Annotated in this window: 385 protein-coding genes and 4 pseudogenes (1 of these 389 running past the window's edge); 194 read left to right on the top strand and 195 right to left on the bottom strand. The window is 71.7% G+C overall.

The genetic code is table 11. The features are described 5' to 3' along the window. Positions 1-107 (top strand): annotated as a pseudogene (locus ACBR40_RS09320) (IS5/IS1182 family transposase); the annotation flags it as partial. Between the two features lie 518 nt (positions 108-625). Here ACBR40_RS09320 and ACBR40_RS09315 read toward each other — a convergent pair. Further along, positions 626-1,069: a recombinase family protein gene (locus ACBR40_RS09315; RefSeq protein WP_371248362.1), complete on the bottom strand. Its 444-nt coding sequence runs from the start codon at positions 1,067-1,069 to the stop codon at positions 626-628. A 592-nt stretch (positions 1,070-1,661) separates the two neighbouring features. Between ACBR40_RS09315 and ACBR40_RS09310 the strand changes: the two genes are divergently transcribed. Then, complete coding sequence (locus ACBR40_RS09310) at positions 1,662-1,985, top strand: PadR family transcriptional regulator (protein WP_189136638.1); 324 nt, start codon at positions 1,662-1,664, stop codon at positions 1,983-1,985. Next, entirely contained in the window at positions 1,982-2,908 is a 927-nt protein-coding gene (locus tag ACBR40_RS09305; RefSeq protein ID WP_371248331.1) for a hypothetical protein, read from the top strand. Before ACBR40_RS09310 ends, ACBR40_RS09305 begins: the two co-directional genes overlap by 4 nt. A gap of 632 nt (positions 2,909-3,540) precedes the next feature. Here the strand turns inward: ACBR40_RS09305 and ACBR40_RS09300 are convergent. Continuing rightward, entirely contained in the window at positions 3,541-6,201 is a 2,661-nt protein-coding gene (locus ACBR40_RS09300) for an AAA family ATPase (protein WP_371248330.1), read from the bottom strand. A 158-nt stretch (positions 6,202-6,359) separates the two neighbouring features. Here ACBR40_RS09300 and ACBR40_RS09295 point away from each other — a divergent pair, with 158 nt between their 5' ends. Genes ACBR40_RS09295 through ACBR40_RS09280 form a run of 4 tightly spaced genes read left to right on the top strand, consistent with a single transcriptional unit; the run spans position 6,360 to position 9,948 of the window. Further along, entirely contained in the window at positions 6,360-7,448 is a 1,089-nt protein-coding gene (locus tag ACBR40_RS09295) for an alkene reductase (protein WP_371248328.1), read from the top strand. Next, entirely contained in the window at positions 7,445-8,671 is a 1,227-nt protein-coding gene (locus ACBR40_RS09290; protein ID WP_371248326.1) for an MFS transporter, read from the top strand. The genes ACBR40_RS09295 and ACBR40_RS09290 overlap by 4 nt, the downstream gene beginning before the upstream one ends. 33 nt (positions 8,672-8,704) lie before the next feature. Next, a complete protein-coding gene (locus ACBR40_RS09285; protein WP_371248325.1) occupies positions 8,705-9,538 on the top strand; it encodes an NAD(P)-dependent oxidoreductase in 834 nt (277 codons plus the stop codon). Between the two features lie 8 nt (positions 9,539-9,546). Next, the gene (locus ACBR40_RS09280; protein ID WP_371248324.1) at positions 9,547-9,948 is read left to right on the top strand and encodes a hypothetical protein; all 402 of its coding nucleotides are present in this window, start codon (positions 9,547-9,549) and stop codon (positions 9,946-9,948) included. Between the two features lie 275 nt (positions 9,949-10,223). On the opposite strand, the pseudogene ACBR40_RS09275 reads toward ACBR40_RS09280, so the two are convergent. Further along, positions 10,224-10,604, bottom strand: a pseudogene (locus ACBR40_RS09275) (LuxR C-terminal-related transcriptional regulator); the annotation flags it as partial. A gap of 97 nt (positions 10,605-10,701) precedes the next feature. Next, positions 10,702-11,217, bottom strand: a complete 516-nt coding sequence (locus tag ACBR40_RS09270; protein WP_371248322.1) for a TetR/AcrR family transcriptional regulator — start codon at positions 11,215-11,217, stop codon at positions 10,702-10,704. 72 nt (positions 11,218-11,289) lie between these two features. On the opposite strand from ACBR40_RS09270, the gene ACBR40_RS09265 reads away from it, so the two are divergent. Continuing rightward, positions 11,290-11,961: an SDR family oxidoreductase gene (locus tag ACBR40_RS09265; protein ID WP_371248321.1), complete on the top strand. Its 672-nt coding sequence runs from the start codon at positions 11,290-11,292 to the stop codon at positions 11,959-11,961. Positions 11,962-12,210: 249 nt separating this feature from the next. On the opposite strand, the gene ACBR40_RS09260 is transcribed toward ACBR40_RS09265, so the two are convergent. From ACBR40_RS09260 to ACBR40_RS09240, 5 genes are all read right to left on the bottom strand, one after another. Continuing rightward, positions 12,211-12,456 (bottom strand): hypothetical protein, encoded by a 246-nt coding sequence (locus ACBR40_RS09260; RefSeq protein WP_371248320.1) that lies wholly within the window; start codon positions 12,454-12,456, stop codon positions 12,211-12,213. Between the two features lie 463 nt (positions 12,457-12,919). Beyond that, positions 12,920-14,074, bottom strand: a complete 1,155-nt coding sequence (locus tag ACBR40_RS09255; RefSeq protein WP_371248319.1) for a WD40 repeat domain-containing protein — start codon at positions 14,072-14,074, stop codon at positions 12,920-12,922. Then, positions 14,034-14,438 carry a hypothetical protein gene (locus ACBR40_RS09250; protein WP_371248318.1) on the bottom strand — a complete coding sequence of 135 codons (405 nt, stop codon included), beginning with the start codon at positions 14,436-14,438 and terminating at the stop codon, positions 14,034-14,036. Before ACBR40_RS09250 ends, ACBR40_RS09255 begins: the two co-directional genes overlap by 41 nt. A 531-nt stretch (positions 14,439-14,969) precedes the next feature. Continuing rightward, positions 14,970-15,287, bottom strand: coding sequence for an SMR family transporter (locus ACBR40_RS09245; RefSeq protein WP_344207204.1), 318 nt, complete (start codon positions 15,285-15,287; stop codon positions 14,970-14,972). A gap of 5 nt (positions 15,288-15,292) precedes the next feature. After that, the gene (locus tag ACBR40_RS09240) at positions 15,293-16,027 is read right to left on the bottom strand and encodes an SDR family NAD(P)-dependent oxidoreductase (protein ID WP_371248361.1); all 735 of its coding nucleotides are present in this window, start codon (positions 16,025-16,027) and stop codon (positions 15,293-15,295) included. A gap of 88 nt (positions 16,028-16,115) precedes the next feature. On the opposite strand from ACBR40_RS09240, the gene ACBR40_RS09235 reads away from it, so the two are divergent. Next, entirely contained in the window at positions 16,116-16,772 is a 657-nt protein-coding gene (locus ACBR40_RS09235; RefSeq protein ID WP_371248317.1) for a TetR/AcrR family transcriptional regulator, read from the top strand. Between the two features lie 302 nt (positions 16,773-17,074). On the opposite strand, the gene ACBR40_RS09230 is transcribed toward ACBR40_RS09235, so the two are convergent. Further along, complete coding sequence (locus tag ACBR40_RS09230) at positions 17,075-17,704, bottom strand: TetR/AcrR family transcriptional regulator (protein WP_371248316.1); 630 nt, start codon at positions 17,702-17,704, stop codon at positions 17,075-17,077. A gap of 102 nt (positions 17,705-17,806) precedes the next feature. Here ACBR40_RS09230 and ACBR40_RS09225 point away from each other — a divergent pair, with 102 nt between their 5' ends. Beyond that, the gene (locus tag ACBR40_RS09225) at positions 17,807-18,733 is read left to right on the top strand and encodes an oxidoreductase (protein ID WP_371248315.1); all 927 of its coding nucleotides are present in this window, start codon (positions 17,807-17,809) and stop codon (positions 18,731-18,733) included. 392 nt (positions 18,734-19,125) lie between these two features. Next, positions 19,126-19,632 carry an AAA family ATPase gene (locus ACBR40_RS09220; RefSeq protein WP_371248314.1) on the top strand — a complete coding sequence of 169 codons (507 nt, stop codon included), beginning with the start codon at positions 19,126-19,128 and terminating at the stop codon, positions 19,630-19,632. A 111-nt stretch (positions 19,633-19,743) separates the two neighbouring features. Here ACBR40_RS09220 and ACBR40_RS09215 read toward each other — a convergent pair whose 3' ends face one another. Together ACBR40_RS09215 and ACBR40_RS09210 are read right to left on the bottom strand one after the other, a co-directional pair. Further along, positions 19,744-21,156 (bottom strand): FG-GAP repeat domain-containing protein, encoded by a 1,413-nt coding sequence (locus ACBR40_RS09215; protein ID WP_371248313.1) that lies wholly within the window; start codon positions 21,154-21,156, stop codon positions 19,744-19,746. Between the two features lie 223 nt (positions 21,157-21,379). After that, positions 21,380-22,774, bottom strand: coding sequence for a DNRLRE domain-containing protein (locus tag ACBR40_RS09210; protein WP_371248312.1), 1,395 nt, complete (start codon positions 22,772-22,774; stop codon positions 21,380-21,382). A gap of 343 nt (positions 22,775-23,117) precedes the next feature. Here ACBR40_RS09210 and ACBR40_RS09205 point away from each other — a divergent pair, with 343 nt between their 5' ends. Beyond that, positions 23,118-23,555, top strand: coding sequence for an integrase core domain-containing protein (locus tag ACBR40_RS09205; RefSeq protein ID WP_371248311.1), 438 nt, complete (start codon positions 23,118-23,120; stop codon positions 23,553-23,555). 27 nt (positions 23,556-23,582) lie between these two features. Here the strand turns inward: ACBR40_RS09205 and ACBR40_RS09200 are convergent, their stop codons facing one another. From ACBR40_RS09200 to ACBR40_RS09185, 4 genes are all read right to left on the bottom strand, one after another. Then, complete coding sequence (locus ACBR40_RS09200) at positions 23,583-24,458, bottom strand: bile acid:sodium symporter (protein WP_371248310.1); 876 nt, start codon at positions 24,456-24,458, stop codon at positions 23,583-23,585. Between the two features lie 67 nt (positions 24,459-24,525). After that, positions 24,526-25,860 (bottom strand): Dyp-type peroxidase, encoded by a 1,335-nt coding sequence (locus tag ACBR40_RS09195; RefSeq protein WP_344207214.1) that lies wholly within the window; start codon positions 25,858-25,860, stop codon positions 24,526-24,528. A gap of 23 nt (positions 25,861-25,883) precedes the next feature. After that, entirely contained in the window at positions 25,884-26,903 is a 1,020-nt protein-coding gene (locus ACBR40_RS09190) for a hypothetical protein (RefSeq protein WP_371248309.1), read from the bottom strand. 9 nt (positions 26,904-26,912) lie between these two features. After that, positions 26,913-27,446 (bottom strand): hypothetical protein, encoded by a 534-nt coding sequence (locus ACBR40_RS09185; protein ID WP_344207216.1) that lies wholly within the window; start codon positions 27,444-27,446, stop codon positions 26,913-26,915. Between the two features lie 415 nt (positions 27,447-27,861). Between ACBR40_RS09185 and ACBR40_RS09180 the strand changes: the two genes are divergently transcribed. Both ACBR40_RS09180 and ACBR40_RS09175 read left to right on the top strand, forming a co-directional pair. Beyond that, on the top strand, positions 27,862-28,323 hold the full coding sequence (locus ACBR40_RS09180) for a TetR/AcrR family transcriptional regulator (RefSeq protein ID WP_344207217.1): 462 nt from the start codon (positions 27,862-27,864) through the stop codon (positions 28,321-28,323). A 64-nt stretch (positions 28,324-28,387) separates the two neighbouring features. After that, a complete protein-coding gene (locus tag ACBR40_RS09175) occupies positions 28,388-28,648 on the top strand; it encodes a DUF5360 family protein (protein WP_371248308.1) in 261 nt (86 codons plus the stop codon). Between the two features lie 293 nt (positions 28,649-28,941). Here the strand turns inward: ACBR40_RS09175 and ACBR40_RS09170 are convergent, their stop codons facing one another. Further along, on the bottom strand, positions 28,942-29,856 hold the full coding sequence (locus ACBR40_RS09170) for a LysR family transcriptional regulator (protein ID WP_371248307.1): 915 nt from the start codon (positions 29,854-29,856) through the stop codon (positions 28,942-28,944). A 156-nt stretch (positions 29,857-30,012) separates the two neighbouring features. Between ACBR40_RS09170 and ACBR40_RS09165 the strand changes: the two genes are divergently transcribed. Then, entirely contained in the window at positions 30,013-30,357 is a 345-nt protein-coding gene (locus ACBR40_RS09165; RefSeq protein WP_344207219.1) for a DoxX family protein, read from the top strand. Positions 30,358-30,520: 163 nt separating this feature from the next. Beyond that, entirely contained in the window at positions 30,521-32,287 is a 1,767-nt protein-coding gene (locus tag ACBR40_RS09160; RefSeq protein WP_371248306.1) for a PP2C family protein-serine/threonine phosphatase, read from the top strand. 231 nt (positions 32,288-32,518) lie between these two features. On the opposite strand, the gene ACBR40_RS09155 is transcribed toward ACBR40_RS09160, so the two are convergent. Further along, positions 32,519-33,484 carry an ankyrin repeat domain-containing protein gene (locus tag ACBR40_RS09155; protein ID WP_371248305.1) on the bottom strand — a complete coding sequence of 322 codons (966 nt, stop codon included), beginning with the start codon at positions 33,482-33,484 and terminating at the stop codon, positions 32,519-32,521. A 429-nt stretch (positions 33,485-33,913) separates the two neighbouring features. Here ACBR40_RS09155 and ACBR40_RS09150 point away from each other — a divergent pair, with 429 nt between their 5' ends. Further along, the gene (locus ACBR40_RS09150) at positions 33,914-34,693 is read left to right on the top strand and encodes a hypothetical protein (RefSeq protein WP_371248304.1); all 780 of its coding nucleotides are present in this window, start codon (positions 33,914-33,916) and stop codon (positions 34,691-34,693) included. A gap of 274 nt (positions 34,694-34,967) precedes the next feature. Here the strand turns inward: ACBR40_RS09150 and ACBR40_RS09145 are convergent, their stop codons facing one another. Next, positions 34,968-37,241 (bottom strand): hypothetical protein, encoded by a 2,274-nt coding sequence (locus ACBR40_RS09145; protein WP_371248303.1) that lies wholly within the window; start codon positions 37,239-37,241, stop codon positions 34,968-34,970. A 102-nt stretch (positions 37,242-37,343) separates the two neighbouring features. Beyond that, a complete protein-coding gene (locus tag ACBR40_RS09140) occupies positions 37,344-38,333 on the bottom strand; it encodes an aldo/keto reductase (RefSeq protein WP_371248302.1) in 990 nt (329 codons plus the stop codon). A 318-nt stretch (positions 38,334-38,651) separates the two neighbouring features. Between ACBR40_RS09140 and ACBR40_RS09135 the strand changes: the two genes are divergently transcribed. Next, positions 38,652-40,385, top strand: coding sequence for a polysaccharide deacetylase family protein (locus tag ACBR40_RS09135; protein ID WP_371248301.1), 1,734 nt, complete (start codon positions 38,652-38,654; stop codon positions 40,383-40,385). Positions 40,386-40,400: 15 nt separating this feature from the next. Here the strand turns inward: ACBR40_RS09135 and ACBR40_RS09130 are convergent, their stop codons facing one another. After that, on the bottom strand, positions 40,401-40,781 hold the full coding sequence (locus ACBR40_RS09130) for a DUF1622 domain-containing protein (protein WP_364446833.1): 381 nt from the start codon (positions 40,779-40,781) through the stop codon (positions 40,401-40,403). Positions 40,782-41,124: 343 nt separating this feature from the next. Here ACBR40_RS09130 and ACBR40_RS09125 point away from each other — a divergent pair, with 343 nt between their 5' ends. After that, a complete protein-coding gene (locus tag ACBR40_RS09125) occupies positions 41,125-41,706 on the top strand; it encodes a dihydrofolate reductase family protein (protein WP_371248300.1) in 582 nt (193 codons plus the stop codon). A gap of 130 nt (positions 41,707-41,836) precedes the next feature. Next, entirely contained in the window at positions 41,837-44,905 is a 3,069-nt protein-coding gene (locus ACBR40_RS09120; RefSeq protein WP_371248299.1) for a BTAD domain-containing putative transcriptional regulator, read from the top strand. 8 nt (positions 44,906-44,913) lie between these two features. Here ACBR40_RS09120 and ACBR40_RS09115 read toward each other — a convergent pair whose 3' ends face one another. From ACBR40_RS09115 to ACBR40_RS09105, 3 genes are all read right to left on the bottom strand, one after another. Beyond that, positions 44,914-45,432, bottom strand: a complete 519-nt coding sequence (locus ACBR40_RS09115) for a hypothetical protein (RefSeq protein ID WP_371248298.1) — start codon at positions 45,430-45,432, stop codon at positions 44,914-44,916. A 124-nt stretch (positions 45,433-45,556) separates the two neighbouring features. Continuing rightward, positions 45,557-45,991, bottom strand: coding sequence for a GNAT family N-acetyltransferase (locus ACBR40_RS09110; protein ID WP_344207232.1), 435 nt, complete (start codon positions 45,989-45,991; stop codon positions 45,557-45,559). Positions 45,992-46,028: 37 nt separating this feature from the next. Next, on the bottom strand, positions 46,029-46,472 hold the full coding sequence (locus ACBR40_RS09105; RefSeq protein ID WP_371248297.1) for a MarR family winged helix-turn-helix transcriptional regulator: 444 nt from the start codon (positions 46,470-46,472) through the stop codon (positions 46,029-46,031). Positions 46,473-46,566: 94 nt separating this feature from the next. Between ACBR40_RS09105 and ACBR40_RS09100 the strand changes: the two genes are divergently transcribed. Both ACBR40_RS09100 and ACBR40_RS09095 read left to right on the top strand, forming a co-directional pair. Next, entirely contained in the window at positions 46,567-47,595 is a 1,029-nt protein-coding gene (locus tag ACBR40_RS09100; RefSeq protein ID WP_371248296.1) for an NADP-dependent oxidoreductase, read from the top strand. Then, on the top strand, positions 47,592-48,446 hold the full coding sequence (locus ACBR40_RS09095; protein WP_371248295.1) for a hypothetical protein: 855 nt from the start codon (positions 47,592-47,594) through the stop codon (positions 48,444-48,446). The genes ACBR40_RS09100 and ACBR40_RS09095 overlap by 4 nt, the downstream gene beginning before the upstream one ends. A gap of 66 nt (positions 48,447-48,512) precedes the next feature. Here ACBR40_RS09095 and ACBR40_RS09090 read toward each other — a convergent pair whose 3' ends face one another. Together ACBR40_RS09090 and ACBR40_RS09085 are read right to left on the bottom strand one after the other, a co-directional pair. Continuing rightward, positions 48,513-49,802: a serine hydrolase domain-containing protein gene (locus ACBR40_RS09090; protein WP_371248294.1), complete on the bottom strand. Its 1,290-nt coding sequence runs from the start codon at positions 49,800-49,802 to the stop codon at positions 48,513-48,515. A gap of 487 nt (positions 49,803-50,289) precedes the next feature. Further along, positions 50,290-50,904, bottom strand: coding sequence for a TetR/AcrR family transcriptional regulator C-terminal domain-containing protein (locus ACBR40_RS09085; protein WP_371248293.1), 615 nt, complete (start codon positions 50,902-50,904; stop codon positions 50,290-50,292). A 546-nt stretch (positions 50,905-51,450) separates the two neighbouring features. Here ACBR40_RS09085 and ACBR40_RS09080 point away from each other — a divergent pair. Together ACBR40_RS09080 and ACBR40_RS09075 are read left to right on the top strand one after the other, a co-directional pair. Next, complete coding sequence (locus tag ACBR40_RS09080) at positions 51,451-51,927, top strand: DUF6326 family protein (RefSeq protein ID WP_371248292.1); 477 nt, start codon at positions 51,451-51,453, stop codon at positions 51,925-51,927. 323 nt (positions 51,928-52,250) lie between these two features. Beyond that, positions 52,251-52,568 carry a hypothetical protein gene (locus tag ACBR40_RS09075; protein ID WP_344207239.1) on the top strand — a complete coding sequence of 106 codons (318 nt, stop codon included), beginning with the start codon at positions 52,251-52,253 and terminating at the stop codon, positions 52,566-52,568. A gap of 70 nt (positions 52,569-52,638) precedes the next feature. Here the strand turns inward: ACBR40_RS09075 and ACBR40_RS09070 are convergent, their stop codons facing one another. Then, a complete protein-coding gene (locus tag ACBR40_RS09070; RefSeq protein ID WP_371248291.1) occupies positions 52,639-53,865 on the bottom strand; it encodes an NAD(P)/FAD-dependent oxidoreductase in 1,227 nt (408 codons plus the stop codon). 54 nt (positions 53,866-53,919) lie between these two features. Next, complete coding sequence (gene folE, locus ACBR40_RS09065) at positions 53,920-54,546, bottom strand: GTP cyclohydrolase I FolE (RefSeq protein WP_344207241.1); 627 nt, start codon at positions 54,544-54,546, stop codon at positions 53,920-53,922. Between the two features lie 112 nt (positions 54,547-54,658). Between folE and ACBR40_RS09060 the strand changes: the two genes are divergently transcribed. After that, complete coding sequence (locus ACBR40_RS09060) at positions 54,659-55,345, top strand: helix-turn-helix transcriptional regulator (RefSeq protein WP_371248290.1); 687 nt, start codon at positions 54,659-54,661, stop codon at positions 55,343-55,345. 12 nt (positions 55,346-55,357) lie between these two features. Here ACBR40_RS09060 and ACBR40_RS09055 read toward each other — a convergent pair whose 3' ends face one another. From ACBR40_RS09055 to ACBR40_RS09025, 7 genes are all read right to left on the bottom strand, one after another. Next, positions 55,358-56,572: a cytochrome P450 gene (locus ACBR40_RS09055; RefSeq protein ID WP_371248289.1), complete on the bottom strand. Its 1,215-nt coding sequence runs from the start codon at positions 56,570-56,572 to the stop codon at positions 55,358-55,360. A gap of 33 nt (positions 56,573-56,605) precedes the next feature. Beyond that, a complete protein-coding gene (locus ACBR40_RS09050) occupies positions 56,606-57,976 on the bottom strand; it encodes an NAD(P)/FAD-dependent oxidoreductase (protein ID WP_371248288.1) in 1,371 nt (456 codons plus the stop codon). Then, positions 57,966-58,175, bottom strand: a complete 210-nt coding sequence (locus tag ACBR40_RS09045) for a ferredoxin (RefSeq protein ID WP_371248287.1) — start codon at positions 58,173-58,175, stop codon at positions 57,966-57,968. Before ACBR40_RS09045 ends, ACBR40_RS09050 begins: the two co-directional genes overlap by 11 nt. A 119-nt stretch (positions 58,176-58,294) precedes the next feature. Then, positions 58,295-59,005: a GntR family transcriptional regulator gene (locus ACBR40_RS09040; RefSeq protein ID WP_344207246.1), complete on the bottom strand. Its 711-nt coding sequence runs from the start codon at positions 59,003-59,005 to the stop codon at positions 58,295-58,297. A gap of 139 nt (positions 59,006-59,144) precedes the next feature. Then, entirely contained in the window at positions 59,145-60,839 is a 1,695-nt protein-coding gene (locus tag ACBR40_RS09035) for a dihydroxy-acid dehydratase (RefSeq protein ID WP_371248286.1), read from the bottom strand. 48 nt (positions 60,840-60,887) lie between these two features. Then, positions 60,888-61,862: a cyclase family protein gene (locus tag ACBR40_RS09030; protein WP_344207248.1), complete on the bottom strand. Its 975-nt coding sequence runs from the start codon at positions 61,860-61,862 to the stop codon at positions 60,888-60,890. Between the two features lie 40 nt (positions 61,863-61,902). Then, positions 61,903-62,766 carry a carbon-nitrogen hydrolase family protein gene (locus ACBR40_RS09025; protein WP_344207249.1) on the bottom strand — a complete coding sequence of 288 codons (864 nt, stop codon included), beginning with the start codon at positions 62,764-62,766 and terminating at the stop codon, positions 61,903-61,905. A 142-nt stretch (positions 62,767-62,908) separates the two neighbouring features. On the opposite strand from ACBR40_RS09025, the gene ACBR40_RS09020 reads away from it, so the two are divergent. The 5 genes from ACBR40_RS09020 to ACBR40_RS09000 all read left to right on the top strand — a co-directional run bounded on the left by ACBR40_RS09020 (position 62,909) and on the right by ACBR40_RS09000 (position 69,770). Next, positions 62,909-63,664, top strand: a complete 756-nt coding sequence (locus tag ACBR40_RS09020; protein WP_371248285.1) for an SDR family NAD(P)-dependent oxidoreductase — start codon at positions 62,909-62,911, stop codon at positions 63,662-63,664. Positions 63,665-63,709: 45 nt separating this feature from the next. Further along, positions 63,710-64,750 (top strand): ABC transporter permease, encoded by a 1,041-nt coding sequence (locus ACBR40_RS09015; protein WP_371248284.1) that lies wholly within the window; start codon positions 63,710-63,712, stop codon positions 64,748-64,750. Positions 64,751-64,794: 44 nt separating this feature from the next. Beyond that, the gene (locus ACBR40_RS09010; RefSeq protein WP_371248283.1) at positions 64,795-65,964 is read left to right on the top strand and encodes a substrate-binding domain-containing protein; all 1,170 of its coding nucleotides are present in this window, start codon (positions 64,795-64,797) and stop codon (positions 65,962-65,964) included. A 69-nt stretch (positions 65,965-66,033) separates the two neighbouring features. Then, positions 66,034-68,526: an ATP-binding cassette domain-containing protein gene (locus ACBR40_RS09005; RefSeq protein ID WP_344207253.1), complete on the top strand. Its 2,493-nt coding sequence runs from the start codon at positions 66,034-66,036 to the stop codon at positions 68,524-68,526. Between the two features lie 14 nt (positions 68,527-68,540). After that, positions 68,541-69,770 (top strand): aminotransferase class III-fold pyridoxal phosphate-dependent enzyme, encoded by a 1,230-nt coding sequence (locus tag ACBR40_RS09000; protein ID WP_371248282.1) that lies wholly within the window; start codon positions 68,541-68,543, stop codon positions 69,768-69,770. Between the two features lie 44 nt (positions 69,771-69,814). On the opposite strand, the gene ACBR40_RS08995 is transcribed toward ACBR40_RS09000, so the two are convergent. From ACBR40_RS08995 to ACBR40_RS08965, 7 genes are all read right to left on the bottom strand, one after another. Continuing rightward, positions 69,815-70,444, bottom strand: coding sequence for a maleylpyruvate isomerase family mycothiol-dependent enzyme (locus ACBR40_RS08995; protein WP_371248281.1), 630 nt, complete (start codon positions 70,442-70,444; stop codon positions 69,815-69,817). A gap of 158 nt (positions 70,445-70,602) precedes the next feature. Continuing rightward, positions 70,603-71,553: a zinc-binding alcohol dehydrogenase family protein gene (locus ACBR40_RS08990; protein WP_371248280.1), complete on the bottom strand. Its 951-nt coding sequence runs from the start codon at positions 71,551-71,553 to the stop codon at positions 70,603-70,605. 44 nt (positions 71,554-71,597) lie between these two features. Further along, positions 71,598-72,425 carry a helix-turn-helix transcriptional regulator gene (locus ACBR40_RS08985; RefSeq protein ID WP_371248279.1) on the bottom strand — a complete coding sequence of 276 codons (828 nt, stop codon included), beginning with the start codon at positions 72,423-72,425 and terminating at the stop codon, positions 71,598-71,600. 1,015 nt (positions 72,426-73,440) lie between these two features. After that, on the bottom strand, positions 73,441-73,878 hold the full coding sequence (locus ACBR40_RS08980) for a DUF6640 family protein (protein ID WP_371248278.1): 438 nt from the start codon (positions 73,876-73,878) through the stop codon (positions 73,441-73,443). Beyond that, the gene (locus tag ACBR40_RS08975; protein WP_371248277.1) at positions 73,878-74,981 is read right to left on the bottom strand and encodes an FAD-dependent monooxygenase; all 1,104 of its coding nucleotides are present in this window, start codon (positions 74,979-74,981) and stop codon (positions 73,878-73,880) included. The genes ACBR40_RS08980 and ACBR40_RS08975 overlap by 1 nt, the downstream gene beginning before the upstream one ends. 18 nt (positions 74,982-74,999) lie before the next feature. Next, a complete protein-coding gene (locus tag ACBR40_RS08970) occupies positions 75,000-75,485 on the bottom strand; it encodes a siderophore-interacting protein (RefSeq protein ID WP_371248360.1) in 486 nt (161 codons plus the stop codon). Continuing rightward, on the bottom strand, positions 75,373-75,684 hold the full coding sequence (locus tag ACBR40_RS08965) for a hypothetical protein (RefSeq protein WP_371248365.1): 312 nt from the start codon (positions 75,682-75,684) through the stop codon (positions 75,373-75,375). The genes ACBR40_RS08970 and ACBR40_RS08965 overlap by 113 nt, the downstream gene beginning before the upstream one ends. A gap of 194 nt (positions 75,685-75,878) precedes the next feature. Between ACBR40_RS08965 and ACBR40_RS08960 the strand changes: the two genes are divergently transcribed. Both ACBR40_RS08960 and ACBR40_RS08955 read left to right on the top strand, forming a co-directional pair. Further along, positions 75,879-76,598: a TetR/AcrR family transcriptional regulator gene (locus ACBR40_RS08960; RefSeq protein ID WP_371248275.1), complete on the top strand. Its 720-nt coding sequence runs from the start codon at positions 75,879-75,881 to the stop codon at positions 76,596-76,598. A gap of 667 nt (positions 76,599-77,265) precedes the next feature. After that, a complete protein-coding gene (locus ACBR40_RS08955) occupies positions 77,266-77,721 on the top strand; it encodes a tyrosine-type recombinase/integrase (RefSeq protein ID WP_371248274.1) in 456 nt (151 codons plus the stop codon). A gap of 43 nt (positions 77,722-77,764) precedes the next feature. Here the strand turns inward: ACBR40_RS08955 and ACBR40_RS08950 are convergent, their stop codons facing one another. Then, complete coding sequence (locus ACBR40_RS08950; RefSeq protein WP_371248273.1) at positions 77,765-78,349, bottom strand: TetR/AcrR family transcriptional regulator; 585 nt, start codon at positions 78,347-78,349, stop codon at positions 77,765-77,767. Between the two features lie 106 nt (positions 78,350-78,455). On the opposite strand from ACBR40_RS08950, the gene ACBR40_RS08945 reads away from it, so the two are divergent. Then, positions 78,456-79,229, top strand: a complete 774-nt coding sequence (locus ACBR40_RS08945) for an ABC transporter ATP-binding protein (RefSeq protein WP_344207266.1) — start codon at positions 78,456-78,458, stop codon at positions 79,227-79,229. Then, positions 79,214-81,118 carry a hypothetical protein gene (locus tag ACBR40_RS08940; protein ID WP_371248272.1) on the top strand — a complete coding sequence of 635 codons (1,905 nt, stop codon included), beginning with the start codon at positions 79,214-79,216 and terminating at the stop codon, positions 81,116-81,118. The genes ACBR40_RS08945 and ACBR40_RS08940 overlap by 16 nt, the downstream gene beginning before the upstream one ends. Before the next feature lie 245 nt (positions 81,119-81,363). Here the strand turns inward: ACBR40_RS08940 and ACBR40_RS08935 are convergent, their stop codons facing one another. The 3 genes from ACBR40_RS08935 to ACBR40_RS08925 form a co-directional block, all read right to left on the bottom strand. Then, positions 81,364-81,633 carry a hypothetical protein gene (locus ACBR40_RS08935; RefSeq protein WP_344207268.1) on the bottom strand — a complete coding sequence of 90 codons (270 nt, stop codon included), beginning with the start codon at positions 81,631-81,633 and terminating at the stop codon, positions 81,364-81,366. Positions 81,634-81,636: 3 nt separating this feature from the next. Beyond that, positions 81,637-81,987 carry a recombinase family protein gene (locus ACBR40_RS08930; protein ID WP_344207269.1) on the bottom strand — a complete coding sequence of 117 codons (351 nt, stop codon included), beginning with the start codon at positions 81,985-81,987 and terminating at the stop codon, positions 81,637-81,639. Positions 81,988-82,187: 200 nt separating this feature from the next. Then, positions 82,188-83,501, bottom strand: a complete 1,314-nt coding sequence (locus ACBR40_RS08925) for an APC family permease (protein ID WP_371248271.1) — start codon at positions 83,499-83,501, stop codon at positions 82,188-82,190. A 79-nt stretch (positions 83,502-83,580) separates the two neighbouring features. Between ACBR40_RS08925 and ACBR40_RS08920 the strand changes: the two genes are divergently transcribed. Beyond that, entirely contained in the window at positions 83,581-84,045 is a 465-nt protein-coding gene (locus ACBR40_RS08920) for an Lrp/AsnC family transcriptional regulator (protein WP_344207271.1), read from the top strand. A 213-nt stretch (positions 84,046-84,258) separates the two neighbouring features. Here the strand turns inward: ACBR40_RS08920 and ACBR40_RS08915 are convergent, their stop codons facing one another. Next, on the bottom strand, positions 84,259-84,771 hold the full coding sequence (locus ACBR40_RS08915) for a site-2 protease family protein (RefSeq protein WP_371248270.1): 513 nt from the start codon (positions 84,769-84,771) through the stop codon (positions 84,259-84,261). A gap of 133 nt (positions 84,772-84,904) precedes the next feature. After that, positions 84,905-85,306 carry a tyrosine-type recombinase/integrase gene (locus ACBR40_RS08910; RefSeq protein ID WP_371248269.1) on the bottom strand — a complete coding sequence of 134 codons (402 nt, stop codon included), beginning with the start codon at positions 85,304-85,306 and terminating at the stop codon, positions 84,905-84,907. Positions 85,307-85,431: 125 nt separating this feature from the next. Here ACBR40_RS08910 and ACBR40_RS08905 point away from each other — a divergent pair, with 125 nt between their 5' ends. Next, positions 85,432-85,629, top strand: coding sequence for a hypothetical protein (locus ACBR40_RS08905; RefSeq protein WP_371248268.1), 198 nt, complete (start codon positions 85,432-85,434; stop codon positions 85,627-85,629). Between the two features lie 378 nt (positions 85,630-86,007). Here ACBR40_RS08905 and ACBR40_RS08900 read toward each other — a convergent pair whose 3' ends face one another. Beyond that, complete coding sequence (locus tag ACBR40_RS08900) at positions 86,008-87,450, bottom strand: FAD-dependent monooxygenase (protein WP_371248267.1); 1,443 nt, start codon at positions 87,448-87,450, stop codon at positions 86,008-86,010. A gap of 86 nt (positions 87,451-87,536) precedes the next feature. Here ACBR40_RS08900 and ACBR40_RS08895 point away from each other — a divergent pair, with 86 nt between their 5' ends. After that, a complete protein-coding gene (locus ACBR40_RS08895) occupies positions 87,537-88,136 on the top strand; it encodes a TetR/AcrR family transcriptional regulator C-terminal domain-containing protein (protein ID WP_371248266.1) in 600 nt (199 codons plus the stop codon). A gap of 111 nt (positions 88,137-88,247) precedes the next feature. Here the strand turns inward: ACBR40_RS08895 and ACBR40_RS08890 are convergent, their stop codons facing one another. Further along, on the bottom strand, positions 88,248-88,844 hold the full coding sequence (locus tag ACBR40_RS08890) for a helix-turn-helix domain-containing protein (protein ID WP_371248264.1): 597 nt from the start codon (positions 88,842-88,844) through the stop codon (positions 88,248-88,250). Positions 88,845-88,951: 107 nt separating this feature from the next. On the opposite strand from ACBR40_RS08890, the gene ACBR40_RS08885 reads away from it, so the two are divergent. Genes ACBR40_RS08885 through ACBR40_RS08875 form a run of 3 tightly spaced genes read left to right on the top strand, consistent with a single transcriptional unit; the run spans position 88,952 to position 90,871 of the window. Next, entirely contained in the window at positions 88,952-89,746 is a 795-nt protein-coding gene (locus ACBR40_RS08885; RefSeq protein WP_344207279.1) for a class II aldolase/adducin family protein, read from the top strand. Continuing rightward, a complete protein-coding gene (locus ACBR40_RS08880) occupies positions 89,733-90,464 on the top strand; it encodes an alpha/beta hydrolase (RefSeq protein WP_344207280.1) in 732 nt (243 codons plus the stop codon). Before ACBR40_RS08885 ends, ACBR40_RS08880 begins: the two co-directional genes overlap by 14 nt. Then, entirely contained in the window at positions 90,461-90,871 is a 411-nt protein-coding gene (locus tag ACBR40_RS08875) for a RidA family protein (protein WP_344207281.1), read from the top strand. The genes ACBR40_RS08880 and ACBR40_RS08875 overlap by 4 nt, the downstream gene beginning before the upstream one ends. A 683-nt stretch (positions 90,872-91,554) precedes the next feature. On the opposite strand, the gene ACBR40_RS08870 is transcribed toward ACBR40_RS08875, so the two are convergent. From ACBR40_RS08870 to ACBR40_RS08860, 3 genes are all read right to left on the bottom strand, one after another. Then, positions 91,555-92,772, bottom strand: a complete 1,218-nt coding sequence (locus ACBR40_RS08870) for an MFS transporter (protein WP_371248263.1) — start codon at positions 92,770-92,772, stop codon at positions 91,555-91,557. Between the two features lie 231 nt (positions 92,773-93,003). Then, positions 93,004-94,314 carry a TolB family protein gene (locus ACBR40_RS08865; protein ID WP_371248262.1) on the bottom strand — a complete coding sequence of 437 codons (1,311 nt, stop codon included), beginning with the start codon at positions 94,312-94,314 and terminating at the stop codon, positions 93,004-93,006. Further along, entirely contained in the window at positions 94,311-94,811 is a 501-nt protein-coding gene (locus ACBR40_RS08860; protein WP_344207284.1) for a SigE family RNA polymerase sigma factor, read from the bottom strand. Before ACBR40_RS08860 ends, ACBR40_RS08865 begins: the two co-directional genes overlap by 4 nt. A 159-nt stretch (positions 94,812-94,970) precedes the next feature. Here ACBR40_RS08860 and ACBR40_RS08855 point away from each other — a divergent pair, with 159 nt between their 5' ends. Then, complete coding sequence (locus tag ACBR40_RS08855; RefSeq protein ID WP_371248261.1) at positions 94,971-96,170, top strand: alpha/beta hydrolase family protein; 1,200 nt, start codon at positions 94,971-94,973, stop codon at positions 96,168-96,170. A gap of 35 nt (positions 96,171-96,205) precedes the next feature. On the opposite strand, the gene ACBR40_RS08850 is transcribed toward ACBR40_RS08855, so the two are convergent. The 3 genes from ACBR40_RS08850 to ACBR40_RS08840 form a co-directional block, all read right to left on the bottom strand. Continuing rightward, a complete protein-coding gene (locus tag ACBR40_RS08850; RefSeq protein ID WP_371248260.1) occupies positions 96,206-97,063 on the bottom strand; it encodes a hypothetical protein in 858 nt (285 codons plus the stop codon). Between the two features lie 114 nt (positions 97,064-97,177). Continuing rightward, a complete protein-coding gene (locus ACBR40_RS08845) occupies positions 97,178-98,044 on the bottom strand; it encodes a GyrI-like domain-containing protein (RefSeq protein WP_371248259.1) in 867 nt (288 codons plus the stop codon). Between the two features lie 61 nt (positions 98,045-98,105). After that, complete coding sequence (locus ACBR40_RS08840) at positions 98,106-98,891, bottom strand: phytanoyl-CoA dioxygenase family protein (RefSeq protein ID WP_371248258.1); 786 nt, start codon at positions 98,889-98,891, stop codon at positions 98,106-98,108. Positions 98,892-99,476: 585 nt separating this feature from the next. On the opposite strand from ACBR40_RS08840, the gene ACBR40_RS08835 reads away from it, so the two are divergent. From ACBR40_RS08835 to ACBR40_RS08825, 3 genes are all read left to right on the top strand, one after another. After that, positions 99,477-99,794 carry a hypothetical protein gene (locus tag ACBR40_RS08835; RefSeq protein WP_371248257.1) on the top strand — a complete coding sequence of 106 codons (318 nt, stop codon included), beginning with the start codon at positions 99,477-99,479 and terminating at the stop codon, positions 99,792-99,794. Between the two features lie 91 nt (positions 99,795-99,885). Further along, entirely contained in the window at positions 99,886-100,140 is a 255-nt protein-coding gene (locus ACBR40_RS08830; RefSeq protein ID WP_371248256.1) for a hypothetical protein, read from the top strand. A gap of 75 nt (positions 100,141-100,215) precedes the next feature. Continuing rightward, positions 100,216-101,016 carry a hypothetical protein gene (locus tag ACBR40_RS08825; protein ID WP_371248255.1) on the top strand — a complete coding sequence of 267 codons (801 nt, stop codon included), beginning with the start codon at positions 100,216-100,218 and terminating at the stop codon, positions 101,014-101,016. 188 nt (positions 101,017-101,204) lie between these two features. Here the strand turns inward: ACBR40_RS08825 and ACBR40_RS08820 are convergent. Both ACBR40_RS08820 and ACBR40_RS08815 read right to left on the bottom strand, forming a co-directional pair. Next, positions 101,205-101,663, bottom strand: a pseudogene (locus ACBR40_RS08820) (transposase); the annotation flags it as partial. 304 nt (positions 101,664-101,967) lie between these two features. Beyond that, entirely contained in the window at positions 101,968-102,636 is a 669-nt protein-coding gene (locus ACBR40_RS08815) for a type 1 glutamine amidotransferase domain-containing protein (protein ID WP_371248254.1), read from the bottom strand. Between the two features lie 72 nt (positions 102,637-102,708). Between ACBR40_RS08815 and ACBR40_RS08810 the strand changes: the two genes are divergently transcribed. From ACBR40_RS08810 to ACBR40_RS08790, 5 genes are all read left to right on the top strand, one after another. After that, positions 102,709-103,563, top strand: a complete 855-nt coding sequence (locus ACBR40_RS08810; RefSeq protein WP_371248253.1) for a LysR family transcriptional regulator — start codon at positions 102,709-102,711, stop codon at positions 103,561-103,563. Positions 103,564-103,854: 291 nt separating this feature from the next. Beyond that, complete coding sequence (locus tag ACBR40_RS08805) at positions 103,855-104,709, top strand: hypothetical protein (RefSeq protein WP_371248252.1); 855 nt, start codon at positions 103,855-103,857, stop codon at positions 104,707-104,709. A 696-nt stretch (positions 104,710-105,405) separates the two neighbouring features. Beyond that, positions 105,406-105,900, top strand: coding sequence for a HEAT repeat domain-containing protein (locus ACBR40_RS08800; RefSeq protein ID WP_371248251.1), 495 nt, complete (start codon positions 105,406-105,408; stop codon positions 105,898-105,900). A gap of 6 nt (positions 105,901-105,906) precedes the next feature. After that, a complete protein-coding gene (locus ACBR40_RS08795) occupies positions 105,907-106,914 on the top strand; it encodes a HEAT repeat domain-containing protein (protein WP_371248250.1) in 1,008 nt (335 codons plus the stop codon). Continuing rightward, the gene (locus ACBR40_RS08790) at positions 106,911-107,750 is read left to right on the top strand and encodes an alpha/beta fold hydrolase (RefSeq protein ID WP_344207296.1); all 840 of its coding nucleotides are present in this window, start codon (positions 106,911-106,913) and stop codon (positions 107,748-107,750) included. Before ACBR40_RS08795 ends, ACBR40_RS08790 begins: the two co-directional genes overlap by 4 nt. Before the next feature lie 37 nt (positions 107,751-107,787). On the opposite strand, the gene ACBR40_RS08785 is transcribed toward ACBR40_RS08790, so the two are convergent. After that, positions 107,788-108,648: an SDR family oxidoreductase gene (locus ACBR40_RS08785; RefSeq protein ID WP_344207297.1), complete on the bottom strand. Its 861-nt coding sequence runs from the start codon at positions 108,646-108,648 to the stop codon at positions 107,788-107,790. Between the two features lie 88 nt (positions 108,649-108,736). On the opposite strand from ACBR40_RS08785, the gene ACBR40_RS08780 reads away from it, so the two are divergent. The 5 genes from ACBR40_RS08780 to ACBR40_RS08760 all read left to right on the top strand — a co-directional run bounded on the left by ACBR40_RS08780 (position 108,737) and on the right by ACBR40_RS08760 (position 113,763). Beyond that, the gene (locus tag ACBR40_RS08780) at positions 108,737-109,504 is read left to right on the top strand and encodes a TetR/AcrR family transcriptional regulator (protein ID WP_371248249.1); all 768 of its coding nucleotides are present in this window, start codon (positions 108,737-108,739) and stop codon (positions 109,502-109,504) included. 33 nt (positions 109,505-109,537) lie between these two features. Further along, complete coding sequence (locus tag ACBR40_RS08775) at positions 109,538-110,290, top strand: MerR family transcriptional regulator (protein WP_371248248.1); 753 nt, start codon at positions 109,538-109,540, stop codon at positions 110,288-110,290. Further along, a complete protein-coding gene (locus ACBR40_RS08770; RefSeq protein ID WP_371248247.1) occupies positions 110,290-111,126 on the top strand; it encodes a hypothetical protein in 837 nt (278 codons plus the stop codon). The genes ACBR40_RS08775 and ACBR40_RS08770 overlap by 1 nt, the downstream gene beginning before the upstream one ends. Before the next feature lie 91 nt (positions 111,127-111,217). Beyond that, positions 111,218-111,580, top strand: coding sequence for a hypothetical protein (locus ACBR40_RS08765; protein WP_371248246.1), 363 nt, complete (start codon positions 111,218-111,220; stop codon positions 111,578-111,580). Positions 111,581-111,678: 98 nt separating this feature from the next. Beyond that, positions 111,679-113,763: a prolyl oligopeptidase family serine peptidase gene (locus tag ACBR40_RS08760; protein ID WP_371248245.1), complete on the top strand. Its 2,085-nt coding sequence runs from the start codon at positions 111,679-111,681 to the stop codon at positions 113,761-113,763. Between the two features lie 163 nt (positions 113,764-113,926). Here the strand turns inward: ACBR40_RS08760 and ACBR40_RS08755 are convergent, their stop codons facing one another. Then, positions 113,927-114,829, bottom strand: coding sequence for a LysR family transcriptional regulator (locus ACBR40_RS08755; protein ID WP_371248244.1), 903 nt, complete (start codon positions 114,827-114,829; stop codon positions 113,927-113,929). 140 nt (positions 114,830-114,969) lie between these two features. Here ACBR40_RS08755 and ACBR40_RS08750 point away from each other — a divergent pair, with 140 nt between their 5' ends. Next, positions 114,970-115,275: a DUF1330 domain-containing protein gene (locus ACBR40_RS08750; RefSeq protein WP_371248243.1), complete on the top strand. Its 306-nt coding sequence runs from the start codon at positions 114,970-114,972 to the stop codon at positions 115,273-115,275. A 257-nt stretch (positions 115,276-115,532) separates the two neighbouring features. Here ACBR40_RS08750 and ACBR40_RS08745 read toward each other — a convergent pair whose 3' ends face one another. After that, complete coding sequence (locus tag ACBR40_RS08745) at positions 115,533-116,624, bottom strand: Gfo/Idh/MocA family protein (RefSeq protein WP_371248242.1); 1,092 nt, start codon at positions 116,622-116,624, stop codon at positions 115,533-115,535. A 115-nt stretch (positions 116,625-116,739) separates the two neighbouring features. Between ACBR40_RS08745 and ACBR40_RS08740 the strand changes: the two genes are divergently transcribed. The 7 genes from ACBR40_RS08740 (at position 116,740) to ACBR40_RS08710 (ending at position 123,365) form a co-directional block, all read left to right on the top strand. Continuing rightward, entirely contained in the window at positions 116,740-117,318 is a 579-nt protein-coding gene (locus ACBR40_RS08740; protein ID WP_344207306.1) for a TetR/AcrR family transcriptional regulator, read from the top strand. 166 nt (positions 117,319-117,484) lie between these two features. Then, on the top strand, positions 117,485-118,930 hold the full coding sequence (locus tag ACBR40_RS08735) for an MFS transporter (RefSeq protein WP_371248241.1): 1,446 nt from the start codon (positions 117,485-117,487) through the stop codon (positions 118,928-118,930). 27 nt (positions 118,931-118,957) lie between these two features. After that, positions 118,958-119,374 carry a DUF6069 family protein gene (locus tag ACBR40_RS08730; protein ID WP_371248240.1) on the top strand — a complete coding sequence of 139 codons (417 nt, stop codon included), beginning with the start codon at positions 118,958-118,960 and terminating at the stop codon, positions 119,372-119,374. A gap of 55 nt (positions 119,375-119,429) precedes the next feature. Next, the gene (locus tag ACBR40_RS08725; protein ID WP_371248239.1) at positions 119,430-120,800 is read left to right on the top strand and encodes an alpha/beta hydrolase; all 1,371 of its coding nucleotides are present in this window, start codon (positions 119,430-119,432) and stop codon (positions 120,798-120,800) included. Positions 120,801-120,837: 37 nt separating this feature from the next. Further along, the gene (locus tag ACBR40_RS08720) at positions 120,838-121,602 is read left to right on the top strand and encodes a hypothetical protein (protein WP_371248238.1); all 765 of its coding nucleotides are present in this window, start codon (positions 120,838-120,840) and stop codon (positions 121,600-121,602) included. A 46-nt stretch (positions 121,603-121,648) separates the two neighbouring features. Next, positions 121,649-122,701 (top strand): sensor histidine kinase, encoded by a 1,053-nt coding sequence (locus ACBR40_RS08715; RefSeq protein WP_371248237.1) that lies wholly within the window; start codon positions 121,649-121,651, stop codon positions 122,699-122,701. Positions 122,702-122,714: 13 nt separating this feature from the next. Continuing rightward, a complete protein-coding gene (locus tag ACBR40_RS08710) occupies positions 122,715-123,365 on the top strand; it encodes a response regulator (protein ID WP_371248236.1) in 651 nt (216 codons plus the stop codon). Here ACBR40_RS08710 and ACBR40_RS08705 read toward each other — a convergent pair. The 3 genes from ACBR40_RS08705 to ACBR40_RS08695 are packed head-to-tail and all read right to left on the bottom strand — an operon-like array spanning position 123,362 to position 126,399. Next, positions 123,362-124,303 carry a CU044_5270 family protein gene (locus ACBR40_RS08705; RefSeq protein ID WP_371248235.1) on the bottom strand — a complete coding sequence of 314 codons (942 nt, stop codon included), beginning with the start codon at positions 124,301-124,303 and terminating at the stop codon, positions 123,362-123,364. The genes ACBR40_RS08710 and ACBR40_RS08705 overlap by 4 nt on opposite strands. After that, on the bottom strand, positions 124,300-124,878 hold the full coding sequence (locus ACBR40_RS08700) for an RNA polymerase sigma factor (RefSeq protein ID WP_371248234.1): 579 nt from the start codon (positions 124,876-124,878) through the stop codon (positions 124,300-124,302). The genes ACBR40_RS08705 and ACBR40_RS08700 overlap by 4 nt, the downstream gene beginning before the upstream one ends. Positions 124,879-124,917: 39 nt before the next feature. After that, the gene (locus ACBR40_RS08695; protein WP_371248233.1) at positions 124,918-126,399 is read right to left on the bottom strand and encodes a hypothetical protein; all 1,482 of its coding nucleotides are present in this window, start codon (positions 126,397-126,399) and stop codon (positions 124,918-124,920) included. A 139-nt stretch (positions 126,400-126,538) separates the two neighbouring features. Here ACBR40_RS08695 and ACBR40_RS08690 point away from each other — a divergent pair, with 139 nt between their 5' ends. Genes ACBR40_RS08690 through ACBR40_RS08680 form a run of 3 tightly spaced genes read left to right on the top strand, consistent with a single transcriptional unit; the run spans position 126,539 to position 128,881 of the window. Beyond that, a complete protein-coding gene (locus tag ACBR40_RS08690) occupies positions 126,539-127,201 on the top strand; it encodes a response regulator transcription factor (protein ID WP_371248232.1) in 663 nt (220 codons plus the stop codon). Beyond that, complete coding sequence (locus ACBR40_RS08685) at positions 127,198-128,295, top strand: sensor histidine kinase (RefSeq protein ID WP_371248231.1); 1,098 nt, start codon at positions 127,198-127,200, stop codon at positions 128,293-128,295. Before ACBR40_RS08690 ends, ACBR40_RS08685 begins: the two co-directional genes overlap by 4 nt. 52 nt (positions 128,296-128,347) lie before the next feature. After that, positions 128,348-128,881, top strand: a complete 534-nt coding sequence (locus ACBR40_RS08680; RefSeq protein ID WP_371248229.1) for a MerR family transcriptional regulator — start codon at positions 128,348-128,350, stop codon at positions 128,879-128,881. On the opposite strand, the gene ACBR40_RS08675 is transcribed toward ACBR40_RS08680, so the two are convergent. Continuing rightward, a complete protein-coding gene (locus tag ACBR40_RS08675) occupies positions 128,871-129,176 on the bottom strand; it encodes an antibiotic biosynthesis monooxygenase (protein WP_371248228.1) in 306 nt (101 codons plus the stop codon). The two genes, ACBR40_RS08680 and ACBR40_RS08675, sit on opposite strands and share 11 nt — an antisense overlap. 213 nt (positions 129,177-129,389) lie before the next feature. On the opposite strand from ACBR40_RS08675, the gene ACBR40_RS08670 reads away from it, so the two are divergent. Genes ACBR40_RS08670 through ACBR40_RS08660 form a run of 3 tightly spaced genes read left to right on the top strand, consistent with a single transcriptional unit; the run spans position 129,390 to position 133,322 of the window. Beyond that, positions 129,390-131,738 (top strand): beta-galactosidase, encoded by a 2,349-nt coding sequence (locus ACBR40_RS08670; protein ID WP_371248227.1) that lies wholly within the window; start codon positions 129,390-129,392, stop codon positions 131,736-131,738. Beyond that, positions 131,735-132,373: a bifunctional 4-hydroxy-2-oxoglutarate aldolase/2-dehydro-3-deoxy-phosphogluconate aldolase gene (locus ACBR40_RS08665; protein ID WP_371248226.1), complete on the top strand. Its 639-nt coding sequence runs from the start codon at positions 131,735-131,737 to the stop codon at positions 132,371-132,373. The genes ACBR40_RS08670 and ACBR40_RS08665 overlap by 4 nt, the downstream gene beginning before the upstream one ends. After that, complete coding sequence (locus tag ACBR40_RS08660) at positions 132,366-133,322, top strand: sugar kinase (RefSeq protein ID WP_344207321.1); 957 nt, start codon at positions 132,366-132,368, stop codon at positions 133,320-133,322. The genes ACBR40_RS08665 and ACBR40_RS08660 overlap by 8 nt, the downstream gene beginning before the upstream one ends. Positions 133,323-133,345: 23 nt before the next feature. Here the strand turns inward: ACBR40_RS08660 and ACBR40_RS08655 are convergent, their stop codons facing one another. Beyond that, the gene (locus ACBR40_RS08655) at positions 133,346-134,065 is read right to left on the bottom strand and encodes a FadR/GntR family transcriptional regulator (protein ID WP_344207322.1); all 720 of its coding nucleotides are present in this window, start codon (positions 134,063-134,065) and stop codon (positions 133,346-133,348) included. A 180-nt stretch (positions 134,066-134,245) separates the two neighbouring features. Here ACBR40_RS08655 and ACBR40_RS08650 point away from each other — a divergent pair, with 180 nt between their 5' ends. The 11 genes from ACBR40_RS08650 (at position 134,246) to ACBR40_RS08600 (ending at position 145,347) form a co-directional block, all read left to right on the top strand. Further along, a complete protein-coding gene (locus tag ACBR40_RS08650) occupies positions 134,246-135,580 on the top strand; it encodes an ABC transporter substrate-binding protein (RefSeq protein ID WP_371248225.1) in 1,335 nt (444 codons plus the stop codon). A gap of 28 nt (positions 135,581-135,608) precedes the next feature. After that, on the top strand, positions 135,609-136,463 hold the full coding sequence (locus ACBR40_RS08645; protein WP_344207324.1) for a sugar ABC transporter permease: 855 nt from the start codon (positions 135,609-135,611) through the stop codon (positions 136,461-136,463). Next, complete coding sequence (locus tag ACBR40_RS08640) at positions 136,460-137,293, top strand: carbohydrate ABC transporter permease (protein WP_371248224.1); 834 nt, start codon at positions 136,460-136,462, stop codon at positions 137,291-137,293. The genes ACBR40_RS08645 and ACBR40_RS08640 overlap by 4 nt, the downstream gene beginning before the upstream one ends. Before the next feature lie 13 nt (positions 137,294-137,306). Continuing rightward, the gene (locus ACBR40_RS08635; protein WP_344207326.1) at positions 137,307-138,545 is read left to right on the top strand and encodes a cellulase-like family protein; all 1,239 of its coding nucleotides are present in this window, start codon (positions 137,307-137,309) and stop codon (positions 138,543-138,545) included. After that, positions 138,542-139,294, top strand: coding sequence for an SDR family NAD(P)-dependent oxidoreductase (locus ACBR40_RS08630; protein WP_371248223.1), 753 nt, complete (start codon positions 138,542-138,544; stop codon positions 139,292-139,294). The genes ACBR40_RS08635 and ACBR40_RS08630 overlap by 4 nt, the downstream gene beginning before the upstream one ends. 12 nt (positions 139,295-139,306) lie before the next feature. Continuing rightward, positions 139,307-140,452 (top strand): galactonate dehydratase, encoded by a 1,146-nt coding sequence (gene dgoD, locus ACBR40_RS08625; protein WP_371248222.1) that lies wholly within the window; start codon positions 139,307-139,309, stop codon positions 140,450-140,452. Between the two features lie 118 nt (positions 140,453-140,570). Continuing rightward, entirely contained in the window at positions 140,571-141,179 is a 609-nt protein-coding gene (locus tag ACBR40_RS08620; protein WP_371248221.1) for an urease subunit beta, read from the top strand. Further along, complete coding sequence (locus tag ACBR40_RS08615) at positions 141,172-143,079, top strand: urease subunit alpha (protein WP_371248220.1); 1,908 nt, start codon at positions 141,172-141,174, stop codon at positions 143,077-143,079. The genes ACBR40_RS08620 and ACBR40_RS08615 overlap by 8 nt, the downstream gene beginning before the upstream one ends. 37 nt (positions 143,080-143,116) lie before the next feature. After that, positions 143,117-143,791 carry an urease accessory protein UreF gene (locus tag ACBR40_RS08610; RefSeq protein ID WP_371248219.1) on the top strand — a complete coding sequence of 225 codons (675 nt, stop codon included), beginning with the start codon at positions 143,117-143,119 and terminating at the stop codon, positions 143,789-143,791. 24 nt (positions 143,792-143,815) lie between these two features. After that, positions 143,816-144,517, top strand: coding sequence for an urease accessory protein UreG (ureG, locus tag ACBR40_RS08605; RefSeq protein WP_371248218.1), 702 nt, complete (start codon positions 143,816-143,818; stop codon positions 144,515-144,517). Positions 144,518-144,567: 50 nt separating this feature from the next. Beyond that, positions 144,568-145,347, top strand: a complete 780-nt coding sequence (locus tag ACBR40_RS08600; protein ID WP_371248217.1) for an urease accessory protein UreD — start codon at positions 144,568-144,570, stop codon at positions 145,345-145,347. On the opposite strand, the gene ACBR40_RS08595 is transcribed toward ACBR40_RS08600, so the two are convergent. Both ACBR40_RS08595 and ACBR40_RS08590 read right to left on the bottom strand, forming a co-directional pair. Continuing rightward, complete coding sequence (locus ACBR40_RS08595) at positions 145,337-146,548, bottom strand: cytochrome P450 (protein WP_371248216.1); 1,212 nt, start codon at positions 146,546-146,548, stop codon at positions 145,337-145,339. The genes ACBR40_RS08600 and ACBR40_RS08595 overlap by 11 nt on opposite strands. 215 nt (positions 146,549-146,763) lie before the next feature. After that, the gene (locus tag ACBR40_RS08590; protein ID WP_371248215.1) at positions 146,764-147,693 is read right to left on the bottom strand and encodes an RNA polymerase sigma-70 factor; all 930 of its coding nucleotides are present in this window, start codon (positions 147,691-147,693) and stop codon (positions 146,764-146,766) included. 174 nt (positions 147,694-147,867) lie between these two features. On the opposite strand from ACBR40_RS08590, the gene ACBR40_RS08585 reads away from it, so the two are divergent. Next, positions 147,868-148,719, top strand: a complete 852-nt coding sequence (locus ACBR40_RS08585; protein ID WP_371248214.1) for an SDR family NAD(P)-dependent oxidoreductase — start codon at positions 147,868-147,870, stop codon at positions 148,717-148,719. Next, positions 148,716-149,927: an NAD(P)/FAD-dependent oxidoreductase gene (locus tag ACBR40_RS08580; protein ID WP_371248213.1), complete on the top strand. Its 1,212-nt coding sequence runs from the start codon at positions 148,716-148,718 to the stop codon at positions 149,925-149,927. Before ACBR40_RS08585 ends, ACBR40_RS08580 begins: the two co-directional genes overlap by 4 nt. Before the next feature lie 127 nt (positions 149,928-150,054). Here the strand turns inward: ACBR40_RS08580 and ACBR40_RS08575 are convergent, their stop codons facing one another. Then, positions 150,055-150,756 (bottom strand): aspartate/glutamate racemase family protein, encoded by a 702-nt coding sequence (locus ACBR40_RS08575; RefSeq protein ID WP_371248212.1) that lies wholly within the window; start codon positions 150,754-150,756, stop codon positions 150,055-150,057. A 77-nt stretch (positions 150,757-150,833) separates the two neighbouring features. Between ACBR40_RS08575 and ACBR40_RS08570 the strand changes: the two genes are divergently transcribed. After that, positions 150,834-151,742 (top strand): LysR family transcriptional regulator, encoded by a 909-nt coding sequence (locus ACBR40_RS08570; protein WP_371248211.1) that lies wholly within the window; start codon positions 150,834-150,836, stop codon positions 151,740-151,742. On the opposite strand, the gene ACBR40_RS08565 is transcribed toward ACBR40_RS08570, so the two are convergent. From ACBR40_RS08565 to ACBR40_RS08555, 3 genes are all read right to left on the bottom strand, one after another. Next, a complete protein-coding gene (locus tag ACBR40_RS08565; RefSeq protein ID WP_371248210.1) occupies positions 151,726-152,334 on the bottom strand; it encodes a DUF6461 domain-containing protein in 609 nt (202 codons plus the stop codon). The genes ACBR40_RS08570 and ACBR40_RS08565 overlap by 17 nt on opposite strands. Positions 152,335-152,591: 257 nt before the next feature. Continuing rightward, on the bottom strand, positions 152,592-153,656 hold the full coding sequence (locus tag ACBR40_RS08560) for an FAD-dependent oxidoreductase (RefSeq protein ID WP_371248209.1): 1,065 nt from the start codon (positions 153,654-153,656) through the stop codon (positions 152,592-152,594). Further along, positions 153,653-154,516 (bottom strand): NAD(P)H-binding protein, encoded by an 864-nt coding sequence (locus ACBR40_RS08555; RefSeq protein WP_371248208.1) that lies wholly within the window; start codon positions 154,514-154,516, stop codon positions 153,653-153,655. The genes ACBR40_RS08560 and ACBR40_RS08555 overlap by 4 nt, the downstream gene beginning before the upstream one ends. Positions 154,517-154,597: 81 nt before the next feature. Between ACBR40_RS08555 and ACBR40_RS08550 the strand changes: the two genes are divergently transcribed. Beyond that, positions 154,598-155,551: an Lrp/AsnC family transcriptional regulator gene (locus ACBR40_RS08550; protein ID WP_371248207.1), complete on the top strand. Its 954-nt coding sequence runs from the start codon at positions 154,598-154,600 to the stop codon at positions 155,549-155,551. A gap of 114 nt (positions 155,552-155,665) precedes the next feature. Beyond that, on the top strand, positions 155,666-156,280 hold the full coding sequence (locus ACBR40_RS08545; RefSeq protein WP_371248206.1) for a YdeI family protein: 615 nt from the start codon (positions 155,666-155,668) through the stop codon (positions 156,278-156,280). On the opposite strand, the gene ACBR40_RS08540 is transcribed toward ACBR40_RS08545, so the two are convergent. Genes ACBR40_RS08540 through ACBR40_RS08530 form a run of 3 tightly spaced genes read right to left on the bottom strand, consistent with a single transcriptional unit; the run spans position 156,268 to position 158,508 of the window. Further along, the gene (locus tag ACBR40_RS08540; RefSeq protein ID WP_371248205.1) at positions 156,268-157,080 is read right to left on the bottom strand and encodes a class I SAM-dependent methyltransferase; all 813 of its coding nucleotides are present in this window, start codon (positions 157,078-157,080) and stop codon (positions 156,268-156,270) included. The two genes, ACBR40_RS08545 and ACBR40_RS08540, sit on opposite strands and share 13 nt — an antisense overlap. 9 nt (positions 157,081-157,089) lie before the next feature. Further along, positions 157,090-157,545 carry a transcriptional regulator gene (locus ACBR40_RS08535; RefSeq protein ID WP_344207355.1) on the bottom strand — a complete coding sequence of 152 codons (456 nt, stop codon included), beginning with the start codon at positions 157,543-157,545 and terminating at the stop codon, positions 157,090-157,092. 33 nt (positions 157,546-157,578) lie between these two features. Continuing rightward, on the bottom strand, positions 157,579-158,508 hold the full coding sequence (locus ACBR40_RS08530; protein ID WP_344207356.1) for an alpha/beta fold hydrolase: 930 nt from the start codon (positions 158,506-158,508) through the stop codon (positions 157,579-157,581). Positions 158,509-158,636: 128 nt separating this feature from the next. Between ACBR40_RS08530 and ACBR40_RS08525 the strand changes: the two genes are divergently transcribed. Then, the gene (locus tag ACBR40_RS08525) at positions 158,637-158,984 is read left to right on the top strand and encodes a sigma factor (RefSeq protein WP_371248204.1); all 348 of its coding nucleotides are present in this window, start codon (positions 158,637-158,639) and stop codon (positions 158,982-158,984) included. A gap of 208 nt (positions 158,985-159,192) precedes the next feature. Here ACBR40_RS08525 and ACBR40_RS08520 read toward each other — a convergent pair whose 3' ends face one another. Then, positions 159,193-159,687, bottom strand: coding sequence for an NUDIX hydrolase (locus ACBR40_RS08520; protein ID WP_371248203.1), 495 nt, complete (start codon positions 159,685-159,687; stop codon positions 159,193-159,195). A gap of 232 nt (positions 159,688-159,919) precedes the next feature. Here ACBR40_RS08520 and ACBR40_RS08515 point away from each other — a divergent pair, with 232 nt between their 5' ends. Beyond that, the gene (locus tag ACBR40_RS08515; RefSeq protein ID WP_371248202.1) at positions 159,920-160,627 is read left to right on the top strand and encodes a sulfotransferase family protein; all 708 of its coding nucleotides are present in this window, start codon (positions 159,920-159,922) and stop codon (positions 160,625-160,627) included. A gap of 146 nt (positions 160,628-160,773) precedes the next feature. Here ACBR40_RS08515 and ACBR40_RS08510 read toward each other — a convergent pair whose 3' ends face one another. From ACBR40_RS08510 to ACBR40_RS08410, 21 genes are all read right to left on the bottom strand, one after another. After that, positions 160,774-162,423, bottom strand: a complete 1,650-nt coding sequence (locus ACBR40_RS08510) for a YncE family protein (RefSeq protein WP_371248201.1) — start codon at positions 162,421-162,423, stop codon at positions 160,774-160,776. A gap of 166 nt (positions 162,424-162,589) precedes the next feature. Beyond that, positions 162,590-164,044, bottom strand: a complete 1,455-nt coding sequence (locus ACBR40_RS08505) for an NADH-quinone oxidoreductase subunit N (RefSeq protein ID WP_371248200.1) — start codon at positions 164,042-164,044, stop codon at positions 162,590-162,592. Further along, entirely contained in the window at positions 164,041-165,540 is a 1,500-nt protein-coding gene (locus ACBR40_RS08500) for an NADH-quinone oxidoreductase subunit M (protein ID WP_344207363.1), read from the bottom strand. The genes ACBR40_RS08505 and ACBR40_RS08500 overlap by 4 nt, the downstream gene beginning before the upstream one ends. A 4-nt stretch (positions 165,541-165,544) precedes the next feature. After that, positions 165,545-167,482, bottom strand: coding sequence for an NADH-quinone oxidoreductase subunit L (locus tag ACBR40_RS08495; protein ID WP_371248199.1), 1,938 nt, complete (start codon positions 167,480-167,482; stop codon positions 165,545-165,547). Next, positions 167,479-167,781: an NADH-quinone oxidoreductase subunit K gene (locus ACBR40_RS08490; RefSeq protein ID WP_344207366.1), complete on the bottom strand. Its 303-nt coding sequence runs from the start codon at positions 167,779-167,781 to the stop codon at positions 167,479-167,481. Before ACBR40_RS08490 ends, ACBR40_RS08495 begins: the two co-directional genes overlap by 4 nt. Continuing rightward, entirely contained in the window at positions 167,778-168,338 is a 561-nt protein-coding gene (locus ACBR40_RS08485; protein ID WP_371248198.1) for an NADH-quinone oxidoreductase subunit J, read from the bottom strand. The genes ACBR40_RS08490 and ACBR40_RS08485 overlap by 4 nt, the downstream gene beginning before the upstream one ends. A gap of 14 nt (positions 168,339-168,352) precedes the next feature. Next, positions 168,353-169,324 (bottom strand): complex I subunit 1 family protein, encoded by a 972-nt coding sequence (locus ACBR40_RS08480; protein WP_371248197.1) that lies wholly within the window; start codon positions 169,322-169,324, stop codon positions 168,353-168,355. After that, a complete protein-coding gene (locus ACBR40_RS08475; protein WP_371248196.1) occupies positions 169,317-170,471 on the bottom strand; it encodes a hypothetical protein in 1,155 nt (384 codons plus the stop codon). Before ACBR40_RS08475 ends, ACBR40_RS08480 begins: the two co-directional genes overlap by 8 nt. After that, on the bottom strand, positions 170,462-170,812 hold the full coding sequence (locus tag ACBR40_RS08470) for an NADH-quinone oxidoreductase subunit A (protein ID WP_344207371.1): 351 nt from the start codon (positions 170,810-170,812) through the stop codon (positions 170,462-170,464). Before ACBR40_RS08470 ends, ACBR40_RS08475 begins: the two co-directional genes overlap by 10 nt. Positions 170,813-170,826: 14 nt before the next feature. Then, positions 170,827-171,219: a sensory rhodopsin transducer gene (locus ACBR40_RS08465; RefSeq protein WP_344207372.1), complete on the bottom strand. Its 393-nt coding sequence runs from the start codon at positions 171,217-171,219 to the stop codon at positions 170,827-170,829. A gap of 293 nt (positions 171,220-171,512) precedes the next feature. Beyond that, a complete protein-coding gene (locus tag ACBR40_RS08460; protein WP_371248195.1) occupies positions 171,513-172,370 on the bottom strand; it encodes a GNAT family N-acetyltransferase in 858 nt (285 codons plus the stop codon). Beyond that, positions 172,367-173,341, bottom strand: a complete 975-nt coding sequence (locus ACBR40_RS08455) for a hydroxyacid dehydrogenase (RefSeq protein WP_371248194.1) — start codon at positions 173,339-173,341, stop codon at positions 172,367-172,369. The genes ACBR40_RS08460 and ACBR40_RS08455 overlap by 4 nt, the downstream gene beginning before the upstream one ends. After that, positions 173,325-174,341, bottom strand: coding sequence for a dihydrodipicolinate synthase family protein (locus ACBR40_RS08450; protein WP_371248193.1), 1,017 nt, complete (start codon positions 174,339-174,341; stop codon positions 173,325-173,327). The genes ACBR40_RS08455 and ACBR40_RS08450 overlap by 17 nt, the downstream gene beginning before the upstream one ends. After that, positions 174,341-175,363 (bottom strand): NAD-dependent epimerase/dehydratase family protein, encoded by a 1,023-nt coding sequence (locus ACBR40_RS08445; RefSeq protein WP_371248192.1) that lies wholly within the window; start codon positions 175,361-175,363, stop codon positions 174,341-174,343. Before ACBR40_RS08445 ends, ACBR40_RS08450 begins: the two co-directional genes overlap by 1 nt. Next, the gene (locus tag ACBR40_RS08440) at positions 175,363-176,208 is read right to left on the bottom strand and encodes a carbohydrate ABC transporter permease (protein ID WP_371248191.1); all 846 of its coding nucleotides are present in this window, start codon (positions 176,206-176,208) and stop codon (positions 175,363-175,365) included. Before ACBR40_RS08440 ends, ACBR40_RS08445 begins: the two co-directional genes overlap by 1 nt. Then, complete coding sequence (locus tag ACBR40_RS08435) at positions 176,205-177,059, bottom strand: sugar ABC transporter permease (RefSeq protein ID WP_344207378.1); 855 nt, start codon at positions 177,057-177,059, stop codon at positions 176,205-176,207. Before ACBR40_RS08435 ends, ACBR40_RS08440 begins: the two co-directional genes overlap by 4 nt. Continuing rightward, positions 177,059-178,282, bottom strand: a complete 1,224-nt coding sequence (locus tag ACBR40_RS08430) for a sugar ABC transporter substrate-binding protein (RefSeq protein WP_371248190.1) — start codon at positions 178,280-178,282, stop codon at positions 177,059-177,061. Before ACBR40_RS08430 ends, ACBR40_RS08435 begins: the two co-directional genes overlap by 1 nt. A 12-nt stretch (positions 178,283-178,294) precedes the next feature. Next, a complete protein-coding gene (locus ACBR40_RS08425; RefSeq protein ID WP_344207380.1) occupies positions 178,295-179,515 on the bottom strand; it encodes a Gfo/Idh/MocA family oxidoreductase in 1,221 nt (406 codons plus the stop codon). Then, positions 179,516-181,582, bottom strand: coding sequence for a hypothetical protein (locus ACBR40_RS08420; RefSeq protein WP_371248189.1), 2,067 nt, complete (start codon positions 181,580-181,582; stop codon positions 179,516-179,518). A 10-nt stretch (positions 181,583-181,592) separates the two neighbouring features. Then, positions 181,593-183,542: a hypothetical protein gene (locus ACBR40_RS08415; RefSeq protein WP_371248188.1), complete on the bottom strand. Its 1,950-nt coding sequence runs from the start codon at positions 183,540-183,542 to the stop codon at positions 181,593-181,595. Positions 183,543-183,717: 175 nt separating this feature from the next. After that, positions 183,718-184,515, bottom strand: a complete 798-nt coding sequence (locus ACBR40_RS08410) for an IclR family transcriptional regulator (protein WP_371248187.1) — start codon at positions 184,513-184,515, stop codon at positions 183,718-183,720. 161 nt (positions 184,516-184,676) lie between these two features. Here ACBR40_RS08410 and ACBR40_RS08405 point away from each other — a divergent pair, with 161 nt between their 5' ends. The 4 genes from ACBR40_RS08405 to ACBR40_RS08390 are packed head-to-tail and all read left to right on the top strand — an operon-like array spanning position 184,677 to position 188,772. Next, positions 184,677-186,014, top strand: a complete 1,338-nt coding sequence (locus ACBR40_RS08405; protein WP_371248186.1) for an aspartate aminotransferase family protein — start codon at positions 184,677-184,679, stop codon at positions 186,012-186,014. Continuing rightward, positions 186,001-187,182, top strand: coding sequence for a mandelate racemase/muconate lactonizing enzyme family protein (locus ACBR40_RS08400; protein WP_371248185.1), 1,182 nt, complete (start codon positions 186,001-186,003; stop codon positions 187,180-187,182). The genes ACBR40_RS08405 and ACBR40_RS08400 overlap by 14 nt, the downstream gene beginning before the upstream one ends. Then, positions 187,172-188,014 (top strand): amidohydrolase family protein, encoded by an 843-nt coding sequence (locus ACBR40_RS08395; protein WP_371248184.1) that lies wholly within the window; start codon positions 187,172-187,174, stop codon positions 188,012-188,014. The genes ACBR40_RS08400 and ACBR40_RS08395 overlap by 11 nt, the downstream gene beginning before the upstream one ends. After that, positions 188,011-188,772, top strand: coding sequence for an SDR family NAD(P)-dependent oxidoreductase (locus ACBR40_RS08390; RefSeq protein ID WP_371248183.1), 762 nt, complete (start codon positions 188,011-188,013; stop codon positions 188,770-188,772). Before ACBR40_RS08395 ends, ACBR40_RS08390 begins: the two co-directional genes overlap by 4 nt. Positions 188,773-189,091: 319 nt before the next feature. On the opposite strand, the gene ACBR40_RS08385 is transcribed toward ACBR40_RS08390, so the two are convergent. The 3 genes from ACBR40_RS08385 to ACBR40_RS08375 form a co-directional block, all read right to left on the bottom strand. Further along, entirely contained in the window at positions 189,092-189,841 is a 750-nt protein-coding gene (locus tag ACBR40_RS08385; protein ID WP_371248182.1) for a hypothetical protein, read from the bottom strand. Continuing rightward, on the bottom strand, positions 189,841-190,440 hold the full coding sequence (locus ACBR40_RS08380; protein ID WP_371248181.1) for a papain-like cysteine protease family protein: 600 nt from the start codon (positions 190,438-190,440) through the stop codon (positions 189,841-189,843). Before ACBR40_RS08380 ends, ACBR40_RS08385 begins: the two co-directional genes overlap by 1 nt. 71 nt (positions 190,441-190,511) lie before the next feature. Beyond that, positions 190,512-191,501 (bottom strand): YafY family protein, encoded by a 990-nt coding sequence (locus ACBR40_RS08375; protein WP_344207390.1) that lies wholly within the window; start codon positions 191,499-191,501, stop codon positions 190,512-190,514. Positions 191,502-191,593: 92 nt separating this feature from the next. Between ACBR40_RS08375 and ACBR40_RS08370 the strand changes: the two genes are divergently transcribed. Next, on the top strand, positions 191,594-191,974 hold the full coding sequence (locus ACBR40_RS08370) for a VOC family protein (protein ID WP_364447334.1): 381 nt from the start codon (positions 191,594-191,596) through the stop codon (positions 191,972-191,974). Here the strand turns inward: ACBR40_RS08370 and ACBR40_RS08365 are convergent. Further along, complete coding sequence (locus ACBR40_RS08365) at positions 191,971-195,192, bottom strand: BTAD domain-containing putative transcriptional regulator (RefSeq protein ID WP_371248180.1); 3,222 nt, start codon at positions 195,190-195,192, stop codon at positions 191,971-191,973. The genes ACBR40_RS08370 and ACBR40_RS08365 overlap by 4 nt on opposite strands. Positions 195,193-195,302: 110 nt before the next feature. Here ACBR40_RS08365 and ACBR40_RS08360 point away from each other — a divergent pair, with 110 nt between their 5' ends. Both ACBR40_RS08360 and ACBR40_RS08355 read left to right on the top strand, forming a co-directional pair. Next, positions 195,303-195,713 carry a DUF4267 domain-containing protein gene (locus ACBR40_RS08360; RefSeq protein ID WP_371248179.1) on the top strand — a complete coding sequence of 137 codons (411 nt, stop codon included), beginning with the start codon at positions 195,303-195,305 and terminating at the stop codon, positions 195,711-195,713. A 19-nt stretch (positions 195,714-195,732) separates the two neighbouring features. Next, complete coding sequence (locus ACBR40_RS08355) at positions 195,733-195,891, top strand: hypothetical protein (RefSeq protein ID WP_371248178.1); 159 nt, start codon at positions 195,733-195,735, stop codon at positions 195,889-195,891. A gap of 10 nt (positions 195,892-195,901) precedes the next feature. Here ACBR40_RS08355 and ACBR40_RS08350 read toward each other — a convergent pair whose 3' ends face one another. From ACBR40_RS08350 to ACBR40_RS08340, 3 genes are all read right to left on the bottom strand, one after another. Next, entirely contained in the window at positions 195,902-196,252 is a 351-nt protein-coding gene (locus ACBR40_RS08350) for a transcriptional regulator (RefSeq protein ID WP_371248177.1), read from the bottom strand. Further along, the gene (locus tag ACBR40_RS08345) at positions 196,249-196,890 is read right to left on the bottom strand and encodes a hypothetical protein (RefSeq protein ID WP_371248176.1); all 642 of its coding nucleotides are present in this window, start codon (positions 196,888-196,890) and stop codon (positions 196,249-196,251) included. Before ACBR40_RS08345 ends, ACBR40_RS08350 begins: the two co-directional genes overlap by 4 nt. Positions 196,891-196,978: 88 nt before the next feature. Then, positions 196,979-197,302: a hypothetical protein gene (locus tag ACBR40_RS08340; RefSeq protein WP_371248175.1), complete on the bottom strand. Its 324-nt coding sequence runs from the start codon at positions 197,300-197,302 to the stop codon at positions 196,979-196,981. A gap of 58 nt (positions 197,303-197,360) precedes the next feature. On the opposite strand from ACBR40_RS08340, the gene ACBR40_RS08335 reads away from it, so the two are divergent. After that, a complete protein-coding gene (locus ACBR40_RS08335) occupies positions 197,361-197,735 on the top strand; it encodes a hypothetical protein (RefSeq protein WP_371248174.1) in 375 nt (124 codons plus the stop codon). A gap of 112 nt (positions 197,736-197,847) precedes the next feature. Next, positions 197,848-199,122 (top strand): MFS transporter, encoded by a 1,275-nt coding sequence (locus ACBR40_RS08330; protein ID WP_371248173.1) that lies wholly within the window; start codon positions 197,848-197,850, stop codon positions 199,120-199,122. A 45-nt stretch (positions 199,123-199,167) separates the two neighbouring features. Here the strand turns inward: ACBR40_RS08330 and ACBR40_RS08325 are convergent, their stop codons facing one another. Next, positions 199,168-201,678 (bottom strand): MMPL family transporter, encoded by a 2,511-nt coding sequence (locus tag ACBR40_RS08325; protein ID WP_371248172.1) that lies wholly within the window; start codon positions 201,676-201,678, stop codon positions 199,168-199,170. Positions 201,679-201,837: 159 nt separating this feature from the next. On the opposite strand from ACBR40_RS08325, the gene ACBR40_RS08320 reads away from it, so the two are divergent. Then, entirely contained in the window at positions 201,838-202,512 is a 675-nt protein-coding gene (locus tag ACBR40_RS08320) for a TetR/AcrR family transcriptional regulator (RefSeq protein WP_371248170.1), read from the top strand. Between the two features lie 10 nt (positions 202,513-202,522). On the opposite strand, the gene ACBR40_RS08315 is transcribed toward ACBR40_RS08320, so the two are convergent. Next, positions 202,523-203,131 carry a TetR/AcrR family transcriptional regulator gene (locus tag ACBR40_RS08315; protein ID WP_371248169.1) on the bottom strand — a complete coding sequence of 203 codons (609 nt, stop codon included), beginning with the start codon at positions 203,129-203,131 and terminating at the stop codon, positions 202,523-202,525. 63 nt (positions 203,132-203,194) lie between these two features. On the opposite strand from ACBR40_RS08315, the gene ACBR40_RS08310 reads away from it, so the two are divergent. Then, the gene (locus ACBR40_RS08310; protein WP_371248168.1) at positions 203,195-203,815 is read left to right on the top strand and encodes a maleylpyruvate isomerase family mycothiol-dependent enzyme; all 621 of its coding nucleotides are present in this window, start codon (positions 203,195-203,197) and stop codon (positions 203,813-203,815) included. Positions 203,816-204,046: 231 nt separating this feature from the next. Here the strand turns inward: ACBR40_RS08310 and ACBR40_RS08305 are convergent, their stop codons facing one another. Together ACBR40_RS08305 and ACBR40_RS08300 are read right to left on the bottom strand one after the other, a co-directional pair. After that, the gene (locus ACBR40_RS08305; RefSeq protein WP_371248359.1) at positions 204,047-204,946 is read right to left on the bottom strand and encodes an aminoglycoside phosphotransferase family protein; all 900 of its coding nucleotides are present in this window, start codon (positions 204,944-204,946) and stop codon (positions 204,047-204,049) included. 2 nt (positions 204,947-204,948) lie between these two features. Further along, complete coding sequence (locus tag ACBR40_RS08300; RefSeq protein WP_371248167.1) at positions 204,949-205,848, bottom strand: LysR family transcriptional regulator; 900 nt, start codon at positions 205,846-205,848, stop codon at positions 204,949-204,951. Positions 205,849-205,977: 129 nt separating this feature from the next. Here ACBR40_RS08300 and ACBR40_RS08295 point away from each other — a divergent pair, with 129 nt between their 5' ends. Next, on the top strand, positions 205,978-206,553 hold the full coding sequence (locus tag ACBR40_RS08295) for a DoxX family protein (protein ID WP_371248166.1): 576 nt from the start codon (positions 205,978-205,980) through the stop codon (positions 206,551-206,553). 6 nt (positions 206,554-206,559) lie between these two features. Here ACBR40_RS08295 and ACBR40_RS08290 read toward each other — a convergent pair whose 3' ends face one another. The 5 genes from ACBR40_RS08290 to ACBR40_RS08270 all read right to left on the bottom strand — a co-directional run bounded on the left by ACBR40_RS08290 (position 206,560) and on the right by ACBR40_RS08270 (position 210,647). After that, positions 206,560-207,228 (bottom strand): cation transporter, encoded by a 669-nt coding sequence (locus tag ACBR40_RS08290; protein ID WP_371248165.1) that lies wholly within the window; start codon positions 207,226-207,228, stop codon positions 206,560-206,562. Then, the gene (locus ACBR40_RS08285) at positions 207,225-207,608 is read right to left on the bottom strand and encodes a metalloregulator ArsR/SmtB family transcription factor (protein WP_344207411.1); all 384 of its coding nucleotides are present in this window, start codon (positions 207,606-207,608) and stop codon (positions 207,225-207,227) included. Before ACBR40_RS08285 ends, ACBR40_RS08290 begins: the two co-directional genes overlap by 4 nt. Positions 207,609-207,828: 220 nt before the next feature. Further along, a complete protein-coding gene (locus tag ACBR40_RS08280; RefSeq protein WP_371248164.1) occupies positions 207,829-209,073 on the bottom strand; it encodes an MFS transporter in 1,245 nt (414 codons plus the stop codon). Then, positions 209,070-210,161, bottom strand: coding sequence for a PLP-dependent cysteine synthase family protein (locus ACBR40_RS08275; RefSeq protein WP_371248163.1), 1,092 nt, complete (start codon positions 210,159-210,161; stop codon positions 209,070-209,072). The genes ACBR40_RS08280 and ACBR40_RS08275 overlap by 4 nt, the downstream gene beginning before the upstream one ends. A 51-nt stretch (positions 210,162-210,212) precedes the next feature. Continuing rightward, the gene (locus tag ACBR40_RS08270) at positions 210,213-210,647 is read right to left on the bottom strand and encodes a hypothetical protein (protein ID WP_344207414.1); all 435 of its coding nucleotides are present in this window, start codon (positions 210,645-210,647) and stop codon (positions 210,213-210,215) included. A gap of 149 nt (positions 210,648-210,796) precedes the next feature. Here ACBR40_RS08270 and ACBR40_RS08265 point away from each other — a divergent pair, with 149 nt between their 5' ends. Genes ACBR40_RS08265 through ACBR40_RS08255 form a run of 3 tightly spaced genes read left to right on the top strand, consistent with a single transcriptional unit; the run spans position 210,797 to position 212,099 of the window. After that, positions 210,797-211,375, top strand: coding sequence for a PadR family transcriptional regulator (locus ACBR40_RS08265; RefSeq protein ID WP_371248162.1), 579 nt, complete (start codon positions 210,797-210,799; stop codon positions 211,373-211,375). Further along, entirely contained in the window at positions 211,372-211,623 is a 252-nt protein-coding gene (locus ACBR40_RS08260) for an NAD-dependent epimerase/dehydratase family protein (RefSeq protein ID WP_371248161.1), read from the top strand. The genes ACBR40_RS08265 and ACBR40_RS08260 overlap by 4 nt, the downstream gene beginning before the upstream one ends. An 8-nt stretch (positions 211,624-211,631) precedes the next feature. Further along, positions 211,632-212,099 carry a hemerythrin domain-containing protein gene (locus ACBR40_RS08255; RefSeq protein WP_371248160.1) on the top strand — a complete coding sequence of 156 codons (468 nt, stop codon included), beginning with the start codon at positions 211,632-211,634 and terminating at the stop codon, positions 212,097-212,099. Positions 212,100-212,115: 16 nt separating this feature from the next. Here ACBR40_RS08255 and ACBR40_RS08250 read toward each other — a convergent pair whose 3' ends face one another. Together ACBR40_RS08250 and ACBR40_RS08245 are read right to left on the bottom strand one after the other, a co-directional pair. Then, on the bottom strand, positions 212,116-213,042 hold the full coding sequence (locus tag ACBR40_RS08250) for an NADP-dependent oxidoreductase (protein ID WP_371248159.1): 927 nt from the start codon (positions 213,040-213,042) through the stop codon (positions 212,116-212,118). Between the two features lie 27 nt (positions 213,043-213,069). Further along, the gene (locus ACBR40_RS08245) at positions 213,070-213,681 is read right to left on the bottom strand and encodes a TetR family transcriptional regulator (RefSeq protein ID WP_371248158.1); all 612 of its coding nucleotides are present in this window, start codon (positions 213,679-213,681) and stop codon (positions 213,070-213,072) included. A gap of 147 nt (positions 213,682-213,828) precedes the next feature. Here ACBR40_RS08245 and ACBR40_RS08240 point away from each other — a divergent pair, with 147 nt between their 5' ends. Then, positions 213,829-214,590: a trans-aconitate 2-methyltransferase gene (locus tag ACBR40_RS08240; RefSeq protein WP_371248157.1), complete on the top strand. Its 762-nt coding sequence runs from the start codon at positions 213,829-213,831 to the stop codon at positions 214,588-214,590. Between the two features lie 33 nt (positions 214,591-214,623). On the opposite strand, the gene ACBR40_RS08235 is transcribed toward ACBR40_RS08240, so the two are convergent. Together ACBR40_RS08235 and ACBR40_RS08230 are read right to left on the bottom strand one after the other, a co-directional pair. Beyond that, positions 214,624-216,042, bottom strand: a complete 1,419-nt coding sequence (locus ACBR40_RS08235) for an MFS transporter (RefSeq protein ID WP_371248156.1) — start codon at positions 216,040-216,042, stop codon at positions 214,624-214,626. Beyond that, the gene (locus ACBR40_RS08230) at positions 216,039-216,497 is read right to left on the bottom strand and encodes a MarR family winged helix-turn-helix transcriptional regulator (RefSeq protein WP_371248155.1); all 459 of its coding nucleotides are present in this window, start codon (positions 216,495-216,497) and stop codon (positions 216,039-216,041) included. Before ACBR40_RS08230 ends, ACBR40_RS08235 begins: the two co-directional genes overlap by 4 nt. A gap of 111 nt (positions 216,498-216,608) precedes the next feature. On the opposite strand from ACBR40_RS08230, the gene ACBR40_RS08225 reads away from it, so the two are divergent. Further along, on the top strand, positions 216,609-219,530 hold the full coding sequence (locus tag ACBR40_RS08225; protein ID WP_371248154.1) for a tetratricopeptide repeat protein: 2,922 nt from the start codon (positions 216,609-216,611) through the stop codon (positions 219,528-219,530). Between the two features lie 14 nt (positions 219,531-219,544). On the opposite strand, the gene ACBR40_RS08220 is transcribed toward ACBR40_RS08225, so the two are convergent. Beyond that, positions 219,545-220,027 (bottom strand): winged helix-turn-helix transcriptional regulator, encoded by a 483-nt coding sequence (locus ACBR40_RS08220; protein ID WP_371248153.1) that lies wholly within the window; start codon positions 220,025-220,027, stop codon positions 219,545-219,547. A gap of 129 nt (positions 220,028-220,156) precedes the next feature. Between ACBR40_RS08220 and ACBR40_RS08215 the strand changes: the two genes are divergently transcribed. Next, a complete protein-coding gene (locus ACBR40_RS08215; protein ID WP_371248152.1) occupies positions 220,157-221,155 on the top strand; it encodes a hypothetical protein in 999 nt (332 codons plus the stop codon). 79 nt (positions 221,156-221,234) lie between these two features. Here the strand turns inward: ACBR40_RS08215 and ACBR40_RS08210 are convergent, their stop codons facing one another. Together ACBR40_RS08210 and ACBR40_RS08205 are read right to left on the bottom strand one after the other, a co-directional pair. Next, a complete protein-coding gene (locus tag ACBR40_RS08210) occupies positions 221,235-221,672 on the bottom strand; it encodes a hypothetical protein (protein ID WP_344207427.1) in 438 nt (145 codons plus the stop codon). A 163-nt stretch (positions 221,673-221,835) separates the two neighbouring features. Further along, positions 221,836-222,423 carry an isochorismatase family protein gene (locus ACBR40_RS08205; protein ID WP_371248151.1) on the bottom strand — a complete coding sequence of 196 codons (588 nt, stop codon included), beginning with the start codon at positions 222,421-222,423 and terminating at the stop codon, positions 221,836-221,838. A 278-nt stretch (positions 222,424-222,701) separates the two neighbouring features. Between ACBR40_RS08205 and ACBR40_RS08200 the strand changes: the two genes are divergently transcribed. After that, a complete protein-coding gene (locus ACBR40_RS08200) occupies positions 222,702-223,466 on the top strand; it encodes a PIG-L family deacetylase (RefSeq protein WP_371248150.1) in 765 nt (254 codons plus the stop codon). A 19-nt stretch (positions 223,467-223,485) separates the two neighbouring features. Further along, a complete protein-coding gene (locus tag ACBR40_RS08195; RefSeq protein ID WP_371248149.1) occupies positions 223,486-223,836 on the top strand; it encodes a hypothetical protein in 351 nt (116 codons plus the stop codon). A gap of 114 nt (positions 223,837-223,950) precedes the next feature. Here the strand turns inward: ACBR40_RS08195 and ACBR40_RS08190 are convergent, their stop codons facing one another. Next, positions 223,951-224,775 carry an SDR family NAD(P)-dependent oxidoreductase gene (locus ACBR40_RS08190; RefSeq protein WP_371248148.1) on the bottom strand — a complete coding sequence of 275 codons (825 nt, stop codon included), beginning with the start codon at positions 224,773-224,775 and terminating at the stop codon, positions 223,951-223,953. Between the two features lie 55 nt (positions 224,776-224,830). On the opposite strand from ACBR40_RS08190, the gene ACBR40_RS08185 reads away from it, so the two are divergent. Then, entirely contained in the window at positions 224,831-225,427 is a 597-nt protein-coding gene (locus ACBR40_RS08185; RefSeq protein WP_371248147.1) for a TetR/AcrR family transcriptional regulator, read from the top strand. A 29-nt stretch (positions 225,428-225,456) separates the two neighbouring features. Here the strand turns inward: ACBR40_RS08185 and ACBR40_RS08180 are convergent, their stop codons facing one another. Further along, entirely contained in the window at positions 225,457-227,667 is a 2,211-nt protein-coding gene (locus ACBR40_RS08180; RefSeq protein ID WP_371248146.1) for an alpha/beta fold hydrolase, read from the bottom strand. Next, positions 227,664-228,557: an ABC transporter ATP-binding protein gene (locus tag ACBR40_RS08175; protein ID WP_371248145.1), complete on the bottom strand. Its 894-nt coding sequence runs from the start codon at positions 228,555-228,557 to the stop codon at positions 227,664-227,666. The genes ACBR40_RS08180 and ACBR40_RS08175 overlap by 4 nt, the downstream gene beginning before the upstream one ends. Before the next feature lie 131 nt (positions 228,558-228,688). Between ACBR40_RS08175 and ACBR40_RS08170 the strand changes: the two genes are divergently transcribed. After that, positions 228,689-229,744: a sensor histidine kinase gene (locus ACBR40_RS08170; protein ID WP_371248144.1), complete on the top strand. Its 1,056-nt coding sequence runs from the start codon at positions 228,689-228,691 to the stop codon at positions 229,742-229,744. Then, on the top strand, positions 229,732-230,409 hold the full coding sequence (locus ACBR40_RS08165) for a response regulator (RefSeq protein WP_371248143.1): 678 nt from the start codon (positions 229,732-229,734) through the stop codon (positions 230,407-230,409). The genes ACBR40_RS08170 and ACBR40_RS08165 overlap by 13 nt, the downstream gene beginning before the upstream one ends. On the opposite strand, the gene ACBR40_RS08160 is transcribed toward ACBR40_RS08165, so the two are convergent. Genes ACBR40_RS08160 through ACBR40_RS08145 form a run of 4 tightly spaced genes read right to left on the bottom strand, consistent with a single transcriptional unit; the run spans position 230,394 to position 232,723 of the window. Further along, positions 230,394-231,161, bottom strand: a complete 768-nt coding sequence (locus ACBR40_RS08160) for an SDR family NAD(P)-dependent oxidoreductase (protein WP_371248142.1) — start codon at positions 231,159-231,161, stop codon at positions 230,394-230,396. The genes ACBR40_RS08165 and ACBR40_RS08160 overlap by 16 nt on opposite strands. 26 nt (positions 231,162-231,187) lie before the next feature. After that, positions 231,188-232,210, bottom strand: coding sequence for a zinc-dependent alcohol dehydrogenase family protein (locus ACBR40_RS08155; protein ID WP_371248141.1), 1,023 nt, complete (start codon positions 232,208-232,210; stop codon positions 231,188-231,190). Positions 232,211-232,236: 26 nt separating this feature from the next. Beyond that, positions 232,237-232,395, bottom strand: coding sequence for a hypothetical protein (locus tag ACBR40_RS08150; RefSeq protein ID WP_371248140.1), 159 nt, complete (start codon positions 232,393-232,395; stop codon positions 232,237-232,239). After that, complete coding sequence (locus tag ACBR40_RS08145; protein ID WP_371248139.1) at positions 232,364-232,723, bottom strand: carboxymuconolactone decarboxylase family protein; 360 nt, start codon at positions 232,721-232,723, stop codon at positions 232,364-232,366. Before ACBR40_RS08145 ends, ACBR40_RS08150 begins: the two co-directional genes overlap by 32 nt. A 235-nt stretch (positions 232,724-232,958) precedes the next feature. Between ACBR40_RS08145 and ACBR40_RS08140 the strand changes: the two genes are divergently transcribed. From ACBR40_RS08140 to ACBR40_RS08125, 4 genes are all read left to right on the top strand, one after another. Beyond that, the gene (locus ACBR40_RS08140; protein ID WP_371248358.1) at positions 232,959-233,837 is read left to right on the top strand and encodes a helix-turn-helix transcriptional regulator; all 879 of its coding nucleotides are present in this window, start codon (positions 232,959-232,961) and stop codon (positions 233,835-233,837) included. Between the two features lie 301 nt (positions 233,838-234,138). Continuing rightward, positions 234,139-234,984 carry an aldo/keto reductase gene (locus ACBR40_RS08135; RefSeq protein WP_371248138.1) on the top strand — a complete coding sequence of 282 codons (846 nt, stop codon included), beginning with the start codon at positions 234,139-234,141 and terminating at the stop codon, positions 234,982-234,984. A gap of 15 nt (positions 234,985-234,999) precedes the next feature. Then, positions 235,000-235,308: an aldo/keto reductase gene (locus ACBR40_RS08130; protein WP_371248357.1), complete on the top strand. Its 309-nt coding sequence runs from the start codon at positions 235,000-235,002 to the stop codon at positions 235,306-235,308. A gap of 2 nt (positions 235,309-235,310) precedes the next feature. Further along, positions 235,311-236,297 carry an aldo/keto reductase gene (locus ACBR40_RS08125; RefSeq protein ID WP_371248137.1) on the top strand — a complete coding sequence of 329 codons (987 nt, stop codon included), beginning with the start codon at positions 235,311-235,313 and terminating at the stop codon, positions 236,295-236,297. A gap of 287 nt (positions 236,298-236,584) precedes the next feature. Here the strand turns inward: ACBR40_RS08125 and ACBR40_RS08120 are convergent, their stop codons facing one another. Together ACBR40_RS08120 and ACBR40_RS08115 are read right to left on the bottom strand one after the other, a co-directional pair. Further along, positions 236,585-237,994, bottom strand: coding sequence for an alpha/beta hydrolase family protein (locus ACBR40_RS08120; protein ID WP_371248136.1), 1,410 nt, complete (start codon positions 237,992-237,994; stop codon positions 236,585-236,587). A gap of 118 nt (positions 237,995-238,112) precedes the next feature. Further along, positions 238,113-238,511, bottom strand: coding sequence for a nuclear transport factor 2 family protein (locus ACBR40_RS08115; RefSeq protein ID WP_371248135.1), 399 nt, complete (start codon positions 238,509-238,511; stop codon positions 238,113-238,115). Between the two features lie 88 nt (positions 238,512-238,599). Here ACBR40_RS08115 and ACBR40_RS08110 point away from each other — a divergent pair, with 88 nt between their 5' ends. From ACBR40_RS08110 to ACBR40_RS08095, 4 genes are all read left to right on the top strand, one after another. Further along, the gene (locus ACBR40_RS08110; RefSeq protein ID WP_371248134.1) at positions 238,600-239,367 is read left to right on the top strand and encodes a helix-turn-helix domain-containing protein; all 768 of its coding nucleotides are present in this window, start codon (positions 238,600-238,602) and stop codon (positions 239,365-239,367) included. A gap of 70 nt (positions 239,368-239,437) precedes the next feature. Beyond that, positions 239,438-240,121, top strand: coding sequence for a TetR/AcrR family transcriptional regulator (locus ACBR40_RS08105; protein WP_371248133.1), 684 nt, complete (start codon positions 239,438-239,440; stop codon positions 240,119-240,121). Beyond that, entirely contained in the window at positions 240,118-241,017 is a 900-nt protein-coding gene (locus tag ACBR40_RS08100) for an ATP-binding cassette domain-containing protein (RefSeq protein WP_371248132.1), read from the top strand. Before ACBR40_RS08105 ends, ACBR40_RS08100 begins: the two co-directional genes overlap by 4 nt. After that, positions 241,014-242,609 (top strand): ABC transporter permease, encoded by a 1,596-nt coding sequence (locus tag ACBR40_RS08095; RefSeq protein WP_371248131.1) that lies wholly within the window; start codon positions 241,014-241,016, stop codon positions 242,607-242,609. Before ACBR40_RS08100 ends, ACBR40_RS08095 begins: the two co-directional genes overlap by 4 nt. An 8-nt stretch (positions 242,610-242,617) precedes the next feature. On the opposite strand, the gene ACBR40_RS08090 is transcribed toward ACBR40_RS08095, so the two are convergent. Together ACBR40_RS08090 and ACBR40_RS08085 are read right to left on the bottom strand one after the other, a co-directional pair. Further along, positions 242,618-243,910: an MFS transporter gene (locus ACBR40_RS08090; RefSeq protein ID WP_371248130.1), complete on the bottom strand. Its 1,293-nt coding sequence runs from the start codon at positions 243,908-243,910 to the stop codon at positions 242,618-242,620. Then, positions 243,828-247,757, bottom strand: coding sequence for an NACHT and WD repeat domain-containing protein (locus tag ACBR40_RS08085; RefSeq protein ID WP_371248129.1), 3,930 nt, complete (start codon positions 247,755-247,757; stop codon positions 243,828-243,830). Before ACBR40_RS08085 ends, ACBR40_RS08090 begins: the two co-directional genes overlap by 83 nt. 189 nt (positions 247,758-247,946) lie before the next feature. On the opposite strand from ACBR40_RS08085, the gene ACBR40_RS08080 reads away from it, so the two are divergent. Beyond that, complete coding sequence (locus ACBR40_RS08080) at positions 247,947-248,297, top strand: hypothetical protein (protein WP_371248128.1); 351 nt, start codon at positions 247,947-247,949, stop codon at positions 248,295-248,297. A gap of 80 nt (positions 248,298-248,377) precedes the next feature. Here ACBR40_RS08080 and ACBR40_RS08075 read toward each other — a convergent pair whose 3' ends face one another. Beyond that, positions 248,378-249,085 carry an SDR family NAD(P)-dependent oxidoreductase gene (locus ACBR40_RS08075; RefSeq protein WP_371248127.1) on the bottom strand — a complete coding sequence of 236 codons (708 nt, stop codon included), beginning with the start codon at positions 249,083-249,085 and terminating at the stop codon, positions 248,378-248,380. Positions 249,086-249,188: 103 nt separating this feature from the next. On the opposite strand from ACBR40_RS08075, the gene ACBR40_RS08070 reads away from it, so the two are divergent. Further along, positions 249,189-250,022 (top strand): helix-turn-helix transcriptional regulator, encoded by an 834-nt coding sequence (locus ACBR40_RS08070; RefSeq protein WP_371248126.1) that lies wholly within the window; start codon positions 249,189-249,191, stop codon positions 250,020-250,022. Between the two features lie 31 nt (positions 250,023-250,053). On the opposite strand, the gene ACBR40_RS08065 is transcribed toward ACBR40_RS08070, so the two are convergent. Continuing rightward, positions 250,054-250,665 (bottom strand): TetR/AcrR family transcriptional regulator, encoded by a 612-nt coding sequence (locus ACBR40_RS08065; protein WP_371248125.1) that lies wholly within the window; start codon positions 250,663-250,665, stop codon positions 250,054-250,056. A 107-nt stretch (positions 250,666-250,772) separates the two neighbouring features. Between ACBR40_RS08065 and ACBR40_RS08060 the strand changes: the two genes are divergently transcribed. Both ACBR40_RS08060 and ACBR40_RS08055 read left to right on the top strand, forming a co-directional pair. After that, positions 250,773-251,513 carry an SDR family NAD(P)-dependent oxidoreductase gene (locus ACBR40_RS08060; RefSeq protein WP_371248124.1) on the top strand — a complete coding sequence of 247 codons (741 nt, stop codon included), beginning with the start codon at positions 250,773-250,775 and terminating at the stop codon, positions 251,511-251,513. Between the two features lie 93 nt (positions 251,514-251,606). Continuing rightward, the gene (locus ACBR40_RS08055) at positions 251,607-252,356 is read left to right on the top strand and encodes an SDR family oxidoreductase (RefSeq protein ID WP_371248123.1); all 750 of its coding nucleotides are present in this window, start codon (positions 251,607-251,609) and stop codon (positions 252,354-252,356) included. A gap of 144 nt (positions 252,357-252,500) precedes the next feature. On the opposite strand, the gene ACBR40_RS08050 is transcribed toward ACBR40_RS08055, so the two are convergent. Further along, positions 252,501-253,259 (bottom strand): ABC transporter permease, encoded by a 759-nt coding sequence (locus ACBR40_RS08050; protein WP_371248122.1) that lies wholly within the window; start codon positions 253,257-253,259, stop codon positions 252,501-252,503. Then, positions 253,256-254,218 (bottom strand): ATP-binding cassette domain-containing protein, encoded by a 963-nt coding sequence (locus ACBR40_RS08045; RefSeq protein ID WP_371248121.1) that lies wholly within the window; start codon positions 254,216-254,218, stop codon positions 253,256-253,258. Before ACBR40_RS08045 ends, ACBR40_RS08050 begins: the two co-directional genes overlap by 4 nt. A 162-nt stretch (positions 254,219-254,380) precedes the next feature. Here ACBR40_RS08045 and ACBR40_RS08040 point away from each other — a divergent pair, with 162 nt between their 5' ends. Further along, positions 254,381-255,049: a helix-turn-helix domain-containing protein gene (locus ACBR40_RS08040; RefSeq protein ID WP_371248120.1), complete on the top strand. Its 669-nt coding sequence runs from the start codon at positions 254,381-254,383 to the stop codon at positions 255,047-255,049. A 31-nt stretch (positions 255,050-255,080) separates the two neighbouring features. Here ACBR40_RS08040 and ACBR40_RS08035 read toward each other — a convergent pair whose 3' ends face one another. Next, entirely contained in the window at positions 255,081-256,109 is a 1,029-nt protein-coding gene (locus ACBR40_RS08035) for a sigma-70 family RNA polymerase sigma factor (protein ID WP_371248119.1), read from the bottom strand. 75 nt (positions 256,110-256,184) lie between these two features. Here ACBR40_RS08035 and ACBR40_RS08030 point away from each other — a divergent pair, with 75 nt between their 5' ends. The 3 genes from ACBR40_RS08030 to ACBR40_RS08020 all read left to right on the top strand — a co-directional run bounded on the left by ACBR40_RS08030 (position 256,185) and on the right by ACBR40_RS08020 (position 258,411). Beyond that, complete coding sequence (locus tag ACBR40_RS08030) at positions 256,185-256,526, top strand: VOC family protein (protein WP_371248118.1); 342 nt, start codon at positions 256,185-256,187, stop codon at positions 256,524-256,526. 74 nt (positions 256,527-256,600) lie between these two features. Then, complete coding sequence (locus tag ACBR40_RS08025) at positions 256,601-257,140, top strand: ArsR/SmtB family transcription factor (protein ID WP_371248117.1); 540 nt, start codon at positions 256,601-256,603, stop codon at positions 257,138-257,140. Then, positions 257,137-258,411, top strand: a complete 1,275-nt coding sequence (locus ACBR40_RS08020) for an MFS transporter (RefSeq protein ID WP_371248116.1) — start codon at positions 257,137-257,139, stop codon at positions 258,409-258,411. Before ACBR40_RS08025 ends, ACBR40_RS08020 begins: the two co-directional genes overlap by 4 nt. On the opposite strand, the gene ACBR40_RS08015 is transcribed toward ACBR40_RS08020, so the two are convergent. From ACBR40_RS08015 to ACBR40_RS08005, 3 genes are all read right to left on the bottom strand, one after another. Beyond that, positions 258,366-258,977: a carboxymuconolactone decarboxylase family protein gene (locus ACBR40_RS08015; RefSeq protein WP_371248115.1), complete on the bottom strand. Its 612-nt coding sequence runs from the start codon at positions 258,975-258,977 to the stop codon at positions 258,366-258,368. The genes ACBR40_RS08020 and ACBR40_RS08015 overlap by 46 nt on opposite strands. Further along, positions 258,974-259,576 (bottom strand): TetR/AcrR family transcriptional regulator, encoded by a 603-nt coding sequence (locus ACBR40_RS08010; protein WP_371248114.1) that lies wholly within the window; start codon positions 259,574-259,576, stop codon positions 258,974-258,976. The genes ACBR40_RS08015 and ACBR40_RS08010 overlap by 4 nt, the downstream gene beginning before the upstream one ends. A 250-nt stretch (positions 259,577-259,826) precedes the next feature. Beyond that, positions 259,827-260,570: a TetR/AcrR family transcriptional regulator gene (locus tag ACBR40_RS08005; protein WP_371248113.1), complete on the bottom strand. Its 744-nt coding sequence runs from the start codon at positions 260,568-260,570 to the stop codon at positions 259,827-259,829. 89 nt (positions 260,571-260,659) lie between these two features. Between ACBR40_RS08005 and ACBR40_RS08000 the strand changes: the two genes are divergently transcribed. Then, positions 260,660-261,406: an SDR family oxidoreductase gene (locus tag ACBR40_RS08000; protein WP_371248112.1), complete on the top strand. Its 747-nt coding sequence runs from the start codon at positions 260,660-260,662 to the stop codon at positions 261,404-261,406. Positions 261,407-261,425: 19 nt separating this feature from the next. Here the strand turns inward: ACBR40_RS08000 and ACBR40_RS07995 are convergent, their stop codons facing one another. Both ACBR40_RS07995 and ACBR40_RS07990 read right to left on the bottom strand, forming a co-directional pair. Continuing rightward, positions 261,426-261,965 carry a putative immunity protein gene (locus ACBR40_RS07995; protein ID WP_371248111.1) on the bottom strand — a complete coding sequence of 180 codons (540 nt, stop codon included), beginning with the start codon at positions 261,963-261,965 and terminating at the stop codon, positions 261,426-261,428. 144 nt (positions 261,966-262,109) lie between these two features. After that, positions 262,110-262,544, bottom strand: coding sequence for a hypothetical protein (locus ACBR40_RS07990; RefSeq protein WP_371248110.1), 435 nt, complete (start codon positions 262,542-262,544; stop codon positions 262,110-262,112). Between the two features lie 150 nt (positions 262,545-262,694). Between ACBR40_RS07990 and ACBR40_RS07985 the strand changes: the two genes are divergently transcribed. Genes ACBR40_RS07985 through ACBR40_RS07975 form a run of 3 tightly spaced genes read left to right on the top strand, consistent with a single transcriptional unit; the run spans position 262,695 to position 265,005 of the window. Further along, the gene (locus tag ACBR40_RS07985; protein WP_371248109.1) at positions 262,695-263,336 is read left to right on the top strand and encodes a DUF998 domain-containing protein; all 642 of its coding nucleotides are present in this window, start codon (positions 262,695-262,697) and stop codon (positions 263,334-263,336) included. A gap of 44 nt (positions 263,337-263,380) precedes the next feature. Further along, the gene (locus tag ACBR40_RS07980; protein WP_371248108.1) at positions 263,381-263,752 is read left to right on the top strand and encodes a YciI family protein; all 372 of its coding nucleotides are present in this window, start codon (positions 263,381-263,383) and stop codon (positions 263,750-263,752) included. Continuing rightward, entirely contained in the window at positions 263,749-265,005 is a 1,257-nt protein-coding gene (locus tag ACBR40_RS07975) for an RNA polymerase sigma factor (RefSeq protein WP_371248107.1), read from the top strand. The genes ACBR40_RS07980 and ACBR40_RS07975 overlap by 4 nt, the downstream gene beginning before the upstream one ends. A 241-nt stretch (positions 265,006-265,246) precedes the next feature. On the opposite strand, the gene ACBR40_RS07970 is transcribed toward ACBR40_RS07975, so the two are convergent. The 3 genes from ACBR40_RS07970 to ACBR40_RS07960 all read right to left on the bottom strand — a co-directional run bounded on the left by ACBR40_RS07970 (position 265,247) and on the right by ACBR40_RS07960 (position 267,558). Continuing rightward, positions 265,247-265,702 carry an NUDIX domain-containing protein gene (locus ACBR40_RS07970; protein WP_371248106.1) on the bottom strand — a complete coding sequence of 152 codons (456 nt, stop codon included), beginning with the start codon at positions 265,700-265,702 and terminating at the stop codon, positions 265,247-265,249. Positions 265,703-265,813: 111 nt separating this feature from the next. Next, positions 265,814-266,500: a deoxynucleoside kinase gene (locus ACBR40_RS07965; RefSeq protein WP_371248105.1), complete on the bottom strand. Its 687-nt coding sequence runs from the start codon at positions 266,498-266,500 to the stop codon at positions 265,814-265,816. Further along, positions 266,497-267,558, bottom strand: a complete 1,062-nt coding sequence (locus tag ACBR40_RS07960) for a radical SAM protein (protein ID WP_371248104.1) — start codon at positions 267,556-267,558, stop codon at positions 266,497-266,499. The genes ACBR40_RS07965 and ACBR40_RS07960 overlap by 4 nt, the downstream gene beginning before the upstream one ends. A gap of 233 nt (positions 267,559-267,791) precedes the next feature. Between ACBR40_RS07960 and ACBR40_RS07955 the strand changes: the two genes are divergently transcribed. The 3 genes from ACBR40_RS07955 to ACBR40_RS07945 all read left to right on the top strand — a co-directional run bounded on the left by ACBR40_RS07955 (position 267,792) and on the right by ACBR40_RS07945 (position 270,421). After that, a complete protein-coding gene (locus tag ACBR40_RS07955) occupies positions 267,792-269,189 on the top strand; it encodes a hypothetical protein (RefSeq protein WP_371248103.1) in 1,398 nt (465 codons plus the stop codon). A gap of 10 nt (positions 269,190-269,199) precedes the next feature. Continuing rightward, on the top strand, positions 269,200-269,685 hold the full coding sequence (locus ACBR40_RS07950; RefSeq protein WP_371248102.1) for an NUDIX domain-containing protein: 486 nt from the start codon (positions 269,200-269,202) through the stop codon (positions 269,683-269,685). 307 nt (positions 269,686-269,992) lie between these two features. Continuing rightward, positions 269,993-270,421: a YkvA family protein gene (locus ACBR40_RS07945; RefSeq protein ID WP_371248101.1), complete on the top strand. Its 429-nt coding sequence runs from the start codon at positions 269,993-269,995 to the stop codon at positions 270,419-270,421. Between the two features lie 9 nt (positions 270,422-270,430). Here ACBR40_RS07945 and ACBR40_RS07940 read toward each other — a convergent pair whose 3' ends face one another. Next, entirely contained in the window at positions 270,431-272,248 is a 1,818-nt protein-coding gene (locus ACBR40_RS07940; protein WP_371248100.1) for a sulfatase-like hydrolase/transferase, read from the bottom strand. Between the two features lie 322 nt (positions 272,249-272,570). Between ACBR40_RS07940 and ACBR40_RS07935 the strand changes: the two genes are divergently transcribed. The 4 genes from ACBR40_RS07935 to ACBR40_RS07920 are packed head-to-tail and all read left to right on the top strand — an operon-like array spanning position 272,571 to position 283,139. After that, on the top strand, positions 272,571-273,683 hold the full coding sequence (locus ACBR40_RS07935; protein WP_371248099.1) for an aminotransferase class I/II-fold pyridoxal phosphate-dependent enzyme: 1,113 nt from the start codon (positions 272,571-272,573) through the stop codon (positions 273,681-273,683). A 26-nt stretch (positions 273,684-273,709) separates the two neighbouring features. Beyond that, a complete protein-coding gene (locus ACBR40_RS07930) occupies positions 273,710-274,813 on the top strand; it encodes a hypothetical protein (protein ID WP_344207477.1) in 1,104 nt (367 codons plus the stop codon). After that, positions 274,810-275,775 (top strand): NAD-dependent epimerase/dehydratase family protein, encoded by a 966-nt coding sequence (locus ACBR40_RS07925; RefSeq protein WP_371248098.1) that lies wholly within the window; start codon positions 274,810-274,812, stop codon positions 275,773-275,775. The genes ACBR40_RS07930 and ACBR40_RS07925 overlap by 4 nt, the downstream gene beginning before the upstream one ends. Then, positions 275,772-283,139 (top strand): SDR family NAD(P)-dependent oxidoreductase, encoded by a 7,368-nt coding sequence (locus ACBR40_RS07920; protein ID WP_371248096.1) that lies wholly within the window; start codon positions 275,772-275,774, stop codon positions 283,137-283,139. The genes ACBR40_RS07925 and ACBR40_RS07920 overlap by 4 nt, the downstream gene beginning before the upstream one ends. A 4-nt stretch (positions 283,140-283,143) precedes the next feature. On the opposite strand, the gene ACBR40_RS07915 is transcribed toward ACBR40_RS07920, so the two are convergent. The 3 genes from ACBR40_RS07915 to ACBR40_RS07905 are packed head-to-tail and all read right to left on the bottom strand — an operon-like array spanning position 283,144 to position 284,920. Then, entirely contained in the window at positions 283,144-284,043 is a 900-nt protein-coding gene (locus ACBR40_RS07915; RefSeq protein WP_371248095.1) for a hypothetical protein, read from the bottom strand. Beyond that, complete coding sequence (locus ACBR40_RS07910; RefSeq protein ID WP_371248094.1) at positions 284,040-284,381, bottom strand: PadR family transcriptional regulator; 342 nt, start codon at positions 284,379-284,381, stop codon at positions 284,040-284,042. The genes ACBR40_RS07915 and ACBR40_RS07910 overlap by 4 nt, the downstream gene beginning before the upstream one ends. Positions 284,382-284,422: 41 nt before the next feature. Next, positions 284,423-284,920, bottom strand: coding sequence for a winged helix-turn-helix transcriptional regulator (locus ACBR40_RS07905; protein WP_371248092.1), 498 nt, complete (start codon positions 284,918-284,920; stop codon positions 284,423-284,425). Positions 284,921-285,014: 94 nt separating this feature from the next. On the opposite strand from ACBR40_RS07905, the gene ACBR40_RS07900 reads away from it, so the two are divergent. Together ACBR40_RS07900 and ACBR40_RS07895 are read left to right on the top strand one after the other, a co-directional pair. Beyond that, complete coding sequence (locus ACBR40_RS07900) at positions 285,015-285,590, top strand: dihydrofolate reductase family protein (protein WP_371248091.1); 576 nt, start codon at positions 285,015-285,017, stop codon at positions 285,588-285,590. Further along, positions 285,584-286,393 carry an MBL fold metallo-hydrolase gene (locus tag ACBR40_RS07895; protein ID WP_371248090.1) on the top strand — a complete coding sequence of 270 codons (810 nt, stop codon included), beginning with the start codon at positions 285,584-285,586 and terminating at the stop codon, positions 286,391-286,393. The genes ACBR40_RS07900 and ACBR40_RS07895 overlap by 7 nt, the downstream gene beginning before the upstream one ends. Here the strand turns inward: ACBR40_RS07895 and ACBR40_RS07890 are convergent. The 7 genes from ACBR40_RS07890 to ACBR40_RS07860 all read right to left on the bottom strand — a co-directional run bounded on the left by ACBR40_RS07890 (position 286,369) and on the right by ACBR40_RS07860 (position 295,777). Continuing rightward, on the bottom strand, positions 286,369-288,021 hold the full coding sequence (locus ACBR40_RS07890; protein ID WP_371248089.1) for an amylo-alpha-1,6-glucosidase: 1,653 nt from the start codon (positions 288,019-288,021) through the stop codon (positions 286,369-286,371). The two genes, ACBR40_RS07895 and ACBR40_RS07890, sit on opposite strands and share 25 nt — an antisense overlap. Positions 288,022-288,041: 20 nt before the next feature. Then, entirely contained in the window at positions 288,042-289,736 is a 1,695-nt protein-coding gene (locus ACBR40_RS07885) for a hypothetical protein (protein WP_371248088.1), read from the bottom strand. Position 289,737: 1 nt separating this feature from the next. Next, positions 289,738-291,648 carry a glycoside hydrolase family 127 protein gene (locus ACBR40_RS07880; protein WP_371248087.1) on the bottom strand — a complete coding sequence of 637 codons (1,911 nt, stop codon included), beginning with the start codon at positions 291,646-291,648 and terminating at the stop codon, positions 289,738-289,740. Between the two features lie 19 nt (positions 291,649-291,667). Next, complete coding sequence (locus tag ACBR40_RS07875; protein WP_364447610.1) at positions 291,668-292,474, bottom strand: carbohydrate ABC transporter permease; 807 nt, start codon at positions 292,472-292,474, stop codon at positions 291,668-291,670. Next, positions 292,471-293,409, bottom strand: a complete 939-nt coding sequence (locus ACBR40_RS07870) for a sugar ABC transporter permease (protein WP_344207488.1) — start codon at positions 293,407-293,409, stop codon at positions 292,471-292,473. Before ACBR40_RS07870 ends, ACBR40_RS07875 begins: the two co-directional genes overlap by 4 nt. A gap of 4 nt (positions 293,410-293,413) precedes the next feature. Next, positions 293,414-294,682 carry an extracellular solute-binding protein gene (locus tag ACBR40_RS07865; RefSeq protein WP_371248085.1) on the bottom strand — a complete coding sequence of 423 codons (1,269 nt, stop codon included), beginning with the start codon at positions 294,680-294,682 and terminating at the stop codon, positions 293,414-293,416. 66 nt (positions 294,683-294,748) lie between these two features. After that, on the bottom strand, positions 294,749-295,777 hold the full coding sequence (locus ACBR40_RS07860; protein WP_371248084.1) for a LacI family DNA-binding transcriptional regulator: 1,029 nt from the start codon (positions 295,775-295,777) through the stop codon (positions 294,749-294,751). Between the two features lie 353 nt (positions 295,778-296,130). Between ACBR40_RS07860 and ACBR40_RS07855 the strand changes: the two genes are divergently transcribed. Continuing rightward, positions 296,131-299,742 (top strand): LamG-like jellyroll fold domain-containing protein, encoded by a 3,612-nt coding sequence (locus ACBR40_RS07855; RefSeq protein ID WP_371248083.1) that lies wholly within the window; start codon positions 296,131-296,133, stop codon positions 299,740-299,742. A gap of 58 nt (positions 299,743-299,800) precedes the next feature. Here ACBR40_RS07855 and ACBR40_RS07850 read toward each other — a convergent pair whose 3' ends face one another. The 5 genes from ACBR40_RS07850 to ACBR40_RS07830 all read right to left on the bottom strand — a co-directional run bounded on the left by ACBR40_RS07850 (position 299,801) and on the right by ACBR40_RS07830 (position 304,545). Then, complete coding sequence (locus tag ACBR40_RS07850) at positions 299,801-300,151, bottom strand: hypothetical protein (RefSeq protein ID WP_371248081.1); 351 nt, start codon at positions 300,149-300,151, stop codon at positions 299,801-299,803. A gap of 109 nt (positions 300,152-300,260) precedes the next feature. Beyond that, on the bottom strand, positions 300,261-301,670 hold the full coding sequence (locus ACBR40_RS07845) for an alpha/beta hydrolase domain-containing protein (RefSeq protein ID WP_371248080.1): 1,410 nt from the start codon (positions 301,668-301,670) through the stop codon (positions 300,261-300,263). Positions 301,671-302,489: 819 nt separating this feature from the next. Further along, positions 302,490-303,497, bottom strand: a complete 1,008-nt coding sequence (locus ACBR40_RS07840; protein WP_371248078.1) for a zinc-binding dehydrogenase — start codon at positions 303,495-303,497, stop codon at positions 302,490-302,492. Then, positions 303,498-303,632, bottom strand: coding sequence for a hypothetical protein (locus tag ACBR40_RS07835; RefSeq protein WP_364447629.1), 135 nt, complete (start codon positions 303,630-303,632; stop codon positions 303,498-303,500). It lies immediately after the preceding gene. A 142-nt stretch (positions 303,633-303,774) separates the two neighbouring features. Further along, positions 303,775-304,545: an IclR family transcriptional regulator gene (locus ACBR40_RS07830; RefSeq protein WP_371248076.1), complete on the bottom strand. Its 771-nt coding sequence runs from the start codon at positions 304,543-304,545 to the stop codon at positions 303,775-303,777. A 164-nt stretch (positions 304,546-304,709) separates the two neighbouring features. On the opposite strand from ACBR40_RS07830, the gene ACBR40_RS07825 reads away from it, so the two are divergent. Then, on the top strand, positions 304,710-306,419 hold the full coding sequence (locus ACBR40_RS07825; protein ID WP_371248075.1) for an IlvD/Edd family dehydratase: 1,710 nt from the start codon (positions 304,710-304,712) through the stop codon (positions 306,417-306,419). A gap of 10 nt (positions 306,420-306,429) precedes the next feature. Next, entirely contained in the window at positions 306,430-307,107 is a 678-nt protein-coding gene (locus ACBR40_RS07820) for an SDR family NAD(P)-dependent oxidoreductase (protein WP_371248074.1), read from the top strand. Positions 307,108-307,149: 42 nt separating this feature from the next. Here ACBR40_RS07820 and ACBR40_RS07815 read toward each other — a convergent pair whose 3' ends face one another. Then, a complete protein-coding gene (locus tag ACBR40_RS07815; protein ID WP_371248073.1) occupies positions 307,150-307,344 on the bottom strand; it encodes a hypothetical protein in 195 nt (64 codons plus the stop codon). On the opposite strand from ACBR40_RS07815, the gene ACBR40_RS07810 reads away from it, so the two are divergent. Together ACBR40_RS07810 and ACBR40_RS07805 are read left to right on the top strand one after the other, a co-directional pair. Beyond that, positions 307,261-308,538: a family 1 glycosylhydrolase gene (locus ACBR40_RS07810; protein ID WP_371248356.1), complete on the top strand. Its 1,278-nt coding sequence runs from the start codon at positions 307,261-307,263 to the stop codon at positions 308,536-308,538. The two genes, ACBR40_RS07815 and ACBR40_RS07810, sit on opposite strands and share 84 nt — an antisense overlap. Positions 308,539-308,623: 85 nt before the next feature. After that, entirely contained in the window at positions 308,624-308,869 is a 246-nt protein-coding gene (locus ACBR40_RS07805) for a hypothetical protein (RefSeq protein WP_371248072.1), read from the top strand. Positions 308,870-309,234: 365 nt separating this feature from the next. On the opposite strand, the gene ACBR40_RS07800 is transcribed toward ACBR40_RS07805, so the two are convergent. After that, the gene (locus ACBR40_RS07800; protein WP_371248071.1) at positions 309,235-309,936 is read right to left on the bottom strand and encodes a DUF998 domain-containing protein; all 702 of its coding nucleotides are present in this window, start codon (positions 309,934-309,936) and stop codon (positions 309,235-309,237) included. A gap of 123 nt (positions 309,937-310,059) precedes the next feature. On the opposite strand from ACBR40_RS07800, the gene ACBR40_RS07795 reads away from it, so the two are divergent. Both ACBR40_RS07795 and ACBR40_RS07790 read left to right on the top strand, forming a co-directional pair. Next, complete coding sequence (locus tag ACBR40_RS07795) at positions 310,060-310,665, top strand: TetR/AcrR family transcriptional regulator (protein ID WP_371248070.1); 606 nt, start codon at positions 310,060-310,062, stop codon at positions 310,663-310,665. A 282-nt stretch (positions 310,666-310,947) separates the two neighbouring features. Next, positions 310,948-311,292 (top strand): hypothetical protein, encoded by a 345-nt coding sequence (locus ACBR40_RS07790; protein WP_371248069.1) that lies wholly within the window; start codon positions 310,948-310,950, stop codon positions 311,290-311,292. 19 nt (positions 311,293-311,311) lie between these two features. Here ACBR40_RS07790 and ACBR40_RS07785 read toward each other — a convergent pair whose 3' ends face one another. From ACBR40_RS07785 to ACBR40_RS07770, 4 genes are all read right to left on the bottom strand, one after another. Continuing rightward, positions 311,312-312,106, bottom strand: coding sequence for a class I SAM-dependent methyltransferase (locus tag ACBR40_RS07785; RefSeq protein WP_371248068.1), 795 nt, complete (start codon positions 312,104-312,106; stop codon positions 311,312-311,314). A gap of 174 nt (positions 312,107-312,280) precedes the next feature. Continuing rightward, complete coding sequence (locus ACBR40_RS07780) at positions 312,281-313,456, bottom strand: cytochrome P450 (protein ID WP_371248067.1); 1,176 nt, start codon at positions 313,454-313,456, stop codon at positions 312,281-312,283. Positions 313,457-313,681: 225 nt separating this feature from the next. Then, positions 313,682-316,228 (bottom strand): hypothetical protein, encoded by a 2,547-nt coding sequence (locus ACBR40_RS07775; protein ID WP_371248066.1) that lies wholly within the window; start codon positions 316,226-316,228, stop codon positions 313,682-313,684. Between the two features lie 24 nt (positions 316,229-316,252). Then, entirely contained in the window at positions 316,253-316,642 is a 390-nt protein-coding gene (locus ACBR40_RS07770) for a hypothetical protein (protein WP_371248065.1), read from the bottom strand. A gap of 231 nt (positions 316,643-316,873) precedes the next feature. On the opposite strand from ACBR40_RS07770, the gene ACBR40_RS07765 reads away from it, so the two are divergent. The 4 genes from ACBR40_RS07765 to ACBR40_RS07750 all read left to right on the top strand — a co-directional run bounded on the left by ACBR40_RS07765 (position 316,874) and on the right by ACBR40_RS07750 (position 323,344). Continuing rightward, positions 316,874-320,647: a hypothetical protein gene (locus ACBR40_RS07765; RefSeq protein ID WP_371248064.1), complete on the top strand. Its 3,774-nt coding sequence runs from the start codon at positions 316,874-316,876 to the stop codon at positions 320,645-320,647. 55 nt (positions 320,648-320,702) lie between these two features. Further along, positions 320,703-321,224 (top strand): RNA polymerase sigma factor, encoded by a 522-nt coding sequence (locus ACBR40_RS07760; RefSeq protein ID WP_371248063.1) that lies wholly within the window; start codon positions 320,703-320,705, stop codon positions 321,222-321,224. Then, the gene (locus ACBR40_RS07755) at positions 321,221-321,703 is read left to right on the top strand and encodes a hypothetical protein (protein WP_344207509.1); all 483 of its coding nucleotides are present in this window, start codon (positions 321,221-321,223) and stop codon (positions 321,701-321,703) included. The genes ACBR40_RS07760 and ACBR40_RS07755 overlap by 4 nt, the downstream gene beginning before the upstream one ends. A gap of 72 nt (positions 321,704-321,775) precedes the next feature. Continuing rightward, positions 321,776-323,344: a BCCT family transporter gene (locus ACBR40_RS07750; protein ID WP_371248062.1), complete on the top strand. Its 1,569-nt coding sequence runs from the start codon at positions 321,776-321,778 to the stop codon at positions 323,342-323,344. Between the two features lie 18 nt (positions 323,345-323,362). Here ACBR40_RS07750 and ACBR40_RS07745 read toward each other — a convergent pair whose 3' ends face one another. From ACBR40_RS07745 to ACBR40_RS07730, 4 genes are all read right to left on the bottom strand, one after another. Then, positions 323,363-323,680 (bottom strand): DUF1048 domain-containing protein, encoded by a 318-nt coding sequence (locus tag ACBR40_RS07745; protein ID WP_371248061.1) that lies wholly within the window; start codon positions 323,678-323,680, stop codon positions 323,363-323,365. A 1-nt stretch (position 323,681) separates the two neighbouring features. Beyond that, on the bottom strand, positions 323,682-324,038 hold the full coding sequence (locus ACBR40_RS07740) for a DUF1048 domain-containing protein (protein WP_344207512.1): 357 nt from the start codon (positions 324,036-324,038) through the stop codon (positions 323,682-323,684). Continuing rightward, complete coding sequence (locus ACBR40_RS07735) at positions 324,035-324,361, bottom strand: PadR family transcriptional regulator (RefSeq protein WP_329593557.1); 327 nt, start codon at positions 324,359-324,361, stop codon at positions 324,035-324,037. Before ACBR40_RS07735 ends, ACBR40_RS07740 begins: the two co-directional genes overlap by 4 nt. A gap of 82 nt (positions 324,362-324,443) precedes the next feature. After that, positions 324,444-324,971, bottom strand: coding sequence for a TetR/AcrR family transcriptional regulator (locus tag ACBR40_RS07730; RefSeq protein WP_344207513.1), 528 nt, complete (start codon positions 324,969-324,971; stop codon positions 324,444-324,446). A 76-nt stretch (positions 324,972-325,047) separates the two neighbouring features. Here ACBR40_RS07730 and ACBR40_RS07725 point away from each other — a divergent pair, with 76 nt between their 5' ends. The 3 genes from ACBR40_RS07725 to ACBR40_RS07715 all read left to right on the top strand — a co-directional run bounded on the left by ACBR40_RS07725 (position 325,048) and on the right by ACBR40_RS07715 (position 327,586). After that, positions 325,048-325,836, top strand: a complete 789-nt coding sequence (locus ACBR40_RS07725) for an ABC transporter ATP-binding protein (protein ID WP_371248060.1) — start codon at positions 325,048-325,050, stop codon at positions 325,834-325,836. Beyond that, complete coding sequence (locus ACBR40_RS07720) at positions 325,836-327,167, top strand: FtsX-like permease family protein (RefSeq protein WP_344207515.1); 1,332 nt, start codon at positions 325,836-325,838, stop codon at positions 327,165-327,167. The genes ACBR40_RS07725 and ACBR40_RS07720 overlap by 1 nt, the downstream gene beginning before the upstream one ends. A gap of 98 nt (positions 327,168-327,265) precedes the next feature. Beyond that, the gene (locus ACBR40_RS07715) at positions 327,266-327,586 is read left to right on the top strand and encodes a hypothetical protein (RefSeq protein ID WP_344207516.1); all 321 of its coding nucleotides are present in this window, start codon (positions 327,266-327,268) and stop codon (positions 327,584-327,586) included. 58 nt (positions 327,587-327,644) lie between these two features. Here the strand turns inward: ACBR40_RS07715 and ACBR40_RS07710 are convergent, their stop codons facing one another. Beyond that, positions 327,645-329,105 (bottom strand): sialidase family protein, encoded by a 1,461-nt coding sequence (locus ACBR40_RS07710; RefSeq protein WP_371248059.1) that lies wholly within the window; start codon positions 329,103-329,105, stop codon positions 327,645-327,647. Positions 329,106-329,393: 288 nt separating this feature from the next. Here ACBR40_RS07710 and ACBR40_RS07705 point away from each other — a divergent pair, with 288 nt between their 5' ends. The 3 genes from ACBR40_RS07705 (at position 329,394) to ACBR40_RS07695 (ending at position 331,684) form a co-directional block, all read left to right on the top strand. Then, positions 329,394-330,134, top strand: a complete 741-nt coding sequence (locus ACBR40_RS07705; protein WP_371248058.1) for an alpha/beta fold hydrolase — start codon at positions 329,394-329,396, stop codon at positions 330,132-330,134. A gap of 282 nt (positions 330,135-330,416) precedes the next feature. Beyond that, positions 330,417-330,986: a TetR/AcrR family transcriptional regulator gene (locus ACBR40_RS07700; RefSeq protein WP_371248057.1), complete on the top strand. Its 570-nt coding sequence runs from the start codon at positions 330,417-330,419 to the stop codon at positions 330,984-330,986. 14 nt (positions 330,987-331,000) lie between these two features. Beyond that, positions 331,001-331,684 (top strand): nitroreductase, encoded by a 684-nt coding sequence (locus ACBR40_RS07695; protein ID WP_371248056.1) that lies wholly within the window; start codon positions 331,001-331,003, stop codon positions 331,682-331,684. Between the two features lie 7 nt (positions 331,685-331,691). Here ACBR40_RS07695 and ACBR40_RS07690 read toward each other — a convergent pair whose 3' ends face one another. Continuing rightward, positions 331,692-332,690: a hypothetical protein gene (locus ACBR40_RS07690; RefSeq protein WP_371248055.1), complete on the bottom strand. Its 999-nt coding sequence runs from the start codon at positions 332,688-332,690 to the stop codon at positions 331,692-331,694. Beyond that, positions 332,687-333,190: an RNA polymerase sigma factor gene (locus tag ACBR40_RS07685; protein ID WP_344207522.1), complete on the bottom strand. Its 504-nt coding sequence runs from the start codon at positions 333,188-333,190 to the stop codon at positions 332,687-332,689. Before ACBR40_RS07685 ends, ACBR40_RS07690 begins: the two co-directional genes overlap by 4 nt. A gap of 337 nt (positions 333,191-333,527) precedes the next feature. On the opposite strand from ACBR40_RS07685, the gene ACBR40_RS07680 reads away from it, so the two are divergent. Further along, positions 333,528-334,328, top strand: coding sequence for a transcriptional regulator (locus ACBR40_RS07680; protein WP_371248054.1), 801 nt, complete (start codon positions 333,528-333,530; stop codon positions 334,326-334,328). On the opposite strand, the gene add is transcribed toward ACBR40_RS07680, so the two are convergent. Together add and ACBR40_RS07670 are read right to left on the bottom strand one after the other, a co-directional pair. Continuing rightward, positions 334,286-335,233, bottom strand: coding sequence for an adenosine deaminase (gene add, locus ACBR40_RS07675; protein ID WP_371248053.1), 948 nt, complete (start codon positions 335,231-335,233; stop codon positions 334,286-334,288). The genes ACBR40_RS07680 and add overlap by 43 nt on opposite strands. Further along, entirely contained in the window at positions 335,230-336,198 is a 969-nt protein-coding gene (locus tag ACBR40_RS07670) for a nucleoside hydrolase (protein WP_371248052.1), read from the bottom strand. Before ACBR40_RS07670 ends, add begins: the two co-directional genes overlap by 4 nt. 64 nt (positions 336,199-336,262) lie before the next feature. Here ACBR40_RS07670 and ACBR40_RS07665 point away from each other — a divergent pair, with 64 nt between their 5' ends. After that, positions 336,263-337,255 carry a LacI family DNA-binding transcriptional regulator gene (locus ACBR40_RS07665; RefSeq protein ID WP_344207526.1) on the top strand — a complete coding sequence of 331 codons (993 nt, stop codon included), beginning with the start codon at positions 336,263-336,265 and terminating at the stop codon, positions 337,253-337,255. On the opposite strand, the gene ACBR40_RS07660 is transcribed toward ACBR40_RS07665, so the two are convergent. Then, positions 337,233-337,859: a hypothetical protein gene (locus tag ACBR40_RS07660; RefSeq protein WP_371248051.1), complete on the bottom strand. Its 627-nt coding sequence runs from the start codon at positions 337,857-337,859 to the stop codon at positions 337,233-337,235. The genes ACBR40_RS07665 and ACBR40_RS07660 overlap by 23 nt on opposite strands. Before the next feature lie 123 nt (positions 337,860-337,982). Between ACBR40_RS07660 and ACBR40_RS07655 the strand changes: the two genes are divergently transcribed. Continuing rightward, positions 337,983-339,068 carry a histidine kinase gene (locus ACBR40_RS07655; protein WP_371248050.1) on the top strand — a complete coding sequence of 362 codons (1,086 nt, stop codon included), beginning with the start codon at positions 337,983-337,985 and terminating at the stop codon, positions 339,066-339,068. Beyond that, positions 339,065-339,706, top strand: coding sequence for a response regulator (locus ACBR40_RS07650; RefSeq protein ID WP_371248049.1), 642 nt, complete (start codon positions 339,065-339,067; stop codon positions 339,704-339,706). The genes ACBR40_RS07655 and ACBR40_RS07650 overlap by 4 nt, the downstream gene beginning before the upstream one ends. A gap of 181 nt (positions 339,707-339,887) precedes the next feature. Here ACBR40_RS07650 and ACBR40_RS07645 read toward each other — a convergent pair whose 3' ends face one another. The 3 genes from ACBR40_RS07645 to ACBR40_RS07635 all read right to left on the bottom strand — a co-directional run bounded on the left by ACBR40_RS07645 (position 339,888) and on the right by ACBR40_RS07635 (position 346,511). Continuing rightward, complete coding sequence (locus ACBR40_RS07645) at positions 339,888-340,706, bottom strand: GNAT family N-acetyltransferase (protein WP_371248048.1); 819 nt, start codon at positions 340,704-340,706, stop codon at positions 339,888-339,890. 56 nt (positions 340,707-340,762) lie between these two features. Continuing rightward, the gene (locus ACBR40_RS07640) at positions 340,763-341,296 is read right to left on the bottom strand and encodes a hypothetical protein (protein WP_371248047.1); all 534 of its coding nucleotides are present in this window, start codon (positions 341,294-341,296) and stop codon (positions 340,763-340,765) included. Positions 341,297-341,738: 442 nt separating this feature from the next. Continuing rightward, a complete protein-coding gene (locus tag ACBR40_RS07635) occupies positions 341,739-346,511 on the bottom strand; it encodes a DNRLRE domain-containing protein (RefSeq protein WP_371248046.1) in 4,773 nt (1,590 codons plus the stop codon). Positions 346,512-346,803: 292 nt separating this feature from the next. On the opposite strand from ACBR40_RS07635, the gene ACBR40_RS07630 reads away from it, so the two are divergent. The 7 genes from ACBR40_RS07630 (at position 346,804) to ACBR40_RS07600 (ending at position 355,069) form a co-directional block, all read left to right on the top strand. Then, positions 346,804-349,845, top strand: a complete 3,042-nt coding sequence (locus ACBR40_RS07630; protein ID WP_371248045.1) for a BTAD domain-containing putative transcriptional regulator — start codon at positions 346,804-346,806, stop codon at positions 349,843-349,845. A 554-nt stretch (positions 349,846-350,399) separates the two neighbouring features. Next, on the top strand, positions 350,400-350,843 hold the full coding sequence (locus ACBR40_RS07625) for a hypothetical protein (protein ID WP_371248044.1): 444 nt from the start codon (positions 350,400-350,402) through the stop codon (positions 350,841-350,843). Positions 350,844-351,431: 588 nt separating this feature from the next. Beyond that, a complete protein-coding gene (locus tag ACBR40_RS07620) occupies positions 351,432-351,560 on the top strand; it encodes a hypothetical protein (RefSeq protein WP_371248043.1) in 129 nt (42 codons plus the stop codon). A 105-nt stretch (positions 351,561-351,665) separates the two neighbouring features. After that, positions 351,666-352,295: a hypothetical protein gene (locus tag ACBR40_RS07615; RefSeq protein WP_371248042.1), complete on the top strand. Its 630-nt coding sequence runs from the start codon at positions 351,666-351,668 to the stop codon at positions 352,293-352,295. Continuing rightward, positions 352,292-353,017 carry a hypothetical protein gene (locus tag ACBR40_RS07610; protein ID WP_344207536.1) on the top strand — a complete coding sequence of 242 codons (726 nt, stop codon included), beginning with the start codon at positions 352,292-352,294 and terminating at the stop codon, positions 353,015-353,017. Before ACBR40_RS07615 ends, ACBR40_RS07610 begins: the two co-directional genes overlap by 4 nt. After that, on the top strand, positions 353,014-354,720 hold the full coding sequence (locus tag ACBR40_RS07605; protein WP_344207538.1) for a hypothetical protein: 1,707 nt from the start codon (positions 353,014-353,016) through the stop codon (positions 354,718-354,720). The genes ACBR40_RS07610 and ACBR40_RS07605 overlap by 4 nt, the downstream gene beginning before the upstream one ends. A gap of 172 nt (positions 354,721-354,892) precedes the next feature. Further along, positions 354,893-355,069, top strand: a complete 177-nt coding sequence (locus ACBR40_RS07600) for a hypothetical protein (protein ID WP_344207539.1) — start codon at positions 354,893-354,895, stop codon at positions 355,067-355,069. A 132-nt stretch (positions 355,070-355,201) separates the two neighbouring features. On the opposite strand, the gene ACBR40_RS07595 is transcribed toward ACBR40_RS07600, so the two are convergent. Continuing rightward, complete coding sequence (locus ACBR40_RS07595; RefSeq protein WP_371248041.1) at positions 355,202-356,113, bottom strand: dioxygenase; 912 nt, start codon at positions 356,111-356,113, stop codon at positions 355,202-355,204. Between the two features lie 102 nt (positions 356,114-356,215). On the opposite strand from ACBR40_RS07595, the gene ACBR40_RS07590 reads away from it, so the two are divergent. Continuing rightward, positions 356,216-356,746, top strand: a complete 531-nt coding sequence (locus ACBR40_RS07590) for a MarR family winged helix-turn-helix transcriptional regulator (RefSeq protein WP_371248040.1) — start codon at positions 356,216-356,218, stop codon at positions 356,744-356,746. Here the strand turns inward: ACBR40_RS07590 and ACBR40_RS07585 are convergent. Next, positions 356,709-358,190 (bottom strand): aldehyde dehydrogenase family protein, encoded by a 1,482-nt coding sequence (locus ACBR40_RS07585; protein WP_371248039.1) that lies wholly within the window; start codon positions 358,188-358,190, stop codon positions 356,709-356,711. The two genes, ACBR40_RS07590 and ACBR40_RS07585, sit on opposite strands and share 38 nt — an antisense overlap. Before the next feature lie 80 nt (positions 358,191-358,270). Between ACBR40_RS07585 and ACBR40_RS07580 the strand changes: the two genes are divergently transcribed. From ACBR40_RS07580 to ACBR40_RS07540, 9 genes are all read left to right on the top strand, one after another. Continuing rightward, complete coding sequence (locus tag ACBR40_RS07580) at positions 358,271-359,089, top strand: IclR family transcriptional regulator (RefSeq protein WP_344207543.1); 819 nt, start codon at positions 358,271-358,273, stop codon at positions 359,087-359,089. 219 nt (positions 359,090-359,308) lie between these two features. Continuing rightward, entirely contained in the window at positions 359,309-360,613 is a 1,305-nt protein-coding gene (locus ACBR40_RS07575; protein WP_371248038.1) for an ABC transporter substrate-binding protein, read from the top strand. After that, positions 360,610-361,353, top strand: coding sequence for an ABC transporter ATP-binding protein (locus ACBR40_RS07570; RefSeq protein ID WP_371248037.1), 744 nt, complete (start codon positions 360,610-360,612; stop codon positions 361,351-361,353). The genes ACBR40_RS07575 and ACBR40_RS07570 overlap by 4 nt, the downstream gene beginning before the upstream one ends. Further along, on the top strand, positions 361,350-362,075 hold the full coding sequence (locus tag ACBR40_RS07565; protein WP_371248036.1) for an ABC transporter ATP-binding protein: 726 nt from the start codon (positions 361,350-361,352) through the stop codon (positions 362,073-362,075). Before ACBR40_RS07570 ends, ACBR40_RS07565 begins: the two co-directional genes overlap by 4 nt. Before the next feature lies 1 nt (position 362,076). After that, positions 362,077-362,943, top strand: coding sequence for a branched-chain amino acid ABC transporter permease (locus tag ACBR40_RS07560; RefSeq protein ID WP_091094198.1), 867 nt, complete (start codon positions 362,077-362,079; stop codon positions 362,941-362,943). Then, positions 362,940-363,968: a branched-chain amino acid ABC transporter permease gene (locus ACBR40_RS07555; protein ID WP_371248035.1), complete on the top strand. Its 1,029-nt coding sequence runs from the start codon at positions 362,940-362,942 to the stop codon at positions 363,966-363,968. The genes ACBR40_RS07560 and ACBR40_RS07555 overlap by 4 nt, the downstream gene beginning before the upstream one ends. Then, a complete protein-coding gene (locus ACBR40_RS07550; protein ID WP_371248355.1) occupies positions 363,958-365,307 on the top strand; it encodes an amidase in 1,350 nt (449 codons plus the stop codon). The genes ACBR40_RS07555 and ACBR40_RS07550 overlap by 11 nt, the downstream gene beginning before the upstream one ends. After that, a complete protein-coding gene (locus tag ACBR40_RS07545; protein ID WP_371248034.1) occupies positions 365,304-366,419 on the top strand; it encodes an NAD(P)-dependent alcohol dehydrogenase in 1,116 nt (371 codons plus the stop codon). The genes ACBR40_RS07550 and ACBR40_RS07545 overlap by 4 nt, the downstream gene beginning before the upstream one ends. 2 nt (positions 366,420-366,421) lie before the next feature. After that, positions 366,422-367,882, top strand: coding sequence for an aldehyde dehydrogenase family protein (locus tag ACBR40_RS07540; RefSeq protein WP_371248032.1), 1,461 nt, complete (start codon positions 366,422-366,424; stop codon positions 367,880-367,882). Between the two features lie 8 nt (positions 367,883-367,890). Here ACBR40_RS07540 and ACBR40_RS07535 read toward each other — a convergent pair whose 3' ends face one another. Both ACBR40_RS07535 and ACBR40_RS07530 read right to left on the bottom strand, forming a co-directional pair. Next, a complete protein-coding gene (locus ACBR40_RS07535) occupies positions 367,891-368,742 on the bottom strand; it encodes an SDR family oxidoreductase (RefSeq protein ID WP_371248031.1) in 852 nt (283 codons plus the stop codon). Between the two features lie 160 nt (positions 368,743-368,902). Then, positions 368,903-369,304, bottom strand: coding sequence for a RidA family protein (locus ACBR40_RS07530; protein WP_371248030.1), 402 nt, complete (start codon positions 369,302-369,304; stop codon positions 368,903-368,905). A gap of 102 nt (positions 369,305-369,406) precedes the next feature. On the opposite strand from ACBR40_RS07530, the gene ACBR40_RS07525 reads away from it, so the two are divergent. Then, entirely contained in the window at positions 369,407-369,790 is a 384-nt protein-coding gene (locus tag ACBR40_RS07525; RefSeq protein WP_371248029.1) for a winged helix-turn-helix transcriptional regulator, read from the top strand. Between the two features lie 91 nt (positions 369,791-369,881). Here ACBR40_RS07525 and ACBR40_RS07520 read toward each other — a convergent pair. Further along, positions 369,882-369,997, bottom strand: a pseudogene (locus tag ACBR40_RS07520) (IS5/IS1182 family transposase); the annotation flags it as partial. A 66-nt stretch (positions 369,998-370,063) separates the two neighbouring features. Here ACBR40_RS07520 and ACBR40_RS07515 point away from each other — a divergent pair. Further along, positions 370,064-370,255: a hypothetical protein gene (locus tag ACBR40_RS07515; RefSeq protein ID WP_371248028.1), complete on the top strand. Its 192-nt coding sequence runs from the start codon at positions 370,064-370,066 to the stop codon at positions 370,253-370,255. A 297-nt stretch (positions 370,256-370,552) separates the two neighbouring features. On the opposite strand, the gene ACBR40_RS07510 is transcribed toward ACBR40_RS07515, so the two are convergent. Continuing rightward, entirely contained in the window at positions 370,553-371,155 is a 603-nt protein-coding gene (locus tag ACBR40_RS07510) for a TetR/AcrR family transcriptional regulator (RefSeq protein ID WP_371248026.1), read from the bottom strand. 156 nt (positions 371,156-371,311) lie between these two features. Between ACBR40_RS07510 and ACBR40_RS07505 the strand changes: the two genes are divergently transcribed. The 8 genes from ACBR40_RS07505 to ACBR40_RS07470 all read left to right on the top strand — a co-directional run bounded on the left by ACBR40_RS07505 (position 371,312) and on the right by ACBR40_RS07470 (position 378,362). Continuing rightward, entirely contained in the window at positions 371,312-372,814 is a 1,503-nt protein-coding gene (locus tag ACBR40_RS07505; protein ID WP_371248025.1) for an aldehyde dehydrogenase, read from the top strand. 156 nt (positions 372,815-372,970) lie between these two features. Then, entirely contained in the window at positions 372,971-373,573 is a 603-nt protein-coding gene (locus tag ACBR40_RS07500) for a superoxide dismutase (protein WP_371248024.1), read from the top strand. Positions 373,574-373,715: 142 nt separating this feature from the next. Beyond that, positions 373,716-374,297 carry a hypothetical protein gene (locus ACBR40_RS07495; protein ID WP_371248023.1) on the top strand — a complete coding sequence of 194 codons (582 nt, stop codon included), beginning with the start codon at positions 373,716-373,718 and terminating at the stop codon, positions 374,295-374,297. Positions 374,298-374,481: 184 nt separating this feature from the next. Then, positions 374,482-375,579 carry an ABC transporter substrate-binding protein gene (locus ACBR40_RS07490; RefSeq protein WP_371248022.1) on the top strand — a complete coding sequence of 366 codons (1,098 nt, stop codon included), beginning with the start codon at positions 374,482-374,484 and terminating at the stop codon, positions 375,577-375,579. Continuing rightward, positions 375,572-376,648: a FecCD family ABC transporter permease gene (locus tag ACBR40_RS07485; protein WP_371248021.1), complete on the top strand. Its 1,077-nt coding sequence runs from the start codon at positions 375,572-375,574 to the stop codon at positions 376,646-376,648. Before ACBR40_RS07490 ends, ACBR40_RS07485 begins: the two co-directional genes overlap by 8 nt. Further along, positions 376,638-377,408: an ABC transporter ATP-binding protein gene (locus tag ACBR40_RS07480; protein WP_371248020.1), complete on the top strand. Its 771-nt coding sequence runs from the start codon at positions 376,638-376,640 to the stop codon at positions 377,406-377,408. The genes ACBR40_RS07485 and ACBR40_RS07480 overlap by 11 nt, the downstream gene beginning before the upstream one ends. A 4-nt stretch (positions 377,409-377,412) precedes the next feature. After that, positions 377,413-377,607, top strand: coding sequence for a hypothetical protein (locus ACBR40_RS07475; protein WP_344207561.1), 195 nt, complete (start codon positions 377,413-377,415; stop codon positions 377,605-377,607). Continuing rightward, the gene (locus ACBR40_RS07470) at positions 377,604-378,362 is read left to right on the top strand and encodes a DsbA family protein (RefSeq protein ID WP_371248019.1); all 759 of its coding nucleotides are present in this window, start codon (positions 377,604-377,606) and stop codon (positions 378,360-378,362) included. Before ACBR40_RS07475 ends, ACBR40_RS07470 begins: the two co-directional genes overlap by 4 nt. A 39-nt stretch (positions 378,363-378,401) precedes the next feature. Here ACBR40_RS07470 and ACBR40_RS07465 read toward each other — a convergent pair whose 3' ends face one another. After that, on the bottom strand, positions 378,402-378,794 hold the full coding sequence (locus ACBR40_RS07465) for a MerR family transcriptional regulator (protein WP_344207563.1): 393 nt from the start codon (positions 378,792-378,794) through the stop codon (positions 378,402-378,404). 59 nt (positions 378,795-378,853) lie between these two features. Here ACBR40_RS07465 and ACBR40_RS07460 point away from each other — a divergent pair, with 59 nt between their 5' ends. Further along, positions 378,854-379,561: an SDR family oxidoreductase gene (locus ACBR40_RS07460; protein ID WP_371248018.1), complete on the top strand. Its 708-nt coding sequence runs from the start codon at positions 378,854-378,856 to the stop codon at positions 379,559-379,561. On the opposite strand, the gene ACBR40_RS07455 is transcribed toward ACBR40_RS07460, so the two are convergent. The 5 genes from ACBR40_RS07455 to ACBR40_RS07435 form a co-directional block, all read right to left on the bottom strand. Then, the gene (locus tag ACBR40_RS07455; RefSeq protein WP_371248017.1) at positions 379,551-382,058 is read right to left on the bottom strand and encodes a CehA/McbA family metallohydrolase; all 2,508 of its coding nucleotides are present in this window, start codon (positions 382,056-382,058) and stop codon (positions 379,551-379,553) included. The genes ACBR40_RS07460 and ACBR40_RS07455 overlap by 11 nt on opposite strands. Next, entirely contained in the window at positions 382,051-383,520 is a 1,470-nt protein-coding gene (locus tag ACBR40_RS07450) for an APC family permease (protein WP_371248016.1), read from the bottom strand. Before ACBR40_RS07450 ends, ACBR40_RS07455 begins: the two co-directional genes overlap by 8 nt. A 132-nt stretch (positions 383,521-383,652) precedes the next feature. After that, positions 383,653-385,116, bottom strand: a complete 1,464-nt coding sequence (locus ACBR40_RS07445) for a PucR family transcriptional regulator (RefSeq protein WP_371248015.1) — start codon at positions 385,114-385,116, stop codon at positions 383,653-383,655. 46 nt (positions 385,117-385,162) lie between these two features. Continuing rightward, positions 385,163-385,522 carry a cupin domain-containing protein gene (locus ACBR40_RS07440; protein WP_371248014.1) on the bottom strand — a complete coding sequence of 120 codons (360 nt, stop codon included), beginning with the start codon at positions 385,520-385,522 and terminating at the stop codon, positions 385,163-385,165. Further along, a complete protein-coding gene (locus ACBR40_RS07435; protein ID WP_371248013.1) occupies positions 385,519-387,141 on the bottom strand; it encodes a N,N-dimethylformamidase beta subunit family domain-containing protein in 1,623 nt (540 codons plus the stop codon). Before ACBR40_RS07435 ends, ACBR40_RS07440 begins: the two co-directional genes overlap by 4 nt. Positions 387,142-387,293: 152 nt before the next feature. Between ACBR40_RS07435 and speB the strand changes: the two genes are divergently transcribed. Together speB and ACBR40_RS07425 are read left to right on the top strand one after the other, a co-directional pair. Further along, complete coding sequence (gene speB / locus ACBR40_RS07430) at positions 387,294-388,247, top strand: agmatinase (protein WP_344207572.1); 954 nt, start codon at positions 387,294-387,296, stop codon at positions 388,245-388,247. Between the two features lies 1 nt (position 388,248). After that, entirely contained in the window at positions 388,249-389,595 is a 1,347-nt protein-coding gene (locus ACBR40_RS07425) for an NAD-dependent succinate-semialdehyde dehydrogenase (protein ID WP_371248012.1), read from the top strand. Between the two features lie 35 nt (positions 389,596-389,630). Here ACBR40_RS07425 and ACBR40_RS07420 read toward each other — a convergent pair whose 3' ends face one another. Beyond that, positions 389,631-390,176 (bottom strand): AAA family ATPase, encoded by a 546-nt coding sequence (locus tag ACBR40_RS07420; protein WP_371248011.1) that lies wholly within the window; start codon positions 390,174-390,176, stop codon positions 389,631-389,633. A 193-nt stretch (positions 390,177-390,369) separates the two neighbouring features. Between ACBR40_RS07420 and ACBR40_RS07415 the strand changes: the two genes are divergently transcribed. The 4 genes from ACBR40_RS07415 to ACBR40_RS07400 all read left to right on the top strand — a co-directional run bounded on the left by ACBR40_RS07415 (position 390,370) and on the right by ACBR40_RS07400 (position 394,431). Next, complete coding sequence (locus ACBR40_RS07415) at positions 390,370-391,533, top strand: serine hydrolase domain-containing protein (protein WP_371248010.1); 1,164 nt, start codon at positions 390,370-390,372, stop codon at positions 391,531-391,533. A gap of 544 nt (positions 391,534-392,077) precedes the next feature. Then, positions 392,078-392,560, top strand: a complete 483-nt coding sequence (locus tag ACBR40_RS07410) for a SigE family RNA polymerase sigma factor (RefSeq protein WP_344207576.1) — start codon at positions 392,078-392,080, stop codon at positions 392,558-392,560. After that, positions 392,557-393,711 carry a hypothetical protein gene (locus tag ACBR40_RS07405; protein ID WP_371248009.1) on the top strand — a complete coding sequence of 385 codons (1,155 nt, stop codon included), beginning with the start codon at positions 392,557-392,559 and terminating at the stop codon, positions 393,709-393,711. Before ACBR40_RS07410 ends, ACBR40_RS07405 begins: the two co-directional genes overlap by 4 nt. Before the next feature lie 387 nt (positions 393,712-394,098). Further along, the gene (locus ACBR40_RS07400) at positions 394,099-394,431 is read left to right on the top strand and encodes a hypothetical protein (RefSeq protein WP_371248364.1); all 333 of its coding nucleotides are present in this window, start codon (positions 394,099-394,101) and stop codon (positions 394,429-394,431) included. Here ACBR40_RS07400 and ACBR40_RS07395 read toward each other — a convergent pair. The 3 genes from ACBR40_RS07395 to ACBR40_RS07385 are packed head-to-tail and all read right to left on the bottom strand — an operon-like array spanning position 394,338 to position 395,139. Beyond that, entirely contained in the window at positions 394,338-394,757 is a 420-nt protein-coding gene (locus ACBR40_RS07395) for a histidine phosphatase family protein (RefSeq protein ID WP_371248008.1), read from the bottom strand. The two genes, ACBR40_RS07400 and ACBR40_RS07395, sit on opposite strands and share 94 nt — an antisense overlap. After that, a complete protein-coding gene (locus tag ACBR40_RS07390; protein WP_371248007.1) occupies positions 394,681-394,983 on the bottom strand; it encodes a histidine phosphatase family protein in 303 nt (100 codons plus the stop codon). Before ACBR40_RS07390 ends, ACBR40_RS07395 begins: the two co-directional genes overlap by 77 nt. A 9-nt stretch (positions 394,984-394,992) precedes the next feature. Beyond that, entirely contained in the window at positions 394,993-395,139 is a 147-nt protein-coding gene (locus ACBR40_RS07385) for a hydantoinase/oxoprolinase N-terminal domain-containing protein (protein ID WP_371248006.1), read from the bottom strand. Between the two features lie 290 nt (positions 395,140-395,429). Here ACBR40_RS07385 and ACBR40_RS07380 point away from each other — a divergent pair, with 290 nt between their 5' ends. Then, a protein-coding gene (locus ACBR40_RS07380) for a hypothetical protein (RefSeq protein WP_344207603.1) crosses the window boundary here: on the top strand, positions 395,430-395,688 show its beginning. Its footprint extends 608 nt past the window's final position; 259 of the gene's 867 nt are visible here — the first part of the coding sequence; its start codon is at positions 395,430-395,432; its stop codon lies off the right edge, out of view.

Here is a 395,688-nt window from a genome sequence, read left to right as displayed (position 1 = left end):
ACCGGCTGAAGAACTTCCGCGCTGTGGCCACCCGCTACGACAAACGCGCCTACATCTTCCTCGGTACCGTCACCCTGGCCGCGCTGGTCATCTGGCTCCGAACCTGATCCAAGAAACAGCTCCTAGCGGGCACATACTCACCCTCGCCCATCCGCGAGCGATGACTATCGGGGGCAACCGCGCCCAGCACGTTACAGTTCCACGCATAAGCATCGCTCGCCAGCCGCCGGAAAGCTCTTGAGCGTGTTGTGGAGCCTTCGCGGGGTGTCGGGATTAGAAGATTTGACGACACCCTCTGATGTGGCCCCGCAAGCCCTCCCGGAAACCGAACATCGAGTGACAAACCGTGACGTCGGATGGCCGGTTTCGCACGCGAATTGACGACAGGATTCCCGACAGGAAGATCGGGCTGCAACCGTTCCTGAGGAGAGCCCGGTGCAGATTGTCTACTCCCGTGTCTCCACCGCGACCCAGTCTCTGCTGCGGCAGCGCCACATCGGCCCTCGAGGAATCTGAGTGCAGAAATTGGCGGTAGCGATGATCACGGATTGCTATCACAGCTGCTGTCCTCGGGTTAGCCGTGAACGCCCGTACGGCCAGCTCAGCGAGCGGCCTTCTTCGAGGGTCAATTCCTCTGCATGAGAGCTGGCTGCTGGCCTGCGCGAATCTCTTGCAGGTCGGGGATGTGGTTGTACAGGGTGCCGACCGAGACGCCGAGCAGCTTGGCGATGGAGGTGAGCGAGCGTTCGGGGTCGGGCAGCAGGTCGCGGGCGGCCTTGAGGAGTTCGGGGGTGACGACGGTGGGGCAGCCGCCAGTGTGGCCGCGGGCATGCGCGGCGGCCAGGCCCTCGTGGGTGCCGGCCACGATGAGCTCGCGGATGAACTCGGCCAGGGCGGCGAAGACGTGGAAGACCAGCCGACCGCCGGGGGTGGTGGTGTCGAGCTTCTCGTGGAGGCTAGTGAAGCCGATCTCGCGGCGGCGCAGCTCGGCGACCATGGTGATGAGGTCGTGCAGGGAGCGGCCGTAGCGGGCCAGCTCGGGCACCACCAGTGTGTCACCGGCGGACAGGAAGGCGTGGCAGGGGTGCGGCCGGAATGCGCCGGAAACGGGCCGCCGTGGTGACAGAGGCCGGTTGATCGCTGAGGTAGCGGCCTTGTCCGCTCGGTGTTCTTTCCGGGTTATGGGTGACGTCGGTTGATCGCGTACCCGCGGGTGATGGCGGCCGGGAGCTGACCGAGACGTTCACCCCCACAGACGACGAGATGCGCTGGCTGTAGGATCCGCGATCCGATGCGCAACGTCGGCTCTTGATGCGCAGTGAATGCGCAAATCCGCCCAGTACCGGGCCGTCAGGGACGGGGCCGTTGATCTACATCCAGATCCAGCGGTGGCCGATCCAGAACTCGCCTTTCAGATCCATAGCGGCGCGGAGCTGAGCACCAGACCGACGCCACTGACCAGGAAGAACAGCGCCGCCTCGTGACGGCGCTCACGGCCGTGCCCCTGGTCCGGACGACCATTCGCGATTCAACACGTAGGACACGATCGTCGCCACGAGCACCGCGATGACCTTCGCGGTCACCGGCTCGGGCATTCCGTGCGGCTGACTGCGGACGCGCTAGGACTTGCTCAGCGATACTTACTAAGCTTTACTGAATACATGGCACGCAGGACACAGGAGCTCGGCCGCTTCACGGACGTGGCGCTGCTCGTGCTCATCAGCCTCGCCGAGGGCCAGAAACACGGCTATCGGATGATCAGCGACATCGAGGAGTTCTCGGGCACGTCGCTGGAGCCGGGCACCCTTTACGGGGCGTTGATGCGGCTGGAGGAGCGCGGCTGGATCGAGGCGGTGGAGCCGGCCGAGCGGCGCAAGCCGTACCGGATCACCGACGGAGGGCGTGACGCGCTGCGCGAGCAGCTCGCCACCCTGCGCCGGGTCGAGCAGGCGGGAGTCAGGCGAGTGGCGTGGGGGACGGCATGAGGCGGAGCATGGGGGCCGGCGTGTTGCGAGCGGCGGCGGGGGCCGTGCTGAGCCTCTACCCGAAGGCGTGGCGGGAGCGCTACGGCGAGGAGGTCGCCGACCTGGTCGCCTCGCGGCCGGTGCGGCTACGCACGGTGGCCGACCTGGCCGGCGGGGCCGGCGACGCGTGGCTGCACCACCGGCGCCTCCCCGGCACCCGGCCGCTGCGCCTGCCGCTCGCGGCGGTCCTGGTCGCAGGGGTCTATGGCCTGTGGTTGTTGTGGAACCCGGGCGTGCGCGAAATGGTCAGCCTGCATGGCGTGTGGGCCGAGGCGGTGCGTTCCGGATCGCTCGCCGGCGAGCTGCGCGGGACGGCCACGACCATGTTCGCCTCGGCGGGCGCGATGGCACTGCTGTCACTGGCGCAGCTCACCCCCGCCGTACGCACCGCCGGCAAGCGTGCTCCGCTCGGGGCGGCGGCCCGGACGGCCGGGAAGCGAGTGGTCGCGACCGGCCTGGCCATCGCCCTGCCGATCATGCTTGTCCTGATCATGTACGCCAGCCTCATGCTGGGCGCCGGCCAACCCCTCGGGCCGCTCGGCGACGCCATCACGGGCGGCTTCTTCGTGCCGCCCCTCATGGCGCTGATCCTGCCACTGCCGCTCATCGCGGCGACGTCATCCGCGCTGAGGTCCGCCGCGCGTGCCGCTGGCAAGTCGCTGACGGTGGCGGCCATCTCGAACGCGATCGCGTGGCTGGCGGTGGCGGTGCTGGTGGCCATGGGCCTCATGGAGGCGTCGCCGTGGTTCGTCACGGCGCTCGCGGCCGGCGCGGTGCTCAGCGTCGGCATGGCGGCGCTGGTCGCCAGGACCGTGCTGAGGCGGGCACCCGAGGACCCGGCCATGCTGCCCGAGCGCACACAGTTCGGCCGGGCCCCCTTCTGAACGACGCGTGGTGCCGTCAGCCGGTGCCACGCGGCTGAGCAGCGGCACGAGCCGGCAGATCATTCCCACACCTGATCTTCCGTATTCGGCTTGCGCCGCCCGAGGACGGACGCGACGGCCCGTGGTCAGATGCCGCAGCCGCCCCTGCATCGCTGTCAATGGTCTGCTTCCGCAGAGAGCAGGACGGGAACGCCTGGCCCCTCGCACCATGCTGCGAGAGCCGGTCAATATGCCTTACCTGTCAGAAGGGACCATCATGCTCTGACCTGCGAGAAGAGGTCGTCACCCCCAGATAACGATCATGGCCGGCCGATGACGCTCCTGGAGGACCACGACGCTACGTGTTCAGCGACTGCGCCCCGATCTGAGCCACTGCTCATCCAGACCTGGAAACCCGGTGCGCATCAAACCCGGATTCCGGCGTTTCCGCAGCAGCGAATGCTCACGCAAGCGCGGACCCTACACTGGCCTTGCTGGTGTGGCTGAAGTCCGGCCGGAGACATCTCGCCATCGGCATACCGCCGCCGGATGGAGCGCCGAGCGGCCAGAGGCCGTCCGTCGACAAAGGCCCTGCTCGCTGAGCTGCTTCTCTTCGGAGGCCGAGAGCGCGGCTGCGTGCAGGTCGGCGTGGTTCAGGTGAGGTCGAGGCGGGCCAGCTCCCGGCGTGACCGGATGCCGAGCTTGCGGTAGGCCCGGTAAAGGTGGTGCTCTACCGTCCGCGGGCTGAGGAACAGGTGTGTAGCGATCTCCCGGCTTGTGCTCCCGTCCCTGGCCAGACGTACGACCTGGAGTTCCTGGGGCGTGAGCCGCTCCAGCGGGTCGGCGGCCGTCGGCTGGGCTGCCAGGACGGATTCTCCTGTCGCCTTCAGCTCCGCCTCCGCCCGCGCCCGCCACGGCGCGGCCCGCAACCGCTCGAAGGTCTTCAGCGCCGCCCGCAGCGGGATGCGGGCGTCGGTGTTGCGCCGCGCCCGGCGTAGCCACTCGCCGTACACCAGCTCGGTGCGCGCCTGTTCGAAAGGCCGGTCCGCGCGCCGGTGCGCCGCCAGGGCGCGCAGATAGTCGTCCTCGTCGTCACTCAGCAGCGCGCGGCAGCGGGCGCTGACCGCCTCGGCCCATGGCTGTCTCCCGGCGCGCGCCCAGGCTTCCAGGCGGCGCAGGGGCTCCTCGGCCCGTTCGGGCTCGCCAAGCCGCACGGCCGCCTCGACCTGCTCGGCTCCGGCTGTGACCAGCATCGTCAGGTGGCGCAGCGGTCCTCGCGCCGCGGCCTCGAGCCGCTCCAGCACCCGCTCGTAGCGTCCGAGCCCCACGTCGAGCAGGCAGAGCGCGGCGAGGCCGACCATGCCGCCGGAGTCCGGCTGGTCACCGGCGAGTCGGACGCAGCGTTGCTCGTCGCCCTCGATCGCCGCCGCTCTGGCCAGCACCGAGTGCAGCCGCGGTACGCGCTGGTGCATCCCCATGTGGCGGGCCAGCTCAACGGCCTCCGCAATGCACGCCTCGGCGTCACGGTGTCTGCCGGCCTGCACGTGCACTCCGGCCAGATCCTGCAGCACCTGCGGCAGCGCCCCTACCAGGCTCTGCCGGCGCAACCGCGCCACCTCGGCGCCGGCCAGGGCGGCGGCCGCGTCGTCGTCGGCCATGACCATCGCGCAGAAGGCGGCCCACCGGATGGTGGCGCCCTCCAGAAGGGTGCCCGGTGCCTGGCCGGTGACGTCGGGCAGGGTGTGCGCGACGAACTGTGCCAGCAGGGGCAGGCCGCGCGCGTAGTCGTCGTCGACCAGGTGCGCCAGACCCTGGATCATCGGATCCTGTGTGCCCATGGCGGGCAGGCGTGCGGCCGCTCCCCGGATCACCTCCGCCTCGCCGCAGAGCCAGGCGTACCCGGCTGCCGTGCGCAGCATGGGGACGGCGCCCACCGGGTCGGCAGAGGGGCACCGTTCCATCAGGAGCCGAGCGGCCGACCGGCCCTTTCCCCGCTCGAACTCCACCGCCGCTCGTATCTCGGTCAGCGTGGCGAGGGACGTGGGATCGTCCAGCAGGTCCTCGGCCTGGCCGACGAGGCCGGCGGCGTGGTCGGCGTGGCCGGACGACAGCGCCAGCGCCGCCGCATGGCCCAGCCGGACGGCCCGGTCGCGCGGGCGCGGGGTGTAGGTCGCGGCCTGTTCCCACAGCCCGGCGGCGGCGGCGAAGGCGGCCCGGCCGCGAGCCCGTTCGGCGGCGCGCGTCAACGCCACCGCCAGGTCCTCGTCAGGTGACGTCGTGGCCGCGGCCCGGTGCCGGATCCGGCAGTCGTCGTCGGTGGCCGCGTCCGCCAGCGCCCGGTGCACGGCGATCCGCCGCGCCAGCGGCGCGCCCTGGTAGGCGGCGGTGCGGATCAGGGGATGGCGAAAGGCGATGGCCGCGGCACTCACCTCGACCAGCCCGGCCTTCTCGGCCTCCTCCAGATCTTCCGGTCCGACTCCGAGCGCGTCCGCGGCGCTCAGCAGCATCGGCAGGTCGCCACGGCCCTCGGCGGCGATCATCAACATCATGAGACGGGTCTTGTCGGGCAGCAGGGCGATGCGTGAGCGGAAGGACGCGAGCACCCGGTCGGCGACCGGGATCGGGCCGGCCGCCGCATGGTAGCGCCTCTGCTCGCAGGAGAATTCGATCAGCGCCAGCGGGTTCCCCTCGGACTCGGCGATCACTTGCTCCCGTGCCGCGGGGGTCAGGCCTCGGTGAGCCAGGACGCGTTCCGCGTCCTGCTGCGACAACCTCGACGGGCGGATCTCGGGCAGACCGGCGGCGGCGAAGCCCTCCTCCCGCGCGGCGAACAGCAGCGCCACCCTCTCCTCCGTCAGACGGCGGGCGGCGAACAGCAGCGCGTCGGCGGTGGCATGGTCGAGCCAGTGCGCGTCGTCGACCAGGCAGAGCAGCGGCCCGTCGTCGGCGAGATGGGCCAGCAGGGTCATCACGGCCAGCCCGGACAGGAACCTGTCCCGCGCGCCCGAGCCGCCCGAGCCGAGCACCGCCCGCAGGGCGTCCGCTTGTGTCCCGGGCAGCGCATCGAGGTGTTCCTGGACCGGCCAGAGCAGTTGGACGAGCCCGGCGAAGGCGAGATCCGCCTCCGTCTCGATGCCGGTGACCCGCAGGACGCGCACCCCGATGCCGGTGCAGTACTCGGCGGCCCAGTCGAGCAACGCCGATTTGCCGATGCCAGGCTCGCCGCGCAGGACGAGGCCGCCGCTGCGGCCGCCACGTGCGGCCTCCACGAGGTCCTCGATCGCGGCCTGCTCGCCCGCCCTGCCATACAGCAACCGACCATGCCTTTCGTGCGGGGATTACGTACGGCCGTGCCGTCCGGGATACGTACGCGATCCCAGTAGTCCTGTACCGAAATCTTACCGATTCGGCCCGTAGGCGCCCGTTCATACCTTCGTGGCAACGAAGACGATCCCGTGACGAGGAGGGTGACGTGAACGAGCTTCTCACGCCGGTGACCATCGGCGAGCTGGATCTTCCCAACCGCCTGATCATGGCGCCCATGACGCGCAGCCGGGCACGGGGCGGGCTGGTCGGTGAACTGACCGCCGAGTACTACGCCCAGCGCGCCGCCGCCGGTCTGATCATCACCGAGGGCACCCAGCCCTGCATGATCGGCCAGGGCTACATCGACACCCCTGGCTTGCACACGCCGGAGCAGATGGCCGCCTGGCGGGTGGTCACGGACGCGGTGCACCGGCGAGGCGGCCGCATCGCGGTCCAGATCATGCACTCCGGGCGGATCGGCCATCCCTGTCTGTATCCCGGAGGGGAGCTTCCCCTCGCTCCGTCGGCGATCTGCTCCGGAGAGCGGCTCTACACCCCCGAAGGGCTGCTGGATCATCCGACGCCGCGGGAGATGACGCTGGCCGACATCGACCAGGCCATCGAGGATTTCGCCGCCGCGGCCCGGCTGGCGATGGAGGCCGGCTTCGACGCGGTCGAACTGCACGGCGCCAGCGGCTACTTGATCCACCAGTTCCTGTCGGACAACACCAACCGGCGCACCGACGCCTACGGCGGTTCGGTGGCAGGCCGGCTCAGGTTCGCCGTGGAGGTCGTCCAGGCCGTCGCCGACGTGATCGGGCCTGGCCGTACCGGCATCCGGATCTCTCCCGGCATCTCCTACAACGGTATGAAGGAGAGTGACACGGAGATCCTCTACACGGAGCTGGCCCGCGCGCTGGCACCGTACGACTTGGCGTACGTGCACGTCTCGGAGAACGACACACGCGACGTGACCAAGCTCATCCGCGCCGAGTGGGAGGGTCCGCTCGTCCTCAACCCGCACCCGTGGAGCGGCGAGGAGCCGGCGAACCCCGCGGACGGGATCGAGGCGCTGCGCTCCGGCCTGGCCGACGCGATCTCCTTCGGCCGGCTGTGGCTGGCCAACCCCGACCTGCCCACCAGGATCGCGGCGGGCGGACCGTACACCGAGGCCGACCCGAGGACCTTCTACGGCGGCGACCACCGCGGCTACACCGACTACCCCGTGCTGTCCGTGAGCGGGGAGGACAGATGAGCAGCTCATCCCCAGCCCCCTTCACCCACGCCGGAGCGCCCGATCAGCTCGGAGCTCCGGACCGCGGGGTTCCGGCGGTCTGGCTGGCGCTGCTGGCGGGACCGCTCTCCTTCGGGATCGCCGGGCCCAGCCTCATCCTGCCGGACGCCGCCCGCGACCTCGGACTGACTCTGGGTGCCGTGACCTGGATCGTCACCGCCTTCGGCTGGGCCATCGCGATCGGCACCCCCTTGATGGCGGGCTTGCAGAGCCACCAGGGCGTACGCCGGGCCCTGCTCACCTGTGCCGCGCTGGTCGCCCTGGGCGCAGTGCTCGTGGTGAGCGTGCCCTGGCTGCCGTCGCTCGTGCTGGGCAGCGCGGCTCAAGGGCTCGGCACTGCCGGGTTCACCACGATCGCCATGAGCCTCACCCGCTCGGCGCGCTCCATGGGACTCGTCACGGCCTCGCTGGCGACGGTCGGTTCCACCGCGCCGCTGATCGCCGATCTGGCCGGAGAGCTGCTGTCCTGGCAGGCGGGCCTGGCCCTGCCCGCGCTGAGCCTGCTCGCCGTTCCCGGCGTGCTGCGCCACCGACCCGCCGACCCGGCGCCGGCCGCTCCCTTCGACCCGGTGGGTGCGGTGCTGCTGACGGCATTGGTCACCGCGCTGGTGTTCGTGCCCCACTCATGGCCGGTCGCGGGGACGGCCGCCGTGGCCGCCGGTGGCCTGCTGGCGCTGCACCTACGGTCCAGGCGCGATGGATTCGTGCCCGCCTCGATCGTCCGTGCTCCGGTGTTCCTGCTGGCGTCCGGACTGGCGTTCCTGCTGGCCGCGACCAACTTCGGCATGATCTATCTGCTGCCCGCCCTGCTCGCCGGGCAGGCGGGCTGGACCAGCGGCCAGGTGGGAGCCGCCATCCTGTGGCCGCTGATGTTCGGCGGGCTGGCCTCCTACGGGATGATCGCCGCCACCGCGAAAGCGCCGGTGAAGGCCGTTGCCGGGCTCTTCCCCGGGCTGGCGGCGGCAGGCGTGGGGCTGGCGTGCCTCAGCCTCTCGCCGGCCGTCCTCCTCATCGCCCAGGCGCTTACCTCCCTCGCCGCCGCCTCCGGACAAGGGGCGTTCGCGGCACGCGCCGCCGCCGCGGTGCCCGACGGCGCCAGATCGACGGCGATGGGCCAGTTCAACCTCTGCTACCTGCTCGGCGCCGCGTTCGGCCCCGCCATCGCCGCCGCGCTCGCTGGCTGACGTCGACGATCCGGCCCTACGAAAGGCAGCACCATGACGACGACAACAGCAACGACCGACACCCCCACCACCGCGGCGAACCGGGTCACCGTGCTCGGTCTCGGCACCATGGGATCGGCGATCGCCACAGCGTTCGTCGAGCGCGGATATCGCACAACGGTCTGGAACCGAACGGCAGGCAAGAGCGCGCCGCTGGTCGACGTCGGCGCCACCGTGGCCGCCACGGCCGCGGAGGCGGTGGCGGCCAGCCCACTCGTCGTGGTCTGTCTCCTCGACGGCGCAGCAGTCGACGAAGTGCTGGCCTCGGTCGATGACGTGGTCGCCGGCAAGGTGCTGGTGAATCTCACCAGCGGCTCACCCGCCCAGGCGCGCGCCACCGAGCGCTGGGCGGGTGAGCGCGGCGCCGAGTACCTCGACGGCAAACTCATGGGAGACCCGCCCTACGTCGGCACACCGAACTTCACCGTCCTGCTCAGTGGTTCCCGCAGCGCCTTCGACGCCCACGAGTCGGCCCTGCGGGTGTTGGGCGGCGTCGGCTACCACGGCGAGGACCCCGGCTTCGCCGCCGTGGAGTTCATGGCCCAGGTCGCCATGGGTTACGAGATGCTGATCGGCTTTCTGCACGTGCTCAAGCTGGTTCGGGCGGAAGGGGGCGATGTGACGGAGTTCGCTGAGCGCTTCGCCGGCTCGCTGGCCGTCTATCCGCCGTTGCTGACCGGGATCGCCAAGGCGGTCGCGAGCGGCGAACACCCGCCGGACCTCGGTCCGCTCCGCGTCCAGGCCGCGCTGATGGATCGCCGGATCGCCGACGGCCACGGCGAACAGGGCTTCTCGAGCCTGTTCGAGCTGCTGGCGAAGGAAGGCTGAACCGCGTTATGAGCCACCAGGACGAAACACTCCTCCTCTTCCGCAACACCATGCGAATCGCCGACGGTCACCTGGAGGAGTTCCGCGCCGCCATCGCCCGAGCCGTGGAGTTCGCCCAGCAGCACGGCCCGCAGCTGATGGTGCAGACCTTCGTGGACGAGAAGCGGATGCTCGCGCACAGCTTCCAGCTCTATCGGGACTCCGACGCGGTCCGCCTGCACTGGAAGCTCGCGGACCCGTTCATCCAGGACGTGATGAAGCACTGCCGGGTGGAGCACTTCGAGGTGTTCGGTGAGCCGGACGCCGAGGTGGCGGCGGGCCTGCGCTCGTCGCTCGGCGAGCAGACCCCGCTCACGTTCTCCCCCCGCATCGCCGGCTTCCTCCGCTTCGGCGCGGCATCTCAGGAGTAGCCGACGCGCCCGCACACCGCCCGGACGCGAAGCCGAGCTCCCCGTCGGCGTCATCCTCGCCAACGGCCGAGCGAACCTGCCGGTCAGCCAGTTCCAAGGCCGGTCCGTCACGTCAGGCACGTAGGCTGCTCGCGTTTGCTGGGATGGCGCAGTCGCGCCGATGCGTTCATGGACACACACTCGGAGGGCCGGGGCCCGGCGGCAGGGATGCGACGATGAGGTCGCACCTGGCGCCGATGGGGCAAGCACGGACTCCGGGTTCGACGGCAACGGGGTCAGAGGAGGCCGGCCTCGTGGACCAGGATCGCCGCCTGCACCCTGTTGGTGAGGCGGAGTTTGGCCAGCGCGCGGCTGACGTGTGCCTTGACGGTCGTCTCGGACATGGCCAGCTCCCGCCCGATCTGCCGGTTGGACAGGCCGCGGGCGACGGCGAGGACGACCTCGTGCTCGCGGTCGGTCAGCTCGCCGAGGAGTCGCCGGGCGTCGCCGGACCTGGAGGGGTGGCGCCGTTCGGTGAACGCGCTGATGAGCCGCCTGGTCACGGTGGGGGCGAGCATGGCGTTGCCGGCGGCGACGGTGCGGACGGCGGCCGCGCGGTCGCGGGGAGGGGTGTCCTTCAGCAGGAACCCGACGGCGCTGGCGCGCAGCGCCTCGTGGGTGATCGCCATCGTGCCGCCGGGTCGGCACGGCGATAGCTTCGAGTCAGCAGACCTCGCCGACGTCGGGGAGGCGCTCGGCACCTCGATGAGCAGTTCAGTCGCCGCTGATCAGCGCCTGGCGGGCGGCCTCGAGCACGCGGTCGGAGACCTCCGTGCCGGCGGTGGCGCGGGCGAGCACGATGGCGCCCACGAGCGTGGCCACGTCGGCGAGGCTGCCCAGTTCCCGGGCATAACGATCAACGCCTTTCGCGTACGCGTCGGCAGCGGTCCCCTGGTCATCGTGCGAGAGATCGCCCCCGAAACCTGCCGCAGGGCAGCCGTCGCCGCGCCGGTCGCGGTGCTCCGCGGACAGGTATCCCCGGACGAAGTCCTCCCGGCTCGCCGCCGCCAGGCGCTCTCCAGCCTCACCGAACGCCTGCGCCACCGCCTCGGCGACCAGCGCGTCCTTCGAGGCGAACTGCTTGTAGAAGCCGCCGTGGGTGAGCCCCACCTCGGCCATCACGTCGGCCACGCTGACCCCGGCCACGCCGCGCTCGCGGAACAGCCGGGCCGCCGTCTCGACGATCCGCTTGCGGTTCTCCCGCGCCTGCGCCTGCGACACCCGTCCCATGCCGTCAAGTATAGATGGTGTATGTCATCTATCACCTTGCTCAATTTAGATGTCAGGCGTAATCTAACCGGCATGGACCTCACGACTTCCGTAGCCCTCGTCACCGGCGCCAACCGCGGTCTCGGCCGCGTCCTCGCCGCGCAACTGCTCGAGCGCGGCGCCAAGGTGTACGCCGGCACCCGCAACCCGTCCGCCGTCGACCTCCCGGGCGCTTTCCCCCTGCAGCTCGACGTCACCGATCCGGCCTCGGTCGAGCGTGCTGCCAAGGCGGCCCCCGACGTCACCCTGCTGATCAACAACGCCGGCTCCAGCACCGGCCAGTCCCTGGTCCACGGCGACCTCGACCGGATCCGCCTTGAGATGGAGACGCACTACTTCGGCACACTCGGCGTGACCCGCGCCTTCGCCCCGCTCATCGAGGCGAACGGCGGCGGCGCGATCCTCAACGTGCTCTCCGTGCTCTCCTGGCTGCACCCGGGCGGGGCCGGCGCCTACAGCGCCGCGAAGGCGGCCGCCTGGGCGCTCACCAACGCCGTACGCGACGAGCTCGCCCCGCGCGGCATCGCCGTCTCCGCCCTGCACGTGGCCTACATGGACACCGACATGGCCGCCCACGTCCCGGCCGAGCAGAAGACCGACCCGGCGATCGTGGCCGCGCTCGCCCTCGACGGCATCGCCACCGGGGCCCGCGAGATCCTCGCCGACGACGTGACCCGCCAGGTGAAGGCCGGCCTCGCGGCCTGAGATCCCGTCCCTTTCGCCGGGCGAGATGGAAAGCCGGGCGGATCGCTTTCCGGCGCGACGGCCTGGAGGAGGCTGCGATCGTAGAGCGGCGGCGCCGGCCGGCTGAGCGCCGGCGAGTACTGCGACAACCCCCGGCGGCCGGGTGGGCCGCTGGAACCTGGCCCCTCGCCGGCGGCGAGCCCGCCGAGCCGTACGCCATGGTCCAGCCCAAGATCCAGGGCGCGCTCTCCCAGGGCGACACCTGGTACCTCAGCCGGACCGGCGGCTCCGCCGCCGCAACGGCAAGCTGCTGGTCCACCGCGGCGGCCAGTTCCAGACCAGCCCGTTGCCCATCGACCCCGAGACCTCACCGCCGAAGGACAGCGCGTTGGCCACGAACGCGCCGGGCAGCAGCGCCATCAGGCCCACCGGGATCACGCGGGTCCATCCGTCGCCGGCGGAGCGCGTGACGTGCACGGTCCACACGAACGCGAGCAGTCCGGCGACGAACACCATGCCGGTGACGGTGTCGAGCGTCTGGACGCCTTCCTGAACCCTGTCGCCGACATCACGGCGCCGACGCTCCAGGCGACGGCTCCGGCGGCCAGCAGGAGACCGGAGATCCTGGTCCGGGTCGGGCTCGAGCGGGAGTGAGCCACGACGGGCTCGTGCGGATCGACGTTGTTGGGCGCGACGTGGCTGGACATGATGCTCCTCGGGTGCGCGGGTCGGTGGCAGCACTTTCCCGCCGGAGCGCCCCGGGCGCCCAGGGAGCACGGCCACGCACGCGGTCGGATGTACCCGGCCCGATCAGGGACCGCTGTCCCGGGCGGACGGGGAATTTCCCGGGAGCCCCGGTGAGGTCGGTCAGACAGGGGCTTTCGGGGTCCCCGCGGAACAAAAGCCGTCATGTGCCACCAGTCGGCCCGGCACACCCACCTGGCCTAGGAGGCGAGCGATCTCTGGCAGGCCGGCGCCGTCATGGTCGAGGGCAGGTCTCGCGATAGGGCGCACCCGTGACGTATCGCGCCCACTCCGTCCTGCTCAACGGGTTCCCGGCCCGGGCGCACACCGCCGCCGCGACCGCGCCCGGCTCGACGAGCTGCTCGCGTATCGTCCCGTTACCGTCGAGCACCAGCACCCTCGAACCGTCGGCGGCAAAGGCCAGGGCCCGCACCCCGTCCTGGTTGGCGTCGGCCAGCACACCCAGCGATGCCTTTCCCGCCAAGTCGAACAGCTGCACCCGGTCGTCCCGGGTGACCGCCGCGACGACGTCCTCGCGAGGTGATCTGACCGCGTACCCGCTGAGTTTCCCGCTGATCGCCTCCCCGGCCGGGCGGCGGGTGGCCACGTCGTAGACGGTCAGGCGCCCGCGCGAGTCCACGATGGCCAGCGACCGGCCGTCCCGGGTGAAGACCGCGTCGGTGAGCGTGATGCCCTGGCCCGCGCCGCCGAACGGGCCGCCGATCGGCCGGCCGGAAGCGGCGTCGTAGAGGCGCTCGGCGTCGGTGGCGACCGCCAGCGTCCTGCCGTCCGGCGCGAACTCCACGTCCTGAGCCCGGCGCACGTCGTCTGACCACAGCAGGCGGCGGGCCTTCCAGTCCCACATCGCCAGCGAGTACGTGCGGGCGGCGCCATCCTCCGGCCCCTCCACCACCGTGGCCAGCCGTGTCCCGTCCGGGCTGAACGCCACATGTTCGGTGGTGGTGAAGGTGTCAGGGGTCAGCCTGGCCAGCTCCCGCCGGGCGTTCACGTCCAGCACGGAGATCGTCCGGGAGCCGCCGACGGCCGCCAGGCGCCCGTCCTGGCTGAGGGCGAGCGCGGTCGGCCCATCGTCGTCGGCCCGGCGCTGAAGGATCTCACCCGGCCCGCCTGGCGTCATCATGTGGACCTCTTCACGGCCGTCGGTCTTGGCCCCCAGCAGGCGTCCCGGAGTCAGCGCGGCCTCCGCCCAGGACGTCCCCCCTGAGGCCGGCGACAGGTCGGCGAGGTTCACGGTGATGACCCGGTCCACCATGAGGTAGCGCAGGACGCGGCCGTCGAAGGCGACCTGGGGGATGGCACCCTGGGCCAGGGTCTCATCCGACAGGCCCTCAGGAAGCGTCACCTTGGTGAGGAAGTGGCCTTCCCGCATCCACACCTGGATGTCGTCGCGGGTAGCCGTGGCGAGCAGCCGCCCGTCGGCGGAAACGGCGGCCCGCGGTGACGGCGGCGCGCAGGCTCGGGCCCGCGACGTACTCACTGACGATGTACGGCCTGGCCCCCTCCAGCCGGGCCTCGATGACCCGCGCCGTGCAGAACGACGCCACCCGCTGGGCCGCCGCGGCCTCCTTGGCCAGCTGGCCGGCGGCCTGGTCGCTGTGCAGCACCTTGATCGCGACGCGGGCGCCGTCCTCCGCGTACCCCTCGTAGACCACCCCCTGGCCGCCCGCGCCGAGCCGCCCGGCCAGCCAGTACGTTCCCAGGTACTGAGGGTCCCCGTCGATCAATGGCTCCACGGAGCGTTGGATGTGTGGTCAGCCGGGAAAGTTTGCGTCTTCCGCGTTGCGCGCCAAGGCTCTGTCCCGCGCCGCCAGGACAGGAAGCCGTCGTCGAGAGGGCGGGCGTCGCAGCCGTGCTCGCGCAGCAGGCGCACCGCCTCGGGGGAGGCGAACACAAGGCGGAACAACAGCGAGAGGCCGAGGCGAGACGGCAGCTTTCGGCGGCTCTTGAAGAGGACCGACGTCGATTCTTGGCAACTGAGGAAGGGCAGCGGATCCTGCGCGAGGGATACCGGGGAGACTGACCGGCGTCCCGCGAATCCGCGGGTGGGCGTCCTGGCTGACGAGCGGGAAGAGTACCGGCGATGGCGGCGGAGCATTGCCGTCGGCGTTGCTCATCGTCAACCTCGGGGCGCCGATCCGCAGCCGCGCCGGCACCGACATCGAGACGGCCGGGTACGCCGGCGGCCGCGTGGTCACGGTGACCCAGACGGATCCTCGATACCTTTTCGTCGTTCCTGTATCGCCCGATGTCAGGCTTGCCTGTCTCTAGCCTTCGAGCAGTCTGAGGCCCACCACGCCGATGAGGATGAGGAGGAGACAGGCCAGGCGTGCCACGGATGCGCTCTCGCCCAAGACGAAGATTCCGGCGAGTGCGACGCCGAGTGCGCCGAGCCCGACCCAGACCGCGTACGCGGTGCCGACCGGAAGCGTGCGAAGCGCGAAGGCGAGCAGGACGAAGCTGAGCACGGCGGCGATCACGCCGACCGTCGCGGGGACGAACCTGGTGAATCCGTCGGACCGTTCGAGTGCGACGGCCCACACGATCTCCAGCAGGGCGGCGGCAACCAGAAGCGACCAGGCCATCGCGGTCAGGCCGTGGTCCCGGCGTCCACGATGATGGACGCCCCGGTGATGTTGCGCGCCCCCGGTCCGGCCAGGTGCGCCACGGTCGCGGCGATGTCGTCGGGGTCGCAGTAGCGATCCAGCGCGGTGTAGGAGCGTTCGGCAGGCGCGTCCGGCCCGTCTGCCGGGTTCATCTCGGTGTCGGTCGAACCAGGGTGGACGAGGTTGGCGGTGATGCCCCGAGGGCCGAGATCGCGGGCCAGCCCTTTGGTGAGCCCGATGAGCGCGGACTTGCTCATCGAATACAGGGTCCAGCCCGGCGATGTCACCCGCTCGACCAGGGCGCTGCCGATGCTGATGATCCGCCCGCCATCTCCCATGTGCCGCGCGGCGGCCTGGGCGAGCACGAACGATGCCCGCGCGTGGATGGCCAGCGTCCGGTCCACGTCCGCCAGCGTGACGTCCTCAAGCGGGCCGTACGGGGCGATGCCGGCATTGTTGATCAGGATGTCCAGTCCTCCCAGCGTGGCGGCCGTGCGCTCGACTGCCTCGACCAATGCCGCAGCATCAGTCGCCTCTGCCCGCATGGCGAGCCCGCGGACGCCCATCGCTTCGATCTCCCTCACCACGGCAGTCGCCCGTTCGGAGGCGTGTGCGTACGTGATGGCGACGTCCGCGCCCTCGCCGGCCAGCCGGCGGGCGATTGCCGCGCCGATGCCGCGGCTGCCTCCGGTGACGAGCGCCACCCGTCCATTGAGCATGGTGTTCACCTTCCCCGCTAAATCGGAACTCATTCCGGATAGAGTTAAGCGGAATCGATTCCGGATCGCAACCCGGTAGGCTTACGCCGTGACGCAGAGCCGGCCATCCTCGATGCGGGACGACGCGGGCGACGGGTCCAGTGATCAGCGCAGTGACGAGCGCGCGGACGCGGCGCGCAACCGCGCGAAGATCCTCGCCGCCGCGGAGGAGATCATGGCCGCCCGCGGCGTGGAAGCACTGTCCATGGCAGACGTTGCTGCCGCGGCGGGCGTGGGCGTCGGCACGCTTTATCGCCGGTTCGGCGACAGGGCCGGCCTCGCCCACGCGCTCATCGACCGGCGCGAGCGGGAGTTCCAGGCGGCATATCTGGGCGGGCCACCGCCCCTCGGTCCCGGCGCGCCCGCCGCCGAGCGGATCCGCGCGTTCTTGCACGCGCTGGCCACTCGTACCGTCAACCAACTCGACCTCCTGCTCGTAGCGGAGACCGCGGCGCCGTTCGCCCGCTTCGGTGGGGCCTATCACGCCTACCACCGCCATCTGGCGATCCTTATCGCTGAAGCCAGGCCGGGCCGCGACGCGTCCTACCTCGCCGACGCCTTACTCGCCCCGCTGGCCGCGAACCTGCTGGCCTACCGGATCGGCGGAGAGCAGAGGCTCACCTTGAAGGCCATCCGGGCAGGGCTCGACGATCTCCTGGCCGGCGTGACAGGACCGGACGGCGGAGCCGCCGAAGGCCGGCGGTGACGCAGATGGCCGCGCCGGGGCGGGCTGTGCTGCCCCGCTGAGCGACGATCCCCCTGTACGGAGTGCGGTGGTCGCCCGACCACCCTCGAAGGCGCCTCCTCAGGGTGCGGGACGTAGGACGCGCCTGATGAAGCGGTGCGGTGCTCGGGGCCGTGCGATGAGCCCCGAAGTAGACCGTTGCCGCAGGCCACAGCGGGCCAGCTTTCATGTCGAGCCGCCCGGCTCCGCCCCACCATCGACGACCTCGACGCCGTCGGCCCGCTGGAGCTGACCGGACGGCGATGGAGCAAGCAGGGCCCGGATCACTCGCCGACCGGCGGATCGTCGCGGACCGGTCGCAGGGCGCCGGCGCGCGCGGCGGCGAGCGTGACGCGGACCGTCTGGTCGGCGGTGGCCTCGTCGACCGGTTCGGCGGTGATGAGCAGACGCAGGTAGATCGGTGCGGCGAGGGTCTTCAGCAACTCGGCGGGATCGGTTCCTTCGGGCAGCTGGCCCCGCTCGACGGCGCGCGTCACCACCGGCTGGACTCTGGCGAGCCGGTCGTCGAACACGTGCCGCCGGGCCGCGGCGATCTCCGGGAGGTGAGCTGCCCCGGTGAACATGGCGGCGAGGATGGCCTGCCCGGCCGGGCTGTTGAACGCCTGGACGATCGAGCGGGCCAGGGCCCGCAGATCGGTCTCGAGCGATCCGGTGTCGGGCACGGGGATGTCCGTCGCCATGTGCTCGGCCAGGGCGTCGGTGAGCAGGCTCTCGCGATCTTTCCATCGCCGGTACACCGTCGTCTTGTGGACTCCGGCGCGCTGGGCGATGTTCTCGACGGTCAAGGCGGCGTAGCCCTTGTCCACGAGCTCGGCGAGGGTGGCGGCGTGGACGGCGGCGCGTACCTTGGCGCCGCGGCCGACGGGGCGGCCGGCGGAGGAATCGGACGGCATTGCAACTCCGAGTTGCGATATTCCGGGGCGAGCTGACAGGATCACCATATCGCAACTCGAAGTTGCGATAAATCGATCTCCATCCCCTCAAGGCGGCACATCATGCACCACACTCCCGCTTGGAGCCTGCGTTCCATCCCGGACCAGACCGGCCGTGTCGCGGTGGTGACCGGCGCCAACAGCGGCATCGGCTACGTCACCGCCCGCGAGCTGGCGCGCCGCGGCGCGCACGTCGTCCTGGCCTGCCGCGACCCGGAACGAGGGCGGTTCGCGCTGGCCCGCATGCAGGCCGAGGTGCCCGGCGCGCGACTGGACCTACGCCGGGTCGACCTGGGCAGCCTGACCTCCATCCAGGACTTCGCCGCCGGCTGGGACCGTGGCAGGCTCGACCTGCTGGTGAACAACGCCGGCGTGGCGATGGTGCCCTACGCCCGGACCGTGGACGGATTCGAGTCGCAGTTCGGCATCAACCACCTGGGCACCTTCGCCCTGACCGGCCGGCTGCTGCCGCACCTGCTCGCCGCGCCCGATCCACGGGTGGTCATCGTCAGCAGCGAGGGCCAGCGCTTCGCCCGCTTCGACCTGAACAACCTCAATGCCGAGCGCGGGTATCGCACGGCGTTCGCCTACGTGCAGTCCAAGCGGGCCAACCTCTACTTCGCCGCGGAACTCCAGCGCCGGGCCGAGGCCGCCGGAGTGGCGCTGCGCAGCATGGCCGTCGCCCCCGGGCTCACCCGTACCAACGTGCTCACCGGCGGAGCCAACAGCAGCAGAGGAGCACTGTACGCGGCCCTCACGCGCCTGCTGGTGCGCGCGGCCTTCCGGCCGACGCCGGAAGGGGCGAAGACCTCGCTGTACGCGGCGACCGTGCCGGACCTGCCCGGCGGCAGCTACATCGTGCCCGACGGACCGCTGCAACTGCGCGGCGAGCCCGTACGCCGCACCCGCGAACGCGCCCTCCACGACACCGGCACGGCCGCCCGGCTGTGGCAACTGTCCGAACGCCTGACCGGCGTCACCTACCTGTGACCCTCGCCAGGGACAGTCTCCACCCGAGGCTGGGGCGTTCTGGCGGACAGCCTGCCGCTTGCGGCGTCGATGGCCGAGAGACCACGCTGCGCAACTACGCAACAGCCTCGACATCCGAGACGACGTGGTGGGACGAGGCGAAACACGCCGGGAGTGGGTCGGAAACGGTCGTCGTAGCGTGGAGACCGAGACGGGAGAGGTCTGGTCGTGGCAGCAGTCACGTGGCGGCGCTTTGATCCGGAGTTCCGGGCGGGCGCGGCGGGGAACAAGGAACGCGCCGAGCTGGAAGACGAGCGTGACGTGCTCAAGCGTGCCGTGGTCTGGTCGATCGGCTCGGGAACGTCGGTGGGTCGGCCTGAGCATGGAGATCGACCGCCTCTTCGAGGCGTGGGGTGGAACCACGGCTCGTCTCGGATCACGCCGGCGACGGCGCAAGCCGCGCTCGCCTCGTCATCATTGATGAGTCCGAACGGCTCACCACCCGCGCCATCGAGCAGGTCCGCGACTTCTATGACCGCAGCAACCTCGGGCTGATCCTCATCGGCATGCCCGGGCATCGAAAGCGCCTGGCCCGCCATCCGCAGCTCCACAGCCGTATCGGCTTCGTCCACCTCTACCGCACCCTGGCCGCCGTCATGACCACAGCCTTCGCCCACCTGGGCCTGGACATCCCGGACACCACTACCACTGGGGCCATCGCCACGATCAACCGCACCACCGCAGGCGCCGATGTCATCGACGTCGCCCGCGACGCCCTGGTTATCGGCGACAGCCGACTGCTGCTGTTTGTGACCTCCTCGCGTGCGCACGTATGGACCTGTCGGGAAGAACCGGGAACCCCAGTCCTGGCCGGGGCTCTCGGTTCAGCATGTCAAGGCCACACAAGAGGACAGCGCTGAACAAGCCTTCCCGAACAGGGCGGCGTTGCGCAGCGTGAACACCACCAGCACCCGCCACTGCTGCTTGTCCCCGCTGTTCCTCCTCCCGGATCGACGTCGCCCGCAGTGGCGCTACTTCAGCATGACGGCGCCGAAGCGGGCATCCGCGGCGCTCACCCCGGTGGGAATCGCGTGCACGGACTGCGCAGCAGACGCGACCCCGGTGGCAGTGCCGGGAAGCACCGCGAGCATGCCCCTGCCGCCGTTCTTGCCGGGTACGCCGATGATCAGCTCGCCCTTGCCGTCGGCGGTGACGTCGATGATCGAGACGGCTTCGCCCATGCGGTCGTCCGTCACGGACTCCTCGGCGATCGGATCGGCCGAAGGCGCCGTGCCGGGTGGGGCGATGCCGTCCTGGGTGAGGATCTGGGCAGCGGAGACGTCCGGGCCCGAGGCGGTCCCGGGGATAAGGGCGACGGCTCCCGCGGCCGCTTTGCCCGCGATGGTCGCTTTGGGCAGGCCGACGGCGATCTCGCCGCGGCCGTCGCCGTTGACGTCGCCGACGGTGACGGTGATGTCGGTGGACCCGAGCGTGGTCAGCCAGGACAGGTTGCGGGCCGTGAAGCCGGGCTGGTACATGCCGGCGCCGTAGTAGGAGCCGTACCAGACGTGCACCGTGCCGGTGCTCGGCGTCACCATGACGACGTCGCGGTAGCCGTCGCCGTTCACGTCGCCGAGGCCGAGCTGCGAGTCGTTCCTGGTGCAGACGGGCTTGGTCGCGTCGGGGGTGTCGCAGGCCGCCGTGCTGCCCATGAGCATGGGGGTGTGCGTCGGGTCGCGCGGGTTGTCGATGTACCACAGCGCACCGTTGGAGTGACCGACGAACGGGGCGACCAGCACGATCGCCTCCATGATGTCGTCGCCGTTCACAGTGCCGAGCAGAGTCGACTGCAGCATGGGGCCGCTGGGGGGCGTGGAGGTGCCGAACGCGGCCTTCTCGAATGCGCCACCGTTGTACCAGCCGCCGAAGACGGAGTAGTAACCCGGGGCGAACAGCCCCACGACGTCGGTCCGCGGGTCACTGTCGGCGTTGCCGACGGTCAGCCCCCGGTAGTACGACGGGCTGGAGCCGCCCTGTCGGGTGACGCCCGCCGAGGTCCAGGAGAACGTGTGCCGCTCACGGTAGCCCGCGGTGACCAGGTCGGTCCTGCCGTCGCCATCGACGTCGCCCGCGGCCAGCCCCTTCCCCCAGCCGTGGCACACGCCGGCCGACTCACCCGAGCAGCCGGGTGTGGGCCGGATGAGCTGTTTGGCGCCGCTGAGCCCGTTCGGGCCGCCGTACAGGACGGCGATCATCCCGGTGTTGTCGGTGCCGGCATAGCCCGGATAGAGGGGCATGCCGACGGCGACATCGTTGTAACCGTCCCCGTTGAAGTCGCTCTTGACGGTGATGGCAGGCGCCGCCGCGGCGGGTGCGGCGGGTGTGGTGAGCCCGACGGCCACCGCGAGCGCCGCGGCCGACCAGACGATCTTGTTCACGCGCATGGGCCGAGGATTCCGCTTGCGCCTTGTGGCCGGGTTGAGGCTGACTGGCGACGACTGCCGAAGCGGACAGACGCGCCGAACTGGTCAGGCCTGGGGTCGCCGCCTGTGCCTTCGGCGCACTGCTCCCGGCGTCAACGGGGTCGGGGGAACGTCGGGGAACAAGGGCGCCGCCGCCCGCGGGGCGGGCGGCGGCGTCTGAAAGGGTGGAACGTCGGCGGAGGCGTCAGCGCCAGTAGACGACCGTGAGGGTCGGCGGCTTCACGCCCGCGTCCGGGTTCTCCGAGGCGGCGAACGCGCGCCAGTTGGTCTTCTCGGTCTCGTCCGCGCCGCGCAGCTGGATGCCGTAGTTGGGGGCGCCGCCGGCCCATGCCTTGGCGATGTCGGTCACCGGCCACGCGAGGTAGCCGGCGCCCGCGGCGCAGGGCTCGGTCCAGGTCCGGCCGCGGCCCACGCGGGTGGTGCTGGCGCCCTGGCGCGTGGTGGTGGGCTTGTTGTCCCAGTTCAGGTCGGTCTCGTCCCAGGGGCTGGTGACGCGCTCGGCGGTGAGGCCGGAGCCGACCGCGATCCCGCAGGCGTTGGTCTCCAGGTTCCACATGCCGAGGCCGGCCAGGATGACGCGCTTGCCGGTGATCTTCCGGGTGTCGAACTTGACCAGGCTGCGCATGATGTCGCCGCCCTCGCCGTTCTCCCACGGCATGGTGCCGGCGATGATCATAGCGTCGCCCGGGTGGGAGGCCCAGGAGGTGGCCACGTCGGTGTCGGTGACGACGCCGGGCAGGGTGATCGCCGGAGAGATGATCACAGGGTAGGCGCGGGCGGGGTCGGCGAGGTACGAGGCGTCCGGCTTCAGGACCAGGACCTTTACCCCGTTCTGCGTCTCGACCGTGCCGGTGACCTTGGAGACCGCGCCGCCGCGCGGTTTGCCGCGCCCGGTGGCGTCGTACATGAGCGGCTGCGCCGCGGCGGCGGCCACCTTGCCGTCGGCGCTCCTCAACTCCAGGCCCCCGTCGGCGTCGGCCCGGAGGTCCACTCCCTGGGTGTCCACAGGAATGCGCAGCTCCAGCGGCCCCGCGGGCTTCTCGCGCAGCACGACGTCGTACCGGAATCCGGTCGGCAGCACGGTCACCACGAGGTCGGCCCCCTGACCGGCCGCGTTGGTGAAGGTGGCGACGTTGCCCTTCACCGACGGCTTGGGCAGAGGCGTGGGCCACCGGGGCGCGAACACGCGGCCCTCGGCGTCGACGAGCTTGGCCAGCGGACCGTCGCCCCCGGCCGAGACCTCGACCTTGACCTCGGACACGCGAGGCTTGAGCACCGAGCCCTGGGCCTCCAGCGTGGGGTCGGCGGCCTTCCAGGTGCCGTCCGCCATCCGGACGTTGGACGGGCCGGAGGTGATGGTGGCGGTGAAGCTGCCGTCGGGGTTGGCGACGGTGGTGCTGGTCTCGTCGGTCAGGCTCGGCACGGCCACGGCCTCGCCGGTCTTCGCGGCCTGAGCGGACGCGGCCGCCTCCGGGCTCGGCTCCACGGCAGCCACGGCCTCGAAGCTGGTGGCCGCGGTGAGCGCGGCGACAGTGGTCAGCCCGAGCGCCAGCCGCCCGACGGATGCGGAGAATCGCATGCAACTCCCATTCGTAATGGTATGGAAAGGGATGAGGGCGCGACCGATCCGCGAGTGGGCACTCGCTCGTTCCCCCGTTTCCCTGAGCCCGGATCCCTGCTTGTTGCCCCGTACAGGAATCGGGCTAGATCACAGGGATATCACTGCCGGTGGGCGAATATCGTGAATTATGGGTGATGTGGCATAAGTCACCATTTGCGGTAGTTGAGCTTATTGGCCCGGGGTGCCAGGTTCGAGTTGGGGCGCTGGCCGGTCTCGGTGCCTTCGGCGATGACACGGAAGATCAGTCGGCCGCCCGGGGGTGGTGGTGCCTCGTGCAACAAGCGGAACACGATGCCGCGCTTTGCGCACGCCCGGTGACGATCGCGATCAGCTCCTGCGGCGAGCGGCCGAGCCGGTCCCGCGACGGAACGACGAGGCTGCCGCCGGCGCTCAGATGGTCCAGCGCACACTCGTCTATCGAGCTCTGCGTGCCCTGCTCCTACGCCGCCGCACCGCGATTCTGCTGGCGGCCGGCATCGACGCGTCCATCGGCACGGTCGGCGACGCGCTCGACAACGCCCTGGTGGAATCGCAGATCGGCCTCTACAAGATCGAACTGATCAAACCCCGAGGCCCGTGGCGCAGTCTGGCCGACGTGGAACTGGTCACCGCTGAATGGGTGGCCTGGTTCAACAGCATCCGCCCGTACTCAGCCATCGGACACCTCCCGCCCGAGGAGTTCGAAACCATCTCCTACGCCCAGCACCGACCCAACGAAGCCCTAGCAATCAACCGCTGAGGTCTCCATCGAACCCGCCGTTTCCTGTCAGGGCTCTTCGTGCAGGGACGCGCGGCGGCGACTGAGCACCGCGGCGGCAGGAATGGCTGCGGCCAGGCCGCTGAGCAGGACGGCAGCGAGCGCTCCCAGGACGGCCGGCGCGTTGCCGAAGGCCAGACCGACGGCAGCCAGCGCTGGCCCCACGTTGCGCACCGCCGCGACCGTGCCCATGGTGGTACGGCGTACCGGAGGCCCGGTGGCCAGGGCCGTGCCGAGCAGGAGGGCGAGGCCGGAGAAGACGAAGCCCGCCAGCAGGCTGCGTGAGCCGATCAGCGCGACGACGTCGCGCCAGTTGCCTGCGAGCATGCCCGCCAGCACGATGAGAAAGGTGATGTTGGAGGTCCTGGCGGCCACCGGTTGCCAGGCCAGTGCAGTGGCCGCAGCGTAGTGTCGCACGAGCAGTCCGACGGTGAACGGCACGAGCTGGAGGATCACGACGGTCAGCATCAGCACCGGAACGTCGAGTGCGACTGCGCCGCCGGCGCCGGTCGCCTGAAGGACGATGTTCGCGGTGGGCCCGAAGGTGATGCTGCCGATCGCGGCCAGCAGGACCTGCATGGCGGCCCCGGCGACCACATCCCCGTTCTGCACCATGCCGAGTTTCGCGCCGAACGGTCCGCCCGGTGAGGAGGCGATCAGGAGCAGCGCGACGAACGCCGCCGAGGGCAGGCCGAACAGCACGGCGACCCCCCAGCCGAGCAGCGGCAGAACGACCAGGTTGGCCAGGAGCACCAGCACGAGCAGCGGGACGTCCACCACGACGGCGCGCAGCGCCGGCAGCGTCGCGCCCAGCCCGGCGGCGAACATGGTGACCGCGATGAAGATGACCGTGACGGCGTTGAACAGCAGCTGCAGCGTGTCCATGACAACTCCCGATCGTCGTACCGGGGGCGACGCCCCGCGTGGTCGGCCCGCGAGTCAGCGCGCGAGGTCAGTCGGTGAGGTCGCCGAGCCAGCGCAGCGCGCTCAGGCTGGGCAGGAAGCAGTATTCGCCGCCACGTGTGACGACGAAGCGCGGCAGGCCGGTCAGGCGCCGCCGGAAGGGACGGCGGGGGATGGTGTAATCGCCGGAGCCGTCGGCCGAGCCGGTCAGGGGATCCCTGGCCGATCCCGCGCCGAAGAAGACGCCGTCGTTCATCCATTCGGTCTGGACGAACTCGAACTGCCGGCCGAGATGGGCGCCGATGAAGGCGAACATCAGTCCGCGGTCGGCGCCGTCGTCGTCCAGGACGCCGTCGGGCAGCGGCGGCCCGTAGACGGTGCCGCGTCTGATCATGCGGTGCAACCGCGGCACTCCGGCCACCGCCGCGTCGCGAGGGTTGCCCCGGCGGATGTGGCAGCCGCCGGGAGTGCTGAAGCCCGCCGGGTCGTCGTGCTGGTAGAGGAAGGCGTTGCGGCGCGCGGCGTCGGCGCCGAGGGCCGGGTCGTCGTGATCCGGACAGAGGGCCAGCGGCGCGCCGCTGCGCCAGCGCCCCATCATCTTGGCCGCCAGCAGTTCCTCGTCCTGCGGGCCGGCGGCGTTGTCCCTCAGGTAGCGCCGGAACAGCGCGACCCGCTGATGCAGCTTGCGGAAGGCCACGTAGGTGCCGTTGCGTCCGAGTACGTCGGGCTGCGGCGTCTGGGTGCCGCCGAGCTCGTCGGGGTAGCCGAGCACGAACTCGCCCGCCTTGAGCGGCACCTCCAGCGGGTTCGACCCGGCGACGCCGCTGCCCTCGATGGCGGGCTGGCTGACGCCGTCGCGGTAGCCGAAGGGTTCGGTCTCGGTGGGCAGCGCGTGGCAGTTCTGCCGCCAGATCGCCGTCACGCCCGGCAGGGCCTCGTAAGCCGGACGGGCGTGATCGACGGCCGCCTCCAGCCGGGTGCTGTCGGGCGCGAGCGCCACCAGGACCACGTGCACATCGGCCGAGCCGAGCGGAGGTTCCCAGTGGGCGGGGCCGCTGTCGCCGGCATCGCCCAGGGCGTCGGCGCGTGCGGCCATGCCCTGCCGGAACTCCCACGCGAAGGTGTCCATGGAGTCCTGGGGTACGCCGAGGGCCTTGAGGCCGTGATACGTGAGCGCGACGCTGACCCAGGTCTCCCCCAGAGGGCTCATCGAGGCGGCGGCGGAGGTCACCACGGCGCTCACCCGCCGCATCAGTTCCCGCCCCTGCGCGCGGTCGTCGATGCGGAACAGGATGTAGGTGGCCGCGTACGGGGTCGGCCGCGGGCTGAGGACGCCGCGTTGAATGTCGTCCAGGTCGAGTGTGACGCCTGCCGGCTCGCTCACCGCCGCCTCGCCTCCTTCCGGTGTCACTTGGCTGAGACGAGGTTGTTCCAGAAGGCGCGCAGGCTGTCGTCCACGCCGAACAGCGAGCTGAAGATCGTGGAGTCGGCGAGGATGATGTCCCCGGCCCGGTCGCCGCGAGCAGGCATCCACAGGAACATGTTGAACTCGGTGTTCCCGGCCTCGACGAACGGGTGCGTCGGCCGGGACAGGTCGATCGGCTGCCGGCCCAGCACCCGGACGGCGTCGGGGTCGTCGGTGGTCACGGCGTAGTGGGGGAGATGCATGTGGAAGTTGAAGTGGGACACGCCTTCCAGCCACCCCTTGGTGTCCAGGTCCCTGGCGATGGACAGCGGGACGCTCTTGCCCTCCTGCTGCACCGCGGGACGCAGCCCGTGCCGGTTCTCCACCGGCACCCCCAGCCCCGCCATCAGCGACCGGGTGTACCTGCCGAAGCGCTGCTGGCGCGGCACCAGGGCGTCGCCGTGATGGTGGTACTCCACGTCGCGCATCGCCATGTCGTCCGTCGCTCCGACGTCGTGATGCGGACCCAGGGCCAGGCACGTCCCCTCGCGGGTGAGGAAGTCGCGCAGCGCCTCGATCTCGCCGGGAGTGGCGTCCTGCCCGGTGATCATGTGGTCCAGCCCCCACACGAACAGGGTGTCGGTGTCGGCCAGTACCCGTTCGTCCAGCGGCGTGTGGAAACCGGCCTGGTCGACGCGTTGATACACCGGCACGGGATATCCGGTGGCCTCCTGGACGAACTGCTGGAACGGCAGCCAGCCCCAGAAGAACAGCTCCAGCCCGCCCGCGATGCCCTGCTGGAAGCGCAGGGGGTCGGACCATTGCGGGTCCTCGTAGGCGGGCCACTGCACACGACGCACCTCGGTCATCGTGGAGAACCGGTTGTCCAGCTCGGCCACGTCCCTGCCAGCCTCGGCCGGGAAGCTCCATGCGACGTAGATGCTCAACCGCCGGCGGCCGGCGGCGTACGGGCGCGGCACGTGGTTCTGGTTGTAGGTGCGCGCCGTCGTGAACTCACTCATCTGATCTCCTCACTGCAGCTGGTCGAGCATCTCCGACAGGGCGCTCTTGATCCGCAGCGCCTTCTTGATCTCGTCGGCCGTCACGTACGGGTACTCGCCGTACTCGATGAAGCTCGGGCAGTGATGCTCGCGGACGAACCTGACGAACGCCTCCGGGTTGGTCTTCCAGTCCTCGGGGAAGCCCTCGAGGTTCTCGAAGGCCGTGTTCACTCCCGCCCTCGTGAACAGCGCGATGGCGTCCTCGGTGTACTTGTCGAAGTCGGTGTCGAAGATCCCCTGGTACATGAAGCGGGTATCGTCGTCGAACAGCACCCAGCGCAGATAGTGCAGCTTCAAGGGAGCCAGCAGGTGAGGGTCGTCCTCCAGCGCCTGGGCGAGCGTGTAGCCGTAGCCCCGAATCGCATCGGCCCGTCCTGGCTTGACCCTGGCGATGATGGTGAACCCGTAACACGCGGGGCTTCGCGGGAAGACAGGCCCGTACTTCCCCTGCTCCAGATGGTCGGTCTCCTTGGGGATGACGACCGCCTGCGGCCTGATCTCCATGGCCACCCTCTCCATCGTCGTACTCACGGGGAGGAACGGCTCAAGCAACCTGACTCCGGCCATCGTCTCATAGCACGACACGGAGAGTGACAACCATGGCCGTTCGAAGCAGGCAGCGGCGTGCGTCGAATGCACCAACGCCTGGCGGCCGACTGAAGCTGCCGATGTTTCTCAAGCGACCGCCTATGAAACATCGCTTCCGGCCTGGCGTGTCCAGTTCGCGCGCCGCTTTCGTAGGTCGATGCGGACAGATGGCGGATTGAGGGCGCTCACCGTGGCCACCCCACCGGTCCGCAAGCCGGGCACGCTCTGGATCGAGCTGCCCGCCCCGTCGCGCCGGGCGCCGGGCCGTCCGGGCACGTCCGCATCGGCTATGCCCGCGCCTCCGCGACGGTCGCGGCACGGAGATCGAATTTTGGACTCCGTCGAGCGCCTGCTGACCTCCGGAGGGGCGGACGCGATCCGGCTCGACGCGGTCGCGGCGCAGGCCGGAGTCAGCAAGGGCGGCCTGCTCCATCACTTCAAGTCCAAGCAAGCGCTGCTCGAGGGGGTGCTCGACCGTCAGGTGGAACGGTTTCAGGCCGAGCTGCCGCCGACGGGATCACCGCCCGGCTCCTTCATCCGAGCCTGGCTGGACGCCACCATCCCCGACACTGATATCCCGGCACGGGCGCACACCGACCAGGTGGCAGTGGCCCTGCTCGCCGCCCTGTCCGGCGGCCCGGAGGTACTCGACGCGTTCCGGCGCCGCTACGAGGCTTGGCAGGACAGGCTCGCCGACGACGGCCTCGACCCGAGCACGGCCTACCTCGTCCGGCTGGCCGTCGACGGATGGTGGATGGCACGGCTGACCAGGACTACACCAACCCGATCCTGACCGACTGAAACGCCTCGTTCGTCCTGCTCGACCTGGCCGCGAGCCTGACCGGGCCGGCCACTCTGTGCACCACGTCCTCGTCGCGGCCTCTGATGACCGTGTCCCTCACCATGACCAGCACGGCGGGCCTTCAGCAGTCGCCTTCTGGGCGCTACGCGGTGACTTCACCCTCACCTGGTGGCTGCCCAACCTGTTCCTCCTGCTGTTCCCGTTGCCGGCGCTCGTCGTCTTGACTCGTACGACCACGAGCGCGGCGGCCGATCGACAGCAGCGCCGGCGTCGCGAGCGTTCGGAGGGCTGGCATGCCCGTGTTGCGGCGGCGTGAGTCGAACGTGGAGAACCAGGTTTCGGGCCAACTGCTGGTTGCGCCAGCCCTCCGGGCTGCAGTAGCGGCAGCCCACCGACCAGACGAAGGCCTGGAGCGCCTGGTGCGAGCTCGTCCTGTCCCATCCGTCACTTACATCCGCAGATGGGATCATTAGAAGTAATCGGAGCGCAAGTCCGCGCAGCGCCCTTGAATCGGCTGCTCCGGTGACCACTCCCGGTCGGGCTGCTGTAGTCGCAGCTCAGCGGAGACGGTGCCGAATGCCGGCGACACCCGCGACGGTGGCCGACCGTTCAGGGGCGGGGGGCGAGAGCTTCGAGTTCGGGGGACGTGATCGCGCCGAGATGGTGCGCGGTGCTGACGAGGTCCTGAATCAACTCGGACTGCGCGGCCGTGCGCCAGATCAGCGCCCACTGAGCGGGCGGTGCGTCGCGGATCGGTATATAGGCGATGTCAGGACGGGGGAAGTAGCGGGCGGCGTGGGCATGGGCGGGAGAGACGGCCTCGCCGTTGGAGAGCAGGGGCAGCATCTCGGCCGAGTTGTTGGCGACAGGACCGACGGGGATCGGCCTTCCCGTCGGCGTACGCCGGGGGACGAGCGCCTCACGCCAGTAGTCGGGCCGCGCGCCCCCCATGACCACCTCATCGGCCAGATCCTCGTACGAGACCGATGCTCGCGCGGCCAGCCGGTGACCGACACCGACGGCCAGGACCACCGGCTCGATGTAGACGACCGGGCCCACGGTGAGATCGGCCTCCCGGACGGGCAGCCAGGCGACCTGCACATCGACGGCCCCGGTCCGCACCGGCCCGAAGGGATCGTTGAAACCGACGTAGCGGATGTTGAGGTCGCAGGTGGGGCGGCGGGCCTCGAAGGCGTCCAGCAGCGGACGCAGGTCCTCGTGGTTGGCGTTGATCATGCCGATGCGCAGGACTTGCGTCTTGCCCCGAGCGGCGCGGGTGGCACGGTCGATGCCCTCGCGCATGCCGAGGTACATGGGCTGGAGGTCCTCGAAGAGCCGACGACCGATCGGGGTCAGCTCCACGTGCCGGCTGCTGCGATCGAACAACGCGGCACCGATCCGGCGCTCCTGCTTCTTGATTGCCTGGCTCACCCGCGACGGCGTCACGTGCAGGCGTTCCGCGGTACGGCCGAAGTGCAGTTCTTCGGCCAGCGCCAGAAAAATCTCGATGTCGCGCAGTTCCATCCCGCCTCCCGATCGTGAATCTATCGCTCAACGAACCGTGGCCGGAATCGTCGTTGTTCACCGCGAGGGCAGGCGCGAACCTGGTACCGCATTGCCGGCACGCTCGCACGGTCCGTACGAGTGACCGTGATGCACCACGTCGCTACAGGAGATTTGATGTCCACCACCCTCATCGTCGTCACCGTTCTGACCGCCGCCTGGGTCGGCTTCTCAGGCTTCTCGCTGCTGCGTCAAGCGGACTTCGTCGCCAAGCCGCTGGTCGAGTACGGCGTTCCCAAGTCGTGGTGGCCGTGGCTGGGAGCGGCCAAGGCTGCGGGCGCGGTCGGTTTGCTCGTCGGCCTGGCGGTGCCCGCGATCGGTGTGGCTGCCGGGATAGGTCTGGTGGTGTACTTCCTCGGCGCCGTCGTCACGGTGCTGAGGGCCCGTTCGCACAAAACGGTTGTCTTCCCCGTGTTGTACCTCGCCCCGGTCGTGGCCACCCTGCTCCTGGGGCTGAGCTGACCTCCCGCCGGCATGGGGCCGTACGTGCACCACGGCCACGCCTCCAGACGGAAGCCCTGCGACACTCACGGACTCCCACAGGGTTGCCCAAAGGGCTGTCACCGTTTCTCGCACGGCGTTTCCGGTACGGTCCTGGCGGAACGGGAAGCGGGTGGACACTGCCATGCCGCTGAGCCGTTTCCAGAGCGCCGCCACCGTGGCGAAGGTGCGTGAGCAGCTCGCCCGGGTGCACGAGCTCGTCCAGCGCAGGGCCGTACTCGACACCGCGGTCGCCAACCTGGCGATGACCCTGGACATCCGCCCCAGCGAGGCGGCCGAGCGGCTCAAGCAGATGGCGAAGAACAGCGGGGTGCAACTGCTCGAAGCTGCTCGGATGGTGCAGCCCCCGCCGCCGGACGACAGTCCGCTGCCCGAGGTCGCCGATTGGGTCCATCCCCTGCTCGAAACCTTCCACGACTCCGCCGCCTGGCTCTGTCCGGTCAGGGACTCCGTCGGACGGGTGGTCGGCTTCCGCGTCCTGGCCGCCAACAGCCACTGCACGACGCCGGCCGGCCAGCGGTGCGACATGATCGGCAGACGGCTGATGTCCATCAGCCCGGGCATCGGCACTTCCGGGCTGCTGGAGGACTACATCAGGGCGTACGAGAGCGGTGAGCCCTACTTCCGCCGCGCGATCGAGCATCTGGAGATCTCGGGCGAGCGGTTCTGGCCGGTCACGATGACCGTGCGCGCCGCCCGGGTGATAGACGGCATGCTGCTGAGCTGGTGCGTGCTCGACGAGAAGGACATGCTGATCTCCGGCTGGTCCCGCGCCCAGCGGCTGGCGGAGCTCGGCTGGGGCGAGTGGGACCTTGCCACCTGGCAGGTGATCTGGACGCCCCAGATGTACGACATGCTGGGCCTCGACCCCGGCGAAAAGCCGATCGCCCTGGAGGATTTGCCCAAGCTGGCGGTGCCGGAGGACCTGGCCGCTGTCGAGGATCTGATCGACACGCTGCTGGAGTGCCGGGAGTCGGCCGAGACGGAGTTCAGAATCAGGCACCGGCACGGCACGCGACACCTGTGCGTCGTGGCCGAACCGTTGCTGGACTCCGAGGGCCTGCCGGTCAAGCTGCGTTTCCTCGTCCAGGACGTGACGCGTAACCGGCGTAGGGAGCGGTCGATGGCCAGGGTTCAGGCCCAGGCGGTGCGGCAGGAGGAACGCGCGCTGGAGCAGCAGCGGGTCTCCGAACATCTCCAGGCCGTGATCCTGCCGAACCGTCAGCGCTTCATGCACCTGCCGGGCCTGGCCGTCGGCGTGCGCTACCTGCCGGCCGAGGAGCTCGCCCGGCTGGGCGGCGATTTCTTCAAGGCGCGGCGCCTCGGTGAGGACAAGGTGCTGCTGGCGGTCGGGGACGCCATGGGCCATGGCCTGGCCGCTGCCGGCCTCATGCTTCAGCTGCGCGCGGGGCTGGCCGGGCTGGCCTACACCGGCGAACCGGCGAACCGGCTCGTGACCTTCCTGAACAGCGTGATCATGGATTTCGCCCAGAGCGTCAACCCCGTCACGGGCACCATGGTCGTCGGCCACTTCGACGCCACAAAGCGCACCTTCGTCTGGGCGAATGCCGGGCATCTCGCCCCCATGCTGGTACGGGACGGCTGCGCCAGGTTGCTGGACGGCGTGTCGGGGCCGCTGCTCGGCGCCTTCGAAGCCGACTACGAGCTGAACACCACCGAGCTGGAGGCCGGCGACCTGCTCCTGCTCTACACCGACGGGATCATCGAGAAGCGCGGACGCGACCTCGACGCGGGCATCCAGGTGCTGCTCTCGACCGCGCAGGACTGCTACCAGGAGGATCCCGAGGCGATGATCGACTGCATCTTGGAGCGCCTCGACGGCGGTCACGTGGAAGACGACGTCTGCATCCTGGCCGCACGGGTGCTCTGAAGGGGCACGGGTTGCGCGTCCCTGGCTCAGCTAGAGAGAGGGCCGGACCTCGTGACGAGCCGGTCCCTACCGCCGCCGTCGGCTCGGCCTCGCCCCCTCCCGGCCCCCGCTGGAGAGGGCGCGGGCACGCTGGAGTTCCGCGCCCGGCAGGTCCGGCTCTGGATACCGGGACCGTGAAAGGCGTTCACCAGCAGCGGAGGTCCGCGATGGCCGCCACGAGTGACACCCGCCTCAGACCAGATGGCCGGGAAGTCTTACCCACAGGTCGCACTCGCCGATGATCGCACGAGCGTCGGGCAGCCGCAGGCCCGCGCCGGCGCAGCAGTAGGCGATGGCCTGGCCCTGGTACAGGTACGTCGCCAGGATCTCCGCGGCGGTCTGGTCGGGCGAGACGCTGCCGCCGCCCGGGTGGGTGTCCCACTCCACGATGACGCCGTCGCGGGCGACGCTGCCCTGGTTGCCGCTCTTGGGGTTGGCGAACAGCCCGTAGCAGACGGTGCCGGCCGAGAGGCGTTCGCTGACCCGGGGGCTCGACGGGCCGAAGCCCCAGGGCTGTGTGATCACGCAGCCGCCCGGCACGTCCGTGACGCCGACCAGGTCGAGGTTGTCCTCCCAGAGCTCGGCCGGATCCTCCAGGACCTCCTCCACCTCGTCCTGCGCGACCGGCTCGGCCTCCAGCCTGCGGACCGCCTCGGCGGCGGTGACGCCGGCCACGCACGCCAGGCCCAGGCCGTCGTCCTCGAAGTCGCCGAGCGCCGTGATCAGCCGTCGGGCCTCCGCCACGGCGGCGGACTCGGCGGGGGACAGGCCCGGCTCGCCCGGCGGCAGGGGGAACAGGTCCGGGGTCGGCGTGGCCAGGCTGAGCCGTCCTGGGGACCAGCCGGACATCATCGGCCGCCACGGGTCCGCTCCGGCGTCGGCCAGGACGCGGGCGTTGCCGGGGCGGTCGGCGAAGACGGCCTCCCAGAGCGCGGTGCGGCCCTCGTACTCGGTGTCGACGTCGTCGACCCGCCGGGCCAGCTCGGCGACCACCTCGGGCGAGCCGTACGCGGCGGCGGCGCGTAACGGCCGGCCGTAGTAGTACACGTTCCCGTGGGGGTCGGCGCCGGCGTCGAGGCGGGCGCGGATGAGAGCGAGGTCGCTCCAGTCGTTCCAGCCGATCCCGGACCAGTCGCCGGACGGGGGCGTGGTGGGCATGTTGCTCCTTCAGCCTGTGACGGGTGATGCGGTAGATCATGGAGGAGCAGACCGACAAAACGGAGAACGACCGGTGGCGGGTCGTTCCTGGGAGGCTGCATGCGGGGCTCATCCGGTCGCCTGCGCTGATGTTCGTGCTGGTGGGCTGCACCACGCCGGCCCCGGACGGGCCACCGGCGATCCCGTGCATGGGCTACCAGCTCACCCGCTGGGGTCGACAGGACTCCACCGGGGCGGCGAGTTGCCGCAGGACCAGCCGGGCCGCTTCGGCATCGCCACGAGCGCGGTTGCCGCCACCGACGGGAAGCCAGCGGCCAAGGGCTTGGCCGTTTCGTCCGGCGGGCGGCGTGCGTCGCGGATCAATGGCTCCAGCTCCAGGCCGGTATCGATATGGCGCTCCAACCCCGCAAGCCCCTATTCTCACCCATCGTGAAGCCCCTCAAGATCGCGGCACTCGCCTGCGCCCTCCTCACCCCCTTGACCGTCACGGCGGCCGCGCACGCCTCGGCGTATCCCGTGAAGAACCCCGTGCTCGTCAAGAACGCGTTGTACCAGGCCGGGCCGCTGCCCACCACGACCTGTGACGACCTGCCGGACGAGCCCGTGACGACCGCCGAGGCCCGTACGTACATCAACGAGGCCCTGCGCTGCCTGGAGAACACGTGGGGACAGCACCTGAAGGCGGCCGGCCTGCCCTATGAGCCGGTCAAGGTGCGGTACGTGACCCGCCTGCCCAAGAACTACTGCGCGTCCGAGGACGGCGAGACGATCCAGCCGTCCACGGTGTGGTACTGCGACTGGGACCGCACGCTGTCCTTCAAGATCGGCGAGTACTGGCTCCTCGGACCCGTCACCGGCCTCGACCTCTTCCAGACGATCGCCGCCACCTACGGTTACCACGTGCAGAAGCTGGCCGGTCTCTACGACGCCGGCGAGGACCTCAGAGCCGGCAGCAAGGCCGAGCACCTCGAACAGAGGCGGCGCATGTACCTGCAGGCAGCATGCCTGGGCGCGGCCTTCGTCAAGAGCGTCTGGCCGCTGCCGGGCAAGACCGCGGGGGACTGGAAGAGGGTCACGGCGTCCTACTACCAAGACTCCGCCGAGTACGGCAAGGCCGCCAACCGCAAGCGATGGGTCAAGGCCGGGTTCCGCACCGCCGACCCGGCCTCCTGCAACACCTGGGCGGCAGCTTCGTCCAAGGTCTCCTGACGCGATCGACCCCGGCCTGGCTGGCCAGAACGTCCTGGTCGCCGCAGGGGCGGGCGGCATCGGCACGGCGATGCCACGCCGCTCTCATAGCGCTGGTCGACTATTGACCTGGGACAACCCAGTGCCAGAAGGTGAGCCGCACGGGCGTGTGCGGGCATGGGACCTGGCCACCGATCGACCGGCACCTGACCGGCGCCCCCGCGGACGAACGCAGCGACGCCCGCAGCGCCATCGGCGCCGAAGCGGATGAAACCTCGGCAGTTGGAGAACCAGGTCACTTCCGGTTCCGGTGGACGATCTCCTTGTCGCCCTTGCCGGGATACGCCATGATGAGCAGCCGCTGCCCGCTCTGCGCCTCGCCCTTCCAGGGGAACCAGGCGTAGTGCACGCGGATGCGGTAGTGCCCCTTCCGTCCGTTGAGGGCGAGGTTGGGCAGCTCGGTGCCGCTGAGGTTGTCGTAGAGCACGATCTCGCCGCCCGGGCTGTAGTAGCCGACCTCGACCACCTTGTCCCAGCCCTTGGTCTCGACGGGCGGCCGGCGGGTGTAGGTCTCCAGGGTGACGCAGAGGTCGAAGTCGGAGTGCGTCATGACGGCCAGGACGCCGGGCGCGGAGGAGACCAGTCCGTTGCCGGGGTCCAGGTCCGGCTCGGTCTCCCACTCTCCATCCCCTTCGTACGTCTGCAGCACCCCGTAGTCGGTCCACTGCGGCTCCTTCATCCGGATCGCCCGCGCCGGCCTGATGCGCGGACGGTGACGCGGCGTGGCGTCGCACATGGCTTGGGCATCGGCCTGCATCGCCGCGATCTCCTGGTCCTGCTTGGTCTTCGCGGCCTGGACGATGGTGGCGGCGCTGGGGCAGATGCCGGCCAGAGGATAGGTGAGGGACGCGCGGTCGATCTTCAGCCGGGCCAGCTCCCGTGGGTCGTTGCGGGTGTGGACGCCGCACAGGCGGCGCCCGTAGGCGAGCACGACCTGGTCGGGCGTGGTGCCGGGGAACACGTGCAGGCCCCGTGCGCCGTACTCGCCGCGCAGGGAGCACACGAACTTCTGCTCGGCCGTCAGCTCACGAGGCTCCGCCCTGCCCGTGTCGATCTCCCACGGCTCGGGCAAGGCGCAGTCCGTGACGGGGCCGCGGGCCGTGTCCGCTGCGGGCAGCAGGCACAGGATCACGGCCGAGGCGAGCCCCGCCAGCAGGACGTGGCCGCGGACGCGGTGGGCGGGCGGGGCGGCGTACAGGAGGAGCAGGATGAGGCCGGAGGCGGTGAGCGCGAGGGCGTACCAGAGCGGGGAGATGCCGGGGGACAGGAGCTGGGCGCCCTCGTAGGGGACGGTGGCGCCCGGCTCGACGTAGAGGCTTTCCGGGTAGAGCCACAGCTCCCCGAAGAAGGTGGAGTGCTCAGAGGTGAACGCGCTCACGGCGCCGGCCCCGCCCAGCAGGAACAGGCTCAGCGTCGTGGCGCGCAGCAACGTGCGCGTCCGCCGCCGCACGGCGACCAGGATCAGCACCGCCGGCGCGCCGACGCCGACGAGGAGGTCGAGCGCGAACCAGTACGCGGTGGCCTCCGCCCCGGTGTACTCGCGTACCACGTCGCCCAGCACGTTCTTCGGTCCGAGCCAGAACGGCACTCCCTGCGCGAGGTTCACGGCCGCGGGGACCAGCGGGAGCACGACCGCCACGGCCGGCAGCGGCCACCACCTGGCCCGCGCCCGCACGGGCTCCGTCCGGGGGACGGGAGGCTGGAGCGTGCCCAGGTCATGCGCGGACCGCGCCCACCAGACCAGCGAGAAGACCGAGACCGCGCCTATCAGCGAGGGAATCAGCAGCTTCCACGGCACCTCGTCCGGGCTGCCGAACGTGATGATCGACATCGAGCCGGGCGAAAGGAGCGAGAAGAGGACGGCGATCACGCCGGCCCGTACCGTCGCGCCGCTCCAACGCGGATTCCGTGCCTGCGCCACCAACAGCGACACCAGCCACAGCGACCGCAGGATGTCCAGCGCCCAGGTCCAGTTCTGCCCGGAGAAGAGGTGGTTGCCCGTCTCGTACGCGATGGTGGTGACGGCGTAGTGCACCACGCTGAGCGTGCCGGTCACGAGCATGAGGACCCGCAGCCATCGGCGGGTGGTCCCCGACAGCACGCGGTAGAACAGCCACATCACCGCGAGCTCGATCACGTCGGCGACCAGCGACATCCACCACAGGTAGGGGATCGGCAGTTCCCAGGCCAGGAGGTACGCGACCGTGGCGTAGAGACCGGCCCGCAGCAGTCGCACCTCCCGGCCGTTCCGCGCCGGTTCCCCGCGCAGCCGCCCGCGCAACACCTCCCGGTACGCCCACGCCTGCACCGCCGCGATCGGCACCAGCAGGGCGGCCAGCCACGGCCACGCCCGGATCTGGTCCGCCGTGAAGCCGTTCGGTTCCGCGACGACTCGCCACAGCGGGACGAGGTCGCCGGTGACCAGTCCGACGACGGCAAGGACGATCACGGCGGCCAGGTAGAGAGCCGCGAAGCCGGCGGCGAGCCGGCCGAAACGATGGCGGCGCATGAGGCACTCCGGGAGGGGGGTGAGGAGGAAAGCGCCCAACCCTACTGATCCCCGGCCAAGTTGATCAAGCGCCAACTCGCGCAGTCCGCCGCCGACCGCGCCTCAGGGCGCCACGTCCACCGGGGCGCGTTCGTCCAGCAGGCCCTCGTCGCGCAGATCGGACCACAACCCTGCCGGGACGTCGGCCGAGAACGCGGCGGTGTTGAGCCGCACCTCCTGCGCCGAGCGCATCCCGACCACGATGCCCGCCACTGCGGGGTGGCGCAGCGGGAAGGCCATGGCGGCCTGGGGGACGGTCACTCCGTGCGCCTCGCAGACATCCGCGATGCGGTTGACCCGTTCCACCAGCCGCGGGTCGGCGGGCGCGTAGTCGAAACGCGCCCCCTCGGCAGGCCGGTCGGTCGCCAGCAGACCGGAGTTGAAGACGGAGGCGGCCAGGACGGACACGCCGCGTTCGACGCAGGCGGGCAGCAGCTCGTCCAGGGCGGTGTGGTCCAGCAGCGTGTAGCGGCCCGACAGCATGATCACGTCCGCGTCGGTCTCCCGCACCAGGCGGGTCAGCTTGCCGGGGTGGTACATGCCCGCGCCGACGGCGCCGACCACGCCCTGGGCGCGCAACTCGGCCAGCGCCGGATACCCGTCGCGCAGGGCGGCCTCGAAGTGCTCCTCGGCATCGTGCAGATACAGCACGTCGATCCGGTCGACGCCCATGCGGGCCAACGAGTCCTCGACGCTGCGCAGGATGCCGTCACGTGAGAAGTCCCAGACCCGGCGGTGGGTGGCCGGCACGGCGAAGCCCTCGTCCATCCGGCCCATCGGATCCTGCGGGACCAGCAGCCGCCCGACCTTCGTCGACAACGTGAACTCCGCCCGCGGCTTGCCGCGCAGCAGCTCACCGATGCGGCGCTCGGAGTGCCCGATGCCGTAGTGCGGCGAGGTGTCGAAGTAGCGGATCCCCGCGTCCCAGGCGGCCGTCAGCGCCTGCGCCGCGGTGTCGTCATCCAGCGGTTCGAACAGGCCGCCCAGCGGCCCGCCCCCGAAGCCCAGTTCGGTGACCTCTGTCGTGGTGTGCCCGAGCCGATGAGTGCGCATGCGGCATTTCTCCCTTGTGTGCGGTTCCGACTTCCAGTGTGATCCGATCAGCAGGCGAGGAAGGCCCGGCCTGAGGGGGCGGCCCGCGGCCGCCAGGGACGACAGGGTGGTACGGGCCGGGCGCGGGTAACTTTCACGGACGAGGCGCGCGGAACGACCGTTCGCAGAGCGCCGACGACCGTTGGCCGCACTTCTGCCCCTCTGCGCCCGTGAGTGCGACCCGGCACCTTAACGTCCCCATCGCCGCGATCCGGTGAGAACCGGGCCGAGCGGCAGACGTTCCCCTTCGTTCGTGTCGGTCGGCCAAAGGAGTGGACAGTGCACGTCTTACGGTGGTGGAGACTGCGGAGCGCGGCCTTCGTGGCGGCGGCTCTCGTGGCCGCTCTCGTCGCGGCGGCCCTGGTCGCGCCGCGGGCGCGGGCGTCGGCGGGCACCGGCGCCCCCGGCCGCGCCTGCTCCGGCTACGTGGGGCTGACCTTCGACGACGGGCCCACCCCCGGCAACACCCCCGCCCTGCTGGCCGCCCTCAGAACCGCCGGGCTGCGTGCCACCATGTTCAACGTCGGCCAGAACGTGGAGGCGTACCCGGACCTGACGAGGCAGCAGGTCAGGGCCGGCATGTGGATCGGCGACCACAGCTGGGACCACCCCCACATGACGCAGCTCACCGCCGAGCAGCAGAACGCGCAGATCTCCCGGACCCAGGACGTCATCACGCGGGTCACCGGCGCCACGCCCCGCCTGTTCCGCCCGCCCTACCTGGAGACCGACGAGGGGCTGCGCGCGGTGGAGCTCCGGCACGGCCTCACCGAGATCAACGCCGACGTGGACTCCCAGGACTGGAACAACGCCACCGCCGACCAGATCGCGGCGAAGGCCAGGGAGCTGCGGTCCGGCGACGTGATCCTCATGCACGACTGGCCCGCGAACACCGTCCGGGCCATCCCGCGGATCGCCGCCGACCTGCGCGAGCGCGGCCTGTGCGCCGGAAGGATCTCGCCGGTCACCGGCCGGGCGGTCGCCCCCGGCCACACCCCGGCCGGTGCCCGCACCGCCGGCCGGGTCGAGGACCTGGGCGACAGCGTGCGCTACACCTGGCCGGGCGTCACCTTCGAGGGCCGCTTCCAGGGCACCGGGGTCGGGATCGAGCTGAACGACGCCGCCAACGACTACGACGTACAGATCGACGGCGGCGCACCGGTCACGCTGCGGACGCCCGGCAGGACCACGCACTGGGTGACCGGCCTCGGCGGCGGCGTGCACACCGTACGCCTCGCCAAGCGGACCGAGAGCCCGTGGACGCCCGGCGAGTTCGGCGGGCTCGTCGCCGCGCCCGGGGGCCGCGTCCTCGCCCCGCCCACCGCCCGCGCCCGGCAGATCGAGTTCATCGGCGACTCCTGGACCGCCGGCTACGGCAACATGTCCACCAGCCGCGACTGCTCGGCGAGCGGCGGGATCAACCCCAACTCCAACGCCGACCAGACCTTCGGCGCCCTCACCGCCCGCGCGCTGAACGCCGACCACCAGCTCACGGCCTGGTCCGGGATGGGCATGGTACGCAACTACAACGGCAGCAGCCCCGGCACCGACTTCCGCACGTACTACGACCGGACCCTCCAGGCGGCCGGCACCGCGGCCTGGCAGCCGCCCAGGACCTGGAGGCCCCAGGTCGTCGTGGTCGGCCTCGGCATCAACGACTTCTCCACCCCGCTCAACCCCGGCGAGCCGTGGGCCGACACCGCCGCGCTCGCCGCCGACTTCCGGGCCGCCTACCTGGGTTTCCTGGCCAAGCTCCGCCTCCGGTACGGCCCAAGCACGTCCATCGTGCTGACCTACCCGACGATGTCCGGCACGCCGCTGGCGGACTCCGTCCAGCAGGTCGTCCGGGAGCGCAACAGCCAGGGCGACACCCGGGTGTCGGCGCTCCACTACGACAACGACGCCCTCGGGCTCGACCTGCTCGGCTGCGACTGGCACCCGTCGCTGCACGACCACCGGCTCCTGGCGGGCGCGCTCGGCCGCTTCATCGGGACGCTGCCCGTACGGTGGTGACAGGCCGGCGCGCCCTCAAGAACCTTGCCGGCTCATGCGCTGTTGCGGGGGCGTCTGCCACGGCAGGCGGTTCTCCAGCTCTATCTCCAAGGAGAAGCTGAGAAAGGTCCGGACTATCACGATGAGCGCGAGGACGCCGACACTGGCAAAGGTAGGGGCCACGGCCACCGTCCGGATGATGTCACCGGCCACGAGGAACTCCAATCCGAGCAGGATGGCTCGGCCCAAACCCTGCCGATATCCCCGGTAGGCGTCGTGGAAGGGCCCTTGCCGGCTGATGGCACTGAGAGCGAAGCGTACGGTGGCCATCAGGGCGCCCAGCACGATGAGGGCGACACCGGCCACGTCAACCGCCTGGCCGACCCGTTCCACGAGATTCGCGAAACTCGTGTCCATGTCATGCCTCCCGGCCGGGGCTCATGAAACTGCCTTTCGTGAAATTCCCCGCCACAGGCACGACAACAGGGCGACAGACGTCAGCACGTACGCTTTCGACCAGTGATGACCAAGCCTTTCACCTGTCTTGTCGAGCGTGCCGGTGGCGTCTCAGTTCCTGGTGAGCAGCGCGGGGCGTCGGCGATACCGGGGGCGTGAAGTACGTGTCCAGAGCGCCGCGACCGCCGCTGGACGCGCTGATCGACGACCTCTACTACCTGGAGGGCGCGCCGCCGTACGCGCGGCTGACGCTGCCGCCAATGCCGGCGGCGTTGCTGGCCACCCCGAAGCAGAGGAGAGGTCCGTGGGCAAGGTCGTCATGTACAGCTCGGTGTCGTTGGACGGCTTCGTCGCGGACGAGAACGACCAGCCCGGACCGCTGTTCGACTGGTTGTCCAGCGGTGACGTCCCGCTGGACGAGAGCGGCCAGCTGAAGGTGTCGCGGACCTCCTACGACTACACCCGGGCGTACTGGGACCAGATCGGCGTCACGATCGTCGGCCGCCACGTCTTCGACCTGACGGACGGCTGGGGCGGCAAGCCGCCGAGCGGGATCGACCACGTGGTCGTCGTGACGCACCGGCCGCAGCCCGAGGGCTGGGACCCCGAGGCGCCGTTTCACTTCGTCGACGGCGTCGAGGCGGCCGTGGCCAAGGCGCGGGAGCTCGCGGGTGACCGCTTGATCGAGGTCGCCGCCGGCGACGTCGGTGGCCAGGTGCTGGCCGCGGGCCTGGTCGACGAGGTGCGCATGGACGTCGTGCCCGTCGTGTTCGGGTCCGGCAAGCGCTACTTCGGGTCGGTCCACGCGCAGCACCTGTTGGAGGACCCTGACGTGGTGATCCAGGGCAACCGCGTGCTTCACCTGCGCTGTCGGGTGCGCCGCTGACCCGTCTGAGCCAAGCGGCTGCAGTGCCGAGCTTCGCTGCGAGGTCTGAGAGGCTTTCGGGGTGCAAATTGTGCTGCTTGGCGCGGTGGAGGTACTGGCCGCGGACGGGAGACCGATCGACATCGGCGGCTTGCGGCTGCGAACGCTGCTGGCCAGGCTCGCGCTGGCGGCCGGTCGCCCGGTGAGCGCGGACGCGCTGATCGCCGACTTGTGGGACGACGAGCCGCCGGCGGGCGCCACCAGCGCGCTGCAGGGGCTGGTGTCCCGGTTGCGCAGGGCATTGGGCGAGGCGGGGACGGTGGAGCTGGTGGCCGGCGGTTACCGGCTGCCGGTGGCTGCTCAGGACGTGGACGCGTACCGGTTCGAGGATCTGGCCGCGCAGGGCCGGCGCGAGCTGGCCGCGAACCGCCCCGAGGAGGCCGCCGCCGCGTTGCGCGCCGCCCTCGGCCTGTGGCGGGGGAGGGCGCTGGAGAACGTCCAGGAGGCCGCGTTCGCCCGTAACAGCGCCACCCGGCTGCACCACCTGCTCGCCGGGGCGGCCGAGGACCGTTTCGACGCCGAGCTGCGGCTCGGCCGGCACGCGGAGGTGCTGGCGGACCTCGGCGCGGCGGCTTCGGAGCATCCGCTGAGTGAACGGCTGGCCGAGCTGAGGATGCGGGCTTTGTCGGCGGCCGGACGCCAGTCGGACGCGCTCGCGGTCTACGAGGAGATCCGCGCCAGGCTGGGCGACGAGCTGGGTGTGGACCCCTCACGGGCGCTGGCGGAGGTTCATCTCGCCCTGCTGCGCGGGGAGCTGGACCGGCCGGTGGCGTGGGTGGAGGCCGAGCCGAGCCGCCTGCCCGCCCGGCTGACCAGGTTCTTCGGCCGGGAAGCCGAGCTGCGGCAGGTGGCGGAGCTGCTGGCAGAGGGGCGGCTGGTCACCGTCGTCGGCCCTGGCGGCGCCGGCAAGACGAGGTTGTCGCTGGAGGCCGCGTCGGAGCTGCGCGAGCGCGTGTGGTTCGTGCCGCTGGCCGGCGTGAGCGAGCCGGGCCGCCTGGCCGACGCCGTCCTCGGCGTGCTCAGCTCCTCCGACAGCCGCCTCTACGACAACGGGCGGCTCCAGCAGGCCACCCCGCTCGACCGCATCGCGAACCTGCTCGACGCCGGCGGGGGCGTGCTGCTGCTCGACAACTGCGAGCACCTGGTCGAGGCCGCCGCCGACCTGGCCGAACAGCTGCTCGTACGGCTCCCGCACCTGAAGATCCTGGCCACCAGCAGGGAAGCCCTCGCGATCAACGGGGAGACGCTGTGCCACCTCGGGCCGCTCGACCTGCCCGCCGCCGACACCGACCCGGCCGAGGCCGGGCAGGCGGCGTCGGTACGGCTCTTCGCCGATCGCGCGAATGGCGTCCGGCCCGGCTTCGCCCTCGACGAGACCACGGTGGACGACGTGGTGGAGATCTGCCGCAGGCTCGACGGCATGCCGCTGGCGCTCGAACTGGCGGCCGCGAAACTGCGCGTGATGAGCGTCAAGGACATCGTGCGGCGGCTCGACGACCGGTTCAGGCTGCTGACCTCGGGCAGCAGGACCGCGCTTCCGCGCCAGCGCACGCTGCTCGCCATGGTCGAGTGGAGCTGGGACCTGCTGGACGACGCGGAGCGGACGCTGGCCCGGCGGCTGTCGGCGTTCCCCGGCGGGGCGGACCTGCCGGCGCTGGAGGCGATCTGCGCCGACGACGCGCTTCCCGCCGTCGAGGTGCTGCAGGTGATCGGCTCGCTGGTGGAGAAGTCCATCGTTCAGGAGGTTTCCGGACGTTACCGCATGCTGGAGACCGTACGTGCCTACATGGCGGACCGGCTGGCCGAGTCGGGAGACGACGTCGCCCGGCGGCTGTCCGAATATTTCCTGACCTTCGCCGAGGAGCACGAGCCGCTGCTGCGCACCGGCGAGCAGCTCCGCGCGATCAGCGCGTTCGACGCGGAACACGACAACCTGATCCACGCGCTGCGATGGGCCCTCGCCGCCCGCGACGCGCTCACGACGTCGAGATTCGTGCGCGCGCTGTTCTGGTACTGGGGCATCAAGGGCATGAGCCGCCAGTTCGAGACGTACGTCACCGAAGTGCTGGCGTTCGGCGACGAGCTGCCGGCGGACGTGCGGGCGGCCTTCCAGGTGGTCCAGGGGGTGGGGATCGACGGGCGAGCGGATCGGCAGCCGCCCAGCCTGGACCGGCGGGCGCTGAGCTTCCATCCGGCGGTGCCGCTGTTCCGGCTGTCCCGGCTCGCCTCCACCGACCAGGGCCAGGCCGAGCTGGAGCACGCGCTGAACTCTCCTGACCCGTGGGTACGGGCCAGCGCGTTGTGGGCGCAGGACTTCGTCCGTACCCAGCAGGGGGACATGACCACCGGCGCGCAGGAGCGGCGGGAGGCGTTACGGGCCTTCGAGCAGGTCGGCGATCGCTGGGGGATGGTGATGGCCCTGCTGGCCATCAGCATGGACGAGGACGTCCGCGGCAACTACGAGCAGGCGATCGGGGCCGCCGAGCGGGCCGTGGTCATCAGCTCCGAGCTCGGCACGGAAGAGCATCTGGCCTGGTCCAAGGGACGGCTGGTGGCGGCCCGGGCCCGCAGCGGTGACCTGGACGGCGCCATGCGGGACATCGAGGCCGGTCTGCGCCAGGCCAGAGAGCGCGGCCTGCGGCGCCTGGAGACCACGCTCATGAACCATCAGGCGGCGGTGTTCCGCCGGTCGGGCGAGTACCAGCGGGCCCACCAGGTGCTGGACCGGCTGGAGACGCTCGCCCATCGCACGCCGCTGCCCGAGGACATCGTCCGAGGGCTGATCGCAGGTGAACGGGTGTCGCTCCTGCTGGCCGAGGGCGCGGCGGCGCGGGCGCGCGCGCTGCTCCCGCAGGCAGTGCAGGGCTCTTTCGCCTACGGGAACCCCGGCCAGCTCGCCACCGCGTGCGAGTGGCTGGGCAGGCTGCTCGCCCTGGAGGGCGACGCGAAGGGCGCGGCGGGCGCGCTGGGCATGAGCGAGAGGATCAAGGGGGTGCTCGATCACGGCGATCCCGAGATCCGCGCCGTGATCAGCGAGCTGGTCGGGCGACTGGGCGAGGACGGCTACCGCGCGGCCTATCGCGAGGGCGCCGACCTGCCCCGGCAGCAGGCGATCGACCGGCTGGCCGAGGTCCAGGGACAGGACCCGGGACCCCGGTGACCCGGCCGCTACGCGACCGCGGCCGCCACCAGGGCCAGGGCGGAGCCGGCGAACACCACGACGTTCCGGACGTTCTGCAGGACCCACACCCAGGCGGGGAAGCCCTTCTCCGCCGCATTGAGCAGCGCCCGGACGTCGATGCGCTGCAACATGGGGTCGCCCTTGCGCTCGAAGGCGGCCTGGACGGACTTGGCCGCGGTCAGGTTGCTGTACACGATGAGGACGTTGCCGGCGAGCACGATCGACTGGAAGACCCAGGTCAGCGTCTCTCCCCAGGGGTTCGCCAGCAGATTGAGCGTGGCCACGACCAGCATGACGCCGGCGACGGTGAGGGGGACCGCCGTCTCGTGGCCGCTCGCGTCGAAGCTGAGCTTGTTCTCGGCCAGGACGGTGACGGGAACGCCCTGGCGACGCAGCTCCGCCTCGGCGTTCGCCTTCGCGCTGCCGCCGAAGCGGTGACGGACCAGCGGGATGCTCACGAAGGCCAGGGCGACGAGCAGTTGCAGGATCGCGGCGAAGGTCATCATGTCGGGTTCTCCTCAGCTACGGGTCAGGTGATCGGTGCTGAGGACGATGATGGTCAGCGGCGCTGACAGCGCGCAGATGCGCCGCTGACAGGGGTGCGCAGCCGGTCGTCAGCGCGATCGCGCGTCAGCCGGGCTGCCAGCGGGCGATCTTCTTGCTGGTGAGGGTGGCGCCGATGCGCTGGTAGAAGCGGTGTGCCGCCGTGTTGGCCTCGGCGACCTCCCAGCGGATCACCTTGCCGCCCGCGGCTTCGGCTGCCGCCCGCATGAGCTGCTCGCCCACGCCGTGGCCCCGCTCGGCGGCGGTCACGTACAGGTCGTCCAGGTGGAGGTAGTCCTGCCCGGACCAGAAGCTGACGCGTTCCAGCCAGGAGACGTAGCCGACGGCCCGGCCGTCCCGCTCGGCGATCAGGTACGTGATCTCCGGACGGGCCAGCATCCGCTTCAGGTCGTCGACGCTCACCGTGACGCCCCAGGACTGGTCCTGGTGCTCGGCGAGGCCGTGGATGAGGTCGTAGACGGTGGGGGCGTCGTCAGGGGTGGCGCGGCGGATGGTGACCACAGTGGTCCTTTCGGATGGGGGACGAGGGGCCGTCCGGTCAGGCGTCCGGATCCCGTGGTCCGTGGAGGGCCTTGCGGAGCAGAGCGGCCAGCTGGTCCTGCTCGCGGGCGGTCAGATTGGCGGCGGCGGACCGGGCGAACTCGAAGGACTTCTCGAAGGCGGCGTAGAGGAGGGCGCCCTCCGGGGTCCGGACGATCTGCCGGGAGCGGCGGTCGTCGGGATGAGGCTGACGTCGGACGAGGCCGCGCGCCTCCAGCCTGCTGATGATCTGCGTGACGTTGGACGCGTCGCAGCCGAGCTCGTCGGCCAGCTCCCGCATCCCGACCTGCCGGGCGAGCCGCCCGAGCACGCAGGCTTGGGCCACGCTCAGCCCGTGCTCCAGGGCGGCGTTCTCATAGGCGCGATCGTAGGCGTCAACGAAGTCGAACATCGCCCGTTCGGCGTCCGTCGACGCGGTGACGGGCCCCGTCGGTATGGCCATGGCGCCATCCTAGCAAGAACTTGATGCACTCAAGTATCTGTGCCAAGCTACGTGCTTGATTGAATCAAGCATCTGGCGAAGGAGTGTCCCGACGATGGTCACCAGCAAAGGACGAGCACGAGAGTGGCACCTGACCCGACGGCCGCAGGCGCAGGCGTCAGCCGACGACTTCGCGCTGGTCGAAGCCCCGATCCCGGAGTTGCGGCCCGGCCAGGTCCTGATCTACAACACACACCTGTCGGTGGACCCGTACATGCGTGGCCGGATGGACGACCGTCCGTCCTACATCCCTCCGTTCCCGCTGAACGCGCCGCTGGAGGGCGCAGCGGTCGGCGTGGTCGCCGAGTCCCGCGCCGACGGCGTCAAGCCGGGCCAGGTGGTCGAGCACTTCCTGGGCCTGCGCGAGGCCACCGTGATCGACGCGGCCGGGATCGTCCCGCTCGACACCGGCGAGCTGCCCGCCGAGGTCTTCCTCGGGGTGCTCGGTGTGACGGGCCTGACGGCGTGGCTGGGCATCACCCAGGTGGCGTCGGTACGACCCGGCGACACGGTGTTCGTCACGGGAGCGGCCGGAGCGGTCGGGAGCATCGCCGGTCAGCTCGCCAGGCTGCGCGGGGCCAAGCGGGTGATCGGCAGCGCGGGATCAGCCGCCAAGGTACGTCACCTGGTGGGCGACCTCGGTTTCGACACCGCCTTCGACTACCACGACGGGCCGGCCGGTGAGCACCTCGCACAGGCCGCGCCGGACGGCATCGACGTGGTGTTCGACAACGTCGGCGGCGCCCAGCTGGAGGCCGCGATCGGCCACCTCGGGATCGGCGCCCGGCTGGCCCTGTGCGGGATGGCCAGCCAGTACGACGGCCGGGAGCCGTACGGCGTGCGGAACCTGTACGAGCTGGTCACCAAGCGGGCGACCGCGCGCGGATTCCTCGTCACCGACCACCAGGACCAGATGCCCGCCTTCCACGCCGAGGTGGGCGCCTGGGTGCGCTCGGGCGAGATCGTCCACCGGCAGACGGTGCTGGACGGCATCGAGCGGGTGCCCGAAGCCCTGCTGGGCCTGCTGCACAGCGGGGCGGCCACGGTCGGCAAGGCCGTCGTCCGGCTCGAGGAGCAGGCATGACCCGCACGGTGCTGGTGACCGGAGCCCGGGGCAAGACAGGACGCGAGGTGGCCGCCCGGCTGCGCCGCTCCGGGGTCCTCGTCCGCGCCGGGTCGTCGCAGCCCGTCGGGGCGCCGGCGACCGGGACCGATGGGGTCCGGTTCGACTGGCACGACCGGGCGACCTGGCGCGAGGCGGCCGCCGGCGCGGACGCGATCTACCTGATGCGCCCCGACCTTCCCGCCGCTCCCGAACTCGTCGCCGGCCTGGTCGAGGTGAATCCGGACGCGCATGTCGTGCTGCTGTCGGAGCAGGGGGCCGAAACCCTCTCGCCGGACCATGGGACGCGCCGGGTCGAGGACGCGGTCGTCTCTCGGGCCGCTTCCTGGACACTGCTCCGCCCGTCCTGGTTCCACCAGGTCCTGACCGACCCGCGGTTCTACCGCGACGCCATACGGGACGACCACGTCCTGAGCCTGCCCTCGGGTGGTGCTCCGATCGCGTGGGTGGACGTACGCGACATCGCCGACGTCGCCGTGGCCGCACTCGACGCGCCGGAGGATCACCACGGCCGGGCGTACACGATCACCGGCCCGGAGGCGGTTCCGGTCGCGTCCGTCGCGCGGGAGCTCTCCGTGTGCCTGGGCCACCAGATCCGCGCCGAGGACCCGCCCCCGCGGGAGACCCTCCACGGCCTCGACCCCTGGACGGCGGACATCCTCGACGACCTCTACCAGCGGGTCCGACACGGCGGCTTCGGCGAACTCTCGGCGGCCGTGCGGCAGATCACCGGACGCGAGCCCACGCCGATACGCGAGTTCATCGAAGCCCACCTCGACCAGTGGAGGACAAACCCGATGCCGGCCCCGTAGCCCAGGCGGGAGGTGGGCGGTTCCGCTGTCCCGGTACACCCACTCGGCGGCGGCGTCGGGCGAGTCCTATGAGGCGTTTTCGGCAGGGGCGTCCGCGTCGCCGCACAGCGCCTGCCGCTTCAGGGCCGACAGCGCGTCGTCGATGGGGTGGCGCTGCGGCGTGCCCGAAGAATCCATCTTGTTCCACCGTACGAGGTTCATCGCGACGGAGATCCCACGCCTGCCGTCGGCGCGGATCCAGGTCTCCGTCTGGGCGCCCCAGACCGTCCCGTCGTTGCCCCAGAAGGTGCCGCAACCCGGAATCTCGAGAACGTGGAGGCCGAGACCGTAGGAGATCTTCTGCCCGGACTGGCTGATGACCGGGCCGGTACGCTGCATCTGGGCCAGCGACGACGGCTTGACGATCCTGCCGGCGAGCAGCTCGCCGAAGAAGCGGTTGAGGTCCCCCACGGTCGACACCAGCGAGGCCCCGACCCCCGTCCAGGACATGTCGTAGACGCTGTAGTCGCGCGGCGGGTCGATCAGGCCGAAGAACGCCTCGTACATCCGTGAATGCGGTCCCTTGATCCGCGGTCCCGTCGGGAACATGGTGTGCCGCAGGCCGGCGCGTTCGATGACGTTGCGGGTGATGTACTGCTCGGCGGTGGTGCCGGTCACCTTCTCCAGGAGTTCGCCGAGGATCAGGTAGTTGGTGTTGGCGTACACCCCTGGCGAGGCTCCGGGCGTGCCGACGGCGGGGGCTTTGAGTCCCATCTCGATCAGCTCGCGCGGGGTGAACCGCCTGAACCGGTTGTCGTCCAGGCTCTTGGGCGACATGTCCGGCAGAGAGGGGAATTTCTGGAGGGACGGAAACGCGAGGCCGAGGTACTCGGATATGCCGCTGGTGTGGTTGAGCAGCATCCGCACCGTGATCTTCTTGCCGCGTTCGCCAGGAACCAGGCGCGGCAGATAGCGGCCGATGGGCGCGTCGAGCTCGACCCGCCCCTTCTCGACCTGCTGCAGGACCGCGGCGGCGACGAACGTCTTGGCGAGGCTGCCGACGCGATGCAGCATGCCGGGCGCGACGGGACGGCCGGTCTTCAGATCGGCGACCCCGGAGGCGCCGCGCCACACCTGCCCGTCGGCGCGCACCTCGGCGAACAGACCGGGCATGCCCGCGCGGTGGACGTCGTCCAGGGCGGACTTCAGCCGCGCGGGCTCGACGCCGGCCGTCGAGCTCGTGGCGTCGGCCGGCACGAGTGCCGTCTGGCCGGAGGCGGGCACCGCGGTCACCGTGCCCGCGCCGACCCCCAGCACGGCCGCGCCGGCCCATGCCATCAGTTGCATCTTCACGCCGTTCGTCCTTTCGTCGTCCATGAAAGCGAGCGTGCTTTCCGCGCCCCGGCCCCACTCGGCCGCCCGTGACGGTGGGAGGACCGTCCCCGGCCGGGGTGGAGTCGGATCGCGTACATGCCGGACATCGTGGCCCGCGATCAGGTCAGAGGTCGTCCTGCCTCGGAAGACACCTCTGCCTGGCACCGGGGGAGCAGGACTCCGCCGCGACTACATCGTGAGAAGTAGTGGTCCCTTACGCCGGTTCCTCGACCCGCCGGACGCCGCACCTGCTTCTCCGCGTAGACGCGGATCAGGCGCCGGTGGAACATCAAGACTCCGTAGGTCTGCTCGACGACCCATCGTTTTGGCTGGGGCACGAAGCCTTTGTCGGCGGGGTTGCGTCCCGGCACCTTCTCAGGGACGTCCCGGCCGGTCGTGGACGCTTGGGGTGTCCAGCACAACTGGATCCGCAGACTGGCGGTGACACTACAAATCCACACGATCACATAACGACATCACGGATGGAGGCTCACGTAGGCACTCTCAGGGCCTCGAGGGCGGCTAGGACGAGGTCGAGGCCGAAGGTGAACTCCTCCGCAGGGTCGTAGCCGGCAGCGGCGAGCACTGCGGCGGACTCGTTGAGGTAGGGGAACTCGTCAGGAGGAAGCTGGGGCAGGAAGACGTCCTCGGTCATGTCCGCGAGCTCATCGGCGGTGCCGAACGGCAGGCTGGCTTCCTGCAGGGCGAAACCGTACACATAGCTGTCGAGCAACCAGTTGGCGTGCGTCGCCATCAAGACCGGGAAGCCAGCCTTCCGCAGGCAGGCGGTGACCGCTTCGCGGTGGCGGAGGTTCGCGGGCCCCGGCGATGTCCGCGACTCCATCAGGCCGATCGCCCACGGGTGGCGTGCGAGAACCTGTCGGGCGGATATCGCCCGACGTCGCATCGCTGACTGCCAGTCGGTCTCTTCAGGTGGGAGCTCGATCTCCTCGAACACGACGTCGATCATGGCGTCCAGCAGCTCCTCCTTACTCGCCACGTAGTAGTAGAGCGACATCGCGCCCGCGCCGAGCGAGGCAGCCAGCCGGCGCATGCTCAGCTCGCCGACCCCCTCGCGGTCGGCGAGCCGGACCGCCTCGGCCACCACCCGCTTCTTGCTCAGCCCCGCATCTGACGCGACCTGGCGTCGTTCCCTTGCGGACAACGGGTCTCCTCGCTCCCTCGAACGGCTTGACAAGCGTTCAACGTGAGGTCATCGTACATCGTACGAGCGTAGTACGGCGTACGACGTACGGTGTACGAAAAGAGTCGTAGCTGGGACGTGAGGAGGTTTCTGTGGGAGTCGAACAGGGACCGAATGCCGGAGCACGCCTGGTGCCGGGCCACGCCACGGCATCGCCGGCAGGGACCCCGCTGGCACGGCGGCAGCGGCCGGGAAGGATGTCACCGCTCTCCGCCCCCGGCGACGAGGTGTTCGGCCAGAGCACCGCTGGAACGCTCGCGGAGTCCGTCCACGTCCCGGCGGACAACCTCTTGTCCGCGCCCGCCAACCTGTCGGTCGTGGACGCGCCAGTATCGCGAACGTTCAACCGGGCCAGACGATGCTGGTCACGGGCACGTCGGGTGCGTAGGTACGCCCCAACCTGCCGCCACTCCGGCGGACGGACCGCTCCTCTCGAAAGAAGAACCGATGACCATCCGGACGAAAACCCCGAACCTGCTCGACACCCCGCCGGTCCCCGTGCAGGTCAAGCTCGCCGCCGCATGGACCAGCTTCATGTTCCTCTACATCTACGTCGACTACTTCCACCTTTACAAGCCCGGCACCGTCGGCAACATCCTGGCTGGCGTCGTCTTTGAGTTCGACATCAGCGCGACGTGGCTGACCGTCATGCTCGCGTCCGTGGCGATCCCGGCCCTGATGGTGATGCTCTCCATGACGCTGCCCGCCCGGGTGAACCGCGCCACGAACCTCGTCGTCGCATCGCTCTACATCCCCTACTCGGTGTTCAACGCGGTAGGGGAGTCCTGGGACTGGGCCCCCTTCTACGGCCTCTCCATCGGAATCGAGGTGCTGCTCCTGGCCTTCATCCTGCGCTCCTCCTGGACATGGCCTCGAACCCCCGCCGCCCCAGCCGGCCCCGCGACGACCGACCCTCGACAGTAGGTATCCGTGTAAGGCTCTACGGCATGAAGCCCGCCGCCGCGGACACCGGGCCGACCGTGACCAGCTCAGTCGCGGACGGATGTGATCTTGTCACGCTCTATCGGGCCCAGCGCCGGACCACCGACGTGGAAGGTGGCCAGACGGCAGCACGATGGAACAGGATCCGGGTTATTCGCGTGCCATTTCTTTTTCCGGACCATAAGCCACTGTCTTGCGGTCGGCCCGTAAAATAGCCGCTCAAAAACGCGGGTCATTCCCTATGGATATCCATGAAAGCTGTGGTTACGATCAAGCCGGAAGATCGACACCGAAGGAGGTAGCTGATGGGCCGCATCAAGAAGTTCGCCGTTTCGGCGGCCGCGGCGGCGGGGATCGCCGCCGCGACGACTCTCCTGTCACCGGCTGCGCCCGCTCAGGCGGCGACCTGCAGCACCGACGCCCAGATCGGCACTCCCGGCGGCACCGGCTGGGCCTTGTGCAGCGGCACCGGAGTGACTCAGACGCGGGTCGTGCTCTTCTGCCAGGCCAGCAGTGGCGCCTACACCACGGTGTACGGCCCCTGGGTTGCCAATTCCGTTAAATCAAATGCTAAATGCAGTGGCACCTCGTGGCCGATCTCGGTCGGATATCAGAATCTCTGAGCCGCCGCAAGCTCATTCGGTCGCGGTGTAATTGCGGGTCGATCGCCGGTCGGGCCGGCGGCTTTCCTTCTCAGCGCGCTCGTGGTCGGTGCAGCCGGTCCAGCGGCACCGCGGGATCGGCCAGCGCGCTCCGGTCCACCGGAGAGCCGGCCAGGACGAGGGCCTTGAGCTGGTCGCCCTGGTCCCAGATGTTGACGTTCATCGCCGCGAGCACCGTGTCGTCGTCGCGCAGCCAGAAGGCGAGGAACTCCCGCGTGGCCACATCCCCACGGATGACGACATCGTGGGGAACGCCGGGCGGGACGTGGCCGAGGTACTCCATGCCCAGGTCGTACTGGTCGGTGTAGAAGTAGGGCGGCTCGTCGTAGACGGCCTCGCGGCCGAGCATGGCGCGGGCGGCGACGGCGGGCTGGTTGAGGGCGTTGGCCCAGTGCTCGACGCGGACGTGCCGGCCCAGACGGGGGTGGTAGGCGTTGGCGACGTCGCCGGCGGCGAAGATGTCGGGGTCGCTGGTGCGCAGGTCGGCGGTGGTCTTGATGCCGTTGTCGATCGTCAGGCCCGCGGCGGCGGCCAGTTCGGTGTCGGGGACGGCGCCGATGCCGGCCACCACGGCGTCCGCTTCGAGGTGGGTGCCGTCGGCCAGGCGTACGCCGGTCTCGGTGATCTCGGCGAGGCGGGCGCCGAGCCGCAGGTCGACCCCGTGCTCGCGGTGCAGGGCCGCGAAGACGGCGCCGATCTCGGGGCCGAGGGCGCCGAGCAGCGGCTGCCGCTCCTGCTCGATCACGGTGACCTCGACGCCGGCCGCGCGGGCCGCGGCGGCGGTCTCCAGGCCGATCCAGCCCGCGCCGACGACGGCGATGCGCCCGGCGGCGGAGAGCGTGGCGCGCAGCCGGTCGCAGTCGTCCACGGTACGCAGGTACAGCACGTTCCCGCGGTCGTGGCCGGGCACGGTGAGGCGGCGTGGGGTGGCGCCGGTGGCCAGCAGGAGCTTGTCGTAGCGGAGGCGTTCGCCGCCGGAGAGCGTCACCTGGTGGGCGGCCGGGTCGATGCCCGTGACCGACACTCCGGTGCGCAGGTCCACGGCGTGGTCGCGGTACCAGTCCGCGTCGTGCACGAAGATCTTCTGTCGTTCGTCGCCGCCCTGCAGGTAGCCCTTCGACAGCGGGGGCCGCTCGTAGGGCAGGTGCGGCTCGCGTCCGGCGAGGACGATCGCGCCGTCGAAGCCCTCCGCGCGCAGGGCCTCGGCGGCCTTGGCCGCGGCGAGTCCACCTCCGGCGATCACAAAAGTGGCCGGCATCGTCGATCTCCTGTCTGTTCGTTCGGCAACGCGTGGGTGTTGGAGAGGCCCGGCTCAGTGGACCCCGGACAGCGCGAAGAACTCCTGCCGGGAGCGCGCGTCCTCGCGCAGCAGCCCCTGCAGGGCGGAGGTCACCGTACGTGACCCGCGCACGCGTACGCCGCGCATCGACATGCACAGGTGCTCGGCCTCGATCACCACGCCGACCCCCTTGGGCTCCAGGTGCTGCTGCAGCCAGTCGGCCACCTGCTTGGTCAGCCGCTCCTGCACCTGCAGGTCGCGGGCGAACAGCTCGACGACACGGGCCAGCTTCGACAGTCCCAGGATGCGGTCACCGGGCAGGTAGCCCACGTGCGCCACGCCCTGGAACGGCAGCAGATGGTGCTCGCACAACGACTGCACCGGGATGTCGCGGGCCAGCACGAGCTCGTCGTACCCCTCCTCGTTGGGGAAGGTCGTCAGGTTGAACTCGCGCGGCGCCAGCAGCTCGGCGTACGCGTGCGCGACCCGCCTGGGCGTGTCGGCCAGGTGCTCGGACTCGGCGTCCCGGCCCAGCGCGGTCAGCAGGTCGGCCACCGCCCGCTGCGCGGCCTCGACGTCCACGCCGGCGCCGCCGCGGACCACCCGCAGGCGCCGCTGCTGCTGGTCGGGCTGGTCGGGAGCCGTGAGGGTCTCGCTCATGCCGCCCGCCCGTCGTACGCGTCCCGCATCACGCCATCCCCTTCTTCTATCGACGACTTTCGTTAACATTAGAAGAGGATCGGCGATTTAGTCAACAGAAGTGGGTTTTAGAATGGGCGAGATCAACGGCGCATGGCAGGCACGCATCTCCGCCATCGCGGCGCTGGACGAGCCGACCCGGCGCCGCCTGTACGAGTTCGTGGTGCGGCAGCCCGCTCCGGTGAGCCGCGACCAGGCCGCCGACGCCGTGCAGACGCCGCGCAACACCGTCTCCTTCCACCTCGACAAACTGGTGGCCGAAGGGCTGCTCGAAGCCGTCTACCAGCGCCGCACCGGCCGCACCGGCCCCGGCGCCGGCCGTCCCTCCAAGCTCTACCGCCGCGCGCCCGGGCAGATCGCCGTCTCCCTGCCGGACCGGCACTACGAGCTGGCCGCCCGCCTGCTCGCCGACGCCCTCCAGGAGGCCCAGGCCTCGGGGGAGCCGCCGCGTGACGTGCTCGACCGCCGCGCCCGCGAGCTGGGCCACGACCTCGGCCGCGACGCTCCGGCGCGCGGCACCCGTACCGGGCTCGTGCAGGCCCTGGAGGCCCTCGGCTACGAGCCGCGCGCGACCGGCGACACCATCGCCCTGGTCAACTGCCCCTTCCACAGCCTGGCCCGGCAGCACACCGCGATGGTCTGCGGCATGAACCTGTGCCTGCTGACCGGCCTGCTCGAAGGGCTGGCCGCGACCGACGTCACCGCCCGCCTGGAGCCCACGCCCGAGCACTGCTGCGTCCGCCTCCACCCGACCGGCTGAACCGGATCACCGTCAGGCCGGCTGCCGCACCCGCAGGGGCAGGTGCCGGGGGCCGCGCAGCATCGCGTTGCGCCGGTAGGGCGGCGGGTCCTCCACCAGGGTGACGGCCCCGAGATGGGGGATCAGCGCGCTCAGCGCGGCCTGGGCCTCGATCCGGGCCAGCGGCGCGCCGTAACAGAGATGGATGCCGCCGCCGAAGCCGAGATGCTGGTTGTCCTCCCTGGCGGGGTCGAACCGGTCCGGGTCGCGGAAGCGCCTGGGGTCGCGGTTGCCCGAAGCGATCACGAGGATCAGCGGCTCGCCTCTGGGCACGACGGAGCCGGCGATGTCGAGGTCGACGAGGGGGACGCGCCTGCGCAGATGGACCGGAGGCTCGTAGCGCAGCAGCTCCTCCACCGCGCCGGGCAGCAGACCAGGGTCCCTGCGCAGCCGGTCGAGCTGGTCAGGATGGCGCAGCAGCGTCAGAACCCCGTTGGTGATCAGGTTGACCGTGGTCTCGTGACCGGCGATGAGCAGCAGGACGGCGGTCTCCGCGAGCTCCTCCCGGGTCAGCCGCAGGGCCGGGTCCGGCTCGTTGACGAAGGCGGACAGCAGGTCGTCGCCGGAGCCCCCGCGCCGCTGCTCGGCGAGATCCACCAGGTAGCGGCCCATCTCCATCCGCGCCTGCCGGCCCGTACGAACCCGCTCCGCGGCCTCCTCGCCCGGCTGGACGTCGGCAGAGGCGACGATGAGGTCGGACCACCGCCGGAACAGCGGTTCGTCCTCGCGCGGGACGCCGAGCAGCCGGCAGATGACCGTGACCGGCAGAGGGTAGGCGAAGTCGTCGACGAGGTCGATCTCCGCCCGGTCGCGGAGCCCGTCGACCAGTTCCCCGGTGAGCTCGGCGATCTGACCGCGCATGGCGTCGACCCGGCCGGGGCTGTGCGGCGGTCCGAACGGCCGCATGGCGAGCGTCCGCAGCCGGTGGTGCGCGGGGTCGTCGAGGACGAGAAAGGGGAGCTGCTCCCGCTCCGGCGGATCCGGGTCATGGCCCAGGCCCTTACGGGGATCGACGCTCACCCGCGGATCGTGGAGCAGGGCGTTGACCTCGTGGTAGGTGCCGACCAGATGGCTGCCGTCCGCCTGCCGCACCACGGGACCGGCCTCGCGCAGCTCGGCGTACAGAGGGTAAGGGTCGGGGCGGCTGGCGTAGTCCGTGATCCGTTCCAGCAGGGTGTCGGCGGTCATGGTGTCTCGGCTCCTCGTGGACGAACGGAACGATCAGGCATGCCGCACCAAGGTCAGCCGCCGGTCCGGCAGATGACCGGTGAGCGCGACCGTCGGGCCGTGCGACAGCCTCTTCGGGTCCGGCACGTCGGAGGGAAGCGTCAGCTCCGCGGCGAGCGGCCGGTCCGCCGCGCCAGGCCCCGGCGGGAACGGAGCGGCCGTCTCGATCAGGTGCTGGTAGTACTCGAGCGACTTGGCCATGTTGACGGTGACCGCGGCGGTCACCCGGCCCCGGTAGCCGTACACCACGGCCAGGCGGCGCTCGTCCAGAGACCCCTGCGCGAGCACGATCTGGTCGGAGAACGTGGGCACGCCCACCGACTTGATGTTGAGCCCGAACTGACTCGACCAGAACGCCGGCAGCGACAGATGGGGACGCCGCAGCGGCCCCGGACTGATCATGTTGTGGGCCGCCACCTCGGCCTGCGCCACCGCGTTGCCCCAGTGCTCCAGCGAGAGCAACTGGTACTCGAACAGCGGATGCGGAAAACGGGAGACGTCACCGGCGACGAAGACGTCATCGGTGACGATCCCGTACATGTCGAAAGCCCGGCACCCGGCGTCGCAGGCCACCCCGCGCGGACCCGCCGCCAGCCCGGCGTCCGCCAGCCACTCGACGTTGCGGACCGCCCCCAGCGCCACGACGCACACGTCCGCGTCGACCCGGCCCCCGTCGGACAGTTCAGCCCCGACGAACCGGCCCTTCCCGTCCCCGCGCAGGGCGGTCACCGTGACCCCGCAGCGCAGGTCCACGCCGTGGGCACGCTGCACCCCGGCGGCGAGCTTCGACAGCGTGCCGCCGAGCGCCCCCACCAGAGGCGCCGGGCCGCGTTCGGTGACCGTCACCTCCAGTCCCCGTTCGCGGCAGGCCGAGGCGATCTCCGAACCGGTGAAGCCGCCGCCGATCACCAGCACCCGCCGCGGCCCGGCCGCCAGCCGCTCGGCCAGCCGCCCCGCGTCGTCGCAGGTGCGCAAGGTGAACACCCCGTCCAGGGCCGCTTCGTCCGGGTTGGGCCAGGGTCGTGCCCGGGTCCCGGTCGCGATCAGCAACCGGTCGTAATCGAGCCGTTCGCCGTCGGCCAGCAGCACCCGCTTCCGGAGCGGATCCAGGCCGGTGGTCGGCACCCCGAGCAGCCATTCGGCGTCCGGGTCGCGCCGCATCGGCAGGCCCGTCGTGTCCGCCGCCGCCTGACCGAGCAGCACCTGTTTCGACAGCGGCGGCCGGTCGTAGGGCGGATGCGGCTCGTCACCCACCACGGTCAGCGAGCCGGTGAAGCCCTGTTCGCGCAGCGTCTCCGCGGCTCGCAGCCCCGCCAGCGACGCGCCGACCACGACGATGCGGCCCTCGCGCGGATCACCGGCCACCTGAGCCCACCTCCTCGCCGAGGAGGATGGCCTGGACCGGGCACGCCGCCGCGGCCTCGCGCACCCGCGCGACCTGGCCCTCGGGGACGGCCGGGTCGTACAGCAGCGCCTCTTCCCCGTGCAGGTGGAACACCTCTGGTGCGAGGAACACGCATTGCGCGTAGCCCTGGCAGCGGGTGAGGTCCACGACGATCTGCATCCCACCGCTCCCTCCGTCGCCTCCCTTCGTTCCTGCCCGGGGCGACGGCAAAGAGAAATCGGCGGTGCGGTGAGGACTCGGCAATGCCCGACGGCCGGCAGGGCGGACCGTCGGCGACCTCAGTCGTCGGTGAAGACGGGGAGCACGGGCGGGGCGAAGCGGGCGCCGGCCTCCGGGTCGCCGGTCGACTGGGTCAGCAGCAGCCGCGTCGTCTCAAGGAGGTGATCGCGCATGGCCTGGGCCGCGCCTTGGTCGTCCCGGGCCTGGATGCGCTCAAGGATGCGCTCGTGAACCCGCCAGATGTCCCACAGGGTCCGCGTCTTCGTCGTGGACAGGCCGCGCGCGGCCATCTGCGCCCGCATCGTCGCGACCGACTGGGTCACCCGCGTGTTGCCCGCGGCCTCCAGGATCATCTCGTGGAAGGCCACGTCCTCCTCCTGGAACAGCCGCTCGTCGCCGCTCTCGCAGGCCTGCCGCATCCGTTCGAGCGCCTTGGAGAACGGCGCCATCTGGGCCTCGGTCATCATGGTCGCGGCGCGGTACGCCGAGGGGACTTCGAGCAGGTAGCGCAGCGTGTAGATCTCCTCGATGTCGCGCGTGTCTATCTTGAGGATCCGCACCCCCCGGCTCCGCTCGAACCTGACCACGCCGTGCGTGGCGAGCTGCAGCAGGGCCTCACGGACGGGCGTCCGCGAGACCCCCAGCTGGGCGGCGATCTCCACGACGGAGTGCAGCGAGCCAGGCGCCAGCTCACCCGTGACGATGGCCCGGCGGACCGCCTCGAAGGTCTGGGCCGCCAGCGACGTCTGGTCCGTCGAGATCTGCTCCATATGGACTTGGCTCCCGGTCAGTCGGTCCGCGCAGCGCCAGAACGCCTTGGTCGGCCGAGACGATATCACTCAGTAGGAAGATGCGGCATGTGGCATGCAATGCCCCCGGTCAGAGGGCCGCCTGCCAGAGGGCCGCCGATCAGAGGAACGACAGGTCCGCGCCCTCGCTGGCCGGCAGCACCGTCTGCGCGTACAACCTCCGCCACCCCCGCGCGGGCAGCTCGGGCGGGACGAAGTCCGCGCGACGGCGCTCCAGCTCCTCCTCGTCCACGAGGAGGTCGAGCCGCCGCGCCGCGACGTCCAGCCTGATGAGGTCGCCGTCGCGGACGAGCGCGATCGGCCCTCCTGCGGCGCTCTCCGGATCGCAGTGCAGCACCACGGTGCCGTACGAGGTGCCGCTCATCCGCGCGTCGGAGACCCGCACCATGTCCCTGATGCCGGCCTGGGCCAGCTTGGCGGGGATGGGCAGGGCGCCCGCCTCGGGCATGCCCGCCGCGATCGGCCCCGCGTTGCGCAGCACCAGGACGTGGTCCGGGGTGACGTCCAGATCCGGGTCGTCCAGGATCCGCTGGGCGTCCTGCGCCGAGTCGATGACGAGGGCCGGTCCGGTGTGGTTCATCAGGTGGGGGCTCGCGGCCGCCGACTTGATGACGGCGCCCCTCGGAGCGAGCGTGCCCTGGAGCACCGCGAGGCTGCCCGCCGCGCCGAGCGGGTCCTCAAGCGGGCGGATCGTCGTCTGCCAGTCCTCGCGCGCGGGGCTCTCGTCGATCAGTGCGCCGAGCGGCTTCCCTGAGACGCCGACGGTTTCCCGTTCGAGCAGCGGTTCGAGGACCTTGAGCAGGGCCGGCAGTCCGCCCGACCGGTGGAAGTCCTCCAGATATCCCGATCCGGCGGGCTTGCAGTCGACCAGGAACGGCACGTCGGCGCCGATCACGTCGAAGTCCTTGAGCGTGAGGTCCACTCCGGCCCGCCGCGCGACGGCGATCAGGTGGACCAGCGCGTTCGTCGATCCGCTCATCGCGGAAAGCACCCGGACGGCGTTGCGGAACGCGGCCGGGGTGAGGATCTCGCGGGGGAGGGGGCCGCCCGATCGGGCCAGCTCGACGGCGCGGCGGCCGGTCGCGGCGCCGTGCCGCAGGCGGGCGCCGGTGGCGGCAGGAGGGGTGGCGCCGCCGGGCAGCATCATGCCGAGGGTCTCGGTGAGGCAGGCCATGGTGGACGCGGTGCCCATGACCGCGCACGTGCCCGCGGTCGAGACGAGCTCGTTGCGGACGCTGGTGATCTCGGACCCGTCGAGCTCGCCGCCGCGGTGCCTGCCCCAGAAGCGCCGGCAGTCGGTGCAGGCGCCGAGGCGCTCGCCCCGCCAGCTGCCGGTCATCATCGGCCCGACCACTTCGAGCAGGACCGGCTTGTCGGAGGAGGCGGCGGCCATGAGCTGGGCCGGCACCGTCTTGTCGCAGCCGCCGAGGAGGACCGCGGCGTCCATCGGCAGGGCGCGGATCATCTCCTCGGTGTCCATCGCGAGCAGGTTGCGGAACAGCATCGTCGTCGGGGACGTCAGGATCTCCCCGAGAGAGATGGTCGGGAAGTCCATGGGCAGGCCGCCGGCCTCCAGGACGCCGCGTCTGACGGCGTCGAGCAGCGCCGGCATGTCGCGGTGGCAGGTGTTGTAGTCGGACTTGGTCACCGCGATGCCGACGATCGGCCGGTCCAGCGCCTCGTCGTCGTACCCGCTGGAGGCCAGGAAAGCACGCCGCAGGTAGGTGCTGAAACCGTCGTCGCCGTAGGACGTACGGCTCCGGTCGATGGCCGACTCAGTCGGTCGGGCGGGCATGGGGACCTCCGGGGGTCTGGCTGGTGGGGAAGAAGAAGGCCGGAAGGATCACGGGCGCAGCGGCATCGCGAGCGGGCGCATCGGGGCGCCGGTGGCGCCGCGCAGTTTCATGGCGGCCGCGACGAAGGCGAACTCGTAGAGCCGTTCGGCCGAGATCTGCTCGCAGTCGACCACCTCCATGATGGGGACGCCCGCCTCCCCCAGAAGATAGGTGTGGACGACCTGCCAGTTCTCCTCGTCCGCGCCGGGCATCTGCTCCAGGGCGAGGGTGTCCCCGCCGATGACGGACGCGCCCATCCGGGCGAGGAACTCGGCCCCTTCCAGGTTCAGTCCGGGGCTGTTGTCGATGTAGGCGTCGATCGCGGGCCAGGCGCGCATCCGGCCGGTACGGACCAGCGCCACGTCACCCGGCCGGAACTCGACGTTCTGCCGCCGCATGGCCTCGCGCAGGTCGTCCGCGCCGATCCCGTGGTTGTCGGGCAGGATGTCGGTGTCGTACAGGGCGGCGATGTCGAACAGCACGCCGCGGGCGATGATCGGCGGGATCTTGTCCGCGCCGCACTTGGTCCAGTGCCGGGAGCTGATGTGCTCCTCGGCGGAGAACCCGTTCCAGATCTTCCCGTTGTACCCGAAGTGGTTCAGGGTGTCGATGTGCGTCCCGCAGTGGGTGTACATCGAGATCGCGTCGCCCGAGTAGGAGACCAGCTCGTTCTGCTCGCGGCCCACGCCGGTGATGTCGTCGAGGACCGTGCCGGCGGGGGTGTGCGTCATCCACTGCTGGAAGTTCGGGTCGCCGGCCTTCGTCCACGAGGGCATGCCGACGAAGTAGTCCACCGACAGGTCGATGACGCTGCCGCCGTCCGCCCTGCTCAGCACCTCACGCGACGCCTCGGGAGTGATGAGGTTGAGCATCCCGATCTCGTCGTCGGGACCGAAAGGGCTGCGGGTGACCTGGCGGAACTCCGCGCAGTACGCCGCGATCCTGTCCCTGGTCGCCTCGCTGATGAGCGCTGGTCCACACATGGTGATGTCGGCCTTCCTGTTCGATCCGATTACTGGCCGGTCACTGACCCGTGGCCATCGGGCGGGTGAGCTCGCCGTACATCTCGGGACGGCGCCCGGAGAACACGGGCAGCTCGAACTCGCCCGGCTTCTTGATCAGCCGCTTCGTCCGGGCGACCCGGACGTCGATCGACGCCCCGAACAGCCCCTCGTCCTGGCCCGCGTCGGCCAGCACCTCCCCGGAGGGGGAGATGATCTGGCTCCTGCCCATGAAGCGGGTGCCGGCCTCGGCGTCGGCGCGGTCGGCGACCGCGAGATAGACGAGGTTCTCCAGCGCGCGCACCCGCGTCATGTGGTCGGCGAGCAGGTCCGACCCCATCGGCCAGTTGGTGGGCATCGCGATGAGGTCGGCGCCCTGGAGCGCGAGCTCGCGGGCCGATTCGGGGAAGCGCAGGTCGAAGCAGATCATCACGCCGACCCGGCCGAAGGGGGTGTCGGCCACCCGGGGCGCGGCGTCGGCGCCCGGGTCGACGAACCGGTCCGCGCCGAGGTAGGGCAGGTGCTGCTTGCGGTAGCGGCCGATGATCCCGGAGGGTCCGAGCACCAGGGCCGAGTTGTGGACCCGCCCGTCCGCCTCCTCCAGCAGGCCCACCACCGCGTGGACGGCGTTCTCCGCGCAGGCCCGCACGATGCGGGCGATCCTGGGGTCGGCGGCGCTGATCGCGGCGGCGCGCGTCTCGGCGCGGGAGCCGAACAGGTAGCCGGTGAGCACGCACTCGGGGAAGACCACGAGCTGATGCCCGCTCGCCGCGCCGGCCCGCAGGGTCTCGATGACCCGTTCGACGTTGGCGGCCACGTCCGCCCGGTCGACGCTGATCTGCGCGACCCCGACCTGGATGCCGCTTGCGGTAGGTGAGCCGGTCAACGTGCCATCCCTCGGTCCGGTGGTGGGTGAGTACCCGGCAGAGTGGCATGCAGCATGCAGCACGTCAAGTCGTTGACATGCTGCACGCTGCATGCAATGGTGACCCGACTAATCGGACATTCCGCAGGAGAGAGGCAGAGTCGTGCCAGAAGTAGTGATCGTCAGCGGTGCCGGAGGCGGCATCGGCGCCGCGACGGCGCGCGAGTGCGCGGCGGCCGGCACGTCCGTCCTCCTGACGGATCAACGCGTCGAACACGTGGAACGGCTCGCCGCCGAACTCCGTTCCAGCGGGCACGACGCCCTGGCACACGGGCTGGACGTCACCGACGAGGATGCGGTCGCCGACGCCGTCAAGCTGGCCACCGACCGGTGGGGCCGCCTCGACGGCCTGGTCAACTGCGCCGCCACGATCGTGGCGAAACCCCTGGTCGACACCACCCTTGAGGACTGGAACCGGGTCATGACGGTCAACGCGACCGGCACCTTCCTGCTGTGCAGGCAGGCGGTAGCCGCGATGCTCGCCCAGGGGACGCCCGGATCGATCGTCAACCTCTCCTCGATCTCCGGCACGGTCGGCCTGCCCGGCCAGCCCGCCTACTGCGCCTCCAAGGGAGCGGTGCTGCAGCTGTCCCGACAGATCGCCGTCGACTACGCCGCCGCGGGGATCCGGTGCAACGCGGTCAGCCCCGGATCGGTCGCCACCGAGCAGCTGGCCACCTACCTCGGATCCCAGCCCGATCCCGACTCCGCCCGGCAGCGGCTCATCGCCGGTCACCCGATCGCCCGCCTGGCGGACCCCCACGAGGTGGCCAAGGTGGTCACCTTCCTGCTGAGCTCCGCCGCCAGCTTCATGACCGGCGCGGACGTGGCCGTAGACGGCGGCTACACCGCCATCTGAGCACGGACCCGCGGTCCCTGCGGATTTCCACGGAGGTACTCGTAAATGTCTCGGCGTACGACCTCGCCGCCGGCCAAGCGCGCCGGACCTGGCGGACTGATCGATCTGCGTCGCCTCAGAGCCGGTCGCTTCTCCTCCATCTGGCTGATCACGCTGCTGCTCTTCGCCGCCAGCCCGCTCATCTCGCCCGGCAGCCTGTCCGGATCCGCGGTGCTGTCCATGCTGCCGTTCGCGGCGGTGATGGCGATCGCCGCGCTCGGGCAGACCCTCGTCGTCGCCCACGGCGGCATCGACCTGTCGGTGCCCGGCGGGATGGCGCTGGCCGCGGTGCTCGCCACGAAACTCCCGGCCGCGTCGGGAGTCCCGGTCTGGGCGGCCGTCGGGCTCGCGCTGGTCGTGGGCGCGCTGGGCGGGCTGATCATCGGCTTCGCCGTGGTCCGATTGTCCATCGCGGCGTTCGTGGCGTCCCTGGCCGTCAACTCCATCCTCATCGGCGTGGTCCTGCAGGTCTCCAGCGGCTTCCCCGCCTCGGCCGGCGCCGCGCTGAGCGCGTTCGCCGTCGGATCGGTGGCGGGCGTCCCCAACCTGCTGCTGGTCGCGGTCGTCGTGGTCGGGCTCGCGCACTGGATCATCCGCCACACGGTGCTCGGCCGGCGCTTCATCGCCGTCGGCGCCGGACGGCCCGCGGCGCGGCTGCTCGGCCTGCCCACCGGCTCGTACGAGATGGGCGCGTACGTCGCGGCGGGCATCTGCTACTCGCTGGCCGGAGTCCTGCTCGCCGGCTACCTGCGGACGCCGGACATCCTGCTCGGCAACACCTACCTGCTCCCCACCATCGCGGCCGTCGTCCTCGGCGGAAGCCTGCTGTCCGGCGGCATCACCAACCTGGCCGCCACCGCCGTCGCCGCGCTCTTCCTCACCCAGCTGGACCAGGTGGTCCTCGCCGCAGGCGCGTCCACCGCGACCCAGCTCCTCGTCCAGGCGGTCGTACTCGCGCTGAGCGTGGTGGCCCGCGGCGTGCCGTGGAGCGCCGTCCGCGCCCGGCTGACGACCCGCACCCCCGACCCCGCACTGCCGTCGCGCTGACCGACCAGGTCCCCCCACATGTGTCCCCCAGACAGGAGAGCCCCATGACCTCGACCAGAGCCCGATTCCGGGCCCGCGGCTCGGCCGCCGTCCTGGCCCTCGCCCTCGGCGTGACGGCCTGCGCCGGTGGGCCGGGCGCCTCGAACAACGCCGCCGAGGGCGGCGTCGAGGCCGTCTACGACAACGCGGCCAAGATCGGAGACGTCTCCCAGCTCCGTCCCATGTCCGACTTCTGCGGCACCAAGCCGGTCAAGGTCGCGCTCGCCGACGGCACCGGCGACAACGCCTTCCGCAAGACCGCCCGCGCCGAGTTCGAGGACGAGGCCGCCAAGTGCCCCAACATCACCGTGCTGCCCTACGCCGACGGCCAGAACAACCCGCAGAAGGCGATCAGTGACATCAAGGCCCTGGTGGCCCAGGGCGTCGAAGCCCTCGTGGTCTTCCCCGACGCCGGCGAGGCGCTGCTGCCGACGCTGCGTGAGGCGTACAAGGCCGGCGTGCAGGTGGTGCCGTGGACGGCGAACCCCGGCGGCAAGCCGGGCGCGGACTACACCGCGTTCGTCGGCCACAACACGGTCAACGACGGCGTGACCTGGACCCGCTGGATGTGCGAGGCGCTCGGCGACAAGGGCGGCAACGTCGTCTTCCTCGGCGGCACGCCGGGCAACACGCAGAGCCTCACCGAGATGGTCGGCATCGAGAAGGAGCTCAAGGAGAACGCCGCCTGCGCGAAGGTCAAGCTGCTGAACGAGCCGGGCAAGCCGATCGACACCAACTGGAACCCCGCCCAGATGCAGAAGGTCGTGGCCGGGCTGCTCACCAAGTACCCGACCATCGACGGCGTGATCACCGACTCGGGCGACGCGTCCCTGGGCGGCATCCGCGCCTTCCTCCAGGCCGGCCGGCCGCTGCCGAAGTGGACCGCCAACGACAACAACGGGTTCGCGTGCGCCTGGAAGGAGAACGCGGACAAGAACCCGACCTTCCAGACCGTGACCGTGTCGGCGCGTACCTGGATCATCCGTCTCGCGCTGCGCAAGGCCGTCGCCGCGCACCAGGGGATCAAGAACGACGAGCCGGAGATCATCAACATCCCGATCTTCGAGAACACGCTCGACGAGAACAAGCTCCCGAAGTGTGACACCGACCTTCCCGCCAGCGCCGTCCTGTCCTCCGAGCTCACGCCGGAGCAGCTCAAGCAGGCCTACAGCTGATCACTTGTCGCCTTCCGCCGGGCCCGCGCCCGGCGGAAGCGATGAGCCGAGTGAGGAGTGATCCTTCGCATGGCCGATTCGACAGCCGGACTGGTTCTCCGCGGAGTGACCAAACGCTTCCCCGGCGTCGTCGCGCTCGACGCGGTCGACTTCGAGGTGCGCCCCGGCGAGATACACGCCCTGGTGGGAGGCAACGGCGCCGGGAAGTCCACGCTCATGGCGGTGGCGTCGGGAGCGCTGGCCCCCGACGCGGGCACCATCGAGATCGCGGGCGAGCCGATGCGGCACATCTCCCCGGTCGCCGCCCGGGAGCAGGGCCTCGCCATCGCCTTCCAGCACCCGGCACTTCTCCCCGACCTCACCGTCACCGAGAACCTCCTGCTGAGCGTGCCGAAACGGCTGCGGCCGTCGTTCGGCGACGCTCAGGACTGGGCCAGGGAACGGCTCCTCCCCATGGGGATGGACATCGACCCGGCCGCCGTGGCCGGCCGGCTGACCCTGGCCGAGAAGCAGGCGCTGGAGATCTGCGGGGCCCTCGCCTGCGAGCCCAGCGTCCTGATCCTCGACGAGCCCACCGAGCCGTTCATGGTGGCCGAGATCGACAGGCTGTTCGAGCAGGTGCGCAAGGCCGCCGCCGGCGGGATGGCCGTGGTCTACATCAGTCACCGGCTCCCCGACGTGATGGCCCTGTCCGACCGGCTCACCGTGCTCCGCGACGGGCAGATCCGCGGCACCTTCCTCGCTTCGGAGGTGACCGAGGAGGAGATCATCACCCGCATCGCGGGCCGGGAGATCGACGCGCTGTTCCCGCCGCGGCCCTCCTCCGTCGGCGACGTCGTGATGGAGGTACGCGACCTGCGCTCGGACCGGCTCCGCGGGATCACCACGACCCTCGCCCGCAACGAGGTCCTCGGCCTGGCCGGCGTGGAAGGCAATGGGCAGCGCGAGTTCATCCGCGCGCTCGGCGGAGCCGACCCGGTCACCGGCGGCGGCGTCACCGTCGCCGGCCGGCCCGTGGAGCTCGGCAGCCCCCGCCGCGCCCGGCGGGCCGGCGTGGTCCTCATGCCCCAGGAACGGCACGTCGAAGGCGTCGCGACCGTGCTCTCGGTCAAGGAGAACCTCGGCGTCGCCGCCACGGACCAGACCGCCTCGGCCGGGGTCGTCAAGGGCTCGGCCGAGAACGCGCTGGTGGCCGAGGAGATCCGGCAGCTCGGCATCAAGGTGGCCTCGCCCGACTCCGCCGTGGAGCACCTGTCGGGCGGGAACCAGCAGAAGGTGGTGCTCGGCCGCTCGTTGCTGTCCGGTCCCAAAGTGCTGCTGTGCGACGAACCCACCCAGGGGATCGACGTCGGCGTACGGTCCGACATCTACCACCGGCTCCGCTCCACCGCCGAGTCGGGGACGCCGGTGGTCGTGCTCAGCTCCGACAACGTCGAACTCGCCGGGCTGTGCGACCGCGTGCTCGTGTTCTCCCGAGGGCGGGTCGTCCGCGAGCTGACCGGCGACGAGATCTCCGAGCACGCCATCACCGAGGCGTCCCTGACGGCGGCGACCTCGGACCAGAGCCCGGAGGCCGCCGGGCCGGCCCGGCGTACGGGGCCGCTCGGCAGGTTCCGCCGCCTGCTCGCCGGCGAGCAGGCGCCCAGCCTGTTCCTCGCGGCCGCGATCGTGCTCCTGGCCCTGGTGAGCGCCACCAGGAGCGACCGCTTCCTGTCCGAGTTCAACATCGCCAGCATGCTCGGCCTGGCGGCGCCCGTGCTCTTCCTCGCCGCCGGGCAGCTCATCGTCATGCTCACCGGAGGAATCGACCTGTCGGTCGGCCCCCTGAGCGGGACCCTCGTGGTCATCGCCTCGTTCTACGTCCTCGACGGGTACGGAGCCGGGTGGTGGATCGTCGGACTGGTGCTGATGTTCCTCGCGGCGGCCGCCGTGGGGCTGGGCAACGGGATGATGGTCAGATACGCCCGGGTGACACCGGTGGTCGCCACCTTGGTCACCTACACCGCGCTCCAGGGGCTCTCCCTGGTCATGCGCGACTCGCCCGGAGGATCGATCTCCAGCACCGTCACCGAGGCGCTCGGGGCACGCATCGGCCCGGTCCCCTACGCGGTCATCGCCGGCGCGGCCGTCCTCATCGCGCTGGAGGTGATGTCCCGGCGTTCGATGATGGGGCTCCGGCTGCGGGGCGCCGGCTCGTCCGAGCACGCCGCACGGAACCGGGGAATCCCGGTGGCCCGCGTCCACCTCGCCGTCTACGTCGCCAGCGCGCTGCTCACCCTGCTCGGCGCGCTGCTGCTGATGGCGCAGATCGGCGTGGGCGACCCCACCGCCGGCGTCAGCTACACGATGGCCAGCATCACCGCCGTCGTGCTCGGCGGAGCCTCGATCTTCGGCGGCCGGGGCAGCTTCGTCGGCGTCCTGTTCGGCGTCGTGCTCCTGCAGGTCATCCAGAACACCACGGTGTTCCTCGGCCTGTCGCAGGCATGGCAGTACTGGATGCTCGGCCTCATGGCGCTGGCCGCGACGGCCATCTACTCGCAGGTCCGCGCCGCACGAGCGTAATGAGGAGCGTGATCATGGCTGGGACTTCGGACGCCGCGCTCCGCGCACGGGCGCGCCGGGTCATTCCCGGCGGGATGTACGGACATCAGCGGGCGGGCCTGTTCCCGGAGAACTTCCCGCAGTACCTCTCCCACGGTGAAGGGGCCCTGATCCGGGACGTCGACGGGCGCGAGTTCGTCGACCTGCTCTGCGGATACGGGCCCATCGTCCTCGGCTACCAGCACCCGGGGGTCGAGGCGGCCGCGGCGGCCCAGCGGCGGCAGGCCGACTGCCAGAACGCCCCCTCAGCCAGAATGGTGGAACTGGCCGAGCTGCTGGTGGACGTCGTCGACCACGCCGACTGGGCCTACCTGGCCAAGAACGGCACCGACGCGACGACCACCTGCCTGACCATCGCCCGGGCCGCCACCGGCAGATCCGTCGTCCTGGTCGCCCGGGGCAGCTATCACGGAGCGGCCCCCTGGTGCACCCCCGGACTGGCCGGGGTGCTCCCGTCGGACCGCGCCGCACTGCGGTACTTCGACTACAACGACCACGCGAGCCTGCGGGCGGCCGTGGACGAGGCCGGCGACGACCTGGCCGGCGTCATCGTCACCCCGTTCAAGCACAACGACGGAGAAGACCAGGAGCTGGTCGACCCGGCGTTCGCCCGCGAACTCCGGCAGGTGTGCGACGCCAGGAACGCGGTGCTCATCCTGGACGACGTCCGCTGCGGATTCAGGCTGAACTTCGGCGGGAGCTGGGAACCGCTGGGGGTCCAGCCCGATCTCAGCGCCTGGGGCAAGGCGGTCAGCAACGGCTACACCGTCTCGGCGGTCCTCGGCGTCGAAGCCCTGCGGGACGCCGCCACCAGCATCTTCAGCACGGGCACGTACTGGTTCGCGGCGGTGCCCATGGCCGCCGCCATCGCCACCATCAACGCCATCCGCGACGAGGACGGCATCGCCAGGATGGAGCGCGCGGGCGACCTGCTCAGAAGCGGCATCGTCGAGCAGGCCGGAGCGCACGACCTCGGCATCTCCTACACCGGTCCCGCGCAGATGCCCTACTTCCGCTTCCTGGCCGACACGGGCTTCGAACGGATGACGCACTTCGCTCGCGTCGCGCTCGACAACGGCGTCTACCTCCATCCGAGGCACAACTGGTTCGTCAGCCTGCCGCACACGGACGAGATCGTGGCCCGGGCGCTCTCCGGCACCGAGGCCGCCTTCCGCGCGGTCCGCGACCGGTTCGGCGACGGTTGAGCCGGTAGCGGCCGAGGCCGGTGACGAGCGGCGTCGGTCGCTCGTCACCGGGCCGTGGCAAGGACGGCGACTCCGGGACCGGCGAGCTCGTCCAGCGCCACCCGTCGCCCGGAGACGGCCAGAAGCAGCGCCAGCGCGCTCCCGCTCACTTCGGGACCGTCTCCGATCGCCAGGTCGACGTCCGACGCCGTCATCCTGACCCGGGCCGTGAGCTCCCTGGCCCCGCCGAAGGACGCCGGGGTGCGAGCCTGGAGGCGGAGCGACCTGACGACGGCCTGCTCCGGATAGGAACGGGCGAGCCCCAAGGGCCGGCGGATGTCCTCGCCATGCACGAGCTCCTCGACCAGCCGGCTCTCCAGGGGCGCCGGCGGGGTCGTCCTCCTCAAGGCGACCTGACGAAGCCGCTCCAACGTCTCCCGCGGCGAGGCGCCGCGCTCGCGCTCCACACCCCGCGCGTTCTGACGGTGAAAGTCGAACCGCGCCCGGACGAGACCGGCCACGAACCCGAGGCGCGTCGTCCGGGCCGTGTCCACCAGATGGGCGGCCACATCATGCACGGTCCATCCTTCACAAAGCGACGCCTTCCCCCACTGCTCGTCATCGAGGTGCCTGAGGTCATCGATCAACGCCACCCGCTCCGCGTGCACCATCGACCAGACATCGTCGTCCTTCACGGCTGCTCCATCGCTCGACCTGGTGTTTCGTCGAGTGAGACTCGCGGCGCGGCGAGAACTCATCGGCACAGTGACGTAAAGGGCACTGACCCCGCCGAGGGAGAGCCACCGCGTCCACCAGGCTGCGGGGCCCGCTGAGCCGGCGGGGCTTCTGCTGGTCAGGAGACCTTGAGCACGAGCTTGCCCGTGGTCGTGCCGGACTCGATGCGCCGGTGCGCCTCGGCGGCCTGGTCCAGCGGCAGTTCCTCGACGCGCAGCCGCAGGTCGCCTGCCGCCACGGCGGCGACGGCACGGCGCAGTGCACGTCCCGCCTCTGCGGGAAAGGCGGCGGAGAAGGCGGCCAGGTTGAATCCCGACACGGTCTTGTTGGTGAACCACAGCTCGTTGGCCGGGATGCCGACGTCGTCGGCGCCGCTGGCGTTGCCCATGACGATCAGGCGGCCCATAGGATTGAGTGCGTCGATCCCCGTACGGCGCGTCGTGCCGCCCACCATGTCGATCACGATGTCGAACCCGGAGGGGTGTTCCTCGCGGAGCACCACTTCCTGGTAGCCGAAGCCCTTGGCGGTCTCGATCTTGGCGTGGCTGCCGACCGTGCCGACCACGCGGCCCGCGCCGAGCAGCCTGGCTGCCTGACCGAGCTGGCTGCCCACCCCGCCGGCCGCCGCGTGCACCAGGACGCTTTCGCCGGGCGCGATGCGGGCCACTTTGTCGAGCACGAGGAACGCGGTGGTGCTGTTGGACGGGATCGCCGCGGCGACGTCCAGGCCGAGGTCGAGGCCGTCGAGTGGGGCGACCAGGTCAGCGGAGGTGGTGACCACCTCGGCGTAGCCGCCGCTGTCGACGATGGTCAGTGCCGCCACGGGCTGGCCGACGCGCAGGCCGGTCACACCGGGGCCGAGGGCGCGGACGTGGCCGGAGACCTCGATGCCGGGCACGAAGGGCAGCGGCACCGGGGCGACGCCCTGCCGGTAGAGGATCTCGGCGAAGTTGGCGCCCGCGTAGGCGACGTCGATGGCGACCTGGCCCGGACCGGGCTCGGGGGTCTTCACCTCGGCCGCCCGCAGGATGTCCGCACCGCCGAACTCAGGGATCGTGATAGCTCTCATGCCCACGATCGTGCCGCTTGCCAGGGACGATACCCAGACTCCAGTTATCGTGGGTGTGCCACCACCAGCTTGTCGAGTCTGGTCTCGGTCTCGGTGCCAGGCCGGGGGTTGTGCAGCACGAGATGCAGGCCGGGGTGGTCGTTCAACGGCATCTTCAGGGCTTCGAAGTGGAGGTCGCCGACGTCCGGGTGACGGATCGACTTCACGGCCGAGTTGCTGTTGGTGACGTCATGCCTGGCCCAGATCTCGGCGAACTCGGGGCTGGCCCCGACGAGTTCGCCGGCGATGCGCTCGAACTCCGGGTCGTCGGGGTACTGCGCGGCGTCCGCGCGGAACCTGCCCACCACGTCGGCGGCGTGCTTGGCCCAGTCCAGGCTCATGGCGCGGAAACGCTCGTTGGTGAAGTAGGCGACCAGGCAGTTCTGGTCGGTCTGGCCGTACCCGAAGACCGCGCGGGCGGCGTCGTTCACGGCCACGAAGTTCCAGTGCTTGTTCATGATGTAGGCCGGCCGGGGCATCCAGGCCTCCATCACGCGGCGCAGCTCCGCTGTGACCGAGCCGGCCGCCGTCGCGGCGGGTGGCGGTGGAGTCAGGCCGGCCAGCAGGAACAGGTGCCGGCGTTCGGCGTCATCAAGCCGCAGCGCCCTGCTGATCGCGTTGAGCACCTCGCCGGAGACGGTGATGTCGCGGCCCTGTTCGAGCCAGGTGTACCAGGACACCCCGACTCCTGCCAGCACGGCGACCTCCTCGCGCCGCAGGCCGGGGGTGCGCCGCCGGCCTGCCTCCGGCAGCCCTACGTCGGCGGGGGTGAGCCGGCCGCGCCGCGATCGCAGGAAGTCACGCAGTTCCGCGTGACGGTAGTCATTTGCCACGACTGCCAGGATATGAGCCGAGGGAATCGATCGTGGTCGGCAGGCTCCAGTGCTGGCGGCCATGGAGCCGCTGCTGGAGTCCGGCACCCACACCCGCGGTATGGAGCAGCTCAACACCGATCAGAACGACGAAGCAGAAGAAGACCGGGGTTCCAGCCACCTGGGCAATTCTGAACATCACATTTTCCAGCCGGCCTCAGCTCGTACGGAACGTTCGTGCCGGGAGGGAGCTCGGCCGCGGGGCCTTTGATCACCACGGCTTGCAGCCTGTGAATGAGCAGGTTGGCCGCAGCCGCAATCCGGGCGGTGCGTGGTGTGTCGGGCCCCGGTTGCCGGTGGAGTCGTCGGGACGGCGGCGCTGTTGCTCGGATGCGTGCCGGTCGAAGCCGCGCCGGTTGCGTGGGCGAGCTGCGCGTTGTGAGGCGCTGGCGGCTGTGGTCATTTCCGCTGAGGCTGCGGTGTTGTTGGAGTCGCTGGCGGCCCGGCAGGCCAGAATCGCGGCGTGGACGCGCTGTCCGCAGTGCGGTGCGCTGGTGATGGGCCGGGGTGAAGCGGCGCGCGGATGCGGTGTATCGCTCGGCGCGGTGCCGGACGAGGGACTGGAGGTCGTGGCGGGACGACAGCGCGTCGGATCCGGCTTGTGAGCGTGACGCTTAGCCGTCACCACAGGGTGGACGGGGCGGGTGTCGGTGACGGGTGGGCGTCACGCTGCGGCGGCGAGTGGCGGCTTGGCGCGGCGGGGCCGCTTGCGGGTGAGGCGTCGGGTCATCAGGGTGATCGATGTCCAGAGGATGTGTGATTCGCTGTGGCGGGCCAGGCGTTCGTAGTCACGGCAGTTGGGGGGTGTCGATAAGACTGCTGCCATCCGGTACACGCGATTGGGTCAGTGCAGGTCAGCCCTCTTGCTCCGCGGCCGAAACGTCCCGGTACTCCTATAGCCTGCAGAACAGACGATCAATACCATCCCAAGATCATTCTGTTAGAAGTCCTCGATCAGGCAGGGCTGTGATGGCGCTCATGACCGGGTGGCGGGGACTACGGGCATGCGCAGTGTCGCCGCTGTCGCGACGAGCAGGGCCACGAGGAGGACGATCGCCATGAAGACCTGCCCGTGCAGTCCGAGGACGAAGACGGTCCGGTCGGCGAACTGTGGGTCGTAGGTGGCGGTGCCGGGGAGCAGGAGCGCACCGATCATGCCGAGCCAGGGGGTGGCCAGGATGGCGGCGGCGTGCAGCAGGGTGTTGCGGCCTGGCCGTAGCGCGAGGGCCAGGCCGGTAAGGCCGAGGAGCACGGTCATCACCATGTATTGGGCGTCGTGGAATTTGGCGTGGGGTGGCCAGGCCGGGTTGAAGGCGTGCTGTGCCGCCAGGTCGGGGATGACGAGGTCGGCGAGCACGGCGCTGACCGTCGTGATCGCTGCGACGGCGATGATCAGGATTCGGGGGAGGGGCATCAGATCGTCCAGGTGTAGGCGGGGGTGAGTGAGCGGGCGAAGAACGCGTTCGGAAGGAGCGGGAGAACCGCGTCCCGCAGGGTGGTCACCGGCGTGGAGGTCCAGTGCGCGGCGGCGCCGGCCTGGCGCGAACGGCGGACGATCAGCTGGGTACGCGGCCTGCGGTCGCGGTCGTAGGCCGCCAGCCCGTCGCGTACGCCGAGGGTGTCCACCGCGTGCGCGAGCGTGACCGCGTCCTCGATCGCCTGGCAGGCGCCCTGCCCCAGGTTGGGCGTCATGGCGTGGGCCGCGTCGCCGAGCACGGCCACGTTCCCCGAGACGTACGCGGGCAGCATCGGCAGTTCGTGGGTGTCGTGTTGCAGCACCGTCTCCTCATCGGCGGAGTCGAGGAGCGCGGGTATGGGGTCGTGCCAGAGGGCGAAGCGTTCGCGCAGCTCGTCCAGGCCGACGCGGGAGCCGGCCGGGGCGTTGGCCATCACGTAGCAGTAGACGCGGCCGTCGGGCATCGGCACCTGCCCGAACCGTTCGCCCCTGCCCCACGTTTCCACGCTCCCGTCGACCGGCTGAGGCGGGGCGATGAGACGCCAGGTGGTGTAGCCGACATAACGCGGCCCGGGAAGATCGGGCCAGAGGGAGCGCCGGGTCACGCTGTGCACGCCGTCGGCGCCCACCACGAGATCCGCGGTGGAGACGCCCCCGCCGTGGCGGACCGTCCCGTCCGGCCGCACGTGCTGAACGTCGATGCCGGGCCGCAGGACCTCGGGCGGCAGCGCCTCTCGCAGCACGTCGACCAGGGCGGCCCGGTGCACGGTCACCCACGGACCGAAGCGGCGTCTGAGGCCGCCGACGTCGTTGCGGATCAGCCAGTCCCCGCGCCTGCTGCGGATCCCCGCCAGCGGGTCGGCCAGCCCACCAGCGCGCAGCCGGTCGCCCAGGCCGATGGCGTCCAGCGCGCGCAGGCCGTTGGGCTGGATGGTCAGCCCGGCGCCCACCTCGGTGAACTCGGCGGCGCGTTCGAGGACTTCCACCTGCCAGCCGCGCCGGTGGAAGGCGACGGCCGTGGCGAGTCCGCCGATACCGCCGCCTACGATGATCACTTTCATGTTCGGGTCTCCTTGACGTTAGTGCAGGCCCCGCTTGCCGGGGGCCCAGAACGGTTTGGTCGTGATCGAGGTCCGTGGCCAGTTGCGTTCGCGTACCAGGAAGTCGCGTACCAGCTGGCAGGTTCTGGCCTCGTCTGCCACGTAGGCGGCGCCGGCGTTGCCCGGCAGGTCGAGTTCGGCCACGGCCGCGAGCAGCACCCGGGAGGCGATGGCGGGGGCGCCGTGTCGGTGGACGCGGCGCAGCGGCGGTGCCCCGGGCATGGGCAGGCCGTGCTCGGAGGTCTCGCTCTCCAGGACGCCGAACACCTCGGCCGAGGCTCCCAGCGCTCTGATCATCGGGGCGAAGGCGGCGCCGGCGGTCTCCTCGCCGATGAACACGTGATAGGCCGCCTCACGGGTGAAGAAGTCGCCCTGCGGCCACCAGAAGGTCGCCCGGTCCCCGGGCCGTGCCGCCCGCGCCCACGTCAGGCCGATGCCGTCGCCCGCATACAGATGGACGCGCAGTTCGATTGCCGTCCGGCCGGGGTCGAGGCCCCAGATCGTGTAGGTGCGCAGTGTCTCGGCCGGGGGCGTAGGGGAAGGCGACGGGCTGGTCGGTTTCCAGCCGGATCCGGCGCATGGCGGGGTTGACCTGCTCGGCGACGGTGACGGTCGCCTCCACGGCGTACTTGCCGAACAAGCGGTCGCGCAGCGTGCGGGCCATGTCAGGAGTCCTTGCGCCGCCGCAGGTGGGCGGATCTGGACATCCGCCACCACACAGCCGTGACCAGCACCACCACCGCGAGAAGAATCCACCACACAGGCCCACTCCTTACGATCTCTAGATTGTTTAGATCCATTAAGGAAGCATAGATGCCCTAAGATGTCAACGGCGGCCACGGAACGACAAGAGGGGTGATGATGTCCGCACACACCAGCAGGCGGGAACGGCTGCGCCAGGCCACCCTGGAGGAGATCCACGCGGCCGCGCGCAAGCTGCTGGTCGAGCAGGGATCGGCCGCGGTGACCATCAACGCGGTCGCCCGGCAGGTCGGCATGAGCGGCCCGGCCCTCTACCACTACTACTCCGGCCACGACGATCTGGTCGGCGCGGTGACCGCCGACTTCTTCCGCGAACTGGCCGCCGTCATGGAGCAGGCCCGCGACGCCCGTGCCGACGCGCCGACCGGCGACCGCCTGCTGGCCGCCTGCCGCGCCATGCGCGCCTGGGCCATCGCCCACCCCGCCGAGTTCGGCTGGATCTTCGCCAACCCCATCGCCCCGCCGAACCGGCGGCCGGACTCGGTGCGCCACCAGGCCGCGCTGCGGTTCGAGCAGGTCCTACTTGACCTGACGGTCGAGCTGTGGCAGACACGGCCGTTCCCGGTGCCCGACCTGGCTGGCCTGCCCGCGTCCCTGCGTGAGCAGCTGACCGCCTACTCCGCCGCCATCGACGGACGGCTGCCGCCCCAGGCTGCTCACGTCTTCCTGGCGTGCTGGATCAGGCTGTACGGCCTGCTGTGCATGGAAGTCCTGCACCAACTGGACTTCGCCTACACCGACGTGGAGCCCGTCTTCGAAGAGTGCCTGCGCGGCCTGGCCGCCGCCCTCGACCTCGACGGCCACGCGACGGCATGACGTCCGACACCGGCTGCCGATCTCACTTCCGTCATGGGGCGAACAGGACACGGGATTCGAGGTCGAGACGCGTTGTGGGCGCGGTGGCCGGCGGGTTGAGGTTGAGGATCCAGTTGCCGAATCGGCAGATGACGTGGGTGATGTAGGGCGAGATGGTGGCAAGGTCATCGGGATCGACGGGGCGGCCTTCGGCCGCGATGGCGTTGGCGGCGTCGGTGATGTCTCAGGCGGTCGAATGAATGACGCAGTTGGCCAGCAACTCGTTGAACTTGATGATCTTCTCGTGGTAGTCGGGGTCGTTGTGACTGTCTCGCAGTTGGGCGACCAGTTCCGGTCCCTCGCGCTGCCCCTGCTCGTCGTGGCCCTGACCAGGTCCTCGACGCAGGCCGGCTCGTGCGGCGGCTGCCAGGTCGCTGGGTCCTGGCCGGCTTTGGATCTGTTGCTGCGGGCGGTGACCGCGACCAGGTGCCAGGGCTCGGTCAGGTCGTTGGCGTAGTCCCGGCGCTGGGCGGCGGTCCAGTCGTAGGCGTCGGAGTCGAGGGCTTCAGCTAGCGGGACGACATGGTCGACGTCCAGCCGGGCGGGGTCGTCGACGGTCTGGTCGTCGTAGTAGGAGTACCACTGCCCTCCCGACAACCGGCAGCCGTCGCCGACCTGGGGCGGGGTGATGGCTTCGTCGATGAGGACCTCGGCGCAGCGCGTCATCGGTGCGGCGCGGACGGCGCGAGATCGCCTTCTGCTGAGCATCCTCCTCGCTGGCGGCCTGCGGATTGGGGAGGCTCTAGGGCTTCGGCGCGAGGACATGCATCTGCTGCCGGACGCGACTCACCTGGGCTGTGCTCACCGGTGCGCGCACCTGCATGTACGGCCGCGGCAGGACAACGTCAACGGAGCCCGCGCGAAGGGCGGCCGTTCACGCGTCGTGCCTCTGGTGCAGGACTGTGTTCACCGCTATCGCGACCACCTGGCAGAACGAGATCAGATCCGGGGTGCCGCAGGCTCCGATTTCGTGTTCGTGAATGTGACTGGCCCGTTCGCGCGAGGCCGATGTCGTACTCCAACGCCAAGCAGATCATTGAGCGGCTCGGCAACCGGTGCGGTTTTCGCGCCCGTCCGCACATGATGCGGCATACGGCGGCCACTCGATGGATCCGAGGCTCCCATCCTCATGCGCGGGTGGAGCCCATCCCAACGAAGAGGGCGTCGAGGATCCGGTCGACGTAGTCGTGAGTCAGTGGTTCCTGCGTGATCAGCAGTTGGAAGTACAGCGGCCCCGAAAGAATCGCCATCGCCAGCTCCAGATCGAACTGCGGGGACAACTGCCCCTGGTCCCGGGCCGCCCTCAACCGGGCGATGGTCTTGTCCGCCTGTGGCGCGATGAACCGCTCGTTGAGCGCCGCGGCGACCTGCGGCTCGTGCTGGGCCTCGCCGATCAGAGCCTGGAACAGGGGCCCGAAGGGCGGCCTGGCCAGCAGATCGACGGCTGCGTGAATCTGGACCCGCAGGTCGGCGGCGATGTCCCCGGTGTCGGGATAGTCCAGGCCCGCCTCGTTCAGCGACAGCAGCGAGTCCAGCAGCAGCGCGCCCTTGGACGGCCATCGCCGGTAGATGGTGTGCTTCCCGGCCCCGGCGCGGGCCGCGACGGCTTCGATGCTCAGGTTGGTGTAGCCGATCTCCTGGCCCAGCTCCAGCGTGGTCCGCATGATGGCCTCGGTCCGGTCGGCGGCGCGTTGGCTGCGCTTGTCGGTCATGAAGTCACCATAGCGGTACGGCACGTGCCGTGTTGACACCTTCTCCCCGCATTGGCATGCTGCGCTCACGACACGGCACGTGCCGTACTAACATCGGGAGCCTTCCGTGAGATCGCCAACCACAGCGCCGGCACTACGACTCCACGACCTCGTCAAGACGTTCGGCGAGAAGATCGCCGCCGACCATGTCGAGCTCACCGTCCCCCGGGGATCCTTCTATGGCCTGGTCGGGCCGAACGGAGCCGGCAAGACGACCACCCTGTCCATGGCCGTCGGCCTGCTCAGACCGGACGCGGGACGCGCGCTGGTCTGCGGGACCGACGTGTGGAAGGAGCCGCTGGCGTCGCGCCGCCTGATGGGCGTCCTGCCTGACGGGCTGGCCATGCCGGAGCGGCTCACCGGCCGCGAACTCCTCGCATACCTTGGACAGCTCCACGGCCTGAACGCCGGGGAGGCCGACCGGCGGGCGGCCGAACTGCTCGCCGTCATGGAACTCGACGGCTCCGCCGAACGCACCCTGGTCGTGGACTACTCCACCGGCATGCGCAAGAAGATCGGCCTGGCGACCACGCTGCTGCACGCCCCCAAGGTCCTGGTGCTCGACGAACCCTTGGAGGCCGTCGACCCGGTCTCCGCCGCCACCATCAAGAAGATCCTCAAGAGGTTCGTGGAACGCGGCGGTTCGGTGCTGCTGTCCAGCCACGTCATGGCGCTCGTAGAGGAGCTCTGTGACACCGTCGCCGTCATGGCCAAGGGACGCATCGTCGCCGAAGGCCCCCTGGATGAGGTCCGCGGCAGTCGTACGCTGGAGGAGGCCTTCGTCGACCTGGTCGGCGTCACGGTCGGCGGCGGGGCGGGGCTCTCGTGGTTGGGGTCCTGATCCGGATGAAGCTGGCCGTGCTGCGCCACAGCAGGACAGATGCGACGCGGGCGCTCAACGGCCTGGGCTACGGCGTCGGGATCTGCCTTGCCGTCACCACCGTCGTCCTGGCCTTCCTTGACTTCTCCCACCCCCGGCTGCTGATGGACCTGCTCGCGGTGACGTTCGCCCTGTGGGCGCTGGGCTGGGTGGCCGGTCCCATCTTCGCGGGTGAGCCGCCGCTCAACGGGGAGCACTTCCACCGCCAGCCCGTTCCGCGCCGCACGCTGGCCATGGGCCTGCTCGCCGCCGCTCTGGCCGCCGTCACCACCGCCGTCACCCTGCTGGCGTTCGGCGCGCTGATCGTCTTCGCCGCCCGGCTGAGCTGGGTGGCCGTCGTGGTATCGGTCCCCGCGGTGGTGCTGCTCCTGCTCCTGGTGGTGCTGTTGTCCCGGGTGGTCACGCTGCTGTTTCGCATGCTGGCCAAGTCCCGGCTCGGCGGGGTCGTCACCGCGACCGTCACCGCCGCGATGGTCTCGCTGTCCTCCTTCTCCTGGATCCTGATCATCGGGGTCTCCCTGCTGCTGGAGTACGGTTTCCCGCCCGCCTTCTCGATGGTGGTGCGGTCGCTGCCGTCCAGCTGGAGCCTGATCGCCGTTGAGGCGGCCGGCCGCGGCGACTGGCCGTGGACGGTGGGACCGCTGCTCGCCCTGGCCGTGGTCGTAGCCGCGCTGTTCCTGGCCTGGAGTGCCCTGCTCGGACCGCAGCGGATCGCCCGCCCGGTGGTCCGCGGCTCCTCCGCGCAGCAGGCCGTACGGTGGGGCCCGCTGATCCGAGACTTGTTCCGCGGCGACCAGGGAGCCATCTACCTCAAGGAGCTGCGTACCTGGTGGCGCGACCCGGTACGCACCCAGAACATCGTGATGGGCCCCGCCTTCTCGATCATCACCGCGCTGTTCCCACTGATCTTCGGCGTCACCACCGCCTTCCCGTTCGTCGGCGCTGCCGGCGCGCTGATGGCTGCCGCGACCTGCGCCAACTCCTACGGCCAGGACGGCACCGCACTCTGGCTGACTCTGACGGTGCCGGGCCACGAGAAGGCCGACGTCCGTGCCCGCCAGTTGGCGTGGCTGACCGTCTTCGGGCCGCTGACGCTCGCGCTGACACTCGCCGGCTGCCTGCTGCACGGCGACCCTGCCCTGGTGCCGTGGGCGCTGGCCGCCACCCTCGCCGCGCTCGGCGGCGGTTCCGGCCTGCTGGCATGGGTTTCCGTCGTCGCTCTGGTGCCCGGTCCGGACCCGCACCGAAGTAAGAACTCGCCGATGGACCACGGTGATGTCACCGGCCAGTCGTTCCTGATGTGTTTCCTGGTCATCATCACGATGTGCCCCGCGCTCGGGGCCGCCTGGGCGGGCCATGCCCTGGACCTGCCCTCCCTGCTGTGGGCAAGTGTTCCGGTCGCCCTGCTCACCGGCGTGCTCTGTCATGTGATGCTCGGCTCGGTGGCGGCCAGGACGCTGAGGGACAAGGGGCCCGAACTGCTGCACCTGATGCGATCAGGCAAACCGGCCGTCCCCGCCGGGAAGGCGGGGGAGGACGCTGTCGAGTCCCCGTTCTCGACGATGTCGCGCCGGCGTCAGACGCTTCTGTGGTCAGCCATGGCCGTGGGCATCCTCGGACTGTTCCCGCAGGGCCTGGCACCGTTGGGCATCAAGCTCAACGGCTCGCAGGACAAGGTGTGGTTCCTCGCCCTGCACGTACCTGAACCGTGGCAGTGGCCGGTGATCGCCGTCATGATCGCGATCGGCCTCGCCGGCCTCTGGGCCGCCTACCGGGTGTACCGGACGGAGAAGAGCAGGCTGCAGGCAGCCGCTCCCCGAGCCGGGGCGGACCAGCTCACCAGCGCCTGACCTCAGGTCTCCGCTGCCGGCTGCCTCCCCAGGTGCATCGCCGTCGGCTGTCATCGCTGGGGAAGAGATCGGGGATCATGATCGTCGATCTCGGCTGCGGCGGGCGCCGACCGGTGAGGTCTCCGACAGCGAGGATTTCCTTGGCGCCGAAGGCGCGGCTGGCGCCAGAGGGGGTTGCCGTAGTATCCGCCGAACATTCACCACATTTTGCTGTCCAGCGGAAACGCTGGCCTATGACCGGTGGGTCAAAGCCGTGGCAGGCGTCGCTCCGTGCTGGCGTCGCGCTCGCGCAGCATGCGCAGGACGGTGGCCGGGGACGGATGCCGGCCCCTCTTCTTGCCCGTGGTGATGATGAGCCGGGCGGCGATGTCGCGCAGGCTGAAGTTCTGCGCGCGCAGGTGCAGGGCCATGGAGAGCATGGCGTCGTCGGTGACGGCGGCGCCGATGGTCTTGCCCCGGGTACGGGCGGATTCGTGGCCTTCCAGGGTGCGGTCGCGGATGTACTCGCGCTCCATCCCCTACAGCGCAGCCAGCACGGTGAACACCACGCCGGACGGGTCGTGGCTGCCCTGCAGCTCGCCGGTGAGAAACTCCAAGCCGATGGAGGAGGCGCGCAGCTGCTCGGCCAGGGCGGCCAGGTCGAGGCTGCGGCCAAGCCGCTTGTGCTCGTGCACCACGAGGGTGACCGCGACGCCTGCCGAGCGGAGCTCGCGGGCCAGGGCGACGGCCTTGTCGAGCTCGGGCCGGACGGTGGCGCGGGTGGAGATCTTCTCGGCGAAGACGCGGGTGATGCCGGCGGCCGCCAGCGCATCGAGCTGGGTGTCCAGGGACTGGCGGACGGTGGAGGCGCGGGCGTAGCCGATCCGCACATGCCCGGCCGGTTCGGCGCCGGTGGCGGCGGGGCGGGGCAGCTCGATCCAGGCCGTGCCCGGCTTGCGGACGGTCGGGGTTCGCCACGGTGAGTGTCTTGGCGAGCGCGGGCACGAGCCGGAAGCGGGCGGTGTGGTACTGGACGGCGACCTTGCCCTTGCCGGTACGGCAGGGGAGCCGGCCGGGGCGGCGCAGGAGGTCATCGGGCAGGCGTTCCTGTCGACCCCCCTGTGGGTGCGCCGGCAGTACTGGTTTGTGCCTTGTGTGGCGGCAGGTCGGGTGCCGCGGGGACCGTGATGAGAGCGGGCACGCGGCGGGAGTGGATGACTCTCGCGGTGAACCCGACGGCCGCGATGGCGGCGGGCACGGCCAGGTAGCCGCCGCTGAGCACGAGTGTCAGCGCGGTCAGGGCGGTGGCGGCGACGGCGGTCGCGCGCATGCGGCCGGCGGGCAGCAGCCGGGTCGCCGCCAGGGCGCCGATGAACATCACCGCCGCGAGACAGGCGGAGGTCGCCCGCAGCAGCGGGTCCAGGCCGATCGGGCGTACGAGTGCGACCGCGCCGACGACCGCGATGGCCGCTGCGAGCACGGTGAGGCTGCGGTGCGGGGACGATGCGATCCGGCGGGGCAGCAGTCGCTGCTGCGCGAGGGCGACGCCGAGGCGAGAAGCTCCGGCGATGTAGGTGTTGATCGCGCCGAAGGTGAGCACGAGGGCCGCGATCCCGGTGACGGGTTCGGCGGCCGCGCCGAGGCTCGTCCGCATCATCGCGGTCAGCGGCACCGGCGAGGACGCCGCACCGGAACCGACGACCGTCACCGCCACGCTCAGGTAGATGACCGTGATCGCCGCCAGCGTGAGAGCGGTCGCGGTGAGCAGGCGCCGGCCCGCGAAGTCGGCGGACAGGTGGCTGGCGGCCTCCCAGCCGACGAAGGCGAAGATCAGCACGCCGACCGCGCTGCCGACACCGCCGAATCCGTACGGCAGGAACGGCTCGAAACGCTCGGCGCTGACCGCGGGCAGGCTCGCCACGATCGCGGTGGCGAGGACCGCGAGCAGCAGGCCGACCATGACGACCTGCATGCGGCCGCTGGTGCGCAGCCCGGCCGCGTTGGCGGCGAACGCGACCGCCAGCAGCGCGAAGGCGATCACCGTGGCGGTCCGGCTGTCCCAGCCGAACGCGTCCGCCGTGTAGATGCCGCCCGCGAGCGCCCCGGCGAGGGTGCCGATCGGCACGGCGGCGATGAACCACCATCCGACCACCGCGTACGCCCAGCGCCCGATCGCGGTCCCGGCGAAGTGGGCGACGCCGCCGCCGTCGGGGTGGCGCAGGCCGAGCAGCGCGAAGGTGAAGGCGATGGGAACGCTGACGATGATCAGCGCCGCCCAGGCGAGCACCGATCCGGGTCCGGCCGCCTCCGCGGCCAGGTGCGGGAGCACGAGCATGCCCGGTCCCAGTACGCCGCCGAGCACGGTCGCGGTTCCTTGCCAGACTCCCAGCCGGTGTTCTGTCATGGCTGCACGGTAGGCAAACGTTCGGCGCTGCGGGCGGTCAGCCGAACGAATGGTCGGAATCCGGTGTCATGATGGGTGCGTGGACGAACTTGATGCGGGGATCATCCGCCTTTTGCAGTCAGATGCCCGGCTCTCCAACCGGGAGCTCGCCCGGCAGCTCGGCATCGCCCCGTCGACCTGCCTGGAACGGGTACGGTCACTCGCCCGCCGCGGCGTGATCAAGGGCTACCACGCCGAGATCGACCCCGCCGCCCTGAACCGCGGTGTGCAGGCGATGGTCGCCGTGCAGGTCCGGCCGCTGAGCCGGGCCGTCATCGACACCTTCAAGGCCTCGGCGGCGAAGATGCCCGAGGTGCTCAGCGTCTTCGTGCTGTCCGGCGGCGACGATTTCCTGCTGCACGTGGGCGTGCCCGACCTCGACGCCCTGCACGCGTTCCTTCTCGACCGGCTGAGCAAACGCCGCGAGGTCACCGGCTTCCGCTCATCGGTGATCTTTCAGCAGGTCAGCAACCCGGCGCCGAGTCGCCTGGCTCAGTCTTCCTAGCCCCGGCACTGAGGATCGGCACGCCGGCGAACAGGTCGTCCCCGGGAAGGTCGGCCGCGACGTGCGAGCGCGCCACGCACCTCGGGCCGGTCCAAGGCGGGGTCGAGCACGGTGCCGCGTTCGCCGCGCGTGCAGGTGGCCACCAGGTCTTCGGCCTGCTGGAACCGGCGTTGACCGACTACGCGGTGAAGCCGGTGCGGTGGCGGGAACCGGTCAGTTCGTCAGGGTGAGCGGATTGACCAGATCGGCGTAGACCAGCAGATCCGCCATGATCATCATCGCTAGCGCGGCCACGTACGTCAGCGGCAGCACCTTGGCGACATCGACGTGCTTCGGCTTCGGCCGCCGCATGATCGTGGCGAAGCCCCGCTTGAGGCCCTCCCAGAGCCCGCCCGCGATGTGCCCGCCGTCCAGCGGCAGCAGCGGGATCAGGTTGAACAGGCCGATCGCCAGGTTGAAGCCGGCCAGCAGGTTGACGAAGGTTGCGATCTTCTCCTTGTCGGACAGGTCGTCGGAGGCCAGGATCTCGCCACCCAAACGGCCCGCGCCGACCATCCCCACCGGGCCGTCGGGGTCGCGTACCTCGCCGGAGAAGGCCGCGTGCCAGACGCCGACCATCTTCTCCGGCAGGTTGACGATCGAGCCCGCCACCTTCGCCGTCAGCCCGCCCATGTAGCCGATCACCTGGCCGACGCTCTGCTGCTCCATCACCTCGGTGGGCCGCACGCCGAGGAAGCCGACGTTTCTGGGCGGCGTCGCGCGCCGACTCGATCAGGCCCTGCCACGAGCCGGTCGCCGTGCTCCTGAGCTTGCCGGGCTCGTCACCGGGACGGGCCTTCGAGGAGGCTAAGCGCAGAAATCAGCGGTAGCGACCTGGGGCTTCTTGGCCTGTTAGTGATCCGTGATGGCCCGGACTCTCACCGCTCCAGCAAGCCGCCCGCTCAGTTGAGCAGTGGGTACGGCGACGGGGCGCCAAAACCTCGGTGACCTTGGCGATGGCCTCCGGCCCGGGCTTGACGTAGCGCATCGCGGTGCGGGGGTTCTTGTGTCGGGTCTTGCCCATGATGAGCTGCAGCGGCACCTCGGCCTCGCCGAGATGGGTGGCGGCGCTGTGGCGCAGCTGGTGCAGGTCGAGGCCGGCGTACTTGTCCAGCAGGACGCGGACGCGGTCGTAGCCGAGGCGGGCGCGGCCGGTGTGCGGGCAGATGTCGGCGGTCGCGGGGCGGCGGGCGGGGACGGGGCGCCGTTCGGACAGGAACAACGGGCCGTGGGTACGTGAGGTGCCAGCAGGAAGCCGGAGCAGGCGAGGGGCAGCAGGTGGGCGGTGCCGCTGTCCCAGTACACCCATTCGACGGCACCGCCCTTGGAGCGGACGGGGGCGCGGCGGTGCTCCAGGTCGAGGTCCTCGACGTTCAGCGCGAGGATTTCCGCGGCCCTGGCGGCCGTTTCGTGGAGCATGCGCCAGAGCGCCCGCTCGCGCAGCGGGATGTCGCGGCGGGACAGCAGCCGGTGGATGGTGGTCTTGGCCACGGCACGGGTCTCGTCGGCGCTTTCCTTGCGGCGTTCGGCCCCGGCCGGGACTGACGGGGCGGCCCAGCGCTTCTTGGTCTGGCACCAGGTCAGCCAGGAGGTGATGGCGGCGCGGTTGCGGTTCCAGGTCGCCGGCGCGCATCGGCCCCACAACTCGGCGAGCGCGGCGCCGGTGGTACCGGTTGCGGCCGGAGCCGCTGGCGGACATCGACGCCTGGCTCAAACCGTACCGACGGCTGTGGGCCGACCGCCTCGACGCCCTGGAACGCCACCTCGACGCCACCCCAACCGACTAACCCACCATCACCCCACCACCCACCCACGAGCACAGGACCAACAGGACGGGCACCACGGGCGGTGTCGCGCGGCATGCAGGACGTTGTCAGCCAGGCTGGCGGCGTTCGCGCTCACGTTCTTCCGCCGCGAAGATCTCTAGCGGTCCGCGGCCCAGTGGACGTGGCCGTCGGGGCGGATCAGGGCCGCGCCGACCTCGCGCCACTCCCTTGGCACGTCGTCGCCCAGTTCCCCCTCGTACGTGGCCGCGCCCAGGCGGTGGGCGCGATCGGCGACTGGGGCGGGAACGGCCGGGCCGCCCAGGTCGAGGAGAATGTGGCGGGCCTCGTGCAGCAGTTGGTAGAGCGTGCGACCGTCGCTTAGCGGAAGGTCGGGAACGCGGGCGCCGGTGAGCGGGTGGGCTGCGGGTTCGGCAGATCCAGCGGCACTGGGGACACCGGCAGGTGGGTACGCGACGTCGAGCGCCGCCAGCCGGGCCGCCAGCCTCAGCGACAGCTCCGGGACCTCGGCGATCAGCTTGCCGAGGAGCGCCCGCAACGCCTGCCCCTCCGGGCTGAAGGCCGTGATCAGCGCCGTCTGCGCCTTGCTGCTCTCCAGCAGGTCCGCGCCCACCGGATGGCGTTCGGCGTGGTAGCCGTCGAGCAGGCTCTCCGGGGCACGGCCGTGAACGACCGCGGCCAGCCGCCAGCCGAGGTTCATGGCGTCCTGGACGCCCACGTTGAGCCCGACGCCGCCGGTCGGGAAGTGCATGTGCGCGGCATCGCCGGCGAGCAGGACCCGGCCCGCCCGGTACGCCGCCGCCTGCCGCGAGGCGTTCCCGAATCTGGACAACCACACCGGGTCCCGCATGCCGAGGTCGCGCCCCAGCACCCGTACGACGTACGAGCGCAGCTCCTCCAGCGTCAGGTCGCCGGCGGGCTCGCCGGGCACGACGCCGACGACCCGGTGCAGCCCGCCGGGCATCGCGACGACCATGACCCCGCCGCCCTCGGTGAGGGCGGACGTGCCGGGCTCGGCGGGCGGGTCGTCGAGGCGGACGTCGCCGAGGAAGCCGTACACGGTGGCGTCGGTGCCGGGAAAATCGATGCCTGCGGCGCGGCGCACCGTGCTGCCGGCCCCGTCGCACCCGGCGACGTAGCGGGCGCGGACCGCGTACGGGCCGTCGGGACCCTCAACGGTCAAGGAGACGGCGTCGGCATCCTGCGTCAGCCCGGTCACCGCGTGCCCCCGTAGCACGCGGGCACCGAGCTCGCGGGCGTGCCGTTCCAGCACCTCCTCGGTACGGGCCTGCGGGAAGAACAGCGTGTACGGGTGCCGCGTGGGCAGCGGCCGGAAGTCCAGCCGGGTCTCCAGCATCCCGAAGTGCCCGTTCGGGAGGGTGATGCCGGCGTCCAGGAACTCCTTCTCGATCCCGCGCATGGCCAGCACCTCGATCGTCCGCGGGTGCAGGGTCAGCGCCTTGGAGTGCGGGCTCGGCCGCCCGGCCCGCTCGAGCACGAGGACCGGCACGCCGGCGCGCCGCAGCTCGCCCGCCAGCCACAACCCCACCGGCCCGGCCCCGACGACGATCACGTCTTCCATGAGGACCCTTCCTCTCTTGGTCAGTGACCAACAGTGTGGCCCGGATATCCTTGGTCGGCAACCAAGAGAGGCGAAATGGGGTCCCGGTGGCGAACACGCGGCGGCAGGGCGAGATCGCCACGACCGCGCTCGAACTGCTCGACGAGCGGGGCGCGGACGCGGTCAGCCTGCGCGCGGTGGCCGAGCGGATGGGCGTACGGCTGAACACGGTGTCGTGGCACGTCAAGACCAAGGCGCGGCTGCTGGAGCTGATGGCCGACGCGATCGTCGCCCGCGTGTCGCTGGAGGACCTGCCGCCGGACCCGGCCGAGCGGTTCCGGGAGGTGGCGCACCGCTACCGGCGGGCGCTGCTGGGCTTCCGCGACGGCGCCCGGGTGGTCGCGGGGACGTACCCGGCGGGGGAGCACACGCTGCGCACGGCGGAGGCCGTCGTCGGGGCGCTGCTGGAGTGCGGGCTGGACGAGCGGGAGGCGGCGTGGACGGCCTGGACGGCGGTGTACTTCACGCTCGGGCTGACCCAGGAGGAGCAGGGGGCGCCCACCTCGATGGGCGACGTCCTGCGCACGGCGGTGACCCCAGAGGCATATCCGGCGCTCACCCGCACGCTGGGCCACCTGGCCGGGGGGACGTTCGAGGAACGCTTCGCCTTCGGCCTGGACCTGATCTCGCGTCGGGCCGGCCCCTGAGCTGGAACGCGCGTGGGTTCAGCGGTCCTTGGCGGGCTTGCGGTGGATGACGGCCCGGTCCCCCGGCCTCGCCGCTCCCGTCCCACTGATCAAACCAGGCAAGGCCCGGGGCTACGCGCCGTGGGAGGGCCGGGCGGGTGGGGGCGCGGCCGAGACGATCAGGACGGTGGCCGGTCCGCCACGCGACCACAGCGAATGCCGCGCCGAGGCGTCGAAGTGCAGCGCGTCCCCGGCGGCCAGCGCCACCTCCTCCCCGCCGATCCGCGCCGCGACCTGGCCGCGCACCACGTAAACCCACTCCTCCCCGGCGTGCACGGCGGTCCGCTCGGGCCGGTCGGCGGTGAGGTCCAGGCGCACCGCCTCCAGGGCGGAGCGCGGGCCGAGGCCGGTCATCGTCGCGTAAGGCCCGTCGGGCCCGTCGTGCACGGGCGCGGTGGCGCCGCGCACCACGTGGTGCTCGGCGGGCCGCCCTTCGCCGACGAGCTCGCCCAGCGAGATCCCGTACGCCCGCGCGAGCTGGAACAACGACCCGATGGACGGCTGGCGCTCGCCCTTCTCCATCCGGGACAGGTGCGCGGCGGAGATGCCGGTCCAGTCGGCGAGCGTGGTGAGTGTCAGCCCGCGCTCGCGCCGCAGCTCGCTGAGCCGCGCCGCGACCCGCTGCTCTGGATCTTCGCCGCCCTGCTCGGCCGGCACGTGAGAGGCCACGGCCGGGATTCTAGCGTCTTTGCCTGAGAGACGAATTATCTTGCCTCAGAGGTTGACGTACCAGCCGGGCGCGTCCCATCCTGGGCACACGCCGAAGGGAGCCCACCATGACGATCTCCACCCAGGACGGCCCGCCTCCCGAGCTCGACCTCGACGAGGCCCCCACGTACGCGTCCGCCCCGGTCGAGGAGCAGCGGCTGCACCGCAAGCGCCAGCTCGCCGCCGCGTTCCGGATCTTCGCCAGGTACGGGTACGACGAGGGCGTGGCCGGCCACATCACCGCCCGCGACCCGGAGCTGACCGACCACTTCTGGGTCAACCCGTACTCCGTACACTTCTCCCGGATCAAGGTGAGCGACCTGCTGCTCGTCGACGCGCGGGGCCGGATCGCGCACGGCGCGCGGCGCACCAACAAGGCCGCGTTCTGGATCCACTCCTCCGTCCACGACGCCCGCCCGGACGTGGTGGCCGTGGCGCACGCGCATACCATCCACGGCCGGGCGTGGGCGGCGATGGACCGGCCGCTGGATCCGATCGTGCAGGAGTCGTGCGCGTTCTGGCGCGACCACGTGCTCTTCGACGAATACCGCGGGCTGGTGCTCGAACGGGACGAGGGCGAGCGGATCGCGGCCCGGCTGGGTCAGGCGCGCGGCGCGATCCTGCGCCATCACGGCCTGCTGACGGTCGGCCGGACCGTGGAGGAGGCCGCCTGGTGGTTCATCGCGATGAACCGCGCCTGCGAGATGCAGCTGCTGGCCGAGGCCGCGGGCACACCGCGGGTCATGACCGACGAGGAGGCCGAGGTGGCGCACCGCCAGTTCGGCAGCGCCAACATGGCCCGCAACAACTTCCAGCTCCTGTCGTCACTGATCTTCGAGGAGGAGCCCGATGTCCTCGACTGACCCGCGCCGGACGTACGTGCTGGTCCACGGCTCGTGGAGCGGCGGCTGGATCTGGTCCCGGCTGTCCCCGCTGCTCGTGGCGGCCGGGCACGAGGTGCTCGCGCCCACGCTGCCCGGGCTCGCCGAGCGGGCCGGCCACCCGCGCGGCGCGGCGATCGGCCTGGCCGCGCACATCGACGATCTGCTCGCCCAGCTGGAGCGTTCCGACCTGCGACAGGTCACGCTGGTGGGGCACAGCTACGGCGGCATGGTGATCACCGGGGTGGCCGGCCGGGCGCCGGAACGGGTGTCCGGGCTGGTCTACCTCGACGCCTTCGTTCCGGAGCCCGGGCAGTCCTGCTTCGACCTGGTGCCGTGGCTGCCCGGCGTGTTCGCCGAGCTGGCCCCGAACGGGGAGTTCGCCCAGCCGCTCGACCCGGCCGCGCTGGGCGTGGACGACCCGGACGACGCCGAGTGGCTGCGCGCCCGTTCCACCGCGATGCCGATACGCACGCACAGCGAGCCCTTGCCAGGACCGGCGTGTCCCGCGGACCTGCCCACGATGTTCGTCCGCTGCCTGGGCTTCGAGGCGTTCGCCGACACCGCCGCGCGGTTCCGGGCGCTCGGCCGGCCGGTCGCGGAGCTCGACTCCCACCACTTCGCCCAGGTGAGCCGACCCGCCGAGCTGGCGGAACTGCTGCTCGCCGACGTGCCCGCCGGAACGGGGACCGCCGCGTGACCGCCCTGGAGCGGGTCGACCCGCCCGCGCTCTGCCAGCCGGTACAGGGCCTGTACACCCAGGTGGTGATCGCTCCGGCCGGGCGGACGGCGTACGTGGCCGGGCAGGTCGCGCTCGACGCCGCCGGCGAGCTGGTCGGGCCGGGCGACTACGCGGCGCAGGCGCGGCAGGCGTTCCGCAACGTCCGGCTGGCGCTGGAGGGCGTCGGCGCCAAGCCCGCCGACCTGGTGCGGCACAACATCTACGTCGTCGACCACCGCCCCGAGCTGGTATCGGTGATCTTCGGGGCCGCCCAGGAGGCGTACGGCGACCCGTGGCCGCTGGCCGCCAGCACCCTCCTCGGCGTCCAGGCCCTCGGCCTTCCCGGCTGGCTCATCGAGGTCGAGGCCACGGCTCTCCTCCCCTGAGCCCCGTCCATCCTCCCGAGGGCGGCCGCCCCTGGGGGGATGGCGACAATCCTCGTTCCACAAGCTTCGCCCGCGAGGCCCTGTTCGGCGGCTTCCAGGGTTCCTGTGATCTGCTCTGACGGTCAGGGGAAATCCTGGTAGGTGGTCAAAGAAGCCGCTGGTAGACGGCCTGTCCGGCCTACTGTGGCTGTGACTGTCTGGACGTGGTGAATCGCCGCCGACGAGATGGGCGTGCCACTTGCGTCCGTACGCGTGGAGTACGGCGACTCCGACCTGCCGCCCGGCCCCGGCGCGATCGGCTCGGGTGCAGACCGCCAGCGCCGCGGCAGGCGTCATCGACGCCTGCGCCAAGCTGAAGAAGACCGTGCTCGCCCTGGCCCGCCGCGCCACTGCACGGCCCAGCCGAGCTTGGTCGCCGCCCGGACGGGCGCCGTCACCGAACCGGTACGAAGATCAACTCCCTGCCGCTGATTTCTGCACTCAGCCTCCTCGAAGGCCGACGCGGCGGCAGCATGCCGACCCCGCGGATGTAGCCGCCGAACGGGATCCACTTGACGCCGTACTCGGTCTCGCCTCTGCGCCGGGACCAGGTGGCCGACCTCGTGCAGCGCGATGGAGATCATCAACCCGAGGAGGAAGAGGACGATCCCCGCGACGTAGAGCGAAAGGTGCGAAGATCCAAGTTAGTCGAACCGGGCCGCTCCTGTCGGCTGCGGGAGGCCGGCTCGGCGGGATCTGGTGAGTGACCACAGGGATGCCGCCATGAGCAGGGCGGTCAGCCCGCCGCAGATCATGACGGTGGAGACCGAGAAGGCGTCGACGACGCGTCCGCCGAGGAAAGCGCCGAGGGCGAAGGTCGCCTGGAAGGAGGAGGTGAAGACGACCGTGGCGGCTTCGGGCGCGTGAGGGGCGGCGGTGAGGAACGAGGCCTGCGAGCAGACGGGCACGCCTCCGTAGGCCAGGCCCCAGATCACGAGCAGCACCACGGCCCCGATGGCGGTGCCGCCTGCCGAGGGCAGCAGCAGGGTGGTGGCCGCGATCAGGCAGCCGCAGGTCACGAATGCGGCGCGCAGGCGGGTGCCGGTGGCCTTGCCCGCCAGGAAGTTGCCGGCGATTCCGGCGATGCCGTACGCCAGCAGGACGGCGCTGACGGCCGCGGGAGGCAGGCCGGTGACGTCCTGGAGGAAGGGCGTGACGTAGGTGTAGGTGCCGAAGTGGGCCAGGACGATGAGGAAGGTGGCCGACAGGGCGATGCCGGCGCCCCGGGTGCGTAGCAGGTCGAGCAGGACGCGAGGGGTGGTGACCTGGTGGGCGGGCAGCGGCGGCAGCAGCATCAGCAGGGCGGCCAGGACGAGGACGGCCAGCGCGGCCAGGACCAGGAAGGCGGTCCGCCAGCCGGCGAGGTCGCCGATGAGGGTGCCGGCCGGTACGCCGAGCACGGAGCCCAGTGGCACGGCGGAGAAGATCACGGCGGTGGCGGTGCCGACGGCGTGCGGCGGCATCAGGCGGCCGGCCAGCCCGGCCCCGATCGACCAGAAGCCGCCGATGGTGAGACCGACCAGCACCCTGGAGATCAGCATGACCCCGTAGGAGGTCGCCACCGCCGCCAGCACGTCGGCCACGGCGAGCACCGCCATGAGGGCGCACAGCATCACGCGGCGGTCCAGACGCGCGGTGGTCAGTGTGACGGTGGGCGCGGCGACCGCGGCGACGATGCCGGGCAGGGCCATGGTCAGCCCCGTGATGCCGTCGGAGATGCCGAAGTCGGCGCCGATGGCGGTCAGCAGGCCGATGGGCAGGATCTCGCTGGTGACGATGGCGAAGATGCCCAGCATGAGCGCGGTGACGGCGAGCCAGTTGATGAGGGGCGGGCGGGGTCGTACGAGCGTGGTGGTGGACATGGTTCCCGTTCAGGCAGGTGCAGGTGGCGTACAGGGACCACAGCCAAGCAGGGGGGAAGCAGGAGGTGCTGGCATGTTTCGGACGCAACCGTCGCCATGACTCGCGCACCGTCAGCGCCCGTGCGGTCGTCAGGGCCGAGGAGGCCGTGAGCACCCCGGCACAGCTTCGAGCCCGCCGCCCTGCGCAGGCGCGGCCGGTCCTGTACGGACACGGCCGCGGGCAACGCAGGGCTACTGGATCGCGGCCAGGTCCAAGACGTACATCTCGTCCTTGATCGGGTAGGTCATCAGCCGGTCGAGGCCGCCGTCGGGGATCGCCATCCGTCCTTGCGCGTCAGGCCGTACGCCGAGGTCGGCGGACCTGCCGGTGTCGGCGTCGTAGAGCGTCAATATGCCGTGGTTTTCCGGTCCCCTCAACGTGACCTTGAAGAAGCGCTCCAGGCCGGCGTCGTCGCCTTCCTGGAAGGTCATCGGCAGGTCGCGCTCGTGGGAGCCGTCACGGTCGCGGACGAACCATCGCAGGGTGGTCCGGTTCCGTACGGTGTCCGGGCAGCGGCGGGTGCCGCACTTGATCTCCTTGCCGGAGCGGTCGCGGGGACGCTCGACCTTGACGGTCTTGTAGCGCACGGCCACGCCCGCGCACCGTTCGAGGCCGCACCTGACCTCCTCATCGGCCTTGATCACGGCGTCGCGCCGCTCACCGGTCTCGACGTTGAGCAGCTCGCGGAAGGTCGACTTCCCGTCGTGAACGCCCACCCACGGCCACTGCAGGATGTGGTGCCGCTCGGCGCCCTTCACCGGCTGCGGCGAGCCCCCGCTCAGCGGCACCCGGTAGACCCCTCCCTTCTCGTAGGCGAAGACCACGTCCGAACCCGTCACGGCCAGCCCGTTGATGTGCCCCTGCTTCATGACGTTCCCGAGGGGGACGTCGGTCACCGGCCGGGGCCGGCCGCCGGCGGCCGGCACCGTCCAGATCCGGGCGACGCGCGGGCTGCCCGCCTCCTTGTAGGACGCCCACCAGACGATGTTGCCGCCACCGGCGGCGACGCCGTCGGCGAAGATCGCCGATCCCTTCGTCGGGGGAATCTCGGCGATCTTCCTGGGCCGGCCGGTGCCCAGGTCGTAGCTCCACAGGAACTGACGCTTTCCGTCGTTCACGCCCGTCATGACCAGCAGCGTGCGATCGTCGAGGAGCAGCTGCGGGTAGTACGTGCGGCCGTCGGGCAGCTTGGCCGGGATCTTGTGTACGGCCTGCGGCCAGACCTTCTCGACGCGTGGCGGAATCTTGTCCGCCGGCGGCTCGGCCTCGCCGGTCGCGCTGACCGCCGGCTGCGGCTCGGCCGACGCGCCCAAGCCGCTCACCGCCGTGCCCCCTCCGCCGGCCACCAGGACCACGGCCGTGGCCGCGTACACGGCGGCGGTCCGGGCCCGCCGCCGGCGGTGGCGCGTCTTGACCGTCGCGAGCAGCCCGGCCGGCGCCTGCGGCGCCCGCTGCGCCGCACCGGCGAAGACGTGGCTCAGCTTGTCTTCCAGCTCGGTCATCGCATGCTCCTGTCGATCGCCGGTGCGGAGGAGAGGGAGGAACGCAGCTTGTCCAGGCCCCGGAAGGCCTGGCTGCGCACGGTTCCTGAGGAGATGCCGAGCACCTTGGCGATCTCGGCGTCGCTGAGCTGTTCGTAGTAGCGCAGCACCAGCACGGCACGCTGCCTGCGGGGCAGCGCGGCGAGCTCTTCCCAGAGACCCTGGTCCTCGTCGGGAGGGAAGACCTCGTGGTGAATGCGGTCCGGCGGCTCTCCCGCGAGGTGTTCACGCCTGCGCCGCCGCCAGACGCTGATGTGCAGGCGCGCCATCGTGGTACGGACGTAACTGTGCGGGCTGTCCTTGCGTCTCACTCTCGACCAGGCGCCGCACAGCCGTACCAGAGCCTCCTGGACCAGGTCGGCGGCGTCATGGGGGTTTCCCGTCAGGACGTATCCGTAGCGGAGCAGCGCGTCCGTCTGCTCGGCCACGAAGTCGTCGAAGCCGGCTTCGTCATCCACTTGTCGTAGTCCCTTCGGCAGTCACGTCCCAGACGGCCGAAGGGACGAAGATGTTGCATCGCTCGGTCCATGCCTTCTCCGGCACCTGACGAAAGTAGGGGCGCGGGCCGGTCTTTCGGGCATGTCGGGCAGGGTGCCGTCATTCCTACAGTGCTGCGCATGATCAGAACTCGACGCACCCCCGCAGCCCTCCTCCTCGCTCTGGCGCTGGCCCTGCCGGCGTCGCCCGCCGTCGCCTCCACCGCGACCTCCGCCACGACCTCCGCCACGGCCCCCTCCGACGTGCGCTTCGCGATCCCGCACCCCACCGGCCGGTACGCGGTCGGGCGCGACACCCTGCACCTCGTCGACGCCGGCCGCCGCGACCCCTGGGTGCCCACGGCCGCGCGCGAGCTGATGGTGTCGATGTACTATCCGGCTCGCGCCGGCGGGAGCGCCGCCCCGTACATGACCGTCGACGAAGCTCGCGCCCTCCTCCAAGGACAGAGACTCGACACCGTCTTCAAGGCCGAACAGCTCGCCGGCACCGTCACGAACGCCCGCCTCGGCGCCCGCCCCGCCCGCGGCAGGCACCCCCTGGTGGTGCTCTCCCCGGGATTCACCCTGAACCGCGCCACCCTGACCACGCTCGCCGAAGAACTCGCCTCCAAGGGGTACGTCGTCGCCCTCGTGGACCACGCCTACGAGTCGTTCGCGACCACGTTCCCCGGCGGCCGGACCCTGACGTGCGTCGCCTGCGAGGCGGTGGAGAGCGCCCCCTCCGACGAGGCGGAGAAGGAGCTGATGGCCAAGGCGGCGCTGAACCGGGCCGCTGATCTGTCCTTCGTCATCGACCGGCTGACGCGCTCCGCGCGATCCGTACCCGTCTGGAAGCACTGGCAGACGATCGACCCGCGCCGCGTCGGCGCCGCCGGCCACTCGCTCGGCGGCAACGCCGCGGCGAGCGTCATGGCCACCGACCGGCGGGTCCGCGCCGGGGTGAACCTGGACGGCTCGTTCTTCGCCCCGGTCCCGGCCGCCGGCCTCGGCGGGAGGCCGTTCCTCATGCTCGGCACCGAGGCCCAGCACGCGCCCGGCGCCGCCGACGCCACCTGGTCGCGGGACTGGTCAGGCCTGGACGGCTGGAAGCGCTGGCTGACCGTGGCCGGCTCCGGCCACTTCACCTTCATCGACCTGCCCATCCTGGGCGGGCAGGCCGGGATCACCGACCCTGCCGCGCCGCTGTCGGGCAAGCGGTCGGGCGAGATCACCACGGGGTACGTGGGCGCCTTCTTCGACCAGCACCTCAACGGCGAGCAGCAGCCCCTCCTGGACGGCCCGTCCGCCGCCGACCCGGAAGTGTCCTTCCAGAACCCGTGATGCCCCCGGGCGTCCGGCAGGCCGGACGCCGCCCCTCAGGCCAGCAGCGACGCGCCCGCAGCGCCCGTCAGGACGGCGAGGATCAGGAACCAGCCGCTCAGCGGCAGACGCACCCGATGCCACGCCCGCCGCCCGCCCGTCACCGTCGCGGGCTGTCGGGGCGTGGGCGCGGCTCGTACGGCGGCGGCCGCCCGGACGGTGGCGGCGACAGGCGCGCCCCGGTACCACTGCTGGGCGAGCGCCTCCCACAGCACCCACTCCTCGTCCTCCGATCCGGCTTCGTGACCCAGGTGCGCGAGCAGGTCGCCGCGGTAGACGTCGAAGGTGACCTTGACCTGCTCGCCGTACAGGCGGGCCGGGCCGAGCGCGCACGCGTAACTGAGCAGCGCGACGGCCGCGCCTCCGGTGTGGCACAGCAGGAACAGCCCGGCCGGCGCGCCGGTGGCGAGCAGGAACAGGCCGGAGGCCGTGGAGAAGAAGCCGGCCAGGAAGGAGATCGTGAGGAAGAACTCCAGGTCGGCGCGTACGGCGGCGAGCGTGGCCCGGTGGTCGGCGGGCAGCAGAGGGTACAGGCGCGGCCAGACGAGCGCGGCGTCGATGCCGTACCGCTCCTCGGGGTGGAGTACGGCGTTCTTGAGGATGTTGCCGAGCCGGGTCGGCATGATCTCCGCGACGTCGGACGGGTAGCCGGAGTAGAGGCGCTGGTAGTCGGGCAGCTCCGCCGGCCGCAGCCCGGCATGGACGTGGGTGTGCCAGTGGCGGCCCGCGCGGGCGAGGAGGCGCCAGGGGCGGCGGGTCCAGTCGCCCTCGTACCAGCGCAGCAGCAGCGTGCTCATGCCGGACAGCCAGGTCGCGACCAGCACCACGGCCGCCAGGAAGGCGATCGAGTACAAGGCCGTGAGCCGCGCGTCCTGCCGGCTCCACGCGGCGAGCCTCGATCTGACAAAACGTTGCGGTCGGTGTGAAAGGTCAGCCCCGACGTCTACCCCGGGGGTAGGTCGCTGTGTTCAGCGGTGCTCGGGCTCCACCGGAAGCCACAGTTCGGCGTCGGCCTCGGTCTTCTCCGGCGACAGCTGGACACGGAGGATCTCGGGGCCGGAGCGGGTGCGGTACGGGTTCGACGGGAACCACTCGGTGAACACGTCCCGCCAGAGCTCCTGGATGGCCCGTGGCGCGGGCCCGGAGGTGGTGAAGACCGCCCAGGCGCCGGCCGGGACGGCCAGCGTGGTCGTGCCTTCCGGAGCGGCGGCGGAGGTGATCACGCCGTGATGGTAGTCGAGCTCATTACCCTCGGCGCGGCTGGGTTCCAAGTCGTCGCATACCGCGACGATGCCGTACGGTTCCTGATCCGACAGCTTTTCCAGGCGTTCCAGAGCCTGTGGATCGATTCCACGGACAAAGTCGATGATCGCCTGGTTCGGGCCTGCGTGCACCAGCGGTACCCGGGCCTTGAACCCGACGACGGTGAAGTCCGCCCTGTCCACGACGCGGTACCGCATGCTGCTGCTCCCTTCGATGGTGAGGCGGAAGGCCATTCGGGACTGGGAGGTGAGCGCGGCGCCGGTACGCCGGGCCTCGCCTGGTCCGATGCCGTGCATGGCACGAAACGCCCGCGCAAAAGCCTCACCGGAGCCGTAGCCGTACCGCACCGCGATATCCAGCAGCGTTTCACGCCCCGCGAGGACTTCGGCGCCCGCTAGGGTGAGCCGGCGGCGCCGGACGTACTCCGCGAGCGGCATGCCCGCCAGCGCGGAGAACATCCGGCGCAGGTGCTGCTCCGAGGTGGCCGCGATGCGTGCCAACTCCGCCACGTCGACGGCCTGGTCGAGATGGCCCTCAATGTGCTCCATGGCCTGGTTCAGCCGCTCCAGCATGCGTGCCCTCCGTCCGCAGCCTCTTCAAGGCCGCCTTGCCGACGATAGTCGGCAAGCACCTCTATCCAGCGCCGCCCCCGTCCCGTCCCAGCCCCTGGCGGATCGCAATCTCCACCGGTGAGTACGCGCCGTCGGCCCGATCCAGTTCGTACGGCGCGGCCGGCAGGAGCGGCGGCTGGGCCATGAAGCGCGGCCGTACCCCATGGTGCGACTGCGCAGCGTGCACCAGGAACGGATGGCACAGGAAAACGTCGCCCGGGGACCCGGTGGCGAGGGCGAGCGGCCGGTGGTCGGACGCCGCCACCAGATCGGGTGCGAGGGTCAGCCCGCTCGCCCCGTCCTCCCCGTACTTCTCCAGCACCTTCGGCACGTCGAGGTGTGAGCCGACCCGGATCCGGGTCGGGGCGTCCGCCTCACCGACTTCGCTGAACAGGAACAGCATCAACAGCGCCCGCCCCTGGGAGCGCAAATTCGTGAAGTACCAGCTCTCGCCCTCCGGCAGATAGCTCCCTTCGATGTGCCAGCCCGCGTCGTTCGGCTCCTCCTCGTGGGGGAAGCGCAGTGGGAACGTGCCCAGTGAGTAGCGCGGCTCCCAGCGTCCCGCGCCGACGAGCAGGTCGTACGCATGATGCAGAGCCGGGGAATTGGGTGCGGCCGCGAACGGTCCCTGCGCCATACCGGCCACCCAGTGCACGGGCTGCGTCCACGTCGACGGGTCGTCCGGGTCGCAGCCCGTCTCCCGCCACAGCAGCCGCGCACAGTCGGCGGCCACGCGCGGCGCGACGGCACCCTCCAATTTCACGAAGCCGTCGCGGAGGAAATGGGAGATCAAGGTCGTGTCATCCATGCCCCCATCGTGCGACGGCACCGGCCCGGATCGCCCGACATCCTCGCTACCGCTTTTGTCGGGTATGCGGATGGGCGTACGGTCTCCGGCCGCCGCTCCCGCACCATCGCGGCCGGCGAACCCTTTCCCCGACAAGGCCGACCAAACGCTGCCGTCGGAAGCGGGACGCGATCTTGAGGGTCAGGCCGAGGCGGTCGCGCGCCCAGTCCGCCAGCGGGCACCCGTGGGCGCCGCCGATCGGCCGGGCAACCATGAAGGCCGGCAGCGAGCCGCCGTCAATCCTGAGGAGCCACGCCGGATTCCGGCCGGGTGCGGCTCCTTCTAAGATGATGCGCACGATGACCAAGCCGAACCCCGACAGGGAAACGCTGAGGGTACCCAGCCGGCACGGCCCCGCGTTGCCGGCGTCGCCGTCTGATCGACCAGTTCATCGCCGCGGGCCGTGTCCGGTGGACGGCCGATCCCGATGATCGCAGGCGGATTCCCATCGAACTCACTTAAGACGGCTCGGCCGAGTCACCGGCGCCTACGCGGCGTTGATCGCACTGCATGACGCGAAGCACACCATCGAAAGGACGATCGCAGTTGAGCGCGGAAGAGAATTTCAAGCAGGTCGGCGCTGAGCTGGCCGACCTGGGTGTGCAGCTGTCCAGAATGATGGGGCGTCCCGCGCTCAAAGACCAGGCGGGGAAGGTGTTCGCGAGTTTGCAGCGCGACGGCGCGATGGTGTTCAGGCTGGTCAGGGACACGCCCGAACACGTGGCCGCGCTCCAGTTGCCCGGGGCGTCCCTGTTCGACCCCACGGGGAAGGGCCGGGAGGTGAAGGACTGGGTGGTCGTGCCGCACTCCTCGGTCGATGCATGGACGGACCTGGCCGAGGTGGCACTCAGCCGCCCACGCTGATCATCTGGCCACACAGGCGGGCACAATTTGCTTTGATCATTTCCCGGCTGCCGCTATCGGATCTTGACCTCAGCGTGAGACGCTCACGACTATGGCCGGACAGGACAACCCCCAGCAGGCGCCCCCCGAGGACTCGGAGGAGGCGGCAGCACTGCGCTATACGGTGGCCGCGCTACGCCTGCTGGGATCGTTGGGCATCGGTGGAGGTTTTGCCGGAGCAGTGATCGAGCTGCTCTGGCATCCGGACTTCCCTTCGCTTCCCTGGCTCGCCGTCTTCCTGGTCGCTGTCTTGGCCGGTGTCGGCCTGCGGATCGAGGCAGCTGTGCAGGACCGTTCATCGCGCTGAGCGCGGTCCGATCTTTCGATGGGTCGCATCTGTTCCGTGTTTCGGGCGTGATCCGATCGCGGCAGCATCAAGCCCATGAGAAAGATGCTCGCAACTGTGCTGGCCTGTGCTGCTCTGCTGACCGGCGCCGCTCCCGCGCAAGCAGTAGTGACCAAGGATCCCGTCCAGGCGCTGAAAGCCGTTCTGGTGCCCGGCCACGGTATGCACTTCACCGAGACGACCACCCTCTTAGAGGGCACTGACGAAAGGTCAGAACGCCGGCGCAAGGGAATCTTCGAGTTCGACGCCAAGGGTGGCGTCAAGTCCTTGGACGTCACCACCACGGGGGGTGAGTACGGTCGCGAACGTGTCATCGGTTTCAACCACGACATCGGCGGCACCGGCTACCAGTCCGGCGGTCTTGTAGGGAAGTGGCTGAAGAAGGGCAAGACCTGGTGGAAGGACTCCCACCAGTTGTACCTCCGGCACACCGAGTTGCTCGACTACGACGAGCAACTCGTCAATCCAGCAGAGCCCGCGACCCTGGCCGCCCTGTTGAGGAACGGGCAGCGGAGCGGGGACACCGTCACCGGCGCGATCACCTTCAAGGAGCTCGAGCGGGCCTCCCGCTGGGCGGAGCACTCGACCCATGCCGGCTGGGATCCGGACACGAGGCTCACCTACACCGTCACGCTGACCTCCTCGGGCCTGGTCGGCAGGGTGCAGAGCATGTTCACGTTCTCCGACGGCCTCGACGAACTGGTGGGCAAGACCGTGCACGTCGACACCCGCTACAGCCGGTGGGGCGACAAAGTATCGATCAAGGCGCCAGACCCTCGCAAGACGACCACCGAGCTGTGCATCGAAGGTTTCTGCGATTGGCGCCTTCTGGGCTGACACCGACCGTCGCCTCGACCCCGTCGCAACGGGAACGAGTGGGTGACGGCGGGTCGGGTCGCCGTCACCCGAAGCGCCGGGAGGTTACGCGGGCGGCTGGTGGACGGTGACCACGTGGGTGGTCCTCGTCGGTTCGACGGCCGAGCCGCCGACCAACGTGACGTTGTACGTGTGTTCGCCGACCGTGGTGGGCGTGTCGGAGAAGCTGAACGACCCGTCGTCTTGGCCATCAGGCCGACCTGGCTTTTGGAGATGTTCTTGATGCCGAGCTGCTCGATGAGCTTGTCAACTCTGCGGGTGGAGACGCCGAGCAGGTAGCTGGTGGCGACCACGCTGATCAGCGCCTGCTCGGCCCGGCGGCGCCGCTCCAGCAGCCAGTCCGGATAGTAGGAGCCCGACCGGAGTCTCGGGATCGCCAGCTCGATCGTTCCGGTGCGGGTGTCCCACTCGCGGCTGCGGTAGCCGTTGCGGGAGTTGGTCCGTTCGCTGCTGCGCTCGCCATAACCGGCTCCGCACAGGCTGTCGGCCTCAGCTGACATCAACGCTTCGGCCATGGTCTTCACCATGGATCGCAACAGATCCGGGTCGTCGGTCTCGATCTGCCGCGCCAGCCAGTGCCCGGGCGTCACACTGTTGTCTACGGCCATCGCCTGATCTCCTTCGATCTTGATCTTGCTACTCGAAGGATCATGCGATGGCCGTCTTCATTTCACGACGCCACGCCTGTGACCAGGTCAAACTCGTACACCACTCCCGTGGACGCAACCCTGGGTCGCCGTGAGGAAGCGCGGCGGGCCGATGAGCGGGCGCTAGCCAGCCCTGACCGCCAACCCGGCCCGGCAGGCCCCATTGGCCGAACGGCTGGAATGGACCTGGCCCATGGCTTACTCCTTGATGCTCTGGGCCCGCGCCCTTGGCGCGCAATCACCATCCCGGAGGCGATTGCCCGCCTCAGGCCCGCTGGTCGGCGAGCAGCTCGACCACCCGCTCGGCCAGGGGGGCGGCGCTGGCCGGGTTCTGGCCGGTGGCGAGGCGGCCGTCCACCACGACCTGCGCCTGCCAGTTCTCGCCGGGCTCGTGCCGCGCACCGCGCGTAGTCAGCGCGTCGGCCAGCAGGAACGGCACGACGCCCGCCACGCCGCGCAGCTCCTCCTCGGCGTTGGTGAAGGCCGCCACCCGCTTGCCCGCCACCAGGTACGACCCGTCGGACAGCGTCAGGTTCACCAGCGCCGAGGGGCCGTGGCAGACGGCCGCAACGACGCCGCCCCGCTCGTACACCTCGCGCCCGATCCGCCGCACGTCGGGGTCATCAGGGAAGTCCCACATGGTGCCGTGGCCGCCGGCGTACAGGACGGCGTCGTAGCGGGAGGCGTCCACGTCGGCCAGGCGGGCAGTGTCGCGCTGCTCGGGCGAGGCGACGAACGCGGCCTGGGCGGGGTCGCCGGGGTCGTAGCCGTCCTGGGGCGGCTCGCCGCCCTTGACGCTGGCCACGTCCACGTCGAAGCCGGCCTTGCGGAAGATCTCCCACGGGTGGGCGGCCTCGGGCACGTAGTAACCGGTCTTCTCCACGCCGCCGAGGTCGTCGTTGCTGGTCAGGGCGATGAGTACACGCTTCGTCATGCGTTCAGGATGCCTCCGCCGAGACATCAGCAACAAATAACGAACGCGGCCCCAAGCCATCAGAATAGTGATATGCCGCCACTATCGCTCGACCTGCTGCGCACCTTCCTCGCCGTCTACAGGACCGGCTCCATAACCGCCGCCGCCCAGACGCTCGGCCTGTCGCAGCCGGCGGTGACCGCGCAGGTCAAGACGCTGGAGGCGACGCTGGATCGGCCGCTGTTCGACCGGCTGGCGCGCGGGGTCGCACCCACGCCCGCCGCAGACGAGCTGGCCCGCCGGGTCGCGCCGGGCCTCGACGCGCTGGACGAGGTGGTGGCCTCGGAGCTGCCCTCGGACGAGGCCGTGCACCTGGGCGGGCCCGCCGAATTCCTGAGCGAGGTGGTCATGCCGATGCTGGCCCCGCTCGTCCGGGACGGGCTGCGGCTGCGCGTCACCCTGGGCCTGTCGGACGACCTGCTGGCCGGATTGGCGGCCGGGCGGCTGGACCTCGTGCTGTCCACGATCAGACCCCGGCTGCGCGGCGTGCAGTCCGACCCGGTGTACGACGAGGAGTTCCTGCTGGTCGCCGCGCCCGGCGCCGGGCCGGCGGAGCCGCTGGTCGCCTATGCCGAGGACCTGCCCATCGTGCGCCGCTACTGGCGCAGCGTCTTCGGCCGCCGCCCGTCGATGGCGGCGCAGGTCGTCATGCCCGACCTGCGGGGCGTGCTGAGCGCCGTACGGGCGGGGATGGGCGTGTCGGTGCTGCCCGCGTACCTGTGCCGGCGGGACCTGGAGGCGGGCACGCTCGTGACGCTCGCTGAGCCGGAGGAGCCGCCGATCAACACCGGCTACCTCGCGGTCCGCTCCGGCGCGCGCACCCGGCCGGCCGTGGGCCGCGTGCGCGACCACCTGGTACGGGAGCTACGCGCCGTGCGATCGTTCTGAAACGGTTGACATAAGCGGGTCACCGGAAGCCCGACCGGCGAAACACACACGATCGCGTGATCGCGCCGGATTTACTCCGCTCTGTTCACTGCCTGGTAGAAGACGCATGTACAAGAAGATCTTGGATGGTAGCTTCGCGAGATGCGTGCGCCGTTAGCCATGTTGAGCAGTGAAGTGCCCTCCTCGTCCCGGATCATGGACTTCACGTTGGTCGAGACCGCGGCTGGGCCGCTCGTGGTCTGCGCCAACTCGAGGTATGGAGGAGTGTGGACATGGGATCCTCTGCGAGACGTGTGGCAGGAGCGGCCGCTGGCCTTCGCCTGCGCGGGGGACCCGCTGACCGCCCAGTATCCCCATGCTGACAACGACATCCATGCGGTAGCCGCGGTCATGTCCGGAGGCAGGGTGGTCCTGGCGGCGGGAGGCGATGAACAGGGGTTTGCCTTCTGGGATTTGGACAGCGGCGAACTGATCCGGGGCGCACGTTTCGACGATCCCTACCTTGCGGCCATCACCGAGGTGCGGGGTGAGGGGCCGCCGTTGTTCGTGACCGCGACGCAGTACGCGGAGGAGATCTTGGTGTGGGGGCCGTCCGCGGAGGCGCCGCTGGAGCTGGTCAACGAGGTCGGCCGCATCGCCTGCCTCACGGCCTCACACGGCCTTGGCTCCTCGCTGGCGGCGGCGGGCGGGATGGACGAAGGAGTGGCTGTGTGGGATCTGACAGCGGGCGAGGAAGTGAGGATGTTCGACACCGACGAGAAACGTGTGCTGGCCGTCTCATTGACGAGGCTGACGGGTGACCCAATCCTGGTGGCGGGTGTTGAGGACGAGATCCATGTGTGGGGCCTGACCGACGAGCACGGGGATGACCCCATCCGCGATCCGCTGACTGGCCACGAGGACGCCGTCGAAGCCATGGATACGGCGGTGATCGGCGAGCGTGCCCTGGCGGTGAGCGGGGGCGCCGACGCGACGGTGCGCCTCTGGGACTTGACGACCGGCACGCAGCTCGGCGATCCGCTGATCGGCCACAAGGGGAGAGTCGACACAGTTCGGACCGCCATCCTCAAGGGGCGCCACATCGCCCTGAGCGCGGGCCGGGACGGCAGAATCAACATCTGGGACCTGGAAGCCTTGGCGCAGTAGAGGAACTTCAAGCGGCCCGGGGAGCGGATGCTGGCCGTCGAGTCCAGGCCGGTGGCCAGATCGTCGAGGGCGACATCCCGTAATGCCCGCCCAGCTTCCAACTGCGCCCGCACCTGCGCCAGTGGCTGGCCGACCTGCTTGGCGAGCCAGAGCCCCCGGGCGTGCCGGCCAGCGCCTTGAGGCGGCTACTGCGGCCACTCACGGTGGCGTTGGAGGGCGGAGGCGGGTATTCCCGAGGCGGGGAAGTACCCCTCATCGTGAAGTGAAAGCGGAGGTTGACTTCATTCAACGATCGTTATCTGAAGAGCACGCCTTGCTAGTGCGAGTCGTAGGGTGGTCGGTGCTCAGCACCCGCTCGCAGTCGGCCAGCGTCGCCTCGTACAGGGGAATGGCCCGGCCCAGATCCCCCGCCGCTTCGTAGGCGCCAGGTCTGGTCCGCTTTCCGCCCTAGCCGCTCAGCGGTGTCTCGCTTGACCTTGACACTGTGACAAGGTCTTCACTGGCGTCAAGGAGGTGGTCCCGATGGCCATGGCGAAACAGGACACGGATGCGTTCCCGGCTTTGCGGGGGCTGGAGGCCGGCGACTCGTCAGTACGGCTGCGGGCGGCGCTGGCGCTCGGCACGAGCCCTGACCCGCGTTTCATCGACAAGCTCATCGAACGCTGCGCGGTCGAGCCCGCGTTCCCGGTGCGTGACATGCTGACGTGGGCGCTCACACGCCACCCGGCGTCGATGACGGTCCCGGCGCTGGTCGAAGAAGTCCGCTCGGAGCACGCGCAGGCACGAAGCCAGGCGTTGCACACGCTCTCCAAGATCGGGGACCGGCGCGCGTGGCCGGCGATCACACGGGCGCTGCTGTGCGACAGCGACGACGAGGTGGCGCGGAGCGCTTGGCGGACGGCGGTCGTGCTCGTGCCCGACGATGAAGTGCCCGAGCTGGTCGCGGTGCTGTCGACGCAGCTCGGGCGGGGCGGGCGTGAGATGTGGCTGAGCCTCAGCAGGGCGCTGGTCGCGCTCGGTGAGGTGATCGAGCCGACGCTGCGCGCCGCCATGACGGACCCCGACCCACGGGTACGCGCGCACGCGATCGCCACGGAGAAGCTGTTGCGCGACCCGGATGCCGGGATGGCGTACGCGATCGAGGAGGCCAAGCGTGTGGTGGCACTCGGAGGCACCGGCGAGGGGGAATGACGGGCCGTGTTGATCGGTGAGGTGGCGCGCCGGTCGGGGGTCAGCGCCCGCATGCTCCGGCACTACGACTCGCTCGGCCTGGTACGGCCGACGGGTCGCAGCGACGGCGGCTATCGCGAGTACTCCAGCGAGGACATCGAGCGGATCTTCCACATCGAGAGCCTGCGCTCGCTGGGGCTGTCGCTGCGCGAAGTCGGGCGCGCGCTCGATGATCCTGACTTCAGGCCCGCGGAACTCGTCGGCGACCTCATCCGCCAGACGCGAGAACGCATCGCCGCCGAGACGCAGCTGCTCACGCGACTGCGCCGGATCGGCGCTGCCGAACCTACGGACTGGCAGGACGTGCTCCAGACCGTCGCGCTCCTGCAAGCGCTGGGCTCGAAGAGCGCCGGCAGGCGCCAGCGCGCGGCCCTGTCCTCCGTCGAGGAGGGTCCGGCGCCGGTGGAAGCGCTGGTCGAGGCGGTGCTGAACGAGACGGACCCGAACGTCGCCGGCGCCCTCCGATGGGCGCTGGCGCAAGCGGGCGACGACGGGTTGGCGCTGCTCGCGGAGGGTCTCGGCTCGCCGGTGGCCGAGGTGCGCAAGCGGGCCGTCCAGTCCATCGCCGAGATCCCGGACGGTACGGCGACCGCGCTGCTGCGCGAAGCCCTCACGAGCCCCGACGTCGTGGTCCGCAGGTACGCGGCTCTGGCTCTGGGGGCCCGTGGCGTGGCCGAAGCCGTACCGACGCTCGTCGACATGATCGTCGAGGGGACGAACGACGTCGATGCGGCCGATGCCCTGAGCGCGCTGGCGAGTGGTCCCGCGGCGGCGGATCGGATCGCTGCCATGCTCGTCGATCGCCTCGCCCATGACACCGTAGAACCGCCGGCCCGCCGGAGGCTGACCCAGGCGTTCGCCGACATCCCTGGCACCACGGCGTCGCGAGCCCTCGCGGACCTGTCACATGACGAAGACCGTGCCGTCGCGCTCACCGCGGCGTACATCCTCGGGATCCGCGAGGGGGTGTCATGACCGGCATCTACAAGTCCGAAGCCGGGGAACGTGAACTCCTCGAGCACTACCGGCAGGCGCTGGAGGCGTGGCCGGTTCCCGCCGAGCGGCTACGGGTGCCCACCCGTCAGGGCGAGACCTTCGTCCTCGTTTGCGGCCCGCCCGACGCGCCGCCCCTGGTGCTGCTGCACGGTTCGGGGGCGAACGCGTCGATGTGGCGAGGAGATGTCCCCACCTGGTCGCAGGGCTTTCGCACCTACGCCGTCGACCTCGTCGGCGAGCCGGGTCTGAGCGCGCCCTCGCGCCCCGCCCTGGACTCCGACGCCGTGGCGCTCTGGCTGGACGACGTGCTGGAAGGGCTCGGGATCACCGACGCGGCGTTCGTCGGCATTTCTCTCGGCGGCTGGACGGCCCTGGACTACGCCATCCGCCGTCCAGAACGGGTGGCCCGGCTGGCGTTGATGTGCCCAGGGGGCGTGGGACGGCAGAAGGTCGGCTGGATGTTCAAGGCCCTGCTGACCCGCCTGTTCCGGCGTGGCGGACTGCGCGAGTCGGCGATGGCGGTCGCCGGACTGGACGGGGACAGGGACCGGCAGGCGCTCGACGCCGTCGTCCTGACGTTCACGCACTTCAACCCGCGCAGGGAGAGACTTCCGGTGTTCTCCGACGAGGCGTTGCGCGCTCTCACCATGGACGTCCTCGTCATCGTCGGCGGCCGTGACGCGATGTTCGACTCCCAACAAACGGCGCGGCGGGTACATGAGTGCGTCCCGCACGCGACCGTACGTTTGCTGCCCGAGGTGGGGCACGCTGTCTTCGGCCAGGCTGAGCCGATCGCCACGTTCCTGCGGGCCTGAGGGGCTCTCACCTCCGGGCGCCGGTCGCCGCCAGGTGTCATTCGGCCCAGGCGCGCTCCAGCAGGGCGCCGAAGGTGGCGGGCTCCCGTCCGATCAGCCCGGCGAGTGTCGGGTCGACGGCGGTGAACTCGCCGTTCCTTGCCGCCGCGAAGATGCTCAGCATCAGGTCGGCGATCGGGGCCGGGGCGCCGTGCGCCAGGAACTGCTCGTGGAAGGCGTCGTCGGAGACGACGGTACGGGTGAAGGGCCGTCCGGTGGCCTGGGAGGCGAGCTCGGCGACGGCGTCGAAGTCGAGCGCCGCCGGGCCGGTGAGCGGCGGGGTGGGCCCCTCGAAGCGGCCCTCCTCGGCGAGGATCGCGGCGGTGGCTTCGGCGAGGTCGTCGTGGCCGGTCCAGGCGACGGGGCCGTCGGCGGGGAGGGCGATGTCGCCGGTGTGGCGGGCGGGCTCCAGGAAGTGCAGGGCGCTGGCCGCGTAGAAGCCGTTGCGCAGCGCGGTCCAGGGCAGGCCGGTGGCGTGCAGCAGGTCCTCGGTCAGGGCGTGGTCGCGGCACGCCTGGAAGCGGGAGTCGTGGGCGGCGCCCATCTGGCTGGTGTAGAGGATGCGGCCGACACCGGCCTTGACGGCGGCGTCGATGGCGTTGCGGTGGCCGGTGACGCACTCCTCGCCGACGCGGTCGAGGGAGACGAGGAGCACCTGCTCGGCGCCTTCGAAGGCGCGCACGAGCGAGGCGGGGTCGTCGAAGCTGCCCTGCCGGACCCGGACGCCGCGGTCGGCGAGGTCCTGGGCCTTGCGGGGATCGCGGACGCTGACGCCGACGCGGTCGGCGGGCACGCGCTCCAGGAGGCGTTCGACAGTGCGGCGGCCGAGCTTTCCGGTGGCTCCGGTCACGATGATCACAGGGTTCTCCCCACGCTGTTTCCAGTGGAATCACTTTCACGTTAACACTGAAATATCAGTGGAACCAAATCCCCGGTATCGTTGGTTCATGGCTACCCGCGACACCACCGACAGCCCCCGCCGCCGCATCGTCGAGGCGGCCGTCGCGCTGCTGGAGAGCGGCGGCCCCGACGCGGTGAGCACCCGCGCGGTCGCCGCCGCGGCCGGCATGCAGCCCCCGGCGATCTACCGGCTCTTCGGCGACAAGGAAGGGCTTCTGGAGGCCGTCGCCGAGCACGGCTACGCCCAGTTCCTGGAGAGCAAGCGCGCGCTGCTCGACCCCGAACCGCAGGACGCGGTGGAGGACCTGCGCCGCGGCTGGGACACGGTGGTGGAGTTCGGGATCTCCCGCCCCGAGCTGTTCGCGGTGATGAACAGGGCCACCGGCCGGGGGGCGGACATGGCACACCGCGCGGGCCTGGAGATCCTCCACGGCCGGGTGCGCCGGCTGGCGGCCGCGGGGTGGCTGCGGGTCGGCGAGGAGCTGGCCGCCCAGATCATCCAGGCCACCGGCCGGGGCGCGGTCATCGCCTGGCACTCCACCCCGCCGGAACGCCGCGATCCGGCGCTGCTGACCGTTCTGCGCGAGGCCATGGTCGCCGCCATCACCCGCGCCGAACCGATGGTCCCCGCCGAGGAGACGGGCCCCGCCGCGGCGGCCCGCGCGCTGCGCGCCGCCCTGCCCGACGAGGCCGGCGAGGCCGGCGTCCTGAGCGAGGCCGAGCAGCACCTGCTGCGCGAGTGGCTCACCCGCCTGGCGGCGGACGGTGGCGCGCCGCGTGATCAGGCGTACCGCCGAGAAGATCACGGCGCTTGACCATGACGTAGCGTCAACGTTTCTAATGACCGCATGAGGATCAGCGAGCTCGCGGCGATGGTCGGGGTGTCCACCCGGACCGTACGCCACTACCACCACCTGGGGCTCCTCCCCGAGCCCGAACGGCTGGCCAACGGCTACCGCGAGTACCGGCTGCGCGACGCGGTGGCGCTCGCCCGCGTACGGCGGCTGGCCGAACTCGGCCTGTCTCTCGACGAGGTCCGCGACGTCCTGGCCGACGACCAGGGCCGGGAGCTGCGGGAGCTGCTTCTGGAGCTGGACGCCGACCTGGCCCGGCAGCAGGCAGCCATTGCCGCCAGAAGGGCCCGGCTGGCGGCGCTGCTGGCGGAGGCGGACCTGCACCCCGACTCGACGGTGTCGCCCGACATGGCCGAGGTGCTGCGCGGCCTTCCCACGGGAGGTTCGGCGTTCGCCGAGTTCGACCGCGAGCTGCTGACCCTGGTCGCCACCGTGGGCGATCCGGCGGACCGGGCCGAGTTCGCCGATCTGTTGCGTCCCCTCACCGAGCCCGAGGCGTACGCGCGGGGAAATGCCCTCATCGCCCGGCTGGACGAGCTCGCCGACGCCGACCCCGGTGATCCGCGCGTCGCCGTGGTCGCGCGTGACCTCGCGGACCACCTTCCCGACGAGATGGTCTCGGTGATGCTCGCGAGCCTCGACGACGCCGGCAACGGCCAGTGGCTGGAGGAGCTGCTGCGGGAAGTGCCCGCCGCCCAGGGCGAGGTCTTCCGGCTGCTCGTGACACAGCTGAAGGAGCGAGGGTGATGGTGAAGGTCGCGCGTGCCGCGTTGTACGCCGTGGTCCCCGTGGAGCTGGTGTTCGCGGTTCTGCTCGTGTCCGGCGTGTCGCTGCCGCTGCCCGTGGTCGCGGTGGCCGAGGTGGTCGTCGTCGCGATGCTCGTGCTGGAGGCGGTGACCGCGTACCGGCTGTACGCCGCGGCGCGCCGGGGCGGCGCGGACCGCTGGAGGGCATGCCGTGCCGCCTACGAGCAGCTGGTTCCCGAGCAGGTGCGGCGGATCATGGGGTTCGACCTGAAGGGCATGATCAGCCTCGCCCTGTGGGTGGCCCGCCGCCGCCACGGCGTGCCCGACGGCGCCACCGCTGTTTCCTACTCCCGCGCGCAGACCCTCACGATGATGATCTTCCTGGGCGCGATGGTCGTGGAGCTGGTCGTCGCGGAAGTCCTGCTGCGGGCGTTCGGCGCGCCCGCCGGCCTGCGCGCCGTGGTCCTGGTCGCCGACGCGTACGCGGTCCTGATCGTGCTCGCGGTCATCGCGGCGTGCGTCACCCGCCCGCACGTCGTCTCGGAGGACGAGGTGCGCATCCGTTACGGGGCGTTCTTCGACCTGCGGGTCCCGCGGGAGCGGATCGCGCAAGTGCGGCAGGTCCGCAACTTCAACGAGAACGGCACGGTCAAGGTGGACGGTGATCGGCTGGCCGTGGCGGTGGCGTCCCAGACCAACCTGGTGCTGGAGCTGACCGAACCGGTCACGGCCGTCCGGCCACTCGGCAGGCGCGCGGAGGTCCGTACGATCCGCCTGTTCGCCGACGACCCCGCAGCCGCCCTCGCCGTCCTGCGGTCCCGCCGCCTGCGATGCTAGGGTCCGGCCATGACGCACCAGCGATCAACGGGACCGAGCGGCTTCCAGTAGCGCGCCAGGAAATACCTGGCGGTGCTATCGAGGGAGCCTCATGTCCCGCACCGCCCATCACATCGGTCGTCCGACTTTCAGGCGATCGGTGACGATAGTTGATCTCCGTTACAGTGCCGCATGCCTGCGACAGGCCCAGCGGACCGGCCACCGGCCACGCCCGATCCCCCTGCGCCGCCAGGTCGTCGTCTACTCCTGGGCCAGGTCGGATCCCCGAGACCGTTCGGTGTCCGAATGGGCCTACATCGAGGAGCGCCGGGCACGCCAACGCCTGCGTCTCACGCTCGAGGCCATCCGCCGGAGGATCAACGCCACAACCGGCGGTCCTCTCGCCGTCGAGGCGATCGACGACCTCGAAGTCCACCCCGCGCGGCACCGCCGCAACGCCATCTGGTTGTACTGATCACGGCGTCGGCAGGGGAGAGACGATCCGGCCGGCGGAGGGACGGGTGATCCCATGTCCGATGAGCCACTGGATCATCAGCATATGATCATGCGCATATGAGCGGCATCACCGAACCCCCGATCGCCCGGGTGGACGTCGCCCGCGAGACCCTCCACGGCATCACGCTCGAGGACCCCTACCGGTGGATGGAAACCGAAGGCGAGGAGTTCCACCACTGGCTGGACGGCCAGGCCAGGCACGCCCGCGAGCACCTGGACGCCCTGCCGCACCGCGCCGCCCTGCTGACCCGGATCCGCGAGCTGGGCAGCGCGCTCACGCGGTACTTCGGCCTCGCGTTGACAGCCGACAAGGTCTTCGCCCTCGTACGCGAGCCGGACGCCCCCGTGCCGGTGCTGACGGTCACCGAGGCCGGCGGAGCGAGCAGACTCCTGTTCGACCCCGGCACGGTGCCCGGCGACGGACACCACGCCATCGACTGGTACGTGCCTTCCCCCGACGGCCGTCACGTCGCCTGCGCCGTCTCCGCCTCCGGGTCCGAGGACAGCGCCATCCACGTGATCGACGCCGACTCCGGAGCCCTGCGGGAGACGATCCCGCCCACGACGCGTTTCGCCTTCCTGAGCTGGCTGGAGGACAGCCGGTCGTTCGTCTATCACCGCTACGCCGAGCAGCACCGCCTGGACAGCCGCTCCTTCCTGCATCACCTGGGCGCCGACCCGGCGCAGGACACGGTGGTGCTGGCCCGCGGCCTCAACCCCCACGTCGAGCTGACCCCGCGGGACCGGCCCTTCCTGGTGGTGCCGCCGCACGGCGAGTGGATGCTGGCGATCGTCTCCCACGGCGCGCTCAGTCCCTGGCCCTGGACCCGCGAGCAGCTGAGCGACTGCACGATATACGTGGCGCCGCGCACCGGACTGGCCGACCCTGCCACCTGCCCGTGGCGGAAGGTCGCGGGCGCAGCGGACGGCGTGACCGCCTTCGCCACCAGCCACGACACCCTCTACCTGGTCTCCCACCGGGACGCGCCGCGCTCCCGCGTGCTGGCCGTTCCGCTTGCCGCACCAGACCTGTCCCGAGCCCGAGTGGTCGTGCCCGCCAGTGAGCGGGTGGTGGAGACGGTGCGGGTGGTGGGCGACCGGCTGCTGGTGCGCGATCTCGACGGTGGCGTCAGCCGGGTACGGCACGCGCCCCTGTCCGGTGGCGAACTCACAGACCTCCCGATGCCGATGGACGGCGCCATCCTGGAGTGGACCACCCACCCCGAGCGGCCCGAAGCCCTGCTGCTGATGGCCGGCTGGACCGACGCGCCACGGCTCTACCGCTACGACGGCCAGTCCCTCCAGCCCGCCGGGCTGGCGCCCCGCTCACCGGTGGACTTCGGCGACGTGCACGCCCGCACCCTGCACGTGCCCGCGAGGGACGGGACGCCGATCCCGCTCACGGTCATCCACCACAAGGACCTGGAGCTGGACGGCGACAACCCCACCGTGCTCACCGGCTACGGCTCCGACGGGATGATCGACCTGCCGGAGTTCCATCCCGAGATGCTCGCCTGGTACGAGCTCGGCGGCGTCTACGCGGTCGCACACCTGCGCGGCGGCGGCGCCTACGGCCGCGAATGGCACGAGGCCGGGCGCGGCGAGCGCAAGGAGGCCACCATCACGGACTTCATCGACTGCGCCGAACACCTCATCGCCCTCGGCTACACCCGCCCGGCGCGGCTGGCCGCCAAGGGCGTCAGCGCCGGCGGCATCCCCACCGGCGGCGCGCTGGTGCGCCGCCCCGATCTGTGGGCGGCCATGGCACTCCAGGCGCCGACGGTGAACGCCACGCGCAACGAGTTCGGCGAGAGCGGGCCGGTCAACGTGCCGAAGTTCGGCAGCGTCAGCACCGAGGAGGGCCTGCGCGCCCTGCTGATCATCGACGCCTACCTGCGGGTCCGGGACGGCGTGCCGTACCCGGCGGTGCTGCTGACCGCCGGCCTGCGCGACTCGCGGGTGCCGCCATGGCAGCCGGCGAAGCTGGCCGCCCGCCTGCAGGCGAGCACGGCCTCCGGCCGGCCGGTGCTGCTGCGCGTCGAGGAGCACGGCGGCCACGGCGCCGGCTCGACCAGAGACCAGGAGCAGGCACTGCTCGCCGACGTGCTGGCCTTCGTCCTGCACGCGTCCGAGGGGTCATGATGACGACAGACATGTCGATCCCGGCGGAGACGGGGTGTCGGTACACCGAGCCGTACGACAGGAACAGCGCGGCGGCGATCGCCCAGCCCGAGATTTCGGCGTCCGGGCGCAAGGTCTTCGGCCTCGCCATCGCGGGCGTCCGTCTCGTTTGTCCTCTTGCGCGTCAGTCCTGCAGCCAGTGCAGCTCGTGCGCCAGGGTTTTGGCGACGGCGCGGATGCGGCGGTGAAGCGGCGACTGCTCGCGTGGGAGGACCAGGTGGATCGTCAGGCTGGGCGCGCCCCGCAGCGGTCGCCAGGTGAGACCGGCCGGTGATGCCGTGACCGCGGCTTCTCCGGCCGGGGCGAGGGTGACCCCGTCGCGCAGGTCGCGCTGAGACATGTCGAAAGAGACTGCGGGCGTGTGGAATCGGGGGTGTGGTCGGATGTCCCGGAACAGTGCGGACAGCTCATCGTGGATCACGGGGTTGGCCGCGCGGTCCGGGAGTCGCAGCGGATACGCGGCCGCGTCGGCGATCTCGATCTCCGGGTGTTCGGCCAGTGGATGGTGCTGCGCCAGCTGGACCCCGATGCGCTGACGCCGCAGCAGGTACCGGCGCACGCCACGGCCCGGCTGTTCGCCGCGGGTGATCCCGGCATCGATGCGGCCGTCGGCGACCGCGGGGGAGATCTCCGGTGTCGCCATCGGGACCGCGCCGACCTCGAGTCCGCTGTTGTCGCGAATCAGCCTGTCCACCAGGGCCGGTGCCGTCTCGGCCCCGGCGCTGAGGCTGTATCCGATGCGCAGCGTGCCCAGTTCACCGGCCGCCGCGCTCCGGGCGGTGTCCCATGCCCGGTCCAGCGCCGCCAGCGCGGGCGGCGCGGATTCCGCCAGAGCCGCACCGGCCGGGGTCAAGACGACGCTACGCGTGTTGCGGACCAGCAGGGCCGTACCGAGTTCCGCCTCCAATCGGCGCATCCTGGCGCTGAGTGCGGGCTGTGCGATACCGATCCGTGCGGCCGCGCGGGTGAAGTTCAACTCCTGCGCCAGCACCAGGAAGTACCGCAGGCTCACCGTGTCCGGCGCCACGTGCTCTCCCTGCCGATTGATAACGATCCGTTCTGAGTCTATCCCGTACCGGTCTTTCCCTCGGCCGTACAGCAAGCCCTAACCTGCACATATGACGATTCAACTGAGTCGGACGTGTCCGGCCGAACACAGGCATTTCCATGGCTAAGGGCTACTGGGTCAGTGTCTACCCCGCCATTTCCGACCCTGAGAGGCTGACTGCCTACGACAAGCTGGCCGGTCAGGCTGTCCAGGCTGGGGGCGGGCGCGTCCTGTCCCGGATCCCGTCCCGTGGCGGTCGAGTCGTCGCCCACGAGGCCGGAATCACGCAACGCGTCGTTCTGATCGAGTTCGACAGCTTTGAACAGGCCGTCGCGGCGTACGAGAGCGAGGCATACCAGAAGGCGCTGGTGGCCCTCCCCGACGGCTTCGAGCGCGACTTCCGCATCGTCGAAGGCATCGACTGACCGGCGGGCGGTGGAGCCACCACGTTGACGCTCCACGCGGCCTTGACGCGCCAGGAGACCCTGCTCGTCACTGTCGAGGACGACGGACATGGCGGAGCCTGACCGGGAAACGGAACCGGACTCACAGCCGAGGCGCCCCGCCTTCGCCGAACACATCAACCGCATCTTCGCCAAGCTCGCCCCGGGTGCCGACGACTCCGTTCGCGAACGCGTCGCAGCCGTCCTCACCTGTCTGCGGCGTTGATGCGAGCCCTGCGTCACGCCGGGCGGGTGGCCAGTTCCGCGGGCGCTTCCATCGCCGCGGACCGTTCGATGGCGGCGAGGAGCAGGTGGTGGCGCAGGCCGGTCTCGAAGCTGGGGTGTGGCTGCCGGCCTTCGGCGATGGCCCGGGCGACCTCCTGGTAGAGGGCCGCGATGTTGGCCGACGGGCCGGACCGGACGCCGGCGGGGACGGTGCGGTAGGCGTCGGGCACGGCCAGGATGTCGTCTCCGATCCTGATGTCCCAGTCGCCCCAGTGGATGAACGTCCCGCGCTGGGCCGGGACGGCGGTCAGGGTTCCGTCGCTGCCGACGAGCTTGAGCAGGAACCCGTCGCGGGCGGGTCCGTTGCCGCCGTGCACGGCGACGGAGGCGGTGGCGCCGCTCGCGAGCAGCCCGTGCAGCAGCACGTGGCTGGGGGTGGCGTTGGGCACGGTCCGCTCCGTCCCGGCGACCAGCACGCGGTCATGCGTGCGGGGGAGTCGTGCGGAGACCTCGGTCAGCGGGCCCGTGACCCGTTCGAGTGCGGCCAGGAAGTGGCCGGCCATGATGGTCAGGACGTTGGTCGCCTCCGCGGGATCGAGGCCGAACACCAGGTCCGGCGAGATCCGGCTGCCGCCCAGGGGCGCGCCCTCCGCCACCAGCGTGACCGATTCGAGCGTGCCGATCCGGCCTTCGGCCAGGAGGTCGGCGGCGAAGCGGGCGCTCGGCGAGTGGTGCCCCTGGAGGACGACCGCGTGGACGACGCCCGCGGCGCTCGCCGCCTCGGTCAGCTCGCTCGCCTCGTCGGCGTCCACGCCCAGCGGCCACTCGGACACGACGTGCTTGCCGGCGTCGAGCGCGGCCCTGGTCACGGCGGCGTGCCCGGAGGCCTTCACCGAGACGACGACCAGGTCGACCTCGGGGTGTGCGGCGAGCTCGCGCGCGTCGGCGAAGGCGTGCCGTACGCCGTGGGCGGCGGCGGCCCGGTCCGCGCTGGCCTGGTTGGTGGTCGCGACCGCGGTGACGTCGAACTCCTCGAGCGCGGCGAGCGCGGGCAGGTGGGAGCCGTCCGCCCAGCCGCTTGCCCCGACGACTCCGACTCGGATCATGTGCGTCACCCCTTAGTTATGTACCTTGCGGTATGAAATTAGGGCAGCGCGACGCTCTCCCGCAAGAGGTAACGTACCGAGAGGTATAAAACTTGAGGGGAGCACGGAGGACGGCATGCCCGGCGGACGCCCACGCTCGTTCGACGCCGACACCGCACTCGACCGCGCGCTGGAGGTGTTCTGGCGGCATGGCTACGAGGGCGCCTCGCTGGCCGACCTGACCGCCGCGATGGGCATCAACAAGCCCAGCCTCTATGCCGCCTTCGGCAACAAGGAGGAGCTGTTCGGCAAGGTCCTCGCCCGCTACCTCGACGGCCCCGGCGGCTATGCCGCCGCCGCGCTGGACGCCCCCACCGGACGGGAGGTCGTCGAGCGGCTGATCCGCGGAGCGGTGGACCTGACCGCGGGCGAGCACACGCCCCACGGCTGCCTGTGCGTCAACAGCGTGCACGCCTGCGGGCCCGACGCCCGCACCGTACGCCAGGACGCCATCGCGGTGCGCAAAGCCGGCGAGGCGGCGCTGCGCAGGCGGCTGGAGCAGGCCACCGATCTGCCCTCCCGCTACGAGCCGGCCACCCTGGCCGCGCTCGTCCACACGATCTCGGACGGCATCGCCGTCCAGGCGGCGGCCGGCCGCAGCCACGACGAGCTGCGGCAGATCGGTGAGGCGGCGCTGCGCGCCCTCTGGGACTGAGAGCCGCCCGTCGGAGCATGAGGCATGCCGCCGTACGGGTCACCGCGATCACGGCATCCACCTGCCGCGACGATCGCGTATGAATGACGGATCTTCACGCATTCAGCGTCCAGGATCATCGCCCTAGGGTCGTACGCATTCCTTCCTGTCACCCGTCGGGAGACGTATGCCCCAGAGCTCGCGCTGGCGCGCGTTCGCCGTGCTCAGCGCCGTCCAACTCATGATCATCATCGATTCGAGCATCGTGTACGTGGCGCTGCCCGCCATCCAGACCCACCTCGGATTCTCCGCCGCGGGCCTCGCCTGGGTCGTCAACGCCTACATGGTCGCCTTCGGCGGCCTGTTGCTGCTGTCCGGGCGGCTGGGCGACCTGATCGGGCGCAAGCGCATGTTCGTCATCGGCCTGAGCGTCTTCACCGTGGCCTCGTTGCTGTGCGGGCTGGCGGTGAGCCAGGAGATGCTGGTCGCCGCCCGGTTCGTGCAGGGGGCGGGCGGGGCGATGGCCTCGGCCGTGGTGATGGGCATCATCGTGACGATCTTCCAGGAGCCGCGGGAGCTGGCCAAGGCGATCGGCGCGAGCGGGTTCGTCGCGGCCGCCGGCGGGGCGGTCGGCGGCGCGGCCGGCGGGCTTGTCACCCAGGTCGCCGGCTGGTCCTGGATCTTCTTCGTGAACGTGCCCATCGGGGTCGTGGCGGCGGTCCTGGCCGTACGGCTGGTGGCCGGCGACCGCGGGCCGGGTCTCGCCGCGGGAGCCGACGTCGCGGGCGCTGTCCTGGTCACCGCGGGTCTGATGGCCGGCGTCTACGCCATCGTCAAGGTCGAGGAGCACGGGTGGGGATCGGCGCACACGCTCGGCCTCGGCGCGGCGTCCGTCGTCCTGCTCGTGGCGTTCGTCGCGCGCCAGGCCCGGGCCAGGAGCCCGCTGGTGCCGCTGCGCGTCTTCCGCGCGCCGAACCTCGCGGGCGCCAATCTGGTCCAGGTGCTGATGGTGGGCGCCATGTCCGGATTCCAGTTCCTCACCGTCCTGTACATGCAGCGGGTCCTCGGGTACGGCGCGGCCGAGACGAGCCTGGCGGGACTGCCCGTCGCGGTGGTGCTGGCGGCCGTCTCGCTCGGCCTGTCCGCCCGGATGATCACGCGCTTCGGCCCGCGTGCCGTGCTGCTGGCGGGTCTTTCGCTCCTCACGGCGGCGCTGGTGTGGTTCACCCGTGCCCCGGTGGACGGCCGGTACGCGGTGGACGTCCTGCCGTCGATGGCGCTGCTCGGCGTGGGCGCGGGCCTGGCGATGCCCGCGGTGATGACCCTGGCCATGTCGGGCGTGCGCCCCGGCGATGCCGGGCTCGCCTCCGGCCTGGCCGGTACGGGAGCGCAGGTGGGAGGCGCCCTCGGCCTGGCGGCCCTGGCCTCGCTCGCCTCCGGGCACACCGCCCGGCTGACCGCCGCAGGGCAAGGCGGCCTCCCAGGGCTGAACGCGGGCTACCACCTGGCCTTCGGCGTCGGCGCGGGGCTTCTCGCCGCGGCCGTCGTCGTCGGTCTCCTCATGCTGCGCTCCGCGGGGCCTGACCTCGCGGCCGAACGCGACGACGCCGCGTTCGAGCCGCACCCCCGGTAAACGCCCCTTTCTAACGAAAGAAGTCAGATGTCCTCCCCTCAGAAGAACCGATCCGTCACGACGACCACCAGGCCCCTCGCGATCGGCGGCGCGGTGCTGGCCACCGGCCTGCTGTGGCTCGCCGCCCGGCTGCTGGACATCGATCTGCTGGTCGACCAGCCAGGCGACGGGCAGCCACCGGTGACCGTCGGCCTGCCGCTCGTCATCGGGGCGACGCTGGTCCTGTCCCTGCTCGGCTGGGGTGCGCTCGCGGTGCTGGAGCGCTTCACCCGCCGGGCGAGGACCATCTGGAGCGTGAGCGCCTGCGCGGTCCTGCTGATCTCCTTCGTGCCGATCGCCGGCGTCGAGGCCGCCCTGGGCACGAAGATCATCCTGTCCCTGATGCATCTCGCCGTCGCCGCCGTACTGATCCCGATGCTGCGGGCGCGGCGGAACCGAGCGTGAAAGATATGCAGAAAGAGGGACGCCCGGGCGGCCCGGCCCCCGCCATCCTTCCAGAGTGAACACCGCTGCCTCGCTCATCCTCGGCGCCGCTCTCGCCGTCGCACCGGTCACGCCGCCGTCGTGGCAGGACTGCGGCGACGGCCTGCAGTGCGCGCAGCTCCAGGTGCCGGCCGACTGGGCACGCCGATCGGGGCCCAAGGTCGCGATCGGTCTCGCCAAGCTGCCCGCCAGGGACCAGGCCCGCAAGAAGGGCGTGCTGCTGGTCAACACCGGTGGGCCCGGCGAGCAGATCGCGCTGCTCCGGCAGGCCAAGCGGGCGTTCGCCGACCTGACCGAGTGGTTCGACGTGGTGATCTTCGACCCGCGGGGGTTCGGCGGCTCGACGGCGATCCACTGCCCGATCCCCGCGCCCTTCGCCACCGAGTGGGTGTTCCCCACCAAGGCGGCCTACGACGCGTACGCCGCGAAGAACCACACCTTCGGCCAAGCCTGCGCCGAGGAGGCCGGCGTCCTGTCGGGCACCCTCAACTCCTGGCAGATCGCGCACGACATGGAGGCGATCAGAAAGGCACTCGGCCAGGCCCGGCTCACCTACTTCGGCAACTCGCACGGCACGGTGCTCGGGCAGGCCTACGCCGAGCTGTTCCCCCGCAGGGTCGGCCGCATGTACCTCGACAGCGTCCTCGACCACACCACTTCCGACCTGCGTGCCTGGCTCCGGCCGCGCGCCAAGGCCCTGGAGGGCAACTTCGCCCGGTTCGCCGCCTGGTGCCGGAGCACCGTGACCTGCGCCCTGCACGGCAAGGACCCGGTGGCGGTCTGGGACGAGGTGATGGCGAGGGCCCGCCGCGAGCCCGTCCCCGCCCCCGAGGCCGGTCCCGGGGCGCGGATCAGCGACACCCAGATCGCCTCCCGCGCCACCTTCTCCTTCGCCGACACCTGGAAGCCCCTGGCCGCTGGGCTGGCCCGCGCGCAGGCCGGTGACGCCTCGTACTTCGCCAAGGTGGAGGGGGCTCCGGACCCCGACCTGTCCCGCGTCGTCCTCTGCGCGGACCTGCCCTACCCCGGCTACGACCAGGTCAAGAGGCTGGAGTCCGCCCTGCGCCGGGACACGCCGCACATCGGCTGGCGCGCGGTGTGGCCGATGGCCAACCACTGCGCGGGCCTGCCGGCGACCCGGACCTACCCGCCCCACCCTGTCGCGGCGCCGGGCCTGCCTCCCGTGCTCATCGCGGGCGGCGAGCACGACGACACCACCCCGCCCGCCGACGGCCGCCGGCTGGCCGGCCAGCTGCCCGGCGCCCGCTACCTGAAGGCCGCCGGAGGTCATGCCCTTTACCTGTCCGGCGACCCGTGCGTACGCGAGCACGTACACCGCTATCTGGTCGGCGGCCGGCTGCCCCCTGCCGGGACGACGTGTGAGTGATCAGGGGAAGCTTGGACTGACCGGAACGGGAGGAAAAATGGCGGCATGGGCGCGGCGCAGGAAAGGGAGGCTCCTGCTGGGCGGATTGGCCGCGCTGGTCGTGGCGGCGGCGGCCGGGGTGGTGTTGGCCTATCCCTCCGTGGCGGCCACCACCTGCCCCGGCTGTTACGGCCTGGCGGAGCTCCAGCCCGGCGTGTACGCCGAACCGGACCTGTCGGAGGCGCAGCGGCGGCACGTGACCGGCGTCGTCGAGCAGGCGCGGCAGCGCGTCGGAGCCTTCTACGGCGGCCGCGAGAGCTCGCCGAGCGTCCTGGTGTGCCTGACGGACGCCTGCTACCGGCGGATCGGCGGCGGCGGCGAGCGGGGGATCGCGGTGCTGAACCGGGCGGTGATGCTGTCGCCGCGCGGCGCCGACCCGGTGATCGCCTCGCACGAGCTGTCCCATGTGGAGCTGCACGTCCGGCTCAGGGGCAAGGAGGAAGAGGTGCCGCAGTGGTTCGACGAGGGCTTGGCGGTGCTCGTCTCCGGCGATCCTCGCTATCTCGCGCCGGAGACGGCCGGGAACCGGTGCCTGGTCGACACCGGCGGCGCGCTTCCCGAGTCACTGAAGGACTGGTTCGGCATGGCCGGCCGGGACCCCCAGGCGTACGCGAAGGCCGCCTGCCAGGTGAGCCGCTGGGTCCAGGCGAACGGCGGACGTGACGCGGTGCTGAAACTGATCGACCGGCTCGCGGCTGGGGACGACTTCGCGCAGCTCGTGACGGCGGCACCCTCGGGAGGCGACGCTGCGGACGTTTCGTGAGCGGCTGGTCGGCAGGCTGCCGAAGGGAACCCGGCTGGACGTCCTGGTGGTCGTCATCGCCGCCATCGTCCTCATCGCCGTCACCCTGCTGGAGAAGCGGTTTCCGGCTCCTGGGCTGCCGGTGGTGGCCGGGTTGAGCGTGGCGGGCTGCCTGCCGGTGCTGATCTGGCGCAGGCTGCCCCTCACCGCCGCCGTCCTGTCGGCCGGGGTGGCGCTGGTCGGCATGGTCGTGCCGGGGTGGCCGGGGCGGCTGGTCGCCACCTGCCTGTTCTGCGCGGCCGCCGCCCATCGGACCCGGCGGCCGTGGCTGGTCCTGGCCGCCTCCGTCGTCTGGGTGGTCATCTACGGGACGCTGCTGCCCCAGTCGATCGGGGCCGCCACGCTGACCGACCTGATCGTCCTGGGCGTCGCCCCCGTGGCGGTCGGCCGCATGCTGAGGCTGCACGCCGAGCGGGCCGCGCAGGCGGCACGGCTCGACCACGCCGAGGCCAGGCGCGCGCTCGCCGAGGAACGCGCCGGGCTCGCCCGGGACGTGCACGACAGCGTCGGCCACCACCTCACCGCGATCCGCATCCAGGCCACGGCCACCCGCCGGGCCCTGCGCGGCCGGACGCCCGCCGCCGACAAGGCGCTCGGCACCATCGCCGACCTGTCGTCCTCCGCGCTGGAAGAGGTACGCGCCCTCCTCGACACCCTCCGCGAGACCTCCGCGGAACCCGACCAGGGAGACCTCGAAGAGCTGGCCCACCGGCTCTCCACTCCGCACCTGCGGATCTCGGTCCACCGGACGGGCCACGGCACCCCGCTGCCGCCCGGCGTGAGCCGTACGGTCTACCGCATCGTGCAGGAGGCGCTCACCAACGCCGCCCGCCACTCGGGAGCCACCGAGGTGGAGGTGCGGGTCCGGCGCGGCCGGGCCGCGGTGGCGGTCTCGATCTCCGACGACGGCCACGCCCGCGCCGGGGCGGAGGGGCGCGGCATCAGAGGCATGCGCGAACGTGCGCAGCGGCACGGCGGCACCCTCACGGCGGGCCCCGGCCCGCGGCACGGCTGGCTGGTCGAGGCCACCGTCCCGATCGACGCACCACCGGAGCTCTGAAGGAGGAAGTGGCGTGACCATCCGGGTGTTGATCGCCGACGACCAGCCGGCCGTACGCGAAGCCTTGATCTTGACGCTGGACGGCGAGCCCGACATCGAGGTCGTCGGTGAGGCGGCCGACGGGGCCGAGGCCGTGCACCTGGCGCTGTGGCGGCGGCCCGACGTGGTCGTGATGGACCTGCGCATGCCCTACGTCGACGGGATCGCCGCGATCCGGCAGCTCGCCGAGGTGGAGACGCCGCCGAGGGTGCTGGCGCTGACGACGTTCGACACCGACGAGTACCTGTTCGGGGCGCTCCAGTCGGGGGCCTCGGGGTTCCTGCTGAAGGACAGCGACCCCGAGCTGCTGCTGGAGGCCGTACGGGCGCTGCACGGCGGGCACGGACTGGTGGACCCGAAGGTCACCACCCGGCTGATCCACCGTTTCGCACGGCTGTCGCCCGCGTCGGCCGCCGACGCGCGGCAGCGGCTGACCACCCGTGAGCTGGAGGTGCTCCGCCAACTGGCCCGGGGGCTCAGCAACGCGGAGATCGCCCGTGCCCTCACCATCGAGGAGGGCACGGTCAAGACCCACGTCGCCAGCATCCTGCGCAAACTCGGGCTGCCCTCACGGGTGCGCGCCGTCATCTACGCCTACGAGCACGGCCTCGCTCCGCGCGACTAGACGCAGCCTTTCCGCTTCACGGACGTGGACCAGGCCGGGAGCACGTCGGTGAGCTGAGGGCGGCTGAGGGACCAGACTTCGCGCCCGTGCCCCGGCACGAGCTCCTGGCCGCCCAGGAGGACGTAGGAGCTCCTGTCGAAGATGAGGGATTCGCGGGAGAGGGCGCCCCCGGGGCCGCGGTCGTCCACCCGGGTCACGGCGATGCCCGATCGGCCGGTGGCGTCCTTGAGCTCCTCCGTCTCGATGCCCGGCAGAGTCGCGGCGATCTTGAAGATGGCCGCCTGCTGCTCGGGCGGGACCGGGCTGCCGAGGAGGTTGATGACGGCGTTCCAGGTCCGGGCCGCGGCGTCCTTGCCGGCGGTCATCGGGTGTTCGGCCAGCTTGCGCCGGAGCTGCTCCTGGTCGGTCGGCCACTTCCGGAGGTCGGCGTAGGCGGGCCGTCCGGCGCCGCGTTCGGGGCAGCGGGTCAGGAGTTCCTGGTACTCGGGGTTCTGCGGCCTGGATTTGGGCGGCTTGTGCCAGAGGAGTCCGGGGCGGGAGCCGTCGACGGACTCCCAGACCTCGCCCGTGACGTGGCGCGGGCCGACATTGGGGACCCCGTTCTCGCTGCGGGTCTCCGCGATCCGCTCGTAGTGGAGGTACTGGTCGTCGCGGGGCTCCGGCCACGGAGCGGCGGTCGCGGCCTCGGCCGCCAGCCGCAGGACCTCGGCGGCGCTCGCGGGCGCGGCGGAGCCGAACGTCTGCACGGCGATCACTCCCGCGGCCATCGCCGCGACCAGCCCGCCCGCCAGCGACACGCGCCGCAGCCCGACCGGCCGCCGCTTCGTACGGGCTTCGGCCAGCAGGGCGGTACGGGCGGGAGCCAGGCGCTCCGCCGTGGGGTGCGGCTGGTCGGCGAACAGGTCGCGCAGTTCGGCCAGGTCGGTCCGGTCGTTCATGAGGTCTGCTCCGTCGTGGGGTCGGTGCTGCCGAGGACGTCGCGGACGATGGCCCGCGCGCGGTTGAGGCGGGAACGCACGGTCCCGATCGGGATGGACAGGGCGTCGGCGACCTCCTCGTAGGTGAGGTCGGCCCAGGCCACGAGTAAGAGGACGTCGCGGTCGCGGCTCTTGAGCGAGGCGAGCGCCCGGGCGAGCGGCCGGCGGACGGCGTGCGCGCTCGCCCGCTCAAGGGCTTGTTCGGCAGCGTCGCCGGCGTCGGGGAGCGCGCCCACTTTCGCGTACGCCTTGTAGCGGTGTGTCTCGGCCCGCCGATGGCGGCGGATGAAGTTGGTCGCGAAGCCGTACAGCCAGGGAAGGGCCTCCAGCCGGGCGGTGTCGTAGTCGCGGCGCTGCCGGAACGCGGCGAGGAACGTCTCGGAGACGACGTCGTCGGCCGCGTCGTCGCCGAGCCGGCGGGCCACATATCGGTGGATCTGTCCGGCGTGCCGGTCGAACAGCAGGGCGAAGTCCTCGGGATCTCGCCATGACCGTTCGATCAGCTCGGCGTCGGACAGGGTCGTGCTGAGCGGCATGTGGTTGAGCCTTTTCAAGGAAGTAGTGTCGCCCGTCTTTCACCTGAGCCGGGAATCGAGTTCACGGCGTGCTCTCCTGCCGTGTGCGGCGATCGCGGCCGCGAGCGCGAAGGCGGCATATCCGCACGTCACCGCCAAACCCGCCCACGGCGAGAGCGGGTAGTAGCCCCCGAGCAGTGACGGACCGACGTCCACGTGCGCGAACGTGGGGACGCTCTGCGTGATCGCGAACCCGGCGGCGGGAGTGACCACCAGCAGCCACGGAGCCAGGCCCGCGATCCCCAGCCCGTACGGCACGACGACCAGCGCGACGGACAGCCCGGCAGCGACGGCACCCCGCCTGACCAGCGCGGCCAGGCCCAGGGCCAGCACGGCTGCGGCCGCGGTCAGCGCCGCGTGGCCGACGACCACCCGGAGCCCGGTGGCCAGGGTGATCGGCTGGATCGGGTTCTGATGGGCGCGCAACAGCGTCAGACCGGCGGGGACCACCACCCCCGAGGTCACCAGCCCCGCCACGAACGCGACCGCGCCGAGCACCACGGCCCGGGCCACCAGCCGCCGCGCCCGGCGCTCCGCCGCGCAGAACGTCACCGCCGCCACGAGCACCGGGATCAGCCCCACGGCCCCGCCGATCAGCATGAGGTCGGCGCGGATGCCGCCCTCCACGGTGGCGGGCCCGATGTCGCCGCCGCCGGTCACGATGAGCTTGCCGCCGGACTCGACGACCCCGCCCGGGTGGTGCGGGGTCCTGCCGTCGGACTCCAGGCCGACGCCGACGTCGTCGTGCCGCCACGAGCCGTCCGCGCCCTGCAGCGTGATCCGGTCGAAGGTGGCGGTGGCCTGGGCGAAGGCTTTCGCCATGTCCCACAGGACGCCCGGCGAGGTGGCGAACAGCCCGATCTCGACCGTCTCCGGCAGCCCGGCCAGCTCGACCGTGCCGATCCGGGTCCACGTCCTGCCGTCGTCCGACTCGTAGCCGCTGATCGTGTCGCCCGACCTGGTCAATCTCAGCCACTGCGGGCCGTTGTGAGGACCGCCGGGGATGTCGTGGACGTAGTTGTGCTGCATCCGCACGCCGTGAGCTCCGGTGAGCATGACGGCGGCGTACGGTGTGCCCTGCTTGAGGCTCTGCCTCACGAGGAGGCCGGCCTTGGCCCAGGGCACCACTCCTTCCGCGACGTTGCGCACGCCGGGCACGACGTCCGGCAGCCGCAGCTGCCCGGTCAGGTCCGAGACGCGGGCGGTGATGCCGCCGTTCCCCTTGAGCGGCTGGTGCACGAAGTAGTACTTGTCCTTGACCGCCGTGCCGTCGGGTCCCAGCAGCGGCGCGGGACAGGGGCCTTCGCCCTTGCCGGTCACGCAGGTGGTGCGGACGCCCCCGGCGATCAGCAGCCCGAGCGACACGGTGACCAGCACGGAGGCCGCCATCGCGAGCAGCAGGCCGCGCGAGGAGCGGAGCCTGGCCCACTCCGCGCGCAGCGCCTGGGAGAAGCCGTCCTGTCCGGCCGTGGATGATCTCATGGCGACGGTTGTACGCGGCGTCCGGTTCCAGCCGGGTCGCACCGGCTGCGACCCGGCTGGAACCCGGCGTCTGGCATCGTGGGCGCATGGCTCCTCCACCCACCGGACGGCCCGCCCGCACGAGGATCGGCGGCGGGCGGTGAGGGTCCTCGTCGTGGAGGACTTCGAGGTCCTCGCCCGCTCGATCGGCACCGGGCTGCGCCGCGAGGGCATGGCCGTGGACGTCGTCCTGGACGGCGGCGCCGCCCTCGACCGGCTGGCCGTCACCCGCTACGACGTGGTGATCCTCGACCGCGACCTGCCCGGCGTCCACGGGGACGAGATCTGCCGGCGGCTCGCCCACGACCGCTGCGAGAGCCGCGTGCTGATGCTCACCGCCTCCGGCACGGTCGAGGACCGCGTCGCCGGGCTCGGCCTCGGCGCCGACGACTACCTGCCCAAGCCGTTCGCGTTCGCCGAGCTGGTCGCCCGCGTCCGCGCGCTGGCCCGCCGCGCCACCCCGCCGCTCCCGCCCACCCTGGCGCACGGGGACCTCACCCTCGATCCGGCCCGCCGCACCGTGTTCCGGGCCGGCCGGCGACTTGAGCTGAGTCCTCGCGAGTTCGCCCTGCTCGAATGCCTGCTGGCCGTGCCCGGCCTGGTCATCTCGGCCGAGGAGCTGCTGGAGCGCGTCTGGGACGAGGCCGCCGACCCCTTCAGCAGCGCCGTCAAGCACACCGTGCACCGGCTGCGGGCCAAGCTCGGCGACCCGCCCGTGATCGAGACCGTCCGCGAGGGCGGCTACCGCATCGGGCCGTCATGACCCGGCTCGCCAGAAGGTCCCTGCGGAAGCGGCTCGCCCTCGCCTACGCGGCGGGCGTCTACGCCGCCGGAGTCCTCGTCCTCGTCGTCGTCGACCTCCCGCTCGCCACCGTCCAGGCGACCAAACCCGCGGGCCATTCCTCCGCGAGCGCGACCGCCGCAGCCGGGCCGGGCATCAGCCTGCCCCAGCTCCTCGTGGGGTCCGCCGTCGCCCTGGTCCTGCTGATCCCGGTCGCGCTGGCCCTCGGCTGGTACGTCGCCGGCCAGTTCCTGCAGCCGCTGCGCGCCATCACCGCCACCGCCGAAGTCATCTCGGCGGGCAACCTGCACCGGCGCCTGGACCTCGGCGAGCCCGTGGACGAGCTGACCGCGCTCGGCCACACCCTGGACGACCTGTTCGCCCGCCTGGAGGCGTCCTTCGACGCCCAGCGTCACTTCGTCGCCAACGCCTCGCACGAGCTGCGCACGCCGCTCGCCGGTCTGCGTACCCTCCTCGAAGTCGCCCTCGCCGACCCCGACGCCGACGCGGAGGCCCTGCGCGCGGCCTGCGAGGAGGCCCTGGCTCTCGGCGGGCACCAGGAGCGGCTGGTCGGAGCGCTGCTCGCCCTGGCCACGAGCGAGCGCGGCGTCACCCGCCAGGACACCCTCGACCTCGCCCACCTCGTCGAGGAAGCGCTCGCCACCCGCCGCGACCAGGCGACGGAGAACGGCATCGACCTCGCCGCGCACCTGACGCCCGCCGTGACGGCGGGAGACCCGGGACTGATCGAAAGCCTCGTCACCAACCTCCTCGACAACGCCGTCCGTCACAACCACCCGGGCGGGCACGTGAAGGTCACCACGCGGACCGTCGGCACGCAGGTGGCCCTGACGGTCGCCAACAGCGGGCCGGTCATCCCCGAGGACCAGGTCCAGCGCCTCTTCCACCCCTTCCAGCGGCTGGCGCCCGACCGGCACGGCGACCGCGACGGCTACGGCCTCGGCCTCGCCATCGTCGACGCCGTCACGCGGGCTCACCGCGCCACCCTCGTCACCGAGGCGCGCCCCGAGGGCGGTCTGTCCATCACCGTACGATTCGACAGCGCCGCCCCCTGAAGGAGTGCGCCTTGACCCTCACACCGTGTCAGGCGGTCAACTCGGAGCCATCATGTTCGCCATCGGAGACTTCGCCCGGCACGGCCGCGTCTCGGTCCGGATGCTGCGTCATTACGACGCGACCGGCCTGCTGCGCCCGGCCCACGTCGACCCGGCCACGGGCTACTGCTACTACACGGCCGCCCAGCTGGCCCGGCTCAACCGCGTCATCGCGCTCAAGGACCTCGGCTTCACCCTCCGGCAGGTTCAGCTGATCCTGGACGAGAAGGTGACCACCGAGGAGCTGCGCGCCATGCTCCGGCTGCGGCGTGCCGAGCTGGAGGCGGCGATGACGGCCGCGGCGGCCCGGCTGGCCCAGGTCGAGGCGAGGCTCCGCTCGATCGAGAGCGAGGGGCAGATGGCGGCGACGGTCATGCACCGCGGCTCGATGGACGCCGTCCTGCCCACCGTCCAGACCCTGGGCCGCTGGATCGACGCCCACGGTTACCGCTCGATCGGCTATCCCCGCGAGATCAACCTGGAATTCCCTGACGACCACGACGAGTGGGTCACCGAGCTCCAGGAACCGGTCACCGTCAGAGGTTGACCGCGACCTCGTGGTGCGTGACGCGTTCGTCCCACCGGATCAGGGCGCGGCGGGCCGCGTCTTCGACGACGGCCTGCTCCGGGTCGTCCCCGGCGAACGCGCGCACGTCCTCCATGCCGGCGAAGAACGTGATGGAGGTGAACATCACTTCCTGATCGTCGTGGTGGCGCAGCAGCCGGGCGCCTCGGAAGCCGGTGACCTGCTGGAGATGCTCGGCCACCTCGGACTCGTAGTGGCGCTGATAGTCGTCGGCCGTCGCTGTCGGGGCCCATCCTCGCCATGTTCGCGCGATCATGCGGTGCACCTGGCCTTCCTTGTTCTCGCCCGCGTCTCAGGGTCGGGGGCTCATGCCGGCGAAGACTGCTTGGAGCACCCGATCGTAGTACGCGGGCGTCAGCGGCTCGTGGGAGATCGAACTGCCCCTGCTCCCTGGCGAGAAGCGCTCTCCAGCTGGTTCGGCTCGCTCAACTAGTAGTATTTATTCGCAGAGTCATAGTACTGTGCGGCTGTGCGACGACTCGACATCCCGCGACAGATCCCCCCGCCCGCGGAAGGCCACCTGCGGCTGGGCGATCTCCCCGACCAGCCCGACGCGATCACCGTGAACTCCCGGCACCTGAGCCGGAGAGGCAGACCGTGGTTCCCGATCATGGGAGAGTTCCACTACGGCCGCTACCCGGCGGCCGAATGGCGGGAAGAGCTGCTGAAGGTGCGGGCGGGCGGGGTGACGGTCGTCGCCACGTACGTCTTCTGGATCCTGCACGAGGAGCGGCGCGGCCTCTTCGACTGGAGCGGCGACCGCGACCTGCGCCGATTCGTGACCACCTGCGCCGAGCTGGGGCTCGACGTGGTGGCGCGGATCGGGCCGTGGGGGCACGGGGAGTCGCGCAACGGCGGCTTCCCCGACTGGGTGCTGGAGGCCGACTGCGTGCCACGGACCGACGACCCCCGCTACCTCGAACTGGTCCGGCCGCTGTTCGAGCAGATCGGCGCCCAGCTCGCCGGCCTGACCCGCGAGCACGGCGGCCCCGTGGTCGCGGTGCAGGTGGAGAACGAGCTGTACGACCAGCCGGACCATCTCCTCACGCTCAAGCGTATGGCGAAGGCGGCCGGCATCGACGCGCCGCTGTGGACGGCGACCGGCTGGGGGCACGCGCAGTTGCCGCCGGACGAATTGATCCCGCTGTTCGGCGGGTACTCGGAGGCCGCGTGGGACACCGCCCATGACGGCTGGCCGCAGCAGAGCCGGGCCCACTACTTCTTCGGGCCCGGCCGGGACGACGACTCCATCGGCGCGGACCTGCGCACCACCGAGGTGACCGGCTCGGACGAGAGCCATCTGGCGCGCTACCCGTTCGCCACCTGCGAGCTGGGCGGCGGGATGTACACCTCCTACCACCGCCGGCCGATCGTGAAGGCGCCCGACATCGCCGCGCTGGGGCTGGTGAAGCTGGGCAGTGGTTCGGTGTGGCAGGGCTACTACATGTACCACGGGGCGTCCCAGAAGATCGGCGCGCTGTCCACGCTGCAGGAGTCGCACGCCACCGGCTACCCCAACGACTGCCCGGTGATCAGCTACGACTTCCAGGCGCCGCTCGGGGAGTACGGCCAGTTCCGCGACTCCTTCCACCACCTGCGGCTGCAGCATCTGTGGCTGGCCGCCGACGGCCCGGACCTGGCCACCATGACGCTGGTGATGCCGCCGGACGCCCCCGACGACACCGCCGACCGGGAGACGTTGCGCTGGTGCGTACGCTCCAATGGCCGCTCGGGTTTCCTGTTCGTCAACAACCACCAGCCGGTCGAGACCCTGCCCGCCCACGAGGACGTGCGGTTCACGGTCGAGCTGGACGGCCGCGAGCTCGTCGTGCCGCGTGAGCCGGTGTCGGTGCCGTCCGGGGCGTACTTCGTCTGGCCGCTCGCGCGTCCGGTCGGCGGCAGCCTGCTGCTGACCGCCACCGCGCAGCCCATGGGGGTGCTGGACGCCGACGAGCCGGTCCACGTCTTCTGCCAGACCGCCGGCGTCCCGGTGGAGCTCGTCTTCGACGCCGCCACCGTCGCCGAGGCCGAGGGCCCCGCGACCGTGGAGCGCGACGGCGACCGCCTCGTGATCACCGGCCTCGTCCCGGGCCCCGGCTGCCTGGTGCGGGTGCGCGACGCGTCCGGCGCCCGCGCGGCCGTCCTGGTCCTGGACACCGCCACGGCCCTGACCGCGGCCCGGGGAACGCTCTGGGGAGCTGACCGGCTGGTGCTGAGTGAGCGGCCGGTGGTGATCGAGGAGGACCGCCTGGTGGTGTACGGCCAGGGCTCCTCCGACGTGCGGATCCACCCCGCTCCGGACTCCGCGCCGCGGACCGACGGCGTGTTCGGCCTGCTGCCGGCGCCCGCCGCCGGCCAGGTGCCCGAGGCGAAGGTGGAGGAGGTCAGGCAGGCGGGCCCGGCCCGGCGACCGGTGATCGACGCCGCCTCCGGCCGGGCCTCCGCCCCCACCGACGCGGACTTCGAACAGGCCGCGGTGTACCGGATCACCGTCCCCGCGGAGGCTTTCGCGGGCGAGGGGGAGGTGCTGCTGCGCCTGGACTGGGCCGGTGACGTCGGCCGCGCCTACGTCGGCGGCCGGCTGGTTGCCGACCAGTTCTGGTACGGCCCCGCCTGGGAGATCGGGCTGCGCCGCTTCCGCGAGGAGATCCTGGAGCACGGCATCGAGGTGCGGCTGCTGCCGCTGAGCGAGGACGCCCCTGTGTTCATCTCGCCGGAGGCGCGGCCCGCCGCCTACCCGGGCGGCTCCGTCCTGGAGCTGCGCTCGGTCACCCTCGTCCCGGTTCCCCGCACCGTGATCACCGAGGACGGCCGATGACGACACTGGACGACGCGCTGGCCGCTCTGCCCGTCATCGCCATCATCAGGGCCGCCGACTCCCGCCACCTCAACGCCGTGCTGGAGACCCTCGCCGGCGCCGGCGTCCGCGCGATGGAGGTCACCATGACGACTCCCGGCGCGGCCGAGGCCATCCGATGGGCCGCCGGGGGCGGGCTTCCCGGAGTGGCGATCGGGGCGGGCACGGTGCTCGACGCGGACGCGGCCCGCCAGGCCGTGCACGCCGGCGCCGGTTACCTGATCACGCCGGCCGTGCTGCCCGAGGTGATCGGCGAAGGCCGGCGGCTCGGCGTCCCCGTCCTGCCGGGGGCGTTCACGCCGACGGAGATCCTGCAGGCGTGGTCGCAAGGGGCCGCCATGGTCAAGGTCTTCCCGGCGGGCGCGGCGGGCGGCCCCGGCTACATCAAGGACGTACGTGCCCCGCTGCCGCAGATCCCGCTGGTGCCGACGGGCGGCATCGGCATCGGGGACGTGCCGGGCTACCTGCGGGCCGGGGCGCGGGCCGTGGGGATGGGCTCGCCGCTGCTGGGCGACGCGTGCGCGGACGGCGACACGGCGGCGCTGGCCGCCCGCGCCGAACGGCTGGTCGAGACCGTCAGAGGCTCCGATGGGTGAGCTGGTCACCCTGGGCGAGGCGATGGCGGTGACGCGGGTGTCCGGCATCGGCCCGCCGTCGCCCGGCGCCGCGGCCACGCTGTCGTACGCGGGCGCGGAGGCGACCGTCGCCATCGGGGTGTCCAGGCTGGGACACCGCGCCACCTGGCTGGGGCGGCTCGGCCGGGACGCGGCGGCCGACATGATCCTGACCTCGCTGCGGGGCGAGGGCGTGGACGTCTCCCGTGCCGTCCGGGACGACGACCGGCCCACCGGGCAGATGACGCGTCACCGGCGGACCGCCGACCGGGTGGTGGTCGCCTACCACCGCAAGGACGGAGCCGGGGTGCGGCTGTCGCCCGGCGACGTCGCCGCCGAGGCGATCAGTTCGGCGGACGTGCTGCACCTGACGGGGATCACGCCGGCGCTCGGCCCCGGACCCGCGGCCGCCGTGGAGCGGGCGCTGGCGGTCGCCGAGGAAACGAACGTGCCGGTCAGCTTCGACGTCAACTACCGGTCCCTGCTGTGGCCGCCCGAACAGGCCGGCGAGGTGCTGCGGCGGCTCGCCGGCCGGGCGGAGGTGGTGTTCGCCGGCCTGGAGGAGGCGCGGCTCGTCGTGAACGGGCCGCCGGCGGGGGACGACCCGGCCGTGCTGGCCCGGCTGCTGCTGGAGCTGGGGCCGCGCGAGGTCGTCATCAAGCTGGGGCGCGAGGGCGCGTACGTCACCGACGGCGACGAGGCGCTGCGGGTGCCCGCCCGCCAGGTCACCGAGGTGGACCCGGTCGGGGCGGGCGACGCCTTCGTCGCGGGTTACCTGGCCGGGCGGCTGGACGGGCTCGGCCTGGCCGGGCGGGCGGAGCTCGGCGTGACGTGCGGCGCGTTCGCCGTGGCGACGTGGGGCGACTGGGAGGGGCTGCCGCGGCGGCGCGAGCTGGACCTGCTGGCGGCGGGTGACGGTGTGGCCCGCTGACGCTCGGAGAACAGGCCGGACGATCAGGGTCCGGCCTGTTCTCCGTGCACCTTCTTGGCCAGCTCGACGTCCGCGATCGAGCGCTCGATGAGCGCCCGCATCGCGGCCTCGGCCGCCCTGGGCCGCTGCTTGCGCACGGCGAGCAGCACCTCGGCGTGCTTGTCGGCGGACTCGCTGGTGAGCGTCGCGTGCACGAACTGGTCGCGCAGCCGCAGCCCCGCCTCGATCGCGGTGGCCATCTGCGCCATCAGCTCGTTGTGCGCGGCGCGCAGCAGGGCGTGGTGGAAGCCCAGGTCGGCCTCCACGTGATCGACGGCCGGCCTGCCCGCCGCGATCCGCATGGCGGCCAGCGCGTCCTCCAGATCGGCCAGGTCACGGTCGGTGCGGCGCTGCGCCGCCATGCGCGCCACGGCCGGCTCGACGGTGAGCCGCACCTCGCCCAGCTCGTCCAGGAACGTCTCGTCCACCCGGTCGGCGAAGCGCCAGCGCAGCACGTCGGCGTCAAGCAGCGCCCAGTGCTCACGCGCCGCCACGAAGGTGCCCCGCCTGGGCCGGGCTCCGACCAGCCCCTTGGCGGCCAGCACGCGCAGCGCCTCGCGCACGGCCGTCCTGCTCACGGAGAAACGCTCCTGCAGCGCCGCCATGTCGAGGTCGTCGTCAGGGGAGATGTCGCCGTTGACGATGGCCGCGCCCAGGCTGTTGACCACCCGGTCGTGCGCGCCGGCTCTCCCGATCTCCGTCATGCCGGAATCATGCCACGCCCGCACTCCGCGCCGCCGTCCTCATAGATCGCTGATGCCTCCGCTGATCATACTAGTCTAAAAAGTAATCGTATTTATTGTTGACTTTGACGAGGTGGGGCGGCATTCTGCTCGTCAAGTCCCGTATCTGGGCATCTCACACCCCCAACGAAGGAGTCGACGATGAGCGACGTGACGCGCCGGGCCTTCCTGCGTCGGACCGGTCTGATCGGCGGTGGTCTGCTCGCCGCGCCGGTGCTCGGCGCCTGCGGCGGCGGGGCCGGCGGTGGCCAGGCGGTCACGTCGGGCGCGGTGACGATCGGCTTCTGGACGCACGACCCGGGCTACGTGAAGACCTTCACGGCCTCGGCCAAGCGGCTCAGCGACACGCCGGGCGGCGCCTTCGACTACACGCTGAAGACCACCCAGGCCGACAGCGAGGCCCTGGTCACCAAGATGGTCTCGCAGGGCGCGGCCGGCACCGGGACCCCCGACATGATCGGCATCGTGATCAGCGTCTTCCCGCGGGTCATGACCGGCGGCATCGGCAAGCAGCTCCTGCTCGACCTGGACGGCCTCGTCGCCCCCGTCAAGGACGACCTGCTGCGCACCGCCCCGTACAGCATCGACGGCAAGCTGTACGCGCTGGAGTCCGACACCTGTCTCAGCGTCCTGTACTACCGCGAGGACGAGTTCAAGAAGAACGGCATCCCGGAGGACGTCGGCACCTGGGAGGAGCTGGCGGAGATCGGCGCCCGCCTGCACCAGAAGACCGGGCAGTCGCTGGGCATCGTCGGCACGGGCGACAACACCTCCATCACGAACATGTTCCTGCAGTTGCTGCTGCAGCGTGGCGGCGGTTACTTCGACCAGGGCGGCAACCTCGTCCTGGATTCGCCGGAGGCCGTCGAGGTGCTCGACTTCATGGCCAAGGGCGTCGCCAGCGGCTTCCTCCTGGCCCTGCCCGACCCGTACGGCGCCCCGAACACCGCCGCCCTCAAGAACGACAAGCTCATCGCCACCGTGATGCCGAACTGGTACAACGTCTACGGCCTGCAGGCCAACGTGCCCGAGCAGAAGGGCAAGTGGCGCATCCGCAACCTGCCCAAGTTCGCGGGCGGCGGCCACATCGCCTCCGCGCTCGGCGGCACCGGCTTCGCCGTGCTCAAGGACAAGCCCAACACCGCGGCCGCCACCGAGCTGCTCAAGCAGACCTACCTGACCAAGGAAGGGCAGCTGCTGCGCTTCCAGCAGGGCGGCTTCCTGCCCACGCTCAAGCCGCTGTACCAGGACAAGGACTTCCTCGACTTCGAGGACGAGTACCTGGGCGGGCAGCGGCTGTTCGACGTCTACACCCCCGCCTCCCAGGACAGCCCGGTCTTCTACCAGAACGCCCAGCTGAACGTGCTCATCGAAGCGCTCGGCGGCCCCATGCTGGAGACGCTGCAGGGCAAGAAGAAGCCCGCCGAGGCGATCAAGGAGGCGACGGCCGCCTACACCAGCAAGAAGGGCAACTGACGTGCTGTCCGTCGCGCGGCGTCGAACGTTGGCACCTTACGCGTTCATCTCCCCGTTCTACCTGCTGTACGCGCTGTTCCTGGTCGTCCCGATCGGCATCGGCGGCTACCTGAGCCTGACCGAGTGGGCCGGGCTCGGCACTCCGCTGTGGGTGGGGCTGGACAACTACATCCGGCTGTTCGGCGACGCGAGCTTCGTGACCGCCGTCGTCAACACCGTGCTGTACGTGCTGTTCTCGGTGTGCGTCGTGGTGCCGGCCGCGCTGCTGATCGCCCAGGCGCTCAACGCGCGCGGCCTGCGCGGCCGCGACTTCTTCCGGCTGACGTTCTTCGTCCCCGTCGTGCTGTCGCCGATCATCATCGCGCTGGTCTTCACGCTGTTCTACGACCGCGAGTACGGCCTGTTCAACGCCGCGCTCCGGGGGTTCTTCGGCTGGGGCGGCATCGACTGGCTGGGCGAGCCCTCCTGGGCGAAGGTCAGCGTGATGCTGCTGGTGCTGTGGCGCTGGACCGGCTACCTGACGATCTTCTTCCTGGCCGGCCTGAAGAACATCCCGCGCGAGCTGTACGAGGCCGCCGACATCGACGGCGCCGGCCGGGTGCACAGCTTCTTCAACGTCACCCTTCCCATGCTCAAGCCCGTCACCGCGTTCGTCGCCGTCACCGTCATGGTCGGCACCGCGCAGATCCTGGAGGAGCCGATGCTGCTGACCAAGGGCGGCCCGGGCGAGGCGACGCTGTCGGTGGCGATGTTCATCTACCGCGAGGCGTTCACCCGCCAGCAGCTCGGCTACGCGGCCGCGGCCGGCGTCGTGATGTTCGTCATCGTCTTCCTCGTCGGGCGCACCGCCAACGCGGTGTTCGGGGTGGGGAGGGAGAAATGAGCCGCGGCTCGGCGACCCGCCGGCCCCGGCTGGTGTACGTCCTGCTGATCGCCCTCGTGGTGATGTTCGTGGTGCCGCTGCTGTGGGCGCTCAGCTCGTCGTTCAAGCATCGCGGCGACATCTTCACCTACCCGCCGCAGCCGCTGCCGTCGCCGTTCACGCTGGAGAACTACACCCGGCTGCTGGAGACGCAGCCGTTCTGGGGCTGGTTCGCGACCAGCACCATCGTGGCCGTGGTGTCCACCGCGGTGTCGGTGTTCGTGTGCGCGCTGGCCGGGTTCGCCTTCGCCAAATACCGCTTCCGCGGCAAGCGGCTGCTGTTCGACGTGATGTTCAGCTCCATGGCCGTGCCGTTCGCGGTGATCGTCGTGCCGTTGTTCGTCATGCTCGTCAAGGCCGGCGTCACCAACGTCTACTTCAGCCTGATCGTGCCGTGGGTGGCCCCCGCGTTCGGGATCTTCATGATGCGCCAGTACGCCGAGCAGGCCGTGCCCGACTCGGTGCTGGAGGCGGCCCGCATCGACGGCGCGTCGGAGTTCGGGCTGTTCACCCGCGTGGTGCTGCCGCTGCTGCGTCCCGCGCTGGGCGCGCTGGCCGTGTGGGGCTTCCTCAACAGCTACAACAGCTTCCTCTGGCCGCTCATCGTGGTCTCCGACCCGGCCCAGTACACGCTGCCGCTGGGCATCCAGTCGCTGTACGCCGCCGAGGCCCGCCAGGTCGACCTGGTGCTGGCCGGCAGCGTGCTCGCTGCCGTCCCCAGCCTGATCATGTTCATCCTGCTGCGCAAGCAGCTGCTCGACGGCCTGACCGCGGGCGCCGTCAAATCCTGAAGGAGCCGATCTCTTGTCCACGTTGACCATCACGCTCTGGGACTTCACCTGGTACACCAGGACCGGCCCCGGAGAGCCGTTCGAAGACCTGGACCGTGCCTTCAGCGAGGCGGTGGCGCGCGGGTACAACACGGTGCGCGTCTGCGCGATGCCGTACCTGCTGTTCGGGTCCGGGCTGGACACCTCCGCGCTGACCTTCGCCCCCTTCGGCCGCGGCTACGGCCTCCGCACCCGCTGGTACGACGTCCGCGAGACCACCACGCTGGACGGCCGCGCGCACCTGCTGGCGCTGTTCCAGGCCGCCCGGCGGCACGGCTGCCAGGTGATCGTCTCCTCCTGGGAGTACCAGCAGAGCTCCAGCTTCCTGACCGACCCCGCCTGGTACGAGGCGTTGCGCGCGGTGCCGGCCGAGCGTCGCGCGAACGCGCTGGCCGAGGCCCTCGCCGACCTGGTGGACTTCGTGGCCGGGCACGGCCTGGCCGAGCAGATCGCGTTCGTCGAGCTGCACAACGAGATCCAGGCCACCTGGCTCACCGAGGCGCTCGCGCCCGGCGAGTCCCCGGTGCTCGGCCTGCGGCCGTACCTGGAGAAGGCCGTCGACGCTTTCAAGACCCGGCACCCGGACACCCCCGTGACGGTGAACTACGCCCGGGTGCCGCACGGCGAGATGCGCGGCATCCCCGCCAACATCGACGTCGCCGTCTTCCACCCCTACGTCTACGGCGTCCTGGACGAGCTCATCGACACCTTCGCGCTGCGCGACACCTCCGTGCCGTTCCCGCAGGAGCGCGCCCGGCGGGAGCTGCTCCGCCCGGACGCCCCCGACCTCGCGGACTGGCACCCGGAGCAGCGGTGGCGCGGGGCGGCCACGGTGGTGCCGCCCCGCGAGGTCTACCTCCACGACTGGTGCGACCCCGCCCGGTTCGACCGCTGGCTGTACGACCGGCACGCGGGGTACCGATACGGCATGGCCGAGAGGCTGCGCATCTGGATCGAGGTGGCCGCCGACTGGGCCGCCGCCCGCGACCTGCCCCTGGTGTTCGGCGAGGGCTGGGTCGGCTACACCCCGCTGCACGGCACCTTCGAGGAGGGGCCGGTAGGAGCCGGGATCTGCCTGGACGCCGTCCGGCACGCCCGGCGCGTCGGCGCGTGGGGCACCGTGGTCTGCTCGAACGCGGCCCCGCACCACCCGATGTGGGCCGACGTGGACCTGCAGGTCACCGCCAACGCGCTGTTCACGGGGCAGCGGTGAACGGCCGCTTCGAGGCCAGGACGGCCCTCGTCACCGGCGCCGCGTCGGGCATCGGCGCGGCCACCGCCCGCCGCCTGGCCGCCGAGGGGGCGCGGGTGCTGCTGGCCGACATCGCCGACGAGCGGGGCCGCGAGGTCGCCGCCGCGATCGGCGAGCGGGCGGCGTTCGTGCACCTGGACGTGTCCTCCGCGCGCGACTGGGCCGCCTGTCTCGACGAGGTGCGTGACCGGTTCGGCCGCCTGGACGTGCTGCACGCCAACGGCCCAGGGCGGGTGATCCCCGCCCGCCCCGCGCACGAGCTGCCGGAGGCGGACTGGGACCTGCAGATCGACGTCACGCTCAAGGCCGCCTACCTGGCGGCGCGTACGTTCTGCCCGCTGCTGGCCGAGACCTCCGGCGCCCTGGTCGTCACCTCCTCGGTGCACGCCCAGACCGGCATCCCGGGTTGCGCACCGTACGCCGCCGCCAAGGGCGGCCTGCAGTCGCTGACCCGGCAGCTCGCCGTCGAGTACGCCCCCCGGGTGCGCGTCAACGCCGTCGTCCCCGGCCCGATCATGAGCCCCGCCTGGGACGGCATCGACGAGCAGGCCCGCGCCGCCACCGTCGCGGAGACCCCGGCAGGCCGCTTCGGCACCCCCGACGAGGTGGCGGCGGCCGTCGCCTTCCTGGCCGCGCCGGAGGCCTCCTTCATCACCGGCGCCTGCCTCAACGTCGACGGCGGCTGGAGCATCTCCACCACCTCCTCCTAGAACGGACCCCCCATGAAAATCGTCTCGATGGACACCTTCCTCGTCCCGCCGCGCTGGCTGTTCCTGCGCATCCGCACCGACGAGGGCATCACCGGCTGGGGCGAGCCGGTCGTCGAGGGCCGGGCCGAGACCGTCCGGGCCGCCGTCGCCGAGCTGGCCGACCACCTGATCGGCGAGGACCCGCTCCGGATCGAGGACCACTGGCAGGTCCTGACCAAGGGCGGCTTCTACCGGGGCGGGCCGGTGCTGTCCAGCGCGGTCGCCGGCATCGACCAGGCGCTGTGGGACATCGCCGGCAAAGCCGCCGGCCTGCCCGTGCACCAGCTGCTCGGCGGCCCGGTCCGGGAGAAGGTCCGCATGTACGCCTGGATCGGCGGCGACCGCCCCGCCGAGGTGGCCGAGCTCGCCGCGACCCAGATCGAGGCCGGGTTCACCGCCGTCAAGATGAACGGCTCCGCCGAGCTGACCGCCATCGACACCCCGGCCCGCACCATGGAGGTCGTCCAGCGCGTCGCCGCCGTCCGCGAGGCCATCGGCGACCACCACGACCTGGTGGTGGACCTGCACGGCCGGGCCTCCACCGCCATGGCCCGGCGGCTGCTGCCGCTGCTGGAGCCGTACCTGCCGCTGTTCGTGGAGGAGGCGGTGCTGCCCGAGCACTCGCGCAACCTGGCCGCGCTCGCCGCGAGCACCTCGATCCCGCTCGCGACCGGCGAGCGGTTGTACTCGCGGTGGGACTTCCGCGAGGTCATCGGGAACGGCATCGCCGTCGCCCAACCGGACGTCAGCCACGCCGGCGGAATTTCGGAGGTCCGCCGGATCGCCTCGATGGCCGAGACCTATGACGTGACCATGGCCCCGCACTGCCCGCTCGGCCCCGTCTCGCTGGCCGCCAGCCTGCAACTGGCCTTCGCCATCCCCAACTTCCTCATCCAGGAGCAGAGCGTCGGCATCCACTACAACGAGGGCAACGACGTCCTGGACTACCTCGTCGACCCCGCCCCGCTGACCTTCCCCGGCGGGTACGCCACCCGCACCGCCCTCCCCGGCCTCGGCATCGAGATCGACGAGGCCGAGGTGGAGCGGATGGCGCGGCAGGGCCACCGCTGGCGCAGCCCGCTGTGGCGGCACGCCGACGGCTCCTTCGCCGAGTGGTGACGGTTAGGCTCGCCTCACCCTCCCGTCACATCACTCACTGCTGTCACTCAATTACTTTCAGTGAGAGACGAAGGTGAGGTGGCGGGTGCATCTGACTCCCCATGAACGGGAACGCCTGATGATTCATGTGGCCGCGGACGTGGCCCGCAGGCGCAAGGAACGGAAGATCCCCCTCAACTACCCGGAAACGGTCGCGCTCATCACGTCGCACGTGCTGGAGGCGGCCCGGGAAGGCAAGTCCGTCCACGAGATCATGTCCACCGGCAACACGATCCTCTCCCGGGACGACCTCATGCCGGGCGTCGCGGAGATGATCTCCGACCTCCAGATCGAGGCCACGTTCCCCGACGGCACCAAGCTGGTCACCATCCGCGACCCCTTCGCGGATGGTGACCAGGCGCGGTCGCCGCTCCATCCGGGGAAGATCGACCACCCGGCCGGCGCTGTGCCGGTGCCCTTCAACGAAGGCCGCGAGATCACGACGGTGACCGTCACCAACACCGACGACCGCCCCATCCAGGTGGGCTCGCACTACCACTTCTACGAGGCCAACCCCCTCCTCGACTTCGAACGCCCCGCCGCCTACGGCAAGCGCCTGCACATCCCCGCCGGCAGCTCGGTCCGGTTCGAACCCCGGTGCACCCGTACGGTGAAGCTCGTCCCCATCGAGGGCAAACGCGTCGTCGCCGGCCTGCGCGGCCAGGTCGGAGGGCCGCTCGATGGATGAGGCCCCGGACGCAGCCGACGCCACCGCGGACACGCTCGCCGAGCCGGTGGCGGACACCCCGCCGCGCGAGCCCGCGCCCGGCGGGGAGACCCCGCCGATCGACCTGCCGCTGACCCGTGTCCAGTACGCCGACCGCTACGGCCCGACGGCCGGCGACCGCGTCCGGCTGGCCGACACCAACCTGCGCGTCGAGATCACCGAGGACTGGGCCGGCGGCCCGGGACGCAGCGGCAACGAGGTCATCTTCGGCGGCGGCAAGGTGATCCGCGAGTCGATGGGCCAGTCGAGCGCGCCACGTGACCCGGCGCGTCCCGGCGCGCCGCAGCCGCCCGACACGGTCATCACCGGCGCGCTGATCCTCGACCACTGGGGCGTGGTCAAGGCGGACGTCGGCATCCGCGACGGCCGGATCGTCGCGCTCGGCAAGGCCTACAACGACGACACCATGGACCGGCTGCACGACGGGCACGAGCACGCCACCGACTTCCTCATCGGCCCGGAGACCGAGATCATCGCGGGCAACGGCAAGATCCTCACCGCCGGCGGCATCGACACCCACGTGCACTTCATCTGCCCCGAGCAGGTGCACGAGGCGCTCGCCTCCGGGGTCACCACCCTGATCGGCGGCGGCACCGGCCCCGCCGAGGGCAGCACCGCCACCACCGTCACCCCCGGCTCCTGGCACCTCGCCCGGATGTTCGAGGCGCTGGACGCCTTCCCGGTCAACATCGGGCTGCTCGGCAAGGGCAGCACCATGTCCACCGAGTCCCTCTACAACCAGGTGGAGGCCGGCGTCCTCGGGTTCAAGATCCACGAGGACTGGGGGGCCACCCCGGCGGTGCTGCGCCGCTGCCTGGAGGTGTGCCAGGCCACCGGCGTCCAGCTGGCCCTGCACGCCGACTCGCTCAACGAGGCCGGCGCGGTCGCCGACACCATCGAGGCCATCGGCGACCATCCGATCCACGTCTTCCACGTCGAGGGCGCCGGCGGTGGCCACGCCCCCGACATGCTCACCATGGCGGGGCTGCCGAACGTGCTGCCCGCCTCCACCAACCCCACCCGCCCCCTGACCGTCAACACGGTCAAGGAGCACATCGACATGGTGATGGTCTGCCACCACCTCAATCCGCTGGTCGAAGAGGACCTGGCCTTCGCCGAGTCGCGGATCCGGCCCTCCACCATGGCAGCCGAGGACGTGCTGCACGACCTCGGCGCCATCTCGATCATGTCGTCCGACGCCCAGGCGATGGGCCGCATCGGCGAGATGATCATCCGTACGTGGCAGACCGCGCACGTGAACAAGGCCAGGCGCGGCCCCCTGGACGGCGACCAGGGCGGGGCCGACAACCACCGCGCCCGCCGCTACGTCGCCAAATACACCATCAACCCGGCCATCGCGCACGGCATCGACCACGAGGTCGGCTCCGTCGAGGTGGGCAAGCTCGCCGACCTGGTGCTGTGGGAGCCGAAGTTCTTCGGCGTCAAGCCGCACCGGGTGATCAAGGGAGGTCAGATCGCCTACGCGCAGGTGGGCGACGCCAACGCCTCCATCACCACCCCGCAGCCGATCCTGCCCCGGCCGATGTGGGGGGCGACGGGCCGGGCGCCGGCCGCCAACGCGGTCAACTTCGTCACCGAGCACGCCATCCGGGCCGGCCTGGCCGAACGGGTCGGCGTGGGCAAGCCGTTCAAGGCCATCCGCGACACCCGTGGGGTGTTCAAGGCCGACATGCGGGAGAACAACGCCTGCCCCGACATCGACATCGACCCCGACACCTTCGAGGTGGTGATCGGCGGAGCGGAGACCAAGGACGTCAGGACGGAGATCGACGATCAGCCCGTCGACGGCACCCGGTTCGCCGACACGCTGCCCATGGCCCAGCGCTACTTCCTGTTCTGAGCGCTCCCCGATGACGACGGAAGGTGAGCCGCCCACGATGAACCGTGCCGCCCTGCTCGTCCTGGCCGACGGCCGGTTCCCCGCGGGCGGGCACGCCCACTCCGGCGGCGCCGAGGAGGCCGTCGCGGCCGGACGGGTGCGCGACGTGGCGAGCCTGAGGGAGTTCTGCCGCGGCCGGCTGCACACGGCCGGCCTGGTCGCGGCCGGGCTCGCGGCCGCGGCCGCCGCCGGGTACGACCCGCTGCTGCTGGAGGAGGCGGCCGACGCCCGCACCGCCGCCCCCGCCCAGCGGCACACCTCGCGCCGGCTCGGCCGCCAACTGCTGCGCGCCGCGCGGGCCGCCTGGCCGTGCGCCGAGCTGGACGCCCTGGCCGCCGCCTGCCCGCGCGGCGCCCACCAGAGCGTGGTGCTCGGCCTGACCGCCCGGTGCGCGGGGCTGACGCCGCTGGACGCCGGCTACGCCGCGGCGTACGAGAGCATCGGCGGGCCGGTCACCGCGACCGTCCGCCTGCTCCGGCTGGACCCCTTCGACGCCACCGCCGTCCTGGCCCGCCTGTCCGCCGACCTCGACCGCGTGGCCGCGCAGGCGGCCGAGGCCGCGCGGCGGGTCCACACCGACGGAGCCGCCGCGCTGCCGGCCGCCTCGGCGCCGCTGCTCGACATCGCCGCCGAACGGCACGCCACCCGCCCGGCCCGCCTGTTCGCCTCCTGACCACTCCTTCTGCCTGGAGCAGCCATGCACCTCCACCACGACGACACCTTCCCCGAAGGCTCCACGCACGGCCCCGGCGGCTCCACGCGCGGGCGTCCCGGCGGCGGTCATCGCGCCTTGCGCGTCGGGCTGGGCGGGCCGGTCGGCTCCGGCAAGACCGCCACCGTCGCCGCCCTGTGCCGTACGCTGCGCGAACAGCTGTCCCTGGCGGTCGTGACCAACGACATCTACACCCGCGAGGACGCCGAGTTCCTGCTGCGCGAGGCCGTCCTGCCCGCCGAGCGCATCACCGCCGTGCAGACCGGCGCCTGCCCGCACACCGCCATCCGCGACGACATCTCCGCCAACCTCGAAGCCGTCGAGGACCTGGAGGACCGTCTCGGCCCGCTCGACGTGATCCTCATCGAGTCCGGCGGCGACAACCTCACCGCCACCTTCTCCAAAGGGCTCGTCGATGCCCAGATCTTCGTCATCGACGTCGCCGGCGGCGACGACATCCCGCGCAAGGGCGGCCCCGGCGTCACGACCTCCGACCTGCTCGTCATCAACAAGACCGACCTCGCCGTCCACGTCGGCGCCGACCTGGCGGCCATGGCCCGCGACGCCGAGGCCCAGCGCGGCGACCTGCCCACCGTCCTGACCGCGGTCAAGTCCCCGGAAGGCATCACGCCCGTGGCCGGCTGGGTGCGCGCGCGCCTGGCCGCCTGGACGGCGGGCGCCGCATGAGCCGAACGGCCCTGCCGCCCGTGCCGCCACCCGTGCCTGTTCCGCCACCCGTGCCTGCTCCGACGCGGGGCGTGCACGCCACCGCCCGCATCGAGGCGGCCCGCGTGGGAGGCGGCACCGGCCTGCCCGTGCTCGCGGGCGACGGCCCCTTCGACCTGCGCCGTGCCCGCCCGCACGGCGACCAGGCGCGGGTGTGCGTCCTCGGCGTCATGAGCGCCCCCCTCGGCGGCGACCGGCTGCGCATCGAGGCCACCGCCGACCGCGACGCCCACCTGCACATCACCACCGCCGCCGCCACCATCGCCCTGCGTGGCCCCACCGCCGCCCACGCCACCTTCGACGTGCGCCTGAACGTCGCCGAGCACGCCAGCCTGCACTGGGCTCCCCAGCCCCTGATCTCGGCGGCACGCAGCAACCTGCGTCAGAGCTGCACCGTCGACCTGGCCCCGACCGCCCGGCTCCTGCTGCGCGAGGAGGTCGTGCTCGGCCGCTCCGGCGAAGGGCCGGGCCGCCTGTCCACCCGCCTCACGGTCCGCCGCGACGGACGCTCCCTGCTGGAGCAGCAGACCGCGTACGGCCCCGGAGCGCCCGGCTGGGACGGCCCCGCCATCGTGGCCTGCCACCGCGCCGTCGGCCAGATCCTCATCGTCGACCCCGCCCTGGACCGGCGACCGCCCGAGGCCCGCCTGTTCGGGGACGACCCGGCAACCGGTCAGGCCGTCCTGACCCCGCTGGCCGGCCCCGCCGTTCTGATCACCGCGCTGGCCCCGGACACCCTGCACCTGCGCCGCCTGCTGGACGCGGCACAGCCCGCCGCGCTCACCAGGTGACCGGGAGCTCGTGCAGGCCGTAGATGACGGCGTCGGTCTTGTACGGCAGGTCCTCGGCCGGTGCGGCCAGTCGCAGGGTGGGGACGCGGCGGAACAGCGTGTCGAAGACGATCTGCAGCTCCATCCTGGCCAGGTTCTGGCCGAGGCACTGGTGCGGGCCGAAGCCGAAGGCGACGTGGTGGCGGGCCCCGCGCTCGACGTCCAGCTCGCCCGGGTCCTGGAACGCCGCCGGATCCCAGTTGGCCGACAGCATCGAGACGATGACGCCCTCGCCTGCCCGGATCCTCACCCCTCCGATCTCCACGTCTTCGGTGGCCAGCCGGGAGGTCACTCCGTCGGCGATGGTGAAGTAGCGCAGCAGCTCCTCCACGGCGACGGGCGTCCTGCCCGGGTCGGCCTTGATCACGGCCAGCTGCTCCGGATGGGTGAGCAGCCCGACCACGCCGAGCGAGATCATGTTCGCCGTCGTCTCGTGTCCGGCGGTCAGCAGCAGGAAGGCCAGGCTCACCAGGCCCGCGTGGTCGGGGGCGCCCTCCTGGCGTTGCCGGGCGATCTGCCGGCCGAACAGGTCGTCGCCGGGTTCGGACTCCTTGCGGGTGACCAGGTCGTCGAGGTAGGCGCGCAGTTCGGCGAAGGCTTGCCGGCGGCCTTCCGCCGAGGTGCGGCTCACCATCATGGCGGTACGGCTCTGGAAGAAGTCGTGGTCGGCGTACGGGACGCCGAGCAGTTCGCAGATCACCAGGGACGGCACCGGCAGGGACAGCGCCTGCACCAGGTCGGCCGGACGCCGGTCGGCGGCGAGCAGGTCGTCGATGAAGTGGTCGACGATGTCCTGAATGCGTGGGCGCAGCGCGGCCAGCCGCTTCACGGTGAACTCGCCGATCACCCGGCGGCGGGCGGCCGAGTGTTCGGCGCCGTCCATGCCGAGCATCAGCGGCGGCTGGCTGCGCAGCTCCCGCAGGGTGGCCGCGTCGAGGGTGTAGAGCGGGAAGCCGTCCTTGCGCTTGTCCGAGGAGAAGCGGCCGTCGGCGAGGACGGCCCGGGCCTCCTCGTACCCGGAGACCCACCACGCCTCGCCGCCGCCGGCCAGGCGGACCTTGTTGATCGGGGCCTGCTCGCGCAGTCGCTCGTAGGCAGCGGGCGGAGCGAACGGGCAGCTCCGCCCGACGGGCACTTCCAGGTCGGCGACGTTGCCTGTCATGAATGACCTCCCGGTAGTTGTTCTGCTTGTGGCTCCCTCGGGAGCGTGGTGGCGGGACGGCTCGCGCGCAGGCCGGTGGCCAGGCACAGCACGACACCGTGGGCGACCGCCGCGCCGGCGCGCGGAGGTCACGATGACCTGCGGGGCGTCGGTGTGAGGGACGTCGTGCAGGGACGAGCGCACGGCCGGCCGGGTCGATGGTGGTCCGGCCGTGACTACCTCAAGGTGAGGGGCGTCTCGGAGGCGATGCGGGTCAGCTTGCGTGGGTTGCGTACGTAGTAGAGGCCGGTGATGCGGGCGTCCTCGACCCGGGCCGCTATGACGCCGTCGATCTCGCCGTCCACGCGGAGGAGGAGCGCCGGGTTGCCGTTGACCACGGTGGGCTCGCTGGTGAGCGCGATCCGGGTCTTGCCGAGGCCGCCGATGATCATGCGGGCCACCTTGTCGGCGCCGATGACCGGCCGGGGCACGGCCTGCTTGACGCCGCCGCCGTCGCTCACCAGGACGACCTCGGGGGCGAGCACGTCGAGCAGGCCCTGCAGGTCCCTGCTGTCGAGCGCGCGCTGGAACGACGCCACAGCCGCCCGGGCCTGGCCCGGCGAGACCGTCTCGCGGGGCCGCCGGGCGTCGACGTGCCGGCGGGCCCGATGCGCGATCTGGCGTACGGTCGCCGGGGTCTTGCCGACGGCGGCCGCGATCTCGTCGTAGCCGACGTCGAAGACCTCGCGCAGCACGAACACGGCGCGCTCGGTCGGCGACAGCGTCTCCAGGACGAGCATCAGCGCCATCGACACGCTCTCGGCGAGCTCGACGTCCTCGGCCACGTCGGGCGTGGTGAGCAGCGGCTCGGGCAGCCACTGGCCGACGTACTCCTCCTTGCGGCGCTTCATGCTGCGCAGCCGGTCCAGTGCGCGCCGGGTGACGATCCGCACCAGGTAGGCGCGCTGGTCGGACACCTGCTCAAGGTCGACCTTGACCCACCGCAGCCACGTCTCCTGCAGGGCGTCCTCGGCGTCGGCGGCCGAGCCGAGCATCTCGTACGCCACGGTGAACAGCAGGCTGCGGTGGGCGAGGAAGCTCTCGGTCGCCGGGTCCGTCCGGCCATCGTCGGCGATCGGCTCGGTCGTTCCGTTGGGCTCGTTCATGGCTCGCTCCTGCCTGTTCACCCGCACATCCTGCTCCATGCACAAGGCGTCGGCACGCGCCGCCGTGTGACACCTGTGCGCGGTGACACACATCACATGGCTGGTGCTGTCACAAAACTCGCGGCGCCGACGCCGCATGGTCGACCGCTACCGCAGAGAGAACGGAGCACCAAGATGAGCAAGGTCTGGTTCGTCACCGGTTCGTCGCGCGGCCTGGGCCGCGCCTTCGTCGAGGCCGCCCTGTCGCGTGGCGACAGGGTGGCCGCGACCGCGCGGACCGCCGCGAGCCTCGACGACCTGGTCGCCGCCCACGGCGAGGCGGTGCTGGCGCTGGAGATGGACGTGACCGACGAGGCCGCCGTCCGCGAGAGCGTGAAGCGGGCCAGGGAGCACTTCGGCCGTCTCGACGTCGTCGTGAACAACGCCGGCTACGCCCAGGTCGGCGCGGTCGAGGAGTTGACCGGGCAGCAGTTGCGCGACCAGCTGGAGACCAACCTGTTCGGCGCGCTGTGGGTGATCCAGGCCGCGCTGCCCTACCTGCGTGAGCAGGGCTCGGGGCACATCATCCAGCTGTCCTCGGCGGCCGGGCTCATAGCGATGCCGCTCAGCGGCGCCTACAGCGCGTCCAGGTGGGCCCTCGAAGCACTGAACGAAGCCCTCGCCCAGGAGGTGGCCGACTTCGGGATCAAGGTGACCTTGGTCGAGCCCGGCGGCTACGCCACCCGCGCCGGCAAGAACCCCAACCCGCTGGACAACGGCCACGTGGCCGAGCCCGACCCGATCTACGACGGCCTTCGCCGGCGCATCGCCGCCTTCGCGGGGAAGCAGCCCGCGGGCGATCCGGCCGCCGCGGCGCAGGCGCTGCTCAAGCTCGTCGACTCCGACAACCCGCCCCTGCGGGTGCTCTTCGGGCAGGGCTTCTACCCCATGCTCCAGCAGGTGTACGCCGACCGGCTCAAGACCTGGGCCGACTGGCAGGACCTCTCGGCGGAGGCTCAGGGCCCCCTCCCTCAGGAAGACGCATGAAACACCGCATCGTGGTCCTCGGCGCCGGCTATGCCGGGGCGTACGTGGCCGGGAACCTGGCCCGCCGGCTGTCAGCGAAGGACACCGTGATCACCGTGGTCAACGCCGTGCCGGACTTCGTCCAGCGCATGCGGCTGCACCAGCTCGCGGCCGGCCGGGACATCGAGGCTCCGCCGCTGGCCGACGTCTTCGCGGGCACGGGGATACGGCTGCGCCTGGCCCGGGTCACCGCCGTCGACCCCGAGCGGCGAGTCGTCACCGTCAGCGGCGGTGACGAACTCGGCCACGACACGCTCGGCCATGACACGCTCGGCTACGACACGCTCGTCTACGCGCTCGGCAGCCACGGCGCCGGCCACGTGGTCCCCGGAGCGGCCGAGCACGCCTTCGACGTCTCCGCCAGGCCCGCGGCGCTGCGCCTGCGGGAGCGACTGGACGGCCTGGGCCAGGGCGCGAGAGTGCTGGTCGTCGGCGACGGGTTGACCGGCATCGAGGCCGCCACGGAGATCGCCGAATCCCGGCCCGGCCTGTCGGTGGCGCTCGTCGCGCGCGGCGAGCTGGGCGCCCGGCTCTCCGCCGGAGCCCGCGGCCACCTGCGCCGGGCCTGCGGCCGGCTGGGGATCACCGTCCTGGAGCACACCAGCGTGGACGCCGTCGAGGCGACGCGGGCGCTGTGCGCCGACGGGACCGCCCTCGCGTCCGACGCGACCGTGTGGACGGCCGGGTTCGCGGTCAGCCCCATCGCCGCCGCCGGCGGGCTGGAGGTGACCGAGAACGGCCAGATCATCGTCGACCGGACCATGCGGTCGGTCTCGCACCCGGACGTCTACGCCGTCGGTGACAGCGCCCACGCCATGGGCGACAACGGCCGGCCGCTGCCGATGTCCTGCGCGTCGGCCGGCTACACCGGCCGGCAGGCCATCGAGGCGATCGTGGGACGCCTGACCGGGCGCACGGTCGCGACCACCAAACTGGTCTACGCCTACAACCACATCAGCCTCGGGCGGCGGGACGCGATCTTGCAGCTGGTCGACGACGAAGGACGGGCGAAGCCGACCTACCTGGGCGGCCGGCAGCCCGCACGGATCAAGGCGGGCATTCTCGGGATGGCGCTGTGGGCCACGTCGCACCCGACGTACGGCATGCCGACGCGCAGGCACCGCCTGGCTCCCACGCCGGACACGACCGCCGAGAGGATGATCGCCTAGCCGCCTCGTAGGCAGTGGCCCGCGCCGCAACGGGCCTGACCCGTCAACTCTGGACGGTCGTACCGCTCGGGTCGCCGCGGTGCACGAGCGGATGCCGGCGCGGTGGGACGGCCGGGCCCCCAGAGGGTCAGGCCGGCCCGCCGAGCGCCAGTTCGACGGCCGTCTCGACGTGGATGCGGGTGGAGTCGATTACCGGGACCGGGCTGTCGGCCGGACCGACCAGCAGGGTGATCTCGGTGCAGCCGAGGATCACCCCCTGCGCGCCGCGCCGGGCGAGGCCGGCGATGATGCGCCGGTACTCCTCGCGGGAGGAGTCCTCGACGCGGCCCTGGGTCAGCTCCTGGTAGATGACGTCGTGGACGACCGTGCGATCGGGCTCGTCCGGCACCATGACCTCCACGCCGTGGTGACGCATGCGGTCGCGGTAGAAGTCCATCTCCATGGTGAAACGGGTGGCCAGCAGGCCCACCGTGGTGATCCCCGCATCGGCGACGCGGCGCGCGGTGGCGTCGACGAGGTGCACGAACGGCACGTCGACGGCCGCTTCGATCGCGCCGGCCACCCGGTGCATGGTGTTCGTGCACAGCAGCACCATGTCGGCGCCCGCCCGCTCCAAGCTGGTGGCCGCCTCGGCGAGGACGTGCGCGGCGTCGTCCCATCGGCCTTCGCGCTGCATCGCCTCGATCTCGGCGAAGTCGACGGTCAGCAGGATGCTCTTGGCGCAGTGGTGGCCGCCCAGGCGTTCGCGGGTCTCCTCGTTGAGGAGCCGGTAGTACTCGGCGGAGGATTCCCAGCTCATGCCGCCCAGCAGGCCGATCGTTCGCATCATGGGTCCGATCGTGCCGGACGAGGCTGCTCGTAGGTAGCCCTGTACTTGTTGGCTGACACCCAAGCCATACTTATGGCATGGACGTGCAGCGGATGCTGATCTTCCGGGAGATCGCCCGTACCGGGTCGATCGCGGGCGCCGCCCGTGTCCTCGGCTGGACGCAGCCGGCCGTCAGCCAGCACCTGCGCCACCTGGAACGTCAGGCGGGCGCGCCCCTGGTGCTGCGGCGGCCGCGCGGCGTCCAGCTCACCGAGGCGGGGCGGGCCCTGCTGCGGCACGCCGACGCCATCGCCACCCGCATCCAGGCCGCGACCGCCGACCTGGAGGCGATGGTCCAGCTCCGCGCCGGAACCGTACGGCTGGCCGCCTTCCCCTCCGCGGGCGCCACCCTCATCCCCGCCGCGATGAGCCTGCTCGCCGAACGCCACCCCGGCCTCGACGTACGCCTGCGCGCGGCCGAGCCCCCGCAGGCCATCGCCCAGCTCGACGCCGGCGAGGTGGACCTGGCCGTCACCTTCACCCACGCCGGCCAGACACCGCCCGGCAGCGGCGAGCTGACCCGGATCCCGGCCGGGCAGGACCCGCTCCGGCTGGTTCTGCCCCTCACCCACCCCTGCGCCGGCCCGGAGGATACGCCGCTGGACCTGCGCGAGCTCGCGGACGACACCTGGATCGGCGGCTGCGAACGCTGCACGGCCCACCTGCTCCAGACCTGCGAGCTGGCCGGCTTCACCCCCGACATCCGCCACGGCACCGACGACTACGTCCTGACCCAGGCGCTCATCGCCCGCGGCCTGGCCGTCGGGCTGCTGCCCCAGCTGGCCCTGGACGCCGCCCGCGACCCGCGCGTCGCCGTGCGGCCCGTACTGGACGTACGGCCCAGAGCCCTGTACGTCCTGCACCACCGCGAGGCCGAGCAGATCCCCGCCGTCCGCAGCGCCCTGCGCGCGATCCTCGACATCGTCGCCGTCAAGGGACGGGTCTGACGCGTGAGTGCGGCGCGAGGAACCAGTCGGCGGCGATCCCGGTCCCCGTGATGCGTCCGACCAGCGTCAGGGCCGAGCTGATGCTCTCCATCTCCTCCACGCGGTCGTCGAGGACGTCGTCGTCGGAGATCTGGAAGCGCAGCCCGTCCATCAGGCGGTCGAGCGCGTGCGGGTCGCTGCCGGACCGCCGCTCCGGCCAGGTGGGGTCGAAGGAGACGACCATGCGCCCGTCGCGGGCGTAGTCGAAGGAGGCGTGGCTGCCGTACATGAGAAGGCCGATGGCCTCGCCGCCGCCTTCGGTGACGGCGCGTACGCGCTCGCTGTCGGCGTGCGCCGGCACGACGCCGATCCAGCCGCCGACCTCGGCCACCCAGGTGGACCCGTCGTCGATGTTGCGGTCGAGGATCTCGCTCAGGTGGCACGGTGCCCGGGTGGCGAGGTCCAGGTCGAAGGCCGCGGCGAGGGCGTCGAGGCCCACGCCCTTGATCCACATGGCGCTGAAGCCCAGCGCCCACAGGTCCGTGTCGGCATCCAGCCCCTCGGTGAAGAGGGTCGAGACCAGCAGGTCGTGCAGGTAGGTCCGTGACTCCATGAGCCTGGCCCTTCTCTCAGCGGTTCTGGACGAGGTTCGCCTCGTAGGCGGCTGCCGGCAAGAGGACCACGATGGCGGCGTCACCGGACAACGTGGGGATTCACCCCGGTGGCGGGGTCATCGATCAAAGTTCTCCGTGGTGTTCGTCTGTTGTCTAGGTCCTGATGGATCGCCAGGGTGCGGACGGTCCGGGAGGTGATCAACCGGACGCTGTGACGCTGGCACCCGATGCCGGGGCGGCGCAGCTCCGGGATGCCCTACCCGGAGGGCAGGGGGTCCTGGCCGAGGAAGCGGGCGCCGTTGGCGGCGGAGACGCGGACCGCGGCGAACCCGGCGTCGATCATCTCCTGCTCGTACGAGCCCAGCGCCGGGATGAGCGGCCCGCCGCGGGCGAGTGCCGCGCTGAGCGCCGCCGCGTCGCGCAGGGCGAGGTTGGCCCCGGCCCCGGCCGCCGGGCTCATGGCGTGGGCGGCGTCGCCGAGCAGCGTGACGCGGGTGGTCCGCCAGGGCGGGACCGGGACGCTGGTGCGCAGCTCCAGCGGGAAGACCTCGTGCCACTCGCCGATCATCCGCCGGACGAGGGGGTGCCAGCCGTCCGTCATGTCCATGACGAGGGACCTGAGCTGATCCTGCGTCATCACGTCCAGGCCGGATGGGAGGTCTTCGACGCGGGCGCCGAAGGAGCAGGTGGCGTAGTCGCGGGTGCGCCCGACGCCCACCGTGCGGTGGCCCGGACCGGTGATCGCGGTGAACACGTTGTCCATGCCCTCGGCCAGCCGGACGGGGATCTTGCCGTAGAGCTGGACGAGGCCGGTGCCGGCGATGCGGGCGTGCGGCAGGTACTGGCGGCGGACCGCCGAGTTGATGCCGTCGGCGCCGACCAGGACGTCACCTGCGACCGTGGTGCCGTCGTCGAAGCGCGCCGTCACGTGGTCGGCCGCGAGCTGGAAGCCGGTCAGCCGGCTGCCGTACGTGATCGTCTCCGCCACGTCGGCCAGCAGGGCGTCGCGGAGCGTGCGCCGGTCGACCGACAGGTGGCGTCCGCCGTGTTCGACGACGTCGGACTCCTTGAGGGTGGGATCGAAGCGGACGAAGCGGGGGGCGGGCGTGTGGGCGGTGGCGAGGAGGGCCGCGCGCCGTTCCGGTGTCAGCACGCTGGTCAGCGCGTCGATGCCGACGTCGCTGAGGTGCAGGCGGTAGCCCTGGCGGCGGACGAGCGGCGACCGGTCGCGCTCGTGGACGGCCACGTCGATGCCGGCTCCGCGCAGTCCGTTGGCGAGGGCCAGCCCGCCGAGGCCGGCGCCGGCCACGATCACCTTCATCGCGGGTCACCGCCGAAGTCGGCGGCGTGCTCGGCGGCCCACGCCGACAGTCTCGTGGCGGGCGCCCCCGTGATGTCGGGCACCGTGGAGGTGACCTCCGGAGGCGGGGCGGCGGCCATCTTGGCGTAGCCGTCGAGCAACTCGTCGACGAAGTCGTCGGGGAAGCCGGGATCGGCCTGCAGCCGGGCGCGCTCCTGCTCCGGCGTGAGCTCCTGCCAGCGCAGCGGGCGGCCGATGGCCTCGCCGATCAGCCGTACCTGCTCGGCCTGGGTCAGTGCCTCGGGGCCGGTGAGGGTGTGGCGGTGTCCTTCGTGCCCGGTTTCGGTCAGCGCGTGTACGGCCACCGCCGCGATGTCGTCCTCGTGGATCGGCGTCGTCGCCAGCGAGCCGAAGGCCCCGCGGACGCGGTCGCCCGCCCTGATCTGCGCGCTCCACCACAGGGCGTTGGCCATGAAGGTGCTCGGGCTCAGCACCGTCCACTCCATGCCGGACCGCTCGATCAGCTGCTCCACGGTGGCGTGCCAGCGGGCGACCGGGCTGGGCTGCTTCTCGGGCTCGACTCCGGGCAGTACGCCGCCGCCGGTCATGAAGACGACGCGGCGGACGCGGCGCTGGAGCGCCTCGACGATGGGGCGGGCGGGCTCGGCCGAGTGGAAGGGCCACATGAGGAACGCGGCGTCGACGCCGTCGAGAGCGCCGGGCGCGTCCAGGGCGGGAGTGATCACCTCGACGCCCTGGGGCAGCTTCGCGGCCTCTGGGGTGCGGCTCGTGGCTCGTACGGCGGTGCCGCTCCAGGCCAGCCGCTCGGCCACCCTTCTGCCGACGTTGCCGGTCGCGCCGAAGACCAGGTAAGTGCTCATGCGGCAAAGAATCCCTTCGCCGCGGCGGTCACGCACTTCACGCGCCACCTTGTGGCGATAAATCGCGTTTACTGGTGAAGCATGGCGATAACTAGCGCTCTGGACGCACTGGACCACGCTCTCGTGCACGCGCTCCAGATCGACGGCCGCGCCTCCTTCCGTACGATCGCCGACGCGCTCGACGTCTCCGAGCACACCGTCGCCCGCCGCTACCGGAGGTTGCGTGCGCACGGCGTCCTGCGCGTGGCCGGCTGGCTCAACGGCGGGCGCCTCGGCCGTACCTCGTGGTCGGTGCGCCTGGTGTGCACGCCCGACGCGGCGGGCCGGGTGGCCGAGGCCATCGCCCGGCGCGACGACACCTCCTGGGTCCGCCTGCTGTCCGGCGGCACCGAGATCGCCTGCGGCGTCCAGGCGGGCGACGACCAGGACGGCGACGCCCTGCTGCTGAAGAAACTGCCGCGGACCCCGCGCATCGTGGCCATGTCCGCGCACGCGACCCTGCACCTGTTCGCCGGATGGCGCAGCCGGGTCGCGGTGCTCACGGACGAGCAGGCCGAGCGGATGCGGCCCGCGCTGCCGGACGAGGAGGTGGCGCTGAGCGCCCAGGACCACGCCCTGGTGCGCGTGCTGGCCCAGGACGGGCGGGCCGGGATCGGCGAGCTGGCGGCGGCCAGCGGGTGGTCGCCCACGACCGTACGGCGTCGCCTCGGCGAACTGCGAGCCGGCGACATGCTCAGGTTCGACGTCGAGATCTCCCCGCAGGCCCTGGGCTACCACGCCGAGGCCTGGCTGTGGATGAAGGTCGAGCCGTCGGCCCTGGTCGCGGTCGGCGAAGCCATGGCCGCCCACCCCGAGGCCGACGTGGTGGCGGCCACCACCGGCCCCACCAACCTCATGGCCGGGGTGACCTGCCGTGACACGCCCGACCTCTACCGCTACCTCACCGAACGGGTGGCGCCGCTGCACGGCGTGCGTGAGCTGGAGACCGCGCCGGTGATCCGTACGGTCAAGCGCGTGGGCGCCTTGCCGCGCTGAGTTCCGCTGATCGTGCGTCATCGCCGTCCCGTTGGTGGCAACCGGGTCATACCGTAACGTCACCGGCGGAACATACCGGCGGCAAGACGAGATGATCACCAGGGGCGCATGACGATGAGCGACGAACTACCGGAACTGACCGTTACCGACGCCCGAGCCTGGCGGGAGTGGCTCAGCACGCACCACGCCAGCTCGGCAGGGGTGTGGCTGGTCCTCGCCAAGCAGAACACGACCCGGCCCACCAGCCTGACCTATGACCAGGCGCTCGACGAGGCCCTGTGCCACGGCTGGATCGACGGTCAGCTACGACGGCGGGACGAGCTCACCTTCTGCCGGCGCTTCACCCCTCGCGGAAGGCAGAGCGCCTGGTCGGCGCGGAACGTCTCCCTCGTCACCCGGCTGATCAGCGAGGGCCGGATGCATCCGGCCGGAATGACCGAGGTCGAACGCGCCAAGGCCGACGGCCGCTGGGACGCGGCCTACGCGGGACAGGCCGGCATCGAGGTGCCGGCCGACCTGGCCGCCGCGTTGGCCGCGAACCCCCAGGCGCAGGCGATGTTCGACATCCTCACCTCCCAGAACCGCTACGCGGTCCTCTACCGGATCACGAACGCCAAACGCGCCGAGACCCGGGCCCGCCGTATCGCCCAGTTCGTCGACATGCTCGCCCGCGGCGAGACGCTCCACCCGCAGAAGCGCACCCTCGGCGGCACGGCTCAGAATCGGTAGCGGAGGATTCGGGCCCCTTGCCGGGACAAGGCCGTGCTGCGGGCGGTGAGACGGGTCAGCGCGCGCAGGGGTTGCGGGAACCGGGCCACCTCCGGTGCGCGGGTGAGGATCTGCTCCTCGACCAGCTTGAGGCCGGCGCCCCAGGACTCCGGTTCGTGCGGGTCGTCGAAGCCCTGGGCGGCTTTGATGCCGAGTGCCTTGATGGTCGGGTGGTACTTCATGGCCCAGGCCGCGAAGCGGGTGTAGCCGTTGAGCGCGAGCTCGCCCGAAGGGAAATGGGCGGTCAGCGCGCGGGTCATCGCCTGGAAGGTGTCGCCGGGCATGAAGGGCAGCAGCCCCTCGGCGACGATCATCGCCGGCCGGTCGCCGGGGATGGCGGTGAGCCAGTCGGAGCTGGTGAGGTCGGCTCCGACCAGGTGGGAACGGCCGGGCAGACATGCGGCCCGCAGGTGCACCACTTCGGGGAAGTCGATGTCGTACCAGTCGACGCCGGGCGGGGGAGCACAGCGGAACATCCTGGTGTCCAGGCCGCAGCCCAGGTCGAGCACCACGCATCCGGGGTGAGCGGCGGTGTAGGCGCGTACGACCTCGTCGAGCTTCTTGGCGCGCAGCGCCGTGGTGAGGACGAGGTTGGGCTTGACCTTCAGCTTGCCGAAGTCGTAGTCGATGGTGCCGGCCAGGTCGGCGGAGAGCGTGTCGCCGAGGATCGGGCTGGGCTGCCCGGCGTCCAGGGCTCGGGCGTGGAGGGTGAGCAGCAGTGTTTCCTGGATCAGCCCGAGCTTGGGTTGCCAGCGTTGCATGGGGATTCCTTAACGGCGTAGCGGATGACGGGCCGCGAGGTTCTGCAGCCACGTCAGGGAGTCGTGGGCGGCCTTGATGCGCTCGGTGCGGTGCCCGTCGCCGCCCACGATGTCGAGCCCTTCGTCGGCGATCTCGCCGAACGCGCTCAGGCTGTCGAGCTTGCGCTGGATGACCTTCTGCCAGGCGTCGTCCTCGATGCGGTAGTAGGAGACGCGATCGCCGGGCCTTCTCACCTTCTTGACCAGGCCGATGGCGGTGAGGAAGCGCATGTTCGAGGTGAGCGAGGCCCGGCTGGCCTGGATGACGTCCGCGATCTGGCCGGCGGACTGCTCGGCCGGGTCGCAGATCATGAGCCAGCCGAGGATGCGTCCGGTGATGGGCGGCAGCCCCCACTCCTCGACGCAGAAGGCGGCCACCCGCTCCACCCAGCGGAGCTGCCGGTCCTGCGTTTCCTCAGTGCTCATCGTCGCGTCCTCCGTTGTTGATCGTGTGCCGGTTCACTGTGTCATGGCGGCCACCGACTCGTACGTGGGTGTCGGGGTGATGTCCGCGAGCCGGGTCCTGCGCAGGTAGAGGTCGAACCAGTCGATCGCGAGCGCCATCGCCTCCTCCAGGCCGGGGCCGGTGTAGAGGCCGAGCACGTCGTACGGCAGGACCGCGAGCCGCTTGGGCTCGCCCGCCCTGGCGAAGGCGCTCTGCGCCTCCTCCAGCATGTGGTACGGGTCCCAGCCGCCGTTCGCGATCATCAGCAGCGGCGTCGGCGCGAGCCGGTGGATGAGGTTCTCCGGCGCGAAGGTGAGCAGGTGCTCGGCCGAGTCGAGGGCCTTCTCGTTGCGGTAGGTGGGGAACAGGCGCGTCGACATGTCCGGGGTGTCCTTCACGCTGTCGCCCTCCAGCGTCAGGTGCGGCACGCGCGCGCTCTGCCCGCCTTCGTAGCGCCGCTGCCAGTCCTGCTGCAGCTGGTCGCGCAGCGCTTGGACGCCGGCACGGCCGAGGAGGCGTTCCATGTACCGCCATCCGTTCCACACGCTGGGGCTCTGCACGACGACGCACTTGATGCGCCGATCGAGCACGGCGGCCTGGGTGGCGACCGAGCCGCCGATGCTCACCCCCCACACCCCGATCCGATCCGGCTGCACTTCGGGACGGGTCTGCAGGTAGGACACGGCGCTGCGGAAGTCCTCGACCTGGCGCTCCGGGTAGTCCAGGCCGCGCGGCTCGCCCTCGCTGGAGCCGACCGTCCGGTAGTCGATGGCCAGCACGGCGAAGCCGGCCTTCACGAAGTACGGCGCGAAGAACGCCAGCGCCTCCTTGACCATCACCCCGCTGTGGCCGAGCACGAGCCCGGGGACGGGGTCGCTCGTCTCGGGCAGGTAGAGGTCGCCCGCGCAGCGGGTGCCGAGGCTGTTGAAGGTCACGTGTTCCATGGGTTGCTCCACGCTTGGTTGCTAGTTATTTCAAACATGACTGAAATAGCTAGCAATGTCAATCCAAGAAGGGGAGTGACCCAACCATCTGCCGATCACGGGCGTCGGTACGGGCGAGAGGAGTCATCTTGGACCCCAATGACAGCTTCCGCGAGTTCATGGCCGCTCATCAGCAGTCGCTGATGCGGACGGCCTACCTGCTCACGGGGGACGCCCACCTGGCCGAGGACCTGCTGCAGAGTGTGCTGCTGAAGGTGCTGCGCCGCTGGCCCAAGCTGGCGGACGTCGCCAATCCGCAGGCGTACGCCCGCAAGGCCCTGGTCAACCAGTACATCTCCTGGCGCCGGCGCCTGGCCAGGGTGACCGAGCTGCCGAGAGCCGAGCCGCCGGATCGGCCGTATTCCACCGAGGATTCCACGGTTGTCCGGATCGTCATGCTGCGAGCCGGCCCTGGCCAAGCCCCTGGTCTGCCATGAGCGCGACGATGACGCGCCCGCACCGAGCCTCGACCCGCCGTACGTTCCCTTCACGGCCTACGCGGTGAACGTCGAGACCGGCCAGGCCAGAAAACTCGCCACCTACACTGCCCAAGGCTTCTTCCACCTCGTGCTCCCGGGCTTCCCCGGCACCCTGTGACGGATCATCTACGGGGCAAGAAAGCATCAGCTGGGGAGGGGCTGTTCGTCACCGAGGTGGGCGGCCGAGGCAGCGGCGCAGGGCTTCTCGCCCGCCTGGGACGAAGGGCCCTCGCTCGACCACCTCCCGCAGGTCGAGCTCGGTGAGCCAGGCATGCCAGGCGATCTCGGACGGGTCCGGAGTCAACGGCTCGGTGATCAGAGCCTCGTGCACCCCGAACCAGACAGGGCCGATCCCGTCCCGGCACAGGAACTTGAACAGGAAGCGGACCGGGACGCCGGTGCCCAGCTCCTCGACCAGTTCGCGGGCCGCCGCGTCCTCATAGGATTCGCCTACGCCCACGGCACCGCCGACCATCACGTCATAGTGGCCGGGAAAGCGGACATGCCCCTCGGCTCGGCGCAGCACGAGGATCCGCCCCGTCGGATCGCGGCAGATCGTCGTCGCGATCCGATGCATCCACCGCCGGCGCACCGCCTCCGCGCGCTCCACGACTTCCAGCACGCGGTCCTGTTCATCCACCCGCTCGACCAGCTCACCCATGCGGCACACGGTCGCACAGGCCACTGACAAGCCCTTGGTGGCGGCCCTGCCCATCGCTGCAGGTCAGGCAAGTCCGATGGAAATTTCCCCGGGACTACAGCGAGGCCGAGGAGGGCGGCCTGACGCTCACCGTGGAGCTGCCCGCGAGCTGACTTCTCCTCAAGGCATTGCCGTGACCAGGATCACACCACCATGATCGTGTGCGACCGACATCCCCCATGGAGGAACGACCATGCTGACTGTGATCGGCGCGGGCTTCCCGCGCACCGGCACGAGCTCGATGAAGGCGGCGCTGGAGAGGCTGGGGTTCGGGCCCTGCCATCACATGTTCGACGTGGGGTCCGACCCCGACCGCGCCCGGCGCTGGGCGCCCCTGGCCGACCCGGCCGTGGTGCCCGACTGGGAACACGTCTTAGAGGGCTTCCGCTCCTCGGTCGACTGGCCGGCCGCGTTCTTCTGGCGCGAGCTGGCGCAGGCATACCCGCAGGCCAAGGTGGTTCTCACCGTACGCGACCCGCACACCTGGATCGCGAGCATGCAGACGCTCATCGCCAACGGCCCGGCCCGCCTGCAGAGCGAGAACCTGGCGCCCGAGATGACCGGGCTGGTGGAGAACATGAACACCACCCGCCCGCTGCTCGAGCGCATGATCAGGGAAGGGCTCGGCAGCGACAAGCCCTTCGGCGTGCCGCTCGACGAGAAGGACAGCCTGCTGGCGTTCGAGCGGCACGTCGCCACGGTGAAGGCGAGCGTGCCGCCCGAGCGGCTGCTGGTGTTCGACGTGCGCGAGGGCTGGGAGCCGCTGTGCGCGTTCCTGGGCGTGGATGTCCCGGAGGGTGAGCCGTTCCCGCACCTCAACGACAGCAAGGTGATGCAGGAGTCGATCGACCGGCTCATGCAGGGCGAGAACATCGGCCTGCCCTTCCACCCCGCCACCTGACTCACAACGGGCGCGGCGGCTCGATCGTGACGATCCGGGTGGGCACGCCGGTGCGTGACACCCGGCCGTCCGGGGTGACGTGGCCGGCGTCTCCACCGGATCCCTGCCGAGGTGCCCGGCCCTGCGGCCGGGCACCGGTCATCGGGTCACTGGACGATGATCTGATGGGTGGCCTGGGCCGGTCCGGTCCCGCCGTCCCCCGCATAGCTCGCGAGGTAGCTGTACCTGCCGGCGATGACGGGCGTGTCGGTGAACGTGTACGTGCCGTCGGCGTTCACCCTCACCGGCGGGAGCTTCACTGTCCTACCGCTGGTGCCCTTGATGTACAGGGTGCGCTGCACGGTGAGCGTGGAGCCCGGAGAGGGCGGCCTGCCGCCCGAGGTCAGGACGCCGCTCAGTGCCACGGCCGTGCCGGCGACGCCGGACTGCGGCCCTGTCAGGGTGAGCGCGGCTTCGCGCTTGACCGTCACGGTGACGGAGGCGCTGCTGCGGCGGTGGCTGTCGTCGCCGTCCCAGAACACCCAGTAGATCACCTCGCCGATGTACGGCGGCAGTTCGAAGACGGGCGTGTCCTGGAAGGTGAACGTGCCGTCCTGCCGCGTCGTCACGCCGATGATCGGCACTTTCGTCCAGCCAGGCAGGTACTGGATCACCGTGAGTGGCTTGAGCCCGAGCGCCTCGCCGTCGGCGCGGGTGAGCCGCCCCTCGACGGTGATCGGCGAGCCTGCGTACGCGTCCGCGGGGCCCGTCATCGTGAGCTTGGTGGCCGGTAGCGCGACGCCCGTCACCCGCCACAGCAGCAGCCGGTCCGTGGAACTGCGCAGCAGCGCGAAGACGTCCGTGCCGGAGAACGCGACGCCGTCCGGGAGCAGTTCGGCGTCCGGCTGGTCGGCCGCGAAAAGCTCCGCGCCCGTCGCGGCGTCGTAGAGGGTGAGGTCGGTGCCGCCCCACTGGCGTCCGGCCGCGACGTACGCGCCGTCCGACCCGAGCGCCACGGCGGACGGGTACCCGTCCCAGCCGTCGCCATAGGTGCCGGTCGCCGCCAGGGTCCCGGTGTCGTACCTGGTGAAGTGACCGGGAGTGTCTGCCGCGCTGAACAGGGTGCCGCCGTCGGAGCTCAGGGTGAGGTCGCGCAGGGAGTCGATGCGCCACTTCGCGCCATCGATCGTGCCGCGCAGCGTGGGGGCGCCGTCGCCGAGGTCGTAGACCAGCATGTCGGCGTGGTGCAGGGCGGTCTGGCCGACCACGAGCGTGTCGCCGGCGGCCGCGAGCACGGGAGGCCGCAGGTGCTCGCCCCCAACCGCCACGGGCGCCGGGGCGCTCACGCTGAGATCCAGGCCGACGACGCCGCCGGGGCCGTTGTCGCATCCGTGCCCCACCCACAACCGCTCGCCCAGCAACGCCAGGGTGGACGGGCACGGGTGGGCCGACAGGTCGATCCGGCGGGTGACGGCGAGGCTCGCGGTGTCGATCTCGGCGACCTCGTTCGAGCCGGTGAGAGCCGCGTACAGGCGGGTGCCGTCCGCGTTCACGGCCAGCTCTTGGACGCCGGGCAGGCCGGTGACGACGCCGCCGGTGAGGTTTCCGTCAGTGCCGGCCACGATGATGCGGTCGCCGACGGGGACGAACACCCGGCCGCCGCCGACGGCCAGGTCGGCGGTGTAGGAGTCGGTGACCCCGAGGTCGGTGGTGGTGCCGGCCGCCGAGGCGGCGGGGGTCGTGACGGTGAGCAGGCCGGCGATCAGGCCGGCGGTTCCGCAGTAAGCGGCTAATCGGCGAACCAGGGATGGGGACACGAGAGCCTCCCGCCGGGACGGGAACATGTGTTCTAAATAACGTCTCATAGGTGCTCCCACGTCAAGATCATCCGGTCGCGCGACACCAAACCGTGATCAAGCATCCTCCAGCGTTCGAGACCGGGACGATCCCGCGGCAAGCTCAAGGGCACGATGGGGACGACGGCTACTGAAATTTCGCGTCAGGGCAGGTCAGCGACAGCCGTTGGCCTTTCGGGACCTCTTGCAGGAAGGGCAGTACGGCTCCGCCCACGACGCCCAGGGCGAGCGAGAGTGCGCCGGCGACGTACGCGACCACGGCGGGCCAGGAGCGCCGGCCGGCATGAGGGGGCTCGGCGACGGGTGAGGGGGCGGGCCGGAAGAGCGGGGTGAGCCAGCGCAGGTAGTAGAAGAGGGAGGCCACGGTGTTGACGACGGCGAGCACGGCGAGCCAGGCGTAGCCACCGTCCATCGCGGCGCTGAAGACCCCCAGCTTGCCGAGGAAGACGCCGGTGGGCGGGGTGCCGACCAGGCCGAGCAGGCAGACGACCAGGACGGCCGCCAGGCCGGGACGGCGGCGGGCGAGCCCGCGGTAGTCGTCGATGACGCGGGCACGGGGGAGCTCGGCCACCACGGCGAACGCGCCCAGGTTGGTCAGGGCGTAGGCGGCCAGATAGAACAGCAGGGCCGGCCGGGCCAGCTCGCTGCGGGTGGCGACGGCGACGGCCATCAGCAGGTAGCCGACCTGGCTGATGGCGGAGTAGGCCAGCAGGCGCGTGACGGAGGCCTGAAAGAACGCCGCCAGATTGCCCAGCGTCATGGAGGCGGCGGCGAGCACGGCGATCAGCAGCGGCCAGTCGACGCCGGAAGGCAGGGCCTGGTGCAGGAACCGGTGGGCGGCGATCAGCGCGCCGATCTTGGGCAGGGTGGTGACGTAGGCGGCGATCGGCGCGGTGGCCCCCTCGGCGACGTCGGGCACCCAGAAGTGCGCCGGTACGGCGCCGGCCTTGAACAGCACCCCGGCCAGCACCGCGACAAGCCCGGCGGCGACCAGGGCGTGCGGGGCGGCGGGCAGCCCCGCACGCAGGCCGGCGTACAGGGTGGCGTGGCCCGCGCCGTAGAGCGCGGCCACCCCGGCCAGCATGACGGTGCCCAGCAGCGCTCCCATCAGGTAGTACTTCAGTGCGGCCTCGGTGCCGGCGTCGTCCTTGGCGAAGCCGGCGAGGGCGTAGGCGGGGACGCTGGCCAGCAGGTAGCCGGCGAAGAGCATCAGCAGGTCGGCGGCGCCGATCATGGCGAGGGTGCCGGCGCCGGTCAGGAGCAGCAGCACGTAGTACTCGGCCTCACGCCTGTCCCGGCGCATCCTGGTCGCGGACATGCCGCAGACCAGCAGCAGGGCGAGGAGAACGATCAGCCGCCCCGCCGCGGTGGCCGTGTCGACGGCGAAGGTGCCCGAGAACACCGTACGCGCCCGCCCGGGAGCGCCGGCGGCCGCGCCGATGCCGGTCACGCAGGCCGCGGCGGCCAGTGCCGCGACGATCCACTGGCGGCGGCGGGGCAGCCAGGAGCCGATGAGCAGCCCGGCGACGGCCGCGGCGAGGAGCGCGAGTTCGGGGGCGAGGGCGAGCAGGTCCTCCTTCACCGGGAGACCAGCCCCACCAGGACCCGGCCGGCGGGCTCGACCACGTCCAGCAGCAGGCGCGGCGCGACGCCGATGACCAGGGCGAGCGCCAGCAGCGGCACGATGGACCACGTCTCGGCGGCGGCCAGGTCGCGGAAGCCGTGCGCGCCGACGGACGGCGGCAGGCGTACGGACCCCAGGAACATGCCGCGCAGGGCGCGCAGGAACAGCGCGGCGGTGATGACGATGCCGGTCAGGGCCACGGCGGTGGCGACCGCCTGGGAGGCCAGGCTGCCGGTGAAGATCTGGAACTCGGCGATGAAGCCGGAGAAGCCGGGAATGCCGAGGCTCGCGAACGCCGCGACGCCCGTGGCGGCGGCCAGCCTCGGCGACGGCCCGGCCAGACCGGAGTAGGCGGCCATCTCGTAGGTGGCGCCCCGGTCGTACAGCACGCCGGCGATCAGGAAGAGGGCGCCCGTGATCAGGCCGTGGCTCACCATCTGGGTGACCGCACCGGTGACGGCGAGGGCGCGGGCCTGCGCGTCGGTGCCGGCCAGCACGCCCGCCGCGCCGGCCGCGAGGATGACGTACCCCATGTGGTTGACGGAGGTGTAGGCGATCATCCGTTTGAAGTCGGTCTGGGCCAGGGCCACCAGCGCTCCGTAGACGGCGCTGACGGCGCCGACGACGACGAAGACCAGGGCGTGGTCACGCCAGCTGCCCGGCAGCAGCGGCATCGCGATGCGCACCAGGCCGTAGGTGCCCATCTTCAGCAGGATCCCGGCGAGGATGGCCGACCCGGCGGCCGGGGCCTCGGTGTGCGCGGGCGGCAGCCAGGTGTGGAAGGGCACCGTAGGCGTCTTGACGGCCAGGCCGACGCCGACCGCGAGCAGCACCAGGGCCGCGTACGTGCCCTGCCCGGCCAGCGGGTTGGCCCGCGTCAGCTCGACCAGGTCGAAGGTGTGCGGCGTGGCCGCCAGGTACAGCCCGATGAAGCCCAGCAGCAGGGCGAGCGAGCCGACGAACGTGTAGAGGAAGAACTTCAGCGCCGCCGCCCGTCCCCGCTCGCCGTGGCCCCAGCCGGCGATGACGAAGAACATGCCGACGATCGACAGGTCGAAGAAGACGAAGAACAGGATGAGGTCCTGCGCGGCGAACAGCCCCAGGCAGACCGTCTGCAGGAACAGGAACAGGCACACGTACGAGCGGACCCGGCGTTCCTCGCGCAGCGAGTAGGCGGCCACGGCGAGGAAGAGCAGACACGTCAGCGCCACCAGCGGCAGCGACAGGCCGTCCACGCCGACGTGGTAGCTCACCCCGGCGCCGGGGATCCAGCGCAGCCGCTGCTCGTACTGCAGTCCGCCGCCGGTCCGGAACCCGAGCCACGCGACGACGACGAGCAGCAGGTCGGCGGCCGCGACGGCGATCCACACCCGGAGGTACGTACGGTCGCGCAGCCGTACGAGCAGCAGCGCGGCACACGCCGCCAGCGGCAGGAAGACGATGACGCTCAGCACCCGGTCACCCCGTCAGCAGCACGAGAAGGAGCAGCACCGCGAGGCCGATCACGGCCTGGGCGTAGTACTGGTGCAGCAGCCCGGTCTGCGGGCGGCGCGCCCACCGGCCGAGCCGGCGCGCCCCGGCGGCGACCGCGCCGACCAGGGCGTCGATGCCGCCGTCGTCGGTGCGGGCCGACAACCGGGCCGCCGCCAGACCCGCCCGCGCGACGCCGTGGACCGCTCCGTCCACGCGGCGATCGTCGAACCGGGCCGCCAGCCGGGCGGTGGACAGGCCGTCGAGGGCCAGCCGCCGCACCGCCGCGTCGATGACGCGGTCGTCGATGCCCGCCAGGAGCCGGGCCAGCGCCGTCACGGGCCGGACGACCAGCGCACGGGCGGCCCGTTCCAGCCCCAGCCACCCGGCCGCCCAGCCGATCGCGGGCAGCGGGCGCGGCCCCCGCCGCCAGGCGAACGCCGCGGCGGTCAGGGCGGCGCCCGCCGACAGCGCGACCTCCCACGGCCGCGGGGAGTGCCCTCCGGCATCGCCCACCAGCGTGCGCAGGCGGTCGGCCGGTCCGGGAAGCGCGAGCACCCCCAGTGTGGCGGCGGCGCACGCCAGCACCGGCAGCGGTGCCCTCATGAGCCGGGTGACGCGGCGGGTGCCCGGCCGTTCGGTGTCGTAGCCGTCGGCGGCGTCGGGCGGCAGCGGCCGCCAGACGTACCAGAGGGCTTTGACGCTGTAGAGGGTCGAGACGACGGCCGCCGCCAGGCCCACCGCGTACAGCCCCCAGCCGTGTGCGCGGGCGGCGGCCAGCACCTCGTCCTTGGCGGCCCACAGCGACAGCGGTGGCAGCCCCGCCAGGGTGAGCGCCCCCACCGTGAAGGCGGCGCCGACCACGGGGTGGGTACGGGCGGCGCCGCGCAGCGCGGGCAGCCGCTTGGTGCCCAGTGCGGACAGCCAGGCCCCGGCGGCCAGGAACAGCCCGGCCTTGGTCGCGGCGTGTGCGACGAGCTGCGTCGTCCCGGCGGCGACGGCGGCGCAGCCCGCACCGAGCACCATGAAGCCGACCTGCGCCGCGGTGGAGGCCGCGAGGAGCTGTTTCAGGTCTGTCTGGGCGACGGCGACGAGTCCCAGGAGCAGCGCGGTGCCCGCGCCGGCCCACGCCACCAGCGGTCCGGCCCAGCCGGTGGCGGCCTGTAGCGGCGCGAGCCGCAGCAGCAGGTACGCGCCGGCCGCGACCATGGCGGCCGAGTGCAGCAGAGCGGAGACCGGGCTCGGGCCCTCCATCGCCCGCGACAGCCAGAAGGAGAACGGCAGTTGCGCGGACTTGCCCAGCGCCGCGACCACCACCCCGGCGGCGGCCACGTGCAGCCACGGGGACGCGGCCGTGGGCAGGGCGTCCAGACGCAGCGTGCCGACGCCGCCGGCCAGGGCGGCGCCGGCCGCGAGGTACAGGCCGAGGTCGGCGGTCCGCGTGGTGAGGAAGGCGACGCCCGCGGCCCGTGCCCGCTCCGGCTCCTGCCACCGGTAGCCGATGAGCGCCCAGCTCGTGGCGCCCATCGCCTCCCACGCCATGAGCAGCGGCGGCAGCGTGGTCGCCGTGACGGTGACCATCATGGACCCGGCGAACAGCAGCATGAGCCCGAAGAAGCGCCCCCGGTTCGCCTCCCGCCCGAGCTCGCCGGCCGCGTACACCAGCACGGCGACGGTGACGGCGGCGACGGTGACCGCCGTCACGGCCGACAGGCCGTCCACCCGCAGCCCGGCCTCGATCCCCGCCAGCAACGGCGCGCTCGCCGCGGGCCGCAGCAGCGCCGCGGCGACGGCCAGGACGAGCGTCACCACGGCGGCGGCGACGCCCAGGGCCGGCGCCTGCCGGTTCCAGCGGCGGCCGGTGACGCCGAGCAGCGCTCCGGCGGCCAGCGGTACGGCGGCCAGCGCCCAGGCGAGGGCGCTCACTCCTTGAGGTCCTTGGCCATGTCGGTCATGTCGACCTGCCGGGCGCGGTAGATGGCGGTGGTGACGGCGAAGCCCATCGCCATCTCGACGGCCATCGCCACGACCGCCGTCACGACGATCACCTGCCCGCCGGCCGCCGGCGCCAGGAACCGCCAGAACGCGGCGGCGCCGACGACGACTCCGCCGATCATCAGCTCGACCCCCATCATGATCATGACGATGGACTGCTGGGACAGCGCCCCGAACAGGCCGATCGCGAACAACCCCGCCGCGAGCAGCAGGAACAGCTGCAGGTTCACCAGCCCACCCCTCCGCCCGCCGGATCGTCGGCCGGCCGCCGGTCGAGGTCGTCGCCGAACCGGTCGTAGCGGCCCCGCCGGGTCGCCAGCGCCGTGGCGCCCACCATCGTCGCCAGCAGCACGAACCCCAGCGTCATCATCGTCAGCATCTGCCCGCCCATCAGCGACGCGCCGAGCTGGAACGTCGTGTCCGCAGGCGGGACGGCGACCGGGGCCGGCCACGGCACGAGCAGGATCCCGGCGGCCAGGGCCAGGAAGACGCCGGCGCTGATGGCCAGCGCGCCGCGCTTGTTGTGCAGCATCGACATGGGCATGAGGCCGCCGGGGTTCATCATGTACGCGACCATGAACACGGCCATGATCACCATCTCCATGACCATCATCAGCACGACCACGACCCCCAGGTACGGCAGCCCCAGCAGCACCAGCTCGCCGCCGACGCAGATCAGCGCCGCCAGCAGCGCGAACGTCGCCCGCGCCATCGAGGCGACGCGGAACACCAGCGCGCCCCCGGCCAGCGCCGCCACGGCCGGCACCCAGAACAGCGCCGACTCCATCGGCGATCCCCCTCTCACAGCACGACCAGCGCCGGGACCAGCGCCTGAAGGACGCTCAGGGGCAGCAGCACGACCCAGGCCACCTCCATGTACCGGTCGGCGCGGACCACCGGCAGCCGCCTGCGCGCCCACACCAGCAGCGCGAGCACGGCCACGGTCTTGACCAGCGACCACGCCCATCCGGGCAGCCAGGGCCCGGCGCCGCCCCCGAGGAACAGCGGCACCGCCATGGCCGACCCCGCGGCCAGCCACAGCCACCGGCCCGCCGACAGCAGCAGCCGGTCCGGCCCGGACGTCTCAGCGAACACGCCCCCGGCGATGTCGCCGCCGGCCGGGTAGGCGAACGGGCCCGTGAAGCTGAACGCCAGCACGCTCCCGAGATGGACGGCGAACGCCACCGGCATCCACACCGCGAACCACAGCCCGCCCTGCGCGGCGGCGATGTCCCCGATCCGCAACGACTGCGCCCCGATGGCCGGCGTCATCAGCGCGAGCATCAGCGGCAGTTCGTACGCCAGTCCCTGGGCGAGATAGCGGTAACCGCCGACCAGGCTGAACGCGGCGTTCGGCCCCCATCCGGCCAGCCACAGCCCGGCCCAGGTCAGCACCTCCATCGCGTTGAACCACACCAGCCCCACGGACAGGCCGGAGATCGCGAACGGCCCCAAGGGCACGACCACGACCGACAGCACGGCCGCGACCGGCACCGTCACCACGCCGATCCGCCACAGCGGGACGTCGGGCGCGGGCAGCCGGCGCGGCTGCTCCACCAGCAGTCGTGGCACCTCCAGCAGCGGACGCGCCACCGCGGACAGGGTGACGGGCCGCCCCGCCGCACGCGCGGACAGCGCGCCGTCACCGGCGACCGCGAGCAGCGCGAGGGCCACCAGGAGGGCCGGGGCGGCGAGCACGCTCCACCAGGGCGCGGCGTCACTCAGGAGGGCCGGGGCGGCGAGCACGCTCCACCACGGCGCGGCGTCACTCATGAGCCGTCCCCACAGGGCGGGCCGCCGCCTCGTCCGGGTCAGGATCGAGGCTGGCGACGATCAGCCGGGCCGCGGCCAGTTCGGCGCCCTCCAGGAGGCGCGGCAGCAGCGAGGCCAGCGTTGCCGACGGCCCCCTCGGCGCGGACAGCGGGCCGCGCGGGGGCTCGTGGCGGGCCGGATCGAGCGGGGCGCGCTCCTCCAGCCGGTCCACGTCCTCCAGGACCGCCGTCAGCCAGAGCCGATAGCGGGCCGGGACGTCGCCGTCCGCCCGCGCCGCCGGCCCGGCGACGCCCGCCGCCGCGGCTTCGCGCGCGGACAGCGGGCCCAGGCCACGGGTCAGCCAGTACAGGGTGCGCGAGTTGCCGACCCGCCGGGCGAGGCGGGCCGCGCGTGGCGAGACGGTCTCGCGGCTCGCTCCGTCCAGCAGGTCGTCACGCAGCCGGCGGGCGCTCGTGGCCGCCGCCGGCCATCCCGCGACGGCGAGGAACCGTCCGAGGCTGTCGAGATGCGCGGCCGCCCGGCGGCGGGCCGCCTCCCCGGCCTGGACCCGCTCGCCCGCGGCGGCCCGCGCCCACGGCTGCGTCCAGAAGGAGGCTGCGGGCGGCACGAGGCACGCGGGCGGACCCGCGACCTCGGCCCGCTGGACGACGTCGCCCTGCAGGGTCACGCGCACCGTCAGCCCGTGCGGCCAGTCGGGCAGGAACGGACCGAGCGACACGTGCAGCCGGTCGAAGGTGAGCCCGTCACGGTCCGGCCCTCGTTCGGCCATCGGCAGCCCCGCCGGCTCGTCGCTGTCGTCGCCTTCCGCGCCGGCGCGCTGTCTCGCTCCGGCATTCTCCCGGCGGGCCAGACGGGCACGAGCGTCCTCGACGGCCGCGGCGACCTCCCGCGGGTCCTCGGCGTGTGCCCGCCGGCGCGGCGCGGGCATGTCCTGCCACAACCGCTCCAGCGCCGCCTCCAGCTCGGAGCAGGCGGGTCCGGCGACGAGCAGGATGTCGGCGTCCGCGGGCGTGAGCGCGACCGGCAGGTCACGCAGGCGAAGCTCCCGTTCCAGGGCCAGCCGTGCCGGCGTCCCGCCGGGCATGCTCGCCAGGAGCACGTGCGGGCGGACGGCCGCCGCGCGCAGCAGCGCGGCGGTCAGGTCCATCGCAGGGCCCCCTCGCGCCACGCGTACACGACGCCGGCCAGCAGGATCGCCAGGAAGGCGAACATCTCGATCACCGCGCTCGCGCCGACGGCGGAGATGACCCTGACCCAGGGGTACATGAACACCATCTCCATGTCGAAGGCGAGGAACAGCATCGTCACCGGGTACCAGCGGACGTGGTACCGGCTCATCGCGTGCTCCGCCGGCTCCCGTCCCGAGTTGAAGGGCGAGGCGGACAGGGGGACGGCGCTCACACGCGACCACCACGACAAGGCGTACAGCACTCCCGCCGCCGCCAGGACGACGGCGAGCAGGGACACGGCGGCGGACAGTCCGTTCATCGGGGCGGCGCGGTTCAGGTGACGGAGGCTGCGGTTCCGGCGGGGAAGGCGATGGTCGACAGCAGGGCCAGGGCGGGCTGGCGGGAGTCGAGGCGGGTGTGCTGCACCACGATGGGCACGTCGCTCACGATCACGCTGGCGTAGTCGCTGCCCACCGGGACGGGCTCGGGCTCCCGCAGGTCGTTGAAGCGCTGGTGCAGCGTCCGCCGGGGCGGCACGACCACGCGGTAGGGGCCCACGGGGTCCCGGTCGGGGAAGAACAGGGTGATCTCGACGTTGGCCGGCGTCGGCCCGGTGTTGAGCAGGCAGGCGGTTTCGTGGCTGGTGAAGGCCCTGCCCTCGCCGGTGCTCTCCGGCGGTATGTAGCCCTCGGCGATGATCCAGGTCGTCCGGCCCAGGTGGTCCACTGCTCGCGTCCCTTCGTCGGTGCGGTGGGAAGCACGATGGTGTCCCCGGCGTCACCGTGTCCCTCCCCCGCTGAGCAGGGACGGAATCCGGTTCACGCCAGGTGGTGGGACCAGGACGGGTCCGAGATCTGCTGCTCGCCGCCGGCGGTCGAGGATCCGGTACGGCTGCGCATCGTCTCGATCGTGGCCGGCCATCAGGGCGGCGCGGCCACCATCGCACAACCCGCTCCGCGGTACCCACCGCAGGACGACCGGACAGGCCGTCAGCACGACTTCCGCATGGCCGAATCCGGCTAGAAGTAGTCCGCCGGCCAGTGGGCGGCGTTCTCCGCGCCCACCACGGGGGCCGGGTCGCCCAGGATCGCACGGGCCATCCCCGTGCGGTCCCGCTCCCGGACGACACTCGCGAACAGGTGCGGCAGGGCCGGCTCGTCCCAGGTCAGCCTGGCCCTGCCGGTACGGATACCCTTGGCCGCCGCCTCGGCGGCCAGCGCGGACAGCACCCCGGGCAGGTCCCCGGCCACCTCCAGCACGTCGAGGACGCCGCCGTCCCATCGCACGGCGGCGTACCCGGCGTCCCCGGCCAGCAGCTCGACCGGGTCGCCGTACCAGATCGGCAGCCGGTCCCGCCAGTGCGCCTCGTCGCGCACGGCGGTCAGCGGACGCCGCGCGTTGTGCCGCTCGTACACTTCCCGCAGGACCGCCGCCTCACCGGCGGGGATCCGGCGCAGCCCCCGCCCGGCCGAGCCGGTGCGGCGCAACGGCCCGGACACGGTCCGCAGCTCGAAGCCGGTCCACTCCTTGTAGACCCCCGGCGTGCCGGTGAACAGCAACGACCAGGCGCAGCCGTCGGCCGCCATCGCCTCGGCCGCCAGCGCCAGCAGCCGCCGGACGTGCCCGCGCCCGCGTACCGACGGGTGGGCGGCGACGTTGGCCACGCCGCCCGCCCGCACCTCGCCGCCCAGGCCGTCGTGCAGCCGGCGCGGCAGGTAGTACACGCAGGCCGACACGTCTTCGGTCACGAACGTCCTGCCGTACCGGCCGGGGTCGGTCTCGTACAGGGGCACCACGTGCGGGGCGTCGAAGCAGGCGGCCCACAGCGCGTGGAGCGCCTCCCGGTCGCCGGGACGGGCGGTGCGCAGGGCCGTCACCCCATCCTCCCCAGCAGCTCCGGCGTCACCTCGTGCGCCAGCGGGACGCCGGCGGCGTACCGGGCGATCTCCTCGACCACCAGCCCGCCCTGGCGGGCCCGGCCCGAATCGGTGCCGGCCGCCTGGTGCGGGGTGAGCAGCGCGTTCGGCAGCGCGCGGAACGGGTGCCCGACCGGCAGCGGCTCCTCGTCGAAGACGTCGATCGCCGCGTCCAGCCGTCCCGAGCGCAGCTCGGCCAGCAGGGCGGCCTCGTCCACCAGCCACGACCTGGCGGTGTTGACCAGCCCGGCGCCGTCGGGCATCAGCGCCAGCTCCCGCGCCCCGAGCAGGTGGCGCGTCTCCGGCAGCGCCGGGGCGTGCACGGCCACGATCCGGCTGGTGGACAGCAGCTCGTCCAGCTCCACGGCGCCCTCGTGGTACGGGTCGGCGACGGTGACCTCGGCGCCGAGCGCGCGGACGAGGTCGAGGTAGGCCCGGCCGGTCCTGGAGGCGCCGATGACGCCGATCGGGCAGCCGAGGATCTCCCGCCTGGCCGGGGCCCGCTCGGCCGCCTCCCACGGCCGGCCGCCGCGCAGGGCGTGGTCGAAGCGGTGCACCTGGTGCAGCAGCGCCAGCGTGAACGTCAGCGCCACTTCGGCGACCGACCGGGCCATGGCCGCGCCCGCCTGCGTCACCCGGACGCCCCGCGCCCACAGCTCGCCGGTGACGAACGGCTTGACCGTCGCTCCGGTGTGCGCGACCAGCCGCAGCCCCGGCGCCCGGTCGAGCAGCTCGGCGGTCAGCGGCGGCACCCCCCACGAGGTCACCAGCACCTCGGTGCCGGGCAGCGCCTCGGGCAGCGCGCGGTGGTCGTCGAGCAGCCGCACGTCCCCCAGGGCCAGCAGGGCGGCGGGGTCGGGGAAGAACTGCGCCCGCAGCGGCGGCGGAACGCTGACCAGGACGCGCACGGCGGCGTCAGCCGAGCCAGGCATCGCGGTGCTCCGCCACGAAGTCGTCGTCGGTCAGCCACGGGTAGGCGGCGCTGACGCGGGTCAGCTCCTCGGCCTGGCCGGGGGACAGGCCCTCGTCCGGGTCGAGGCACCAGGTGCCCGCCAGCAGGCCCTGCCTGCGCAGCACCTCGTGCACGCCGGCGATGCAGCCGGCGAAGGCGTTGGCGCTGTCGAAGACGGCGGCGTTGGCGTCGGTGAGCGCCGTGGCCCGGCCCCACCACCGCGCCGGGTCGTCGCGCAGGCCGTCGACCATCTCCACCGCCGCCCGCGTCCACACCGCCCACTGGCCGAGCAGCCCGCCGGCGAAGCGCAGGCCGCCGGGCAGCTCGGCCAGCAGGTCGCCGACGATGTGGTCGTCGTTGCCCGTGTAGAGCGTGACCTGGTCGGCCCGGTCGGAGGCGGCCACGCCGTGCGCCACGTCCAGCGAGCGGTAGCGGTCGAACGCCGCCACCTTCACCGCGACCGTGGAGGGCTGGTCGGCCAGGGCCCGCCAGAAGCCGCGAGACAACACCGGCCCGCCGATCGCCGCCTGGAGGTAGAAGCCGACGACCGGCAGCACCTCGCCCACGGCCCGCGCCCGCGCCAGCAGGTCGTCCTCGGAGGCGCCCGGCACGACCGGCGAGAGCAGCACGGCGTCGTACCCGAGCGAGGCGGCCAGCTCGGCCTCGGCCACCGCCTGCGCGGTCGGCCCGCACGCCCCGGCGACCAGCACCGGCCGCTCCCGGGCGGACTCACGGGCGGATTCCCGGGCGACGTCGGCGGCCAACCGGAGGACCGGCTCCAGCAGCCCGGCCCCGCGGATCTCGAACTGGGTCGTGTGCACGCCCACGGCCAGGCCGCCGGCCCCCGCCGCCAGGTAGTACCGGGTGAGCCCGGCCTGGCGGCGCTCGTCCAGCGTCCGGTCCGCGGTCAGCGCCAGCGGGTGGGCGGGGATGACGGTCCCCGCGCGCAGGCGCGACAGCGCGGGGTTCGGCGTGGGCATCAGAATCTCCCGTCTCGTACGGCGAACTTGGTGGGCTTGCCCGACGTCGGCAGCCCGGCGGCCAGCCAGTCGGCCTGCCAGTCGATCAGCGTGCCCAGCGGCACGTGCGGGTAGCCGAACAGGCGGTGGCAGAGCGTGGCGTCGTTCAGCAGCGCCGCCCCGGCCTCCGCGCCCTCGAAGGACACCGGCGTGCCGAGGCGCGCGCCGAAGGCGGCGGCCACCCGGCGCACCGAGGCGGTCTCGGGGCCGGTCAGGTTCAGCGTGAACGGCGTGCCCGCCGTCGCGTGGGCCAGCGAGCGCAGCACGACCTCGTTGGCGTAGCCCTGCCAGACCACGTTGACGTGCCCGGTCGTCACGTCCACCGGAGCGCCGGACAGCACCCGCTGCCCGATGTCGGCCAGCACGCCGTACCGCAGGTCCACGGCGTAGTTGAGGCGGACGACCGTCACGGCCGTGCCGCGGGTGGCGGCCGCGTGCTCGAGGACGCGCTCGCGGCCGAGGCAGCTCATCGCGTACTCGCCCACCGGCCCGACCGGGTCGCCCTCGACGCTCCCGCCGGACGACAGGGGCACCAGCGGGTAGACGTTGCCCGTGGACAGCGCCGCGACGCGGGAACCGCCGTACCGCTCGGCGACGCGGGCGGGCAGGGCCGCGTTGACGACCCAGGCCAGGTACGGCGCGGCGGACGTGCCGAACTTCGCCCCGACCATGAAGACCACGTCCGCGGCGTCGGGCAGCGTGCCCAGGTCGCCGTCGAGCAGGTCGAAGGGGACGACGTCCACGCCGTGCGCGGCCAGCGCGCCGGCCGCCGCGCGGTCGGACCACCGGGAGACGGCGAAGACACGGTCGGCGCCGCGCCCGGCGGCGTCCAGGCCGCGCCGGGCCAGGCGGCACAACGTGGGCCCCATCTTGCCCCCGGCGCCCAGCACGACCAGGTCGCCGGAGCCGGCGGCGAGGTCGGCGACGAGCGGCCCGGACGGGCGGGTGAGGTGTTCTTCCAGATCCTCGACGGAGGTGAACATCAGCCCTTGATCCCCGACATCGTGACTCCTTCGGTGAAATAACGCTGGCCGACCAGGTAGGCGGCGAAGATCGGTACGAACGCGACCGTGGCCCCGGCCAGCACGACGCTGAGCGGGACGTTCTCCGTCTGCAGGGAGGCGATGCCCACGGTCAGGGTGCGCATGTCGGCGCCGCCGCCGATGATGAGCGGCCAGAGCAGGTCGTTCCAGTGCCACAGGAAGACGAAGACGCCCAGCGTGGCCAGAATCGGCTTGCACAGCGGCAGGACGATCCTGATGAAGATCCGCCATTCGGAGGCGCCGTCGAGCCGGGCCGCCTCGAACAGCTCGTCCGGCAGGCCCATGATGAACTGCCGCATCAGGAAGACCGCCTGCGCGTTGGCGAGCGTCGGCAGGATCAGCCCCCAGTACGTGTCGACCCCGCCCAGCTCGGCGATGAGCATGAAGGTCGGGATGAGCGTCACGTGGTAGGGCACCATGACCATGGCCAGGAACGACCAGAACATGGGCTCGCGGCCGGGGAAACGTTTCTTGGCGAAGGCGTATCCGGCCAGTGAGGCCAGCAGCAGCACGGCCACCACGCTGACCACGGAGTAGATCAGCGTGTTGACCGTCCAGGTGACCAGGTCGCGCCCGCCCAGCACCTCGCCGTAGCCGCTGAAGTCGACCGGCCAGGGCAGCATGCTCTCCGGGAACGTCACGGCCGTGCCCGGCTTCAGCGACAGCACGACCATCGCGTAGAACGGGAACAGCGTGACCGGCGTGGCGACGGCCAGCAGGACGAACCTGGCCACCTTCCCGGCCCTGGTCGGCTCCAGCGCCTTGTACGGGCGGTATGTCGTCACTTCGACCTCCCGATCATCAGGCGCTGGACCAGCGCGACCACGAGGGTCATGACGAACAGCGCGACGCCGATGGCGCTGGCGTAGCCGAAGTCGAAGTTCTTGAACGCCTGCTCGTACAGGGCCATGACCAGTGTGAAGCTGCCGTGCGCCGGGCCGCCGCCGGTCATCACGTAGACCAGGTCGAACACCTGGAAGGAGTTCGTCGTCTCGATCACGGCGACGAAGAACAGCGCCGGGCGCAGCTGCGGGGCCACGATGTAGCGGAACCGCTGCCAGGTGGAGGCGCCGTCGGTGAGCGCGGCCTCCTCCAGCTCCCGCGGCAGGTCCTGCAGCCGGGCCAGGACGATCAGCATGCCGTAGCCGAACCTGGACCAGACCGAGACGATCACCAGGGCCGGGATGACCAGCGTGGTGGAGGCCAGCCAGGACTGCCCGGTGAGCTTGGTGATCGGCCCCTCGGAGGAGAACAGCCAGGTGAAGACCGTCCCGGCCAGGACCAGGCTGGTGACGACGGGCAGGAAGAAGACCGAGCGGAAGAAGGCGGCCCCACGGAAGGCGCGGCGCACCAGCAGCGCCATTCCCACCGAGGCGGCCATCGACGCCGGTACGTACAGGATCGTGTAGATCAGCGTGATGCGCAGCGACTCCCAGAAGACGGGGTCGGCGGCCATCCGCCGGTAGTTGTCCACGCCGGTCCACTCCGGGCTGGCGCCGATGGAGGAGTCGAAGAACCCCAGCAGCACCCCGGCGACGGACGGGCCGAACCGGAACAGCAGGAAGAGCAGGAGGCACGGCAGGACGAACAGCAGTCCGGTCCGCGCCTCCCACCGCCTGACGTCGATCGCCGCCATCAGCCACCCAGCAGCGCGTCCGCGGCCTTGGCCGCGTCGGCGAGCGCCTGCTCGGGCGTCTTCTTGCCGATCAGCGCGGCCTGGATCTCGGGAGCCAGGACGCCCATCACGTCACGCGCCTTCTCGTGCAGCGGCCCGGCCGTGGTCAGGTCGAGCGCCTTCTCCACCTCGGCCTGCACCGGGTCGGCCGCGTACAGCGAGCCGGTGGACTTGCGCGGGGAGAAGTAGCCGGAGGCCAGGTCGTAGGCCTTGCTCGGGGCGGCCCCGGTGGCGAAGCCGATCCACTTGCCCGCCGCCTCCTTGTGGTCGGACGCCTTGAGCAGGGCCAGCGAGCCGACCGTGCCGTAGGCGACCTGCTTGGCGTCGGTCAGCGGCGGCAGGACCTTGATGTTCTCCTTGCCCCAGAACGACTCGACGTCCGCGGGCAGCTGCTGCCAGGTGCAGGCCACCTTGTTCTGTGCCGTCCTGGTCTGCTCGAACTTGGGCAGCCCGGTCAGCAGGTCCTTCTCCACGTAGCCGCCGTCGGCCAGCTTCTTCAGGAAGGTCAGCGCCTTGACGCCCTCGGCGCCGCCGAAGGCCGCCGCCTTGCCGTCGGGGCTGAACACGTCGCCGCCCGCCTGCCACAGCAGCGGGTAGAACGACTGGTTGAGGGTGGCGGCGGGGTCGGCCCAGTAGTTGGTGACGTCCACGTCCTTGGCCTTGAACGTCGGGGCCAGGGCGAGCACGTCGTCCCAGGTCTTGGGGAACTCGGTGACGCCGGCGGCGTCGAAGGCCTTCTGGTTGCAGACCAGCGGGTTGGCCGACATGAGGATCGGCGCGCCCATGACCTTGCCGTCGATGGTGACCGACTTCAGGGCGTTGTCCCGGTAGTCGGCCTTGTCGGCGAGGTAGACGTCCACCGGCTCCAGCGTCCTGGCGTACTTGGGGAGCTGGTCGGGGATGAGGTAGACCACGTCGGGTGCCTTGTTTCCGGCGATCGCCGTGGACAGCGCCTCGTCGCGCTTGGCCCACGGGTAGATCTCGACCTTGACGTCGATGTTCGGGTTGGCCGCCTCGAACGCCTTGGTCTGCTCGTCCCAGAACGCCTGGTGCTTGGCCTGGTCGGCGATGTTCGGGTAGATCCACATGGTGACGGTCTGCTTCTCGTCGCCTCCTGAGCCGCCGCCGCAGGCGGTCAGCGTGCCGAGGGCGGCCGCAGCGGCGGCCAGCGCGCGCAGTCGCATGATGGTTCCTTCCTAGGATGCGGGCACGGTGACGACCGTGCCGCTGTGCCGGGCCTTCTCGGCGGCGAAGACCGCGAGGTGGCTGTGGAGCGACTCGGTGGGGCCCGAGCGCACGTGTGCGGGGTCGCCGGTGGCCAGCGCGGTGACGAAGGCGTCCATCACGCCGTCGTCGCCGCCGCCGTGGCCGTCGCCGGCGTTCGAGCCGGTCCCGGCGACGCTGCGCCGGCTGCTGCGGCCGTCGCGGAAGTCGAGGACCTCGACCGACTCGCCGTCGCCGACCAGCCGGCCGTGGGTGCCGAAGATCCTGGTCTGGCGGTGGGTCTGCTCGGTGAAGGCGGTCATGGTGAACGTCGCGGTCGCGCCGCCGGTCAGCTGCATGGCCAGCACCTGGTGGTCGACCACGTCGTTGTCGCAGGCGTAGACGCACCTGCCGTACGGGCCGGTGCGCAGGGCGTCCATGACCTGCTCCTCGTTGTCGCCGAGGACGCTGGTCGGCCAGTCGTAGCCGCGGTTGAGGTACAGGCGGGGAGCCGAGTACGGGCACCCGGGCTCCAGGACGCAGTCGAGGCAGCGGTCGGCGGCCTGCGCCGGGCGCCGTTCGGGCCTGAAGTGACCGAGCGAGCCGAAGCTGGCGACCTGCTCGATCCTGAGCCCGGTGACGTAGGTCAGCCAGTCGAGGTCGTGGGAGGACTTGGCCAGCAGCATCGGGCTGGCCAGGCGCTCGCTGCGCCAGGGGCCGCGCACGTAGGAGTGCGCCTGGTGCCACCAGCCGACCGGCTCCAGGTGCTCGACGCTCATGACCTCGCCGAGCACGCCGCTGTCCACGGTCTGCTTCACCAGCGCGGTGTAGGGCGTGTAGCGCAGCACGTGGCAGACGGCGAGCAGCACGCCGGTCTCGCCGACGGCCGACACGATCTCGCGGCATTCCTCCTCGGTCGGCGCCATGGGCTTCTCGACGAGCAGCGCGTAGCCCGCCCGCGCCAGGGCGATGGCGGGCTCGACGTGCAGGCGGTCCTGGGTGGCCAGGACGACGGCGTCGGCCACCCGCTCGCGCAGCAGGTCGCGCCAGTCGCCGAACTCGCGCACCCCGGGGCCGGCCAGCCTGGCCCGGCGTGCGGGGTCGGGGTCGGCCACGGCGACCAGCTCCGCGCGATCGGGGTGCGCGGCGATCCAGGAGGCGTAGGTCTGCCCCCGGTTGCCCGCCCCCGCGACCGCCAGCGTTATCTTTCGCACCTAAATCACCAAATTTCCTGATGTGAGGACCTTCGGGCCGTCGGCCGGCAGCTCCCTGGCCACGCCTTCCTCGACGTTGCCCGTGTGCTGGACCACCTCGAAGGCCTTGATCGACAGCCGGCCGCCGCCGAACTGGCAGCCCGTCGCCGCGTAACGGTTTCTGCCGGAGTCGAGCTGGACGTGGGCTCCGGCGTTCTGGCTGCGGACCCCGGCGAGCTGCCAGGAGACGAGCCCGGCGGCCTCCACCCGCGACAGCCCGGCCTCGGCCAGCTCGGTGCCGCCGTCGAGGCGGATGCGCTGGTCGGCCTTGCCGGCGGCGGCCAGGCCCACGCCCTTCACCGTGCAGCCGGTCAGCGACACCGCACCGGCCAGGACCAGCGGGGCCGCGCCCTCGGCGCCGTTCAGCGTCGAGCCGGACAGGCGCAGGTCGGCGCCGTTGAAGGCGTTGCCGTTCAGGCCGTGGAACGTGGTGCGGCTGACGTGCAGCGGCGCGGTCACGTTCGCTTGGAAGATCTCGCTCTTGGCCGGGACGGTGAAGACGCAGCCCTCGATGAGGTTGGGCCGGCGCGACAACTTCGACTGCTGGGAGACGATCAGCGTGTGGCTGGCCGAGCAGCCGCGCATCTGCACGCCGTCGGCGTTGACCCAGATCATGCCCGAGCCCTCCAGCGACGGCTTGCCGATGACCTGGAGGTCCTCCAGCGTCAGGTCGGTGACCTTCACCCGGGCCACGAACCACGAGCAGACGTGCTTGCGCACCGTGATCCGCTTGGCCGCCGAGCCCCAGGCCGCGCCGGAGTTGGCGAAGGTCATCAGGCCGGAGTTGCCGGTGTAGGTCAGGTCGTGCTCGTACTGGCCGTGGGTGACGAACGGGCCCTGGTCGTCGCCGTCGCCGTGGCAGTTCTCCACGTAGCAGTAGGCGCTGGCGGTGAAGTCGTTCAGGTGGCGGGCGTTGGCCGTGTGGCAGTCGCGGACGTGGCCGTACAGGCAGTAGATCTGCTGGGTCAGGTAGCCGGCCCCGCCCCAGGTCACGCTGGCGGGGTTCTTCAGGGTGCAGCGCTCGGTGCGGAAGTGGGTGGCCCAGCGTCGCATGACCAGCGGCCAGAACGTGCCCGTGCCGTGGATGCCCTCGACGTCGCAGTGGACGGCGTACTCGTAGGCCAGCGGGTGCGAGCCGGTGTACTGGTCGCCGTCCGCGACACCCTCGAAGCGCAGGTTGCGCACGTGCACGCGCTCGACCGGCTCGACCAGGGTCCAGGTGATCGTGCGGCCGGCGGCCAGCTCCCAGCCGTTCTTGTAGTTGACCCTGATGTGCGTGCCGTCGACGATCTGGGTGACCTCGACCAGTTTCTGCAGCTCGCGCTCCCAGCGGCCGGACAGCGCGTTGACCTCGGCGCTCCACCACTGCCCGACCTTGAAGGCGCCGGAGTCGGCGACCTCGAAGACGTCCGACAGGTCGGGCACCGCGGCGCTCAGCTTGTGGCTGACCGTGGTGGCGGTGACCTTGCCGCGGAAGAACATGACCGCCGCGAAGGGGTCGTCCTGGCCCGCCTTCTCGATGCCGACGGTGCGCATGGTGTGGCCGCCGAAGTCGAGCACCAGGCCGGAGCGCTGGAACTTGTGGCGCTTGACGAAGTTGAGGTCGGTGTGGGCCTCGATCCTGGTCACGGCTGGATCGCCGACCATGGCCTCCAGGGCGGCGTCCGCAGGCGCCTTGTCGTCGAAGACGCCGAAGGCGCGGAAGTCGAGACAGCCGTCGTGCAACTGGATCCAGCGGCCCTTGGGCGCGGAGCCGAGCACGGTGCCGCCGTTGGCGGGCGCGGTGGAGGCGGCGTCCCAGCGGACGAGCTTGCCGCCGCCGTCACCCGGCTTGAGATAGCCCGCGACCTGCGCCAGCGTTCCGTCCGCCAGTTTGGCGGCCTCGAAGGCGAGCAGCTCGGCGACGGTGGCGACCGCGTGCACCTCGTCCTTGGGCTTCTTGTCCGGCTCGGCGAGCGCGGGCTTGGCCATCAGGACGGTGCCGACAGCCGCTAAACCGGTGACGCGCAGGATGTCACGACGTTCCATGGGGGGTTCCTTACAGTGCGAGGGTGTCGGCGATGAGGACGCGGGGGCCGGCGGGTGGGAAGGCACGCTCGACGCCCTCCTCGGTGCAGCCGGTGTGCACCAGGACGGTGGCGGCGGTCAGGTCGAGCCGGCCGCCGGTGAACCGGGAGCCGGTGGCGCGGAAGCGGTTGTCGCCCGTGGACAGCCCGACGCGGGTGGCGGTGGCCGTGCAGGCGGCCAGTTCCCAGGTCAGGACGCCCGGACCGGCGGCCCGGGCGAGCGAGGCGTTCTCCAGCGTGACGCCCTCCAGGCGCAGCCGCTGGTCGCGTACGGCGCTCAGTTCGATCTGCACGCCGTCGAGCCGGCCGCCGCTGATCACGACGTCGGCCGAGCCCACCGAGACCTTGCCCGATCCGCTCAGGACACAGCCGGTGAAGCGCAGGGCGCCGGAGCCGCGCAGGGTGGCGCCGTCGAGACCGGTGAGGACGCACTCCTTGAAGTGCAGCGCGTTGCTCACCGGCGTCTGCACCAGCACCTGGCCCTGGGGCAGGTCGAAGGAGCAGCCTTCGATGACGTTGGGCCGTCCGGAGCGGTCGGAGCGCTGGCCGATCGCGACGGTCTTCGCCGAGCAGCCGCGCATGTGCAGGCCGTCGGCGTTCACTTGGAGCGTTCCCGCCGGGTCGAACGTCGAGCGCGGGATCACCCGGACGTCCTCCAGCGTCAGGTCGGTGATCTTCGTTCCGGCGACGAACCACGAGCACAGGTGCTTGCGCACGGTGATCCGCTTGGCGCTGGTGCCCCAGAGGGCGCCGCTGTTGGCGATGTCCATGAGGCCGGAGTTGCCGGTGAAGACCAGGTCGTGCTCGTACTGGCCGTGGGTGGTGAAGGGGTTGCCGCCCTCGTCGTCGCCGTCGCCGTGGCAGTTCTCGACCGTGCAGTAGGCGCTGGCGGTGAAGTCGTTGAGATGGCGGACGTTGGAGGTGGTGCAGTCGGCGACGTGGCCGTACAGGCAGTAGATCTGCTGGGTCAGGTAGCCGGCTCCGCCGTACATGACGGTCGGGGGGTTCTTCAGGCTGCAGCGCTCGGTGCGGAAGTGGGTGCACCAGCGTCGCATGATCACCGGCCAGAAGCTGCCGGTGGCGTGCACGTCCTCGACGTCGCAGTGGACGGCGTACTCGTAGGCGATCGGGTGCGAGCCGGTGTACTCGTCGCCGCCCGGGGCCGCCTCGAAGCGCAGGTCGCGCACGTGCACGCGCTCGACCGGCCGGATCAGCGTCCAGGTCAGCGTACGGCCGGCGGCCAGCTCCCAGCCGTTCTTGTAGTTGACCCGGACGTGCCGGCCGTCGACGACCTGGGTGATCTGGACCAGTCGCTGGAGCTCGCGCTCGTACGTGCCGGCCAGCGCGTCGACCTCCACGGCCCACCACTGGCCGACCCGGAACTGCCGGGAGTCGACCTCGAAGACGTCGGCCAGGTCGGGGATCGTGGCCGTGAGCGTGCCGGTGACGGTGGTCCCGGTCCGCTCGCCCTGGAAGAACAGGACCGCGCCGAAGGGGTTGTCGTGGGAGTTCTTCTCGATGCCGGCGGTGGTCATGGTGTGGCCGCCGAAGTCGAGCACCAGACCGGAGCGCTGGAACTTGTGGCGCTTGACGAAGTTGAGATCGGTGTGAGCCTCGATCCTGGTCACGGCCGGATCGCCGACCATGGCCTCCAGGGCGGCGTCGGCGGGCGTCTTGTCGTCGAAGACGCCGAAGGCGCGGAAGTCGAGGCAGCCGTCGTGCAACTGGATCCAGCGGCCCTTGGGCGCGGAGCCGAGCACGGTGCCGCCGTTGGCGGGCGCGGTGGAGGCGGCGTCCCAGCGGACGAGCTTGCCGCCGCCGTCACCGGCGCGGTGATAGCCCGCGACACGCAGCAGCGTGCCGTCGGCGAGTCGGGAGGCGTCGAGCGCGAAAAGGCGCGCGACGTCGGCTACATGGTTCATGGGGGGAGGCCTTCGGGGAACGGGGTGATGGAAGGCCGGGCGACGTGCGAAGGCGGGCAGGCGGCGGTGCTGCGGCCCAGACGTCCGGCGCCGGGGCCGCGGCGCTCGGAGTCGGATCTTCGCCCGAAACGATTGGCGAGGACGCTAGACAGTGGGGGGCGGGTCTGTCAAGCCGTCACGTGGGATGGCCGAGACCTCGGGAGATCGTCGCCGCGGTCTCTCTCACCTCCCGGCCGAGCTCCTGGTAGCGCCAGGCGGGCAGGTCGCGCTTGAGCGAGGTGATGCTGATCGCGCCCACGCAGGCGCCGGTGTGGTCGCGCAGCGCGCTGCCGATGCAGAAGATGCCGTCGGCGTCCTCCTCGTCGTCGACCGCGTAGCCGAGCTCCCTGACCGTCTTCAGGTGGGCCAGCAGCAACGGCAGCTCGGTGATCGTGTTGCCGGTGCGGCGTGGCAGGCCGACGTGGCCGACGACCCTGGCGACCTCCTCGTCGCTCATCTCGGCCAGCAGCGCCTTGCCCAGCCCGGTGCAGTGGGGCGGCTCCCTGGTGCCCATCCGCAGGTCGACCTGGATGCGCTCGCCGTTGCTCACCTGGTCGACGACGACCGCCTGGCCGGCCTCGGGCACCGCGAGCCTGGAGTTCATCCCGGTGCGCTCGGTGAGCTTGACCAGCGCGGGACGGGCCACGTCGCGCAGCGAGAGCTGCTCCTGGGCCCTGGCGCCCAGCCTGGCCAGCGCCATGCCCAGCCGGTAGCGGCGGTTCATGCCCTCGCCATCGTCGGCGACCAGGCTGTAGCCGCGCAGCGTGTAGAGGGTGGCGAAGGCGGCGCTCTTACTCAGCCCGCAGGCCGCGGCGACCTCGGTCACGCTCATGCCGCCACCCTGCCCCACGCGGGACAGGACCTCCAGCACCTCGGCGGCGCGGGCGACGCTGCGGACCCAATATCGCGATTCCTCAGCAGCAGTGTTCGTCACAGCCGAACAGCTTAGCGGAATTCATCGTTGACCCCCACCCATTCTCGTGTTTCAATCTCCCTCATCTGTTCGGTCTTGCCAAACACTGTTCGGAATTTGTGGCGGATCATCAGCGCTTCCCCGGCCGGGCCGGGCCGGGAGGCGCGTCGGAGGAGAGAGATTTGAAGCACCTAGCCGAGCGCGCACGCCAGGTCATCCCCGGCGGCGTGAACAGCGGGCAGCGCAGCATCCCCGGGCTCACCGACCTGGTGATCACCCATGCCGCCGGCGCCCGCTTCCGCGACTCGCAAGGACGGGAGTTCGTCGACTACCACGCCGCCTTCGGCCCGCCGCTGCTCGGCCACAACGACCCCGACGTCGGCGCGGCCGTCGCCGAGGCCGGCCGTACGGTGGACCTGTGCGGCGTCGGCGTCACCGCAGGCGAGGTCGAGCTCGCCGAGACGCTGGCCGAGCTCGTGCCGAGCGTGGAGAAGGTGCTCCTGACCAGCACCGGCAGCGAGGCCACCTTCCACGCTCTGCGCGTGGCCAGAGCCGCGACCGGCCGCCGGCTCGTGGTGAAGTTCCAGGGTTGCTATCACGGCTGGCACGACGCGGTCAGCCTCAACGTGATCTCCGCGCCGGAGAAGGTCGGCACGCACGACCCGATCTCGACCGGCATCCTGCCCGAGGTGCTGCAGGCCACGCTGGTCCTGCCGTTCAACGACCCCGAGGCGGTACGCCGGGCGTTCGCCGAGCACGGCGACGACATCGCCGCCGTCATCCTGGAGCCGGTGCCGCACAACGTCGGCTGCCTGCTGCCCGAGCAGGAGTTCCTGCAGACGCTCCGCGCCGAGTGCACCAGGGCGGGCAGCGTGCTGATCTTCGACGAGGTCATCACCGGCTTCCGCCACCACCTGGGCGGCTGGCAGGCGATCTGCGGGATCACCCCCGACCTCACCACCATGGGCAAGGCGATCGCGAACGGCTACCCCGTGGGCGCGCTCGGAGGCCGCGCCGATCTCATGGAGCTGTTCAGCTCGCGGCCCGGCGGCCCCGCCTTCTTCGCCGGCACCTACAACGGCCACCCCGCCGTCGTGGCGGCCGCCCTGGCCACGCTGCGCAAGCTGCGCGAGGAGCCGGTGCACGAGCACGTCTTCCGCCTCGGCGAGCGGATCAGGACCGGCCTGGCCGAGGTCTTCGCCTCGCTGGGCATCCCGGCGCTGGTCAGCGGGTACGGCTCGGTCTTCGTCGGCTACTTCATGACCGGACCCGCCCGCACCTACGACGACCTGCTGCGCAATGATGCCAACATGTTCATCGGGTACCGCCGCCGGCTGCTGGAGCACGGCGTCTTCGAGCTGCCACTGAACCTCAAGCGCAGCCACGTCTCCTACGCCCACACCGACGCCGACGCCGACCACCTGCTGGAGGCGGCCGCCACCGCGGCCAGGCTCGCCCGCGGCGACGTACTCGACCTGACCGACGCCAGCACGATGGGCGGCGCCGATGCTCACCGTTGACACCAGCCGCCCGGCCGGCCCCGCCGGCCGGATCAGCCGCGTCGAGACCCTCTCGCTGGGCACCGCCTGGCGCGACTTCTCCTACGTGCGCATCCACACCGACCAAGGGCTGAGCGGCATCGGCGAGATCACCCACCCCTACCGGGGCCGGGAGACCTGCTCACTGACCGAGGCCATGGCGCAGCGCCACCTGATCGGCGCCGACCCCTTCGACGTCGAGGAGATCTGGCTGCGGATGTACCAGGGCGACTTCCTGCGCGGCGGCGACGTCGGCGGCATCGTCGTCTCCGGCGTCGACCAGGCGCTCTACGACATCATGGGCAAGGCGCTGGGCGTGCCCGCCTACCGGCTGACCGGCGGCGCCTGCCGCGACTCCGTACGGGTCTACGCCAACGGCTGGTACACCGGCGAGCGCGACCCGCAGGTGTTCGCGGCCAAGGCCAAGGAGGTCGCCGCCCGCGGCTACACCGGGCTGAAGTTCGACCCGTTCGGCGCCGGTCTGGGCGAGCTGTCCCGGGCCGAGCTGCGGCTCTCGGTCGACATCGTCGCGGCCGTCCGCGAAGCCGTGCCCGACCTCGACCTGTTCGTCGAGGGGCACGCCCGGTTCGCGATGCCGACCGCCGTCCGGCTCGTGCGCGAACTGGAGCCGTTCGACCTCGGCTGGTTCGAGGAGCCACTGCCGTGGACGCACATCGAGCGCTACGCCGAGCTGCGCGCCCGCGCCTCCATGCCCATCTCCGGCGGCGAGCACTTCCACAACCGCTACGAGTACGCCCGGCTGTTCGCCACCGGCGCGGTCGACATCATCCAGCCCGACCTGTCGATGGCCGGCGGGTTCACCGAGATCAGGAAGCTGGCCGCGCAGGCCGACGTGCACGCCATGCTCGTCGCCCCGCACAACTCCAACTCCCCGCTGTGCACCACGGCCTCCGTGCACGCCGTGCTCGGCATGCCGAACCTGCTCGTCCTGGAGACGTTCGACGGCATGCTGGAGCCGTACGTCTTCGACGCGCTGAAGGGCGTCCTGCCCGTGATCGACGGTCATGTCGGCCTGCCGGAGCGGCCAGGGCTCGGCGTCGAGCTGGCCGACGAGGTCTTCGCCGAGCACCCGCCGTCCCACCGGTTCTGGAACATGTTCAAGGAGGGCTGGGAGAAGCGTGATCGTTGACGTCCACTCCCATCTTTTCACCTGCCCGGACGACGTCGGCGACCCGTTCGCGGCCGAGTCCGCCCGCGCGCACGGCGGCCACGTCGACCTGACCGTGCGCTGGGCGGACTACGCCGCCACCTCGCCCGCCGGCACCCGTACCGTCGTGGTGGGCGGCAAGGCCAGGCGCTCGGGCCTGTGGGTGGACGACGCCGCCGTGGCCGCCTACGCGGGCGAGCACCCCGACCGGCTCATCGGCTACCTGTCGCTCGACCCCACCCAGCCCAGCTGGCGCGACGAGCTGGAACACGGCCACCGCGACCTTGGGCTGCGCGGCATCAAGCTCATGCCGATGTACGCCGGTTTCGACCCGGCCGCGCCCGAGCTGGACGACCTGTACGCCTACGCCGCCCGCCACGGCCTGCCGCTGCTCGTGCACACCGGGACCACGTTCGTCTCGGCCGCGCCCCTGCGCTACGCGCTGCCGGTGCACCTGGACGAGGTCGCCATCAGGCATCCGGAGCTGCGCATGGTCCTGGCCCACCTCGGCCACCCGTACGAGGGTGAGTGCATCGCGGTGATCCGCAAGCACCGCCACGTCTACGCCGACGTCTCCGCCCTGCACTACCGCCCCTTCCAGCTCTGGCACAGCCTGCGCCTGGCCCAGGACTACGGGGTGTGGGGCAAGCTCCTGTTCGGCAGCGACTACCCCTTCACCACGGTGGACGCCTCGGTGGAGGGGCTGCGGGCCGTCGGCGCCGTCCCCGGCATCCCCGGCCTGCCGCCCCTGGACCCGGAGGAGATCGAGAAGCTGATCCACCGCCCGTCGCTCGACCTGCTGGGGCTGTCATGACCGGACTGGCCGTGGTCACCGGGGCCGCCAGGGGCCTCGGTGCGGCCATCGCCGCGCGCCTGACGGCCGACGGCCACCGGGTGATCACCGTCGACCGGCCGGGCGCGGGCTGCGACTACGGCTTCGACCTGGCCGACACCGAGGGCCTGGCCGGGCTGGCCGACGCGGTCCGCCGCGACCACGGGCCGATCCACGTCCTGGTCAACAACGCCGGGGTGGCCCGCCTCGAACACTTCAACGAGATCACCGTGGCCGGCTGGCAGGCCGTCATGCGGGTCAACTGCGACGCGCCGTTCTTCCTGGCGCAGCGGGTGGCCGAGCACATGATCGCGGACGGCGTGCGGGGGCGGATCGTCAACGTCTCCTCCAAGAACGGCCTCATGGCCGAAGCCGGGCTGGCCCACTACAACGCCTCCAAGGGCGCCCTGGAGCTGATCACCCGCTCGCTCGCCGCCGAGCTGGGCGCCCATGGCATCACCGTCAACGCCGTGGCGCCCGGCATGATCGCCACCCCGATCGACGGCGACTTCCCCTTCGACCGCGCGGCCTTCGAGGCGGCGTGGGAGGAGCGCATCCCGCTGCGCGGCGGGTACGGCAGGCCGGACGACGTGGCCGGCGCTGTCGCGTACCTGGCCTCGGAGTCGGCCCGCTACGTCACCGGAGCCACCCTGGTCGTGGACGGCGGCGTGCTGGCCGACCAGATGCCGCGGACGCGGTTCATGCCGCCGTACCGGAACTCGTTGCGACCCGGTTCCTGACCCGCGGCGTCGTCGGGGCTCGGATCAGCCGCCTTCCAGAGGGCGGGCGTAGGAACGTGTACAGAAGCGGCTGTCCCAGGGCGAAGTCCAGGAAGTCCGTCAGGAGGCCGAGCACCCGCGCCTCCCGTGGGCCGTCCGGGACCCGGTTGCTCGGGGAAGTGCTTGTAGGCGGCCATCCGCCGCATGGTCACGGCTGCGGCGCCCTCGCTCGCCAGGACGGCTTGCCCGGCGTCCGCGATCTTCTCCGCTGTGTGGGGGGCCCTCACGGTGTACGCCGTGAGCCATGAGGGTTTACGGCGTACACCTTCGTGCGGGTCCATCAGGCCCGGCGCGCCCGGCGCAGGAGGCGGGCCGCGGCGAGCGAGGCTCCGGCCAGCGCCACGACCACGGCCACCATCCCCATCGGGGCGAGGCCGTGCGGGCGCTCAGGCCCGTACCCGCCGGCCAGGCCCTGCCGGTCGTAGTCGGAGCCGGCCTGCTTGTCGGCGTACCGGCTGACGAGCAGGGCCTGGTAGTCGGCCAGGCGGTAGACCCTCGGCGCGGTCTCGGCGGCGGCCGAGGTGTCGAGCAGCCGGACCTGGTCGCCGCGGAGCTCGTACCAGCCGTCGATCTGCGGCTCGTACAGGAGCGAGGCGTCGGCGCCCAGCTGGGCCGCGACCTGCTCCTCCGGCGTGCCGGAGACGATCTCCGACAGCCGCCAGCCGCCGTCGTTCGTCATGGCGACGGTCGCCGGGGTGCCGTCTCCGGTCCGGGCGGGGATCGCCACGTAGGAGAGCCGGCCGACCGGGGCGCCCGCCTCGCCGCGGGTGAACTCGGGGGTGATCGCGTAGACCGGGATGGCCTTCTCCCCGATGGACGCCTGGCCCTGGGTCTCCGACCGGCTGTCCGGGAACTTCAGGACGGCCAGGCGGGCGAGGAGTTGCGGCGTGGCCGCGGCCGTGTGCGCGTGCTGCAGGTCGGCGGCCGAGGGAGTGCCGGTCAGGTGACCGGAATCGGCCGCCGCGGTCCCGCCGGCCAGAAAGACCAGGCCGGCGACGGCGGTGACCGCCGCCGCAATCGCTTTCTTCATCACGGCTGTTTCGTCCTCACGATGTTGTCGAGCGTTCTGGTCCAGGTGTAGGTGTCGTTGCTGACGAAATAGCTGTACGGCTTGATGCGGTAACGCGGCGGATTCTGCCCCGGATTGCCGAACATGATCTGGCCGCCGTCCGCGTCGTCATATCCATAGACCACCAGGGCGTGCCCGCCGCCGGCGGCCCAGCGAATTCCGGCGTAGAACGGGCGTTCCACGTCGATCTGCGTCTTCACCGCGGCGTAGCTGATCGGGTTGTGCAGATCGTCACCTGACCGGTAGAAGCCGAGCCGGTCCAGGGCGTGCTTGACCAGGGCGGCGCTGCCGGCGGCGTTGGGGCAGACATCGTTGACGGGGTAGTCGTTCGCCAGGTTGCAGAACTGGTTCTGGGACAGCCAGGCGCCGTGATAACCGGCGATGGTGACGCCCGTCGCGGCCCAGCACCATTTGCTGTTCTCCTGGTGCTGCATGGTGATGTAGAGAACGCGGCTCGTGGACGTGCTTCTCGTGCTCGCCGAAGCCGGGGCGGTGAGGCCGGTCAGAAATACTCCGGCCGCGATGAGTGCGGCTAAGGCGCGCAACGCGTTTCTTGGCACGCTTCCTCCTTTCGATTGTCGTTGTCCGGACCCTGGACAATGTACGAAGCCGCGCAGCGTCGTTCCGCGTACTAATCACCCTCGCAGTGCGTATAAATACGGAGGGCCGATCGCAGGAGCCGGTCGGCGTGCTCGGCGATGAGGTCGCGCAGCGCGTCCGGCCGCTCGACGGCGAACGGCAGGTCCAGCGACGCGAGGACGCCGGGCAGCCAGTCGAGCCGTTCCGCCCGCAGCTCGACGCGGGACCAGCCGCCGGCGTCCGGCTCTCCCACGATCGCGATGCCGGGCGGCAGCCAGGTGTGGATCTGCTCGGCCGTCCCCTGGACCAGCAGGGTCACCTCGTACCGGTAGGGGGCGGTGGCGAGTCCGGTGAGCACGCGTCGCGCCGGGTCGAGCCCGGCGGGTGGCTCGAACACGCCCGGCAGGGTCTTCGCGCCGGTGATGCGGTCCAGCCTGAACGTCCGGTCCTCACCGATCGCCGGATCCGCGCCCGTCACGTACCACCTGCCCGCATGGGTCACGAGCCCGTACGGGTGCAGCGTGCGTTCGCTGCGCCTGCCGTCGGCCGCGACGTACCTGATCGAGATCGGCCGGTGATGGCTGATCGCGTCGGCGATCGCGAGCAGGACCCCGCTCTCAGGGGCGGCCGGCTGCTCGCCGGGCGGAGTCGTGAAGGCGAGGGAGCCGAGCACGGCGTCGAGTCTGCGGGCCAGCGGCGCCGGCAGCACCCGCCGGATCTTGGCCGCGGCCGTCTCGCCGGCCGTGCCCATGGCCGTCATCAGGCCGGCCCGCCGGCCGGCGACCAGCCCGAGCAGCACGGCGAGCGCTTCGTCGTCGGTCAGCATGAGCGGCGGCATGCGGTAGCCGGGGGCCAGCCGGTAGCCGCCGTAGCGGCCGCGTACGGACTCGACGGGCACGTCGAGGTCGACGAGGTGGGCGGCGTAGCGCCGCACGGTGCGCTCGTCGACCCCGAGCCGGTCGGCGAGCTCCGCGACGGTCCGTACGCCTCCCGCCTGCAGGAGCTCCAGCAGGGCGAGCACACGGGCAGTGGGTCGGGACATGTTCCTCGATGTCAGACGAATATAGGGCGGTTTCTGTCCAGTATTGCCCGTAGCGTCGGCTCAGCAGCATCGACCCACCCTGAGAGGACCTCATGAACTTCGTCTCGATCCGCATCATCACCGGCGACGTGGCCCGGCTCGTCGGCTTCTACGAACGCGCCACCGGGGTGCGGGCGAGCTGGGCCACCGAGGACTTCGCCGAGCTCACGACCGCCTCGGCCACCCTCGCGATCGCCGGCACCCGTACGGTTCCGCTGTTCGCGCCCGGCTCCGCCCGCCCGGCCGACAATCACAGCGTGATCATCGAGTTCCTGGTCGACGACGTGGACAGCGTCCACCGGAACCTGACCGGCTTCGTGGCGGACTTCGTCAACGAGCCCACGACGATGCCGTGGGGCAACCGGTCGTTGCTGTTCCGCGACCCCGACGGGAACCTCGTCAACTTCTTCACCCCTGTCGCGGGCAGAGGCTAGATGGCCGTCCGCGAGCGGGCCTCGGCGGCCCAGTGGGGGGCGTTCCACCGCTCGGCGATCGCGGCGGCCTCGGCGAAGTGGGCCGTGGCCTCGGCGCGGCCCAGGAGGAGGGCCAGCTCGCCCAGGGTGTGGGCGACCGGGCGCAGCGCCACCGCCAGGTTCGCGGCGCCCGCCGGGGGGCCGTCGCGGTGCGGGAGCAGCGCCGCGTAGACCTCCTCGGCGGCGTCGCGATCCCCCAGGGCGACGACGGCCATCGCGCGCACCGTCGTGAGGAAGGTGAAGAAGAAGTCGGGGCGGATCGGGCCGGCTGACGCGCGGACCTCGCGGGCTTCGGCCTCCAGGCCGGCGGCGTGGAGGGCGAGTGCGAGCAGGTCGGAGGTCATGGCGCCGCCGAGCGTGGCGTGCAGGGCGCGTACGTCGTCCAGGTGCGCGCCGAGCGTGCCGTCGTTCAACCAGATCGTGGCCAGGGCGAGGGGGAGGAAGCCCGTGGCGTGCACCGAGCCGGCGCGCCGCATGCCCTCGTCGGCCTGCACGTAGAGGCGCTCGGCGTCGGAGAACCGGCCTTCGACGAGCGCCAGGGTCGCCAGCGTGATCTCGGCGACGGGGATCGCCCCCGGCATCCGGTAGGCGCGCGCGAGCTCCAGAGCCTCGGTGGCCGCCTGGCGCATGGTCACCGGGTCGTTGGCCGCGGCGGCGACAGCGGCTAGGTTGATCAGCCCGGTGACGCGGTAGACGGGCAGGTCGTGCTCGGCGCCGATGGCCACGAGCTCGCGGCAGAGCTCGGCGTCGCCGTGGACCCGGGCCAGGCTCTGGAGCGCCGCGGCCCGCAGCCGGGGTCCGGTGGCGAGGTCGAGCGCCTCCCGCGCCGCGTCCAGAACGGCCGGGTCGTCCTCGCCGGCCAGTTCGTCCACGTACGCGATCAGGAGCCGGCACCGCACCGCGGGGGTCAGGTCGCGCTTCAACAGGCGGCTCAGGCGGTCGACGACGGGCCGGTCCACCGTGCCGTACATGCGGGCCTGCCAAGGGGTCGGCTCCGTCCACGCGGTGAACGCGGCGATCATCAGGTCGTCGCGGCCCAGGGACTCGGCGTACTCGACCGCCTCACGGCGGGTCTCGCGGGCGGCCGCGACGGCTCCCGCCCGGATCTGCGCGCGCAGCAGCCTGCCGAGCAGCTCGACGCGTTCGTCCGGTCCTGTCGCGTTGGCGACGGCGTCGGTGAGGAGGGCGGCCGCCACGTCGTGGGCGTAGCGGGCCTCGGCGAGCTCGGCGGCCTGGACGCAGTAGCCGACGGCCTTCGGCGAGCCGGCGCGCGCGTAGTGGTGGGCCAGCGCCGCGACGTCGTCGCCGCCTTCGAGCGCGGCGGCGATCCTGGCGTGCATGCGGGCGGCGCGCAGGCGGCTGAGGTCGGCGATGAGCGTGTCCCTGACGAGGGCGTGGACGAAGCGGACGCGTCCGGGGGCGGGCTCGTTCAGCAGCCCGGCGATGACGCCCGCGTCCAGCGCGTCCATCACGCCGTCCTCGTCGGTGCCGGCGGCTTTCACGAGGACGTCCACCGAGCTCTCCCGGCCGGCGACCGCAGCCAGCCGGAGGATGGACACGCCTCCTTCGGGCAGGCGCGCGAGCCGGCGGCGCAGGACGTCACGTACGCCTTCCGGGACCTCGGAGAGCGCGACCAGCGCGCCTTCGCCGTTCAGCAGCCGGGCGCTCTCGCGCACGTAGAACGGGTTGCCGCCGGTGCGTTCTGCGATCCCCGTGACGGTCTCCTCGTCGGCCTCGCACTCGGTCCGCACGAGCTGCGCCACGGCCGCGTCGTCCAGCCCCGTCAGCGCCAGGCGCAGCGGCGTGGCGCGGGCGAGGGAGGCCAGCGTCTCAGTGAGGTGCCCGCTCTCGTCCGCCCGGTACGCGGCGACGACCAGGATCGGGGCCCGCAGGCCGAGGCCGCCGCCGAGCAGCTCCAGCGTGGCGGCGTCCGCCCAGTGCAGGTCGTCCAGCACGACGGCGACCGGGCACCGCGCGGCGACCGCCGCGAGCCATCTCCACACGGCCTGGCGCAGGCGGAAGCGTCCCGCGGTGGCGTCGGCGTGCACCGGCTCGGTGTCGGTGAGCAGCGGCGCGAGGTCGCCGGCGAACGCGCCCGGTGGCGAGGCGGCGGCGACGGCGCTCAGCGCCTCGGTCCACGCCCACGCGGGCGGCGCGCCGTCGACCTCGGGGCAGTGGCCGACGGCGACCAGCCAGCCGTCACGTTCGAGCCGCCTGCCCAGGTGTTCCAGCAGCGTCGACTTGCCGAGCCCGGCCTCGCCGGTGACCAAGGCGATGCGGGCGCCGTCGGCGGCGGCCTCGGCGGCGGCCGTGACCAGCGCCGACAGCTCCGCCTCACGCCCGACGAACGGCGCCTCGGCGATCTGGGCCAGTGGTGGCGGGGGCGGGAGCGGCGGGGGCGGGGGCGGGGGCACGGTCGCGCGCAGGACGTCAGTGCGCTGGGTGAGGATCGCCTCCTCCAGCGCCGTCAGCTCCGGGCCGGGGTCGAGCCCGAGCTCCTCGGCGAAGACGGCGCGGGCGCGGCGGAGCGTCGCCAGCGCGTCGGCCTGGCGGCCGCTGCTCCACAGGGCCAGGGCGTGCAGCCGCCAGCCCTCCTCGCGCAGCGGCTCCTCGCGGGTGAGCCGCTCGGCCTCAGGGACCACCGCGGCGGCCTCGCCGATCCGCAGGCCCGCCGCGACGCGCAGCTCGGTGGCGACCAGGCGCAGCTCGTTCAGCCGGGCCTTCTCGGTGGCGGCCCACGGCTCGTCGGCGACCTCGGCGAACGCCGGCCCCTGCCACAGCCCCAACGCCTCGGCGAGCAGGGACCGGGCGGCACGCGGGTCGGTGACCGCCCGGGCCTCGTCGAGCAGGTGCTCGAACCGCCACGCGTCCACCGCCTCGGGCGGCAGCCGCAGCGCGTAGCCGGGCGACGCGCTCACCAGCAGCCGGGCCGACGTGCGCGGCGGGCGTCCGGGCTCCAGCAGCCGGCGCAGGTTGGACACGTACGCCTGCAGGGACATCAGTGCCCGCCCGGGCGGCTCACCGCGCCACAGGTCCTCGATCATCCGGTCGACCGGCACGACCTGTCCGCGCGCCGCCACCAGCATCGCCAGCACGGCCCGCTGCCGCGGCCCGCCGAGGTGAACGGCCGCGCCGTCAACCTCGGCCGCGAACGAGCCCAGCACGCGGATGAAGACCATGATCCGCACATCGTACGGGGACAGCTCCAAACCGGCTCCAAGTCCCCTCCAAACACCCGGGAGCAGCCTGAACACCACACCGCCTGATCCGACCTCACAGGAGAAGAACGATGTCACTGAAGAACATCAACACCGTCCTGACCACCGCTTTCATCCTCTTCATCCTCTGGTTCGGGATGGACTTCATCCTGCGTCCAGAGACGGTGGCGCCGGGGTTCGGCCTGCCGAGCTGGCCGTCCGGCGACGGCGGCGGCTTCCTGGTCGTCAAGGGGGTCCGGGACGTCGTCCTGGCCCTGGTCCTGGGCGTCCTGCTGGTGACGGGCCACCGCCGGGCGCTCGGCTGGGTGCTGCTGGTGGAGTCCTTCGCCGCGTACGGCGACATGACCATCGTGCTGGCCCACCACGGCTCCGTGGCCACCGCGCTCGGCGTCCACGCCCTGACCGCGACGCTGATGGCGGTCAACGGCCTGCTGGTGCTGCGCGAGACCCGCACGGCCGCTCCCGCTCTGCGGCCCGCCTGAACTCGGAAGGAAGACGACCATGACGATCAACGACGTGCGCGGTGTACTCAAGGGGCGCGTGCTCCTGCCCGGCGACGACGGCTTCGAGCAGGCGGCCACCCCGTGGAACCTCACCGTGAGGCAGCCGGTGGCGGCCGTGGCGGCGCTCGTGCGGTACGCCCGGCGGGCGGGGATATGACGGTGACCGCTCAGCCGGGCGGGCTGCTCGGGTGAACCGGTGGCGGGGCCGCGCCACGCTCCCGGCCGTGGCGGCGGATGAGCTCCTCGAGTGCGGTGAGTTCGGCCGACAGCGCGGCCCTGCCTTCCCCGGTGATGACGATCCAGGTCTTGGGGCGCCGCCCGTCGTACCCCTTCTCCAGCACGATCAGGCCGGCCTCCTCCAGGACGGCGAGGTGCCGGTTGAGGTTTCCCCTGGTCAGTTCGAGCACGTCGTGGAGGTAGGTGAACTCCACCCTGGCCGCCTCGTCGGCGATGGCGAGGATGCCGAGCCGGTGACGCTGGTGGACGACGTCGCTCAGGCGTCCGGTGGGATGGGTCACGGACGGGCCTTCCGCAGGGCGCGCAGGCCGGCCACGAGGAGCACGGCGGCCGGGAGCAGCAGAGCGATCTCGCGCGCGCCGAGGAGGCCGTCCAGTCCGGACCGTTCGAGCAGCCGCTCGTACAGGTGGACGCCGTCGCTCGCCACGGCCGGGACGACCGCCGCCGCGTAGAGCCCGGTGACGACCCACAGGTGCCCGCTGTGTTCGACGCAGGCCAGGGCGATCAGGCCGAGGCCGATGACCAGCAGGTAGAAGGGGGCGCCGTCGAAGGGAAGCAGGAGCGACAGCAGGGGGACGGCCGCGGCGAGGCCGCCCAGCACGCCCGGCCGGCGTACCGCCGTCTGGATGCCCTTGCGGTAGCCGTGGCGGTGGTAGTGCCACACGGTCAGCCCTGTCCCGGCGATCAGCCCGGACACCCACACCATGTCCACGAACTCCCTCGGGAGGAGATGGGCGAGGTCTCCTCCCGGCGGGAAACGGAGCGCGCCGTCGATCGTCTGGAGAACCGCCAGGAACGCGGTGAGGCCGCCGAAGAGCACCAGGGGGTAGCCGAAGGCGTGCCGGTCGGCGCGAGCGCGGCCCCGCAGGACTCTGACCTCGCCGAGCAGGCGATCGGCGGCGTCGTACGAGTACTCCATCGTGAGACCCCCGTCATGTCGGTGTCGCAGACCTGTCTGTATTGCAGACATCAGTCCGCCGGCGGCGAACGCGGCAACGGCGGAAGGGTCATCTCTGGCCGGGGCCGTCCACCACCTTGGCGTCCAGCCGGGCCGTCAGCGTGAGGGGCGTGCCCGCCTCGATCGCGGACGAGGAGGGGTGGTCGTACTTCGTGGTCTGGACGCCGTACGTGCCGAGGAAGCGGAAGTCGACGGGGTCGAGGATCAGGTCGTAGCGGGCCCGCGCGCCGGTGTGGCTGAACGCGACCCCCCGCCTGCCGTCGGCGTCCACGACGTTCTCGGTGAAGCTCACGCCGGGGATCGTGGCCAGGCCGCGGAACAACGCCGCCCGCACCTCCGGCGGCAGGACAGGAGACCATGCAAAAACGTGCACCAACCTCTGCGTGTTTCATCTTGTTTATTCCGACTTATTCGTACTATAGTCCCGAACCGTGATGATTCTGATTGCCGGCCCCTACCGTTCAGGTACGGGCGACGACCCCGAACTGATGGCCCGCAACCTGGCCCGGCTGGAGGAGGCGGCGTGGCCCGTCTTCCGCAGCGGACACGTCCCGATGATCGGGGAGTGGGTGGCCCTGCCCGTGCTGCGCGGCGCGGGCGGCACCGGCCCCGCCGACCCCGTGGCCGAGCAGATCATGTACCCCACGGCGGAGCGGCTGCTGCGGCACTGCGACGCTGTCCTGCGGCTGCCGGGCGAGTCCACCGGCGCCGACCAGGACGTCCGCATCGCCACCGAGCGCGGCCTGCCCGTCTACTACCGGGTCGAGGACATCCCCGGCTACCGGGAAGAGCTCACCCGCCGCTGAGCTCGGGGTGAGGGAGGAGCCGCTTCATCCGCCGATGTCCGCGTGACAGGCAGATGTACGATGTCCCGGCCGGTGGCCCTCGCCGTCCCGCGTCCTCCATGAAAGCCGTTTCGTGACCGACATCGTCCCCCTGCGCAAGAACGCGCGCTTTCAACTGCTGTGGATCGGCAGCGCGGTCTCCGAGCGGGGGTCGGAGCTCACCAGGCTCGCCATGCCGCTGCTGGTGCTGGCGCTCACCGGCTCGCCCGGCCTGGCGGGCGTGGTCGCCGGGGCCCGTACCGTCGCCTCCCTCGCGGTCCAGATCCCGGCCGGCGTCTGGGTGGACCGGTGGGACCGCCGCCGCACGCTCATCACCGCGCAGGGTCTCCAGGCGGTCGTCTCCGCGCTGCTGACGGCGCTCGTCGTCACCGGTCACGTACAGGTCTGGCAGTTCGTCACGCTGGCGGTGCTGGACGGGCTGTGCGCCGCGTTCGTCGGTCCCCTCCAGGACACGGCGATCCGCGGCATCGTCCCCCCGGGCCAGCTGCACACCGCGTACGCGCAGGAGGAGGCCCGCACCCACGCGGCCGGGCTGATCGGCCCGCCGCTCGGCGGATTGTTGTACGGCCTGGGGCGGGCGGTGCCCTTCCTCGTCGACACCGTCACCTTCCTCGCCGCCACGCTCTTCTACGCCCTGGCGAAGGTGCCGCGCCGCCCGGCGGACGAGCCGCGGACCTCGGAGCGGGACGACGGCGAGCGGCGGGGCATGGGCAGGGAGGCGGCCGAGGCCGTCGCGTGGCTGTGGCGCCGGCACGGCCTGCGGGAGGCCACCGCGGCGGTGATGGTACTCAACCTGCTGGGCGGCGCGTTCCTCATCCCGCTGATCGTGCTCGTCGGCGAACGCGGCGGCGACGCGCGCATCACCGGCACGGTCCTGGCCGGTCTCGGCATCGGCGGACTGGCCGGCGCGCTGCTGTCGGGCCGCATCAGCAGGCTCCTGCCGCCCGGCAGGCTGGTGTCGGCCGTCGTGGCGGTCTTCGGCGCGGCGGTGGCGGCCACGGCGCTGCCTTGGGGGAAGTGGTGGCCGATGGTCCCGCTGGTGTTCATCACCTTGTCGACGCCCTCGCTGAACGTGGTGCTGAACGTGGTGATCGCCCGCATGGTGCCGGAGACGATGCTCGGCTGGATGGGCGCGGTCCTGAGCATGAGCGGGATGGCGCTCAAGCCCCTTGGGCCGGTCCTCGGCGGGACGCTGGCCGCGGCGCTGGGCGGCGCGGCGTCGCTCGTCGTCCTGGGCGGGCTGCTCGGCCTGGCCGCCGCCGTGGCGGCGCTCAGCCCGCAGCTGCGTCACTTCACCGGAGAGATCCCCGCGGCCGAAGCCGACGGCATGGCCCCGCGCGCCGGCTGACGGGCCGGGCCGGGGACGCGGCCCGGCCCGTCAGGCGAGGCGCCGTCAGCGTGCGACGGTCTCCGGGACCCGTGCCGGCGGGGCCTGGTGGTGGCGTTCCAGCTTGGCGCCCTCGACGTCCACGTCGGGCAGGATCCGGTCGAGCCAGCGCGGCAGCCACCACGCCTTGTCGCCCGCCAGATGCATGACCGCCGGAATGATCAGCATGCGCACCACGAACGCGTCGACGAGCACGCCGAAGGCCAGCGCGAAGCCGACCGGCCGGATCATCGTCATGTGGGAGAACATGAACCCGCCGAAGACCGAGATCATGATGATCGCGGCGGCGGTGACGACGGCCCTGCCCGCCCGTACGCCCTCGGTGACCGCCTGCCGGGCGGGAGCGCCGTGCGCGTACGCCTCGCGCATCCCCGAGGTGAGGAAGAGCTGGTAGTCCATGGCGAGCCCGAACAGGATGCCCACCAGCAGGGTCGGCAGGAAGTTGAGGATCGGCGCGGGGTCGGTGACGCCGAAGAGGCCGCCGAGCCAGCCCCACTGGTAGACGGCCGTGACGCCGCCGAGCGCCGCGAACAGCGACAGCACGAAGCCGCCGGTGGCGATGAGGGGCACCAGGATCGAGCGGAACACGACGATCAGGATCAGCAGCGACAGGCCGACGACGAGGGCGAGGTAGGTCGGCAGGGCGTCGGCGAGCTTCTCGGAGATGTCGAGGTTGGCGCTGGCGCTGCCCGCGACGGACAGGGACACCTTGTCGGAGCCGAGCTCAAGGGTACGGCCGCGCAGGTCGTGGACGAGGTCCTCGGTGGACTCCGACGTCGGCCCGCCCGTCGGCACGACCTGGAAGACCAGGACGGTGCCCTTGTCGTTCGCGCCGATGGGGGCGACCGCGGTCACGCCGTCGACGTCCATGAGCTGCTTGCCGAGGCCGGCCTGGGCCGCCGTGAGGTCGTCCCCGGTCACGCCGTCGCCGAGGTCGGCGACGACGACCAGCGGCCCGTTCGCACCGGCGCCGAACTTCTCGGTGATGGCCGTGTAGGCGCGGTACTGCGTGGAGTCGGCGGCCTCGGAGGCGCCCGTGGGCAGGCCGAGGCGCATCGAGGCGGCGGGCACCGCGATGAGGGCCAGCGCGCCCACGCCGATCACGATGCGCAGGACGGCGCTGCCGATGGTCATCGGCCGCGCGGGCGCGGACGCCGGCACGGGCGCGGCCTGCGCGGCGGCCTTCCTGTCGCGCCGGGGGAGCAGCCGGTGCCCGAGCAGGCCGAGCAGCGCCGGGGTCATGGTCACGGTGAGCAGCACCGCGACGGCGATGGCGACCGCGCCGACGGTTCCCATCAGCGCGAGGAACGGGATGCCCGTGACGTTGAGCGCCAGCAGCGCGATGAGCACGGTGCTGCCCGCGAAGACCACGGCGTTGCCGCTGGTGCCGTTGGCCAGCCCGATGGACTCCTCCACGGTCATGCCCGCCTTCAGCTGGCGGCGGTGCCGGTGGAGGATGAACAGCGCGTAGTCGATGCCGACGGCCAGGCCGAGCATGGCGCCCAGGATGGGCGTCACCGACGTCATCTCGATGCTGCCCGACAGTGCCATGGCGCCCGCGACGGCCACGCCCACGCCGAAGAGCGCGTTGAGGATCGGCAGCCCGGCGGCCACGAGGGTGCCGGTCATGATGATGAGCACGACGGCCGCGACGACGAGGCCGACCGCCTCGCCGACGCCGCCCAGCTGGATCTCGCCCTGCGCGATCTCGGCGGAGTAGTCGGCCGTGACGCCGTCGGGGAGCGCGGCGTCGAGGGTCTCGGTGACGGCTTCCTTGGTCTCCGGGGTGATCTCCTGCTGCGGCAGGTCGAAGACGACGGTCGCGGTCGCGGTGGAGCCGTCGGAGGAGACCATGCGGATGTCCTGCGCGATGGTCAGCAGGTCGCGTCCGGTGAGCAGCTGCCGCTCGGACTTCTCCAGGGTCGCGCGCTGCTTGTCGAGCTCGGCCTGCTGCTTGTCGAGCTGGGCGAGGGTCGCCTTGAGCCGGGTGAGCGTCGCTTTGAGCTGCGGGTTCGTGCCGGCCTGCCGGAGGGCGGTCTCGGTCTGCTCGATGCCCGCCTCGGTCTGTGAGCGGGCCTGGTCGAGCTGCTTCCGGCCCTGGTCGAGCCGGTCGCGGCCGTCCTCGACCTGCGCGAGACCGTCCGTGATCTTCTTCGCCTGCTGGGCGCGCGTGTCGGTGGAGGTGAACGGGTCGGCCACCTGGTCCACGCCGTCGAGGCCGGCGACCTTGCGCAGCGCGGCGCTGACGCCCTCGCGCTGGGCGGTCGTGAGCTCCTCACCGTCGCCGGAGTGGATGACGACCTGCCCGGTGCCGCCGCTGGCCACCGGCAGCTCGGTCTTGAGCCGGTCGGTTACCTGCGCCGTGGGCGTGCCGGGGATGGTCATCGTCGAGCTCATCGTCCCGCCGAAGGCCAGGAAGGCTCCGACGGCCAGGGCGAGCACGACGACCCAGGCGGAGATCACCCACCAGGCCCGCCGGGCGGTGAACCGGCCCAGCCGGTAGAGCAGTTCGGCCATCGAGCACTCACTTTCCGCTTCTCACGTGGGGTCCGGAACCGGATATGACCTATCCGATTCGGCAAGTCTAGTGAGAAGTGGATAGCTCTCATCCGTTTCATCGGAGGTGCGGGCTGTGACGTTGATCCCATCGATCCGCCCAGGGGTACGCTTCGACACGTGAAACCGCGACCCGCCGCCGCCGACGAGCCCATGCGGCGTGGCAGCCTGCGCCGGGACGCGGAGCGCAACCGGGACCGCATCGTGCGCGCCGCTCGCGAGCTGTTCGCCGAGCGCGGCCTCGCCGTCGGCTTCAACGAGGTCGCCCACCACGCCGGCGTCGGCGTCGGCACCGTGTACCGGCGCTTCGCCGACAAGGAAGAGCTCATTCGCGCGGCGCTGGAGGAGCCGCTGGGCGAGCTGGCGGAGGTCGCGCAGCGCGCGGGCGAGGCCGAGCGGGCCTGGGACGGCCTTGAGCTCCTCCTGGGCAGCATCACCGAGCTCCTGGTGGACAACCTCGGGCTGCGGGACGTCGCGCTCGGCGGCGGCGGATGGCGGCTCGGCAGGTCAACCGTCGAACGCGTCGCGGAGGTGATGCGGCATCTGCTCGACCGGGCGCGGGCCGAGGGCGACCTGCGTGACGGCGTCGCCGGCGACGACGTGGTGATGATCCTGTGGCTGGTGACCGACCTGGCGCAGCACTCCGTCCAGGTCCGCCCGGGGCTCTACCGCCGCTATCTGCAGGTCATGCTCGACGGGCTGCGCGCCGCCCCGGACAGCAGGCCGCTGGTGGAGAAGCCCACCGAGCAGCAGATGCTGACGATCTGCCGGCGCTGGGCGGGCGCGCCCCTCTGAAGCGCGTCCCTCAGGGCGGTCCGAGCACGTCCGGGGTGATCAGGGCGCGGGCGGTGGCTGCGAAATAGTCTCCGGAGGCGGCGTCGGCGAGGCCGAGAGTGACACCCTGGCTGAGGCCGACCATGAGCGCGCGCAGCGCCGTGGCCAGGCGGCGCGCCTGCCGCGACGTCACGGCGCTGCCGTCGTGGACCCTGCCGGACAGCAGCGCGGTCAGGCGTTCCTCGTGCTCCCGGACGGAGGCGGCGAGCCTGGGCGCCAGCTCGGGGTCGCGCAGGGCCAGGTCCTGCAGGCTGATCTCGAACGACAGGTGGCGCAGCGCGTCGGGGTCGTCGCACAGGCGGCGGTAGTGGCGGGCGAAGACCTCCACCGCCTCGACGAGGTCCAGGCCGTCGGGGACGGTCTGCTCGATGCCGTCGTAGTGCGGGGTGAGGTAGTCGGTGACCAGGGCGATCAGCAGCCCGTTCTTGCTGCCGAACAGCGAGTAGACGGCGCCCGTGGTCAGCCCGGCCTGCTCGGCGATCTCCTCCAGCTTGGCCCGGTGGCCGTCGCGGGCGACGATCAGGCGCGCGGCGGCCAGCAGGGCCCGCCGGTTGTGCTCCTTGGCCTCGGCCCTTGTCATTCGCATAATTCTATTATTACCGTAATCTCGTTATCGATGTTGCCGAGGACAGGAGCCGCACCCATGGACACAGCCACCGCGATCGCGAGCGAACGCCGGGAACTGGCGGCGATGCTGGAGAGCCTGACACCCGCCCAGTGGGACGCGCCGACCTTGTGCGCCGGCTGGCGCGTACGCGAGGTCGCGGCCCACATGTCGATGGGATTCCGCGTTTCGCTGCCCCGGCAGGTGCTCGAACTCGTCAAGGCTCGAGGCGACATCAACCGGATGGCGGATCGGCGGGCCCGCCAGGACGCCGCCACCCTGTCCACGGCCGAGCTGGTCGGCGCCATCCGCGACAACGCGCACCATCCCTGGAAGCCTCCGGTGGGCGGCATCGCGGCCGCCCTGGGCCACGACGTGGTCCACGGCCTGGACATCAGCGTCGCCCTCGGCCTCGGCCGCCGCGTACCGCAAGACCGCGTGCGCCTCCTCCTGGAGCAGGTCACTCCCCGTACCCTCAAGTTCTTCGGAGCCGATCTCGACGGCGTCGAACTGCGCGCCGACGACCTCGACTGGTCCTTCGGCGCCGGCGCGCTCCTGACCGGCGCCGCCCAGGACCTCCTCCTGGTCGCCTACGGCCGCAAGCTCCCGCCGGGACACCTCGGCGGCGCGGCACGAGACGCTCACGTCTCACGGTCGTGATCGGAAGCCCATGCCGGCGTGGGCGTCATGGGCTGGTCGGCGGTAGGTCGTGTCCTCGCCGTTCGGGTGTGAGAGCCGCCTCAGGCGGGCTGGCCGACCGGTCGGATGGTCAGGGTGTTGAGGTCGACGCCGGCCGGCGCACCCCACCAGCCGGCCGGGTTGACGCGCGCCCTCACCCGGGCCGGACCCCGCCGCCCCGGCGATCAGCTCCTCGCGGGCGTCCCGGCCGGGTCACCTGTCCTGCCGGGCCGCTGCCACGATGCGGTCGAGTGTCGTGCGCCCCATCGCGCTCATCGGCGGATTGCTCTCGGCGTAGTACCAGACCAGCCCCATGGCCTGGACGAAGGCCCAGGCCATGCCGCGTTCCCACTCCAGGTCGTCGCAGCCCAGGCTCCGCCGCAGCACCTCGCGCGGACGTGTGCGCAGCAGGTGCCAGGCGGCGACCAGGTCCAGCGCGGGGTCGGCGGGGCCGAAGCCGCCGCCGTCGAGGACGCCGCTGAGGCGGCCGGCCGCGACCAGCACGTTCCCGGAGATCAGGTCGCCGTGGCTCATCACGTCGTCGCCGTCGCGCGGCAGCTCCCGCAGCCGGCTCCACAGGCGGCGCAGCCGCGGCACGTCCAGCAGCCCTTCGCTCTCCCGGAAGCACTCCTCCATCCAGGGGTCGTGGCGGGTGAGCTCGCCGCCGCGCCCCGAGCCGTTGAAGCGCCGGCCTCCGGTCTCGGCTTCGCGCAGGGCGGCGATGAAGGCCGCGAGGTCCTCGGCGAACCCCTCCGACCCGCTCGGGTCGGTGTCGGTGGCGGGCGTACCCCGTACCCATGTCTGGACCGACCACGGCATGGGGTAGCCGTCGCCGGGCTCGCCCAACGCCACCGGTTCGGGGGTGGGGAACGGCGAGACCCGCGCCAGCTCCGCGCTCGCGCGGGCTTCCCGCTCCAGAGCCGACCGGACGGCGGCGGCGTCGGCCAGGCGTAAGGGGAAGCGCGCCGCGAGGTCGTCCCCGATCCGGAAGATCGTGTTGACCGTGCCCGTCGATCGCACCCGGCGGATCTCCATGCCCGTCCACTGCGGGAACTGCTCGGCGACCAGGGCGGCGACCACCTCGGCCGGCACGTCCACCTGATCGTCATGCATGATCACGTCGTACTCCCTTCCGGCAGTGCCGCCTCGATCTGGCGGGCGGTGTTCACGAAGGAGCGGATGAGGTCGGTTTCCGCGGCGGTGCGCCACAGCAGCGCCCATCGCGCCGGAGGCGCGTCGTGGACGGGCACGTAGGCGATGTCGGGCCGGGAGTGGTAGCGGATGGCGTGGGAGTGCACGAGCGCGACGGCTTCGCCGTTGGACAGGATGGGCAGCATCTCGCTCTCGGCGGTGACGGCCGGCCCCATGCGGATCGGCCGCCCGCCTGGGGTGTGGCTGGGGACGAGGGCCTCGCGCCAGTAGTCGGGTCTGGCGCCGACGATGACGGCTTCGTCGGCCAGGTCCTCGTACGACACCGTCTCCCGCTGGGCCAGCCGGTGCCCGGCTCCGACGGCGAGGACGACGGGCTCGACGCGGACGACCGGCCCCACGGTGAGGTCGGCCTCCCTGACCGGCAGCCAGGCGATCTGGACGTCCACCTCCCCGTCGCGCAGCGGCCCGAACGGGTCACCGAATCCGACGTAGCGGATCTGTGCCTCGCACGCGGGATGCCGGGCGTGGAACGCGTCGAGCAGGGGCCGGAAATCCTGGACGTTGCTGGAGAGCATGCCCAGGCGCAGCACCTCGGTCTTCCCGCCGGCGGCGCAGGCGGCCCGCGCCATGCCTTCGTGCAGGCCGCGGTACATCGGCGCGAGGTCCTCGAACAGCTGCTTGCCGATCGGTGTCAGCGTCACGGCCCGGTTGTTGCGTTCGAACAGGGCGGCGCCGATGCGGCGCTCCTGCTTCTTGATCGCCTGGCTGACGCGGGCGGGCGTCACGTGCAACCGTTCGGCGGTCCGGCCGAAGTGCAGCTCCTCGGCCAGGGTCAGGAAGATCTCGATGTCCCGCAGCTCCACAGGCGCGCTTCCGTCGTTTAGTGAAAGGTTAAGGCACCTTATCGAACCTGGCGTTGTCGCCGGTGCCGGCCTGCGGCCAGGCTGGAGGGCGTCCGGAAGATCATCGTCGCCCGAAGGTAGCGAGAGAACATGAACCTGCACGTCAGTAACAGCGCACTCGACGTCAAGGACGTCGAGCAGCAGCCCAGGAGGCGCCCGACGAGGTTCACGCTCAACGGCGTGCTCTGGGCGCTGCAAGCGGTGTTCGGCTTCTTCTTCGCCGGCAGCGGTTTCGGCAAGGTGCTGCTGTACGACGCGGCCCTGTACGCGGAAGCGCCCCGGGCCGTCGCCTGGTACGCCGCGGTGCCGCAGTCCCTGATCGTCTTCATCGGGATCTGCGAGGTGCTGGGCGGCGTCGGCCTGATCCTGCCGGCGATGGCGAAGGTCAAGCCGGTGCTGACGCCGCTCGCCGGCGCCGGCCTGACCCTGACGATGATCCTCGCGGCCGGTTTCCACATCGTGCGCGGCGAGTACGCGTTGGTCCCCGCGAACCTCCTGCTGGGAGGCGCCTCGGCGCTCATCGCGGCCGGACGGTGGAGGCTGAGGCCCGTCGCACCCGCGCCCCTCACCACCGCGCGCGTGCTGTGGCCGTTCGCGGTCCTCGTCGCCGTGGTCCTGCTGACCTTCGTCCCGACGTGGTACACGATGACCAACGTGCAGTTCTGACCCGGGTCACGATCCGTCGGTCTCCGGCGGCACGGCCGGCGCGGGCGGGCAGCAGGCGTCGCCGCGCCAGGCTTCGCGGCCTTCCTTGACCGCCACGGCGGCGATGACCAGGGCGGCGATCGGGTCGGCCCAGGACCAGCCGAAGGCGCTGTTGAGCGCCAGCCCGGCCAGCAGCACGCCGGACAGGTAGGTGCACAGCAGGGTCTGCTTGGAGTCGGCGACCGCGCTGGCGGAGCCGAGCTCGCGGCCGGCGCGGCGTTGCGCTCGCGACAGGAACGGCATGATCATCAGGCTGAGGGTGGCGAGGATCAGGCCGGGGGTGGAGTGTTCGGCCTCGCCGGCGCCGAGCAGCGCGCGTACGGCGTCGAAGGTCACGTAGGCGGCCAGCGAGAAGAACGAGAGCGCGATGACGCGCAGCGCGGCCTTCTCCCGGCGTTCGTGGTCGGCGGCCGAGAACTGCCAGGCCACCGCGGCGGCCGAGGCGACCTCGACGACGGAGTCGAGGCCGAACCCGATGAGGGCGGCCGAGGAGGCGACGGTGCCGGCGGTGATGGCGACGGCCGCTTCGATCACGTTGTAGGTGAGGGTCGCCGCGACCAGCAGCCGGATGCGGCGCCGCAACGTCGTGCGCCGGGCCGGGGAGGGGCCGAGGCCCGGCAGGTCGATCGCGCTCATGCCCCTGCGCCGTCCGTACGGACCCCGCTGGGAGCGGGACGGAGCGTGACCGCGTGGCCGGTGGCGGCCAGCAGCTGCTCGGCGGAGGCGAGCAGGTCCATCAGCTCGGGCCGGGTCAGGGAGTAGAAGGACTGGCGGCCTTCGGCGCGGTAGTCGACGAGATCGCAGTCGCGCAGGCAGGCCAGGTGCTTGGAGACGGTGGACTGGGCCAGGCCGAGCTCGGCGACGAGGTCCACCACGCGGGCCTCGCCGCGGGCCAGGCGCTGCACGATGCGCAGCCGGTTCTCGTCGGCCAGGGAGTGGAACAGCGCGGCCGCCGGGGGGACGCCGGCGGCGACGTCGGCGCTGACACAGGAGCCGGAATCACCATTAATCGCCATGTGGCGATGATAGCCCGATTCGGGCATGATGCGGCAAGAGCCGGGACTCCTATCGACCGGTCGCCGGCCCGGCGTCGGTGGCCTGCCGGCCGGCCAGCGAACCCAGCAGGACCGCGCCGACGTCGGTGAGCCGGTACATGACCAGCTTGCCCGCCCGCCGCGAGTCGGCCAGTCCGGCTCTGCGCAGGGCGCGCAGATGGTGCGAGACCAGCGGGGCTGATCACGACCGCCTCGGCGTAGGCGCTGCCTGGCCGCGCAGGTGCTCGCCCCGGTCCAGGCGGCTGACGGCCGCGGCGGAGGCGAGCCCGGCCGCGGCCAGCAGCAGCCACGGCAAGGCGGCCAGGCCCGCGGCGCGGCCGGCGTCCACCAGGGCGCCGGCCAGCAGGTTCCCGGCGAGGATGCCGGCGCCGCACGCCAGGTTGTACAGCCCGTAGTAGGTGCCGACCAGCCCTTGTCCGGCCATGTCGGCGATGGTGGCCATCTCGAACGGGAACGCCACCAGGCTGCCGAGGGTGAGCAGCAGCGCGCACACCACCACCGGGGCCGGCGCCCAGCCCGCCGGCAGCGGCAGGTGCGCCGTGACCGCGAGCGGCACGAAGGCCACGCCCATCAGGGCCAGGCCGCGGCTGATCGCCTGGCCGCGGCTCCACCGGGCCGTGCACCATGCGGTCAGGCGTACCTGGGCGGTGATGCCCAGCAGCGCCGACAGCGCGTACAGCGCCGCCACCGCCGTCGGGCCACCGCCCTGGCGCTGCACCTGCAGCGGCAGCGCCAGATACATCTGGAACGACAGCGCGTAGGAGGCGATCATCGCCGCCGAGAAGGCGACGAAGGCGCGGTCGGTGAACGCCTGGCGCCACTCGCTCAGCACCGGTGGCCGCGGTCCGGCCGCGACGCGCCGGGCCGGCAGGCACAGGCCCTGCAGCACGGTCAGCACCGCGAAGATGGCCGCGGCCGCCAGGCACACCACGGTGAAGCCGCCGCGCAGCAGCGCGAGCCCGGCGAGCGGGCCGGCCAGGATGCCGCCCTGATAGAACACGTTGAACACGGCGAACGCCGCCGCCTTGCGCTCCCCGGCCTCGGCCGCCAGGCAGGCGCGGGCGGCCGGGTTGAACAGCGCCCCGGCCAGTCCGGTCACCACCGCCGCCGCGATGAGCAGCGGCACCGTGGTGGACAGGCCGAACAGGGCGAAGCCGATCGTCCGCAACGCGCACCCTGCCATGATCATCGGCTTGCAGCCGAGCCGGTCGGCCAGGCTGCCGCCGATCAGGAACATGCCCTGCTGACTGGCGTTGCGCAGGCCCAGGACGAGCCCGATCGTCCAGGCGGCCAGCCCGGCGCCCGCCAGGTGCTGGGCCAGGTACGGCATCAGCATGTAGAAGCCGAGGTTGATGCCCGCCTGGTTGAGCTGCAGCAGCTGGACGGGCCGGGCGAAGGAGCGGAACTCGCGCAGCGTGACCCTCATCGGGCCCCCGCCAGAGGATCGGTCACGGTGGCGCAGCGGGTCCAGCGGTGCACCTCCCGTTCGTGGGGCGCTGCCAGCACGTCCGGCTCCTGCGCCGGTACGGTGCCGAGCAGGCCGTGGGCGTGGCAGTAGTCGTCGTCGAAGATCGTGCTGTGGTACCGCCACGGCCCGTCGGGGAAGATCGCGACGGTGGTCCGGCCGGGAGCGGTGCGGGCCAGCCAGCCCGCCACCAGCGCGACCGCGCCGGTGCTCCAGCCGCCCGAGACGTAGTGCCGCTCGGCCAGGGTGCGGCAGGCCCAGACCGCCTCGGCGGGGCTGACCCAGTGCACCTCGCTGAAGGCGTCGTAGGCGACGTTGCGCGGGTGGATGCTGGAGCCGAGCCCGCGCATCAGCCGGGCGCGGGCGGGCTGGCCGAAGATGGTCGAGCCCACCGTGTCGACGCCGACCAGCTGCAAGCCGGGGAAGTGCCGGCGCAGCACGGCGTGGATGCCGGCGCTGTGCCCGCCGGTGCCGACCGAGCACACCAGCGTGTCGATGTGGGGGAGCCGGCTCAGGAGTTCGTGCGCGAGCCCGGCGTAGGCCTCGACGTTGTCGGGGTTGTGGTACTGATCGGGGCAGTAGGCGCCGGGGATGTCGGCCAGCAGGTGCTGGACGCGTTCCCGGCGGGCCTGCTGCCAGCCGCCGGTCGGATGCGGCTCGGTCACGGTCTCCACGTGGACGCCGTATCCGGCGAGAAGCCGGCACATCAGCGGCTCCATGCCGGGATCGCTCACCAGGACGACCGGATGGCCGAAGACGATCCCGGCCAGGGCCAGGCCGAGCCCCAGGGTTCCGCTGGTCGACTCGACGATGGTGGCTCCGGGCCGGAGCTCGCCCCGGGCGCGGGCCTGGCGCACCATGTGCAGGGCGGGGCGGTCCTTGATGCCGCCGGGATTGAAGCCTTCGAGCTTCGCCCAGAAACCGCCGATCCCGGACACGGGAGACGCGGGCAGCTGGATCAGCGGCGTGTTGCCGACCGTCAGAGAGAGCGCCGGATATCCCGGCGAGGCCCCCTCGTGCGGGCGCGCGAAAACAGCGTGCGGTGACATGAAAGTGTTTCCTCTGGTGATGGCATTGGACGACGGATGACGGTCGTCGTCCTATACGCGCATCACACAGAGACTCTCCGGATGCTGTCCGGGCGAGAGGCGGCTGCCTGCCTCGACGGGCGACGGCCCGCCGCAGGTCCGGGCGGCGGGCAGGACGGCGCTCGCCTGCAGGGTCGAGGGAGCCGGCACGGCGGCCGGGCCGGTCGCCGAGCAGTCCTGCTCGGTGCCGTGCTGGTGGCGCGGAGGCAGGCCCCGATGCAGGCAGACGGCGTTGTGCACGGCATGGCGCGCGGTGTCCGGCGGCTCTGCCGCGCGCACATCGGCGCTGTGATCGGCCGATTCCGCCATCTCCAGGGCGGCGCAGGCGCCACCGTGCGCGAACACCGCGCCGATCATCATGGCGATGACGAACACCACGCGCGCCAGCAGCCCGCCCCTGCCGGAATCGGCCGGGCGGCGGGAACGGGTCGTTCGGGTCGCGAGCATCACGGGTGATGATGCCCACCGGGCGACGGCGTGCGCCGGGTGCTGGCAAATGATCGGGTAAAGCTCGCCCCTGCCGTCGGCTGATCTGCATCTCCCGCTTGAACTACTCGCGTTTGACTAGCCTAACCTACTCGTGTTTGAGTAGCCGGGTGAGTGACGTACGCATGTTCGTGCTCGGCGCCCTGCTGCGCGGTCCGATGCACGGCCATCAGATCCGCCGGCAGGCGCAACTGGACCGCACCGAGCTGTGGACCGACATCAAGGTGGGCTCCCTGTACGGCGCCCTGCACCGGCTGGTCGCCGAGGGCGCGATCGAGGTGGTCCGCACCGAGCAGGCGGGGGGCCCGGCGCGGACGGTGTACGCGCTCACCGCGGCCGGACGCGAGGAGTTCATCGCGCTGCGCGACCGGACGCTGCGCGAGGTCCGGCTGCGGCCCGACCCGGTGGACCTCGCGCTGCACTACGCCGACGACCTCGGCGAAGCGGACCTGAGGGCCCTGCTCGGCGACCGGCGCGACGCGCTGATCGCCCGGCTGACGGCCTGGCGGCACCAGCGCGAGCAGGCCGAGCCGTACCTGCGCGGGCTGGAGCCGATGACCTTCGATCACACCACGGCACGCCTGCGGGCCGAGATCGCCTGGCACGAGAGCCTGCTGGAGCAGCTGCCGAAACTGCTCGCCGCGGGCGACCGCGGCCAGGCGCCGACAGCGGAAGGACGGCACGGATGATCCTGGTGACCGGAGCGACCGGCCTGGTGGGGCGGCACCTCATCACCACGCTGCGCGGGGACGGCACCGAGGTGCGCGCCCTCAGCCGCCGTCCCGAGACCGCCGGCCTGCCGTACGAGACCGACCTCGCCGCCGTCGCCGCGGTCGCGCTCAGGGGCGGGCACGCGGACCGCCGGCACTCGCTCGCCGGGCTCCCCGCCCGGGGTTTCGCACAGTGGGCCGCCGAGCACGCCGGCGACTTCCGCTGAGCACCGTCATGCCGCGCAACCGCATCATCGCCTGGCATCGGGAGCTGCAGGACGTCCACCACCGCCTGGAGAAGGCGCTGGAGGACGCCCGCAGGGCCATCCGCTCCGGCGAACGCGCCCAGAGCCTCAAGCCCGAGCTCCGCGGCTTCTGCTACACCTTCTGCTCCGCCCTGGGCAGCCATCACCGCAGCGAGGACAGCGACTTCTTCCCGGCCTTGCTGCGGCAGCTGCCCGAGCTGGAGCCCACCATCGCCCGCCTGGGCCGTGAGCACGAAGTCCTCGCGCGCCTGCTCGCCGACTTCCAGCTGAGCCTCGACGACCCGCGGTCATCGCCGCAGCAGCTCTTCCGCCAGATCAACGACATCAAGGCCGCGATGAAGGCCCACTTCGGCTTCGAGGAAGGCTCACTGAACAGGGCACTTCATGCTCTTGACGCCCCGGAGAGCGCCAGGAGCCGGATGTTCGGCGACGTCTGACGGATCTCCGGCCCGGTCAGTCGAACCGCAGGACGAACCGCCCGCGGACGCCGCGCCGTTCGAGCGAGCGGTGCGCGTCGGCGGCTCGGGCGGCGGGCAGCCGGCCGGCCACGCGGACGGTGAGCCGTCCGTCGCCGGCGAGTGCGGCGAGCCGGTCGAGCTCGGCCGCCGCCTCCACGTAGTCGCGGACGAAGATCGGGACGACGCGGACCCGGTCGGTCCCGTCGCCCTGGTAGCCGCGTACGGTGACGACGGTGCCGCCGTCCTTGACGGCCGGGAGCGCGGCGGCCTCCAGCGCGGCGGCGTCGAGCAGCCCTTCCACGCCGCCGGGGTGGCGGCGCCGGACCTCCGCGGCGAAATCGTCTCCTCGCGGCACGACCTCGTCGGCCCCGCAGTCGCGTACGAAGGTCTCGTCCTGCCGGGCGGCGTCGGCGACGACGACCAGCCCGGCCAGCTTGGCGAGCTGGACGAAATACCCGCCGACACTGCCGGCGGCGCCGGTCACGGCGACCGTCGCGCCGGCCGGGAGCGCCAGCGTGTCGAGCGCGAGCTGCGCGGTGAGCCCGTTCATGGGGACGGTGGCGGCCTGGGCGTGCGAGAGCCCGGCCGGGATCCTCGCGACCGATCGGGCCGGCACGACCAGGTCCGCCCGGTAGCCGCCGTGCTCGCCCGAGGGCACCACGATGGCCATGACGGCGTCCCCGATCGTGAACGGGCGGTCGACGGCGGGGCCGATCTCGGTGATCACGCCGGCGACCTCCATGCCCGGCACCCGCACCGCGTCCGCCTCGTCCGCCTCGTCCTGTCGGGGACGTGCACGGATCATCGCGTCGACCGGGTTCACCGTGGCGCTGGTGACCCGGATCCTCACCTGGCCGGGTCCGATCGGTTCGGCCGCGAGGTCGAGCTCGCCGAGAGCGTCCGGTCCGCCTGGTCGGGTCACTCCGATTGCTTGAACCACGGTGGTTCGTCACTCCTTGTTCGTCGCGGGCGCGGGGGTCTGAAGTCCTTCGAGCAGCAAGCTGCACACCTCGTCGAGCTCGCCGCCGATGCCGGGGCTCTGCCATTCGGCGGCATGGGCGAGGTGGTTGAACTTGGCGGTGGCGTGGAAGACCACGCGGGCGGTGGCCGCCGCGTCGCCGGTGCGGAAGCTGCCGTCGGCGGCGCCGTCGGCGATGATGGCCGCCAGCTGGCCCAGCAGGTCGGCGACGTGGTCGGTGGCGACGGTGCTGTGCGCGGCCGCGAGGATTCCGTAGGCGGCGAACAGCTCCGGGTCCTCACGGATCTTGGCCTGCTTCACGGCCAGGACGGCGTGCAGCCAGGCACGCAGTCGTCGCGCCGGCGGGACCGTACGGTCGGCCGCGAGGACGGCGAGGGTGTCCCGGTTGCGGTCGAGCCAGCGCCGGGTCACCGCCTCGCGCAGCGCCTGCTTGGAGGCGAAGTGCTTGTAGACGGCGGCATGGGTCACCCCGAGCGCCCGCGCGACGTCGACGACGGTCGCTTTGTCCGGTCCGTGGCGGCGCAGGATCTCCTCGGTGGCCGCCAGGATGGTGTCCGCGTCCAGCGGGCTTCGGGCAGGCATCAGCGGCACACCCCGTCGTCACCGAGTCTTCTCCGTTCCATACGACGAACGCTAAGCGGATCGGTGACAAATTTCAAATCTTGTAACCAGTAACCGTGACGGCGGGAGGGGTGTGCGGCCGGATCAAGGTTTCCTAGGATCGGGCCCATGACGACGAACCGGGTTCGGGGACGGGTGTTCGGCGAGATCGCCGACGAGTACGACAGGATCCGGCCGAGCTATCCGGCCCAGCTGGTCGCCGACGTCCTGGCCTATGCCGGGCCGCCGGCGCTGGAGGTGGGCGCGGGCACGGGGAAGGCGACGGAGCTGTTCGCGGCGCACGGCATCGACCTGGTGGCCACGGAGCCCGATCCGGCGATGGCGGCGCTGCTGGCCCGGCGCGTCGCGGACCGGCCGAACGTGACGGTCACCGTCTCCACGTTCGAGGAGTACGTGCCGGAGCGGCGCTTCGGGCTGCTGTTGTGCGCCCAGGCCTGGCACTGGATCGACAAGGAGGTGCGCTGGCAGCGGGCCGCCGCGGCGCTGGCCCCAGGAGGAGGGATCGCCCTGTTCTGGAACGCCGACTGGCCCAGGGACCCCGAGGTGACGGCCGTGCTGCGGGCCGCGCACCAGGAGTTCGCACCGCATCTCACCCTGAACACCGGCCCGATCAGCGACCCGGCCGGCGAGGAGGCGTGGGCGGCGGACATGGGGGTGCCACCCGGGTTCGGAGACCTCGGCACCCGGAGCTATCGGTGGGAGCGCACGCTGTCGGCGGCCGACTACATCGCCTACCTGTCCACCCAGTCGGCCTACCGGCTCCTGGACGAGGACGTGCGCGAGAGGCTGTTCGGCGCGCTCAGGCACGGACTCGGCGCGCAGGTGAGACTGAACGTGGAGACCAAGCTGTACCTGGCTCGCCACCTGTAGGCCGCGCTCTCGTACGTCGCGACGGCATCTGACTCAAGAGTCGGTCTCGGACGAGCGCCGGCGGGCGAGAGCGAGGCTGGTCAGCGTCGTGATCGCCATGGCGCCGATGCCGATCAGCGCCGCGGTCGTGTAGGCGCTGTCGTCGGGGAAGAGGTGGCCGGGGCCGGTGCCCGCGGCGAGGATCAGGCCGCCGACGGCGCTGCCCAGGGAGTATCCGACGCTGCGGACGACGTAGTTGAAGCTCATGGCGCTCGACGTCTCGCTCTTGGGGGTGACGGCCAGGATGACGCCGGGCATCGCGGCCGAGAACCCGCCGACGCCGAAGCCGAGCACGCCCATCGCCACGAACAGTTCGGCCAGGTCCGACCGGGCCGCCGCGAACAGGGCGAACCCGCCGCCGACCACGACGGCGCTGCCGGCCAGGAGCAGGGGGTCGGCGATCCGCGCCCGGACCCGCGGCGTGAGCTTGCCGGCGACGAACCCCAGCACCGAGAACGGGATGAGGACCAGCCCGGCGACGAAGGTCGTCAGCCCGAAGCCGTAGCCGGCGCCGTGCGGCGTCTGCGCGTACCGGGTGATGAGCGTGAGCAGGAGGTACATGCCGATCCCGCCGACGAACATGGCGAGGTTCGCCCCGGCGACCGCCGGGTGCCGCACCGCCCGCACATCGACCAGGGGCGTCGTGCTGCGCAGCTCGATGACGGCCCAGACGCCGAGCAGCACCACCGCGACCACGGCGAGGCCCGCCGCCACGGCGAGGTGCCGGCTCCACAGATCCCGTTCGCCGGCGAGGAACAGCACCAGGAGCAGCGCGGCGGCCAGGACGACCGCGCCCGCCACGTCCACGCGGGCGGAGCGGCCTTCGGGGGCTTCGGGCATGGAGCGCCACGCGGTCAGGAGGGCGGCGGCGGTGACGACCAGGCCGAAGCCGTAGGCGGCCCGCACTCCGCCGAGCTCGGCGAGCAGTGCGGCCAGCGGGTAGCCGACGCCGGCCCCGATGATCGAGACCACCGAGATCAGGGCGATCACGGACGCGCTGCGCTCCTCGGGGAGGTGGTCCCGGGCCACGCCCATCATCAGCGCCGTCAGCCCGAGCCCGACGCCCTGGGCCGCCCGGCCGGCCAGCAGCCACGCGAACGGCAGCGGCAGCACGGTGAGCGCGCTGCCGGCGACGACGACCGCCAGCGTGACGAGGATCGCGGCCCGCCGGTGCGGGCCGGCTCCGAGCCTGCCCAGAACCGGCGTGGCGACGGCGCCGCTGAGCAGCGCGACGGTCAGCGTCCACTGCGCGCTGCCGAGCGAGACGTGGAACGAGGTCGCCACGCTGGTGATGAGCGGCGTCCCGAGGCTGGCGACCGCCGCCACGACCAGAGCGATGAACATCAGGGCGGGGACCAGCAGCCGCCCCTCGGTACGCGTCACCGCGACCCCCGCGGCCGGCTGCCCGTTCACCGCTTCGGCCCTTCGCGGTCCTGGCTTTCGAGCTCTGCCAGGTGCTTCAGCGCCGGAAGGGCCGCCACCAGCGCCTCGACCTCGTCGCCGGTGAGCTCGCCGATCAACCGCTCGAACGCGTGGACGCCTGCCTGGCGCCGCTTGCGGACGTAGGAGGCGCCGGCCTCGGTCAGGCACACCAGCGTGACCCGCTTGTCGGACGCGTCGCCGCGCCGCTCGACCAGTCCGGACTCCTCCATCACCCGGACCAGGGCGGTCATCGCGGGCTGGGTGACGCCCTCGACCGCGGCCAGATCGGTGATGCGCCGCGGTCCGGTCCGGTCCAGGGTGGCCAGGGTGGCGGCGGACGTCAGGCTCATGTCACGGGGCAGGCGTCTCACGGCCCTGGTGGCCAGCCCGTAGAGGGCTGCCCCGATGGCGGCGGCCGCCCCGGGAGCGGGGTCCTGATGACTCACGCCAAAAGCATAGCATTTTTATATTCATAGCTTATGTAAATCCGGCACGGCCGCCGTCACCGGCGTGATGGCACGGTTCGCGACCCCGGCCTCTGGACAGGCTCTGGATGTTTGCTGAACACTGTGGCGGTGCTGGTCGTCCAAGTGCTCGGCCGCCTCCGGGTGTGGCACGATGATCGCGAGGTCGACGCCGGGCCGCCCGCCCGCCGCCTGATGCTGGGGGTCCTGGCGCTCAACGCCGGGCGGCTCACCACCCGCCGGGAGCTGATCGAGTCACTGTGGGGCGAACGGCCGCCCTCAAGCGCGGTCAACGTGCTGCACACCCACACCAAACACCTGCGCCGCCTGCTCGACCCCCGCCACAGCCCACGCGGCCAGGACGGCGTGCTCTCCACCGTCGGCGACGGCTACCTGCTGCGCCTGCCGGACGACGCCCTCGACCTGCTGCGCTTCCGGCGTACGGTGGCGGCCGCCCAGCAGGCCGCGAACCGCGGCGACCCGGCCCGAGCCGCCACGCTCTTCCGCGAGGCCCTGCGGCTGTGGGAGGACGACGAACCCCTCTGCGACCTGCCCGCCCTCGAAGACCACCCGAAGGTGTGGGGCCTCAAGACCGAGCGCCGCCGCGCCCAGCTGTCCTACTGGGATCTGATGCTGCGCGCGGGCAACGCCGCCGAGATCATCGGCGCGCTGGCCGTGCAGGGCGCCGCGAACCCGCTCGACGAAGCCGTACAGGCCACACTGATCCGCGCCTACCAGGCGACAGGCCAGCGGGCCATCGCCTTCGAACGCTACGAGGCCACCCGCCGCGCCCTCGCCGACGAACTCGGCGTCGAACCGAGCGGCGAACTCCGGCAGGCACACCGGCAACTGCTGGAGGAACACGAGAACCGCGACCCGCCGACGATCCCGCGCCAACTCCCGGCACCGGTGCCGGACTTCACCGGACGCGCCGACGAACTCTCCCTGCTCGACGCCGCCCACACCCACCGCCCACCGGGCATCGCCATCATCTGCGGCACCGCGGGCGTCGGCAAGACCGCCCTCGCCGTCCACTGGGCCCACCACAACCGCGAACGGTTCCCCGACGGGCGCATCCACCTCGACCTGCGCGGCGACGACGCCCAGCACGCACTGTCCCCGTACGAGGCACTCGGCCGCCTGCTCACCGCCGTCGGCGTGCCCGACCACGACATCCCGGCCGACACCCAGTCGCGGACCGCCCGCTGGCGCACCGAGACCGACGGCCGCAGACTGCTCGTCCTGCTGGACAACGCGGCCACAGCCGACCAGGTACGGCCCTTGCTGCCTGGCACGCACGACACCCTCATGCTCATCACCAGCCGCGACAGACTCGCCACCCTGGCCGCCCTGCACGGCGCACACCGCATCGAACTGGACCTGCTGCCCCACCCCGACGCCGCCCACCTGCTGCGCCGGCTGCTCGGCGAACGGGCGGGCACCGATCCCGGCAGCGTCGACACGCTCGCCGCCATCTGCGCCCGCCTGCCGCTCGCGCTGCGCCTGGCCGCCGAGTACGCCGCAGCACAGGCCCACCTGCCGCTCGCCGGCGTGGTCACCCGCCTGCACCGCGCCGGACCCCTGGACCTGCTCGACTGGGGCGGCGCAGCGGCCATCCGGCACGTCTTCGGCTGCTCCTACCGCCTCCTCGACCCCGAGGCGCAGCGCCTGTTCCGGCTGCTGAGCCTGAACCCGGCGCCCCACTCCACCCCGGCCTGCGTCGCGGCACTGGCCGACCTCGACGAGATCGGCGCGGCCCGGCTCCTGCACCGCCTCGCCTCGGCGCACCTGCTGCGCTGCGACGCTCTGGGCCGCTACGGCTTCCACGACCTGCTGCGCGCGTACGCCACCGAGATGAGCCTCGCCACCGACGGCGACGCCGAACGGCAGGCCGCCACGGACAGGCTGCTCAACCACTACTGCGAGACCGCCGTCGAAGCCGGCGACACCCTCTACCCCGGCTGGAGCGGAAGCAGGAGGCACGCCGGACTCGCACTCGAACCCGGCGGCGTCACCCTCTCACCGGACGCCGCACTGTCCTGGCTGGACAGCGAACTGGCGTCGTTCGGCACGATCTGCCAGTTCGCGGTCCGACAGGGACGCCCGGAACGGGCCGTCACCCTCGCCGCCGCCCTGCACCGCTACCTGGAAGCGGGTCACGGCACCGAAGCCCTGTCCATCTACGCATGCGCCATCGACGCCGCCCGGCAGGTGGCGGACCCGCAGGGCGAGGCGCACCTACGCACCAACACCGGAGTCATCCTGCGCCTCCTCGGCCGATACGCCCCGGCCGTCGACGAGCTGAGCCAAGCCCTGGAGCTGTGCCGGCGCACCGGCAACCGCCACGGCCAGGCCCGCGCGCTGTCCAACCTCGGCATCATCGAAGAACGCCTCGGCGACTTCACCTCGTCGGCCGCCCGGCACAGCGAGGCCATCGCCCTCTACCGCGACCTCGACGACCCCTTCGGCCAGGCCGCGGCGCTCACCAACCTCGGCAACCTCGAGGAGTCGATCGGCGAACACGCCGAGGCGGCACAGCACCTCCTGGCCGCGCACGACATCTTCGCCACGCTCGGCGAACGTTCCGGCCAGGCCATCGCCCTGTGCAACCTCGGCCAGATCCACACCGCGCTCGGCGACGACACGCTCGCCGTCGCGAAACTACGCGAGGCGCTGGACCTGTTCCGCGAGATCGAGCACCGCGACGGTGAAGCGACCGCGCTGAGCAACCTCGGCACCGCCCTGTGCCGCCAGGCCAAGTTCGACGAGTCCCTGTGCCACCTGGAGCAGGCACTGGACATCTTCCGCTCGACCAGGCACCGGTACGGCGAGGCCAGCGTCCTCAACGCCATCGGCGAGACGCTGCACGCCCTGGGCCGTGACGGCGAGGCGGCACAGCGGCACCGGCTGGCGCTGGAGATCGCCGCCGAGACGGGCGACGAGGACGAACGCGGCCGCGCGACCGCCGCACTCGAAAGCCTCGCTGAGGCGCGGGAGGCGCGGCCCGACGAATGACTCGCCGCCTGCCGCTAGCGGCGGCGTCCGTGGGCGATGCGGTCGGGGGGCATGCCGGGGCCGATCGTGGCCCGGATCTCGGCCGGATCGTCCACCCGGCCGCAGTGGGCGCACACCGTCTGCTGGGTGACTCCGGCGCCGCACTCCGCGTGGGTGTAGAGGATCGGCGGCTCGCCCTCGGTGGACCAGCGGTCGCCCCATTCGGTGAGCGCGACCAGCGCGGGCGCGAGGGCGCGCCCTTTCTCCGTCAGCAGGTACTCGTACAGTTCGGGCTGGTCGGAATATCTGTGGCGCCGCATGATCCCTGTCTCGACGAAGCCGTCGAGTCGCGTCTTGAGCACGTTGGTCGCGATGCCCAGGCGGCGGTTGAAGTCGCTGTAACGGGTCGCCCCCGCGAACAGGGCGTCACGAATGATCAGCAGGCTCCAGCGTTCGCCGACCAGCTCCAGCGCGCGTGCGATCGAACACACCTCTGAGTCGTACGTCCTCCCCAGCATGCGGCCAGTCTACCGGCCTGCTTGCTTCATGAAAGTGGCACGATTACCGTTACTTGCATGACGCAAGTCACCAGGAAGCAGAGCCTGAGCTCGTCCGGAGTGGCCGGAAGCCCACTTTTCCTGGGTTCCTTGGACGAGGTGCACGTCGACGTGGCGCGCTCGCCCGGCGCGACGCTCTTCTCCGTCGTGCGGGACGTGCTCGGCGACGCCGGCGGCGGCGTACCCCAGCCATGGCGCCACGCCGTACGCACCGCGCTGCCCGCCGACGCGGCGGCGCTCGTCAGCCCCTTGCTCAACACGGGGAAACGCTGGATCCCCGACGCCCTCGCGCTGACCGACCACCTCCGCACCACCAGCATGCGCGCCATCCTCGACGAAGTGGACGGTCTCGACCCGCGGGCGCTCGCCGACGAGGTGTCCGACCTCTACCGCACGTCGATGCCCCAGCCCTGGCAGCGCTTCGTCGAAGCCCCCGGAGCCTTCCTCGCCGCCTACGGACAGGTGTTACGAGCCGCCTGGACCGTCATGGAGCCGCTGTGGGCCCGGGCCGACGGCCTCATCGCCCGAGAGACCGAACGCATCGGCGCCGCCGTCGTCAGCCGCGGCCTCGACGCCGTGCTGAACGCTCTGAGCGCCTCTCTCCGCTACGCCGACGGCACGCTCTGCCTGCCCCATTCGCCCTGCCCCCGCCACCGGTCCGACCTGGACGGACGCCGCCTGATGCTGGTGCCGCTCGCCTCGGGGTTCACCGCCGGCATGTACAACGCCCAACGCGACGACTACGTCTGGATCGGCTACCCTCTGCCCGGCCTGGGCCGCATCGCCACCCGCACCCACCCGGCGCCACCTCCCGCCCCCGACAGCGCGCTGACCCAGGTCCTGGGACCCATCAGGGCCGCGATCCTGCGCCAGTCGTCCTCGCTGCCGTCCGTCAGCGAACTCGCCCGCCACCTCCACCTGGGCGTCAGCACCATCACCTACCACTGCCGGCAGCTCGCCGCCGCGGGGCTGCTGCACCGGGAACGCCACGGCCGCGAGGTCCGCCTCCGCCTGACCCCCCGTGGCACGGAACTCCTCGACCTGCTCACCGGACCGCCGGAAGGGGTGCGAGCCCGCGGGTCCCGCTGACGGCCGCCCCCGTGCCACGGCCGAGGCCAGGAGGCGCGTACGCACCCCCTGGCCTCAGGCGTCGTCAGGACGCAGCGGGTCAGGCATAAGCGCTGATCACCAGGTTCGCTCCCGCCGATCCACCGCAGTACCCGGTGAAGGTGGCGAGGTATTCGAATACCGTCACCCGCACGATGGGGCTGGGCGTGATGAAGTCGACGTACAGTATCGAATAATTGTGCGGGGCGGCCGGCTCGGGATAGACGATCTGACGATTTCCGTTGTTGTCGATCAGGAAGACCCGCTGGATGTTCGCGATGTGGTTGGTGCCGTTCCAGAAGGCCAGGCGGGTCACCCGGAACCCATTCCCGTAATAGTGCCAGTTGACCTCGGTCGAGATGCTGCCGTTGGCCTGGACTGGGTTGCATTCGGCGCCGTAATAGATGGCGTTGTAGCCGTTGCCGGGCCGCTGCTGCTCACTGGCGGAGGCCGACGCCGAGGTCGTCTGCGCCAGAAGTGCGGTGAGGGTGATGGCCACGATCAACCATGGCCGTAATGTGCGTCGAATGAACGCTCGCATGGTGTCCCACCATTCCGGTTTGAAGGTGTACGGCGGTGCCGTGTTCCGCAATTGATGGTGACGTGCACACGACCGGAGGAACAAAGCTTTCGAATTCTTTGAAAAGGCCGGGCCGGACTGCTCAGGCGACGACGGGTTCGCCGCTCAGCGCGACACCGGCCTCGCGCAGCTCGTCCAACGCGGTGCGCGTGGTGTCGGCGGCGACGCCGGCGGTGTAGTCGAGAAGGACCCGCACCGCGAAGCCGGCGCGCGCTCCGTCCAGCGCGGTGGCCTTCACGCAGTGGTCGGTCGCGATGCCCACCACATCGAGATCGGTGACGTCGCGGGCCTTCAGCCAGGCCGACAGCGTCTCGCCCTCCTGAGTCAAGCCCTCGAAACCGCTCTTGGAGGCGGAGTGGGCGCCCTTGAAGAAGACCTCGTCGACGTGCCCGGAGGCGACAGCGGGCGCGAAATCCGGATGGAACTCGCCTCCCTCGCTACCGACGACGCAATGCACGGGGAACGAGTCCCGGAAATCGGGGTTGTCGGAGAAGTGAGCGCCCGGATCGATGTGGTGGTCACGGGTGGCGACGACGAAGGCGTACTGCCCATCGGCGCGCCGGATCAGCTCGGCGATGGCGGCGGCCCGATCCGCGCCCCCCTTCACCGGAACGCTGCCGCCCTCGCAGAAGTCCTTCTGCACATCAACGATGATCAGTGCACGGCTCACGGACAATCCCCTTTCTCAGGTGTAGCTGTCCTGCGGACACCCTTCCGGTGGGCAGACACACCTCTCGCCGAATGCCGGCAGACCGGCGGCATTCGAGGCCACACCTACCCCACGGTGACGTTCGGAACATGAATCATCACTCTACGTACTCTACTTGGAGGGACAGGTGAACTCCACCGTGCTGCTGCCCGCGGGACCGCGAACCTGGTTCGAGGGTTCAGCGGCTCGCGGAGGAGGGGCGTTACGATGACCAGCCGTTGATCACTTTGGAGGTGCATGTGGATTTTCGGGTGCTGTGCGTGCATGCGCATCCGGACGACGAGGCGATCTGGACCGGTGGGACGCTGGCCAAGTACGCCGACGAGGGCGCCAGGACCGCCGTCGTCACGTGCACGTGGGCCCAGGGCACTCAGCGGGTCGCGGAGCTGGAGCGTTCGCTGGACATCCTCGGCGCCGGCAGACCGAGGTTGCTCGGCTACGCCGACGCCCGCAACCCCGCATCCGCGCCCGGCAGCCCACGTTTTCTGGATGTGCCACTCGACGAGGCGGTGGGACGGGTCGTCGCGCACATCAGGGAGTTCAGGCCTGATGTCGTGCTCACCTATGACGGCTACGGCGCGTACGGACATCCGGATCACGTTCAGGTGCACCGGGTGACCATGGCCGCGGTCGAAGCGGCCGGGTACGACCAGCTCTACCGAGACCTGGGCGATCCGTGGAGGCCGCGCGCGCTCTATCTGGCGACCATCCCGCGGTCCGTCGTGGTGTCGCAGTGGCAAGCGGTGTTCGGCACGCTTCCTGAGCCGGGCCAGAAGCTGCCGGGCGTCCCCGACGAGCAGGTCACCACCCACCTCGATGTCGGGCGGTGGGCCGAACGCAAGTGGGCGGCCATGCACGCGCACGAGTCCGAGGTCGGGCGTGGCGCGTCGATGACCTTGCTCACCTCACTGCCGGAGGAGGCCCGCGCTCAGATGCTGGCGAACGAGTGGTATCGGCGCGTCTCCTATGCCGGCGCCCCGGAGACCACCCTTTCAGGACCTTGATACCGACCTGCCGTGCCCGGTGGCCCGCCGTTCCCTGCTCAAGGAGGCGATGGCGGGGTTCGCCGACGCCGGGCGGCGGCCGTGGCTGACGGCGCTCCTGCTGTTCTCCCCGGTCAGCCTCATGTTCGTGATCGCGCCCAGCCAGGTGCTCCTGCCCGTGCTGAGCCGGGACACGTTCGGCTCCTACACGGCGTACGGCACGGCCCTGGCGTGCTACGGCGCCGGCGGGCTGATCAGCAGCGTCACGATGATGGCCTGGCGGCCACGGCGACCGGGAGTCGTGGCCATGTGCGCGATGGCGCTGTATGCCCTCGTCCCGCTCGGCCTGTTGTACGCCTCTTTGGCCTCATGCCGTTCGGCCAGGCCCTGACCGGGCCGCTGACGGACCTGGCCGGCAAGGGGGCTCGTGCTGGTGATCCCGCCGGGTCTGCTCCTCGTCGCCGGCATGCCTCACCTGCGCGGCACCCGTACGCCGAGGACGACGTCAGGACCCTCCGCGCCGGTCTGATCGCCGCCGGCCCATGGACCGGGTCACAGCGCGGAGGGTCTCCTCGAGACGCCGCGCCTCGTTCCAATCCACGGTGAGATCGATCGGCTTGCCCTTCTTCCAGGTCGTGAGCGGCTTGGCCGGCGGATGGTCGATGAGCGCGGCCAGCGGCGGCACGGCCTTGGCCACCGGTTGGGCGAACATCGCCGACGCCACCCGTACGAGGCCGCGCAGCGGCTGCGTGAAGGGCTCGTGCAGGCCGGTCGCCACGAACACCGGGTTGTACAGCACGTACTTCGTCCGCTCGGAGAAGTAGGCCGTGCCCAGCAGTTCGCTGGCCGCGGCTCCCTGCATGGTCGCGGTCAGCCCCCGGTAGTCGTCCTTCAGCTGGAGGTCGTCCCAGTGGATCCGGCCACCTCGACCGGCGCCGCACAGGTTGACGATCACCGGTGCCGGTGCGTTCTCCAGCGAGGCACGCAGTCCTTCGGCCATGAGCCAGCGGTTGACCACGTAGAGGGCGAAGGTGTGCTCGAAACCCTCGTCGGTCTCCACGCGTACGGGGTTGAACCGGAACGCGGCGAGCACCAGCGCGTCGATCACGGGGTGCTCGGTGCCGAGTCGTTCGATCAGCTCGCGGGTCCGGCGCACGGAGCTGAGGTCGGCTCTGACGAATCGGGCCTTCGGTGCCGCCTCGCGCAGGCGCCGCCCGCCCTCCTCGCTGCTGCCCACGGCCACGACGTGGTCGCCGAGCTCGGTGTGGTGGCGGGCGAGGGCCTTGCCGATGCCGTGCGTGCCGCCAGTGATCACGATCGTCCGCGCCATAACTTGAGGCCCTCCTCAACTTGAGATGGGCCTCAACTTAGCTAGGATTCCGGGCATGCGCAAGGACGCCGTGCACAACCGGGAGCGCCTCCTGCGAGCGGCCCGGGAGCTGTTCGCGGACCGGGGGCTCGACGTGCCGCTCGAGGAGATCGCACGCTCGGCCGGCGTCAGCATCGGGACGCTCTACAACCGCTTCCCCACACGCGACGCCCTGGTGGAGGCGGTGTTCGCGGATCGCGCGGCGACCGTGGCCGAGCTGGCCGAGCAGGCGCTGGCGATGAACGACGCCTGGGAGGGGTTCGTCGCGTTTCTGACCGGCGTGTGCGAACTGCAGGCGGCTGACCTCGGCTACAACGACCTCGCCGCGCGGACGGTGGCGGTGGACGGGGATCGCGGATTCGGCCTGATGGGAGAGATCCTCGAACGCGCCCAGCGGTCCGGGGGCCTGCGGGGCGACGTCACACTCGCCGACATGGCGTTCGTGGTCTGGGGTGTGGCGGCGACCGTCAGGGCCACGGCCAAGGTGGCGCCGGGAGCCTGGCGGCGCCACCTCGCCCTCGCCCTGGACGGCCTGCGCGTCGCCGCCGCCCGGCCCCTGCCGGCGCCGCCCATGTCCGTCGCGCAGACCCGCGCCGCGATGCGGGAGTGCTGACCAAGGGCTTGCGCCGAGCGCTCGGCGGATCAGCTCTCCGCGCGGCAGACGGTGTTCGCGGGCGGGACGCGGAGGTCGACGAAGTACCGGTTGGCGTGCGCGATCGTGCAGGCGTCGCCCGTGTGGTACAGCCCGTGCCCGTGCCCCTCGAAGCGGATCGTGCCCGATCCCGGCACCCGGAGGGCGAGGTCGGCGGTGTCGGCGTAGTCGGTCCACGTTCCCGCGCCGACGAACGGCGGCAGCTGGTTCACGGGAAGAGGAGCGGCGGGTTTGCGAACCGGTTCCGGCCAGCCCACGCAGCCCAGCGGGTGCCACAGCTGGTTGCCGGACAGGTGCGGTGCGATCCGCTCGCCCAGGGCTCGCAGGCGGCGGTACTCCGCGTAGTCGCTATAGCGGATTCCGTCCAGGCAATGGGTCATGTTCATCCCGACGAACGAGGGCGGCTTCAGGCTGCCCAGCGTTCCCGCCTTGACGTAGTCGGAGAATCCGGTGGCGTCCCCCTTCTCCGCCCGCCTGATCGCCTGGGCCAGCTCCTTCCACCGGGCGTTGTCCGTGCCGGGCGTGACGAGGTCGGGCATGGCGGCCACGGTGATGTCGAAGCCGCTGTAGGCGACTCCCTTCTCGGCCGGTACGGGGGAGCGGTCGGCCGCGGAGCGGAGTTCGTTCCACACCGTGCCGACGTCGCGTCCGTGCAGGGCGCAGGCGGAGTCGTGCGCGCACCACTGGCTGAAGCGGGTGAACTGCGCCTCCATGAGGGCGTATCGCGCCCGGTCCTCCTCGCTCTTGTCCCGGAGCGTGTTGACGGTCCCGTCCAGGTACATCGCCCGCACCCGGCCGGGGAAGAGCCTGGCGTACGCGAGCCCGGGGACGCCGCCGTAGGAGGTCGCCAGGAAGGTGAACCGCCGCTCGCCCATCGCCGCACGGATCGCCTCAATGTCGCGCGCGAAGGAGGCGGAGTCGAGGTGGCCGAACAGCTCGGGGTCGGCGGCGCGACAGCGCTCGGCGGCGGCCCGGTTCGAGCGGGCCAGCGCGGCCCACTCGCGCTCGTCGCCCGGCGGGGTGATCCACGGGCCGGTGGTGAGGCAGTCCTGGTCGAGGACGCCCAGCTCGATGCCGTTGCGCGGCAGGAGGCTGACGACGTCGAACCGGTCCCGGATCTGGGCGAAACTGCCCGTGTGCCGCTCCAGGTCCTCCACTCCGGACCCGCCCGGCCCGCCGGGGATGGAGAACAGCACGCCGATGCGGTGGCGCCGGCCGGTGTGGGGCAGCATCGCGAGGGGGAGCGTGATCGTACGGCCCCGGGGTTCGGACCAGTCGACGGGGACGCGGATCTCGCCGCAGAGCAGCTTGTCGCAGGGCCTCCACGTCAAGGTTGACTCGGGAGCGGCGGCGGCGGACACCGGCGCGGCGCCCACCAGCAGGATCGTGGCGACCGAACCGGCGAGCAGCGGCCGGAGCCGGTGCCCGCGCAGCGCGATGGCGACCGCCGCGGCGGCCATGGCGGCCACGGTGTACGCGGCCAGCAGTGCGCCGGCGGCGAGCGGGGTGAGCAGGCCGTCGGCCGCGATCTGGCCGGGCAGCGCCCCGACGAGGTGCGCCCCGATCTGGTCGCCGAGCGGACGCGGCAGGGTCTGCGCGGCGACCGGCAGGATCAGCAGCAGGACCATCAGCGTGACCAGCGTGCCCGCCGTGGAACGGATGGCCGTGCCGAGCCCCAGCCCCATGAGCGCGACGAGCGGCATCGAGGCGCCGGTGATCAGCAGCCCGGCCAGGACGCCCGGCTCGGACAGGGAGGCGCCGAGCGTCTCCCCGTCGAGTAGCACGGTGCCGGCTCTGGCGCCGAGGACCGCCATGGTGGCGGCGTACATGCCGAAGACCAGCACCTGCCCCGCGACCAGGCTCACGGCCACCAGGACCGCGATCTTCGCGAGGAGGAAGGTACGGCGGGCCGGGACGGCGGTCAGGCTCGTGCCGATGTGGCCCGTGCCGTACTCGGTGGTGATGGAGAGCGCGCCGAGCGCGCCCATCACGAGGTGGGCGAAGGGCAGGCCGGTGCCGAGCCCGTCGCCCAGGCTGCCGAAGCGGCGCTGCTCCGCGCCCTGCTGGGCGTCGAAACCGCGCGTGACCAGGAAGGCCACGCCGGCGCTGAGGCCCACCGCGATCAGCGCGGACAGCAGCAGGCAGAGGTTGGAGCGGAGGGTTCTGAACTTCAGCCACTCCGCCGCGATCGCGTCCTTCATCGCGCCACGTACTCCCTGCTGTCGCCGGTCAGCTCCATGAACGCCTCCTCCAGGGACGCCTCGCGCGGCGTGAGCTCGTACAGCGCGATGCCGTGGGCGAAGGCCAGCTCGCCGATGCGCCGGGCGTCGAGCCCGGTCACCGCCAGCCCGTCCTCCGCCCGGACGACGCCCCCGTTCGCCCGCAGCACCGTCGCCAGCGCCGCCGGGTCGGCGGCGCGGACGAGCACGTCGCGCCGGTGCCGCTCGGTGAGGGCCGCCATGGCCGTGTCGGCGATCAGGCGGCCGCGCCCCACCACCACGACGTGGTCGGCGGTCACGGCCATCTCGGCCATCAGATGGCTGGAGACGAGCACCGCCCGGCCCTCCGCGGCCAGCGCGCGCATCAGCTCGCGGATCCACCGCACGCCCTCCGGGTCCAGCCCGTTGACCGGCTCGTCGAACATCAGCGCCTCCGGATCGCCCAGCAGCGCCACCGCGATCCCGAGCCGCTGCTTCATGCCCAGGGAGAACCGCGCGATCCGCCGGTCCGCCGCGGCCGTCAGCCCCACCCGGTCGATCACCTCGTCCACCCGGGCCGGGCCGATGCCGTTGCTGCGCGCCACGCAGGCCACGTGCGCCCGCGCGGTGCGGCCGCCGTGGACGGCTCCGGCGTCCAGCAGCGCCCCGAGCGTCAGCAGCGGGCGTGCGAGCGAGGCGTAGGGCCGCCCGGCGACCAGGGCGGTGCCGGACTGCGGGGCTTCCAGGCCGAGGACGGCCCGCATCGTGGTGGACTTCCCGGCGCCGTTGGGTCCGAGGAAACCGGTCACCTGGCCCGGTTCGGCGGCGAAGGTGAGCGTGTCCACCGCGGTGGCGTCGCCGTACTTGACGGTGAGGTCGTTGACTTCGATCACGGGCTTCAGCCTCGCCGCGCGTGCACGCGCCCTCCATCCGCCTGCGCCCAGCACGGGAGGTGGGATTTTCCGCCCCCGGAGGTAGGGCTGGACCTACCGTGGGACCGGTGATCGGCGGGCAGACTGGCGGGGTGAGCAGAGTCAGGAGGGGGTTGATCGCGGCGGCCGGGGTGCCGCTGAACGCGATCACGGGTGTGGCCGTGGTCCTCGCCTGGGTGCCGGCCGTCCGCGCGGCCCTCGTCTCGCTGGAGCGGGCGTGGGCGGGAGCGGCGCTGGGCCGGGCCGTTCCGGCGCGTGAGCCCGGCGGCCTGCGCGTACTGGCCTGGCTGGCGGTCAACGCCGTCGTGGGACCGGCGCTCCTGACGGCGGTGGCCGCCATGCTGAACACCGTGGGCGTCATCTCCTCCCTGAACCCGGCCGTCAACAGCCCGAGCGTGACCTTCACGCTCAGCCTGACGCTGCTCACCCTCCCGGCGCTCGCGGTGGTCGTCGCCGCGCTCCTGGGGCTGGCCGAGGCCCGGCTCGCCGAGCTGCTCCTCGGCGGTGGCGGCTCGCTGGCCCAGCGGGTACGCGAGCTGACCGCCTCCAGGGCCGCCGCCGTCGACGCGCGGGCGGCCGAACTGCGCCGGATCGAGCGCGACCTGCACGACGGCGCCCAGGCCAGGCTCATCGCCGTACGGATGAGCCTCGGCCTGGCCAGGAGCGCCGGCGACCCGGCGCAGGCCCGCGAGCTGATCGAGGAGGCGTGGGAGTCGGCCGGGCAGGCCCTCACCGACCTGCGCGACCTGGTGCGCGGCATCCATCCGCCCGTGCTCGCCGACCGCGGCCTGGCGGGCGCGATCGAGGCGGCCGCCCTCCTCTGTCCCGTCCCGGTGGCCACGGACCTCGTCCTGACCGGCCGTCCCGAGCCGCCGGTCGAGTCCGCGCTCTACTTCGCCGCGGCCGAGGCCATGTCCAACGTCACCAAGCACAGCCGGGCCACCCGCGCATGGGTACGTCTGCGCCGCACCGGCGACGGCCTCCGCCTGGTCGTGGGCGACGACGGGCACGGCGGCGCGGATCCGGCGGCGGGCACCGGCCTGCGCGGGATCGCGGAACGCCTGTCCGCGTTCGACGGGACGCTGACCGTGCAGAGCCCGCCGGGCGGGCCGACCGTCCTCACGATGGAGCTGCCGTGCGCGTGGTGATCGCCGAGGATCTCGCCCTGCTTCGCGACGGCCTGATCCGGCTGCTGTCGGCGCACGGCTTCGAGGTCGTCGAGGCGGTGGACAACGGCCCGATGCTCCTGACGGCTCTTCTGGAGCGGACCCCCGACGTGGCCGTCATCGACGTACGGCTCCCGCCCACCTTCACCGACGAGGGCCTGCGCACCGCCCTGGAGGCCCGCCGCCGCCGGCCGGGGCTTCCGGTGCTGATCCTGTCGCAGTACGTCGAGCAGCTCTACGCCCGCGAGCTCCTCTCGGACCGGTCGGGCGGCATCGGATACCTCCTGAAGGACCGCATCGGCGACGTGGCGGAGTTCGTCGAGTCGGTACGCAGGGTCGCCGGCGGCGGCACCGCCATGGACGCGGAGGTGATCTCCCAGCTCCTGACCCGCCGGTCGAGGGACGAGCCCCTGGCCGGGCTGACCGTCAGGGAGCGCGAGGTCCTCGCCCTGATGGCGGAGGGCCTGTCCAACCTGGCGATAGCGGCCCGCTTCGGGGTCACGGACAAGGCGATCGGCAAGCACACCAACAACATCTTCGCCAAGCTCGGCCTCCCGCCCTCCGACGACCACAACCGCCGCGTCATGGCCGTCCTCGCCTACCTCCAGGCGGGCCCCGTCTCGGGGGTCGATCAACGGGCGACGTAGCCGCCGTCCACGGGCAGGGCGACACCGATCACGAAGCCGGCTCCCGGGCTGCACAGCCACAGGACGGCCTGCGCGACCTCCTCGGCGGTGCCGAGCCGGTTGACGGGCTGGTTCGCCTCGGCCTCGGCGAGGTCGAGCTCACCCTTGGCGATCATGTCGCTGACCATGGGGGTGTCGATGGTGCCGGGACAGACGGCGTTGACGCGGATGCCGCGCGGCGCGTATTCAAGGGCGGCGCTCGTGGTGAGGCCGATGACGCCGTGCTTGCTCGCGTGGTACGAGGCCCGCCCGGGAAGGCCGACGAGCCCGCCGAGCGAGGAGCAGTTGACGATGGCGCCACTGCCCTGGGCGCGCATGTGCCGCAGCTCGTGCTTCATGCTCGCCCAGACGCCGCGCAGGTTGACGGCGTTGACCCGGTCGAAGGCCTCGACGGCCTCGTCGGCGGCGTCACAGGGCGGGATCTGGATGCCGGCGTTGTTGTAGGCCATGTCGAGACGGCCGAACATCTCGACGGTCCGGTCGACGGCGGCGGCGACCTGGTCCTCGTCGGCGACGTCGCAGGTGAGGGCCAGGACCCGGTGGCCGGCGTCGGTGAGGTCCTTCGCCGCGGCGTCGAGGGCCCGCGTGTCGACGTCGGTGAGGGCGACGGCGGCCCCGGACTCGGCGAAGGCGCGGGCGGTGGCCAGCCCCATCCCGGAGGCGGCTCCGGTGACGAGGGCGACCTGCCCGGTGAAGTCGTAGACGGGATTCATGCGGTGGTTTCTCCTCGGCGGGCGGTTCAGGGGCGGAGCAGGGTCTTGACGGCGCGGCGCTCGTCCATGGCCCGGTAGCCCTCGGCCGCCTGCTCCAGCGGCAGCGTCAGGTCGAAGACCTTGCCTGGGTCGATGGCGCCGTCGAAGATCAGCTCGATCAGGTGGGGCAGGTACTCGCGTACCGGGGCGGGACCGCCGTGCAGGTGCACCAGGGACATGAACAGCTCGTCGCCCGGCAGCGCGACGTCGTGGGAGACGCCGACGAAGCCGACGTGGCCGCCGGGGCGGGTGGAGCGGATGGCCTGCAGCATCGACTCCTGGGTGCCGACCGCCTCGATGACGCTGTGCGCGCCCAGCCCGTTCGTCAGCTCCTTGATCTTCTCCACGCCCTCGTCGCCGCGTTCGGTGACGATGTCGGTGGCGCCGAAGGAGCGGGCCAGCTCCTGCCGCGCGGCGTGGCGGCTCATCGCGATGACGCGTTCGGCGCCGAGCTGCCTGGCCGCCAGCACGCCGCACAGGCCGACGGCGCCGTCACCGACGACGGCGACGGTCCTGCCGGGCCCGGCCTCGGCGGCGACGGCCGCGAACCAGCCGGTGCCCAGGACGTCGGAGGCGGCCAGCAGGCTGGGCACCAGGCCGGCGTCCGGCGTGCCGGGCGTCGCGACCAGCGTGCCGTCGGCCAGCGGGATCCGGGCCAGCTCCGACTGGGTGCCGATGGTGCCCATCAGGACCCGCTGGACGCATGCGCACTGGTAGCCGGATCGGCAGATCTCGCACGTGTTGTCGGAGGCCCAGAACGAGCCGACCACGAACTGGCCGGGCTTCAGCGTCCGGACCTCGCTACCGACCTCCTCCACGACGCCGACGTACTCGTGGCCCATCGGCGTCGGCCCGTCGATCTTCTCCACGCCGCGGTAGGGCCACAGGTCCGAGCCGCAGACGCAGGTCGCGCTCAGGCGGATGATCGCGTCGGTCGGTTCGATGATCCGCGGGTCCGGGCGGTCCTCGACGCGGACGTCGCCCGGTGCGTACAGAACTGCTCCACGCATGGGTGGTGTCTCCTTCGCTATCGGTCTCAGCGGCGGGTGCTGAAGCGCGCGGCTCCGTACTCGGCGTCGCTGACGTGTTCGAGCCGGCTGGTCTCGTCGCCCCGGTGGATCACGTCCCACCAGGCGTCGCCGGTGAGCAGCTCGGCCGGGGCTTCACTGGTCGGGGGCCGCTCGATGAGCCGCATCTCCGCTCCCCTCTTCGACGATCTTCTTCAGCCGGCTCATGGCGGTCATCGCGTTCGGCCAGCCGGCGTAGAAGGCCAGGTGGGTGATCGCGTGCTTCAGCTCCTCGGCGCTCAGCCCGTTGTCCATGGCCGTCTTCAGGTGGAAGGGCAGCTCGTTGCCCCGGTACAGGGCGACCAGCGCCGCCACCGTGACCAGGCTCCGATCCCGCCGCGACAGCCCCTCGTCCGGCCACACCTGCCCGAACAGCACGTCGTCGGTCAGGTGCACCAGCTGCGGCGCGAAGCCGCCGAACATGGCCTGGGCTCCGGTCGGTTCATGGGTCGGCATCCGTGTCTCCCTCCTCGAATCACCCTCGGCTTCCCGGGAGCGGCCCGGCCGGTCCCCGCATCAGCGGAGAATGGCCGCCGCCCGGGCATTGCTTTGCCCGCGATGGCGCGGTCCGTCACGCCGTGGGACAACGCCCAGGAAACCGGCTCCATCTCGCGCCCGGGAGGTCGGGTTTATCGGGGGACAAGCTCAACCCCTTTCCGCCCACACTGCCTACCCTGGGGTCATGAGCCAGATCGACCATCGTGCCGAGGTCCGCGAGTTCCTCAGCTCGCGCCGGGCCCGCATCACCCCGGAGCGGGCAGGGCTGCCCTCCTACGGCGGTAACCGCCGCGTGAAGGGCCTGCGGCGTGAAGAGGTGGCGATGCTCGCCGGTGTCTCCATCGACTACTACGTCCGGATGGAGCGCGGGAACCTGTCCGGCGCCTCCGACGGCGTGCTCGACGCCCTGGCCCGCGCCCTGCAACTGGACGAGGCCGAACGCGACCACCTGTTCGCTCTTGCCAGGACGGCCGGGTCGGGCCGGCGCCGCCGCGCGACGCCGACCAAGGTGCGGCCGGTGATCCAGCAGGTGCTGGACGCCATCACCGAGGCCCCGGCCTGGGTACGCAACGGCCGCCACGACATCGTCGCGATGAACCGGCTGGCCCGCGCCCTGTACGTGCCCGTCCTGGCCGACCCGCGCCGCCCGGCGAACACCACCCGGTTCGTCTACCTCGACGAAGCCGCGCGCGAGTTCTTCGTCGACTGGGACCGGATCGCCAACGACGCCGCCGCCATGCTCCGCCTGGAGGCCGGCCGCAACCCGCATGACCGGGCGCTGATCGAGCTGGTCGGCGAGCTGTCAACGCGCAGCGAGCTGTTCCGGCGGCGCTGGGCCTCCCACGACGTGCAGTACCACCGCAGCGGCATGAAGCGGCTGCGCCACCCGGTGGTCGGCCGGCTCGATCTGGACTTCGAGTCGATGGAGCTGCCGTCCGAGCCCGGCCTGACCCTCAACATCTACACCGCAGCCCCCGGCACCCACACGGCCGACGGCCTGAAGCTGCTCGCCAGCTGGGCGGCCACCCAGGACCTCGCCGAGGTCCAGCCGGCGGCTCCGGACCAGAGCTGACCCACGCCCGGCGGCACGAGCCCGCCGGCCGCACGACGGGCCTGTGCACCTCGTTGGGAGGCCCTGTCATTACCTGTAACAGCAGACCCTGCCGCATGCCGGAACGAGCCGGTTGAATGGTGCTCGACCAGCCGGTTCGAATCCTGGCGACCGCGGAGGCACCGCTCACCGGCTGCCCGCCGGTTTGCCGACAACGGACCTCGCCCCGGCATGCCGCTCACCGGGCCTCGACCCGCCAGGGGTAGGTCCCACGACGACCACCGGCGATGGAGAACCTCATGCGAGCGACGGAAAGGTCATCATGAAGCACATCACGCTCGGCAATCTGGACGTCTCCCGCATCGGGCTGGGCTGCATGGGCATGTCCCACGGTTACACCGGCGCCGGCAGCGACGACGCCGAGTCCATCCGCACGGTCCACCGCGCCCTCGACCTGGGCGTCACGTTCCTGGACACCGCCGAGATCTACGGCCCGTACGTCAACGAGGAGCTCCTCGGCAAGGCGCTCAAGGGCCGGCGCGACCAGGCGGTGATCGCCACCAAGTTCGGCCTGGTCTCCCACGCGGGCGCCGGGCCCTGGAACCTCGACAGCAGCCCGGCCAACATCCGTACCGCCGTCGAGGGCTCGCTGCGCCGCCTGGGCACCGACCACATCGACCTGTACTACCAGCACCGGGTCGACCCGAAGGTGCCGTCGGAGTACTCGCTGTGGACCCGCGACCAGGAGCAGGTGCTGCCGCTGCTGCGTGAGCTGGGCATCGGCCTGGTCGCCTACTCGCCGCTCGGCCACGGCTTCCTGACCGGGAAGATCCGCAGCGAGAGCGACTTCGGCCCCGACGACTTCCGCTCCACCAACCCGCGCTTCACCGGCGAGAACTTCCAGCGCAACCTCGCCCTCGCCGACGCGGTGCAGGCCGTCGCCGCCGAGGCCGGCGCCACGCCCGCGCAGGTCGCGATCGCCTGGCTGCTCAGCAAGGGCGACGACATCGCCCCCATCCCGGGCACCAAGCGGGTCTCGCGCCTGGAGGAGAACGCCGCCGCCGACGACCTCGTCCTGACAACCGGGCAGCTGGCGAAGCTCGATGCCCTGCCCCCGGCCGCCGGCGGCCATCACAACGAGGCGCAGATGCAGATGATCGAACGATGAAAGGCGGGCTACCGGCTGCTCGACACCGCCGCCGTCTACCGCAACGAGGAGGCCGTCGGCCGCGCGATCAACAGCAGCGGCATCCCGCGCGAGGAGCTGTTCGTCACCACCAAGCTGTGGATCTCCGACGCGGGCGAGGACGCCGCCCGGCGGGCCTTCGACACCTCGTGGCCGAGAACTTCGACGTCTTCGACTTCGAGCTCTCCGACGACCAGATGGGCCGCATCGCCGGTCTGGACACCGGGGCCTCGCTGTTCTTCGACCACCGCGACCCGGCCGTGGCCGCGCAGCTCGGCAACCTCCGCGACACCGACTGAGAGGTGACCATGCACACCAGGACACTCGGACAGGACCTGCAGGTGTCGGCCGTCGGGCTGGGCTGCATGGGCATGTCGCAGAGCTACGGCCCCAACCCGGGCACCCGCGACGACATGATCGGCGTGATCCGCTCCGCCCTGGACGCCGGGGTGACCTTCCTCGACACCGCGGAGGTCTACGGCCCGTACCACAACGAGGAACTCGTGGGCGAGGCCGTCGCCCCGATCCGGGACCAGGTGCAGATCGCCACGAAGTTCGGCTGGGACATCCGCGACGGCAGATCCGTCGGCCTGAACTCCCGGCCCGAGCAGATCCGCAAGGTCGCCGACGCCTCGCTGCGGCGCCTCGGGACCGACCGCATCGACCTGTTCTACCAGCACCGCGTGGACCCGGCCGTGCCGATCGAGGACGTCGCCGGCACGGTGGGCGAGCTGGTGCGGGCAGGCAAGGTCCGGCATTTCGGCCTGTCCGAGGCCTCGGCCGCCACCATCCGCAGGGCCCACGCCGTGCATCCGGTCACCGCGGTGCAGTCGGAGTACTCGCTGTGGACCCGCGACCCCGAGCCCGAGGTGCTGCCCGCCTGCGCGGAGCTGGGGATCGGCTTCGTGCCGTTCAGCCCGCTCGGCAAGGGTTTCCTGACCGGCACGATCGATGCGAACGCCTCCTTCACCGAGGGGGACGTCCGGGCGACGATCCCGCGTTTCGACGCCGAGCACCTGCCCGCCAACCAGGCCCTGGTGGATCACGTGCGCGCGCTGGCCGAGGCCAAGGGCGTCACGCCGGGGCAGCTCGCGCTGGCCTGGCTGCTGGCCCAGCGCCCCTGGATCGTGCCCATCCCCGGCACCCGCCGCCTGTCCCGCCTGCGGGAGAACGCGGACGCGACCGCGGTGGCGCTGTCCGCCGACGAGCGGGCCGACCTGGACGTTCTGGCCGCCCGCGTCGGCGTTTCGGGGAACCGGTACGGCGAGGCGCACATGAAGCTGGTCGGCCGCTGAAGCCCTCGCCCAGGAGCGGTCCCAGTCGCGCTCACCGTTGTCCACCGCGCGCCGGCTTGCCACAGCCGGCTTGCCACAATGGCGATGGCCCGCGGGGAGGCAGCCTGGGCTGTGTCGCCTCACCTCGCGCCGACGTTGCCGCCGGCCTCGACTGGTCCCGGCGAGCCATCGCCTGTTCGCGCCATCGCCTGGCGGGCTGCGCTGCTGCCAGGATTTCCCGCCCCTCTGGACCGTTCGGAGCCTGAGCTCCCGAAATGCCCCCGATGGCAGTGCTCTGCCGTGGCCGCTTACAGGACGGTCAGGTGGCCGTACCTGGAAAGGGCGGCGGCCAGGTCGCCGGGTTCGCCGCGGAGTGCGGTGTCGAGGAAGGCGACGGTGGCCGCCGCGGTGATGCGTGGCCCGGCGGTCCGGCTGAGGGAGCCGACGAGCGTGGGCAGCGGCGGCAGGAAGAGCGGGGCGTCGGTGAAGGTGAGGTGTGCAGAACCTGGGACGGTGAGCCGGTAGCTCGTCGCCGTGCTGAGTTGGAGCACCCGCGTGAGGCGCGAGAGATAGTCCGGCTCCTCGCCCGGCTTCACGTCGTGGGTGAGCGCGAGCACGGGCTGGTCGAACGGTCGCGGCGCGGGGTCTCGCGGGAAGCCGTCGATGTCGATGACGGCCGCGAACCGGGGGTCCTGGCGGGCGGCCTGCAGGGCGGCGGCGCCCCCGAGGGAGTGGCCGGTCGCCGCGGCCCGGCGGATGTCGAGCCGCCCGGTCAGCAGGCCCGGGATCTCGCCGCGGTCCAGTCGGCCGAGCTGGGTGAGGACGAAGCTGAGGTCGGCGGCCCTGACCGCGGTCCACCCGGCCGCGCGCCTGTCGTCCTCCGCCTGGTCGCCGGTGGAGGCGACCCGGGTGCGGATCGTCCGGCCGTCGGTGAGGGTGACGACGGCCGAGTCGTACGGGTGGTCGAGGGCCGCCACGACGTAGCCGCGCCCGGCCAGTTCCTGCGCCCACGCGGTGCTCTGGGTGCGCACGCCGCCGAGCCCGGGCGAGAACAGCACCACGGGGAAGCGGCCGCCTCCGGCGGCCACGGGGGCATCAGGCACGGAGCGCGTGTGGGCGCGTGCCGCCTCGTCGAGAACGAAACGCGGAAGGCCGAGGTAGTCGGCCTCGCCGCGGGCGACGAGCCGCGCCTCCTCCGCCGTACGGCCCAGGTACCACGCCGGCCGGGCGGCAGGATCGCGCCGCGCGGGATACCAGAGCTGGACGACGACCGTCCGCCTGTCATCGGTCCGCGACGTGGCGGTCTCCGCTCGACCGGGGTCGGTCCACTGCACGACGGTGGTGCCGACGGCGTAGGCGCCCGACGGCTCGGGGAACACGGGCCGGGGCAGCGCCCACGCCGCCGCGGCGCCCGCCAGAACCAGTGCCAGGCATGCCGCCGACCCCGGCAGGGCCAGCCACCACCGGGCCCGCCGCCTCCGCAGGGAGAGGGCGCCGGACGTCAGCGCGATGGCCCCGCCCGCGAGGACGGGTATGAGCTGCCAGCGGATCCCGAGCACGGCCAGCACGATCGCCGACACCGCGAGGGCCGCCGCGCCGGCCCACGTCGAGGGCCGGCGCGCGCCGGGCGGCAGCCAGCGGGCCAGCACCAGCACGACGGCGGCCGCCAAGGCCACGAGCTCTGCCAGGGACAGGCCGAACAACACGGTCACAGTCATGGTGATCACGGTGGCGGAGCGGCCTCGGCCGGACATCGGCCCCGATGGGGAAAGTCGTGCGCGACCTCGGTATGACCCCGCACGACCGGTCTGCGACCGGGGTCGCAGGGCCCGCCGGTCAGCGCGGCTCCCACCATGTCAGGTTGGCTTCCGCCTGGGACGCCGGCTCGATGATCTCCCATGCCTCGGCGATCAGACCGTCGTCCAGCCGCCAGACGTCGACGACCGTGATCTCCGGCCCGGCATCGGGCAGCCGGCGCCGCGAGTGCATCACGACGTGATCGCCGTCGGCCAGCACGTGCTCGATCTCGACCTGCATGCCGGCCAGCGGGACGAGCGCGGCGCTCACTGCGGCCAGCCATTCCGGCTTCGTCCTGGCGGTCGCGTCGGGACGGTGGTGCAGGAAGTCGTCGCTCAGCAGGGGCGCGAGCGCGTCAACGTCGCCGGTCGCGACCAGCGCGGTCAGCGCCTGCTGGACGATGCTCTTGTTGTCGTGGGTCATGTTCTGTGTGGTCACGGGCGGCAATGTTTCCGGCGTCCGTGATGCTTGTCGATGAAATCGCATTTCATGGCGTTCCGTAGGTAGGTGAGTAGCATCGGGGCCCATGCACACGGTGGGGGAGTTGCTGCGGGAGTGGCGGCATCGACGGCGGCTCAGCCAGCTCGATCTCGCGATCGCCGCCGACGTGTCGGCCCGTCACGTCAGCCTGGTGGAGACCGGCAAGTCCCGCCCGAGCGCCGAGATGATCGTGCGCTTGGCCGGGCAGCTCGACGTGCCGTTGCGGGAGCGCAACCGGCTGCTGCTGGCCGCCGGGTTCGCGCCCCGCTACGCCGAGCGGCCTCTCGACCGTGAGGCGCTGGCGGCGGCCTGGGACGCGATCGAACGGGTGCTGCGCGCGCACGAGCCGTACCCGGCGTTGGCCATCGATCGCCGGTGGAACATCGTGATGAGCAATCGCGCCCTCGGCCCGTTCCTCGCCGGCGTCGCCCCCGACCTGCTGGTCCCGCCGGTCAACATGGTGCGGATCGGGCTGGACCCGCGCGGGCTCGCCCCGCACATCGTCAACCTGGCGCAGGTGCGCGCGCTGCTGCGTACCCGGATCGCGCGGCAGCTCGCCACGGCTCCTGACCCCGAGCTCACCACGCTCTACGAGGAACTCCTGGCCCCCCATGCGGGAGACCCGGGTCAACCGGCCGGCTCCGAGATCGCCATCCCGATGATCTTCCACTTCGGCGGGCGGGAACTGCGGCTGTTCTCGACGACGACCACGTTCGGCACGCCGATGGACATCACCCTGGACGAGGTCTCGATCGAGTCGTACTACCCGACGGACGCCGACAGCGCCGCCTACTTCACCGCCCCACCCGCCTAGCGGTGACCTCCGCGCCGCCCTACTATGCAACTGAACAGTTCGCTATGCACGTGGATAGGAGCGCGGGGCAGTGACGACATCAGGACCCGACACCGAGGACCTGACCGCTCGCGCGCGGATCAGAGACGCGGCCCTGCGGCATTTCGGGGAGCACGGCTTCGACAGGGCGACGACCCGGGCGATCGCCGAGACCGCCGGCGTCTCCCCGGGGCTGCTGCGCCATCACTTCGGCTCCAAGCAGGCGCTGCGCGAGGCGTGCGACGCCCACCTGGTCAAGCTGATCAGCAGGATCAACGAGCAGGCCGCCGCCGACATGGCCGCGGGCGGCGTGAACGGCGTGAACCACGTCGCGGCCTCCATGGCGGCCCTCGGGCCCTACCAGCGCTACCTGGCGCGCGCCCTGACCGAGGGGCGGGCCGAGCCGGTGTTCGACGCGATGGTCCGGATGAGCGAGCAGTGGCTCGCGGGGCTCGACGAGCGCCGCCCCGACGTCCCCTTCGCCGGCCGCAAGGCCAGGGCGACGGTGGGCACGGCGATGGCCCTGGCCGTCGGGATCCTCCACGAGCACGTGTCCCGAGGGCTGGGCGCCGACGTGTCCGGCGAGGAGGGCGCCCACCTGCTCGCCCTGACCCTGCTCGACCTCTACTCCCACCCCTGGCTCAGCCCGGACGAGGCCGCCGCCTACCGCGACGCCCTGGACAGGACCCGGACGGACGCCGGAACCGCACTCCCGACCGAGGAGGGCCCGCGATGAGTGACGCGTTATCCGTCACAGGCTTGGTCAAGACGTTCGGCTCCACCCGCGCGCTGGACGGCCTCGATCTCGTCGTGGACGCCGGCGAGGTGCACGGCTTCCTGGGGCCGAACGGCGCGGGCAAGAGCACCACGATCCGGATCCTGCTCGGCCTGCTGCGCGCCGACGCGGGCACCGCCCGGCTGCTCGGCGGCGATCCGTGGGCCGCAGCGACGGAGCTGCACCGCAGGCTGGCGTACGTACCCGGGGATGTCGTGCTGTGGCCGCAGTTGTCCGGCGGCGAGGTGATCGATCTGCTCGGGCGGCTGCGCGGGGGGCTCGACGAGCGGCGCCGCGCCGCGCTGCTGGAGCGCTTCGACCTGGACCCCCGCAAGAAGTGCCGCGCCTACTCCAAGGGAAACCGGCAGAAGGTCGCCCTGATCGCCGCGCTGGCCTCCGACGCCGAGCTGCTCGTCCTCGACGAGCCCACCTCAGGCCTGGACCCCCTGATGGAGGAGGTCTTCCGCGAGACCGTCCGGGAGGAGCGGCGCCGCGGTGACCGTACCGTGCTGCTGTCCAGCCACATCCTGGCCGAGGTCGAAGCGCTGTGCGACCGGGTGACCATCGTCAAGGACGGCCGCACGGTCGAAAGCGGGTCCCTGGACGGGCTGCGCCATCTCACCCGCACCTCCATCCAGGCCGACCTGGCGGCGCCGGCGGGGGAGCTGGCCGGCCTGCCCGGGGTGCACGGCCTGCGCACCGAGGGCGGCCGGGTGTGGTTCGACGTGGACACGGCCGGCCTGGACGTCGTGCTGCGGCGCCTCACCCACCTCGGCGTACGCGCCCTCGTCAGCCGGCCTCCCACCCTGGAGGAGCTGTTCCTCCGGCACTACGACCGCACCGGCAGGAGCGCATGAGTCCTCTCGCCGGCACCGGCCACCTGGTCCGCCTGGCGCTGCGCCGCGAACGGGCCGTCGCCCCCTGGTGGATCCTGCTGATCGTGAGCATGAGCCTGGTGATGGTGGCCTACGTCAACCGCTACATGGCCACCCAGGAGCTGAAGCTCACCTACCTCGGCATCATCACCAGGACGCCCTTCCTCCACGCGATCGGCGGCGGCCGGGTGGAGCCCCGGCTGGAGGTGCTGGCCACCTGGCGCAGCGGCGGCTTCCTGTACGTGGCCGGCGCGTTCGCCGCCGTGATGTCGGTCGTCCGGCACACCCGCGGGGAGGAGGACGCGGGCAGGACCGAGCTGGTCCGCGCCGCCGTCGTGAGCCGTCGTGCCCCGCTGGCCGCCGCCGTGCTGGTGGCGGCGGGCATCAGCCTGGCCGCCGGGGCGCTGACCGCGGCCGCGCTGATCACGGTCGGGCTCCCGCCGATCGGATCGATCGCGTACGGAGCCGCCATCGCGCTCGCGGGCTGGCTGTTCGGCGGCATCGCCGCGGTCGCCGCCCAGCTCGCCGCCGGCGCCCGCTCGGCCACCACGATCGCCCTGTCCGTGCTCGGCCTCGCCTACGTGATGCGCTTCTCCGGGGACGCCATGGGACAACCCTGGCTGAAGTACCTGTCGCCCATCGGCTGGAGTCACCTGGTGCAGCCGTACCAGGGCGAGCGGTGGTGGCCGGCCGGTGTCATGTTCGTGGTCGGCGCCGCGCTGCACGCGCTCGCGTTCGGGCTGCTCGACCGCCGCGACCTCGGCGCCGGCGTGCTGGCCGAGCGGCCGGGCCCGGCCACGGCCCCGGAGCTGCGCGGCCCGGTCAGCCTGGCCTGGCGGCTGCACCGCGGCCTGCTCATGAAGTGGGCGGTGGGGGTCGGGGTCTTCGCGGGGGCGGCGGGCGCGCTGTCCCCGCTGACGAACGATCTGCTCACGCGGCCGAGCGTCATGCTGGACACCATCACCGCCATGATCGGCATGCGCTCGCCGTCGCTCGCCGCGTACCTCTGGTACCTGATCATGATCATCGCGTACGCCGTCGCGCTCTACCCGGTGCTCATGGTCATCAGGCTCCGCGCGGAGGAGGTCTCGGGCCGCGGTGAGGCGGTGCTGGCCACCCCGCTGACCCGGCTGCGCTGGGCGGGCGGGCACCTGCTCGTGACCGGGCTCGGCACGGCCGCGCTGATGGCCGTCGCCGGTCTGGTCTTCGGCACGGTGTTCTCGCTGCTCGTCGGCGACCTCGCCACCGACCTGCCCCGCTTCGTCGCGGGGGCGCTGACCACCGTGCCCGCGGCGTGGAGCGTGGGGGCGGTGTGCCTGCTCGCGTACGGGCTCACGCCGCGGACCGGCGTGGCGGTCTCCTGGCTGGCCTGGATCCTGACCTGCGCACTGGGAGAGATCATCTCCCCCTTCTACGGGTTCTTCGGCGGTTTCCCGGTGGAACCGTTCCACTACGTCGCGAACGCGATGACCGGGACGCCGTACGACGCCCGCCCGGCCCTCGCGCTCACCGCGGTCACCGCCCTCCTCCTCGCCGGCGGCCTGCTGGCCCTGCGCCGCCGCGACTTCGGCTGAGCCCGGCGTCAGCGGTCGGGCAGGACGCGCATCGAGCGCAGCGGCGAGGCGAGCGCGATGCCGGTGCCCGCCAGCATCAGGCAGGACGTGACGACCAGGGTCGCCCGCAGGCCGAGCGCCTCACCGGCCACGCCGCCGAGCACCGCGCCGAGCGACTGCCCTCCGTAGGCCAGGAACCGCCAGATGGCGTTGGCGCGGGAGAGCAGCTCCGGAGGGATCAGGGCCTGGCGGAAGGTCTGCTGGTTGACGCCGTACAGGGAGGGGCCGCTGCCCCGCAGGACCTGCGAGAGGACCAGGACCGTCAGCGTCACGGCGAAGGGCCCGGCCGCGGCGGCCAGCACCAGGCCCGCGACCGAGACCAGGAGCATGCCCAGGATGAACGTCGGACCGGGGCCCATGCGGTGGGTGACGCGGGTGGCCACCAGGGCGCCCGCGACGCCGGCCGCGCCGGTGAGCGCGACGAGGACGCCGATCAGGCCGGCCGGCAGGCCGAGGTCGCGTACGAGGTAGAGCACGAGCACGACGGCCTGGGCCTGACCGGCGAACGCGCCGACGGTGGCGGCCAGGATGACCGTGCGCATGACGGGGTGGGCGAAGACCGCGCGCAGGCCCTCGGCCAGGTCGGCCCGCAGCCGCACGGGGCCGCGTCCGCCGCTGACGCGCGGCCGGCCGGCTGCCCGGATGCGGGTCTTGACCAGGGCGGAGATCAGGAACGAGGCCGCGTCGACGGCGATGGCGATCGGCGCGGTGAGCGCCGACACCAGCAGGCCGCCCACGGCCGAGCCGGTGGTGTTCACGGTGGCGTTGCTCAGCATGAGCGTGCTGTTGGCGGCGAGCAGCCGCTCGCGCGGGACGAGGTGCGGGGTGAACGACTGGGCCGCGACCGACTCGAAGAGCGCGGCGATCCCGGCCAGCGTCACCACCGCGTACAGGTGCCAGATCCGCAACTGCCCCAGGACGGCCAGGACGGGCAGCGCGCCGAGCAGCAGCGCCCGGACCGCGTCGGCGACGACGATCGTGCGGCGGTAGGGGACGCGGTCCACCCACACGCCGGCCGGCAGGCCCAGCACCAGGTGCGGTAACAGGCCGAGCGCGCCGAGCAGCCCCATCTCGGTGGCCGAGGCGCCCAGGTGGAGCACCGCGGTCAGGGGCAGCGCCACGGTGGTGACGCTCGACCCGAGCAGCGAGACGGAGTTGCCGGTGAACAGCCTGCGGAAGTCAGGGTGGTGAGCCAGCACCGCCCAGAAGGGTTCCGGCGGCGGCTCTTCGGCGTCGCGTGCCTCGTCCTTGCCACGGATCACGGGGCACGCTAACCCGGACCGGCGACCCGGGCAAATCAGCGCGGCGACGCATGCCCCGGACGGCTTCGGGCCGAGGGCACACCGGTCGGAACTCTTCTCCTGGTACGTACCGGGCCCATTCCGTGGGTGTGAAGGACCGGCCCGCGAGGTCGCACAGGGCAGCGGCCAGGTTCGGGGGAACGGCCACGTTCCACAGGCGCACGGTGTGATCCAGGCCCGCGGTGGCCAGCGTGGTCCCGTCCGGGCTGAACGCCACGGCGGCCGTGACCTCTTGGTGGGCGGTGAGCGAGGTGCCGATGGGATGGCCGGTGGCGACGTCCCACAGGCGTACGGTGTGGTCCTCACCCGCGGTGGCGAGCCTGGCGCCGTCCGGGCTGAACGCCACCGAATAGACCGAGCCCTCGTGGCCGGTGAGCGGGTCGCCGAGCTGCCGGCGGCCGGCGACGTCCCACAGGCGCACCGTGTGGTCCTCACCTCCGGTGGCCAGCCTGGTCCCGTCCGGGCTGAACGCCACCGAATAGACGATCTGTTCGGGGCCGGTGAGCGGGTCGCCGACCTGCCGGCGACCGGCGACGTCCCACAGCCGCACTCTTCCGTCCTTGCAGCCCACGGCCAGGCTGCGCCCGTCCGGACTGAACGCCACCGAACAGACATCCTGACCGGTGAGCGGGTCGCCGATCTGCCGGCGGCCGGCGACGTCCCACAGCCGTACGGTGGTGTCGAACGAGCTTGTGGCCAGCATGGTCCCGTCCGGGCTCAGGGACATCGCCAGGATGGATTCGGCGTGGCCGTGGAGGGGCTTGCCGATGGGATGTCGGGTGGCCGCGTTCCACAGCCGTACGGTGTGGTCGTTGCCGGCACTGGCGAGAGTCCGTCCGTCTGGGCTGAACGCCACCTCGACCACCTCGTCCTCGTGGCCGGTGAGCGGGTCGCCGATCTGCCGGCGGCCGGCGACGTCCCACAGGCGCACCGTGTGGTCCTCACCTCCGGTGGCCAGCCTGGTCCCGTCCGGGCTGAAGGCCACCGAGCGCACGGATTTGTCGTAGCCGGTGAGGGGCTTGCCGACGGGATGCCGGGTGGTCACGTCCCATACCCGTACCGTGTGGTCGCCGGTGCCGCTGCTCCACAATGTCGTCCCGTCGGGAGAGAAGGCCAGGGACAGCACGCTGCGCCCGATGAGGGGAGCGCCGATCTGGCGGTGGGTGGTCATGTCCCACAGCTTGATCTTCCCGGCGGAGGCGGTGGCGAGGACGCTTCCATCCGCGGTGATCGCCGCGGCACCACCCCACACGTCGTCCGCCTCCAGGGGAGGGCCGATCTGACGGCCCGTCCGCACGTCCCATGCCCGCCCCGTCGTGCCCTCCGAGGTGATCAGGGTACGGCCGTCCGGGCTGAAGGCCAGTGCGGACAATCCCCGGGCCTCGGGTGAGTCCTCGACGGAGACGGGGTCGATCTCGCGCAGGGAGAGGGTGTCCCACAGGCGCACCGTCCTGTTGCCGTGATGGGTACGGGCCATGGTCCGCCCGTCCGGGCTGAAAATCGCCGAGATGGAGCCGGCGTAGTCGGGGGTGTGCTCGGCGGCGATCGGCGTACGACGGTTCAGGTCCCACACCCGCAGCGTCCCGCCGGTGTCCATGCTGGCCAGGGTGTGCCCGTCCGGGCGGAACACCACCGCCAGAACGGGGTCGGCCACGGTGAGCGGGGCGCCGAGCTGGCGGCGGGCGGCCACGTCCCACAGCCGGATGGTGCCGTCCGACGAGCCGGTGGCGAGCGTACGCCCGTCGCGGCTGAACGCCACCGACGACACCGGTTCCTCGTGGCCGGTGAGCGGGGCGCCCAGCGGGCGGCGGGTGGCCGTGTCCCACAGCCGTACGGTGGCGTCGCTGTTGTGCGCGCCGGCCATGATCCGCCCGTCGGGGCCGGCCGCCAGCGCGTTCATGAGTCCGGGCAGAACGGCTCGTTCGGGCCGGCTGAGCACGTTGACCATGGCGAGGCGCGCTTCGGGGGTCGGGGCGAGCGCCCAGGCGGTGGTGGCCAGCCGGGCGGCGGTGGCGGGGTCGCCGGTCAGCAGTTCGCTCTGCACGGCGAGCTGCCGGGAGAGGGCCTGGGCGCGCTGGTACAGAGCCAGATCGCGTTGGCGGACGGCATATCCTCCGGCTGCCACGACCACGATCAGCAGCGTGGTGAGCAGGGCGATGAGTTGACGCCTGCGGCGGATCCGGCGGGCGGCCAGGCGGTGCTCGGCGGCCTCGGCCGCCAGGCAGGCGTCCAGGAAGTCCCGTTCGAGGGTGGTCAGGGCGGCCGGCTGGGAGCCGGCCCATTCCCGGGCGGCGCTCAGCCGGGTGCCGCGATACAGCAGCGAGGTGTCGCGGTGCTCGCGTTCCCATGCCTCGGCGGCTTCGGCGAGGCGGCGGTGGGTGCGCAGCCCGGCACGGTCGGCCACGATCCACTCGCGCAGCCGGGGCCAGGCCCGCAGCAGCGCCTCGTGGGCGAGCTGGGCGGATCCGGCGTCCAGGGTGAGCAGGCGGGCGGTGGCGAAGGCGTCGATCACCTCCGAGGTGGGCTCCGGCGGGAAGTGCGCGGGTGGCAGCCGGCGGACGTCGACGGGACGGCGCGTCTCGGGGCCGGACTCCTCGACGCACACCATGTGCAGCAGCAGGCGGCGGGCGATGTCCTGGCCGGTGGGGTCGAGAGCGGTGTAGACGTTCTCGGCGGTGGCGGCGACCGCGCCCGCGATCCCGCCGGTCAGCCGGTAGCCCGCCACGGTCAGCGTGTCGCCGGCGCGGTGCTGCCAGGTCGCCAGCAGCGCGTGGGACAGCAGGGGCAGCGCGCCCGGCTCGTGCGCCGGCCCGCTTTCCCGCCCGTCCGCTCCGGGCGGCACGCCCAGGTCCCGCAGCAGCAGCTCCACCAGCGCCGGCTCCACGCCGAGGCCCGCCTCGCGGGCGGGGCCGGTGATGACCTCGCGCAGCTCGGCGACGCTCATCGGGCCGAGCGGCAGCTGCCCCTCGCGCAGGGCCTCCAGCAGGACGGGGTGGTTGAGGCAGTGGCCGTAGAAGTCGGCCCGCACGCCGAGCACCACAGGTTGACCGGCGACGGCCAGCGCGTCCACGGCCGCGAGGAAGGTACGGCGTTCGGCGTCCTCGTCGCAGAGTGTGAAGATCTCCTCAAGCTGGTCGACCACCAGCACCAGCCGGCGCCGGGGACCGCCGTCGGGTGTCCCGCCGTTCACCGCCTGCGCGACCTGCCCGGCGAAGGCGGCGGGATCGTCCGCGAGGACGCCGGCCAGAGGGGCGGGGTCGAGCCCGGTGAGCGTGCTGATCCTGGCCGGCAGCTCGGCGACCGGATGCGCGCCGGGGGTGAACACGACGGCCGGCCACGAGCGGGATCCGGGCGCCGGCAGCACCCCTCGGCGCAGGGCGGGCAGCAGTCCCGCCCGCAGCAGGGACGTCTTGCCCGCCCCCGAGGGGGCCACCACGATCAACGGCCCGCGCCCCGGCATGCGCTCGGCCAGCCGCCCCACCAGCAGGCTTACCGTACGGTCCCGGCCGAAGAACCAGCGGGAATCCTCGGGCCCGTAGGGCTGAAGCCCTCGATAGGGGCAGCCCCCGCGCGCCTGTGTGATCGACTCGGCCAGCTCGGTCAGCTCGCCGCCGGTCTCCAGAACCGCGTCGCACCGGCGCGCCACCCCCACCGACAGCGCCTTCTCGCCGGTCTCGACCTTGCTCAGGTAGCCCTTGCTGTAGTGGGTCAGCCGGGACAGCTCCTTCAGCGACAGCCCGCGTGCCGCCCGCAGCCGCCGCAGCGCGGCGCCGGGGGTTGTCTCCGGACCGCCCTCGCCCTCGTGCACCCCCGAGACCCTACAAGCCGTGAGGGGCTGGTCGCAGTACGTGGTGCGGCTTGTGGTGGTACCTCCGGGTTTCCCTGGCCACCAGCTCGGGAGGGCGACGGGAAACCCCTACTGCGCCTGCCACGGGCGGCAACACGATCGGTGCACCGGTTCATCCGGACCGGAAGCCATCCAGAGGAAGGAAGCAACATGCGTGCTCACATCCGTCTCACCCTCGGTCTCGCTCTCGGCCTCGCCGCCCTCGCCGCGCCGGCCACGCTGGCGGTCACGGCGTCGGCGACCCAGGCGGCGCAGGCCCAGTCCGCGAGGTCCGGCGTCGACTTCCGCGTGCCCGGGGTCCGGATCTTCTCCCGGCCGGACGGGGGAGCGACCCGGGTCGGCCTCGGCTATCCGGGCCAGGGCTGGGACATCCAGGGCACCGGGTACGGCACGGCCTACACCTGCGACAACGGCGTGACCACTACCAGCTGGGAGCACGGCCGCAACATCCGCACCGGCGTGGTCGGCTGGGTCCCGAGCTGCAACACGGTGATCGTCTAGCGTCCGCCCCTGGAGGCCCTCGGGGACGCGCCGCGGCGCGCTCCGGGGGCCTTCCCGGTTCCTGTCCCGGGCCTCCGCTGTCACCAGGGGAGGGGGCCTTCGGCGTCGAAGTAGCCTCCGGTGGGGCCGTCGGGGCCGACCTGGGCCATCCGGACGATGATCTCGGCGCCCTCCTCGACGGTCTGGGTGCCGGTGTGGCCGTTCAGGTCGGTCGCGGTGTAGCCGGGCTCGACCGCGTTGATCCGCATGTCCGGAAACGCCTTGGCGTACTGCACGGTGATCATGTTGACCGCGGCCTTGGACGCCGGGTAGGCGACGCCGGGGTAGGCGTGAGCGGGTGTGCCCGGGGCGGTCATGCGGGTCAGCGAGGCCAGCCCGCTGCTGACATTGACCACGACCGGGGCCGCGGAGCGCCGCAGCAGCGGCAGGAACGCGTGGGTGACGCGCACCAGGCCGAAGACGTTGGTCTCGAACAGCTGCCGCATCAGGTCGGCGGTCGTCTCCGCGGCGCCCGCGACCAGGTTTCCTTCGCGGCGGCCTTCGATGCCGGCGTTGTTGACCAGCACGTCCAGGCCGCCGTCGGCCTCGATGGTCTTCGCCGCGGCCGCGACGGAGGCGTCATCGGTGACGTCGAGAAGAACCATCCGCGCGCCCAGCCTCGCGGCGGCCCGGCGCCCGCGCTCGGCGTCCCGGCTGCCGACGTAGACGGTGTGGCCTGCCGCGACGAGCCTGCGAGCGGTCTCGAAGCCCAGCCCCTTGTTCGCCCCGGTGATCAGTGTTGTCGTCATGTCCCCAGGGTCCGGCCGGGTGGGTCGGGCAGCCAGCCGTCTCGTCTTCCTGGGACTGGCGGTACCAGGAAGGCCCGCCGGCCGGCGGTGCACAATGGTGGGCATGGCGGAGTTCGGGCGGGCGGTGCGGCGCTGGCGCGATCGCGTCTCGCCCGAGGTCGTCGGGCTGCCGGTCGGTGGGCACCGGCGCGCGGCCGGACTGCGCCGTGAGGAGCTGGCCCTGCTGGCCGGGATCTCCGTCGACTACCTCACGCGCCTGGAACAGGGCCGCGCCGCCAACCCGTCCGCGCAGGTCGTCGATGCCCTGGCCAGGGCGTTGCGGCTGTCGCCTGCCGAACGCGCCCATCTGTTCGGCCTGGCCGGGCTGGCGCCGCCCGGCCCGCGGACGGTCCCGGCGTACATCACGCCGAGCGTTCAGCGGCTGCTGGACCGGATGAGCGGGACACCCGTCGCCGTCTACGACGCGTCCTGGACCTTGCTGATGGCGAACCCTCCGTACGCGGCGTTGATGGGCGACCCGTCCGGATGGCGCGGCGACCAGCGCAACGCCGTGTGGCGGCAGTTCCTCGGCCCGTCCACCCGGGTCAGGCACACGCCGGAGTCCCGGCGCGTCCTGGAGAGTGCCCTGGTCGCCGACCTGCGCGCGGCCGCCGCCCGCTACCCGGCCGACCAGCGGCTCCGGCGCCTGGTCGCGGAGCTGCGGGCAGGCAGCGACCGGTTCGCCGAACTGTGGGATTCCGGCGCCGTCGGCCACCATGAGGCCGCGCGCAAGACCATCGATCACCCGCACGCAGGGGCCCTGACCCTGGACTGCGACGTGCTCACCGTGTCCGGCAGCGACCTGCGCATCATGATCTACACGGCGGAGCCCGGCACCGTGGACGCCGAACGCCTCGCCCTGCTCACCGTGCTCGGCACCCAGACACTCACCGGGTAGCCGGGCCGGGCCGCCGCCGGCACGTCATCCCTCAGACGCTCTCGGCGGCGCGGAGGGCGTCGATCAGGGCGTCGACGGCGGCGAGTGCGGCAGAGGTGTCGAGCCCGGCGCGGGCGACCAGCGAAAGGCCCTGGACGGTGAACAGCAGGAGCTGCGCCTGGGCCTCGGGGGTGGCGGCCCGGGTGACCTCGCCGTCGGCCTGCGCGCGCCGCAGGGCGTCGGCGACGATCGTGGTGAAGCGGGCGTGCGAGCGGGCCACGATCTCGCGGGCCTCGGCGTCGTGCGGGACCAGTTCGGCGGTGGTGTTGCCGATCATGCAGCCTTGCGGAACGCCGGCGTCGGAGGCGTACTCCCGCGCCCGGGCCGGGTTGGCGAGCACCTCGCGCAGCGCCGGCAGCACCGGCCCGTCCTCCAGCGCCGCGACCAACTGACGCTCGTAGGTGTCCCAGTACAGCCGGACCGCCGCCAGGTAGAACTGCCGCTTGTCGCCGAAGGCTCCGTACAGGCTGCCCCGCTCCAGCTCCAGCGCGTCGACCAGGTCCTGGACGGAGGTCTCTCCGTAGCCCCGGGACCAGAACAGCAGGAGCGCGCGCTCCAGGGCCTGGTCCTTGTCGAACGCGCGGGGTCGTCCTGTCCGTGCCATGTCCCCAGGGTACGACTTTTTGACCGCTTGCACGAAATGCCCTACGGTGACGACGAGCGACTTTTTGAACGCTTGCATGAAAGTCGGCGTACGAGAGGCAGGACCACATGGACTTCACCGGAAAGACGGCACTGATCACCGGGTCGGGCGCCATCGGCGGGCTCGGGCACGCGACCGCGAGGATCCTCGCCGCCGCCGGAGCCGACGTGATCATCACCGGCACGGACCCGGAGCGCGCCGCCCTGGTCGTGGACGACGTGCGGGGGAGCGCGGGCGGCTCCGTGCGCTTCATTCCCGCCGACCTGGCCGACCCGCAGGCCGTGCGGAGACTGGCCGAGGACGCCGGGGCGGTGGACGTGCTCGTCAACAACGCGGGCGTCGTCCCGTTCGGCGCGACCCCCGAGCAGGACCCGGCCGCCTACGACGCCGCCTTCGCGGTCAACGTGCGCGCGCCGTTCATCCTGGTCGCCGAGCTCGCACCGAAGATGGCCGCCGGCGGGGGCGGCAGCATCGTGAACGTCAGCTCCACGGCGGCCGGCCTGGGCATGCCGCTGATGGCGGTCTACGGCGCCACCAAGGCGGCGCTCGAGTCCCTGACCCGCACCTGGGCGGCCGAGTTCGCCGCCTCGAACGTGCGCGTCAACGCCGTGTCGCCCGGCCCGATGACCACCTCCAAGGTGGTGGCGGCCATGGGACCGGATCTCGGCGGCATGGGACTGACCACCGCGCTGAAGCGCACCGCCGACCCGGCCGAGGTCGCCCGCGTCATCGCCTTCGTCGCCAGTGACCAGGCCAGCTACGTCACCGGCGCCGTCGTGGCCGCCGACGGCGGCCGTACCGCCATCTGAGCCCGGACGCGCCGGCCGCCGGCTCGACGCCGTCGGCCGGAGCCCCGTCCGTTGGAACCACGCGCCTCGGCGCGAGTGAGGAGAACAAGGTCAATGGGTCGTCTTGCGGGAAAGCACGCACTGATCACCGGCGGGACCAGCGGCATCGGCTTTGAGACCGCCCGCCAGTTCCTCGCCGAAGGAGCGGCCGTCGCGATCACCGGCCGCTCGCGGGAGCGGCTGGCTGAGGCCGCCCGGCAGTTGGGCGGCCCGCTGCTGACCGTCCTCAGCGACGCCGGCGACGTGCCCGGTCAGGCGGCGCTGGCGGCGCGGCTGCGGGAGGAGTGGCCGCAGGTCGACATCGTGATGAGCAACGCCGCCGACGTCACCCATCTCCCGATCGAGGAATGGACCGAGGAGGCGTTCGACAGGCTCGTCGCCACCGACCTCAAGGGACCGTTCTTCCTGATCAAGGCGTTGCTGCCGCTCCTGTCCCGGCGGGCCTCGGTCATTCTCGTCGGCTCGGTCTCGGCCTTCGTCGGGCACGAGAACGCGGCGGTCTACGGTGCCGCCAAGGCGGGCCTGCTGTCCTTGTCCCGCGGGCTGACCTATGAGCTGAAGGACCGGGGCATCCGGGTCAACGGGCTGAGCCCGGGGCCGACCGTCACGGACACCTTCAAGTCGCTCGGCCCCGAGCGGCAGGCCGCCGTCTACGACGAACTCCGGCGGACCGTGCCCCTCCATCGCCTGGGAACCGCCACTGAACTGGCGAAGGCGGCCGTCTATCTCGCCTCGGACGAGTCCGCCTACACCGCGGGGACCGTGCTGCGCGTCGATGGCGGGATCGGGGAGCTCGCGTACTGAACGCCCCGCGCTACTCCCCGGCCGGGAGGACCGCCCGCGGTGCGACCAGCCGTCGCGGGCCAGGTCGTCCTGCAGCCCCGAACGTCATCCGCGGCGAACCCGACCCGCAGTTCCATGGCACTACTGTTCCGTATCCCGTCGACCTCACCGGTTGTAGAGCCTGCGGGCCCACAGATATCCGCCCAGCGCGATGGCCGCGCTCCACAGTGCCGCCGCCGCGAAGCTGGATCCCGCGGGCTGCCCGGCCAGGAGCGCGCGCAGGGCTTCGATGACCGGTGTGAACGGCTGGTGTTCGGCGAACCAGCGCAGCGGGCCCGGCATCGACTCCGGCGGGACCACGCCGCTGCCCAGGAACGGCAGCAGCATCAGCGGCATCGGGAGGTTGCTGGCCGTGGCCACGTTCTTGGTGACCATGCCCAGCGCGGCTGACAGCCAGGTGATGGCGAAGGTGAACATCGCCAGCAAGGCGATGACCCCGAGCCAGTCCAGCGTGGAGGCGGCGGGGCGGAAGCCGATCAGCAGGGCCGCCAGCGTCACCGCCGTGATCGCGATGAAGTTCTGGACCAGCGCGCCGAGCACGTGCCCGGTGAGGACGGAGACGCGGGCGATGGCCATGGTCTTGAACCTGGCGACGATGCCCTCGGTCATGTCCAGGGCCACCGAGATCGCCGTCCCCTGCGCGGCGCTCGCGATCGTCATGATCATGATGCCGGGGGTGATGTACGCGGCGTAGGCGGCGCGGTCGCCGCCGATCCCGGCGCCCATGATGCCGCCGAGAACGTAGACGAACAGCAGCAGGAGCACGACCGGGACCCCCGCGTAGGTGAGGATCAGCGTGGGGTAACGCCACATGTGCCTGATCTGACGGCGCAGCATCGTCGCCGAGTCGGTGATCGCTCTCATCGGGAGGACTCCTCGGTCAGGGCGAGGAAGACGTCGTCCAGGTCGGGCGTGTGCACCGACAACTCGGCGACGTCGATGGCCTGCGCGTCCAGCCACTCCAGGAGTTTCCGCAGCGCCCGGACGCCGGTGTCCGGGATCTGCACCGTGAGGGTCTCGTCGTCGCGCGAGGTGGCTCCCACGTGGGAGGCCGCCCTGAGGTAACCGTCGGCATCGGCGAAGCGTATGACCAGATGCCCTCCGGGGACCAGCCGCTTGAGCTCGCCCGGCGTGCCCTCGGCCACCAGGCGGCCCTGGCTGAGCAGCGCGACGCGGTCGGCGAGTTCGTCGGCCTCCTCCAGGTATTGGGTGGTCAGGAAGATGGTCACGCCGTCCTGCTGGACGAGCTCCCTGACGATCTGCCACATGGTGCGGCGGCTGCGCGGGTCCAGGCCCGTGGTCGGTTCGTCGAGGAAGATGAGTCTGGGCCGGCCGACCATGGTCATGGCGAGGTCGAGGCGGCGGCGCATGCCGCCCGAGTAGGTGGCCGCGGGCCTGCGCGCGGCGCCGGTGAGGTCGAAGCGCTCCAGCAGGTCGCCGACGCGCCTGCGGCCCTCGGCGCGGCCGAGGTGGAGCAGGTCGGCCATGAGCCGCAGGTTCTCCTCGCCGGTGAGGAAGCCGTCGACCGCGGAGAACTGGCCGGTGACGCCGATCGCGGCGCGCACCTTGTCGGGTTCCTCGGCCAGGTCGTGCCCGGCCACCCGGATCACGCCCGCGTCGGCCTTGATGAGGGTGGACAGGATCTGCACGGTGGTGGTCTTGCCCGCGCCGTTGGGGCCGAGCAGCGAGAAGACGGTGCCCTGGGGGATGGTGAGGTCGATGCCGTCCAGGACGCGGTGGTCGCCGTAGGACTTACGCAGCCCCGTCACCGAGACGCCGAGGGGCGGAGGGACCGGCTGGTCGCGACAGTACGTGTTCGTCACGAATTGAAAGCTACGTTGCTTTCAGAAATTCCGTCAATCCATCACTCCACATAAACGCAGGTCAGACAGGGTAAATTGCTGCGTTGACGCTGGAGCTGAATGCAACGAAACATTGCATTGTGTGGTGCCGAACGCAATAGTGACGTCATGCCAGAAGGAAGGTTGACCCTGCAGGACCGCCGGCGGATCGCGGCCGGTCTCGCCGACGGCCGCTCCTACGCCGAGATCGCCAGGCGGCTGGACCGGCCGACCTCGACGATCAGCCGGGAGATCGGCCGCAACGGCGGCCCCGCCGGCTACCGCCCCGAGCGGGCGCACCAGGCGGCGGCGCGGCGGGCGCGGCGCGGCGCCCCCGCACGTTCGCCCGAGGCCGAGCCCCGGGACCGCAAGGTCGTCGAGGTGGAAGAGGGAGCCGTCGAGCTGGCGGTCGGGATGGGCCTGCCGAAGATGGTGGCGCGCGTGCTCATCGGCCTGTGGCTGAGCGAGGACGGCAGGCTCACCGCGGCCGAGCTGTCACGCGGGCTGAAGGTCAGTCCCGCCTCGATCTCCATGGCGGTGGGCTACCTGACCCAGCAGGGGCTGATCAGGCGCGAACGTGATCCACAGCGGCGCCGCGACGTCTACGTGGTCGACAACGACGCCTGGTACCACTCGACGGTGATCGGCGCGCGGCAGACGCTCGCGGCGGCGGAGCTCACGAAGGCGGCGGGGCAGACGCTCGGGCTCGACACCCCCGTGGGACGCCGCCTGGCCAGGGGCGGTGCGTTCCTGGAGCGGATCAGCCTGGACGCTCTGGCATCGGCCGAACGCTGGCGCGACCTCTTGCCGTGATGTCCCCGGCCGGCGCCTTCGGTTCTCGCGGTCAGGACAGCGAGGCGGGCAGGGCGAAGGACGGGAAGTGGTCGCGACCGAGGAACGAGACGATGCGGCAGATGCGCGCGTCGCGGAACGCGAGCACGGTGATCGACCAGGCGGCGTGCGGTCCGGAGACGTCGTCGCCGCCGATGTAGAACGCCACGGCGGGCTGGCCGTTGGCGCTGGTCGGGAGGGTACGCCAGCCCGGGCAGCCGGCCATGGGGACCCGCATGGCGAAGTCGGTGACGGCCGCCAGCCCCTCGTACCAGGTCGGCAGAGGCGGCATGGACCAGGTGACGTCCTCGGTCAGCAGGGGGACGAGGGCGTCGATGTCGCCGCGTTCCAGCGCCGCCGCGAACGCGGCGACGAGGGTCCGGACCTTGGCGTCGCCGATCTTCCGCAGTGCCTGCTGCTGGCTCGGGGAGGGGATCTTCTCCGCCACGAGCCTGCGGGCCCGTGCCAGGGCCGAGTTCACCGATGTGGTCGAGGTGTCCATCATGGTGGCGATCTCGGCGGCGGAGAACCCGAGAACCTCGAACAGCAGCAGCGCGGCCCGCTGGTTGCCCGGCAGGTGCTGCAGAGCGGCGACGAAGGCGAGTTCGACGGACTCCCGCTGCTCGTACCGCGCCTCAGGGACGGCCCGGCCGTCGGCGAGTCCCTGGTCGGGGTAGGGGCCCAGCCAGGCGACGTCGGTCAGCGGGGCGGCGTCCGGCACGGCTCGTTCGCTGGAGGAGCCGAGGTCGGCGGGCAGCGCCCGCCTGGCGCGGCCGTCAGCCAGGTCCAGGCAGGTGCGGGTGGCCACGGTGTAGAGCCACGAACGCAACGAGCTGCGGCCCTCGAACCGCGCGAGCCCGCGCCACGCACGCAGCAGGGCGTCCTGCAGGGCGTCGTCGGCGTCGTGACTTGAGCCCAGCATGCGGTAGCAGTGGGCGTGCAACTCCTGGCGCAGCGGTCCCACGAGCCGGGCGAAGGCGGCGTCGTCCCCCGCGCGGGCCCGGTCCAGGTCAGCCTGGAGCCCAGAAGAAATTTCCCCCATGAGCGACGATTGTGCCCTAAAGCAGCGGTCCTACCAGGTGATGGGCCACACGGGCCCTCGTTGAGGAGGACTGCCATGACGTCGATCGGATGGTTCGACATCTCCACCCCTGACGCTCCGCGAGCGCGGCGTTTCTACCAGGAGCTGTTCGGCTGGACGGTGAACGCCATCGACGAGACCTACGCGCTCGTGGGCGGTGACGGCGACCGCCCGGCGGGCGGCATCGGCCAGGCCGGGCCGGGCAGCCCGTACACCGGGGTCGTGGTCTACATCGCGGTCGACGACGTCGAGGCCGCGCTGGAGCGTGCGGAGAGCCTCGGCGGCAGCCGCGTCATGGAACCGGCGCCGACGCCCATGGGGCGGATCGCGGTGTTCGCCGATCTCGACGGCAACCGGGTCGGTCTGGTGAGCCACTGATCGTCTCGGCCGGGGCCACGCCAATGGGCCCCGGCCCCTTGCGCAATGGTCAAGAATCCTTGACCATTGTCCGCGTGCCTACCGATGATCTCCCCGAGACGTTTCACGTCACCACCGACGAGCAGCTGCGCGCCGTCTCCAACCTCACGCGCCACCGGATCATGGCCATGCTCCGCTTCGAACCGGCGACGATCACGCAGATCGCCCAGCGGATGGGCCTGGCGAAGGGGAGTTCGAGCTATCACGTACGGCTGCTCGAACGGGCCGGCCTGGTGAAGGTGGTGCGGACCCGGAAGGTGAGAGGCGTCACCGAGCGGTACTACGCGATGGCCGCGCGCTCGATCGAGCTGCCGGATCCGGGGCCGGGGCAGCCGGACGTGCTGCTGCGGAACGCGGTGGCGGACCTCGAGGCGTCGCCGGCGGACGGTGAGCGACACGTGAAGATGACCCATCTGCGACTCACCGAGGAGCAGTTCGCGGAGCTGGGGGCGCGCCTGGAGGCGCTGGCGGACGAGTACCGGGCGCTGTCCGATCCGTCGCTTCCGGACGTGTCGCTGGTCTTCGCGCTGTTCCGGCCGGCCTCGCGCCGGCAGGCCGGGGAGGACGCCGAATGACGACGAAGCTGCCGGCCGGCTTCGGGCGGCTGTGGACCGCGCAGACGGTGTCCTCGCTCGGTGACGGCGTGACGCATGCCGCGCTGCCGCTGCTGGCGGTGACGCTGACCCGGGATCCGATGGCGCTGGCCGTCGTCACGGCCGCGGGGACGCTGCCCTGGCTGCTGTTCGGAGTGCTCGGCGGTGCGCTGGTGGACCGCTGGGACCGCCGCCGCACGATGTGGGTCACGGACGCCGCGCGTGCGGTGCTGCTCGCCGTGCCCGCCGCGGCGGCGGCCCTCGACGTGCTGAGCATCCCGCTGCTGGCGGCCTCCGCGTTCCTGCTGGCCCTCGGCGGGCTGTTCTTCGACACGGCCGCCACGGCGTACCTGCCGGATCTGCTCCGCCGCGACCCCGCGCTCCTGCAGCGCGCCAACGCCCGCCTGCGCGGCGCCCAGACCGCGGCGTCCGGCTTCGCCGGGCCGCCCGCGGGCAGCGCGCTGCTCGCCCTCGGACGTTCGGTGCCGCTGCTCGCCGACGCGGTGTCGTTCGCGCTGTCCGCGCTGCTCGTCCGGTCGCTGCCCGCCGTGCCGCGCCCGGCCGCGGGCGCCCGCGACTCGCTGCTGCGGCAGGCGCGGGCCGGAGCCGCCTACGTCTTCAAGGACCGGCTGCTGCTCGGGCTCGCGCTCCGCCCGGCGGTCGGGAACGTCGCCTTCCTCGCCGTGGAGACCATTCTGGCCCTGTTCGCGCACGAACGTCTCGGCGTCGGCGCCCTCGGCTTCGGTCTGCTCCTCACCGCCGAGGCCGCCGGGGGCCTGCTCGGCGCGGGCATCGCCGCCTTCCTCGGCCGGCGTCTCGGCACCGGCACCGCGCTGACCTGCACCGCCACGATCGAGGGCCTCGCCATCCTGGGGCTCGCCTCCGCCCCGGACGCGTACGTGGCCGGGCTCGCGCTCGCCGTCTGCGGGGCGGGCATGGGCGCCACGATGGTGCTCGGCCCCTCCCTCCGGCAGGCCGTCGTCCCGGCCCACCTGATGGGCCGGGTCGCCTCCACCTCCCGCATGCTCGCCATGTGCGCGGCCCCCTTCGGCGCCTTCCTCGGCGGCTGGCTGGCCACCACCTACGACCTGCGCACCCCGCTCTACGCCGCCGCCGGCCTCCTGCTGGCCATGACCGCCGTCACCGCGACCATGACCAGCAACCGCCGCGTCGAGGCCGCCCTGCGCGCCGCGCGCCCGCCGGCCGGTCAGGACCCCGCCGGAGAGCTCGCTGTGCAGACCGCGTCCGGGTGACGGTCATCGGTCGCCTGCTCCCGGGTCCACGCCTGGTCGGCCCAGGCCGGGTCGAGCGGAGTGGAGGCGATGTGGTTGGTGTAGTTCGACAGGGTCTTCATGCCCACCCCGAGCACGATGTCCAGCACGTGGCGGCGCGTGTGCCCCGCGGCCAGGAACGCCTCGATCTCGGCCTCGGCCACCCATCCGCGCTGCGTCACCACCGCCTGGGTGAGGCGGCGTACCGCCTCCAGCGCCTCGTCGGCCAGCGGCCGGCCGGCGCGCAGGGCCTCGACCACCTCGGCCGGCACCCGGGCGCGCAGCGCGAGCGTGGAGTGCGCGGCCACGCAGTACTCGCAGCCGTTGGCCACGCTGGCCGTGATGAGCACCACCTGCTTGGCCGCCGCCGGCAGCGACGACCTGCCGAACTGCTCGGCCAGCGCGTTGTAGCCGGCCAACAGCTCCGGCGACTCCGCCATCACCCCGTTCAGCGTGGTCACGAAGCCCATCCGCTTCTTGGCCGCCGCCAGCATGGGGCGCGCCGCCTCGGGGGCGTCGCTCTCGTCGTACGTACGGAACTCGCTCATCGCTTCTCCTCGGGAGTGGTGAAACCATCGAGTACGGCGCGCACGCCCGCCAGCAGCACGGCCGCTTCGGCGCCGGCCCGTGAGCGCAGGTTGACCGCGTAGGCCTGCAGGGTGAGCGCTTCGGCGGCCCCCTCCAGGTCCAGGCCGGGCCGGAGCTGGCCGGCGGCGCGGGCCGCCTCCAGCGCGGCGCGCATCGCCGCCCGCAGCGTGTCGTGGTGGCGGTCCAGGATGTTCCGGATCTCCGGCAGGCCGCCGCTCGCCGTCGCGTGCGTGTTGGTGACCAGGCAGCCCCAGCGGGCGTGCTCGCCCGAACAGCGCGCCGCCACCAGCCGCTCGAAGAACGCGGCGATGGCCGGAACGCCGCGCTCGTCGGCGGCCAGGGCGTCGAACACCGGCCGCGACTGCCGCTCCAGGTAGCGGCCCAGCGCGGCGGCCTGCAGCTGTGCTTTGCCGCCGAAGGTTGCGTACAGGCTGGAGCGGCTGAGCCCCGTCGCCTGGACGACGTCGGCGATGCCGGTGGTGTCGGCCCCGCGCTGCCAGAACAGGGCTACCACCTGGTCCAACGTCAGCTCGGGGTCGAAGTGTTTGACGTCGGGCATCCGCCGCCTCCTATCTTGGAATAGTCGTTCCAAGATAGGAGGCGAGGGCACTCCTGCGCAACCTCGCCGATTGCGATGAAATGTCCCCCATGAACACGGAGGACAGCCCGGCGCCTCCTGGCGGCACCACCTCGCCGCGCTGCGCGGACTGTTGGACGGCTTCGCGGCGCTCGGCCGGCCGGACGACGTCGCCGCCGGACACGCCTACCTCGACCTCGTCGAACAGACCCTCGGCTGACGTCGCCCCCGCTCAACGAGGACGGAGCGACGGGATGAGCGCGGCGATGGCGTCGAGGACGCGGTCGAGTCCGTGCCGGAAGCGTTCCTCGGGGGCGAGGTGGGCGGTGCGGGAGTCGAGGACCGTTCGGTTGAACCGGGGGAAGGCGCCGGACTCGACGACCTGGCGGACGTACGGTCCCATGTAGTCCCGTTTCCAGCACTCGGGGTCCAGGCCGGTGCGGCGGGCCTCCTCCAGCCAGCCGATCTCGCGGCGGATCGCGCCGTGGACGTAGTCGTTCAGCATGCCGACGAAACCGGTGACGTCGTCGATGTCGAGCCCGGTCCCGTCGAAGGCGCCGAGTGCGAACTCGTGCACGCGCAGCAGGTGGGGCCCCAGCGTGGGCCGGCCGGTGAGCAGCGCGATCAGCCAGGGATGGCGCAGGCCGGCGGCGCGGACCTGCCGGGCCAGCAGTGTCAGGTCGCCGCGCCAGTCACCGGACGGGCCGTCGGGGAGCTCGATCTCGCCCATCGCAAGGTCGATCATGAGGTCGAAGAGGTCGTCGCGCCGGGGCACGTAGCGGTAGAGGGACATGGCGCCGGTGCCCAGCTCGCCCGCGATCCGCCGCATGGTCGCGGCCTCGACGCCCTCGGCGTCGGCGATCCGGACGGCCGCGCGGGTGATCTGCTCGCGGCTGTAGCCGGGGCGTCGCCCCGGGCCGGAGCGCTCGCGCTCCTCCGGCTGCATCCAGATGCTGGTCGCCGCCTCGTCGGTCATGCACGTCCCTTCGCCGCTATTTGCGTACATGGTACCTGAATGGCTATGGTCCCTTTCTCGTACGAGGTACGCGAATTGGAGGCGTGATCATGACATTGACCGGTAAGACGGCGCTGGTGACCGGCGCGAGCCGGGGCATCGGCCGCGAGATCGCCGTCCGGCTGGCCCGCGAGGGCGCCCGGGTCGCTGTCCACTACGGCGGCAACCACGCCGCCGCCAAGGACACCGTCGCCGCCATCGAAGCCTCCGGCGGGCGGGCCTTCGCCGTCCAGGCCGAGCTGGGCGCGCCCGGCGACGCCGAAGCCCTGTGGGCCGCCTTCGACGCGCACGCCGACGGGCTGGACGTCCTGGTCAACAACGCGGGCGTCCTCGGCGGCCAGAGCGAGATCGACGGCGTCACCCGGGAGGGCTTCGAGCGCCTGTTCGCGGTCAACACCACCGCGCCGTTCTTCGTCACCCAGCAGGCCCTGCCACGGCTGCGCGACGGCGGGCGGATCATCACCGTGGGCACCATGCTGACCCGCGGGGCGGCCATGCCCCGCGCGATCGACTACGCCATGTCCAAGGCCGCGCTCGACGTCATGACCGTCGCCCTGGCCAAGCAGCTCGGGCCGCGCGGCATCACCGTCAACCTCGTGGCCCCCGGCGTCATCGACACCGACATGCACGAAGGACGCCTGGTCGGCGAGGCCCTGGCCTGGCTGTCGTCACAGACGCCCCTCGGCCGGCTGGGCACGCCGCAGGACGTGGCCGACGCCGTCGCCTTCCTGGCCTCCGGCGACAGCCGCTACGTCACCGGGCACCGGCTCGACGTCTCAGGCGGGACGACGATGTAGACCCACGGCCACGAAAACGTCAGCGGAGCGACGCGTCCAGCTGACGGAGCAGCTCTCCGACCCGCCCGCCGCCCGGCGGGGCGGGCGGGTAGCGCCTCAGGACGTCCACCACGACGGGACCGGCGAGGGCTCGCGCCTGCGCGAGATGATCGGCTCCGACGGAGGGATCGTCTCCGGCGGACAGCTCGAACGCTCGCGCGGCATGGGCGGCCGGTCCGAGGATGTGCTTGACCTGGGTGGCCTTGGCCAGGGGATGCAGGTACCCCGCACTGGCCGCGGCCAGGGCCGCCCGCGCGGCGTCGCACGCCGCGGCGAGTCCCGCGTCGCGCGCCTCCTGGGCCGCGCGCATCGCCCCCCACGCGCTGTCACGGAGCGCCTTGGTCCGCTTGGCTCCGTCCGCGAACGTCCGCGCGGCCTCGATCGCGGCCCGGGGGCGCGGATCGTCGGGGCGTTCCCGTTCGAAGATCGTCAAGGCGGGCCGCGCGCACGCCACGGCGTAGGCGGCGACCTCGCGGAGTTCGGACAGGCTGAGTTCGATCGTGGTGGAGACATCTGCCATGACGTCAACCGTAACGTTGAACCCCCGGTTGAAACTTCGGCGCGGCCTCCCCGCGGCCGATGCGGCGGTGCCCTCAAGTACGGTTGCGGGAGCTCCGCGAGAGCCGGTCCGGCGCCGCTCGCGGAACTCCCGCGGAGCCCGGTGTCAGATCCGGGTCATGGTCGAGGCGTATCCGCCTCCGCCGGGGTAGACCCATGCGCCGGTGACCGTGGCGCCGTCGGCGCTGAACGTGCCCTCGTAGTACGCCGGGCCGCCCCTCGCGCCGCCCCAGATGGTCAGCTTGTCGCCGGTCAGCTCGTACACGTAGTCGAGCGTGTCGCCGGCCGAGTCGTAGAAGCGCGACACCACGTCCGCGCCGACCGGCTCGCCGAACGGGCGCAGGTTGCCGATCACCTCCAGACCGTTGATCCGATGGCCGTCGTGGGTGAGCTCGACGTGCTGGAACAGGAAGAAGCCGCCGGGCATCCACTCGTAGCGCACCGTTCCCTCGGCGCCGCCGGTGACCGCCCAGGTGCCGACCAGGCGGTCCAGGGCCTTCAGCTCGGCGCTCGGCCGGCTGGTGACGGGCGTCGTGTCCATCTCGTCCTCCTTGGTGAGTGCTTGCCGGTACCTCGGAGGCGAACTCCGGCCCTCGACATCGATTGAATGTGACTCAGCTCACACGAGACACCATGTCGAAGTCCCGGTCCCGGTGACGAGGTAGCGGCAGGAACTCTCAAGGAGGACGTCATGGCCACCGCCATCCCCGCTGTCCGCATCACTCCCACCGCGTCCGGCCGCCTGCTGCTCGCCGGGGCCCTCGCCGGGCCGGCCTTCTTCGCCTCGGCCGGCGCTCAGATGCTCACCCGCGAAGGCTTCGACCTCACCCGGCACCCGATCAGCCAGCTCGCCACCGGCGACCTCGGCTGGATCCAGATCGCCACGTTCGTGCTCGCCGGCCTCGGCGGGCTGGCGCTGGCCGCGGGCGTCAGGCGCACCCTCACCGAGGGGATCGGACGGCGGGCGCTGCCGATCCTCGTCGGGATCTTCGGCGCCGGGATGGTCTGCGCGGGGCTGTTCACCATGGATCCGGAGAACGGCTTCCCCGCCGGCACCCCCGACGGACCGGCCGCCCAGATGTCCTGGCACGGCGTGGCGCACTCGGTCGCGGCCGCCGTCTCCTTCACCGCGCTGGCCGTCGCCGCCCTCGTGCTGACCGTCCGGTACGCCCGCCGCCGCGCCGTGCTGCCTGCCGTGCTGAGCGGCGTCGCCGGGCTCGTCCTGCTGCTGCCCATGTCGCCCGATCACATGAGCATCCAGATCGCCGTCAACGGCCTGGTCGCCTTTACCTGGACGACCGTCGTCGCACTGTCCCTGCGCCGCTCCGCCTGACCCGGCATACCCTTTCCCTCAGCACTCTCCAGTAGAGGATCATCGTGAAGTACCTGTTGCTCAGCTACACCCCGGCCGCCGCCTGGGACGCCGCGACCGCCGGCACCCCGTCCGAGGAGGCGCTGGCCGCGTTCGCCGCGTACCAGAAGTTCGAGCAGGAGCTGATCGCCACCGGCGAGTTCGTCGGCAGCGAGGGCCTCGGCCACCCGGTGGTCAGCACCACCGTGCGCAAGGGCCCGGACGGCGTGGTGGCGACCGACGGGCCGTTCGCCGAGCTGAAGGAGGTCCTGGCCAGCTTCGCCGTGATCGACGTGGCCAGCAGGGAACGCGCCGTCGAGATCGTCTCGCGGGTCGTCGAGGTGCTGGGCGAGCCGATCGAGATCCGCCCGATCATGGGCGGCGACTTCGCGGCATGACCGGCCGTTCCGGCGAGGTTGAGCACCTGCTGCGTACGGAGGCGCCGCAGGTGCTCGGCGCGCTCGTGCGTCGCTTCGGTCACTTCGACGTCGCCGAGGACGCGGTCCAGGAGGCGCTGGTGGCCGCGAGCCGCACCTGGGCGGCCGACGGCGTGCCCGACAACCCGCGCAGCTGGCTGATCCGGATCGGCTACCGGCGGATGGTCGATCTGCTCCGGTCCGAGCAGGCCCGGCGCCGCCGCGAGCACGAGGCCGGCGCCGCCGAGCTGGCCATGCGGGAGCCGGCCCGGCAGGCGTACCCGCCGCAGGAGACCGACGACAGCCTCGCCCTGCTGCTGCTCTGCTGCCACCCCGCGCTGAGCGCCACCTCCCAGGTGGCGCTCACGCTGCGGGCCGTCGGCGGCCTGACCACCGCCGAGATCGCGCACGCCTTCGGCACGACCGAGCCCACCATGGGCACGCGGATCAGCCGCGCCAAGCAGCAGCTGGCCCGCGCCGGCGCCCGCTTCACCCCGCCGACCGGCGCCGACCGGGACAGCCGGCTGGCCGCCGTGACGCAGGTGCTCTACCTGATCTTCAACGAGGGCTACACGGCCTCCGCCGGCGACGAGCTCGCCCGCGTCGACCTCACCCGCGAGGCGATCCGGCTGACCCGCATGCTCCGCGACTCCCTGCCGGGCGACCCCGAGGTGACCGGTCTGCTCGCGCTGATGCTGCTGACGGAGTCACGGCGCCGCGCCCGTACGGGCGGGGATGACGAGCTGGTGCCGCTGGAGGAACAGGACCGGACGCAATGGGATCCCGGCCTGATCCGGGAAGGGACCGAGCTGATCGACAGCGTCTGGAGCCGGCGCGAGGTGGGCCCGTACCAGTTGCAGGCCGCCATCGCGGCCGTGCACGCCGCGGCCCCGACGCCGGACCGGACGGACTGGCCGCAGATCGCCGCGCTGTACGTGTGGCTGGAACGGCTCACCCCGACCGCGCCGGTGCGGCTGAGCCGGGTGGTGGCGGTGGCCCAGGCGTACGGGCCAGGCCGGGGGCTGGCGCTGCTCGACGACCTCAACCGCCGCCACCGGCTGGACCAGGAACCGCTGACCCGGCAACGCGAACGCGCGGTCCGCGCCCACCTGCTCCAGCTGACCGGCGACGCGGCCGGCGCGGCGCGACTGTACCGCGAGGCGGCCGAGCTGACCGGCAACCAGGTCGAACGGCGATACCTGCTCGCCCGGGCCCACCGCCTCGGCAGTCCTTAGCGGCCGAGTGCCTGACCGAAGCAGCGGCTGCCAAGGTCATGCAGATTGAGACGGGGCCGCGGTCAGCGCATGATCAAGCTGCCGCGTCCGGCAGTGGCAATGGCTCGTCTGGGCAGTGAGCTGCCTTCTCCGGAGCCCGTCGAGCAGAAGGTACTGGCTCAGGGATCCCAAGCGCCTGACGATCTCGCCAGCCGGACATGCGAGGACGCGGCCATCCCCCACCCGGGCGAGCGGGCGGCCTTCAGCCGACGCGCCAGCCGTCGAGACTGAAGGAGTGACCGTGGCGGTAGGCGTCGATGCCGGTGCGGATGTAGGTGACGAGGTCGCCGGGCAGGCTGTCGAGGGGGAACCAGTCGATTTTGTCGCATCTGCCGGGCTCGGCGTTGACGGGTTCCCCAGTCCAGCGAGTGGTGGCGAAGAAGACGCCGATGCGGGCCTGACCGTCGGGGTCGGCGTGGTGACACAGGTGCGCGAAAGCAAGGTCGGTGGGGTCGATGACGATGTCGAGTTCTTCGCGGGCCTCGCGGGCCGCACCTGCGGGCAGGGGCTCTCCGGCGTCCAGACAACCCCCGGGCACCGACCAGGAGCCGTCGGCGAACCCGGTGTTCGCGCGCAGCAACAGCAGCACTTTGCCGTCTCGGATGAGGATCAGGTGCACCCCGACGTGAGGACGGAAGGTCTCGGCTGGTGCGGCCATGCCGTGCTCCCCGCAGTGACGATGCGCTCGATGCTGGTCAGGTCACGCTATCGCAGTGCGCGGGGAGCTCGGGGATGCTCGGGGAGGCCGCCGAAGTTCGCCCGAGGGCCGTCAGGCGCTGGCCGGCGGAACCTGCCCCTCGCTCACGGCCTGGTCCAGAGTGTGGGCCATCGCGTGGATCAGGTCGGTGAGGTGGTCAGCGAGCTGAGCTGGGGTGCGGCCGTCGGTGTGCAGGTGATAGGCGGTCGGGTCAGTGGCGGCGATTTGGTCGTAATGCTCGGCCAGCCGCCGCAGCAAGGCGCGGTCGGCGATCAGGTCGCGGTCGCCGTCGCTCTGGTCGGGCCTGGCGGTCATTCGAGCGGTCAGCTCGTCCAGGTCGGTGTGCAGGTAAATGGTGATGTCTGGCTGGGCCAGATAACCGGTGAACGGGGCGATGGCCGCAGCGACGGTGGCGTTGTCCAGGCCATGGACGGCAGCGTGGTTGGCGATGACGGAGTTGACATAGCGGTCGGCGATCGCGTGCCCGCTGAGTAGGGCGTGGCGGGCCAGGTCGGCGGCGTGCAGCGCGCCGGCCAGGTAGAAGGCCAGCTGGGGCAAGGCGCGGGCGTGCGCGTTGATGTAGGGCTGCAGGTCCGAGACAGGGGCGGGAACGGTGTGAAAGGAGCTGCAGCCGAGCCGCTCGGCGAGGTGGGCGGCCAGGGTGGATTTGCCCGATCCGCTGATGCCTTCCAGGACCACGAAGATCCCCGACCGTGGGGTGTCGGCGGCGTGGTAGGCGGCGGCGAAACGTACGGTCACGCCAGTGTCCCTTCGGTGAAGGCGTCGAGGTGCGCGGAGACGGCCGCCAGCAGCGCGGCCGGATCCGCAGCGCGCGAGGTGACGTCCAGGCGCAGGTCGGGGCGCAGCAGGCAGGGGCTCAACGCACCGGCCGAGTCCAGACGCAGTGCCCAAAAGCCCTCGATGCAGCGCTCCCGCTCAGGGCAACTGGCGCACTGGCCGACGTGGTGGCGGCCGAGCGTAGCGTCGATGACCTCGATCGTCATCGGGCCGTCTCTGCCGGGGACGGTGAAGACGCGCCGGCCCTGGCCAGTGCCGGAGGTGACGACGTCCTCGGCGGTGGCGATGGAGCGCAGGCAGGCGCTGATCTCGCCGGAAGCCACCTTGACGCCGCTCAGGCCGGCGTTGTGGTCGGTGTCGACCAGTTCGATGATCTGCAGGCCGGTGCCGAGCTCGCGGGCGTAGGCGATGACGTCCATCACCTCGTGCGCGTTCTGTTCCTGCAGCAGCAGATTCAGCTCAACGATCGGGATGGTTCCGATCGCGGCCTCGATCCCGGCTTTGATCTTGGCGATGTCGCCGGGCCTACCCTGTGCGATCGCGGCGATGGAGGCGTCGGAGAAGTAATGCAGCGAGACCTTGATCCGGTCCAGCGCCGTGGCCGCCAGCCAATCGAGGTCCTTGGCGAGCGTGAGCCCGTTGGTGATCAACGTGGTGGTGTACTCGTCCATCTGGTGACCGGGCAGGCCCTGCAGGATCGGGCGGGCCAGCGGGGACAGCAGCGGCTCCCCGCCGGTGAAAAAGACGCGCCGGATGCCGGCGGCGGTCATCGCGTTGATCGCCGCCAGGAAGTCGCCGGCGTTCAGCGCCCGGCGCCGGGGCTGGACGGCGCGGTCGTGGTGGGTGATGCGCGGCGGTATCTCTCCTTCGTTGTGGCAGAACCAGCAGCCGAGCTGGCAGCGCGGGGTGAGCGAGACGCGCAGCTGCCCGCCGCGGCGGGCAAAGTCGCCGGCGCCGCCGGACAACCGCCGCGGCGCAGGCAACATGGGCGACGTGGGCAGGTCGGTGCGCAAGGTCATCGGCAGTCCTGTCCGTGATCGGTGCGATCTGGGTGGTCGAGCTCGGCCTTCACACTCCGCCCAGCTCGCTCGTACGGGCAGATGGAGTGACATGTGCGCCCGTGCGGACCGGCCTGCGTGTCTTGCGCGTACCTTGCGCGCAACGCCCCCGCGGTGAGCTGTCAGTGACAGGGGGTTTGCTCATGAGGGCCTTCGGTGACAATGACGCTGTAGGCCACGGAAGGGCGTCCGCCATGACACGGCCGGTCACCAACCAAGCGCTGGAAGCCCTGCTCAGCGAGGCGGCCTATCGCCGTTCGCTGGCTGCCTTCGCCCGCCAGGTCAACCGCGCCGCCGCGGACCGGTATGGGTTGGTCCTGAAGTACGACGGCGCGTCGGTGTATTGGTGGCTGCGCGGCCGCTGTCCCGAACAGCCGGCCCCGGAACTCATCGCCGAGGTGCTGGCGGTCCGGCTCGGCCGCGCCGTGGCGGCCGGCGATCTGGGTTTCGCCACCCTGGCGGCCGATGCTGACGCCCAAGCGCTGTCGTTTCCCACCACCGTGCCCGCGGCCATCGAGACCGCCGCCGGGCTGTGGAGACGGCTCGGCACCGCCTCCCCCTCGTCGGCACCGTTCGTGGCCAGCGCGGCCGAGCAGGCCGGATGGCGCTGGCACTTCGACCCGGCCGACGCCGATGTGGTGCGGACGGCGGGCCACCCGGTTGATGTGCTGGACGTGCAGATGCTGCGCTCGTGCACCGAGCAGTTCCTGGACCTCGATCGGCGGCATGGCGGCGGACACGCCCGTGCGTTCCTGGGCGATTTCCTCACCCGGGACGTGGCGCCTCTCCTGCGCGGCCGCTATGACGACGCCGTCGGCCGGGAGCTGTTCGCCGTGGCGGCCGAACTGACCGGCATGGCCGCCTTCATGGCCTATGACATCGGCGACCACGGCACCGCCCAGCGCGCCTTCATCCAGGCGTTGCGCCTGTCCAAGGCGGCCGGAGATCGCCTGCATGGCGCGCACATCCTGGCCAACCTCGCCACCCAGGCCATCTTCCTGCATCTGCCCGGCGAGGCCGTCCGGCTGGCACTTGCCGCAGTTGAGGGTGCCGGCCACCGCCCGTGCGCGATGGTGGCCGCCCGGCTGCACGCAACCGCGGCCAGCGCTCACGCCCTGGCCGGGGACCGGCGGAGCTTCGCCCAGGCGATCGCGCGAGCCACCCGCGCCCTGGAACGCGCCGAGACCGGCCCCGCCTGGACGCGCTATTTCAGCCCGGCGCATCTGGCCGGTGCCGCTATGCGCTCGCTGCTGGACCTGGGTCTGCCCAGCGAGGCGCTGCGCCATCAGCACCAAGCCCTCGACGTGGGCCCGGCCAACACACGCACCCGAGCGCTGCATACCGCCCTCACCGCGACCGCGCATGCGCGCGCCGGTCGCATCGACCAGGCTGCACTCTTGGGAACGGAGGCGCTGCAGATGGCGCGGCGGATTCGTTCGCGGCGAGTCACCGCCCGCATCATGTTGCTGGCCAAAGTGCTGACCCCGCATCGGCCCGTCACCGAGGTGAGCGCGTTCCTCGAACAGTTGCCGGACCAGCTGCCCTCTGGACATATCGGCCAAATTCGGGGCGGCCAGCCCGTGCCGGGGTAGCGTGGACGAGGTGAGCGAAACCTATCTGTCGCCCGAGCACTGGTATGCCAGCCTGCCCACCGTTCACCTCTCCGCGTGCATGCTGCTCACCGACGACGCCGATCGCGTCCTGCTGGTCAAACCCAACTACCGCCCCTATTGGGCGGTCCCCGGCGGGATGGTGGACGACTGCGAGCCTCCCCAGGTGTGTGCCGAGCGCGAGGTCGGCGAGGAACTCAGCCTGCAAGTCCTCGCTGGCGCGCTGCTCGTGGTCGACTGGGTGCCCCCGATGGGGGATCGTTCGCGGCCGATGATGAACTTCATCTTCGACGGCGGGACCATCACTGATCCGTCCCGCATCCGGCTGCAGACCGACGAACTCGACGCCGCCCGGTTCTGGCGCTGGGAGGAGGCGGCCGCCAAGCTGCCCGCCACGACCGCCGCCCGTATCCCGGCCGCCCGCACCGCCCGCAAGAACCAGCAGACGATCTACCTGCCCGCCGAACGCGGCACCTGAGCTGTCCGCGTATCCGCGTACTCGTTGCAGCACTCACCCAAATACGCGGCCGACCCGGTGAGCCGGGCTTCTGGATCGGCGATCAACTGACTCAGCGGACTGGTGTTCTCGTGCCGGAGCGCCTGTGGGCCGAGCTTGTTTGCGGCTTCGTGTCCGCAGCGGGTGTAGCGAGTGACCCTGCCGGAGAGGCGTACGGGCCGAGCCCGCGCGTATGCATGATGGCCATGGACGTTGAACCAGACGAATGCCGATACATTGGCGATTTCGAGGCTCCCCTGGAGCGTTCAACACAGGAGAGCGGGCAGGCATGACCGGGTCATGGGGATGGGATCTGCTGATCGGGGTCGCGGGCGCGTTGCTGGTCGCCTGGGTGGCGCTGATCGGCGTGCTGGCGGTCGTGCGGCCGCGCGGCGGGTTGTTGCGGGAGGCGCTGCGGCTGTTGCCCGATGTGCTGCGGCTGGTGCGCCGGCTGGCGGCCGATCCCGAGCTGCCGCGCGGGGTGCGGGTGCGGCTCGCGTTGTTGCTGGCCTACCTGGCCTTTCCGATCGATCTGGTGCCCGACTTCATCCCGGTGCTCGGGTACGCCGACGATGCCGTCATCGTCATCGCGGTGCTGCGGTCCGTGGTGCGCCGCGCCGGGGTGCAGGCGGTGCGGCGGCACTGGCCGGGCAGCGATGACGGCTTCGCGGCCCTGGCCAGGCTGACCGGTCTCGACAAGCCCACCACCACGACCTGAGGCCCCAGGTCAGTCGAGGCCCAGCCGGCGCAGCGCCGTCGTCGCCGACTGGGCCGCGTGGCGTCGTTCCGGGCCGTGCAGCGGGCGGGGGGAGCGGTCCTCCCAGTCCGATGCGAAGCACCGCTCGGTGACCAGGTCGATCATCAGTTTGCGCTCGCCGTCGATCAGGCCGTAGCAGGAGGTGCTGCGCCTCATGGGGTGGCCGACCCAGAGGGCCAGGCGCTGCGGGCGGTCGAGGTGGAAGAGGGACTCGCCGTGGGACGGCGCGGCGGCGACGCCTGTCAGGTCGAGGATGGTCGGCAGTACGTCGAGGTGGGACGACCAGGAGATCTGCGCGGCCGGCAGGGCGGGGTGGGCGATGGCCAGGGGGACGAGGGTCTGTTCCGCGGTCACGGCGGTGGCGTGGAAGTGGTAGCCGAGCTGGCCGAAGGATTCGCCGTGGTCGGCGGTGACGACGATCAGCGGGTCGCGCAGCACGCCTCGGTCCATCAGGGTCTCGTGCAGGCGGCGGAGATTGTCGTCGGCCTCCTCCAGCGCGTCGAGGAACCGGTCGCGCCGGCCGTCGCCCCTGCGGCGGAAGCGGGGGTCGCGGACCCGGTAGGGGACGTGGGTGTCGGTGGTGTGCACGTGCAGGAAGAGCGGCGCCCGGTCGGCGGGCAGGTCGGCGAGGAGGGCGTCGGCGCCTGCCTCGGGGAGTTCTCTGTCGGTGATGTGGCCGCCCAGCCGGGAGCGGTCGACGAGGGTCCGGTAGCCGGCGCCGGCGAGGATGTCGCCCAGTCCGTAGTAGCTGGTGCGGGCCGAGGTGAGGTACGCGGTGCGGTAGCCGGCCGCGTTCAGCCGGTGGACCTGTGACTCCCCGTCGGCGCGGTAGCGGCCGTGGGCGAGGAGCACGTGCGCGTTCGTGGTCAGCGGCGAGGGCGCGACGTGGCGGGGCGAGACCACGGCGTGGGCGTACAGGGCGTCCAGGAAGGGGGTGCGGGCGCCGTCCGGCGTGAATCGGGCCAGGTGGTCGCGGCCGACGGACTCCAGGGTGATCAGCAGCACGTCGTGGCCTCGCAGGGCTCCGGCGTACGGCGATCGGCGGGGCGGTCGTGCCTGCCAGGCGGTGACGGCAGGAGAGCGGGTGCGGGGCAGGGCGGGCCAGGGGCGCGGGAGCAGGCAGTCGCCGGCGATCGAGCCGCGCAGCAGCCCGCGCCGGCGCAGCAGGCGGCCGGCCGGCAGGAGGGCGAGCACGGTGACCAGGTGCCACCATTGCGGCGGGGGAGTGGGGGCGGCGGGGGCGAGCGCGGCGGCCAGCGCGCAGCCGAGCCAGCAGCTCGCGCGGGTACGGGCGGACGTCATGGCCAGCCAGGCCGCCAGTACGGCCACGACGGCGATCCGGGCCGCGCCCTGCACGTGGAGCGGCAGGTACGGCACCGCGAGCCAGCCGATCGCGGGCAGCGGCAGCAGGGCGAAGCCGGGGTGGTCGCGGTAGAAGGCGAGCGTCCAGTTGCGTACCCAGTCCACTTCGGCGGGCTCGCGGAAGGCCCGCGACTGGGCCATGCCGTCGAAGGCGAGCCGGCCGACCTCGACGGTGAACACCCGCCAGATCGCGGCCCCGATCCATACGGTGACCACCACGGCCAGCACGACGGCGGAGGCCACGGCGCGGCCGGCAGGGCCGCCCGCCAGCTCCGCGAGCGCCGCCCCCGCCGCCAGCGCCGCGGCCCACAGCCCGTCGCCGAGTGCGGGCCGCGCCGTGGCCTGCCCGGCGAATTTCACCGCGCGTGACGCCGCGAGGATGACGAAGGCGACGGCCGCGTCATGGACAATCGCGAGCGTGCCCATGCGCCTCCGTAAAGGGAATTGGCGTCGACGCGGATAAAGATAGTCAGGCCGGGCCGGGGCGATGACTTCCGCGACGGTCACACCTGCGTGGCCGTCCGACCTGCTATATGGGGATATTTCGGAAATGTGGCGCGGTGAGTGGGGCGACCCGCCCGCAGGAGCACCGGGAAACTCTTGTCTCACTGGCACGACATGTTCAGCCGAGCCGGTGACCGTCATAGTGCGAGTCATGGCGGACGTCTTCGACAAATGTCGCAGCTGGGAAACCCACCGCATTTTCAAATCCGCCGGGCTCTACCCGTTCGCACCGCCTGTCGAGACGATGCTCTCACCCGGTGAGGCGCGCATTCACGGACGGCCGGTCATCATGGCGGCGTCCAACGACTACCTGGGGCTCTCCGCCGATCCACGCGTACGGGAGGCGGCCCGCAAGGCGATCGCCGAACACGGCACCTCCTGCTCGGGATCCCGCCTCGCGAACGGCACCTACGCGCTGCACCTCGAACTGGAGGAACGCCTGGCGGCCTTCCTGCACCGCGAGGCCGCGGTCGCCCTGTCCACCGGGTTCCAGACCAACCTCGCGGTGTCGGCACTCCTCGGCGAGGACGACGTCGTCCTGACCGACCAGGACAACCACGCCTCCCTGCGCGACGCCGTACGCCTGGGCGGAGCCGTCGAGCGCGTGTTCCGGCACAACGACACCAAGCATCTGGAGTGGCTCCTGGCCGACACCCCCGCCGGCAGCGGCGTGCTCATCGTCACCGAAGGGGTCTTCTCCATGGCCGGCGACATGTGCGACCTGCCCAGGATCGCCGAGCTGGCCGGGCGGCACGGCGCCCGCCTGATGCTCGACTGCGCGCACGACCTGGGCGTGCTCGGCGCGGACGGCCGCGGCGTACCCGAGCTGCTGGGGCTGGAGAGCAGCGTCGACCTGGTCATGACCACCTTCTCCAAGAGCCTGGCCTCGCTCGGCGGGGCGCTGGCCGGCGAGGCGGACGTCATCGACTACATCCGCCACTGGGCCTCCCCGGCGGTGTTCTCCGCGTCCATGACGCCGGCCTCGGTCGCGGCGGCGCTCAAAGCGCTCGAACTCGTCGAGGCCGAGCCGGAACGCCGCCGGCGCGTGATGGACAACGCGGCCCGGCTGCGCGACGGTCTCCGGGGTCTCGGCTACGAGGTCGGGTCAGCGCCCACGCCCGTGGTGCCGGTGCACGTCGGCGACTTCATGACGTGCCTGCGGCTGTGGCGGGCGCTGTTCGACGCGGGGGTCTTCACCGGCGCGGTGATCCACCCCGCGGTGCAGCACGGCCGGGAGCTGATCCGCATCAGCGCGACCGCGGCGCACACCGACGCGCAGCTCGACCGGATCATCGGGGCCTTCGCCGAAGCCGGCACGGCCGTGGGGATCATCGGGCCGCAGGGCGCCGGACGGTGACGGCGACGGCGGTGACCGTCGAGCCGGTGAGGCGACGTTCCGACCTGACCGCCTTCATCCGGTTCCCGCACCTGATCCACCGGCCGGAGGACCCGTGGATCCCGCCTCTGGACCGGGAGCGCCGCGCGTTCCTCGATCCCCGGCGCAACCCGTTCTTCGACTACGCCGAGGCCGCGCTCTTCCTGGCCAGGCGCGGCGGGCGGGTGGCCGGCCGCATCGCGGCCGTCCGCAATCCCCGGCACAACGAGCTGCACGGCGCGGACGAGGGGTTCTTCGGCATGTTCGAGTGCGTGGACGACCCCGGGGTCGCGCACGCGCTGTTCGAGGCCGCGGCCGGCTGGCTGGCCGAGCGCGGCCTGCGCACCATGCTCGGCCCGGTGAGCCTGTCGACGAACCACGAGTGCGGCCTGCTCGTGGACTCCTTCGACCGGGCTCCGGCGGTGCTCATGCCGTACAACCCCGCCTATTACCCCCGGCTGCTGGAGGCGTGCGGCTGCGTCAAGGCCAAGGACCTGTGGGCGTGGGAGCTCACCTGGGACCAGGTGCCCGACGAGTTCCTGCCCCTGGCCGACGCCCTCGCCGAAGGCTCCCCGTACACGGTCCGGCCGCTCCGGCTGGCCGACCTCGACAGCGCGGCCTCGCAGATCTGGGCGGTCTTCAACCAGGTGTGGGCGGGCAACTGGGGCTTCGTGCCCGCCACGGAGAAGGAGTTCCGTCACCTGGTCCGTACGTTGAAGCCGATCCTGCGGCCCGAGCTGACGCTCATCGCGGAGCGCGACGGCGAGACGGTGGGCGCGCTGATCGGCGTCCCCGACGCCGGCCCGGCGTTCAGGGCCGCGCGAGGCCGGCTCACGCCCCTCGGCCTGCTGCGGTTCGCGCGCGCCCTGCGCCACCTGGACGCGGCCAGGCTGGTCCTGCTCGGCGTACGGGCGGAGAACCGGGACGACAGAGTGGTGCTCGAACTCGGGGCGCGCGCCATGCGGGCCGCCCGCGAGCTCGGCATCCGCCGCGTCGAGTTCTCCTGGATCCTGGAGGACAACGACGCCGCCAACGGCGTGGCCCGCTACATCGGCGCCCGCCGCTCCAAGACCTACCGGATCTACCGGCGCGGCTGCGAGCCGCCGCGGTGAGACGTTTCCTGGTCACGGGGGCGACCGGCTTCATCGGCAGGAGTCTGGTGCGGCGGCTGCGGGCGGACGGTCACGCGGTCACGGCCCTCGTACGCGTCTCGTCCGCGCCACGGTGGCGGCACGAGCTCGACCGGCTGGGCGCCGACTGCGTCGAGGGCGACCTGGAGACCGGTGCGGGGCTGCCCGAGGCGGTCGCCGCCGCCGACCGGGTGATCCATCTGGCCGCCCTGGTCAAGGCGCGCGCCCCGGCGGACTACTTCCGCGTCAACGCGGAGGGGACCGGGCGGCTGCTGTCGGCGCTGACCGCGCGCCCGGACCCGCCCCGCCTGGTGCTGTGCTCCTCACTGGCCGTGAGCCCGCCTGTCTCGTACTACGGCTTGAGCAAGCTGGCGGCCGAGACGGCCGCCCGTCGCGTGGCCGGGCGGCTGCCGGTGGTGATCGTCCGTCCGCCCGTCGTGTACGGGCCCGGCGACACCGAGTTCCTGCCGTCGCTGCTGCCCATGGCGCGGCGCGGGGTAATGCTCAAGGGCGGCCTCGGGCCGAAGCGGTTCTGCCTCATCCACGTCGTCGACCTGTGCACGGCACTGCTGGCCGCGGCCGAACGGGGCGGGACCGTACGGCACGACGATCCCACGGCCGGCGTCTACACCGTGTGCGACGGCGTCGAGCACAGCGCCGAGGACATCTGCCTGGCGCTCGCCCGGGCGCTGGGCCGCCGCCCGCCGCTCGTCATCCCGGTGCCCGGCCCGCTGGTCGACCTGGCGGCGGCCGGCGCGGAGGTCGTCGGCAGGGTCCGCGGGACCGTACCGATACTCAACAGGGACAAGGCCCGGGAGCTGCGCTGCCCCTCCTGGACGTGCACCACCGGCCGGGCCGCGGCCGAGCTCGGCTTCCGGGCCCGGATCACCCTTCAGCACGGACTCGCGGCGCTCGTGCGCGACGAGATCGGAGGCTCTCCATGACCCCTGTCGCCATCGTCGGGATCGGCTGCCGGCTGCCCGGCGGCATCAGCGACCTCGACGGCCTGTGGGCGGCGCTCTCGGCGGGCCGGGACCTGGTCACGCAGGTGCCGCCGGACCGTTTCGAGCCCGGGCGGTTCGTCGCCGCCGACCCGGCCAGCCCCGGCAAGACCTACACGGTCGCGGGCGGGTTCCTGGACGACGTCGCGGGTTTCGACACCGGCTATTTCGGGATCTCGCCTCGCGAGGCCGCCGCCATGGACCCGCAGCAGCGGCTGATGCTGGAGCTGGCCGTGGAGGCGTTCGACGACGCCGGGCTGGACCCGGCCGTCCTGGCCGGCTCCGCCACCGGCGTGTACGTGGGAGCCTCCACCCACGACTACGAGATCATGCAGGTGAGCGACCCCGCCGGCATCAACGCCTACACCAACGCCGGCACCTCGGCGGGCAACATCGCCAACCGCGTCTCGCACGCCCTGGACCTGCACGGCCCGAGCATGACCGTCGACACCGCCTGCTCCTCCGCGCTCATGGCCCTCCACCAGGCCGTCCAGTACGTCGCCGGCGGAGGGCGGCGGATCGCGCTCGCCGGCGGCGTCAACATCCTCATCAGCCCCTACCCGTTCGTCGGTTTCGCCAAGGCGTCGATGCTGTCGCCCCGGGGCCGCTGCCACGCCTTCTCGGCGGAGGCCGACGGCTACGTCCGCTCCGAGGGCGGCGGCTTCCTGGTGCTGAAGTCCCTGGCCGACGCCGAGGCCGACGGCGACCGGGTGCACGCGGTGGTGCTGGGCACCGGCGCCAACGCCGACGGCCGCACTCCGGGTCTGAGCCTGCCCAGCCCGTACGCCCAGGAGCGGCTGCTGCGCGAGGTCTACCGTGAGGCCGGGGTCGCGGCCGACGAGCTGGTCTACTTCGAGGCGCACGGCACCGGCACCCCGGCGGGCGACCCCGTCGAGTGCGAGGCGATCGGCAGGGCCTTGGGACGCCGTCGCAGCCGGGCGCTGCCGATCGGCTCGATCAAGACCAACGTCGGCCATCTGGAGGCGGCCGCGGGCGTCGCCGGCCTCCTGAAGGCCGTGCTCGTGCTCCGCCACGGGCGGATCCCGGCCTCGCTGCACGGCGACCCGCCCAACCCGCGCATCGACTTCGCCGGTTTACGGCTGCTTCCCGTCACCGAGCCGCGGCCGGTGGAGCAGCCGGGCGGGCGCAGGGTCGCCGGGGTGAACTCCTTCGGCTTCGGCGGCGCCAACGCGCACGCCGTGCTCGCCGCCCCGCCCGCGGCCCCGCCGGGGCCCGTCGCGCGGCCGCGCCGCCGGCTGCCCGTGATGGTGTCGGCGCGGAACGAGGCCGCGCTGGCCGAGTCGGCGCGCCGGCTCGCGGCCCGGCTGTCGACGGCCTCCGGCGAGGAGTTCTACGACCTCAGCTACACCTCGTGCCGGCGGCGCGGCCGTCGGGAGCTCAGGGCGGCGGTCGTCGCGGGCTCGGCCGCCGAGGCCGCCGACCGGCTCACGCGGCTCGCCGCGGGCGATGCCGCCGGTGGCGCGATCGGCGGGGCCTCGGGACGGGTGGCGTTCGTCTTCTCCGGCAACGGCTCGCAGTGGACCGGCATGGGCGCCGACCTGCTGCGGAGCGAGCCCGTCTTCCGGGCCGCGGTGCACGCCGCCGACGCCGCCCTTGCGCCGTGGCTCGGCTGGTCGGTGGCCGAGGAGCTGGCCGCGCCCGCGCGGCGGTCGCGGCTCGCGCTCACCGAGGTGGCCCAGCCGGCGTTGTTCGCCGTCCAGGTCGGCCTGCTGGAGCTGCTGCGGGACTGGGGCGTGCGCCCGCACGCGGTGGCCGGGCACAGTGTCGGGGAGATCGCGGCGGCGTACGCGGCCGGGATCCTGGATCTGGGGCAGGCCGCGCGCGTGGTCGCCGTACGCAGCCGCGCCCAGGCCCCCACCGCCGGGCTCGGCCGGATGGCGGCGGCGGGCCTCGCCCCGGACGAGGCCGCGGACGTGCTGGCCCGCTACGCGGGGCGGCTTGAGCTGGCCGCGGTCAACAGCGGCCGTGACGTGACCGTCGCCGGGGATCCCGAGGCGCTGGCCGCCCTGGGCGACGAGCTCGCCTCCCGCGGCGTGTTCTTCCGGCCGCTGGACCTCGACCACGCCTTCCACAGCGCGGCCATGGACGGGGCCGAGAAGGCCGTCCGCGTGGGGCTCGACGGGCTGCGCGCCGGGGCCGCCGGCGTGCCGTTCGTGTCCACGGTGACGGGGCGGGAGCCGCGGGAAGGGCTCGACGCCGATTACTGGTGGCACAACGTACGCCGTCCCGTGCTGTTCGCCCAGGCGGTCGAGCGGCTGAAGGAGCGTGGTTGTGAGCTGTTCGTCGAGATCGGGCCGCATCCGGTCCTGGCCACGTACCTGACCAGGATGGGTGTCACGGCGGTGGCCACCCTGCGGCGGGACGGCGACGGGGCTGCCCTGGTGGAGGGCGCGGTGGCCGCGCTGGCCGCCGGTGACGCGCTGGACTGGGCGCGGATCTTCCCCTGTCCTGGCCGCGTCGCCGAGTTGCCCGCCTATCCCTGGCAACGTGAGCGCCAGTGGCACGGCGGCCCGCAGGTGTGGGCGCGCCCCCTGGACCATCCGCTGCTCGGCGAGCGGGCGCCGCTCATGGAACCGGCCTGGCAGGGGCGGCTCGAACCCGAACGGCTCCCGTGGCTGCCCGACCACGAGATCGACGGCACGGTGATCATGCCGGGGGCGGCGTACATCGAGATGGCCCTGGCCGCCGGTCGCCGGGCGCTGGGCGCCCCCGTCGAGGTGCTGGCCCTGCGGTTCCCCTCCGCGATGACCCTGTCGGCCGCCGACCCCGTCAGGCAGACGCAGGTCACGCTGTCCGACGAGGACGGCCTGTTCCGGATCGCGAGCCGGTCCGGGCAGGAGGGCGAGTGGCGGATGCACGCGCGCGGCAGGGTGCGGCGGCTGCACGGCGAGGCCCCCGGGCGGGTGGACCTCAAGGGCGCGAGGGCCAGGGCCACGCGGCATCGCGACCACGACACCTGCTACGCCGAGCTGACCGGCGTGGGCTTCACGTACGGTCCGAGCTTCAAGGTGCTGCGCGAGCTGTGGACGAGTGCGCGAGAGGCGCTCGCGTCCTACGTGCTCAACGTGTCGCAGAGCGGCTACGAGGCCCATCCCACGCTGCTCGACGGGGCGTTGCACACGGTGATTCCGCTGCTCATCGGCAGTGGTCACGGATATCTGCCGGTGTCGGTGCGTGCGGTGCGGTGCTGGCGCAATCCGCCGCCGTGGGGGTTCGCCCACACCGAGCTCACGTACGTGTCCGAGCACGAGGCCGAGTTCGACGTCACGATCTGCGACGACACCGGTGAGGTGGCCGTGCTCATCGAGGGCTGCCGGGTGCGGCGGCTGCCCACGACGGCCAGGACGCCGGTGGTCGAGCACCTGACGGAGCTGCGGCCGGCGTCCCGCTCCGGCGCGGGGCCCGTCGCCTGGCCCGCGTCCTGCCGGCCGGACGGCGGCGACACCGCCCGCGCCGGCGACGGCGACATCCTCCGCGCCGGCGACAGCGACACCCTCCGCGCCGGCGACGGCGACGACGCCGGGACGCAGTTCGCCGACCTCACCGCGCACTTCGTCGCGCGGGCCTTCGCCCGCCTGCTGCCCGGCGCCGCCGTCTTCGACGTGCCCGCGCTGCTCGGCGCGGGGGTGCTGCCGCGGCACGCGCGGCTCGTGGCGGCGCTCGCCTCGATCGCCGAAGCGCGCGGCCTGCTCATCCGCGATCACGAGCCGGCCAGCCACGACCGCTCTGACGCCCGGTGGCGGCCGGCCGCCGAGCCGGCGCCCGAGGCGCTGTTCCAGAAGCTCCTGCGCGCCTGCCCCGGCCACTCGGCGGAGCTGATCCTGCGCGGGCGCTGCGGCCACCACCTCGATCAGGTGCTGACCGGCCGGCTCGACCCGGAGGAGCTGATCTTCCCGGAGGGCGGCGGGCACACCGTGGAGCATCTGCTCGACGCCTCGCCGGGCCGGCGCTGCGACTCGCGGCTCGCCCGGGCCGCGCTGGAGGAGATCGTGCGCACCTGGCCCGAGGACCGTCCGCTGCGCGTTCTGGAGCTCGGCGGCGGCACGGCGGGGATGACGGCCGCGCTCCTGCCCGTCCTGCCCCGCCAGCTGACCGAGTACGTCTTCACCGACCCCTCCGAGCCGTTCCTCCGCCGGGCCGCGGCACGTCTCGCGCCGTACGACTTCGTTCAGTACCGCCTGCTCGACCTGGCGCGAGAGCCCGCCGAGCAGGGGTTCGGCGGCGAGTTCTACGACGTGGTGGTGGCGGACGGCGCGCTGCACGCGGCGCCGGACGTGCGCGCCGCCGTCCGCAGGGCCCGCGACCTGCTGGTGCCCGGCGGCCGGCTTCTCGTGGTGGAGCAGCATGACAGCGACCGGCTGGTCGCCGTGTTCGGGCTGCTCGAACGCTGGTGGTCCTTCACCGACGTCGACCTCAGAGCGGCGAGCCCGCTGCTCCCGGCCGCGCGGTGGGCGGCGGTGCTGGGGGAGTGCGGTTTCGGCGACGTGGCCCGGCTCGGCTCCGGGGCCGAGGCGTCCGTCCTGCTCGGCCGCGCCGAGGCGCCGGCCCTGTCCGAGGTGAGCACGGAGCCGGTCCCGGCCACCGGCACCGCGTGGATCGTGGTGCCCGAGCGGGGCGCCGACGACGAGCTCGCCCGCGAGATCGCGTCGGCGCTGCGCGCCACCGTGCTGGACGCGACCGTGGCCGGTGTGTCCGGCTGGCCGGCGGCCGTCGGCGACGGCGACAGCGCCGCCGACCTCGTGCTGCTGCTGGACGACGAACCCGCTGGCGAGCCGGGGGCGGTCGCCGGGCTCACCGGGCGGCGCGCGCAGGTCCTGCGGGCCCTGGCCGCCGTTCGCGACCGCCTGCCGGCGAGGCTCACCGTCCGCCTCTGGGTCGTCACGCCGCCGACCGGCCTGCACCCCGCTCCGGAAAAGCCGTGTATGCCACCCGCCGCCGCCGTGTGGGGCCTGACGCGCTCGCTCGCCAACGAACGACCGGACCTGGAGATCAGGCGCATCTCCCTGGAACGGGGCGCATCACCCCGTGCGGACGCGCACCGCCTGATCCTCGAACTGCTCGAACCGTCCGCCGAGGACGAGATCGTGCTCACCGGGGGCGGCCGGTTCGTGCCGCGGGTCCGTACGGCCCGGCCCGTCACCCGTCCCCATGACGTCGCCGCAGACGAGCCGTTCCGGCTGCGGCTGGACGACCAGGGGCCCGGCTACCGGCTCGCCTGGGAGCGGACCGGCCCGCCGCCCGAGCCGGGCCCTCACGAGATCGTCGTGGCGGTGCGCGCCGCGGCCCTGAACTACCGCGACGTGCTCTGGGCCCGCGGGCTGCTGCCGGAGGAGGCGGTGCAGGACACCTACCTGGGCCCGCATCTCGGCATCGAGTGCGCCGGGGTGGTGACCGCGACGGGCCCGGGCGTCACGAAGTTCGGGATCGGCGACGGCGTGTTCGTCGCCACCGGCGGGTCGCTCGCCTCGCACGTCGTGGCCCGCGAGGGGCTGGCCGGGCTCATGCCGGCCGGCATGAGCTTCACCGACGCGGCCACCCTGTCCATCGCCTGCCTGAGCGTGCACTACGCGCTCGACCATCTGGCCCGCCTGCGGCCGGGGGAGACGCTGCTGGTCCACGGCGCGGCCGGCGGGGTGGGGCTGGCCGCCCTCCAGCACGCCGCCCACATCGGCGCGCGGGCCGTCGCCACGGCGGGCAGCCCCGAGAAACGCGACCTGCTGCGCCTGCTCGGCGTCACGCACGTGGTGGACTCGCGCAACCCCGGGTTCGCCGACCACGTCCGTGCCCTGACCGGGGGCGGCGTGGACGTCGTGCTCAACTCGCTGGCCGGTGAGGCCATCCCGCGCGGGCTGGAGCTGCTGCGCAGGGGCGGGCGTTTCGTCGAGCTGGGCAAGCTCGACCTGTACGGCGACCGGTCGGTGTCGCTGCACCCGTTCCGCGACAGTCTGAGCCTGTACGCGCTCAACCTGGACCTCGGCCCCCTCCTCGAACCGGAGCTGTGGGCCGACCAGGTGACCAGGGTGACCCGTCTCGTGCACCGGGGCGACTACCGCCCCATCGCCAACCGGGTCTACCCGGCCGCGCGGGTGAGCGAGGCGTTCCGGCTCCTGCAGCACTCCCGCCACATCGGCAAGGTGGTGATCTCCTTCGACCAGCCGTTCCCCGTCGAGCAGCGGCAGGGTCCCGTGACGCTCGATCCCGAGGGGACCTACCTCGTCACCGGGGGGCTCGGCGGGCTCGGCGCGGCCGCCGCCGTACGCCTGGCCGAGCGCGGCGCGCGTCACCTCGCCCTGGTCAGCCGCGCCGGCCCGGACGCGCCGGAAGCGGCGGCGACCGTGCGCGCCGTCCAGGAAAAAGGCGCGACCGCCACCCCGTACGCAGCGGACGTGACCGATCCCGCCGCGCTGCGCGCCGTGCTCGACAGCATCGATCGCACGGACCGCCCGCTGCGCGGCGTCATCCACGCGGCGATGGTCCTGGACGACGCCCCGCTCAGCGAGCTGACCCCCGAACGCTTCCACACCGCGCTGAACGCCAAGATGACCGGCGCGTACGTGCTCGACCAGCTCACCCGTGACCGCGAGCTGGGCTTCTTCGTCCTGCTGTCCTCCCTCGCCACCGTCATCGGCAACGCCGCGCAGAGCAACTACGTGGCCGCCAACGCCTGTCTGGAAGCCCTGGCCCGGTCCCGCCGCCGGGACGGGCTCCCGGCGCTCGCCCTGGGGCTGGGCGCCGTCGGCGGGACCGGCTACCTGGCACGGCACCCGGAGCTGATGGGCTTCCTGTCGCGGCTGCTGCCGCCGCTCACCCCGGACGAGGCGCTCGACGCCCTCGAAGCCGCGCTGGCGCGGGGCGCGGAGGTGACCACGGCCGCCCGCGTGACGCCGGAGGCGATCGCCGACCGCCTGCCGGCCGTGCGCGTGCCGCGACTGGCCGAGGTGCTGCCCGCGCTCGCCCGCGACCAGGACGGGCCGAACGCCCCCCTCCACGACCTCATCGCCGTGGAGAGCCCGCAGGAGAGGCGGGGGCTCGTGTCGGCGGCCATCGCCGAACTGGTCGCCGGCATCCTGCACACCACGCCGGACCGGCTCCAGCTCGACCGCCCGCTGGCCCAGCTCGGCCTCGACTCTCTCATGGCCACGGAGGTGGCGGCCACGATCCGGCGCCGGTTCGGCTGCGCCATCCCCGCCCTGGAGGTCATCGGCGCCCAGGGCATCGACCATCTGGCGCAGCTCGTACACGCCCAGCTCGTTCAGCGGCCGGCTCCGGCTGATGTGGGCGCGTAGGGGATCAGGCGGGCTCCGCGGTGCGGGCCAGCCACGCCGTGACGCCCAGCAGCGCCGCCGTCGCGACGGTGACCGCGGTCAGGGCGGCCAGGTCGGCGAACCATGACCACATGACGGCGACGAGGAGGAACGGCATCAGGACGGCGGCCGTCCGGCGGCCCACAGGGGAGCGCAGTGCCGTCACCGCCACCGTGGCGACGGCGGCCGACATCAGGACGGCTCCGAGCACCTTGGGCAGCAGGGTGCCGATGACGCACGCGGCCAGCACCCCGCCCGCCCAGGCCAGCAGCCGCCGGGACCCCAGAGGGCCGGGGCCGGGCGACGGCGCGAGGGTGAGCATCGCCGCGCAGACGCACGCGGGGAAGGCCGCCCCCAGCATGCCGACAGCGAGCACTGGTCGCCCCGAGACCAGAATCACGTCGCCCACCACGGTGGTCCCTTCGGGCAGGGACAGCAGCCAGTTCATCGCCTCGGCCAGGTACAGCACCGCCACGGCCCACGCGCAGGCGATCGCCGCCCGGCGCCGCCCCAGCCACGCCAGCAGCACGACCAGTCCGTACGGCAGGGCGTAGACGACCTGCGGGAGGGCGAGGTCGAAGGCGAACCGACCGGCGTACCCGGCGGCGCGGAACAGGCCGGCGCCGAACAGCACGAGAGGGGCGAGCAGCGCGGCCAGGCCGGTGGCGTCCCGCCAGCGCCGCCGCGACTCGGGCGGCGCGAGCCTGCGCAACCGGATCGCCAGGCCGCCGCGCACCAGATCGAACGCCTCCCGCCAGGCGGGGCGATTCTGGCCGGGAGCCGAGGCCGCCAGCAGCACGCCGAGCATCTCCTCCTCGTGCAGGGCCCGGTGATCCTTCGGGTACCAGGCGAGTAACCGGCGGTAGCGCTGTTCCAGCGTGGTCACGAGGCGCCGCCGAGGGACGGCCGTGCGGCGGACGGGCTGCGGCGCAGGCGTGCGGTGGCAGTGTCGGCGTTCCTGCGCAGCCGGTCGGCCTCGGCCGACAGCCGGGCCGCGCCCTCGGTGGTGAGTCGGTAGTAACGCCGGGCCCGGCCGTCCACGACCTCCTCGCGGTCGGTCTCGATCAGCTGCTCGCTCTGGAGCCGGTCGAGTGCGGCGTACAAGGTGCCGGCGCGCAGCCGTACCTGCTCGCCGGAGATCTGCAGGACGTCGGTGATGATGCCGTAGCCGTGCTGCGGCCCGGCCGCCAGGGCCGTCAGGATGAGGAACGTCGGTTCCTGCATCGACCTGTTTTTCATGTGATCGATATATACCGACAATCGTACTATGGCGCAACATCCTGCCCGGCGGCGGCGGCGTGGGCGGCGGCGAGGCGGTCGAACGGGCCCGGGCCGTCGTGCGGTTTCGGCGGGGCGTCGAGGTGGCGGACGCGGAGCTCGTCCATCAGCTCCTCGATGAAGGCCGGGCCCTCCTCGCGCATGAGCCGCTGCCGGCTGCGGAGCTCCTCGCTGCCCGGACGCCAGTCGAGGCCCCAGTTGCCGAGGGCGTGGATGATCGGGAGGGTCTGGATGCCGGCCTCGGTGAGGCTGTAGCGGGCGCGCTGCCCGCGCGCGGCGGTGCCGCGGGTGAGCAGTCCCGCCTCGACGAGCCGTACGAGCCGGTCGGCCAGGATGTTCGAGGCGATGCCCTCGGCCGACCCGGTGAGCAGCGCCCGGAAGTGGCGGCGGTCGCCGAAGATGACGTCGCGCAGCACGAGCATCGACCAGCGATCACCCAGCACCTCGACGGCGGCGTTGATCGGACACCCGGACCGTGGTTCCACGATTCCCTCCTTGACAGCCATTTCACTCCACCTATAGTACTTGCAAAGTGCAATCACTTGGGAAGAGGAGATGATGGGCCGCTTCGTCTATTCGATGAACGTGTCCCTCGACCTGCGGATCGAGCAGGTGCCCGGGGACAACGGCGCGGGCGAGTGGCTGCGCCTCGGCGAGGAGATGCACCGCGAGGCCAACGCGCGGACGCGGGAGCTCGCCCTCATGGTCCACGGCCGGGTCTACTACGAGGCGATGGAGGAATACTGGCCGCGGGCGCCCGAGGACGCGTCGCTGCCGGACTACCTGCGTGAGTACGGCGAGCTCTGGACCGCCAAGCCCAAGATCCTCGTCTCCCGCACCCGCCGCAGCGCCGCCCACGGCACCCGGATCATCGGCGGCGACGACGCGATCGACCAGTTGGCCGCCCTGCGGGCCGGCACCGACGGCACCATCAGCGTCGGCGGCGCGACCCTCGCCACCCAGCTGCTCCGGGCGGGGCTCCTCGACGAGCTGCTGCTCTGGACCCACCCGTCGATCCTCGGCTTCGGCAGGCCGCTGTTCGACGACTACGACATCCCGATCGAGCTCGACCTCATCGAGCACCGATCGTTCGAGCGCGGCGTCACGATGCGTCGTTACGCCGTCCAGGACACGAAGGAGGCAGGCACGTGCTGAAGCAGGTCGCGGAGGGTGTGCTGGTCCACCAGAGCCCGTTGCTCCAGAACAACGCCGTCGTCGTGCGGGGCCCGGCCGGCGTGCTGCTCATCGACCCCGGGATCACCGGCGACGAGATGGCCGCCCTCGCGGACGAGCTTCGCCGGCGGGGCCTGCCCGTCGTGGCGGGCTTCGCGACGCACCCCGACTGGGATCACGCGCTCTGGCACGCCGAGCTCGGCGACGCGCCCCGTTACGGCACCGCCCGCTGCGCGGCCGAGCTGCGCGAGCTGCGGGCGGACGCGGACTGGCGGGCCCGCCTCGCCGAGGCGCTACCGCCGGAGATCGCCGGGGAGACACCGCTGGAGCTGTTCGGCCTCCTCACCGCTCTGCCCGCCGGAGCCACGCGGGTTCCCTGGGACGGCCCCGAGGTCCGCGTCATCGAGCACCAGGCGCACGCCAAGGGGCACGCGGCGCTGCTCATCGAGGAACGCGGGGTTCTCGTCGCCGGCGACATGCTCTCCGACGTCCTGGTCCCGATGCTCGACCTGGACGCCGCCGACCCGATCGGGGACTACCTCGACGCGCTGCGGCTGTTCGACGGGGTGGCGGGCGACGTCGAGGTCTTCGTCCCGGGTCACGGGTCCGCCGGCGACGCCGGACGGCTGCGCGCGCAGATCGACCTGGATCGGGCGTACGTGGAGGCCCTGCGCGACGACAAGCCCGTGAGTGACCCGCGGATCGGCCCGTCGGCCAGGCCCGGCTGGGAGTGGGTGAGCGACGTGCACGACGGGCAGGTTCAGGGCCTCGCCCGCCGCTCGTGAGCGGCGGCCAGGTGGAGGTAGGCGGCCGCCGTCCAGGTGTAGGCGCGGTCGCGCAGGCCCTGGCCGGTGCGGGCGTCGAAGTTCTCGGCGAACCCCGACCGCTCGCACAGCGCGCGGAAGCGGGCGCTGATCTCGTCGGCCAGGTCCGGGTAGCCGGCGCGGCGCAGCCCGTCCTCGATCAGCACGGTCGAGGGCGCCCAGATGGGGCCGCGCCAGTAGCCGTCGTCCAGGTAGTGCGGTGAGTCCGGCAGCTCGGTCGCGAGCCCGTACGCGGTCAGGTGCCGCTCGATCCCGGCGGCCAGCGCCGCGCGGACGGGACGCGGCAGCTCCTCTCCCAGCACGATCGGCATGAGGTCGAGCAGGCTGGAGCTGGACCAGGTACGTCCCGACGGCACGCCACGGGCGACGAACCGTTCGCCGTCCCACAGCTCGGCGAGCAGCGCCTCGCGCATCCGGTCGGCCTGCGCGCTCCACCGGGCGGCGGCGTCGGGGCCGGGGGCCAGGCGGGCCAGCTCGCGCAGCTGAAGGATGAGGAAGGCGGCCAGGTCGGCGCTCTGCACGACGCGCTCGGGGTCGAAGGTGGTGGCGTTGTCCCAGCCGCTGTCGTTGCCGTGCTGGTAGTGCGGCAGCTCGTGACCGGGGACGCGGCGGGCGGTGAGCCAGAAGGTGGTCCAGCGTTCCAGCAGCGGGTAGACGTCCGGCGCCGCATCGGGGAGGTGCCGCAGCGCCCAGCCGTGGATGGGCGGTTTGACGAAGTTGTAGAGGATCTCGGAGTGGGTGACGGAGTCGGGGAGCGCGCCCGAGGCGTCCTGGTGGTCGAAGGGGAGGCGGTACTGGTCCCAGGCCAGGCCGGGCAGACCCCCGGCGACAGCGATGGCGTTGAAGCAGTGGTCCCAGCTCCACACCTTGTCCATCCAGTGCTTCGACATCAGCACCGCCGGGCGGGTGACGAACCCGGCCGGGCGCACGGTGGCCGACCACAGCACGTAGGCGGCCAGTTCGGCGGCGGGCGTCCGCTCGCCGCGCCACGGCGCGACCGCCTGCGCGAACGCCTCGAACTCCGCCCGCGCCGCCTTGACCACCTGGTCGAAGGGGTCCTTGGCGGTGTAGGGGGCGCGGGCGGTCTCGTACTCCTCGATGGCGATCTCCCACTCGCCGCTCAGGCGGATCCCCCGCTCGGCGGCGCCGAGCGCCTGCGCGCCCAGGGGCTCGGCCCGCCCGCCGAGCAGGGTGATCCGGTAGCGGCGGCCGGTCTGGTAGAGGGTGAAGACGTACGAGCCGTCCACGGGGTCCTGGTAGAAGTACGGGCCGCTGAACGGCGTCAGGACCGGGTCCGCGGCCAGCACGCGCAGCCCGGCGCCGCGGCCGCGCACCCGCACCGTGTCCACGCTCTCGTAGGCGAGGTCGATCAGGCCGTCGTGCCAGGTGAGCCGGTGGGGGGTGGCCGTGATCGTGGCGGCGGTCTCGGGGACCAGCTTCATGACCGCGTGCATGCCGGTCTGGTGCGAGACCAGATGCACCTCCTCCGCGTAGGTCCCTTCCGCCACCACGGGCGAGAAGCCGAACCACGATCCGTGGTAGCTGAACGGGATCTCCCACAGGGAGAACTCCGGGCCTGAGGCGGTCATGAAGCCGGGGTCCCTTCGAATCAGGTGAGGTGGATGTAGTCCAGTTCGGCGTAGCCGGTGCCGCCCGCGAAGTGCGGCGACCCCTTGGCCAGCCGGATCACGTTGTAGCCCGCCCGCAGGTTCACCGTGGTGCTGACCGTGGCGCCGAACTGGCCCCACGCGGCGGTCGGCGGGTAGCTGACGGTGGTCCACGCGCCGCCGTTGTAGGCCAGGCCCTGGGTGGCGGTGGCACCGGTGGCGTTGGCGTAGCCGATGGTCATCGTGTACGCGCGGGCGGCCGGCACGTTGACGACGAAGTCGACGTAGCTGTCGGTGCGCGGGGTGCCGGAGTTGTCGATGCGGCCGACGTAGCCGCCGCCCGACGCGCTGGAGGAGGTCAGCCGCTGGGCGCGGAAGACCGAGGCGTTCTCGGCCTCGTAACGCTGCTGGTAGGCCGGCACGCCGGTGGCCGGCTCGACGACGAGCTGGTAGGCGCTGGTGGCGACCATGTTCGGCACCGAGACGCTGAGCTGGCCGTTGCTGACCGTACGGGTGGTGGTGGAGACGGTGGTGGGGGCGGTCACGGCGGTGAAGCGCCCGCTGGACGGGGTGGACAGGAGCGTGACGCGGACGCTGGAGCCCAGCGCGCCGAGGCCGGTCAGGTTGACCGTGTTGGTGCCCGCCTCGTCACCGAACACCACGTTGACGATCTTACGGGTGGGGTCGTAGGCGGCGAAGCCGTCCAGGGAGGTCGAGCTGGTGGTCGTGGTGACCATGTTGCCGGCCATGTCGCCGTACCACTTGTAGAGCCACCACGTGCCGGTCGGCTGGTTGTTGTTGACGACCAGGCCGTTCATGGTGCCGTACTCGTACCAGAAGGCGCGGTGCGCGGACTCGACGCCGCCGCGTTCGAGTTTGGCCACGTAGCTGGCGATCCGGCCGGGGACGTCCACCTCGGCGGGGGCGGCGTACTCGTTGATGGAGATGCGGCGCGGGCTGATGCCGAGCGAGGCTTCCAGGTTGCGGTAGTCGGCGAGGTCGGCGGCGATCCTGCCGGGGTTGCTCAGCTCGTGCCAGCAGATGATGTCGGGCAGCGTGCCGGTGTCGCGGGCGCGGGTCAGGAACGCCTGCATCCACGACCGGTTGTACGTCGCCGTGCTGGGCCCGACGATCGGCGTGAGCGGGTCGAGCGCGCGGACCGCCCGGTGCGTACGGACCCAGCCGTCGTTGAAGTTGCCGGCGGCGGCGGTGTTCCAGGTGTAGTCGGGCTCGTTCCAGAGCTCCCAGGCCAGGACGTTCGTGACGGTGGTGGCCGCGAGCCTGGCCCTGACCATGGTGTCGACCTTGGCCAGCCAGTCGTTCCAGCTCACCCACTGGTAGGGGAAGTTCGGGTAGATGTCGGGCATGCGGATGTACTGGCCGGCGCCGACGCGGTCGGCCTGCGGGGCGATCAGCAGCGAGTCGCCGCCCGGCGGCTGGCCGTTGGGCCGCTGGCCGACGCCGGGGGCGGGCTGGGTGAGCGAGTTGACCTTGATCGGCAGCAGGGTGGAGTCGGCGGGGCGGGAGTTCTCCGCCAGGCCGTAGAGGCCGCCGGAGGCGGCGTGGGTGACCGGGCGGAAGGGCTGGGCGACGTTGACGGTCAGCGTCGCCCCGGCCGCCGCGGCGGGGGGTGCTCCGGTCACCACGGTCGCGGCCGTGGTGACCAGGGCTAAGGCGAGCACTCGGATGCGGGACATGTCACTCTCCTTGTGTCGGGGGCTGAGCAGAGGAGACGGGCAGGAAGAGGCGCATGCTCGACGGGCCGCGCCGCGCCCACCCGTGGTAGGGCGCGAGCCGCACGTCGAACCACTCGCCGGGGGCGGCCCCGGAAGGATCCGGGGGATAGGGCCAGGCCCCGCCGGCGAGGCCGAGCACCCGGCCACGGACCACCGCGCCACCGGGAACGGCCCGGGGGACGGCACGGGGATCGACGACCAGGGAGTCGAGCCCGCCGGGATCGGGCAGGTCGCGGGACTCCAGGCACAGCACCTCGGGCCCGCGTTCGACCGCCACGCACCCCCGTACGGCGTCGATGCGCGGGTCGGGCCAGCTGAAGCGGGGCTCCATGGGCAGGTCGAGGACGATCTCGTCACCCGCGCGGAAGGCCCGCCGCACGCTCACCAGGCCGGGCTCGGCAGGGCGGGTCCGGCCGCCCTCGGTCAGCGTGGCCCCCGCGGCCCAGGCGGGGACGCGCAGGGTGAGGGTCCAGGGCGCGCCGGCGTCGGCCGCGACCCTGACGCGGACGGTCCCGCTGTCGGGGTAGGCGGTCTCGACGTCCACGGACACCGGCCGCCCGTCCGGCAGCTCGGCGCGGATCCGGCAGGGCGCGTACTGGTGGATCCGCAGGCCGTCGTCGTCGCTGGTGGCCAGGTAGGCGTGCAGGCTGGCCAGGGTGCGGGCGACGTTCGTCGGGCAGCAGGAGACGTCGAACCAGGCGGCCCGCGCACCCCCCTCCGCGCGCGGGCTCACCTCGTCGGGATCGGCCGGCCTGCCGGGGACCCGCTGGTGGAGGGGGTTGGCGTAGAAGAAGGCCCGGCCGTCGGCGCTCGGGGAGGCCGCGATGACGTTGTAGAGCGTGCGCTCGATGAGGTCGGTGTAGCGCACGTCGCCGGTGGCGAGGTGCAGCCGCCAGGAGACCATGATGGAGGCGACTCCGGCGCAGGTCTCGCAGTAGGCCCGGTCGGGAGGCAGCTCCCAGTCCTCGCCGAAGCCCTCGTCCTGGTGGCGCGAGCCCATGCCGCCGGTGATGTAGGTGCGGCGGGCGACCGAGCGTTCCCACTGGCGTTCCACGGCGCGCAGCAGCTCGTCGTCGCCGCGCTCGACCGCGACGTCGACCGCCGCGGCGGCGAGGTAGAGCGCGCGGACGGCGTGGCCGCGCCACACGTCGGCCTGCCTGATCGGGACGTCGTCCTGGAAGTACGCCCGCCCCAGCGGGATGTCCCTCAGCCTGCCGTGACCGCGCCGGTCGAGGAACAGGCGGGCCTGCTCGACGTAGCGCTCCTCTCCCAGGGCGCGGCCGAACTCGGCCAGGCCGACCTCGATCTCCGGATGGCCGCAGATCCCGTCGGCGCCGCCGGGGCCGAAGGCGCGGCACACGTGGTCGGCGGCCCGCCGCGCGACCCGTACCAGGTCGTCCTCGCCGTGGGTGCGCAGCCGGGCGACGGCGGCCTGGAGCAGGTGCCCGGTGTTGTACAGCTCGTGGCCCATCTCCAGGTCGCTGTAGCGCGGCGGCTGGTCGCCGTGGCCGAAGCAGGTGTTGAGGTACCCGTCCGGGTCCTGGGCGCGGGCGACGCGGGCGGTGAGCCGCTTGATCGCCGCCTCCGCCCCCGGGTCGCCGGTCCTCGCGCTCTCCCAGGCCAGGGCCTCCAGCAGCTTGTAGACCTCGGAGTCGGAGAACGACCAGCCGGGACGGTCGGGGCCGGTGGTCCCGTCGGCGACCCGGTCGAAGTTGGCCAGCCAGCCGAGGCGCTCCATCCACGCTTCGCAGTGGGCGAGCGTCGCCGTGGCGTTCACGGCCTGCCGGTCGCCCCAGAACCCGCCGGTGAGCGTGACCTGCGCGAGCCCGAGGGGGCGTGCCCGGCCGTGTGACGGCAGCACGGGGCTGGTCATATGGTGAGAACCCTTTCTTTCAGTCCTTCACGGCGCCCGCGGTGACCCCGGCGGCGATGTAGCGCTGCGCGAGGACGAGCAGGAACGCCGCCGGAAGCGACGCGATCACGGCGGTCGCCATGATCGAGTTCCATTGCGTGGTGTTGTTGCCGATGTAGCGGAAGATGCCGAGCGTGATCGGGATGACGTCGCTGTTGCGGTTGAGCGTCGAGGCGAAGATGAAGTCCGACCACGCCCACAGGAAGGCGAACAGCGACACGGTGATCACGGAGTTGCGGCTGAGCGGCAGCACGATCGACACGAACGTGCGCCAGGTGCTCGCCCCGTCGATCTGCGCCGCCGCCATGACCTCGGCGGGGATGCCCGCCATGAACGCCCTGAACAGCAGCACCGCGAACGGCACGGCCAGCGTCGAGTCCGCCACGATCAGGCCGGGAACGGTGTTGAGCAGCCCCAGCCTGATGTAGATCGCGTAGAAGCCCATGGCCATGACGACGCCGGGGATCATCTGCGCGACCAGCAGCAGGAAGTCGATCGTCCGCCCGCCGCGCGGGCGCAGCTTGGCCAGGGCGAACCCGGCGGGCAGGGACACCGCGAGCGTGAGCGCGACCGTGCCGAGGCCGATGAAGAGGCTGGTGGCCAGGGCGGGCAGCTGCTGGGAGAACGCGGCGGCGTACCCCTCGAACGTGGGGTCCCACGGGAACCAGTGGGGCGGGTCGGCCCGCATGTCGCTGGTCTTGGTGAGCGAGACGTTGAACATCCAGTAGACGGGAAAGAGCATCACGCCCACCAGGACGACGCCCACGACGGTTCTCCACGCTCTCATGCCGTCTCCTTCTGCAGGCGCACGTGGGCGAGCCCGGCGGCGAAGGCGATGAGGATGAGCAGGTTGCCGACGGCCGCCGCCGGGGAGAAGTCGGGCTGGCCGGTGCCGAACGCCTCACGGTACGACCAGATGGCCAGCGTCGTGGAGGCGTCCGCGGGGCCGCCCCTCGTCATGATCCAGATGATGTCCACGACCTTGAGCGTGTAGATCAGCCCGAGCAGCAGCGTGATCATCGACACCGGCCGCAGCAGCGGGAACGTGATGCGGCGGAACCGCTGCCACGCCCCGGCCCCGTCCAGGCCGGCCGCCTCGTACAGGTCGGCGGGGATGTTCTGCAGCCCGGCGTACAGGATCACCAGGTTGAACGGGACGCCGAGCCAGATGTTGGCGATGGTCACCGCGAGCAGCGAGGTGTCCGGGGAGGTCAGCCAGTTGATCTGCCCGATGCCGAAGGCCCGCAGCGCCGCGTTGACGATGCCGTTCTCGCTGTTGAGCATCCACGACCAGGTGGACGCCGACACGATCAGCGGCAGCAGCCACGGCACGAGGAACATCGCGCGCAGCGCCGCCGAGAGGCGGAAGTTGCGGTGGAAGAAGACCGCGAGCGCCAGCCCGATGGCGTACTGGACGGCGATGGAGCCCAGCGTGAACAGCGCCGTGTTGCCGAGCGCGCTCAGGAACGCGTCGTCGGAGAGGATCCGGAGATAGTTCTCCAGGCCGGTGAACTCCGGGTTCCCCTGGATGAAGGCGCGCGGCGTGTAGTCGTGCACGCTCAGCTCGATGTTGCGGTAGAGCGGATAGGCGTAGAACAGGAGCAGGTAGACGACGAGCGGGGCGAGGAAGGCGGCGGCCGTCCACCGCCGCGCCCGCCCGCGCGAGGGGGCTGCCCGCACGGCTCCCCCCGCCGCGACCGTCCCGGTGCGAAGTGACGTCATGGGATCAGTTGCCGGTGGCCTGCTTCGCCTGGGCCTGCGCCTCCTTGAGCGCGTCGGCGGGGCTCGCCGAGCCGCTCAGCGCCTTCTGCACCCCGGTCCACAGCGCCTCGGAGATCTTCGGGTAGTCGGTGCCGAGGTTGTCACTGGTCCGGCCCTTGGCGCTGCGCACGGCCTCCACCCACGGCTTGAGCGAGGCCTCCTTGGCGAGGATGGCCTCCTGGCCGGCGGCCGTCGAGGGGATGTAGTACGCGAACGTGGTCCCGGTCTCCACCAGGCCCTCGGGCGTCGTCATGCATTCGAGGATCTTCTTGGTGACGGCGTACCTGGCGGTGTCCTTCTGCACGGGGACGGTGATGAACTCGCCGCCCGTGGGGGTGGGGGCGGCGCCGCCGTCCTTGCCGGGGATCTGCACGACGCCGGTCGGGAAGTCCGCCTTCGCGGCGCTGTTGATCTGCCAGGTGCCGTTCTCGGCGAAGGCGAACTCGCCGGTCAGGAACTCCTCCCAGGTGGTGTTCTGCGAGTTGCTGATGACCGAGTTGGGGGCGATGCCGTCCTTGACCCACGAGGTCCACAACGTCAGCGCCTCGACGGCCTGGGGCGAGTCGAGCTGGGTGAGCTGCGCGCCGGTGCCCCAGAACCACGGCAGGAACTGGAAGGAGCCCTCCTCCGTGCCGATGCCCGCGAAGGTGATCGGCTTCTTGCCCGCCGCCTTGACCTTCTTCAGCGCCTCGCCGAACGAGGCCCAGTCCTTGATCGAGGCCGGGTCGACGCCCGCCTCGTCCAGGATCTTCTTGTTGTAGTAGAGGGCGAGGGTGTTCGCGCCGATGGGGATGCCGTACGTCTTGCCGTCCAGCTCGCCGGCGGCGATGAGGTTCTTGTCGAACCTGGAGGTGTCGAGGCCGAAGTCGGCCATCGCGGTGAGCATCCCGGCGTCGGCCAGCGTCGAGACGGCCGGGTTGTCCAGGAGGATGACGTCGGGCGCGTTGCCTTCCTGACCGGCCAGGAGCGCCTGGTTGGTGAGGGCGGTCGTGTCGTAGGCGGTGCGCTGGATGGTGACGCCCGCCTGCCCGGCGCAGGTGTCGACCCGCTTGGCCCAGGCGGAGTTCGCGTCGTGCTGCGGGTACGGGTCCCACCAGGTGTACGCGCCGCTCGTGGCGCCGGCGCCGGCGGAGGAGGAGGCGCCGCTCTGCGGCGGCGTGGAGGCGCAGGCGGCCAGGGCCAGGACGGCGGTTCCGAAGACCGCCGCCCTCGTGGACATCGACGGACGGTTCATCGATTCCTCCAATGTTAACGCTCCCATTGCGAGCGTGCTGTACGTGTGGGGGGTAGGGGGCCGGTGCTAGCGGGAGTGCGGCCTCGGGGGAGCGGTGCTGCCCCGATCGGCCAGTTCGGGCGAGATGAAGCGCACCACGAACGGCTCTTTCCTGGCCGCCGTGGACTCCACGCGGCGCACGAGCTGCCGCACGGCCATGGAGCCGAGGCGGTCGGGCGCGCTCTCGATGAACGAATAGGGCAGGGAGAAGGTCGCGGCGAAGTCGGCGGAGTAACGGCCGATGACCGACAGGTCCTCGGGCACCCGCTGCCCCCGCTGGTAGGTGACCGACGGCAGCGCCGCCGCGGCCGCCTCGTTGTTGATCAGCAGGCCGGTCGCCGCCGGGTAGGCGTCGAGCAGGCTGTTGAGCAGGCGTCCCACGGCGGGTTGCCGGGACTCGCCGTACACGGCGTGCAGGGTGACGCCGAGCTGACGGGCGCGGTCGAGCGCGGCGTCGCGCAGGCGCCACACGTACGCGCCGCCGCGCTCGACCACGTGCTCTGGATGGGAGATCAGGATGAGCTCGCGGTGGCCGAGCCGGTGGAGGTGGTCCACCATCACCCGCCCGGCCTCCTCGAAGTCCAGGTCGAACACGTCGAGCCCCGAGCAGTCGCCGGGCAGCCCGACCAGCGCGCCCGGCTGCGGCGCGGCGCGCAGGATGGGCAGCCTGGCGTCGTCCTGGGCGATGTTCATGAGCACGACGCCGTCGACCATCCGGGAGTCGGTGATGCGCCGCAGCGCCCGCACCCCGTCGGCCTCGGTGACCAGCAGCGTGTCGTAGCCCAGGTCGCGGGCGGTGTTCGTGACGCCCAGGATGTACTGCAACATCGCGGGCGCGAACTCGTCTTCGTGGAACTGGGCGAGCAGACCGAGGACCTTGGTCTGGGCGGTGGCGAGCGCGCGGGCGCCGGCGTTCGGCGTGTACGCGAGCGCCTCGGCGGCGGCCAGCACGCGCCGGCGCACCTCCTCCGAGATGGGCCGCTTGCCCGACAGCGCGTACGACGCCGTGCTGCGGCTCACCCCGGCCTCCCGGGCCACGTCTCCGATCGTCGCCACTCTCACCTCCTGGTGTTGAACCGGTTCGACGATTGCGTTGCACTGCTCCCATGCATCATCGTCCCGAAGTCGCCTTCTTCCTGGAGATGGGCAGGCTCACGTCACACCGACGCCATCCTGCGATCACCGGAGCGAGCGAACCGGTTCAACGATGTGGCTCGACTGTCGCTCCCGTGCGGGCGGGCCGTCAAGACCGCCCACAACCGGCGATACCGAATCGTGACATGTCGGAAACGCCAGAGGATCACCCCATTGACGGGCGCGACGGAGCTACGTAACCTACGCGAAACCCTCGGTTGCGTCGCGCTCTGCTCCCACCGCCTTGTTAGCGCTCACATCTCAGGGACATCGCAATGGCATTCCCGAGCATCACCAGGGCCTTGTGCGCAGGACTCCTCCCGGCGGCACTCACCCTCTCGCTGACCACGGGGATCGCGGCCGCCGCCGCCGCTCCGGCCCCCGTGCTCGTCTACGACTTCGACACCGACGACGTCACCACCGCCTCCATCACCGACTCCTCCGGCAACGGCCTGCACGGCGAGCTGGTCAACGCGGCCACCGCGACACTCGTGGACGGCGCGGCGGGCGGGCACGCACTGAGCCTGCCCGGCGGCGCCCCGACCTCCGGCGGCGCCTACGTCAAGCTGCCGCTGGCCGCCATCAAGGACAGGACCGACCTGACCGTCTCCGCGCGGGTCAAGTGGGACGGCACCACGTCCCCCTGGCAGTGGATCTACGCGCTGGGCAAGGACAACACCCGCTACCTGTTCAGCACCCCGTACAACGGCGACGGGAAGCTGCGCACGGCGCTCACCACGTCGGGCGGCGGCGCGGAGGCGCAGGTCACCGGCTACGCCCCGCTTCCCGCGAACGCCTGGAAGACGCTCACCGTCACCCTCGACACGGCCGCCGGGCGGATCACGACCTACCTCGACGGGGCCGCCGTCGCCTCCGCCCCCACGACCATCACCGCCAAGCAGCTGATCGACGCCTCGACGACGTCCGCCGGGTTCATCGGGCGCTCGTTCTACGCCGACCCGCTGTTCGACGGCGCGATCGACGACTTCCGCGTCTACGGCGCGGCGCTCACGGCCGAGCAGGTGGCCGAGGTGGCGGGCAGCACCCCGCCCACGCCCACCGGCCTCAGCCAGAACGCCTTCGACGTGCGGACCTCCATCGGCGCCGCGCCCGCCCTGCCGCCCGCCGTCCGCGCCGCCTTCTCCGACGGCTACGACCGCGACCTGCCCATCACCTGGCCGGCCGTGGACCCGGCCAAGTACGCCACCGCCGGGACCTTCACCGTCACGGGCACGGCCGGCGGCCGGCCCGTCACCGCCGAGGTCACGGTGATCCGCGAAGGCCAGCTCGTCATCGACCTGGCCAAGGACACCGGCGCCTTCCACGGCGGCGCGTCCGGCACGCTCTACGGCCTGTACGGGCCCGGCGTTCCGACGAACAACCTCATCGAGGGCATGAAGCTGCGCACGGTCTCGACCAAGGCCCAGGACGGCCCGCAGCATCCGGGCGCGGACGCCCTGGAGGTGGTCAAGCCGCTGGCCGACAGCACCGACGGCGACGTGTACATCTACATGACCGACATCCACCGCGGCTTCCCGTACCAGTGGCCGGGCAGCACGCCGGAGGAGAAGCTCGACCTGTTCAAGCAGAAGATCGCCAAGCAGGTGGACCAGGTCCTGCAGCTCGACCCGAAATATCGCGACAACATCGTGTTCGTCCCGTTCAATGAGCCCGAAGGCAACATGTTCGGCACGGGGGAGTGGAGCTACAACCGGGTGAGCTGGCTCACCGACCCCCGGCACTACTTCAAGGCCTGGGACGAGGTCCACGCGCTCATCAAGGGCAAGATGCCCGACGCCCGCATCGCCGGACCCAACACCAGCGTGCTGTACTCCCAGGTCAAGGGCTACCTCCAGCACACCGTCGAAGCCGGCACGCTCCCCGAGGTGATGACCTGGCACGAGCTCAGCCACCCCGAGCAGGTGCGCACCAGCGTCAAGCGCTACCGCGAGATGGAGGCCGAGGTCTTCGCCGGCACCCCCTACGCCGGCAAGAAACTCCCCATCAACATCAACGAGTACGCCTTCAACTACCACACCTCCGTGCCCGGCCAGATGATCCAATGGGTGTCGGCCATCGAGGAGTCCAAGGTGGACGCCGACATCGCCTACTGGAACATCGACGGCAACCTGTCCGACTCCGCCGTCCAGGCCAACCGGGGCAACGGCCAATGGTGGCTGCTGCACGCCTACGGCCAGATGAGCGGCCACACCGTCCAGGTCACGCCGCCCTACCCCGGCAAGAACTACAGCCTCCAGGGCCTCGCCACGCTCGACCCCGCCAAGAAGCAGGCCCGCACCATCTTCGGCGGCGCGAGCGGCCCCGGCCACATCCGCTTCGAGAACGTCCCCGCGAACATCCTCGGCCGCAAGGTCCACGCCTGGATCAGGGAGATCCCGTGGACCGGGCAGATCGGCGACTCCCCGCAGCCCGAGATCGTCGCCGAACGTGACATCACCGTCGAGAACGGAGCCGTCGTCCTCGACCTGCCCGCGCTCGAGGAGTCGTCGGCGTACGAGATCGTCCTGACCCCCGCCGGGACCGGCACCGAGACGGCCTCGGCGCCGCACCTGTGGGAGCGGTCGTACGAGGCCGAGGACGCCAAGTACACCGGCAGCGGCTACACCCGCAACGGACCCGAAGGCTCACCGTCGGACGTGTCGAAGTTCTACACCTCCGGCCGCTACGACGTCGGCGGCCTGCGCACCGGCTCCGACGGCGTCCTCGACTTCACCGTCGAAGTGCCGCAGACCGGCCGCTACGACCTGAGCGTCTTCGCCAACTCCCTCAACACCTACGACCTGGTACGCGAACAGGGACCCACCAACGTCTTCGTCCGCGTGGACGGGGGAGCGGAGCAGGAGCTCCACCTGCCCCTCGGCTACAAGTGGGTCGTGTGGGACCACGCCGACACCACCGTGCAGCTCACGGCGGGCACCCACGTCATCTCCCTGGCCGCGCGCAGCCTCGACGGCTCCAAGACCACCAAGGGCGACGCCATCGTCGACCGCATCCACCTCTCACTGCCGAACCCGGCCGCGGCCACCTCACGCTACGAGGCCGAACTGGCCGAACTCCGCGGAGCACGAGCGGCCTACGACGTCAAGGGCACCGGAATCTCCGGCTCCGGCGCGGCGACGGCCTCCAAAGGCCAGTCGGTGACCTTCTGGGTCTACTCCGCCCAGGACACCGCGGCCGTCCTCGACCTCAAGCTGTTCGGATCCGGCAAGGCGAAGATGACCGTCAACGGCCTGGAGGTGCTGGACGACGCCCGGCGCGGCGACTCCACCGCGACCGTGTCACTGTCCGGCGGCGTCAACAAGGTCACCGTCACCGGCCGCTCGGCCACCACGATCATCGACCGCCTCGACGTCCGCCCCGCCCCCGACGCGCTCCCGGCCACCGTCTACGAGGCGGAATCGGCCCAGCTCGCCGGCACGGCCACCGCCAAGCCGCTCACCCTCGCCGGCGGCAAGTCCGCCGTCACCGGAATCGGCGGCACCCCGGGCAACGCCAACACCCTGACCTTCACCGTCCGGGCCGAGACCCCCGGCACGTACGCCATGCGCGTGCGCTACTCCAACCCCGAGCAGTCACCCGCCACGCACTACAACCCCGACCCGCTCGCCCGGCACGCCGACATCACCGTGAACGGCGCCGCCCCGCAGCGCGTCCTGTTCCCCCACACCTTCCACGAGAACAACTTCTGGGAGCTCACCGTGCCGGTGACCCTGAAGAAGGGAGACAACACGGTCCGGTTCTCCAGCCAGGAGCTGCCGAACTTCGACGGCACGACGTACGCGTCGCAGACGTTCCCCGGAGTGCTCCTGCGCTCCCAGTACGCACCGGTGATCGACAGGATCACGGTGGCGCGCTACAACCGCTGACCCACGAATTCGCCGCCCGTGCCTGCGACCAGGCACGGGCGGCGACCCGCTCCTGCGGTCAGCTCCAGACGACGCCGTCGAGAAAGGACTCAACGGCCGTCGTCACCAGACCGAGCACCTCCGCGGATCTACGCAACGGCCCCGGCACCTTCATACCATGATCGGCGCCGTCGACCTCCAGGACGTGCGGCGTCAACTCCCGCGCCAGCCCGCCATCCCAGAACTCGTCCGCGGTGCCGCCGACGAGCAGGAACGGCTGGGCAGCCCGACGCAACGGCCCCACACATGCGGGCATCGTGAGCAACGGCGTCAGCCAGACGCCCGGCAAGCCGCGATCGGCGGCCACGGCGGCGGCGTACGAGCCGAGCGACTTGCCGATCAACAGCGGCGCTGCCAGCTTCTCCAGCACCGGCGTCACCTGCTCGCAGACCCAGGAATGCCGCTCCACCAGGGGCCGGCCCTCCGGCGGTGTCCACGAGATCAGTTCCAGACGGGCGCCACGGCCGGACTCGGAGCCGTCAGGGGATCGGGGTGGCGCCGGCCCGCGCGACGGCCTCGGCGTGATCGGCGGGCAGGAGGTGGCCGGCGGCGAGGGCCCGGTCGGCGGCCCGGGTGAAGGCGGTGACATAGTCCTGCCGCGTGGGATAGAGCTGGAGCAACCGGGCACCGCTCAACGGGGTGGTGGAACCGAGCAGCAGGCACGCGCCCGTGATCTCGCCGCCGCTGTTGGTCGGGCCGTAGACGGCCAGCGGCGCGTCCAGGTCGGGCAGCCGCACGCCGCCCAGCGCGTTGCCGTCACCGTCGCGCCGGATGCTGCCGAGCAGCAGGCTGATCTGCGGCCCCGCGGGCGGCGCGCCCAGCCCGCGCACCCACCGGTCGAGGTGGTGGTAGGCGGCGTTGGACGCGTACCGCCAGGTCATGGCGTTGACCGGCCGGTCACAGGAGATGGGACGCCCGTCGTTGATGGCGCGGTCGCGCGCGTTCTGGGCGTTGTACTGGGCCAGCCCGTACGCGTCGGCGTGCGCGGTCCCGGCGACCTCCCACGTCCGGATCCGGGCGCCGTCGGGCTGGCGGGCGTCGGCGAACGTCCTGACGTCGGTCTCGGACTCCACCTGGAAGACGGGGACGGCGGTGTCGGCGCGGATCCGGGCGGTGAGGGGCAGGGCGATGACCCCGTCCCCGATGGGCGCGGCGCCGGCGCCCCGTCCGTGGACGAGGAACCCGTCATAGGCGGGGATGATCGGCTGGATCGCGTTGGCGAAGGTGGCCAGGCGTCCGGCGGACTGCGAATGGCCCGCGGCCAGGACCTTCACCGGCGCGCCCGTCCCCAGCAGCGCCTGCCCGTGCGCCCGCACCGCCTCGGCGGCCTGCGCGAAGATCGAGTACGACAACGCGTCCGAGGCCAGCGAGACCTGCCCGTAGCGGACGGGGTCGAGACTCCTGAGCTTGTCGGCGCCGACCTTCTGCGCGGTGACGCCGACGTAGGCGTACCCGGCGCGGGTGAACAGCTCGTGCGACTGCGACCACTCCACGCCGATGTCCACCCCGAAGCTGACGTTCAGCCACTCCACGACCACGGTGCCGTTGAACCTGGCCGGGTCAGTCGGCCGCTCGACCAGCAGTCGGGTGGTGTACGCCTGGACGACGCCGCTGCGGCGGGCACCCCACTGGCCGTTGGTGTACCAGGTGCCGGTCTTCTGGAAGATGTCGGCGCTGCCGCTCATCAGGAACTCGCGCTCCTCGTACCCGCGGGCGGCGAGGTCGGCCACGGTGGCCCCGACGATCCTGCCCTGGCCCGCACCGGCCGGGATCTCGGCGACGCCGGCCGCCGCCGCGTCCGCCCGCGCCGGGGCGGCGGGCAGCAGGACGACCACCGCCCCCAAGATGGCCACGGCCCGCGAGAGGCCGTGACGAAATCGCTCGAACATGCTGGATCTCCTCCTTGGAGGGCGGCGACGGGAAACAGACGCCAGTTTCCACTGGAGGCCGCTCCCGGGCATCGGGGAAATCACCAGTCACAGCGGGGTGTCGAAGCGTTGGTTGTGGCCTGCCGCGAACATCAGCCCGGACTGGAGGAGCAGATCCGGCCGTCGATTGCGCCCGTGTGCGGCTCGCGTGCCCAGGTCATGAGGCGCAGCTGGCCGGCGCGCAGGGCATTTGCAGGTATGACGAAATTGATCTCACACCAGACAGAATTCGCCTTCTGTCCGATATGAATAGCTTTGCACTTTCACTTGCGAGAGTGCTCAGGCGATTCGTGATCTTGATGCTACTGGAGACGTCGACAATAGAGTCGGCGGGTTTCGTGCGAGCTTTTCTTCTTGTCCAGACAGGCTTTTACTGGGGCAGGCTGTAGCCAGACGGTGGACTGGCATTCCTGGATGCCGTGAAGTTGTCCCTCCGACGCCTCTTTGACACGGTCGCAGCTTCAATCGGCGTGCTTGATAACGGCTCTTATGTCAAGTAGTGAAACTCCCCTGCGCCGCCCCCAGCAGACGCCGCCCCCAGCAGACGCGGCTGCCACTGGAGCGCCCGTCTCCGCGCGGTCAAAGCGCCCGGGCATTGGGGAACATGGCGCACCCGGGGTTCCCCGAGCTGCACTGCGTGCTCTCGGCGGAGGCGACCGCCGAAGATCATCCCGCTCATGCATATCGAGCGGCGGCGGGTGGCGAGATCCGGTCCGCTCCCCCGCCCAGGCACCTGGCTCCGGCCGGATCCTGCTACGGCGTCACGTCCGGCCGCTCCCGTCACGGAGCCACCAGGAACTTCGGGCCTGGCCCCACGCGGTCCGGGAGGTGTCCGCTCAGCACGGCGGCCACCTCCTCCAGGGCGATCGTCGCTGCGACCAGCGGGCGCGGATCGACCGAGCCGTCCGCGTACGCGGCGATGGCGCCCGGCAGTCCCGCGGACGCGCCGAGGATGCCGATCGTGGTGACGTCTTTCAGGACGATGTCGCGGGTGTCGACCGTGCTAGGCGTTCCGGCCAGGCCGATGTAGACGACACGCCCGGCCGGTTCGACCAGGTTCAGGGCGAGCGCGGGCAGTGCCGGGGAGTTGGAGGCGTCGATGACCGCGTCCCACGGCAGGGCCGGCAGCGTGTCACGGGTCCAGACTCCGTCGAAGCCGAAGGAGGCGGCCAGGTGCAACTGTGCGGGGTCGTGGCCCATCAGGTGCACCCGGGCTCCGGCGGCGCGGGCGAAGAGGGCGGCCAGCATCCCGATGGCGCCGGTGCCGAGGATCAGCAGCCGCTCGCCGGGGGCCGGCGCGGCGGCGTTGACGCTGCGCAGCGCGTTCCCGCCGGGTTCGACGAGGGCGCCAAGGGTGGCGTCCATCGTGTCCGGCAGGGCGTGCAGGGACGTGACCGGGACGGCGAGCTGTTCGGCCAGCGCTCCGGGCAGCCCGTCGCGGATGCCGAGCTCGTGCCGGTCGGGGCACACATGATGCCGGCCGCTCAGGCAACGGCGGCACCGGCCGCAGCCGATCATCGTGTCGCCGGTCACCCGCCGCCCGATCCAGGCCGCGTCCACGCCCTCGCCGGTGGAGGAGACGACGCCGGCCCACTCGTGACCTGGCCGGAGCGGGTAGGAGGAGGCGCCTGTGTGCAGGTAGCTCATTTCCCCGGTGAACAGTTCGACGTCCGTGCCGCACACGCCGACCCGTTCCACGTCCACGATGACCTGTCCGGCGGCGGCGACCGGCGCGGGAACGTCCTGGACCTCGACCTTGCCGGGGCCGGTCAGCACGAGGGCGCGCATCTACCGGGCTCCGGCGACGTGCTGACGCTGCGTGCGCTCGCCGAGGTCGGGGGTGAGGTCGGGGACGTCGATGGAGGGGGTGTCGTCCACGCGGACGACCGGCTTCTCGGCGCCGGGCGCGCCAATGGGCATCATGTGCAAGGGGGGTTCTCCGTAGATCAGTGAGAATTCGCGGTGAGCAGGCGACCGTCGAGAGGACCTGGCCGGGCCAGATCCTGGTTGGGTGGAAGGGGCGGTGACGAGGACCTCCTGGCGCGACGGTCGTCCGTGGTGCCCTTCACGAGGGGTCCTCTCCGTTGACGATCGCGCGGATGCCGGGCAGGTCGTCGATGAGCGTCCGCAGCGGGGTCCGGTAGGCCAGGCCGGTGACGCTGACCGCGCCGCTCGGCACGCTGGGAGAGGTGAGGAACGCCGCGACCGCGACGCAGTGGACCCCCGGCTCGTTCTCCTGATCGTCGACGGCGTAGCCCTGCTCGCGAACGCGTACCAGCTCGGCGTGCAGTTCCTCCGCCGTGGCGATGGAGCGTTCCGTCGGGCGTTCCAGCTCACGATCGCCCACCCAGGCGCGGACGGCGTCCGCGTCGGGCAGGGCATGGGCCAGCAGCACCTTGCCCACCCCGGTGCAGTGCGCCGGATTGCGGCCTCCGACCACGGAGGTCAGCCGGATGGCTCCGGACGGCGGGTCGAGCTTGGAGCGGTAGACGACCGAGGGGCCGTCCAGCACCGCGTAGTGCACCGTTTCGCCGTGGCGCTCGCAGAGCGCCCGCAGGATCGGGGTGACCCGGACGTGATCGGGCCGTGCCTCGTGGTGGGCGAAGGCCACCCGCAGGAACTCGTCTCCCAGCAGGTAGCGGCCGTGGCCGTGCTGGGTGGCGAAACCGGCGCGGCGAAGCGCCGCCAGCGCTCGATGCACGGTCGCTTTGGGGCTTGCCACGGAGCGCGCCATCTCCTCCAGCCCGATCCCGTCGGGGTGCCGGGTCAGTTCGGCCAGCACCGCGAGGACGCGGTCGGAGCCCACGAGTTTGTGCTCGTCTTCCGTGTCGCTCATTTTCCGGATAGTAGACCATCATTCCGAAGAGTTGAAGTTTCTCCTAGGATGGACTTCCCGCCGTTGCGGAGTTCCACTAGCCTCACGAACGGCTGCCCGACTTATACGTATGTGCAGCGCGACTGCCCTCCCCGCCCTCGTCACCGGAAAGCGTGGTTGTCTTCATGGCCTGGAGCCGCAGCGGTCAGTGGTACGCAGGCAGCGACCGCAACGCCTACATCCATCGGGCGTGGATGCGGCGCGGGCTGCCGTCCGGCGCGTTCGACGGCCGGCCGCACATCGCGATCGCCAACACCGCCTCCGACCTCACCCCCTGCAACATGCACCTGAACGAGGTCGCCGAGCACGTCAAGCACGGCGTGTGGGAGGCGGGCGGCGTGCCGCTGAACCTGCCGGTGGTGTCGCTCGGCGAGACGAACGTCCGCCCCACCGCGATGCTCTGGCGCAACATGGCGGCGATGGCGATCGAGGAGATGTTGCGCGCCAACCCGATCGACGGCGTGGTGCTGCTCGGCGGCTGCGACAAGACGATCCCCGCGCTGCTCATGGCCGCATCTTCGGTGGATCTGCCCGCCGTGGTGGTGCCCGGCGGGCCGATGCTCACCGGCACCTTCCGGGGCGTCCCGCTCGGGTGCGGCACCGACGTGTGGCGGCTCAGCGAGGAGGTACGCGCCGGGACGCTGTCGGAGGCCGACTTCCTCCGCTCGGAGTCGTCGATGATCCGCAGCAAGGGTCACTGCAACACGATGGGCACCGCCTCCACCATGGGCCTGCTGGCCGAGGTGCTCGGCATGACGCTGCCCGGCCTGGCGGGGACTCCCGCCCCCGACAGCCGCCTGCTCGAAGGCGCCCACGAGACCGGCCGCCTCGTCGTCGAGATGATCGCCGACGGGCGCCGCCCCTCGCACGTCATGACGCGCGGCTCGTTCCTCAACGCCATCGTCGCGCTGGCCGCCCTCGGCGGCTCCACCAACGCCGTCGTCCACCTGCTCGCCATCGCCGGACGGCTCGGCGTCGACCTGACCCAGGACGACTTCGACCGCACCGGCTCCGGCGTCCCCCTCCTCGCCGACCTGCAGCCTGCCGGCCGGCACCTCATGGACGACCTCTACCGGGCCGGCGGCCTGCACGCGGTCCTGAACGAGGTGCGTGACCTGCTCGACCCGGCCGCGATCACCGTCACCGGACGCCCCCTGGTCGAGGCGCTGGGCGACGCGAAGGTGCACGACCGCGAGGTGATCCGCTCCCGGCGGCAGCCGCTGCAACAGGATGCCGGAATCGCCGTCCTGTACGGCAACCTCGCCCCTGACGGCGCGGTCATCAAGCCCGCCGCCGCCTCACCTCACCTGCTCCAGCACCGCGGCCCGGCCGTCGTGTTCGACTCCGTCGAGGATCTGCACGCCCGCATCGACGACCTCGACGTCACGCCCGACGCGGTGCTCGTCCTGCGCGGCTGCGGCCCCAAGGGCTATCCCGGCATGCCCGAGGTGTCCAACCTGCCGCTGCCGCCCAAGCTGCTCGCCCAGGGCGTACGCGACATGGTCCGCATCTGCGACGGCCGCATGAGCGGCACCGCCTACGGCACCGTCATCCTGCACGTCGCCCCCGAAGCCGCCGCCGGCGGGCCGCTCGGCCTCGTCCGCACCGGCGACATGATCATCCTCGACGTCGAGAACCGGCGCCTCGACATCGACCTCCCGGCCGACGAACTCGCCGCCCGGCAGCCTTCCCCGGAGATGACCCGGGCGTTCGCCCGCCCGGAGCGGGGCTGGCAGCGCCTCTACGTCGAGACCGTCCAGCAGGCCAACACCGGCGCGGACCTCGACTTCCTCATCGGCTCCAGCGGCGACGCCGTACCCCGCGAATCCCACTGAAAGGACCCCCATGTCCCGCACCGCCCTCATCACCGGCGGCGTCAGCGGCCTGGGCAAGGCCGCCGCCATCCGCCTCGAAGCCGACGGTGTCGACGTCATCACCCTCGACGTCGCCGACGGCGCCGACCTCGTCGTGGACGTCGCCGACCCGGCAGCCGTCCAGGCCGCCGCCGACGAGATCGGCCCCGTCGACATCCTCGTCAACTCCGCCGGCATCGTCGGCCCCAACGCACCCCTGTGGGAGATCCCCCTCGACGGCTGGCAGCGCACCTTCGGTGTCAACGTCAACGGCACCTTCCACACCTGCCGCGCCTTCGTCCCCGGCATGCGCGAGCGCGGCTGGGGCCGTATCGTCAACCTCGCCAGCATGGCGGGCAAGGACGGCAACCCCAACATGGCCCCCTACTCCGCCAGCAAGGCCGCCGTCATCGCCCTGACGAAGTCGCTCGGCAAGGAGCTGGCCACCAGCGGCGTGCTGGTCAACGCCATCGCCCCCGCCGTGATCGAGACCCCGATGAACGCCGACACCGCCCCCGAGGCTCTGGCCCATATCACCAGCCTCATTCCCATGCGCCGCGTCGGCAGGCCCGAGGAGGTCGCCGAGCTCATCGCCTGGCTGGCTTCCGACAAGGTCAGCTTCTCCACCGGCGCCGTCTACGACATCAGCGGCGGCCGGGCCACCTACTGACGGGCGGCGGAGCCCGGGACCCCGCCACGCGTCGATGCCGGATCAGCCAGTGGCCGAGTTGAGCGCGGCCAGGTAGCCGCGCAGGAGGACCCGGCGGAGGCGTTCGCCCGCCGCGTCGGCGGCGAGCCCGGCGTCGCCACCGCCGACGACGACCTGCGCATCACCTACACCCGCGAAGCCCTCACCGGCCTGGGCGAGGCCATCGCCGACGGCACCGACGTGCTGGGCTACCTGCACTGGACCCTGCTCGACAACTGGGAATGGCACGCCGGCCACGCCATGACGTTCGGCCTGGCCAGCGAGGATCGCGAGACCTTCGAACGCACGCACCCCCAAACTGGGAAAGAGTGGCCGCCACCGACGGAGCCTGCCTGGACACCGATGAAGGGGTCCGAGGTCGCTGATACGATTAAGTCCCGCGCAGGCGAGACGAGGGAGGCTCGGTTGGCCAGAGCACGGCGGGTCACGTCGGTCGACGTGGCCAGGGAGGCCGGAGTCTCGCAGGCCACGGTCAGTTACGTGCTCAACAACGTGCCACATCAGAAGATCGCCGAGGAGACCCGGCAACGGATCCACGCGGCCGTCGAGAAGCTCGGCTACACCCCCTCGGCCGCGGCCAGGACCCTGCGGCTGGGCCGCAGCGACATCGTGCTGCTGCTCGTCGCGAACATCCCGCTGGGCTCCACGGCCGTCGAGCTGATCGAGCACCTCACCGCCGACCTGGAACGGCACGGCCTCAGCGTCATCACCCGCATCGGGAGCGGACGGACCGTCGCCTCGCTGTGGAAGGACCTGGCGCCGGCCGCCGTGGTCACCTTCGCCCCCGTGACCAAGGAGAACCGCGCGGACATGCGCGCCGCGGGCACCTACGTGGTCAACGCCTGGGGCGACAGCGAGGGCCAGCCGAACGTGATGACTCGAGGACAGACCCGCATCGGGCGGATGCAGGCCGATCATCTGATCTCGCGGGGGCACGTCCGGGTGGGGTACGCCGCTCCGGCCGATCCCCGCGTGCGCGCCTTCTACGATCCGCGGCTGGCGGGCGTCCGGCAGGGCTGCGCCGATCACGGCCTGCCGCCGCCGTCGGTGCGGGAGGTCCCGCTGGACACGGAAGCCGCGAGTACGGCGGCACGGGCCTGGCGGGCGGAAGGCGTCACCGCCGTGTGCGCCTTCAACGACGAGGTCGCCGTCGCCCTGCTGGCGGGCGTACGGGCCGCCGGCCTGTCGGCCCCCGCGGACCTGGCCGTCATCGGGGTGGACGACATCCCCATGGCCCGCTTCGCCGAGCCGCCCTTGACCACCATCGACCAGCACATGGAAGCCGTCGCCGCCGAACTCGCCGACGCCGTGCTCAAGGGCCCGGAACGACCGGACGCCCGCCGCTCCGCCCCGCCGGACAACGCGACCTTGGTGGTCCGCCGGTCCACCTGAACGAGCTGAACCGCATCGGGCGCCGCAAGCCCTTCGTGATCGGCGCCTCGGCGCTGTTCGCCGTCTCCATGCTGGTGCCGCTGCTGTGGCCGCAGGCCGCTACCTGGCCGTGGACCGGGCCCTGCTGATCGACGTGCTGCCCGGCAAGCAGGCCGCCGGCCGCGACCTGGGGCTGGGCAGCATGAGCTTCAGCTTCGGCCAGGCCATCAGTCCCGTCGTCGCCGGCCAGCTCATCGCCCTGACCGGCGGGTACGGCGTGGTCCGGCTGCTCTCCCTGCTGACCGCGGTCGCGGCCGCCGCGGCCGTCATGCCCGTGAAGAAGGTCAGGTGAACGACGGCCTGCTCAGCCGTGCCTGGCCCCTGAGTTCTCAGCAGGAGCGCCAGGGCCCAGGGGGCCGGCGAGGTTGGCCGCGAAGACGGCGTCCGCGGTCCGCTGGTTCTCCTCGGATGTTCAGTTGTGCGGGGAGTTGACGGAGGGCCACCGCGGTCAGGACGCTCCGGCAGTGCGAGAAGGAGGGCGTCGAGGTCCGCGGCGGTGGTCACCCAATCGGGCGGACGGCGGAGGCGGGGGGTGTGCGTGCTGGGCTGACGTCGAACAGGTAGGGAGTTTGGCCATCAGCAGGGGCCATGCGGTGCCGGTCCCCGGTGAGGATTGCGCCGGGCGCGCTCGGGCTCAACCAGCTGCTACCGGCCGGCTCAGTCAGTCGCCGAGGGGCGGGACCACGCATACCGGAGCGAAACTCCCGCACAGGTGAGACCGATCAGGAACGGATGGACGGCGCCGCGTTCGATGAGGCCGACGAGGACGTTGGCCCCGGAGATGATGTCGGCGAAGTACGCCACCATCGAGACCAGGCCGATCACGCCGACCGTGACCAGCGTTCGCCCGAGTCTCGGGGAAAGTCCGATGCGCCGGTGCATGCTCCCGAGCACGATGGCCAGGACGTTGCCGCCGATGAACCCTGCCAGGGCGCCCAGGGAGTGGAAGTCACCGGTGCCGTCGTTCATCGCCTCGCCGGATCCGGGGAACAAGCCCAGCAGGACGCCGCCGGCGGCCAGCAGCGTCGCGGGCGCGAGCGCCGCCCAGCGGTGCCGGCCGCGCAGTCCGCGCAGCGCGGCCACACCGGCCAGGATGGTGAGCCCGAACAGGAAGAAGCCGGTGTTCATCACCCATGCCAGCGGTGAGTACATGTACTGCCCGAACAGCGTCGAGGGCCCGTGGACTCCGAGATTGCTGATGAAGTGGTACGTGTAGCTGTAGGGCGGATCCGTCCAGGCCGCCGCGGCGATGAACTCGGCGAGCAGAAAGATCATCGGCCCGGCGAGGAGTAATGCTCCCGCGGTGCGGCGCTGCGCAGGCCGGCACGCGTTGACGTCGCTGGTCATGGTCATGGTCATGGTCCTTCCTGGTGTCGGCGCTGGGTGCGTCAGCCGCCGATATGACTTCACTCACTCACTTACTACACCGAGACTACTTTTATCGTCAATGTAGTTGGAGTCCGGAACTAGTAGGATCTGGCCATGGTTGACGGAACGGCCGTGGGACGGCGTGAACGCAAGAAGGCGGCGACACGGGCGGCGATCCTGGACGCGGCGACAGCGCTCTTCCTCGAACGCGGCTTCGACGGGGTCAGCGTCCGCGAGATCGCCGACAAGGCGGACGTCTCCCCCAAGACGGTCTTCACGCACTTCCCGCAGAAGGAGGCCCTGGTCTTCAGCGACGAGGACGAACGGCACGAGCGCCTGGTGGCCGCGGTGAGCGGCCGCGCGCCGGGAACCACGATCTCCGACGCGCTGAAGGCGCACTACCTCTCCGAGATCGCCGCGATGAGGTCCGGCCCCCAACGCCAGATCCTCACCCTCATGGAGGAGACACCGGCCCTCCTCGACTACGCGGAGAAGATGTGGTTCCGCCACGAGGGCACCCTGGTCGCCGCGATCACCGAGGAGTTCGGACTCACGGAGCCGAACGACGAGATCCGCTTCTACGTCCGTTTCGCCCTGCAGATCCAGCTCAGCGCCACCCACGAGGCAGATCCGGAATCCACCATCGACGCGGGGTTCCGCCTCCTCGACGAGGGCTGGGCGCGCTACCAGGAGGCCCGGGACGGGAGCGCTTCCGGGTGAAAGGCTCGCGATCGGCAGCCTCGCCGAGGCGGACGAAGGCCCCAGTCGCGGTGGCCACTTGTCCGGCAGTGGCACTGTTCCCGAGCGCCGTCACATACTCAGAATGAAAAGGGCTCACAGCAGCGAAATTTCGATGAATGGTTGCACGAGCCCGAGAATTTGGTCACGGGCGCGGATTGTCTGAGGCCGACTCCATGGCAAGCTATTTCGACGAGGAGAACTCGCCATCATGGTTGTCGCCGCAGCACGTGAAGACGGCTGACGGTTCAAGAGAGGAGCAGGGTGAGTTTCGACTTGGCCTTCTGGCGGCAGGATTCGCCAGCTGACCAGGAGGAAGCGGCCCAGGTCTACGACAAACTGGCCGACGGGCTCGAGGGCGTCGTTGAGGAGAGTCCCGCGATCGAAGCCTTCTATCAGGCCGTGATCTCCATGTTCCCGGATTTGGCCGAGGACAATATGCACGAGTCTCCATGGGCTTCCCCCATGTACGTGACCCAAGAGTGTGTTGTCGTCGCCATCTCCTGGTCTCACGCGGCTGAAGTTTCGTCGATCTTGCTCGACCTAGCTGCCGAGCAAGGGCTGACCGCGTATGACCCACAAGATCAAGTGGTTCACGGGACCAGGTGAGAGGGAGCGCGCGCTTTTGTCAGGACGCGCCCTCCTGTGTGCAGCTGTGCGCGACCGAGACGACGTACAGGATGCGGTCGTGGGCGTCCTCGTCGGGCGGGTTGCGCAGTGAGGTGCCCACCAGTCCGTGTGCGGCCAGTACGCGCAGCCCCGCTGCCTCCGCCGTTCGGCGGAGCGTGCGGTCGGAGTAGTGGTGCTGTACGTGTCGCATCGACAGCCGGTTCCAGGTCGTGCCGTCGCGTTCGAAGAGGTCGAACTGGGTGACCACCGTCGCGTCCGGCTCGATCGGTGCGGAGAGCGCGAACCAGGTGACGTACCGGTCCCCGCGGTCGGCCACCATCGGGGCGGCGAAAGTGCGCCGGTAGTAACCGATGGTGTTGAGGTCGAACAGGAGCAGTCCGCCGTCGGCGAGCTGGCCGCGCGCGGCAGCCAGTGCCCGGTGCAGGTCGTCGGTGCTGGTCAGGTACGTCATCGGGACGTCCACGCAGGCCACCACGTCGAAGCCGGTGAGGCCGGGCGGGGGTTGCTGCAGGCTGCCCACCAGGAACCGTGTCCCGTCCGCGCCGGGCCGGTGCCGCGCCTGCTCCACCATCGCCGGGGACAGGTCGTAGCCGGTCACGTCGAAGCCGCGCTCGCGGAAGGCGAGGCTGCTGCGGCCGGTGCCGCAGCCGGCGTCCAGGAGGCGCCGCCCGCCGGAGCCGTAGCGCTCCGCGGCCTCCACGAAGCGGTCCACCAGGGCCGCGGTGTCCATGCGGGCGTTGAGCTCGTCGTACCGGTGGGCGACGCCCTCGTACGCCGCCAGCGTCTCGTCCACGAGCGCCTCCCCACGGTCGCGTCGGAGGCCGCGCCGGGCGAGCGAGCGCCCGGCGCGGCCGGCGAACAGGACTTACCAGATGAACCACGCCTGCCGGTTGATCCGGCGGCCGGTGACGCGACGCAGCAGCTTCTTCACAGAGTTCACCTCCTTCCGACGGGCGTGCGCTGGTGGTCAGGTCCGGTACGGGGTCCGTCGCAGCTCGAAGCCGGGAGGGGTGATGATGCCGGCGACGTGGGGACGGCCGAGGCCGCCGCGTACCTGGAGCCGGGCGCCGGCGGTGAGGGCGGCGAGCAGGCCGGCGGCCAGCGAGTGGGCCACGGCGGCTCCGGCGCAGGTGAACGCGCCGCCGCCGAAGGGCAGGTACGGGCCCCGGGGTTCGTGGCCGTCCCAGCGGCCGGGCCGGTAGCGGGCCGCGTCCGGCCAGTGCCGTTCGTCCCGGTGCAGCAGGTACGGGCAGACGGACACGCTCTCCCCCGGCTCCAGCGGCACGCCGCCGATCTCGTGGGCGCGCAGCACGGGACGGCCCAGCAGCCACGCCACCGGCCACAGCCGCAGCGACTCCCGTACGGCCGACTCCGGCGACACGGCCGCCAGGTCGACGCCGTGGGCGGTCGACTCCAGCAGCGCCCAGGCGACCACGTGCGCCACGGGCGCGACCGAGGTCCGGAACAGCAGCAGGTACACCTGGGCGATCTGGCCGGGCGGCGTGCCGGGCGGCGCGGCCCCCAGTACGGCGTCCAGCAGATCACCCGGCGGGCCAGGGGCGGCGCGGCGGGCGGTGGCCTCGGCGGCCAGGGCTCGCACGGCGCGCGTCCATAACGCCGCCCGCCGGAGCCGGGGCAGTCGCCCGGCCGGGCGGATCAGCACGTCGCGGCGTACCACCAGCGCCATGAGGCGACGCAGGTCGGGCGGGCTGTCCGGGCGCAGCAGCGCCTCGGACAGGACCCGGTGCACGGCCGCGTGGCCGGCGGCGGGCCAGACGCTGGTCTCCCCCAGCTCGGCCACCACGGCGGTCAGCCGCTCGGGGTGTGCGGCGAGGTGGGCGCGGAGGGTGGCGCGGGCGGCTCGGCCGATGGCGACCTGCGCGGCGCGCGGTTCCAGCCGTCCGCCGCGTACGTGGAAGAAGTCGGAGATCTCGTCGTAGTTGCCGTCCTGGTCGTGGAGGACCCGCAGGGCCTCCGCCGGGTCGGCCACGCACAGCGACCCGTCGTCAGGCAGCCGGAACACCGGCCCGTGGGCGGCGAAGGCGTGCTCGACGAACCCCAGAGGGTCGCGGCGGTACCAGCCCGCCGGTGGACGCCCGTTTTCGGGCGCGGACCGGCCTTGCGTGTTCCCGATCGCCGTCATTCAACCTGCCCTGTGCCATCCGTGCCCACCATGAGCAGAGCTGCGTCGGCCTGTCACGTACGTACGTGGATCAGTGGATCAGTGGATCAGTGGCGAGGACGACGTCTAACCAGGAGTGGCCGCAGCTTATAGCGGCGGCCCGGTTCTCCTGGTCAACGAGGGGCGGACGGGACGGGTGGGGCGAATTTTCACATGATTGTTTACAGGTTGTCAGAACAGCGCCGATCAGTTCCTGCGCAGTGTCTGGGACATCCACCGGCCGGGGTCGTGCGGGTCCTCCGCCCGCACCAGCAGGCTGTCGCCGTCCTCGCTGAGCGTGAAGGTGGCCGCGCCCCACTCGAACGCGCAATCCTGCCCGCCCGAGCCGTAGATCCAGCGGATCTCGCCCTCGTAGACCGGCGACCGCCCGGACAGGTGCACCTCCGGGCCGCCGGAGGGGTAGGTGCAGCCGCTGTTCGGCTCCACCCAGTCGGGCCCGGACCGGGTGCCCTCCCAGGTGCCGCCGCCCACGTCACGGAAGTTCAGGTATCCGCCCCAGCCGCCGGACAGGTCCGGGGGCGGCTTCGGCGTGACGGTCAGCTCCCTCGTCGCGAAGCGGTCGGCGGCGCGGCCCGTGACGGTCAGGCGGTACACGCCCGTGTCGGCGGGCGCCGTGCCACGCAGCGTCACCGTGCCGCTGCCGCCGGCGGCGGCCGTGGCGACGGTGGTGTCGCCGAGAGTGAGCCGTACGGTCTCGCCCGCGTCGAAGCCGGCCGCGACCACCTCCAGCGCCGTCCCGGCCACCACGGACGACGGCGCGCGGTCGAACCGGATCCGGGGCGCGGGCCGCTCGCGCACGGTGAGCGTGGCGGTGCCGCGCCTGCCGGGGTCCCTCCCCTGGGCCGTGAGCGTGTACCGCCCGGCCGGGAGGTCGCCGTGGACGGCGTCGGGCAGCGTCGCGCGGCCTCTGGCGTCGGCGGTCCGGGCGCCGAGGTCGCCGCCGCCACCCGGTCCGGTCCACGAGAACGTGATCCGTTCGCCGGGCTCGAAGCCGCTCGCGCGCGCGTCGGCCGAGCCGCCGCTGACGATGTCGTCGTCCGAGAGGGTCAGCCCGGGAGTCCCCGCGGGCGGGGTGACGGGGTCGCGGCGCTGGTCCCGCGTGGTGTCCTGCCCGGAGTCCTCGTGGGCGGGGTCGCGGTCCTGGCCGGGCGGGTCGCTGCGGACCGCGCGGGTCGGCGGGTCGCCGGCGACCTGGGGTTGCGGCTCGGCCGAGACGGCCGTGGCCGGCGTGTCGGCGACGCTGGGGTTGGCGAGGCGGAGGCCGACGAAGGCGGCCGCCGTCACCGCCACGGCGGTGGCGGCCGCGATGACCGCCGTCTGAGCGCTGAGCAGGGGCCCGCCCTTGCCCAGGAACGCGAACAGGCCCGTGGCGCCGAGCCCGCCCAGGTGGAGCCCCAGGAGCAGGCCGAGGGCACGCTTGCGTGCCTTATCCGCGTCCTGGAAGTAGGCCACGTCCTCGGCCGCGCCGGCGTTCGTCGCGGCCGTCAGCCCGAGGGAGATGACGTGGCCCCATGCGCCCCAGCGCAGGCAGCGGCCGAGCAGGGGAGCCGCGGCCCGCGCCAGGGCGCGCGCCGGGTCGTGCGCCTCCTCGCGCACCGCCGCCCGCAGCACGGTGACGATGACGGCGGCGCTCGCCGCCACCTCGGCGCGGGGGGCCGTCCTGACCCAGGCGGCGAGCCGGGTGGCGTAGCCGGCGGCGTCGTGGCGGGCGCGCGGCGCGGGCGCGCCGTCCGGCAGGCGGTGGCCGGGCCCCGCGGGTTCGGCCAGCCGCAGCCGCCGCAGCTCGGCGAGCGCCGCCTCCGCCTCGTCCGGGGAGGGCAGGGCGGCCAGCGCGGCCAGCGCCGGCGTGGCGACCGGCACCCCGGGCAGCGCGGCCAGCGCGCGAAGCGCCGCCGACGCGTCGCCGTCCAGGGACGCAACCAGGGCGCGGGCGGCGGTGTCCGGATCGGCCGCCACGGACAGCACCCCGGAGGCCCGCATCAGGGCGGCCGCCTGCAGGAGCGTGCGCGGATGGCCGTTCGCCGCCCGGCACAGCTCGCGTACGGCGTCGGCCTCCTCCCCCGTCATGGCGCCGTCCGGGCCGGCCGCCTCCTCCGTGACCAGGGCGACCGCGTCGGCCTCTGCCAGGCCGCCGAGCGGCAGGACGTACCCCTCCGCGCCCAGGAGCCGCCGGGTCGAGGCGAGGAGCAGGCCGACGCCGGGGGTGGCGTCGAGCAGCCGCTCCAGCGACTCGGCCGAGCCCTCGTAGTCGTCGATCACGACGAGCGCCCGTACTCTGCCCATGAGCCGGCGCAGCCGTTCGGGCGGCGGCAGGTAGCCGGGGCTGTCGTAGCAGGCCTCGAACAGCTCCTGGACGATGTCCTCGGTCTCCAGCCCGGCGGCCGACAGGCAGACGACGTCCTCGCCGGCGTCGGCCGCGTCGCGCGCGACACGGCTCAGCACCGCCGTCTTGCCGATGCCCGGCGGCCCGTGGACCAGCACGGGCGCGCCGCGCTCGGCGAGCAGGTCGCGGATGCGGGTCAGCTCGCGGTCGCGGCCGACGAGGTCCGCGGCGCCTCGCGGCAGCCAGCGCGGGTCGGGGTGCTCCCGCCGGCGCACCGGCACCGGGCCGCCCTCGCGCGCGGCGATGATCGTACGTTCCTCGGTGTAGTGGACGGTGTTGTGGTCACCGATGAACACGGCTCCGTTGTTGTCGCCGCCGAAGCTCACGTGACCGGTGTCGCGCGCTGCCACTTCTCCTCGCCTTCCACCGGCACGTCAGGGGCGGACGTTGCCGGTGTTGTGGTCACCGATCATCACGTTGCCGTTGTTGTGGCCGCCGAAGCGCACCTGCGCCGCCCCCGTGGCGCCGCCCTGGAGCTCGCGGAGCAGGGCCGCGATCTCGCCCGCCTGTTCCGGCCGGCTCGTCAGCAGCTCGACGATGCGTCCCTGCCAGTGGCCCGCCAGGACGGACGCGGGGATCGTGTCGCCGCGCAGCGCCTGGCTGGAGCGTTCCAGCGCCGCCTCCTCGGCGGGCACCCGCTGCGGATCGCCGCCGCCCAGAACGCGGGCGATCCTGGTGCGCGCGGCCGTCCAGCCGTCGGCGACCATCGCCTGTACGACGGCCTCGGCCACGACCCCGGCGAGGGTCAGCACCTCGATGTCCATGGTTACCCGCTTTCTCCGCGCTTTCCTCAATGGCATTTGTCTGCTTTAGGCGACATTTCCGTAAATGGCTCTCGAAAGGCTCGCGACCTCGCCGGAAACCACGTACGCCACCCTCGCCCATATCTCCTCATGCCAGAATTCAATAACGCCTCCGGCGACGGATGGAGCGGCCGCCAATTACCCGTACAACTCCGTACACCGCCCCCCGCGGAGACCTTGAGGAGACGCTCGATGCAGCAGCATCCGCCGCCCGGCGATCCCCCCGCTCCCGCCCTCATCACCACCCGCGAGGAGTTCGCCGCGGCGCTCAGCCGGCTCCGCGAGCGCGCCGGTATCTCCGTACGCGCACTCGCCGCCGCGACCGGCGGGCAGAGCGGCACCATCGGCGACTGGTTCGCCGGGCGCGGGCTGCCCGCCACCTCCTCGCGCGAGCTGCTGGTCAAGGTGCTGCGCGGGTGCGCGGTCACCGACGAGGCCGCCCTGGAGCAGTGGCTGGCGGCCTGGCTGCGGGTACGCCGCCGGCCCGGCCCCCGTCCCGCCGGCCCGGAGCCGTACCGGGGGCTGGCCGGCTTCGCGCGCGAGCACGCCGACTGGTTCTTCGGCCGCGAAGAGGTCACCGCGCGGCTGGTCGCCGAGCTGACCCGGACACCGGCGCCCGCCCGGCCCCTGGTCGTGGTCGGCGCCTCCGGATCGGGCAAGTCCTCGCTCCTGCGGGCGGGCGTGGCGGCCGCGCTGACCGCCGCCGGCCGGCGGGTCGGGACGTTCACCCCCGGCCCCCGCCCGCTCGACGCCCTCGCCGCCCGCGACCCCCGTGCCGACGTGCTGATCGTGGACCAGTTCGAGGAGGTCTTCACCCTCTGCGAGGACGCCGGGGAGCAGCGCCGGTTCATCGACGCGGTGTGCGCGGCGGGCGCCGCAGGACCGGTGGTGCTCGGCCTGCGCGCCGACTTCTACGCCCACGCGATGCGCCACCCGGCGCTGCTGGCCGCCCTCCAGGACGGGCAGGTCACCCTCGGCCCGATGAACGAGCGCGAGTTACGCGACGCCATCGAGAAACCGGCGCTCAAGGCCGGCGTCGACCTGGAGAAGGGCCTGGTCGAGCTGGTGCTGCGCGAGGTCGCGCCGGCCGGGCGCGGCGACGGCGAGGCCCACGAGGCCGGCGCGCTCCCGCTGGTGTCCCACGCCCTGTGGTCCGCCTGGCGCAAGAGCCAGGGACGCATCCTGAGCATCGCCGCCTACCGCGAGGCCGGCGGCATCGACGGCGCAGTCGCGGAGACCGCCGACCAGGTCTACCGGTCGCTGACCGGGACGCAGCAGGCGCTGGCGCGGCGGCTGTTCCTCACGCTGGCCCACATCGCGCCCGACACCGCGACCACCCGCCGCCGCCTGCGACTTCCCGAACTGCTCGCCGAGCTGCACTCCGGCCCCGGCTCCGCCGACGTCGAGGACGTGCTCGGCCGGTTCGTCACCGAACGCCTGATCACGGTAGACGCCGACGGCGTGCGCATCAGCCACGAGGCGCTGCTGTCGGCCTGGCCCGAGCTGAGCTCCTGGCTGGAGGAGGACCGGGCCGGGCTGCCCGTCGGCCGCGACCTCGCCGCCGCGGCCTCCGCCTGGGACAGGGCCGGCCGTACGCAGGACGTCCTCTACCGGGGGACCCGCCTGGCCGTCGCCGCGGCCTGGGCCGACCGGGTGGGCGGCCACAGCGCGCCCGGCCGCCTGGCCCGCGAGTTCCTGGACGCCTCCCTCGCGCTCCAGCGCGCGCAGGCGGACGCCGAACGCCGCGCCGGCCGCCGCCTGCGCGGGCTGGCCGCCGTCCTGGCCGTGCTGCTGGTGCTGAGCGGCACCGCCGTGGTGGTCGCGGTACGCCAGCAACTGCTGGCGGGCCGGCAGCGCGACACGGCCCTGTCGGGCAAGGCCGCCGACGACGCGATCGCCCTGCGGGCCGGCAACCCGGCGCTGGCCGCGCAGCTCGCCCTCGCCGCCCACCGGGTCACGCCGACGGCGGACTCGCGCGGCGCCCTGCTCAGCGCGCTCGCCAATCCGTACGCGACCGTGGCCGGCGGGCACACCGACGCCGTGTACGCCGCGGAGTTCAGCCCCGACGGGCGCCGCCTGGCCAGCGTGAGCCTCGACGGGACGTTGCGCTCGTGGGACGTGGCCGACCGGCTCCGCCCGGCCGCGCTGTCCACGGTGACCGGCGATCCCTCCGGCATCGCCGCGGCGGCGTACAGCCCGGACGGCCGCACCCTCGTCACCGGCGGCAACGACACGACGGCGCGGCTGTGGGACATGACCGCGCCCGGCGGCCCGGCCCAGGTCGCGACGCTGGCCGGGCACACGAAGGGCATCATCGGCGTGGCCTTCACCCCCGACGGCGGGACCGTGGCGACGGCCGGCTACGACCGTACGGCCCGGCTGTGGGACGTCACGGACCCGCGCCACCCAAGCCCCCTGGCCACGGTGGACGCCGGCCCCGCGCCCCTGTCGTCGGTGACCGTCAGCCCGGACGGCCGGACCATGGTCGTCACCGCCTCCGCCGAACAGGTGTCCCTGTGGGACATCACCGACCCGCGCCGGCCGCGGCGGCTGCCGAGCCTGACCGGGCACACCCGCGACGTGCTGGCCGCCGCGATCAGCCGCGACGGCCGGCTGCTGGCGACGGGCGGCTTCGACGACACCGTACGCCTGTGGGACCTCGGCGATCCCCGGCACGTACGCCACCTGGCCACGCTGACCGGGCACGAGAACGGCGTCGTCGCCGTCGCGTTCTCCCCCGACGGGCGCACGCTGGCCACCGGCGGCTACGACCGCACCGTACGGCTGTGGGACGTGTCGGACCCGCAGGACGCCGGCGACCGCGACCCCGCCGTGCTGGCCGGGCACTCCGGCACCGTCTACACCGTGGCCTTCCACCCCGACGGGGCATCCCTCGTCAGCGGCGGCGGGGACGACGCCCTCCGCGTGTGGGACCTGCGCCGGCCGATCCTGGCCGGCCAGAACGGCGACGTGACGGCGCTCGCCTACCGGCCCGACGGCCGCGTCCTCGCCACCGGCAGCTACCGCAGGACCAGGCTGTGGGCGGTGTCCGGCGCCGGGCCCGCCCGTCCGCTCGCCGTCCTGGACGCCCAGCCGGACGTCGTCATGGCCATCGCCTTCTCCCCCGACGGCCGGCTCATGGCCACCGCGAGCCTCGACTTCACCGCGGCCCTGTGGGACGTACGCGATCCCGCCCGTCCGCGCCTGCTCAAGCGGTGGGACGCCGGCACCGGCAACGTGTTCGCCCTGGCGCTCGCCCCCGACGGCCGCACCCTGGCCCTCGCGGGCGAGAAGTTCGACGTCGGCCTGTGGGACGTGGCCGACCCGGGCCGTCCCCGCCTGCTCGCCCGCGCCGCCGGGCACCGCGACGCCGTCAACGCCCTCGCCTTCGCCCCGGACGGGCGGATGCTCGCCTCCGGCGGCGGGGACCGCATGGTGCGGCTGTGGGACGTGACCGACCCGGCCCGCCCGCGCGCCCTCGCCGCCGTGCGGGCGCACGACAAGGGCGTGCTCGCGCTCGCCTTCCGCGGCGACGGGCGCGTCCTCGCCACCGGCGGCGCCGACCGCGCCGCCCGGCTGTGGCGGATGGACGACCCCGCGCACCCGGCACCCGTGGCGGCCCTCGGCACGCACACCGGCAACGTGACCGGGGTGGCGTTCCAGGCCGGCGGGCGGGTGCTCGCGACCGCGAGCGACGACGGCACCGCCAGGTTGTGGGACGTGGCCGACCCGGCCCGGCCGGTCGCCTCGGCCGCGCTCACCGGCCACGCGGACAGCGTGAACGCGGTGGCCTTCGCGCCCGGCGGAACCGTCCTGGCCACCGGCGGCGCCGACTCGACCGTACGCCTGTGGGGCACCGACGCGGACCGGGCCGCCCGGGACGTCTGCGCGCTGGCGTTCCCCGCGATCACGCCGGCCGAATGGCGGCACTACCTGCCGGGCCCGGCCTACCGGCCGCCTTGCTGACGTGAACCTGGCGGCCGGGTTTCCCGACTGTACCGGTGAACGACGGGAGGACGGGATGACCGACGAGCTGTTGATCGTGCGTTGCCAGCTCGGCGAGCACGACGCGCTCACCGAGCTGGTGCGCTCCTGGCACGAGCCGGTGCGGACGTACGTGCGCGGGATGCTGGGCGCGGAACGCGCCGACGACGTGACCCAGGAGGTCTGGCTGGCGGTGATCCGCGGGCTGCCGCGGCTGAGGGAGCCGGGGCGGTTCGCGCCCTGGTTGTTCACGATCGCCAGGCGGGCCGTGACCGACCGGCTGCGCCAGGAGTACAGCGTGGCCGAGGCCGGCGCGCAGCAGGAGCCGGTCACCGAGGACGCCGCCGGCGTCGTGGTGGAGCGCGCCACGCTGATCGCCGCCCTGTCCCGCCTGCCCGTACGGGAGCGGGAGGTCCTGGTGCTGTTCTACCTGGAGGACCTGTCGCTGGAGGACTGCGCCGAGATCTGCGCCGTGCCGGTCGGCACGGTCAAGTCACGCCTCAACCGCGCCCGTCGCCTGCTGCGCGACCACCTGACGGAGAAGGGATCGAAGCGATGAACGACGAGCCGAACCTGTCCGCCGACGAGATGATCGGCCGGCTGTCGCCGGTGCTGTCGCCGTGGCGGCGGCTGCGCGGTGTCGTGGCCCTGGTGAGCGGGCTGGCCGGAGCCGTGTGCGCGGGGTCGTTGTGGGCGACCGAGCCGGCCGCGCTGCCGGGCCGTACCCGTCTGGCCTTCGCCGTGTTCACCCTGGTGTGCCTGGCCTGGGCCGGGTACGGTGGCTGGCTGGTCACCCGGCGCACGCCGCTGCTGGCGCTGGACCGGGTGGTCGCGGGGTGGTTCGCCCTGGCCGCGTCGGTCGCCACCACTGTGATCATCGTGGTGGCGGCCGTGCAGCGGGGCGCGGGCCTCGCTCCCGCCCTGGCGACCGGCGCGGTCGTCACCGCCGTGTCCGCCGTCCTCGTCGTACGGGCTCACGTCCGGCGGGCCGCGCTGCTGCGCCGCAAGCGGGAGCTGTCCGGACGGGACGCGCCGTGAGGCCCTCGCGGTTCGCCGGCATGCACTCAGGGGAGTACTCACCTCACTTGACGTGATGATCCCGGAGGCACGATGCGCCCGACCCGACCCGACCTCCCCCTGCTGGCCGTCGCCGTGGGGCTGCTGGTGGCGGTGATGCTGTGGGGCGCGATCTTCACCGAGTCGCTGGCCACGGCCGGCAGCGCCGCGCTCGGGTGGGTGCTGGGCAACCTCGGCTGGCTGTTCGTCGTGGCCGCCGACTTCTTCCTGGTGCTGGCCGTCGTGCTCGCGCTCAGCCGGTTCGGCAGGATCCGGCTCGGCGCGGACGACGACGTACCGGAGTTCACCAATCTCGCCTGGACCGCGATGATGTTCAGCTCCGGGATGGGCATCGGGCTGATGTTCTACGGCGTCGCCGAACCGCTGACCCACCTGCTCAGCCCGCCGCCCGACCTGGGTCTCGTGGGGGGCTCGCCCCAGGCCGCGCGCACCGCGATGGAGTACTCCCTGTTCCACTGGACCCTGCACCCCTGGGCGATCTACGCGATCACCGGCATGGCCCTGGCCTACTCCACCTTCCGCAAGGGGCGGGGCAACCGGTTCAGCGAGGCGTTCACCCCGCTGTTCGGGGGCCGGCCCAGGCCGGTGGTGGGGCGCATGCTGGATCTACTGGCCGTCCTGGCCACGGTCTTCGGCACCGCGACCAGCCTGGGGCTGGGGACGCTCCAGGTGAGGTACGGCGTCAACGAGCTGTTCGGGCTCGGCGGGCGGCGGCTGGAGGTGATCGTCATCGTCGTCCTGACGGCCGGGTTCGTCGTCTCGGCGGCCAGCGGGGTGCATCGCGGCGTGCGCGTCCTCAGCACGCTCAACGTCTATCTGGCCGCCCTGCTGGCCCTGTTCATCTTCGTCTTCGGCCCGACCGTGGCGGTGCTCGACCTGATCCCCGCCTCGCTCGGCGGCTACCTGAACGACCTGCTCGCGATGGCGTCGCGGACGGGGGCGTTCGTCGACAAGAACTGGCTCGGCACGTGGACGATCTTCTACTGGGCGTGGTGGATGTCCTGGGCGCCGTTCGTGGGCGCCTTCATCGCCCGGGTCTCCCGGGGCCGGACGATCCGCGAGTTCGTCGTCGGCGTGCTGCTCATCCCCTCCGGCGCCAGCGTGCTCTGGTTCTCGATCAGCGGCGGGAGCGCCGTACGGATGCAGCTGTCGGGCGCGGCCGACTTCACCGGGAAGATCGCGGAAGGGGCGGAGGCGGCGATGTTCGCGCTCCTCGGCCAGCTGCCGCTCGCCACGCTCGCCACCGCGATCACCGCGCTCCTCATCGCGCTCTACTTCGTCACCAGCGCGGACTCGGCCTCCCTGGTGCTCGGCTCGCTCTCCAGCCGGGGCTCGCTCCACCCGCCCCGGCCCCTGGTGGTGATGTGGGGGGTGCTGGTCGGGGCGATCGCGCTGGTGCTGCTGCTGGCCGGTGGGCTGGAGGCGTTGCAGCAGGCCACGATCCTGGTCGCGCTGCCGTTCGTGCTCGTCATGCTCCTGCTCTGCGCGGCGCTGGTGAAGGAGCTGCGCGAGGATCCGGGCGCGGGGCCGCTGCGCCACCCGCACCCGCACGGGTTGCCGGACGCCCTCCGCCGGCTCAGCGGCGAGGACGACGGGAAGTGAGGCGGCGGCGGGCCGCCGTCACTTCCCGGCCTTGCCGCTGATGGACTCCTGGTAGATGTCCGCGTAGGTGCGCGAGTCCTTGATCAGGTCGTCGGCGAAGGCGGCGACGTCGTCGCCGATGAGCTCCAGGACTCCCTTGCCGTCCGCGACGCCCTCCTCGAAGAAGTCGACGATCCCCGAGAGCAGGGACCCGCCGACCAGATCGACCGGTCCGACCTTGAAGTAGTACCTCTGCATCTCCTTGTAGACGACCTGGTAGTCCGGCGGGAGCGCCTTGACGCGCGCCATGTGCGCCCGCCACTGTTTCTTGCCCTCGATGATGTCCCGGATGCTCATGTCAGCCTCCCAGCCGGCCCAGTTTCCTCGCCACGTTCCTGTTCAACTGCTCGCGCCACCGGTCGCGATAGTTCCGGGCCCCTCTTCCGCCGGCCAGCGCCGCGCAGAAGCCCGCGATGTCGTCGCCCAGCACCTCGTGAATGCTCTGCCCGTCGGCCGCCGTCTCTTCGAGCAGCGCCAGAGCACCGTCGAGAATCGGCATCAGGTTGCGGCCGGTGAAGTCCGAGTAGAGGGAGACATGTCCCTTGATCTCTTCCCACGCCGCCCGGTGGTCGGCCGGCAATGCCGCGGCCCGGACTTCGAGCGCCTTCCAGTCCCTGGTGATGTCGTTGCCGGTGATGGTGTCCCAGAAGTTCATCTCCCGCCCTCCTTGAGCTTGTCGAGCCGTGATGTGATGTACTCCCATTTCGCCCAGAAGGTCGCGAGCTCCGCGCGTCCCGCGTCGTTGAGCGCGTAGAACTTGCGCGGCGGGCCCACCCCGGACGGTCGTTTCGTCACCTGGACGAGCCCGTTCTTCTCCAGCCGCAGCAGGATGGTGTAGACGGTCCCTTCGACGACGTCGGCGAAGCCGAGTTCGTTCAGCCGGCGCGTGATGGCGTAGCCGTAGGTCTCCTCGCTGCCGATGATCTCGAGCACGCAGCCTTCGAGCGTGCCTTTCAGCATCTCCGTCAGGCCGTCCATCGCACACCCTCTTCGATCTCCAGGTACTCAGTAGCACCGAGTACCACTATACAGTGCCACAGAGTAGTGTGCCAGCGGCTCTCTAGCTTCGGGAGACGAACTGCGCCGCCGACGGCGCACGCTCGGGATCGGTGATCCACTGCGCGGCGAGCCCCACCAGCAGGGCATAGTAGTGCGACCCGACCGCCTGGACCCGCGCCGGATCGCTCTCCGGCCCGAGCCCCGCGAACGCCCGCGCCAGCGACGCCCGGGCCAGCTCCTGGCCGCCGGCGATCATGGCGCGGATCTCCTCGTCCTGCCGCGCCGACGCGACGGACTCGAAGTTCACGAACCAGAGCGACCGGTTGGCCTGGATCGACTCGATGATCCGGCCCCACAGGGCCTCCTCGCCCCCGGGCTCCGCGAGCACCGCGAACAGCAGCTCGCCCCACTCCGCGTTGAGATCGCGCAGGGCCCGGGTGAGCAACTGCTCCTTGGACCCGAAGTGGTAGTTGATCGACGCCTGGTTCGCCCCCGACGCCGCGACCAGGTCGCGCACGGTCGTGTGCGCATACCCCTTCGTCAGCAGACAGTCGCGGGCCGCCGTCAGCAGCTTGTCCTTCGCACTCACATCCCCTACCGTATCAAATAAACGTTCGTTTGAAACGTTCATTTAAGCTGATCGTTCACATCCTCGGGAGAACCGCATGACCCCGTACTCCACCCCGGCCACCCTCGCCCCGCCCCTGCTCCGCATCCGCGCCCTGCACTGCGAATATCCGGGCGAGGCCGGGCCCGTGCACGCGCTGCGCGGCATCGACCTCGACGTCCCCAGGTCGTCCTTCATCGCGATCATGGGGCCCTCGGGCTCCGGCAAGACCACTCTCCTGCACTGCGCCGCCGGGCTGCAGCGGCCGACCTCGGGCGCCGTCGAGCTCGACGGGCAGGACCTGAGCGGGCTCGACCAGACCCAGCTCGCCCGGTTGCGCCGGCGCCGCGTCGGGTTCGTGTTCCAGTCGTTCAACCTGCTGCCCGCGCTGTCGGCCGTCGACAACGTCGAGCTCCCGCTACGCCTCGACGCCCGCAGGACCGATCCGGCCCGCACGAACGGGCTGCTCACCCGCGTCGGGCTCGGCAACCGGGGCGGTCACCGTCCCCATCAGCTCTCCGGCGGCCAGAAGCAGCGCGTCGCGGTCGCCCGGGCGCTGATCACCGAGCCGGACATCGTCTTCGCCGACGAGCCGACCGGCGCCCTCGACATCCGCAGCGCCAGGGAGGTGCTCCGCCTCATGCGCGAGCTGGCGGACCACGGCCAGACGATCATCATGGTCACGCACGACCCGGTCGCCGCCTCCTACTCCGACGTCGTCCTCTTCCTCGCCGACGGGCGGATCGTCGACCACCTCCCGCGTCCGAGCGCCCAGCAGGTCGCCGGCCGGATGGCCGTCCTGGTCGAGTCTGCGGAGCAGGCCGCGAACGAGGCGGCGGTGAACTGATGCTCAAGCTCGCCATCCGCTCCTTCGCGCATCACCGCGCCGGCGCGGTCGCCACCGGTCTCGTGGCGCTCGTCGGCATGATCCTGGTCACGGCCATGACGAGCCTGCTGGGCACGGGGCTGGCCGCCGGCACGGCCGCCGCCGACCGTGCCTTCCTGGTGCAGTTCCCGCTCATCATGGGGGGCTGGGTCATCGCGATCGTCCTGTTCGCGATGGTTTCGACGATCAGCGTGGCGCTCGGCGGGCGGGCCGGGGAGATCGCCGGCCTCCGTCTCATCGGCGCGAGCCCGCACCAGGTCCAGCGCCTGCTCGTCATCGAGACGGCGGCCGTCTCGGCCGTCGCGGCCCTGCCCGGCCTGGCCGGCGGCCACCTCGTCGGCTGGGCCGTCATGCGCGGCATCCGCTCGGCCGGGCTCACCGACCCGGCCTCGGTCTACGCGCCCGGGGTGCTCCTGCCCGTACTCGGCGTGCTCGTCGTGCTGGCCGCGAGCGTGCTCGCCGCCTGGATCGGCAGCCGCGCCCTCGCCCGCCGCAGCCCCGTCGCCGACGCGGCCCCGCCCCCGCGCCGCCGTACGGGACGGCGCCCAGGTGGCCGCCGCCGCCTCGCCGCCGTCAGCACGATCGTCGCCGGTCTCGGCTCCTCGGCCGCGGTGCTCGGCATGGACCCGGCCGACGTCCGTACGACGGCGATGACCGGGCCTGGCTGCGTGCTCGTCGCCGTCGGCCTGTGCGTCCTCGCGCCCGAGCTGGTCGCCGCGGCGAACGCCACGCTCAGAGCCTTCCGCGGGGCGGACGGCGCCGCCTCCTCCCATCTGGCCGCGATCAACCTCTCCGCCGCACCCGACCGGGTACGCCCGGCCGTCACCTTCCTCACCCTCTTCGTCGGCGTCGCCGCGGGCACGCTCAGCATGCAGGGCATCGAGAACTCGGCCGGCACGACGGACGGCACGGGCCAGGTCCTCGCCTCGATCAACTACTTCGTCGTCGCCCTGATCGCGGCGTTCATGGGCATCGCCCTCACCAACAACCTCGTCGCGTCCATCACCCGGCGGCGTGCCGAGTTCGCGGTCATGTCCCTCATCGGCTCGACCCGCGCCCAGACCCACCGCATGCTGGTCGGGGAGATGGCCGCGGCCACCGCCGTCAGCGTCGCCGCCGGCAGCGGGGGCGCCTTTCTCAGCGTCCTCCCCTTCGCCCTCGTCAAGACGGGCAACCCGCTGGCGGCGGCCGCGCCCCTCCCGTACGCGCTCACGATCCTGATCGGGACGGGCGTCACCCTCGGCGTCTCGTCCCTCGTCGGGAGCCGCGTCATCCGCACGGCGTCACCCTGAAACGCCCGGCAGATGTCCTCCCCGCGCCCTGGGCCGGGCCCCGCGGCCGCTGAAGGATGAAGCGCGTCAGCCCTGGAGAAGGACGCGAAGGAGACGCGATGCGAAGGTTCGCACAGATGCTGGCCGCGGCGGCGGGCGGCGCGATGGTCCTCGCCGGACTCGCCGCCCCCGCGCACGCCGAAGTCTGGAACTGCTTCAGCTCGGTGAACACGACGACGAACGTGGCGGGGGCGTTCTGCGCCAGCGGCTTCGGCAGCTACCGGGTGGCCGCCACGTGCAACTCGGCGCACTACCCCTACACGAGGACAGTGGTCGGCCCCTGGGTCACCAAGGCCTCCGGCCAGTCGGGACCTGCCTCCACGGTCTCCGGCGACTCCCAGGGCTGCCACGTCGTCAAGGCCTGGACGCAGTTCCCGTAGGCCGGGCGCGGGGTTCCGGCTGGTGACCGGAACCCCGTCGCCGGGCGGGCGGCGTCGCTCAGCGGGAGAAGACCGCGCTGTGCAGGTCCACCGGGTTGGCGGCGTCGCCGGTGGTCACGCCGTACACGGCGGTGAAGCCGTCGCCGGTCGAGACCAGGCCCGTGTAGTCGCCGAGCAGGCGTCCCACGCTGGTCAGCGGGACCTTGCGCGCGTCGAACGGGCCCTCGAGGTGCTGCTCACGCCACGAGCCGCCCCGCGTGCAGTTGCTCGCGCAGGTCACGGCCCACACGTCGGTGGGCAGGCCGGCGTCGGGGGTGTTGTTGCGGAAGTCGTAGTACGTGACCGCCACGGTGCCCGTCCTGGACACGGCCACAGCCGGTACGGCGGCCGAACCCGTGGGCGTCCTGTCCACCCGCACCGGGCTGGACCACGTCTGCCCGCCGTCCGCCGATCGCGCGTAGGCCACGTGGAAGGTGCCGTCGGCGGCCTGGCTCGGCCAGACGAGGTGGACCGTCCGGGTGCCCGGCTGGGCGGCCAGCAGCGGCAGGGCCGCGTTACGGATGGGATCGCCCGAGTTGTCCGGGTCGGGGATGCGGGGGCCGACCGCCATCGGGGCCGGGACGTTCAGGGTCGGCGCCGACCAGGTCCGGCCGCCGTCGGTGGAGCGGATGACCTGGGTGAAGCCCTCGTCGGTGGTCTCGTGGTGCATGCCGATCAGCAGCGTGCCGTCCGGGAGCGCGACCAGCTGGGTGCCGATGACGCCGCTGTTGGCCGGCACGTCGAACACCTTGCTCGTGGTCCACGTACGCCCGTCGTCGGTCGACTTGGCCAGGTAGACCGGCTGGACCCAGTTCGGCGCCGTGTCGGTCGACTGGTCGTCGATGCGGTCCCACACCGCGTACACGACGCCGGGCCGGTAGGGGTCGGCGGTCACCGACGGGCGGTCGTTGAAGAAGCGCACGTCGTCGTCGCGCTGCAGCGTGACCGGCGCGCCCCAGGTGCGGCCGCCGTCGGCGGACCGGGACACCAGGATGGCCGTCACGTCGCCGGCGCGCGACATCGACAACGACGCGGCGATCGCCGCGCCGGACGGGGTGACCGTGACCCAGTGGTCCGTCGTGACGTCGTAGTCGCCGCCGTTGGCCGGCGTGCCGCCGTTGCAGCGGGAGAAGGCGGGCAGGTTCGTGGAGGTCTTCCAGGTCAGGCCGCGGTCCTCCGACACCGCGGCGAGCGCGCCGTTGCTGCCGTAGCGGTTCCAGCGGTCCTGCTGGAACACGGTGACCAGGCGCTGCGGCCGCTTCGGGTCCACCGCGAGCGACGGCAGGACCTCGGTGTTCGGGTTGAGGACGTAGCCGTCGGCCGGGGGCCCGCCGCAGTCGGCGGGCAGCGGGCTGACGCCGGAAACCGGCCGCACGACGGCCGCCTGGCTGCTCGCGTCATCGGCGGCGGCGGGCTGCGCGATGACAGTGGTGAGGAGGACGGCCGTTGCGGTCAACCATGCCTTGGGGCGTCGGATCACGTGCTTGTTCCTCGATTTCGTCGGCGGTCGTGGGAAATGCCGCAGAGGACATTACAACGACAAGATCACCTATGTCTGGACATTGACCGTAATGGCCTGTCGGAGCCCTGTGACCTGCGCGTTCCGGCCGTCGCGCCATCGACAGCGTTCTCAACTGGCGAGCCCGGAGCGTGGTCAGACCGTGCGTCTCCGTGACCGCGCCGTTCTTGCGCAGGTCCACTCCCCCGGCTCGATCGCTCCAGTCGCTGAGACGAGCGGCACCCGTCCGGCTTCGTCGGCGGTGGGAGGATGAGGTGCATGTATGTCCGTGAAGCCGGAAACGCACACGCTCCTCCCCTCCTGCTGCTGCACGGTGGCGGCGTCGCGGGATGGATGTGGCGTCCGGCGCTGGAACGGCTCGGAACGAAAGCCCGCGTGATCATCCCCGATCTCCCCGGCCACGGCAGCAGCGCGGCGGAGCCGTATCGATCACACGAGGTGACCGTCCAAGCCCTGGCGAGGGTCCTGGAGGAACGCGCGCCGCACGGCGCGACGGTCGCCGGGTTCTCGTTGGGCGCGCAGCTCACGATCCTCCTCGCCGCGGCCCGGCCCGATCTCGTCACCAGCGCCGTCGTCGTGAGCGCGCAGGCGCGGCCTCTCCGGTTCCCGCAGGCGACCCTCGGGCTCCTCGCCGCGACCGCACCGCTCGCACGACAGCGGTGGTTCGCGAAGCTCCAGGCGAAGCAATTGTTCATCCCGGACGAGCTCCTGGCCGACTACGTCCGCGACAGCGCTCGTACAAGCCGTGAGACTCTTCTCGCGGGCGTCGGCGAGAACATCCGCTTCACCCTCCCCGCCGGCTGGGCCGACTTCAAGAACCCGGCACTGGTGATGGTGGGCGAGCGTGAGCGGAAGCTCATGCACACCTCCGCACGCACCATCCACGACTCCCTCCCGGGCAGCGAGATGATCTCCGTACCGCGATGCGGCCACGGCATACCCCTGCAGCGCCCGGGCCTGTTCGCCCAGCTCCTGGCCGACAGAATGTGAACACCTTGGAGGAGGCCGAAGGTGGACGGCCCGCAGCTCGCCTCCCGACTGGAGCGGGCTGCACGGGATTCCGCCACTTCTCCTGTCACCGCTCACCGAGGTCGAGTGGGATTGATGTTCGGCGTCCTGAGTGCCACCAAGCCCGCTGAGCCTTCGATGACGTGAACGGCGCGAAACCAGGCCCTCCCTCTCGCCTCCGCCGATCCGGCGTCTGTTGACGGAGAGGTGTACCGATCGGTACGGTGCTCGTACCGATCGGTACGCAGCGAAGGAGTGGCCGGGATGGGCCTGACACCGGCGGGGGAACGCGTCTGGGACGCCGCCCGCGAGATCTTCTACCAGGAGGGCGTCCGCAGCACCGGCGTCGCGGAGATCGCCGAGCGGTCAGGGGTGGGCAAGCCGAGCATCTACCGGGCCTTCAGGTCGAAGGACGAGCTGGCGGTGGCGTACCTGCGGGAACGGGGCATCTCGCCGCGCGAGGTCATCGAGGCGGTCCGCGCGGCCTGCCCCGACGACCCGCGCGCGCAACTGCGCCGCGTGGTCGCGGGGATCGCCGAGGCCATCACGGCGCCCGGACATCGCGGGTGCCCGCTGGCGAACGTCGTCGTGGAGTTCCCCGACCGGACGCATCCGGTGCGCGTGGCGGCCCAGGAACAGAAGCACCACTACCTCGAACTCTTCACCGAGCTCGTCGAGCCGCTGCCGGTGACCGATCCCGGGCAGGTCGCCTACCTCATCCAGATGCTGGTCGACGGCGCCCACATCACCAGCCAGATCTTCGACCCCGACCGCTCGGCCACCGGCCTGGTGACCGCCGTCGACAGGCTGCTCGACTCGTTCCTGTCGCACTGACCAGAAGGAGAGCGATGTCCACCGATGTTCTGCTGCCCGAATACGCCGAACGGCTGATCCGGGACCGGCGCTCGGTCCGCGCGTTCCGCCCCGACCCCGTGCCCGATGACGTGCTGCGCGCCGTGTTCTCGCTGGCCGGCGCGGCACCTTCCAACACCAACACCCAGCCGTGGAGCATCGAGGTCGTGAGCGGCGCCGCCCGCGACGCGCTCAGCGAGGCGCTGCTGGCGGCCCACGCCCGCGGCGCGCTGTCCACCGACTTCCCCTACAGCGCCGACCTCTACACCGGCGTCCACGCGGACCGGCGCCGCGCCTTCGGCGCGACGATGTACAGCGCCCTCGGCATCGCACGCGACGACCACGCGGCCCGTGACGCCTACCAGACCGACAGCCTCCGCTTCTACGGCGCCCCGCACGTCGCCCTGCTCTTCCTGCCGTCGAACGCCGAGGCCCGGATGGCGGCCGACCTGGGCATGTACGGCCAGACCCTGCTCCTCGCCCTCGCGGCCTACGGCATCGCGAGCTGCCCCCAGGGACTGCTCAGCTTCTACGCCGACACCGTGCGCGATCACCTCGGGGTGCGTGACCGCAAGCTGCTCTTCGGCGTCTCCTTCGGCTATCAGAACCCCGACGCGCCGGGCAGCGCCGTAGTGACCGGCCGCGCCGCCCTCGAAGAGACCACCCGCTTCCACCAGTGAGCGGGTTCTAGAGCCGGGTCGTACAGCGGACGCACTTGGCAGGCGGCACCGGTCGTACGTCACTCCAGCCCGCCTTCCTGACGAGCTCGGCCCTCCAGGCGACGCCGCCGGGAGTCAGCCATTGTCTGCCGAGCAGCTGGCCGGTCCTGCGGTCGATCACGATCTGCCCCTCCTTGGATTGGAGGGCAAGCCCGTCGAGCCCGAACGTTCCGGGAACGGCGTCCACGACCTTGATGCCTGGCGCGTTCGCCAGGAGAAGGTAGGCGGCAGCCCTGGTGCCGGGCGTCGCCGGAGAGCTGATGAGCCGCGCGGCGGCCCCCTGGAGCCATGGCTCGCGCCCGGTTTCGGTCACCCGGGGGTTGTAGCTTTCCAGCAGCCGCGCCCTGAGCGCCGCCGGCTCCTTGGGGAGGTTCCGTAGTTCCTTCAGTGGGGGCTTCAGCCCGTCGGCGAGCTCCAGTCCCACGTCCAGGTCCTTGGAGGAGTACGCGGGCATGTTCTTGTCGCACCCCCGCGCCGGGCACAGCTTGGGGGAGCCGTCCTGCCGCCACGTTTTCAGGCCCTCGGCCGTGTACGGCTTCGACGAGATCGGCTCGTGCCAGCCGTAGACCTCGCGGTCGGGACCGAAGGCGAGGACCTCCCTGGCCCGTTCCTCGACCTCGTAGCCGTCGCCGTTCTTCGTCCGCTGGACCTGCTCGGTGTCTCGCCGCCAGTAGCGGCCCTTCGCCTCCGGCGTCGCCGCCAGCTCGGCGGCCGCGGCTTGCAGTTTCTGCATGGGCGTGACGGCGGCCGGCTCCGCCGCAGGTCGGGGTACGAGGACCACCACCGCGCCGACCACGAGCGCGACGGCCGCCGCGACGAGCGCCGTCCCCGTCCACGACCTCCTGCCCGCCCGTACAGGGGGTGTCGTTGGACCTGCGAACACCCGCTCCCGCGCCGCCGCCAACTGGTCGGCCGACGAGGGCGGCAGATCGGGCATCACCGAGTCGATGATCTGGAACTCGTTCATCCCAACACCTCATGCAGCTTGGTCCTGGCCCTGTTCAACCGGGACGCGACCGTTCCCGGGGCGATCCTGAGCGCCGCCGCCACCTCGTCGTAGCTCAGCCCGCCGTACGCGATGAGGAGCACCACGTCGCGCTCCCCCTTGGACAGCCGCGCCAGCGCCCCGGCCAGACGGCCGACCGTCACGCTCGCGCTGAGCCTGTCCACGATCCGCTGGTCGTGTCCTTCGTCGTCAGGTGGCGGCCCCGTCCTGGCCATGGCACGGTATCTCCGCACCTCGGCGCGCCGGTGGCGGCCGATGAGGTTGGTCGCGATGCCGTACAGCCACGGCCTGATGCCGCCCACGGCCGGGTCGAAGCGTTCACGTTGTCTGAAGGCGACGAGGAACGTCTCCGCGGCGAGATCCTCGGCCACCTCGGGGCCGGACCTCCGCCCGATGTAGCGCCGGATCTCCTCGTAATGGGCTTCGAAGACGGCCTCGAAGATGTCGGGAGCAGTGATCACATCCATGATTGCCCGCAGGCGTGCGGTTCTTCCGAGGAATTTTGAGTAGTTGTCGCAGAGGCCGGTGTCCGGGCACCGATGGTACGCGGTCAGATCGGCAAGGTCCGCGACGTACGCGCGCGGGAGCAGGCCAGATCGGGCTGGGCCCGGCCTGCGTTCTTCGCCGGGAGGTCGACCGTGGCCTCTGCGGTGAGCGGGTGGTCCGGGGAGACCACGGCGAGCCGGCCACGGTCCTGGAGCGGGCGACCGCGGCTCCCAGCATTGCGGAGCGAGTGCTCTATAATGACGAAGCCGTGGGACGCCCGCCGTCCCTCGTCTCACTCCGCGAGGACCGGTCATGAGCCCCGATGACGCCCGATCCGCACTCCACGACATCCGCCGGCTGCAGGGCGCGATCGTCGATGGCCATCTCCGCCACAGCTTCACCCCTCGTCACCTTCTCCCCGGGATGGCGGCGGTCCTCCTGCTGTTCACGTCGTTCGATCTTCAGGGCGGCTGGGGCATCGCCGCCCGTACGGCCGCGTGCGTCGTGTTCGCGGTGACGCCGGCCCTCGTGGTCACGCCGCCCGTCCAGCGGGACGTCACCCGCGCCGACCTCGTGCTCGCCCTGAGCTGGGTGGCGGGGGTCCTCGGGGGCTTCGTCGCCTTCCGGGTCATCACCGTGGCGCTCGGCCTGCCGTTCCCCGCCACCGTCGCCGCCCTGGCGACCATCGTCGCCGGCCTCGCGGCCTACCCCGCGATCCGCCGGGCCCGCCGGCGGCGCTGTCACCGGGAGCTGCGGGCGCGGCCGGCGAACGCGTTCTTCGACGAGATCCTGCACGCCCCGGCCCGGCTGCCGATCCTGGCGTCGCTGACAGCCGCGACCGGCGTGGAGGCCGGCTTCCTGCGGGACCTGGTGGGCGTCGACGACGCGGGGCTGCGGCGGGAGCTCTCCTTCCTGGTCCAGGCCGGGTACGTCCGCGTGCACGAGCGTCAAGGGCTGCACCACAGCCATACCTACGTCCAGCTGACGCCATGGGGGCGGCACAGCTTCGCCTGTCACGTGGCCGCTCTGGAGGACCTCGTCACCGTCGCCGCGCCGCACGGCGGATCGCGTCAGGGACCGCCCGCGTCGTCGAAGGCCGCGCCGGCCGCGTGAGCCTGGGCGAGCTCGTCCTGTTCGCTCCTCCAGCCGGCCGCCTCGCGCAGGCGCTCGAACTCCTGACGCAGCGTGGTCGCCGAGGTGGTGCGCGCGTCGGTGCTGATGGTGACCTTCAGGCCCTGGTCCATGAGCCGGGCGGCGGGGTGCTCCGCCCAGGTGGCGACCGCGCCCGTCTGGACGTTGCTGGTCGGGCACATCTCCAGGGCGATGCCGTCACGCTGCAGCCGTTCGAGCAGCGCCTGGTCGTCCGCGGACCGGACGCCGTGGCCGATCCTGCGGGCGCCGAGCACGTCGATCGCCTCCCACACGCTGCCGGGGCCGGCTGCCTCGCCCGCGTGGACGGTGACCGGAAGCCCGGCCTGGTGGGCGAGGTCGAAGGCGGGACGGTGCGCCGCCGCGCCGTACAGGCGCTCGTCGCCGGCGAGGTCGAGCCCGGCCACCTCGTCACGGTGCCGCAACGCCGTCTCGGCGACGGCGAGGCTCTCCTCGGGCGTCTGGTGCCGCAGGCAGCACAGCAGCAGCCCGGTACGGACGCCCGTGGCTTGCCGTCCGGCCGCCAGCCCTGCCGCGACCGCCTGGACGGCCTCGTCCCGGCTCATGTCGCGGCGGGTGTGCAACTGCGGGGCGAAACGGGCTTCGCCGTAGACGACGCCGTCGGCGTGCCAGTCCTCGACCAGTTCCCTGGCCGCGCGGTGCAGCGCGTCGGGGGTCTGCAGCACCTGGAGCGGCAGGTCGATGTAGGGCAGGTAGCGGGTCAGGCTGCCGCAGTCGGCGGGGGCGGTGACCAGGCGTTCGACGGGGCCGTCGAGGGGGACTCCCTGGTCGCGGGCCAGGTCGGCGACCGTGCCCGGCCGTACCGACCCGTCGAGGTGGCAGTGCAGTTCGTAGCGCGCGGGGCTCATCGGCGGCCCTCCTGGTGGGTCGGGGCAAGGGTGTGGAACAGCAGGTGCTTGAAGCCGGCCTCGTCGACGCGGCGTACGAGCGTCACGTTGGGCGCGGGGGCGGTGCGGCGGCGATCGATGATCAGCTGGCCGCGCGTCTCGTCGCCGAGCGCGATGTCGGCGTACACCTGCTCCTGCTCCACGACCAGGTCGGGCCGCAGGGCCACCGCCATGGCGACGGGGTCGGGCAGGTCGTAGCCGGGCAGGCCGGTGACGTCGCGGGCCCATGCGGCGACGGTCCGGTTGACCTGGTGGGCGAAGGTCGCCGCGGGGGTGCCGAGCCGTCGCAGGTGCTGCTGGTCCTCCGGGGTCATGACCGCGTCGGTACGTGACACGTCCCAGCCGATCCAGGTCACCCTGTCCGGCGTGGCCGCCTGCAGCACCACCCGCGCGGCCTCCGGATCGGCCCAGACGTTGTACTCGGCGGTGGCGGAGATGTTGCCGCGCATGTCGGCGGCTCCGGCCATGCAGTACACGTGGCGGTAGCGGGTGAACAGGTCGCGGTCGCGCAGCAGCGCCGCGGCGACGTTGGTGAGCGGGCCCAGGGTGACCAGGGTGAGCTCGCCGGGGTGCCGGAGCGGGCAGGACAGCAGGACGTCGACCGCGTGCCCCGCCTCGGGCGCCCGGGACGGCTCGGGCAGGCCGAGATCGCCCATCCCGTCCTGTCCGTGCACCTGCTGGGCGGAGGAGTACGGGCGGGTCATCGGGCGTTCGCAGCCGGGATGGACGGGAATGTCGGGGCGCCCGGCCACCTCCAGGGAGATGAGCGCGTTGCGGGTGCCCACCCCGACGGGGACGTTGCCCGCGACCGTGGTCACGGCGCGCAGGTCGCCCAGCTCGCCGGCGGCCAGCAGCAGGGCCACGGCGTCGTCGGAGGCGGTGTCGGTGTCGACGACCAGGGGAAGAGCCGGCACGATCAACCTCATCTAATCGTTTAGAATACTGTGCAGGGCCCTATCTAAGCGATTAGATGCGAGAATGTAAACCGCTATGGCACCACGCGCAGACAAGCCGACGATCACCATGGCCGACGTGGCCCGCAGGGCGGGCACCTCGACCGCGGTGGTGAGCTACGTGATGAACGACGGCCCGCGAGCCGTCGCCGCCGCGACGCGCGAGCGCGTCCTGGCCGCGGCGGCCGAGCTCGGCTACCGCCCCAACCGCATCGCCAGGGCGCTACGCTCCCGTACGACCGGGGTGGTCGGCCTGATCCTGGCCGACTCGCCCAACCCCTACTTCGGCGACCTCGCCCGGCACGTCGAACGGGCGCTGGACGAGCGCGACCGGCTCGTGCTGATCGGCAACGCCGGCTACTCCGCCGAGCGCCAGCGGCGGCTCGTGGACCGGTTCCTGGCCGCCCAGGCCGACGCGCTCGTGATCGTCTCCGCCGACGGCGGCGAGGACGTCACCCCCCAGGCCGAGGCGGCGGGCGTCCCCATCGTGTACGTGCACCACGGCCCGGACGGCGGCCGCGCTCCCCTGGTGGAGGCCGACAACCGGCACGCGGCGCAGGAAGCGGTCACGCACCTGCGCGGGCACGGCCACGCACGCGTCGCCTTCCTGTCCGGCCCGCACGACGGGGGCCCCGTCGGCCGGCGCCGGGCCGCGTGGCAGGCCCTCGCCGGCGACGATCCCGACGCCCTGCTCCTGCGCTGCGCCTACACCCGCGCCGACGCCGACGCGCTGATCCGCCGTCTCGTCGCCGACGACGCGGTGCCGCGGGCGCTGGTCACCGCCACCGACGAGCAGGCCATCGGCATCCTGTCCGGGGCCTGGGCCTGCGGGCTCGCCGTTCCGGACGAGCTCGCCCTCATCAGCCTCGACGGCACCCCGGAAAGCGCCCACACGGCCCCGGCCCTGACGGTCACCCGGCAGCCGCTGCGCGCGATGGCCGAGCACGCCGTCGAGCTCGTGTTCGACCCCGCCTTCCAGGCGCCCGCCGCGCACGCCCCGCTCGTGGTCAGACGCAGCTGCGGCTGCTGAGATCCGCTTGCCGGCGGTCCGGCCGCAACACGCCCTGCCCTCTGAGCAGGACGGCTCCCGCCAGCGTCAACCCGACGGCCATCAGCACGAGCACGATGCCGAAGCTCTCCGGCTGCACGGGCGCGCTGCGCAGGGCCAGGTGGAAGCCCCAATGCACGCCGGCCGCCATCCACAGCCCGCCGCCGCGCACCCGCGCCGCCCCGGCCGCGAAGCCGAGCGACGTGGCCATGAGCGCCCCGAGCAGGAGCACGACGGCGGCGAGCGGCAGCGCCTTCAGCAGGGGTGAGGCGTCCATCGGCATCCAGGTCCCGGCGCCCACGACCACGGCCGTCGCGAGAGCGGCGAGCACCGGCAGCGCGCCCGCGGCCACGCCGATCAGCATGTGCCACGGCCTCCGCCAGCCCAGCGCCGACCACGGCCGCCGGTACACGAACCGCCGCACCGCCCACACCAGCGCCAGCGCGGCGAGCGTGACACCGAGCGCGCCGAGGGGCTGCAGCAGCGGGTCCGTACGGTCCAGGAACAGCGACGGCAGGGTCGAGCCGATGATCACCTGGGCGAACATGAGGACCACGGCGAGCAGGACGGTCCAGAGAGTCTTCATGCGAGGAACGCTAGGCAGGCGCGGACCTGCGGCGCATCGAGCCTGAGATAGAACCCGCCATGACCATCGTCATGGTGCCTTCCGATGGATCACACGGACCCGCCGCGACCGTAGGTTGGTCGTATGGCGTGGTTACGCGATCCCGACAGGCCGGCGCTCCTGAGCGTGGTGTTCTGGCTGGTGCTCGGCGCCACGGTCGTGATCAACCTGATGCTGCCCGCCGCCGTACGGGACCGGGTCCTGTTCCTGGCCGACGTCGTGCTGTTGTGCGGGCTGTGGGTGGTCATGCCGTGGCGGCCGGGACGCGGGCGTGTCCTGGCGGCCCCCGCCTTCCTGGCGGGCACTCTGGCGCTGGGGCTGGTCGGCTCCGCCGGCACCCACGCGCCCCTGGTGCTCATGGGCGTGGCCAACCTCGCCCTGGTGTACGGCATGCGGATCGCCACCGTCATCCTCGCCGCCCTGGCCGCCATCATGGTCGTCATTCCCCCCGTGCTCTACGGCAGGACGCTCGTGCAGACGCTGGCCGACCTGGCGGTGGTCGCGCTGCTCGGGGCCTTCGCCATGGGCATGGCCTCGGCGGTGCTGCGGGCCAGGCGGCTCGCCGAGCGCGTACGGGAGCTGACCGTCGCCGAGGAGCGCGCCAGGATCGCGGCGGAGATGCACGACTCGATCGGCCACCACCTGACCGTGATCAAACTGGGCTTGGTGAACGCCGAACGGTTCCGCGAACGCCGGCCCGAGGCGGCCTGGGAGGAGGTGCGCCAGGCCAAGGACCTCACCCAGGAGGCGCTGACCGACGCCCGCCGCTGGGTGCGGGCGCTGCGCCCGCTGGCGCTCGACGGCGAGCTGGGCAGCGCCGCGCTCCAGCGCCTGGCCGACTCCTTCTCCGGGACGGGCGTCACGGTGACCTTCGCGGTGGAGGGGACGGAACGCCCGCTGGACCCCGACACCGAGCTGGTGCTCTACCGGGTGCTGCAGGAAGGGCTCACCAACGCCGTACGGCACGCGGAGGCTCGGTCCGTACGCGGCACGCTGACGTTCGACAAGAGGAGGATCGTGCTCGCGATCACCGACGACGGCAAGGGCGCGGGCCAGGGCCACGGGTTCGGCCTGAGCTCGCTGAGCGACCGGGTCAGGGCGCTCGGGGGCAGCCTCACCAGCGGCAACCGTACCGTGGGCTTCGAGCTGCGCGCGGAGCTGCCGTCGTGAGGGCGGTCCGGGTGCTGCTGGTGGACGACCAGGAACTGATGCGGCAGGGGCTGCGCAAACTGCTGGAGATCGAGGACGGCATCGAGATCGTCGGCGAGGCGGCCGACGGGCTGGCCGCCCTGGAGGCGATCGGCGAGACCCGCCCCGACGTGGCGCTCGTGGACGCCCGGATGCCGCGCATGGACGGCGTGGAGCTGATCGGCCGGTTGGCCGCCGAGCACCCGCACGTGGCGGCGATCGTGCTCAGCACCTTCGACGAGGACCACTACATCTTCGGGGCGCTGCGCGCCGGCGCCGTCGGCTACCTGCTCAAGGACTCCTCACCCGAGGACCTGGTCGCCGCCATCGTACGCGCCGGCCGCGGCGAGACCGTGCTGAGCAGCCCGATCGCCGCCCGGCTTGTCGCCGACCTGCGCAGGACACCGGCGCACGGCGCGTTCCCCGGCGAGGAACTGCTGTCGGCCAGGGAGCTCGACGTGGCGCGGATGGTGGCCGCCGGGGCCGCCAACAGGGAGATCGCCGCCCGCCTGCACATCACGGAGGGCACGGTGAAAAACCATGTGTCGAGCGTGCTGCGCAAACTGGGCCTGCGCGACCGCACCCAACTCGCCCTGCGGCTGACCGGGCGGCGCACCTGACCCTACGGTGGGCGGGGGCCATGCATGGCTTTCGGGTGGACTGAGGTCAGTCGTCGTCTTCCGACCGGGCGCGCTCGGCGGCCGTCTCCCGCAGCACTGCCGCCGCCACGACCATGTGCGAGCCCGCCTGATCCGCGCGTGCAGCTCCGATTCGCGCGGGCGGCGGGCGGTCTGAAGCCGGTCAGCCCATCGAGATGAGGATGGGCGCGACGTATCGTCCGCGGTCGCCCGGGTGGCGGCGGGCGCCGTGGACCATCGTCGGCAGGGCCGCGGGTCCCTCCGTGAGCCCCAGCTTGGTGAGCCACGGGCGCAGCCCCGGGTAGGCGTCCAGCACGTCGATCCGTACGTCGCGGTCGGAGCCGTGAGCGGCGGCCAGGATCAGCTCGCGGGCCGCCTCCTCCGAGGGTGAGATGACGGGGCCGATGACGCGGTGCGGGCCGGCGTTCCAGGCCACGGCGAAGCCGCCGTCGGTGACGACCGTGCACTCGGCCGTGGCCAGCAGCGCGGTCAGTGCCTTGCTCCGGTCGGCGCCGGTGACCTCGGCGTCCAGGTCGAGGAGCGCGGCGTGGTCCTCCGGTGTCGCCAGGCGAACGCCGGACGAGCACGCCGCTCCCTCCATCGGGCCCATGGTGATCGTCAGGCTGCCCGCGGGCCGGAAGCCCAGCCGCTCGTAGACGGGGCGCCCGAACCGGGTCGCGGTCAGCTCCACGACGCGGTCCCCGGCGACTTGCAGGGCGTGCTCCATCAGCCGCGTACCGAGCCCCTGCCTGCCGTACCTGCTGGCGACCAGCATCATGCCGACGCCGGCCAGCGAGTCACCGTAGCGGGTCACCACCACGCACCCGGCCAGGCCGTCGCCGTCGGCCGCGTCGATGGCGTAGACCTCGCCCACCTCGAACATCAGCCGCCATTTGGCCTCGTCGGTGGACCACTCGCGATCGCTTTCGAGGCGCTGGCACAGGGGCAGTTCCGCTGGACCGAGAAGTCGGATGTCCGTCACGGGCTAGAACCTACTCCGTCCGCCACTCCGGCCCCACCCCTGTCGCGTGCAGGAGGTCAGAGTGCTCCGACCGTCAGGGCGATGCCGCCCAGCAGTGACGCGCCCAGGACGGCGCTCCGTAGCGCCGCGACCGGCAGCCGGGGCGCCAGCAGCATCCCGGTGGCCGTGCCGGCGGCCAGTGCCGCGAGCTCAGGCGCTCCGGGCAGCACGATGCCGAGCGTCAGGGCCGTCGCGGTGTTGTGCAGAATGAAGAAGGCGTGCAGATTGCCCCGCGTGGTCGCCGGTTCCCAGCCCGCGTGGGCCGCGTACAGGCCGATCGGCGGGCCGCCGACCCCGCCGACCACGTTGAGCAGCGCGCCGGCGGCGCCGGCGGCCACGGCGCCCTCGGGACGGCGCAGCCGGCTCCAGCGCACCCCACTGGCCAGGACGCACACAGCGATGATCACGCCGGCGCCCGCGGCCAGCGCCAGCCAGCGGGTGTCCACCCCGCGCAGCGCCAGCGCGGCCAGTGGAGTGCACACCAGCGCGGGCACCAGCAGCCGGGCCACCTCGCCCGGCAGGGCGTGGCGGCCGTCGCGCAGCAGCGGCACTGGAAGAGGTCCGACAAGCTGGTGCAGTCGTGTGGGAGAAGAAATACGAAGGGCTCGCAGAGTATGGGACCGAAGTCTACAACAGATTGATCATAGACGTCGGGGAAAGGGCCAGCGGCGAGCGCTGCAAAGAGCCATCTCCTTCTTCCGAGGACGTGACTGGAAGACCTCCTTAGACAATATGCCTCGGGACATGACGATGCGACCGGACAAATGAGAGGGCGCCATCGTCAGCGTGGAGAAATTGAGTCTGTCCGATAATCGTAATGATCGGGAAGTCGTCGAAGCGCTTGAGCGGAGCCCTGCTCGGCGCCAGGGGCTTCTGTTCGTTAAAGCTTATCAGGATGCATCCCTATAAGAGCCTCACATGATGATGGAAAGCCAAGGACAAGCCGGGGAACGATTTGTTCCCCGGCTTGCAGCAGCTACCTAACAGCGCTGATCAGAGCGGAGGGCCGAGATCCTCGACCGAGAACGAACCGAGGCACGCACTGGTGGTGTACGAAACCGTCGACCAGCCCGCACTTCGGGTGATGGGGCATGACTGGCTTCCTTGGACATGGAAGTTCCTGTACCAGGTGCCGCCTTTCTTGTAGTCCAGGCGAATCTCCGCGTCGTAGACGTGGCGGAACCGATCGATGCTGCATGCACTTGTGTCGCACTTCCCCATAATGAATCCGCGGTACGCGTTCAGCTGTGGATCGCCGTTCGTTTTGGTGGTGCCGCGCTTGCGTACCTCCTCGACCGCCCCGCACGCCTCCTTGGCCTGACTCTCCCATTTGTACGTGAAGGATGGAGTCAGGCTGACCGTGGCCTCTGAGCTCGACTTCGTCGATCTGTCCCGGAAGCAGGTACTCGCGGTCACCTTCATATAGGCGTGGGAAACGAGATATTTGCCATAGTCGGAGTCCCAGCCGTACTGCCCGTTGGGGTGCGGGTAAATCCGGAGATAATTGATGAACGAATTGACCGGCCATTCCGAATCCCAGGGCTCCAGGGCGTCGTGGACCGTTCGCGGCGTGCGGGAGGAAGCTCGATAATGGACGTACCAGTTCTTGCCCAGCGCGAGAGTCTTATCGAACCCGGCCCCGATCGAGGACACCGAGCCGCCCACCGAGACGCCGCAGACCTCCTGGACCGACCCGTCGGGATCCACGAACCCAGAACACGGATCGGTATGGTCACTCGTGTCCTGATAGGACGGCAGGGGGGCCTCGATGATGGTGAGGCCACCACAACGGTCGAAGACGAAGATCGAGATAGTGCTCTCGATGCCCTCCACGGCCCCGCCGGCGCCGCTCGATGATGTGGTTCTGCTCGCCGTGGCAGAGTCGGTGGACTGAACCGTCCAGGTCCGCTTGACCTCGGCGGTCACGCGGACCGTGCCGTCAGGTTGGGCTTGCACGGCAGCGTTGTCGACTGCGACAGCGGCGCCAGTACGGACCTCGCCCACCCGCGTCAGAGCATCCCGCTCGCCGACGAGTGTCGCGTTCAGCAGCGAGAGCTTGGCCGTGTTGGGACCATCCGGTGTGACGCCAGTGGCGTCCCAGATGGTGTCGGACTCCCCGCTCAGAACGCTGTCCTGGGCCTGGAAATAGGCCTTGACCCGATCGACGTAAACCTCGGCGCCCGACTGGGCCGCGGAGGCGGCTGCGGTCCGGCTCGGCGACTGTTCGAGAACGCAGGCCGCTCTGGGCGGGGGCGGCGGCGGCACGGCCTTGGGGGTGGCGGTGGCGCTTTCCCAGCCGCCCACCCCGAAGGCGGTCTTGGCCCGCACCTTGATGGTGTAGGTGACATCGTTGGTCAACCCGGTGACGGTCACCCATGAGTCCGTGACCTGCTGGGTCTTGACCACCGTGCCGGCGTTGTCCAGGACCTCCACGTCGTAGCCGTCCAGCATGGCCACACTGCCGTTGGACTGTGGCAGGCCCCAGCTGGCCACCAGGCTCGCGTGACCGCCGGAGGCGGCGAGGTTGAGCACGTTGCTCGGCGGCCCCGCGAGCAGGTAGGTGACCGCGAGCGAGGGCTGCTCGGCGGACGCCGGCTCACCGAAGGTGATGACCGCGTCGGTGTTGGACGTGAGCATCAGCCACTGGTATTCGCTCCCCGCGATGTCCGCCTGCGGGTCGCTCAACGGCAGCGAGTACGGTGACGTCATCGGATCCGCGTCGCCGGCCAGGCTCGAACCCTTGGTCTCCGCGGTCACCGGGCTCTTCAGCGGCGTGGCGGTGATGACGGCATCGGCGGGGCACGTGCCCGTCGCACAGGTGGGAGTGCCGAGCTTGAGAATGCCCTGGGACACACCCGCGCCGTCGGGAAGCGCGCCCAGATTGAACCCGAGGACCGCGGCCGTCTTGTCCGAGCCGGTACCGCCGATCCGTATGGTGGTGGAGTCGATCAGCGTGCACGGACCGCCGTCGCAGGCGGCCGGATCGGTCCTGGCCGTCTTGATGACGAAATTGTCCTTGGCCAACGACAGGTTTCTGGCATCCTCCACTGGATCCGGCGGAGGCGTGCCGGGGACGGTGAAGGACACCGGGGCGGTCTTCGAGGTGCAGATTTCGTCTGTCGCCGTTGCGCCGCTCGCGCAGGCCGTCATCTGCCACTTGTACGTGCCGCCCGGCCGGACGGTGTCGGCGGGGATCTGGAAGGAGGCCCGCTCTCCGCCCCTGACCGTACGCGTACCGAGCGGCACGGCACCCACCGGGACGTCGTTGCCGTCGTACAGGTAGTACTTGGCCGTGAGGGATCCGCCGGACGGGCGGTTCACCATTCCGGACAGGATCGGCCGCATGGGATCGGCCGTGCCCGTCTCGGTGTCCGTCGGGAGCAGCGGCGCGTCCGTCGAGATCCGGTAGTACGGGCTCTCGTTGCAGGTGGGCGGGTTGACGCCGGTCAGGCAGGCCCTGATGGAGATCCTGAAGTAGTCGACGTTGCCCACGTCGTACGTCAGCGAGGCCGCCTGCCCCGAAGGAAGGTTGGCGTTGGTCGGCGGGGTGAGGGACGTCATCCACTTCACCTCGGTCTCGTTAAGGGCCCGGTCATAGACGCGAACCTCGTCGTAGGAGACCTTGCGGGTGGACAGGACGACGCCGGAGCGGAGTCCGAGGTTCAGGTTGAAGCTCCCCGTGGCCTGCCACGGCGTGGCCGTGTGGTCGCTCTCGCCGGCCAGTGCCCCGTTCACGTACAGCCGCACCTTCTTCGCCGCGCTGTCGTAAGCCCCGGCCACGTGGGTCCAGACCCCGGCCTGGGCCGCCGACGTCGACACGATCCGGCTGGCGGCGCTGCCGTCGGTGTCGGCGTGGTACGCCTCCAAGGTCCACTTGCGGGCCGCGCTGTCGTAGCCCACGATCATGGCGCTGTTGCGGGTGCCGTCCTGGCTGAGCAGGTCGGCCGAGTTGGCGAGGCTGTCCAGCCGCACCCAGCCGGCCACGGAGTAGCTCTTGCCCGTGTCGACGGCCGGCCTCTGCGTGGACCCGAAGGCGAGCTTGCCGCCCGTGGGGGTCAGCAACAGCCCCTTGCCCTGCTTGCCGTCGATCTCGGAATCGGTGCCGAGCGGGAAGACGAGAGGGTTGCCCTTGCCGCTGGAGTCGGTTCCGTAGGTGAACTCGTTGAAGCTCCATTGGCCGGTGGCCCCGCCGCCGGTGGTCCACGTGGGCATCGGCGCGGTGGAGTCGATCACGGAGGCGTAGTAGTCGATGTTCCTGCCGTCCACCGAGGCGGACTTGTAGCCGATCTTGACCGACTTCGTCCGGACGATGGCGTGGTCCCCGTCGAGTGAATCGACCGACTCGGCGGTCACCGTGGGGATCTCCGGGGGCAGGAAGTAGTTCACGATCAGCTTGGGCGGGTTCGCCCCCGTGCCGGTCATCTCCGCGGAGTGGAACTCGGCCCAGTACGAGTCCCAGCTGTTGACCAGGCTCTCGGTGGTGCCGCGCAGCTCGATGCCGCTGTTGGGCGCACCGCCGGCCCAGCGCTTGACCCAGTTGGTGACCGGCCAGCTCATCGTCTGCGTCGTGGTGGACGCGCACACCGAGCTCGTCAGTTCGATGGTGTTGGCTGGCTTGTTCGGCCATTGCATGCGGCCGGGGGTCCAGGAGTCCTGCAGGTAGCCGGCGTAGATGACGCCCTTGCCTGAACCCTCGCCACGCTGGTGACAGGCCAGGTGGTTCGACTTGAACAGCTGGAGGGACGCCGAGTGCACGGGCTTGTTCGTGAAGGAGCTGACGTCGAACCTGAGATAGGACCGGCTGTAGTCGAAGCCGTCAGCCGTGCCGCAGGACGCGCGCTGACCGCCGACTTTCAACGTCGTCGAGCCCGGCTTGTCCCACGCGCCGGCGCACAGGGAGCTGAGCACGGTGTCGGTGGTCACCGTGATCGTCGAGGTGGGGTCCACCACGACGGGGAACGTGGTCGCCGGGTCGGACAGCCAGGCGGTGTCCGGCTTCAGCACGAGCACGCTCTGCCCGTTCTCCTTGACCACGTCCGTGGGAATCGTCGCCTGCCGCGGGCCGCCCGTCTGCGGGGACGTCCCGCTGCTGTCCCACATCACCGGCTCGGGCGCCTCCGCCACGACCTTGCCCTTGCCGTCGCTGAGCCGCAGGCCGCCGTTCTTCCGCTCCGCGAAGCTCAGCCCGCTGGTCTCCACCGGGATGCGGTATTCCACGGGCCCGGCCGGCCGCTCACGCAGCACCACGTCGTGGCGGAACCCTGTCGGCAGCGCGGTCACCACCAGGTCCGCTCCCGGGCCCGCCGCGTCGCGGTACTCGGCGACGTTGGCCTTGATCGTCGGCTTGGGGAGCTTCGTCGGCCAGGTGAGCGCGAATCGCTGCCCCTCACCGCGTTCCATGGAGGCGAACGGCGCGTCACCGCCGGCCGAGAACGCGACCTTCGCCTTGGTCAGCCTGGGTTTGAGTACACCGTCCTGTTCGACCAGGGTGGTGTCGAGCCAGGCCCACGTTCCGTCGGGCTGCTTGAGCTGGGAGGGGCCCGCGTACGACTCGGTCGTCAGGTGACCGTCGGGGTGGGCCCACGTACGGGAGGCCTCGGTGTAGATCTCCTCGACGGCGACCGGCTTGTTCTGCTTCTTGGCTTCCGCGAGCGCCGCCCGCAAGGGCGCGTCCGGATCCTTGGGGGCGGGGAAGGCGGTCGCCGTCGGGGCGGCCTTCGCGGCCGGCTCGGGCTCGGCCTGGGCGACGGCCGATGGGCCGGCCACGAGCAATGCCGCCGTGACCGTGAGCGCCGTGGCCAGTGCTAGCCGGCGAGGTGGCCGAGTCCGCCTCGCCGATCTGCCTAATTGGTTCACTGACACCTCAATCCAGGAGGTTGTAAAGGGTTGGTGGCAGCATGCGGCCCAGCGCTCTTGATCTTGACCTCGACAACTCTCGATCTTGTCGTGCCGATCTGATATCCAAGGTTGGAGCTGCGGAGATCCGGGAGCCCCACCGCGGCGGCCATGCGCACGACCTTCGCTGTCGGGATCAGCTTGAGCGTTGCGAGGAGGGCAGGTGGAATACCGGGTCCTGGGCCCAGTGGATCTGTGGCGCGACGGGAGGTCGATCCCGATCGTCGGTCAGAAGCAGCGGACGCTGCTGGCGGTCCTGGTGCTCAAGGGCAATCAGGTGGTGTCCCACGACCGGTTGCTGAGCGCGCTGTGGGGGACGGAGATCCCGGCCTCGGGCCGGAAACTGCTGCACAACCATCTGTGGTCGCTGCGGCGGGCGCTGGGCACTCCCGCTCATCTGTCGGGAACCCCCGCGGGATACCGGCTGCACATACCGCCGGGTGGCTCCGATCTCGACGTCTTCGGCGCCGGCACACGGGCGGCACGCACCTCCCTGGCCGCGGGTGACGCCCGGCAGGCGGCTGACCAGTTCCGCGCGGCGCTGGCCCTGTGGCGCGGCCCCGCCTTGGCCGGCACCCGTGACGAGCTCCTGCTCACGGACGGCGCCGCGCTCGAGGAGCTGCGCATCGCCGCCCTCGCGGACCGGATCGAAGCCGATCTCGCCCTCGGCCGCCATGCGGACCTGATCGGCGAATTACGGCACCTCGTGGCCGAATATCCCCTTCAGGAGCGGCTCCGTGGCCAGCTGATGACGGCACTCCACCGTTCGGGCCGGACGGCGGAGGCGCTGGAGGAATACCGGATCGGGCGGCACCACCTGCGGCAGGAGCTCGGATTGGAGCCGGGCGAGGAGTTGAGCGCGCTGCACCAGGCGATTCTCTCGGCCGCCCCCGAGGAAAGACCCCACCAGGCACCTCCACCGGCTGTGCGGCCACGCCAGCTGCCCGCCGACGTCGTCCGCTTCGCCGGCCGCGAGGACAGTCTCCGTGAGCTGGATCGGCTGCTGTCCGGCGAGGCCGCCTCGGTGAGCATCGCCGTCGTCACGGGCCCGCCGGGAGTCGGCAAGACCGCGCTGGCGACCCGCTGGAGCCACCGGCGCATGTCCCTGTTCCCGGACGGCCAGCTCTACATCGACCTCCACGGACACTCCCCCGGCGAGCCGGTCACGAGCATGCAGGCCCTGCACCAGCTCCTGTACGGGCTCGGCGTGGCACAGGACGCGATCCCGCCCGGGGCGGGGGAACGAGAAACGCTCTACCGTTCGCTGCTGGCCGACCGGCGGCTTCTCGTCGTGCTCGACAACGCGGCCAGGGCCGATCAGATCCGGCCCCTGCTGCCCGGCTCCGCGCACTGCAAGGTGATCATCACCAGCCGGGAGTCGCTCCGCGGGCTGGTCGCCACGCACGACGTGCATGCCGTTCCCCTCGATGTGCTGTCGCCCGACGAGGCGATGGCGTTGCTCGGCGCGATCCTGGGTCACGAGCGGGTCGCCCGCGAGCGGGACGCCGTGGAGTCGATGGCCCGCCTCTGCGGTCACCTGCCGCTGGCGCTCCGCCTGGCCGCAGCCCACCTGGCCGGTCAGCCGGATCTCCCCGTCGCCGATTTCGTCGCCGGATTCATCGGGCGTGACCGGCTGACCGCGCTGAACGTCGAAGGCGACCCCCGCGTCGGCGTCCGGCACGCGTTCGCGCTGTCCTACCAGGGGCTCGCCGAGACACACCAGAGGACGTTCCGGATGATGGGCCTGCACCCCGGCCCGGACATCGACGCCGACGAGATCGCCGCCATGACCGGGGAGTCCAGGGAAGAGATCGCCTCGGCGATCGACGCGCTCGTCAGCGCCCACCTCGTCTACCGCAACCGCAGCGGACGCTACGTGCTCCACGATCTCGTCTGGCTCTTCGCGCGCGAGCTCAGCCACGCCCACGACAGCGAACGGCTTCGCAACGACGCCTTGTCCCAGCTCTTCGACTGGCTCGTGTACGCCACCAGGGCGGCCATGCATCAGGTCTACGCCGAGCTCACCGGCGAGCCCAAATGCGCGAAGCCCGTGCACGAGGTGCCGGTGTTCGACGGGTTCGACCCGGCTGCGGCGTGGCTGGACCTCAGATATCCCATGCTCATGGCCACGATCCAGTACGCCGTGCAGCACAGCTCCCACGCGCACGTCTGGGAGCTCGTGGACGCCCTCGACTACTTCTTCTACCTCAGGAACCGGATCGACGACTGGCTGGCGAGCCTCCGGCTGGCGCTGGAGGCGGCACGGGAGCTGCGCGACCGGGAAGGCGAAGGCCGCGTACTGAACGCTCTCGGCATGGCCTGCCTCTTCGCGGGGCGCGTGCGGGAAGGCATCGAGTACCAGCAGCAGGCCCTGGACCTGAGCCGTGCGGTCGGAGACGCCGTGGGCGAGGCATACGCGACCTACCGGATCGGCTACAGCCGTCTCTGGACCGGCGAGTTCCGTCAGGCCATCTCCGACAGCCTGCAGGCGATCGACCTGTACCGGCGACTGCACAACGAGCGGGGGGAGATCCTGGCGACCTTCGCCCTGAGCATGGCCTACCGCCGGGTGGGGCGGCTGGACGACGCCCTGTCCGGGGCGCTCAGCTGCCTCGACTACGACCGCGCGGCCGGCAATCCCGCTGACGAGGGCTACACGCTCGCGCTGCTCGGAGACATCTACGACGACATGGGCGATTCCGCGAGGGCTTTGGACGCCTACGAGCGTGCCGTGGAGCTGAACAGCGAGATCGGCCAGCGCAGAATCGAGGCCCAGGCTCTCAACGGCCTCGGCCGGGTCCATCGCAAGCAGGGTCGTCTCGCCGAGTCACGTGATCTGCTCCTGCGCGCGCTCGCCCTGATCAGGCAGGACGGCGACCGCACCAGCGAATGCGACATCCTGCTGGACCTCGGCCACCACCACCTCGCCGTCGGCGACGCCGAGGAGGCGCTGACGCACTATCGGCTCGCCCTGAACATCGCCGACGACCTCGCCGACCGGTACCTGCAGGGGGTCACGCGTCACGCGGTCGCCGACGCCCATGACGCTCTGGGTCGGCCGGACGAGGCCGGGAGCCTCTTCCGCGAAGCGCTCGACATCCTGGAGCCCATGGGCGTCCCCCAAGCGAGAGCGGTGATCGAACGACTGGGCGGCGTCGGCCGTCAGGCCGCCTCGAAGGAGCGGCGGGACAGGCCAACGCCGTAGCCGTCGAGCTCGCCCACGGCGCCGCGGGCCAACGCGGCGTCTGCACCGTCATCACTGAGACCGGCTGGGCCAGATACGTCGAGGCGAGCCGCGCCCAGGTGGAAACCCGGCGAGCCGCTCTCAAGGAAGCGGGACAGGCCGACCCGTACCGGGCCACTCCACTTACGACGCCGAGCCGCCGAATATGGGCGGGTTGTCTCCTGTATGTCCAGGTTCGCCAACGGCTACCACCGTCGGTCGCGGCCGCGACTCGACCATGACACGGCGCGGACGAGGCAGAGACACGCCCGGCCGACAGTAGAGGCAGTCGGCCGGCGGGCGCTCCCAGCATCACGGCGTCGCCCTCCTCAAGCCGGCCGGGACGAACCGGCCGTGGCGTTCTGCCGGTCCGTCGAACAGGAATTCATGGCAAAGATGATCACGATGAGGAGAAGGCGTGGCTGATGACGGGAAATGGGACCGGCGTTCGCTGTTGCGCGGCGCGGCCGTCCTGGCCGGAGCCGCCGCGGCCGCGCCGCTGCTGGACGGGGCGGCCACCGCGTCAACCGGCCGCGGTGACGCGGACGCGCTGTTCGAGGCCGGCAAGTTCGAGCAGGCCGGCCACGCGTACGAGGAGATCCTTAAGAAGGACCCCAGGAGCCTGCACGCGGCCCGCCGGCGCGGTTACCTCGGGCTGCTGTCCAACCGATTCCCCGAACGCCGAGGAACACCTCAAGACGGCCCTCGACCTGGCGCCCGGCGACAAGGAGACCAACCACCTCCTGGGCGACTGCTACATCCGGCAGGACAAGTTCGCCCTGTCCGCACCCCACTGGAAAGCGGCCGGGGAAGGAGGCTACGCCAAGTGGTTCACGGCGGTCAGCGGCGAGGCGTACCAGATCCACGGCGGGACCGCGCGGGTGCCATTCCAGCAGATGGACCCGATGCCGCTGGTGGAGGTCTCGGTCAACGACGGACCGGCGAAGCGCTTCACGTTCTACACCGGCGCCCCGGCTTAGCCCCGTCGCCAGCCAGAAGATTGACTTCATGGACAGCCCCATCTGGGTCCACTACGGGATACTGGGCTCCATCAAGTCGAGCGGCATCGAACTGCGCAACATCCCCGTGAGCTGGTCGTCGACGGAGTCGGGCGACGATGTCGAAACCGACAGCGACGGCCTGATCGGCACGTGGGTCTTCCACCACTTGCTGACCACCTTCAACTACGCGGACCGGCAGCTGATCCTGCGCCGTCGTACCCCCGAAACGGCCCGGAAGGCACGCGCCGCCGCCAGACGGGCGGGCGCCACACCCCTGCCGCTGTGGCTGGCTCGTGAGCAGTACCTGCACAGTACGGGCAGCTTCACCGGCGCCGCAGGCTCCGGCACACGGGTGGTGGGTGTGAACCTCGGCAGAGTCGGCGAGATCGCCGCGGGCCTGCGAGGGGGAACGGCCAATCGGTTGGGGGTCCGCACCGGCTACGACGGCAGAATCGGAACTTTCGCCCAAAGCCACCCGGCTACCCCTGCTACCCGAACGAGATCCGCCTCGGCAACGCCGTCGCCAAGGAGGTCTACTGCACCACCAACCCGAACCAGCCGGTCAACGTGCCCTGGCCCTATGGGGCGGGATTCGACTCGATGGGCTGGTTCGCCCACTGCTTCTGGAAGCCCTACAACATCACCGTCGACTTCACCGACATGAAGCTCTTCATCGCCCGCGGCAAGACCGCCTGATCAACGCGACGGCACGAGGGCGAGGAGCTGTCGGCTCCTACGGGCGCGGGGGGAGGGTTGACCCGGCGCCCCTACCCCGTCGTCCGGCAGCGCACCCCTGATGGCATGGCCTCGCCGCAGCAGCGGATGTCCTTCTCGCCGCGGACGCCGATGCCGTTCCTCGTCCGTCCGACCGCCGACACCTTGCGGGGAGGGATCTGGCGAGGCGCGGCGCTCGTCAGCTCGCGCCTGGACGTCGTGTTCGGCACAAACCGGCGGCCGATTGCGGACTTTCCCGTCCCGGTTGGCGAATCGCGCTACCCGAGTACATTTCCGGATGAGACACTCTCCGCAACGAGCCGAACACGAGGCACGATGGGGCGGGCCATGCTGGACTGGTTTGTCGCAATGGGGGCGGGAGCGGGTGGCGGGGCGATCGTCGAAGGTGTCGCGCTGTGGGGGAAGCTGAACGCCTGGCGAGAAGATCGTGAGCGGGTTCGCACGTCCGGCAAGGACGAGCTGCCAGGGCTGCTCGACTACATCGATGTGTATCCGGACACGCTGGTCGCGTTGACCCGCGTCGTCATCGGGGCCGTGGCGGGGGTGCTGCTGCGCGACCAACTGACCGGCTGGATGGCCGCGGTCGTCGTCGGCGCCTCCGGTCCGGCCCTGCTCAGACGGTTCGGGACGGCGCGAAGCCCGGCCACTGTCCAGCCCGTGGAGGAGCCCTCCCTCGCCGAAGGGAGTGGCGTATGACCGGGTTCGCGAACCGCTACTGGAGGTCGCTCGTCGACACGCGGACCCCCTCATCCGCTCGAGTGGCTCGCCGCGGATGGGACGGGTACGGCTTCTGGAAGCGGTACTGGGCCTCGCTCCTGGACGTCCCCCTCGAAGCGCCGCGTCCCGGACAGGAGGAGCTGGAACCCGATCCCGGCCCGGCACGCCGCCGGGTGAGGCCACAAGCCCAGCACGATCCGGAATCCGGACGCTTCCGCCTTCCCCTACCGCCCAGGAGGGGCGTGGTCACGGCCGCCGGGTCGGGTGGCGTCGTCCTGAGGGTCTCCGGGCCGGATCGGCTGGAGCTCCTGCTGCACCGGATAGACGGCCGCGAGGCCGACGCCCAGAGATCGGACTACCGGCTGGAGGTCATCTCACCGGAGACCGCTGATCTTCCGGTCGTCCTCTCCGTTTGGTATCGGCGTCTCGGGGACGACACCGAGCAGGAAATCCTCATCCCGCTCACTCGGGCACCGCTGGGGCCGGCCAGTTCCGTCATCGGGTTGGCCGGATACGATCCCGAGGCTGGCTGGCAGATATCTCGGCCGGTTTCCGCGGGTCGGATTCCGGCCTGGAACCTGGACACTGCCCGCACATCAGTGGCGGCTGCGGCGAGCCAGGCCACCCTGAACGCCTGGCGTGACGTCGCCGACCAGGTGGATGAACGGGCTCGCACCATGATTCTCGGATACATGCCATGACGAGCGTCAAAGAGGGCGCTACGAACCTGCTTCACCGAGCAGAACTGCACCGGCGGCTGGCAGGGCTGAAGGCAGGAGCCGACGGGTGCTCTCCCGGCGAGGTGGTCTGGGATCTGACGGGACCCGAGCGGTTGTGGTGGAACTGCTGCAAGGAGGCGGTCGCCCACGAGCCGGAATGGCTGGCCGAGGACGAGGCTTCGGCGGTGCTGGCGTTGATCGCCGCGCACGCCTCCGGAACCACCGACGAACGTCGGGCGGTGACCGACTCCGCCACGATGACTCTGCTCGTGGCCCAGGCGCTCGGCGCTACCGATGGCGAGCGACCATACGTCCTTGAACCGGTGGTCGATCATTGGAGCACCGCCGGGGCGCTTCCACCGAGGCCGGGCGGCGCGGGGCTGCTAGGGCGCGAGGGCATCGCCGCGGCCGACCTTCCCCTGCGGCCTCAGCTGGAGTCCCTGGTACGCACCCTGGAGAGGCTCGGCGACGATCCGGTCCGGGCGATGGTCGCGTTGACCGGTCTGCGGCTGGCCAGAGAAGACAAACAGTCACAGTACGTCGTCCGTATGTCGGTCGTTTTCGGTACGCCTGGAGAAGACGGCGCGGAGAAGGGCGCCGCCGGAAGCCTGGAACTGTGGGAATACCCGGGCGGACCCGCCGGTCTCTTCCCCGATCCCCGGACGATGGCGGGCATACGTGCCGACGGCGCTTTCGAAGACGCGCTCGCCGTCGCTTGGAACGCCTCGCCGGGACGTCGGGGCGGGCGGTGTGTACTGTGGCGGATCGTCGTCAACGGCGCTCCGGTGCCGTCGGTGGAAGGACCCTCGCTCGGCGCGGCCTTCGCGCTGGCCTTGCGTGAACTCCTGCGCAGGCCCGCGTCGCGCCGCCCATCTGTGGCCGCGGTGCGCGGGTTCCTCCGCGGGCCCAGGCCGCGAACCGCAGTCACCGGAGCGATCGACGAAAACGGTCGGCTGACCCATGTGGGCGACATCGAGGACAAGGTCGAAGCCGCCCACCGTAGGGGCTGGCGTCTGGTGGCGCCCCGGGAGAACCAGGGCGATCTCGCAAGCGCCCGAGATCCCGCGGGGATCGTCTTCGCCGACGATCTCAAGGATGCAGGCAGGCTCGCCAGACGCTGGCGCACAGGCCGCGCCCTCGTGGCACTCGCGGTGGTTCTGCTCCCCGCGGCTGCCGGATATGGCGTCTACCGGTACACCGTCACCGAGATCCCAAGGCTGAGAGTCGACGCGACGACGCAGACCGGCGCGGCCGCCTTCGAAGCCTTCGTCCGTTCGCACGAACGCCAGATCGTCTACCTCGACGTCAGGTGCGAGTCCTACACGTCGGACGCAAAAGAGATCCATCCCCGATCGCACTGCTGGTTCCAAGAGCAGGACAACTACAGCGACGAATCCCCCACAGCTTTTTTACTGTTCACCCACTCCCACGCCGAAACCGCCTACGAATGGTGGAACGGCCCCTCCCACGACTCCTGGGCCGGGCAGGGCGTTCTCTTCACCTATTTCCCCCAGAAGCCGGTCGGCAGCAGCGCGTTCTTCGCCCAGAACCACGGAGATGGCAGCAGCGGCGCGGGGGGCCTCGAAGCGAAAGGCTACTTCGAGATTGTCATCTCCGGAACCGGCTCTTTGGGCCCGCCCGGCGTGGACGTCGTGGACCTGCGCCCACGCTCGGCACCCTCCTGAACACGCACAGCGCAACGTGCTCACCCCCAGCAGGCGGAAGGTCGTCGAACCTCTGGAGAACCTGATCCGCCGTATGAAACGCCCCGGCTGCCCGCCACCGGCCTACGCCGGGGCAGGCGGCCAGCGACTGGAAGCCAGGGGCTGGTTCGGGCGGGGAGGCTCCGCGGACAACATGCCGCCTCCCAAGGCGCAGAAGGCGTCGGAGGAGAGCGCACAGCACCAAGCGCACGTGAACGAGTCCCGGCTGCGCGAGCTCAACGTCCAGGACAGGTTCGCGAAGAAGGCCATCAGAGACGCCGAGAGGGTCGGCAGGACGGCCAGCGCGGAGGCGCTCAAGGCCCGCACGTGAAGAGGTGCAGAAGGAACAGCGGAGCAGAGGATGGGGACGGCACAACTGACCGCGTGAGACCCGCTCCCCGAACCGGGTGAACCGGCCCGATCAGCAGCGGTGGCGCTGACGGGGCCCGGGCGACGGCGACTGTCAGGCTGCCTCGAAGGAGCGGCGGGACAGGCCCACGCCGTAGCCGTCGAGCCTGGTCACCACCGGCGCCGTGGGGTCGCCGGCCGCGCCGAGGGTGACGAACAGCGGGGTGAAGTGCTCCACGGTCGGGTGGGCGTACGGCATGCCGGGGGCGGCGGTGCGGAAGCGGGCGAGTTCGGCGACGTCGCCGCGGGCCAGCGCGTCGGCGGCCCAGGCGTCGAAGTCGGACGACCAGCCCGGCACCACGTTCCCCTGGAACATCTCCCTGGTCAGGAACGGCAGGCCGTGGGTCATGTGGCCCGAGCCGATCACCAGGACGCCCTGGTCGCGCAGCGGGCGCAGCCGCTCGCCGATGGCCAGCAGCCGGTCGGGGTCCTCGGTGGGCAGGCTGAGCTGGAGCACCGGGATGTCTGCGGCCGGGTACATGATCTTGAGGGGGACCCAGGCGCCGTGGTCGAGGCCGCGGCGGCCGTGCCGGTGCACGTGCTCGGTGTCCGGCATGAGGCCGGTCACCTGCCTGGACAGCTCGCCGGCGTCCGGGGTGTCGTAGCGGAAGGTGTAGTAGAGGGCGTCGAAGCCGCCGAAGTCGTACACGAGCTCGTCGGGCCGGTCGGCGCTCACCGACAGCGGCGCGGACTCCCAGTGCGCGGAGACGACCAGGATCGCCTTCGGCTTGGGCAGGGAGCGGGCCCAGTCGTGCAGCGGGGTGAGCCATTCGGGGCTCTGGAAGGGCAGGGGCCCGCCGCCGTGGGACAGGTAGAGGCTGGGCAGCGGCCCGTCCTGCGGCGTCCACGCCCGGTGCGGGTCGGCGGCCTCCAGGGCGGCGGCGCGCCGCAGGTGGGCGGCGAAGGGGTGCGCGGCCGGGATGCGGGCGTCGGCGGCGGCGGTCGGGGATGGGGCGGGCGTGGACATGGAGGCTCCTCAAGGCCGGGGGCTGCGATGTGCTGCATGGGGCAGGATCATCATGGGTAGCAAACTTGTCGCGACAACCATTCCCGGACAGGACGGATTCTTTTGGACACTCCCTGGCTCGACCGGCCGCAGCTGCGCGCCTGGGTCCGGCTGCGCGCGGTGCTCGAACTGCTCCCGGGCGTGCTCGACGCCCAGCTGCGCCGCGACGCCGGCCTGACGGAGTTCGAGTACTACGTGCTGGCGACCCTGTCGGAGACGCCCGGACGGACCTCGCGCATGACCGAGCTGTCCTGGGGCACCAACGCCACACTCCCCCGGCTCTCCCACGTGGTGACCCGCCTGGAGGGGCGGGGCCTGGTGGAGCGTCTCTCCCGCCCGGAGGACCGCCGCACGACGCACGTCCGGCTCACCGACGAAGGGTGGGAGAAGGTACGGCAGGCGGCCCCCGGCCACGTGGAAACCGTCCACCACCACGTCGTCGACGCCCTCACCCCGGAGCAGCTCGACCAGCTCGCCGCCATCGCCGACGCCGTCCTCGCCAGGCTGGACCCCTCGGGGACGACGGCGGCGATCTACACCCGCTACGACGAACAGCTCAAAAAGGAAAAGCGCGATCCTGGTCCCGGACGGTGACCCACTGCAGCTCGCTGAACTCCTCGGCGGCGAACCCGAGCCCGAACCGCCCCCAGCCGCTGTCCTTGACCCCGCCGAACGGCATCTGCGGCTCGTCGTTGACCGGCTGGTCGTTGACGTGCACGATGCCGACGTCCAGCCGGGCGGCCAGCCTCAGCCCGTGACGGGGGTCGCCGGTGATCACGGACGCGGCCAGGCCCAGGTCGGAGGCGTTGGCGCGGGTCACCGCCTCCTCGGCCGAGTCGACGGCCTCCAGCACCACGACCGGGCCGAACGTCTCGCCCTGCGCGATCTCGGCCTCGTCCGGCACGTCGGTCAGCACGGTCGCGGGGTAGCACGGGGGCCGGGGCACCCCGCCCGCCAGGACGCGGGAGCCGAGCTCGACGGCCTCCTTGACCCGCCGGTCCAGCAGCGCCAGCGCCCATTCGTTGATCACGGGGCCGACCACCGTGGCCGGGTCGTGCGGGTCGCCGGTGGGCAGCGCCGCCACCTTGGCCGCGAACCGCTCGGCGAAGGCGTCGGCCAGCGGCCGTTCCACGTAGATGCGCCGGGCGCACATGCACACCTGGCCCTGGTGGATGAAGGCGCCGTAGGTGGCGGCGTTCACCGCGTAGGCGAGGTCGGCGTCGCGGGTGACGATGAGCGGGTTCTGGCCGCTGAGCTGGAGCACGACCCGCTTGAGGTGGCGGCCCGCCTTCTCGGCCAGGCGCCGGCCGGTCGGGGTGGAGCCGGTGAAGTTGACGCGCTTGACCAGCGGGCTGGCCAGCATCGCGTCGGCCACGCCGCCGGCCTCGCCCGGGGCGTGCGTGACCACGTTGAGCGCGCCGGCCGGCAGCCCGGCCTCGTGCAGCACCTCCGCCCACAGGGCGCCGCCGGTGTACGGGGCCTCCTCCGACGGCTTGACCACGACGGTGTTGCCGAGGGCGAGCGGCCCGACGACGGCCCGTCCCGACAGGGTGAGCGAGGCGTTCCACGGCGCGATGGCGCCGACGACGCCGACCGGGCGGCGGACCGCCATCGCCTGCATGCCCTCGACGTCGGACGGCAGCAGGCTGCCGGTCGGCTGGTAGGCGAGCTGGGCGGCCTGGCGCAGCAGCTTGAGCGCGAAGTCGACCTGGACCTCGCCGAAGTAGCGGCCGCACCCGGTCTCGGCGGCCAGGGCGTCGAGGATCTCGCGGCGCCTGCCGTCCAGGATGTCGGCCGCGCGCAGGAAGACGTGCTGACGCCGCCCGGGCGGCAGCGCCGACCAGCCGGGGAACGCCGCGTGCGCGGCGGCGATGGCCGCCTGTGCGTCCTCGGCGTCGCCGGCGGCCACCTCGGCGAGCACCTCGCCGGACCACGGCGAGTGGTCGGGATAGGTACGGCCGGAGCCGGCGGCCACCCACTCGCCGCCGATGAAGTGCCCGAATCGCGACTTGCGCCAGTCGCTCCCCGCTCGGGCCATGTGCCGTGGTCCTCTCGTTCGACGTGTTCGCATCAGAAGCATTCGGATGACTGGAACGCTGGAATCATATGCTGACCCCTGTGACCGATGAAGAGCTGGCCCGGACCTCCGCGGCGTCCCACTCGGTGTCGCTGGAGCGCGGGCTGAGCATCCTGGACGCGTTCACCGGCGACCGCTCGGTGCTGGGGATCGCCGACCTGGCCAGGGCCGTGGGGCTGAACAAGAGCACCACGCACCGCTACGTGGCCACGCTGACCTCGCTGCAGTACCTCCAGCAGGACCCGGAGACGAAGAAGTACTTCCTCGGCCCGCGCGCCGTCGACCTGGGCTTCGCCGCGATCGACTCGATGGAGCTGACCCGCGTCACCGGGCCGCTGCTGCAGGCGCTGGCCGACGAGACCGGGTTCACCACCAGCGTGGCCGTCGCCGACGGGCCCGACGTCGTCTACGTGGACCGGCGGCGCAGCACCAGGCGCACGTCCCTGGCCATGGACCTCAACCTGCACGTCGGCTCGCGGCTGCCGGCCTACTGCACCTCGATGGGCAAGGTGCTGCTGGCCTACCGGGACCCGGCGGCGCTCCGGCAGATCCTGGACCGCACCGACATGGCCCGCCGCGGGCCGAAGACCATCACCAACCGGGAGCAGCTGCTGGCCGCGCTGGCCAAGGTGCGCCAGAACGGGATCGCGGTCAACGACGAGGAGCTGGCCCCTGGCCTGCGCTCGTTCTCCGCTCCGCTGCGCGACCGCTCGGGCGACGTGGTGGCCGCGATCAACATCGCGGTCTACCTGACGATGGCCCCGACCACCGTCGAGGCGCTGGCCGGGCGGCTGGAGGCGCCGCTGCGGCGCACCGCCGCGGAGATCTCCCGGCGGCTCGGCTACCGGCCGTCGGCGTAGCCGCGTTCCACTGAGTGAATTCGCGTTCCATTCCTTCGGACGTCCTGTTGCACGGGTGTTAACGGACCCGTACGGTCGGGGTCACCTTCACGGCATTCCGCAGGTCGGAGCCGCGCCATGGCCACGAGCCGGGCCGGCAGCCGACCCTCCCCTTCCTCGAATGTTCCCGCGGCGCGCGTCGCCATGGACGGGACATCGTCCGGCATAAGGAGTCCTCGCGTGAGCGACGCTTCCCCCGGCGGCATGAACCGCCGATCCTTCCTCAGCGCGGTCGGCCTCGGCGCCGCCGCGATCGGCGGGGCGCCGCTGCTGAGCGCCTGCGGAGGCCTCAAGGGCACCGGCGCCTCGTCCTCCGACGTCCTCAAGATCGGGTACGTGAGCCCGCAGACCGGCGCGCTGGCCGGCTTCGCCACCGCCGACAACTTCGTGGTCAAGCAGGTCACCGAGGCGCTGCGGGGCGGCTTCACCGCCGGCGGGAAGAAGCGCACCGTCGAGATCATCGTCAAGGACACCCAGTCCAACCCCAACCGGGCCACCGAGGTCACCCGCCAGCTCATCAACAGCGACAAGGTGGACCTCATCGTCGGCTCCTCGACGCCGGACACCACCAACCCGGTGGCCGACCAGTGCGAGGCCAACGGCATCCCGAACGTCACCACAATCGCCCCCTGGGAGGCGTGGTGGAACGGCCGGGGCGGCAAGGACGGCGAGGGCTTCAAGTACACGACGCTGTTCTTCTTCGGGATGCAGGAGTTCGCCGACTGCTTCTTCCCCATGTGGGAGCGCATGGAGGTGGGCAACAAGAACGTCGCGGCGCTGTGGCCCAACGACACCGACGCCAACGCCTTCCGCCAGGGCCTCGGCCCGATGATCACCAAGGCCGGCTACGAGGTCGTGGACGGCGGCGCGTACCAGAACGGCGTCACCGACTTCAGCTCGCAGATCGCGAAGTTCAAGTCGTCGGAGGCCGAGCTGTTCACCTGCACCCCGATCCCGCCCGACTTCCAGACGTTCTGGAAGCAGGCCCGCCAGCAGGGCTTCAAGCCGAAGCTGGCCACGGTCGCCAAGGTCATGCTCTTCCCCTCCGAGGCCGAGGCCCTCGGGCAGCTCGCCAGCAACATCGCCACCGACTTCTGGTGGAGTCCGGCGCACCCGTACAAATCCACACTGGACGGCAAGACCGCCCAGCAGCTTGCCGAGGACTTCGCCGCCACCGGCAAGCAGTGGACCCAGGCGCTCGGCTCGGTCTACTCGCTGTTCGAGATCGCCGTCCAGGCGTTCAAGAACGCCGGCGACCCCAAGGACCGCGACGACGTGGCCGACAAGCTGCGCACCATGAAGATCAACTGCATGAGCGGCGACCTGGACTTCACCGCCGGCCCCAAGCCCGGCATCGCCCTGCAGCACCCGGTCGGCGGCCAGTGGCGCAAGGGCACCAAGTTCCCCTGGGACGTGGCCATCGTCGACAACACCCCCAACAAGGCCGTCCCCATCGGGGGCGACCTGCTGCCGACCGGCGCATGATGACCGCACCGCTGCTGCGCCTGGAGAGCCTGTCCAAGAGCTTCGGCCAGGTGACCGTCGCCCGGGACCTGGCCCTGTCGCTGGGACCGGGCGAGGCGCTGGGCATCGTCGGGCCGAACGGGGCGGGCAAGTCCAGCCTGTTCGCGATGATCTCCGGCGACCTGCGCCCGGACGCCGGCACGGTCTGGCTGGACGGGCGCGACGTCACCGGCGTCCCGCCGCACGCCCGCACCCGCGCCGGCATCGGCCGCACCTACCAGGTGCCGCGCCCGTTCAGCCACCTCACCGTGTTCGAGAACGTCCTGGTGTGCGCGCACCAGGGCGCCGGGCTGCACGGCAAGCAGGCCTGGTCGCAGGCCATGGACGTGCTGGAGCGCACCGGCCTGGCCGACCTGGCCAACACAGCCGCAGGACGGCTCACCCTGCTGCAGCGCAAGCGCCTCGAAGTGGCCCGCGCGCTCGGCACCGGCCCCCGGCTGCTGCTGCTCGACGAGGTCGCCGGCGGGCTCACCGAGCCCGAGGTGGCCGAGCTGGTCGAGGTGATCAGGCGGCTGCACGCCGACGGGCTCGGCATCGTGTGGATCGAGCACGTGGTGCACGCCCTGGTCAAGACCGTCGCCCGGATGATCTGTCTGGCCGGCGGCGACGTCGTCGCCGACGGCGAGCCGGTCGCGGTGCTCGCCGACGCCAAGGTACGCGAGCTGTACCTGGGCGGCGTCATGGAGGGGGAGGAATCGTGAGCCTGCTGTCGATCCGCGACCTCACCGTGCACCACGGCCTGCTGCGCGCCGTGGACGGCGTCAGCCTGGAGCTGGAACGCGGCGAGGTCCTGGCCGTCATCGGCGCCAACGGCGCCGGCAAGTCCACGCTGCTGCGGGCCCTGGCCGGGCTCGACGCCCCCACGTCGGGGACCGTGCACCTCGCGGGCCGCGACATCACCCGCTCCCCCGCCCACCAGCGGGTCTCGGCCGGGATCGCGCTGGTCCCCGAGGGCCGGCGGCTGTTCCGCTCCCTCACCGTCGAGGAGAACCTGCTCACCGGCACCTACCGCAAGCGCGGCGGCCCCTGGACCCTGGAACGGGTCTACGAGCTGTTCCCGTGGATGACCGAACGGCGACGCCAGAACGCCGCGCAGCTGTCCGGCGGCGAGCAGCAGGCCGTGGCCATCGGCCGGGCCCTGCTGACCAACCCCGACCTGCTGCTCGTCGACGAGCTGTCGCTGGGCCTGGCGCCGGTCATCGTGCGCCGCATCTACGAGACGCTGCCGGAGATCGTCGCCGCCGGCACCACCGCGCTCGTCGTCGAGCAGGACGTCTCGCAGGCCCTGCGCGTCGCCGACCGGGTGCACTGCCTGCTGGAGGGCCGCTCGGTGCTGGCCGGCCGGCCCGCCGAGCTCACCGCGGAGCAGGTCGAGCACGCGTACTTCGGCATCGGCGACCTCACGCAGGACGGGAAAGACTGACATGCAATGGTTCAACGCGGTGGTCCAGGGACTGCTGCTCGGCGGCCTGTACGCGCTGTTCGCGACCGGCCTGTCGCTGATGTTCGGCGTGATGCGGATCGTCAACCTCGCCCACGGCGACCTGGCCGTCGTCGCCTCGTTCCTGGCCCTCGCCCTCGTCGGCGGCACCGGGCTGCCGCTGTGGGTGGTCATCGTGGTGACCGTGCCGCTGTTCGCGGTGCTCGGCTACCTCACCCAGCGGGTGCTGCTGCAGGGCAGCCTCTCGTCGGGGCCGCTGGCCACCCTGCTGGTCACGTTCGGGCTGTCGATCGTGCTGCAGAACGTGCTGCTGGAGATCTTCTCCGCCGACACGCGCACCCTGGACGGCGGCTCGTTCGCCACCTCCTCCTTCCAGCTCGCGGGCTCCGTCACCGTCGGCTGGCTGCCGCTGGTCACGTTCCTGCTGGCCTGCGCCGTGCTGGCCGGCATCCAGGTGTTCCTGACCCGCACCGGGCTCGGCAGAATGCTGCGCGCCTCCTCCGACGACCGCGAGACCGCGAACCTGGTCGGGGCCGACAGCCGGCACGTGTACGGCGTCGCCACCGCCATCGCCTTCGCCACCGTGGCGCTGGCCGGGCTGATGTTCGCGGTGCGCTCGTCGTTCGACCCGGCCACCGGCCCGTCGCGGCTGATCTTCGCGTTCGAGGCGGTCGTCATCGGCGGGCTCGGCTCGCTGTGGGGGACGCTGCTGGGCGGCATCGTGCTCGGCGTCACCCAGTCGCTCGGCTCCCAGATCGACCCGGCGATGACGCTGCTCGCCGGACACCTCGTCTTCCTCGCCGTGCTGGCCTTCCGGCCGCAGGGCCTGCTCGCCGGACGGACCACATGAGCCTCTCCCATCTGCTGACCGAGCGGGCGGCGGCCGCCGTGGACGTGCGCCGCGCCGCCCGCACCTCCAAGGTGTCGGGCGGGGCGATGCTCGCCGTCGTGGTGCTGCTCGCGGCGCTGCCGTACGTGGTCTTCAGCGACGTCACCGACACGCTCGTCAACTTCTACGTGCTGGTCGCGCTGGCGAGCATGTGGAACCTGCTGGCCGGGTTCTGCGGCCTGGTCTCGGTCGGGCAGCAGGCATTCGTCGGGATCGGCGCCTACAGCGTGATCGCGCTGGCCGACCTGGGGGTGCAGCCGTACCTGGCGGTGCCGCTGGCCGCGCTCACCTGCGTGGTGTTCGCGGTCCCCACCTCGTGGCTGGCCTTCCGGCTGCGCGGCGACTACTTCGCCGTCGGCACGTGGGTGATCGCCGAGGTGTACCGGCTGCTGGTGGTGCGCGTCGACGCCCTCGGCGGCGCCAGCGGCAAGGGCCTGGCCGGGCTGTCCGGCCTGGACCCCGCGCTGCGCGGCGCGCTGACCTACTGGGTGGCGCTGGCGCTCACCCTCGCCACCGTCGGCGGCTGCTACCTGCTGCTGCGCGGCCGGGTGGGGCTGTCGCTGATGGCGGTGCGCGACGAGGAGACCGCCGCGAGCGCCGCCGGCATCGACGTGACCCGGGCCAAGCGGATCGTCTACCTGGTGTCGGCCGCCGGGACCGGCGCGGCGGGCGGGGTGATCACGGTCGGCTCGCTCAGCGTCAACCCGGACGCGATCTTCAATGTGCAGTGGTCGGCGTACATGATCTTCATCGTGGTCATCGGCGGCATCGGCTTCGTCGAGGGGCCGCTGCTCGGCGCGGTGGTGTTCTTCGCGCTGCAGCAACTGCTGGCCGACTACGGCTCGTGGTACCTGGTGCTCCTGGGGGCCGTCGGCATCGCGGCCGCGCGGTGGCTGCCGGGCGGGCTGTGGGGGCTGGTACGCGACCGGACCGGGCTGAGCCTGTTCCCCGTCGGCTACCACGTGCGGGGTGTCGATGTTTCCTGAGACGCTGAGCGGGGCTTCATCGGCCATCGCGCGCGGCGAGCTGTCGCCGGTCGAGCTCACCGAGCACCTGCTGGAGCGGGTCGCCGCGACCGAGCCGGCGCTGCACGCCTACGCCACCGTCACCGCCGAGGCCGCGCTCGCCCGCGCCCGAGCCCTCGCCGGCGAGCCGCCGCGCGGCCCGCTGCACGGCATCCCGATCGGCGTCAAGGACCTCATCGACACGGCCGGCATACGCACCAGCTACGGCTCGCCCCGCTTCGCCGGGCACGTGCCGGACCGGGACGCGACAGCGGTCACCCGGCTGCTGGCGGCCGGGACGGTGATCCTCGGCAAGCACACCACGCACGAGCTGGCCTGGGGCGGGCGCACCGACAGCGCCTGCTTCGGTCCCACGCACAACCCGTACCGGCGCGGCCGCATCCCCGGGGGCTCGTCCGGCGGGTCGGCGGCCTCGGTCACCGCCGGCAGCTCCCTGGGCGGGCTGGGCTCCGACACGGCCGGCAGCGTACGCATCCCCGCCGCGCTGAGCGGCTGCGTCGGCTTCAAGCCCACCCGCGGCCGGATCCCGCTGGACGGCGTGCTGCCGCTGGCCCCGTCGCTGGACCACCTCGGCGTCCTGGCCCGCACCGTGGACGACGCGGCGCTGCTCATGGACGCGCTCGCCGACCCCCTCACGGACGAGCCGCCGGCCCGGCCGCGGATCGGCTGGCTCGGCGGCTGGTTCGGCGCGGTGCTCGCCCCCGAGGTGCGCGCGGCGCTCGACGCCGTACGGGCCCGGCTGGAGGACGCCGGCGTGATCGTCGTGGACGTCGCCGTCCCCGACGAGCCGCTGATGCCGGAGGCGCCGCTGGCCAGGATCGTCCGCGAGGCCGGCGCCTACCACCGGGCCGCCTTCGCCGAGCAGCCGGAGCTGTTCGGGCCGGACGTCGCCGAGCTGATGCGGCTGCCCGCGCCGCCCGCCGAACAGGTGGAGCGGCAGGAGGCCGCGCTGGGCCGCATCGTCGCCGCGCTGCGCTCCGCGCTCGACGGCGGCTGCGACGTGCTGGCCTGCGCCACCGTCCCGGTGACGGCCCCGCCCATCGGCGCCGGCACCGTCACCGTCGACGGCCGCGCGTGGCCCGTCGAATTCGTGCTGACCCGGCTCACCGCGCCGTTCAACGCGGCCGGCCTGCCGGCGATCACGGTGCCGGTCGCCCTGGCCGACGGCCTGCCGATCGGGCTGCAGCTCGCCGGCGGCCCGCTGCGCGACCCGACGGTGCTGGCCGCGGCCCGCCTCGTCCAGCGGCTCACCCCTCCCCCGCCGCCCCCCGCCATCCGTAGCGAAGGAGATCAACGATGAGAGTGACGGCCGCGGTCGTCGACGAGCTCGGCGGGCGCTTCCACGTCGAGGAGCTCGACCTCGACGAGCCGGGACCGGGCGAAGCCCTCGTACGCGTCGTCGCCTCCGGCATCTGCCACACCGACACCATCACCCGGCACGGCGACCTGCCGATGCCGTTCCCCGCCGTGCTCGGCCACGAAGGGGCCGGCGAGGTCGTGGCCGTGGGCGACGGCGTCACCTCCGTACGGCCCGGCGACCACGTGGTCATCGGCTGGCCCTCGTGCGGCGCCTGCCGCAACTGCCGCGACGGCGAGCCCCGCTACTGTGCCCGCCTCGGCGAGGCCCTGTGCGGCGGCGGCCGCCTGCTGGGGCCACGGGCCGGCCAGAGCGCGTTGCGCAGACCGGACGGCTCGGCGGTGCACAGCCACTTCTTCGGCCAGTCGTCGTTCTCGACCTACGCGCTCACCTGGGCGGACGCCCTCGTCGTCGTGCCTTCGGACGCGCCGCTGGAACTGCTCGGCCCGCTCGCCTGCGGCATCGCCACCGGGGCGGGCGCCGTGCTGAACACCGTCAAACCCGGCCCCGGCTCCAGCCTGGTGATCTACGGGGCCGGCGCGGTCGGCCTGGCCGCGGTGATGGCGGCCAGGCTCTCCCCCGCCACGAAGATCATCGCGGTGGACCGGCACCCCTCCCGGCTGGAGCTGGCCCTGGAGTTCGGCGCCACCCACACCGTCGACGCCTCGCGGACCGACCCCGTCGCCGAGGTCCACCGCATCTGCGACGGCCCCGCCGACCACGCTCTGGAGTGCACCGGCGTCATCCCCGTCGTACGCCAGGCCGCCGACAGCGTCGGCATGCTCGGCACCTGCGTGCTCATCGGCGGCGCACCGGCCGGCGCCGAGTTCTCCCTCGACCACCTGACGACGCTGTGGGGCAAACGCATCGTCGGCACCCTCGGCGGCAGCGGCCGCAGCGAGACGCTCATCCCCACCCTGATCGAGCTGCACCGGCAGGGACGCTTCCCCTTCGACCGGCTGGTCCGCTTCTACGACCTGGCCGACATCGAGACGGCACTGGAAGACAGTCACCGGGGCGAGGTGCTCAAGCCCGTCCTTCGTATTAAGGATTAATCATGACCATCTCCCGCGAACTGCTTATCGGCGGCAAGAGCGTGCCCGCGCGGTCCGGCCGCACCACCGCCGACCTCAACCCCTACACCGGACAGCCGTACGCCACCGTGGCCGCCGCCGGACCCGAGGACGTGACCCTCGCCGTGGACGCGGCGCAGGCCGCCTTCGACGACTGGGCGGCGCTCAGCCCCTTCGCCCGCCGCGCCATCTTCCTCAAGGCCGCCGACCTGCTCCAGGAACGCGGCGAGCAGGCGGCCGCCCTCATGGCGGGCGAGGTCGGCGGCACCCGGCCGTGGGCCCTGTTCAACGTCGGCCTGGCCGCGAACATGCTGCGCGAGGCCGCCGCCGCGATCACCGCCCCGCGCGGCGACGTGCTCACCGCGCAGGAGGAAGGCGCGCTCGGCCTGGCCGTACGCGAGCCCGTCGGCGTCGTCGCCGCCTTCTCCCCCTGGAACGCGCCCCTCATCCTCGGCGTCCGCTCGGTGGCCGCCGCGCTCGCCGCCGGCAACACCGTCGTCATGAAGCCCAGCGAGGACGCGCCGATCGCCTGCGGCCTGTTCGTCGCCGACGTGCTGGCCGAGGCCGGGCTGCCCGGCGGCGTGCTCAACGTCGTCACCAACGACCCGGCCGACGCCGCGCAGATCGCCGAGACGCTCATCGCCGACCCGCGCGTACGCGCCGTCAACTTCACCGGCTCCACCGAGGTCGGACGCATCATCGGCACCCACGCCGCCCGGCACCTCAAGCCCGCCATGCTGGAGCTCGGCGGCAAGAACGCCATCATCGTGCTCGACGACGCCGACCTCGACTACGCGGTGGACGCGGCGACGTTCGGCGTGTTCATGAACGCCGGGCAGATCTGCATGTCCGGCGACCGGATCCTGGTGCACGAGTCGCTGGCCGAGGAGTTCACGGCCAGGTTCGCGGCCAAGGTCGCCACGCTGCCCGCCGGCGACCCGGCCGAGCCGACCACGGTCATCGGGCCGCTCGTCTCCGCGGCCGCGGCGCGGCGCGTCGCCGCCCTCGTCAGCGACGCCGTCGCCAAGGGCGCCACCGTCGTGACCGGAGGCGGCGAGCCTTCCGGGGCGGTGCACCCGGCGACCGTCCTGACCGGCGTGCCCGCCGACGCCGACCTGTACTACGGCGAGGGCTTCGGCCCGATCTGCGTCATCGACACCTTCGCCACCGACGAGGAGGCCGTCGCCAAGGCCAACGACACCGACCACGGCCTGACCGCGGGCATCATCACCGAGAACGGCACGCACGGCCTGCGCGTGGCCCGCCGGCTGCAGACCGGCATCGTCCACATCAACGACCAGTCGGTCGCCGACGAGCCGCAGGCCCCGTTCGGCGGCTTCAAGTCCTCCGGCTACGGGCGCTTCGGCGGCCGGTGGGGCATCGAGGCGTTCACCAACACCCGCTGGATCACCCTGGCGACCCAGCACGCCCACTACCCCTTCTAGGGTGCGCCCTACTGATCTGCGGCCACGACGTCGGCGAGCGGGGTGGCGGCGTGACCCGTCAGGTGCGTGATGTCGTCGCTCACCCCGTCGAGCTGCCCCGCCGCGATGGCGGTGTAGGTGGACACCCACGCGTCGACCTGCCAGTCCGGGGCACCGTAGGAGGCGCGCGAGCGATAGGCCTCCTCCACCGTCTCGGGCTGGTAGGTGATCGTACGGCCGCTCGTCCGCGACAGGATCCCGGCGACCTCTGTCAGGGTGAGCGCGTGCGGGCCGGTCAGGTCGTAGGTGCGGCCCGCGTGCTCGTCCGGCCGCAGCAGCACGGCGGTGACGGCGTCGGCGATGTCGTCCTGGGCCACGACCGCGGCCCGGCCCTCCCCCGCCGGGCCGCGGATGACGCCGTCCTCGCCCACGAGGGCGGGCGTGAAGTCGGCGTACAGGTTGTCGCGCAGGAAGGTGAACGACAGCCCGCTGCCGCGCAGGTGCTGCTCGGTGGCCCAGTGGTCACGGGCCAGGGTGAAGACGGCGTCCGGCGCCGCGCCGAAGAACGACAGGTAGACCACGTGCCGGACCTTCGCTTGCGCGGCGGCGTCCACGAACGCCCGATGCCGGTCCAGGCGGTCCGGTGACTCGGAGCCCGAGACCATGAACAGCACCTCGACGCCTTCCAGCGCGGCGACCGCGCCGGGCTCGCCGTAGGCGCAGCGCACCGCGGTCGCGCCGGGCAGGTCCGGGGCGCGGCCGGGGTCGCGCACCGCCAGCCGCTGCGGCACCCCGGCCGCGGCGAGCCTGCGGGCGACCCGGCCGCCGACGCGGCCGGTCGCCCCCGTGACGGCGATCGTCGCCTGGTCGGAGCGGGTCACAGTGGACCTCCTTCGATGTGTCGAACCTGTCGCCGATCTCCGGCACGAGCGGTTCGACGAAGTGCTTCAGTCAGTCTCGCAGCCGGGCAGCGGCAGCGGGAAGCTGACCGCTCCATGAACGCAGACCCCAGAGGGTTGTGGGATGCGAGAGGAGGATGCCTCAAGCGGGCAGCTTCGCGTCTATGACGAAGCTGATCTCGATGACCTGGCCGGGCAAGGTCAGGTCAGTGATGCCCACGACCGTGCTGGCCGGGCGGTGGTTGCCGAAGTACGCCAGGTTGCCCTCCGCGGTCGCCGTGGCGTTCTGCCGCAGGTTCACCACGTACAGGGTCTGCGAGACGATCTGGTTCCTAGTGGCGCCGTAGTGGTCCAGGACCCTGTCCATGTTGGCATAGGTCTGCTTGAGCTGCGCGGCGAAGTCGTCCGCGTAGAGGAACTCGCCTGCCCCGTCGAACGAGAGCTGTCCAGAGACGTGGATCAGCTCGCCGGACCTGATCGCCTGTGAGTAGCCGAAATCGCTCTCCGCCGGCACGTTGTAGCTGAAGACATCAATGGTGGTCATGGGTGCTCGTCCTTCCGATCCGCTCTCTTGTGGATACTCAGAAACTGTAGGAGAGTGAAGTCTGACCTGGAAGAACGCACTTTTTCGTGACTGAGGAACCAGATGGTGACCAAGCATCTACTCAAGGGCCTGCCCGAGGACGCTGACCTGCGGCGCGCCGACTCCCTGGCGCGCGAGATCTTCTCGGACGTCGCCAACAAGTGGGCCCTCCTGATCATCGAGGCGCTCGGCGAGCGCACCATGCGTTTCAGTGAGCTGCGGAACGAGGTCGAGGGCGTCAGTCACAAGATGCTCACCCAGAACCTGCGCATGCTGGAACGCAACGGCCTGGTCGACCGGAAGGTGCACCCCACCGTGCCGCCGCGGGTGGAGTACACCCTCACCGAACCCGGCCAGGGCCTACGCACCGCTGTCGACGCCATATGCGGCTGGACCCACCAGCACCTCGGTCACATCGAGAGTGCACGCGGCCGTTTCGACGCCTGACGGGCACGCAACGGCACCCTCGTGTTGCGCGAGCAGTACTTCACCGCGCCGGTGGGGATGGCAGGTGTTGACGATCTCCCTCATGTCGTAGTTGCCCTGGTGACCGCCGATGGAACCGTGCCGGGCCTTCCACGCGGTGATCACGGGCTCGATCAGAGCCCATCGCTCATCGGATAAGTCGCGCCTGTAGAACTGGCGGTCACTCACAGGAGGCGGGTAAGCCTGTCCGGCCGGGGTGACCATTTCGCCTTCAACGCCCTCCTGTGGCCCGCAGTGCGGCGCGCGGCGGCACCCCGTGCGGTCACCGTCAGCGCCATCGCCGCGCGGTGGCCGATGGGCAGGCTCGGCGACCTGATGAGCGAGAAGAACTACCGGGGCATGACCGCCTACGCCAAGTCCAAGCGCGCCAACGTCGTCCACACGCTCGAACTCGCCACCTCCAGCGGCACGGCTCCGGACTGCTGACCCGCATCATCACCCCGATCTCCGAACGGCTGCTCATGGGATCGGCCGAAGGGGCGGCCTGGCCCTCGGTGTACGCGGCCACCAGCCTCCACGTGCGGTCGGGCCAGTTCATCGGCCCGGCCGGACGCGACCAGACCTCCGGCACCCCCGAACCCGCCGAACTCCCCAAGGGCGCCGACGATTTCGACCAGGGCAGAAGGCTCTGGGCGGCGAGCGAACAGCTCACCGGCATCACCTTCGACCTCGACGCCGGAATGGTGCAGCGGGTCCGGCGGCGGCGCAGGTGGGCGCGGGGTCCTACGGGGAGGCGGGACCGGCAGTCGGCGATCCGCCCGTGGGGTGCGGATTCGTACGCAGACCGTCGAGCAGGATGCGGATCAGGGCGCCGGGGAAGTCCGGGTCGTTGTCGACGCCGGCGAGCGCGACGAGGCCGTCGAGGATCTGTCCGAGAGAGACGTCGTCGCGTACTTCTCCGCTGCGTTGCGCGGCGCGGAAAAGGGGTTCGCCGGCCGCGATCGTGCGGGAGCGGCTGGCGCGGAGGATGGGGGTGCCGTCGGCGGATTCGGAGAGGAGGACGGAGGCGAGAGGTCCCTTGCGGGCGCCGAGGGCGTGGAAGCGCATGAGCCAGGCGAAGAAGGCCTCGCCCGGCGTGTCGCCGCTGACGGATTCGGCGGCTTGGCAGATGTCGTCGACGGTGTGACGGAAGAGTTCCTCGACCAGATCGAGTCTGCCGGGGAAGTTGCGGTAGAGCGTGGCCATGCCGACGCCGGCACGTCGGGCGATCTCGGCCATCGACGGTGCGGCACCGGGGTCGGCGAAGGCCTCGCGGGCGACCGCGATGATCTTCGACCGGTTGCGCTCGGCGTCGGCACGTCGGGCGGGGGCGGGCTCAGCGCTCACGACGCATGCTTCCTTCCTTCGGCGTCCAGAGCCTCAGCGTACCGGATACCCTTCTCACTTCTGCTTGCAAACCGGATAGGCTATCCGTTACGTTAACCGGACAGGCAATCCGTTTGAGCCGGATCTGCCGACCAGGACACCAGGAGAGGAACAACCATGACCGCACCTGTGAGCGTCCCGCCCGTCGCCGACGCCGCCCGCCGTGACATCCCCGCGTTCGTACGGCCCGGGGAGCGGATGATGTGGATCGGAGGCCGGCAGGTCGCCGCGGTCTCCGGACGCACGCTGCCGAACACCGACCCGGCCACCGAGGAGGCGCTGGCCAGTGTGCCGCGCGGCGAGGCGGCCGACGTCGACGCCGCGGTCCAGGCCGCACGCGCGGCGTTCACCGATCCCGCCTGGGCGGACATGAGCCCCGACCGGCGCGGCCGGATCCTGAACCAGATCGCCGACGTCATCGAGGAGCACGCCGACGAACTGGCCACCATCGACTCGGTCAACATGGGCGCACCCCGCATGCTGACCGCGCACATGCTGGCCGAGGCGAGTGAGGTCTTCCGCTACTACGCGGGCTGGCCCACCAAGCTGTCCGGCGTGAGCGTTCCCGCGGGCAAGGACCGCATGGCCTACACCCGCAAGGAGCCCCTCGGTGTCGTCGGCATCATCTGGGGCTGGAACGGCCCGATGGGCCAGCTGCCCGGCAAGCTCGCCCCCGCCCTGGCCGCCGGCAACACCGTCGTGCTCAAGCCGGCCGAGACCGCCTCGCTGAGCACGCTGCGCCTGGCCGAGCTGCTGGCCGGCACCGACCTGCCGGCCGGTGTCGTGAACGTCGTGACCGGCCTGGGCGCCGAGGCGGGCCAGGCGCTGGTCGCGCACCCCGGTGTCGCGAAGATCGCCTTCACCGGGTCGACCGCGACCGGCAAGCTGGTCCAGCGCCAGGCCACCGACACGCTCAAGCGCGTGACGCTCGAACTGGGCGGCAAGTCGCCGTCGGTCGTCTTCGCCGACGCCGACCTCGACGTCGCGGTCCGCGGCGTGGCGGCCGGCTTCCTGGGCAACGCGGGACAGGCCTGCGTCGCCGGATCACGGGTGTTCGTCGAGGAGAGCATCCGCGAGGAGTTCGTCGAGAAGTTGCTGAAGACGATGGAGGCGTTCGCCCCGGGCGACCCGCTGGCCCAGGGCACGCTGGTGGGACCGCTCTCCACCAAGGCGCAGTTCGACCGCGTCAGCTCCTACCTCGACATCGCCCGCGAAGAGGGCGCGAACGTGGTGACCGGCGGCGGGCGCTTCGGTGACCACGGATACTTCTTTGCCCCCACGCTCCTCGACGACGTCCACCCCGGCATGCGCGTGGTCCGCGAGGAGATCTTCGGCCCCGTCGGCGTGATCACCACCTTCACCGGCATCGACGACGCCATCGCCCAGGCCAACGACACCGACTACGGACTGGCTGCCTCCGTGTGGACCACCGACCTCACCACCGCGCACCGCATGGCCGCAGCCATCGAGGCCGGCACCGTCTGGATCAACACCTGGGCCGAGATGAGCACCGGCAACCTCCCCTTCGGCGGCTACAAGCAGTCCGGCCTGGGCCGCGAAGGCGGCCTGGAAGGACTCGACACCTACACCCAGGTCAAGACCGTCCGCATCGCGCTGTGATCACGCCACCTCACGCCCGAGCGGCCCGGCCGTCCTCCAGCGCGACAGGCGGATGTCGCCGCCGCTGCCGGCACGCCACCCGAGACACAAGCTAATTGCAGGACTATGGTTATTGCGAGTCATATGCAACTACGAGATTTCGAGGAGAGATGGCTCATGGGGCAGTACACCCTCCCGGACATGCCGTACGACTACGCGGCCCTGGAGCCCGCGATCACCGGCGAGATCCTTGAGCTGCACCACGCCAAGCACCACGCCGCCTACGTCAAGGGCGCCAACGACACCCTGGAGCGGCTGGCCGAGGCGCGCGACAAGGGCGAGTTCGGCGGGCTGGTGGGGCTGGAGAAGACGTACGCGTTCAACCTGTCCGGGCACGTCCTGCACACGATCTTCTGGCAGAACCTGTCCCCCGACGGCGGCGACCGCCCCGACGGCGAGCTCGGCGACGCCATCACCGAGCACTTCGGCTCCTTCGACGCCTTCAAGAAGCAGCTCACCACCGCCACCGCCACGGTGCAGGGCTCGGGCTGGGGCGTGCTGGCGTGGGAGCCGCTGGGCCGCCGCCTGGTCGTCGAGCAGGTCTACGACCACCACGGCAACGTCGGCATGAACACCACCCCACTGCTCGTCTTCGACGCCTGGGAGCACGCCTACTACCTGCAGTACCGCAACGTCCGCCCGGACTACGTGGAAAAGCTGTGGGGCCTGATCAACTGGAACGACGTCATCGCCCGTTACGACGCCGTCCGCGGCGTCTGACGCACCCCCATGCCGGCGACGTCCGCCTGGCCACAGCTTGGTCCGCGGGGCCAGGCGGGCGCCGCCCCCTTCCAGCGTGAATCCCGGAGCAAATGGAGCGAGCGCCTACCTCAACGGGAGCATTATGGGAGGATCTGCCGGGATGAGTCCATTTTCGGTGGTGCGGTGGTTGCGCGCGGCGAGCTTCGCCGCCGCGTGCGCCGGCCTGGCCACCCTTGGACACCTGGCCGGCGGCGGTGCATTCGATCCGGCGGCGGCGCTGGCCGGACTGCTGCTGCTCCTGCCGCCCGCGCTGGCGCTGACCAGACGCGAGCGCTCGCTGGGCCACATCCTGCCCGCGACGGCGTTGGCGCAGGTCCTCCTGCACGTCCTGCTCAGCCGGAGTGACGTCGTCCACGAGGCGATGGGGCACCAGGTCGCGGACCATCACGCCGCCTCGCCGGGCCTCGGCATGGTGCCCATGCACGCGCTCGGCGTGTTGCTGACCTCCGTGTGGCTGCGGTGGGTCGAGGAGGGCCTGTGCGCCCTGGTCCGGCAGCTTGCCGGGTGGGCGCTGCAACCGCTGCTGGTCCTGCTGTTCGTGGTCGCCGACTCGAGTTCGGCCCGGCCGCGCGCGAACGCGCCCAGAGGCGAGGACGAGACCTGCCGGGCCGCGCTCGTCCTGCGCTACGCCGTGGTACGGCGGGGACCGCCCGCCGGGGCCGGTCCCGCGGTGTCCGTGTGATCCGATGATCGTGTGCCGGCCGGCATCGCCCGTGCTGACGGGCCTGCCGTCGGCCTGCTCGCGTACGCGCTGATCACCTTCGTCTGCGGGACGTCGACGACCTGCCGGACCCGCGCAGGCCACCTCGTGGCCGGGCGCCGCTTCCGGCTACCTCCAGACTCCTTCCGACAGGAAGCACCTACCGATGCGCCTTCGTCGTTCCCGCCGACCCCTGGCCGCCGCGCTGTGCGCGCTCGCGGCCCTGACCGCCGCCGGCTGCGCCGGCTCCACCAGCGGCGCCTCCAGCCGGGCCGCCGCCCCCGCCGCTTCGGCGGCCGTGTCCGCCGGCCGTACCGGCTATCCCCTGACCTTCGACAACTGCGGCATGAGGCTCACCTTCGCCAAGCCTCCCGAGCGGGTGCTGATCCTCAACGGCACCAGCGTCGGCGAGGTGGAGAGCTTCATCATGCTCGGCCTGGAGAAGAACATCCTGGCCAACGTGCAGAGCTACGGCGTCTCCGACGACCCGTCGATGATCGGCAAGATCAAGGCCCTGCCGACCGGCGGGCTGAGCATGAACAAGAACTTCGACGTCCCCGCCGAGCAGGTGCTCAAGCTCAAGCCCGACCTGGTGGTGTCCACCTGGTCCGGCGGGTTCGACGCCAAGCGGGGCTTCGCCACCCGCGGGCAGCTCGCTGCCGCCGGCATCTCCTCGCTGGTCAACCCGACCAACTGCGCCATGGGCAAGCCCGAGGCGACCGAAGAGGAGAAGCGCGCCTACCGCAACCAGTCGATCAACTCCTCGCTGGAGTTCATCAGCCTGCTCGGCCGCGTCTTCGACGTGCAGCAGCGCGCCCTCGACCTGGTCGGCGAGCTGCGGACCCGCGTCGAGACGGTGCGCCGGCGCGTCGCGAGCCTGCCCGCCAGGAAGGTGCTCATCGCCTATCCCGGCATGTCCATGATGAACGCGAACGGGCTGCCCGCCGTGATGACCGGCGGCATCTACGACGACGTCATCAAGGCGGCCGGCGGCGTCAACGCCTTCGCCGGGCTGACGGCGGACGCCACCACGACCCTCAACAGGGAGCAGCTCGCCACCGCCCAGGTCGACGTCCTGGTGGTCGGCCTGTTCACGCCGGACGAGAAGGGAGACGAGGAGGCGGCCAGGATCTTCGCCGCCTACCCGCAGTGGGCCGCGTCGAAGTCCAGGACCTACACGGTGGTCTCCGACGGCGTCCACCTCGGCCCGCTCAACGCCCACGCGGTGGAGAAGATCTCCAAGGTGGTCCACCCCGGTGGCTGACACCGTGACCTCCGTGCGCGGCAGGACGCACCCCGTCTCCGGGCCGGCGACCGGGCTGCTGCTGGCGGCCCTGGTCGCCGCCCTGGTCGCGGCGCTGGTGTTAGGCATCTCCATCGGCTCGGTCAGCCTGCCTCTCGGCCAGGTCTGGGGCGTGGTCCTGGCCTACCTGACCGGCCACGGCGCGCAGGCCGACCCGCTGCTCGGCCAGGTGGTGTGGGAGATCCGCACGCCTCGGGCGCTGCTGGCAGCGCTCGCCGGGGCCGGCCTTTCCGTGGCAGGGGTGGCGTTGCAGGCCCTGGTGCGCAACCCGCTCGCCGACCCGTACGTGCTCGGCGTGTCCTCGGCCGCCTCGCTCGGCGCGGTGCTGGTCCCCGCCCTGGGCGGCACCGTCGTGGCGGGCGCGTTCGGCGTCACCGGCGCCGCCTTCGCCGCGGCCGTGGGCTCGGCGCTGCTGGTGTACGCGCTGGCGCAGCGTGCCGGGCGGCTGCTGGACTCCTGGCTGGTGCTGACCGGCGTCGCGATCGGCTACCTGTGCGCCGCGGCCACCACCTTCGTCCAGCTCCAGCTCAACCCCACCGAACTGCAGGGCATGATGTTCTGGCTGATGGGCAGCGTCGCCGGCGCGACCTGGGCCGACCTGGGCGTGCCCGCGCTGCTCGTCGTCTGCTGCCTGGCCTGGCTGGTGCTGCAGGCCCGGGCACTCAACGCGCTGACGGCCGGGGAGGACGCCGCGGTCGCCATGGGCGTGCCGGTGGCGGCGCTGCGGATCGGGCTGCTGGTGGCCGGATCCCTGCTGACGGCCACCGTGGTCAGCGTCGTGGGCGGCATCGGCTTCATCGGGCTGATGATCCCGCACATGGTGCGGTTCGTCGTCGGCGCCGACCATCGCCGGGTGCTGCCCGTCTCGCTGCTGACGGGGGCGCTGTTCCTGGTGCTGGTGGACCTGGCCGCGCGGACCGCCGACCCGCCCAACGAGTTGCCGGTCGGCATCTTCACCACCGGGCTCGGCGTGCCGTTCTTCCTGTGGCTGCTGCGCCGCCGCGCGAAAGGGGGCACCGATGCGGCTTGACCTCGCGGGTGTGAGCGCGTCCATCGACGCGCGCCCCATCGTGACCGACGTGCACCTGACGGCCGGGCCGGGCGAGTTCGTCGCGCTCATCGGCCCCAACGGCAGCGGCAAGTCGACGCTGCTGCGCACCGTGTACCGCTCGTTGCGGCCCTCGGCGGGCGCGGTCCGGCTGGACGGTCAGGACCTGTGGCGGATGCGGCCCCGCCACGCCGCCCGGCACCGCGCCGTGCTGCCGCAGCACGGCCAGGGCGGCGACGGCTTCTCCGTCGCCGAGATCGTCGCCACCGGCCGCCACGCGCACAAACGGCCGCTCGAACGCGACGGCGCCGCCGACCGCGCCGCGGTCGCCACGGCGCTGGAACGGGTCGGCATGGGCTGGGCCGCGGACCGGCTGATCTCCACCCTGTCCGGCGGGGAGCGGCAACGGGTGCTGCTGGCCCGCGCGCTGGCGCAGGAGGCGCCGCTGCTGGTCCTCGACGAGCCGACGAACCATCTGGACGTGGGATCGCAGCTCCTGCTGCTGGACCTGATCCGCTCGCTCGGCCTGACGCTGCTGGCCGCGCTGCACGATCTCGACCACGCCGCCTCCTACGCCGACCAGGTGGTCGTGCTCCGCGACGGCCGCGTCGCCGGGCACGGACCGCCCCTGGAGGTGCTGACCCCTGGCTTCATCGAGGAGGTCTTCGGCGTGCGCGCGTACGTCGGCCCGCATCCGATCACCGGCCGCCCGCACATCGCCGTGGCCTCACGGAAGGAGTGAGCACATGCGAGCTTCCAAGGTGCTGCCGTGGGTGACGACCGTCGCCCGGTGTTTCGGAGGCGGCGTCCGGCTCGGGGCGGGGCAGGAGCCGGCCTACCTGCTCGGCGCCTGGATCGTCCGGTTTCCCCCTGGCCGGTTCTCGCTGGACGGCGCCCTTCACCTGACCAGTGACGTTGATGATGAGGAGAACGAGCAATGACGGAGAACGAGCGCGCCAAGGGTCCCGCACGGCGCGAGAAGATCAAGGAACAGCAGGCGGCCGCCCGCGCCCGGGACAAGCGCCGGCGCCTGGTCACGTACCTCACGGCGGGCACCGTCGCCGTGGCGGCGGTCGGCGCCGGCGTGTGGTACGCCGCCGGCACGTCCCGTTCCGAGGAGGCGGGAGCCGGGCTCGCGCCGATCACCGTCCAGCCGGACGGGAGCGTCGTCATGGCCAAGGCGGGCGTCACCGCGCCGGTCGTCGACGTGTACGAGGACTTCCAGTGCCCGGCCTGCAAGGAGGCCGAGCGGGTCAGCGGGCAGACGTTCAAGAACCTCGCCGCCGAGGGCAAGGCGAAGGTCGTCTACCACCCGATCACGATCTTCTCCCAGGAGCCGACCCGGTCCAACTCCGTACGCGCGGGCAACGCCTCACGCTGCGTGGCCGACGGCAGGCAGTGGATGGCCTTCCACGACCTGCTCTTCGCCGGCCAGCCCGCCGAGACCGTCGAGGGCTTCACCGACGACCAGCTCCTGAGCTGGGGCAAGGAGGCGGGGGTGAGCGCGCCGGGCTTCGAACGGTGCGTCACCGGGCAGCAGCACGCCCAGGCTCACCTGACGTACAGCCAGAAGATCGGCGACGAGCAGAAGCTGTCCCACACGCCGACCGTGAAGCTGAACGGCACGGAGCTCGACAACGCGGTGGTGTTCAGTCCCGCGCAGCTACGGGACGAGGTGACGCAGGCCGCCCGGTGAGACCGATCCGACGGTGGTCGCGGCCACGCCGATCGCCCCTCAGCTCGCTTGCGTGGCGGCGTCCCGGTCGGCGACGTACGTGCAGCCACTGGCAGGGCTCTCGGTCGAGGCGATGACCGCGTCGAGGCGGTCACGGGTACGGGTCAGCCCGGCGATCTGGGCGTCGATGCGATCGCGTTCGGCGAACAGCCGGGCCCGGGACTCCGGAGTGCTGACCTTGGCCTCGACGCAGGGCAGCAACTCGGCGATGGTCCGGCTGGACAGGCCGGCCGCGTAGAGCATCTGGATCAGGTGGACCCGCTCGACCACCGATTCGGGATAGTGGCGCTGCCCGGAGGCGCTGCGGTGCGCCTCCAGCAGGCCCTGCTCCTCGTAGTAGCGCAGGGCCCGCACGCTGACGCCCGACCGCGCCGCCACCTCGCCGATCCGCATGGGTGACCTCCATCACAACACTTGCCTCTGACGTCAACGTCAGGTTTTAGCGTAGCGGCATGCAGATCAACGGAGCACATGTGCTGGTCACCGGCGCCAACCGCGGCCTGGGTCGGCAGTTCGTCCTGTCTCTCCTCGAACGCGGCGCCGGCAAGGTGTACGCCACCGCCCGCCGCCCTGACCTCATCGACGTACCGGGGGTCGTCCCGCTGCGCCTCGACATCACCGACCCGGCGTCGGTGGCCGCCGCCGCGGCGTCGGCGCCCGACGTCAAGATCGTCATCAACAACGCGGGCATCTCCACCGGCGCGAACCTGATCGCCGGAGACCTGGACACGATCCGCCGCGAGCTGGACACCCACTTCTACGGAACGCTCAACGTGATCCGCGCCTTCGCGCCCCAACTGGCCGACGGCGCGATCATGAACGTGCTGTCGGCGATCTCGTGGCTCGCCGTCGACGGCGCGGGCGCCTACCACGCGGCCAAGGCCGCCGAGTGGGCGCTCACCAACAGCGTCCGCCTGGAGCTGGCCCATCAGCGCACCCTGGTGACGGGGCTGCACCTGGGCGCCGCGGACACGGACATGATGGCCTGGTACGACGGCGACAAGGGCGACCCCGAGGTGATCGTCGCGGCGGCCCTGGACGGCATCGAGGCGCATCAGCCCGAGGTGCTCGCCGACGCCTGGAGCCGCCAGGTGAAGGCGTGGCTGCCGGAGGACCCGAGCGTCATCTACCGGGAAGCGGCGGCCGCCCTCACAGCCTGACCGGCGGGGCCGCGCGCCGGCGTTCGAGCAGGTCCCGCGCCTCCAGGAAGGGCGCGCGCAGGAAGGCCAGATGGTCATCCTGTCCGTGCCGATGGCAGACCCGCCCCGGCCACAGCCGCCGGCTCCGCTCGTCGATGTAGGCGAGCGACCCTTCGACGAGGTTCAGCATGTGCTCGACCGTACGGGGGTCGAAGCGTTCGTAGACCGCGCCGGTGCGCACGTAGACGGGCGAGGTGTGCGCCATGATCGGCCGCGCCCACACGTCGTGGTGCCGGGCGACGCCGGCGCCGGGCCCGTAGCAGCGGGCGGCGATCCAGGAGTCCTCGCCGACCGGCACGGCGGCGGTCAGTTCGAGTGTCCGCTCCGGCCGTGGGGTGCGGTGCTCGGCGACGACCTGGCCGTTGACGACGATCTCGACGCGGTCGACGGGGAAGATCGACTCCGCGCGTACGGCGACGTCGAGGGACGCCCCGGCCGGCGCCTGGAGCTCCTGGCCCGGCCGGTGACCGGCGATGTCGAGGCTCAGCAGGGGCCCGCTGGTCACGAAGGTGGCCCCCTCGCGCACGGCCCGGCACCACGTCCAGTAGTCCAGCTCCTCCTCCGGCGGCACGTGGGCGTAGGTGCGGAGGAGCCCGATCGGCACCTCGCTGCTCATCTTGTCCGTGCCGCCGACCAGCGTCACCCGGTAGCCGGCGTTGAGGTAGCGGTAGTACTCCTGGATGTTGTACGGGTCATAGGCGATCATCTCGACGGCGTCCAGCCGCCCGGTGGCGAGCAGGGCGGCGGCCTCCCCGTTCGGCACCGGGAAGTGCGCGAGGACGACCGTGCCGCCCTGCTCGTGGCATTCGTCGGCCCAGTGGGACAGCGTGGTCTCCAGGCCGCCGCCGAGCTCGGACTCCTCGGCGCCGCCGGTGCACCACGGCATGACCGGCCGGCGCAGGCCGAGCAGGTTGATGTGGCCCAGCATGCCGCTGCGGTTCTCCTGGCCGGCGAAGACGTGGGTGTGGCCGTCGGCGGAGGTGTGCGGGTGGCCGGTGAACTCCTCGGTGTTGGTGAACAGGTGTCCCCACTGGCTGAGCAGCAGGTTGGTGACGCGGACGTCCTCGCCGCGCGCTTCGAGCTCGGCGCCGAGCGTCGAGACGAAGTGCACGTGGGTGTCGCCGCTGTACCAGCCGGCGGCGGCCAGGTCGGTCAGCCGGGTCAGCGTCAGCTCCAGCTCGGCCTGGCCGGGCCGGATGGTGACGGTCGTGCGGAGCGGCTCGTACTCGAAGCCGCGCGCCGCCTCCACCGTGACCTCGCCCAGCGGCAGCCAGCCCTCGCAGGTGCCGTCGATGTAGGAGTAGGTGGTGGCGCCGAGCCGTACGTCGCCGCCGATGTCGAGGTTCCAGGTGTTGCCGTCGGAGTTGATGTGCCCGTGGTGGCCGTGCGGCGGGTACGGCACCCCGTCCGCCGACCGGAAGTGCACGCGGCACGGGACCGGCTCGCCGGTGGCCGCGTCGCGGACCACCGTCCGCACCCAGGCCCGCCCGGCGTCGGGCACCCGCCAGGTGACCGGGCCGTCCTCCAGGTGTCCGGCGGCGAGCAGCGCGCCCCAGTCGCAGGCGGCGAGCTCGGACGGGCCGCGCCTGAGGGTGAGGCGGGCCGAGGGGGTCGCGGCGACGCGTACGTACGCGCGGCCGTCCTCCTGCGGCGGCGCCCCCCAGCCGTCGCCGGCCTCGCCCAGCCGGCGGTAGAGGTACGTCGCCGAGCCGCGGTCGACGCTCACCGAAAGGTCCTCGGTGACCGGACCGGCCTGCGGGGCGAGGTCGACGAGCACGTCACGCCACACGGTGCGGCCGAAGGGGTCCTCGTCCAGCTCGCTGGTGGTCACGGCGCCCACGAGGACGGCGGGCCCGAGCGAGTCGAACCGCAGGGCGCGTACGGGCACGCCGGGGCGCGGGTTGCGGCAGGGCCACAGGTAGAACCGGTAGGGCAGCACGTACGGCGAGCGGGCCTGCGGGTCGTCGATGTCGACGAACCGCGCCCCGGCCGCGTCGTAACGGCCGTGGGTGCGCGGCATGAGCTGGTGCTGGGCGTCCGGGACCGCCAGGAACGGCGTCTGCCCCCAGTCCAGCGGGATCGCCCGGTCGCTCCACAGCCGCGGGGTGGGCCCGATCTCGAACCGCTGGCGGATCGGCAGCCGCTCGGTGTGCCCGTCCTCGTAGACCAGCGTGTACTGGGCGCAGACGTCGCCGACGCTCTGGCCGTCGAACAGGTCAGGCGACTCCAGGGCGTGGGCGACCACCATCCACTCGAAGGAGCGTTCCACGGGGACGGTGACCGGCGCGGACTCCACGCGCAGCAGCGCCTGGCCGCCTCGCTCGTCGCCGAACCGGAACGGGATGCCGTACAGCGTGCGTGACCCCAGCGGGTAGGACGCGCCGTCGTCTAGCACGGAGCGCGGCGCGTTGAACACCCCCGACAGGTCGACCGGCTGGTAGCCGCGGCCGTCACGCATGCTCGCCCGCCACGGCCGTCGGCTCGTCCACGGAGGTCTGGGCCAGCTCGGCGTACAGGTGCGGGGCGTGCGAGCGCAGGTGCAGCGCGCGGGCCACCCCCGCCGTGACCGCCACCACGGCGATCGCGATGATCACGACGTTGGTGAAGGTCCCCGCGCCGGTCAGCAGCGGCAGGTTGGTCAGGACGAGGACGAGCACCACGCTCAGCGCCACGAAGCTGAGCCCGGGGGCGATCGTGGTGCGGAAGACCCCCGCGTCGGCGCCCTGGCGGCGCAGGAACCGGATGACGGCCAGGCTGCACAGCGCCCACAGGGCGATGATGCCGAGGAACCCGAGTGCGCTCCCCCACAGCAGCAGGCCCAGGTAGGGGTCGCTTCCCGTGACGGCGAAGGTGACGACGGCGACCGCCGCGATGCCGGTCTGCAGCAGCCCGGCGGGCCAGGGCGCCTTGGTCCGCGGGTGCGTACGCCCCAGCGCCTTCGGCAGCAGCCCTTCGCGGCCGAGGGCGAAGAAGTAGCGGTTGGCGGCGTTGTGCAGCGCCAGCAGGGCGGCGAACGCGCTGGTCAGCAGCAGTACGTTCATCACCTCGACGATCGGCGCGGGGACGTAGCGGGTGAAGACGGTGACCACGAGGTTGACCGGGTCGGCCTCGGCCGCGGCGGCGATCTTGTCCGATCCGTACGCGATGACGACGATCCAGGTGATGAAGGCGTAGAAGACGGCGATGAAGCCGACGGCGATGTAGGTCGCCCGCCGGACCGTCCTGATGCCGCCCCGCGCCTCCTCGCTGAAGATCGCGGTGGCCTCGAAGCCCATGAAGGCACCGGCCACGAGGGCGAACATGGCGGCGTTGTCCGGGGCGAGCACGGTCGCCGGGGAGAAGGACGTGGCGGCCCAGTCGCCGCTGCCCCCCTTGATCAGGACGTACACGGCCAGCACCACCAGGACGGCGGTCTCCAGGACGAGCAGGACGCCGAGGATGCGGGCGCTGGTGTGGATGCCGCGGTAGCCGAGCCAGGCGACGAAGACCAGGCCGGCCAGGGCGAAGACGTACCAGGGCACGTCCAGCCCGAAGTAGTGCGCGAAGGTGGTGTTGGCGTAGACGCCGAGGGCGCCGTACGTGCTGATCTGCAGCGCGTTGTACGCGGCCACCGCCAGCATCGCCGCGCCCGAGCCGACCGGCTTGCCGAGCCCGCGCGAGATGGTCGCGTAGAACGCTCCAGCATTACGGACATATCGGCTCATGGTCATGAACCCGACGGCGAACAGCGCCATGACCACCCCGGCGACCAGGTATCCGCCGGGGACGGCCGCGCCGCCCTTGAGGAAGTGCAGCGGGGCGACGGCGACGATGAGCGTCAGGGGCGCGAGCGCCGCCAGGACGGTGAACACCAGGTCCTTGGTCCCCATCGCGTTGCCCGCGAGGGCGTGCGCGCGTTGGCCGCTGGCCTGAGCTGGCATGATGGCGCTCCTTACTTCGGCGCTTTGGGGGGTCGGCCGATAAGGGGGGAGCCTACGGTCGGCCCCGGCGGCTGGACGAGGGACGATCCGTCCAGGCGGGCGCGAGGCCGCTGTGCGTTCCGTACAACCTGGTCAGAGCTCCTCGATGGCCCGCAGCGCGAGATAGAGCTCCATGCGCGTGTCCGCGTCGGCCAGGCGGCAGCCGAGAGCGGTCTCGATCTGGCCGACGCGGTGGCGCACGGTGTTGCGGTGCACGCCGAGCTCCTCGGCGGCCCGGTCCCAGTGGCCGTTGTGCCGCAGCCAGACCCGCAACGTCGCGAGCAGGTCGCCGGCGTCCTGCTGACGGCGTTCGCGCAGGGGGCGGAAGCGGCGGTCGGCGTAGTCGCGCAGGCGGCTCATGTCCAGCGCGGCGGCGAGCCCGTCGACCTCGGCACCGCTCACCACGGACGAGCCCTGGAACAGGGCGGTGCGCAGGAGCCGCGCGGCCTCGTCGTGGGCCTCGCCCAGCCGCCCGGCCGGGTACGCGGAGCTGATCCCGGCCGTCCAGCCCGCCCGCGAGAGATCATCGGTGAGCTTGGCCAGCGGCTCGGACTCCGGCACCAGCGCCACGTACACCTCGCCGTCGCGGTCCACGAACGGGGAGCCCAGCAGCGACGCCAGCTCGCCGAGCCCGGCCCGGCCGCCGCCGGTGGCGCGGGCGCAGACGATCCGCCAGCGGGTGTCCTCGACCCCGAAGACCTCGGCCGCGTGCCGGTCCCAGCGGGAGGAGCCGGGGGCGAGCGCCTGGGCCAGCGCCACCCGGCCGATCCGATGGGCGGGCCAGTGGTCCACCGGATCGGGCAGCAGCAGGCCCAGCAGGGACGCCGCCGTGGTGATGACCGCGTGGTCGGTGATCCCGGCCATGACCGGAGCGCCGACCGCCAGCGCGTAGCCGGTCGGCAGCGGGCCCGCCACCGACTGGATCATGACCCGCTGGTCGGCCGAGCTCATGGTGGCGCTCGCGGGGCTCGTGCTGGCGCAGACGCGGCCCAGGGCGACCCGCACGTCGTCGCCGAACCGGGGGCGGCCCCCGGTCCACTCCCTGCCCCTGACCTGGTCGGCCAGCAGCGCCCATCCTCCTACGTGCGTGGCCAGCAGCTCCAGCGTCCTGACGAGCGGCGACGGGCCCGCGGCGGTCCTGATCAGGGCGCGCTGCGCCTCGGTGAGCCGCCTGATCTCCGACAGCTCGGCGGACAGCAGCTCGCCGTAGAGCACCTCGGCGCAGGACTCGAACGTCACCGCGGGCGCGACCTCCAGCAGGGGGAGGTCGTTCGCCCGGCAGGCCGCCACGAGTTCGGGCGGCACCTGGTCGAAGACCGGCGTCACGCCGAAGCCCAGGGCCGCGACGCCGGCCGCCTTGACCCGCGTCACGTAGCCGGCGCAGGCGTCGGGCCGCAGGCTGGTGCCCGCCAGCAGCAGCAGCTCGCCGCCCTGCAGGAATTGGGACGGGTCGGGCAGCTCGCTCACGTGCACCCAGCGGATGGGGACGTCGAGACGGTCCGCGCCCGCGAGCACCCGCAGCCCCAGCCGGGCGACGAACATGTTCAGCGGCACCATGGCGCCACGCTAGCCGTCCGCCCGACCTGCTCCGACCAGGGCGGACTCACCTGGTGACGGCGAGGAAGACCTTCTCGCTGGGCTCCAGGGTGATCCAGTCACCCTGGAAACCCTGCGGGACGTAGAACGCCTCGCCCGCGCCGAACTCCCTGCTGCGCCCCTCCGCGTCCCGCACCGCGACCCGGCCCTTGAGGATCACGCAGATCTCGTCGTAGGGCCAGGAGTCGAAGCGCACCGCGCCCGGCTCGCCCGTCCAGTAGCCGCCGGTGAAGGAGGTCGCCTCCCCGCCGAAGACCCGGAACTCCTCCTCGGTCCACGCCTCCGACAGCAGGTGGTAGTCGGCGAGCGGGGGCACGAACCGGGCGCCGGCTCCGGCGTGGATCGCGCGTACCTGGTCGATGCTCATTCCGCGGCTCCAAAACGGCGCAGCACGTTGTGCGTGATGCGTTCCACGAACGGGTCGCCCAGGCTGAGCACGTGCGCCCACTCCGTGCTGCCCCCGTTGAACACCTCGCCGTCGCCGCGGGTGAAGGCCGCGATCATGCCGGCGCCGCGCATCTCGCCTTCGTGCACGTACGCGGGCAGGTCGTCGCCCAGGTCGGCGTTGTAGGCGTAGACCTCCTCCTCGGGGCCGCCGATCGGCACGCGCCCGCCGAAGCGGTCCTCCTCGCCCCGCACCGCCGGCGCGAGCGCGAGAATCTCCAGCGTCTCGGGCGCGCCGTCCTCGAACGTCGGGTACGGCAGCCCGCGCCGGAAGGTGTACTCCACCGAGTCGAGCTCGAAGGCGGCCAGGAACGACGGCGGGCCGCCGAGCAGGTCGCCGTAGTAGAGGTCGGTGCCCTCCATCGCCCAGTGGTGCGGCCGGTAGACGGTGAAACCGCCCGACGAACGCGGGGCGGCCACGCCGTAGCGGTTGTAGATGCCGCCCAGGCCGTTGAGCCCCATGGTGGTCGCGCCCGGCCGGCCGACCGACTTGGCCTCCCACACGGTCGTGGCCAGGTGGGGCGTCCGCGCGGCCTCCGGGTCGGCGGAGGGCAGCCGGTAGCAGTACTGCGTGGCGCCGTCGTCGCTGAGCCGGACCTGCCACTGGTAGTTGCCGCCGAACCTGGCCAGCCTGCCGCCCGCGTCCACGAAGGCGTCCACGGTGTCGCGCATCCGCCACGACCAGTACTCGTCGTGGCCGACCACGATCGCGCAGGCGTACCCGTCCAGCGCCTGCGGGTCGAAGTGCAGGTCGTGCTGGGTCAGATAGTCCAGCTCGTAGCCGTTGCGCTCGGCCCACACCACGAAGTGCCGCTCGTAGGTGGCCCAGAACGCGTCGGCGTGGTGGCGGCTGTAGCCGAACAGCCGCGCCCACTCGTAGGAGGGGTAGCGCGGGGCGCCGTACATCGGCAGCGTGCCCGTGTTGGCCTCCCTCGGCGCGCCCGCCGGCTTGCGGATCATGCCGCGGGCGATGGGACGCTGCGTCGAGGCCAGCGGCGAGCCGGCGTCGGCGCGGGGGTCGTCGCCGAGCCCCCGGTAGTGGTTGGCGCCGCCCCAGTCGTTGTAGGCCAGCATCGTGCTGGTGGTCAGCACCAGCGCGGCGCGTGCGCGCCGCTCGGCGGGCGCCTTGACCACGAAGAAGTGCTCGCGTTCCCACAGCTCGCCGGCAGGGGTGGTCGCGCGTACGGTCACGATGTAGAAGCCGCTGCGCCAGTCGGCCGGGATCTCCAGCTCCAGCCCCGCGGGCCAGCCGCAGCCGGTGGCGTGCGCGTCGGACGGCGCCTCGAAACGCCCGGCGGACAGGCCCTCGCGCGCCCACACGACCTGCGGCTCCAGCCCGTCGCGCAGCACCTCCAGGTCGAAGGACGGGACGCTCGCGCTGAGGTGGAACCGTACGGTCTCTCCAGGGAAATAGGAGAACTTGTCGGTGTAGCACCAGACCTCGGCGGCATCCGGCGCCGCGAACGCGCGTTCGGACGGCCACCCCTTCGGGGACCATGCGAAAGCGGCCGGCAGCCCGGCCCGCTCGATCGTGTCGTCCACGACCCTCCTTCATTCGTACGGGTCTCCGAGCTTATGAACCAGGGTTTCTGCCGAAATGAACGACTCGCACAACCCCGGTGGACACTTCGGCCAAAGAGAGGCCGGATCGGCCGCCCGTAGTCTCGGCGTGCCTACGGAAGGACTGATCGAAGATGACCGAGCCTCGGGGGCCCGTCGACTCCTCCCGCGTCCCGCGCTTCGCCGGACCGGCGACCTTCGCCAGGCTGCCCCGCCTGGACGAGGTCGGGCACGCCGACGTCGCGGTCGTGGGCGTGCCGTTCGACAGCGGCGTCTCCTACCGGCCCGGGGCGCGCTTCGGCCCCTCGGCCGTGCGTGAGGCCAGCCGTCTGCTCCGGCCGTACCATCCCGGCCTGGACATCTCGCCGTTCGCGGCCCAGCAGGTCGCCGACGGCGGCGACGTGGCGTGCAACCCGTTCGCCATCGACGAGGCCGTGACCACCATCGAGGAGGCCGCCTCCGGCCTGGGCGCGGACGGGACCCGGCTCGTCACGATCGGCGGCGACCACACGATCGCGCTGCCGCTGCTGCGCGCCGCCGCCCGCCGGCACGGGCCGGTCGCGCTGCTGCACTTCGACGCGCACCTCGACACGTGGGACACCTACTTCGGCGCCGAGTACACCCACGGGACGCCCTTCAGGCGGGCCGTCGAGGAGGGCCTGCTCGACACCGAGGCGGTCAGTCACGTGGGCACGCGCGGCCCGCTGTACGGCAAGAGCGACCTCGACGAGGACAAGCGCCTCGGGTTCGGCATCGTCACCAGCGCGGACGTCATGCGCCGGGGCGTGGACGAGGTCGTGGACGCCCTGCGGCAGCGCATCGGCGACCGGCCGCTGTACGTCTCCATCGACATCGACGTGCTCGATCCGGCGCACGCGCCCGGCACCGGCACCCCCGAGGCCGGCGGCCTGACCAGCCGCGAGCTGCTGGAGATCCTGCGCGGCCTGGCCGGCGCGAACCTCATCGGCGCGGACGTCGTCGAGGTGGCGCCGGCCTACGACCACGCCGAGATCACCGCGGTCGCCGCCTCCCACGTCGCCTACGACCTGGTCACCCTCATGGCGGCCCGCCCCCGCGAAGGAGCCTGACATGCCGGACATCACCTACGCCGTCGTCGACCCGGCCACCGGCGAGACGGTCGCCACCTACCCGACCGCCACCGACGCCGTCATCGACGACGCGCTCGCCGCCGCCCACCGGGCGGGCGCCCGCATCGGCACCGTCGCCGACCGCGCCGCCCTCCTGCGCAAGGTCGCGGACCTGCACCGCGAGCGCCGCGCCGACCTCGCCGCGACCATCGTGCGGGAGATGGGCAAGCCCCTGGAGGAAGCCGAAGGCGAGATCGACTTCTGCGTCGACATCTACACCTACTACGCCGACCACGCCGCCGCCTTCCTCGCCGACGAGCCGATCGACATCGGCGCCGGGCAGGGCGGCGCGGTCGTGCGCCGCAGCCCGTTCGGCGTGCTGCTGGGGATCATGCCGTGGAACTTCCCCGCCTACCAGGTGGCCCGCTTCGCCGCTCCCAACCTCGCCGCAGGCAACACCATCCTGCTCAAGCACGCGCCGCAGTGCCCCGCCTCCGCCGCCGCGCTGGAGCAGATCTTCCTGGACGCCGGCTTCCCCGAAGGCGCCTACGTCAACATCTACGCCACCCACGAGCAGATCGCCCGCCTCATCGCCGACCCGCGGGTGCGCGGCGTCTCCCTCACCGGCTCGGAACGGGCCGGCGCCGCCGTGGCCGAGATCGCCGGACGCCACCTCAAGAAGGTCGTGCTCGAACTCGGCGGCTCCGACCCCTTCATCGTCCTGTCCACCGACGACCTCGACGCCACCGTGGACCAGGCCGTCGCCGCCCGCCTGGACAACACCGGCCAGGCGTGCAACGCCGCCAAGCGGTTCATCGTCACCGAACCCCTCCACGCGGACTTCGTGGCGAAGTTCACCGACCGGCTGCTCGCCCGCTCACCCGACGCCCCGCTGTCCTCCCAGGCCGCCGCCGACCACCTCGCCCGCCAGGTCGACGCCGCGGTGGCCCAGGGCGCCACCTTGTCCACCGCGGGCCAGCGGCGGGGGGCGTACTTCCCTGCCGGCGTCCTGACCGGGGTCACCACCGAGCACGACGTCGCCCACCAGGAGCTCTTCGGCCCGGTCGCCATGATCTTCGCAGCCACCGACGAGGAGGACGCCGTCCGGATCGCCAACGACACCCCGTACGGCCTCGGCTCCTATGTCTTCACCACCGATCCCGAGCAGGCCGAACGCGTCGCCGACCGCATCGAGGCGGGCATGGTCTTCGTCAACGGCGTCCTGGCCGAGAGCGCGGAGCTGCCGTTCGGCGGCGTCAAGCGCTCCGGCTTCGGCCGCGAGCTCGGCCGCCCCGGCATCGAGGAGTTCGTCAACAAGAAGCTGATCCGCACCCTCGTACGAGGGTGAGCTGCCGCAGGCACCGGAGCAGGACCGGCGGCCGGTCAAGATGCGGCTTCGAGCAACTTCTTGACCGTCGCCACCCGGTCCGGCAGCTTGCCTGGAGCGATCGGCACGCACTCGTAGCCGAGTGAGCTGTAGGTGTCCTGGTGGATCTGCTCGAACCGCAGCGACTCCTCGAAGGTGATCAGACGCGCGTCGGTCGGTGTGACGAACCCGAGGCTCTGCACGAAGAACACCTTCTTGGCGTAAATCCGTTGTGCCTGGATGCGTTCCAATTCGCGGGACAGAGCCGGCGAGACGGGATGGCCGAGATAAGTGGCCAGGGCATACGTGCAGACGGGCGACCGGTCGTAGATCTGCACATCACCGGGAAGGGCCGCGGCCTGTTCCTGCCGTCGGCGCTGCAAGGCGGCGACCGCCCCCACGAAGGACGGCTTCGTCCACGGCTCGGGTTCACCCCGAGCCTGCTCCAGGGCGATGACGTCTGTCGCCGCCTCTTCGACGACGGTGTAGCCGTCACACTCCAGCCATCGCAGGATCGCCGTCTTCCCGGCTCCAGGGGTGCCGGTCAAGATGTAGCGCTTCATCAATCGCCTCCGTATGTCTTGTACATGGACGCCGCCCACATCACTACAGCAGCGCTTGTTTCCTCACGGTTTGCGACGCCGACCCGATCGGGGGTGGAAACAGGGAGGAAACCCCGCTTGGTCTAGGCATGAGCCCGAACGCCGCGGCCGGCGCCACCGCTGGACCGCGAGACTCCGACGGAAGGAACTTTTCGTGAATCGTGCGACAGCGGCCGGCCTCGCCGGGCTGGCCTGCGCCATGCTGACGCTGAGCACCCTGCCCGCCGCGGCGGACCCCGCCGCGAACCGGGGTCGACTCGGCGACGTGCAGCGGGCGCTGGCGGCCCTGGCCAAGTCTCCGCAGGTGGTGGGCGCCATCGGCGAGGTCTACGTCGACGGCAGGCGCGTCGGCAAGGGCTCCGCCGGCACCCGCCTGCTGAACGGCAAGGGCGGCAGGATCCCGGCCGGGTCACGCTTCCGGGTCGGCTCCCAGACCAAGCAGATGACCGGCGTCGTGGTACTGCAATTGGTCGAAGAGGGCAAGCTCAAGCTCGACGACAAGCTCAGCGACCTGCTCCCGGAGACCGCCGGGAAGGACCTGGTGGAACGGGCCGGCGAGATCACCTTGCAGCAGCTCATCCAGCACACCTCCGGCATCCCCAACTTCTTCGACGACAAGCTGGTCGACACCTTCGACTTCACCACCCACTACCCGCCCATGGAGCTGGTGAAGAAGTCGCGCACCCTGCCCCGGACCCAGGAACCGGGAGAGAAGTTCTCCTACTCCAACACCAACTACATGCTGCTGGGTCTGATCATCGAGAAGATCACCGGGCACAGCCTGGCGGCCGAGTTCGAGCGGCGCGTCTTCGACCCCGTCGGCATGGACGACTCCTACCTTCCCACCAGGTTCCCCGACGGCATCAAGGGCCCGCACGGCCACGGCTACTTCCCGGACAGCACGGGCGAGCCGCGCGATGTGGACCGGCTCAACATGAGCTACGGGTACGCGGCCGGCGGCGTCATCTCGACCGCGCACGACATCAGCGCCTTCCAGCGGGCCTTCGCCCAGAACCGGCTGCTGCCCGAAGAGCTGAAGAAGGTGCTCATGGGACCGCGCAGAAGCGCGCCACAGCCGTCGGGGCAACCGTCCGAGGGTGGGGGCGGCCAGCAGCAGCCCGCGGTGCCGTGCGGGGGCGAGCCGGTGATCATGTCGCTCAAGGGCAGCGCCCCTGGCTTCAACGCGGTCACCTTCACCTCGCCCGACGGCCGGATGCAGTTCGCCCTGTCAGCCACACTGGCCGTCTCCAACATCGACGAATCGGTGGATCCACTCCTGGTCAAGGCCGCCGAAGCGGTCTTCTGCCCACAGAAGTGACAAAAGGCCTGAAACAGGGATAACAGCGAGGAAAACAGCGACTCTGCCACGCTCCAGCCCTCGACAGATTCCACGAAAAGGGCAGACAGAGTGACTGGAGTCAGCAGAAGAGCCGTGCTCACCGCCGATGCGCGGCGCTCGCCGCACCGGCGGCCCCGGCGAGCGCCGTGTCCGCGCAGGAGCGCGGCGCCGACCTCATCGACCACGACCCGGAGGTGAGCGTCGGCGTGCTGCAGGCCGTCCTCATGACGCCGCTGCACCGCGGCCGGCTGGCCCGTCCGGACCCTCGACCGGCTCATCGACGTCGTCGCCACCGGCCTCACCCGTCCCGAGCAGTGGCGAGGTGGCCAGAGGAGGCGCGCCGGCAGCGGCAGCCGGTGGTGCGACAGGATGCGCCCTTCCCGGCGCGCTTGAACCCGTGTGACTTCCGTCTCACCACGCAACCTGGACAGCGAGTACGCATGGAAGAGATATGCGATTCGCGAGTCAACGAGCGGTGGAGAAACCGGCGCCACCGCCGCAAGGAGTGCCGCCTTCTGAGGCTGTGCTGGCCGAACTGTTCCTGACCCAGCGGCTGGGCCTGGTCCGGTTGGCGTACCTCCTGACGGGAGACCAGGAAACGGCCGAGGACGTCGTCCAGGACGCCTTCACCGCACTGCACCGCCGGTGGGACCGGCTGTCCGACCACGATCGAGTCCTGCCCTACCTGCGGACGAGCGTGGTGAACGGATGCCGCATGATCCACCGCCGCCGCTCCATCATGAGCCGGTTCACCGGCGACCGGCAGACGCCGTCCCGGTCAGCCTCCGCGGAAGCGGCCACGCTGCTCGGGGAGACGCGCCGGGAGGTGTCGGCGGCCGTACGCGCTCTGCCCCGCCGCCAGCGAGAGGCCGTGGTGCTGCGCTACTACCTCGGCCTGTCGGAGGCGGAGATCGCCGAGACGATGGGAATCAGCCGCGGCACCGTGAAATCGACCGTCTTTCGAGCCCTGAAGGCACTCACCGTCAAACTGGAGGGAAAGCGATGACGTCATGGCTCGAAGACCGGCTCCGCGATGCTCTGACGGCCGACGCCGAGCAGATCCGCCAGGAAACCCTGCGCCCCGCCGAGCAGGCGGCGCCGCGAACCAGGACCGTCGTTCCCCAACGCCGGTTCGCCCTGGCGGTCCCGTTCGCGGCCGCGCTCGTCGTCGCGGTCATCGGCACGGTCGCCGCCATCGTGGCCGCGACAGCAGGCACAACTCCGGCCGTGCCCGCGACGAGCCCTCTCGCCGGTCCCCGCTTCCTGCTGACCGCCGCCAACGACGGCGTGACGGTCCACGACGCCCGCACCGGAAAGATCACCAGCCGGCTCGCCCTGCCCCCGACCCCGCAGGGCAGCTTCCGCGAGCCCGGCGGCTATCTGCTCGCCGGCGCCGGCGACGGCGCGACCTTCTACGTCGCCCAGAGCGTGCAGTCCCGCGAGACGCAGGTGAGCAGCACGAAGTTCTACCGAGCCCGGATCGATGACCAAGGGAGGGTGGCCGAGCTGGTCCGCGACCTGATCCCCGAAGTGACCGGCACGACGGCGAGCTCCCTCGCCGTCACCCATGACGGCACTCGCCTCGCCTACAGCCTCGACGGCAAGGTGTGCGGCCAAGGGAAAACGCTGCGCTTCTGCCCCGGAGCCCAGCTCACGGTCGTCGATCTGCCCACGGGAACGACCCGGACCTGGACGACGAACGCCGCAGAACAGATCGAAAGCCTCTCCTGGACCGCCGACCGCCGCACACTCGGTCTCGTGGTCAAAACCGAGTCCCGGATTCTGGACACCACCGCCCCCGGCACCACACTCGCGTCCAGCAAGGTCATAGCTCCAGGCACGCAGGCCACCACGGCGACGATCAGCCCGGACGGCCGCAGCATGCTGATCGGCCACAGCCGACCGCCCCGCTACACCGTGGACGAGTACTCCGTCCCGGACGGCCGCAAGATCCGCACCCTCGTGAGCAGGAGCCACCACGGCGACAACATGGCGCGCTGGAACCTGATCCGCTACGACGCCACCGGGCACCATCTGCTGCTCGCGGGGAACTTCGAACCCCTGAGCAGAGTCGACGACGGCCGGATCACACCCCTGCTCCGCCCCGGAACTCCCCAGCCCTTGGGGTCCCGACCAGAGATCGCGGCGGCCTGGTAACCAGCGGCAGCCTTCACCTCGGCGCACCGGGTGCGCGCGTCCACCTCGGCCTGGTTGCGTTCGGCCCGCGCCAGGTCGCGGTGGCCGGTGGCCAGGTATCGAATGCCGTCGAATTGCATGATTCGGATGGACTGAATGAGGATGTTCGCCTCCGCCGTCTCCCCCTCGAAGCCCCGAGTCGGCATACTCATCTCACGCGCGTGGACGGGGCTGGGGGCAGGCATCAGGGTCAACCGTGACTACGTGAGGGAGCTTCGATGACAGCGTTCATCGGATTCTTCGGGGCGATCCTCGGCGCTCTTGCCGGAGCGATCGCCACTTACCTTACGGCGCGCTCCAACATGAGGCTCGCATGCTTCCAAGTGCCTGCCTCGGTATTGGCGTCCGATGAAAGAAGAGCCGAAACGAGAAGATTTACAGCAGTACATGCGGAACTTCCATGATTGGTACTTCGGCGAGGACGCCGGAGGAATGTTCCTCACCCTGGCCGCGAAAGACGTCTACACTCGCCTGCTCAACCTGCTCGCGGAAGCGGCGTTCAAGGGCGGAGACGGGCCCGACGGCGACTCTCGTCTCACCGAGACGGAATCAGAGGCGCTACGCCAACTGGCCGGCGAACTTCGACGTCAACTTGCTGTGGATGTCGGAGCCGCGCACCCGCCACGCCTGCACTGGACCCGGCCAGGCCCGCAGGCGCCACCACCGAGTTTCGACTCCTGACAGCCGCCAGGCCACGTGCACTGCCAGGAGCGTCCGTCGTATTCGACGGCGAACGGGACCGCGTGCGGAAGCGGTACGCCCCACACCTGCTGACCAAATCCACACAGAGCGTTGAGACCGGTGGTGAGGCTCGCCACATGGCCTACCACGGCGACTGCTTCGCCCGGATGCTGAGCAGCGATCGAGGTGAGGGTGCCGACGATCCGCGCGGTGACCGCGTGCCCGTCCTCTCCGTCGCTCACCGCTTCTTCAAGGTTTCCGTCCACGATCCACGAGCGGAGAACGGCCGACGCCGACCTCGACAAGATCTGGAAGAGGTACGACATCGGCCTTGAGCGTTCGTGTCATGATCTCGGCGGTTTGGCGCGCCCGAACCGCAGTGCTGGTGTATATCCGCGATATCCCCTCCTTCATCAAACGTGCCGCTGCCTCACCAGCTTGCAGACGTCCTTTTGCGGTGAGGCTCGCGAGGGGAAGCGCGCCGGCGGCGCCGGCTATGACATTCTCGGATTCCGCGTGGCGCAGGCATAGCAGCCGGACATGATCACTCATGGCTCGACCCTATGACCGAGCCTCCGTGTTGACCACGCCTTCGGACCGGTCGCGCGGCGTTGTCGGCGCCACGAACAGGCGCGGCGGCCGGTTGTCCTCGAGGACCACGAGGTCGGTGAACGTTCCACCGACATCCGTGCCGACGAAGAACCGCACGGCGGTGTCCGTCGTTGTTCCCACACTGGGCTCCCTACAGATTCGGCGCAGCGACAGCGAAGATGTGTCGTGCATGTAGCCGCTGAGTGACGGCTGTTTTGCGCTGCGCCCACTCTGTAATGACTGGAACGTCCCGACAATGGAGCAATCCGCACAGCGGACCGGGACCGAAGAGGTCCGGCGTCACCGCACGCTGGGACCCTGACCGCCCTCCCGCTCTCGATCGCCCATCGCCTGCCGAGCCGATCAAAAGGTGGACAAGGTACCAACCGGTCGGTATTTTCGCCGGCATGAGGCTGGAACGCCGCACTTGGCGGACGCTGGAGCCGTTGCACGGCATGATCTACTTCTCCCCGGAGGCGGATGCCGCTTACAAGCAGCTCGGACTGACCGGCCGGATGGGGTACTTCGCATCCAGGGCGGCCGCGTTCGGCCCGGTTCCCGCGGAGGCGGTGATCGCCACTTTCTACAACTTCAATCCGCAGGTGGTCCATCAGGCGATACCGGCCGCTTGGCACCTCGCTTCCCCGGCCGACATCCTGGACGCCC

The sequence above is a fragment of the Nonomuraea sp. AD125B genome (genome assembly GCF_041402765.1).
GTDB lineage: Bacteria > Actinomycetota > Actinomycetes > Streptosporangiales > Streptosporangiaceae > Nonomuraea > Nonomuraea bangladeshensis.
This window is presented reverse-complemented; position numbering and strand designations above follow the sequence as displayed.

Excerpts from the sequence above, each read along its gene's own strand:
- ACBR40_RS09310 (WP_189136638.1), top strand. The coding sequence starts at position 1,662 with ATGGCACGCAGGACACAGGAGCTCGGCCGCTTCACGGACGTGGCGCTG.
- ACBR40_RS09305 (WP_371248331.1), top strand. The coding sequence starts at position 1,982 with ATGAGGCGGAGCATGGGGGCCGGCGTGTTGCGAGCGGCGGCGGGGGCC.
- ACBR40_RS09290 (WP_371248326.1), top strand. The coding sequence starts at position 7,445 with ATGAGCAGCTCATCCCCAGCCCCCTTCACCCACGCCGGAGCGCCCGAT.
- ACBR40_RS09285 (WP_371248325.1), top strand. The coding sequence starts at position 8,705 with ATGACGACGACAACAGCAACGACCGACACCCCCACCACCGCGGCGAAC.
- ACBR40_RS09280 (WP_371248324.1), top strand. The coding sequence starts at position 9,547 with ATGAGCCACCAGGACGAAACACTCCTCCTCTTCCGCAACACCATGCGA.
- ACBR40_RS09270 (WP_371248322.1), bottom strand. The coding sequence starts at position 11,217 with ATGGGACGGGTGTCGCAGGCGCAGGCGCGGGAGAACCGCAAGCGGATC.
- ACBR40_RS09265 (WP_371248321.1), top strand. The coding sequence starts at position 11,290 with ATGGACCTCACGACTTCCGTAGCCCTCGTCACCGGCGCCAACCGCGGT.
- ACBR40_RS09260 (WP_371248320.1), bottom strand. The coding sequence starts at position 12,456 with ATGGTGTTCGTCGCCGGACTGCTCGCGTTCGTGTGGACCGTGCACGTC.
- ACBR40_RS09255 (WP_371248319.1), bottom strand. The coding sequence starts at position 14,074 with ATGCGGGAAGGCCACTTCCTCACCAAGGTGACGCTTCCTGAGGGCCTG.
- ACBR40_RS09245 (WP_344207204.1), bottom strand. The coding sequence starts at position 15,287 with ATGGCCTGGTCGCTTCTGGTTGCCGCCGCCCTGCTGGAGATCGTGTGG.
- ACBR40_RS09240 (WP_371248361.1), bottom strand. The coding sequence starts at position 16,027 with ATGCTCAATGGACGGGTGGCGCTCGTCACCGGAGGCAGCCGCGGCATC.
- ACBR40_RS09230 (WP_371248316.1), bottom strand. The coding sequence starts at position 17,704 with ATGCCGTCCGATTCCTCCGCCGGCCGCCCCGTCGGCCGCGGCGCCAAG.
- ACBR40_RS09225 (WP_371248315.1), top strand. The coding sequence starts at position 17,807 with ATGCACCACACTCCCGCTTGGAGCCTGCGTTCCATCCCGGACCAGACC.
- ACBR40_RS09215 (WP_371248313.1), bottom strand. The coding sequence starts at position 21,156 with ATGCGCGTGAACAAGATCGTCTGGTCGGCCGCGGCGCTCGCGGTGGCC.
- ACBR40_RS09210 (WP_371248312.1), bottom strand. The coding sequence starts at position 22,774 with ATGCGATTCTCCGCATCCGTCGGGCGGCTGGCGCTCGGGCTGACCACT.
- ACBR40_RS09200 (WP_371248310.1), bottom strand. The coding sequence starts at position 24,458 with ATGGACACGCTGCAGCTGCTGTTCAACGCCGTCACGGTCATCTTCATC.
- ACBR40_RS09190 (WP_371248309.1), bottom strand. The coding sequence starts at position 26,903 with ATGAGTGAGTTCACGACGGCGCGCACCTACAACCAGAACCACGTGCCG.
- ACBR40_RS09185 (WP_344207216.1), bottom strand. The coding sequence starts at position 27,446 with ATGGAGATCAGGCCGCAGGCGGTCGTCATCCCCAAGGAGACCGACCAT.
- ACBR40_RS09170 (WP_371248307.1), bottom strand. The coding sequence starts at position 29,856 with ATGGAACTGCGCGACATCGAGATTTTTCTGGCGCTGGCCGAAGAACTG.
- ACBR40_RS09165 (WP_344207219.1), top strand. The coding sequence starts at position 30,013 with ATGTCCACCACCCTCATCGTCGTCACCGTTCTGACCGCCGCCTGGGTC.
- ACBR40_RS09160 (WP_371248306.1), top strand. The coding sequence starts at position 30,521 with ATGCCGCTGAGCCGTTTCCAGAGCGCCGCCACCGTGGCGAAGGTGCGT.
- ACBR40_RS09155 (WP_371248305.1), bottom strand. The coding sequence starts at position 33,484 with ATGCCCACCACGCCCCCGTCCGGCGACTGGTCCGGGATCGGCTGGAAC.
- ACBR40_RS09145 (WP_371248303.1), bottom strand. The coding sequence starts at position 37,241 with ATGCGCCGCCATCGTTTCGGCCGGCTCGCCGCCGGCTTCGCGGCTCTC.
- ACBR40_RS09140 (WP_371248302.1), bottom strand. The coding sequence starts at position 38,333 with ATGCGCACTCATCGGCTCGGGCACACCACGACAGAGGTCACCGAACTG.
- ACBR40_RS09130 (WP_364446833.1), bottom strand. The coding sequence starts at position 40,781 with ATGGACACGAGTTTCGCGAATCTCGTGGAACGGGTCGGCCAGGCGGTT.
- ACBR40_RS09115 (WP_371248298.1), bottom strand. The coding sequence starts at position 45,432 with ATGATGACCTTCGCCGCGATCCTGCAACTGCTCGTCGCCCTGGCCTTC.
- ACBR40_RS09105 (WP_371248297.1), bottom strand. The coding sequence starts at position 46,472 with ATGGCCATACCGACGGGGCCCGTCACCGCGTCGACGGACGCCGAACGG.
- ACBR40_RS09100 (WP_371248296.1), top strand. The coding sequence starts at position 46,567 with ATGGTCACCAGCAAAGGACGAGCACGAGAGTGGCACCTGACCCGACGG.
- ACBR40_RS09095 (WP_371248295.1), top strand. The coding sequence starts at position 47,592 with ATGACCCGCACGGTGCTGGTGACCGGAGCCCGGGGCAAGACAGGACGC.
- ACBR40_RS09090 (WP_371248294.1), bottom strand. The coding sequence starts at position 49,802 with ATGGACGACGAAAGGACGAACGGCGTGAAGATGCAACTGATGGCATGG.
- ACBR40_RS09080 (WP_371248292.1), top strand. The coding sequence starts at position 51,451 with ATGACCATCCGGACGAAAACCCCGAACCTGCTCGACACCCCGCCGGTC.
- ACBR40_RS09075 (WP_344207239.1), top strand. The coding sequence starts at position 52,251 with ATGGGCCGCATCAAGAAGTTCGCCGTTTCGGCGGCCGCGGCGGCGGGG.
- ACBR40_RS09070 (WP_371248291.1), bottom strand. The coding sequence starts at position 53,865 with ATGCCGGCCACTTTTGTGATCGCCGGAGGTGGACTCGCCGCGGCCAAG.
- folE (WP_344207241.1), bottom strand. The coding sequence starts at position 54,546 with ATGAGCGAGACCCTCACGGCTCCCGACCAGCCCGACCAGCAGCAGCGG.
- ACBR40_RS09060 (WP_371248290.1), top strand. The coding sequence starts at position 54,659 with ATGGGCGAGATCAACGGCGCATGGCAGGCACGCATCTCCGCCATCGCG.
- ACBR40_RS09055 (WP_371248289.1), bottom strand. The coding sequence starts at position 56,572 with ATGACCGCCGACACCCTGCTGGAACGGATCACGGACTACGCCAGCCGC.
- ACBR40_RS09045 (WP_371248287.1), bottom strand. The coding sequence starts at position 58,175 with ATGCAGATCGTCGTGGACCTCACCCGCTGCCAGGGCTACGCGCAATGC.
- ACBR40_RS09040 (WP_344207246.1), bottom strand. The coding sequence starts at position 59,005 with ATGGAGCAGATCTCGACGGACCAGACGTCGCTGGCGGCCCAGACCTTC.
- ACBR40_RS09035 (WP_371248286.1), bottom strand. The coding sequence starts at position 60,839 with ATGCCCGCCCGACCGACTGAGTCGGCCATCGACCGGAGCCGTACGTCC.
- ACBR40_RS09030 (WP_344207248.1), bottom strand. The coding sequence starts at position 61,862 with ATGTGTGGACCAGCGCTCATCAGCGAGGCGACCAGGGACAGGATCGCG.
- ACBR40_RS09015 (WP_371248284.1), top strand. The coding sequence starts at position 63,710 with ATGTCTCGGCGTACGACCTCGCCGCCGGCCAAGCGCGCCGGACCTGGC.
- ACBR40_RS09010 (WP_371248283.1), top strand. The coding sequence starts at position 64,795 with ATGACCTCGACCAGAGCCCGATTCCGGGCCCGCGGCTCGGCCGCCGTC.
- ACBR40_RS09005 (WP_344207253.1), top strand. The coding sequence starts at position 66,034 with ATGGCCGATTCGACAGCCGGACTGGTTCTCCGCGGAGTGACCAAACGC.
- ACBR40_RS09000 (WP_371248282.1), top strand. The coding sequence starts at position 68,541 with ATGGCTGGGACTTCGGACGCCGCGCTCCGCGCACGGGCGCGCCGGGTC.
- ACBR40_RS08990 (WP_371248280.1), bottom strand. The coding sequence starts at position 71,553 with ATGAGAGCTATCACGATCCCTGAGTTCGGCGGTGCGGACATCCTGCGG.
- ACBR40_RS08980 (WP_371248278.1), bottom strand. The coding sequence starts at position 73,878 with ATGCCCCTCCCCCGAATCCTGATCATCGCCGTCGCAGCGATCACGACG.
- ACBR40_RS08975 (WP_371248277.1), bottom strand. The coding sequence starts at position 74,981 with ATGAAAGTGATCATCGTAGGCGGCGGTATCGGCGGACTCGCCACGGCC.
- ACBR40_RS08965 (WP_371248365.1), bottom strand. The coding sequence starts at position 75,684 with ATGGCCCGCACGCTGCGCGACCGCTTGTTCGGCAAGTACGCCGTGGAG.
- ACBR40_RS08960 (WP_371248275.1), top strand. The coding sequence starts at position 75,879 with ATGATGTCCGCACACACCAGCAGGCGGGAACGGCTGCGCCAGGCCACC.
- ACBR40_RS08955 (WP_371248274.1), top strand. The coding sequence starts at position 77,266 with ATGGCTTCGTCGATGAGGACCTCGGCGCAGCGCGTCATCGGTGCGGCG.
- ACBR40_RS08950 (WP_371248273.1), bottom strand. The coding sequence starts at position 78,349 with ATGACCGACAAGCGCAGCCAACGCGCCGCCGACCGGACCGAGGCCATC.
- ACBR40_RS08935 (WP_344207268.1), bottom strand. The coding sequence starts at position 81,633 with ATGGAGCGCGAGTACATCCGCGACCGCACCCTGGAAGGCCACGAATCC.
- ACBR40_RS08925 (WP_371248271.1), bottom strand. The coding sequence starts at position 83,501 with ATGACAGAACACCGGCTGGGAGTCTGGCAAGGAACCGCGACCGTGCTC.
- ACBR40_RS08900 (WP_371248267.1), bottom strand. The coding sequence starts at position 87,450 with ATGGAAGACGTGATCGTCGTCGGGGCCGGGCCGGTGGGGTTGTGGCTG.
- ACBR40_RS08885 (WP_344207279.1), top strand. The coding sequence starts at position 88,952 with ATGACGATCTCCACCCAGGACGGCCCGCCTCCCGAGCTCGACCTCGAC.
- ACBR40_RS08880 (WP_344207280.1), top strand. The coding sequence starts at position 89,733 with ATGTCCTCGACTGACCCGCGCCGGACGTACGTGCTGGTCCACGGCTCG.
- ACBR40_RS08870 (WP_371248263.1), bottom strand. The coding sequence starts at position 92,772 with ATGTCCACCACCACGCTCGTACGACCCCGCCCGCCCCTCATCAACTGG.
- ACBR40_RS08865 (WP_371248262.1), bottom strand. The coding sequence starts at position 94,314 with ATGACCGAGCTGGAAGACAAGCTGAGCCACGTCTTCGCCGGTGCGGCG.
- ACBR40_RS08855 (WP_371248261.1), top strand. The coding sequence starts at position 94,971 with ATGATCAGAACTCGACGCACCCCCGCAGCCCTCCTCCTCGCTCTGGCG.
- ACBR40_RS08845 (WP_371248259.1), bottom strand. The coding sequence starts at position 98,044 with ATGCTGGAGCGGCTGAACCAGGCCATGGAGCACATTGAGGGCCATCTC.
- ACBR40_RS08840 (WP_371248258.1), bottom strand. The coding sequence starts at position 98,891 with ATGGATGACACGACCTTGATCTCCCATTTCCTCCGCGACGGCTTCGTG.
- ACBR40_RS08830 (WP_371248256.1), top strand. The coding sequence starts at position 99,886 with ATGGCCGGACAGGACAACCCCCAGCAGGCGCCCCCCGAGGACTCGGAG.
- ACBR40_RS08825 (WP_371248255.1), top strand. The coding sequence starts at position 100,216 with ATGAGAAAGATGCTCGCAACTGTGCTGGCCTGTGCTGCTCTGCTGACC.
- ACBR40_RS08815 (WP_371248254.1), bottom strand. The coding sequence starts at position 102,636 with ATGACGAAGCGTGTACTCATCGCCCTGACCAGCAACGACGACCTCGGC.
- ACBR40_RS08810 (WP_371248253.1), top strand. The coding sequence starts at position 102,709 with ATGCCGCCACTATCGCTCGACCTGCTGCGCACCTTCCTCGCCGTCTAC.
- ACBR40_RS08800 (WP_371248251.1), top strand. The coding sequence starts at position 105,406 with ATGCTGACGTGGGCGCTCACACGCCACCCGGCGTCGATGACGGTCCCG.
- ACBR40_RS08790 (WP_344207296.1), top strand. The coding sequence starts at position 106,911 with ATGACCGGCATCTACAAGTCCGAAGCCGGGGAACGTGAACTCCTCGAG.
- ACBR40_RS08780 (WP_371248249.1), top strand. The coding sequence starts at position 108,737 with ATGGCTACCCGCGACACCACCGACAGCCCCCGCCGCCGCATCGTCGAG.
- ACBR40_RS08775 (WP_371248248.1), top strand. The coding sequence starts at position 109,538 with ATGAGGATCAGCGAGCTCGCGGCGATGGTCGGGGTGTCCACCCGGACC.
- ACBR40_RS08770 (WP_371248247.1), top strand. The coding sequence starts at position 110,290 with ATGGTGAAGGTCGCGCGTGCCGCGTTGTACGCCGTGGTCCCCGTGGAG.
- ACBR40_RS08765 (WP_371248246.1), top strand. The coding sequence starts at position 111,218 with ATGTCCCGCACCGCCCATCACATCGGTCGTCCGACTTTCAGGCGATCG.
- ACBR40_RS08760 (WP_371248245.1), top strand. The coding sequence starts at position 111,679 with ATGAGCGGCATCACCGAACCCCCGATCGCCCGGGTGGACGTCGCCCGC.
- ACBR40_RS08750 (WP_371248243.1), top strand. The coding sequence starts at position 114,970 with ATGGCTAAGGGCTACTGGGTCAGTGTCTACCCCGCCATTTCCGACCCT.
- ACBR40_RS08745 (WP_371248242.1), bottom strand. The coding sequence starts at position 116,624 with ATGATCCGAGTCGGAGTCGTCGGGGCAAGCGGCTGGGCGGACGGCTCC.
- ACBR40_RS08740 (WP_344207306.1), top strand. The coding sequence starts at position 116,740 with ATGCCCGGCGGACGCCCACGCTCGTTCGACGCCGACACCGCACTCGAC.
- ACBR40_RS08735 (WP_371248241.1), top strand. The coding sequence starts at position 117,485 with ATGCCCCAGAGCTCGCGCTGGCGCGCGTTCGCCGTGCTCAGCGCCGTC.
- ACBR40_RS08730 (WP_371248240.1), top strand. The coding sequence starts at position 118,958 with ATGTCCTCCCCTCAGAAGAACCGATCCGTCACGACGACCACCAGGCCC.
- ACBR40_RS08720 (WP_371248238.1), top strand. The coding sequence starts at position 120,838 with ATGGCGGCATGGGCGCGGCGCAGGAAAGGGAGGCTCCTGCTGGGCGGA.
- ACBR40_RS08705 (WP_371248235.1), bottom strand. The coding sequence starts at position 124,303 with ATGAACGACCGGACCGACCTGGCCGAACTGCGCGACCTGTTCGCCGAC.
- ACBR40_RS08700 (WP_371248234.1), bottom strand. The coding sequence starts at position 124,878 with ATGCCGCTCAGCACGACCCTGTCCGACGCCGAGCTGATCGAACGGTCA.
- ACBR40_RS08695 (WP_371248233.1), bottom strand. The coding sequence starts at position 126,399 with ATGAGATCATCCACGGCCGGACAGGACGGCTTCTCCCAGGCGCTGCGC.
- ACBR40_RS08685 (WP_371248231.1), top strand. The coding sequence starts at position 127,198 with ATGACCCGGCTCGCCAGAAGGTCCCTGCGGAAGCGGCTCGCCCTCGCC.
- ACBR40_RS08680 (WP_371248229.1), top strand. The coding sequence starts at position 128,348 with ATGTTCGCCATCGGAGACTTCGCCCGGCACGGCCGCGTCTCGGTCCGG.
- ACBR40_RS08675 (WP_371248228.1), bottom strand. The coding sequence starts at position 129,176 with ATGATCGCGCGAACATGGCGAGGATGGGCCCCGACAGCGACGGCCGAC.
- ACBR40_RS08665 (WP_371248226.1), top strand. The coding sequence starts at position 131,735 with ATGACGACACTGGACGACGCGCTGGCCGCTCTGCCCGTCATCGCCATC.
- ACBR40_RS08660 (WP_344207321.1), top strand. The coding sequence starts at position 132,366 with ATGGGTGAGCTGGTCACCCTGGGCGAGGCGATGGCGGTGACGCGGGTG.
- ACBR40_RS08655 (WP_344207322.1), bottom strand. The coding sequence starts at position 134,065 with ATGACGGAGATCGGGAGAGCCGGCGCGCACGACCGGGTGGTCAACAGC.
- ACBR40_RS08650 (WP_371248225.1), top strand. The coding sequence starts at position 134,246 with ATGAGCGACGTGACGCGCCGGGCCTTCCTGCGTCGGACCGGTCTGATC.
- ACBR40_RS08640 (WP_371248224.1), top strand. The coding sequence starts at position 136,460 with ATGAGCCGCGGCTCGGCGACCCGCCGGCCCCGGCTGGTGTACGTCCTG.
- dgoD (WP_371248222.1), top strand. The coding sequence starts at position 139,307 with ATGAAAATCGTCTCGATGGACACCTTCCTCGTCCCGCCGCGCTGGCTG.
- ACBR40_RS08620 (WP_371248221.1), top strand. The coding sequence starts at position 140,571 with ATGATTCATGTGGCCGCGGACGTGGCCCGCAGGCGCAAGGAACGGAAG.
- ACBR40_RS08615 (WP_371248220.1), top strand. The coding sequence starts at position 141,172 with ATGGATGAGGCCCCGGACGCAGCCGACGCCACCGCGGACACGCTCGCC.
- ACBR40_RS08610 (WP_371248219.1), top strand. The coding sequence starts at position 143,117 with ATGAACCGTGCCGCCCTGCTCGTCCTGGCCGACGGCCGGTTCCCCGCG.
- ureG (WP_371248218.1), top strand. The coding sequence starts at position 143,816 with ATGCACCTCCACCACGACGACACCTTCCCCGAAGGCTCCACGCACGGC.
- ACBR40_RS08595 (WP_371248216.1), bottom strand. The coding sequence starts at position 146,548 with ATGACAGGCAACGTCGCCGACCTGGAAGTGCCCGTCGGGCGGAGCTGC.
- ACBR40_RS08590 (WP_371248215.1), bottom strand. The coding sequence starts at position 147,693 with ATGAACGAGCCCAACGGAACGACCGAGCCGATCGCCGACGATGGCCGG.
- ACBR40_RS08585 (WP_371248214.1), top strand. The coding sequence starts at position 147,868 with ATGAGCAAGGTCTGGTTCGTCACCGGTTCGTCGCGCGGCCTGGGCCGC.
- ACBR40_RS08580 (WP_371248213.1), top strand. The coding sequence starts at position 148,716 with ATGAAACACCGCATCGTGGTCCTCGGCGCCGGCTATGCCGGGGCGTAC.
- ACBR40_RS08575 (WP_371248212.1), bottom strand. The coding sequence starts at position 150,756 with ATGATGCGAACGATCGGCCTGCTGGGCGGCATGAGCTGGGAATCCTCC.
- ACBR40_RS08570 (WP_371248211.1), top strand. The coding sequence starts at position 150,834 with ATGGACGTGCAGCGGATGCTGATCTTCCGGGAGATCGCCCGTACCGGG.
- ACBR40_RS08565 (WP_371248210.1), bottom strand. The coding sequence starts at position 152,334 with ATGGAGTCACGGACCTACCTGCACGACCTGCTGGTCTCGACCCTCTTC.
- ACBR40_RS08560 (WP_371248209.1), bottom strand. The coding sequence starts at position 153,656 with ATGAAGGTGATCGTGGCCGGCGCCGGCCTCGGCGGGCTGGCCCTCGCC.
- ACBR40_RS08555 (WP_371248208.1), bottom strand. The coding sequence starts at position 154,516 with ATGAGCACTTACCTGGTCTTCGGCGCGACCGGCAACGTCGGCAGAAGG.
- ACBR40_RS08550 (WP_371248207.1), top strand. The coding sequence starts at position 154,598 with ATGGCGATAACTAGCGCTCTGGACGCACTGGACCACGCTCTCGTGCAC.
- ACBR40_RS08545 (WP_371248206.1), top strand. The coding sequence starts at position 155,666 with ATGAGCGACGAACTACCGGAACTGACCGTTACCGACGCCCGAGCCTGG.
- ACBR40_RS08540 (WP_371248205.1), bottom strand. The coding sequence starts at position 157,080 with ATGCAACGCTGGCAACCCAAGCTCGGGCTGATCCAGGAAACACTGCTG.
- ACBR40_RS08535 (WP_344207355.1), bottom strand. The coding sequence starts at position 157,545 with ATGAGCACTGAGGAAACGCAGGACCGGCAGCTCCGCTGGGTGGAGCGG.
- ACBR40_RS08530 (WP_344207356.1), bottom strand. The coding sequence starts at position 158,508 with ATGGAACACGTGACCTTCAACAGCCTCGGCACCCGCTGCGCGGGCGAC.
- ACBR40_RS08520 (WP_371248203.1), bottom strand. The coding sequence starts at position 159,687 with ATGGGTGAGCTGGTCGAGCGGGTGGATGAACAGGACCGCGTGCTGGAA.
- ACBR40_RS08515 (WP_371248202.1), top strand. The coding sequence starts at position 159,920 with ATGCTGACTGTGATCGGCGCGGGCTTCCCGCGCACCGGCACGAGCTCG.
- ACBR40_RS08485 (WP_371248198.1), bottom strand. The coding sequence starts at position 168,338 with ATGGAGTCGGCGCTGTTCTGGGTGCCGGCCGTGGCGGCGCTGGCCGGG.
- ACBR40_RS08480 (WP_371248197.1), bottom strand. The coding sequence starts at position 169,324 with ATGAGTGACGCCGCGCCGTGGTGGAGCGTGCTCGCCGCCCCGGCCCTC.
- ACBR40_RS08475 (WP_371248196.1), bottom strand. The coding sequence starts at position 170,471 with ATGGACCTGACCGCCGCGCTGCTGCGCGCGGCGGCCGTCCGCCCGCAC.
- ACBR40_RS08470 (WP_344207371.1), bottom strand. The coding sequence starts at position 170,812 with ATGAACGGACTGTCCGCCGCCGTGTCCCTGCTCGCCGTCGTCCTGGCG.
- ACBR40_RS08455 (WP_371248194.1), bottom strand. The coding sequence starts at position 173,341 with ATGCCTGGCTCGGCTGACGCCGCCGTGCGCGTCCTGGTCAGCGTTCCG.
- ACBR40_RS08450 (WP_371248193.1), bottom strand. The coding sequence starts at position 174,341 with ATGCCCACGCCGAACCCCGCGCTGTCGCGCCTGCGCGCGGGGACCGTC.
- ACBR40_RS08445 (WP_371248192.1), bottom strand. The coding sequence starts at position 175,363 with ATGTTCACCTCCGTCGAGGATCTGGAAGAACACCTCACCCGCCCGTCC.
- ACBR40_RS08435 (WP_344207378.1), bottom strand. The coding sequence starts at position 177,059 with ATGGCGGCGATCGACGTCAGGCGGTGGGAGGCGCGGACCGGACTGCTG.
- ACBR40_RS08430 (WP_371248190.1), bottom strand. The coding sequence starts at position 178,282 with ATGCGACTGCGCGCGCTGGCCGCCGCTGCGGCCGCCCTCGGCACGCTG.
- ACBR40_RS08420 (WP_371248189.1), bottom strand. The coding sequence starts at position 181,582 with ATGGAACGTCGTGACATCCTGCGCGTCACCGGTTTAGCGGCTGTCGGC.
- ACBR40_RS08415 (WP_371248188.1), bottom strand. The coding sequence starts at position 183,542 with ATGAACCATGTAGCCGACGTCGCGCGCCTTTTCGCGCTCGACGCCTCC.
- ACBR40_RS08400 (WP_371248185.1), top strand. The coding sequence starts at position 186,001 with ATGCTCACCGTTGACACCAGCCGCCCGGCCGGCCCCGCCGGCCGGATC.
- ACBR40_RS08390 (WP_371248183.1), top strand. The coding sequence starts at position 188,011 with ATGACCGGACTGGCCGTGGTCACCGGGGCCGCCAGGGGCCTCGGTGCG.
- ACBR40_RS08385 (WP_371248182.1), bottom strand. The coding sequence starts at position 189,841 with ATGAAGAAAGCGATTGCGGCGGCGGTCACCGCCGTCGCCGGCCTGGTC.
- ACBR40_RS08375 (WP_344207390.1), bottom strand. The coding sequence starts at position 191,501 with ATGTCCCGACCCACTGCCCGTGTGCTCGCCCTGCTGGAGCTCCTGCAG.
- ACBR40_RS08370 (WP_364447334.1), top strand. The coding sequence starts at position 191,594 with ATGAACTTCGTCTCGATCCGCATCATCACCGGCGACGTGGCCCGGCTC.
- ACBR40_RS08365 (WP_371248180.1), bottom strand. The coding sequence starts at position 195,192 with ATGGTCTTCATCCGCGTGCTGGGCTCGTTCGCGGCCGAGGTTGACGGC.
- ACBR40_RS08360 (WP_371248179.1), top strand. The coding sequence starts at position 195,303 with ATGTCACTGAAGAACATCAACACCGTCCTGACCACCGCTTTCATCCTC.
- ACBR40_RS08355 (WP_371248178.1), top strand. The coding sequence starts at position 195,733 with ATGACGATCAACGACGTGCGCGGTGTACTCAAGGGGCGCGTGCTCCTG.
- ACBR40_RS08345 (WP_371248176.1), bottom strand. The coding sequence starts at position 196,890 with ATGGAGTACTCGTACGACGCCGCCGATCGCCTGCTCGGCGAGGTCAGA.
- ACBR40_RS08325 (WP_371248172.1), bottom strand. The coding sequence starts at position 201,678 with ATGGCCGAACTGCTCTACCGGCTGGGCCGGTTCACCGCCCGGCGGGCC.
- ACBR40_RS08315 (WP_371248169.1), bottom strand. The coding sequence starts at position 203,131 with ATGACAAGGGCCGAGGCCAAGGAGCACAACCGGCGGGCCCTGCTGGCC.
- ACBR40_RS08310 (WP_371248168.1), top strand. The coding sequence starts at position 203,195 with ATGGACACAGCCACCGCGATCGCGAGCGAACGCCGGGAACTGGCGGCG.
- ACBR40_RS08305 (WP_371248359.1), bottom strand. The coding sequence starts at position 204,946 with ATGCATGACGATCAGGTGGACGTGCCGGCCGAGGTGGTCGCCGCCCTG.
- ACBR40_RS08295 (WP_371248166.1), top strand. The coding sequence starts at position 205,978 with ATGAACCTGCACGTCAGTAACAGCGCACTCGACGTCAAGGACGTCGAG.
- ACBR40_RS08290 (WP_371248165.1), bottom strand. The coding sequence starts at position 207,228 with ATGAGCGCGATCGACCTGCCGGGCCTCGGCCCCTCCCCGGCCCGGCGC.
- ACBR40_RS08285 (WP_344207411.1), bottom strand. The coding sequence starts at position 207,608 with ATGGCGATTAATGGTGATTCCGGCTCCTGTGTCAGCGCCGACGTCGCC.
- ACBR40_RS08280 (WP_371248164.1), bottom strand. The coding sequence starts at position 209,073 with ATGAGGGTCACGCTGCGCGAGTTCCGCTCCTTCGCCCGGCCCGTCCAG.
- ACBR40_RS08275 (WP_371248163.1), bottom strand. The coding sequence starts at position 210,161 with ATGTCACCGCACGCTGTTTTCGCGCGCCCGCACGAGGGGGCCTCGCCG.
- ACBR40_RS08270 (WP_344207414.1), bottom strand. The coding sequence starts at position 210,647 with ATGCTCGCGACCCGAACGACCCGTTCCCGCCGCCCGGCCGATTCCGGC.
- ACBR40_RS08260 (WP_371248161.1), top strand. The coding sequence starts at position 211,372 with ATGATCCTGGTGACCGGAGCGACCGGCCTGGTGGGGCGGCACCTCATC.
- ACBR40_RS08255 (WP_371248160.1), top strand. The coding sequence starts at position 211,632 with ATGCCGCGCAACCGCATCATCGCCTGGCATCGGGAGCTGCAGGACGTC.
- ACBR40_RS08245 (WP_371248158.1), bottom strand. The coding sequence starts at position 213,681 with ATGCCTGCCCGAAGCCCGCTGGACGCGGACACCATCCTGGCGGCCACC.
- ACBR40_RS08240 (WP_371248157.1), top strand. The coding sequence starts at position 213,829 with ATGACGACGAACCGGGTTCGGGGACGGGTGTTCGGCGAGATCGCCGAC.
- ACBR40_RS08220 (WP_371248153.1), bottom strand. The coding sequence starts at position 220,027 with ATGCTGGGGAGGACGTACGACTCAGAGGTGTGTTCGATCGCACGCGCG.
- ACBR40_RS08190 (WP_371248148.1), bottom strand. The coding sequence starts at position 224,775 with ATGGCGCGGACGATCGTGATCACTGGCGGCACGCACGGCATCGGCAAG.
- ACBR40_RS08185 (WP_371248147.1), top strand. The coding sequence starts at position 224,831 with ATGCGCAAGGACGCCGTGCACAACCGGGAGCGCCTCCTGCGAGCGGCC.
- ACBR40_RS08180 (WP_371248146.1), bottom strand. The coding sequence starts at position 227,667 with ATGAAGGACGCGATCGCGGCGGAGTGGCTGAAGTTCAGAACCCTCCGC.
- ACBR40_RS08160 (WP_371248142.1), bottom strand. The coding sequence starts at position 231,161 with ATGAATCCCGTCTACGACTTCACCGGGCAGGTCGCCCTCGTCACCGGA.
- ACBR40_RS08155 (WP_371248141.1), bottom strand. The coding sequence starts at position 232,210 with ATGCGTGGAGCAGTTCTGTACGCACCGGGCGACGTCCGCGTCGAGGAC.
- ACBR40_RS08150 (WP_371248140.1), bottom strand. The coding sequence starts at position 232,395 with ATGCGGCTCATCGAGCGGCCCCCGACCAGTGAAGCCCCGGCCGAGCTG.
- ACBR40_RS08145 (WP_371248139.1), bottom strand. The coding sequence starts at position 232,723 with ATGCCGACCCATGAACCGACCGGAGCCCAGGCCATGTTCGGCGGCTTC.
- ACBR40_RS08135 (WP_371248138.1), top strand. The coding sequence starts at position 234,139 with ATGAAGCACATCACGCTCGGCAATCTGGACGTCTCCCGCATCGGGCTG.
- ACBR40_RS08125 (WP_371248137.1), top strand. The coding sequence starts at position 235,311 with ATGCACACCAGGACACTCGGACAGGACCTGCAGGTGTCGGCCGTCGGG.
- ACBR40_RS08120 (WP_371248136.1), bottom strand. The coding sequence starts at position 237,994 with ATGACTGTGACCGTGTTGTTCGGCCTGTCCCTGGCAGAGCTCGTGGCC.
- ACBR40_RS08110 (WP_371248134.1), top strand. The coding sequence starts at position 238,600 with ATGCACACGGTGGGGGAGTTGCTGCGGGAGTGGCGGCATCGACGGCGG.
- ACBR40_RS08100 (WP_371248132.1), top strand. The coding sequence starts at position 240,118 with ATGAGTGACGCGTTATCCGTCACAGGCTTGGTCAAGACGTTCGGCTCC.
- ACBR40_RS08095 (WP_371248131.1), top strand. The coding sequence starts at position 241,014 with ATGAGTCCTCTCGCCGGCACCGGCCACCTGGTCCGCCTGGCGCTGCGC.
- ACBR40_RS08080 (WP_371248128.1), top strand. The coding sequence starts at position 247,947 with ATGCGTGCTCACATCCGTCTCACCCTCGGTCTCGCTCTCGGCCTCGCC.
- ACBR40_RS08075 (WP_371248127.1), bottom strand. The coding sequence starts at position 249,085 with ATGACGACAACACTGATCACCGGGGCGAACAAGGGGCTGGGCTTCGAG.
- ACBR40_RS08070 (WP_371248126.1), top strand. The coding sequence starts at position 249,189 with ATGGCGGAGTTCGGGCGGGCGGTGCGGCGCTGGCGCGATCGCGTCTCG.
- ACBR40_RS08065 (WP_371248125.1), bottom strand. The coding sequence starts at position 250,665 with ATGGCACGGACAGGACGACCCCGCGCGTTCGACAAGGACCAGGCCCTG.
- ACBR40_RS08060 (WP_371248124.1), top strand. The coding sequence starts at position 250,773 with ATGGACTTCACCGGAAAGACGGCACTGATCACCGGGTCGGGCGCCATC.
- ACBR40_RS08055 (WP_371248123.1), top strand. The coding sequence starts at position 251,607 with ATGGGTCGTCTTGCGGGAAAGCACGCACTGATCACCGGCGGGACCAGC.
- ACBR40_RS08050 (WP_371248122.1), bottom strand. The coding sequence starts at position 253,259 with ATGAGAGCGATCACCGACTCGGCGACGATGCTGCGCCGTCAGATCAGG.
- ACBR40_RS08035 (WP_371248119.1), bottom strand. The coding sequence starts at position 256,109 with ATGGGGGAAATTTCTTCTGGGCTCCAGGCTGACCTGGACCGGGCCCGC.
- ACBR40_RS08030 (WP_371248118.1), top strand. The coding sequence starts at position 256,185 with ATGACGTCGATCGGATGGTTCGACATCTCCACCCCTGACGCTCCGCGA.
- ACBR40_RS08020 (WP_371248116.1), top strand. The coding sequence starts at position 257,137 with ATGACGACGAAGCTGCCGGCCGGCTTCGGGCGGCTGTGGACCGCGCAG.
- ACBR40_RS08015 (WP_371248115.1), bottom strand. The coding sequence starts at position 258,977 with ATGAGCGAGTTCCGTACGTACGACGAGAGCGACGCCCCCGAGGCGGCG.
- ACBR40_RS08010 (WP_371248114.1), bottom strand. The coding sequence starts at position 259,576 with ATGCCCGACGTCAAACACTTCGACCCCGAGCTGACGTTGGACCAGGTG.
- ACBR40_RS08005 (WP_371248113.1), bottom strand. The coding sequence starts at position 260,570 with ATGACCGACGAGGCGGCGACCAGCATCTGGATGCAGCCGGAGGAGCGC.
- ACBR40_RS08000 (WP_371248112.1), top strand. The coding sequence starts at position 260,660 with ATGACATTGACCGGTAAGACGGCGCTGGTGACCGGCGCGAGCCGGGGC.
- ACBR40_RS07995 (WP_371248111.1), bottom strand. The coding sequence starts at position 261,965 with ATGGCAGATGTCTCCACCACGATCGAACTCAGCCTGTCCGAACTCCGC.
- ACBR40_RS07990 (WP_371248110.1), bottom strand. The coding sequence starts at position 262,544 with ATGGACACGACGCCCGTCACCAGCCGGCCGAGCGCCGAGCTGAAGGCC.
- ACBR40_RS07985 (WP_371248109.1), top strand. The coding sequence starts at position 262,695 with ATGGCCACCGCCATCCCCGCTGTCCGCATCACTCCCACCGCGTCCGGC.
- ACBR40_RS07975 (WP_371248107.1), top strand. The coding sequence starts at position 263,749 with ATGACCGGCCGTTCCGGCGAGGTTGAGCACCTGCTGCGTACGGAGGCG.
- ACBR40_RS07970 (WP_371248106.1), bottom strand. The coding sequence starts at position 265,702 with ATGGCCGCACCAGCCGAGACCTTCCGTCCTCACGTCGGGGTGCACCTG.
- ACBR40_RS07960 (WP_371248104.1), bottom strand. The coding sequence starts at position 267,558 with ATGACCTTGCGCACCGACCTGCCCACGTCGCCCATGTTGCCTGCGCCG.
- ACBR40_RS07955 (WP_371248103.1), top strand. The coding sequence starts at position 267,792 with ATGACACGGCCGGTCACCAACCAAGCGCTGGAAGCCCTGCTCAGCGAG.
- ACBR40_RS07945 (WP_371248101.1), top strand. The coding sequence starts at position 269,993 with ATGACCGGGTCATGGGGATGGGATCTGCTGATCGGGGTCGCGGGCGCG.
- ACBR40_RS07940 (WP_371248100.1), bottom strand. The coding sequence starts at position 272,248 with ATGGGCACGCTCGCGATTGTCCATGACGCGGCCGTCGCCTTCGTCATC.
- ACBR40_RS07935 (WP_371248099.1), top strand. The coding sequence starts at position 272,571 with ATGCTCTCACCCGGTGAGGCGCGCATTCACGGACGGCCGGTCATCATG.
- ACBR40_RS07920 (WP_371248096.1), top strand. The coding sequence starts at position 275,772 with ATGACCCCTGTCGCCATCGTCGGGATCGGCTGCCGGCTGCCCGGCGGC.
- ACBR40_RS07910 (WP_371248094.1), bottom strand. The coding sequence starts at position 284,381 with ATGCAGGAACCGACGTTCCTCATCCTGACGGCCCTGGCGGCCGGGCCG.
- ACBR40_RS07900 (WP_371248091.1), top strand. The coding sequence starts at position 285,015 with ATGAACGTGTCCCTCGACCTGCGGATCGAGCAGGTGCCCGGGGACAAC.
- ACBR40_RS07890 (WP_371248089.1), bottom strand. The coding sequence starts at position 288,021 with ATGACCGCCTCAGGCCCGGAGTTCTCCCTGTGGGAGATCCCGTTCAGC.
- ACBR40_RS07885 (WP_371248088.1), bottom strand. The coding sequence starts at position 289,736 with ATGTCCCGCATCCGAGTGCTCGCCTTAGCCCTGGTCACCACGGCCGCG.
- ACBR40_RS07880 (WP_371248087.1), bottom strand. The coding sequence starts at position 291,648 with ATGACCAGCCCCGTGCTGCCGTCACACGGCCGGGCACGCCCCCTCGGG.
- ACBR40_RS07875 (WP_364447610.1), bottom strand. The coding sequence starts at position 292,474 with ATGAGAGCGTGGAGAACCGTCGTGGGCGTCGTCCTGGTGGGCGTGATG.
- ACBR40_RS07870 (WP_344207488.1), bottom strand. The coding sequence starts at position 293,409 with ATGACGTCACTTCGCACCGGGACGGTCGCGGCGGGGGGAGCCGTGCGG.
- ACBR40_RS07865 (WP_371248085.1), bottom strand. The coding sequence starts at position 294,682 with ATGAACCGTCCGTCGATGTCCACGAGGGCGGCGGTCTTCGGAACCGCC.
- ACBR40_RS07855 (WP_371248083.1), top strand. The coding sequence starts at position 296,131 with ATGGCATTCCCGAGCATCACCAGGGCCTTGTGCGCAGGACTCCTCCCG.
- ACBR40_RS07845 (WP_371248080.1), bottom strand. The coding sequence starts at position 301,670 with ATGTTCGAGCGATTTCGTCACGGCCTCTCGCGGGCCGTGGCCATCTTG.
- ACBR40_RS07840 (WP_371248078.1), bottom strand. The coding sequence starts at position 303,497 with ATGCGCGCCCTCGTGCTGACCGGCCCCGGCAAGGTCGAGGTCCAGGAC.
- ACBR40_RS07835 (WP_364447629.1), bottom strand. The coding sequence starts at position 303,632 with ATGATGCCCATTGGCGCGCCCGGCGCCGAGAAGCCGGTCGTCCGCGTG.
- ACBR40_RS07830 (WP_371248076.1), bottom strand. The coding sequence starts at position 304,545 with ATGAGCGACACGGAAGACGAGCACAAACTCGTGGGCTCCGACCGCGTC.
- ACBR40_RS07825 (WP_371248075.1), top strand. The coding sequence starts at position 304,710 with ATGGCCTGGAGCCGCAGCGGTCAGTGGTACGCAGGCAGCGACCGCAAC.
- ACBR40_RS07820 (WP_371248074.1), top strand. The coding sequence starts at position 306,430 with ATGTCCCGCACCGCCCTCATCACCGGCGGCGTCAGCGGCCTGGGCAAG.
- ACBR40_RS07800 (WP_371248071.1), bottom strand. The coding sequence starts at position 309,936 with ATGACCATGACCATGACCAGCGACGTCAACGCGTGCCGGCCTGCGCAG.
- ACBR40_RS07795 (WP_371248070.1), top strand. The coding sequence starts at position 310,060 with ATGGTTGACGGAACGGCCGTGGGACGGCGTGAACGCAAGAAGGCGGCG.
- ACBR40_RS07780 (WP_371248067.1), bottom strand. The coding sequence starts at position 313,456 with ATGACGGCGATCGGGAACACGCAAGGCCGGTCCGCGCCCGAAAACGGG.
- ACBR40_RS07770 (WP_371248065.1), bottom strand. The coding sequence starts at position 316,642 with ATGGACATCGAGGTGCTGACCCTCGCCGGGGTCGTGGCCGAGGCCGTC.
- ACBR40_RS07765 (WP_371248064.1), top strand. The coding sequence starts at position 316,874 with ATGCAGCAGCATCCGCCGCCCGGCGATCCCCCCGCTCCCGCCCTCATC.
- ACBR40_RS07760 (WP_371248063.1), top strand. The coding sequence starts at position 320,703 with ATGACCGACGAGCTGTTGATCGTGCGTTGCCAGCTCGGCGAGCACGAC.
- ACBR40_RS07755 (WP_344207509.1), top strand. The coding sequence starts at position 321,221 with ATGAACGACGAGCCGAACCTGTCCGCCGACGAGATGATCGGCCGGCTG.
- ACBR40_RS07750 (WP_371248062.1), top strand. The coding sequence starts at position 321,776 with ATGCGCCCGACCCGACCCGACCTCCCCCTGCTGGCCGTCGCCGTGGGG.
- ACBR40_RS07745 (WP_371248061.1), bottom strand. The coding sequence starts at position 323,680 with ATGAGCATCCGGGACATCATCGAGGGCAAGAAACAGTGGCGGGCGCAC.
- ACBR40_RS07740 (WP_344207512.1), bottom strand. The coding sequence starts at position 324,038 with ATGAACTTCTGGGACACCATCACCGGCAACGACATCACCAGGGACTGG.
- ACBR40_RS07735 (WP_329593557.1), bottom strand. The coding sequence starts at position 324,361 with ATGGACGGCCTGACGGAGATGCTGAAAGGCACGCTCGAAGGCTGCGTG.
- ACBR40_RS07725 (WP_371248060.1), top strand. The coding sequence starts at position 325,048 with ATGACCCCGTACTCCACCCCGGCCACCCTCGCCCCGCCCCTGCTCCGC.
- ACBR40_RS07720 (WP_344207515.1), top strand. The coding sequence starts at position 325,836 with ATGCTCAAGCTCGCCATCCGCTCCTTCGCGCATCACCGCGCCGGCGCG.
- ACBR40_RS07715 (WP_344207516.1), top strand. The coding sequence starts at position 327,266 with ATGCGAAGGTTCGCACAGATGCTGGCCGCGGCGGCGGGCGGCGCGATG.
- ACBR40_RS07705 (WP_371248058.1), top strand. The coding sequence starts at position 329,394 with ATGAGGTGCATGTATGTCCGTGAAGCCGGAAACGCACACGCTCCTCCC.
- ACBR40_RS07700 (WP_371248057.1), top strand. The coding sequence starts at position 330,417 with ATGGGCCTGACACCGGCGGGGGAACGCGTCTGGGACGCCGCCCGCGAG.
- ACBR40_RS07695 (WP_371248056.1), top strand. The coding sequence starts at position 331,001 with ATGTCCACCGATGTTCTGCTGCCCGAATACGCCGAACGGCTGATCCGG.
- ACBR40_RS07690 (WP_371248055.1), bottom strand. The coding sequence starts at position 332,690 with ATGAACGAGTTCCAGATCATCGACTCGGTGATGCCCGATCTGCCGCCC.
- ACBR40_RS07680 (WP_371248054.1), top strand. The coding sequence starts at position 333,528 with ATGAGCCCCGATGACGCCCGATCCGCACTCCACGACATCCGCCGGCTG.
- add (WP_371248053.1), bottom strand. The coding sequence starts at position 335,233 with ATGAGCCCCGCGCGCTACGAACTGCACTGCCACCTCGACGGGTCGGTA.
- ACBR40_RS07670 (WP_371248052.1), bottom strand. The coding sequence starts at position 336,198 with ATGAGGTTGATCGTGCCGGCTCTTCCCCTGGTCGTCGACACCGACACC.
- ACBR40_RS07665 (WP_344207526.1), top strand. The coding sequence starts at position 336,263 with ATGGCACCACGCGCAGACAAGCCGACGATCACCATGGCCGACGTGGCC.
- ACBR40_RS07660 (WP_371248051.1), bottom strand. The coding sequence starts at position 337,859 with ATGAAGACTCTCTGGACCGTCCTGCTCGCCGTGGTCCTCATGTTCGCC.
- ACBR40_RS07655 (WP_371248050.1), top strand. The coding sequence starts at position 337,983 with ATGGCGTGGTTACGCGATCCCGACAGGCCGGCGCTCCTGAGCGTGGTG.
- ACBR40_RS07615 (WP_371248042.1), top strand. The coding sequence starts at position 351,666 with ATGGCCTCGCCGCAGCAGCGGATGTCCTTCTCGCCGCGGACGCCGATG.
- ACBR40_RS07610 (WP_344207536.1), top strand. The coding sequence starts at position 352,292 with ATGACCGGGTTCGCGAACCGCTACTGGAGGTCGCTCGTCGACACGCGG.
- ACBR40_RS07605 (WP_344207538.1), top strand. The coding sequence starts at position 353,014 with ATGACGAGCGTCAAAGAGGGCGCTACGAACCTGCTTCACCGAGCAGAA.
- ACBR40_RS07600 (WP_344207539.1), top strand. The coding sequence starts at position 354,893 with ATGCCGCCTCCCAAGGCGCAGAAGGCGTCGGAGGAGAGCGCACAGCAC.
- ACBR40_RS07595 (WP_371248041.1), bottom strand. The coding sequence starts at position 356,113 with ATGTCCACGCCCGCCCCATCCCCGACCGCCGCCGCCGACGCCCGCATC.
- ACBR40_RS07585 (WP_371248039.1), bottom strand. The coding sequence starts at position 358,190 with ATGGCCCGAGCGGGGAGCGACTGGCGCAAGTCGCGATTCGGGCACTTC.
- ACBR40_RS07570 (WP_371248037.1), top strand. The coding sequence starts at position 360,610 with ATGATGACCGCACCGCTGCTGCGCCTGGAGAGCCTGTCCAAGAGCTTC.
- ACBR40_RS07560 (WP_091094198.1), top strand. The coding sequence starts at position 362,077 with ATGCAATGGTTCAACGCGGTGGTCCAGGGACTGCTGCTCGGCGGCCTG.
- ACBR40_RS07555 (WP_371248035.1), top strand. The coding sequence starts at position 362,940 with ATGAGCCTCTCCCATCTGCTGACCGAGCGGGCGGCGGCCGCCGTGGAC.
- ACBR40_RS07550 (WP_371248355.1), top strand. The coding sequence starts at position 363,958 with ATGTTTCCTGAGACGCTGAGCGGGGCTTCATCGGCCATCGCGCGCGGC.
- ACBR40_RS07545 (WP_371248034.1), top strand. The coding sequence starts at position 365,304 with ATGAGAGTGACGGCCGCGGTCGTCGACGAGCTCGGCGGGCGCTTCCAC.
- ACBR40_RS07540 (WP_371248032.1), top strand. The coding sequence starts at position 366,422 with ATGACCATCTCCCGCGAACTGCTTATCGGCGGCAAGAGCGTGCCCGCG.
- ACBR40_RS07530 (WP_371248030.1), bottom strand. The coding sequence starts at position 369,304 with ATGACCACCATTGATGTCTTCAGCTACAACGTGCCGGCGGAGAGCGAT.
- ACBR40_RS07525 (WP_371248029.1), top strand. The coding sequence starts at position 369,407 with ATGGTGACCAAGCATCTACTCAAGGGCCTGCCCGAGGACGCTGACCTG.
- ACBR40_RS07505 (WP_371248025.1), top strand. The coding sequence starts at position 371,312 with ATGACCGCACCTGTGAGCGTCCCGCCCGTCGCCGACGCCGCCCGCCGT.
- ACBR40_RS07500 (WP_371248024.1), top strand. The coding sequence starts at position 372,971 with ATGGGGCAGTACACCCTCCCGGACATGCCGTACGACTACGCGGCCCTG.
- ACBR40_RS07495 (WP_371248023.1), top strand. The coding sequence starts at position 373,716 with ATGAGTCCATTTTCGGTGGTGCGGTGGTTGCGCGCGGCGAGCTTCGCC.
- ACBR40_RS07490 (WP_371248022.1), top strand. The coding sequence starts at position 374,482 with ATGCGCCTTCGTCGTTCCCGCCGACCCCTGGCCGCCGCGCTGTGCGCG.
- ACBR40_RS07480 (WP_371248020.1), top strand. The coding sequence starts at position 376,638 with ATGCGGCTTGACCTCGCGGGTGTGAGCGCGTCCATCGACGCGCGCCCC.
- ACBR40_RS07475 (WP_344207561.1), top strand. The coding sequence starts at position 377,413 with ATGCGAGCTTCCAAGGTGCTGCCGTGGGTGACGACCGTCGCCCGGTGT.
- ACBR40_RS07470 (WP_371248019.1), top strand. The coding sequence starts at position 377,604 with ATGACGGAGAACGAGCGCGCCAAGGGTCCCGCACGGCGCGAGAAGATC.
- ACBR40_RS07465 (WP_344207563.1), bottom strand. The coding sequence starts at position 378,794 with ATGCGGATCGGCGAGGTGGCGGCGCGGTCGGGCGTCAGCGTGCGGGCC.
- ACBR40_RS07460 (WP_371248018.1), top strand. The coding sequence starts at position 378,854 with ATGCAGATCAACGGAGCACATGTGCTGGTCACCGGCGCCAACCGCGGC.
- ACBR40_RS07455 (WP_371248017.1), bottom strand. The coding sequence starts at position 382,058 with ATGCGTGACGGCCGCGGCTACCAGCCGGTCGACCTGTCGGGGGTGTTC.
- ACBR40_RS07450 (WP_371248016.1), bottom strand. The coding sequence starts at position 383,520 with ATGCCAGCTCAGGCCAGCGGCCAACGCGCGCACGCCCTCGCGGGCAAC.
- ACBR40_RS07445 (WP_371248015.1), bottom strand. The coding sequence starts at position 385,116 with ATGGTGCCGCTGAACATGTTCGTCGCCCGGCTGGGGCTGCGGGTGCTC.
- ACBR40_RS07440 (WP_371248014.1), bottom strand. The coding sequence starts at position 385,522 with ATGAGCATCGACCAGGTACGCGCGATCCACGCCGGAGCCGGCGCCCGG.
- speB (WP_344207572.1), top strand. The coding sequence starts at position 387,294 with ATGACCGAGCCTCGGGGGCCCGTCGACTCCTCCCGCGTCCCGCGCTTC.
- ACBR40_RS07425 (WP_371248012.1), top strand. The coding sequence starts at position 388,249 with ATGCCGGACATCACCTACGCCGTCGTCGACCCGGCCACCGGCGAGACG.
- ACBR40_RS07420 (WP_371248011.1), bottom strand. The coding sequence starts at position 390,176 with ATGAAGCGCTACATCTTGACCGGCACCCCTGGAGCCGGGAAGACGGCG.
- ACBR40_RS07405 (WP_371248009.1), top strand. The coding sequence starts at position 392,557 with ATGACGTCATGGCTCGAAGACCGGCTCCGCGATGCTCTGACGGCCGAC.
- ACBR40_RS07400 (WP_371248364.1), top strand. The coding sequence starts at position 394,099 with ATGAAAGAAGAGCCGAAACGAGAAGATTTACAGCAGTACATGCGGAAC.
- ACBR40_RS07395 (WP_371248008.1), bottom strand. The coding sequence starts at position 394,757 with ATGTCGTACCTCTTCCAGATCTTGTCGAGGTCGGCGTCGGCCGTTCTC.
- ACBR40_RS07390 (WP_371248007.1), bottom strand. The coding sequence starts at position 394,983 with ATGAGTGATCATGTCCGGCTGCTATGCCTGCGCCACGCGGAATCCGAG.